Genomic DNA, 461373 nt, shown 5'->3' with positions numbered 1-461373 from the left:
TTTGCGTAGAATATAAATTAGCAACTGCTTGCATTTTTCCGCATTTCTGGCTTCATGAGTTTGTTGAATTTAAAACTCATATTTGGAGAAACTGATGGCAGAACCAAGCTCGCTCAATAAATATCAACCCTATGCCATTGGCATCCTGCGTATTGTGACCGCACTGCTCTATTTTGAGCACGGTACGCAAAAGGCGTTCGGCTTTCCAATCGCTGGCCCCGACAGCCTGTCTGCGATTCAGCTCGCATCGGCCTTGCTTGAAATCGTCGGTGGCGCGTTGATTTTCCTGGGCTGGTTCACTCGTCCCGTCGCCTTCATTCTTTCTGGCCATATGGCCTTTGCCTATTTCATGGCACACTTCCCGAAGAGCTTCTTCCCTGTCGCCAATGGTGGCGATGCCGCCATTCTCTTCTGCTTCGTATTCCTGACACTCGTAGCGACCGGCGCAGGCGCATTTTCGGTCGATAATCGTAACCGTTGATCGAAATCATTCACTCAAACCGGTCAATCTGACAGGTTCAGATCACATACAGTTTTCTTGTATGTGATCTGAACAATGCGGATGATCAGAAAATGAAAATACTCTTGATCGCCCTGGCCATATTGGCCTTCCTCGTGTTTGGCTGCTTTTTGCAGACACACTTTGGCTCGTGGCAATAAGAGAGCCAGCGTAGCGCGACCTTGATTAGCAGTTTTGTAGCCTTACCTAGAGGGTTGTAACAATCAAAGGGAGTTCTTCATGCGCACTATGCTCGCAGCCATTATTCTTACGGCAACCTCCGCTGGCGCTTTCGCCGCCGCTCCTGAGGGTGCAAAGCTCTCTGAAATTATTGCCAAGATCGAACAGACTGCCGATGTGCAATATATCGATGAAGTCGATTGGAATGATCGCGGCTACTATGAAATCGAATATTTCATGAAAAATGGTGCGAAGGTCGAAATCAAAATCGATCCCAAGACCGGCGAATCCATCAAGTAACAGCGAATCTCATTTGAGCGGCACACACTTTAGGGTGCCGCTTTCGTCTAAAATCCCGCCCGGATGGACATTTACCCCCCTTCAGAGGGAGCGGATTTCAGACGTTTTCCACAAATGCGGGTCTAAATTAGAATTATCCGAATTTTTTTATGGTCTTACGCATAGAAACGATTGACGCTGCTCCACTTCCCGAATACATGAGCAGCGTTCCTGATTGAAAAACATCAGAACAATGCGCGGGTGTAGCTCAGTTGGTTAGAGTGCCGGCCTGTCACGCCGGAGGTCGCGGGTTCGAGCCCCGTCACTCGCGCCATTCTTCTCTAGAGGGAAGAGTGTTTGGAAACGAAGTTTCGTTTATTATCAATCATATATTTTAGTTAGATAATGTAAACGCGGAGCTTTCGCTTCGCGCGTTCCTCTTGGCTTATGTCCAAAAAAATGGCGGACCATTCGACCCGCCAATGTATTAAATACTGAATTATTCCTGCGTAATGTTCAGCATAGGGATGGAGCCGTTTGGCAGCATGGTCGTTGGCAACTGACCATTCCACCGCTCAGCCTGTGTGAGAGAGACCAGACCTGGATTGTCCCGCAATGCATCACCGCGCGCCTTAATGGCCTGCGCCTCTGCATCACCCTTCAAGCGAATGGCTTCTGCGTCAGCCTGTGCTTGCAAACGCACGGAATCCGCCTGCGCCTGAGCATCAGCACGCCGCGCATCTGCCTGCGCATTGGCCTGTGTAACGGTAATTTCTGCCTGTACTTTTTCGCGTTCAGCATTCTGGCGAAGTCGCTGAACCTCCACTTCGGCCAGCATACGCTGCTCGATGCTTGCTTCATATGAGTCAGAAAAATCAATATTTTCGATCTGCACGCTGTCGATAATGACTGGACCACTCACGCTTTTCTGGATTGCGTCGGCGATCTCTTGATTGAGCCGACTGCGCTCCTGAATAGCTGTCACGGCAGCAAAGCGCCCAAAAACTGTTTTACTTTCTTCAAACACGCGACGCTCGACCAGACGAGACAGGAGCCCGTCTTCACCGCCATAAGTGGCATAGACTTCTTCCACACGATCTGGCGGAATGCGGTAGTTTACCGAAAGGTTCATCGTCGCGGGCTGCTGATCCCGGCTATAGGCTTCCATGCCGTTATAAATTGCGGCCTTGGACTGCACCGAAACCCGAATTACAGAGTCGATCAAAGGAATCTTGAAGCCAAGTCCTGGCTGGGCGACACCAGCAACCGCTCCATAACGGAGAATAACACCGCGCTCACCTTCGTCGATAGTATACCAGGATCCCAGAATGACGCTCAAAATAGCTAAGCCAATAAAACCGGCAATAGCTGTTGGAATATGACGCATATCATCTCCTCATACGCTCAATTAATAGATGCTCAATAAGCGTAAAAGTCAGATATTAAAAACGAAACAAAGCTGAATAGACGAGTATCGACAATTATTTTGAAATTTTTAGATTTACTCTAATTCTCATGGACAATGACATAGCTGAATAACCACCACCTACCCTCAGAAGGCACCCCGATAGATTATCGCGAGAATATTATTAAAACTGCACATACTATGTGAATTACGGCGTATTTCCCTTTTATATTCAGACCACTATACGGGATTGTCTAATATAACTTTGAATAGTCACGAGGAACGAACAATGAAAGCATACCTTCTTGCAATCGCTGTTGTAATGGCCGCTGCTTCACCTTCGCTCGCTTGCACCGCTGAAGAAGTAAGTGCAAAGGCAACAGAGTTTTCTACGAAGATGCAGGAACTTGCAGCCAAGGACCCACAGAAGGCATCCGAAGTTGCACAGAAGCTTTCTGGTGCGCAGTCGCAGCTCACGACTGATCCTGAGAGCGCCTGCAAGGTCTATGACGATATTCTTGCTGACCTGAAGTAATTCTCTGAATGGCGGCGTTCGCATTTGAGCGCCGCCACCAAATATGCATTCTATCAATGAATTAGAAGGTCAGCTGCACATCGAGCGCCTTCTCGCACTCGGTAAGATCAGCACCCAATTTGGTCAGAGCGGTGTCGTATTCCGGCTCCTGAGTGCTGTCGCTTTTGATATAGCCAGCGATGATTTTCACGATATTCTGAAGCGAACTGGCAGCCGTATCGCACATCTTATACGTCTCATATGCCGCTGCATCGGAGCTATTTTTAGCGATTTCCTGCCATTCGGACTGCGCTTTGGCGACAGGTACCTGCACCTTCTCTTCCATCGCAATGCCGAGCGCTTTCGAGCGCCCATCGGAATTCTCACCCAGTTCAATATAGGTGAACAGCCCTTCAACTACAGATTTCCTGAGTTGAAGCGAATCCGTCTTTGCATCCGCAAGTGCCGGAGAAACCATCAAAATAGCAATTGCACTGGCTATGACTGCTTTGCCGAAAGAACGCACTTTTAGCTCCAGTAAAAAATTTGCGCCTTCTTTAAGCACATTGGGACCAAGGCGGAAACCCGTTTTGCGGATACCGCCATTGCCTGACTGTCAGCGATTGAATGCCAGCTTCAAGTGCAGCTGGCATTCGTTGTCAGCTATTAGCTAAGCTTCCTCGCGCGAGACAGGCCAAAGAGCCCGGAAACCAGAAGGGCTATGCCCACGCCCATAAGCCCATAACCCAAAGCGCCTGAACCAACTTCAGACTGATTGGCTGAAGCTATTGCTGCTGCCGCATCGAATGCACCTGATCCGTTTGCCTGTGCATCCATCATGGCAACAACTCCCGGCTCAGCGCATGTCGGAATGAGTGTTTTTTGGGCCTCGGCACTGTCCTTATATATATTTTTGACGTTCTGCTCACAGCGCAACTGATCAGCCGAAGAAACACCCGATGCACTAAACTGAAGATAAAAGCCACCGATTAAGAATACTACTCCTGCGGCAACCATAATAGTTGGAGCTTTAATTGCACTTTTCTGAGCCATATCGCCTTTTCCTATATAATCTTGGCGTAATAGATCGTGAGTCTTGTTACGAGACAAGGCGACAGTTCTCGTATTTAACGACTAACGACGCTGGAATCTGAAATTACAGTGATGAACTGCTGAAACCGGCGCGATTCTTCACGCCTCGCACGCTTAATGCGGCATCTGCCTTAAACTTCCAGGTTCATTCAAACCCCAGGCCTATGCTATTTTCAATATTAAGTTATTGATTTTATGGCGCACCCGACAGGATTCGAACCTGTGACCTCTGCCTTCGGAGGGCAGCACTCTATCCAGCTGAGCTACGGGTGCATTGCCGGGAGGCTTAAGCCTCGATCCAGCCGTTTCTAGCTGAACCACGTCATTGCTTCAATGGTCTATTTGGCAAAATAACCATGAAAATCCGCGTGTTCTGTTTGTGTGCCTCCATCGCGGGATTATTGGTCCTCCCCAAACCTAACGCGGGAAGGAAACCATATCGCCATAAAGCTCATGGAGCTTGGCCTTCACCGCAGGTGAGTTTTGATAAATCTCAATAAACTGTCTCAGACGAGGATCATCACGCAGTTCAGGTCGTGTCACGAATTGAAACGCATAGATCGGCTCATTTTCGAAAATCAGCCCTGATGATGCTTCCAATCCAGCGAGTTTGGCAAATGTTGGATAAGTTGCAGCAGCATCCACATCATCCAACGATCGCGCAATCTGCGGACCGTCAAGCAGCACGATCTTAAGCGGTTTCTTCCAGGTCAATACATCCTCAAGGCTGGCGCGTTGATCTGTACCGGGCTTGAGTTCCAGAAAGCCCGCCTGTTGCAAAAGAAGCAAAGAGCGCGCCGTGTTAATCACATCTCCTGAGAAGACGATCTGGGCATTATCGGGGAGATCCTCGAGCTTTGAGTATTTTTTGGAATATAGCCCGAAAGGTGTGCTGAACGCCGGTGCAACTGGGACAAGCCCATTGCCTGTGTTCGAGTTTGTGTAGTTCAAATAGGGAATATGCTGAAAGAGATTGGCATCGACCGTCTTGTCCGCTACGGCGGTATTGGGTGTGTTCCAGTCGCTGAACTCCACCAGCTCCACGTTTAATCCCTGCTCTTTTGCTTCAGCGGCAGCTATTTCAGCAGCCTGATTGGATATGCTCGTGGCAAGCGCAATCCGCAACGTGCCCTTCTCTTCAGCATGAAGACCAGCAGGCAACGATAGTCCGAAGAGTATTGCTGCGGAAAGAAGCAAAAAACGGCGACGGTGCAGCTTGCCGGAAATGTTTGGAATAGTAGATTTTGGAAGGACGGTCATGTCAGGCCTAAAGTTGATATTCTTCGTCCAGTATATAGATTAACGTGAACATTAAGAAGCAAAATCGATAGCTTGATCGCAATTCAGAGGACACTTGATCACGATCAATGAGGACAGCGTTAGTTGTCTCTAATTGTCTTATTAACGTCATTGGGCGGTGACAGTTTCACGATTTACAGCCGTTTATGACTGCATAAATACCTCCCCCGCTTAACAGCAGAAAAGGATACATCATGTCAAACACAGCTAAGGTTGCATTGGTAACAGGTGCAGCACAGGGTATTGGACGCGGCATCGCTCTCCGTCTCGCCAAGGATGGCTTTGATATTGCACTGGTCGACCTGAAAGCAGACAAGCTCGAAGCCGTTAAAAAAGAAGTTGAAGCGCTTGGGCGCAAGGCATCCACCTTCTCCGCCGATGTCAGCAAACGCGATGATGTTTATGCTGCAATCGACCATACCGAGAAGGAACTGGGTGGATTTGATGTCATCGTCAACAATGCCGGTATCGCACAGGTTCAGCCGATTTCCGATGTTAAGCCGGAAGAAGTTGACCGTATCCTGAAAATCAATATCGAAGGCGTTCTGTGGGGCATTCAGGCAGCGGCAGCCAAATTCAAAGCGCGCGGACATAAGGGCAAGATCATTAATGCCTCATCGATTGCGGGCCATGATGGATTTGCGATGCTGGGTGTTTATTCGGCTACCAAGTTTGCCGTTCGCGCGCTCACACAGGCCGCTGCGAAGGAATATGCAAGCTCTGGCATCACGGTGAATGCTTATTGCCCTGGCATCGTCGGGACAGACATGTGGGTCGAAATCGATGAACGTTTCTCGGAGTTGACCGGCGCGCCAAAGGGCGAAACCTATAAGAAATATGTCGAAGGCATCGCGCTTGGCCGTGCTCAGACGCCAGAAGATGTTGCCTCGCTGGTATCATTCCTCTCGAGCCCAGATTCAGACTACATCACCGGACAGGCGATCCTTACCGATGGTGGTATTGTTTACCGCTAAACATGGGGCAAAAAAGGCGGGAATTTCCCGCCTTTTCCTTATCCCACATGCAGACCCGGTGCTTCCTGGCCGGTGCTCTCAACATATTCGGTGTAGCCGCCGCCATATTGCTGAATGCCATCTGGCGTAAGTTCCAGTACACGATTGGACAGTGCCGCAAGAAAACGACGATCATGCGATACGAAAAGCATCGTACCTTCATAGGATGAAAGTGCCTTGATAAGCATTTCCTTAGTATCTAGATCCAGATGGTTCGTCGGCTCATCAAGCACGAGGAAGTTCGGTGGATCAAACAGCATTGCCGCCATAACCAGCCGGGCTTTCTCGCCGCCGGAAAGCACGCGACACTTCTTTTCGATATCATCGCCTGAGAAACCAAAACAGCCAGCCAATGCACGAAGCGGTGCCTGCCCTGCTTTTGGAAAACGCTGTTCCAGCCATTCAAGAATGGTGCTGTCGCCATCCAGAATATCCATCGCGTGCTGCGCGAAATAGCCAAGCTTCACGCTGGCACCGAGGTTTACGATGCCCTGATCTGGCTCGGTCGCTCCTGTGACGAGCTTAAGCAGCGTCGATTTTCCTGCGCCATTTACACCCATGATGCACCAGCGTTCACGACGGCGGACCATAAAGTCCAGACCATCATAGATCGAGCGGCTTCCATAGGCCTTGTTGACGCCCTTGAGGCTGACCACATCTTCTCCTGAACGCGGCGCCGGAGCAAAATCAAAGGCAACGGTCTGACGGCGACGTGGCGGCTCAACCCGGTCGATTTTCTCAAGCTTCTTTACACGGCTCTGCACCTGTGAGGCATGGGACGCGCGTGCCTTGAACCGTTCAATGAATTTTATTTCCTTGGCCAGCATTGCCTGTTGGCGCTCAAATTGGGCCTGCTGCTGCTTTTCATTAAGCGCCCGCTGACCTTCATAGAAACCATAATCGCCGTTGTAGGAATTGAGCGAGCCACCATCAATTTCGATGATCTTGGTGACAATACGGTTCATGAACTCGCGGTCATGCGAGGTCATGAGCAGAGCACCGTCATAATTCTTGAGAAATGCTTCAAGCCAGATAAGGCTTTCGAGATCGAGATGGTTGCTCGGTTCATCGAGAAGCATAACATCGGGACGCATCAGAAGAATACGGGCGAGAGCCACACGCATCTTCCAGCCGCCGGACAATTTACCGACGTCGCCGTCCATCATTTCCTGACTAAAACTCAGACCTGCAAGCACTTCGCGGGCACGACCATCCAGTCCGTAGCCATCGAGCTCTTCATAGCGCGCCTGAACTTCGCCATAGCGCTCAATAATTGCATCCATCTCGTCGAGACGATCAGGATCGCACATCGCGGCTTCCAGTTCACGCAACTCTGCGGCCACAACACTGACAGGGCCTGCCCCATCCATCACTTCCGCAACAGCCGAGCGCCCACCCATTTCACCAACATTCTGGTTGAAATAGCCGATCGTTACGCCTTTCTCGACTGTGACCTGACCTTCATCAGGCAACTCTTCGCCGGTAATCATACGGAAAAGCGTTGTCTTGCCAGCGCCATTCGGTCCGACAAGGCCAATTTTCTCACCACGGTTCAATGCGGCGGAAGTTTCGATAAAGAGAATACGGTGGCTGTTGGACTTGCTGATATTGTCGATGCGGATCATGTGCGTGGGAGGCCTTGTGATAACTTGGCCTCCCTATCGCATGGCTTGCCCGCGCTGTCACGTGGCGCAATGACAGTTGCGGCCATTCTTCGCTTAAGGAATGTGATGCAACCACTTCTCAGTAGCGAATTTTTCCTCAGCGAGTTGCTCGGCTGCAGCAAACTCCTCTGGTGTGATTGATCCGCTCACGCCACCGTTCAATGATACGAACATTTCCGTCATGCGATCAATGACTTCGCGGCGCGGCAAGCCGGTCTGGCTGCGCACAGGGTCAACGCGCTTGACAGCACTGGCCGTACCCTTATCTGAAAGTTTTTCTCGCCCAATGCGCAGAACTTTCACCATTTTCTCGGCGTCCATATCATAAGCCATGGTGACATGATGCAGAACGGTGCCGCCGGAATACCGCTTCTGGGCTGCTCCGCCGATCTTGCCCTTTGAGCTCGAAATATCGTTAAGCGGTTTATAGAATGCGTCAATTCCAAGCGAATTCAGCGATTTCAGAACCCATTCATCGAGGAATGCATAGGAATCGGCAAAGCTCATATCGCGGACCAGATCGCCTGGCGCATAGAGCGAATAGGTAATCGAGTTGCCCGGCTCTACAAACATGGCACCGCCACCCGTTACGCGACGCACGGTTTCCACACCCAATTCCCTGGTTGCGTCCATATCCACTTCATTGCGCAGCGACTGAAACGCGCCAATGATGATCGACGGACGTTCCCACTCCCAGAAACGCAAAGTCGGTGCACGGCGTCCTGCGGCCACTTCACGTGCCAGAACTTCGTCCAGAGCCAGATGCATTGTCGGCGTAAGAGGCGGAATATCGATAATCTGCCATTCATAGTCGCGCCACGTACGAGCAACGCCGAGCGCGCGACGAACAGCAATTGCCACAGCTTCCGGGCTAAAACCGATCATGAATGCATCAGGACGAAGTCCCTTACGGACAGCATCCGCAATCTCCTCGGCCGAGGCGGTTGCTGGCAAGCCGTTCAGTGCATCGCGAATGTCGTCGAGGGCTTCAGCCGGTTCGAGAAAAAAGTCGCCTGCAACCTGAACCTGGCTCAGCTTGTTATCCTGAACTTCCAGATCAATAACGACCAGCTTACCACCGTGGACCTTGTATTCACCATGCATTTTCTTACGACCTTGCTGACGGGAAACATCAGACCGCACTCTTGCGGATTCAACACAAAAAGGGAACTATCTAACTGGAATTTTTACACGATTTGCATTCAATTAGCCGTACGCGCATGAAATTCGACCAGTTGAAATGCGGGTCGCCGTTCATTCTATATTCAAGAACTAAATTCTATAAGAACGCATCAGACATTCAAACAATGGTGTTAGCCATGACAGCTCTTCTGTCTAATAAAATCAGCCTCATCGCAGGCATGTCAGCCTTCGTTGCATCTTTATACGCATTTTCTCCCGCGCCAGCGGAAGCAGCACAATTGCAGCGCTGTGCTGGTGAAAACGAAACCTGCAGGCTTCCGTATCCGACCGAAGTCATCTACGGCGCAAACGGTCGCGGAACGTCTCAGTTCATCGACGGGCCGAATGTGCGTTGCTCCAACCAGGTTTTTGGTGACCCAGCGCCTGGCGCACGAAAAAGCTGCTCTTTTGTTGTCCGTGATCGTTATGAAGACCGGCGTGATGATCGCCGCAACGATTGGCGCGATGACCGCCGCAACGACTGGCGTGACAACAGGCGCGATGATCGAGGTCGCGGTGACTGGAAGCAATGCGCGAAAGAAAAAGGATTCTGCGATTTTTATGGCCGTAAGGTCGTACGTTACGGAGCCAAGGGACGTTTCGTAGAACGCGTATTCCGTGATGGCGTTCGCTGTGACAACCGTAGTTTCGGTGATCCTGCGCGTGGTCAGGGAAAAGCTTGTTACATTCAGAACTAAAATATCTATAGCGAACAAATAAAGCGCCGATCTGATTCAATCAGATCGGCGCTTTATCTAATTTCTTTAGCTCTCATCTTATTTGGCAGAAGCGGGAAAGCACTCGCTTCACAAGCGAGGGGGCACAGGTTCAATCCCTGTCGCGCCCACCATCCTTGCAACGATTTACCTATAGATAGCCGGATAAGAATTGACCGCTCAAAGAGCGGCCAATCGAGATTCCGCCGTTTTATCGAACGCTTTCTGCAAGCCTGAATCACGGTCGTAAATGTCGTTGAAGAAACGAACATTGCCGTTCGCATCCGGCCAGGCTGTGAAATAGGCAATGTAAACCGGAACAGGATTGGCGACTTTGAGGCCGCGTTCGTCCTTGCCGAAATATTTGCCCAGCTCTTCGACCGGCTTACCCAAAACGGCTGCTGCCATATCGCGTGGACGCTCCAGACGAATACAGCCATGGCTCAGCGCACGCATGTCACGACTGAAATAGGATTTCGCCGGGGTATCGTGCATGTAGATATCATGGGCATTGGGGAACAGAATCTTCAATTCACCCAAGGCGTTATCAAGGCTCGGCTTCTGGCGGATGCCAACATGGGCTTTACCGGCAGCAACTGCGCTCCAGTTTACAGCGCTTGCCGAAACCTTCTTGCCGCCAACATAGACTTCATAGCCATTACGATCGAGATAGCTCGTATCGCGCATGACCTTGGGGAGCATTTCGTTCAGGATAATCGAGCGAGGCACGCCCCAGGACGGATTGAAAACAACCGTCTGGACCTTGTTATAGAAGAAATAGGTCTGATGCGTTGGCGAACCAATGACCACATTCATCGCCAGCTTTTCTTTGCCGTGTTCGAAATATTCAGCCCGATAGGATGGCTGGTTGACCATCACATAGCGCGAACCAAAATCGTGTGGCAGCCAGCGCAGACGCTCCATCGAATAGAGAATACGATCACGTTTGACCGAATCCTGTTCGCCCTGAAGTGCTGCAATCGTGTTCTTGCCGATGATGCCATCCGGCGTGCTGCCGGAAAGCTTCTGATAATCTTTGATGGCTACCGCCAACTCTGGATCATAGATGCTGGCATCCGCATGGGCCTGCAGCACATTGCGATGCTGTTCGAGATAGCTGGCAGGCGCATGTCGCGTAATCAACGCCACGACTTTGCCCAGCTGATCGTTGGTGTCGCCGGGGCGGATCGCCTTATCGAGCGAAATTCGGATAGGTTCACCTGCTGGCGCTTCGGTCTGTGCCAGTTCGCGTTTCAATGAAGCGTAAGCCTCATTGTTGGGCTGGAAACTCTTAAGATAAGCGACCGGATCGCTTTCGGATGCGAGCCGCGCCAGCACAGCCTTTGGATCAACGCGACCACGTGGCAGATCATGGAACCCACTCAACCTGTCGGCAACAACACGGCCCTCGCCAGCATCAATTGCATAACGCAGAGCGCGCGCAGACATGCGGATTTCAAAGTCAGCAAGCTTCTGCTGGCGTTCCGTCAGCTCTGCTTCATCAAAATGATCACCCGGTATAGCGACAGCATATTCTTCAGGGTTCAGACCGTCATCGTCAGCCTGCGCGAAGAAAGCTGCAACGTTCCGTGCTTTATCGAGCGCCTTGTTATCTGATGACCAAAGGAATGTGCGCTTTTCTGAATAGAAACTGACGATCGCTTCGGCGACCTGCTTTTCAGCTTTGACATCGACGGTTTTGAGATAATCCGTTGCCGCATCAAAAGCGCGTTCGCCCTGGGTTTCGTCAACCTTTTTCGAACGGCCAATCGGCGACATGCCTGACGTCAAAGGATCGACGTGAGCCGGATCAACTGCAGCCGTCACCTGCATATCAACAGCCGAAAAATCGACCTTTATCAGAGCGTCCGGCTTGTAATTGTAGATTTGTGGACCTTTGACCGTGACACGCTGCGCTGGCGGCACGGCTGCCCTCGGCACTGAAACAGGCTTCGCGGCACGCCGTTCGGGAGCCACTGGTGCAGCCTGCACAGGAGGTTGGGCTTGCTGCTGGCGGCGCTGCTGAAACAGCTCCAGCAACGAATTTGCTGCCTGCGCCTGCGCTGTCGAGAACAGTGTCGATGCTGCGAGAGCGAAAGCAAGCGCATTACGGACATAAGGACCGCTCTTGCGGTTATCGTTGATGTCCCGATTCAAATGTCTGGAGAACTGCATTCTAACCGCCAATTCAATGCAATCGCTAAAAAGCGAATCCGCTTCAATCTTTGCCCATAGAATTGATGAATGTCGTATAGAATCTTTTAACGTTAACGCATCCTCCAATAATTTTGGCCCCAACTCCATCAATTTTTCTTGAAAAGTGCCTTGGCGGACACACCGCTTGCCGTTTTAGTACCCGGCTGAACAATGTGCCGCAGTGGATTTCGCCCTCCATCACGATAAAAGCCCCGCAGAATATGCCCCGACTTTGGTATTGGGCAAAATAACGGAGTGCATCTCACGAGATGCCGCAGGCAAGCAAGCGAGGTACCACAATGGCAGAAGCAAGCGCCGCCGATCTTTTCCCAATTGGCGAAGATAAAACCCCTTATCGCAAACTGACGTCGGATCATGTTTCGGTCGATACGTTCAAGGGACAGGAAATCCTGAGCGTAGATGCTGAAGGCCTGCGCATTCTTTCGGAAGCGGCATTTGCTGATATCAATCACCTGTTGCGCCCGGGCCATTTGCAGCAGCTTGCCAACATTATGGAAGATCCGGAAGCCACCGATAATGACCGCTTCGTCGCTTATGATCTTTGGAAAAACGCCAATATCGCGGCCGGTGGTATTTTGCCGATGTGTCAGGACACTGGCACTGCGATCATCATGGGTAAGAAAGGCCGTCGCGTCTGGACTGAAGGCGGCGACGCTGATGCGTTGGGTGCTGGCGTTCTTGATGCTTACAACAAGAAGAACCTGCGTTATTCGCAGCTTGCCCCCCTTTCGATGTTCGAGGAAAAGAACACCAAGAACAATCTGCCTGCTCAGATCGACATCTATGAAGAAGGCGAGGATGCCTACAAATTCCTGTTTGTAGCCAAGGGTGGCGGTTCGGCCAACAAGACTTTCCTGTTTCAGGGCACGCCATCGCTGCTGACGCATGATCGCATGATCGACTTCCTCAAGGACAAGATCCTCAGCCTCGGCACGGCCGCCTGCCCGCCTTATCATCTGGCAATCGTTATCGGCGGCACGTCTGCTGAAATGAACTTGAAGACAGTGAAACTGGCATCGACACGCTATCTCGACAGTCTACCCACAGAAGGCTCCGAAACCGGTCATGCTTTCCGTGATCTGGAAATGGAAGCCGAGATTCACAAACTGACCCAGTCGCTTGGCGTCGGCGCGCAGTTCGGCGGCAAGTATTTCTGCCACGACGTTCGCGTTATCCGCTTGCCACGCCACGGCGCATCGCTGCCTATTGGGCTTGGCGTATCCTGCTCTGCTGACCGTCAAGCCAAAGGAAAAATCACCAAGGATGGTATCTTCCTTGAGCAGCTGGAAACCAATCCGGCACAATATATGCCCGAGATTGATGAGGAAAAGCTGTCATCGCACGTGGTCAAGATCGACCTCAATCAGCCGATGGAAGACATCCTCAAAGAGCTGTCAAAACATCCCGTGAAGACGCAGCTCTCGCTGACCGGATCGATTATTGTCGCACGCGATCTCGCACATGCGAAAATTCGTGAACGCCTGGAAAATGGCGAACCGATGCCCGATTATTTCAAAAACCATCCGATCTATTATGCAGGTCCCGCAAAAACTCCGACAGGCTATGCGTCTGGTTCATTCGGCCCGACAACGGCAGGTCGCATGGATTCCTATGTCGATCAGTTCCAGTCGTTTGGCGGCTCGATGGTGATGCTCGCCAAGGGCAATCGCTCACGTCAGGTTCGCGAAGCCTGTGGCACGCATGGCGGCTTCTATCTGGGCTCTATTGGTGGCCCCGCCGCCCGTCTTGCGCAGGACTGCATCAAGAAGGTTGAAGTGGTCGAGTATCCAGAACTCGGCATGGAAGCCATCTGGCGCATCGAAGTGGTCGATTTCCCGGCCTTTATCGTTATCGATGACAAGGGCAACGACTTCTTCAAAGAACTCAATTTAGGTTAAAGAACAAAGGGGCGGTCTTTATTTCAACGCGCATCTTATCCGAAAACCGTTTCACACTTTTCGGGATGCGCTGATACCGCCCTTTTCTTTATCTCAGATCGCGTTTCAGCCCTTTTTCAGAGAGCTCATCGAGATAAGTCTGCCAAAGCGTGTCTTTCTCTGTGCCGAGCTTATGGAGATAGGTCCATGAGAACAGGCCTGTATCGTGCATATCGTCAAAGGTAATGCGGACGGCATAATTACCAATCGGGTCCATGCGCATAATTTCGACATTGCGCTTGCCGCCAACAGTCACGCGTTGCTCTGGCGAGTGCCCCTGCACTTCCGCCGATGGAGACAACACACGCAGAAGCTCCGCAGTCAGCTCGAACCGTTCGCCGCTTTCGAACGCCACCGTCAGAAGCTTGCGATCTTTCGAGACACGCAATTCGGTTGGCCAGACATCACTCATAATTGTTCTCCGTCATTCCAGCGGCTGTTCATTTCTGAATTTCGCCAAATCAAAGAGATATTGATGTTCAGCCTCGAAGAGAAGAGACAAAAGGCCTGACGCGTCAGATTAATGCCTTATCACTTGAAGGTGCTTAGCAAACGCGTAAACTGGACAAAGCGTTCGAGGCCACTTATCTAGAACCAAGATGCAGAATTGGTTCTGCAGCGTGTGGAAACGATGGCTTACTCTATGCAAGGTTCTCAAGTTCTGCCTGTTGTTTCTCCCACCGGACAAATGATTGATCCGTTTGGGCGCGCGGTAACCTATTTGCGCGTTTCAGTCACTGATCGTTGTGACTTCCGCTGCACATATTGCATGGCGGAGCACATGACTTTTCTGCCGAAGAAAGACCTGCTGACGCTCGAGGAACTCGACCGGATTTGCAGCGCATTCATCGAAAAAGGCGTTCGCAAACTGCGCCTGACAGGCGGCGAACCGCTTGTCCGCAAGAATATCATGCATCTCATTCGCGGGCTGTCGCGTCACCTTAAAACAGGCGCACTCGACGAATTGACGCTCACCACCAATGGTTCCCAGCTGGCCCGATATGCGGATGAGCTGGCAGATTGCGGTGTGCGTCGCATCAATGTTTCGATGGATACACTCGATCCTGATAAGTTCCGCACCATCACGCGCTGGGGCGATCTTGATCGTGTCATAGAGGGTATCAATGCGGCTCAGAAGGCTGGCATTCGCGTTAAAATCAACGCGGTTGCGCTGAAAAGCTTCAATGAGTTCGAAATCCCGGAACTGATCCGCTGGGCGCATGGCCGCGACATGGACATGACCTTGATCGAAACCATGCCCATGGGCGAAATCGAGTTTGATCGTACCGATCAGTATTTGCCACTTTCGCAGCTGCGCACCGATCTGAGCCAGCAGTTCACGCTGTCAGACATTCCGTACCGCACAGGCGGCCCTGCCCGTTATGTTAACATTGCTGAAACCGGCGGGCGTCTTGGTTTCATCACGCCCCTCACGCACAATTTCTGCGAAAGCTGCAATCGCGTGCGCCTCACCTGCACCGGCATGCTCTATATGTGCCTCGGACAGAACGACGATGCGGATTTGCGCGTTGCAGTGCGAGCGAGTGAAAGCGACAGCATACTAAACGATGCTATTGATGAAGCCATCTCTCGCAAGCCCAAAGGTCATGATTTCATCATAGATCGTGACCACAACCGCCCGGCTGTTGCGCGCCACATGAGCCTTACCGGCGGATAAATAATTTAAATACATATGCAACAAGTGGTCTGATTCCGATATTTGCATCCCTCGATACAGGCGTTAAACAAATGTCGGAATCAAAAAGACCACTAGCAAGAATTTGAATCTAGTGGATTTTTCGAATTTGACGTTTGAAACAGCATTTGTGTCAGTCGGAATTCAAACGTCAAATTCAATCCACTAGTATAAATTGGACCGAATCCAATTGTTGCGATAGCGATATACATTCCTAAACCGGATTCCATATCGTGCCGCAGTCAGCTAATTTTCGCGCAAGTATATTTATGCTCCTCGCCATGGGTACATTCACCATCGGCGATACTATGACGAAATATCTGCTGACGCAGATGAACAGTGGTCAGTATATGTTTATCCGCGGGATATTCGCGACAATTGCGATAGGCCTGCTCGCCTGGCGCAACGGCGCATTGCGCCATTTGTCGATGGACTTGATGACGGTTTTGCGCGTCTTGGGCGAAGTGCTGGCGACCGTCACTTATATCTTCTCTCTCGGTCATCTTTCACAGGCATTTTGTTCAGCAGTATTTCAGGCAACGCCTCTGGTCGTCACCCTGGGTGCCGTGCTTTTCCTCAATGAGAAAGTTGGCTGGCGGCGTTGGATGTGTATCTCCTTCGGGCTTGTCGGCGTTATCATCATTATTCGTCCCGGCGCCGATAGCTCGGCAAGCCTTGCTGCTGTTGGCATTCTGCTATCCAGCGTCTGTTTTGCAGCCATGCGTGATATCGCAACCCGTCGTGTGCCAGCACATGTCCCGACACTATATCTGTCCACGCTGACCGCCGGTGCCATAGCTCTCACTGGCGGTGGCCTCATCCTGCCTATGGGTGGCTGGCAGCCCGTTGGCCTCGTGCCAGTTCTTATCATGGCCCTGGCTGCCGGACTTCTGCTGGTTGGATATCACTTTATCATCATGGCCATGCGTGAAGGTGAAATCTCTTTTGTCTCACCATTTCGCTATTCGAGCCTACTTTGGGCGATTCTGTTGAGCACTGTTGTCTTCAATGAAGCTCCAGATTCCTATACAATTGCCGGGTCAATTCTCGTCGTCGGCAGCGGCATCTATATGGTTTATCGTGAAAATGTTCGCAAAAAGCGCGAACAGAACAAAAGCACATTGGCCGCAACACCAACCGGAGTGGAACCTTCGTAATGGGAGGCGCGATCCGCATTGCAGGCGCAATTATTGCGGGTGGAAAATCCAGTCGTATGCAAGCGGGCGGTGTGGCTGGTGACAAATTCCTGCAAAAACTCGGCTCACAAACGATCATCGAACGTGTTGAAGAGCGGCTTTCGCCACAAGTCGATCATGTTTTTCTCAATGCAAATGGCGATCCCAGCCGTCTACCAAAGCTGAATATTCCAGTAATCGGAGATAAGCCTTCTTCGCATGGTGGACCACTCCTCGGGCTAAAGACCGCACTGGAATACAGTCGCGAGTTCTCTGTCTTACTAAGCGTTGCAGCCGACAGCCCGTTCTTTCCCTGCGATCTAGCGTCCCGACTATATGAGCAGCAAAAGAAAACTGCCGCTCGCATTGTGCTGGCGAGCTCGAATGGTCGTGTGCATCCGATTTTCGGGCTTTGGAGAACTGACCTATTGCAGCCACTCGACGAATGGCTCGCACATACTGACAAAGCCAGCGTCCTCGCCTTCGCACACCATATAGGCTTTGAAGAGGTCGAATTTCCTCTTATACAGCTTGCTAAGAACGAGAGATATGATCCTTTCTTCAACATCAACAGACCTGATGATCTGATTGAATCGACCCGTCTCAATGAGGCCCTGAAATGACCCATAAGCTATTCGGCATCACTGGCTGGAAAAATTCGGGCAAGACCACGCTGACCGAAAAGCTCGTTCAGGAACTGACCAAACGCGGCTACCGAATCTCCACTGTGAAACACGCACACCACAATTTTGATATCGATCACGTCGGCACGGATTCGTGGCGACACCGAAATGCAGGAGCCGCAGAAGTCGCCATCGTATCCTCAGCGCGCTATGCAATCATGCATGAAAATCTGGGCGAAGAAGAACCATCATTAGAAGCGATTGTGGGTAAACTCGCCCCGTGTGACCTGGTTCTGATTGAAGGTTACAAGCGCGAATCTCATAAGAAAATCGAACTTCGACGCTCCGGTGGACATGAAGGCCCACCGCTATCCGACGTTGATCCCAGCATCGTTGCAATTGCAAGCGATCACGTGGTGCAACATGAAAAATTGCCCGTGTTTAGTCTGAATGCAGTCGAAGAAATTGCCGACTTCGTTGTGCAATTGATGGAGCTTTGAGGATTTCTCCGTTAATTTAATCAAAGCCCGTAAAAACCACGGCCATATTACTTTATTCTATAGAAAACCCTTTTAATTCCCCTTTCTGCATGCACAATTAAATTACGCAAACCGTCTTGCAATGACATAGAAAATGGTGGGATTATCAAGTTCTGGGCGGATGATTGGGCATAAGTGCGAAAAAATATTGCGCATCGTCAACTCTAGCATCTATTTGTAATGAACGGGGGATCCACTGTCAGACTTACTACTTAAAGTTTTATGTCGACAGCGTCTCTTGAAGCGGCTGAACCAGAAAAAGAATCAGGGAACCAGCCACAACTAAACGAGAGGACTAAGAATGCGCGTTATGAAGCGTATCGCTGCGGCGACATCAGTTGCAGTACTGGCAATCACACTCGGCAGCATGAGCGCCGGTATTGCCAATGCTCAGGAACCCCTGAAACTCAAGATTGGGACGGAAGGTGCCTACCCTCCATTCAATTTCATCAAGCCAGACGGCACACTTTCCGGCTTTGACGTTGATATTGCCCGGGCGCTCTGCGACGAAATGAAAGCCGAATGTGAGTTCGTGACGCAGGAATGGGACGGTGCTATCCCCGCCCTTCAGTCCGGCAAATTCGATGCCTTCATCGCGTCCATGTCCATCACAGACGAACGCAAGAAGCAGGTCGACTTCTCAAACAAATATTACAACACGCCTCCCGGTGTTGCAGCGCCTAAGGATACCGACATCAAGGGCGTGACCAAGGAAGACCTCGCAGGCAAGACAATTGGCGTACAGGTTTCGACCACGCACTCCAACTATTCGGAAAAAACCTTCACCGACAGCACGATCAAGGCTTACCCGACTGCGGAAGAATATCGTCTCGATCTCGCAAATGGTCGCCTAGATGCCGTTAACGACGACAGCGTGACACTGGCCGAATGGCTGAAATCGCCAGATGGCGCTTGCTGTAAGATGGTTGGTACTTTCCCACCAGTTATCGAAATTCACGGTCCTGGTGCTGGCGTTGCCTTCAAAAAGGGGCGTCCTGAGCTGATTGAAAAGTTCAATGAAGCGATCAAGGCAATCCGCGCTAACGGTAAGTACAAAGAAGTCAATGACAAGTACTTTGATTTCGATGCGTATGGTGCAGAAAACTAAGATATTTTAACATTCAAACGCCGGTTTACTTCTATGTAAACCGGCGTAACTATTTGGGCTATAATGAGAAAATCAAAATTTATCAGGTTCTGTTTCACTGCAGACCTGAAGCCCTCGGGAAGAGATTAGGCGCATGGAACATTACGCCACCTTATTGAGTTTCGGCCCTGACGGTTGGGGCGTCAGTATCGCCAACGGGCTTATGGTGACAATCGCATTGGCCGTCGCGACCCTACCCGTTGGCCTCGCTCTTGGCTTTATCGTTGCCTTGGGCAAGCAATCGGAAGAACCATCAATCCGGCTTGCGAGCAATATCTACACGACTATTTTTCGCGGACTACCGGAGCTACTGACGCTCTTCCTTGTATACTTCGGCGCGTCGCTTGGTTTGCAACGCCTACTCACCTTGTTCGATATCAATGCAAATATCGAGATCAATGCCTTTGTCGCAGGTATGATCGCACTTGGCTTCGTTTTTTCATCTTATTCGAGCGAAGTCTTCCTGTCGGCATTTCGGGCTATACCGCGTGGACAGTATGAAGGCGGTTATGCAGTTGGTCTTTCGCACTGGCAGACGATGCGCAAAATCATTCTGCCGCAATTGATCAAGATTGCACTTCCGGGCCTCGCCAATCTCTGGCTTGTGCTGCTGAAAGACACATCGCTCGTTTCGGTCATTACACTATCTGACATTCTGCGCCAGACGTCGATTGCCGCACGCGTGACCAAGGAGCCATTCCTGTTCTTCGGCGTCGCCTGTTTGCTCTATCTCGCACTTGCAATCATCTCCTCATATTTCATCAACCGCATCGCTCGTTGGGCAGATGCGGGTAGTAACGCGTCGCGGGGAGCCTGATTATGAGTGAAATCACCTCTCGCAGCGCAGCAGATGTCCTGGCCCCGCCTCCGGTTATCAGAGGCTGGACACGCGCACGCATTGCAGGCCATATCATCGTTGCATTCTGGGCACTGCTTTTCGTCGGACTGGTGCTGTATCTCTATAATGCGTGGCGTATTGATCTGTTTGAAACCTATGCCCCGCGTTATTGGTCCGGACTGCTGGTCACGTTGCGGCTTGTTGCAGTTTCGATTGTTATTGGCGCACTCTTGTCGCTACCAATCACAGCGGCTCGCATGTCGAAGAATCGATGGCTACGCGGCATCGCTTTTGCCTATGTCTATTTCTTCCGTGGCACACCGCTGCTCGCCCAAACCTTCCTGATCTATTACGGTTTCGGGACCTTCCGTCCTTTCCTTGAAAGTGTTGGCCTTTGGGTATTCTTCCGCGACGCATGGAACTGTGCGATTCTGGCCTTCTCACTCAACACCGCAGCCTATCAGGCGGAAATCCTGCGTGGCGCTATTCAGAGCGTTGCCGTCGGACAGTGGGAAGGCGCAGCGGCTCTCGGTATCTCCAAGCGTGTGACGTTCTGGAAAGTGATCCTGCCTCAGGCTTTGATCGTGGCTCTGCGTCCGTATGGTAATGAAATCATCCTGATGATCAAGGGATCGGCTATCGTCGCAATCATCACCGTGCTCGACCTCATGGGGGAAACACGCCGTGCCTATTCAAGGACATTTGATTTCCAGACTTATATTTGGGCGGCCGTTATCTACCTGTTGATTGTCGAATGTCTGCGACACGTCTGGGACTTCCTTGAACGGCGACTGACAAGACATTTGATACGCTGAACTGACGAATAAAAGAAAATTTATCGCCCCCGTTAGCCTTGCAGCTACCGGGGGCGATCTGCTTTAAATACACGCTTGTTGTGAGGCGCAGCTCGCGTCTTTTAATCGCAAATCGATAGGCTCAATCATGCTGAAAATCTGGGGTCGAACCAATTCCACCAATGTAAAAAAGGTGCTTTGGATAGCTGAAGAACTTGGTCTCGAATATGAACAGATCGATGTCGGTGGACAGTTTGGCGGTCTGCAGGATGCGAATTTTCTGGCCCGCAACCCCAATGGTCTCATCCCGCTTCTTGAAGACGGCAACACCACACTTTGGGAATCCAATGTAATCGTTCGCTATCTTGCTGCAACGCATGCAAAGAGCGGCCTGTGGATTGAAGCGCCTGCAGAACGTGCTCAAGCAGAAAAATGGATGGATTGGGCACCCTCCACGCTCTATGCCGACTTTCGTGATGTGATCACGAACTTGATCCGCCTCCCGGAAGATAAGCGCGACAAGGCGGTCATGCAGCGGGGGATTGATGGCATGACGCGATCGCTCAAAATTGCTGATCAGGCACTTGCCAACCAGCCGTGGTTATCGGGTGAAAATTTTGGCGTCGGCGATATTCCGCTGGGTTGCTATGCTTATGCATGGTTCGAGTTTCCAATCGAACGCGCATCAACGCCTCATCTCGAAGACTGGTATAACCGTCTTACGCAGCGCCCCGCCTATCGCAAAGCGGTTATGACACCCCTTACCTAATCTATGTTTCGACGCGTTTCCTCTGGAGGTTTTAGACAATGACAGCAATTAAAGTGGCCTTCCTCGGCCTCGGCGTGATGGGCTATCCGATGGCTGGCCATCTGAAGACCAAAGGTGGCTACAACGTTACAGTTTATAATCGCACGAGTGCAAAGGCCCTCAAATGGGCCGAACAATTCGATGGCAACCATGCGGCCACACCTGCTGAAGCAGCACGCGATGCTGATTTCGTTTTCTGCTGCGTTGGCAATGACAATGATCTGCGTGAAGTGACAACCGGTTCAAATGGCGCTTTTTCGACAATGAAAAAGGACGCTATTTTTATCGACAACACCACGGCTTCCGCGGAAGTCGCACGTGAACTCGACGCTGAAGCGCAGAAACGTGGATTTCATTTCATTGACGCGCCTGTGTCTGGCGGCCAGGCTGGTGCAGAAAACGGCGTTCTGACCGTGATGGCCGGCGCGTCAAATGCCGTTTTTGACAAAGCCAAACCAATCATCGAAGCCTATGCGCGCTCGGTCGGGCTGATGGGGCCTGTTGGATCAGGCCAACTCGCCAAGATGGTCAATCAGATCTGCATTGCGGGTCTTGTTCAGGGCCTCGCGGAGGGTATCCACTTCGGTAAAAAGGCTGGCCTCGATATTGAGAAGCTGATCAGTGTCATCTCCAAGGGCGCTGCAGGCTCATGGCAGATGGAAAACCGGCATAGCACCATGAACGAAAGCAAATATGAGTTTGGCTTTGCTGTCGACTGGATGCGCAAGGACCTCGGTATCTGCCTTGAGGAAGCCAACCGCAATGGTGCGGCTCTGCCTGTAACCGCCCTGGTTGATCAATTCTACAAGGAAGTGCAGAAAATCGGCGGTGGCCGCTGGGATACGTCTTCCCTGCTTGCCCGCCTTGAACAGTAAAATCTTCGCTCTCAAACGAAAAAGCCCGGCTTGAAGCCGGGCTTTTATTGTCCTGATTAAACAATCAGAACTTGACCTTAGCCGTCAGCGACAAAGCACCGACGAAGTCATTGCCGAAATCACCCTTAGAGCCCGTGGCACTATATACGCCGTTTACGTAGGTATCGTCGATTTCACCCGACGACAGCCAACCAGCAGCGCCCGCAAGGCGAACTTCAAAGTTTTCGGTTGCTTTATAATTGGTACCCAAACCAAACAACCAGATATCAGTCTGTGATGTCAGGCCCGTCGATGTACCACGATCCCAAGTTACAGTCGCTGCGGCCGACCACTGATCATTGAACTTATGCCCAACGCCACCGCTAACGGTCCATCCATCCTGATAATACAGGTTGAGACCCGTGACCCTCTGCCCCTGCGGCACAACCTGGTTCGCTTTGGCAAGGAAATTAACATCCGTAACTGTCGACCAGTCCGTCCACTTAACCGAACCAAATGCAAGCCAATCCGGTGCGATACCTGTCTGGAACTTGAACTCAACCGACTGAGGGGTTGCAACATCGCCGTCAACAGCAATCGGAATGCTGGCTCCAGTCCGTGGATTCAAAGCCAGATTATCAATTGTTCCGTCGAGAGTGTACTTCACTTCAGACTGGTATACGACGCTCGCACGAATTGCATATTCAGGGATTTCATAGGCAGCACCAAGGCGCCAGCCCACAGAGCTGTCCTCAACGTCCAATGATGCAACACGCCACGAGCCACCGAATGGATGACCGAATGGAGGTATCGCTTTGGTCTGTTCACCCTTCAGTTCCTGATAGCTGACGCCGCCGAGAAGACGGAAATAACCCTTTTCACCAGCAGCAAATCGATAGGAACAGTTCAGGCCGTAATCATGAGAAGAAATCTTCTGCTCAATCGCAACGAAGCTTCGAACAGTATCTAGTCCAACATCGGTCTCGATACCCCAAGGCTGACGATACTGAGCAGAGCAAGCCAGATCTTCCGTAAGATCAAATTTGGCCGAAAACTTCGGAACCCAATAGCTCTTTGCTTCATCAACATCAGTTCCATAAGCCTGTCCAGTGAACGGGTTTCTCCCGCCGGTTAAAGCCCCGATACCGGACCCCCGGATATTCTTCAGCTTACGCTGTGGGGCTACGAACGTGCCTGTTGTGTCAATTACGGTACCTTGCTCAAACAGGGTATCAAAGTCCTGCGAACTGCGCTCGAGCCCGCCTGCATGTGCACTAACGGCACTCCCCAACAGACCGACTGCGATCCCGACAGCTTTCATGCGCTGCAGCTTCATAAAATGTCCTCCCAAACAGAATGCGATGAACTTCAGCAATTTACTTTGACGCAAACGTAAATCAGGAAGGATTCAGCCTGCAAGATGCATAAATTGGGAGGACAACGAGTAGCGAAGATGTGTTTTGACGAAAAGCGCAAAATCGGGGTGCCAATTACGAAATCTTCTAAGTTTCAACGCGGAACTAACGCCAAAAACTGCCAAATTTCGCCATTTTTTGACCCAATTCGAGCCTTGTTGCTAAAGCGCAACAGCCCTAAAAAACAATCGAAACGGCGGTTCGATGAACTTCGGAATGCCTTGAAACACTAAATTCCAATCCCATTGAACGCAAAAGCCCGGCAACTTGAAGCTGCCGGGCCAATGATTCGAAATGAGGTTGGATCTGAAGGACGAATCAGCCTGCTTCGCGGATCCGCGCTTCTGCGGTTGCAACACGTGCAGCCGCGTCTTTCAGTTCTGCCAAACGCTCACGCTCCGCCTGAACGACCTCTTCTTTTGCGTTCGCTACGAACTTTTCGTTCGAGAGCTTCTTCTCGATCTTTTCCATCTCAGCAGCAATCTTACCCGCTTCTTTGGCCATGCGAGCGGCTTCTGCCTTCAGATCGATCAGACTGCCCAAAGGAAGACAGATTGTGGCTTCGCCATGCACCAGCTGCGCTGAACCCTTTGGCGCTTCCTCTTCAAAGGAAACGGATTCTACACGTGCCAGACGCTTGATTGCAGCATCGTGACGCGCAAAGCGGTCAATGGTTGCAGCATTTGCCTCAAGCACGACGATTGGAGCCACAGCGCCCGCTGGCACATTCATCTCCGCACGGACGGAACGAATGCCCATAACAAGATCAACCAGCCAGTTGACGTCAGCCGCCGATTCTTCATCTTCAAACGACAATTCCGGCCATTCTGCCAAAGCGAGAACCGTTTCGCGCTTTGCACCCTCGCCTGCAGTCAGGGTCCAGAGCTCTTCGGTCATGAATGGCATGAACGGATGCAGCATCTTGTAGATTTCATCCAGACAGTAAGCTGCCGTTGCCTGTGCTTCAGCCTTTGCTGCTTCATCATCACCCATGAAGATCGGCTTGAGCAATTCCAGATACCAATCGCAGAACTGGTTCCAGACAAAGCGATAGGCAGCACCTGCCGCTTCATTGAAGCGATAGTTCGCAATGCCATCGGTTACAGCGCGCGTAGCCTTTGTCAGTTCCGTCAGAATCCAGCGATTGACAGCGAGCTTTGCGTCATCCGGTTTGAAATTCGGATCAAGCTTCACACCATTCATCTGGGCAAAACGCGTCGCATTCCAAAGCTTGGTGCCGAAGTTGCGATAGCCAGCAATACGCGCCGGATCGAGCTTAACATCGCGGCCCTGAGCAGCCATGATGGCAAGTGTGAATCGCAGCGCATCCGCACCGTATTCATCCATCAGCTCAAGCGGATCAATAACGTTGCCCTTAGACTTTGACATCTTGGCGCCATGCTTATCGCGCACGAGTGCATGGAGATAAACCGTATGGAACGGTATCTCTTCCATGAAATGCATGCCCATCATCATCATGCGGGCAACCCAGAAGAACAGAATGTCGAAACCGGTAACCAAAACACTGGTTGGATAATAGGTTGCAAGTTCCGGCGTCTTGTCTGGCCAACCGAGTGTCGAGAACGGCCACAGGCCCGACGAGAACCACGTGTCCAGAACGTCGGTGTCACGTTCCAGAGCAACGTCTTCACCGTAGTGAGCACGTGCGGCAGCTTTCGCTTCCTCTTCGCTCTTCTCCACGAAGCACTTACCATCCGGTCCGTACCATGCAGGGATCTGATGCCCCCACCACAGCTGGCGGGAAACACACCACGGCTGAATGTTTTCCATCCAATCGAAATAGGTTTTTTCCCAGTTTTTCGGTACGATCTGTGTGCGGCCATCGCGGATCGCTGCCATAGCTGGCTTTGCGAGTTCGGCTGCGTTTACATACCACTGATCAGTCAGATACGGCTCGATAGGCACGCCACCACGATCGCCGTGCGGGACGGCGTGCGTGTGATCTTCAATCTTTTCCAGATAGCCCTGTTCATCAAGCATTTCGACGAGGCGCTTGCGTGCAGCAAAGCGATCAAGCCCCTCAAACTCTTTGATAAGCGCGATGAGATCGGGTGTCAGTTCCAGACCTTCAAGGAAATCAACATTGTCCTTGAGCGTAATCGCTGCCGACGGCGTCAGAATGTTGATTGCGCGAAGATCGTTGCGCTTGCCAACTTCAAAGTCGTTGAAGTCGTGCGCAGGTGTAATCTTCACAGCACCAGAACCGGCTTCCGGATCAGCATAATCGTCAGCAACAATCGGGATGCGACGTCCAACAAGCGGCAGAACGATGTTGTTGCCGACAGACGCGTGATAACGCTCATCCTTCGGGTTAACAGCGACACCCGTGTCACCAAGCATGGTTTCAGGGCGCGTTGTTGCGACAACGATGAAGGTGTGCGGATTATCTGGATCGAACGGAATGTTCTCCAGCGGATAACGCAGATGCCAGAGATGGCCTTTGATTTCGCGGGATTCAACTTCGATATCGGAAATCGCGGTCAGAAGCTTCGGGTCCCAGTTCACGAGACGCTTGTCGCGATACATCAGTCCCTGCTTGTAAAGCGAGACAAAGACTTCGAGAACAGCCCGCGACAGCCCCTCATCCATCGTGAAGCGTTCACGCGACCAATCGCATGATGCACCAAGACGGCGGAGCTGATTGGAGATCATTCCACCTGATTCAGACTTCCACTGCCAGATGCGCTCAATAAACTTCTCGCGGCCCATGGCATGACGGTTTGGTTCCTGGCGTTCAGCAAGCTGGCGCTCGACAACCATCTGCGTGGCAATACCCGCATGATCCATGCCAGGCTGCCAGAGAACATTCTTACCGCGCATGCGCTCGAAACGGACCATGATGTCCTGAATCGTGTTGTTAAGCGCGTGCCCCATGTGTAGCGATCCCGTCACATTCGGCGGAGGAATGACCACAGCAAAGGGATCGGCGCCAGGCTTTGAGCCTGCACCCGCCTTGAATGCGCCAGCTTCTTCCCAGCGTTCAGCGATTTTCGGCTCTACAGCCGCGGCGTCATAAGTCTTCTCAAGCATGGAAACGTCCGGTCTTTATGCGGAATGAATTGATTGACGGCTCAATAGCAATTAACAGCCGACAAATCACCCTAAAAGTTAAAACCCGCCTGCGAGACAGACGGGTCATGAGGTCCAATCTGGTGCGAACCTGATCTAAAGCGCACCTCGCTTTAGATCAGCGTTTTTCGCATATCTTTATCGCAAAACTGGTTCCCACTATTGCGAGATATGCTTAACGTTCGCCTCGCACCACGCGTTCGATTTCTTCGCGAACGAGCCGCTCAACAAGAGGCGGCAGATTGTTATCAAGCCAGCTCTGCAACATCGGGCGCAAAAGGTCAGAAGCGATTTCATCGAAAGAACGGCGCGGTTCCGAGTGAACCGCATGGTTCAGATCCTGAAACGCAGCGGCAACTTTCCGTTCGGTGCCCTCTGACAAAATATGTGCTGCACCCTGCGCTTTCAAGTCGACAGGTTGAGTTGCAGCAACAGGTGGTGCTTCAGCTTCCGGCTCAGAAGGTTGTGAAGCATCAAGCTCAACGGCAATCTGCTCTTCCAAAGATTGAGTGACTTCAACTTCGGCATTGGTCTCTGCGACTTCACTACGATGATCATCATTCTGTGCGTCGAGAATAAAATTGTCGTCGTCCTCATCCGCTTCAGGAATTTCATCTGCAACAGTCACAGCAGTAACTGCTTCTGAAATCGGGCCACGCAATACGGGCTCATCTAAGAAGACGTCGCTCTTGGGGGCAGATTTATTTTCTGCTTCAGGCTGAGTTTCCTGCACTGTAACGGGCTTACGAAACTTGGCGACTTCACCACGTGCTGGAAATGCGGACGCAGCAGGCATCGGATGACGCGAAACATCGCTATCTTCGATAATCCGGCGAATGGAAGCGAGTATCTCTTCCATTGACGGTTCGCGTGCTGCGCTGGATGTTTGTGCCATAGCTGTCCGTCTTTCCCTTATTGCCAATTACTCACACAGGCAGAGAATCAATGGATTAAGGGTACCGGACCTGCGGCGATTTGAGAATCCCTCCACAGGCACATGAAATCCGAACCCACAGCTTTATCATTTTATTAAGAATTTCCGGGCGCAGCGAGAATCAAACAAAAACGGCGCCGATGGCGCCGTTTCTTTATCTCATATGCTTAGGGCTTAACGGCCATCTGGCGTACGCAGGCCGAACCACTTGTCCTTCACAGCATTGTAATGCTCTTCAGGCTTATACTGAGCCACCTGCAACTGCATATCCTGCGCTGTCATACGACCACTTGCATTCAGAAGCGCATAGCTTGCAACAATCGAGTCATGCTCTGCCTGAACAAGTGCGATCTGCACCGTGACAAGCGCGTTCTGCGCGTTCAACACATCAAGCGTGGTTCGCTGTCCAACTTTACGTTCTTCGATAACACCATCAAGAGCCAGCTGAGCTGCTGCGATACCGTCGCGGTTTGCCTTGACGGACGCACGCGCTGCTTCAAGCTGTGACCAAGCCGAGCTGATTGCCTGACGCACCCTGTCCTGAATAATATCGACTTCGATACGTGCCTGACCGAGCTGTTCTTTGGCCTGACGTATCTGTGCCGATGTACGGCCGCCGGTATAAATCGGGATACTTACACCAACACCGACCGAAGCCGAGTTGCCATCGCCAGCATTCGTGCCAGCATAAGTGTCGAGGTGGCTCGCGCTGGCGGTCAAACCAACGGTCGGTAGCAACGCACCTTCCTTGGCCTTGACGTTGAAGCCTTGCGCGTTAACTGCATACTGGGTAGCCAGAATGCCCGGATGCACGGTAACAGCGTTTGCATAAGCAACATCTGGAGAGCGTGGCAAGTTCTTGGCGGCAGGTGCCGTGGCAAGACGATCTGGTTGCGATCCGATGACCTGAACATAAGTCGCTTCGGCAGACTTCACATTGGCGCGGGCCGAATTGAGCTCCGCTACCGCTGTCGAACGCTGCGATTCTGACTGAGCAACATCAGTACGTGTGCCTTCACCAACGTCAAGACGTGCACGCGAAGCACGGACCTGCTCGTTCATCGCAGCAAGGTTCTTTTCGCGAAGCACTGCGACCTGGCGAAGCTGGTACACATTCATATAAGCCTGAACGGCTTCCAGAAGTGTATTCTGCTCATCGTTGCGGAGGTTTTCGCGCTGCGCAAACACGGTCGTTTCAGCTGCGGCGACATTGTTCTTGGTCTGAAAACCATCGAACAGCATCTGATTCAGCTCGATACCGTAAGTCCCGGTCGTGCGATAACCATTTAAGGGGGTCTTCCCGCGAACAGCCTGATAAGAACCAGTCACCTGCGGACGGTAGTTAGATTTTGCAATCGCAACGTTTTCGTCCTGAATGCGCACACCTGCCCGCGATGAGTTCAGGGTTGCGTTGTTCTTATAGGCCTTCATGAGAGCGCCGTTCAGCGTCTCTGACAAAGCGGCCTGTCCCGATAAAACGGTGCCAGACAGGAGTATTGCCGCCGCCATAAGTCCTTTGCACGCTTTGAACACCGTATACCTCATATCAGAACAAACGAATCTATAATCGAACCGATCGGTTCGGGAAGACTTAATAACGTGTAAATTCCGCTATTTCCATCTTTCCCGCCAGTGCTTTCACAAACAATTTCTGCATCGTTGCAGAATTGCCCCACGCGCTGGATTAAAACTCGAACTGCTCAATACGCTCAAAACCGGGAAGCGGACGAACTGCTGTATTGAAAACGCTGCGTCCCGAAGCAACACCGTTTTCTTTCACATAAAGTCGCGCAATTCCGGCATTTCCACGCCCTTCGACGACAACCAGACGGCCACCCTCTTTAAGCTGATTGAAAAGTACTTCCGGCACAAAATCAACTGCACCCTCGATGAAAATCACATCGTAAGGCGCTTCCGAAGGGTAGCCTGCATTCAAATTGCCTGAAACGATCACAACATTGTCATGGCCAAGTTCCTGCAAACGAGCCGTCGCAACGGCCGATAAAGCGGAATCACTTTCGAGGCCAATGACCGATCCAGCTAACTCAGAAAAGATTGCAGACGAGTAGCCAGTACCGCAACCGACATCCAGAACGACATCGTCCTTGTTAACCTTTGCGAGCTGCACGAGCTTTGCAAAAGGTGACGGTTCCATGAGGAAGCGCGGCGCAGTGCCCTCGCTTTCAAGAAGCTGATCTTCATCGATATAAGCAAGCACCTGACGGTTTGCCGGAACAAAAGCTTCGCGTGGTACAGTCAGAAAAGCATCGATGACCCTGAGGTCCGTTACATCCGTGGTACGGATCTGGTTATCGACCATCTTCGTGCGAAGATCCTGGAAATCGGCTGCCATAGCCATGCCCTACATCCTTCTATATCGCGATCACGCGATGATTATGCCTTCTGGCACCCATTTCGAACAGAGCCCGGATCGTTCGGCAAATCCGTAACAATCGCGGTTCACTATCTTTATGGGACACCATAAACGAGATTTGCCGTTGATGTGGCAAAAATCGGCCTCCCAGTCAATCAAACACAAGATTTGCCAAACACAAGATTTTCCAAACACAAGATTTGCAGACCTGACTGCAACACTTAGTCGTCGCGATCTGCGCCCTTGTGAAACTGATCAAAAAATGCCGGGCATTTCAGCCCGGCAATTATGCTTTGGATAAATATCTTACAAGCGGTGCATCATCACAACGCGGGCAATGTCGATCACATTATTGCGCAATCGTCGCGGGATAACCGGCAGCAGACAGAGCATTGAGCGCTTCATCCTGCGACGCGCGGCCATCAAACTTGACCTCTTTCTTATCGAGATCAATATTAACAGTCGCCCTTTCATCGAGCTTCCGCAGAGCGCCCGTGACACTATCAGCGCAACCACCGCATTTCATCTTCGGTACAGAAAAAATTACCATTCAACTCACTCCTTGCTCGTGAACAGTTCCCGTTGGGATTGAATACAGAACCGCTCTACTTCGTTGTCTCAAGCATTTAGCTCAGACGAAAATGCTTCGGTCTTTTGGCTTAAATGCTTTAACTGACACCACTGTGCAGCTTCCCATCGTGACAAGGTCAAGCGTGAATTTTCGTTACGGTGCCTCACAGCTTTCCGGCACACTCTCTTCGATGGCCAGCGGTGACTTGGTCAATGAGCCCGTCATGATCTGCATTGGCTTATAAGGCGGCTCTTCCTGCATACCAGGATTGGTAAGACGGATCGTGTAACAGCCCGTGAACACTTGCTTTTTGCCGTCATCGCCTTCAGATTCGATTGCAATCGGAAGGCTCCAATAGATTTGTCCTGCGCCCGGATCTGGATCGATCTTCCTGACCGCAACCTTTACGCTCTTGGTGCCCTCATACCCCTTGGCAAATGTCTTGAAATCAGGCTCCCGCCCCTCCTCCGAATAATAGCTGTAAGCGCGAGCATATTCCTTGCGATTGATCGCATTGTAATAAGATTCCATCAGCGCCTGCGGAGTCGAGCGGTCATCGCGGTAATCAGGAACAGTTACGCCATCACCAGCATCCTGAGTTTGTTCGGACGGCTTGGTTTGTTCGACAGGCTTTTCCTGCTTCTGAGTTTGCGCTTGAGTTTGGGCCGGAGCAGCTTTCTTGGGCGCTTCCTGGGCTTGCACACCGGACATCAGAACCAGGGTGCTGAAAACGCCCGCGACCCCAGCAAGTATCAAAGGCTTCATGCGCTCAATCGACATTCGCTTCTCCTCTTCCAGCAATTCTTTGTTTGCAGAGCACTAAGGTATGCACGCTCGTTGTGGCTATGCTCCCGATTTGGTGTCTTGCAGTAATGATGTTACAACACTACCTATAGTGAAAACGTGGCAATCCCGCAGAAAAGCGCATTGCTTCGAACAGACTGGATGATTCTCCAGTTGCAGACCAGCATAACACCGGAAGAGATGAAAAATGGGCCGTTTCTCAGTCTTGACGCTTACCGATGCAGCAGCAGCTCGCGTTAGTGAAATCATGGCGTCGCGCGACGGTGCGCTCGGCATTCGCGTCGGCGTGAAAAAAGGTGGCTGCGCTGGCATGGAATATACGATTGATCTCGTGACTGAGCCGAAAGCCGGCGATGACTCCGTCGAAAAAGATGGCGCAAAGGTTTATATCGCACCTGAAGCTGTTCTATTCCTGCTTGGCACACAAATGGACTTCGAAGTAACTACGCTACGCACCGGATTTGTCTTCAACAATCCCAACCAGACATCCGCTTGTGGTTGCGGTGAATCTGTTGAGCTGACCGCAGCGTCCCCGGAAAGCCTTCGTCAGATGCAGGGCGCAGCTTAAATACCCGGGTTCCAAAAATGGACGATCAAACCTTACGTGACCTGTTTGAAGGATTGGGGGCGATCAGCATTCGTCGCATGTTTGGCGGCAAGGGTATCTATCATCAGGGATTGATAATAGCGCTCGTTGTTCAGGACGAGCTGTTGTTGAAAGCTGATTCCCAGACGGCACCTGCCTTCATCGAAGCCGGTTCCAGACAATGGGCTTACGATAGTCGGAAGAGTGGCAAGCCTGTCGCCATGCCTTACTGGAGTGTGCCGGACGAGGCTTATGACGACCCTGAAATCATGACTGATTGGGCGCGGCTGGCATTCGTCGCGAGTCTTAGGGCTACTCCTGTTAAAGCGAAGTCATAAGAACGGCTCTGACAGAGCGCTCTCACCCAATTATTCACATCGAAAATATAAAACGCCGGCCTGATTGAACCAGACCGGCGTTTTCAATTTGCAACAACCTAATTTCAGACCCCAGTCGGGATCAACATAAAGGCTGGAATGTCATTACCAAAACCAACTGGAACCGGACCATCGTCGTCGTCGCGATCACGGCGACGCTTGTGGTTATCGTGCTGTGGCTTATTACGGCGCTCGTCGTTTGACGAGCGGATCGCATCACGACGCTCTTTGATTTCACTGATTACTGGCTGCGGCTCATCTGCCTGAACAATCACAGGTGTCTCGACCTTCTGCTTATCTTTCGATCTGCCCTTGGCATCTTTACCTTTGCCACGAGCATTCTTGCCCTTACGTGACGTATCTTCAGATTCGTCGGATGCTGGCAAGGTTGAAAGATCGCCGTCAAGCCATTCAATCTTTTCGCCAATCATGGATTCGATTGCCGTCAGATATTTCGTGTCTGAAGGCGTAACAAGCGTAAACGCCTTACCGGAACGTCCGGCACGACCTGTACGACCGATACGGTGCACATAGTCTTCCGAATGGATCGGAATGTCGTAGTTGAACACATGACTTACGTCCGGAATGTCGAGGCCGCGCGCCGCAACATCGGAAGCAACCAGAAGCCTCAACTTGCCTTCTTTGAAGTTGGCCAGCATCGTCATGCGCGCGCGCTGGTCCATATCGCCATGCAACGCACCAGCATCAAATTCATGACGCACCAACGAGCGGAAAAGCTCGGATACATCCTTCTTGCGGTTGCAGAAAATGATAGCATTCTTGAGCGTATCACCTTCAGCACGGATCAGATCACGCAGCGCTGCGCGCTTATCCCAATCCTTCTTGCCCGACTTTACCAGACGCTGTGTAACTGTCTTGGCAGTCGAGGACGCCTTGGCGACTTCAATACGTGTCGGCGAATGCAAAAACTGTTCGGTCAGCTTGGTAATTTCCGGCGGCATTGTCGCCGAGAAAAACAGGGTCTGACGCGTGAATGGGATCAGCTTGCAAATACGCTCGATGTCGGGGATGAACCCCATGTCGAGCATGCGATCAGCCTCATCGATTACGAGAATTTCAACGCCGGTCAAAAGCAGCTTACCGCGTTCGAAATGATCAAGAAGACGACCAGGCGTTGCAATGAGCACATCTGCGCCACGCTCAAGCTTGCGCTCCTGCTCTTCAAACGAAACACCGCCAATCAGCAATGCCACGTTAAGACGCTGATTGACGCCGTACTTTACGAAATTTTCTTCTACCTGAGCTGCCAGCTCGCGCGTCGGCTCAAGAATGAGCGTGCGCGGCATACGAGCACGTGCCCGGCCTTTTTCAAGAAGATGGAGCATCGGCAAAACGAAAGACGCAGTCTTACCCGTGCCTGTCTGAGCGATGCCAAGAACATCTCGACGCTCCAGTGCAGGTGGAATAGCACCAGCCTGAATGGGTGTAGGCGCGGTGTATCCCGCAGCTTCAACAGCAGCGAGCACTTTCGGGGAAAGACCGAGTTCGGCAAATGTCGTCAATGGAGGCGCAGCTCTCTTTTTGGAAATGAATTCCACCCATCCTGTCATTGCAGCCGCGTCAACCGGCGCAGGAACCAAGGCAGAAAAGGCGTCTGCAACGCAATAAGCGTCTTCTTGCAGCATCGCCTACGTCCACAGCGTGCAAAAGTCAACTAAAATACCGCAACAGAATATAAAAACGCTTATTTATTTGTGTTTTATTGTGTTTCACTCCACACTAATGCGTGATTTTACTAAAATTATAGCCAACTAATGTCTAAATTGTTCTGTTAGAATTCGCTCATCCCAAGAATGATTTTGATCAAACAAGATGGCAACCTGGCTGTCCGGATCTTCGCGGACGGTGACTGACCTTACTGACTTGACTTCGTTATTGTCAGCAACAGCATTAACCGGTCGCTTTTCTGTCTCCAGCAAATCCATTCGCACGGTCACATGTTTTGGCAACAATGCCCCACCCCAGCGCCTTGGCCGGAATGGGCTTACGGGTGTCAACGCCAGTAGCGGAGCCTCAAGCGGCAGAATTGGTCCCTGTGCCGACAGATTATAAGCGGTTGATCCTGCGGGCGTTGCAACCATGACCCCATCACAAACCAACTCCTCAAGCCGCACCTTGCCGTCAATGGTGATACGAACCTTCGCTGCCTGATAGGATTGCCTGAAAAGCGATACTTCGTTGATTGCGAGCGCCTTGAACGGCGGCGCATGTTCAGTTTCAGCAATCATCTCCAGAGGACGGATTGTCTCTTTCTGCGCCGCATAAATGCGTGCAGGCAAATCTTCCACGCTGAATTCATTCATAAGGAACCCGACCGAGCCACGGTTCATGCCGTATACCGGTATGCCGCTGTTCATAAAATCGCGCAAAGCCTGCAGCATGGTGCCATCACCGCCGAGAGCCACGACGGTATCTGCATCTTCAGCCGCAACATGTCCGTAACGTTTCACCAGCTCTTTCTGAGCCGCAAGTGATTCTTCTGTTCCCGATGAGAGAAAGTGAAGCGCCAGGGATTTATCGTCCATATCATTCATTCCAATGCGCCAGCTTGTGGTCTGATTCCGATATTTGCATCCCTTGAATATAGGCTTTGAGCAAATGTCGGAATCAAAAGACCACGAGTAAATTTACGAATCGAGTGAATTTATCGAACTTGACGATTGAAACAGCATTTATGTCCGCCGGGATTCAAACGTCAAATTCAATCCACTCGTGCAATTTCCACAGGCTTGATGGCTATCATATGCAAAACTTGCTTACCATCACCCACCTAATGTGAATTTTCGCTTTACACGGCTGAAAATTATGCTAATTCCACGCCTGTGCTGCCCTTATAGCTCAGTTGGTAGAGCACCTGATTTGTAATCAGGGGGGTCGGGAGTTCGAGTCTCTCTGGGGGCACCACTAGCGCATAACACCAAGCGCTTTACTTTATTTCCTTCTAAATTTGATCTGCCTACAAGAATAAGGGATTATAATCCCTTGCTCTGGGTTGTAATGTTGCCTCTCGCAACCATTGCATTCATAATAAATACATATTAAGCATGCATAATATCTCAAATAAACTTTTTTTGGTTTAGTACATCATGCAACAGCGGCGTATATGTGTTTCCGTCGTCACTCGCAGCAGACCGAAGATGCTCTGCAATCTTTTTTCATCGCTTGCTTCAATAAAGAAGCCAGACAACGCATCCATTACATTTCTTATTGTTGAAAATAACGCCTCTCCAACGCTTGATGAAACCATTGAAGGTTTCCGTGCACAGATGCGTGAAGATCAGATCGATTACATTATCGAAGGCGTCTTAGGCATTTCGTCAGCGCGTAATCGTGCGCTTAACCACGCAATCGAACATGGTTTCGATTTTCTTGTCTATGTGGACGATGACGAATTTGTCGAACCTGATTGGCTTATAACTCTGCTCGCTGAGCGGGATCGTCTTGATCTTGACATCATCGGCTCGCCTGTCAGGCCAAAGCCCTTTGATGAAAAGCTCACCTTTCTGCAGAAGCTGGTTTGGTCGGGTATTGAGCGTAGCGGCTACAAGTCCGAAAGAAAATGTCGCCGTAAATGTCAACTAGGCCGTGCAGATTCCATAAAGGTTGCCACAGGCAGCTGGATGGGGAAGCTGGAGTTTTTCCGCAATACAGGATTGCGGTTTGATTCCCACTTTGGCCTGACGGGCGGCGAAGACTGGAACCTTTGGGCTAAGGCAAAATCGCTGGGTGCAAGAACTGGCTGGGCTTGTGATGCCATTGTCTATGAAACGGTGCCCTCGTCCCGCCTGACGCTGAGTTATCATTATCGCCGTAATCGCGATCACAACATCACGGAGTTCGGCGCCCGCTATCGCGAAAATCCAAACAAAACGCTAAAAAAGTTGCCGCTCAAGATTGCTGGCCGTGCGCTTAAATTTCTGGGTACAGTCCTGTCCATACCCTTCAGAGGCGGTCAGGGGCTTGTCTCATCCGCAACGGCGTTAGGCGGGCTGGTTGGCCTCGTACAGGGATGTATCGGAAAGAACTCTCTGCACTACGCCAACACGACAGGCTTCTGACCAAAGAAAAAACCCGCAAAATGCGGGGCTTTTTCGTTCTTAGTACCAACCGACAGCGACCTGCGCTTCTTCCGACATACGGTCGGCGGACCACGGAGGATCGAATGTCATCGTCACTTCAACCATCGAGACACCTTCGACTGCGCCCACCGCGTTTTCCACCCAACCCGGCATTTCGCCAGCGACAGGGCAGCCAGGGGCTGTCAGCGTCATTTCAATTTTGACAGTGCGATCATCTTCAATATCGATCTTGTAGATCAGACCAAGCTCGTAAATATCCGCTGGAATTTCAGGATCATAAACCGTCTTCAACGCGCCGATGATATCATCGGTCAGCCGGAGCAGCTCGTCCTGCGGAATAGCAGAAGCTGAAAAGACAGACTTTCCATCTGCCGATGCGCTCGCATCGTCCGTCGTGATTTCAGTCTGTTCCTGAACTTTTTGTTCGATCTCGGTCATCCGAAAAACTTCCTTGCCTTTTCCAAGGCTTCTGCCAGCGCGTCGACTTCAGCACGGGTGTTATACATCCCGAAGGATGCACGGCATGTAGAGGTGACACCAAAGCGTTTCAAGAGCGGTTGTGCGCAATGTGTGCCTGCACGCACTGCAACCCCTGCCCGGTCAATGACCATCGAGACGTCATGCGCGTGAATACCTTCAAGCGCAAACGAAATAATAGCGCCCTTGTCCGGAGCATTGCCATAAATGCGAAGCGAGTTGATCTTACCCAGCTGCTCATGCGCATAGTCACGCAAGTCTTCCTCGTGAGCGAGGATCGCATGACGGCCGACCTTTTCCATATATTCGAGAGCTGCACCAAGGCCAATCGCCTGAACGATTGGCGGTGTACCAGCCTCAAAACGGTGTGGCGGGTGATTGTAAGTGACGTTTTCTTCCGTCACTTCCTCAATCATTTCGCCACCGCCCTGGAACGGACGCATCTTTTCAAGCATTTCGGCGCGACCATAAAGAACGCCAATACCCGACGGACCGTAGACCTTATGGCCGGTAAAGACATACCAGTCACAGCCGAGATCCTGCACATCAACCGGCAGATGGACTGCACCCTGACTGCCATCGACCAGCACCGGAATACCGCGCGCATGGGCCAGTTCAACGATCTTCTTGATCGGCGTCACAGTACCAAGCGCGTTGGACATATGAGTGATTGCGACAAGCTTCGTGCGCTCGGTCAGACGTTTTTCGAATTCCTCAATATGGAACACGCCTTCGTCGTCAACCGGCGTGAAGACAAGCTTTGCACCCTGCCGTTCGCGGATAAAATGCCATGGCACGATATTGGAGTGATGCTCCATGATCGACAGGAGGATTTCATCGCCCTCGCCGATATTCGGCATGCCGTAACCGTAAGCGACCGTGTTGATCGCTTCAGTCGCATTCTTGGTGAAGACGATTTCGTCGATAGAGCCAGCATTCAAAAAACGGCGGACTGTTTCACGCGATTTTTCGTAAGCGTCTGTCGCAGCATTGGAAAGAAAATGCAGGCCGCGATGCACATTGGCATATTCATTCGCATATGCATGGGTAACAGCGTCGATGACACTTTGCGGCTTTTGCGCAGACGCACCATTGTCCAGATAAACGAGCGGCTTGCCATGAACCTGTCGTGACAGGATGGGGAAGTCTCTGCGGATCGCTTCGACATCATAGGCCGCTACAAGCGGATTCTTCTGATCCATGATCGTTCCTTCTACCATTCAGGCAGAAAAGGCGGAGTGAACAATCCACTCCGCCTTATTTATTCAAGCGTGGGCTGAAAGCCAGTTCGAAAGCACATCTTCCAGTGCCTCGACGAGAGCTTCGTTTTCCAGCTCTTCAATGATCTCGGCGATGAATGCTTTGATCAGCAGGCCGCGGGCTTCGTTTTCAGGAACACCGCGTGCCATCAGATAGAAGAGATAGTCTTTGGAAAGCTCTGTAACCGTCGCACCATGGCCACAAGCCACGTCATCAGCAAAGATTTCCAGCTCTGGCTTCGCATCAAACTCGCCATCATCCGACAGTAGCAGCGTGTTGCAGGCCATGCGGGCGTCGGTCTTCTGGGCGATCTGTGCAACACGGATCATGCCCTGGAACACACCACGCGCGCGATCTTTGACCACGTTGCGGATAATCTGGGTCGAACGCGTATTCTCGACGAGATGCGCCACCGTCATTGTGATGTCGGTGTGAGAATCGTCCGCCAGAAGGTTGAGGCCACGAAGTTCGAAATCCGAATCTTCACCTGCCACAGTCAGATGCACTTCCTGACGAACCAGTTTGCCACCCGCATTGACGATGTAAAGCGTAAGCTTCGATCCTGCGCCGATGGTTGCGTTGAACTGGGCAAGTTGCGTTGCCTGACCGAAATCACGCAGGATAACCCAGATAACATCAGCGCCGTCACCAACGCTCACATGGCTTACAGAGGTCGAGAAAGCATCGCCTTCACCACCCGATTGACGCTCAATGATCGTCGCCTTGACGTTTGAACCAATTTCGACTGGGAAGCGCGTATGGCCCTGCCCGGCCTTCTGAAGGTTCTGCAGTTCCAGCGGTGCTTCAAGTTCCGTGTCATCGGCAATCGAAACAGCCCAGCCATCGCTGACATAGGCAGCATTGATCTGGCCGATTGTATCATCGGTGCCGCGAACGTTAAGCTGTGGAACAAGCGATCCGTCAGCGAGCGCATCACGCACAGCAGTCAGGGTCACGCCTTCGGGAGCCTTTGCGTCGAGTGCTACACCATTGCTTGCGGCAATGATTGATGAGCCCGCGAGCAGCGCAGGAAGTGCATTGGTGCCTGCAGCCGAATTGAAGTCAGCAACGCCTTTGAGAAGCGTGCGGAAATCCGTGTAGTGCCAGCTTTCGATGCGACGCGACGGAAGACCGTGAATTTTTAGCGTTTCCAGTGCATTGTCACGTGCGATGACAACGTCGCCATTGCCGGGCAGTTCGCCCATGCGAGTGGCGAAATTGTCGATCAGCACACTTTCAGCCGATGTTCGCGGCTTTGTAGTTGGAGCGGTCTGGATATTCATGATCCATCCCTCCTCAGGCGACTTCGCCGATTACGTCGGCATAACCATTTTCTTCAAGATGAAGAGCAAGATTCTTGTCGCCCGACTTGATGACCTGTCCCTTGTAAAGAACATGAACGCTGTCCGGCACGATATATTCGAGCAAGCGCTGATAGTGTGTAATCACGATCACGGCACGGTCAGGCGAACGGAGTGCATTCACACCATCCGAGACGATCTTCAGCGCATCGATATCGAGGCCGGAATCGGTTTCGTCGAGTACGCAAAGGCTTGGTTCGAGAAGCTGCATCTGCAGGATTTCTGCGCGCTTCTTTTCACCGCCCGAGAAACCAACATTCAATGGACGCTTGAGCATATTCATGTCGATGTTGAGGCCACCAGCAACGTCTTTGACGCGCTTGATGAATTCAGGGATCTTGAGCTCAGCTTCGCCACGTGCCTTGCGCTGGCTGTTCATCGCAACCTTGAGGAACTCCATCGTGGCAACGCCTGGAATCTCCATCGGATACTGGAACGCAAGGAAGATGCCCTTGGCAGCACGTTCAGCAGGATCCAGTTCAAGGATCGACTCGCCGTTATAAAGAATGTCGCCTTCCGTGACTTCGTAATCATCGCGACCTGCGAGGATATAGGACAACGTCGACTTGCCCGAGCCGTTCGGGCCCATAATGGCGGCGACTTCGCCCTTGTTTACGGTCAGGTTCAGACCACGGATGATTTCGGTATCCGTGTCAGCGATCTTTGCATGAAGGTTCTTGATCTCAAGCATGGGTATAAACCTTGTCTCTCAACGCAGCCTCACGAAGAGCTGCTTATGCCAGTTAAAGGGCTGGCCAGAAAAATCGGATGCGGGAAGGCAATAAGGATGCGTCGGATCAACCGACGCTACCCTCAAGCGAAATGCCAATCAGCTTCTGTGCCTCAACGGCGAATTCCATTGGCAGTTCCTGAATAACTTCCTTCACAAAACCATTGACGATGAGCGCGATTGCCTCCTCTTCCGGAATACCGCGCTGCATGACGTAGAACAGCTGGTCTTCGGAAATCTTGGAGGTGGTTGCCTCGTGCTCAAACTGTGCCGTGGCGTTTTTCGCCTCAATATATGGCACGGTATGCGCACCGCAATCGTTGCCGATCAGGAGCGAGTCGCACTGGGTGAAGTTACGGGCATTTTCAGCTTTGCGATGGGCTGAAACCTGTCCGCGATAGGTATTGTTGGAATTGCCTGCCGAAATACCCTTGGAGATGATGCGGCTCGACGTATTCTTGCCGAGATGGATCATCTTGGTGCCGCTATCGATCTGCTGATAACCGTTCGATACGGCAATCGAGTAGAACTCGCCACGCGAATTATCGCCACGCAGAATGCAGGACGGGTATTTCCAGGTGATAGCGGAGCCGGTTTCTACCTGCGTCCACGAAATCTTGGAATTGTCGCCACGGCAATCACCACGCTTGGTAACGAAGTTATAGATGCCGCCCTTGCCGCTGCTATCGCCCGGATACCAGTTCTGAACGGTCGAGTATTTGATCTCAGCATCATCGAGCGCGATCAATTCAACGACTGCTGCGTGAAGCTGGTTTTCGTCGCGCTGCGGTGCAGTGCAACCTTCGAGATAGGAGACATAAGCTCCTTCTTCAGCGATGATCAGCGTGCGTTCGAACTGACCCGTATTCTTTTCGTTGATACGGAAATAGGTCGAAAGCTCCATCGGGCAGCGAACGCCCTTTGGCACGTAAACAAACGAACCATCCGTGAAGACAGCCGAATTCAGCGTCGCATAATAGTTGTCTGAAACAGGAACTACCGAAGCTAGATACTTCTGAACCAGTTCAGGATGTTCGCGAATTGCTTCCGAAATCGAACAGAAGATTACGCCAGCCTTGGCAAGCTCTGCCTTGAAAGTCGTGACAACCGAAACACTGTCGAACACCGCATCAACAGCCACGCGGCCAGATGCATAGACATTGTCCGATGGATTGCCGTCGATTTCGCTTGGATCGCCCTGTTTGCGAACGCCCGCAAGAATCTCCTGCTCACGCAAAGGAATTCCGAGCTTTTCGTATGTGCGAAGCAATTCCGGGTCGACTTCATCAAGCGACTTAGGGCCAGACTGATTCTTCGGCGCCGCATAATAATAGACGTCCTGAAAATCGATCTTGGGGTAATCGACGCGTGCCCATGTTGGCTCTTCCATTGTGAGCCAGCGTTCATAGGCCTTCAGACGCCACTCAAGCATCCATTCCGGCTCATCTTTCTTGGCGGAAATGAAGCGAATGATATCTTCATTAAGACCCTTAGGGGCCTTCTCAGATTCGATTGTCGTTTCGAAGCCGTACTTATACTGGTCCACGTCCAAGCCGCGAACCTGATCAATGGTCTCCTGCACTGCAGGCATTGGCGTTCTCCATCCTCGTCAGATTCAAGGTCCGACAGTTGCAAACGTCAGGGCGATGATAGTCGCTATCCTCGCCGCAATATAGTGTGCGTGACGCTTCTTTAAAACCCTTCTAAACTTAATTTCAAGCCCGGCTTTAAATTTGCGGGTAAAATTCAAGAATAATTTACGGGGTGAAGCCCGATTAGGCGTTTAACCGGCCTTTGAGCGCTCATGACGGGCAACAATTTTGCGCAGAACATCAAGAAACTGGTCGACAGATTCTATTGAAACATTCGGTTCGAGCGAAACGCGGATCGCGCCCGGACCATCTTCATGCCCCATCGCAGCAAGAACATGGCTCGGGCCAACCTTGCCAGAAGAACATGCTGAGCCAGCTGAAAGTGCTATTCCGCCAAGATCGAAAGCGATCTGAACGGTTTCAGCCTTTTGCCCGTCGAGCGAAAAGAAAGTCGTGTTCGGCAGACGATCAACGGAATTGCCATGGATTGTGGCGCTCGGTGCAATTTCCATAAGTCCGGCTTCGAGCCTGTCTCGTGCTTCGAAAGACCAGCCATCGCCGTTTAGTCGCGTGGCTGCAACATCCGCAGCAGCACCAAAACCAGCAATGAGAGGCAACGCTTCTGTTCCCGCACGATGTCCCTTTTCCTGACCGCCACCACGGACCAGCGCCTTCGGCATCATGAGATCAGAGATTGCGATCACAGCACCGACGCCCTTCGGACCACCGATCTTGTGAGAGGAAATTATCAGATAATCTCCGCAATTATCTGTAATATCTAATTTAATACGCCCGGCAGCCTGCACCGCATCAACGACGAAAATTCCGCCTGCGGCTTTGACCAGCGCCGCTATTTCGCGAATGGGCTGAATAACGCCGGTCTCGTTATTTGCGACTTGAACCGCAACGAGCGGCAAGCCCGTACTCTTGTCATGCGCTTCCAATACCTGTTGCAGTGCGTCCAGCTTCAGGATGCCGTTTTCATCAACGGCGAGTATGGTGATATTTTCAGCTGGAAATTGCCCACCAGTCAGCATGCATGGGTGCTCAGTTGCACTCACATAAAGATGCGACAGCCGCACCGGCGACCGTCCCATCATATAGATTGGCGTCAGCAAGGTGGATGCAGCTTCTGTGGCACCTGATGTAAAGAAAACATGATCAGACTTGGCATTGACCAGCGCTGCAACGCTGCGACGCGCAGCTTCAACAAGTCCACGTGCAGCCCGGCCTTCACGATGCACCGATGACGGATTGCCAGGAATGCCCAATGCCTCGATGACCGCATTGCGCGCTTCATCGAGCAAAGGCGCACTGGCATTATAGTCCAGATAGAGCCTCTTGCCGGTTCCGATCACCGATACTATCTCCTAAGCAACATCTTAAAGTGGCTCAGCACGCTATTCGCACGCAGTTCGCGCGCAATTTTCTTGAATTTTCAATCAGGAAAAGCCTATTAAGCCACATTAGGTACTGAACATTGGTTCAGACTAACGAAATTTCAAATCGGTTCTAGAAGCGGCGCACCCCCACGTCAAGTTCGCCACCCTGAAGCCGATCTTCCGATCACAAGCGGAGTACACATGCCTGAAGTCATTTTCAACGGCCCTGCCGGACGCCTCGAAGGCCGCTATCAGCCTTCCCGGGAAAAGAATGCACCTATCGCCCTGATCCTGCATCCGCATCCGCAGTTCGGCGGAACCATGAACAACAAGATCGTCTATGATCTGTTCTACATGTTCCAGCAGCGCGGTTTTACGACACTCCGCTTCAACTTCCGCGGTATCGGTCGTAGCCAGGGCGAGTTCGATCATGGCGCAGGCGAACTGTCGGATGCAGCAAGCGCACTCGACTGGGTGCAGGCGCTGCACCCCGATTCCAAGAATTGCTGGGTCGCCGGTTATTCTTTCGGTTCGTGGATTGGCATGCAGCTTCTGATGCGCCGTCCGGAAATCGAAGGATTTATCTCAGTCGCGCCGCAACCAAACACCTATGACTTCTCGTTCCTGGCGCCTTGCCCATCCTCTGGTCTGATCATCCACGGCGATCAGGACAAGGTTGCACCGCCAAAGGATGTTCAGGGGCTGGTGGACAAGCTCAAGACGCAGAAGGGTATTACGATTACCCAGAACACGCTTGCTGGCGCGAACCACTTCTTCTCAGGCCAAAGTGATCTGCTCATCGAAGAGTGCTCTGAATATCTGGATCGTCGTCTTGCTGGCGAACTGGTGGAAGTTCGTCCCAAGCGTCTGCGCTAATACGCAAAAAAACAAAATCCGGCGAGACTACGCATCGGCCCAAGAATCGGAAGCGATTTTTGGGCCGATGCTTAGATCCAATAGTTTAGAGCGTCCTTTACGCGCCCAAGAGGGCACGCGGCGCTCTAATCGCCGGATTTTTTATCTGTCTACGGACACCAAAACACCACCTGAAACGGGTTTATCGCAACCAGTTGTCGTTGGATAGGTTAGTGGAAAACCGCGTAGCGAACGTACGGCGAGATAGCCCCAGGCTTCTGCTTCCATTGCATCACCATCAAAACCTGCATTATCGGCATCAAGCACGCGTGCGCCTTCGCGCTCGGCAAGTGCGCTCAGTTCTGTCATGATCGCTCCGTTCTTACGTCCGCCGCCACTCACAACGTAAGTACGTGGCTGTGACGGCAAATGTGATGCCGAACGCAAGATTGCAGCAGCACTGACATAAGCAAGTGTACGGGCTCCTGTCTCGACTGAGGCCTCGTCTTTTGCAGGCACAATAAAATCGCCGCGATCCAGCGACCGGCGATGATTTCCTTTGAAAAATTCATGATCGAGATATCGTGCAGCCAGAACGTCGTCGACGCTGCCACTCATCGCCGTAATGCCCCCCGGATCAAAGCTGCCCTGCCCGTGCAACTCCATCCATTGATCAATCAGCATATTGCCCGGTCCACTATCGTAAGCGATCAGCACACCGCCTTTGTCCACATAGGTCAGATTGGAAATTCCACCTATATTGACGAAGACAACAGGTCCTTCGAGACCAAACGGAAGGTTGGCTGCAAGCGCTGCATGATAAGCGGGAATCAGTGGCGCACCTTCGCCGCCATGGCGCATATCTTCAGCACGCATATCATAGACAACAGGAATACCTGTCTCGGCAGCCAATAGTGGTCCATCGCCAATCTGAACAGTCAGAGCTTCCTGCGGTCGGTGCAATACGGTTTGCCCATGGAAACCGATTACATCGATTTCCTCGGGCTGCAATGCATACTCATGCAGAAAATCCTGAATGGCGATGGCGTGCAGTAATGTCTGGTCACGCTCGAGTTGTTTGAGAATGCCGGGACGCTCATTGCGATCGGTTATACCGCGCGCATCAATAAGTGCCGCCTTCAACCGCGCACGAAACCCATCCGAATAAGACACAGCACTTGAAGGGCCGCGCTCGATCCAGTTTTCGCCATCGGTCGTTATGAGAGCGATATCGATGCCATCCATCGAAGTACCACTCATCAATCCAATAGCGCGTTTCAAATCGGCCATGCCGGAGTTTCCTTGTTATTCCCGATTGAATGATGTTAAAGGCAAAATATAACAAGGCAAAATACCATAATGCGGTAAGCACTTATTATTACTGCTCACATCAATCACGCCTTATCAGTCAGGAAAAGGACATGTCCGGTTTCAAATCCGATTTTCTTCGCACGCTTTCCGAGCGCGGCTTCATTCATCAGATGTCTGATGAAAGCGGCCTCGATGAATTGTTGGTCAAGGAAACCGTGACAGCTTATATTGGCTTTGATCCAACAGCACCAAGCTTGCACGCTGGTGGCCTGATCCAGATCATGATGCTGCATTGGCTGCAACAGACCGGACACAGGGCTGTAGCCCTTATGGGCGGCGGCACAGGCATGGTCGGCGATCCATCCTTCAAGGATGAAGCGCGCAAGCTGATGACCGAAGACACGATTGCCGAGAACATTGCCGGTATCAAACGCGTTTTCGCGAATTACCTGACCTTTGGTGATGGCCCGACCGACGCGATGATGGTCAACAATGCCGACTGGCTGCGTAACATCAATTATCTCGAATTCCTGCGTGATGTTGGCCGTCATTTCTCGGTCAACCGCATGCTGTCGTTCGATTCGGTAAAGACGCGTCTTGATCGCGAACAGTCGCTGTCATTCCTCGAATTCAACTACATGATCCTTCAGGCCTACGATTTTGTGGAGCTGAACAAGCGTCATGGCGTGCGCCTGCAGATGGGTGGTTCGGATCAGTGGGGCAATATCATCAACGGTATCGATCTCGGTCACCGTATGGGCACGCCGCAGCTTTATGCTCTCACCTCGCCATTGCTCACCACAGCTTCCGGTCAGAAGATGGGCAAGTCACTGGGCGGTGCAATCTGGCTGAATGCCGATATGCTGAGCGCTTATGATTTCTGGCAGTACTGGCGTAACACTGAAGATGCTGATGTAGAACGCTTCCTGAAGCTCTACACAACGCTGCCAATGGATGAGATTGCGAAGCTGGCCGAGCTTGGTGGTTCTGAAATCAACGAAGCGAAGAAAATCCTCGCAACCGAGATTACTGCTATCCTCCACGGCCGTGATGCAGCCGAAGAAGCTGCGGAAACTGCGCGTAAAACCTTTGAAGAAGGTGAACTGTCGCAGAACCTGCCAACAGTTGGTGTCCATAAGGCAACGCTTAATGATGGCATCGGCGTTCTGGCGCTGATGGTGCTCGCAGAGCTCTGCGCCACTAATGGTGAAGCACGTCGCCATATTGAAGGCGGTGCAGTTCGCATCAATGATGAACCGGCCACCGATCCGCGCATGATTATCAACGCGTCGTCTCTCAACGAGCAGGGCGTCATCAAAGTATCACTTGGCAAGAAACGCCACGTGCTTATTCGTCCTGCGTGAGCCGTGTCCCATAACGATAAAAGCCGGGCTATGCCCGGCTTTTTTATTGGACTGATTTCCTCAGCCTCAGAATTCAAAGATGGAGCGGAAGATACCCGGTGCGATTATGGAAATCGGGTTCACGATAACCTGCGGCTGCTTTGCACTGCCTTCAAGCTTGAAGGTAATGCCCAGCAAACCGCGATCACGTCCGTTGCCCAGCAGTGCGCCAAAGATCGGCACTTCGCCAAAAATGCGGTTCACGCCATAGGCGGGCATGAAGGTGCCTGTGATCGACATATTGCCACGCGAATCATAAAGCGTGCCCTGGAAGGTCGTGCCAACAGACGGTCCGCGCACCACCCCCTTGGAGAGTTTCAGATAGCCTTCGCCCTTTTCGATAAGCGAAAATCCACGTTCGATATCAACACGCGACACGTCTATATCCCGTTTGACTGCCTGATTAAGACTGGTGCCGCCACTGCTCGGCGGGCTCGAAACAATCTTTGCCAGTCGTGGTTCATTGATGATTGCGAAATTTCGCGCATCGATCTGGCCACTCAATGGACCATTGCCCTGCCCGGCAAGACCCACGGTAATTTTGCCGCCACGCATCTTATCGTAGAAATCAAAGAAGCGCAGAACCGCACCCGCATCATTGGATTGTAGCGAAATTGACCGTGCATCGCCCTGATCGTTGTTGGTGGCAACGAAAGCCTGACCGGAAGTTGTAACAGCGTTCACAGACACGCCTGAAATCTTGTTTCCCGCATTCTCATACGAAACAGCCACATTGCGCAGCATCTCGTCATTAAAGCCGCTCACTGCATCTATCTGTGCGCTGACAACCACGCGCGGGCTCTTGCCACCAGAGCCTCCACTCTTCTTCTGAATGTCCGATATCTGTTTGATGATGGAACGGGCGTCAAATTGAGATCCGCGTATCGTAACGCGATAACCACCCGCACTTTTCGTCGCCTTAACGCTCAACCGATCTGAACGGGTGAGCCGTATGTCACTGAAATCGGCCGACTGAAAATCACCACCAGCAATCGAAAGATTGCCTTTTGCACCAAACGCATCGCCGGTCAGTACCAGATTACGGATATCCAGTTTACCATCATTGCCGTTGCTTTTGATCAGGTCGAACGTCACCTTTGCAGGAACACCGCTCCCCTTGCGCCAGCCAAGCCATGGCAAGTCTACCTGTGTCTTGTTCAAGTCAGCCGATACGTGTCGCTTGCCATTTTCTTCCATGCCGAGATCGACCGACATCGGGCCAGAAAACAAATCTTTTAAGCCGGGCAACAATTTATTGCGCGAGCCGTCATCGAGATCGAGCTTGATCTTCTGTTCCCGTTTCGCCGGACCCGAACGATCAACGGGTTCAGTCATGGATATCTTTGCAGGAACGCCGTCGAGTTTTGCATCCGCAGTAATGAGAGCCGCCGTCTGATCCACTTTAATACTGCCATTCGCCTCGCTCACCATGGAGCCGCCCACAGGCTGTGAAATAGCCAGATTGGAGAACCCGATATCGGCATCCCATGTCAGTGTTCCGGGAGGGGCACCTTTGGAAACAGCGAAACCGACTTTCACCCGTGCCTTGACATCACCTGTCGCGTCTTCAGGCTTAAAAGGCACGTTCTTCAATACATCGATTGGCTTCTTGCCCGCAATTTCCGCGATCGCGGCGGCATCACCCGAAACGAGCAAATCAAGGTCAGCGATAACCGGTCGCTGTGGCCCCCAGGGAATAATCAACGTTCCGTCAGAAACAGATGCTTTGCGATTATCCGGCGTGTAAGCAACGCCATTTGCCAGTTTGATTGTTGTGTGCGCACCACGAACTGAAATACTTCCTGTAACATCGCGAACGGGAGGCAGTTCACCAATCACATCAAACCGCGTGTCGGTCACATTGAAATCGGCCTTGATTTCCTCCCCCGTCAATGGTGGCGGCAGACCAGGACCATTGAACCGTCCGCCTGCCAGAGAAATATCGATGCGGCTATCCTTCAATGTGCCGCCAAAGAGGTTCTTCAGAACCCATTCTCGCGCACCATCTGCCACGTCGATTGGCCAAAGATGCTTTGCGTCAGCGACCGCCATTTTCGGAATACGGAGCATGAAAATCATTTCGGGCGAGCCATTGCCAAAGCCCATGCTTCCCTGACCGTATAATTCTCCCGTATTGGTCTGGACATCAAGATTGGAGAACTGAAGGCGTTGTTGATTGGCCAGGAAGCGACCTGCGATCTTCACGCCGAAGGGCAATTCCGGGTCGGTTGATTCCGCAGGCATACTCGTGGCCGAACTCGTCAGCACTTCAAAGCGATAGCTTGGGCCGCCGGTATTGTTGTCGGCATCTGGTTCCGGTCCGAAAGCACCGTTAAATTCCGCATTCATTCCGCCTAACTGAATGCGTGATGGTTTAACTTCGATTTTGCCGCTGCCACTCGCATGTTCAATACGAAGCAACGCACTACCGCGAACATCAGTGACCCGCCCAATCTCCATATTGATACCATCGACGGACAATTCGGCCATAACCCGCTCAGGATTGTCGCCATTGGCAGCTTTGCCCGACAAAGCAAGGTTCGCTTTACCGCTCAGGTCGAAATGCGCAGGATTCACGCGATTGCCATCGATAACCGGCGCAACCTCTTCCGGTGATCCCAGATCGATCGGCAGATTATTGACCTTGATCTGGAACGCATCCAGATCGTTTTCTTGTCCCTTACGATCAATGCTGCCATCAACCGTGATGGTCTTGTTCTGCCAAACGACGCTACCCTCAACGGCGATTTTTCCGGAACTCTCGACCAGACGAAGCTTCTGCACCTCTATGCTTTGCTGTGTGTCGCCAGTCTTGAACCGAATTGTAGTGTTCAGCAGCCCGATGGCCTGCGTGTTCTGATCGCGCAATAACTCAAGATTGCGCCGCATAGTCGAGAACAGCTCTTCGGAAACTGCATCAAAATTGATGTAGCCGCGCTTGTCATACGGAAGAGATTTCCAGAAACCAGCACCTTCCTGTTCAGGCAGATCGAAAGAAGCGCCATCAATCTCAAGCTCAGCGACGCGGACTTTGCCTGTCAGCAACGGCAAAGGCGCCAAACCAAGGCGTACCGACTTGATATTCTTGATTTCAATGCCCTGTTTCGGATCAAGGATCGAAACATCCCTCGCCTCCATCGCAACCAGACTGTTCTGATCAAGCGATAATCCGGCACTACCGATCGTGGCTGAAGCATCCTTGCCGAGAACTCCGCTCAGGCTCTTCTGGGCTTCATCGCGCAAGAGATCGCTGTTCACGCCGCCGCGCAAAATCACGAATCCCACACCACCAATCAGAACAAGAACGATGCATAAGGAAAGAAAAGCGTGGGAGCACCACGACATAAACGAGCGACGGGAGCGCATTGAGGGAAGCACAACCCCTTCCGCGCCTTCGGCTGCGAGGCGTTCGATTCTCTTCATCTCACGCTTGCTAAAGCGGATTTTGCGCGGGTTATCTGTCAATATTCCAGCCGAACATCTAATTTCCGCAAATGAGCACCCTTACAAGGCGAATTACAAAAACTCGTTATCACTCTGCTTTTATTACGCTTCTGCATTTCAGCAAGGCCGCTGATCAGCTTGATTGATATGTCATCGATGCACGTCATCATGCCCAACCGGATGCGCTTGAGCAGTTGCACAAGCCCAGCCCGAATGCGATAGCTCGGAGTGTAACAGGCAGTTTCCCCGTTTATCCATAAAAGAAAGGCGCAGATATGGCTCGTCCCCAGGTTGGAGATCTGGCACCAGACTTCACTTTGCCATCAGATAGCGACACAATTACCTTGTCGTCGCTCAAAGGCAAACCAGTCGTTCTTTATTTTTATCCCAAGGACGACACGTCGGGTTGCACTAAGGAAGCCATTGCCTTCTCTCAGCTGAAGCCGGAGTTCGATAAAATTGGTGCTCGCGTCATCGGACTTTCACCCGACAGCGCAGAAAAGCATGCGAAGTTTCGCAAGAAACATGAACTGACCGTCGATCTGGCTGCAGACGAAAACAGAACGGTTCTCGAAGCATATGGCGTGTGGGTCGAAAAGAGCATGTATGGCCGCAAATATATGGGCGTTGAACGTGCAACCTTCCTGATTGATGCCGAAGGACGTATTGCGCACGTGTGGGAAAAAGTAAAAGTGGCAGGCCATGCTGAAGCCGTTCTTGACGCAGCTCGCGCGCTCTGACAGCCGAAACTACCGAAAGTTTTTTCCCGTCCATTCCGTGGGAAATGCATACGACTAAAGCTTCGGAAAAGCTTTGTTAACCATGATAACATGCAATCGAATCAATAATCTGGAATGAGAAGACTGCAGGCATGGTGCAGAAGTCGACGGGGCTAAAGAAGACAAACCGCGATAAGCGTCCCACTGATGCTGTCGCGGACACTACGTCTATCAAACGCTCCAGTTTCTTCACGATCCGTACAAAATTGGCCACATTAGGTGCAACGGTCTTCGTCGTGGGTCTCAGCGCTGACATCTATAAAAACGTGCATGACACTACAGAAAACCAACACGGTTTGAATGAGCGTGTCAGCAAGCTTGCATCCGTGCTGAAAAAGCCAGCCGTCATGCAGCCATTGCCTGAAATGCCATCGGAATCAGTACCGAACATTTCAGCTCAACAGGAACTGTTGGTTCCCGGTGATGCGATCAGCATTCAGGCTATAGACCCCATCATCACCGGTCCGCGCGCGTACAAGCCGCGCGTCAATGCAGGAAGCGTTGCTTCAAAGGATTCCTGAACGGCGACCGTTCACAATATGGTTTTTTGATTTAGGCACAAAAAACCCGGCTCAAGGCCGGGTTTTTTCAGAACATGTTCTCAAGAATATCAATCGATATCTTCGATGAGCTCAGCCCCACCATGGATGCGGTGAGCAAGCGCTGCTTCCATGAACGGCGTTACGGCGCCATCAAGCACTTCCTGCGGATTGGTGCTTTCAACGCCGGTACGCAAATCTTTGACCAGCTGATAGGGCTGCAATACGTAAGAGCGGATCTGGTGACCCCAGCCGATCTCAGTTTTGTTGGCATTGGCCGCATCAGTCGCTTCTTCACGCTTTTTCAGCTCATTTTCGTAAAGACGAGCGCGCAGCATTGACCAGGCTTTTTCGCGGTTCTTGTGCTGGGAACGTTCTGCCTGACACTGCACCACAATGCCGGTTGCGATATGCGTAATACGCACAGCCGAATCCGTTGTGTTGACATGCTGACCGCCCGCACCCGAAGCGCGGTAGGTATCGATGCGAACATCGGCTTCAGTCACCTGCACATCGATGTTGTCATCGATAACAGGATAAACCCAGATACTCGCAAACGAGGTATGACGACGCGCGTTCGAATCGTAAGGCGAAATACGCACCAGACGATGAACGCCGGATTCCGTCTTTGCCATACCGTAGGAGTTGTGGCCCTTGATAAGGATCGATGCTGATTTGATGCCGGCTTCTTCGCCGTAATGCACTTCCATCACCTCAACCTTGCGCCCACTGCGTTCGGCCCAACGGGTGTACATACGCAGAAGCATGGATGCCCAATCCTGACTTTCCGTACCGCCTGCACCGGCATGCACTTCAAGATAGGTATCGTTCGAATCCGCTTCACCGGAAAGCAGCATGTCGATCTGTCGGCTGTCAACTTCCTGCTTCAACTCGCGGATTGTGTTTTCCGCGTCAGCAATAATCGACTTGTCGCCTTCCTCTTCGCCCATGGCGATGAGTTCAATGCTGTCACTCAGCGTCTGTTTCAGCGTGTTAATGCCGTTGATGCTGTCTTCCAGTTGCTGGCGCTCACGCATCAGTTTCTGGGCTTCCTGGGCATCATTCCAAAGGGTCGGATCTTCAGCCCTCTGATTCAGATAGCCCAGACGTTTGATTGCCTGATCCCAGTCAAAGATGCCTCCTCAGCAGGCTTATGGCCTGCTGGATTTCGTCAACCAGCGTCTCGATTTCCGCGCGCATGGGCAAATCGTTCCTTCAATAATTCAGTCGTGGGTGGAGAGAACAGAGGCTCAAAAATGAACCGTTTTGTTCTAAAGCGCTTCACACCAAAGCGAAGCGCTCTGCCTCAACGCAAGAAGGCATAAAAGCCATTCAAGCGCCGCGGACCATAATTAGCACGTGGCGCAGTGTAAAGAGGGATAGGTTAGTAAAGTCCGCCAGAACCTGAATTGATAGCACGGGTTGCCTGCGGCGATTGTGGCTGAACTGGCGACCCTTCACGGAACTGATCCATACCGATAACCGAGTAGGTATCAGATGGTCCGGTGCCGGGCTTGAACGCTTCCATGATAAGGTTCGGATCGCCCTTGTTGGTACGCATGCCTGTCTTGCGATTGATCGCAATCAGTGTCATGCCTTCTGGAACACGGAAATCCACCTTAGGCGTTCCAGCCAGAGCCTGCCCCATGAACTCTTTAAAGACAGGCGCTGCCAAACCACCACCCGTGCCACCGCGACCAAGCGGAGTTGGCGTGTCGTAGCCCATGAAAACACCGACGACCAGATCAGGTGTGAAACCAACAAACCATGCGTCTTTTTCGTCATTGGTCGTGCCGGTCTTACCAGCAAGCGGACGATCAAGGCTCTTAAGCAGCTGCGCTGTACCACGCTGCACAACGCCTTCCATCATCGATGTGATCTGGTAGGCAGTCATCGGATCGAGCACCTGATCGCGATTGTCGATCAGAGTGGGCTCTTCCTGATTTGACCATTGCTGAGCGTTGCAGCCTTCACACTGGCGCGCGTCATGCTTGAAGACAGTCTTGCCGTAGCGGTCCTGAATACGGTCAATCATCGAAGGTGTAATGCTCTGTCCGCCATTTGCGATAACGGAATAAGCCGTAACCATACGCAGGACAGTCGTTTCACCAGCGCCAAGCGCCATCGACAGAACCGGCAGCATCTTGTCGTAGATACCGAAACGCTCTGCATATTCCGCAACAGTCTTCATACCCATGTCTTGTGCAAGACGCACGGTCATGACGTTACGCGACTGTTCAATGCCGTAACGAAGGGTTGAAGGACCAGAGAATTTGCCCGAATAGTTTTTAGGAGCCCAGACACCAAGCGCGCCGCCCTGATTAACTTCAAGCGGACCATCCAGAACAACGGACGCCGGTGTATAGCCATTATCAAGAGCAGCCGCGTACACGAACGGCTTGAATGACGATCCAGGCTGGCGATAGGCCTGCGTTGCCCGGTTAAACTCGGATTCTCCAAAGGAGAAACCGCCAACCATCGACAGCACACGGCCGGTATGCGGGTCCATGGCAACCAGTGCACCCTGCAGCTTTGGCGGCTGCTGGAGACGGAAGCGGGAATCGCCATCACCGACTTTCGAAACATAAACAATGTCGCCTGTGTTCAGAACACCTTCTGGCGATTTTGCGCTGCCGCGCTTGCCACCAATATTGGTGACGCGCATTGCCCATTTCATGTCATCAGCAGCGATGAATGCGCGCGTACGCTCTTTGCTGCGCGAACCCGAACCTTCTACTTCTGGCTGAAGACCAATATCGGCACCAGCAGCCGAGACGTTCAGGACAACAGCGAGCTGCCACTCAGGCACATCAGGATAGGCCTGCAAATCACCAAAAGCGGTTGCCCAGTCACCGCCAAGTTCGGCGTGCTTCAAAGGTCCACGCCAGCCGCGTGCCTCGTCATAACGGAGCAATGCAGCCTGCAGTGACTTGCGTGCTTCGACCTGCATGGTTGGATTGAGCGTCGTACGAACTGACAGACCACCTTCATAAAGTGCGTCAACGCCATATTTCTGGATGATCTGACGGCGTACTTCTTCGCTGAAATATTCGGAAGCGAACAGGTAATGCGTTGCGGTGCGGGTCTTTACGCCAAGTGGTTCTTTTTTGGCTTCTTCCGATTCCTGTGTCGTGATGTAGCCGTTTTCAGCCATACGATCGATAACCCAGTTGCGGCGTTCAATCGCGCGATCCGGGAAACGGAAGGGATGGTAATTGTTTGGACCTTTTGGCAGAGCAGCCAAATAAGCAGTTTCGGCAATGCTCAATTCGCCAACGGATTTGTCAAAATAGGTAAGCGCGGCACTGGCAATACCGTAAGCGCCCAAACCAAAGAAAATCTCGTTGAGATAAAGCTCCAGAATGCGGTCCTTGGAATAGGCTTGCTCAATGCGCATCGCAAGAATCGCTTCTTTGATCTTGCGGTCATAGGTCTGGTTCGAACTCAGAAGGAAGTTCTTTGCGACCTGCTGTGTGATCGTGGACGCGCCGACCGGACGACGGCCAGAGCCCATATTCTTCACATTGGTCAGAACTGCGCGAGCGAGGCCACCGAAATCAAGACCATGATGCTCGTAAAATGTCTTGTCTTCAGCAGAAATGAAAGCAGCCTTAACGCGGTTCGGCACAGCCTGAATCGGTAGATACATGCGACGCTCGCGCGCAAATTCCGACATCAGACTACCGTCCGAAGCATGGACACGCGTCATGACAGGAGGCTCGTATTTTGCGAGCACTTCGTAATCGGGCAGTTCTTTTGTAAGGCTTCCAATATAAACGGCGACTCCGCCGGCCACCAAAAGCGCCAGAACCGTACCAATTCCGAAGAAATATCCGATAAGCCTTACCATAAATCCAGGATCCTGCCTTCAGATCATTCGCATAATTTAGGGGCAATCGAAACGAGCACCCGTCGACAAATGCCGCATTGGCAATAAAGTGGTTTAGTGACCATCAAATGCGTCAAAGGCAAGATCGTTTCTCTGTTTTTACCAATTTAACGCATGCAAACGCAGGGCAACGACAAAAATACAAGAAACTGTTGCAACCATGCATCTTATAAGCAGGGATGAATATGAGCCCCTACTAAACATTACATAATTCTAACCTTTTGACAAAGTGTCCGGATGTTTCTGAATCTCAAACGATTTTATGGCTCTTGCAATACGATCAGCCAGTTTGCGACGCCACTCAGGATTGCTGATCAGTTTCTCGTCCTCCGCATTCGAAAGATAGCCAATCTCAATCAGTACAGACGGAACATCGGGAGCTCGCAGAACTTGAAACCCGGCAAAGCGATGCGGGTTGTTGATCAGATTCACTTCCCCCTGAAGGGAGCTGATAACCTTCTCAGCAAAACTCAATGAAAATGTGTGAGTCTCACGCCGCGTGAGGTCCAGCAGAATGTCTGCGACTTCCGGCAGTTCTTCGGGAACAGCACCAGCGACGCTATCCGACTTGTTTTCGCGTTCCGCCATAGCGCGGGCAACCGAGTCGGATGCTTTATCGGAGATCGTATAGACCGTTGCACCGCGAATATCGGTCTGATTGATCGTGTCGGCATGAATGGAAATGAAAAGATCGGCTTCCTGCTGGCGCGCCAGACGCACACGCTCCGAGAGACGCAGAAATGTGTCATCGTCGCGGGTCATCAAAACCTTGATGTTTTTTTCTTTTGCCAGACGATCACGCAGCTCCTGCCCGAAAGCAAGGGTCAGATCCTTTTCCTTGATACCACTCAGGCTTTCCGCACCACTGTCGATACCGCCATGACCGGGGTCAACCATCACAATAAACGGACGCACACCGTCGGATTGCGATGAAAGCTCCGTGTTCCCATTCTTCTGTTTTTGTTCGGTCGATCCGGTGACATCATGCTGAGACGCGAGCTTTGCAGCAAACTCACGATCCGAAGACGCGACGATATCGGCAACCAGGCGATAACCGGGAGCGGTTTCGTTCTTGATTACCTGAATGTTCTCCACATTGAATGGGCCACGCAGCGTGAGAATGAGGCGAGAACGGTGATTTCCGACGAGCCCATAACGCACACGGGAGACAAGCCCCCTCGCCGCCAAACTTTTCTCATCGAAACCGAAACGCGTTTCAGGAAGATCAAAAACGAGACGATGCGGATTGTCGAACATGAGTGTCGAATATTCAGGCTCGCGGTCGAACATAACGACGACGCGCATCCGCAAATCATCGCCTGCCATACGGTATGTCAGCGCCGAGAGTGGATCTTTACCACTATTGGCAGCCATGGCAGAACTGGCATGAAAGAAAACGGTACACATTATCACCAGCAGCGCGAACACATCTCGCACCACTGACATTTTTTGAGTTCCATTTTTATTGCTCAGAGAATGCATCCGTAATCGCGATCTAAACATTATGGAATAATTTTGGACCAGACATTTAAGCCATGGCCTGTGATTGCGTGCATTTCATAAATCTATCCGTACAAAATTATGGTTAACGAAGGCTTTTCGCCCCACGTTCCACGGCCTCGGCGGGTGGTTTTGACCTCTATAATCACCTTTCGGCAAAATTACGATGAAGGTGTCAACTGATATTCATACTTGTCATAGTTCAAACGACACCATAAAAGCTAAGGTAGGTTATGGAGTAGCTGTCAGAATCGTTTGCCGGTTTTCAAAACGGAGCGCGAGGAAAGATAGCAAAAACAGTGGTGTATTGAGTTCGCCACCCAATAACCCGCACAGAATTCAACGGAATACGGCTCCCCTGCCGCCTCCGTTTTTTAATCGGCCGACTGCGCATTGATACGCGCTGTCGCCAGCGCTCTGAAAAGAGCAAAGAGGTCGGCCCGGCTTTTTCGGGTCATATATGAGGTCGTTTCGTTCGGAACAGCTATGGGTCAAGCAAGACTGACCACTGCAAGCCTGAAGACCGTGATCGCCACGAGGCCATCGCGCGTAAGGACAGCAGCTTTTATTCCGACGAACCCAATATCATTCGGCAGATGCATCCCAGCCAGGACGACAGCCTTCAGGGTTTCGTCCGGCGCACGCGGCTTGCGTCCTAGCGCCGGCAGGAAAGACACTAATGTCCAACAAAATGCTTATAGATGCCTCCCACCCGGAGGAGACCCGCGTCATCGTAACGCGTGGCAACAAGATTGAAGAATTCGACTTTGAGTCGGAGCACAAGAAGCAGCTAAAGGGTAATATTTATCTCGCACGCGTTACCCGCGTCGAACCGTCTCTTCAGGCTGCGTTCGTGGAATATGGCGGCAATCGCCATGGCTTCCTCGCTTTCTCTGAAATCCATCCGGATTATTATCAGATCCCGGTTGCCGATCGTTTGGCACTGCTCGAAGCAGAAGCCAAAGCGGCCCGCAACGAAGACGACGAAGACGAACCGAAGGCAAAGAACAATGATCGTTCGCGCCGTCATCGCCGTCGTGGACGTCGTGATGGTCAGAATGGTGATTCGCAATCAAACGTCGCCCGCAATGGCCTGCCTGCAGCAGAGCCAGTCGGTCCTGCTTTTGAAAATTATGTGCCTGGCACGCCAGCCATCGCGCTGATGAAGCAGGCTGGCCATGTCATTTCTGAAGCTATCGACACCGACAATGTTGATGAGGATGACGATTCGGAAGTCGAGAACGAAGAAGACATGGTTGAATCGGTTGGTTCCGAGGATGCGATGGAAGAGCTTCCTTCGCATAGCCGCACCAATCGTCGTCAGTACAACATTCAGGAAGTTATCAAGCGCCGCCAGATCATTCTGGTGCAGGTGGTCAAGGAAGAGCGCGGCAATAAGGGCGCGGCTCTGACGACCTATCTGTCGCTCGCTGGTCGCTATTCTGTGTTGATGCCAAACACCGCGCGCGGTGGTGGTATTTCGCGCAAGATCATCAATCCGCAGGACCGCAAGCGTCTCAAGGAAATCGTCAAGGAACTCGAAGTGCCGCAGGGCATGGGTGTGATCCTGCGCACGGCGGGTGCTAACCGCACCAAAGCCGAAGTAAAGCGCGATTACGAATATCTGATGCGCATGTGGGAGAATGTGCGTTCGCTGACGCTGCAATCGACTGCGCCTGCCCTCGTCTATGAAGAAGGCAGCTTGATCAAGCGCTCGATTCGTGATCTTTACAATAAGGACATCACCGAGATCCTGGTTGCGGGTGAAAATGGCTACCGTGAAGCGAAAGACTTCATGCGCATGCTCATGCCAAGCCATGCCAAGGTCGTTCAGCCTTATCGCGAACCAGTTCCTGTCTTCACGCGTTATGGCCTTGAAGCACAGCTTGATCGTATGCTTCTGCCACAGGTAACGCTGAAATCCGGTGGCTATCTCATTATCAACCAGACCGAAGCGCTGGTTGCGATTGACGTCAACTCGGGTCGCTCAACCCGCGAGCACTCGATTGAAGACACGGCCCTCCAGACCAATCTGGAAGCGGCCGAAGAAGTCGCGCGCCAGCTGCGTCTGCGCGATCTTGCCGGTCTGATCGTTGTCGACTTCATCGACATGGAAGAAAAGCGCAACAACCGCGCTGTCGAAAAGAAGATGAAGGACTGCCTCAAGGACGACCGGGCACGCATTCAGGTTGGCCGCATTTCGCATTTCGGCCTCCTCGAAATGTCGCGCCAGCGTATCCGCGCGTCAGTTCTTGAAAGCACGATGCAGGTTTGCCAGCATTGCGGCGGTACAGGACATATTCGTTCTGACTCCTCGATGGCTCTGCATATCATCCGCGGCATTGAAGATTATCTTCTCCGTCATTCGGGCTACGACATCGTCGTTCGTACCCCAGCCGCATCGGCGCTTTATGTATTGAACCATAAGCGTCAGCTACTGGCTGATCTTGAAGGCCGTTTCGGCGCTAATATCAGCATCGATGCGGACGAAAGCGTTGGTCATCAGCATTTCGTCATCGACAAGGGCGCGCCTTCGACACGTCCTATAACCATCCAGCCTGTTCAGCCGATGGTTTATGAAGACGACATCGAAGATCCTGAAATTCCGCTTGAGGACGACGAAGCCGAAGAAGAAATCAAGGCTGAACCACAAGCTCGCGAAGAAAGCAGCGAAGAAGGTGATCGCAAGCGTCGCCGTCGCCGTCGCCGTCGTGGTGGCCGTGATCGCGAACAGACGGAACAGACTGAATCCGGCGCAGAAGCTTCGGACGAAGATGGCGATGAGGACGAAGATACCAGCCCTCAGAGCAGTGCTTCGCTGAGCGAAGAAGATCGTCGCAAGAAGCGTCGCCGTGGTCGCCGTGGCGGACGCAAGAACCGTCGCGAAGACGAAATTCAGGTCAAGAAGGTGCCTGATGCCGAGCCAGTAGGCTACACGCCGGTCTTCCCACCAAAGGCAGAAGAAAAAGCTGCTGAAGTGGTCGTCAGTGAAGCGGTTGCTGTTGAAACGGTCACGGTTGAGGTGGTTGCGGCTGTTGAAGCATCGACTACTGAAGCTGATGAAAAGCCCGCAAAGCCAGCTCGCAAGCCACGTGGTCGCAAGGCTGCGAAAAGCGAAGAGGTTGCTTCGGACGATGTTGTTGCAGTCGAAGCAGCAGAAGAGCCTGCAAAGCCCGCGCGCAAGACACGTTCGCGTAAGAAGCTCACTGAGGAAGAAGCTCCTGTAGAAGCAGCCGCACCGGCTGAGGAAGCAGAAGAGATCAAGCCAAAGCGCCGCACCCGCAAGGCAGCCGCCAAGCCGGAAGTGGAAGAAGCTGTTGTCGTAGAGGCCGAAGTTGCTCCTGCTGCTGAACCACAAAAGGTTTCCGAGCCGGTCGTGACCTCGAGTGAAACAGAAGAGCAGAAGCCAAAGCGTGGCGGCTGGTGGCAGAAAAAGGGCTTTTTCTAAGCCCTGCCCGCTTAATACGTAGTATAAGAAAACCGGCGGAAACGCCGGTTTTCTTTTTGCTTTATCGATTGTCTGTTCAGGCTTTTTGTTGTGGAAGCCACTCTTCGAGGCGACGGACCACTTCCTGCATTTCCTCTACCTTGCCAGCATAGGAAAAACGCATGGTGCGGTGCCCATCAATCGGATCGAAATCGCGTCCGGGTGTAGCCGCGATATTGGTTTCCGCAATCATACGGCGTGCAAATTCCATGCTGTCATTGGTGAAACGTGAAACATCACAATAGGCGTAGAACGCACCATCCATGGGTGCTGCAAGGCTCAACCCCATTCGCGGAAGATGATCGAGCAAAATCTGGCGGTTCTGCCGATAGCGGTCTTTCACACGTTCAAGTTCTGCTGTCGCATGAAATGCCTCAATTGCTGCGCGCTGGGATAGTTCAGGTGCCGAAATATAAAGGCTCTGTCCGAGGCGTTCGATAGCCCGAACGTCTGCGCTTGGCAGAACCATCCAGCCGATGCGCCAGCCGGTCATGCAATAGTACTTCGAAAACGAATTGATGATTGTCACATCATCCGAAATCTCAAGTGCTGTAACGTCTTCTGTTTCATAAGAAAGACGGTGGTAGATTTCATCCGAAATCACGCGAATGCCGAGATCGCGGGCGGTCTCGATGATCGCCTTTAATTCAGGCTTGTCGATCACCGCACCCGTGGGGTTTGCGGGACTTGCAAATAGCACGCCTTTAAGCGGTTTTTCGGCATGGGCCGCAGCAAGCGCTTTGGCAGTCAACGCGCCGGATGATCCGCCTTCATTGGCGATCTCTACGACTTCGAGGCCAAGCGCTGTCAGAATGTTGCGGTAGGCAGGGTAGCCCGGACGCGTGATTGCAACACGATCGCCCGGATCGAAATAGACAAGAAATGCAAGATTGAAGGCCGCCGAGGAGCCTGTGGTAATGGCAATGCGCTCAGGCGAGACGGTTACGCCATAGTTGTCAGCATAATGCGCAGCAATCGCCTCGCGCAGTTCGATCAGGCCAAGCGCATCAGTGTAGCCGATACGACCATCTTTCAAGGCGCGTTCCGCAGCCAGCCGCACAATTTGTGGCGCAGGATCCGCCGGTTGTCCGACTGCCATCGAAATAATCGGATGCCCCGCAGCGCGACGACGATTGGCTTCCGCCAGAACATCCATGGCGTGAAACGGTTCGACTGCGCTACGCTTGGAAAGAGTATTCAACTTGACCTCCAGAAAAGCGGGGAATGCAATGCAACTCCCCCGCCCTATAATCGCCGGATTGGTAAAGCAACAGCGCTATAGTAAAAACAGCGATGAAGATTGATATAAAGCCCTTAAAGTAAGCCAGATTTGTAAGATTCGCTTTTATTTCGTTTGAGCAGGATGAGGAGCACTATGGGGAGCATGACTGCAACTTTCACGACCAAAGCGTTTTCTTTTCAGAATGTGATGCGCCGTTCAGTTGCTGCCTTTGCAGCCCTTGCTGTTGCCGTTACGGGCGTTTTGCCTGCACAGGCGCAATCGCGCGGCGGCGGTGTTCCCATCGTCCGCGATGCTGAAATCGAAGCGCTTGTCGCCGATTATGCAGCCCCTATCCTCAAAGTCGCCGGATTAGGCGGACGCGGTGTCCGCGTTATTCTCGTCAATTCGCAGAGTTTCAACGCTTTCGTCGATGGCCGCCGTATTTTCATCAATACAGGCGCGATCATGCAGGCCGAAACACCCAACGAAATCATCGGCGTAATCGCACATGAAGCGGGTCATATTGCTGGCGGGCATCAGGATCGCCTGCGTGAACAGCTGAGCCGTGCTCGCACAATGGCTGTGATCGGCATGCTTCTAGGCGTTGGTGCGGGCGTTGCTGGTGCTGCATCTGGCAGCGGTGCCGCAGCAGGCGCTGGTGGCGGTATAGCCATGGGCAGCACGGAAATGGCGATGCGCAGCCTGCTCAGCTATCAGCGAACCGAAGAAATGACCGCTGATCGACTGGCTGTGAACTATCTCAATGCCACCGGTCAATCCACGAAGGGCATGCTTGATACGTTCCAGCGCTTTGCTTCCGCTCTTTCGTTGTCGGGCACACAGATTGATCAGTATCGCATCAGCCATCCGCTGCCGCGCGAGCGCATTTCCAATCTTGAGGAGCTTGCCAAAAAGAGCCCCAACTACAACAAGACGGATTCGGCAACTCTTCAGCTCAGACATGATATGGCGCGTGCAAAAATTGCGGCATATTCCAACAATATGGGCGCATTACAGCGCATGTTCCGGGGCAATCCTGGCGGACTGCCCGCGCGTTACGGCAGCGCCATCACAACATATCTGAATGGCTCGGCGCGTTCTGCGCTTCCTAAATTTGATGCACTCATCAAAGAACAGCCTAAGAACCCATATTTTCAGGAAATGATGGGCGAAGTTCTGATCAAAGCCAACAATCCTCAGGGCGCAGCCAAGGCTTTCCAGCGCGCTGTTTCACTCGACACACGCAAGTCCCCGCTTCTTCGGATGAGCTATGGCCGCGCTTTGATGTTGACAGGAACAAAAGCGAATATGCCGACCGCAATCAAGGAGATTAAAGCCGGCATTGCATCCGACCCGGAATTTCCGGGAGGATATGGCTATCTCGCCCAAGCCTACGGCCAGTCGGGCGATATGGCGCGTGCAGACCTTGCCACAGCCGACATGAACTATTATTCCGGCAAACTACAACAAGCTCAGATTTTTGCGATCCGTGCGCAGAAACAGATGAAATCCGGATCGCCGGACTGGATGCGTGCGCAGGATATCATCAACGCCAAAGCTAAAAAGTAATACACACGGATGTCGCTTTAACGATATCCCGAGCAGGTTTTCAGAACGTAAGAAAGTGATCGGTATGAAGAATGTAATTTTGGGCTCGATTGCAGGTGCCGTGGTTGGCGCTGCAGCGCTTGCTGCTGGCTATTATGCTGGCACCGCCCATCAACCGGCACCAGTTGCCGCAGCACCTGTTGCAGCCCCAGCTTCATCTGAGATGTCACAGCAAGCTGTTGAAAACATCGTTCGCAACTATCTGTTGCAGAACCCTGAGATCATGGTTGAGGTGCAGACTGCACTTGAAACCAAGCAGGCCGAAGCTGCGCAAGCGCAGGTCAAGCAGATTCTTGCTTCCAGTCAGGATCAGCTATTTAATCCGTCGCACGATGCGGTCTTCGGTAATCCGAATGGCGATGTAACCGTTTATGAGTTCTTCGATTACAATTGTGGCTACTGCAAGCGTGCGCTCCCAGACATGGAAGCCATCCTCAAGAACGATCCGAATGTCCGCTTCGTCATGAAGGAATTCCCAATCCTCGGACCGGACTCGATGCGTGCACATATTGTGGCACAGGCCTTCAAAGCGCTGATGCCTGCGAAATATGCCGAGTATCATGAAGTTCTTCTCGGTGCGCAGGAGCGCGCGACGGAAGCCTCAGCAATTGCTGATGCGGTAAAGCTCGGCGCTGATGAAACGCAGCTTCGCGAGAAGATGAAGGATCCGGCAATTACCAACGCCTTCCAGGAAACCTATCAGCTCGCCCAAAAGCTCAACATTACCGGCACGCCATCCTATATCATTGGAAATGAGCTTGTTCCGGGCGCTATCGGTGCGGAAGGCTTGATTGAAAGAATCGCTGCGGCACGCGCTGCGAGCAAAAGCTGATTTGACTAAGGCCGTGTCTCGTGGGCGTTTACATATATCGCACGGGACGCGGCCACTAAATCAGATCTCGGAAATGACTATTTTTGCCACATATTGCGTCCATTCCACAAAGAATAGCGGGAAAAACGCTGTGGTGAAACATTAGCATCGAATTAGAGGGTTTCGACTTGCGTCCAAGCCCTCTATATGGAATGCGAAGTGTAATCGAAATTTCGTAATAGGCCCGTTATCGATCACGGACGAATATGGTGAAAACAGTTTTTGTTCTGAACGGCCCCAATCTCAATCTTCTTGGGAAGCGTGAGCCTGGCATATACGGTGTGGCAACGCTCGATGATATCGAAGCGAGCTGCAAGCGTGAGGCTGAACAACTCGATCTTGATGTCGATTTTCGCCAGACCAATTACGAAGGCGATCTGGTCAGCTGGATTCAGGAAGCAGGCGATAAAAACGCCTATGTTCTGATTAATCCAGCTGCTTACAGCCACACTTCGGTTGCTATTCACGATGCAATCCGCTCGGCCAAGGTTACGGTCGTGGAAGTGCATCTGTCGAACATTCATGCGCGTGAAGCTTTCCGGCATCACTCCTATGTCTCCGCAGTCGCCAAAGGCGTCATCTGCGGCTTTGGCGCGGAAGGATACCTGCTCGGCCTGCGCGCACTCGCGGCAATTGCCAAAGAAGAAGAAAACAACGGGCAAGCGTAAAGGGGCCTGATATGTCCAGCAAAACTTCCGTCATCGACAAGGAAACCATCCGTGATCTCGCGGATATCCTCAATGAAACCGACCTGACCGACATCGAAGTCGAGCATGGCGATCTGCGCATCCGCGTTTCGCGCAAGGTAACGGTTCAGGCTGCAGCTACCGTAATGCAGGCCGCACCCGTAGCATCTGCTGCGCCTGTCGCTGCTGCTGTTGCCGCAGAGCCAACCAAGGCAGAACTCAGCAAGAACGCTGTTCCTTCGCCAATGGTCGGCACCGCCTATCTCGCCCCTGCTCCCGGCGCACGCAACTTCATTGAAGTTGGTACGCAGGTTAAGGAAGGCCAGACGCTGCTCATCATCGAAGCTATGAAGACCATGAACCAGATCGCCGCTCCACGCGCCGGTACGGTCAAGGCTATTTTGATTGAAGATGCAGCGCCTGTAGAATTCGGCGAACCGCTTGTCGTCATCGAGTAAGATGACCATCTGGTCAGAAGAATTTCGGCTTATTCAATGAACGGGCAGCAAAGCGCAATGTTTCAAAAGATACTCATAGCCAATCGTGGCGAAATCGCTCTTCGCGTGCTCAGGGCTTGTAAAGAGCTGGGCATCAAGACGGTCGCAGTTCACTCCACGGCAGACGCCGATGCGATGCATGTTCGCCTTGCGGACGAAAGCGTGTGCATTGGACCGCCTCCATCACGCGACAGCTATCTGAATATTCATCAAATCGTTGCCGCTTGCGAAATCACTGGCGCGGATGCAATCCATCCGGGCTACGGCTTCCTTTCGGAAAATGCCAAGTTTGCTGAAATTCTCGAAGCACATGGCATTACCTTCATTGGACCAACCTCTTCGCATATCCGCGTCATGGGTGACAAAATTGAAGCCAAGCGCACTGCAAAGCGCCTTGGCATTCCTGTCGTTCCGGGTTCGGATGGTGGTGTGACCGACGAAAACGAAGCCAAGCGCATCGCAAAGGAAATCGGTTATCCGGTCATCATCAAGGCATCCGCCGGTGGTGGTGGTCGCGGTATGAAAGTCGCAAAGACCGAAGATGATCTGGCGGTAGCCCTTGCAACGGCACGTACCGAAGCAGGTGCTGCGTTTGGTGATGATGCAGTCTATATCGAGAAATATCTCGAAAAGCCGCGTCACATCGAAGTGCAGGTCATGGGCGATGGTGCAGGCAATGCAATCCATCTGGGCGAACGCGACTGCTCGTTACAGCGTCGTCACCAGAAGGTTTGGGAAGAAGCCAATTCGCCAGCGCTCAATGCGGAAGCACGCCATAAGATCGGTATGATCTGCGCCAATGCTATTGCCGATATGGGCTATCGCGGTGCAGGTACGATCGAATTCCTTTATGAAAACGGCGAGTTTTATTTCATTGAAATGAACACTCGTTTGCAGGTGGAGCATCCGGTTACCGAAGCCATCACCGGCATCGATCTTGTTCACGAACAGATCCGTGTAGCAGCTGGTCTCGGCCTTTCGGTCAAGCAGGACGATGTACGCTTCTCGGGTCACGCTATCGAGTGCCGCATCAATGCTGAAGATCCGCGTAACTTTACGCCATCACCGGGTCTTATCACGCATTACCACACGCCAGGCGGTCTCGGCATTCGCGTGGATTCGGGCGTTTATTCCGGCTACCGCATCCCGCCGTACTATGACAGCCTTATCGGCAAGCTCATCGTGCACGGTCGTAACCGCGTCGAATGCATGATGCGTCTGCGTCGTGCGCTCGATGAATTCGTCGTCGATGGCGTCAAGACGACCCTGCCCCTGTTCCAGGACCTGATTTCCAATCAGGACATTGCCAATGGCGACTATGACATTCATTGGCTGGAAAAATATCTGGCCAAGCAGTCAGAGACACCAAATGCATAAGAACATGGGTGCATAAGTAAAGTGACCGCAGGAGCTTCCCCGGACGACTATTCGATCGAGCCGGAGCTGCTCCTGCGGGCCTATGCCACCGGGGTTTTCCCGATGGCCGAAGAAGCGGATGATCCTGAGATTTTCTGGGTTCGTCCTGAGAAGCGCGGTATTATCCCGCTTGATGGCTTTCACATCCCCAAAAGCCTGCAAAAAACAATCCGACAAGCTATTTTTGAGATCAGGCTCGATAGTGATTTTGAGGGCGTTATCGACGGCTGCGCAAGCGGTTCCGGCGAACGTGCGCGTACGTGGATCAATGGGCCAATCCGTGAAGCATATGGCAAGCTGTTTGAAGCCCGGCATTGCCACACCGTTGAAGCATGGCACGACGGACAACTCGTCGGCGGGCTTTATGGTGTCACGCTTGGTCGCGCATTCTTTGGCGAGAGCATGTTTACACGCAAGCGCGATGCATCAAAGGTGTGCCTCGCCTATCTTGTTGAACATCTGAACCGGCAAGGGTTTGTCCTGCTCGATACGCAGTTCACAACCGCTCATCTGGAGCGCTTCGGTGCCATTGAGGTAAAGCGTAAAAAATACGAAGTGCTGCTTGAGCAGGCGCTGCAGGGCAACGCAACATTCTGAAGACGTATTGAGCAGTACAGTCAAAACTGCACCATCAGGACTATCCTGCCATTCTCGCTAATTATTTACGCTGATCCGGCGGCGGAACGTCAGACTTCTGTTTGCAGTCCTTCAGCCACACGTCATAAATCGGGTGCTCGACAGCATTGAGACCCGGGCTATCAGCAAACATCCAGCCTGTGAAAATACGACGGATCTTTCGGTCCAGCGTAATTTCATCAACTTCGACAAAACCATCTGTCCGCGGCGCTTCATTTTCGGTGCGGGAATAGCAGACTTTCGGCGTCACTTGCAGCGCACCAAACTGTACGGTCTCGTTGATGTAAACGTCAAAACTTGTGATGCGACCTGTAATCTTGTCCAGCCCCGAAAACTCGGCCACTGGGTTCGATATCCGTTCGGCCTGAGCAAGGTGAATGCTGCCTGTGCTTGAAAGAAGCACGATCAGCGCGACTTGTGTCGCCTTGCTGACCCAGTTCTTTCCATTACCAGCCATACTGGAAGAATGCTTCGTCAAAACGGATATCCGCATCAAATGGTGAATTAAAAAGCCGGAATAATTCCTAAGCATGAAATGTGACGATTCGTTGCCCTGCTGCAAGCAGCAATGAACCGACAGCGCCTGCGCAGCGCCTCTATCCTCAAAACCTTTTGCAAACTGGCAACCGAAGATGAAAAATCCGGCGTGACATGCCACGCCGGACCACAATTTCAATATTTAGTTGCCAGGGGTCCAGGCATCGTATTCGCCAGTCACGCGCGGACGCTCCGCAGGCTGTGTACCCGGAATAGCGATCGAGCCTTTCGGACGGTAAGCCAATGGCGAGCCTGTGAGGTTCTGCAGATGTGGCTTCTGCCAATCGCGCGGCTTGTAGTCTTCCTTGCTTGGCGGCGTATCGACGCGGTGATGCATCCAGCCATGCCAGCCCGGAGGAATTGCACTTGCTTCTGCATAGCCATTGAAAATGACCCAACGGCGTGTACGACCTTCAGAGTCCTTGCCACCCTGATAGTAGACATTACCGAACTCGTCTTCGCCTACGCGCTCGCCCTTGCGCCACGTATGAAGGCGGGTGCCGAGCGTCTGGCCATTCCACCAGGTGAAGACTTGTGTAAGAAATTTCTTCATGACCTATCCAGATCCATTATTGCCACAGGCAAAGTAACTGCCGGGTTTTCAACGCTTATGGCCCTATCGAAAGACCAAGGCAAGGGGCAAGTTGCCGCTGTCACAAGAGTATGATGCAGCAGCAGGCCCAATTTACTAGTCGCATTTGCCTCCGCAAAACCGCTTCGCACTTTTGCTGGAAATGCTTTGTTTCTACGCATTATCCTACGCAAAACCGCTTCGCACTTTTGCTGGAAATGCTTTTTACATAGACCAGCCTTCAAGAGACTTTTCCATAATAAGCACCGGCTCCTTGCAATTGGGGTCGCCCCAATCTTCGCTACGGCCGACCTGTGCATAGCCCTTGCGTTCATAGAAGCGGACTGACTTTGCATTCCGCTCGATCACTTCAAGCCGCATCGTATTTACACCGGGAAAGGCCATTTCAACTTCTGCCAGAAGCATGGTTCCGATGCCCTGTACCTGCGCGTCAGGGCGTACATAGAGCTGATGAAGCGAAGCCTTGCCCTCTCCGGTCTGGCTTGCAAAAGCCATTCCATCGATGCCGCCTGCGCCATTATCGGCAACGATGAATTCCGAGTATGGCTTTTTCAGATTGGCTTTCAAAGCTGCAACGGAATGCCATTGACCGGTGACGGTATTCACCATCTCCCGGCCAAGAATATCGTCAAAGGTCGCATGCCAGGTTGAAACCAGCAGTTCATGCACAGCCTTCAGATCGGCTTCACTGGCGCTGCGAACCCACATTATTCTTCGATCCCAAGCTTTGACTTGACCAGGTCATTCACGGCCTGCGGGTTGGCCTTGCCGCCCGTTGCCTTCATCACCTGACCAACGAACCAGCCAGCCATGGTTGGCTTGGCTTTGGCCTGCTCGACCTTGTCCGGATTGGCGGCGATGATATCGTCAACGGCCTTTTCAATCGCTCCGGTGTCGGTAACCTGTTTCATGCCGCGTTCTTCGACGAGGCTCTTCGGGTCACCGCCTTCATTCCAGACGATTTCAAACAATTCCTTGGCGATCTTGCCGGAAATTGTACCGTCCTTGATGAGATCGATGATCGCGCCGAGCTGAGCTGGCGAAACAGGCGATTCTTCAATGTCCTTGCCCGCCTTGTTCAGCGCACCAAGAAGATCGTTGATAACCCAGTTTGCGGCGGCCTTACCGTCACGTCCGTCACAAACCGCTTCATAATAATCCGCGATGGCCTTTTCTGTTACCAGAATCGAGGCGTCATAGATCGAAATGCCGAGCTTTTCGACCAGGCGGTCTTTCTTGACATCCGGCAGTTCCGGCAATTCAGCGGCAAGCGCATCAACGAAAGCCTGATCGAATTCAAGCGGCAGAAGGTCAGGATCTGGGAAATAGCGATAGTCATGCGCTTCTTCCTTGGAGCGCATCGAACGGGTTTCGCCCTTTACCGGATCAAACAGCCGGGTTTCCTGATCGATAGAGCCACCATCTTCCAGAATAGCGATCTGGCGGCGTGCTTCATACTCAATCGCCTGACCGACAAAGCGGATAGAGTTGACGTTCTTGATTTCGCAACGTGTTCCAAACTCACCACCCGGACGACGAACGGAAACGTTCACGTCGGCGCGCATGGAGCCTTCGTCCATGTTGCCATCGCAAGTGCCAAGGTAACGGACAATCGTGCGCAGCTTGGTCAGATAGGCACGGGCTTCGTCGGATGAACGCAGATCAGGCTTGGAGACGATTTCCATCAGCGCCACGCCAGAGCGGTTCAGATCAACATAGGACATTGTTGGATGCTGATCGTGAATCGACTTGCCTGCATCCTGTTCCAGATGCAGGCGTTCAATGCCGATTTCGACATCTTCGAACTGGCCCTTGTTGTCGGGGCCGACCGAAATCATGATCTTGCCTTCGCCAACAATAGGCTGCTTGAACTGCGAAATCTGATAGCCCTGCGGCAGATCAGGATAGAAGTAGTTCTTGCGGTCAAAAACCGACTTCAGATTGATCTGCGCATTGAGCCCAATGCCGGTGCGTACGGCCTGCTTGACGCATTCCAGATTGATGACAGGCAACATGCCCGGCATCGCAGCATCAACCAGAGACACATTGGCATTCGGATCAGCACCGAACGATGTGGAAGCGCCGGAGAACAGCTTGGACTCGGACGTGACCTGAGCATGGACTTCCATGCCAATGACGATTTCCCAGTCGCCGGTGGCGCCAGAGATGAAGCGTTTTGGTTCAGGTATACGCGTATCGATAAGAGACATGCTGGCTCGCAAATATTCTGATTGAGCTAAAAACTGATTGGTTACTGGCTAGAGCAAAGCCCCATTGGATGCAAGCTTTTCGGCCACTCAATTCAATGGATGAAACGGAAAAGGCCGCGCAATGCGCGGCCTTTTCATCGATTCTCAGCTAAGAAGAATTAAGCCTCGTCGGACTTTTCTTCTGCCTTCTTCTTAGGAGCAGCCTTCTTCTTCGCAGCAGCCTTCTTGGCTGGCTTTGCTTCTGAAGTTGCATCTTCGTCGTCTGCGGTCAGCTCTTCCTTCGAGACCTTCTTGTCGGTCACGTTGATGTTTGCGAGCAGATGGTCAACGACCTTTTCTTCGAAGATCGGTGCACGGAGGTTAGCTACTGCATCCGGCGTCTTGCGCAGGAATTCGTAGATTTCCTTTTCCTGACCTGGGTAACGACGTACCTGGTCGTAAACAGCGCGCTGCAGTTCTTCTTCAGAAACTTCTACGCCTGCCTTTTCACCGATTTCGGAGAGAACCAGACCAAGACGCACGCGGCGTTCAGCAAGCTTGCGATATTCTTCGCGAGCAGCTTCTTCAGTGGTTTCTTCGTCTTCGAAGGTGCGGCCAGCTTCCTGCAGATCGAAGTTGATCTGCTGCCAGATGTTGTTGAATTCTGCATCAACAAGCTTCTCTGGGGTTTCGAACTGGTAATCACCATCGAGAGCATCGAGAATCTGACGCTTTACCTTCTGACGGGTGATCTGGCCGTACTGGCTTTCGATCTGTTCGCGAACAACCTGACGCAGACGCTCAAGCGATTCGATACCGAGCTTCTTTGCGGTTTCGTCGTCGAGAACGAGTTCGTTTGGCTTGGCAACTTCCTTGACGGTGATGTCGAAGGTTGCTTCCTTGCCTGCGAGATGGGCTGCGCCATACTCAGCTGGGAAGGTTACGTTGATAACCTTTTCATCGCCAGCCTTGAGGCCAACGAGCTGCTCTTCAAAACCAGGAATGAACTGGCCCGAACCGAGGATGAGCTGCGCATCAGTGTCTGCGCCGCCTTCAAATGGTTCGCCATCAAGCTTGCCGAGATAGTCGATCGTTACGCGATCTTCGTTTTCGGCTTTGCCCTTTTTGGTTTCAAAAGTGCGGGTCGAAGAAGCGATGCGCTTAACCTGTTCGTCGACTTCTTCATCAGCAATGTCGACAACTTCACGCGTTACAGCAATCTTGGAGAAGTCCTTGACTTCGATTGCTGGCAGAACTTCGTAAGTCAGCGAGAAAACGAAATCAGCCTTGCCGTCGAGAATCTGTTCAGCTTCTTTTTCGTCTTCCGGCATGGAAACGACAGGCTGGGTTGCCGACTTTTCGTTGCGGTCAGCGAGAATCGAACGCGACGAATCGTTGAGGATTTCGTTCACGATCTCAGCCATGAAGGACTTGCCGTAGGTCTTGCGCAGGTGCGCAGTTGGCACCTTACCTGGACGGAAGCCGTTGATCTTGGCGCGGCCACGCGCAGTTTCGAGCCGCTCAGAGAGCTTGGCTTCGAGATCTCCGGCCGGAACCACGACTTTAATCTCGCGCTTCAGCCCTTCATTGAGCGTTTCGGTAACCTGCATGTTCAAACCTTCACTTCTTGTCATTGTCCCGCCGTTACCGGCGCTTATGCCTCGTCGCGGGAGAGAAATTCTCTTTTGCCTCAAGGCAGTTGGTGCGGATAGAGGGACTCGAACCCCCACGGTCTCCCGCCAGAACCTAAATCTGGTGCGTCTACCAATTTCGCCATATCCGCCTCTGAACCGAAGTGCACTCCACCGAATGCACTAAATTCGCCTCAGATATTGAACCGCCTCTCGAAAGCGCGCGTCTCTATATCACTCAATTTTCCCGGTTCAAAGGAAAAAAAGCCGTTTTACCGGCATTGATTTGCCAGCTCTTTCAAGCCGAAGCGCTTTCGTTCTATCCGCCCCTATATAGCGATCTTGGCGCCTTAGCCAAGCCCCTTTTCTTCAAGGGCGATATTAATAGAGCGGCTCTTGGTAAAGTTGCTTGCCGTTATCGCGCAAAGCTTTCATGACAGCGGTGCCCGCATCATCGACAGAAACCACCGCAGTAATTTCCAGATCACGCTGGCCATCCTCGATTGCACGCCCCTCGCCTTCGGGTACGTAATAGCGCTCTATGCCGTAGCGCATACTGATCGTCGCATCCGGGTAGTCGGAGATAGCGTAGGTTGATTGCCCACGAATCTGCACTTCATCAGAAGCCAAGTCCGTGAACGGCGTGAACGACGCACGAGAAATATTCCACACACCTTTATCGGACGGCTTCACCGCCACATAGACAGTACGCGACCCGTCGGCAGGTGTTCCCAGAATAATCTTGCGATCAATCGATGTAATATCATAACCAAGGATCACATAGTCGCCACGCATCAGATCGCGAGGATCGACCGGTCGCGTCTGCAGCACGATCTCATGGCCAGAACGCAGCACCGAAGCCCGCTTCTCGATGCTCGCATAAAGAATGCCGGTCTGCAGCACTGCAGCGACAACTGCGCCCGCGTAGAGCCACTTGCTTTTCAATAGGCTCATGGCTGCACCTCCACTGAACGCTTTCGCCCGAACCTGCTCTCCATACGACGCACAAAAGCCGCAAGCAGTAGCACCAACACGCCTGCAGTCAGGAAGAAGCCAGACGTACCGATCATCGACCCGACGGTTGTGAAGGCGAGGTAAAGCACTTCAAAAGAGAAAGCTGCATAGGCGATGGAACGCAAACTGCCATTGTCGCGTCCGCATATGGCAAGCGAACCAATCGAAAGGGCCAGAATGAGAATGCCATAAACGACATCCTGCGTGATGTTCTTGTCAAAGATCGTTGAAAGCATCTTATCGACCTGAAGAATGCCAAGCGCCAAAAGCGCAAGCAGCAAACCATAGGAAGCCAAAGGATGCGCGAAGCGTGTCAGTCTCTGAAGGGCTTTATGTGCAAAGGCATCCGCCAGCATCAAGCCGATACCGATAATCAGCATCATAGCAAGAATCGCCCGGCTCTCGTTTTCCGAATAAAGAAGAACGGCCCACCCCAGCACAAACAGGCACCACAGATGTGCAGCATGACGGGATCGCGTGAAACGGGCAGCGCCAGCGCCAACAAGAACCAGCAACGGCCCCATCCAGCGATAACTGAGATCGCCATAGTCATTACTGAAAGCATATGTAGACAGATAGAAGCACGCGACGCCCGCACCAAAGGCTGTCAGCACCGGCGAACGCAACAGGAAGGCCGATGCCAGAACACCGCCTGCCCAGACGAGCGCTGCTGAGTGCACATCACCCGACAGATGGTACATCTGACCAACGAGCGCTATACCAGCCCCAAAGGATGATGCCGCAACGATATAAAGCGCTTGCGGCAATAGCCTGTCGCCACGCGACTGTCGCCATGCCCCGCCAAGATAGCACGCCCAGATCAGGACAAAGATCAGGCCGATACGCATAATACGCGGCATATCCTGCCAGTTGGCAGCAACCAGCATGATGACCGCCGCTCCCAGCAACAGCCCACCAAGTGTCGCGAGCACCGAGCCAAGACTGAACCGGGGACCACGTTTTTCGAGATCAACATTCAGGCGCGATGCCGTTTCGGCATCAATAAGTCCTTCATGCTGCCAGCGCTCAATCAGGCGCTCTACAGAAACTGAAAACGACAAAACAACTCCCGAACAATCTATCCATTGAGGCCACTATCTTACCAAGTAGCTGAGAACATATAGGAAACTCGCCAGCCGGCAAATAGTTAGGTCCTGTTCCTTTACGGCAATTTTGTGCTCGACCAGTCTAATCGATTTAGCGCGTCGTGCAGAACCCGCAAGGCAGCTATGCAAACTCGGGTCTGCAAGTAGCGAAAACAATGAGTTATATACTGGGCAACAAACAAGATGAATTGAACACCAGTTCCTCAACGATGAAGGAATAATACCATGAACCTCTTCCGCTCTTACAACAACTGGCGCCGTTACCGCGATACCGTCAACGAGCTGAACCAGCTCTCGACTCGCGAACTTAACGACCTTGGCATTTCCCGCGCAGACATCCCATATGTAGCGCGTCAGTCCAAGGGACGCTAATAACTCATTCAAATTTGCTGGGCCTGAATCCTCCTCCCATCAGGCCCGGTTTATCGCAAAGTCCTCCTCCCAAGCTTTGCGATACCAGGACCGGTCTCTCCTCCTCCCAATTCCGGTCTGACAATAATGGCATCCGTCGCACCTCCTCCCGCGACGGATGCCATTTGTTTTTGTGGCACCTGTTTACCCTCGTCTGATGCGCTTCTCCCATTGAAGGCGGCATGCAAAGGCGGTATGGGATTTGCCATGTCAAAAGATACCGATCTCTCCCCCGTACATGTAGTCGGCGGCGGCCTCGCCGGCTCTGAAGCCGCGTGGCAAATTGCGCAAGCTGGCGTTCCTGTGGTTTTGCATGAAATGCGCCCTGTTCGCGGCACTGATGCGCATAAGACAGAGCAGCTTGCAGAGCTGGTTTGCTCAAATTCTTTCCGTTCGGATGATGCAGAGACCAATGCTGTAGGTGTGCTTCATGCCGAGATGCGCCTTGCAGGCTCGCTGATCATGGCATGCGCCGATGCAAATCAGGTTCCGGCTGGTGGCGCACTCGCGGTTGACCGTGAAGGTTTTTCGCAGGCAGTGACTGCAAAACTCGAAGCTCATCCACTCATCACCATAGAGCGCGAAGAAATCGCGGGCTTGCCACCGGAAGAATGGGGCACGACGATTGTCGCAACGGGTCCACTGACTGCACCTTCGCTGGCCGAGGCCATTCAGGCGCAAACCGGTGCCGATGCGCTCGCTTTCTTCGATGCTATCGCACCGATTGTGCATTTTGATTCGATCGATATGGATGTTTGCTGGTTCCAGTCGCGCTACGATAAGGTTGGCCCCGGCGGCACCGGCAAGGATTACATCAACTGCCCCATGGATAAGGAGCAGTATGAAGCCTTTGTTGCGGCATTGATCGAAGGCGACACGACCGAGTTCAAGGAATGGGAAGGTACGCCCTATTTCGACGGCTGTTTGCCTATCGAAGTCATGGCTGAACGCGGTCCTGAAACCTTGCGCCATGGCCCAATGAAGCCAATGGGCCTCACCAACGAGCATAATCCAACGGTCAAGGCCTATGCGGTCGTGCAGCTGCGTCAGGATAATGCGCTTGGCACGCTCTACAATATGGTCGGTTTTCAGACGAAACTGAAATACGGCTCCCAGACCGGTATCTTCAAGATGATCCCTGGCCTTGAGAATGCTGAATTTGCGCGTCTTGGCGGATTGCACCGCAACACCTATCTCAATTCGCCGGTGCTGCTCGATAATGTGCTGCGGTTGAAGTCACGCGAAAGCCTCCGCTTCGCTGGCCAGATTACGGGCTGTGAAGGTTACGTCGAATCATCGGCAATCGGCTTGCTGGCCGGACGTTTCACCGCTGCTGAAAAGCTTGGAAAGACACCGGTTACGCCACCGCAGACCACTGCTTTTGGTGCGCTTCTCGGCCACATCACGGGCGGTCACATCGTTGCTGATGATGAGGAACCGGGCAAACGCTCGTTCCAGCCGATGAATGTGAATTTCGGCCTGTTCCCGCCGATTGAAGTTCCAAAGACTGAAGGCAAGCGCCTTCGCGGCAAAGAAAAGACCATTGCGAAAAAGCGTGCATTGTCCGCGCGGGCGCTGGCTGATTTTCAGGAGTGGCTGAGCAATAACGCGTATTTTTGAAAGAAGTTACATATCAAATAGATAGGGCGGTTTTCTGAATAAGAAAACCGCCCTATTATTTAAAAACCTGCTTTAAACATCAGCCATTGTTTGCGTATGGCTGAAAGGTCAGCCACCTGATCGGCAGCTTTGCCGCCAAGCCGCTCAATAGCATTGAGATAGGCCGGAACAAGCGCCATTGGCAGGAATGCCGGTCCGAGGCTTTTGGGCAGATCCTTTTGGGCCTTGTCGAAGATTGCCAAGTGTTCGCGCGCAAGCGCCATCATCACACTGATGACGCGCACATGAGCAGATTTCTCGTCGTTGCCAAGAAACTCTTCGCGCGTCACGCCAACTGCCTGCAACATATCAGCGGGAACATAAAGCTGCCCACGACGACGATGGATCGGCATGAGGCGCAACAGACCTGTTACTGCCTGCGCAACACCTGCATGTCCCGCCGTCTCGGTATGCGACTGCGCTGCATCACGGTCGAGAATGAAACCTGCCAGCTGAATGAGAGTGGAAGCGGTCTCACCACAGTAGCCTTCAAGATCGTTCCGGCTTGGCATCGGATCGTCATAGAGATCGAAAATACGTGCTTCGCAATAATTGTCGAAAGCCACGCGCGGCAGATCGTATTTGGTAATCGTATCGATCAGTGCTGCAGCAACAGGATGCGCATCCGCGCTGCCCCGCTCCTCGCCGTTGATGAGATCACGCCACCACTGCAGACGGACTTCACCGGGTAGTGGCTCGTGTACCAGATCGCGAATACGGGCAATTTCTGCATTGAACGCATAAAGGGCTGCAAGCGCGCCGCGTTTGTTTTCCGGCGCATAAAGCACCGAAAGATAACGATCCCGGTCGGCTTCGCGCAGAAGCGCCAGACAATGTGCCTCATTCTGGTTCATGAAAATCAGTCTACAGCAATCAGTGCAGCGGCAACCGCGCGATCTTCGGCGAGCAGCACATTATAAGTACGCACCGCAGCGCCTGTGCTCATTGGATCGGACGAGATACGGTGCTCGCGGAGGATAGCACGAACATCTTCTGGAATGCGTCGCAAGTCCATACCCGTACCGACCAGAAGAATTTCAATATCACTCGCCTGCTCGAGAATGGCACCCAGATCATGGCGCGATATAATTGGCGGTGTCTGTGGGTCCCAGCCATGAATACCCGACGGCAAACAGAGAATAGACCCCTTATGTGACATATCGGCAAAGCGAAAACCGCCATTGCCGTATGCATCAATAGGTGCCCGGCCCGGAAAGTGGGCTTCGCGAATTTCTATGCCTTTTGCCATTTCTAACTGTCCAGATTGAGCGACTGTGCGAGATCATCGCCCATTGCATCGTCACCATCGGCTGCACGTGGCTTGAGGCCAAACTGTACAAGCAGAGGTGCTGCAATAAAGATCGAGGAGTAAGTCGCCACGATAATGCCGACGCTAAGCGCCAATGCGAACATGCGGATATCCGCTCCACCGAACATATAGAGCGGAATATGCGCAATGAAAGTCACAAAAGCGGTTGGCAAAGTACGCGACAATGTCTGATTGATGGAGGCGTCGATAATCGCGGGCAATGGCGCGCTACTATAACGCTTCAAGTTTTCACGCACACGGTCGTAAATCACGATGGTATCGTTGAGCGAGTAGCCAATAATCGTCAGGACTGCCGCAACACTCCACAGATTGAATTCCATTCGGAAAACAATAAACACGCCAGCCAGAATGATAACATCATGCAGGGTCGAAAGAACCGCACCGAGAGCCAGCTGCCAGCGGAATCTTATCCAGACATAGATGAAGATACCAGCCAGCGAGAGGAACAGCGCCAGAAGTCCGGCCTGTGACAGCTGTTCCGAAACCGTTGGACCAACAACCTCGACGCGTTGGAACGAATAATCCTGTTCGAACTCGCCACGCAGTTTGACGGCAACAGTCTGCTCCGCGTCGTCGCCCACTTCCTGACTGCCGATAATTACGAGCGCCGAACGCGGTGACTTGGCAGGCAGAACGCGCGCGCTGTCGATATTGAGCTCGCTCATGCGTTCTTCGATATCCGGCAGATTTGCATCGCCGCTACGTGCCTGCAATTCCACCATCGAACCGCCACGGAAATCGATGCCGTAATTGAGGCCGATATTAACGAAAAGTGCCACAACGATCGCACTCGCCAGAACCGAAATGCCAAGCGTTACGAACTGAAGGCGCATGAACGGAATATGTGTAACAGTGGGCACCAGCTTCAGACGGCGCTTGGGGATTTCTTTCGGCTTCGCCGTGCGCACCCATTGGGCAATCAACAAGCGCGTGAAGGTCAGCGTCGTGAACAGCGTCGTCAGAATACCGATTGTAACGGTGAGCGCAAAGCCATGAACCGGGCCGGAGCCCATCAGAAACAGCACAAGCGCTGCAATCATCGTCGTTAAATTTGCGTCCACGATGGTCGAAAGAGCGCGATAGAAGCCCGATTCCATCGCCTGAACAACGGAATAGCCCTTGCGGCGATCTTCGCGCACGCGCTCATAAATCAGAATATTGGCGTCAACCGCCATGCCGATAATCAGCACGATACCCGCAACACTTGCCAGAGTAATAGATGCGCCAATCAGCGATATGATCGCCACCAAAATGATCATGTTGACGGCAAGCGCCACCATGGCGATGACGCCAAGGATGCCGTAGGACAGCACCATGAAAAGACCGACAAGAAGAGCAGCCAGCAGAGCTGCAGAAACTGCAGCGCTCGCGTAGTCATCACCGAGTGCCGAAGCAATTGTGCGTTCTTCCAGAACAGAAACTGCCTTTGGCAGAGCGCCGGAACGCAGAACAACCGACATATTGTTGGCGGACTGCAGATCGAACGCGCCTGAAATCTGCAATTCATTCGTATCGAGCGGTTCGTCCACAACGGGTGCGGAAACAACCTGATTATCGACGACGATTGCAAAGCTTTTGCCGATAGCCTGAGCGGTCGCTGCAGCGAGATTGCTGCGCCCCTTCTCATCCAGCGTCAGCGTAATGATCGGCTCATTGTCGTCTTCGGAAAGTGTCGCTTTGGCATCCGTAACGTCTGCGCCTGTAAACACTGGCTCATTTTTCACAAGATAACCGATAGGCGGGTCATCATAGGAATAAACAACGGTGCTGTCGGCAGGCGGCGTTCCGCGAATAGCATCGTCGGGCGACACACTGTCATCGACCGCGCGGAAGGAAAGATTGCCGCGAATGCTGAGAATATCTTTTAGAAGCTGAGCATCATAAAGGCCGGGAACTTCAACCCGAATGCGATTACGCCCCTCTTCCTCGACAATGGGATTACCATAACCGAGTTCTTCGAGGCGTTGGCGCATGATTTCTTTGGTGCGATCGAGATCGCCCCTGCCAGCATTCTGCACCTGAAGGACAAGACGGGAACCACCGGAAAGATCAAGTCCAAGCGCGACCTGCTTTGTGGGCAAAAATCCGGGCAGATTTGCCAGTGTTTCACGCGAGAAAAAATTAGGCGATGCAATGAGGAAGCTGGCAAGTATTGCCAACCAAATCAGAGCCGATTTCCAACGTGAAAAATAAAGCATAGAGCAGCAATTCCGTTTCGGCTTGGATAGAGCGTGCCGGAGCGCACTTGTTGCAAACGGCTCTCCAGCTTGGGCGAATGAACCACAATCAGGTGTGGCCCATGCACGATAGAGCGGTTCCAGTTAAAATTGAATTGTTGGAACCGCTCTAGCTTTTTCGTTCTTGAGCATTATCCCACGCAAAACCGCTTCGCACTTTTGCTGGAAATACTTTACTGATCAGACCCCGGTTATGGAAACCTTACCGAGGCCCGTGCAGTCTGATAAAATTTACTTGTTCTTGTTGTCGGCGACTGGTTCGCCCTTAACGCGCACTTCGGAAAGAGCGCTGCGCAGAACGCGAATCTTAACGCCTTCAGCGATTTCAACGTCGAGTTCGCCGTCGTCGTGGACCTTCTGGACCTTACCGACAATGCCGCCACCGGTCACAACCGTATCGCCGCGACGAACTGCTGCCAGCATTTCCTGACGCTTCTTCATCTGGGTCCGCTGTGGGCGAATGATGAGAAAGTACATGATTACAAAGATCAGAACGAAAGGCAGAATGCTCATGAGCATGTCTGGCCCGGCGCCGCCGCCGGAGGCTTGTGCAAAAGCCGGTGTTACGAACATTGGGAACTCCTCTGAAGTCTCGAAGACAAATTCTTTACGGCATTACAATGGTTAGCGCGTCAATTGCAACCGGCGAAGGCCCTACTGCGCCAAGGTCGCACACTTTTCCCGCCCGCTGTGGCATGTTAAGCCCTGATCCTCACTATTTGAGGGCTTGGAATGACGACCGAAAATATACTCAGCCAGAAACTGGACCGACTGATCGCTGCACTGGAGCGTATTGCTCCACCACAACCGACTGTACCCGACCTTGAAGCAGCCGATTGCTTCGTCTGGGCGCCCGAGCGTCTAACACTCGGCCCCGTCAGCCGCGTTAATCGCGTCGATATCTCGCTCATTCGTGGCGTTGATTTGGTGCGGGACCAGCTTGTTGACAATACCCGACGCTTTGCAAAAGGCTACCCGGCCAACAATGTCCTGCTCTGGGGCGCACGCGGCATGGGCAAATCATCGCTCGTCAAAGCAGCTCAAGCCAGCGTCAATGCAGAACAGACCGACAAGCTGCCGCTCAAACTCGTAGAAATTCATCGCGAAGATATCGACAGCCTCCCTGCCCTGATGAACATCATCAAGGAAACGCCGTATCGGTTTATCCTGTTCTGCGACGACCTTTCTTTCGATCACGATGACACGTCCTACAAATCGCTGAAGGCAGCACTCGAAGGTGGAGTCGAAGGGCGTCCGGACAATGTGATCTTCTATGCAACGTCCAATCGCCGCCATCTGATGCCGCGCGATATGATTGACAATGAGCGTTCAACGGCCGTCAATCCGTCTGAAGCCATTGAGGAAAAAGTGTCACTGTCGGATCGTTTCGGCCTGTGGCTCGGTTTCCACAAATGCAGCCAGGACGACTATCTCGCCATGGTTGATGGTTATGCAGCGCACTACAAGCTGGATTATGATCCGCAGACGATGCACGCAGAAGCACTGACCTGGTCGACAACGCGCGGTAATCGTTCGGGTCGTGTAGCGTGGCAGTATATTCAGGATCTTGCCGGCCGTCTCGGCAAAGCAATGTAAACCGCTCTATAGCATCGTGCTTTATGCGCCGAAGAAGGCGCGCGGCGCTCTAAAGAAAAAGGCGGGTCAGAGACCCGCCTGTCTTATTTCAGTGACCATTTCCTATCAGGATTCCAGATACTTGGACGGATTGACCGGAGAAGAGTTCTTGCGCACTTCGAAGTGCAGCTTAGGTGATTTCGCATTACCGCTCATACCGGACTTCGCAATATCTTCACCGCGACGAACCTTCTGACCACGCTGTACGAGAATCTGGCTGTTATGGCCATAGACTGTAACCAGCCCATTGTCGTGGCGGATCAGAACCGTCTGACCGAATTCCTTCAAGCCGTCGCCTGCATAGATGACGACGCCATTTTCAGCAGCTTTAACGGCGGTGCCTTCCGGAACCATAATGTCGATACCGTCATTAACGGAAGTACCTTCACGCTGGCCGAAGCTCGTGAGAACGCGACCACGAACAGGCCAACGCATCTGCGAAATACCGGTTGAGGACGGAGCAGCCGACTGATCCTTCTCTGCGTCTTCGATCACCTTGTTGCTCGCCTGCGGCGGCGTATAAGGCTTCACATTCGATGCCGCATCAGGCGCAATCGATGCAGTTTGCACTGGCGCTGCGGCTGCTGGCTTTGCTGGCTGCGGAGAAACAGCTGCAACCTGCGTTGCGCCACCTGCTGCGGATGGAATTGCCAGAGACTGACCGACACGGATTGCACCGTTGGTAAGGCCATTTGCCTGCTTCAGCTTGTCAACCGGCACATTGTGCTTCTGTGCGATAGAGAAAAGCGAATCGCCCGACTTAACTGTGTAGGCACCGCCTGCTGCGACAGTTTGCGCAGCTACAACAGGAGTTTGCGCCTGCGGTGCAGCGGCATGGTTGGCGGCTGGCAACGGAACGCCATTTGCCGTTGCAGGCAACTGTCCGAGAACATTGGATTTCGCATTCGCGGCTGCGTTGTTCGCAGCACCAGCAGCGCTTGCCACCTGAGTTCCAGCATTATTCACGGCGCCATTCACACGATTGGCAGCAGTATTTTGCGCCTGATACACCTGATTCTGTGCCTGCGTTGCCGCAGCTGCAACCGGCGCAGAAGACACTGGCGGCAGACTGTTACGCTGAACCGAGCCGCTCGAAACCGGCTGGGCGGCTGCCACCGGCGCAGATGCATAAACATCGCCGGCAGGCTGTTGTTGCACAACACGCTGATTAGACGTGGAGCCAGTATAAAGACCATCCGTGAAGCGCATCGTATCGGCGCTGCACCCTGCACCAAAACCGGCAATCAGAACGATCGCTGCATTCCGCAGGAGGCGTTCGGACGTATGCTGCAATATTGGAAAACGCATGTTCAACTCGCCCATACTCTAATACTCACTTGGACTCATTAAAACGCGTTAATGTTACTCGCTGGTTAAGAATCGAGATTTCTTCGAAAAAATATTCACCAATTAAATACCATAAGCGCACAAAAGCGCTTTCTGTCGACATGAAAACAGCTGAACTGGACTGTTATTGGCCAACCCAAAACGCCGCTGCATCGGGTTGATGCATGACGGCGCTGGATAAGAAATTAACGGAAGCTTCTAGAGCATGTCTCCCGAAAGTGGGAACCGGTTTCGGGATAAAGACATGCTTAAAAACAAACAGATAGAGCATTTCCAATGATTCAATCAAAACAGGAAATGCTCTAAGTCCTCACAAAACGGAGGACATACCTTCGATAAATGGCTGATAGCGAACGGGCATGATGTTTTCCTGCTCGAAACGGCTACCGACCTTTGCGATGCGTGTCATCATTTGTTGACCGTCGCCCGAACCTACTGGTGCCACCAACACACCATGGGTCGCCAGAAGCTCCACGAAATGACGAGGAATCTCTTCGCAAGCCAGCCAGATCACAATGCGATCAAACGGTCCACCCGGCATGCCATGGCGACCATCGGCATGCTTAACCATGATGTTTTCGCGCTTCAGCGTCACAAACTGCTGCAAAGCGCGGTCACATAATTTGCGATAGCGCTCGACTGTCGTGACGCGGCCTGAAAGCATGGACATGACCGCAGCGGTAAAGCCAGAGCCGGTGCCGATTTCCAATACACGATGGCCTGATTCTAATTGAAGTGCCGCAATGACACGCGCCTGATCGTCGATGCCTTCGATATACTCGCCGCAATCGAGCGGTGCAGTACGCTGGCTAAATGAAAGATGCGCCCATGACGAACCCATGAAGCTTTGACGCGGCGTCGATTCAATTGCAGCAAAGAGCCGGGCATCATTGATGCCCCGCGCTCGCATGCGCATGACGAAGGATGCAAATCCTTCCCTGTCCGAAAGCTGCTGGCGTTCAGACACAGCCTGATTCATGCTTCAACCTCAAGTGCCTTGCTGAGTTCAGCCCGCGCTTTCTGTGCGGTCAGATCAAGTTGCAGCGGCGTTACAGAGATATAATCAGCACGGATGGCTGCGATATCGCTATCACTTGCAACTTCTGCTTTCGTGCGACCAAACTGCAGCCAGAAATATGGGAAGCCACGACCGTCACGACGCTCATCAAGACGCGCATCGTGGCTGAGCTTACCCTGTGCCGTTACGCGCGTGCCCTTGACTTCATCCGGGTCACAGTTCGGGAAATTCAGGTTCAGCAGAACGCCTTCAGGCCAACCCGCTTCGATAAGCTTCTTGATCAGCGCAGGTGCATGCGTTTCTGCCGTTTCCCAGGGAACGATGCGGCGGTCGCCTTCATATTCATATTCCTGCGACAGCGCGATTGCCTTAACACCAAGAAGCGTGCCTTCCATGGCGCCAGCAACAGTGCCGGAATAGGTCACATCATCAGCCATGTTCGCACCGGAGTTGACACCAGACAGGATGAGGTCCGGCGCTTCCGGCAGAACATGCCGAACGCCCATGATCACACAATCAGTCGGCGTGCCGCGTAGCGCGAAATGACGATCATCGATCTGCCGCAGACGAAGCGGCTCGGACAAAGTCAATGAATGCGCGAGGCCGCTCTGGTCTGTTTCAGGGGCTACGACCCAAACATCATCCGAGATTTGGCGTGCGATACGCTCCAGAACTGCGAGGCCTTCAGCATGGATACCGTCATCGTTCGTTAGCAGAATTCGCACGTCGTCACTCCTTCATTCAGATCGTCAAATGTTATATGTCACGCAGCTTTCTCGATGCGCGTGAGGCCGCCCATGTATGGCTGCAATGCTTCAGGAATATGAATGCTGCCGTCTTCCTGCTGATAATTTTCCATCACAGCAATCAGAGCGCGACCGACAGCAACGCCCGAACCATTCAGCGTATGAACAAAACGCGTGGCCTTTTCGCCTTCCGGACGATAGCGCGCATTCATACGACGTCCCTGGAAGTCACCACAAACCGAGCAGCTTGAAATTTCGCGATAGGCGTTCTGGCCCGGCATCCATACTTCGATGTCGTAAGTCTTCTGCGCGCCGAAGCCCATGTCACCCGTACAAAGAACGACAGTGCGGAATGGCAGACCAAGACGCTTCAGCACTTCTTCTGCACAGGCCGTCATGCGCTCATGTTCAGCTGCGGAGCTGTCCGCATCAGTAATCGACACCATCTCAACCTTGAGAAACTGATGCTGACGCAGCATACCGCGCGTATCGCGACCAGCCGAACCCGCTTCCGAACGGAAGCAAGGTGTGAGCGCCGTATAACGCTGCGGCAAAGTCTTCAGATCGACAATTTCGTCTGCAACCAGATTGGTCAACGGGACTTCAGCAGTTGGGATCAGCCAACGACCATCCGTCGTGCGGAACAAGTCTTCCGAAAACTTCGGCAGCTGACCTGTGCCATAAACGGCTTCGTCGCGCACCATCAGCGGCGGCATGGTTTCCATATAGCCGTTCTCGGTGGTGTGCAGATCAAGCATGAACTGACCAAGTGCGCGCTCAAGACGGGCCAACGGGCCTTTGAGAACAGTGAAACGTGCACCTGCGATCTTCGCGGCACGTTCAAAGTCCATGTAACCAAGCGCCTCACCCAGCTCATAATGTTCTTTCGGCTGGAACGAGAAATTACGCTGATTGCCGACGCGACGGATTTCGACATTATCTGCCTCGTCTTTACCGAGCGGCACGTCATCAGCCGGAACATTTGGAAGGCTCGAAAGCGCGTCGTTCAGTTCCTTGACCAGACGACGTTCTTCTTCTTCAGCATCGGCAAGGAAAGTCTTCAACTCGCCGACTTCAGCCTTGAGTTTGTCAGCAGTCGCCGCATCCTTTTCGGCCATTGCTTTGCCGATTTCCTTGGATGCCGCATTGCGACGCTCCTGCGCAGCCTGAACTTTGCCGACATGTTCGCGGCGCTTTTCGTCAAGCGCGATCAGTTCGGACGAGAGTGGCCCTGCTCCGCGCTTGGCAAGCGCCTTGTCGAGAGCTTCGGGGTTTTCGCGAATCCATTTGATATCGAGCATGGGAAAAGCCGTTTCATGAAATTTAACAGAAAGAGAGGCTGCGATCATGCAGCCTCTGTTTAACATATGTCCGGATCAGGAAGTGGGGGCGTTGTCTTCAGCTTCAGCCTCAGCTTCATCCTTCGCCTCATCCCTCTTCTTCTCGATCATGCGGGCCAATATGATGGAAATCTCGTAGAGAAGGATCGTCGGCAAGGCAAGACCGATCTGGCTTGCCGGATCAGGTGGTGTCAAAACCGCAGCCACCACGAAGGCAATAACAATCGCATATTTGCGCTTATCCTTCAGGCCCGCAGACGTAACCAACCCGACGCGGGCCATAAGGCTCGTGACAACTGGTAACTGGAAGACCAGACCGAAAGCAAAAATGAGCGTCATGATGAGGCTCAGATATTCGGAAACTTTTGGCAGAAGTGAAATCTGCACTTCACCATTGCCACCCGTCTGCTGCATGGCCAGGAAGAACCACATAACCATCGGCGTGAAGAAGAAATAGACGAGAGCGCCGCCGGTCAGAAACAATATCGGCGAAGCAATAAGGAATGGCAGAAACGCCATGCGCTCATGCTTGTAGAGGCCGGGAGCCACAAACTTGTAAATCTGCGCAGCGATAATCGGGAACGCCAGAACAACACCGCCGAACATCGCGACCTTGACCTGCGTGAAGAAGAATTCCTGCGGTGCGGTATAGATCAGTTCGGCTTTCGAGCGGTCCATTCCAGCCCAGTCGAGCGCCCATTGATAGGGAACGACAAGCAGATTGAAGAGATGTTTTGCAAAGGCAAAACAAAGAATAAAAGCAATGAAAAACGCCAAAATCGCCCAGATCAGGCGGCGGCGCAGTTCGATAAGGTGTTCGAGCAGAGGAGCAGCGCTCTGTTCAATTTCGTCCTCGTCCCGTTTCACGCTTTGCTTCCTGTCTTTTCAGTCGTCTTTTTCGTGGTCTTCTTGGCGGGAGTGTCTGTTTTCACCGTTGCTGCCTTTGCTGGAGACGCCTTTTTTGGCGCAGCAGGCTTTGCAGCGGGTTCAGCTTTGACGCTTGCTTTTGGCTTGGCAGTCGCAGCTTTCCGACTAACAGGCTTGGACGCCGCTGGCGCTTCTGCAGCAGCAGGAGCCGCCTTCTTCCGCGCCGTCTTTGGCTTGGCTGCAGGCTTTTCTGCTGGAGCTTCAACGGGAACAGTCGCACCACTGGCTTCAACAGGCGTTGTCACCTCAGCCACCTTTGCAGGCTCAGCAGGCGACATGGATGTCGTAGACTGAAGACCGGAGCGAATATCCTCACCGGCGCTGCGAATCGGATCAAAGACCTGCGTGAGTTTCGAGCGCGGATCAAGCTTGCGAGCCTCGTCGACGATATTCTTCACGTCTTCGAGTTCGGCTTCTTTCAAGGCCTCGTTGAACTGATGCCGGAACTCGTTAGCAGTGCTGCGCATACGCGCCGTCGCTTTGCCGAAAGCTCTGAGCATCTTCGGCAAATCCTTGGGGCCAACCACCACGATCATCACAATCGCGATTATCAGCAGTTCAGACCAACCGATATCGAACATAATTTGATACTCCGCGCTTCTGACGCGCGCGTCCCGTCTTTCGGCGGAAAACCGCAATCCAGATTGCAAACACATCTTCAATCAAGATGCGGTCGCAATCAACCTGTTGTTATTACACACGATCTTCGGGAAGTGACTTCCAATTCGCTGGATCATGCCTTCATGGCAAAACATGCTGCGCACCATATTGCACGCAGCATCCTTTACATCAGATCAGGATTTTGTCGTCTTCTTGACGTCATTGACGGTTTCATCCGCCTTGGCATCAATTGTCCGTGCATCCGCCTTGGCATCTTCCTTAGCAGCGTCTTCTTCAGACATGCCCTGCTTGAAGTTCTTGATACCCTTTGCAACATCACCCATCAGTTCAGGGATTTTGCCACGGCCAAACAGAAGCAGCACAACTGCGAGAACGATCAGCCAGTGCCAGATAGAAAAGCTACCCATTTCATTCCTCTCATCGCCGTTGCGACACGGCTTATTCCTATAATGCTGAATACGATTTAAGCGCTTTCACCAAATCTTTCAAACAGAAGTGTGACAGTGAACGAAGTTACAACGATTTTATTTGTTGCAGCTCAAATTTCCCATCAATCTCCTCGGGGCGCCAGCAGCCCCAAACCTTCAAGATCTATATCTTCAAGCGGCTCTTCATCGTCTGTGAGTTCATCCGGGTCGACATTCGGAACCGGCACAGAGAAACTGGACGGTATGCGCGCAGACAACAACCCTGCCCCTCGCAGCTCTTCCAGACCCGGCAGATCACGTATCTCCGGCAAGCCAAAATGATCCAGAAATGTATCTGTCGTGCCATAAGTCACAGGACGCCCGGGCGTACGACGGCGACCACGCAGTTTGATCCAACCCGTTTCCATAAGCACATCCAGCGTGCCCTTGGAGGTTTCCACACCACGAATATCTTCGAGCTCGGCGCGTGTGACAGGTTGATGATATGCAATGATCGCAAGGACTTCCATTGCAGCGCGCGAAAGCTTGCGCTGCTGAACCGTCTCACGGCTCATGAGAAAGCCAAGATCGGATGCCGTGCGAAAAGCCCAGGCCGTGCCGACCTGAACCAGATGGACGCCACGCCCCTCATAAACCTTTTGCAGATGCTCTAATATTGCCGACAAATCGGTATTAACCGGCAACCGCTCTGCCAGTGCGCGTTCAGAAACCGGTTCAGACGAAGCGAAGATTATCGCTTCTGCCATCCGTGCGAGTTCCGCCAAGGCCATGGGCGAAGCTGGATGTTGAACATCATCGTCATAATCATCCATTGCCACTTCCGCTTCAGACATTTTCGTCCTCATCAAGTTCACTTAATCCGCCTGCAACGCGCATATAAATCGGCTCAAAAGGTGCATTCTGTCGCACTTCCAGCTTACCTTCTCTTACCAGCTCAAGGCTTGCGGCAAAGGAACTGGCCAAGGCGGAAGCTCTTTCCTGCGGTGTCAGCGCATAATTGATGAGAAAGTGGTCCAGTGCGACCCAGTCTCCGCTCGATCCCATAAGTCTCACAAGTGCGACACGTGCCTCTTTCAGCGACCAGACGGCGCGCTTTTCGATCTGCACATGCGATACGGCCTGTCGCTGACGTTGCGAAGCATAGGCAGTCAGTAGTTCATAAAGCGTGGCCGAAAACTGGCTGGATCGATCAACCACCACCAGTTCCGGCATACCACGTGCAAAAACGTCACGGCCCAGCCGGTTGCGGTTTACAAGCTTGGCTGCGGCATCGCGCATGGCTTCAAGCCGCTTCAAACGGAATTGCAGCGAAGCGATCAGTTCTTCGCCTGTCGCACCATCGTCATCCTGCTGCTTGGGGATCAGCAATTTTGACTTGAGGTAGGCCAGCCATGCGGCCATGACCAGATAGTCAGCAGCCAGTTCAAGACTAAGGGCCTGCGCCTGTTCCACAAAACCCAGATACTGTTCGGCGAGTGCCAGCACCGAAATCCGAGACAGATCGACACGCTGGTTGCGCGCCAGATGCAGCAAAAGATCGAGCGGCCCTTCAAAACCCTGAACGTCGATCAGCAGTGAAGGTTCGCTTTCAGCGCGATCGGTCTCGCCCTGCCACAAGGCATCCATCGGCACATTGGTGCCGTCTTTGCCATTTGTGTTCGTTTCCGATCCAGCCAACCGCTTGTCCTGCTTATTATTTGATCGGTGAGAAAATCTCACCGAACCTTTTTAGTGTACCAAGTTTTGTCGGTTACGCCATCAGTTCGAACATTTGTCCAAACTCTTCGCGCAGCTCTATTTCATCAGAAAGATCCGGATCACCTGCATAGACTTCCGCCAGATCTGCACGTTTGCGAGCTTTACCATCGAGAACCGGAACACGTGCGGCAACCTTGACCAGCTCTTCCATCACGCCCGCACAATAAAGAACGATATCGCAGCCTGCAGCGGTGATACCTTCGGCAATATCGCCAAGATCGCCCGAGAGTGCCTTCATCGAAATGTCGTCGCTGATGACCAGACCGTCGAACTGGATAACATCGCGAATGATCGTATTGATGACTGTCGGCGATAAAGTCGATGGACGCTTGGGATCGATGCAATCAAAGATAACATGCGCCGTCATTGCCATTGGAAGATCGTTCAACGCCTTGAACGGCACAAAGTCATGCGCGACCAGTTCACTGAGCGGTACACCAACGCGGGCCAGTTCCTTGTGTGTGTCGCTGAATGCGCGGCCATGCCCAGGCATGTGCTTCACCACAGGCAGCACACCACCGGCAAGAAGCCCTTCGGCAGCAGAGCGCCCCATTGCAGCAACGCTATGCGGGTTCTTTGAATAGGCCCGCGCGCCGATTACATCGTGTGCGCCTTCAATAGGAACATCGAGAACGGGCAGACAATCAGCATTGACGCCTACTTTCAGAAGATCAAAAGCGTGAAGGCGCGCATGAAGCCAGGCGGCACGAAGACCTGCTTCATTGTCACGATCATAGATCGCACCAATTTGTGCAGCCGCAGGGTAGTTCGGAACGAGTGGCGGGCGAAGCCGCTGAACGCGACCACCTTCCTGATCAATGAAAACAGGCGTTTGAGGGCGGTCGGTCACATCGCGCAGTTGCGCGGTTAGCTCTGCAACCTGTTCAAGGCTCTCCACATTGCGTGCAAAGAGAATGAAACCCCAAGGCTTTTCGTCACGGAAAAAAGCCACCTCATCAGGCGTCAGCTTTGTTCCTGCTACGCCAGCAATCCACGCCTTGCACTCTTTCATGCAGCATTCCTTTGATCTGTTTGTGCTCAAACCAGTGATAGCGGTTTAGCCGAAAAATCACCGTCATGGTAGCCATACGAAAAAAGAGCGGCTACAGCATCGGCGCAAAAATCGGAATCGATTTTTGTAAAGCACGATGCGTAGATAAAATAGTTGAGAGCGCCGTGCGTCCGAAAGGACGCACGGCGCTCTTATGCCGCCCTTCTCGTTTTTTCGTCTGGCAAATCTTACTGCGTCACGAAGCAGCTGCCGCCAGCAGTCTTGAAGCGACCGCAGAGTGCATTGGCATCGTCCTTCGAACCTGCCTGAACGCGAACACGGTAATAAGTGCCCTTGTTCGGAATATCTGCACGCTTGATGTCCACTGCACGGCCGCCGATCACGCTGCCATAACGCTGCGCCATATTGGCATAGGACTTCTGTGCCAGTTCAGCAGATGGCTGCGAAGCGATCTGGATGAAATAGCCACCACCGGCTGCAGAAGCGACCTGAGGAGCAGCAGGAGCGGTTGCAGGCGCCTGAGCCTGCGCGCGTTGCGGCACGTTCCCAACAATATTGGTTGGCTGTTCAGCTGGACGCGATGGCACGACTGGCGCACGAACTGGTGCTGCTGGTGCCTGAGCTGCAGGTGCTGGCTGCGTCGCTGGTGTATTTGCAACCGGCTCTTGCGGTGCGTTACCAGCCGCAAGCGCTGCAATTTCATCGGTTTCCGCAGGTGGCGCAATTGGTGCGTCATTGCCTGCCAAGTTTGTTGGGCCTGCCGAATTTGTTGGATTTACTGCGTTGGTTGGCGCTGGTGCCTGAGCCACAGGTGCAGGCTGCTGGGCCTGAACGATTGTGCCATCGGGACGAACGATCATCGTTTCGACTTCACGCGGCTGGATCAGCGGTGCATCCTGACCGGAATTCGATGGTGCTTCAGCCGTCTGATTTGGCTCAGGGAAATCATTCGCACCCGCATCATTATCCTGCGCGCCCAGATCAACAGGCTCTTCACCGGCAGAGATCAAAGCTTTTTGCTCTGGATTGTTCGGCAATGTACCGGCGACGCGATCATAGACCGCCTTGTCCTGATTAGGGACAGTCGCTCCACCCGGATTTTCAGGCTGTATTTTGATCGGCTGATTATCAGCGCGAATCACAACCGGTTCACCCGATCCGCTTCCACCGAGGAAGTGGTAGCCGATGCCGCCAATGAGAACCGCAATGCCTGCAACACTTGCGAGGATCAGACCACGACGACCACGAACCGGACGATTGCGGTAAGCCTCAGCAGCGCTGCCAAGATCGTCTTCTGGCTGCATGGCAGCACGTGTGCCGAATTCGCCGCTCTCTATCGTCTGAGCACCTTGTGCAGCCCAATGATTATAGAAATCATCGCTGCTACCACCAGCATCTGCCACAGTGGCCTGTGATGCCTGAGGCTGCGCTGTTGGATTTGCGCGTCCATAAGCGGTCGCAGCTGCAGCCGTTGCCGCACCCAGACCAAGAGCAGCACCTGCTGCCACGCCAGCATTTGGCATATAGGACGAAGCGCTTTCACGGAAAATATCCTCAAAAGCTTTGTCGGCTTCGCTCTGCGCATCCGTCTTTGTGGCTGTTTCATCAACACCGATAGTGTTGAACACTTCAGCAAATTCAGTTTCCAGATCGGTCAGACCGGCATTTACTTCTTCTTCGCCGTAATTGACTTCCGGCAAATCCAGCGAATGCGTCTGTTCAACCTTGCTATCAGCGACACTCAGCGTTTCAATTTCTGGTGCAGGCGCAACGAAAGCCGAACGTGGGTCCGCGTAATTGGTGAAGGTTGGAGTTGCAGGATGCGCCTCTTCTTCATTGTAGGTCGCATGGGCATAAACAGGTTCACCGACCTGCTCGTCTTCAACTTCTGACGCCAAATCGAGATCATCTGCATTGAAGAAGTCTTCTTCGCTAAAGAAGTTCGAATCATTGGCAGCGACAGACGACGGAGCGTCACCTGACGGTTCAAACCCGAAATCATCTTCACTCAAAGAGATTTCATCAAGGCCCGAAAGATCGTCTTCTGTTGCCTCAGCGGCAACAGGTACGAAGTTCTGCTCATTCTCAAACGAGAAATCGTCGTCGAACGAAAAATCGTCGTCCAGCTCAGCCTGCTCCGGTTCATAGCCAGCGACTTCGGCCCGAACAGGTTCAGATGCAAGTACGCCTGTCGTAGCAGCACCGGCCGCAAAGTTGCTCAGCGTGTAATGCGGATAGATCGGAGCCTGCGTTTGCGAAGTAACTTCGCGCGTATCATGTGGTTCAGGCGCAAAATTTGCCGCCGCTTCTACCGGCTCATAGGTCTGTGGGTCATCAAGCTGAAAGGCATCGAAATCGAGCTCGACGTCGCCGTGATGAGCAGGCTCAGCATAAGACGGCGCTTCTGCGGCTGGCTCCTCGTAACGAGGCGTATATGCTGCGAACTGCTGTGGTTCATCTTCATAGATGGCTTCAGGAACAGTTGTCGCCTGTGGCTCGTCACTGAACAGAAGGCTTTCAAGCTCATCTTCAAGCGAAAGCGCCTGATGGGTAGGTGCTGCGGCATAGCTGGTATCAAACGGCTCAGCAGACTGAACTTCCCAATCATCGCCTGCAGTTGTACCTACTGCTGATTCGTTCGCATATGGATCGACATACGGAGCTTCTGACGGCTGGTAAGCAGTGGCTGGACTATAATCCACATAGCCCTGCTCTAAAGGCTCAGATGGTACACTGGCAGCAAGCGGCTCAGCATAACCAGGTTCGGCATAGCCGGGTTCGGCATGGCTCTCTTCGTAAGCCGTACGCGCTTCTGAATAATCATTGTAGTCAAACTGCGGCACAGGTTCGGAGCGATCCGTTTCCACGAAATCAAACGATTCGGTTGGAGCAACCGGAGCATTCCCATCCAGATGAAGATCGAACTCTTCTTCAAGTGCCGACGCAAGATCATCTTCCTGAAGCTGAGGCTCTGCATTTTGATAGGAATGTGTGTCCTGATATGGCGTTTGCGCCAATGGAGCCGACTGCTGTTCCGGCTCTGCGAAATCACCAAAATCGCCAAGAAGTTCGCGTTCTAAATCAAAAGAGAGCGCGTCATCACCAGAATCAAAACTCGGCTCAGGACGATACTCACTTCGCGCAACGTTGTTATCAGCAGACGCGCCGAAGTCCATGATCCGCGAAAGTTCCATTAGCGGATCGTCTTCATGCAGCGGACGCTCGCCGTAATTACGGGGATTAGCACTGCTGTCCGTCATGGTGTGTTCCTAACTCAAACCCTGGACGCCGCAAGACGTCTCGATACATTACGTTGTAGCGAGGCAATGTGGGCAAAAGTTGACGGAAGTTTCATGCGCCTGAAGGAAGATCGACGACTTGCACCCTCGTTGATCTTCCATCTTTTTGACTTACCGACATCCGCACAACACCTTGGTTGAACTTGCGGATGACGAAACCGTCCTAGCGCATTTCCGTTGGAGCATCCGCACCGATTATTGTCAAACCGGACGTCAGCACATCGGAAACGACCTGTACTAGCCCTAGCCTTGCTAGAGACAATTCTGGATCGTTAACCTTAATAAAACGTAAGTCCGTGTTCTCGGTGCCCTTATTCCACTGAGAATGGAACGCGCTGGCGAGGTCATAGAGGTAAAAAGCGAGGCGATGTGGCTCCTGATGCGTCGCCGCAGCTTCGATCAGACGCGGGTATTCTGCGAGCTTGCGAACGAGTGCAATTTCACTCTCATCGGTCAGCTTGTCAAAGTGTCCGGCCATCGATACGCGATCAAGATCGCTCAGCCCAAGCTGGTCGACCGCCTGACGGAATACCGAATGACAACGTGCCGAAGCATATTGCACGTAGAAGATCGGATTGTCCTTGGACTGCTCAGTCACTTTCGCAAAATCGAAGTCGAGCGGCGCATCGTTCTTCCGATAAAGCATCATGAAACGAACCGGATCGCGGCCAACTTCATCCACCACTTCACGCAACGTGATGAATTCGCCCGAACGCTTGGACATGCGCACGGGTTCGCCATCGCGGAACAGCTTTACGAGCTGGCAAAGCAGAACGGTGAGCTTGGCCTTACCGTCAGAAACAGCGCGTGCAACAGCTTCGAGACGCTTGACGTAGCCGCCGTGATCAGCGCCCAGCACATAGATCATCTCATTGAAGCCGCGATCATACTTGTCTTTGAAGTAAGCGACGTCAGCAGCAAAATAGGTGAATGTGCCGTCAGACTTCATCAGCGGACGGTCAATATCGTCGCCCACTTCGGTCGAACGGAACAGGGTCTGCTCACGATCTTCCCATTCTTCCGGCAGCTGCCCCTTCGGCGGCGGCAGCTTGCCCTTGTAGACATGGCCCTTGAGCGTCAGATCATTGATCGCAGCGCGAATAACGCGCGCATGATCAGCATGAAGCTTACGCTCGGAATAGAAGACGTCGTGATGCACATTCAGTGCGTCAAGATCGGCGCGGATCATCGCCATCATGGCGTCGATCGTGCGTTCCTTGACGATTGCAAAAGCTTCATCTTCCGGCATTTCGAGAAGCTTGTTACCAAATTCTTTGGCGAGCGCCTCGCCGACAGGAACGAGATAATCGCCCGGATAAAGACCAGCCGGAATCTCGCCGATCTCTTCACCAAGCGCTTCGCGGTAACGCAGAATAACCGAACGTGCCAGCACATCGATCTGCGCGCCAGCGTCGTTGATATAATATTCTTTAACGACGTCGAAGCCTGCAAACTTCAACAGATTTGCCAGCACGTCGCCAACGACAGCGCCACGGCAATGGCCAACATGCATCGGGCCTGTCGGGTTGGCCGAAACATATTCGACATTGACTTTGGTGCCGGTGCCAAGCTTCGAGCGTCCGAAATCGGTGCCTTCATTGAGCATAGCGGCCAGCTCGCGCTGCCAATAGGTGTCTTTCAGGCGCAGATTGATAAAGCCTGGACCTGCAACGTCGACCGTGGCGACATCTTTATCGGACTTCAGTGCATCGGCAATGGCGGTGGCAAGTTCACGTGGATTCTGGCCCACAGCTTTGGAAAGCACCATGGCAGCATTGGTGGCAATATCACCGTGCGAGGCGTCACGCGGTGGCTCCACGCTGATACGCGACAAATCCAGATCGCCGCCATCTTTCGCTTTCAGATCAATATCTTGCAACGTTTTTTTAATACGCGCGTCGAAATCTGCAAAGATATTCATGGTTCGTCCTGTCAGGCTTCCGTCCGGTTATGGTTGCGATTTCCGGCGTCGGCTCATCATAAAAATAGCAAACATCCCGACGCATTTAAGCTCCAGGACCCGCTTCGTCCCGACCCGATTAAGCTAAATCGGGTGTATGGTCAAACAATCGTCGGTGTTCCCGCATTGCATAATTGTCAGTCATACCGGCCAGATAGTCTGCAACACGGCGAGCACGACCCGCCTCATCAAGTGTTTCACAGCCCGTTTGCCACTCTGCAGGCATGATAGCGGGATCATCAAAACAAATATCGAACAGGTCCTGCACGATTTTGTCGGCCCCATGTCTGCGAACAACGACACTCTCGTGGAAATAGAGGTTTTTGAACAAAAAGCGCTTCAGAGCTTTCTCTTCGTCCCTCATTGCATCAGAGAAACCCACAAGTGCGCGTGGTTGCGCGTGCACATCCTCCAAATTTTGAGGATTGGCAGCAGTGATACGGCGTTGCGATTCAGCAATCACATCTTCGACCATGATGGTGATTTGCCGACGGACCAGTTCATGGCCCGTACGCACAGGATCAAGCGCCGGATAGCGCATTCTAACGATATCCAGCAGGCGCTTTGTGAGCGGCACCTCATCGAGTCCCTCTAGTTTAAGCAGACCAGAGCGGAGGCCGTCGTCGATATCATGAGCATTGTAAGCAATATCATCTGCAATGGCTGCGCATTGCGCTTCAAGACTCGCAAAGCGCGACAATTCGAGATCATAACGCTCATTAAAATCCAGGATAGGCTGTGGAACCGGCTCATCTGAATGCGTAGCAAAGGGGCCGACCAGTGGACCATTGTGCTTTACCAGCCCCTCAAGGGTTTCCCACGAGAGGTTTAGTCCGTCGAAATCCGCATAGCGGTGCTCAAGCTTCGTCACAATGCGAAGGGACTGGGCGTTGTGATCAAAGCCGCCATAGGGCTTCATGCGTTCATTGAGCGCGTCTTCGCCGGTATGACCGAACGGCGTATGCCCGAAATCATGCACAAGTGCTACAGCTTCCGCCAGGTCTTCATCCAGTCGTAAAGCGCGCGCCAAGGCGCGGGCAATCTGCGCCACCTCGATGGTATGCGTCAGACGGGTTCGATAGTGATCGCCCTCATGGGCAATGAAAACCTGCGTCTTATGTTTGAGGCGACGAAACGCAGTCGAGTGAATGATTCGGTCTCGATCGCGCTGGAAAGGCGTTCGCGTTGCACTTTCAGGCTCAGGAACCAGCCGCCCACGGGTCAAGGCAGGATTGCAGGCATAGGGCGCGCGTTCGCGATAACCGAAGCCAATTCCTTCCAGCGATCCAATTCCTTCCGGGGACATTGCGATGCATTCCTCACTGTAATATGATTACGTCAAACTCAGGTGGACATTGACTTCCACACGTTGCGTTCATAGCTATCAGTTAAACATGAAGGCAAGTACGCGTTTTCTGGAAATTCTGGACAATTCCCAATTGGTTCAATCCGGCACACGCAATTGCAAGCGGAACAAGGCAGATGACAGACATTACCGTTTCTGAATCCGCAGCCAAGCGGATTGCAAAAATTATCAGTTCCGAACCGGGCAAAACAGCACTTCGCGTTTCTGTCGAGGGCGGCGGCTGCTCTGGCTTTTCTTACAAATATGATCTGGTTGATGACCAATCCGATGATGACATCGTCATCGAAAAGCATGGCGCCAAGGTGCTGATCGACTCAATCTCCGTTCCTTACATGGATGGTTCCCAGATTGATTTTGTCGATGACCTGATGGGACAATCGTTTCAGATCCGCAATCCGAACGCCACGGCATCCTGTGGCTGCGGTACAAGTTTCGCGATCTGATTAATTCCAGCATTCGAAAAAGAAACCGGCTGCATTACGCAGCCGGTTTTGTTTTATCAGGCTTTAACCGATGAAACCGTCGCATCGATATGGTCGACCAGCGCATCCGGTAAACCAAGACGACCAGCCAGCATATCGAGATATCCACGCTCTGCACGGCTGTCAGGATCGATGGTCAGACGCGAAGCGGTGTAAAGCTCAACCTTCTGTTCTTCAGTCTGAGCAGCGGCTACCAACGCATCGATATCAATCGGATCAGCGAGTTCCTTCGCAAAGAAGGCTTCCGCTTCATCATCAAGGCCTGAAATCTGCACCTTTTCCATGATGCGTGCGCGTTCCGCATCATCAATGTGGCCATCAGCCTTTGCGGCAGCAATCATTGCCTGCACAAGCGTCAATGCAAAACTGTTGCTCATGGCTGGTGACTGCGGATGGAATGGAGAATCTGCCGGAGGCGGCGGAAGCAATTCCGGCTCTTTTGCGACTGGCTGTTCGGCTGTTTGCGGTGACTGGCCGGATTTGTAGTTCTTATAAGCCAGATATCCGAGACCTGCGATTGCCGCGATACCGCCTGCTGTGGCTACATTACCAGCGAGCTTACGTCCGGTCTTTGTGCCAAGAATTGCTGCGGCAATTGCGCCAGTAGCCAATGGGTTTTTCTTGGCCAGATCAGTGGCCTGCCCCGCCTTGTCGCGAACGCTTCCGGACATGCCCGGAATTTGTGATCCCAGAAACTGGTCGAGAAGCTTTTTGGCGTCGAACATTCAAATCTCCTGTTTGGCTACTGTAGTTGGGAGATAGGAATGCAAAAGCGGCAATACAAATGGCATTTGAATAATAATCAGACCGAGTCGAAATTCTGTGATGGAGAGAGGGCAGCGCTTGCCCTCGCCTCGTCTTCCGCCTAATCATTTCATCATGAAAATCGCGACATGGAACATTAATGGCGTCAAGGCGCGTATCGAAAACCTCCAGCATTGGCTGAAGGAATCGTCGCCTGACATCGCCTGCCTTCAGGAAATCAAGTCCGTGGACGATCTGTTCCCGCGACTGGAAATTGAAGCGCTCGGCTATCATGTCGAGACGCATGGCCAGAAGGGCTTCAACGGCGTCGCTATTCTTTCCAAAAAGTCGCCTGATGAGGTCAATCGCGGGCTTCCCGGCGATGACAGCGATGAACAAGCACGCTTCATTGAGGCCGTTTTCTCGACGGATAAGGGTGTTCTCCGTGTCGTGTCGCTGTATTTGCCCAACGGCAACCCGGTCGATACAGAGAAATTCCCCTACAAGCTGTCCTGGATGCAGAGGCTGGAGACCTGGGCGAAAAGCCGACTTGAACTGGAAGAGCCGCTCGTTCTTGCTGGCGACTATAACGTCATCCCGGAGCCTAACGACGCGAAAAACCCGCAGCAATGGCTCGGTGATGCACTGTTTCAGCCGCAATCACGTCAGGCATTCCGCCGACTTGAAAATCTGGGCTTCACCGAAGCCGTTCGTGCAGCGACCGATGAAGACGGCGTCTATACATTCTGGGATTATCAGGCCGGAGCCTGGCAGAAGAACAATGGCATTCGCATCGATCATCTGATGTTGTCGCCGGAAGCGGCAAATCATTTCGTTTCGACAGATATCGAAAAACACGTCAGAGCGTGGGAAAAGCCGTCAGATCATGTGCCTGTGACGGTAACATTGTCCGTATGATCTCACGATTGAGGGCCGTACAGAAGGCAAAGCTTATCGATCAGCTTTAGAAGTCGCCTTTGGCAACGTAGTTGCTTGAGAGCGCTATGGCATTGCGGCGGTCAGCTTCACCGGCGATTGAGAAAGCCTGTTCCTGCATATCGCGGATCCAGGTGCAATCCTCCGTCGGGCAACGTTCGAATGCTGCTGTGAGCATGGCAAGGCCCCGAACAGTCTTTCCAGCCTGAAACAGCATATTGCCAAGCATGGCCTGAGCGCTTGCATTCCCCTTCTTGGCTGCAAGCTGGAACCAACGGGCGGCTTGCATTGAATTGCGTTCACCACCCTCGCCGTCCAGCAGCATCTTGCCAAGCTCATACTGAGCAGCCGGATCGCCAAAGTTGGATGCAGCCTGCACATAAAGGTTACGTGCGAATTTTGGATCAGAATTAACCGGAGAACCGGGAATACCGCGCTTTACGTAACCCGCGAGCGCGACCAGCGCATCAGCGACATAAGGCTCGTTTTCAGAACCCGGCTCCGCACCGTCACGGACAATCTTTTCGAAAATCTGGTAAGCTTCGTAATCGTCCTCTGCCACACCGTCGCCATCGGCATACATGCGAGCGAGCTTCCACTTGGCACCCTGATGACCACGTTCCGCCGCATAACGCAGCGCCTTGATGGCTTCATCCTTGTGGCCGCTCTTATAGGCAGAGAAACCAAACTTGAAGAGCTCGAACGGGCTCCGTGATTTCTCGGAGTCATCGTTCAGATCAAAAGCCGAAGCGCTGTTGCAGACAATGGCCAAGCCAAGTGCCGCAGCGATAAGGGGATATGAAAAACTGCGAATACGCATCACAACGCCGGTCTTTCACATTGGGTAGAAGTTGATGACATAAGTGACAGAGTACATTGTCTTTTCGTCAAGACTGCGACCCGATTTTGACGGAATAAAGCTCGGCCATTGCCAGAAATGCAAAATGAAAACAGAGCAGTCTTTTCGCTGCCCGAAAACGGATCGTTGTGAAACAATGCGTCTTTCTTCATTTCGTCCTGTCCTGAGGGAAATAACGTTTCCCGGAGTTGTTAATGGCCTTTGCCTTTCCTATCCGGTGACGCTTCTTTGTGGCGGGAAATGGGCAAAATGTGTCTCCCGTCTTTCTAGCCTAAAGCAATGGTAAAGACTGTTGCTGAATCAACACAAAATCAAATGTTGTTGGCCCCAATTAGTTGTGTCGACGCATCACTTCCAGAGCGATGGAATTTCGCAAAACTGCCGGATGCGTTATGATCTGACGAAGGTCAGGGGCATCGGACAATGAGCAACAGACGGCGCTATTACCGGCGACCATATCAGACAAGACAAAGAAGAAGAGGTGGAGCTTTCCGCAGCATCTTCTTAACTTTGCTCATCTTTTCTGCTCTCTTTGCAATTATCGTGTCTCTGCCAGTCAACCGTCAGCCCAAAGAATCATTGGCGGGCACCGTCTATGTCATTGATGGCGATACTGTCATTCTCAATAAGGTCCATATCCGCCTTCTCGGCATCGATGCACCGGAGATGGAGCAAAGCTGTCAGACCGGTTATCGCACCTATCTCTGCGGTCGGGAAGCGCGCAATGCGCTACGCGGCAGAATCAGCGGAGCCTCGATTCGCTGCGAAAAAGAAGGCCTCGATAAGTACGGACGCGACCTCGGTCGATGCTATCTTGGTGAAACTGATCTCAACCGTTGGATGGTGGAACAAGGCTGGGCTGTCTCCTATGGCGACTACCGCAGCGAAGAGGCCGTCGCCCGCCAAGAAAAACGTGGCATCTGGGCCGGCAGCTTTGAAGTGCCGTATCAATGGCGCAAAGAGCAGCAGAAGCCAAATGTGGAGGCTGAAACAGGCCACGAAGCGCCGTCATCCGATGTAATCAGCGATGTGATCAGCTATATCAGAGGCTATGTCTCTACCCTGTTAAACTCTCTCTGGTCTGGAGCCCAATAGGAATAATGGAAAATCTGGACGGGCTAAGGCACTCCATCCAGGCCTGTCGCATTTGCCGTGACACGCCTCAATTTCTGCCGCCTCTACCGCACGAACCCAATCCGGTATGCATAATCTCGGATACCGCACGCATTGCGATCTGTGGGCAGGCTCCGGGCATTCGTGTGCATAACAGCTCCCTGCCCTTTAATGACCCTTCTGGTGATCGCTTGAGACAATGGCTCGGCACAACACGCGAAGAGTTTTACGATCCGGCGCGTTTCGCAATTGTGCCAATGGGTTTTTGCTTTCCTGGTTATGACAAACATGGCGGCGACCTCCCCCCGCGCCGCGAATGTCGTTCAACGTGGCATGACCGCGTCTTTGCTGCGATGCCGCAGCTCGAGTTCATTCTGGTCGTCGGACAATATGCGCTTGCCTATCATTTGCCCGAATGGCGCAAAACGAGCCTCACAGAAACGGTCCAGAACTGGCGCAGCTTTATGGAAACACCGAATGCTGCGGGACGAACAGTTTTGCCTCTGCCGCATCCATCCTGGCGTAACAGCGGTTGGCTCAAACGAAATCCCTGGTTTGATCAGGAAGTCGTTCCCCTTCTTCGCGAAAAAGTCCGCCACCTGCTGATGGATAGAAAATAAATTTTAGTTCCTTTATTTTCATTGGAATAAATTTCCTGTAATTTCGAGCGAATGCGAACCATAAGGTATGAAGTTTCATTGATCCGGAAAGTTCGGGAAACGATTTCTAATACCGGGATAAAAAACGTATGGACAGGCTCGACAGAAAAATACTGCGCTTACTGCAGGAAGACGCAACACTGGCGGTAGCAGATGTCGCCAAGAAGGTTGGCCTCTCCACAACCCCTTGCTGGCGCCGCATCCAGAAACTCGAGGAAGACGGCGTCATTAAACGCCGCGTCGCAATCCTCGATCCGGTGCGCGTCAACACACGCGTCACCGTATTCGTATCTGTACGGACCAGCTCGCACAGCAATGAATGGCTGAAGCGCTTCTCGGAAGTGGTTCAGGAGTTCCCTGAGGTTATCGAGTTCTACCGCATGAGTGGTGATGTCGATTACCTGCTGCGTGTAGCAGTGCCAGATATTGCGGCTTATGACGCATTCTATAAGCGCCTCATCAGCAAGATCGAAATTCGTGATGTGTCCTCATCCTTTGCGATGGAGCAGATCAAGTACACCACCGAATTGCCGCTCGACTACATGGTGCTGGACAAAGAAAACAACTAAGTTTTTTAGAGCGCGTTTCGATCTGATTGGATCAGATCGGCGCTCTAAATATTTGTTTTAACGCGCATCTTTGTCCGAAAACCGTTTCACACTTTTCGGGATGCGCTCTAAAGAATACATATGAAAAAGCCCGGAGATTTCTCCGGGCTTTTCGTTTTATTGTCCGGCCGTTACGCCAGCCTGTTCGAACGTCGCCATGCCGCTATGGCAAAGGGCGGCTGACTTAACGATACCCGCCGCCAGAGCAGCACCTGTACCCTCACCCAGTCGCATACCGAGATCGAGAAGCGGTTTTTTACCCATCTTTTCAAGCATCAGTCTATGGCCCGGCTCTGCCGACACATGGCCAAAGAGACAATGATCGAGCGCTGCCGGATTTGCAGCGTAAAGTACGGCAGCGGCTGCACTGGCTACAAAGCCATCAATGATAACCGGAATTTTCTCCATGCGTGCAGCAAGAATTGCACCTGCCATGGCAGCGACCTCACGTCCGCCCAGACGACGCAAAACTTCCAGCGGATCTTTAAGATGTGCCTGATGAAGTGCTAAAGCGGCACGAACCGCAGCAAGCTTGCGTTCCAAAAGGTCACCGGTCGAACCAGTACCGGGTCCGACCCAATCTTCAGCTGTCCCACCAAAGAGTGCCAGCGCAATAGCTGCAGCAATCGTGGTGTTACCGATACCCATTTCACCTATGCAGAGAAGATCTGTGCCACCAGCAATGCCTTCCATGCCGAATGCCATGGTTGCCGCACAGGTGCGTTCGTCCATTGCCGCTTCTTCGGTGATGTCAGCGGTCGGATGCTCCAGTGCAAGGTCAAAGACCTTAAGACCGAGATCGTGAGCAATGCATATCTGGTTGATCGCTGCACCACCTGCAGCAAAATTCTCAACCATCTGTGCAGTCACGCTTGATGGGAAGGGCGTGATATTCTTGGCAGTCACTCCATGATTGCCTGCAAAGACCGCGACCAGAGGGCGATTGATCTGCGGAACCGGCTTTCCAGTCCATGCAGCGAGCCACGCAACAATCTCTTCAAGCTGCCCAAGCGAGCCAGCAGGCTTGGTCAGTGTCGCTTCCCGCGCACGTACAGCCGCTTCCGCACCAAGATCAGGTCCCGGCAGATTACGGATGAGTTCACGGAAATCGTCAAAAGGAAGGCCACTGGCGCTCATATCGTCTAGTCCAATCAATTAAGGGAGGATACAAAACTCTTGTGCTCGTCCTATAAGCACTTAGTCAATTTTTCAAATCACCTCTTTGCGCCAAACCTTATTGGCGGCCAATATTCTGGTCAGCAGCATTATAGTTCTTAAAGCGGAGCAAGCAGTTGCAGCGAAACAGCTTCATAAGAGACACAATTCGTTCTCTGGGCTTTCTGAGCCGTCTGCCTTTGCCGCATAGCTGGCTTACAGACGCAGATGAAGGTTTGGGCGATTCGCTGAAAACGGGCATGCGCGCGTTCCCAATGGCGGGCGCTGTCCTTGGGCTTCTGGCCGGCCTCTCACTTCTGGTATCCGATTATCTCAACCTTCCCGCGGTTGTTTCGAGCTTGATCGCGGTCGGAATGCTGGCCGCGATGACCGGTGCGCTGCATGAAGACGGTCTTGGAGACACTGCGGACGGCTTCTTTGGTGCCTCAACGCCAGATCGCCGTCTTGAGATCATGAAAGATTCGCGGATTGGCACCTTTGCGGCGCTCACACTCATCATCTGGACCGGTATCAAGGTTTCGCTGCTCGCCGCCATCATTGATCGTGCTGGCGCATGTTACGCGGTTCTCGCGCTGATCGGAGCAGAAGCTGCAAGTCGCGCTGCAATTCTCGCCCTGTGGCATGGATTGCCCTCCGCTCGTCCCGGTGGGCTTGCAGACAATCTCGGCGCCCCCAAATGGGAGACGCTCGTTTGCGCATGTGCAATCGGTCTGGCAATAATGGTTGTAACCATCATCCCGGCTGGCGGGTTTACAGCTCTTATCAATGCGCTCATTTTCAGCATCGTGCTTTTATTTGGCTTTGCGAAACTCTGTCTGTCCAAAATTGGCGGACAAACCGGTGATACCCTCGGCGCTGCGCAACAAATCTGTTCCTTGGCAGTGCTGCTCGGTCTTGTCACAGCGCTTTGATGTGACCACATTGGCCCCATGAACGCGGCAACAATAGAATCGCCATGCATTCTGGTATGCGTGATGGACATTCAGACCGGATTTTGTCTTGGCTGCGCCCGCACACTCGATGAAATTGCCGAATGGTCTTCCATGGGCGACGATCAACGGCGAGCGATCATGGCGCTTTTACCTGCGCGCCATGAAATACTGGAAAAGAAAGAAAGCTGATGGGGCGTTTGTTCTGGATCGTGATTGCAGCAATTGCAGTTGTCATATTGCTGCTGATGGCGAACGATGACAGCGGAACCACGCTTGGTATTGCCAATGATGCCTTTGGTCAGGCTGCCTATATGGGCATTTGGGGCGTCGTGCTCGCAGCAGGCTTGCTTGGTTCAGGGATTAAGCTCAGCGACTTTGCCCGTAACATGGCCGTGTGGGCGGTCATTATCCTCGGCCTCGTCGCAGCCTATCAATATCGCTATGAGCTTCAGGATGTGGGCAGCCGCATCACGGCCGGGCTCATTCCCGGCAGCCCTATTTCAGGCCGTGCCGCCGATGGGTCCCTCACAGTAACATTGGCAAAGTCTGCCAACGGGCATTTCGAGGTCAATGGCCGCGTCAATGATGCGCGCGTGCATTTCCTTGTCGATACAGGTGCGTCTTCTGTCGTGCTTTCAAAGGAAGACGCCGAGCGCGCAGGCATCGACACGTCATCGCTCAATTATTCCGTGCCGATCAACACAGCGAACGGCAGAGCAACTGCCGCCAGCATAACCATTGCGAAATTACAGATCGGTGACATTGAACGGCAAAATATCCGTGCAATGGTGACGCAGGAAGGGCTGATGACCGGGAGCCTGCTCGGCATGAACTTCCTGCAAACGCTGGGTGGTTTCAGCGTTCGTGGCGATCAGCTCATTATGATGGATTAAAGCATTCCCAGCAAAAGTGCGAAGTGGTTTTGCGTCGGACAATGCGTAAAACAAAAAGATAGAGCGGTCCCAACCACTAAATCTCAATGGGAACAGCTCTAGGCAGCTTCACTGCTAGCTTCCATAATAGTCGCATAGGCCTGACGCAGCACATCGCTGTTCGCGCCGGGCTTGGAAGCATCAGTTGACAAGATTTGACGCCAGCGGCGCGCACCGGGTTGCCCCGTGAACAGCCCGACCATGTGACGACTTATGTGAGAAAGCCTGCCGCCATCGGCAATGTGCCGATCAACATATTCGCACATTGCCTCAATGATTTCTGCCATATCCGTTGGCTTTTCATCATCCCCATAGATGAGATGATCGACATCAGCGAGCAATGCCGGATTATGATAGGCAGCACGCCCCAGCATGACGCCATCCAAATGCTTGAGATGTGCAACAGTATCTTCGAGAGTGCTTATACCGCCATTAATGCCAACAAATGCCGTATCAAGACGTTGTTTGAGACGATAAACACGATCATAGTCCAGCGGGGGAATATCGCGATTTTCCTTCGGAGACAGACCTTTCAGCCATGCTTTGCGGGCATGCACCCAAAGCGCATCTGCACCTGCTTCAAGCACCTGATCGCTAACTGCATCCAGCGCCACTTCCGGGTCCTGATCATCAACACCTATCCGGCATTTGACTGTGACGGGGACTGATACAACCTCCTTCATGGCCGCGACGCAACGCGCAACAACTTCCGGTGTCTGCATCAGACAAGCGCCGAATGTGCCGGACTGAACACGGTCGGACGGGCAGCCGACATTAAGATTGATTTCGTCGTAGCCGAAGCCAGCGCCTATTCGCGCAGCTTCCTGTAATTTGAGCGGATCGGAACCGCCAAGCTGAAGAGCTATGGGATGTTCCGTTGCATCAAACCCCATGAGCCGTTCACGCGGGCCGTGGATCGCAGCATCTGCAACAACCATCTCTGTGTAGAGCAACGCGCGCTTGGAAAACAGGCGGTGAAAATATCGACAATGCCGATCCGACCAGTCGAGCATAGGCGCAACGGAGAACCGGTGATCTGGATAGTTGTGATTTTAATTTTTTATTTCAGTCATTTAAACAACAATCCTGAGAATGCGATTCATCCATGTTTCTGGCTCTGAGGTGAAACGCCCTGCATCAAGTGGCGCAAAAAGCCACAAACGAAGCAAATGATCAAGTTTTGTCGGTTGGGCCAAGCTTCTTCAATATAAGAAGCATCTCCGATTTTTCATGCTTTGGCGGAGGTAAAAGCGAGCAATAGTGATCAATATGCTGAATACTGTGACTTTAGCCAAATTTCCGCATTAAGATCAAAATCGAACAAGCCCACCTGATTCTGGCTCCCGATCTGGCCACGAAAATTCGAGGACCTTCATTTTGACCGACCTGTCTCCCTTCAACAAATCATTCGACGCTTTTCTGTTCGATATGGACGGTACAGTGCTGAGTTCCATTGCAGCAACCGAGCGTGTCTGGGGTGAATGGGCGACCCGTCATGGTATTGATCCGGTCACATTCGTTCCAACCATTCACGGTGTGCGTGCAGTCGATACCGTCCGCAGACTGGGCCTGCCGCATCTTGATCCAGACACCGAAGCCAAAATCCTGCTGGATGCGGAAATGGCTGATCTGGATGGCATCGTAGCCATTGAAGGCGCATTGGATTTCCTGAATTCGCTGCCAGAAAACCGCTGGGCAATCGTCACCTCCGCACCGATCGAACTGGCGCGGCGTCGTTTGCAGGCCGCAGGCTTGCCAATGCCTAATACAATTGTTTCAGCTGAAGATGTTGAGCGCGGCAAGCCAAGCCCTGAATGCTTCCAGCTCGGTGCAAAGAGGCTCGGGTTCGATCCGCACAATTGTCTTGTGTTTGAAGATGCCCCGGCCGGCATTGTCGCGGGTGAAACCGCAGGTGCGAGCGTCGTTGTCGTAACCGCAACGCACCCGCATTCGCCTGAAACATCACACAAAAGCATCAACAGCTACCGCGAGTTAAAACTGTCCGTTGACGGTGAAACCGGCATGTTGTCGCTTGCAGATGCTTCGGTCTGAAACAAAGAGTACGGCGCGTGTTAGATCACGCGCCGTCCTTCGCGCCATACGGTGCGAATGATCGGCACATGTTCGGCGATTTGCACGCGCACCAGATCGCCACGCTTTCCAATCGCTATTTCACCGCGATCTTCAAGGCCCACGGCCTTTGCCGGATTGCTTGATACCAGCCTGATTGCCTGCGGCAGCGTAATTTGTTCCATCACATCGGCCATAAAAAATGCCGATTGCATCATGCTTGCCGGGATATAATCAGACGAGATGATGTCGAGATGACCGGCTTCCGCCAATTCGCGCGCCGAAACATTGCCAGAATGCGAGCCCCCGCGCACCACATTGGGCGCACCCATCAGAACCGACATGCCCGCTTCCTTGGATGCCTTGGCGGCCAGATGTGTTGTCGGAAATTCAGCAACACGGATTCCCTGCGTACTTGCTTCTACAACGTGATCAGCCGTGGCGTCATCGTGGCTGGCCAGAACGATACCCCGTTCAAGGCAAGCACTGGCAATCGCCTTGCGGGTCGGTGCCGAATGTTGCTGTGACTGGCCCATACGCTTTTCGCAATAGCGTATGAATTCCTCTTCAGTCACTCTGAGCTTGCTCATGTAGTAGGATTTGTAGGTTTCGATATCCGTAAACTGGCGCTGTCCCGGTGCGTGATCCATCAACGAAACCAGTTTGACCAGCGGATGCACGCCAAACCGCTCGAATGCGCTCAGGCAATCTGGGGCTGAAACTTCACACCGCAAATGCAGAAAATGGTCTGCGCGCAAACGTCCTGCCTCGCGACCCTCGGCGATTGCAGATGACAGCTTGCGCATATCATCAATACCCGTCTGCGCTTCATCGTCGAAGCCAATCCGCAAAGCATCAAAGACTGTCGTAATGCCGGAAGCCGCAATCTGCGCGTCATGTGCCTGAACCGCAGCAATCGGGTTCCAGCGCACTTTCGGGCGGGGCGCATAATGGCCTTCGAGATGGTCAGTGTGCAACTCAACCAGTCCCGGCGTCAGATAATCCCCTTCCATGTCCTCACCAGACACGGACGAGCCGGATGAAATATCAACGATGACACCATCAGCTATTTTAACAGTACCGCTGATTACTTCGTCAGGCAGAACAATATTCGCATTCTTAAGAACAGTTTCCGTCGTCATCCCTCAAGGCCTTCCCACAGCCCGTGAGGACCGTTTTGACACCTTAGTACCACCGGTCATCGGATGCAGCGAATGAATCTCGAACGGCGCACCTTTTTCCGGCTCAACAAAAAGTGCCAGATTGGCGATTTCAACCGGATCATCCAGAACAGGCGCAAAAAAATCATCGAGCACGCGCTCGACGTGTGGCCGCTGCTTTTCATCGACTGGGCCGGTCAGCGTCATATGAAACCGAAACTCATCGAAAACATAAGGATAACCCCAGCGATCCAGATTCTGCCGCTGAGCTTCACTCAGCCGTTCTGGCCGACGCTTGGCAATTTCCGCGTCCCGTAATGGTGCCCGAAAACGATCAAATGAAACAACCACGTCATTGGCAAGCTGGTTGAGTTCAGCCACCGGGTCTTCCGGTACGAGCGCAAAAAACGGGCCAATGTTCTGCAATTTCAAGCGTGGAATAACGAATGGCACGCTCGACGATGCAAAATACATCAACGCGGAAAGCAGATCGCTTTCCTGATAAGTCTCATCCAGTCGGAAAGGTGCCTTTAGCGTCCCATGAAAACCATAGCGGCGCGGCTCTTCGGTCAGCGCGACAATATCTTCGGCTGCAAGTGTGCGAATCGCAGGAACCTTGACCGGCTCCCCACTAAATGCACTTCGCCCAAGCCAATTGCCGGCAACTTTCAAAAGTGCATCGCCTGAAGGCGGCGTGAAATAAATCGCGTAACGCATAGTGATTCCTCTCTTGGCGGGATCGTTACACGCAGATTGTGGCAAGTCGATAAAGGGGAGGTAACATCGGGATTTTACATCACTGCAAATTCGTATAGGCCTACGTCCGGTTAGAAATGAGGAGATGGCTATGGGTGGCTTCGCGTCGATCGGTGAGTGCATGATCGAGCTTTCAGGTAACGGCGATGATCAATGGCGCATGGGATATGCCGGCGACACGCTGAATACCGCCTGGTATATGCGCGCGCTGACAGACCAATCATATCCTGTGGAATATGTCAGCGCATTCGGTGAGGATGATTTCTCGCAGAAGCAGCGCGCTTTCCTCACATCGAATAGCATAGGCATTGCCCAAAGCCCCATCATCAAGGGCGTCCATCCGGGATTATATGCGATCACACTCAACGGTGCAGAGCGCTCGTTCACCTACTGGCGTAGCGATGCAGCAGCAAGGCGCCTTGCAAGCGACCGAAATGCCTTGAAAGCCAGCCTGACCGGCCGCGACATGATTTATTTCTCCGGCATTTCGATTGCCATTGTCTTCCCGGAGCACCGCGAAACTTTGTTCGAAATTTTACGTGAATGCCGTGAAGAAGGTGCACGCATTGCGTTTGACCCTAATTTCCGGCATCAGCTCTGGCCTGATCGTGAAGTGGCGAAGAAGATCATCAGCGAAGCAATGCAGGTCGCCGATATAGCACTGCCGACCTTTCCCGATGAACAGGCACTCTTTGGTGATGAAACGGCTCAAGCCTGTGCGGAAAGACTTATCGGTCTTGGCGTAAAGGAAATCGTCGTCAAGGACGGCACGGAGCCTGCACTCATCATCGCAGACGGCGAGCAAACCCTCGTTCCATCCGTCAAAGCCAATGCGATTGATACGACCGGCGCTGGTGACAGCTTTAACGGTGGTTATCTTGCCGCGCGTATTGAAGGCTTATCGCCGGTCGAAGCTGCACGCAAAGCACATGCCGTTGCAGCTCGTGTGGTTGAAATTCGCGGCGCGCTTGCTCCTATGGAACACGCACGCGCCGCTTATGAGGCGGTAATTTAGGGCGCATCCCGAAAAGTGTGAAACGTTTTTCGGATAAGATGCGCGCCAACACAAACAATTAGAGCGCAGCGCGCTCTAATCCCGCGAGAAGGTAAAGTGGCTCGTCTGGGCGTAGACTTCGCCCGGACGCAAGATCGCCTGAGGAACATAGGCATATTCCAGCGATCCCGGCCAGACCTGCGGCTCCAGGCAGAAACCTGCATGTTTGCCGTAAGGCTTGCCCGTCAAGCCAATGCAATCATTGGCCATTGTGTTGCCAGCATAAAACTGAACGCCAGGCTCCGTCGTCTCGATATCAAGACGAATGCCGGATCGTGCACTTTTAACAGACGCACAGGGGCGCAAGGGACCACGCGCTGCAGTCATGCAGAAATTGCTGTCATATTCGACCTGCTTGCCGTCTTCCTCAAAACGGATCGGACGGAAATCGCGGAAATCATAAGGCGTGTCTCTGACCGGCAAAATGCGTCCATCCGGAATCAGCGCTTCATCGACGGGCATGTAGGCACCAGCTTCGATCTTTAACTGATGATCGAGAATGTCGCCCTCGCCACCATCATCAAGATTGAAATAGCTGTGATGGAGAAGATTGCAGACTGTAGGTTTGTCAGTCACGGCTTCAAGACGCACAATCAGCGTACCCTTTGCATTGAGCATATAGGTACAGCTTACATTGAGATTACCGGGAAAACCCATCTCCCCATCGGCTGCGAGTGTCGCAAGTGTTACGAAATCAGATCCTGAACCGGTGACTTTCCAGACCCGGTTACCAAGACCTTTGCTGCCGCCATGCAGATTATGAATACCCTGAAAATTCGCCTCGACTTCGTAAGTCTGCCCATCAAGTTCAAAGCGCGCATTGCGGATGCGATTGGAAAAGCGACCGGCAATTGCGCCTAAATGAGGCGAGTGCGCCGGATAATCGGCAAAATCACGATAGCCAATAACCAATGGCGCATCATGCCCGTCCATGCGCAAATCCTGAACGGCTGCGCCCCACGTGATGATCTTCGCTTCCAGCGAACCGTTTGCGATTGTGAGCCGATGAACCGCCTGCCCGTCCGGTGCATATCCAAAAATTTCCGCTGTCACTTTGTTCGCCCATTCTGATGCGTTTTTGAGAGCCGCATCAAGCCGCATCGGCGCGCACTGCGCAAGAGGCTAACTGCTCGATATGCTAAGGATGAAACATTGCTTTCGCCCCAATTCATGATACGAACTTCAAAACATTTCAAAAATTTGTAATTCGCTTTATGTTGCGCTTCACGTAGCAGGCACCTTATATGCGCCAACAAAGCTCTGGCTATTGTGAAAGCAATATGACTTTCCCTATCGCCGGAAACACGCTAGACACGCGCAGATACTCAGACGTATGCCTGTTGTGGCATCGCCAAGAATAAAGGAATCGAAACTTGTCCTCTACTTTTGACAAAGTCGCCGACATCATCGCCGAAACCAGTGAAATCGACCGTGACACCATCACGCCGGATAGCCACACTATCGATGATCTCGGCATCGACAGCCTCGACTTCCTCGACATCGTATTTGCGATCGACAAAGAATTCGGCATCAAGATTCCGCTTGAACAATGGACGCAGGAAGTGAACGAAGGCAAAGCGCCGACGGAAGAATACTTCGTTCTGAAGAATCTCTGCGCCAAGATCGACGAGCTGGTCGCAGCCAAAAAGGGCTGACCAGCCGCGAAAGCTGACGGTATTGAAGGGTGAACATCCGTGTTCGCCCTGATTCCGTTTCTGGATCACGCATAGAATCCATAAGCACAGCATTTACGGGCAGACCGAACCATGCAGAGCAATAAAGTCGTCATCACCGGCATTGGCATCATCTCTTCGCTAGGCGAAGGACTGGATGCGCATTGGAATGCTTTCTCCAAAGCAGGTTCAGAACCGCGCCTCGAAAAGGAAGCCTTTGCGCCATACACAGTTCATCCACTGGGCGAAGTCGATTGGGGTTTGCAAATCCCCAAGCGTGGCGACCAGCGCCAGATGGAAACATGGCAGCGGCTTGGCACCTATGCGGCAGGCCTTGCGCTTGACGATGCCGGTATCAAGGACGACGAAGCGCTTTGCGCAAGCATGGACATGGTCGTGGGCGCCGGTGGCGGCGAACGCGACATCACCGTCGACATGCAGATTCTCGAAGAAGGCCGGACCAGTAACGATCGCGGTGTGATGCTCAACGAGAAACTCTCGACCGAGCTGCGCCCTACCCTGTTTCTGGCACAGCTTTCCAATCTGCTGGCTGGCAATATTTCCATCGTCCATAAAGTGACCGGCTCATCGCGCACATTCATGGGCGAAGAAGGTTCGGGCATTTCAGCGATTGAAACAGCGGCAGCACGCATTCGCTCTGGCCAGAGCACGCATGCGCTGGTTGGTGGATCGTATAACTCAGAACATTTCGACATGATTCTCGGCCATGAGCTTGGCGGATTGCTCAAGCATGATGGCTGGGCGTCCCTATGGGACCGTGAAGGCAGCGCCGGTGGCGGCATGATTTCCGGCTCTGGCGGCGTGTTCCTTGTGCTTGAAAGCGCAGACCATGCGCAAAAGCGCGGTGCCCGCGCCTATGCGGAGATCGCAAACATCGAAAGTGCACAGGTTCGTCGCGATGCTGCCGATCTCACGAAGACGGTTCGTGAACTGGTGCTTGCTGCCAATGGCGGCAAGGAGCCTGCATATGTGGTTTCTGGTGCCTCCGGCGCGCATGACGCAACGGCTGCCGAAAAAGCTGCACTTGAGGGCATTTCCGCCGCTTATCGCGGCATTGCCAACCTGACCGGACATTTGCGCGAAGCTCAGTTCCCGTTGGCGCTGGCTCTCGCGGCTATTTCTGTTTGGAAAGGTGAGGCTTTCGCACCATTAAGCCCGTCTGAAAAGGCGATTGATGGAACGATCGGCGAAGCCATTGTCACCACCGTCGGCGCAACCCGCGCTGAGGGTGCCGCAAAGCTGGTGAGAGCATAAGATGACCAAATACACAGACCATCTCGGCCGTCCCATCGTTGCTATCACGGGTGCAGGCGTTGTTTCTTCACTCGGACAGGGCAAGCAGGACAACTGGGCGGCCCTTACCGGCGGACGCTCCGGCATTCATGAAATTACCCGTTTTCCAACGGAAAGCCTGAAGACACGCTTCTCCGGTACGGTCGACTTTCTGCCTGAAAGCAATGTCGGCTCCTCTGCTCTCTCCGAGGCGCTCGCACGTCTTGCAGGCGAAGAAGCCCTTGCACAGTCCGGCCTTTCCGTAACCAATTTCGGCGGTCCGCTTTTCCTCGCAGCACCTCCCGTTGAACTCGACTGGAAGAGTCGTTTTGCTCTTGATGCGAGCATCAAGGATGAAGGTCCGGCCAGCTACCAGCTTCTGCTTGAAGCTTGCCGTCGTGCCCGTCAGGGAGAACTCTTCAATACAACGCAGTTTGGCTATATTGCCGAGCGCCTGTCGGAAGCCTTTGGCACACGCGGCCTGCCGGTAACGCTGTCGACCGCATGTGCATCGGGCGCAACTGCGATCCAGCTTGGTGTTGAAGCTATTCGCCGTGGTGAAAGCGACCGCGTTCTCTCGATTGGTACAGACGGTTCGGTATCGGCTGAATCGCTCATTCGTTTCTCGCTGCTTTCAGCCCTTTCCACCCAGAACGACAAGCCGGAAAAGGCTTCCAAGCCTTTCTCCAAGGATCGCGACGGCTTTGCGATGGCTGAGGGTTCGGGCGCGCTGGTCATGGAATCGCTTGAAAGTGCGATTGCACGCGGTGCAAAAGTTCTGGGCATTCTCGCCGGTTGCGGTGAAAAGGCTGACGACTTCCACCGCACCCGCTCAAAGCCGGATGCCTCGCCTGCAATCGGAACCGTGCGCGCAGCACTTGCAGATGCCGGCCTGACCGAAGATCAGCTTTCCTATGTCAATGCACATGGCACCTCGACGCCTGAAAACGACAAGATGGAATATCTCGCTCTTTCAACCGTGTTTGGCGAGCAGCTCTCTTCGATCCCGGTATCGTCCAACAAGTCGATGATCGGTCACACCCTGACCGCAGCCGGTGCGATTGAAGCGGTGTTCTCACTGCTGACGATTGAAACAGGCACATTGCCTCCGACCATCAATTACGACAATCCGGACCCGGCAATTCCGCTGGATGTTGTGCCGAATGTGAAGCGTGATGCACGGGTTTCCGCCGTGCTTTCAAACTCATTTGGCTTTGGTGGACAGAATACCAGCCTTGTATTGACCGCTAATCCGAATTAATCGGACTAAAAATTATATATTCTCGGTAATCCCGGAAAGCCGAGTGCTATCCGGGATTATGTCTTGAAAAGGATAAATTCATGCGCGCCTTGCAGCTTCTCGATGATCGTCGTCTCGAAATGACCGACATTGCACCGCCACCTGCACCCGGCAATGGCGAAGTGACAGTGAAGATCAAGGCTGTAGCACTCAACCATATCGACGTATGGGGTTGGCGCGGCATGGCATTTGCCAAGCGCAAAATGCCTCTGGTAATCGGCGCGGAAGCCTCCGGCGTGGTCGATGCAATCGGCCCGGGCGTATCCAATGTTTTGCCGGGTCAGCTTGTTTCGATTTATGGCGCACGCACCTGTGGTCTCTGCAAAGCCTGCCGCGAAGGTCGTGACAATCTTTGCGAACATGTCGGCGGGGTTCATGGCTTCCATCTCGATGGCTTTGCATGTGAAGCAGTCAATCTGCCAGCACGTTTGCTCGTTCCGGCACCTCCCGGCGTTGACGCCATTGGCGCAGCGGTTGCTCCTGTTACCTTCGGTACGGTCGAGCATATGCTGTTTGACAATGCCAAGCTACAGCCGGGTGAAACTGTTCTGGTTCAGGCCGGTGGTTCAGGCATTGGCTCGGCTGCAATCCAGCTTGCAAAGAAAATGGGCTGCACGGTCATCACCACTGTTGGCTCCGACGACAAAATCGAAAAGGCCAAGGCGCTCGGTGCTGATCACGTCATCAATTATCGCGTCGACCGCTTTGAAGGTGTTGTGCGCAAGCTCACCAAGAAAAAGGGCGTCGATGTCGTGTTCGAACATGTCGGTGCGGACACCTGGGCAGGTTCGATGCTCTGCATGAAGCGTGGCGCACGTCTCGTCACCTGTGGTTCGACCTCCGGCGTTTCAACCAACATGAACCTGATGCAGCTTTTCCAGCAGCAGCTTAAAATCCTCGGCTCTTTCGGTTGCCGCATGGAAAACATGGCTGATGCTATGCAGAAAATGGCGCAGGGCGTTGTTCATCCGGTTATCGACACCATTGTCGGCTTTGATGACATTGGCACCGCTTTGAAGCGCATGGAAGGCCGCGACGTCTTCGGCAAGATCGTATTGCAGATCGACTAAGCCTTTATGTTCAAGATTAAGCTTCTTCTCTTCAAATGGTCACGTAAGCTCAAGCAGTTTAACTACTGGCTTTGGGCGCAGGCCGTGTTTGTGACGCTGGCACTGCTGCGTCTGCTGCCTGCTAAAAGCGCAATCCGTTTTTCGGCATGGTTTGCGCGTAAAGTGGGACCACTTACGCCACGGCATAAGGTTGCGACCAGCAATCTTCGTCATGCCTACCCGGAGAAGAGCGACGCTGAAATTGAGAAGATCGCCATTGAGATGTGGGACTCGATGGCGCGTCTTTTCGCGGAATATATCTTCCTCGATGCAATCTTCGATTTTGATCCGAATGCGCCCGAGCCGGGTCTTATCGAAGTCGACGGCATTCCGATTTTTGAACGTCTGCGTGACGAGAAGAAGCCGCATATCTTCTTCACCGCCCATACCGGTAATTTCGAGCTTCTGCCTATTTGCGCAGGTACATTTGGCCTTGATGTTACGGCCCTCTTCCGCCCGCCGAACAATCCCTATATTGCCAAAACAGTTCTGAAGGCGCGCCGCACCAATATGGGGCATCTTGTGCCATCCAAGGCCGGTGCCGCCTGGTCTCTTGCCCGCGTTCTGGACACTGATGGTAATGTCGGGATGCTGGTGGACCAGAAGTTCCAGCGTGGCGTTCCTTCAACCTTCTTCAACCGTCCGGTGAAGACCAATCCGCTGCTGGCAAAGCTCGCGCGCCAGTATGATTGCGATGTCTATCCGGCGCGCTGCATTCGCCTGCCCGGCGGTCGCTATCGCCTGGAGCTGAAAGAGCGTATGGAGCTCCCGCGCGACGAAAAGGGCGAGATCGACATCGCCGCAACCGCGCAGCTTCTCAACGACACCGTTGAAGACTGGGTGCGCGAATATCCCGGCCAGTGGATGTGGTTCCACAAGCGTTGGGGCTAAAACTCAATATCTGCGTTCGGTCAAAAATGGCCGGGCGCTTTTTTTATTTTATGATGTGACAAACATCCTGCCAGGGAGACAACTATGCGTCCTATCGCAATCGCCCCATCCATCCTTTCCGCAGACTTTGCGCGCTTGGGCGAAGAAGTCGATGCCGTGCTTGAAGCCGGTGCCGACTGGATTCATATCGATGTTATGGACGGCCATTTCGTTCCGAACATTACATTTGGTCCTCAGGTGGTGAAAGCAATTCGTCCGCGCACCAAGGCTTTCTTCGATACGCATCTGATGATTGCGCCTTGCGATCCATATCTTGAGCCATTTGCAGATGCAGGCTGCGATCTGATCACAATCCATGCCGAAGCAGGCGCGCACACACACCGCTCGCTCCAGAGCATTCGCGCTTTGGGCAAGAAGTCTGGTCTGGCGCTCAACCCGGCAACCCCTGTCGAAGCATTGACCAACGTCATTGATGACGTTGATCTCGTGCTCGTCATGACGGTCAATCCGGGCTTTGGTGGCCAGAAGTTCATCGCCCCGATGCTTGATAAGATTAAGCGCGTGCGTGAGATGATTGGCGACCGCCCGATCGATATCGAAGTGGATGGTGGCATCACGCCTGAGACTGCCGGATCGGTTGTTGCAGCCGGTGCAAATATTCTCGTCGCCGGTTCCGCCGTTTACAAAGGCAACTCGGTCGAGAGCTACAGCGCCAATATCAAAGCCATTCGTGAAGCCGCAGAAGCGGCACGATAATCTAAAGCCACTTTTCCGGGGGATTGCGTTGAGCTGAGCATCAGGCTCTGCTAAACACCGCGCATTCCCTTTACCCAAGACCTGCAGCCCGGCAGACGGGCCGCCAAAACAGGATATGCCCATGATCCCGCGCTATTCCCGACCAGAAATGGTCGCCATCTGGTCTCCCGAAACCAAATTCCGCATCTGGTTCGAAATTGAGGCCTATGCATGTGAGGCGCTTGCCGAACTCGGCGTAATCCCGAAGGAAGCCGCAAAGACCATCTGGGAAAAGGGTGATGCCGCCAAGTTCGACGTTGCGCGCATCGACGAAATCGAAGCCGTCACCAAGCATGACGTCATCGCGTTCCTGACGCATCTGGCTGAATTCATCGGCCCGGACAGCCGTTTTGTGCATCAGGGCATGACCTCGTCAGACGTACTCGACACCACGCTCAATGTGCAGCTCGTTCGCGCAGCTGATCTGCTTCTGGCAGACATGGACCGCGTGCTTGCAGCGCTCAAGAAGCGTGCATTCGAGCATAAGGACAGTGTTCGTATCGGACGCAGCCACGGCATCCATGCCGAGCCGACCACGATGGGTCTGACTTTCGCCCGTTTCTACGCCGAAATGGTACGCAACCGCGCACGTCTCGTTGCTGCACGAGCAGAAATTGCGACCGGTGCCGTATCGGGCGCTGTTGGCACTTTCGCCAATATCGACCCACGCGTTGAAGAATATGTCTGCGAAAAGCTCGGTCTCGAAGCAGAGCCGGTTTCAACGCAGGTTATCCCGCGCGACCGTCACGCTATGTTCTTTGCAACACTCGGTGTTATCGCTTCGTCAATTGAAAATGTTGCAATCGAAATCCGCCACATGCAGCGCACGGAAGTTCTGGAAGCAGAAGAATTCTTCTCGCCCGGCCAGAAAGGCTCGTCGGCAATGCCACACAAGCGCAATCCGGTTCTGACCGAAAACCTGACCGGCCTCGCCCGTCTGGTTCGCATGTCGGTTGTGCCTGCAATGGAAAATGTCGCTCTCTGGCATGAACGTGATATTTCGCATTCGAGCGTTGAACGCGCAATTGGCCCGGACACCACCATCACACTTGACTTTGCGCTCAACCGTCTGGCTGGCGTCGTCGAAAAGCTGGTGATCTACCCGGAAAACATGCTGAAAAACATGAACAAGTTCCGTGGTCTCGTGCATTCGCAGCGCGTTCTGCTCGCACTCACACAAGCTGGCGTTTCGCGTGAAGATTCCTACCGTCTCGTGCAGCGCAATGCCATGAAGGTCTGGGAACAGGGTGCAGACTTCCTCGAGGAGTTGCTGGCTGATCAGGAAGTGCGCGCAGCGCTTTCCGAAGAGCAGATCCGCGAAAAGTTTGATCTTGGCTATCACACCAAGCACGTGGATACCATTTTCAAGCGGGTATTTGGTGAAGCATAAAGCTTCATAAATTGAGTCCGAAAAAAGCCCCATGTTTCTGAAAACATGGGGCTTTTATTATTCCAGATTAGGCATTTGTTTTGATCGTATTGATCACATTGCCCCATGGGTCTTCGAAGACGTGGTTATTACCGCCACGCGTATCTTCCATCTCCACCCATCCAAGTCCAGTGCGGTCCTGATCGCGTTTGCCAGCACCTGAACTCTGCCAGGCATTCGCGCCGATGTGGTGATGGTAGCCACCAGTGGACAGGAAAACCGCCTTGTCGCCATAGGTCTGCACGGTGTCAAAGCCCAACTGCTGATGCCAGAAGGCTTCAGCATCCTTCGCATTGCCCACGCGCAGGTGAACGTGACCGATGACAGTATTCTGCGGTGCACCGTTCCATTCGCCACCTTCACAGTCAATAACGTCGAGAAGGTTTTTAACGTCGAGCGCTTCGGTACCCATCTTTACACGATCGCCATTCCACTCCCACGTGTTATGCGGGCGGTCGGAATAGATCTCAATGCCATTGCCTTCCGGGTCAGTCAGATAAATAGCTTCACTGACATTGTGATCCGACGCCCCGGCAACAGGTAGCTGCTTGTCGATGGCGCGGCGCGACCAGCGAGCCAGATCGCCACGGGTCGGCAACAGAAATGCCGTATGGTAGAGGCCAGCGCTGCGTGGATCGTCGGCTTTAGCTGCGGAAAACTGTTCGATTTCCATCAACTCGCGATCACCTGCGCCCAGAACAATGGAAGCGCCGCGACGTGCCATCTCGCGCAAACCCACAACATCGCGATAATATTCTGCAAGTCCCTCAGCATCGCGCGCCTTAAGGCCTACACGCGCTACACGCACTGGTGTCGTCATTGCGAAAGGCAAAGGAGCGTTTTTTGCAATGTTGGTGGAAGCGACCTTTTCGGCAGCGACCGTCTTCAGTGTCTCAGTCATTTCATTCTCCTTCGATGGCATTTCTGCCCGCGCGGAAAGAATATTGCTCATAACGGCGGCGCCTGCAGAACCAAGCACAGTTCTTCTGCTGATGGCCATAGTCGTTAATCCTCTCCGTAGTTATCTTCCCGCTAAAGATCACAATTTGGAGAGCGTTACACAAGATAGCGATCAGCGAACAAGCTGTTCATCATTTGCGTTAGCCGTCTCTGAGTGCCCTTCTTATCCCAAGCCGTTTAATACTTTTCTGGGTTGGCAACGACCAAGCTTGAAGACCTGCGAAATCGCCTCTAAATAGGGGGCATGAAAGTCAAAGACACAGATATCCTCATAATCCCCGGTTACACCAATTCCGGCCCCGATCATTGGCAGACCCGTTGGGAGAGCAAACTCTCGACGGCGCGACGTGTCGAGCAGGCCGAATGGTCGAAACCTGTAAAGGACGATTGGGTGGCGCAGCTTGTTAAAGCCGCCAATGAGGCCACAAAGCCTATCGTTCTGGTTGCGCATTCGCTTGGCGTTGCAACAGCGCTCCACGCCATACCGCATATACAGCATAAGGTTGCTGGCGCATTTTTCGTGGCGCCGCCGGACGTTTCAAATGAAAAGATCCGGCCCAAGCATCTTATGACGTTTGGTCCTTATCCACGTGAGCGTCTGCCTTTTCCGACGATCACAGTCGTCAGCCGCAACGATCCGTTTTCCAGCTTTGAGGCCGCAGAAGAGGTCGTGAAGGATTGGGGTGCGATGTTGATCGATGCCGGTGAATCCGGGCACATCAATTCGGAGTCTGGCCACGGTCCATGGCCGGAAGGCTCCATGGTTTTTGCTGAGTTCATGACTCAGCTCCAGCCGATAAAACATCACTAAATCAATGAATTACAGATATTTCTGATCAAATAGATTCAGAACATGTTTTAAGGCGGCAGATGACAAACCATCTGCCGCTTTTTTCTTATGCGCGAACAGCATCCACAAGCGTTTTCGCACCTAGGCGAATATAGCCGCCGTCATTTCCCAGGGTCAAAAACTGGAAACCAAGTGGAATATAGCGACGCGCAAACTCCGCAGAAGGCGAATAAATGCCTGCAAACTTTCCTGCAGCAGCTGCCTTCCGTGCAATTATGCTAATCGGCTCAATGATAGCTTCCGAATTCGGATTGGCCTCACGACCATTACTCCAGGCAATCGAGAAGTCGGCTGGGCCAACGAAAACACCGTCAATGCCACGTACATCGAGAATCGCATCAAGTGCATCGTATGCGTCGCGTGTTTCGATCATCGCGAAAGCCAGTGTGTCCTGGTTCGCCGTCACGAGATAGTCATTCGAACCCGGCGCGCCGTAATCGGCATTGGCGCGGAACACACCCCACGAACGCTCGCCAATCGGCGGATATTTCATAGCAGCGGCAAATTTACGCGCATCTTCAACCGAGTTGATCATCGGTGCGATAACAGCCTGTGCGCCAAAATCGAGCGCACGGCTTGCCATATCGAAGCGTCCGACAGGAATGCGAACGACCGGTGGCTTTCCTGCGTTCAGGATCAATCCAAGGCTGCGCAACACACTTTGCTCATCATGGCCGCCGTGCTGCATATCGAGCGTTACAGCTTCAAGAGCACTATGCGCCAAAACCTCTACTGTCAGCACTTCCGGCAAGGACGACCATGCAGAAAGAACTGTTTCTCCGGCACGAAGACGCGAAGACAAAGACATGCTTATTCCCCTACTCAAGAGCACTTCCCGTTCAGATTGAATCAATGGAAATGCTCTAGCTATTTGTTTTTACGCGCATCTTGTTCCGAAAACCGGTTCCCACTTTTCGGGATGCGTTCCAAATGATAAGGGCAGAAATGCGTTTTGCATTTCCGCCCCTAAACATCATTTAGTCCTTTTGGACCTGCTTGACGGCTTCCTCAAGGAAAGCGAACATCTTCTCGCGAATGGCTTCGTCCGTCACCTTCACGTCAGCTGCATCAAAATCGGCACGCAGCTTGCGGAAGACGTCCTCGTCGCCTGCTTCTTCGAAATCAGCGGCAACAACTTCACGAGCATAGGCTTCTGCGTCTGCATCGTGCTTGCCAAGAAGTTCTGCGGCCCAAAGACCAAGAATCTTGTTGCGGCGAGCTTCCGCCTTGAAGCGCAATTCAGCATCGAGTGCGAATTTGCTTTCGAAAGCGTTGCGGCGATCATCCATGCCAGTGGCCATTCATACAACTCCCAGGACTTTAGAGCGCGTTTCGATCTGATTAAATCAGATCGCGCTCTAAATGTTTATTTTAACGCGCATCTTTTCCGAAAACCGTTTCGCACTTTTCGGGATGCGCTCTAAGTTATGTGAGATCGTCATCCGTTCTCTTGCCTAAAGCTGGCAAGGGGCGCAAGATTATACAAGAGCCAAAAATCACTTTATTGATTTATCTGGCTCTGAAACGCTTAAAACGGGGGAACGGGTACAAAGCAGGATTGTTAAAAGCCCACAATTGCTATACGTAGCCCGCGAGAATAGCGGCAAAAGCCGATCATCACATTTTTGGAAATCCGAGAAAAGCCATGAACCGTCGCCGCCGTATTTACGAGGGCAAGGCCAAGATTCTTTATGAAGGCCCTGAACCCGGTACTCTTGTCCAGTTCTTCAAAGATGACGCAACCGCGTTCAACGCGAAGAAGCATGAAGTTGTTGACGGAAAAGGCGTGTTGAATAACCGCATCTCCGAGCACATTTTCACCCAGCTTAACCGCATTGGCATTCCGACCCACTTTATCCGCCGCCTCAACATGCGTGAGCAGCTGATCAAGGAAGTCGAGATCATCCCGCTTGAAGTCGTTGTTCGCAACGTCGCCGCAGGCTCGATGTCCAAGCGTCTGGGCCTCGAAGAAGGCACTGTTCTGCCACGCTCGATCATCGAGTTCTATTACAAGGCAGACGCCCTTGATGACCCAATGGTCACCGAAGAACACATCACCGCTTTCGGCTGGGCCAGCCCGCAGGAAATCGACGACATCATGGCTCTCGCCATCCGCGTCAACGACTTCCTCACCGGTCTGTTCCTGGGCATCGGCATCCAGCTTGTTGATTTCAAGATGGAATGCGGACGTCTGTTTGAAGGCGACATGATGCGTATCGTTGTTGCCGACGAAATTTCACCAGACTCGGCTCGCCTTTGGGATGTCAACACAAATGACAAGCTCGATAAGGACCGCTTCCGCCGCGATATGGGCGGACTGGTTGAGGCCTATCAGGAAGTGGCACGCCGTCTCGGCATCATGAACGAGAACGACACGCCTCGTCCTTCCGGCCCTACGCTTGTGAAGTAAAAATCCGCACAGCCCGGCAACTCACGTTCCGGGCTGTTTTCATTGTTGTTAAGTTAAATCAGCAGGAACTACAGAGTGATCAAGGCACGCGTCACCGTTACACTGAAGAACGGCGTTCTCGACCCGCAGGGCAAAGCTATTGTCGGCGCGCTCGGCAGCCTGGGCTTCGAAGGCATCAATTCCGCCCGTCAGGGCAAGGTCTTCGATCTCGAACTCGAAGGCTCGGACAAGGCGAAAGCTGAAGCCGAAATCAAGACCATGTGCGAGAAGCTGCTCGCCAACACGGTTATTGAAGATTACGCAATCGTCATCGCCTGACGCGCTGCGGCTTAAATATAGTTTTTTGCGCGCCTTCACACCGCTTCACAGCGGATTTGAAGGGCACTCAAATTCAAAGAGACGTAAAACGCCATGAAAGCAGCAGTCGTTCTTCTTCCGGGCCTCAACCGTGACCGCGACATGATTGCGGCCATCACCAAGATTTCCGGTCAAGCACCAATCACCGTATGGCAGACAGACACGAGCATCCCCGATGATGTTGATCTGATCCTGATTCCCGGCGGTTTCTCTTATGGCGATTACCTGCGTTGCGGTGCAATTGCAGCGCGTATGCCGGTAATGCAGGCCATTCGCGAGAAGGCCGACAAGGGCGTTATGGTTATTGGCGTCTGCAACGGCTTCCAGATTCTCGTCGAAGCACGAATGCTGCCGGGTGCGCTGATGCGCAACACGTCGCTGAAGTTCGTCTGCCGCGAAGTGAAGCTTGAAGTCAGCAATGCGAATACCTCGTTCACACGCGGTTATCAGCCAGGCCAGATCATCCGTTGCCCGGTTGCCCATCACGACGGCAACTATTTTGCTGATGCAGAAACACTGAAGCGCGTCGAAGGTGAAGGTCAGGTTGTGTTCCGCTATGCAGACGGCACAAATCCGAACGGTTCCGTCAACGATATCGCTGGTATCGTCAATGCACGCGGCAACGTTCTCGGCATGATGCCGCATCCTGAAAATCTGATTGAAGGTGCACATGGCGGCGATGATGGCCGTGCACTTTTTGCAGGTGCACTCGGTATCGCAGCTTAAGCAAGACAGCACTGATAAACAGATCAAATGGCCTTCGTTGCAAAACGGCGGCCATTTTTTGTTGCCTGAAACTCAGCATTTCAATTGAGCCCGCAAATGAGAACCACTTTCTCAAGGCCTAGCATCCTGCGCAAAATCGTGGCAGCTTGATCGTCAGATACTTCCTGAATAAACCGAATCGGGGAACGATATCGATGCAGCTATATTCACGCCCACTCTCCCCCTATTCCGCTTTTGTGCGCGGTGTTCTTTATCTCAAGGAACTGCCGTTCAAACCAATTAGTCTCCCCTATCCGTTTCCCGAAGACTTCGTTCATGTGACACCTTTGAAGCGTGTCCCTGTGCTGATAACCGGCTCTGGCGAGACATTATTTGAAGCAGCCGTTATAGCGGAATATCTGGAAGATCATTTCCCGGACACTCCCGTTCTACCCGGCAGCCCGCGCGAGCGTGCGTTGATCCGCCTTCTGGCGCGTGTAGCGGAACTTGAAGTTCTCGGCCCTGCGATGAAACTCTTCATTCTTCAGAGCAAGCCTGAAAGGGATGAGGCCACTATTGAGCGGCTTTTCACCAAGCTTCACAGAGGCCTTAGCGTGGTTGAATCGCGCCTTACCGATCACGATTTTGCACTCAACGACGCGCCAACACTTGCCGATGCATGGCTGGTCCCTGTACGCTTTCTCATGGAGCCGCTCAAAAAGCTTTCGGGGAAAGATGATTTGCTGGCGGCTTACCCAAAATTCGACACATATGCGGTGAAAGCAAAGCAAGACCCTGCGTTCGAACTCATATGGAATGAGATGAGTGACGGGTTGAAGGCTTTCATGCCGCAGCTTGCCTGAGTTATCCCACCCAGTAGAAGGCGTACTCTTTAGGGAGGCGCTTTAACACTTTGTTTCTACGCGTTTATCGGCAAGCCAATCGCCTGATGGCCTTGCCGATAAACGTATTGATGGAGCCTTCCTTGAAGAATAAGACCATTGCGCTTGTAGCACTTCCAGCGCTTGCACTGTTGGCGGCTTGTACACCAAAGCCTGCACCCGGCCCCGTTTCCATCGATTCCAATAAGGCAGCACTCCCGACCATGGAACGCATTGCTCTGGGAGCAAACAGCTGCTGGTTCAAATCCAAGGACAAGGACTTCCGCGGCTATACACTTGCGCCGGAACTCAACTCGTTTACCGGGCGCCCACGTTTTCTGGTGGTTCCATCGCGCAATCTGGCAGGGCGGCCACTGCTTGTTGTCCAGGCACAAGGCAACCCTGCCCGTATCGAGGCTTTTGGTCCAATGATGCAACAGGCGCATGGCGATCGTATCGCCAGAGACATTAATCGCTGGGCTTCCGGCCAAAAAGATTGCTGATGCTCAAATTCAGCGAATATGGAAGCGCACTTTCCGCGCTTCCTTGTCTGCGTCGGTGCGCGTGATACCAATATCACGCAACTGATCGTCCGTAAGATCCATCAATTGAATTCGGCTACGACGCAACATCAGACGCAGAGAACACCAATCAACAAAATTCTGCCAGAACGAGCGCTGTGTACAAGCAACAACGCTTTCTCGTTTCTGCATTGTATCAATTGTATCTATATCATCACGCTTGATTGACACATATGTCATCGCAAAGAGCCTTCATTGCTGGGCTTAACCACTATTTTGCACCGGTTTAGTGCTCGGCAGCTTAAATACAATTGACTCAAATACCGATACAATGCTTATATTGTTACCATGACAAATTGGCTCCCAGACCTCACCGCTAAATCCGGCCCCCTCTATCTTCAATTGGCTGATGCCATTGAGGAAGCGATTGCAGATGGCGCACTGCCTGCCGGGCAGAAGTTGCCGCCGCAGCGCAATCTCGCTTTTGATCTCAAGGTGACAATCGGTACAATAGGACGAGCCTATGCTCTCGCGCATGAGCGCGGACTTGTAACCGGCGAAGTCGGACGCGGCACTTATGTGCTGGGCAGGACCGATGACAAGAATGCGCCGCCTGCCTATTCGAGCGATGGCATTGCAGGTACGCGCGTTCAGGATGCTCCGCTCGATAAGGGGCGTTTCGATACGACTGCTGCACCAGATGTTGGACAGAACGCAGTGCTTGAGCCGCTGATTGCGTCTGTCATTCGCAATTTCCCTCACGAGGTCGTCAATTATACGCGGCATTTCCCGCAACATTGGCTTGAAGCCGGAAGGCAGTGGCTTAATCAGGAGAACGCGCCTGCCGATGCGAGCAATATTGTTATCACCAACGGCGCACATGCTGGTGCAATTGCGGCGATTACGGCTTTCACCTCGCCCGGCGACAGGATTGTTTTTGAAGATCTCACTTACACACAAGTGAGCCGGTCCGTGAAAATTGCCGGACGCCGCGTCGCGATTGCGGCAAGCGATGAATACGGCATGATCCCGGAAGAGTTCGAACGGGTCTGCAATCAACAGCACCCGACAATGGCTTTTCTGATGCCAAGCATCCACAACCCAACGCTCGCGACCATGCCCTATGAGCGCCGGGTTGCAATTGCCAATATCGCGGCACGGCACAATGTCTGGCTCATCGAGGACGACACCTACGGGGTCATGACGCGATCAAACATACCGAAAATCGCTGATATCGCGCCGGAACGCACATTCCTGTTGGGCAGTCTTTCAAAGGCTGTGACTGCCGGCTTGCGTTGCGGATGGGTCGCCTGCCCTCCGCATTGTGCGCAGCGGTTGCGTGTCACTCACAAGCTGATGACAGGGGGCGTTTCGTTTCTGCTTGCTGAAACGACCGCTCAAATGGTGCTTTCCGGACAGGCTACAGCATTGCTGGACAAATGTTCCGCTGAAATCGAGTGGCGGGAGCAACTGGCCCGCAAAATCTTTGTCGGCTATGACTTCGTTTCTTCTCCTCACGTGCCAATCCTGTGGTTGAAACTACCGGAACCCTGGCTCACAAGCACATTCAAAGCGGCCGCCTATGAAAACGGACTACTGATCGATGACGAAGACGAGTTCAAAGCCGGGCGTATTGATCGGACGTACCACCGGGTTCGCATTGCGTTTTCTTCGCCAACAGACCGCGCTCTGGTCGAAAATGGCTTCACAACTTTGCGCCAGCTGCTGGAAAATGAACAAGTGGGCTATGAAGGCAGCATTTGAGCCGGGAAATCGGCATTTTCCTGTCGCGCTTCTGACAGAGTTAGGTTAAAGAGGCCCCTTGAAACCTTAGGTGTCCGCCCTTCGGCAGAAGTTTTCGGGTACCGCAGCCTGCCACGGGGTCCCTCAGCTCAATGACTATTTCCAATAAGCGCGACATCACGCCGGAACTTATCTCTGCCCACGGCCTCAAGCCGGACGAATATCAGCGTATTCTCGACCTGATCGGACGCGAACCGAGCTTCACGGAACTCGGAATTTTCTCGGCCATGTGGAATGAACATTGTTCCTACAAGTCGTCGAAGAAGTGGCTTCGCACACTCCCGACAACCGGCCCACGCGTTATCCAGGGCCCCGGCGAAAATGCCGGTGTTGTCGACATTGGCGATGGCGACTGCGTCGTCTTCAAGATGGAAAGCCATAACCACCCGTCATACATCGAACCTTATCAGGGCGCAGCAACTGGCGTTGGCGGCATTCTGCGTGACGTGTTCACCATGGGTGCGCGCCCGGTCGCAGCAATGAATGCACTACGCTTCGGCGAGCCAAATCATCCAAAGACCCGCCACCTTGTTTCCGGCGTTGTTTCGGGCGTTGGCGGCTACGGTAATGCCTTCGGCGTTCCAACCGTTGGCGGCGAAGTGAATTTCGACAAGCGCTACAACGGCAATATTCTCGTCAATGCATTCGCTGCGGGCCTTGCCAAGCACGACGGCATCTTCCTGTCAGAAGCCAAGGGCGTTGGCCTGCCGGTTGTCTATCTCGGCGCCAAGACGGGCCGCGACGGCGTTGGTGGTGCGACCATGGCGTCCGCTGAGTTCGACGAATCTATCGAAGAAAAGCGTCCTACTGTTCAGGTTGGCGATCCGTTTACTGAAAAGTGCCTTCTGGAAGCCTGCCTTGAGCTGATGGCTTCGGGCGCAGTTATCGCCATTCAGGATATGGGCGCAGCAGGCCTCACCTGCTCTGCTGTTGAAATGGGTGCTAAGGGCGACCTCGGCATCGAACTCATTCTCGACCACGTTCCGGTCCGCGAAGTGAACATGACGGCTTATGAAATGATGCTGTCTGAAAGCCAGGAGCGTATGCTCATGGTGCTCAAGCCGGAAATGGAAGAAGAAGCTCAGGCAATCTTCCGCAAATGGGGCCTCGATTTCGCGATTGTCGGCAAGACAACGGACGATCTGCGCTTCCGTGTCATCCATCAGGGCGAAGAAGTCGCCAACCTGCCGATCAAGGAACTCGGTGACGAGGCTCCTGAATATGATCGTCCGTGGATGGAACCGGGCAAGCACGCACCGCTGCCTGCCAGCAACGTGCCACAGGTTGAAGACTATTCGGATGCGCTGCTCAAGCTCATCGGTTCGCCGGATGGTTCGTCGCGCCGCTGGGTTTACGAACAGTATGACACGCTCATTCAGGGCAACTCGCTGCAAATCCCTGGTGGCGATGCCGGTGTGATCCGCGTTGAAGGTCACGACACAAAGGCTCTGGCTTTTTCGTCTGACGTCACTCCGCGCTATTGCGAAGCTGATCCTTTTGAAGGCGGTAAGCAGGCGGTGGCCGAATGCTGGCGCAACATCACTGCGACCGGCGCTGAGCCACTTGCTTCGACCGACAATCTGAACTTCGGCAATCCTGAAAAGCCGGAAATCATGGGTCAGCTCGTCAAGGCTATCGAAGGCATTGGCGAAGCCTGCCGTGCACTCGACTTCCCGATCGTATCCGGCAATGTCTCGCTCTATAACGAAACCAATGGTCAGGCAATCCTGCCAACGCCGACCATTGCTGGCGTTGGCCTCATCCCTGATTGGTCGCAGATGGCTAAGATTGGCGGCATGCAGGACGGCGACACGCTGGTTCTTCTTGGCGCAGACGGCACACATCTCGGCCAGTCCGTCTATCTGCGCGATTTGTTCGACCGCGCTGATGGTCCTGCGCCGACAGTCGATCTGGCATTTGAAAAACGCAACGGTGAGTTTGTTCGCTCAGCCATCCGCAATGGTCAGGTAACTGCTTGTCACGATCTGTCCGATGGCGGCCTTGCTATTGCAGTTGCCGAAATGGCGATCAAATCCGGCAAGGGTGCTGTGCTTGATGCGGGTGACGGCCTGCCTCATGCAGCTCTTTTCGGTGAAGATCAGGCGCGCTATGTTATTGCCGCAACGCCTGAGATGGCAAAGCTCATTGCATTGAACGCCGAAGGCGTCGGAATTCCATTCCGCGTACTCGGAACAGTTGGCGGTGATCGCCTGCAATTCGCGGGCACTGTTGACGTTGCTGTTGCTGATCTCAGCAAGGCTTTTGAAGGCTGGTTCCCGGACTTCATGAGCGGTGAAGCTGCGGTCGACAACTAATCGTTATCGGTTGGAACTGTTACCAATTGACGCCCGGCCGGGAACACTGTGCCGGGCGTTTGCTTGTCTATGATTTAAAAGTTAGACAGATTGGGGTTAACGTATAACGATAATGCGTTACGATTCGAGACAAACAAGAAGAAGCCCGAAAAGGCAGGAGAATTTGCATGGCTATGGACGCTCATGAGATCGAAAAACTGATACGCGAAGGTATTCCCGGCGCAAAGGTTACGATCCGCGACCTTGCCGGAGACGGAGATCATTATGCTGCTGAAGTTGTTGCGGAAAGTTTCCGCGGCAAGTCACGCGTGCAGCAGCACCAGATGGTTTATGATGCCCTCAAGGGCAATATGGGCGGCGTTCTTCATGCGCTCGCTCTTCAGACCAGCGTACCGGAATAAGTGAAATACGCCGCCTCTGATTGTTGTGCTTGCGAAAGAAACTATCTGAGTATGAAATATACCAGAGCAGCATCGTAAGTGACGATTGGAGGCGGTGATTTTCTTCCTGCGGCAAGATGCTGCCCCCAACACGACCTGTTTTCGCGCTAATTTGACTTGCTTTCACCTCCAGAGGGTGATTACCAAAGCCCAGCTTACTATATTGAGGTAGAACCTCTCCCTACGCGGGCCGGGATTTGAACCGGCATCCTGAAAGGAATTGAAATGACCGGAATCAACGATTTTATCGACAATGAAGTGAAGACCAACGATATCGTGCTGTTCATGAAGGGCACGCCAGGCTTCCCACAGTGCGGTTTCTCCGGTCAGGTCGTACAGATTCTCGACTACCTCGGAGTCGACTATAAGGGCGTGAACGTGCTCGCTTCCGACGAAATCCGTCAGGGCATCAAGGACTATTCCAACTGGCCAACCGTCCCTCAGCTTTATGTAAAGGGCGAGTTCATTGGCGGTTGCGATATCGTACGCGAAATGTTCCAGTCAAGCGAGTTGCAGACACTTTTTGCTGACAAGGGTATTGCCACCAAGGCTGCTTGAGGATTAATTACCCCTCATACGGCTTTTGCCTCCCTTTTATTCTAAAAGGCGCCGATTGTTGGCGCCTTTTATATTGGCCTGATATTCGGGCTAAGCGGCTCTCGCCCGCCAGACTTGCTTTTGAAATCTCTGATCTTGCGCCGCATGCTCCGCACGTGGCACCTAATTTTGCCAAGGAATACCAGTCATGCCGCTAGACATCAGGAACGGTTCGCCGGACCAGAAAGCATCCATGCGCGGACGCACCGAATTTATTGCTCTTATCGCCGCAATCATGGCAATCAATGCGCTCGCAGTTGATATCATGTTGCCCGGTCTGCCGCAGATCGGAGCAAGCCTTGGGGTTCTCACCGAAAACCACGCGCAGTTTGTCATCACAGCCTATTTGCTGGGCTTTGGCGTCTCGCAGTTGTTTTATGGTCCACTGAGCGATCGCTTCGGTCGGCGACTGCCGCTTTTCGGCGGTCTGGCGATCTATATTCTCGCAGCGCTGGGTGCTGCTGTTGCCACCGATTTTACGACGCTTATTGTCTTGCGCGTATTACAGGGACTTGGCGCTGCGGCAACCCGTGTTATTGCCGTTTCCGTTGTACGTGATCGTTTTGCCGGACGCCAGATGGCGGAAGTCATGTCGCTTGTCATGATGGTTTTCATGATCCTGCCAGTCATTGCACCCGCCACAGGACAGCTGATCATGCTGTTCGGCGAGTGGCACCTGATCTTCCTCTCAATGGCGATCATGGCGGCTATTGTCGCCGTCTGGGCCTATATCCGCCTGCCAGAAACGCTACCCGTTGATCACCGCCGCCCGCTTACAGTCAAGAGCATCATCGGAGGTTTCGGCATCGTCCTCTCCAACCGTGTCGCTCTTTTCTATATGCTCGGTACGTCCTTCATCCTCGGTGCGCTGTTTGGCTACATCAACTCCGCACAGCAGATTTTCGTGGGCATATACCAGCTCGGCACCATGTTCCCACTGGCTTTCGCGGCTGTGGCAATGACGCTTGCACTCGCGTCATTCCTCAATTCGCGCCTTGTCGGGCGTTACGGAATGCGCCGAATCTCGCAAACCATGCTGCTGGTATTCGTTGGCTTTAGCCTGCTTTGGGTTGTCCTTTCAGTGGCCATGAAAGGCCCTGTGCCGTTCTGGATGCTGATGACGATCTACATGACCATCATGTTCTCATTCAGCCTCGTGACAGCCAACTTCAATGCGCTTGCTATGGAACCGCTCGGTGAAGTTGCCGGTACAGCCTCTTCCGTTCTGGGCTTCGCGCAGACGGTTATCGGTGCCGCACTTGGTGCCGTTATCGGGCAGTCTTTTGATGGAACAACGACACCCGTTGCCGCTGGCTATTGCGTCTTAGGCTTCATCGCATTCATTTGTGTTTTGATTGCCGAGCGTGGCAAAATGTTCAAGCCGCACAACAAGCCGATCTGATCATCAATTAAAAAGCCCGCCATTTGGCGGGCTTTTGTTTACTCTGCCCAAAGGGCAGTCTGAATTGCTTTCCAGCTTTCCTTGTCAGGCGCAACCAGTATTCCACCACCAGTATGTGATGGCAGATACGGGCTTTCATCCCAGCGCGCGAGATATCCACCTGCTTCCTGATGAATAAGTGCGCCCGGAAGATGATCCCATGGCATCAGCTTGTTATAGACCGCAAAATGCGCACCACCGGTTGCGATAATGCGATATTCATGTGCGGCACAGCGATAGCCGATCTGTGACAGAAACTTCGTGTGATTGCGCGCAAGACGTGACCGCACCGGCTCTGCTGTATATTGCCAGGAAACCGATCCCGTCATCTGCGATATATCTGCGGCTTCTGCCACCCTCACAGGGCTCGTGGAACCATTCGCGTAGCGGATATGACTACCTCCGCCTTTTGCAGCCAGTATCCAGTCCTTGCCAACCGGATCGTAGATAATGCCGGCAACCGTTTCACCTTTCGATACAACTGCCAGCATCACACCAAAGAGCGGAACGCCTGATGCAAAGTTAAAAGTGCCGTCGACCGGATCGATAGTGAACGCAAGATCCGCCTCGCCAAGACCATTCAACAATGTTTCATCGTCGGAGCAAGCTTCCTCGCCAACAATCAACGCGTTGGGAAAGCGTTCGTTGAGGCGCGCAGTGATATAGCGCTCTGCGTTTACGTCGGCTTCAGTAACGAGATCCGCAGGAGAAGTTTTCTGGCGAATATCGCCCTGCCCCAGTTGCCGAAAACGCGGCATGATTTCTTCGTTCGCGGCTTCTGCCAGAAGATCAGCCAACCAATCGATCTGCTTTTCATCAAACTGCACTATCATTCTCCGTATCATCATTTGCCATTAAACTGGCGAAATCAAACAGCTTGCGATCGAGTAGATGGCTTGGGCGCACATTGGTCATGGCGCGGATCATCGTATCCTTGCGGCCGGGCATGCGCTTTTCGATATCAGTCAGCATCGCCTTCATTGCATTGCGCTGAAGACCTTCCTGACTGCCGCACAGATCGCACGGAATGATCGGAAATTGCATCGCCGTCGCAAATTTTTCGAGATCTTCCTCAGCTGCGTAAGCAAGCGGACGGAACACCATCAGATCGCCTTCGTCATTGAGAAGCTTCGGCGGCATCGCGGCAAGGCGACCACCATGAAACAAGTTCATGAAGAAGGTTTCGAGAATATCTTCGCGATGATGCCCGAGAACGATTGCGGAGCAGCCTTCTTCCCGCGCGATGCGATAAAGATTGCCGCGACGCAGGCGCGAGCAAAGCGAGCAATAGGTGCTCGTTTCAGGCAGCTTCTCCGTCACAATCGAATAGGTATCCTGATATTCGATACGATGCTCGATCCCATACTTGTTCAGAAAATCGGGCAGAATGTGCTTTGGAAAATTTGGCTGTCCCTGATCGAGATTGACTGCCAGCAGTTCGACCGGCAGCAGGCCACGCCATTTAAGGTCGAGCAACAAAGCAAGCAAACCATAAGAATCCTTGCCGCCTGAAAGACACACCATCCAGCGCTCGCCGGGCTTTACCATGGCGAAGTCATCAACAGCCTGACGTGTCAGCCGCAACAGACGTTTACGCAGTTTGTTGAATTCAACCGAAGTCGGAACATCGCGAAAAAGTGGATGACAACCGTCAGTTCCGGCATCTTCGGCGATATTTGGATCGAAAGCGTTCATGGTGCTTCCTGCGAATAAGAGAAATTTAGACCTACATACAAAAAAGCCGCCCTTGGGGGAACCAAGGGCGACCATTTATTTCTGCAGACTGAGCTAGAGGCTCAGAATTAACGCGAATAGAATTCGACGACGAGGTTTGGTTCCATCTGAACGGCGTATGGAACGTCGCCCAGAACCGGAACGCGTGCGAAGGTCGCAACCATCTTGTTGTGATCGACTTCAACGTAGTCAGGAACATCGCGTTCTGCGAGCGAAACTGCTTCGAGAACGATGACGAGCTGCTTCGACTTTTCGCGAACTTCAACAACGTCACCAGCCTTGAGGCGGAACGACTGAATGTTGACGCGGCGACCGTTCACGTTCACGTGGCCGTGGTTGATGAACTGGCGCGCAGCGAAGATCGTTGGAACGAACTTTGCGCGGTACACAACAGCATCCAGACGCGATTCGAGCAGGCCGATGAGGTTTTCACCGGTATCACCCTTGCGGCGAGCTGCTTCGTCATAGGTCTTGCGGAACTGCTTTTCCGAGATATCGCCGTAGAAGCCCTTGAGCTTCTGCTTTGCGCGGAGCTGTACACCGAAGTCAGACAGCTTGCCCTTACGGCGCTGACCGTGCTGGCCTGGGCCATATTCACGACGGTTTACAGGGGACTTCGGACGGCCCCAGATGTTTTCGCCAAGACGGCGATCAATTTTGTACTTAGCGGATTCGCGCTTGCTCATCGCATTTCCTTTAAAAAGTTGGTGCGCCTTGCGGCACAGATAGGAAACGCGCCCTCCTCTGCCCTTGGTTTTCAAGGACTGACAGGATGAAGTACGCGAGCGCAACTTCATCCACGGGACACGTCAAATGAAACGCCGGAGCGTTTGGGCTCCAGCGATGGCGGCTTTTAGTCATTGCAGTGTCATCTTGTCAAGGCTGAAGCCCTGATTTTCGGCCATTTCAGCCGTTTATCGCGCATCCAGAGAAGTGCAAAGCCGTTTTCGGGTGAGATGCGCGTTGATATCCCTTACAGACTAAATGCAACGACCTGCCATCAAGTGTGAAGGAACGACAAGTACCCCTTCGACATTAGGCCATAGCGCTCGCTATCAAAAGAGGTGAACATGGCCGTTTCTTTCTCTTTCTTTCAAAAGAGTATTACCACCTGTCTCCTGGCTGTCGCAGTCACGGTGCTCCCGATTGAAAATATGACCGGACCTGCAACAGCAAATGCACAGACCTTCATTGAAAGAGTGCTGAGCGGCAACACAAAGCAGCCGTCTCCCCAAAAACGCTCAAAGAAAAAGCGTAACATCAAGCGCCAGCAATCAAAAGCTCCCCCTTCCACCCAGAGCAAGGCTTTGCCGTCATTAAGTGTTGTTCCGGTGCCAACGCCTGCACCAGCACGCGAAGAGACAAAAGAGCCTGCTGTGGCGGCTCCCGCGCCTGCGCCCGCCAATAATGCAACGCCACTGCCGGAAAAGAAGCCCGAAAAACCTATGGAACAAGCCAAGCCCGTCGATGAACAGCCTGAACCCAAAAAGGCCGAGCGTATTTATCAGGTATCGTGTCCGGCATTGATGGCAGGCGACGTGGAGGGGAAACTTTTGCCACCGATCGAAGATGGTTCGCAATGCAGTGCGCGTTCGCCGCTCTCACTCACTGCTATTGGCAAAGTCGAACCGTTAGAATTTGCGAATGCAGTCACGACAAACTGCGCCATGGCTGTCACGCTCGCCGAATGGTCTACAGACGTTAAGGATGCAGCCAGGAAAGTATATGGCGATAGCATCAAGATCACCGAAATTGGCACCGGATCAGATTATCAATGTCGTAATGTGAATGGTGCATCGACAGGCCGCGTTTCTGAACATGCATTCGCTAATGCGCTCGATATCATGTCATTCAAGTTCTCGGATGGGTCCAAAACCGAACTTGAAAGCGGCTGGAATGGATCAGAAAAGGAAAAGGCTTTCTGGCGTGCCGTGCATGGCGCAAGTTGTAAGCTTTTCATGACCGTGATCGGCCCCGACGGCGATGCTGCCCACCGCACAAATATGCATCTGGATCAGGGATGTCATGGCAAATCCTGCCTTGCTCGAATCTGCCAATAAGATAATCTGGAGCTAGTATGGCGAACCCGGAATTCGTCACACCATAAAGCAACCGTTTGAACGAATTTCGGGCTCCAAGCCATACTAGTATGATATTGAATCTAGTGTGGTTTACGGATTTGAAGTTCCTAAACGTGGATGCAACACAACTGATAGGAACTTCAAATCCACCACACTAGGTGGGGGCACCATTAAAAAACCAAAACTACCTTTCTAATAGCATCGTCATTATCGATTTTGCTTACCGCAATTTGCGCGGTGGCTTTTCAAAGGAAGCGATCCATGAAATCGACCCAGATTATACTTTCTGCAATTTTCACTCTCGGAATCGCAGGTGCTGCCCATGCAGACGCCGTACCCAAGCGTTCAAAGGATTTCACAGGGAATTATCAGACCCTCGTAAAAGACCAGCAAGCATCACCGCAAGTGGCTGATTGCATCGCGAGCGCCTATGACTATGTGAAGAAGAGCAAGAAATATGATCGTCTCGGCTTTACCAAGGACGATATCGCTGCTGCTACAACCAACGACAAATCATCGAAGTTCAGCGCCAAAGACGCGAATAAGGTTTCTGCCGTTATTTCAGTACCCGGTGAAGCCCGTACAAAAAGCGGCGGCACACAATGGGATACGATCACCCTGCGCTGCGGCATAACTGGTGGCAAGCTTAAGGCAATCGAACTGGCACCCGGAAAAGGCGCAAAGTAAGCGTTGTTTGCCGCCTATCGGAGCAACTGACTTTTAATCAGTTGCTCTTTTTATCCGAGACATACTCTGGCAAGCCTTTGTGCTTGGTCTCTGCAAATTCTTCGAGTTCTTTCTCAGTCATCGATTCATACATTTCTTTTGAAGCACCGATCAGCTCGCTTTTCCTGATCTCGCCGCGCTTGGCGGCAAGTGCGGCACCGGCAGCTTTTTGCTGAGCCTGTGATTTTGCTGGCATTGTTATTACTCCCTTGGCTAAAGCATGTCGCAGCTAAATGGATTCATTTAGCGTTCGTGAACATGCGACAGTTAAAAGAATCTAGAGCGAGCGCCATGGGTGCGATTAAGCGCGACACGCTCTAGGAGAGTAACGAGTCCACCCGTATCAGGTTCCTTATTCTTCTGCCTCGCCATCAAAGCGTGAACGGGCTTCCCGCATTTCCTTACGATTCTTGACTGCCCATTGCCCGAGAACATCAATCGGCACCGCCAGTGAATGGCCGAGCTCCGTCAAGGAATACTCGACCTCAGGCGGTGAGGTCGGACGCACATGGCGTGCCACTAACCCATCACGCTCGAGCGAACGCAAGGTAACAGTCAGCATCCGTTGGGAAATACCCTCAATCGCTCGCCGCAGCGCGTTGAAACGCATGGAGCCTGTTTGCAAGTTGAAGACAACGAGAATGCTCCACGTATCTCCCACCCGGTCAAGCACTTCGCGGATTGGACATAGGCCTTCACCTTCTGGGTCGGATTGAAACGCAGCCGTCGACGACAATAACGGCGTTTTGGCATCCGGGCGTGTGGTGATCGTCATTCTGTCTCCTTGGGCATGCTTCTGCCGCTTCATTCTCGACTGACCGCTCTTGTCAGCGACACAGTTACTTCCATGTACCCTAACCATGAAAAAGTGCGTTCTTCACAAGGCTCTGCGTATCGACTACCTAGTTACCATAAAGAACCTGATTATTAAATATCACTTCTATGATTGGAACTGAAAGGAAAATGTCATGGCTAAAATCGCACTGATCGGCGCTACAGGTTTTGTTGGCGCTGCCGTCCTCAAGGAAGCTGCATCACGCGGCCACAGTGTCGCCGCCCTGGTCCGCAATACGGATAAGGTTGCGAAACTCGATAATGTGACTGCTGTAAAGACCGACGTATTCGACACCGATGCGCTCGCAAAGCAGATTGCTGGCAGCGACATCGTCATTTCAGCATTCAATCCCGGCTGGGCAGACGCCAATATTCGCGAAAACCACATCAACGGCAGCCGTTCCATCAATGAAGCTGCCAAAAAAGCAGGCGTGAAGCGTCTGATCGCAGTTGGCGGTGCAGGTAGCCTTGAGATCAATGGCCATCAGCTCGTGGACTCCCCTGAGTTTCCTGCCGAATGGAAGGAAGGTGCGCTGGGCGCACGTCAGGCACTCAACGAACTGCGCGAAGAGAAGGACCTGGATTGGACATTCGTTTCACCTGCCATCATTCTCCAGCCCGGCGAACGTACAGGCAAATATCGCCTTGGTGCAGACCAGCCTGTTTTTGACGACAAGGGCGAAAGCAAAATTTCAGTTGAAGATCTGGCCGTTGCGATCGTCGATGAAGCGGAACAGGGTAAGCATATTCGCCAGCGTTTCACTGCTGCTTACTAAGATCAATTACGACCGGGCGGACAACCGCCCGGTTTCCGTGAAGTAAATCGATAGATTTAGAGCGCATCCCGAAAAGTGTGAAACGGTTTTCGGGATGGGCTCTAAACCAGTTCGACTTCCACGACACCGGGAATTGCCTTCATGGCGCTGGCGATCTGTGGGCTGACACGATAGCGATGCGGAAGTTCGATCTCAACTTCACGCTGGCCTTCTTCCTTGATCACGATAAGGCTCACCTGACCATCGCCACGCGTGTTGAAATGCGGCACGATGTGCTTCAAAGCTTCAGCGGAGCGAAGATAAAGCCGGAGCGCCTTCTGCATCCGGCATGCCTCATCTTCCAGCGATTGTACCGTCTGGATACGCAAGCCTATGCCTTCCGGACGGTTTTCGGCGGCAACCGTGATGACCACCGATTTACCACTTTCGAGAAGATCGCGATACTGCGCAAGACCTTCGGAGAAAAGCACAGCTTCAAACTGACCGCTGGCATCGGAAAGCTGCACGATACCCATCTTGTTGCCAGTGCGCGTTTTGCGTTCCTGACGCGTGGTGACAGTGCCCGCCAGACGTCCTGCATTTGCACCGCGCTTCACAGCGGCCGAGAAATCTGCCCAACTCTGAACGCGCATACGATCGAGAACCTGACGATATTCGTCCAGCGGATGAGCAGATAGATAAAAGCCTACCGCCTGGAATTCGCGGTGCAGCTTTTCTGACGGCAACCAGGGAGCGGCCTGTGGCAGGATCAATTGTTCCTTTGGCGCTCCCGAAAGACCGAAAATGTCGGACTGACCACTGGCCGCATTTTCCTGAGTGCGCTGCGCAAAGCCCATGATGCGATCCATGCCCGCGCTCATTGCAGCGCGATCACGCCCAAAACAATCGAGCGCGCCCGCATTGATCAAGCTTTCCATCACACGTCGATTGACGATTTTCGGATCAATACGCTCGCAGAAATCCTCAAGGCTTTCAAACGGCTTCTCAGCCCGCACATTGACGATATGGTCCACAGCCGCTTCGCCAACGCCCTTAATCGCTGCCAACGAGTAGAAAATCTTCTTTTCGCCAACTTCAAACGGGCGGAAGGAAGTCATGACAGATGGTGTCACCACATCGATACCCAGACGATTGGCCTCGCGGCGGAAATCGTTGAGCTTGTCGGCGTTGGACATATCGTAGGTCATCGAAGCCGCGAGGAACTCGACTGGATAATGCGCCTTCATATAGGCGGTCTGGTAAGACACGATTGCATAGGCTGCGGCATGAGACTTGTTGAAGCCATAGTCAGCGAACTTGGCCAACAGGTCGAAAATCATATTCGCCTGCGCCTTGTCGACACCGCCTTCAATCGCACCATCGACGAAACGAACGCGCTGCTTGTCCATCTCCTCGCGGATCTTCTTACCCATCGCGCGACGCAGAAGGTCAGCTTCACCGAGCGAATAGCCCGAAAGCACCTGCGCGATCTGCATAACCTGTTCCTGATAGACGATAACGCCCTGCGTTTCCTTGATAAGGCCGTCGATTTTCGGGTGAATGGAGGCGATTTCCTCCTCACCGTTCTTACGCGCATTATAGGTCGGGATATTCTCCATCGGACCCGGACGATAAAGCGCCACAAGCGCAATAATGTCCTCAATCCGGTCAGGACGCATGCCGAGCAGCGCCTTGCGCATGCCCGCACTTTCAACCTGGAACACGCCGACGGTTTCGCCGCGCGAAAGCATTTCATAAGTCAGTGCGTCATCGAACGGCAGGCGCGTAAGGTCAATTTCAATGCCTTTACGCGCAACAAGCTTGACGGCTGTTTCCAGCACGGTGAGCGTTTTCAGACCGAGAAAGTCGAACTTGACCAGTCCCGCCTGCTCGACCCACTTCATGTTAAACTGAGTAACCGGCATATCCGAACGAGGATCGCGATACATTGGCACGAGTTCAGAAAGAGGCCGATCACCAATCACAATACCGGCAGCGTGCGTTGAGGCGTGGCGATAAAGCCCTTCAAGCTTCAGCGCCATATCGAGAAGACGACCGACGACCGGTTCTTTCTCGCGCTCTTCATTGATTTTCGGCTCTGTCTCAATAGCCTGCGCCAGTGACACCGGATTGGCCGGGTTCTGCGGCACCAGCTTACAAAGACGGTCAACCTGCCCGTAAGGCATTTCGAGAACGCGTCCCACGTCGCGCAGCACAGCGCGCGCCTGAAGCGTTCCGAAAGTTATGATCTGTGCGACCTGATCGCGCCCATATTTCTCCTGTACGTAGCGAATGACTTCTTCGCGGCGTTCCTGACAGAAGTCGATATCAAAATCGGGCATCGATACGCGGTCTGGATTAAGAAAGCGCTCAAACAGCAGCGAAAACCTTAGTGGGTCGACGTCGGTAATAGTCAATGCGTAAGCGACGAGAGAGCCAGCACCTGAACCACGTCCCGGCCCGACTGGAATGCCGTGCAACTTCGCCCATTTGATAAAGTCCGCAACGATCAGGAAGTAACCCGGGAACTTCATGCGGGTGATAATGCCAATCTCGTAATCGAGACGTTCGGCATATTGTTCTTCCGTATATCCTTCGGCAAGACCGGCAGTTTCCAGCCGCATCTTCAGGCCTTCACGCGCCTGTCGGGCCAGCTCTTCGGCTTCGGCCTGAATACCTGCCTCTGGATCATCAGACTCACCAGTAAAGCGCGGCAGAATGGGCTGACGCGTCTGCGTGAACCAGCTGCAACGTTCGGCAATTTCAATCGTGTTTTCGAGTGCTTCCGGCAGGTCTGCAAATAGAGCCGCCATTTCTGCGCGGCTTTTGAGATGATGATCCGGTGTCAGACGGCGGCGATCATCATTGGAAAGGATTTGCCCTTCGGCAATAGCAAGCAGCGCGTCATGTGCCTCGAAGTCTTCCGCCTTGAGGAAGAAGGCTTCATTGGTTGCAACAAGCGGTAAGTCCATCGCATAGGCGAGCTCAACAGTCTTCGCCTCAAGCGCACGGTCATAGCCGGATTGTCGCTGCAATTCGACATATAGCCGATTTCCAAAAGCTTCTTTCAAAAACGCCAGACGTGCTTCTGCACGGTCCGGGCGGTCTGCAGCAAAAGCCCGTCCGATTGGACCGAGCTGTCCACCCGAAAGCACAATGACGTCATCGGACAAGCCGGATAGCCAGTTTGCTTCGATGTGAACCGGATCGCCCGACGGAGTATCAAGGAAGGCACGGCTGACGAGCCTAACGATATTCGCATAGCCCTCTTCGGTCGAAGCGAGCAAAACAACAGGCGCCAAATCGAGAACCAGTCGGCGATTGGCACTGCGGCTGTTATCATTGTGATCGCCAAACCCCAAGTCCAGCTGACAACCGATAATTGGCTGCAAACCGTCTTTCGACGCCTTCTGCGCAAATTCCAGTGCACCAAAAAGATTATTGCTATCAGTTATCGCGATGGCCGGTGCTTCATCGGCAATCGCCTGTTTGATGATCTTGCCGACAGGCAATGCGCCTTCAAGCAAGGAATAGGCAGAATGTACCCGCAAATGGACGAAACGAGGTGACGACTTGCCCTCGCCCGCTGCAATGCTTGCTGTATCACTCATTCTATTTCCCCGATCTATACAGAGCTGAAAGCACTGCCATACCATGATAGCGAAATCATGTCCCAGCGCCGTCCGGGCACGTCTCATTCAATGAGAGCTGCACCCGGTAACGGGCGACTCTTATCGCCCACTACGCCAGTTTCGGGGAATACGGCAACGAAGTCCAGAGCGACGGTCGTTACAATCAACGGGGTTCACAGAAGAACCCTTATCACGTTTTCAGATTACACTTACCCAGATGGCGAAAGTGGCAACGAACAGGCTGACGGAGACGAAAGACAAAACGTCGTAGACGAGATCGGTCATTGGAATAACTCCTCTTTGTTCACGTATGTTTATTTTTTGTTCCATTTTTGTTCTAATGTCAACACCCGTTCTTATAGATGCATGTATTTAAGGTTTACGAAAAATAAACGTGCAATCGCCGGCAGCATGGCCACCGGCGTTGAACAAACAAGATATGAGGGGGAAGTTTTGTCTACATATCAAGGCGCGAGCGCTTTGCGCATCGCCCCTTGATAGGCGACTGATTAGACGTCGACGACCTTGCCTTCGCGAAGCGTCACACGACGATCCATACGGCGGGCCAGTTCGTGGTTATGCGTTGCAATCAAAGCTGCAAGGCCCGACTGACGCACAAGTGCTTCCAGCGCACCGAAGACATAAGACGAGGTCGTCGGATCGAGATTGCCTGTCGGCTCATCGGCCAACAATACCAGAGGCGCATTGGCAACCGCACGCGCAATCGCGACGCGCTGCTGCTCACCACCGGAAAGCTCCGAGGGACGATGAGACGCACGCTTGCCGATCTTCATATAATCGAGCAGCTGCTGTGCACGTACTGATGCTGCCTTCTGCGGCAAACCACGGATCATTTGCGGCATCATCACATTTTCAAGGGCTGAAAATTCCGGCAACAGATGATGGAACTGATAGACAAAGCCGACATCGTTGCGACGAACCGCTGTACGCTCGTCTTCCGACAGACCACCACATGAACGGCCATCAATAATGACATCGCCGCTGTCCGGGCGTTCAAGCAGACCGGCTGTATGCAGCAAAGTCGACTTGCCCGCACCAGATGGTGCAACGAGCGCGACCATCTCGCCGCGACGCAGTGTAAAGTTCGCGTCCTTGAGAATAACGAGTTCGCGATCAGCTTCCTTATAGGCGCGGCTGACATTTTCCAGACGCAGAATGATTTCAGCCGCCATTATTCATACCTCAGGGCTTCGACCGGATCGAGCTTAGCAGCGCGCCATGCCGGCAAAATGGTGGCAATAAAAGAAAGGATCAAAGCCATTGCTATGACGGACAATGTTTCACCAACATCCATCTTCGCGGGTAGCGTGCTCAGGAAATAAAGTTCCGGATTGAACAATGTTGTACCCGAAAGCCAAGAGAAGAACTCACGCAGACGCTCAACATTAAGGCATACGACAACGCCTAAGACGACGCCTGCAAGCGTCCCCGTCACACCAATGGCAGCGCCAGTCATCAGGAATATGCGCATCACCGCGCCGCGCGTTGCACCCATGGTGCGCAGGATAGCGATATCGTGCCCCTTGTCCTTCACAAGCATGATGAGACCGGAGATGATATTGAGCGCAGCGACAAGCACGATCAGCGTCAGGATCATGAACATGACATTACGTTCGACCTGTAGCGCCGAAAAGAAAGTCTGGTTACGCTGGCGCCAATCCACCAGAGAAATCTGGCGGGCTGCTACTTCTTCGACAGGCGCACGCATTGCATCCACCTTGTCGGGGTTATCGACAAATATCTCCAGCGACTGCACCTTGCCTTCCTGATTGAAGAAAAGCTGCGCCTCTGAGAGCGGCATCATGACGATTGACGCATCATATTCCGACATGCCGATCTCGAAGATTGCAACAATCGGATAGGCCTTCACGCGTGGATTGACGCCAAAAGGCGTGACGTCACCATCGGGTGAGATAACGCGCAGTGAATCGCCAATAGAAAGGCCGAGATTTTCAGCCATACGGGTGCCAATTGCCACGCCGCCGCTCTGATCGAAGCCCTTCAATGTGCCCTGTTTTACATTCGTGGAAACAAGCTTGAGCTTGTCAAGATCCTCTTCGCGAAGACCACGTACCAATGCACCGGTGCCAGCACCGATGTTACCCTGAACGAGGGCTTGCCCCTCGACCACAGGAATAGCGAACTGGACACCCTTGATCCCATCTATGCGCTGGATGAGGCTCGCATAATCATCAAGAGGCCGATCCATCGGCTGCATGATGAGGTGGCCATTGATACCCAAAATGCGGTTCAAAAGCTCGGCACGAAACCCGTTCATCACCGCCATAACAATGATGAGCGTGGCAACACCAAGCATGATGCCAGTGAAAGAAAAACCGGCAATGACCGAGATAAACGTCTCGCGGCGGCGCGCTCGCAAATAGCGCCATGCGATCATCCGCTCATAGCCTGAGAACGGACCAGAAGAAGGCGCCTTGCTGGATACCTTCTGCTTGCCGTCAGATTTTGCTGCCGCCGCATTGCTCATGTTTAAGCCGTCAAAAGGTTGATTGCCGCTTCAACAGTGAGGTTCTGACGCTCACCCGTCTTGCGATCCTTGACTTCGACTTCGCCCGCAGCAACGCCGCGTGGACCGACGATCACCTGATAAGGCAGACCGATCAGATCCATTGTCGCAAACTTGGAACCCGGACGATTGTCCGTATCATCCAGCAGTGGATCAATCCCAGCATTGGTAAACGCTTCATAGAGCTTTTCGCTCACGCCGTCACAACCCTCATCGCCGGGCTTCATGTTGACAATGCCAACGCCGAACGGTGCGATTGCCTTTGGCCAGATGATGCCTGCTTCATCGTGCGAAGCTTCAATCGCAGCTGCAACCAGACGCGACGGGCCAATACCATAAGAACCCATCGATACGAGGTGTTCCTTGCCATCAGGTCCCTGCACCTTTGCACCCATTGGTTCGGAATACTTGGTGCCAAAATGGAAGATGTGACCAACTTCAATACCACGAGCCGAAACCTGATCGTCAGCTTTCACCGCCGACCATTCTGCTTCGTCGTGCATTTCATCTGTTGCCGCGTAAGGCGTCGTCCAGCGCGTAACGATATCCGTCAGCTGTGCGTCATTACGGAAATCCGTATCAGCACCCGGAACCGCCAGATCGAGATAAGCCTTATCGCAATAAACCTGGCTTTCGCCCGTTTCTGCAAGAATGATGAACTCGTGCGAAAGATCGCCACCGATCGGGCCGGTATCCGCACGCATTGGGATCGCCTGCAGGCCGACGCGGGCAAAAGTGCGCAGGTAAGAGACGAACATACGGTAGTAAGCCATTTTCGCGCCCTCATAATCGAGGTCGAACGAATAGGCGTCCTTCATAAGGAACTCGCGCGAACGCATCACGCCGAAACGCGGACGCACTTCGTCGCGGAACTTCCACTGAATATGATAAAGATTGAGCGGCAGATCCTTATAGGAGCGCACATAGGAACGGAAAATGTCCGTAACCATTTCCTCATTGGTCGGCCCGAAGAGCATTTCGCGCTCCTGACGATCCTGAATGCGCAGCATTTCCTTGCCATAGGCATCATAACGACCGCTTTCACGCCAAAGATCGGCGGACTGGATCGTCGGCATCAGAATTTCGTTGGCACCAGCGCGATTCTGCTCTTCACGAATGATGTTGCAGACCTTGTTGAGGACCTTCAGACCAAGCGGGAGCCATGAATAGATGCCTGCCGACTGCTGCCGGATCATACCGGCGCGCAGCATCAACCTGTGGGAGACAATTTCTGCCTCCTTTGGATTTTCTTTCAGAATGGGCAAAAAATACTGCGACAGACGCATCGTGACCACCGATCAAGAGAGAGATTGCCTGAGTAACAACTGAGTGTGTGTAGAATCAGGCAAAAATTAAGCAAACTTGCCGGTTTCATAACGGGTTATGCCGCTGTTGAAAACCCGCTCCGCTTCGCTTTACTGAGCAGCCTTTTTACCGTCCACAACCATCATTGATGTACGTATTAAAAGAGATGCCCAAAGACCATCTGAGGATTCACTTTAATTTTCAATGTATTATGTATCTGAGATACTAGAACAGAAAAAAATGCGAAGGAAATATGACGTCTCGAAAGATTTTTGGTGACAAAAGCTGTGCAGTCCGCTATTTTTTTCGGCAACAAGCCTAACAACGGAATGAAACCGTTGTCTCACGCGGTCAAAGTCTTGGGAGGATGGATCCAGGCGCGAAATTCCGCCGCCGCCAGTAAAATGGAAACGGGTCGAACGCGTATTCGACTAGCAAGGCGTAAGCCTTGCTTTTTTTTTGGCTTTAACGCGACCACCGACTGCAGAGATCTCATTCGCAACACAAGTCGTTGATTTTCTAATTATTTTTCAGTTGCAATGATGGTCAGCGCTATGCTCCAAGCGTAAATTTGGCGCGCTTCCATTTCGTAAAATCTCCATAAAAATGGAGTATCTCGCATCGCTAATTGTCTATCTATTCAAACAGTTATGCTGAAATAGTAAGTTTTAGATTCACGGCATGCTCCAATAAAATGCGCCCCTTGCTCAACGCAAAACGGCGCCTAATTTTTAGGCACCGCTCCGTCAAATCAGAAAAATAAGTATGATCGAACGACCGCTTTTACTTCAGATCAGGGAAGAAGTGCGGGATATCGTCAAGGCCGAAACCTTTGACCTGCGTCATGTAATAGTAAAGGCCGAAGATAACCGTAGCCACCAGAGTTGTACGCAGAAATGCGAGTCCGATGCGTGGCTTCGCAGGAGCACTGGCAACCGTACCTAACGTGACGTCATTTTCTTCTGCTTGTGTTCTCAAGCCGACCGGTAAAAGCGCAAAAAGCGTCGTCCACCAGATGACAAAATAAATCGCGATGCCTGAAACCCAGGACATGATTATACCTCCTCCAGTTCGATCAGTGTCCCATTGAAGTCCTTGGGATGCAAAAACAGAACAGGTTTGCCGTGCGCACCAATCTTTGGCTCACCATTGCCGAGGACGCGCGCGCCTTCGGCTTTGAGGTGATCTCGGGCCGCGATGATATCCGCAACCTCATAGCAGAGGTGATGCATGCCGCCAGATGGATTTTTTTCGAGGAAGGAGGTAATGGGTGATCCCTCACCCAATGGCTCTAGCAATTCGATCTTGGTATTGCCAACATCGATGAAGACCACCGTAACACCATGCTCAGGCAAGGCTTGTGGCGCGGTTACTTTCGCGCCTAATTGGCTGCTGTAAAGCGCGGAAGCAGCCTTTATATCTGGCACCGCGATTGCGACATGGTTCAGGCGTTCAAGCATCAGTGTCCTTCTCCCGAAAACAGAGCTACTTTATCCGGTTGATAAACACCGTCACTACCGGCTTTTTGCCCCATGCCTCATTTGTCGCAGAGCGAACAGCGCGGCGGACCGATTCACGAACCACTTCGAGATCCTTACGGCGTGCGCGCGGAATGCTGTCGATGGCCTCGATAGCAGCGTCAAGCAGGATATCTTCCATCAGATCGCCCTGCCCATCTTCTTCCGGGAGGCCGAATGCGACGAGATCCGGCTCGTCCATAATCTTGAAATCGCGATCAAGCAGAACAGAAACAGCGACATGGCCGACAAAAGCGAGCTTGCGACGCTCAACCATGCCAATTTCGTCTTCGTCACCGATCAGCTTGCCGTCCTTGTAGATACGGCCAACCGGCGCTTCATCGATGATTTCTGCCTTGCCTGGTGCAAGGCGCAGCATATCGCCGTCGCGAACCTGTGCAATCTCTTCAATGCCTTCCATGGCACCCAATGAACCCTGCGCAACCAGATGTGCGGCTTCGCCGTGCACCGGCACGAGAATTCTCGGGCGTACCCAGGAATACATGCGCTTGAGTTCACTGCGACGCGGATGGCCGGAAACATGCACAAGCGCATCATCATCACTAATCAGCTTGATACCCTGATCGATGAGTTTGTTCTTGATGTCGAGAATGGCTTTCTCGTTACCCGGAATCGGGCGCGACGAGAAAATGACCGTGTCACCGGCAGACAATGCGATGCTGCGCATTTCATCGCGCGCCAGCTTCGCGAGTGCTGCACGTGGTTCACCCTGACTGCCCGTCAGGATCATCACGACATTTTCACGCGGAATATAGCCGTAATCATCTTCGCTTAGGAACTCCGGCAGGCCTTCCATATAACCAAGCTCTGTTGCGACAGCGATCGTGCGCTTCATCGAACGGCCGACCACCAGCACCTGACGTCCGGCATCGCGTGCTGCTTCCGTAATGGAACGGATACGACCGACGTTGGACGAGAAGGTTGTAACAGCCACGCGACCGCGTGCATTCTCAATCAGCTCACGCAGGCTATCACCGACTTCACGCTCAGAAGGAGATTCACCCTCACGCATTGCATTGGTGGAATCGCAGATCAGCGCCAGAACCCCACGATCACCGATTGCGCGGAACCGCGCTTCGTCGATCAGCGGCCCCATGGAAGGATCGGGGTCCATCTTCCAGTCGCCCGTATGAACAACCGTGCCAAGTGGTGTGGTGATCGCAAGCGAAACAGGCTCAGGAATCGAGTGCGTAACGGCAATGGCTTCGAGCTTGAAGGGACCGACTTCGAAACTTTCGCCAGCTTTGAATATCGTAATTGGAATTTCTGGCGCGCCAAATTCAGACTGGCGCTTCGCTTCAAGCAGACCCGCCGTGAATGGCGTCGCATAGACCGGTGCTTTCAAGCGAGGCCAAAGATCGAGCAGTGCACCGTAATGGTCTTCGTGCGCATGCGTAATGATGATACCGCGCAGATTGTTCTTCTCGGCCTCGAGAAACCGAATGTCAGGCAGGATCAGATCCGCGCCTGGATGTTCAGGTCCGGCAAAGCTTACGCCCATGTCGACCACGATCCATTCACGATTGTCTTCAGGACCAAAGCCATACATGGCGAGGTTCATGCCGATTTCGCCGACACCGCCGAGAGGCAGGAAGACAAATTGCGTCGATGGTGAGCGGGGCATAATGCCTCCCTGTTCTAACTTCGTTTTAGAGTGCCTTCTTATCAAATTGATTCAGCTTAACACTCTAACTTTTTGATATAGCATGCATCCTGTTCCGGAGAAGAAACCAACTCTTCGCCGAAGATGCTCTGATTATGCCTCTGTTGAACCGACTACCGATAGTTTGCAAGCCCGGAATGGCATCAACTTAAGCGTATTTTGCACACATAACCTGTCAGGAAACGGCTTTAACTGATGCCGCTGTTCCAAAATAGACATCGCCTGCAGTCACCGGGACGCGTGTTCCGTCGTCCTCACGGATGACCAGCCGACATTCCGAATCGATTGTTTCAAAAACGCCTTCAATAATCCGGCCATTCAACTGCATCACAACGGGCTGACCAAGACCATGCGCGCGCTTGAGCCAAAGCTCGCGGATATTGTTCAATCCCCGCCCCTCATCCCAGATGCGGTAATAGTGACACCATGCATCGGAAAGTGCCAGAAACAGCGTTGCGGCATCCGTATTGCCGCCCAATCCGTTGATAGAGGTCGCGGTATAGGGCAAGCCTTCAGGAGCTGCGACAACGTTTGTGCCCATGCCAATCGCTATTCCGAAGCATCCACTAGGGAGCATCGTTGATTCAAGCAGAATCCCGGAAAGCTTTGCACCATCAACCAGAACATCGTTCGGCCATTTGAGCGCGACATTCACTTTGGCAACCACCGCTTCCGGCAAAACGGCATCAACAGCATCCGCCAAGGCGAGACCTGCAACAAAACCGAGCGTGGCAGCAGTTTTCGGATCGAAGCGATCAACGAGAAGCAGAGTAGCGGCGAGATTGCCTTCGGGCGCGGTCCATGTACGGCCACGGCGCCCTCGTCCGCTCTCCTGTTTGGGAGAAACGAACCAGAGGCGCCCTGCATCACCGGCATTAGCCTGTGCAAGCGCCTCTGCATTGGTAGAACCAACGACTGGAAAGAACTCCAGTCGGTATTCGTCTGCTAAAGCCGCAGGTGCCAGCGTGAAACCCATGCCATCACCTGCGGCCTTATTCATTGTCATGCTCAGAAGAACGTCTTGGCTGCAGTTTCAGCCAAACCGCCGAGCCAGCCACCGATCAATCCGTAGAACAGAACGAACGCACCCGAAGCGAGCAGTACCAGACGCAGCTCGATTGCTGCAGGAACGAAAGTCGTTACCGGTTCATCGAACCACATGATCTTGATCATGCGCAGGTAATAGAACGCACCAACAACGGAAGCGACGATACCGATGATTGCGAGCGGATAGAGACCCACTTCAACCGCAGCCATGAAGGTGTACCACTTACCGAAGAAGCCAGCGAGCGGCGGGATACCAGCAAGCGAGAACAGCATCATGGTCATGATGGTTGCCATAACCGGGTTGGTACGCGAGAGGCCTGCCAGATCTTCGATCTGTTCGACATTGCCTTCTTTCGTCCGCATGGACAGGATGAAAGCAAAGCTACCAAGCGTCATGACGAGGTAAATCGCCATGTAAAGGGCGACGCCGCGAACACCGACAACCGTACCGGCTGCCAAACCGACGAGCGCATAGCCCATGTGACTGATCGACGAGTAAGCCATCAGGCGCTTGATGTTGCGCTGACCAATAGCGGCAAAGGCACCCAGCACCATCGAAGCAATTGCAACGAAAGTGATGACCTGCTGCCAGTCATGGGTGACAGGAGCAAAAGCGCCTTCAACCACACGAACGATCAGAGCCATTGCAGCCATCTTGGGAGCGGCGGCAAAGAAAGCGGTTACTGGTGTTGGCGAGCCTTCATAAACGTCCGGCGTCCACATATGGAATGGAACAGCGGAAATCTTGAAGCACAGGCCTGCCAGAATGAACACCAGACCGAACACCAGACCAAGCTGACGTTCGCCACCCGAAATGGAGCTGGCGATTTCTGCAAAGCCGATATGGCCGGTGTAGCCGTAAACAAGGCTGATACCGTAAAGCAGCATGCCCGAAGAAAGCGCGCCCAGAACAAAGTACTTGAGGCCAGCTTCTGTCGAACGAACGCTGTCACGATTGAATGCTGCAAGCACATAGAGTGCAAGCGACTGCAGTTCGAGGCCCATATAGAGCGTCAGCATGTTGGATGCCGACACCATGATGAGCATGCCAAGTGTTGCAAGCACGATCAGCACAGGGAACTCGAACTTGTCGAACTTTTCTTCACGCGCAAAGCCGACAGACATAACGAGCGTCACGATGGAGCCGATCAATGTCAGCGCCTTCATGAAACGCGCAAAACCATCGTTCACAAAGCCACCGCCAAAAGCGGTGCCGTTGTGCGGGAAGATAACGACAAGAGCCAGTGCAGCAATCAGAACGGCAACAGCAAGCCCATTGACGAGTGTGGAGGCGCGCTCTCCGGAGAACACGCCGATCATAAGCAATGCCAGCCCGCTCAGCGCGAGGAGAACCTCGGGAGCTGCGAGAGACAGGGAAGCAATCAGGTCGGTTTGCATCGGGCCTTTGCCTTTACTACTGCGCCAGCGAAGCGCTAGCGGCATTCGCCAGCGCTGCGTCGTAATGATTAACCAGTGCATGCACAGCGCTTGCGGTCGCATCGAAGACCGGCACTGGATACACACCGAAGAAAATGGTGAGGGCCACAAGCGGATAAAGGATCAGCTTTTCACGCGGGCTGAGATCGAGAAGGCCCTTGAGGCTTTCCTTGGTCAGCGCACCAAACACCACGTTGCGATAGAGCCACAGCGCATAGGCTGCCGACAGGATCACACCCGAAGTTGCGAACAGAGCCACCCACGTATTGACGCGGAAGACACCGAACAGCGTGAGGAATTCACCGATAAAGCCCGACGTACCCGGAAGACCGACATTCGCCATCGTCAGGATGAGGAAGGCAACGGCATATTTCGGCATGTTGTTGACGAGACCGCCAAAGGCCGAAATCTCACGGGTATGCATACGATCATAGATCACGCCGACGCAAAGGAAGAGCGCGCCCGAAACGATACCGTGCGAGAGCATCTGGAAGATTGCACCCTGCACGCCCTGCTCATTGGCTGCGAAGATACCCATGGTGACATAGCCCATGTGCGCAACCGACGAATATGCGATCAGCTTTTTGATATCTTCCTGCACCAGAGCCACAAGCGAGGTGTAGACGATAGCAATTGCCGAGAGTGCAAAGACGAACGGAGCGAAATCGGCAGATGCCAGCGGGAACATCGGCAGCGAGAAACGCAGGAAACCATAGCCGCCGAGCTTCAGAAGGATACCGGCCAGAATGACCGAGCCTGCTGTTGGTGCTTCAACGTGCGCATCCGGCAACCATGTATGAACCGGCCACATTGGCATCTTGACTGCGAAGGACGCGAAGAATGCCAGCCATAGCCACGTCTGCATACCTGCCGGGAAGTCGTATTTCAGCAGTTCAACGATATTGAGCGTACCGGCCTGCCAGTACATTGCCATGATCGCGATCAGCATCAGCACCGAGCCGAGCAGCGTATATAGGAAGAACTTGAAGCTCGCATAAACGCGGCGCTTGCCACCCCAGACACCGATGATGATGAACATCGGGATAAGGCTCGCTTCAAAGAAGACATAGAACAGGAACAGATCCAGCGCGCAGAACACGCCGATCATGAGCGTTTCCAGAATAAGGAACGCGATCATGTATTCCTTGACGCGCTTATCGATGGCGACCCAACTTGCCAGCACGCAGAAAGGCATGAGGAAAGCAGTCAACACGACGAAAAGCATCGAAATGCCGTCAACGCCCATGTGGTAGGAAATGCCACCACCGAGCCAGTCAACCTGTTCGACCATCTGGAAGCCCGGATTTGAATTATCAAACCCAGCCCAGACAACCAGAGAGAGAATGAAAACGAAAACCGTAGTCAGCAACGCAACATTCTTGATGTTGCGACGCGAGGCTTCGCTGTCATCCTTGATGAGAAGGATCAACAAGGCGCCGACGAGCGGCAGAAATGTGACCGTAGATAGAATTGGCCAATCGGTCATCAGAGAGAGCTCCCGAGCATCATCCAGGTGACGAGCGCGGCGACGCCGATAAGCATCGCGAATGCGTAGTGATAAAGGTAACCAGACTGCAGCTTCACAACGCGACCTGTAACATCAAGAACGCGTGCAGCGACACCGTTAGGACCGTATCCGTCAATAATCTTGCCGTCGCCGACCTTCCAGAAGAAGCGGCCGAGCCAACGTGCAGGACGGACGAAAATCAGGTCATACAGTTCGTCGAAGTACCACTTGTTGAGAAGGAACTGATACAGACCGCGATGACGCTCTGCGAGTGTCTTCGGAATGTGTGGTGCGCGGATGTAGAACACCCAGGCCGTAACCAGACCGATCAGCATTGCGATGAACGGCGACAACTTAACCCACAGCGGAACATGATGATAATGTTCCAGGATTTCATTGCCCGGAGCCGTGTAAAGCGCGCCCTTCCAGAACTCTGCATATTCGTGGCCGAAGAAGTATTCCTTGAACACAAAACCTGCAAACAAAGCGCCAACAGCAAGAAGCATCAACGGAACGAGCATCACTGGCGGCGATTCATGAGCATGATGCATGACTTCAGCAGAAGCGCGGGGCTTGCCATAGAAAGTCATGAAAATCAGACGCCATGAATAGAAGCTTGTGAACATCGCTGCGATAACCAGAAGCGTGAAGGCGTAACCCGAAGCGAGGCTGTGCGATGCAAAGACCGACTCGATGATGGCGTCCTTCGAGAAGAAGCCAGCCGTACCGATAATCGTGCCCGGTACACCCAGACCTGTGATCGCGACAGTACCGATCATCATCATCCAGTAGGTAATCGGGATCAGCTTACGCAGACCACCCATGCGACGCATGTCCTGCTCGTCCGATACGGCATGGATAACCGAACCGGCGCATAGGAACAGAAGTGCCTTGAAGAAGGCGTGCGTGAAGAGGTGGAATACCGCTGCACCGTAAGCGCCGACGCCAAGAGCCGCAAACATGTAACCAAGCTGCGAACAGGTCGAGTAAGCGATAACGCGCTTGATGTCGTTCTGCACGAGCGCAACGGTTGCAGCAAAGAATGCTGTCGTTGCGCCAATGATCGTCACGATAAGCAATGCTGTATGCGAATGTTCAAAGATCGGCGACAGGCGCGCAACCATGAACACACCCGCGGTCACCATTGTTGCCGCGTGAATAAGTGCGGAAACAGGTGTTGGGCCTTCCATCGCGTCAGGAAGCCATGTGTGCAGCAGGAACTGCGCGGACTTACCCATCGCACCCATGAAGAGCAGCAGGCAAACAACGGTCAGCGCAGTTTCCTTGTGCAGTTCATAGCCAAGGAAGTTGAGAACAACCGCACCGGTATCGGCAGCACCTTCTGCAGGCAGATAATTCGCAGCAGCAGCAAAGATCGTGTTGTAATCAACCGACTGGAACAGCGCGAACAGGCCGAAGATACCGAGCAGGAAGCCGAAGTCGCCAACACGGTTGACCACGAAAGCCTTCATTGCGGCGGCATTTGCCGAAGGCTTCTGGAACCAGAAACCGATCAGAAGATAAGATGCCAGACCCACACCTTCCCAGCCGAAGAACATCTGGATCAGATTGTCCGACGTAACCAGCATGAGCATGGCGAAGGTGAACAGCGACAGATAGGCAAAGAAGCGCGGGCGATGTGGGTCGTGGTGCATGTATCCGATCGAATAGATATGCACGAGAGCCGACACCGAGTTCACCACGACCAGCATGACGCCAGTCAGCGTATCAACACGCAGAGCCCAGTCGAACGACAGCGAACCAGACGTCACCCAATGAAGCACAGGGATACGGACCGTTTCGGCATCGTGGCCAAGCGGGATCTGAAAGAAGACAACCCATGACAGGATCGCGACGATCACCATCAGGCCGGAAGTTATGTATTCACTCGCCTTGGCGCCAATCTTATTGCCGAAAAGACCGGCAATAAGAAAGCCAATAAGCGGAAGGAAGACGATCGCGTTATAGAGCATTTGCCCGTCAACCTTTCATAACATTGACGTCTTCCACCGCGATGGAACCGCGATTACGGAAGAAAACAACGAGAATTGCCAGACCGATAGCCGCTTCTGCAGCTGCAACAGTCAGAACGAAGAGTGCGAAAACCTGCCCGACCATATCGCCGAGCACTGAAGAAAACGCCACAAAATTGAGATTGACCGAGAGGAGGATCAACTCGACAGACATCAGGATAACGATGACGTTCTTGCGGTTTAAGAAGATACCGAAAACGCCAAGTGTAAACAGGATGGCTGAAACGGTCAGATAATGAGAAATACCGATTTCCATATTCTTATCCTCAGATGCCCTTGCCCGTTTCGACCTTCTTGATCTCGATCGCCGTTTCAGGCGTACGAGCAACCTGATCAGGGATCGACTGGCGCTTTACATTTGGCTTGTGCCGCAGCGTCAGAACGATCGCACCGATCATGGCAACGAGAAGGACCAATCCGGCAATCTGGAAGTTGAAAACGTAGTCGGTGTAAAGAATGTCACCGAGGGCTGCAGTGTTGGTGCGTTCTGCGAGATCCGGGATCGGAACTGAGCCCTGCCCCAGCTTAGGCGTGAACATCGAGCCTGCAAACACAACGATCAGCTCGCCCAGCAGAATGAGACCGACCAGAGCTCCAACCGGCGCATATTGCAGCGCACCACGCTTCAATTCGGAGAAATCGACATCCAACATCATGACGACGAAGAGGAAGAGAACCGCCACAGCACCGACATAAACGACGAGCAGGATCATGGCGAGGAACTCGGCCCCCGTCAGCAAAAACAGCGCCGCTGCATTGAAGAAAGCAAGGATGAGAAACAGCACCGAATGCACGGGGTTGCGCGCCGCAATCACCATGAACGCGCTGGCGATCATGATAAAGGCGAACAGATAGAAGAACGCTGCCGCAATACCTGTCAGCATGGGGATCCCCCAACACCTTTCCGTGGACAAAGCCTGATTGCTTTATCCGCTTTAGTCTTTGTTTGCCGCGAATAATCGCGAAACCTAAATTCCAGCAACAAGATGGGCCGCCCCTTCTTGTTGCTGCTTTTCAAACCGGATGCCGAAACCGCGTTTCAGCAAAACCAATCAGCGATATGGCGCATCCATCGCAATGTTGCGCGCAATTTCGCGTTCCCAGCGATCGCCATTGGCAAGGAGCTTGTCCTTGTCATAGTAAAGCTCTTCGCGGGTTTCGGTCGCAAACTCAAAGTTCGGACCTTCAACGATTGCATCCACCGGACAGGCTTCCTGACAGAAGCCGCAATAGATGCACTTCACCATATCGATGTCGTAGCGCACCGTACGGCGCGTACCGTCATTGCGGCGTGGACCCGCCTCAATGGTAATAGCCTGCGCCGGGCAGATCGCTTCGCAAAGCTTACAAGCAATGCAGCGTTCTTCGCCGTTTGGATAACGGCGCAGCGCGTGCTCACCACGAAAACGTGGAGAAACCGGACCCTTTTCATGCGGATAGTTCAGTGTCGCCTTTGGCGCGAAGAACTGACGCATGGAGAGGAAGAAAGCACCGACGAATTCCTTGAGAAGGAGGGATTTCGCGGCTTGTGCGAAAGAAGCCATTTTTCTTTCTCCTTACACCAGATCGAAGACTTTGATGACGGTCGCGGTCAGAACAACCATTCCGAGCGAAATCGGCAGGAACACTTTCCAACCCAGACGCATCAGCTGGTCATAGCGGTAACGCGGTACGAAAGCCTTCACCATGGCGAACATGAAGAAGCAGAAGCAGAGCTTGAGCATGAACCAGATGATGCCTGGAACCCAGTTGAGGAACCATACATCAACCGGAGGCAGCCAGCCGCCAAGGAAGAGCGTGGTCATCAGGGCGCACATCAGCGTGATCGCCACATACTCGCCCAAGAAGAACAGAAGGAACGGTGTGGACGAATATTCGATCATATGACCGGCCACGAGTTCCGATTCAGCTTCGACAAGGTCGAATGGCGGACGGTTCGTTTCAGCGAGTGCCGAGATGAAGAAGATCACGAACATCGGGAACAGAACCAGCCAGTTCCAGTCGAGGAACGAAGCAGGCAGTCCGAGCGATGTACCGATACCCGTATTCTGCGACAGTACGATATCTGTCAGGTTAAGCGAGCCAACCGTCAGAAGAACCGTAACGATCACAAAACCGATCGACACTTCATAAGAGACCATCTGTGCTGCCGAACGAAGTGCACCAAGAAATGGATACTTCGAGTTCGAGGCCCAGCCGCCCATGATAACGCCATAAACTTCAAGTGAAGAAATAGCGAAGATATAAAGCAAACCGACATTGATGTTGGCGATTGCCCAACCTTCGTTGACCGGAATGACTGCCCAGGTTGCCATTGCCAGCACTGCGGAAATGAAAGGTGCGAGAAGAAACACACCCTTATTCGCGCCCGATGGAATGATCGGTTCTTTGAAGACGAACTTCAAAAGATCGGCAAAAGCCTGAAACAGACCCCATGGGCCAACGACGTTCGGTCCACGGCGAAGCTGCACGGCTGCCCAGATCTTACGATCCGCATAAAGCAGGTAAGCCACGACGATCAGCAATACGACAAGCAGAACGACCGACTTCAGCGCTATGATCAGCGCGGGCAAGACGTAAGCTGCAAAAATTCCGTCCATTATTCCGTCTCTCTCTCGCTTACTCAGCTGCCTGTTGGAAGCTGCCGGCCGCAAGCGCCGAGCACTCGGCCATGACAGCGGAAGCACGCGCGATTGGGTTCGTCAGGTAGAAATCCTTGACCGGGGAGACGAACGCAGCGCCGCCGCCCAGGTTGGTTGCCTTTGCGGCCAGCGCGACGATGTCGTCGGCAGAAATAGGCATAATAGTATCGATCGCCATCATATGCGGGAAGTCTGCATAGAGCTTGGCACGAAGCTGTGCGAGCGAGTCGAATGGCAGGCGCTTGCCGAGCGTGTCGGAAAGAGCGCGCAGGATTGCCCAGTCTTCCTTCGCTTCGCCCGGAGCGAAGCCAGCACGATTGCCGAGCTGTACGCGACCTTCGGTGTTGAGCCATGTACCCGACTTTTCGGTATAGGCTGCACCCGGCAGGATCACGTCAGCTGCATGTGCACCGGCATCGCCATGCGTACCGATATAGACGACAAAGCTCGAACCCTTGCTGGTCATGTCGAGTTCGTCTGCGCCGAGCAGGAACACGACATCAAGATTGCCGAGCATATCGCCTGCAGCCTTGCCACCCTCACCCGGAACAACGCCGAGATCAAGAGCGCCGACGCGGGAAGCAGCAGTGTGAAGAACTGAGAAACCGTTCCACTCACCGTTGATCGCACCAACGTCCTGAGCAAGCTTTGCAGCGGATGCGAGAACTGCTGCACCATTTTCACCGGTCAATGCACCCTGACCAACGATGATCAGCGGACGTTCAGCCTTTGCCAGCACGTCGCGGAATGCATTTTTGCCGGAAGCAACGGCTGCGAGCGTGCCTGCACCTGCACCAAGATACTCGTAATTGTAACGCAGTTCAGCCTGTTCACCGATCAGAGCAATCGGGAAATGCCCCATGCGCTGACGCTTGCGAATACGAGCGTTCAGAACAGCTGCTTCAACACGTGGGTTGGAGCCGATGATCAGAAGAGCGTCAGCATTTTCAATGCCTTCGATCGTTGTGTTAAAGAGATAGCTTGCACGACCCAGAGCCGGATCAAGCGCTGCGCCATCCTGACGGCTATCGATATTGGCTGAACCAAGCGATGCGATCAGGCTCTTCAGAGCATAGAGTTCTTCGACCGAAGCCAAATCGCCAGCAACAGCACCGATCTTGTCAGCGGAGGTAGCGGAAACCTTGGCAGCGATCGCTGCAAAAGCTTCAGGCCATGATGCTGCAACCAGACGGCCATCCTTGCGAACATATGGGCGATCAAGGCGCTGGGTGCGCAGACCATCCCAGATGAAGCGGGTCTTGTCGGAAATCCACTCTTCATTCACCGCTTCATTGACGCGCGGCATAATACGCATCACTTCACGGCCACGGGTGTCAACACGGATGTTCGAACCCACTGCATCCATCACGTCGATGGTTTCAGTCTTGTTCAATTCCCACGGACGAGCCTGGAACTCATAAGGACGCGAGGTCAGAGCACCAACCGGGCAAAGGTCGATGACATTGCCCTGCAGTTCCGAAGTCATAGCGCGTTCAAGATAGGTAGTAATTTCAGCATCTTCACCGCGACCGATCAGGCCGAGCTCGGAAATGCCAGCCACTTCGGTCGTGAAACGGACGCAGCGCGTGCAGTGAATGCAGCGCGTCATCACGGTTTTGACCAGTGGGCCGATATACTTGTTCTCAACAGCACGCTTGTTTTCGCGATAGCGTGAGCCATCGGTACCAAACGCCATTGCCTGATCCTGCAGATCGCACTCACCGGCCTGATCGCAAATCGGACAATCAAGCGGGTGGTTGATGAGCAGGAATTCCATCACGCCTTCGCGGGCCTTTTTGACCATCGGCGTGTTGGTGAAAATTTCAGGTGCTTCGCCATTCGGACCGGGACGCAGATCGCGCACGCCCATAGCGCAGGATGCTGCCGGCTTTGGCGGCCCACCCTTCACTTCAACAAGGCACATGCGGCAATTTCCGGCGATGGAAAGCCGTTCGTGGAAACAAAAACGCGGGACTTCAGCCCCCGCGGCTTCGGCAGCCTGAAGGAGCGTATAGTGATCGGGTACTTCGATCTCTGTGCCGTCAACCTTAATATTTGCCATCGCTTATCCAAACCTGCGGCTCTTGCCGCATCTTCCAGATGTCAAACTCTATTGCAGCCCATGGGAAGTGGGCCGCCCTACACAATGCGTCAGCCTTATTCAGCCGCTTCGAGGCGGATGTTGCGGCTCTGAACGGCGTTGCGCGTATAATCGTCAATGCGCTTTTCAATTTCCGGACGGAAATTGCGGATCAGGCCCTGAATAGGCCATGCAGCAGCATCACCAAGCGCACAGATCGTGTGCCCTTCAATCTGCTTGGTCACGTCGAACAGCATGTCGATTTCGCGCTTCTGTGCGTTACCCTTGACCATGCGTTCCATCACGCGCCACATCCAGCCTGTGCCTTCGCGGCAAGGCGTGCACTGGCCGCAGCTCTCATGCTTAAAGAACGCTGCCAGACGGGCTATTGCCTTGATGATGTCGGTGGACTTGTCCATGACGATCAGGCCGCCGGTGCCGAACGACGATTTCTTGTCGCGCATTCCGTCAAAGTCCATGATGGCATCCATCATGTCTTCGCCCTTGATGACCGGGCACGATGCACCGCCGGGAATAACCGCAAGCAGATTGTCCCAGCCGCCGCGAATGCCGCCGCCATGCTTTTCGATCAGATCGCGGAACGGAATGCCGAGGCCTTCTTCGATGACGCAAGGCGTATTCACGTGGCCCGAAATCTGGAACAGCTTGGTGCCGACATTGTTCGGGCGTCCGATGGACGAGAACCATGCCGCACCGCGACGAAGGATCGTCGGCGCAACAGCAATCGATTCCACGTTGTTCACGGTCGTCGGGCAGCCATAAAGGCCCATATTCGCGGGGAACGGAGGCTTGAGACGCGGCTGGCCCTTCTTGCCTTCAAGGCTTTCGAGCAGAGCCGTTTCTTCACCGCAGATATAAGCACCGGCGCCATGGGAGACAAAAATGTCCATATCCCAGCCGCACTTGTTGTTCTTGCCGAGAAGACCGGCATCATAGCACTCGTCGATAGCGGCCTGCAGCGCTTCACGCTCACGCATGAACTCGCCGCGAATATAAATATAAGCAGTATGCGCGCCCATCGCACAACCGGCGATCAGGCAGCCTTCAATCAGCGTGTGCGGATCGTGGCGCAGGATTTCGCGGTCCTTGCAGGTGCCCGGCTCGGATTCGTCAGCGTTGACGACCAGATAATGCGGACGACCGTCATTCTGCTTAGGCATGAACGACCACTTAAGACCTGTCGGGAAGCCAGCACCGCCACGGCCACGCAGGCCCGATGCCTTCATCTCGTCGATGATCCAGTCACGGCCCTTCTCGATCAGACCCTTGGTGTTGTCCCAATGGCCGCGCGCCATGGCACCCTTCAGAGACTGATCCTTGAAGCCGTAAATATTGGTGAAGATGCGATCTTTATCAGCCAGCATGTCTCACCTGTTTCCGTTCGTGTTTGCCAATATCGAAGTCATCATACCGGCTTCTTTCCGAATACCTTGATGTATTCCTCGACGCCGCCCTTGGCCAAAGCCTTGGCCTGCTTCACCCACTCTTCACGCTCAATGCGACCGTGGAAGCTCAGATAACCATCAACCCATTCGCGCTCGGCCTTCTTCCAGGAAGAGACCTGCTTGAAGGTGAAAACGCCCAGCTCGTGCAGGGTTTCCTCAATCTTCGGGCCGACGCCGGAAATAAGCTTCAGATCGTCAACAGCTTCCGGACGCGCAATCGCTTCCGGGCGGTTCTTGTCGTCAAGCTTGAAATCCTGCTTGCTGTCAACTGAAGCGGCCTTTTCGGCAGCCTTCGACACCTTGACGTCCGAAGGCGTCTTGAGCGCTGGATCGGTTTCAGGCGCATTGGTCACTGGCTTCGCAGCATTCGACGGAGCGACGTTCTTCGCTTCCTCGGCAGCTTTTGCAGCAGCTTCCGCCTTTGCCTTCTCTTCGGCTTCGGCCTTCGCCTTGGCAGTAGCCGCATCAGATGCCTTGCGGGTCTCAAGACCGACTTTCTTGTAGTCGAGATCTTCGGTCAGAGCGGTCAGGCCATTGATAGGTTCCGACGTCACACGCCCATCCTGTGGGCCCGGCTTGACGGTGTCGCCCTTGCCAGCTTCAAAAGCGTCAATGATTTCGGCAAGACGTTCCGGCGTCAAATCTTCATAGGCGTCCTTGAAGATCATGACCATCGGTGCATTGGCGCAGGCGCCCTGGCATTCCACTTCTTCCCACGACAACGTTCCCTCAGCATTGAGCGCGAACGGGTCATGGTTAATCTTGTGACGGCATACATCCATCAGCGCTTCCGAACCACGAAGCATGCATGGCGTGGTGCCGCAAACCTGAATGTGAGCGCGCGTGCCAACCGGCTTCAGCTGGAACTGCGTATAGAAAGTGGCCACTTCCAGAACGCGGATCAGCGGCATGTCGAGCATGTTTGCTACATGTTCAATGGCTGCTTTCGTAACCCACCCATCCTGCTCCTGCGCACGCATGAGCAACGGAATGACAGCCGACTGCTGGCGGCCATCGGGGAATTTTGCGATCGTCTTGTGCGCCCAGTTCTGATTTTCCGCATTAAAAGCGAAACCAGCCGGCTGGACGGCATCATCTGCGAGACGGCGAACGGACATCAGCGGTCAACCTCACCAAACACGATATCGAGCGAGCCAAGAATTGCCGACACGTCAGCCAACATGTGACCGCGACACAGGAAATCCATGGCCTGAAGATGGGCAAAGCCCGGAGCGCGCAGCTTGCAGCGGTAAGGCTTATTGGTGCCATCCGATACGAGGAAGACGCCAAATTCACCCTTTGGTGCTTCGACAGCTGCGTAAACTTCACCGGCAGGCACATGATAGCCTTCCGTATAAAGTTTAAAGTGATGGATGAGCGCTTCCATCGAGCGCTTCATCTCGCCGCGCTTTGGCGGCACGATCTTGTTATCGGTATTGGAAACAGGACCGACGCGTTCCTTGCCGAGCAGAAGATCAACGCACTGGCGCATGATGCGAGCCGACTGGCGCATTTCTTCCATACGGATCAGGTAACGGTCATAGCAGTCGCCGTTCTTGCCGATTGGAATATCGAATTCCATTTCGTTGTAGCATTCATAAGGCTGCGACTTGCGCAGATCCCATGCCGCACCTGAACCACGAACCATGACGCCCGAAAAGCCCCATGCCCACGCATCATCGAGCGAGACAACGCCAATATCGACGTTACGTTGCTTGAAAATACGGTTCGGCGTGATGAGATCATCCAGATTGCTGAGCGTCGTCGAGAGAAATGGATCAATCCATTTGCCAATATCTTCGATAAGCTGATCTGGCAGATCCTGATGAACACCACCCGGACGGAAATAGGCTGCATGCATACGTGCGCCGCAAGCGCGCTCGTAGAACACCATCAGCTTTTCACGTTCCTCAAAGCCCCAGAGCGGCGGCGTCAGCGCACCAACGTCCATGGCCTGCGTGGTCACGTTCAGAATATGGTTCAGAATACGACCAATTTCCGAGAAAAGAACACGGATCAGCTGACCACGTTTCGGCACTGTAATGCCAAGCAGACGCTCGACAGCGATCGCATAGGCGTGTTCCTGATTCATCGGCGCCACGTAGTCGAGGCGGTCGAGATAAGGCAAGGCCTGAAGATAGGTCTTCGTTTCCATCAGCTTCTCGGTGCCGCGATGCAGCAGACCGATATGCGGATCGACGCGTTCCACGACCTCGCCGTCAAGTTCAAGAACAAGACGCAAAACGCCGTGCGCAGCAGGATGCTGCGGGCCGAAGTTAATATTAAAGTTGCGGACCTGAGTCTCAGCCATGTTCAGCTTCCTGTTTGGCTGCTATCGCCGCCAAGAATTCCGCGCCGGTCATCCGGTGGGTCTTGTTGGCGAAATCATAATTTGCAGGCTTGTTATCGATGAAGATTTCTTCAGCAAAATGAAACTGCTCCGGCTCGGCAAATGCCTGCATGGAAACGACGGTCATTCCATCATGCACGCCACGCCAGAACAGCGATGAGCCGCACTTCGAGCAGAAACGACGCTCACCCCACTCTGAAGAACTGTAGGATGCGAGTGCCGCCTCGTTTTCAATTTCGACTGAAATGCCACAATTGACAGCCATGAACGCGCCACCCGACCAGCGACGGCACATGCTGCAATGGCAAACGTCCATTTCCATCTTTACGGGAACAGCGGTGAACTTCACCTCCCCACAAAGACATTGGCCGTTCAATCTTTCGACAGAGCCCATCATCTCACCTTAATTCGTCTTTGCCTTCTCGTCGCCGGGCAGGACGTAGTCAGTCCCTTCCCACGGCGAGAGGAAGTCGAAATTGCGGAATTCCTGTCGCAGAACGACAGGCTCATAAATGACGCGCTTTGCTTCATCGCTATAGCGAACTTCAACGAAACCAGTCGTTGGGAAGTCCTTACGCAGCGGATGACCTTCAAAACCATAATCGGTCAGAATGCGACGCAGATCAGGGTGGCCGGAGAACAGGATGCCATACATGTCATAGGCTTCACGCTCGAACCATTCAGCACCGACGAAAACCGACACTGCAGAAGGAACCAGTGTATCCTCATCAGCCTGAACCTTCACGCGAATTCGCAGGTTCTGGCGAGGTGAAAGGAACTGATAAACAACGTCAAAACGCTTGGCGCGCTGTGGATAATCAACGCCGGAAATATCCGTCAGATTCACGAACTGGCACTGCACGTCATCGCGCAGGAACGTGATAACGCTGATCAAGCTCGCAACTGGGACGCCAAGCGTCAGCTCACCATAAGCCAGCTTCGCCTCTTCGATCGCATCACCGAGACGTTCCTTGATATAGCCGGAAAGTTCACCAAGAGCTTCTTCGCTCATATCTCTAACTTCCTTTTTTAGAACCCTATCCATCCTTGGGAAAACAGAACGAATTCTAACAAACCCTCTTGCACAATTCAGACCTTAAAGGCCCGATTAGCGCTCGATCGTACCGGTACGGCGGATCTTCTTCTGAAGCATCAGAATGCCATAAAGCAGGGCTTCCGCAGTTGGCGGGCAGCCTGGAACATAAATATCGACTGGAACCACACGATCGCAGCCACGCACTACAGAATAAGAGTAGTGGTAATAGCCGCCGCCATTGGCGCAAGAACCCATCGAAATGACGTAACGAGGCTCAGGCATCTGGTCATAGACCTTACGCAAAGCCGGAGCCATCTTGTTGGTCAGCGTACCCGCAACGATCATCACGTCGGACTGGCGCGGAGATGCGCGCGGCGCGATACCGAAGCGCTCGGCATCATAACGCGGCATGGAAATATGCATCATTTCCACAGCGCAACATGCAAGACCAAAGGTCATCCACATCAGCGAGCCGGTACGCGCCCAGGTGATCAGAGCGTCAGCAGAGGTGACGATGAAGCCCTTGTCGGACAGTTCGCTGTTCAGGTCATTGAAGAATGCGTCATCAGACCCAATTGGCTTGCCCGTGCGCGGGTCAAGAATACCCTTTGGCTGCGGAGCAATGAGCGTCGAGCCCGACGCCTGATTTGTGCCGGTCAATCCCATTCCAGCGCTCCCTTCTTCCATTCATAGATGAATCCGATGGTCAAAACACCAAGGAAAAGCATCATCGACAGGAAACCAAACCAACCGATCGCACCAAAGGACACAGCCCACGGGAACAGGAAGGCGACTTCGAGATCGAAGATAATGAAGAGAATCGACACCAGATAAAAACGGATGTCGAATTTCATGCGAGCGTCATCAAAGGCATTGAAGCCGCACTCGTAAGCTGAAAGCTTTTCCGGGTCGGGCTGTCGGAACGCGACTAGAAACGGCGCAACCAGAAGGGCTACACCGATTACCATTGCGATGCCGAGAAAGATGACAATCGGCAAATAGGAACTTAAAAGCTCGTTCATGATCCTTATCCGGCTTGAATACGAGGCTGCGCCGCCTGTCATAAGCTTTTTGGAGCCTACCACCATGCGACACATTGCATCTCTTGCGACCTCGTCGCCTCAAGCAGCTTCAAAAGGCATGCCGTGCGAACTTAAGTATTTGGCGGGACGGTTAGCGCAGCATGCACGCGAGCGCAAGCCCTCCAACGCGAACAGGCGGGTATAGTCCGGTCAAGATGCTGAATAAGAGGCAACATCAAGCCCATATATGCCACCCAAACCCCATATAGCACGAAAACATCATAATTTCGTGAGGAAAAGGCAAACAGCGATCTTTCGCCTTTATCCACCCGATAGAATCAATCGGTTTAAATTGCCGGGCTTTTTCTTGTGACCTATTCAGATGGATCTCAACGCGTTCTAAAAATGCACGACGCGCAGAGATGGCAGATATAATGCAACCCTTAGCGGACAAACTTTACGAGCCGGATTCCATATGAGGCACATGCCTCAACGGTATTTCGGACTCACTTTATATATATGGTCGAAATCGAGCCCAAACGTGAGAGACGCGACTGCACGCCGCCTCGCCGAACAGAACATTCTCTGTGTTCAGAAAATTATCACTGCCCTGATTGCGATTTGCGGAAAGATTTGGCGCATGTAAGCCAATGAGCAAGATTGCTTGCCTTCAATTAACTGAGTGCACCTCTAAAATTCCCAAGGATCACACACTGCGACATCGGTTCGGCTTACAGAATCGATGACTTCAAAAATTTACGCGCCTGAAAGGGCTGAAATTTCAGCCTTGGGCAAAAGACAGGATTCGCAAGGAGAGAGCGTTGGGCACATATCTGCTTGCCAGCGGTGACGTTCTGGTCATTTTGGCCGGAATTCTCTCAGTGGCTTACCTCTCGTGGAAGAAAAAGGCAAAATAGCCTCAGCTTTCAACGCGGAATCACATCGCTCTCTACCTAGCGAATCCCAATTTTCGAAGCAAACTTGCCAAACGCAAAAACCACTGAATCAAAACAATGATTGCAGCGATCAATTTCGAATATTTAATAAAAAGAGAAAAAGAGAAAAAGAGAAAAAGAACGCGAGGTGCGCCATTTTCATCAGGATTTCTGTTTGATTTCCTGAATGAAAATGGCGCGAGTGACGGGGCTCGAACCCGCGACCTCCGGCGTGACAGGCCGGCACTCTAACCAACTGAGCTACACCCGCGCATTTCATTTTCAGCCGTTTGGCTGGGTAGTCACCGGCGTTTCCGTTCGGTGTGAGCGGTCGTTTAAGGGGTTCTCTCACCAGTGTCAAGCGAGTGGTTTGAAGAAAAAAGAAGAATTTTGTTTTTATTCAAAAAGCCACGCTTTTATAGGCTTCCGAATTTGACCTGTATTATCCACAACGAAGCGCCCCTCACCCGAAGGCATTCAAAAATCACATGAATCGGAATCACGATTCAGGTCAGTGACCATGAATCATACAATTCCCAGTGCTCTATTTGGAATGACTCTGCTCGTTATAATTGATGAGGCCTGTGGATTTTAGCCGGGAAAATAAAAAGAATGCATTTTTGTAATTTTGCGCTTGCACTCTTCGAACGAATTGCCTAAACGGCTTTCACAGCGGCTGACAAGTCAGTCGGGCGATTAGCTCAGTTGGTAGAGCGCTTCGTTTACACCGAAGATGTCGGGAGTTCGAGTCTCTCATCGCCCACCATATTTTCCAATTACTTAGATCGAAAATATGAAGTTCCCTTGAGGTTCAAAGAACCTTGGGACTGCCTGGACAATCCCTCGCTCAGTCCTACCTCCATTCAAAACGGAGGACACCATGAACGGCCCAAAGCACGAGGGCAAGTAATCATGCGAACGACCTTGCTATCGAAGCCGGCCCGTTCAGTTCAGCATGTCCTCAGAATATCAACGAGACTCAGAAATTCGCAATATATTGACTATGGGCGCAAAACAACGAACGACCCAATATGTGGGCATCGGCGGAATTCCCCCTACAGAAGCTGGAACTGCTGTGTAAATTCTACTGCTGAACTCCGTTAAAATTGGGGGGATTATAGCCTATCTCGCTCAATATCTTTTTCCAGAGGTCTACAAGTTTTCGACCGGTTGCAATGTCCGGATCAAAACTCTGATGTACCGCTATGCCGCGCAGCACCGACAATATGAGATGAAGTTTTAAGGTGTCCGCTTCGTTGTCGGGTTCAAAACCCACCAACTTCGATACGCGCAAATCACGTATATCAACCCATCGCTTCATTTCATCGCGTAACCTCTGCCCCAATTCGTTATCCAACCGCGCTGCAAGCATCAATTCAATGGCTGCAATGTATCGCGGGTCGGCGAAGATATTGAGCCACAGCGTTTCAGTTAGTTCAGCGAGTGAATAACGTGTCTCATCCGGGTTTGCTGCAACAGGATGAACTATCTCCCAATCCTCATGAAGCTGGTGAAGCGCCGCAACGAGCAAATCATTGCGCGAAGGAAACTGGTGTGTCAGCGCGCCACGCGAAACTTTTGCCTTTTGCGCGATCATAGCTGTCGAAATAAGCCCGTGGCCAACTTCAGCGAGCGCTTCAAGTGTTGCCTGGCAAACTCTCGACCGGGTGGATGACGAGCGTTCCGCTTGCGTTTTTCTACGCAAGTGCGCCGAATTTTGAGCCCTGATCGGTTTAGCGGAGCTGTTCATTAGGTGAGGTCTCTACAGATGACAACGGATTAAATAACTGCCTCAATATTAAGCGAACTGCATCGAGAATCAACACATGCGGCCACCCACCCCTTTCTAAATATAAATTAAAACAGTGGCATACACTGGCTTTCAACAAAAAAACAAGCTAACCTGTTTTTATGTAGACAAACCCCAAACCTCGTGCAAGGATGCGACTAATATACTTGTTGTATACAAGCGTCGAAACTGGCGCATTATGGGGAATGAACAATGACGAGTTTTGTGTTTTTCGGTGGCCAGGTTCTTGATGTTGACCACGGCGTACTCAAGTCGGGACTTGAGGTGCTGGTCGAGGGAGACCGCATTGTTGCTGTCAGTGACCAGCCGATCGATGCTCCAGATGCGCAGAGAATTGATCTTGCCGGCCGCACATTGATGCCAGGCCTCGTCGATGCACATGTTCACGTGGCAGCCACGCTCGTCGATCTCGCTGAGAATGCAGCTCTGCCAACTTCCCTGATCGCTCTGCGCAGCGCCAAGATTATGCGCGACATGCTTATGCGTGGTTTTACAACTCTGCGCGATTTGGCAGGCGCTGATCTTGGCTTGAAACTTGCTGTCGATGAAGGAGCAGTTGAAGCCCCTCGTCTGGTTATCTGCGGTAAGGCCTTGAGTCAGACGGTCGGCCATGGCGATTACCGGAAGCGCTACGACAATCGTCCCTTGCACGAATCGCGACTTGGAAGTCTGGGACGCATTGCCGATGGCGTTGATGAAGTTCGCCGCGCTTCTCGCGAAGAAATCAAGAATGGTGCGCAGTTCATCAAAATCATGGCCAATGGCGGTGTCGCCTCTCCCAATGATCCCATTCACGTGCTGCAATATTCGCGCGAAGAAATTTGCGCCATCGTGGAAGAAGCCGAGAATTATGGGCTTTACGTTGCAGCTCACACATATTCAGACGCCTCCATTCGCCGTGCAGTTGAATGCGGTGTCAAATCTCTTGAACATTGCAATCTCATAACACCTGAAACAGCAAAGCTCGCCGCTGAGGCTGGAGCAATTGCCTGTCCAACACTGGTTGCTTATGAGGGCTTGGCCCTGGAAGGTGCAAACTTCGGGTTAGGTGCGGATTCCCAAGCCAAGATTGATACGGTGCGTCGTGGCGGGTTGGAGTCGCTGGCAATTATGCGTGATGCCGGTCTTCCAATGGCATTCGGATCAGATCTTCTCGGGCAACTTCACAAGTATCAATCGATGGAATTTTCATTGCGCGCAAGCGTTTTGACCAATCGCGAAGTGTTGCATTCAGCAACAAGGGTTTCGGCAAAGCTCTGCGGCATGGAAGACGAAATTGGGGTGATTATGCCCGGTGCCTTTGCCGACCTTCTGATTGTGGATGGCAACCCGCTGGAAGATATCACCACATTGGAACGTCACGACGAGTGTTTGACTGCCATCATGAAGGGCGGCGTCTTTCATAAAAACACCCTGGCGGAGTAAGTCGATGGTCCGAGGCAAATCTCTTACAGAGCGCCTGGGACGATTGGGAGCAGCGACAATGATTGCATTCAGCCTTGTGCTGATGCTTCTGCCCCTGGTGCTGGTTTTCTGGCTGTCTGTGATCTCGAATGAGATACTGTCTTTGCCAGTCGAAGGCTACTCACTTCACTGGTTCTCGGAAGCCTTTCGCCAACCTCAGTTTCTGAGTGGTTTCCTGCTTTCTATAGCTGTCGCAAGCTTTGCGATGCTGGCCGGTCTTCTGGTTTCCGTTCCTGCGGCTATGGTGATTGTGCGGCAGAGTTTTCGTGGTCGCAGTGCTTTGATCCAGCTTTTGATGTCACCTCTTACGGTGCCAGCAATCGTTATTGGTGCCGCGCTGTACGTGACGGCTGTTGAAATTGAAATTGCGTCTGGCGCACCGATTGTCGGTTCAACCGGTGTCTTTGTGGCAGGGCATGTTTTGCTGACAATTCCTTGGTGTATCCGCTTACTTCTTGCTTCGCTTGAAGGCGTGAACATGTCTGTCGAAGAGGCTGCAGCATCACTTGGAGCCAAGCCAGCGACAGTTGTTTGGTTGGTAACGCTACCGCTTATCAAGCCGGGGATTTTCGCAGCCGCTGTATTCTCCTTCGTCGTCAGTTTCGGCAATCTGGAGGTCTCTATATTCCTTTCTGGTCCCGGTCAGGTGACGCTTCCAGTTGCAATGATGCAGTATCTGGAATGGAAAATTGATCCGACAATCGCCGCCGTTTCTGTCCTGCAGGTGCTCTTTGTGGCGCTTATGCTGATGATTTCCAATCGCTTTGTAAATATTTCGAGGATGGTCTGATGGCTGACGTTCAAATTCAGGGACTGACCAAAACCTACGGGGCTTTCAAGGCCGTGTCCGATATGACGCTTGAGGTTCATGAGGGCGAATTCCTTATCTTTTTGGGGCCATCAGGCTGTGGGAAGACGACAACTTTGCGCATGCTGGCTGGTTTTATTGAACCAGATGCCGGAACCATGCGTCTGGGAAGCCGGGAAATCACCTACGAGCCGCCGCATCGACGCAATATTGGTCTGGTGTTTCAGAATTATGCGCTTTTCCCGCATCTGAGCATTTTCGAGAATGTTGCCTTTGGTCTGCGCCGCCGAAAGGTGGCGGAACCCGAACTGAAAAGTCGTGTGCAGCATGCTCTGGAACTTGTGGATCTTGCGCATTTGATGGACCGCTTACCAAAGCAGCTATCCGGCGGTCAGCAACAGCGTGTCGCGATTGCTCGCGCTATCGCAATCCGGCCCGACATGCTGCTCCTTGATGAACCATTGTCCAATCTGGATGCACGCTTGCGTCTGCAAGTGCGTGACGAGCTTCGTAGCCTGCAAAAGTCACTTGGTATCACGACAATTATGGTCACCCACGATCAGGAAGAGGCCATGTCGGTCGGCGACCGGTTGGTGCTGATGCGTTCCGGAGTGATTGAACAGATCGGCAATGCGGAACAATTGTACAAGCAGCCCGCAAACCGCTTTGTTGCTGATTTTATTGGTCGTGCAAATTTTCTAACCGGAAAAGCAACTGGAAATGGGAGTTTTACGACCGATGGAGGTGTGCAGTTTCATGCCGCTCAGAGTTCCAACGTGGCAACCGAGGTACTTATCCGACCAGAAGCACTACGTTTGAGCAAAGCGCCCTTACCTTCCGCTCAGAACAATCAGACAGCAATTATCAAAAAGCATGTGTTCCTGGGTGGCATGGTCGAAATTGATCTCGTGCTTGCCGACGGCCAGCATCTGACAGCCGTTGCTTCGCCACGCGAACTCAATGAGGCCGGCATCAACCTTAATCCTGATACCTCGATAACAATTAGCATCGCGCCGGAGGACGTCGTGTTGCTTTAGCCACTCATTCCCGAACGAGGCGGCAGACCTCCGGGAACAGTCAATCAACGATTAAAAGGGGAATTAACATGACCAAAATAAGCAGACGGACTTTTGGAATTCTTTCCGGTAGCCTTCTGGCGTCTACGATGCTGCCTTCTTTTGCCAAAGCCGCTGGACGGCTTGTGGTTGGTACCTGGGGTGGTGACTATCAGAATCTGCAACAAATCAATATCGCGGATGGCACCCTGAAGGGCAGTGGAACACAGGTCATCTATGATCCCGCGACAGATACAGTGCGCAGGGCAAAACTGTTGGCGGAACGGCGTTTGCCGCGCGGATCGATGGATATTGCCTGCCTTACCCGACAGGGTAGCTTTGAGATGTTCCAGAACGGACTGACTGAAGAGCTGGATGAGACCAAGGTTCCCAACCTGAGTAAGGTTCTGCCCTTCATTCGTACAAATTATTCGATCCCGCATATCTATACTGGTCGCGTTATTCTTTATAATCCGAAGCAGGTTAGTCCCGCACCGACGTCCTACGCTGACTTGTGGGACCCGAAATATGCCGGTCGTGTAGGTGTAATCGATCTCCAGTATCAGACGACGATTGAATCTGCCGCGATGATTGCTGGCGGTGGTCCTTCGGACTACGAGCCAGGCAAGGCCAAGCTGCTGGAATTGAAGAAGCAGGGCGTTAAAATCTACCCGACAAATGAAGCTCTCGCACAAGCACTTAAGTCCGGTGAAATCGTAATGTGCATCATGTGGAATGCACGCGGTTACATGTGGAAAAAGGCAGGCATCGATATTGAAATTGCTATTCCGAAGGAAGGCATTGGCCTCTACCTCTCGGATATGAGTGTGCCTAAAAACGCACCAAACAAGGCAGCCGCATATCAGTATCTAAATGCCATGCTTGAACAGACGCCTCAGTCTGCATTTGCAGAGCAGATGGGATATGCGCCGACAAATGCCGAGGTCAAGTTGCCCGATGAACTCGCATCAGCCGTTGATTACACATCAGAGCAACGCGAAAAATTTGTACTCCCCGATCTCGAATACGTCGCGAAAGCGGATGCTGATCTGCAAAACTGGTGGAACAAAGAGTTCAAGGCCTGATTGTTGCCACGGCCTGTCTGGCTTGGCCAGACAGGTACAGCTCTAACTTTCTCGGTATAGCCATGCAAAAAACTTCTTTCTCCGCCGCCGCACTTCTCATGCCTGCGACCGGGCTGGTCATCGTGTTCATGGCCCTGCCGCTGCTCTACCTGTTGCGCTATAGTTTCAATGATTTTGTGCCCGGCGAATTCTTGATGCAGGGCTTCACTTTAGCAAACTTTGCAACATTCTTTACCGACACATATTACCTAAAAGGCATGGGTACGACCCTGCTCATGGCTGGGTCAGTTACCGCAGTCTGCATAATACTCAGCTTACCACTGGCAAACTGGATTTCGCGCCAAAGCGGTAGCCTTAAAACGTTGCTTCTAATGGCAGTTATCTTACCGCTGTTTATCTCGAATGCTGTTCGTGCTGCAGGCTGGATGGTGGCTTTCGGTCAAACCGGTGTGCTGAATTTTCTTCTCATGAAGATCGGTATCATCGACACGCCACTGACGATCATGCAGACACCGACGGCGGTGTTCATCGGCATAACTGCAGTCAATCTTCCCTATGTCGTTCTGACTCTGCAAAGTGTTTTTGAGGGATTGGACGAGAATATTGATTACGCCTCAGCAAGCCTCGGGGCGTCGCCATTGCAGAGCTTTATGCTTGTCCGCTTGCCACAGATCATGCCTGGCCTTCTTGCAGCTTCGGTTCTGTCTTTCATTCTGACTATGAATGCATACGCCACGCCGGTACTTCTTGGCGGTCCATCTTTCCGAATGATGGCACCGATGATTGTGACGGAAATACTGAACAAGGCAAACTGGCCGCTCGGTGCAGCCCTCGCCTTTATTCTGCTCACCGTAACGGTCACGATATCTGTGCTTGCCGGGCTCTTTATTCGCCGCCGATACTAATCGGTAATTATATTTGGTTGAGCTTTAAGACGTAGCGACTACGCACTTCAATAAAAGCTAAGGATATGTCGCGGTCGAGTTAGCTCTCCGCGCCAATCCGCCACTACGTCTTAAATACCTCTCTCTTAGAGCATGATTCCGAAAAGTGGGAACCGGCTTTCGGATAAAGTCATGCTCAAGCAAAAGTTTAGAGCGGGATAACGATTCAACTTAAAAACATCACGCTCTAATCTGATAAATTGCGCTCGGAGGAAATCAGCACAACAAAAAAGGCCGGGGCAAAAATGCACCGACCTTCCTGATCATCAATGTCTACCAGTGCCAGTACATCCGTGGTCAAAAGCGTCAATTGATGGAGGCTATTGCGAGCGACAGACGCGTTCCAGCGCTCATAAGCAATGCCTATGTCGCGTCGTATAAACCGACATTGTGTTCAAAGAAAGTTTGTTCGCAAAAACTCAGGCGCGGCGAGCAAGCTTCAAGCCTCTGTTAAGCGCCAGAAATGCAATAATAAGCACGGCACCCAGTCCATAAGCCAAAACGTCAAGCCAGTCAGGTGTTGCGCCAAGAATAATCCGCAGGGCTCGATTGCCAATTTCAACGCCCGTTATTTTTGCGAGATACTGGCCCAGCTCGATAGCAGCTCCAACCAAGAACGCTGCAAAAGCCAACAAAACCCTGTTCCCGTCAATCATGATGCGGAATGCTGAATAGACAAAGATCACTGCGATCACATCGCCAAGAAAGCTTCTTATCCAGCCCAGACCAGCGCCTGCCGTGGCTAAGAGAGCCAACGCGACGAGCAGAGCAATGGTTACGATGAGAGCAGGTAGAGAAAACTTGAACTGCACCAAAGGTCTCCTGAAAGTCAGCCGCAGAAAGCTTTGGAACGCAAATTGTTAACCTGAAACAATTGAATTAAAATCCACCACCCCTGCAAAGCGTGCGGCGCGGACCTTGCCGAATTTGCTTTCATCAACGACGAGATGCTTCTGCAATGCTCGCTGCATCGCCATTTGTTTGACCGGCACTTCATGGAAATGAGAGCAGGTTACACCGTGCTGTTCATCGACCCCGCCTGCTGACAAGAACGCCTTGTTGATATTGATCCGCTTGAGCACTTCAATACCCTCGTCGCTCGAAAAAGATGCCGCTTCGGGATGATAAACACCACCAAGCACGATCAGCCGGACATCATCCCGACGAGATAGAATCTCGGCAATATTCAGGGAATAACAAACCACGGTGATATGCTGGTTGTGCGGGATCAACTGCGCCAGATGCGGCGTTGTCGTGCCACAATCGATGAAGACCGTATCATGCGGCTCGATAAGCGCGACGGCGGCGGCACATGCCTGCATCTTGGCATTGGCGTGACAGTCTTTTTCAAAATCAAAGACATAATCGCTGCCGTTTCCATTATCCTGGACAGGAATAATGTACCCCCCCAAACAATTGAGCGGCCCGGTATCATTGCCAATATCACGCCGGATTGTCATCTCCGAAACGCCGAGCCTCAAGGCCGCATCGCGAATACGCACGACCCCTGTTTCATCCACAAGGGCTGCGAGTTCGGCAATCCGTTCGTCTTTACGGCTGATTCTGCTCACTGATTCCCCATTTCGGTTGCTGCTCACCTTCGTTTAGCTTGCCGCATCAATTGGTGCAATTGCGACGACACATACTTGACAGGTCGAACAGAAATATGAAACGATCCAAACATAATGATCGAATTGTAACATTATAATTCGCATTATCGGGAGATTCTGACAACAAGAATTTATGGCAACGGCAGCGCGTCATGCGGCCGGTGCCAAAGAGAGGAATTTGCGGCCTTTAGCGCTGCAAAGAAGGAGACACTGGTGTCAGTAACAAACTGCAAAGCACCAGCGTAGAGATCAGTAGTCACCAATCTCGTCTGACGATGATGCGTTTGGGCGGGGGCTATTCGTTTCCAGGGAGGAAATACCGGTGAAGAAATTTATAGCGTCCATGGCTATTGCCATGTCTGTTGCCGTACCACATGCTTTTGCTGAAGGCGTCGTCGATACATCCAAGATCAACAAAGATCTGATCACCACTGCCAACGACAAGAAATACACGATTGCGACAGTCGTTAAGGTCGACGGGATTGCCTGGTTCGACCGTATGCGTGATGGTGTCGAACAGTTCAAGACAGATACCGGCAACGACGTATGGATGGTCGGCCCGAGCCAGGCAGATGCTGCGGCTCAGGTGCAGATCGTCGAAAATCTGATTGCACAGGGCGTTGACGCCATTGCCATCGTGCCCTTCTCCGTCGAAGCTGTTGAACCAGTTCTGAAGAAGGCTCGTGAACGCGGCATCGTGGTCATCAGCCACGAAGCATCCAACATTCAGAACGTCGACTATGACATCGAAGCCTTCGACAACAAGGCTTACGGCGCCAATCTCATGAAGGAACTCGGCAAGTCGATGGGTGGCAAGGGCAAGTATGTTGCTACTGTCGGCAGCCTGACGTCCAAGTCGCAGATGGAATGGATCGACGGTGCCGTCGAATACCAGAAGGCCAACTTCCCGGAAATGGCAGAAGCAACCGGCCGTCTCGAAACCTATGACGATGCGAACACCGACTATAACAAGCTTAAAGAAGCGATGACCGCTTATCCGGACATCACCGGCATTCTCGGCGCTCCAATGCCAACTTCTGCTGGTGCTGGCCGTCTGATTGCCGAAGGTGGCCTTAAGGGCAAAGTCTCCTTCGCAGGCACGGGTCTTGTGTCGGTGGCCGGTGAATACATCAAGAATGACGACGTTCAGTACATTCAGTTCTGGGACCCGGCAGTTGCTGGCTATGCCATGAACATGCTGGCGGTCGCAGCGCTTGAAAAGAAAAACGACCAGATCAAAGCCGGTCTCAATCTGGGCCTGCCGGGCTATGAAAGCCTGCTTGCGCCGGACGCCGCAAAGCCGAACCTGCTCTATGGTGCTGGCTGGGTCGGTGTAACCAAGGAAAACATGGATCAGTACGATTTCTAATCGTTGCTGAACCGGAGAAAGAGGCCCTCGCCTCTTTCTCCTTCTCCATCTGCATTTGCATTTGTAGCCTTGTACGAGGCCTTCATGACTGAGAATCTCATCGAATTGCGCCATATCGGCAAGCGCTTCGGCGGCGTTAAGGCGCTGGACGACGTATCTCTTGCCATCAAGCCGGGCGAAATTCACTGCCTTGCAGGCGAAAATGGCTCTGGCAAATCCACTGTAATCAAAATCATGTCTGGTGTTTACACGCCTGAAGACGGTGAAATCCTTATCGACGGCAGGACCGTCGGCAAGCTTGATCCCGTCAAATCCGTGCATCACGGCATTCAGGTTATTTATCAGGACTTTTCGCTATTCGGGAATCTGACGGTCGCAGAGAACCTTGCGATCAATACATTTCTCATGGAAGGCCGCAAGGCTGTGGACTGGAAGCGCGTGCGCGAACTTGCGCAGCAGGCGCTCGACCGTCTTGGCGTTCAGATGGATCTGGATGCCGATGTGGACAGCCTGCCGACCTCCGGCAAGCAGATCGTGGCAATTGCGCGCGCCGTTATGGCTGATGCGCGGCTTCTGATCATGGATGAACCTACAACCGCCCTCACCCGGCATGAAGTCGATGCGCTGTTCAAGATCGTGCGTGATATTCAGGCGCAGGGTATCGCCGTACTCTTCGTCAGCCACAAGATGCGCGAAATGCTGGAAATCAGCGAGCGGCTCACGGTTTTCCGCAATGGCAAGAAAGTCGCGGAAGGCCCTATCAACGAATTTGACGAACCGGCAATCACCCGTGCCATGACCGGCCAGGAGTTGACGGCGCACAGCTATCATTGGGCTCCGCGCGATGGAGCGACCAGCCCACCAAGCCTTGAAATTGAAAATCTGATTGTTCCGGGTGCAGTTGAAAAAGCCAGCCTTACGCTCCATGCCGGTGAAATTGTAGGTATTTCTGGTCTTATCGGCTCTGGTCGCACCGAGCTTGCCTTGGCTCTCTTCGGCATGAAGCCGGATTTCACCGGCACTGTTCGTATCGAAGGCAAGCCTGTTCATCCGAAAACCGTACAGGAAGGGATCGCCTGTGGCGTCGCCTATGTACCGGAAGACCGTCTCACGGAGGGGCTTTTCCTGACCCAATCGATTGAGCGCAACATCATCGTCACTTCCATCGAGAAATTCGTGCGCGGCCTCTTCATCGACCGCAAGAAGGCTGACACCACGACGCGCGACATGTTTTCGGCGATGCATATCGTTGCCCCCGGCCCGCATACGCCGGTCAATCACCTGTCAGGCGGCAATGCGCAGCGCGTGGTGCTGGCACGCTGGCTTTTGACAGGCGCGAAAGTGCTGATCCTCAACGGGCCGACTGTCGGTGTCGATGTCGGCTCCAAGGCTCAGATCCACAATATCATCCGCAAGCTTGCCCGTGATGAAGGTCTCGCCGTCCTGATGATTTCCGACGATGTGCCCGAGTTGGTGCAGAACTGCAATCGTGTGCTGGTGATGCATCGCGGACGTTTCGTCGACGAACTTTCCGGTGAAACCATGACCGAAGATGCCGTCAATGACCGGCTCAAGACGCTGAATTGAGGAACCGGCACATGAAATTCTTTCGCAGCACCGAATTCATCATTGCCTGCGTGCTTTTCGCGGCGATGGTCATTATCGGCCTCATCAATCCGGCTTTCTGGTCGCTGGACAATATCTTCGGCCTTCTGCGCTCCAATGTCGTGATCGGCATCATGGCGCTCGGCGTTCTGCTGGTGATGATTTCCGGCGGCATCGACGTCTCCTTCACCGCCTTTGCCATCGCGGCCATGTATCTGACCGTCCGCGCCATGGTCTATCTCGGCTATGACGGCGTGTTCATTCCGTTCGTGGCGGCGACACTGATCGGCCTGCTGCTCGGTGCATTCAACGGTTTCATCATCCATCGCTTCAAGATGATCCCGCTGATCGTGACGCTCGGCACCGGCTCCATCGTACGCGGGCTGGTGCTGGGCCTTGTCGGCACCAGCATCGTCAACATCAACAAGATGCCGAAGGAATTGATCGAATTCGGCAAGACAGATGTGATCTCACTGACATCAGCCTCCGGCACGGCGTTCGGCCTGACCGCAATGTTCCTTGTCTATCTGGCGCTGGCGCTGCTGATCCACATGGTCCTCAATTATACGATGATCGGGCGCAGCGTTTATGCCTATGGCGGCTCGCCGGAAGCGGCAAAGCGCGTCGGCTTCAATACGCGCCGCACCATCTTCTTCGTCTATTGCGTGGCCGGAGCGCTCGCAGGTTTCGCGGGCCTTCTGCATTCCTCGATGATCTGGCTTGCCAATCCGCGCGATTTCGTCGGGCTGGAGCTGGACGTGATCGCAGCCGTGGTTCTGGGCGGCGCATCAATCTTCGGCGGACGCGGCACGGTTCTCGGTACGCTTATGGGCGTCTTCATGCTCGTGATGGTCAAAAACTCTCTCATCATCATGAAGGTAGACACCACGTGGCAGCGCGTCGTGGTCGGCCTCATCATCATCATCGCTACAGCCATCACCGCATGGCGCGATCGCAAAAGCATCGCCTGAAGGGAGAACGCGACATGAAACAGTCTTTCGACATGCGCCGCATCCTTGGCGGAGACAACAACATCATCCAGCTCATCGTCATCACCATACTGGTCTTTGCGCTGATGACCTGGATGAACCCGGACAAGTTCCTGCGCTATTACAATTTTGAATCCATCAGCTACATCATGCCGGAGCTGGGCATCCTCTCGGTCGCCATGATGATTGCCATGCTGACAGGCGGCATCGATCTTTCGGTGGTGGGCATCGCCAATCTGGCGGGCATCGTGGCCGGGGTTTATTTCCACTCAAGCATGGTACAGGCGGCACAGACGTCGGGTTCCGGCATGCTGTTCTACACCATCATCGGCATATTGCTTGCCGTGCTGATCGGCCTGCTATCGGGACTGGTCAACGGCCTGCTCATAGCCAAGCTCCGCATCACGCCAATCCTTGCCACACTCGGCACCGGACAAGTGTTGATGGGACTTGCTCTGGTTCTGACCGGCGGCCCGGCCATCGTCGGTTTTCCCGATGCATGGAACTGGGTCGGCAACGGCAAGCTGTTCGGCGTCGCCACACCTTTCCTGTTGTTCATTGCGGTTTGCATCGTCGTGGCAATTCTGCTGACACGCACGACGCTCGGCATCAATCTCATGCTGATCGGCACCAATCCGCGTGCTGCCGTCTTTGCTGGTATCCGCAAGGATCGCATGGTCCTCTATTCCTACATGCTCACCGGCGTGCTTGCCTCCATAGCCGGGATCATTCTTTCGGGCCGCACCAATGCCGCCAAGTCGGACTATGGCGCATCCTATCTGCTGCAGGCCGTGCTGATTGCCGTCCTCGGCGGCACCAATCCGGCAGGCGGAAAGGGACGTGTTCTGGGCGTCGCCATCGCGCTGATTGCACTGATGCTGCTTTCCTCCGGCTTCCAGATGATGCGGTTCTCCAACCACCTCATCGATTTCATCTGGGGCGCTTTCCTTATTCTCGTCATCGCGATCAACGCATCGCGCAATCAGGGCAGGTGATCCCTTATGCAGGACATCGAATTTCATCTTCGCCGTCAGGATTTTGTCGAACAGCCGCATGTCGTTGCCAATACTTACGGTCTCAGCGTCACTGCCTTTCGCTATCCAAGCGGTATCGAGGCGCTGCTGGTCGAGAACGAACGCGGCAATATCATTGTGCTGCCTTTCATGGGGCAGATGATCTGGGGCGCAGAGTTTGACGGCATCGAGCTGACCATGGGCAACAGCTTCTCCATGCCACGCCCGGCAACCACCATCGTCGAGACCTATGGCTGCTTTGCGTTCCATAGCGGCATCCTGCGCAATGGCTGCCCTTCGCCTCAGGACAATCATCTTCTACACGGCGAAATGGCCTGCGCAAAGATGGACAAGGCCGGTCTTCTCTTCGGCCATGACGAGCGCGGCGCCTTTGTCGAAATCACCGGCGAATATGAATATGTGATGGGCTTCGGCGCGCATTATCTGGCACGGCCAAGTGTGCGGCTTTATGCCGATGAAACTCTGTTCGACATCACCATGGATGTCGAGAACCTTTCATCCGCTCCGATGGAGCTGATGTATATGTGCCATGTCAATTTCGCCTATGCGGAAGGTGCGCGGATCGTCCAGCCGGTGCCCTATACGCCGGATCACGTGCAGGTTCGTACAGCCGTTCCGGGCCATGTGACACCCAATAATGACTACCTGTCGCTGATCGACGAATTGGCCTCCGACCCAGCCGCGATGGAAGTGCTGGACGAACCGGAGCGCTACGATCCCGAGCAGGTCTTCTATATTCGCGGACTGCCGAAAGATGCCAAAGGCAACACCCATCTGATGATGCAGCTTCCCGAGGGCGACGGATTTGGCATTTCCTACCCGACCGAAATCTTCCCAAAAACCGTGCGCTGGATTCTCGTGAACGGGGACGCTCAGGTTGCAGCCTTTGCTCTCCCCTCGACCTGCGAGCCGGAAGGCTATCTGGCGGAAAAGGCCAAGAACAATGTGCAGGTGCTGGCATCGGGTGAGCGCGCCGTTTTCCCCGTACGCGTCGGCTATCTCGATACAGCCGCCGCCGAACAGTTTGAAGCCACGATCAAGGCACTCTGAAATTTCAAAGGAACGTCTCATGACCAGAAAGATCGGAGTGGTCGGCTCCAACATGGTGGACCTCATCACCTATGTGAACCGTATGCCCGGCCCCGGTGAAACGCTGGAAGCCCCGACATTTGAAATCGGCTGTGGTGGAAAAGGCGCCAATCAGGCCGTGGCTGCTGCACGCCTTGGCGCAGATGTGATGATGGTGACGCGGGTGGGCGACGATATTTTCGCCGACAACACCATCCGCAACCTGAACGAGTTCGGCGTCGATACGCGCCATGTGCGCAAGGTTCCAGGCAAATCGAGCGGCGTAGCCCCCATCTTCGTCGAGCCATCGGGTGAAAACTCGATCCTGATCGTCAAGGGCGCCAATGCCGATCTTCTGCCTGCCGAAGTCGACAAGGCTGCCGACGATCTGAAAGCGTGCGGCCTCATCCTGATGCAGATGGAAGTTCCGGTCGAGACAGTCTACCACACCATCGCTTTCGCTGCTGAAAACGGCATCGAAACCATTTTGAATCCTGCGCCTGCCGCCGCTGATCTTGATCCAGAACTTATCCGGCAGGTGACCTTTCTCGTGCCGAACGAGAGCGAATTGGCAATCCTCTCCGGCCTGCCGACCGGCACGGACGATGAGATCGTCACCGCTGCGCGTTCGCTCATTGCGCGTGGCATTCGCACCGTCATCGTCACGCTCGGCGGACGCGGCGCGCGCATGATTACCGCAAGCGAAATCGTTAATATTCCACCGGTCAAGGTCACGCCCAAAGACACCACCGGCGCGGGCGATGCCTTTATCGGCTCCTTTGCCCGCTTCTACGCCGGGACCGGCGATGTGGAAGCCTCGCTTCGCAAAGCAGCGCTCTACGCGGCCCATTCCATCACCCGGCCCGGCACGCAGAAAGCCTATGCCAGCCAGGAAGAATTCGAAACGTTCTGCCGCGATCACGCCCCCTTGATCGAACGCGCCTGATCGTAATTGAACCTATGAACGGATAATGAAATGACCGAAGCCCTTCCCCGCAATAACGGGACACCGCTCAAGCCGGAATGGTTTGAGGATGTATCCGTCAATCGCAGCGCTTCCGAGCGCCGTGCTGCTACGATTAGCGCCCGCCGTTCGGTGAAAAAGGAATATCAGGCGGCGTGGCTCATCCGCGCCATCCAGTGCATAGACCTCACCACGCTTGCAGGCGACGACACGGCGGGCCGCGTGCGCAGGCTCTGCGCCAAGGCGCGCCGCCCGGTACGCGAGGATATTCTGGAAGCGCTCGGCCTTGCAGATGCAGGCATCACCACAGGCGCGGTCTGCGTTTATCCCACCATGGTGCCCCATGCCGTGAAGGCGCTTGAAGGTTCCGGCATTCCGGTTGCCTCGGTGGCGACGGGCTTTCCCGCCGGGCTGACGCCGCTGCCGCTCCGCCTTGCTGAAATCACCTATGCCGTCGAACAGGGCGCGCATGAAATCGACATCGTGATTACGCGCGAGCATGTGCTGACACAGAACTGGTCAGCGCTTTACGATGAAATTGCCGCCATGCGCGAAGTCTGCGGGGATGCGCATATGAAGGCGATCCTCGCCACCGGCGATCTCAATACACTCACCAATGTCTATCGCGCCTCGATGGTGGCGATGCAGGCAGGCTCCGATTTCATCAAGACCTCGACGGGCAAGGAAGACGTCAACGCCACCTTGCCAGTGAGCCTGACCATGGTGCGGGCGCTGCGCGATTATGGCGAGCTTTCCGGTCAGAGCGTCGGCTTCAAACCCGCGGGCGGCCTCAAGACCGCAAAGGACGCGCTCGCCTGGCTCACACTGATGAAGGAAGAACTCGGCAATCGTTGGCTGGAGCCCGACCTGTTCCGCATCGGCGCATCGTCGATGCTTGGCGATATCGAACGGCAATTGGAGCACTTCGTGACAGGGCGCTACTCCGCCGCCAACCGTCACGCTGCTGCTTAAACTTGGAATTTCGCATTCTCCTACGCAAAACCGCTTCGCACTTTTGCTGGAAATGCTCGTAAGGAATGAATTCAATGCGACCCATCAAGGACATCCTGAAGACCATGGAATATGGACCTTCCCCCGAAGCAAACGGCGATGTGAACCTGTGGCTGGAACAGCATGGCCGTTCTTTCGGCCACTATATCAACGGGGCCTTTGTCAAACCGGAAGGCCGCAAGGCAATTTCGGTTGCCAATCCGGCCAATGGTGACAAGCTCGCCGACATCATCTGCGGCAATGCGGATGATGTCGATCAGGCAGTGAAAGCCGCCCGCACAGCCTTCGGCAAATGGTCCAAACTTTCGGGCTATGAGCGGGCCAAGTATCTCTATGCCATCGCGCGCCATATTCAGAAGCGCGAGCGTTTTCTGGCCGTGCTGGAAACCATGGATAACGGCAAGCCGATCCGCGAAACCCGCGACATCGACATTCCGCTCGCCGCCCGTCATTTCTATCATCATGCCGGTTGGGCCGAGATGGTGGAAGATGAGTTCAAGGGCTTTTCGCCCGTTGGCGTCTGCGGTCAGGTCATTCCGTGGAATTTCCCGCTTCTCATGCTTGCCTGGAAGATCGCACCAGCTTTGGCCGCCGGTAACACTGTCGTGCTGAAACCCGCCGATCTGACGCCGCTCTCGGCCATTGCCTTTGTCGAGATCTGCCATGAAGTCGGCCTGCCCGCCGGTGTCGTCAACATCGTGCAGGGCGATGGCACCACCGGCGCGGAAATCTGTGGCCATGATGGCGTGGAAAAGGTGGCCTTCACCGGCTCGACACAGGTCGGTCGTGTCATTCGCGAGCAGATTGCCGGATCGGGCAAGAAGTTGTCGCTGGAACTGGGCGGAAAATCGCCCTTCATCGTCTTTGAAGATGCCGATCTTGATGCCGCAGTTGAAGGCGTGGTCGATGCCATCTGGTTCAATCAAGGCGAAGTGTGCTGCGCAGGATCGCGCTTGCTCGTGCAGGAAGGCATTGCCGACCGCTTCTATGCCAAGCTCAGAAAGCGTCTCGAAAGTTTACGCGTCGGCGATCCGCTCGACAAATCCACCGATGTCGGCGCCATCGTTTCACCCGGTCAGGTGAAGCGCATTTCCGATCTTATCCAAAAGGGTATCGACGAAGGCGGTGAGCTCTGGCAGACGCCGAGCCCGCTTCCGGCCAAAGGCAATTATATCGCCCCCGGCTTCTTCACCGATGTGGATCAGGCATCAACCGTTTGTCAGGTGGAAATTTTTGGGCCGATTGCGGCAGCAACAACCTTCCGCACGCCGGACGAAGCCGTCTCGCTTGCCAACAATACGCGCTACGGGCTTGCCGCGTCGATCTGGTCTGAAAACATCAATGTCGCGCTTGATCTTGCAGCCCGCGTCAAAGCCGGTGTCGTCTGGATCAACTGCACCAACATGCTGGATGCGGGCGCAGGCTTCGGCGGCTACCGCGAAAGCGGATTCGGTCGCGAGGGCGCACGCGAAGGCATGTACGAATATCTTGTTTCCGATTGGGAGAAAGCGCTCCCCTCGGCCAAGGTTACGGACGCCTTCGTGCCATCAGCTTCACCCTCCGGCGATGACAAGATCACCATCGACGGTATCGACCGCACGATGAAAAACTATATTGGCGGCAAGCAGGCACGTCCGGATGGCGGCTACAGCTATTCGGTCACCGGCAAGGGCGACTCGGTCATCGGGCAGGCAGGCATCGGCAACCGCAAGGACATCCGCAATGCGGTGGAAGCTGCAAGCAAGGCTGGAAGCTGGGGCGCGGCGACGGCGCACAACCGAGCGCAGGTACTCTATTATCTTGGTGAAAACCTCGATGCACGCCGCACGGATTTCGTGGCACGGCTGATCGAAAACACCGGCATCAGCGAGAAAAAAGCGGAAGAGGAATTTGAAACCGCGCTGCGCCGGATTTTCTATTATGCCGCGCAGGCCGACAAGTTCGACGGAGCGGTTCATTCCACCAAGTCGCGTCATGTGACACTGGCGATGAACGAGCCATGGGGCGTGATGGGCATCGTCTGCCCCGACGAAGCGCCGCTTCTATCGCTCGTTTCGCTGATACTTCCCGCCATTGCCATGGGCAACCGCACGGTGGTCGTACCTTCGAGCCGTCATCCGCTGATCGCAGGTGATTTCTATCAGGTGCTCGACACATCCGATGTGCCAGGCGGCGTGGTCAACATCGTCACCGGCGAACGCGATCTTCTGACGAAGACACTTGCCGAACATGATGAGGTTGCAGCGCTCTGGTATTTTGGTTCACGCGAGGGCAGCGCCATGGTCGAAAAGGCATCAGCTGGCAATCTCAAGGCCACATGGGTCAGCAATGGCCGCCAGCCCAACTGGCTCAACAAGACGGAAGGGCAAGGCCGGGATTATCTGCGCCGTGCCATTCAGGTGAAGAATATCTGGGTGCCTTACGGAGCATAAGAAGAAAGGCCCGGTCACAATGACCGGGCCTTTCTTCTCTCAATACCCTCGCCAGCTTTAAAGCCGGATCACATATTCCTTGCGCGTGGTTTCGATCACTTCCCAAGTGCCCTTGAAGCCAGGGCGGATGACAAAGCTATCGCCCGCTTTAAGCGTGCGCGCCTCGCCACCCTCTTCCGTCAAAACCGAATGACCAGCGAGAATATGACAAAACTCCCATTCGTCATATTCAACACGCCACTTGCCCGGCGAACTTTCCCATATGCCTGCGAAGAGCGTGCCATCGGCAGTTTCTTCGAGGTTCCATGTGCGGGAACGCGGATTACCGGACAGCACACGCTCCGGCAAAGGCGCCCCCTCCTCCGGTTCAACGTCAGTCAGCTCGAAATCAACAAGCAGGCTCATAACATCAGACCTTGGCAAGTGCCTGTTCGATATCAGCGATGATGTCATCCGCATCTTCGATACCGATAGAGAGGCGAACCACTTCTGGACCGGCACCGGCGGCAGTCTTCTGTTCGTCGGTCAACTGACGATGGGTCGTTGATGCCGGGTGAATAACTAACGAACGCGTGTCGCCAATGTTCGCGAGCAGGGAGAAGAGATCAAGGCTGTCAACGAACTTGACGCCCGCATCATAGCCGCCCTTCAGACCGAAGGTGAAAACAGAGCCCGCACCCTTTGGTGAGTATTTCTTCTGAAGTGCATTGAACTTGTCGCTCGGAAGGCCCGCATAGCTTACCCACGACACCTTATCGTGGCCGCTCAGCCAGGTCGCAACCTTGAGCGCATTGTCACTATGGCGCTGCATACGCAGCGGAAGTGTTTCAACACCCGTCAGGATCTGGAATGCATTGAACGGCGAGATTGCGGGACCAAAATCACGCAGACCCAGCACCCGAGCCGCTATTGCGAAAGAGATATTGCCGAATGTCTTGTGGATTTCGAGGCCAGCATAATCAGGACGCGGCTCTGTCAAAAGCGGATAATTGCCCGACTTTGCCCAATCGAATGTTCCTGCATCGACAAGAATGCCGCCCATCGAATTGCCATGTCCGCCGATGAACTTAGTCAACGAATGCACGACAATGTCCGCGCCGTGTTCAATCGGGCGGATCAGATAAGGTGACGCCAGCGTGTTGTCGACAATCAGCGGTAATCCGTGCTTGCGTGCAACTTCAGCAATAGCTGCGATATCTGTGACAATGCCGCCCGGATTTGCAAAGCTTTCAATGAAGATTGCACGGGTGCGTTCATCAATATGCTTTTCGAAGTCGGATGGATCCGTTGCTTCGGCCCAGCGCACCTGCCAGCCAAAAGATTTGAAAGCCTGACCAAACTGGTTCATCGAACCGCCGTAGAGCTTGTTAGCGGCGATGAAATTATCACCTGGCTGTAGCAGGCAATGGAAGATCAGCAATTGTGCCGCATGGCCAGATGCCGTGGCAACAGCAGCTGTCCCACCTTCAAGTGCGGCAATGCGCTCTTCCAGAACAGCGGTGGTCGGATTGGTAATACGCGTATAGATATTGCCGAAAGCCTGCAGGCCAAACAGAGAGGCTGCATGGTCAGCATCCTCAAACACGAAGGACGTTGTCTGATAGATCGGCGTCGCACGTGCACCCGTCGTTGGATCGGGTTTTGCGCCTGCATGGATTGCCAGTGTTTCGATGCCGGGTGAGCGTTTGGACATAAGTTCCTCCTGACAGTCTATGCCAAATAATTCGAGTGGACGTTAGGCTGTGCCACAAAGAAAGCAAAGGAGGAATTTGCGCCAAAACACGCAATCGCGGAAATTAATTTCCGAACTTCAAGTCATCGCATAAGGCGTGGATACTCAATGGCCGGGCAGCGGTCCATTACCACTTTCAGGCCTGCTTCTTCCGCCCGCCTTGCGGCCTCTTCATGCACAACGTCAAGCTGGGTCCAAAGAACCGTTGGCCGTTGTTTCATGGCAAGAATTTCATCCACAATGCCCGGAAGCGAATGTGACGCGCGGAAAACATCCACCATATCGACTGGTTCATCAATATCAGCGAGATTGGCTACCACTTGCTGCCCATGGATGCTTTTCCCAACCTGCCCCGGATTAACGGGAATGACATGGTATCCCCAATCGAGCAGGAATTTCATGACGCCATTGCTCGGGCGCTCGGGCTTGGGCGATGCACCAAGAAGCGCAATCGTTTTTACAGACTGAAGAATTTCGCGAATCTGATTGTCTGAAGACGCTTGCATTTGGTTCCTCCGCTGCAAATTCGGGTTTTATTTTCTGCATATCGCAACGCGTGCTTGCAAGATTGGCCAAACTCCCCCTATTCCTTATTATAAGGGAGAGAACATGAATATCAGCACTGCACACCATGCGGCCTTGAGCCCGGTTATGAATATCGACGATTTACGCCTCTTCATGAAGCGCGAATTTCCGCAGCTCGATGACAGTTTTGAGATCGTCTCGATCGATGACGGTGCAGCGACCATGCACCTCCGCGCCAACGATCAGCACTTGCGCCCCGGTGGCACCGTTTCAGGCCCTTCCCTTTTCGCACTTGCCGATGTGGTAGCTTATGCAGCAATCCTCGGTCATATCGGGCCGGTTGCTCTCGCAGTGACCACAAATCTCAATATCAACTTCCTGCGCAAGGCCACTCCGGGAACGGTCAAGGCAGTGGCTAGGATTCTCAAACTTGGAAAGCGTTTGGCCGTACTGGAAATAAGCCTGACCAGTGATGAGACAAATGAGCTAATAGCCCATGCGACGGCGACTTATTCCATTCCACCGCGATAAAAAGATAGGGTATTATAATACCAATATCGTAAGTCATTGTTTTTATTAGTCTATTAAAAGAATGCTGTAAAAACAGCGCTTGACGATCTTCCAGAGTTTGTGTATCGACCCGCCCAGTGCGTATGGAAGCTCGCTTTCTAACGCCCTTAGGGTTGGCCGTCCTTATGATTGGCGTGACCAACACAAGCAACAAGAAAAGCCCGGGTCGCAAGATCTGGGATTAAGTCAAGGAAGACTTCAATGGCAACTTTTTCTCAGAAGCCAGCCGAAGTGGTGAAGAAGTGGATTCTGATCGACGCAGAAGGTCTCGTCGTCGGTCGTCTCGCATCCCTCGTCGCCAATCGCCTGCGCGGTAAGCACAAAGCAACCTTCACCCCGCACGTTGACGATGGCGACAATGTCATCATCATCAATGCAGACAAGGTTGTTCTGACCGGCAAGAAGTACACCGACAAGGTTTACTACTGGCACACTGGCCATCCAGGTGGCATCAAGGAACGTACTGCTCGCCAAATTCTCGAAGGCCGTTTCCCGGAACGCGTTCTTGAAAAGGCTATCGAGCGTATGATCCCACGTGGTCCACTCGGTCGTCGCCAGATGAAGAACCTGCGCGTTTATGCAGGTGCAGATCATCAGCATGAAGCTCAGCAGCCAGAAGTTCTGGACGTTGCAGCGCTGAACCGCAAGAACAAAGGGAATGCATAATCATGGCTGAGCAGCTCAACTCGCTCGAAGAACTCGGCAGCGTAGTCGCCGAACAGGCCGCTCCGGTTCATGTTCAGAAGATCGACGCTCAGGGCCGCGCTTATGCGACCGGCAAGCGTAAAGACGCGATTGCTCGCGTTTGGGTCAAGCCAGGTTCCGGCAAGATCACCGTAAACGGCAAAGAATTTGCTGCGTATTTCGCACGTCCGGTTCTGCAGATGATCCTGCAGCAGCCAATCGTTGCGTCGAACCGCGCTGGTCAGTTCGATGTTGTCGCAACTGTTGTTGGCGGCGGCCTTTCCGGTCAGGCCGGTGCAGTTCGTCACGGCATCTCCAAGGCACTCACCTATTACGAACCAGGCCTTCGCACGGTTCTTAAGAAGGGTGGCTTCCTTACTCGCGATAGCCGTGTTGTTGAACGTAAGAAGTACGGTAAGGCCAAGGCTCGCCGTTCTTTCCAGTTCTCCAAGCGCTAATACGCTTAGGGCCAGTTCTCAAGGCGCTAATATTTATCGCTTCAAAATTACAGAAAAGCGGGCCTTCGGGTCCGCTTTTTTGCTTTGAATTATCCGGATTGCTTTAGCCCGCCCAAGCGCGAATGGTTTTGCGGTTAATCTCCAGCTGTTTCTCAACAGGCTGTTTGTAATAGTCCGGCGCCATGCCCGAAATCCAATCTCCATAGTTTGGATTTGGCAGCATGAAAAACTTCGTACCGAACGCTTCGCTATTGGCTGCGACGAAAGTGCGGCGTTGCTGGTTATTCTTATGATAAGTGGCGCTTCCGAAATCATTCAGATTGTCACCAACATAGACCACCACATCGAAGCCAGCTGCTTTGACGGCGTCAAAACGCGCCTGTTTGTTGGATTGACCACTATTGAGAAGCAGGGTCTTCGCTGAGACCCCGGGAAAGCCGAGCTTCCTGATGTTGGCAGCTGTATGGTCAAATGATTTGGCATCACGGTTCGTGACATAGAACATTGTGCCTCCATGCGAATTCACATAGCGCGCAAACTCGACAGAGCCCGGGATAGGTCGTGCCTGTTCGGCAGCCACCCAACGACCCCAGGTCTTCTCCGTGTACGGCACATTATGCTGGATGCGCCATCCGGCATAAGCCGAATTGTCGATCATCGTCTCATCAAGATCAACGATCACCGCTTTCCTGCGTCCCTTCCTCACCTTTGCCGTATCGAATGCTTTACGTGCACCGTTAAAGGCCTGATAGGCAAGCGCATCATATTCGCCCGATTGTTGCATCCAGTTGAGCGCACTCACATTCTGCTGCTCCAATTGATGGCGGGCCGCATGCTGATCGGTCATACAACCGGACAAGGCTGCGGAACAGGCAAGCGCGATTGAAATTGGAAATACTGCTTTCTTCATAAAGTCCCTCTCTGAAAGAGAAGTATTTGCCAACACGCTCCGTGTTCTCACAATCGCGGTTTATCGCTCGCGCAATCTTGCACCCTTCGTATGACGGGCAGCGCTCTAACTATTGAATTTGCGCATCGTGCTTTCGAAAAATCGATTCGGATTTTTGGGCTCATGCCGTAGACGCAGTTGCAAGCCCCGGCGACAACATTCATGAAGAGTGAAGCCCAAGATTCTTCGATAATGGAACACGCCCATGTCTACGACTGAACGTTTCGCCAACACGCCGCAACCGCCCTACTTCGTTGTGTCATTCTCGTCGCAACGCTTCGGCGATGATGGAGGTTATGGTGAAATGGCCGAGCGCATGGCAGAACTTGCTGCACGGCAGCCTGGCTATATCGGTGTTGAAAGCGCACGCGATGCCGAAGGATTTGGCATCACCAATTCATTCTGGACGGATGAAGAAAGCATTCGGGCATGGAAACGCGATGTCGATCATCTTGTCGCGCAAAAACTTGGTCGTCTGCAATGGTATGAAACTTATCGCGTTCGCATTGCCCGTGTAGAACGTGCATACGGATTTGAAGCAAAAACCGCATAAAGCAATCTCCCAATTTGCTTCATGAAGCGCTATGAGAGTTGAGACGCCATCCGGGAGCCGGCCATGCCCTCTAAGACGATTGACCATGCTTTCACTGCCCGCAGCCTGAACAGTGCTGCCACTGACCCCACCCACGCGGGTGTGTTGTCATTCATGCGGCGCCTTTATAGTAAGTCGCTGAAAGGGGCCGAAGCCGTCGTCTGGGGCATTCCGTTTGATGCAGCGGTTTCCAACCGACCCGGCGCGCGGTTTGGTCCGCAGGCGATCCGTCGTGCGTCAGCCATTTTCGATAACGATCCGCAATATCCGTTTGAGCGCGATCTGTTCGAAAATCTCGCTGTCATCGACTATGGCGACTGCCTGCTTGATTACGGCAATCATTATAAGACGCCTACAACGATAGAACGGGAAGCCGCGAAGATTCTCAAATCTGATGCGTTTTTGCTGACGCTTGGCGGCGATCATTTCGTAACTTGGCCCCTACTCAAAGCCCATGCTGCGAAATATGGTCCGCTGGCACTGGTTCAATTTGATGCACATCAGGATACATGGTTTGACGATGGCAAGCGGATCGATCACGGTTCTTTCGTAGCCCGTGCCGTGCGGGATGGAATTGTCGATCCCGAGCATTCTATCCAGATTGGCATTCGCACGCATGCGCCGGAAGACTGCGGTATCAAGATCATCTATGGCCATGAAGTTGAGGATATGTCAGCGCAGGCAATCGCCGACGAGATTCTCAAACGCACAGCTGGCAAAAAAACCTATCTGACGTTCGACATCGATTGTCTTGATCCGGCCTTTGCACCAGGAACCGGAACACCCGTTGCTGGCGGTCCCTCTTCGGCAAAGATGCTTTCCGTGCTTCGCAAGCTGACGGCTCTTGATTTTGTGGGCGCCGATGTGGTCGAGGTTGCACCGGCTTACGATCATGCCGATATAACGGCAATCGCCGGAGCGACCATCGCAATGTATTATCTTGGGCTTCTGGCTGAGCAAAAAGCACGACGACGATAAATGCTGCTCAGAAACTGATTCAAGCAGCTCAAAAATTGATTCCGAATATTGGCGTAACTTTCTGAAATCCAAAGGCAAAGCGCATGAAACCGAAAATCTTCATCGACGGCGAACACGGCACCACAGGTCTGCAAATCCGCAGCCGCCTTGCCGAGCGCGACGATCTTGAAGTTATTTCCATCCCGGAAGCCGAGCGTCGCAACAAGGACTTGCGCGCTGACTATCTGCGCTCTGCCGATATTGCGATCTTGTGCCTGCCGGATGACGCGTCCAAGGAGGCTGTTTCACTGCTCGAAGGTCACAACTCGACCCGGATCATCGATACTTCGACTGCTCATCGTGTGCATACTGATTGGGCCTACGGCTTTGCAGAACTTGCCAAGGGTCAGCGTGAGCGCATCGCAGAAGCACGCCTCGTCGCCAATCCGGGCTGCTATCCGACCGGCGCAATCGCGCTTGTGCGTCCATTGCGCGATGCGGGATTGTTGGCAGCTGATTATCCGATCAGCGTCAATGCAGTTTCCGGCTATACCGGCGGCGGCAAGCAGATGATTGCGCAGATAGAGGACAAGAACCATCCGGAGCATCTTGCGGCCAACAATTTCCTCTACGGTCTGCCGCTGCGTCACAAGCACGTTGCGGAACTGCAATTGCATGGCCGCCTGGATCGCCGCCCACTCTTCAGCCCAAGCGTCGGCCGTTTCCCGCAAGGCATGATCGTTCAGGTACCACTGTTCGTGACTGAACTTGAAGGCTCACCGTCGCTTAAGGATGTCCATAACGTTTTGACCGCACATTATGCCGGGCAGAATATCGTCGAAGTTGTTTCGCTGGAGGAAAGCAGCCAACTGCCGCGTGTCGATGCGGAAGAGCTTGCTGGCAAGGATGGCATGAAGCTTTTCGTGTTTGGTACGGAAGGTGACAATCAGGTCAATCTCGTGGCGCTCCTCGACAATCTCGGCAAGGGCGCATCGGGTGCCGCTGTTCAAAATATGAACCTGATGCTCGGCAAAGCCTGATGACGGAAAGGCCGATATTCCCCGCCGAATGGAATATCGGCTCTTATGTGCCGCTCGCAGACACGCATTCCAGCCTCGTCTGGAAAGTCGAACGTAGCGATTATCCAGGCGAGTTTTTTGTTATCAAGCAGCTGAAACCTGCAGGAATGGAAGAACTGCGCGGCGCGCATTATCTCGACTGGCAGGACGGCCATGGTGCCGCACGATTATACGGCCTCAATGGCACATCGATGCTGCTTGAATATGCGGGCGACTATCATCTTGACGAGCATCTGAAACGCGGCAAGGATGCCGAATGTTTGCAGATATTCGGCGAGGTTCTGAACGCGCTGCACACGCCCTCTCCTGCCCCGATACCGGCTGATTTGCAACCACTGGACAAGCATTTTTCCGGTCTCTTCGCAGTAGCAAACGAAAGCTCTATCTATGCGGATGGCACGGCGGTCGCGAAGTGCCTGCTGGCGACGCCGCATAATGCTATTCCGCTGCATGGTGACATTCACCATGAGAACATAATCAAGGGACCGCGTGGCTGGCTTGTGATTGATCCCCATGGGCTGGTGGGGGATGCAGCCTTCGATGCGGCTAACATCTTCTACAATCCGCTCGATCGTGATGATTTGTGCCTTGATCTCGAACGCGCTCAGCGCATGGCAGAGCATTTCGCACCGATCCTCAAATGCGACCCCGCTTATGTCCTCGATTACGCATTTGCCTACGGCTGCCTCTCCGCCGCCTGGCATCGCGAAGATGGCAATGATGCCGATGAAGCACGGGAGCTGAAAATTGCTTCCGCGCTAAGGCATCTGCGTCAGACGGCTTACTCTTTGTAAGCGCCCTTTGTTGCGCGCCAATGTGCAACGGCGAAAGCCAGAACCATCAGGGCCACAAACTGGTGCGTGAGGCCGAGATCCAGCGGTACGCTCATCAGGAGCGTCGCGATTCCAATCGCTGCCTGCACCAATATCAGGCCGAGCAAAACGATTGTGCGACGGGCATGGGTGGTTGCTGCCGCATTTTTCCAAACCTGCACAGCATGAACAACCGCCAGAACCAGAACTGTGTAGGCAAACATGCGATGTACGAACTGTACGGTCTTGGGATTTTCAAACAGATTGCGCCACCATGGCGACTGGATGAACAGGTCTGACGGGATGATCGCCCCGTCCATCAGCGGCCAGGTATTATAGGTAAGACCGGCATGAAGCCCGGCGACAAGACCGCCAAGGTAGATCTGCACCAACACGGCAAAGACTAACCAGCCCGCAAAACGCTGGATAGACCGTTCCGCCGGGCGCTCGGTATAAGTGACGAGCCCCCGCGCGATATAAAACACCGCCGTTATGATGACGCAGGCTGTCGTCAGATGAATGGCAAGGCGATACTGGCTGACACTGGTAAGCTCGCTCAGTCCCGATGCAACCATCCACCAACCGATAGCACCCTGAAAGCCGCCCAGCGCCAGAAGGCCAAGCATCCGGTATTTAAGACTGCTGTTCAGGCGTCCGGTAAGCCAGAAGAAGGCAAGTGGAATTGCAACCAGAAAACCCACGAAGCGCGCGAGCATGCGATGCGCCCATTCCCACCAGAAGATGGACTGGAATGCTTCGAGCGACATGCCCTTATTGATCTGCTGATATTGCGGAATCTGGCGGTATTTATCGAACTCTTCCAGCCATTCGGCATGGTTGAGTGGTGGAATGACGCCGTGGATCGGTTTCCATTCAGTGATCGACAGGCCAGAGCCTGTCATGCGCGTCGCGCCACCGACCATGACAATAGCGATCAGAACGACAAAAACCGCATAGAGCCAATAACGGATCAGTCGACGGTTTTTATCCTCGCCGGATCTCACTGTGCCCTGCCCTTCATGTCGAACGGAAATTGCCGCCATGCCATCTCATCCTTCAATATTAAGTCTGGATTAAGTCAGGGATACATGCCGCATAGGAGAAGCGGTTACAAGTCAGGTTCACGCGACATGCCGACGCGTTTTCTCTTCCTTTGCGCGTTCTCACAAGCTAGTGAAGAAGTGGATAGAGGAGAATGACATGCCCGTTCGGCTGAAAAAACTCATAGGCACATTTCTGCTGGTTGCTCTTGTGATCGTCTATGCAGTTTTTGCAACAATCATAGCCGTGGCTCAGCTTGGTAATTCGCCTGCATGGGTGCACCTCCTTTATTTCTTCTTCACCGGTATTCTCTGGGTATTGCCTGCAATGGGAATCATCTGGTGGATGGCTCAGCCTCCGCGCCCAAAACGTCGTTGATTAATTTGCGGGGGCAAACGAAACGTGACTGATGAAGCCGGAGCCAGTCTGACGCCACGTCTCGTTACCGACTACGCGCAACTGCGTGACTTCTGGACAAAGCCGGGCGCACTACATGGCAATGCGCAAACTTTCGACTGGATCGACTGCTGGCGCAGGCATGTCAATCCGGACAGTCTGGTTGCCGGTCTGTTTACCAACGATACGCCGATCATGATGCTGCCGCTTGAAGCTGCCAGCGAGAATGGTGCACGTGTGTTGCGCTATCCGGGCGGAAGTCACGCAAACTGCAACTTCCCCTGGCTTGACGGTTCGGTCGACCACGCATCCGTGAGCCAGCTTGTGTCGGCCATTCGAACCGCTCGACCAGATATCGATATGCTTTCGCTAACAAGGCAACTGCCCTCTCTATCGGGCGAAGATAACCCTTTATTGCAGTTGAAGAATATCGAGAACCCCAATCCTGTGCTTGCTGCGTCTCTCGGACATGGTTTTGATGCCGTGCTTGGGCGGAGCAATACAAAGCGGAAACTCAAAAAACATCGTCAGCATGGACGTCGTTATGAAGAATCCGGCGGTTGGCGCATTTACGCTCCGCAGTCTCGTAAAGAAGCCTATGAGATACTCGATATTTTCTTTACTCTCAAGGCGCATCGATTCAAGCAAATGGGGATCCGTGATCCTTTTGCCGGTGCACATATTCAGGCATTCTTCAAAGAGCTTTACGGCGATGCGGCTGAAAGCCAGAACGCGGTATACCAACTGCAAATTCTTGAAGTCGGTGGCAAGATCCGCTCACTTATAGGTAAAGCCTTCTCAAAAGATGGTCCGACCGTTGAATTCAACGCGATAGCGGATGACGAGTTAATAACTGCCAGCCCCGGCGAGTTTCTGTTTTTTGAAGATATCAAGAAAAGCTGTGGCGCTGAACTGCCAGTTTATAGTTTCGGTATTGGCGATGAGCCGTATAAGCGAGAATGGTGCGATATCGAATCGCGCATCTACGACGCCTTTGTCCCGTTGACGACCAAAGGCAGAGCATTCACCGCTCTGCAATCAATACGCAGCCAAGCCGTCGCAACGGTCAAAAGCAATCCCCGCCTATGGCGGTTCGCGAAAGCACTCCGCAGCAAACTGGCAAAGCGCTAAGATTTAACAATAAGCAGCTCTCAATTTGATTCAGACGAGAGTGCTATCTTGTTGATCGTGAATCGAAATCAGGCTGTTGGTTGCGATGCATCAGGGTTAGCACCCGTTGTGCGCTCAGGATTTGTCCATCAGAATGATGACGTCTTCATAGCCACCCTGATCCATATCGAGCGCTGCCGTGACAACGCTGTTATCGTCGGGGTCGACAATATTCATGATGACGACCGCTGGACCATCTGCAATACGGCGTATCTGTCGCGATGTGGACGGACCGCATTCAACCACCACGAAATCATAAACCGTTTCCAGCGCGTCCAGGATGTATGGCAGGCGATCAGCCGAACGCATCGCGCTCTCCGGCGGCACGTTTCCGAGCGGCATTACATGCGCCTGAGAATAGTGATCTGTATGAATGACATCGTTGAAACGCCGCTCACCAGCCAGAAGCTCAGTAATACCGGCTCGGCTGTTGCCGTCGAGCATAACCAGACCCAGCGTGCCGAAGGCCGTCATATCGATCAGAATAGCGCGTTTGCCCCGATCCGCCAGCTCCCGCAGCAGACGCACAGTTGCAGCTGATGCGTTATCTCCTTCCGGAGATACCGCAATGACCCGCTTCAAACTGCCATCAATCAGGCGGTTGGCCACTGTCTTCACACCATTTGGATTTTCTGGCGCCTCTTCCTCAGAGACAATTTTTGATCCCGACATGAAAGGCGAAGTCCAGCGTCGTACAGGCTTACCGGAAGCTTCCAGTTCTCTTTCAGAAAGTGGGGTAAAAGCCATGTCAGTTGCCGCTTCAATCACCGGCATTTCGATTTCTTCCACTGCTGTAATACGGCGTCCATCCACGCTGACAAAGGCGCGTCCACTGAACAATTCACGGAGCAATACGAAAATCGAAAGGAGCAACAGTCCAGCAACAAAGGTCGCGCTGACAACCGGCCAGGTTTTTGGATAATAGGGCAATCCCGGCGCATCGGCGCGCGAGAAAATCCGTGCGTCAGCAGGGACATAGTTACGATCCGTACGCGAAGCAGCTTCGCGATAGCGTGTCAGATAGGTTTCAAGAAGTTGGCGTTGTGCAGCTGCTTCACGTTCAAGCGCCCGCAGTTCGACTTCCTGCTCACCAGCCTGCGCCGCCTGCGCCTTGACGCGGTTTAACTCACGGTTGAGTTCATCTTCGCGCAGTCTTGCAGCACTCACCTCGTTGTTGAGGCTCGCCAAAAGCTTGCGCCCTTCCACATTGATTTGCTGGTCAAGATCGGCGAGTTGCGAGCGCAACGATTTAATACGCGGATGGCCTTCAAGCAGCGTCACCGAAAGATCAGCAATTTGCGAATTGAGCTGAATGCGACGTTCAGAAAGCCGCTGCATCATACCGGACGCTACAACATCCGGCAGGGTATCAACAGGGACACCGGCTGCAAGCGCTCTGCGAATGCTTTCCGCTTTTGCTTCAGACGTCGCACGGTTTGAACGCAGCCGCGTCAATTCCGTCGAGACTTCGGATAGCTGCTGGGTGGCAATGGTGCTGTTTGTCTGCCCTGTCAAAAGGCCATTCGCTGCACGATAGTCTGCGACCTTCTTTTCCGAATCCCGTACTCTGCCGCGCAAATCCTCGATTTCTGGCGCAAGCCAACCGGTTGCATCATCATTAGACTGGAGTTTTGCAGCGCTTTGCAGCGCGATATAGGCGTCAGCCACAGCATTTGCGATGCTGGCTGCTTCCTGCGGATTTGCAGACGTATATTGGACAACAATCACACGCGAACCGGTGATGTTGAAGACCTCTAAATTCTGGCGCAACTTTTGCAGTACACGCTCTTCAGGTGTCAGACTGGCCGGATTATTGCGCATGCCAAGAAGAATCAAAGCGCGCGTCCAAGGCTTTATATTCGTTGAGGTAAATGCATCATTGTCTGTGAGCTTCAGCTTGTCGGAAACCTGTTTCAACAGATCTCCGGAAGTCAGCACTTCAACCTGACTTTTAACCCCTTCCGGGTCCATCAACGGTCGCTCAGTCGTAGCGTCACCATTTGGGCGTGTGAAAACGGATTCACGGGATTCGATCAGAATACGGGTCTCAGCGCGATAATCAGGCGTCAGAAGGAGGCATATGATCCAGGCAAGCACTGCCATAATGACCGCGCCGCTGACAATCAAAAGCCAATTGCGGCGCAAGCTCGAAAAGAGCGCGCCAATATCAATATCTGCGTCTTTCGACTGCCTATCGACTTCAGACATTCTCATACTCCGCCCGATACTCCGCCCAACACTCCGGATGCGCGGTGCTCGAACAACCGCCTCGCTATTTGTTCTTACGCATTATCCAACGCAAAACCGCTTCGCACTTTTACTGGAAATGCTTCAAAGGTATCGCAGGCCAATTTTGTAAGAAAATGTAAACGAACAAGGTAACCAGAGGGTTAAACTGTCTATTTGTTCGACCTTGCGGGAAAGAGAGAAAGTTTTTCCGGAACCGCACCACTTCTTTACCAGCCATTAACCTTAATCAAACGATAACGTCATGTATCAGCATTCGGATATTTCCCGTCCGAATCTACAAATGCGGCAATGCTTTTCGGAAGAGACCGAGGCGACAATGACGATGCAGAAAACTCATAAAAAGCGCACAGGCCGGCTGGTTCTTGTTGCGCTTGGCCTTGCGGCGATGACGCTTTCCGCATGCTCGAGCTATCGCCCTGCCCCACCGGCATTTCATGCCGCATTAAACGAACCCTATTTGCTCAATGCTGGCGACCGTGTGCGCGTTACCGTGTTTGAGCAGGCAAGCCTCACCAATAATTATAGCGTCGACCAGTCGGGTTACATCGCGTTCCCACTTATCGGCAGCGTTCCGGCAAGCGGAAAAACCGTAAAGCAGCTTGAAGGTGTTATTGCCTCAAAATTGCGTGGTGGCTATCTGCGCGATCCAGACGTAAGCGTCGAGGTCGACCGTTATCGCCCGATCTTCATCATGGGTGAAGTGGGTGGTGCGGGCCAATATTCATACGTGCCAGGCATGACAGTGCAAAAAGCAATCGCTGCGGCTGGCGGATTTACTCCACGCGCCAATCAGGAAAGTGTCGATATTACACGTACTATCAATGGAGACGTGATGACAGGGCGCGTACTGATCTCTGATCCGGTCCTGCCGGGCGACACCCTCTATGTGCGCGAACGTCTGTTCTGATGGCGATAAATGTCTGATGAAAAGCACAATGCGCCCCTACGAATCGTCCATTGTTTTCGAGAACCTGCGGGTGGCCTGTTCCGCCATGTCCGCGATCTCATCAGCATTCAGGCTTCAAACGGGCATCAGGTTGGCATTCTCTGCGATGCGACGACCGGCGGTCCGCGCGAAGATGAACTACTGGAAGAATTACGACCCAAGCTTGCGCTGGGCATCCATCGTATCGCCATGCAAAGACATATCGGTATTGGCGATATCAAAGCAGCATACAAAGCCTATCGCATTGTCAAGAAATTGCAGCCGGACATCTTGCACGGCCATGGCGCCAAAGGTGGCGTTTATGCGCGTCTGTTCGGCTCAGTTCTACGGGTTTTTAAGTCTCGCGTAGCCCGTATCTACTCACCGCATGGCGGCAGCCTGCATTTTGACAGAAAGACGCGTCGTGGCGGCGCGGTCTTTCTGGTCGAAAGGCTGCTGGCTCCGCTCACTGACGCTGTTCTGTTCGTTTCAAACTTCGAGAAGCGGACATATGAAGAGAAGGTTGGCAGGCCATACGACCTCCATGCGGTTATCTATAACGGCTTGTCGGATGAAGAGTTTGTTCATACGGCGACCGCACCTGACGCTACTGACTTCCTGTTTATAGGAACGATGCGTGCGTTAAAGGGGCCGGATCTGTTGATCCGCGCCCTTGCTTCTCTTCGTGACAAACATGGTGAGCGCTTTACCGCCACTATGGTCGGCGACGGCACGGAGAAGCCTGATTTTCTGGCACTTGCAGATGAGCTCGGTGTGGCTGATCAAATCCGCTTCCTTCCCGGCATCGCCGCACGAGAAGCATTTCCGCTCGGCAAAATCATGATCATTCCATCCCGCGCGGAAGCATTTCCTTATATCGTGTTGGAGGCGCTGGCCGCTGGCAAAGCCGTCATTGCGAGCAATGTTGGCGGCATTCCGGAAATCTTCGGCCCCAACTCCCCGGCTCTTGTTGAACCAGACATCGAGTTGCTTGCAGCCAAGCTGCTTGCAGTTGTGAATGATGAGAGTGGTTTTCTCTCATCAATGCCCAACAGCATGCGCCTGGGCGAACGGTTCAGCCTTCAGGCAATGGCACATTCTATAGAATTGGTTTACCGTGAAGCACGTTCCTGAAAATCTCGCAGCCGCCAGGACCGTTTGATCAGCAAATCCTTAGGATTTGGCATTAGATATAGTCCGGCACTTTGATTAGCAGGGGTAAAATTGTGCGGGATATTGATGCGCCTTCTCCAATCGATCCTGAGGCAAGCAATGCCAAAGATACGAGTGGTTCCAGACCGAGCGAACAGATCGGATTGAACGCCATGGCGCGCCAGATGGCTGCGCAATACGAACGGAATACCCTGTCGCCGACCATGCTGAGTGGTGTGATACGGCTCGTTGAATTTGGCATTGTTTTACTGTCCGGCATTCTGAGCTTTGCTTACTACGTCAGTTTCAACACCTCGCTCCTTATCTACTATCTCCTCATCATGCTCGCGGGCGGCGGCCTCTACGTGCTTTTGATGGAAATAAACAATGGCTATCAGATCAACATTCTTCGCAGCCCCAGCCGCCATCTGAAACGCGTGATCATCAGCTGGGCAACCGTGCTGGGAGCTGTTGCCGTAGCAGGCTTTCTCTTCAAGGTTTCGTCGGATTTTTCGCGCGCCTGGTTTCTGATCTGGGCCTTGAGCGGCATGATCGTGCTCATCATCTGCCGACTCTTTGTCTCGTGGAGAATCCGTCGTTGGGCACGAAATGGTATTATGGAGCGTCGCGCTGTCATTGTGGGCGGTGGCCCCAATGCCGAAGCACTGATCCGTACACTTGAACAGCAACCAGACAATGACATTCGCATCTGCGGTATCTTCGATGATCGCGACGACAAGCGTTCGCCGCCCATCGTAGCAGGCTACCCCAAACTCGGAAATATCAAGGAGCTGATCGAGTTTGCGCGTATTGCGCATATCGACATGCTGATTGTTTCACTACCAATCAGCGCCGAAGAACGCATTCTGATGATCCTCAACAAGTTGTGGGTCTTGCCCGTCGATATCCGCCTGTCAGCGCTTAACAACCATCTGCGTTTCCGCCCACGCGCCTATTCCTATATCGGCAGCGTGCCGATGCTCGACATTTTCGACAAGCCAATTAACGACTGGGACTCGGTTGCCAAACGTATTTTCGACATCACCTTCAGTCTGCTTGGCATCGTCTTTCTTTCGCCCATCATGCTGGCAACCGCAATTGCCATTAAGCTCGACAGTAAAGGCCCGGTGATCTTCAAGCAGAAGCGTCATGGCTTTAACAACGAAGTCATCAATGTCTGGAAGTTCCGCTCGATGTATGCAGAGCAGAGCGACCCGACTGCACGCAACGCTGTCACGAAAAACGATCCCCGCGTGACCCGCGTCGGGCGCTTCATCCGCAAGACATCCATCGACGAACTGCCGCAGTTCTTCAATTCGTTGACGGGTTCACTGTCGCTTGTCGGCCCGCGCCCACATGCGGTGGCCGCACACTCGCACAACGTGCTCTACAATGAGGTCGTAGACGGTTACTTTGCGCGCCACCGCGTCAAACCGGGTGTAACTGGCTGGGCGCAGATTAATGGCTGGCGCGGTGAAATTGACAATAATGACAAGATACGTATGCGCACAGAATATGACCTGTTTTATATTGAAAACTGGTCGCTCTGGTTCGATCTAAAAATCCTGTTCCTGACACCCATCAGACTTCTCAACACGGAAAATGCCTATTGAGGACGGTCGCAAACAGAGCCAGCGATATATCGACACCTTACCGCGTTTTACCTGCAACAGAGGTTGCAGGTAAGCGCGCTTTAAACAGGATTATCGCCAATTTTGCCATCGGACTTGGTATTTTTCTGCTTGGTTTCGTGATGAGCGAACCCGCTCCCTATGAGCTTTATATGGTCGCGCTCATAGCTGTGGCCCTGCTTTTTGGGATGCGGCTGACACGAACGAACCTGGTGTTGCTAGCCCTGCTGACTCTATTCAACTTCGGCGGCATGGTTTCAGTCATGCAAATGGCGGATACGAAAGATGCACCGCTATATATCGCCGTTTCGCTATTCCTTGCCTTCACGGCTGTCTTTTATGCTGCAATTATTGAAGCAGACTATCGTCGTCTGAAAACAATATTCAACGCCTATCTTCTGGTCGGCATCCTGTCGTCGTTGCTCGGCATTGCGGGCTATTTCAACCTGTTTCCCGGTGCCGATGTCTTTACCCGCTTCGGTCGTGCGATGGGTGGATTTAAAGATCCGAATGTTTACGGGCCGTTTTTGGTGCTCCCCTTCACATGGAGCCTTTACCGCATCATGAAAGGCAACGGCCGAGATCTGCTCGTCTATTTGCCTTTATGCTGCATACTGACACTTGGCATACTGGTTTCTTTCTCGCGTGCTGCCTGGGCCATGGCACCGTTCTCATTTCTCTGTCTTTTTGCAGTTTTGTTTCTTCAGAGCGAGAGCAACAGATTTCGCTTGCGATTAATCGCAATCGGTCTGCTTGCCGTTCTTGTCATTGTTCTGGCTATTGTGCTGCTCCTGCAAATTCCCGATGTACGAGCATTCTTTTTCGAGCGCGCGCGCCTGGAGCAAAGCTATGACAGTGCGCGTCTGGGCCGGTTTGCCCGACACTGGCTTGGCATGGTGCTGGCGACAGAACACCCTTTGGGAATTGGACCGCTGGAATTTGGCCCCATGTTTGGCGAGGACACCCATAATGTCTGGCTGAAAGCAGTGCTTGACTACGGCTGGATCGGTTTCATCGCCTTCATAACGCTGACATTCCTGACGCTGGCCATCGGTTTCAAACTGATGTTCAGAAACCGGCCATGGCAACCATTCCTGCTTTGTGCCTATGCGACTTATCTTGGCCACGTACTCATCGGCAACGTGATCGACACCGATCACTGGCGGCATTTTTATCTGCTCTTTGGCCTTATATGGGGGTGTGCCGGGTTGGAATATAAACACCAACGCGAAGTTGCTTCACACAATCAATACCAAGGAAATCTGCTTTGCAATTCTTGATCTATGCCGCCGCAGCTATATTCGAGATTGCGGGATGCTTCTCGTTTTGGGCATGGCTTAAACTGGACAAATCCCCGCTCTGGCTCATTCCTGGCTTGGTTTGTCTCGCCCTTTTTGCCTATCTGCTGACGCTGATCGAGAGCGACGCTGCGGGACGCGCTTACGCCGCTTATGGCGGGATTTACATTATCGCATCGATTGTGTGGATCTGGGCCGCCGAAGGCATGCGTCCAGATCGCTGGGACATTATCGGCGCGACCGTAGCTTTTGCCGGAGCGTGCATTATTCTCTTCGTTCCACGCACTTAGAACACCTACCGAAAAGTGTAAAACGCTTCAGCTGATCTTGCTGAATTCGATATAAAAATCGCGGATACCCGACGCAAGAAACTGTACGGCCACACAGGTCAGCAGAAAGCCCATGATTTTTGTCACTGCCTGCATACCGTGTTCACCGAGCACCTTCTCGATGAGCGGTGCGGAGGACAGTGCGAGATAGGCTACGCAGATCGTTATAGCGACACCCAAAATAACGACCACATGGCCGACAATGGAGTGTTCAGATGGTATCTGCGACGCGAAGCTCATGACAACCGCTATAGAGCCCGGGCCTGCGAGGCTGGGCATTGCCAGCGGTGAGAACGAATAATCCAGATCAGCCTTTTTAATATCGGCAGGCTCTGCATCTACTTCCGACGACGAATCCTCACCGGAGAAAATCATTCGCAGCGCCAGAATCATGATGATCAACCCGCCGGCTACACGAATACCCGGCATGGATATGCTGAAAAGCGAAATGATCCCGTTCCCAAGTAGCAGGAAAGCAGTCAGAATCGAAAATGCATATATGCAGGCTTTTCGTGCCTGAACGCGTTTGTTTTCAGCACTCATGCGTTTAGTCAGCGACATATATAATGGAATTGTGGTCAGGGGATTCATGATAGGCAAAAGACCGATCACAACGATCGACACGTATTTTACAAACTCAATAATCAAACTCATTCCATTCAGCCTCAAACACCAAGCATATCTGATAACAATATCGCAGAAAAACTTGGATAAACAGTGCTTTAATACGACCAGCTACCGCATTCGGCTGCCGGTTAACACTTGGAAAGTCGATCAAGTACCTATGCAATTTCGGCCATCTTAAGGCGCATTAAATTATATCAAAAGGTCAAATTATTACTGTGGAGAATATTCCTATATGGAAATAAATATCGCGGTCTCTCTGCATCATCTACATTATTGCGAGCGCACAAGTGCGATTGTTAAAACAGAAAATTATTATTAAATTGCCTCATACTACAATGATAAAATTTTGTATTTATAATTCATGGATAGTGCCGATTAGTTATTTCTCTAAACTCCATTGAAACGAAAGGGTCACGTTGCCCCCGTACGTGATCTTTTGAATATGTATAAGGTTAAGATTGCCCCGCTGACAGCAGGGGCTTTTTTTTGACCTGTTTTTTGAAGAAATCCTACAGAAAAACGACTGCAAAACTCGACACTTCAATCATATCTATCGTCAGTACCTGCCCACTCCACTCGCGACTAGAGCATAATTCCTTAAACTTGGATCAGTTTAAGGTAAAATTATGCTCTAATTTTAAAGTGTTAGAGCGACCTTTGCGCGCCCAATAAAGCGTCTGGGGCTCTAGCCGCTATCAACCTGTTTTGACAAAGTAATCGAGCCTAGACGGGAATTAACAAAGGCATCAAAAGTACGATCTCCTATGGAAAAATAATTTCACAACATCGGAGATTTATCAGCCGTTTTTAGATTCTGACTGCGAAGTTAAAGACTACGACCATCAGGGCATGATGATATTACCATGCATTCAATAGATTGCTGGATTGCAAACAAATTCACCGCATCCATATCGGTATTTCCCTTACCTGTGCGGCGACAAACGAACTGCCATTATAGTCAATCCGTTAATCAGAAATCAGATTTATAGTTTCTGACATTAGAATTACATAAACATCTATTCAAAATATCTACTTTCTTGGCAATAAATTCACCTATAAATTAAATTATATCATTTTAAAACTTGATTTTTTTAATTTTAGAATAGATGCTGCCCATAAAATCCTGGGGAGGAAAATGTGAATCTGAGAGAAATTATTCTTGGCGCGCCGAAAAAGAGGGAGCTCATGGCCTGCGACATGGAAACTGTGGTCAAACATGATGGCCGCGGCATCGACTTCACGCCTGACATCCACAAAGGAGTCAAGGTTTGCCGCGATATTTTGACCTCGGATGAAGGACTAGTTTACAATAGACGATGGTTATTAGAAAGAATCCAGGAATTCGGACTTGCGTATCAGGACTGGAGCTTGCTGGAGCACTTCAATCACTGGCGAAACACCAGTCATTTTGGGTTACAACAATTCCCAACAGAGTTTGCAGACTTTCTAATCCTTCTTGCGAGGATCGCTCCTAAGAATGGAGTTGAAATTGGTGTCTGGCGCGGTGCTTCTTCATATGTGATGTGTGCGGTCCTGCAACGAATTACCCCTGAGTACCAGCACACAATGATTGATATAGCTGACGGTGTCTTTGCCTTTGAAGAGTTCAGCGACATTTTGAATCTTAAGAAGGCAATTCCGTCCACATCGACGGATTTTCGTGGTCAAGAGTTCGACTTTGTTTTCATTGATGCTGATCATTCATATGATGGTGCAACTACTGATTATTTAAACTTGGGAAGATACGCCAAGAAAATTGTGGCCTTCCACGATATCCATGCGCACGAGTATGATCATCTAAATGGAGGAACGGTGCGTACCTGGCGAGAGTTCAAAGCGGCCAATGCAACAACAATGTCTATTTTGGAATTTGCGCATTCGCCAGTCCCATGGATGGGTATTGGGGTAGGAATTAAGCAATAGATAGCAAACAAGCCAAATCTCTCGGAAAAAATATTCCGAGAGATTTATTTCTGAAACCTTTTTGGCAAGTTTATCATCATTACTGTTGATCTTCTGGGAGTTGACTAATCCGAACCGGTAAAATTTCTTTTGCGTTACCGACTACACGAATGTTGGCATATTTGCCATTAGTTCACAGCTGCGTACAATGAATACGCGGATAGAATCCGAACTGACGTTCTATTCTGAGTCAAGGACTTGCGGCGATTGAACTCGTCAGAAAAAGATGTGCCCATCTCCTTTTCCCACCCTAAGTTCAAACAAAAAACACAAAATCTTGGCGCGTTAAGCGGGATGTCTTCTTTCGCTATGATTGCCTTCAGCGAACCCAATCAAATAGTGGAGGAAACTATTGTTCTTTTGGGACTTATTTGGAAGAGGAGCAATTATCTGACGTTCTCAATGGGAATTTCACGTGCACGCCCGTCCACTTTGACAAAGCTGGCGACGCCTTCTTCAGCAAGCACGCGCATGTTTCTGGGTTCGCCTAACTATCAAACGATGAAGTTTTGCTTCATGGTGTGCAAGATACCAACAAAATATATCCCAATCCTATTCGAATAAGCCAATGCTATCGGCACCGATACCCCAGCAAAACGTCTCTTACATAAGCAGATACATCCGAACACTCTGAATTAGAAACGCAATGTATCATACAACATCAAAAACTGTCGCGGATAAGACGAAAAATATTCTGTCCATCTCTTTGGACTTGTATCAGTAATGGTCGGAGCGGCGGGATTCGAACCCACGACCCCTTGACCCCCAGTCAAGTGCGCTACCGGGCTGCGCTACGCTCCGAGCCGGAGAAAGCCCTAGAATATAAAGGCTTTTCCCGCAAGCCCCTAAAATAAGAAAAAAGAACAAACTGAACACAGATGTAAGTTCCGTGGCGCGTCAGAACAAAAAACGCCACGAGAAACGCCACGTGTGTTCTTAATCCGTTCTACACCTTTTTTGGGGCGATATAGACGAACATGTCAACCGCCCTACCTCCATTCAAAACGGAGGAGCGCATGTGCGGACGTTTCACACAGACATATACATGGGCAGAGATACACGCGATGTATTCGCTCATTCCGGCTACGCCCCGGAATATCCAACCTCGTTACAATATCGCACCAACAACGCAAGTTGGCGTCATCACGCAGGATGGTGATGATCTGACCTACTCCGAAATGCGTTGGTGGCTTGTGCCGTCTTGGTGGTCGAAGGATTTGAAAAGCGTCCCGGCGACGTTCAATGCTAGATCGGAAGACATTGCGAGCAAGCCTATGTTCCGGGCGGCGTTCAAAAGCACACGCTGCCTTATTCCTGCAACGGGCTTCTTTGAATGGTCAGGACCGAAAGAGGCGAGATTGCCTTGGTTCATTTCGGCTAAAGACAGCAAGCCACTCACCTTCGCGGGCCTATACGAGACGTGGCGCGACCGGGCCACAGGCGAGGAAGTGAAAAGCTGCACCATAATCACATGTGCAGCTAACGGCTTCATGGCGACCATCCATAACCGCATGCCGGTCATCCTGCAGGAAAGCGACTGGCGCGCTTGGCTGGCCGAACCACGAACAGACCTCTTGAAACCCGCCAATGATGACGTGTTGCAAGCATGGCGGGTATCCACGAACGTCAATTCCAGCCGATACCAAGGCGAAGACACCATGGAAAGGATAGAACGATGAACGGACCAAAACAATCAGGTGACTACCCAGACCGTGACATTGATTGTCAGGAACAGATAGCGCCAAGACTTATTGATATCTTGGACCAAGCCGAAGCGTCGGGATGGGACAGGCTCGAAGCGGCCAACGCTCTCGCACAGGTCGCTAACGGCATTCATATGGGAGAACGGGGAACGGACCCGAACGAGTGATCACATCAATGGCTCCAGACCTGCCACTCTAACCACCGGATTGTAACAATTGCCGCTTGCAACCATTAATGTATTATTAATATGATAAGAAAGGCAATTTCGACTGGGGCATGCGGGGAGACGGTATTTGTTTTCAACTATATCAATAACTTGTGCAAACTACACACTTATGTTGACTTCCACAGAAGTGTGGAGTGGACTATATCCATGAATGCGAGCGAACTTAAGCGTTTTCTCGCGAAAAAGGGGTGCACCTTTGAAAATCACAGAGGTGGAAGTGGGCATCTAACGATCTATTACAAGGGCAAAAAATCGCAACTGCCCATGCATGGAGGATCGAAAGAACTCGGTACTGGTTTGGTTCAGACCATAAAGAAGCAGCTCGGTATCGATTAACTGGAGAATAATATGGCTTGGTATGAACTCACATTCCGTCCTGACGGAGAAACTTGGCTTGTGACCTCGCCGGATTTTGAAGAAGTTGTTACTTTCGGAAGCAATAAGGAAGAAGCCTGCAGAAATGCTCGTGATGCGATTGAAGAAGCAATCGCGGCTCGTATTGCTGAAGGATTGTCAATTCCGGCGCCTATGCGCGATGCCGCTGAGAAGGGCTACTCTGTGCAAATGCACATGATGGTCATTCTCAAAGCTGGCCTCTATATGGTCATGAAAGCAAAAGGAATGACCCGCGCAGATCTCATGAGGAAGTTAGAATGGCACCGAGAACAAGTGGATCGGCTGTTCCGCTTGGATCACCAGACCAAACTAGGTTCGCTGGAGGAGGCTTTCGAAGCCGTTGGAGAGCCTCTACGAATTGATATACCTTTCCCGCAACTGAAAGCGGCCTGAGTTATGCAACCCCGCTTCGGCGGGGTTTTTTATTGCAATGGCAGATATTAACAACGATCTTTCAGAGTGATTTCAAGCCGCCACTCACCACAAATGCAATGAATGCTGCGACCAACCCGCCAATAATCATCCAGTTGATGCGCGAGAGGGTCGAGTGAATGCTTTTGTTCGAGCTTTCCAGCCCTGTGAACCGCGTATCAATTCGGGCTTCCATGGCTACCCACTTCTCATCGTTCCGCGCACTGTCGATTTCTCGCTGGCGCTGCCATGCTTCGAGCGTGGTCAATCGCTGATTGTTAGACTGCGTTGCATGTTCCAGCCCGACTACGCGAGCACGAAGATCGTTTTCTTCCGGCATGTTCGTTGCATCCATCCGCCTGGTTGCCCCTATTACTTCTTGTCGTGAATAGCGCATTCATCTTTCGACCAGATACCACCGGCACAGCCGCGAACAATTGTCCGGTCGATCTTCCGCTGATCCGCTTCTGTTGCCCCTCGTGCGCCCATCAGGTCAGAGCCAAGGACATTACGGACGCCGCTCACATTTGCCGGTCCTAAATGTCCACACCCCGCCAGCGTCAATACACTCATCATAAGAGCGAGCAGCATCCAGAGCTTTGCCTGTGGCTTCATTGTTCTGTCTTTCGATCTTGGTTTCGATGCTGGCTTTGCCTGATAGCCTTCCGGCGAGATAGCTACCGCCAGCGATAAGGGCGGCAGCAGCAAGGGCAGCCAACAAGTATTTCAGCCAGTTCGGGATTAAGGCCCAGATCATGACCGGGTTTTCCTATAAATGCCCCAGAGAGCTAAACCGACGATGACTGCTGCTATCGCAACACGAACCCACTGACCGCTTGATAGCTCGTCTTGCTGGTTGGAAATGGTGCTGACAATCTCAGGGATGACAGGGCCAACGGTTGCAGCCGCACCGGCAGCGCCAGCGCCGCCGATAGTTGCTACGTCTGTCTTGTTGGCTTTCGTGGTGGCCGTGACCGTGTTTGACGATACGAATGCGCCCTTTGCCCATAATCCTGCTTCGGCGGCTCGCCGGTTCACAAGTCCTTGCACCTTCTTGCCGCCAGCATTCACCCATTTCATGAGTTCCACCGGAACGGCAGCATAATCTCCTTTGTTCAACTTCTTCAGCAGCGTGGATTTGTCCAGGGCTCCTGTGTTGAAATCGAACGAAACAAGAGCGGCGAACTGGTTGTCAGTCAGCGGCACCTTAACCAACTTCTCAACACGCGCTTCAAACTTTGCCAAGTCCTTAAGCAAGATACGTGATGCTTCTGCCTTCGTGATTGTCATTCCCGGCGTGACAGTTGGCGATCCAGCTGCGGACGTATGCCCGTAGCCAATCGTCCAGATACCAGCCACGTCTTTATATGCAGTCAGCTTAAGCCCTTCCCATTGCTGGATGAGCGAAAGCCCCGCCGCGTTGATGCGTCGTGCCATTGTGTTTTCCTATTATTGTGAGATGATGACCTTGCAAGCTGTCCTGACCCACATCAGAGCAAGGCGCATTACCCCGGTGGGCTTTGCGGTCGCCGGGGTTTTCTTTTGCCGTAAGCTACAGTAACCATTCAACGCTCGCAGAAGGGCTTGAAAACCCTGTGCCCTTCCGTGAGTAGCCCCGGTTCGTGCTTCCTTCATTCAACACGCCGGGGTTTTCCTTTCGGCATGAAAAAACCGCCTCAAGGACGGCTTGAGAATGAGTGTGTAAGCACGAAAGACTGAGGGACTTGCCGTTAAAGCTTAAACGCTTCACGCCAGAAGTCGTCTTTTTGTTCGACAGACCAGCCTAAAGAGATGCGCACCGTCTCACTTAACGGATGCAGGCGATTAAAGTTCTGCGCACCGATAATGAACATTTGCGCTTCAAACTGATCGTTTTCAGTCGGTAGCTGATCAATGATCGCCTGCAAAGGTGCAGGAATTACCCCGCCTTGCAGCGCCGCAAGTGCTTCCTGCCGCGTGATGATTTCAAGAACCGCGAGATACTGGAAGAACTGGCGGCGGCTGATTTCGTCCGGCGTTGCCTCCGGTTCAGGAGAAGGCGGTATGTATTCCCCGATGGGGGAAAAATCACCACTTAGAGCGGCGTCCCATATGCTTTGCCCCAACTTGGTTGCATACCCATCATGGACGGCAAAATGCCATTCGCCGTCGACGCCTTCAACTTCCGCTGTACCGATGAGTGCAACATGGTCAATATCGGCCCACTTCGCTGTAAGTATTTTCACGAGCTTCATTAGCCGACCCTCTTCCATTGCGTTGTTTTATTAGCGATAGACGAACTACCTCCGTTAGTATTGGAAACTCCGAGAGGTGCCCACGTACCGTAGTTCACTCGCCCACCGTCTGTAGCCTCAACGTTGCTCCAAGATAGATCGCCGCCACCTACGCTTTGCGGATTTGTATATGTCGTGTTGAGCATGAGGCGAAGAAATGCAGTTCCGCCGATGGGAACTTGTTCTGAAAGCAGGTAATCACGTGTGCGATTGTAACTGCGCGCCTCAATCCAATCCGAAAGATATCCACCGCCCCACTTGGAGCCTTGCAAGTTACCATCAGCAAAGAGGATGCCTGTGTTTCCTGCGACAACAGTTGTTGGTCGGAGTGATGACCTTACAGTTGATGAGGAATTTTCAAACCCGGAATACACCCAATTTCCGACGCCAGCCGCTATATCCCCGGCAGCGAACAACCCCCCACCTTTGGTAAAGCGCCACTGAACACCGGCACCATTCCAAAGGAACAGATCGCCATCGGCTCGTTGACCTATTTCAATGTGCTGGCCCGTAAAATCTCGCCCGCCACCAGCCATGCGCATGGCAACATCGCCAGCGCCAGAATTTCGGAGATCGAGAAGACCAAGAAAACCCGCAGAAGAACGGATAATCTGGAGGCCGTTGCTTAGAACGCCTCCAGTAAGCTGGAGATATCTATTATCAAAGAATGCCTGCAGAACCGCCTTCACCCTCGACCAGAGAACACGTTTGGATTTTCCACTATCCGCACTATCGGTGATAACAACTGCGTCAGCGTCTACAGGGGTATCTTTTGTGGCTGCATTGTTGATTGCTGATAGTACCAAGCCTTGCATTGCGGCGTTGTTCGTCGGGTTTATCAGTATCCAAGCACCCGCATTACTGTTCGCCGATGCATCAAAATGGGCCAAGTAAATGCCCTTAGCAGTGACGTCTGCCGCGTCAAGGTCGGTTGCGTCAGTATTGCCAGCAAAAATTTTGCGGAGTTTTAACCCTGTCCCGCCGTTCAAGCCGAGAGTGACGGCACCCGTATTTGTGACAAGAGCTTTAAACGCAACTGTCATGCCGTTTGGCGGCGTAGTTATTGCGGAATTTGTAGTGACAGTAATAGCGTTTGCGGTTCCGGCACCCGTTCGAATACCATTGTCGCCAATATACTCAGCAAGTCGCGCCATCATCTGCCGCGCGCTATCGTTGACAACGGAAGGGAACATGCCCTCCGACCAATTAATGTCTGCATCCGCCGTGGCATTATCGCCCGGCGTCGTGCTCCAATCGTAAACTGAGGCCATTGCTCATTCCATCTTTGGGAAAGCGCGCTTCACAGCGGGCTTGAGGTTTAAGCCATCCGGCCAGAAATAAACTGTGAGATGTAATCGGTCAGGCTTGGCACATTTGCTTGCCGCTGCATCGGTTGGAGTTGCATAGGCTGTTGCTGTGGCTGGTCCATATTTCCCAGCATTGCGAGCAATCCGCTCATCTTATCAGCTGTGGGAGCAGCATTCTGCGACATGGCTGCAAACAGCCCCGCTGGCGGCTGTGTATCGCTTTGCATTGGTGTTGCAGGCTGTTGAGCAATGTTGATTGGCTCTGGCAAGGCTGGTGCCGGAGTGCCGGGTGCTTGAGGTGGTGATGCAGGCTGTGCCGCGATCTGCGAGCCTAGGGACGATGCGATCTGGTTAGACCTTTCGATCCGACTATTCATGTGCGGAATACCAGGACGCAGAAACTTGTTCGAAACGATCTGAGCCGCTTGCGAAGGATCGTTGATGCCTTGCAGTGATTTTAAGACGCCGCCTTCCGGCGTATTGGCCAGTTCATGTTTCAGAAATCCGTAGTTGGCATCACGTGAAGTTGGGTCTAGCCCATTCTGTTTCGACCAAGCTTCAAACTGTCTGCGTCGTGGTCCGGTCCATTGAGCCCATCCAAAACCACCTCGCGATCCTTTGACCAAAGGTGATATTTCTTGGAGCTGGCGAAAGTTTCCGCTTTCATGAGAAAGATTCCCAGCGAAACCAGCTGCCGCAGCGGGCGTTAAACCAAAATCCTGCATTAGCTGTTGAGCCAGCCATGTACCAGTGTTTGGGGACATCTGTTACTCCATAGAAAAAGCCGCATCTCAGCAGCTTGCAGTAAGTCCTTAGAAGAATTATCTTCAAGACGGCGGTACAACGAAGGGGCTTTTATGAAGAAGTATTTATTGATTTCAGCGTTGTTTGCACTATCCGGATGTGTGTCGTCCAATGAAAGCGTGCCCGGTCCTTCGGGAAAAGCAATTCAAGAAGTGAAATGCTCCAGTTCGCCAAACGCATGCTTCAAAAAAGCTAATGCTATATGCAAGGGCCCTTATCAAGTGATGGACAGTTCCAGCAATGCGGGCGGTTTAGTTGCAGACATCATACCGGGACCAGTGACGTGGTATAGAATGAGCGTCCAATGCGGAAAATCCGACGGAAAAATGCCTTCATTTCCATTTCGAGGGCAGCAGTACACACCGACTCCAATTGTGGTAGCGCCACCATCTCAACCGCGCACGACGACCTGTAACCGCTTCGGCAACAGTGTTACATGCAACAGTTTTTGAAATGAAAAAAATCGACCATCAAGTAAGAGATAAGAAGCCATTCTTAGGGTTGAATGCTAAGCCGTTCTTCATTCAGTTGGCATTCATGCTGATATTGGTGATTTTCATAGTGCCTCACGCAAGAACATGGCTGGAAACCAAGATTTGTGAGAAACTTAATTGGTGCCTTTCGGAGCAAGAAGCCCACCAGTCCGCGACGACGCGTCCATAAGGGCTTTTAGCACAGGGGAGAGGTTCTTAATCTGAGCCGCCCCACCACTGCGAATGATATTGTCCAACGCTCCGACATTACCTCGAGTAAGCGCATCGGCGGCAGATTTCGACGCCATCCCACCAAGTGAGGCTACACCGACAAGTGGATTGACCATTGTGCCGCCGATTCCGAGTGCTGCCATGAGGCCATTCCCTTGAGGGGATAGCTTACCAGCGAGACGCAGGGCGTTCTGCCCCTTTGTACCGGTCACGACTTTGCGTAGTGCATCCTGCTCCGCTTGTGTGAAGCCACGAGGATTTTCCAGAATTCTCCGAAGATTTTGGCGGATAGCATTATCAACATTCCCGCCCGAACCCGTCGAAGCAGCCCGCAGCTCTGCGCTCGAAATAGCATTTGAAACACGCTCGGCCTTGCTTAGACGTGACCACATTTCGCGGGCTTGCTTCAGCGCCGAGGATGCAGCCTGAGCATTTCCAGTTAGAATATCATTTGTAGCTGGATTTGTAACGATATCGTCAATCGCCTCGATAATCTGGCTTACAGCTTTGTTGTTCGATTTGTTGCCAGGAATAAAGCCATTGCTGGCAACTTTGCGCAGAGTATCAAGGCCGGATAGCGTAACATTTTGGCCTTGAAGGTCGCCAAGCCGCCGAACGACAGCAGCAGCTCCGGGTTGCAATGCTGGATCATAGCCAATATTGGTCAGTTTATCTGTTATTTGGGTGTTTAGGCGGTTCACAGCGTTTGGGGTGAAAATTACCCCTACTTGGTCCGCTTGCTGATACGCCGCGTTACCGGCTGCTCGGAGGTCGTCCACTGTAGGTGCAGCAACTTGAGATTTGCCAGCCATTGCTCGGGATAGAGCTCCTGTAGCTCCGCCTATAGCCGCGCCAGTTCCCGCCCCTATCACTGACTTCAGAGCCCGGTCGTTTATATTTTCACCTTCACCCAAACCATAGAGTGCCCCATAAGCTGCGCCCTCTCCTGCACCGCGAGCCATGAGTGAGCCAAGTGTGGGCTTTGCACCTTGCATGAGGGTAAGTCCGCCTTTCGCGGCTGCGTTGCCTAGTACGGTCCCACCAGCTACAGCACCGACTGTTGAAGCAATTGGAGAGCGTTCATCACGACGGCGCTGCAACTCGCGTTCCAACTCGACCGATCGATCATAAGAACGGCCCAAATCAAGGCCTTCACCACCCCACCAATCGGCGGCAGCTCTGAAAGGTGCCTGCATTCCTGCCGATATTTCATCACCAAACGGTATGCCACGACCAATTACACTATCTGTCGCATCCGAGAATGCGCCGGGCTGGCGAGCGCCTTCGACCACGTCAGATCTTTGTCGCGCCCACTCCTGAACAGTGTTGGCAGGCTGCGATTGGGCCGCAACATCAGGGAATTTGGACGCGATCATGCTCCGGATCTGTTCAGCTGGCATTTCGTCAGGGAAACGAACCTGAGTTCCATCCGGCATCTTCACAACTGGCATGGCTAAACCTCAGTTCTTGAAATAGTCGGAATAATCAACCACACCACTAGCAGGGGCGGCTTCGGTTGAGGCTCTTGAGCCCTCGAATATCCTGTCTCCTGCCTCTTTGCCGTGAATAGTGCGGAGCAAAGAGCGTTCGTAATCATCGAGATCACGCGCAAAGTTCGGGCTATCCGGATCAAGCGCGCCTGCCTTCGCAGCAAGCATTGCATTTTCACTATCGGATACAGCTCCTAAAGCGCCGCCTGTCGGGCTGGCTGCTCGCATCGCCTGCAGGTTTTCAATCTTCGCATTTGACTTGAGCGTTTCGACTTGACGTCTGACCTCTGCCGCACCTGTTTCGGGTATTGACCCAGCGAGGCGCCCAAGCGTACCCGTCACAGGGAGAACGGCAGAGTTCATTGCCTGACGGGCTTTGTTTGCAGCTCCTGTGATGACATCAGTGGAAGCTGACAGGTTGTCAGCCTTGGCCGCATCGGCTCGGCTTGTATCCTCTGGGCCTCCCGGTATTGGGGACATACTGACAGGATTACCCTTATCATCATAATTCACCCGATAGCCTTGCGGAATCGAGCCCATGTTTCGAGCATCGACATTTACACCACTGCGAGTGCCATCAAGAATTGCCTTTTGGTATTCAGGTGTACCGGGCTGCAAGCCAGCGGCCTGAATGTTTTGCATAAGCGTAGTCTGTTCGTTTTCAGCGCCGCCAATCTGATTGTACTGACCCGTTCGCTTATCGACCATGGCTTTGATCTTGCGACCCTGATCGTCGTACATCTCAGTAATCTGCCAATCAGGCTTTTGGCCTGCGCTGAAAGCGGAATACCAGGATTTGAGAGCTTCAGGCGTCTTGGCAAGAAATTCAGCTTCCTGCTGCCCCACACCATTTTGTGTGAGCCAACCAACCGTCTGATTTGTTTGTGCAGATTGCTGTCGTTGTTCCGCCTCGCTCTGCTGCCGCATTGCCATCATTTGACCGACACCCTTATAATTCGGGTCGGTCATCATCAGACCAATGCCAATATCTCGAAGTGCGTTCTGCCAGCGGCCATCGCCCTTCGCTGCAAAATCTGACTTTGATGCGGCTCTGGTTGGCCCATTAGCTATCAGGTTCTTCGCTCCCTGCTCATCCCCTTGTGAAAGCATGCTATTTGCCTCATTGAGCAACTGGGCGTCAGGTGTAGCAATACGCGGTGAAACCTCTCGCAATCCTTGCCACTGATCCTTACTACCACCCTGCAATAAGCCAGATAGCATTTCCAAGATTCCAGCCATTTTAAGCCACCTTCGTCAATTCAATGCCGATAATCGCGTAATTGACGCGCATCTTGCCGTCTGGATCAGTTATGACCGCGTCAGGTCGCGTCTTAGCAACCTCCTGCGCCATCACGCCTCGCCAGCGTGCTTTCTGCCCACGATACGAATATTCGTAGACCTTAAAGCCGTTTTCTTCACCCACCGGGACAATTCTTTCTTTCAAACGACTGTCACTGAACAGGGAGACAAGAGATAGAATCCCGCCTAGTGCGCCCATTCCTCCGTTGTTCTGTGTCGATGTTCCCGTTTGTGTTCCATAACTTCCCGCTGCACCTGAACCAGCCGTGATAAGACCGCCAAGACGCGACCATGCTTCCATGTCGCCTTGCTGCCACTGGTTGATTGCGTTCTGCAATGCCTGCTGCGTGCGGCTGTCGATCTGAGAGCCCACGCCTTGCTGTTGCTGAGCGTCGAAAACCTTGTTGTTCTGAATTGTCGGCAGCTGGGAGATCATGCCAAGGACATTGTTGATCCCTTGATTTTCAATCCCTGACGCAGCTTGATTTGCACCTGATGCGCCAGACAAAGCCGAATTTTGCAGACCGAAACGGCCCTGCTGTGCGCTTTCAAGAGCATTTGCAGCTGACAACTGGTTCTGTCGCTCGGCCTGATAGTTTTGATTGCGCAGATCGTTGGAATATTTCGCAATGCTATCTGACAATACGCCCTGATTTGCACCGGACCCATAACGGCCACCTGACGCAAACATATTGTTCGTCTGATTGGCTATATCGCCCGCACCTTTAGAAATGATGCTGTCAAGATATGGTGACCCGTTCAGGTAGTCGCCACGTGCGGTTCCAGTCAGATATTCATTGGCCGCACCACCCTGACCCGCCTGATTGGCGAGGTTCTGAAACTGTGTTCCGATGCCCTGCAAGTTGCCGATAGCGCCTTGGCTTGTCTGACCCAAACCACCGCTGCCGATGGTCTGCAAGGCTGCGTTCATTGGCGCTGTCTGCAAAGCAGAATTCATCTTGTTATAGTCTGTCGTTCCAGTTTGAGCCCAAGCGGGAAGGTTGCCGGAAACTGGATTCGACGTGCTTTTGTTGCTAGATGTGCTGCTGTTTCCCATATCCGATTCCTTACCGTGGCCCGCGCTGGACGATATTCACTTTGTCTGCTGGAACTTCTGTTATTTTCCCTGTTCGGGAATTGAACATTTGAACCATCTTCTGCGCTGGGCTCTGCCACAGTGCCTGCGACTGCTGAGGCTTTGGTTTGTTGGCCATGGCCTGCTGCATAATGGCGTTCACATCGGGGACTTGGCTCATGATGCTTTCGTTGCTCACTGGGCCGCCTTGGTAGCCCGTCGCTGCAAGCATGTTATTCATGCCTCCAAGCGTCACATCGGAAAGCGGGGCCATGGTGGGGCCGGTATAGGTGTTGTACCCAGAACCGCTGTCATAAAGAGCCAACGCATTTTTGCCAGCGCGCTCCAGAGCAGGTTTTGCCCATGCTGGAGGGGTATTGGTTTGCGTGGTTTCCTGCTTGCTGGACTTACCCATGGTTTGGCCTCAATGTTTTTCGAAAGATTGATGCTGCGAACTCGTAATCGAATGGCTCAAGCAGCCGTTGCCATCCTTTGCGCCCGATAAGTTCGAACTCTGTGCAGCCTTTTTCTTCTGCCGCCCAACGCTCCATTTCAGAGAGAAGTGGCATAGCTTCCTGTAGGCGCTCTCCGCCAATCTCAGCGCAGACAAAACGCAACGCTCCTGTTGCATCGATTTTCACTATTTCTGTGATAGGGGCGAGGATTACACGGCCTGTTTCGTCCTGAATTACCCATAGCTGGCGGCGTCCGTTGCAGCACTGAGAGAGCATATTCTCCACAGTTTCGTCATCTTTGAACCGGCTGCAGTACGTCTCAAAGCACCGCATAATGTCGGGCCAAAGCGGCGTCATTTCTTCGGTCGTCATGTCTGAGGTGAGTTTGATTGAAAGCGTCATCCGCTGCGCCCCGGTATTTCGAGAACGGTAATGATTGCATCGATAGTGTTGGCCGCACCGGGCGTGACCCGAATTTCGTCTTGCGGTTCCAGAGCAAAAGCATCGAGGGAATAGTGCCGGGCTTCATTGACCGGGATCGGGCCCTGATGGATCAAACGATAGGTCTGATTGTTCTTGCTGCTGAACCATTCGACCGTGACTGTCGCAGCCCCTGAGCCAACATTCGCGCATCGCAAGTCAACCATCTGCGCATAAGTGTTCGCGGTATAGATTACCGTTGTACCGGCTGCGAGACGTGCGCCTCGCGCACGCGCCGGGGTATTACTAAAGTTGTTGGTCATTGCTGCCCCTCAACGGTGCCAACGGGCTCCACACCGTGGATGTGTGCCCATTCTTGGCCACCCGGAATTTTCACTTCAAAACGGTGAAAGCGGCCTGATGCTCGCGACGGGATAAGGCCAGTGCGGTTACAGGAGGATTCGTTCTTCCACGTATCTGCAGCACCTGCACGATCACGGATTGCAATGCGCCCTGAGGTCATTGACGCGTCTGCCATCACACGGAAGCCGTTGATAAACGTGCGCTTGCCTTCTGTAAGTGAAACGCTTCCTGTCTGGATCACTGCTTCAAGTGGTGTCCCAGAAAAGAAACCCAGCCTATTGTTTACGTCGAAAGCGGCCAGTGTAGGGAAGCCTCCAGCCCAAGCGCGACTGTCCAGAGAATAAGGCAGTTCATCAAGAGGGATGCCTAACTGATCAAGGCTATCAAGCGTGTAGCCCGGAGTTGCCGCTTCAATCAGGCCGGTGAGATACGTTCCAGGTCGAAGAAGCGACCACTTGTCCGTGCCGTAGCTATATGCCAACACCTTGTCGTACGAATGAGGCATCGTATTTGCGCGGCTACGATAGGCCCAATAGACAACTTTGCGCGTAGGGTCTTCTGAGCCATAAACGCCGTAGAGCCCATCTACAGCCACGTCGTTGATGAAGAAATTGTCCACCCGTTCATTGCCTATTGGCCGCGGCGGGTTTCCGTACTGATAAAAACCATCCTGACTGAGATAGAAAATACCATTCCCTGTTGGGATGATGGATTTTGGTGCGGCAACGCCATGGTTTTCAACTGTCTTGTTGAACGTCATTATCAGTGATGTATCGAGAGCCAACGATCCTTCACGAATGCAATTCTCATGAAAAATAACGCAGCCTTTTTCATAGCCGCTATATCCCATAATCTCGCCGCCATCGGGGAACTGCTGGAAATCAGACGACTGCTCACGCGGCGTCCAAAATGTCGGGTTATTCAAGCCAGACCACTGGATGCGCGTATTGCTTGCCTGCAGATTGAGCAGCATCACGAAATCACCAATCACACCGGTGAACAAAGCCTTTGGCGCGTCTGTCTCATTTAGGGGCTGGAATGCCGTCGATGTTCGCACATCAAAATACTGCACTGCATCGATGCCGTTTGAAGCGATCACCCAATCGCCAAACTGACAAAGTGACCAACTAGAGGCATCTGGCGTATTAAACGGAGCTGACACGCCAGACACGTCATCCCAAGACAGATCGTTGGCGTTGAACCGCCACAACCTCGTTTGAGTGCCAACAAACACATAGTATTGGCCATTTTCGAAGTTCGCCAGAATTGCGCCCTGAGGGCGCTCTTCCATTGGCTGTGTAAATGCCTGATAACTCGGAAAAGGCCCCCAGCTCTTCGCATGTGGCAATACGTTCTGAATGGTATTGCAGGCGGTCGGGTCAAACACCGATCTATCAGGAGCATATTCACCAAATTCAATCATGGTGTCGGTCCAGACGCACGCATTGAAACGCGGCTGTACATTGCGAGTTCTTCTGAAGCGAGAAAGGCGCCCAAGACAGATGCGAACATATTTCCCATCGCCTGAGTGCGCGCCTCGTCGCCCATAAAAATGCTGGCGTGCTTGCAAGCGCCATAAAGATAAAGATTGGCCGCCTTCTCCAGCAGCCAGTTTGTCTGATTGGATTGGCTGAGTGGTGGTATCTTCGCGTAATAGCTGAATTGTACGCCATCAGACGAAGCAGGCATGACAGACATAGTGCCGCCGTCGATACTGAAATATCTCGGAAATCCGCTGATGTGGCCTAAGCTGAAAGGCGGGACAACGAGCTCGAGATTCCGATTTGGATCATTGCTCATCGTCACCTGTCGAAAGGATAGATAGTCCGAAGGCAAAGAAGCCTCGCCTGCACCATCAACTGTGAGTGCGGCTGTCTTGAGCTGGTTGCGAGTACGTAATTTTTGGTTCATGTCGGCTTCGGCAAGGGCGATAAAATCACCACACATCGAAGCCAAATCAGGCCGGTCAAACATCCAGTTCTGAATTGACGATACAAGATCATCATAAGAAGAAAGAGCCATCAAACTATCCCTTCCTTTGTACGCCATGCCCGATTGTCACTGTCGTTCAGGAAGCGCGAAATAAACTTGTCGTCGTGCTGGTTCGCCGCTTCCACCAAGCCGCCTTCATGGGCCAGATTGAGAGGAACAGATGCGATGCGGTGCCAGTCACCCTTCCAATCGGAAGGCGCAGCGTTGCGAAACAGGGTGTTCTGTTCGATCGCTTGCGCTACAGGGTAGTCAGTTCGAATAATGGTCTTCTCACCATCGAAAATTGACCATACGCTCCGGCCAGAAGCGAAATCATAATCGATCAGCGTCCAATCACCGTCGCGTATGGTCATGTTATTAGCGCTCCTCGCCAAAGAAAGCGTCGGCGCGTTCGGCCTTGCGTTCACCAACAAGGCGTTTAGCCTCATTGTAAGGAACTTCGATCAGTTCGCCGCGCTTGTGGCGCAGGCCCTGACCGTCCCACCAATCATTGAGAAGGCGGATTTTATAAAGGTCTTCACCCTTTTCGCCCTTTTCAATGTCAGAGGTGCGGAACTCCGGTGCAGGTCCACGGCTCTGAGAGAGTGCAGCGGCGCGCGCATGGGCTTCGCGAGGATCAGCCGGATAAGGAGCAGCTCCAGTCTGGTCTGCGGCCTTTTCTTCCCGAATTTCCTGAGAAGAAGCGACACGCGGTCCACCGAGAGTGGGCAGCGAATCCTTGTTTGCAGCCTGGATATCTGCATTGGAAACAGCTGTGTTTGCTGCTTTCTCCGCATCTTCCTGCGCCTTCTGATCGGCTGCTTTCTTTGCTTCATCAGCGGCCTGCTGATCAGCCTGCGACTGCTTCGAAGCCGCAGCGGCTGCCTTGTCGATTTCCTGCTGAATGCGGTCTTCGCTCCAGCGACCGTCGACATCAATGCCGAGAGCTTCGGCTTTTTTCTTCAGATCAGACATATCTGTCTCCATTAAAAAAGGGCCGGCTCTCGGCCGACCCTGTTGACGTGGAATTGGTTGCTGAAGCTTAGGCGGTTGCACTAAGCCCGAAGATATCGGCGATGACGCCGAGACCAGCTTCATTCTTCACCCGAAGCGTGCCTTCGCCGATCAGAACGAACTTGGTGTTATCGCCAGTCTTGGCGAGATCCTTGTCTTCCTGAATCTTGCGCAGCCAATCGAAGGACAACATGTCCGTGTCGAGAAGGAATGCATTGCGCGCCACACCGGCGTTAGTCGCCATGACACGGTTTGGATGAACCAGAACCTTGCCATATGGGCCTTCATAAACGTCAGCGTTGCTGATGATGGTCTTTCGGCCATCTTCCGAAGCCGAGTAACGGAACTCAGCCACGTTTGCGTCAGACATGAAGGAAACAAACACGCTCTTGACGTATGGAGCAACGACGAGGTGACGAACATTACCGCCAGAGGTGTAAGCCTGGCTCATGACGTTATCGAGCGTAGCCTTGGTGAAAGCGCGCTGCGTGCCATTGGTTGCCGGATCGACAAGACCATCAGTCTCATCAAAGCCACCATTTGCGCCTGTCGCCCCGCGAGAAACGTTGGTTTCGATCCAAGCTGGCAGGCCAGCAGAAACGCGCGTCGCGCCACCGACAGAACCGACATTGGAAACGATGGAATATTCAACGTCCTTACGCAGTTCGATGCCCTTCTTGAGCTTCTGATACTTCTTCTTTTCCACATCGCCAGCGTTGTCGACAACTTCCTGAGTGTTCGAGAAAATGCCGTCTTTGCGGAAAATCTGCGTGTAGTTGCCTACGCGCTTCGGCGGTGTGGTTGCGGCGAAGGTGTATTCGTCGCCTTCTGGGTGCACGTTTGATCCGGGAGGCGCCAGATCATCGATTTCCCATTCCGGGTGAACCGATTTGACGGTGCCTTTTGGAACGAGCGAATAGACCGGCGTATCTTCCGGCGTGATGCGGTTCACAACGTCCGAAAGTTCTTCACGATTGCCAACGGCAGCCGTGGTCTGAAAGGTATTTGCGGGAGCAGCCATTACGGCCTCCTATGAATGAAGGGGTTACTCGAAGTCGATCTTCATTGCGTCGTGGATCGACCCTGTTTGGGAGAGTTTTTCCATTCGCGCACGGTTCTGGCGGGTTGCCGCTTCGTTTGCGCTCTGGCGCTGTCCCGGCATCTGCACAGGTGGCGCGCCCTTGGCCTTATCGATTGCCTGTGGCTTCTGGCTCATGAGCTTTCGATACGCTGTCGCATCGCGGGCCATAAGGAAAAGCCGGTGATCCATCACCTGCCCTACTTCCTCGGCTTTGATGCCATAGTGCTGAAGGCCATTAACCAGATCGGCATGAAAGGCTTGAAGTTTCGCGGGGTCTTTCAGCTCTGGCATTGCAGATGCAAGCGCTTCCGCCTCATTGCGTGCCATGTCGAACTGTGACTGACGCTGCTCGTTGCTGATCTGCTCCTGGTACTGCTGCTTGGCTTGGATAAGCTGCTGCAATTCACCGGCCTTTTCCTCGTAAGCCGCCTTCTGCTGCACGTATGCAAACGGGTCGGTGTGGGCCAACGTGGGATCTGGCATTTGTGGCAGATGAGCTTTTGCAACGTCGATTGCGAACTCAATGTTCTGCTGGAAAAACTGCGATTGCTGCGAAATCTCCGCCTGACGGGTTTCGAGTTCCTTGCGGGTGACTGCGATTTCCTGCGTCTTGCGAGTGTAATCGGACTGTCGAAGGTTGCCCTTCCGCCATTCCTCGATCTCGGCAAGGGTGGCCTCAGTACCGTCAGCGAGACGATAACGTGGCTCCTCAACCTGTTCGGGTTCAGGTGTTTCAGTTTCCGATTGTACCGTCCCTTCGCTGGAGACGGTTGTTTCCTCTATCGGCTGATCATCTTCATCAGCGAGAGAGGAGATAGCCTCGTCAATCGATCCAAACCCGCTATCCGTGGCTTCGGTGAAGCTGGCAGCATTATTGGCTTCATTCTGGGAGGTAGTTGACACGGTTTCGGCAACTGTCGAATTATCGGTCATTTGCATGGTATAGGCTCCATCGGGCGGATATACCGCTCTGGGAAATGGCGCATCACTGCGCGGTTTTCAGCGGTCAAACGACCTGCTGAACCTTGGTTGTCACGTCCGTTGCGTTATGCGAGAGCGTGGTCCAAAGGTTTCGTATGATCTGCAGTTTATGGATGAGAGCGTCCTTTTCTTTTTCGGTCGCTTCACCCAATTTGAGAGAAGCGATTTCCTCAAAGGTATCGCGCTCCATCTCGTCAAACACTTCCTTTAGGTAAGGGCTTTCAAGAAGCTGGCGGAACTCAGCGGCGCGCTGTTGAGCGTTCATTACTGCGTTGCTCCATTGATGTTCGTGTCAGCAACAGGCTTGCGAACTTCCATCTCCGCTTTCATGCGGTTGGCTTCTGCTGTGAGCTGTGCCTCAAGGATCATTTCATCGCGGCGAAGCTGGCCGTCCTGTGCTGCCTTCTGGCGTTCAAGCTCCAACTGTGCTGCAGCCTTGTCACGCATCAACTGCATTTCAAGCTCGGCCTTCTCGCGGGAGGCCTGAAGATCAAGGGCATTCTTCTGGCGCTGTGTCTCAATGCCTGCCGCAGCTTTCTGCTGTTCCAGCTGAGCCTGTGCCATTGCCTTCTGCTGCTCGATCTGGATTTGAGCTTTGGCTTTTTCCACTTCCGGATTCGGCTGCTGCTGTTGGGCCTGCTGCATCTCCTGCAGCTTGTCCTGCGTCACTTCACTGAAATAACCATCCGGATTGCGAATGCCGGCTGTTTCCACGATCTTGCGCAAAGTGTTTGAATATTGCTCGAGTGATACGATCCCATTGTTTGGGCCGCCCTGAGCGATAATCATTTCCTGTTTTGCCGCGATCTGCTGCAGAATGCCCATATCCCTATCGCGTGAGCCGGAGCCCAAACCTACGCTGACTGTCACGTCCATGTTTGAATTCCACGAACGTGGGTCCATCTCCACCCACTGATCACGGAGGCGGATCATGCGCGGGCGGTCCTGATGACGAACAATAAGTTTCAGAAGGCACTGAAATAGTCGCTTCAAGCCGGTTTCTGCGATGTTACGAGCATAGAGCTCAATCTTCGCATAGGCCGCGCTCTGCGCCATCATCTGGCCCGATGCAGTCTGGTTCTGCAGCGCATCTGGATCGAGCGCCATGGACTGGCGAGATACACCAGTGCGCTTTTCGCTCAACTCATCCATATATCCGAGCATGTTGTATGACTTGTCGGCCACAAATGGCACAGCCATGTCACGCACAGCACCGGGCTGCTTTGTCAACACCACACCGCCAAATGTCGGATTGACGATTTCGTCCAGGTTGTCGACTTGGTTTTTTACGACTTCGCGCTGCGGACGGTTGGCAAGATAGAGATTGTCCAACGTCTGGCGGAGCAGAACTGTTTTGACCTTCTGGATATCTTCCAGCTCATCGAAAAGAGAACGACCATTCCAGCGGTGCGGCTCAGGCATTGGCACGGCGTCAGAGAATGGCACATCGTCCGACCATTCATCGTTTGACAGCACTTGATTGCCATCGCCTGAACTGGCCATGACCACCTTGCGCCATTCCGCATAACCGTCGCCGTCATAATCGCAACGGAGATAAACCTCGTAAACCTCGACCTCGACCATAAGTGGGTCTGCTTCGGTTGAACGGGTAGGATTAACGCTATCCCAACGTGCCGATTGTTCTTCTGTGCTTTCCAGATCGGTAGCACTTGAAATATCCATCACTCGCTTGCGAGGAAACCCGTCATCAATCAGGCTTTGGCGTGTCCGCATCGATCGGTGGCAGACAAAGCGCGCATCTTCAATGGACTTTGCGCCGCGCTCAATCAAAAACTCCTCGGGCGGAATAGAGCAGACGATCAGCCGGCCATTACGAACAACACGCTTGATCTTGCAGTCGTGTGTTGCGCTTTCCTGCTCAATTTCCTGACCACTCGCTGGATCAATGACGATCTCAACGTTTACAATAGCGGTATGCTGAAGCACTTCAACATCGTCATCCATGACGAGCTGCGTGAAAGCAACATCATCAAGGCCGGTGTAATCGAGCGTCTCATATTCGACGCTCTTATCCCACCAATGTTTCCAGATGCCGTTACCGAACAGCAATCCTTCATGGAATGCCTGACTTAATGTGCGGTAACCTTCACACTCGCGCATGAAGACGTAGTTCACATAGTCCGTTGCCTGCTTTGCGAAGGCTTCGTCCTGTTGCGTCTGCGGCTCATAGCAACCGATCGTATCGGAAGCGGTGAACACGCGCATAAGGCCCGGAAGAATCCAGCCAATGGCATCTGACAAATCATGAGACGTGACTTTCGAGCGACCTACCTGTGACGGAACATCCTTCATTTCACCACGGAAATACTCAATCGCCTTCCCGCGCTGATGCGAAAGCTCGCTCGTGTCATAGTCTACAGCATTATCAATGCCGGAGCGTACGAGCGTGGCCAGTTGGTCATCGCTCATCGCTTTTTTAGCTTTTGCCATAAATCAATGATCCATCTAAGGGACTGTACGCAATCACTGCGTTCAAAGGGATCAGTTCGGCAGCGTCAGTAGCGATTGCCAAACTGCGAAAAACATGGCTCCAGCACCTAAAAGGATGCCTAGGAACGCGAAAAATACTATCGCTGCGATACTTGTGCCGGGTCTCTCAATCGGGCTTGTTTTTGGCACAGCATCACCAGCAAGTCGGTGAGTACGGTAACGTGGTTCGGATGGCTCCGACTGTCGCATCGCGTTAACCGCCCAATTTGGAGGGGTGTTCGTTTCCGGATGCGATACTGACTTACCACCCATTCAAACCACCCATGCCGTTTGCGGCTTTGGAGTTCTGCTATTCGTCTTAGGTTGCTCGTAATGAACAGCCATAAGGCCGAATGCATCGGAACTGTGAGATGCCCAATCGTGGTTAGGTCCAAGCCCTATGCCGCGTTGCTCATCTTTCTTTTCGTGATACCAGCCCAGAGCTTCAACTCCGGCCCCTGTGGTGTCTTCGTTGAACCAGATCGATGGGAACAACCTGCGGACCGCTTCAATTCTCATTCGTGCAGCGCCCGCGCCTTGGTTAGGAACAACCTCTGTTTCAAAGTCCGCGTCGTTTAAAGCGCTTTCGAATGAAACGTCATGCACCTTGTCTTTTGTCGATCCGTCATGAGGAAGTACACAAAGCGCTTTGCTGTAACCGTTGTCACGCAGCCACTGTACATGAACCGCAAGAGGCTGGCCTTGCGCCTCGTAGTGGTCGAGCACTCGAACTTCTCTACCGACAAACTGAACAATCCAGATTGCGGTTGCATCTGCTTTGGCGCCAGTGCCGCCAATATCCCAATAGGCGCGGAATGTCATAAGCGGGTCTTTGGCCACCCGGCCAATACGCTTTTCTTCGCGCGCCTGGTGAATGTGGCTGGCGAAATACGCACCTGCTATTGCTGTTTTAAATTCGCCTTCCCAGACATGCCCGTATTGATCAGGGCGTTCGCGCTTGTCAGCCTCACGTACACGGTCAAGAATATCTGGAAACCATGGGTTATCCTGCCAGTTGACCTCGGCAATTTTGTGCCGTGGATTGTCTGATTTGAAAAACCGTTGGTTGGTTGCGCTGTCCTTGCGTTCAGGATTCCATGTAACCCAAAGCTCGCTGTCTTCTTCGCGCAGGGTTGGTATCAGTGTGGCCCATGCGGTTTCTGTAACTGGCTCGGCTTCTTCGACCCAACAAACGAGAATGCGAGATTTCGATTTAACACTGTTGATGTTGCGATCTAGGCCAGCAAACTTGTATGCAACGCGCCCTGATTTGGTGCGCACATACTTCTCGCCAATATCAAAATGTGGCTCCAGCCAATCACACCCGCGAATAGCGGCTTTGACTTCTTCCAGCGAGCTTTCATCAAGCGAGTTCATAAACTGACGACAGCAAAGGATTATGCCGCTGCGCCCTGCTCGATCCCACATATAAGCGCGAATGGCAGACATCAGCGCAAATGAACGTGTCTTGCCTGAACCGCGACCACCGTGAGCGCCGCGCACATCAGCTTCACCGGAAAATACCGGGATCAGCTTGGGCGGTAGTTCAATCCTCGCTGTCGTCATCTGGCGCTACCAATTCAATGCGCGTGACAGTCTGCAATGGATTGTCCTCATCACCCTTGTGCTCAACACTGGAAAGCTTTGGATGCACAAAGGGGGCTGCTTTTTCTGCCGCCCACATCCTGTCTTTAGGATCAGCGCTCTTATCGCGCAGGACATTCAGCATATACTCGAGAGGTGTCAGGCCATCTGTTGAAGCCTTATTTGCTATCTCTCTAGTTTTAGAAGTGACAGCGCCAGCAGGACGGCCAGCACCATCGCGCTTACCTCCGCGAGCCATTTTTGATTTCCTTTGATTAAATTCAATTAGCAAGGCTCATCGTCAGCCCAATATGGCTTAGGCTTTGGTGCGCCATGAGGATGAGCGCCCGACTTGCTAATTAGAATAAAGAACACGGCCACAGCTGCGCAAAGCAATAAAGCCCCGATCACTACGCCTGTTATCATCACTTACACCACGTCTTTGTCAGGTAATCGTTGAATGAGCAGTGACGCTCGTAAGGAAGCGCGCATGAGGCTAGAAGGATAAACGCAGAGAGAGCGAGAAGCTTGGCGGTCATCACAACACCAGATGAGCTTTGATTGCACGCAGTTCGTCTTCAACGACTTGCATACGGGCATTCACGGATTCATCGACGTACTCAGCGCAAGCATTACAAAGGCGCTCGAAAATGTGCTGATATTCCTCACCCTGTTGACCGGGGAATTTCCCATGCTTGCTTTCATACCAGTCGCGAAACTTCATTGATTACACCACAACGCCATTGCTGGCAGTCAGGCGACCTTCTGCAATCTGGCGCTGACGGCGCGCAACTTCACGCGCACCATTTGGCGCATAAGTGCGACCACCATACCGAACTCGCTTGCTGCTGCCGCGTTTACGATGAGGCTTACCTTCATCAACGATGTGAAGCGAAGGCGCACCCGAAAAGAACCCACGAACAGACGACAGCAATGCTGCCGCCATGACACCGAAGCCAAAGCGCATATCGTTCTCCGATTGTTGAAATGAAAAGCCCCGCGTGAGCGAGGCTGAGAAAAGACAATAAAAAACTAAATGGCCGATGCGCATGTGGCATGGCTGGGTTTGACCGGCGAGTATTCCCACTATGTGGTCCGCATCAGAACATCAAATCATCCGATTGCATGTATATCTGATTTGGTGTTAAAGCGCAAAGCGCTTTTTCACGCAGCTGGGGATAGATCGTCTAGCCCTACCTCTATCGGAACAAAGCTATTCAGAGCATTGAGAAGCACCTTGATCTTGCCTGAGCTTGTCACTTCTTCCACTACGCCGGTAATGTCGATGAATGGCCCACGCACCATTGAGACAGGCTGACCCCTGCTGAATTTCAGCTTTGCTGTTGCCTTCTTTGTGCGGGCTTCTTCCTCACGATAAATGCGGGCTTCGCGGGTATCATCGAATTGCATGTCACGTTCGGCCAGAAACAGTGCCTCAACAGCGTTTGCAGATACGCGGACATATGAGCCACCGCATTCAAGAACGCGCTCCACGCCCTCACAGCGGCGAAGTTTGAACCAGTCTGCATTCTGTCGTGGCTGGGCAACGAACAAATACCGAGACATGAGAGCGCTTTCCCTCACGACACGAGTCTTTGTCCGCTTATGCAGGAATTCAACTCGCTGGCGCGGCAGATATGCCTCATATCCTGCAAGCCTGAGATTGTTCGATGCCTTTTCCTCGCACTTGATGTTTGTGCGGATCACATACCAATCTTTGTCGTTACTGATCGTTGTCGCCGCCATGCCTGTTTCCTCATCGCCTGGGGTTATGCTGGATCGCCAAGAACTTCGATGAATGATGCGGGCCCGCCAGCCCGTTCATCATCGAATACACCGACCACTAAGCGGCCAGTCTTCCAAGCGAATGTGTCTATGTCTGTCCGGCCCTCGTAAAGCATTGGGCCGTCTGCAAATTGGTGATGGCCATGCACGACATGATATTTGCCGTGACCGCCCTGATACCCATTCGGGTAAAGCATCCATTGCATTGTCTGAGCTGTTTGCTCATCGAGCGGGATTGTTTCATCAACGGCGGCATGCACGAAAACGCGGTGCTTATCTTTGTGCATGAGAGGCAGCGATCTGAGCCAAGCTATATGATCTGCCGGTATCAAGCCCAAAGCTGCAACGATGCTGTCACCCTCTTTCGCGCCATAAGAAATTAGTGTTGCGCCGCCGCCATTCGGTGCCCACCACTGAACTGCAAGCAAAGGCTGCTTGATGGATTGCAGAAGCATGTCTTCATGATTGCCTTGGAGGCATACCCATTTCCAGCGGTGAGTGTCGTCTGGACCTTTCATCAGCCGATCGATGATTTGCGCACTATGCGGCCCGCGATCAACGTAATCGCCGGTAAACACGACCGTTCCGCCTGAATGACTGGATAGCTCAATCTGCTCGATAGCCTTCACCAGCAGATCATAGCGCCCATGCAGATCAGCGATTGCAAATGTCTTTCCCATCGCCCTCTCCTATGCTTGTACCTTGCGTTGGTAATAAGCAGATCGCCTCTGCCTGCTGTACCCGATGTATTCGTAGATCTCGCCGCACCGGAATGTGATTTCCTTCGGGACCATCCAAGCGGCCTCTGGATTGCACTTGATCCACATGCGCGGCCCGTTTTTGCATGTGGCGGGCGAATACCGATTATTCTTAGAACTGAACATTAGCGCAGGATGCCCCATCGCCCTCTCCTATGCCGCTTTACGAATTGCGGCTTGCTTCCTGCGCTTAATGCCTGCTTCTACATGGGTTGATCGTGCGTAAAACATCACACTTCTCCACGTGCTTTGGCTAGGGCCGCGTTGACAGAATCGCAAGGCAACTCCGCACCAACTTCATCCTCACACCATTGCTTCATACGAAGTAACGCCTCATAAAGCTCCGGCGCTGCGGCGATTAGGTGGGCGTTCGGATGATCTATTAGAGCAAACCAATCGGCATGATGCTCGCGCCCGACCTTCTCAACTGCCAATTCTTGCACCCGCTTAGGTGGCCCGCCCCATCCATCAGCGTTCCAATTATGAAAAACTGGAGCAGCCCCATTCATACCGTAACGCTCAAAGCCAAGGACAGTTTTGTCGAAAGTATTTGCAGGCAATCCGCCACACAGATTTATCGATTTGTGCTTCCTGTTAATTTCCCAGCGCCACGGTCCCGGCGTAAACTTTGTATCGGCCATTATGCTGCCCTCCCTGCTTGTTTGAATGTACCGGTTGACGCGCTTGTGAAACTGTCTGCGCTGAACTCTTTGCCGTTGGCTTCTGCCAAGGCCTGTAGGCGCATCATTGCCGCGTCGTAGGTGTTTTCTTGCGCCTTCTCGTCTTCGGTCTTCATTGCGCTATGAAATGCTTCCATGCGTTTTCGCTGGCGTTCGTGAAATGCTTCATCGCGTTCGAACTTAGGCGCAGCCAGACGACGATTTTCTTCGATAGTTTCCCGGCGAATACGCTCACGGGCTGCATCAGCTGCCACAGCATTCTGATTTTCATTGCAGAGAATGCGAAGCTCTGGGGCTGATGGATGGAAGCCATGACCAAGACCACCCCGGAGAACATCTTTGATCGCTTTTGCTAGAGCGCCCTTGGAAACACCTTCCAGCGCCATCATGAAGACTTTACGATCAAAATCCGCCGTATCGCTTGCTTTCGAGGGTAATGATTTCAGCAGTGTCAGGCTCGCGTCGATCTCTGCCGGTGTCGCTGCCGAATAAAAGCTGTTTGAATTCTGGGCTGATGTCGTCGGTACCATTTCGCTGTAACTCCAAATATGCTGCTTCGCCTGCATTCCTCGGTGTTGAAGGCTTCGGAGGAGGTTCTTTGCGATGAGGCTTGCGCTCAACTGCCGACCGGCACCAATTGCGCCAAGTGGCAAGCCAATCCAGCTTAACGCCGCGCTGCCCCGGCTGGCTGTTCCAGTAATCGCGAAATTTATCAGCCTCATGGTGAGCATCTTGCTCCGAAAGGCCAAGACGAACGGCTTCCGAAATATCCGCCATGAAATCATCAGGCAGTCTCGAACCGCGTTTTGCTTTTGCGGGCGCTTGCGCCTTAACATCTGAACGAAGTGAAGATGTATTATCTGTATCTGGTTCTGGTTGGCTAAGCCGCGGCTTTTGTAAGTCTTTGTTTTTCCTAGGAGTGGAGGCTCTTTCGGACTGTTTTTCTTGAAGTTTCGCGAGAGTTTCAAGCTCGATAACTGCGCGTTTGTTCGTCAAAAACTCGCCGGTAATCTCTATCTTACCGATAGAAACAAGCTCATCGCGAAGCACATTCCACTTGCGCATTGTGCAGCCGAGTAGACCGGAAATGTATCTGGCATCATCAGGAAGATTGCCGCCCTGCATGTAAATCAGATCGAGGACAAGCCGATATGCGGCCTTAAGCTCGAACGACATGCCGATGGTGCCTTCAATGAAATCTCGTGGATAAGCTTTGTAATATGGAAGACCGTTCATGCTGCGTGAGCCTCCTCGGCACGCTGCAAGATGACGACACATTCCTCTTTCAAACCGGCATCCCACGTCATTGTGAGGCGTTCACAGAGGCTGTCGTTCTTGATGACCTTGTAATGCTGGAGAACGTCGAGAAGCGCTTTCATGCGGTTGTCGATGTCCATGCGCTTGTGCGGACGCTTCAAAGCAACAGAGATGCTGAAAGGACCGTCGATGAATTCATTCTTTCCATTGAGGAAATAGCCGCAGTCATTGCGCCATTTGTTATAGGCGCTCGTGCGATGCTTGGTTTTCCCATGGCCTTCGTAGATATCCCAAACAGACGGAGGGAACGGGAGCGCGAGCTTGATCATGCTTCGCCTCCAAATAGTTCGCCCTGTCGAGCGTCTTTACGGTCGAGCATGCGCAGAACTGTTTCGCCGTAGTGCTCTTTGTCCCAGACAAACCAGGCGTTGAGCATTGGAGGTGCGCCCTGCCCGGTGAAGTCGATCTTCCAGCGCATGAGGTAGACGCGCGCAGGAGGGAATCGGCCCCAGAACGATGCAAGGCCACCGGCACCCGGCCACGACCAGTTCAGCAAGAGCGCCATGTAATCAACGTCAAGCGTATCAAGCGCGTGGTAAAGCCAGCGAGCTTTGCCGTTTCCCCATCCGCACTGATCGAAAGGGGGATTTGTTACGATGGCAGGCGCAGGCGATACCTGGAAATCGTAGAAAGACCGGATATCTGCATCACAACCGCGATCAATCAGATCAGACGCACGCACGACAAGGCCTAGCGATTCCATTTCGCGAACCATCGCGCCGTCACCAGCTGCAGGCTCCCAAATGCAAGGGAAGTCGCGCAGGCGCTCAATCTCAGCATGGAGAAAGGCACGTGTAGGTTCTGGCGGTGTAGGGTAAAACTCGTTTGGTTCACGCTCAAGGGAATCGGTTTTCACAATCTCGCCATCGAGCATGATGTGAACCGGCTTAGGCTTATTCCCTGTAGCTCTGAATAGACCGCGCGCGCTTGCTGTCATCACGCCACCCACTTCGCATAAACAACAGCGACGGCAAGTGGCGGAAAGATGATGATCAGGGCCACGATTGCCCACTCAACGAGCGTCTGGATGATGCCAGTCTTTGCCATTGGGTTTGCCAGTTCTGGCGCTATCCAAAGCGCTAAGGAGCGCCCGCATCGCAGCAGCGACAGGGCGAGCGAGATCCGGATCATTGTGCCCCAAGATTTCCGATGCTCGGCTGATGAGTTTGTCGACTTCTGCGAGTTCTTGTCCGTATTTGACACCGGACACCTCCTCTACTTTTCGTAGCTCTTTGGGCTTGATCGATACGCGTTCATCGGCGTACCAAACGTCCTTGGTTCGATTGAATGACCACTTGAGTGCTCGTGATGCGGTAAGGATTCGCGCGCCGATACCGCTTGCTGCCGATGGAGGCGCAATGCGTTCTTTCAAAACCTTGGACGCGAAAACCAATTCAGACATTTCTGATTTCTCCGACAACTTTTCGGACATTTCCGAAAATCTCCACGCTACGTTTCAGGACATGGAGAGCCTGAGACGTAACGAACGCAGGAGAGAGAATTTGCAGCACATCGGCTTCGCAGCGTGGCGCGTTTTGCAGAACGCACGAAAGGCAGCGATAGCCCGAAGAAATGACGCGGATGCACAGGCACACAACGGAATGTTCAAGGTTCAGGTGAGGTCTAAGACCAACCATGCTGAGCCACAGCCGGAGGCATCCGCTAGCACCATCGAAGACCCGGCCATGATTGGTAGATCGCGAGATAAACGCTCGACGGGTTCTGAGATTTGAAATTGAACAGGGCTTAATCATCGCCGCCACCCTGTTCTGTAGGCCGGTCCGCAAATTCCTCGGCGGACCGGCTTTTATCGTCTGCCGTGTGGGCGGGGGCTTGGGGGTCGACAGACGAATTTGGATCTTCATTAATGACGCCAGCGCCGAATTTTTGCGCTATACCATCGGAAAGGCGGATATTCTCTTGATGAGATTCTTCGGAGATCAGGCCTGCCGCTGCCAATTCGGCGGAAAAAGCCTTGTTATCGTCCATAGCTTCGGAGGTGCGCTGCTTTGCGCGCTCCTCACGAGATTTTTGCTCATGCGTGTGCGTAGCAAGCGCCGTGCCATTTTCGTATTCGTTCAGATACAAATCGAAAATAGTGTTGGCGGCTTCAATTTCTTCGCGACCCTTTTTCTCGACCTTACGCAGATAGGCAACGAGCTGACCGGCAGCGGTCTTGTCGTACCCCTCGCCTTTCATTTCCGCGTAGACTTCGCGAATGTCGGCCTTGATTGTGTCTTCTTCCTCTTTGAGGCGAAGAACACGGTCGATGAAGGATTTGAGCCGCGAGTTGGTCATGCGCTTGCCCTCGCACGGGAGCGCTTGGCTGGTTGTCCGTAAATGTCAGGGCGCAACGCGTATCGCGGCACAGCGCCCTTTGTCGCTTTGTCGATAGCCAGAGCCATTTCGGCGGAGATCGAGGTCGCATACTTGAGCAGGTACGAGACTTGCTGTTGAGAACAGCCCATCTCTTCCGCAAGCTTTGCCTGCGAACCCTTTAACTCAACTGCTTTTGAAACGAGGTCTTTGAACGTGCTCATACTAGTAAACTAGTAATATTCAAAACCAAAGTCAACTAGGAAACTTGTGTATCCTTCTACAAGCGGGCTGGTATTTTAACAGCATGACGATTGCAGATAATTTGAAGCGCCTCAGATCCGAGAAAAAGCTATCGCAAGCCAAACTTGCGAAGGAGGCTGGCGTTAGTCAGCAGCTAATTTCTCAGCTTGAGAACAATGTGAACTCATCGACAACCGAGCTGCCGAAGCTTGCACGCGCGCTTGGTGTGGCTGTCTCGGAGATTGATCCTAGTTATGGCGATGTTTCGTCTGATGTGATTTCGGTGGCGGGGCGAATGTCACCCGTCCGAACTGTCGGCGTTGTCGAGGCAGGCACATTCCGCGAGGTTGATGAGTTTGACCAGGGCGAACCTGACGAAATCTATTTGCCCCCAGATACCAAGTACCCTAACGCTCGACAGATGGCTTTTATCGTTGCTGGCGATTCAATGAATAACCTTTTGCCTCGCCCCATTCTTCCCGGCGATAAGGCGATATGCGTGGCTTATGCTGATATTGCATCAGAGGTGAAGTTGCGTGACGGAATGGTCGTAGTCGTCCAGCGCCAGCGTGACGGCGGGCATTTCCGCGAATGGTCAATCAAGCAGATCGAGATTTATGAAGATCGCACGGTATTTGCACCAAGATCACATAATGCAAAGCATAAGCCGATCGTCGTTCCGCGGGACTTTGAAGCCGACAACGGCGAAGAAGTGGAGGTCATTGCACTTCTTCGCCGTGTAGTGAACGACTATGATTTTTAAGCCGCGCACCTATTGCCGGTGTAATCAAAATCTCTACACGCCTGAGCGATATCTGCCATAAACCACCGATTAGGTTGCTCGCACATTAGCGAGCGACCATCTGGGCTCAGGTAATTCATAATCGGCAGAACGCAAAACTCTTCCTCGTCGCCGACCGGCACAAATCCAGATATCTTGAAGCTATATCCGGGGAACTTACGGCTCAAATGATCCTTAAGTCGTTCTGCAGAATCCGCCACCTGCGCCGCGCGCTCATAAGGTGGCACAATGATGTATTCCAAGACTTCACGCGTCATTACTCTTCTCCTACAGTGATATCAAAAAGCTGACCGATCACGCTGTGACAGTGAATGCAGCAAAAGCGCATATCGCTTAACAAGGCGCTTTGGATCAGATCATCAGCATCCCTTGGCATATCGGCACAGACGGGAACGGTAAGCCCCCTCTCCGCCTCTCTCATGCAGTTTTCACACCGAATATGGAGCGTGAAAGACTGATACTCCTGTTTCCGCAATGCCCACCCCATACCCTTTCACCTCTCCGTTTGTTCTCTTTATGTTCTCATACAGCCAGAACCGGAGCAAAGAGTCGAGTCGTTTTTCGTTATCCACTAGCGATTCTAATTTATTTTTAACGGCACGCATTTTTCACTAGTTTACTAGTTGACAAGCTCACTAGTATGCTAGTAATGTGATCTCAACAAACGAGTTGGGAGCAACGAAATGAACGGCATCGAGATTTCACCCCACGGATACACGGAAGCATTCGGCCCGAACGTTTCCCGCATTCTTTGCCAAGGTACGCTTGTTGTTAATGGCCGCATCCCTTCACAGGTCCGTAAGGAGTTGTCGGCGGCGGTTAAGGCAAACGTTCTGGGTCGCCTTCGTAAGGATGGCTTGAAACCAGAAATCTACTTTCATCCGAGCCACAAGAACGGTGCGATTGATCGCCAGAAGCGGGAAGCAGCATACGCGATTTCCTGCATCTCAAAGGTCGTAGCAACGCCAGCGCATGTTCGCGAAGGTATCGAGCAGAACGGTGGCGATGTTCTGGATTACGCACTCAACGAAATGAAGCGTGTCTAAGCCTTCCGGTTTCCGCCTTACGGGGCGGTTTCCCGAATGCTTATTCAGGAGACAGAAAATGCACTCCACATACCAGATCACCGGACCAGCCCTTATCAATACCCTCGTGGGCATTGCGCATACGGTAAACAAGCCGCGCTTTTTGCGTGACGTTCTCGCCATCAAGAAAGAACGTGGCGACGAGGATTGCGCCTATTTCGAGCTAAACGCTCGCTACTACGCCAATCGTTTGAACTCGACCGTTGAAGGCGCTCATTACACAGCAAGCCGCGCTCCAAGCATGAAGCGTTTCGCAGGAATGCTTGAGGAGTTTCTGTGATGGCCGAGATTAAAACAGGCGGCGCAGCATTCCCATGCGAAGGCGGTTCAGAGGGTGGGCTATATGCCGATCCCGGTATGACGCTTCGCGATTACTTCGCAGCGAAGGCGCTTCAAGGGTTTCTCTCCAGCCGATATGTCTCCGATTTTATCAAAGAAGTCGGGAATTTCAGCACGGATGCTGATGTAAGGCGCAATCTGGCAACTAACGCGTATCTGTATGCCGACGCCATGCTCACAGCCCGCGAAGGCGGTGCGAAATGATCTACGCCGCCCTCGCCCTCACCCTTTTCATCATCGCCATTGCAGCAACGTTTCTCATGCTCTGCCATGCAGAAACAATGGCGGAAATCGCTCGGAGTGAAGTTGATGTGTGAACTCACCCACCTCGAAGCAATCACCGCAATCTTAATCGCTTTTGCAGCGCCGTATGTCGCGCTCGGATGGGGGATTTAATGAAAACCTATACCGCATCACAGAGCCTTTATATTGGCGCTCGCTGTCCTGCTTCTGAAATCGAATTAACGCTGACTGTCACCGCTGAATATGAAGTTCGGCAGATACAAGCCGATCTGGAAGGACGCGTTTTAACACCATTGCCAACAGCGACAATTACGGACGTGACGGTCTGGGACAACAAAGCAAAAGTCGATCTTCCAGAGATCATCATCAACGCAATTGTCGAGACGGACGAGTTTGACCGCTGGCTGTTGGCTGAGATTGCTGAGCAGCTCGAGGCTGAGGCCGAAGAAAAGGCCGATCACCAACTTCGTCTTCGTCAGGAGGCATCGTGATTACCGACAAGCTCAGTCGCGACGAAATCATAAAAGCCCGCCGCGAGATCGAACAGTACCTCAAAGACAATCCGCACGTACCCACCCGCCGTTACCTCGATGAGAAAGATGCTGAACTTTACGAGGAATTAGAGCGGCTTGAAAAACAAGGAATTGCAGCATGAATGCGCAGGCACAGACTGAAACAGGCACAGATATCGTTGGCTATGTATCGGCCAACCCGGTTTCTGTTCTCATTGATGAGAAGGTCTATTCCCAGTTCTACGAGCAGATCAAGGCAGAGACTGACGCATTCAAGCCGGACCTTTCGACTGTTTCGAGCCGCAAGGAAATATCTTCCCTCGCCTACAAGGTGACGCGCACCAAGACCGCTATCGATGCGGCTGGCAAAAAGCTGAATGAAGATGCTCGCGCCAAGATCAATGCGGTTGATGCACAGCGCCGTAAGATCCGTGAAGAACTCGACACGCTGGCTGAAACTGTTCGCAAGCCCCTGACCGAATGGGAAGCTGCCGAAGAAGCGCGCATTGAGAATATCAAGTCCACTCTCGCGCATATTGATGCGTGCGGCAAAGGCATGATCGGCGGCGAGCCACAGGCGTTCGGCATTCTTTTCCATGAACTCGAAGAAAAGATCATCATTGATGACAGCTTTGGTGAGTTCAAGGAACAGGCAGAAGCCGCAAAATCGGATGCTCTCGCAAAGCTGAAAATCGCCTTCGATGCCCACCAGAAGGCCGAGGCCGACCGTATCGAACTTGAAAAGCTGCGTGCTGAAAAGGAAGAACGCGACCGGCTTGAAGCGGAACGCGCAGAAAATGAACGCATCGCTCAGGAAGCTATTGCTCGCGAAAAGGCCGAGAAAGAGCATCAGGAACGTTTGGCAGCAGAACAGAAGGCCCGCGAAGAACGTGCGGCTCAGCAAGCGCGTGAACAGGCAGAGCGTGAAGCGCGCGAAGCGATTGAACGTGCCGAACGTGAAAAGGCAGACGCTGTTGCCAAGGCCGAGGCAGAAGCCCTCGCAGTAAAGCAGAAAGCCGAACAGGCAGAAGCAGAGCGCGCAGCCGAAGCAAAGCGCATTGCCGACGAACAGGCCGCACGAGACGCTGACATAGCGCATCGTTCCAAAATCATGAAGTCCGCAAAAGAAGCATTGATGGCTCAAGGCGCGGACGAAGAAACAGCCAAGAAGATCGTTCTCGCGGTTATCGCTGGCGAAATCCCCAACGTAACATTGAGGTTTTAATCATGGCCGCTCAAGCAGTAGAAGTTCAGCAGCCGCAGGCGATGTCTCCAGTTCATCGCAGTGTTGCCGCCGCAAATGACATGCTTAGCCAGGCTCTTTCGTCTGGCGCGGGTATGGACGTGATCGAAAAGCTTATGGAGCTTCGCGATCGTCAAGAAGCAACGATGGCCCGCCGTGCCTTTGACGAAGCTCTGGCAGCAGCGAAGGCTGAAATGCCGGTCATCACCAAAAACAGAACTGTTGATTTTACCTCGACGCGAGGCCGCACAAATTACGCGCACGAAGATCTTGGAGAGATTGCCCGTACAGTTGACCCGATCCTTGGCAAATTTGGTTTGTCGTATCGATTCCGCGTCAAAACGGAACAAGGCCAAGTGAGTGTGACCTGCATTGTCGCGCATCGCGAGGGGCATTTTGAAGAAACAACACTTTCAGCAGGCCACGACCAGTCGGGCAACAAGAACAGCATTCAGGCTGTAGGCTCAACGATCACATACTTGCAGCGCTACACGCTCAAGGCCGCTCTTGGTCTGGCCGCATCATCAGATGATGACGGACGCACCCATGGTCGTACGGCAGAGGATGACGCTCTGATTACCGCAGAACAGCGCAACACCCTGCTTAAGATGATCGAGGCTACCGAAACCGACATCGCCCGCTTCTGCGCGTACATGAAAGTAGAATCCGTTCCTGACATCAAACTCAGCGAATATGGCCGCGCCGTTGCAATGCTTGAGAAGAAAAAGGAGCAGAAGAATGTCTGATATCGTTCAAGGCACTCCCGAATGGCATGCATTGCGCGCCGGTAAAGTTACCGCTTCTCGCGTTGCTGATTTGATAGCCAAGACAAAAAGCGGTTTTGCTGCTTCGCGCGCCAACTATATGGCTGAACTATTGGTGGAGCGCCTGACTGGCGCTTCTGCACCCGGATTTTCTTCACCTGCTATGCAGTGGGGAAATGACAACGAACCAGATGCGCGCATAGCATATGAATTCTATGCGGACGTTGATGTGGAGCAGGTCGCTTTTATCGATCACGCTGCTATCGCTATGACCGGCGCTTCTCCTGACGGTCTTGTAGGTGCGGATGGACTTTTAGAAATCAAATGTCCAAACACTGCCACGCATCTCGACACACTTCTTTCAGGCAATATTCCGTCGAAATACATCACTCAGATGAATTGGCAGATGGCTTGCACTGGACGCCAATGGTGCGACTTCGCTTCTTTTGATCCTCGTCTTCCGGAACGCATGCGCTTGTTCGTTAAGCGTCATCACCGCGTCGATGCCGATATTCGGAGCCTTGAAGTTGAAGTGACGCTTTTCATCAAGGAGCTGGACGAGAAAATTGCGGCCCTTGCTGAAGCTTACCCCGAATTTAAGGATGCAGCGTAATGGCCGGCTCAGTGAACAAAGTCATTCTGGTTGGCAATCTTGGTGCTGATCCAGAAATCCGCCGCCTTAACTCTGGTGACCCGATTGCTAATCTGCGCATCGCAACCTCGGAAAGCTGGCGCGACCGTCAGAGTGGCGAGCGCAAGGATCGCACCGAGTGGCACAGTGTTGTCATCTTCAATGAGAACCTCGCCAAAGTGGCTGAGCAGTATCTGAAAAAGGGTGCCAAGGTTTATATCGAAGGCGCGCTGCAAACTCGCAAGTGGCAGGATCAGAACGGCAACGACCGCTACAGCACTGAAATCGTGCTGCAGAAGTTCCGTGGTGAACTTCAGATGCTCGACGCACAGCGCGACGGCTCCAGCCAATCAAATCAGCGTCAGGAGGAACGACAATCGTCTTACGGCGAACAGTCGAGCGGCTTTAGCCGTGACCTTGACGATGAAATCCCCTTTTGAGGTGAGCCATGAGCAGAGCAACCCTCGTAATAAGCAATGACCTTGTGCGCCAGAAGGCAATCAACTGGCTCCGCAGCAAGCACCTACGTTGGGGAACCCGCGTAGAGTTCAAAGCCCCAAAGCGTTCGCTGCCACAGAACGATAAAATGTGGGCGATGCTCACAGAGGTAGCAGATCAGGCCCGATACCATGGCGTAAAGCTGGCTTGCGACGATTGGAAGCTGATCTTCCTCGACGGTCTTAAGCGAGCCAAGCAGCAGGAACTGCGCTTTGTGCCAAACCTCGACGGCACCGGCTTTGTAAATCTCAGCACATCATCATCCGATCTTTCGAAGGATGAAATGGGTGAACTCATTGAGCTTATCCACGCATGGGGTGCGCAAAACGATGTGATTTTCGCTGACGATGAAAGGAAATTCGGATGACCGCTATTTCCCTACATGCTCCTTGGGAAGCTCGCAGCACCAAGGCCAAGGCTGAAAAGTACGTCTCCACCCACAGCCAGCTTGAGCGCGAAGTCCGCGGTAAGTTCGACCGCGAGTGCGAACAGTATCTAGCTATCGTCCTGTCGCTCACCGACTTCTCGGAGGTGAACCATGCGCTCAGTTAAAGAATGGGTCGGTAAAAACGACGACAGCAAAATTCCTGACAGTGCAAAGGATCGTATTGTCGAACGTCAAGGAGGTTTGTGCGCTATCTCTGGCGTGAAATTTGGCCCAGGCGTTAAGCCTCAGTTCGACCATAAGACACCGCTTTGGCTCGGAGGAAAGCACTGTGAAAGCAACCTTCAAGCCATCACCGAAGATGAGCATAAGAATAAAACTGCTGCCGAAGCGGCAATTCGCTCAAAGGTAAACAGTCAGCGCAAAAAGCACATCGGCATTGTGGAACCGAAAGGAACGATAAAAAGCGCCGGGTTCAGCAAGCCTGACAAGCAGCCAAAACAGTTCACCAAATCAGGACAGCCGCCACGTCAATTGTACGTGAGCGCAGCGGAGTCGCGCCCATGACCATCCCAGATGAAGCAGTACAGGCGGCAATCAATGCGTGGTTTGAAGAAACACGCGAATATGTGAAGTCGGTTGAGCCATTGCCGGAACAAGCGCGACGTATGAGACTGGCATTAACAGCGGCTTATCCGTTGATGTCCGGCATCCCTTCGTCGCACCGCCTCATTCCTCAATGCCCGACAGACACAATGCTTGAAACAATGGCATTTAATCTGTCTTCAGAGTTTGGCTTTGATTTCACGCTTGAGAACAAAGAGTTCGCCTTAGCTGTTTATAAGCAGGCGTGGGAGCTTGGTATTAAGTTACCAGCCGCCCCATTCCTGCAAGGGGTGAAGGTAGACGCTCAAGGCATCTATGATTACGTGCAGGGTTACGAATGGCGAGGCGACAATGGAGATTACACTCCAAACGATGCCGACCGTGAAATGCTTGAAGATGCCATCGTAGGGTATCTGTCCGCAATCGAACCCTCCCCATCCCCGCGTGCGCAGGCGTTGGAGGCGCTAGATTACGTTGATAGAATGTTCCGCCTTGACCTAAGCAAATATATCGATTGGGACGGCGATGATTTCAATCAGGCTATTTTTGACACATATCAGCGCGTGAAATTCGCCCTCTCTCAAGACACAAGCTCAGAGCGTGCGCAGGCTTTGGAGGAAGCGGCGCAATGGCACGAAAGCGAAGCGGAAGCTTACGATGCAGAAGAAGGTGGCCCGGACGTTACTGGTCGCATGCTCGCACAAGAGCATCGTGTTAGCGCTATAGCAATCCGCTCATTGGTCGCGAAGGGGGGCTCAGATGCTTAACCCTTCAAAGCAAGTGAGTATCTGTGAATGTGGCAATCATTGCTTCAGTGAAATCACAAAAGGCTACACAGTTATCGTTAGCCCAGAAGATGCGAAGTTTCTGGACCGTAATCGATGGTCCAGCAAGATCGACAAGCATTCTGTTTATGCGCAGAGATCCGCACTTGGTAAAACTGTCAGGCTACATCGTGAAATAATGCGCCCTACGGCGGGTCACTTGGTGGACCACATTAACGGTAACGGTCTCGATAACAGACGAACAAATCTGCGTATCGCCACTCATGCTCAGAACAGCGTGAACAGAATTAATTTTCGGAAATCAAAGAGTGGTTTTGTCGGCGTGTACCGAGAGAAAAATCGCTGGCGGGCGACGATCAACACTGAACGAGGTCACATTAACCTCGGTTCTTATGTCACCCCAGAGGAGGCAGCTAAAGTTCGTGATGCTGCGGCTTACGCCAAATATGGAGAATTTGCGCAGCTCAACTTTCCCCTCCCAGCCTCACCGGGAGCGTCGGAATGAGAAAGCTATTAACTAAAATCCGCCAGCGCTTTTGCCGTCATGAATGGAAGATGACCCGCTTCCAAGCGCTTGTTCCAGGCAACGGATATCGTTGCACTAAGTGCGGCAAACAAGAGCAGTTTTATTCTCATCCGACAGGAAGCAGCGATGCAGACGCTTGAGCTGTTCGGCCTTCTCGTATTCGGTCATGTGCTGGCAGATTATCCGTTGCAGGGTGACTTCCTCGCCAAGGCGAAGAACCGTTTCGCGCCTCTTGCTGGAACGCCATGGTATCAGGCGCTTGGCGCTCACTCGGCCATTCACGCCGGTTTCGTCGGTATCATCACTGGCAGTCTGTTTCTCGCAATCTGCGAATTCATTCTGCACTGCCGGATTGATGACTACAAATGCTCCGGGAAAATTTCATTCAATCAGGATCAAGCCCTGCACATCGCCTGTAAGGCGTGGTGGACCGTGCTTGCAGTGTGGGTGCTGAAATGACATTGAAACCGTTTCTTGAAGATATGCTTTCCATGTCCACCGGGACAGACGGGCACACCTTGCAAATACATTTCAGCCGTCCTGTGACGGTGGATGACCGTCTTGCGCTCATGGATGCTCATAACTATGCCGTCACCCGCCCCACCGCGCCGGTCGAAGGGTTGGAGCGATACGGACAAAACTGGCACGACGAAATGGAGCCAAAGAATGAAGGGGATTACGTCCTTTTCTCGCAGGCCGAGGCCATCATTGCGGTGGAACGGGCTATGCGCAAAACCGCAGAGCAACGTCTCGCACAATCTCAAGATGACTTGAAGCAAGTGAGAGCCGACAACGCGGCGCTGACTGTGGAGATAGAACGTCTGCAAAAGATCAACGCCATGATTATGGGCGATGATGAAGCTGCACCACGATACACGACTAAGCGGATGAAGCAGGAAGTCGAGCGCGCCACCCAAGTTATGCGCGGAGAAGCATCAGATCGAGAAGCGTACGTCAGATCCCTCGAAACCCAACTCGCGGCAGCAAGGAAAGCGCTCGAGGAAATCGCCAGTTTCACCCAGACAACCGATCTTTTGTGGTGGCAAGAACGCGCCCGCGCCGCCTTGGAGACCGCCACATGACCCTCATTGACAGACTATCCAATCTGGACGGGCCTGATAGGGAAATAACCGAACGCGAAGGATATATTCGCGAACTCTCGAAAGGCACTCAATACGGATTTGAGAACGATGCGAAAGCTATTTCCCACCACATGGGTCGCATCGCCATCTTGCGCGCAAAGGAGGCCAGCAATGCCGAGTAAGGAACTGATCGAGAAGGTGGCGTACGGCGACAGAACGCAAGCAGAAGCTCTGCGTATCGCCTATGACCGTCTGAAGTTTCTGGGATGGAAGTTCACCCATCACGATGTTGGCAGGGTTGCGAAGGAGATAATCGAAGCTCTCAACGCCAGCCCACTAGGGGAGCAGAGCGAATGAAGGAGCTTGCAGTTATATTCTTTGCAGCGGGGCTAGGCTTCATATCAGGAGAGAAATGGGCCGTAGTCAACGAACCTCTCCTTATCAAGCGCAATGAACTGCTCGCCCGTTCCATCGAACTCAGCCAGAGCAATCGCGGCATAATCGAGGATTTCTCGAAACTCATCAAAGAAACGGACTGGTGCGACGGTCGCCAAGCCCTGAAAGGCGGTGAGTGATGTCACCTCCCGCCCCATGGGTTTTTGGAAAGCCCGGTTTGCCTCGTGCAGATGTTGGAATACAGCAGTTGCAGGCGTTTGCCGTTACAGACCGAGCATTTCAGCTTGGGGGCAAGGTCATTCAACATCGCACCGTGTTCCGAGCCGAGCTTATCCGCCAGCGCCTGAATATCCAGTTCAGTGTATCGCCCGCACGTATGACAGTGCGCCGTGATGGTCTCACCGCATCGCAGGCAATCGCCCAATGTCGCGTTCGTGCTGAATGTTCCCATGACAGCCTCCAAAGCTGGCTGTCTTACACCGCGAACGAAACGGAAACAAATCACAATTTTGGAGGGGAAAATTGAAACTATTAACCCCAGAGCAGGCTGCGGAAGCGCTGAGCATTTCCCATCGCCATCTAATCCATTTGACAGATGACGGTGAGTTGCCGTTCATTAATATAGGCAGAGGCATGAGGAAGATCCGCCGATATGAACCGGCTGACATTGAAGCCTTCAAAAACCAACGGAAGACCACAGAATGCCAGTTTTCATCCGAAAAGACAGCAAGGACGGCACCTACTCGTATGAGTTCCGGCTACGCGGTCATAGATTTTCGGGCAACACGCGAAAAACTTCGGAGCGAGAAGCGCTCAAAGTAGAGCGTCAGAAAAGAGAAGAAGCTGCGCTTGAAATGGCGAACGCAGCTTCCTTTCAATCAGACGATCTGACGTTTGAAGTCGCCGTAACGAAATACTGGGATGAAGTCGCCCAGCACCATAAGAACAATCTAACCACTCTTTGGGCGCTTGACTGGCTGGCTGCGTCCATCGGTCGAAAAACCAAGCTCAGCAAAATCAATGATCGTAAAGTGGCTGAACTCGTGGCTAAGCGCAGAAACGATTTGATCCCTAACCGAAAAGTCGCGCAGAAGATATCACCGGCAACTGTCAACCGAACCATGACACAGCCATTACGTGAGATGCTTATACGAGCGGCTAAGGTCTGGAGGGTTAAGACGAACGACATCAACTGGTCGCAGCATTTACTTGCTGAAAAAGGTGAGAGAGTTCGAGAAGCATCCATTGGCGAAGAAAACCAGATTATGAGCGAGCTCGAGCGCGGTTACGATGTAGCCGTGCGCTTCGCTTTTTTGTCAGGTTGTCGTCGTATGGAGATATTGGGCCTCACATGGGCGAATGTAGATTTCTTTGGAAAGACGTTTACCGTTACCGGAAAAGGTAACAAGGTGCGGATCATCCCCATGTCTCAGGCAATATTCGACCTGCTATGGGATGAGAGAAATCATCATAAAGAAAAGGTCTTCACGTTCGTAGCGAAACGAACTCTAAGGAAGCCGGAATATGTTCGCGGGGAAAGATATCCACTGACAGAGAGCGGCGTGAAAAGCGCAATGCGCCGAGCTGTGTCAGATGCTGGCGTTGAGAACTTCCGCTTTCATGATACCAGGCACACCGCTGCTACCCGGATTTTGAGAGCCAGCAACCTACGAGTTGCTCAGAAGTTGCTCGGCCACACTGACATCAAAACCACCACGAAATATGCTCATGCAATGATTGAAGATGTGCGCTCCGCTATGGATGCAATGAGCGCCACGGAAAAAGCCACGGACTACACTGCAGAAGATATCAAGGCATTGAAAACTAAGGGGGAATAGGTCACTGGAGCTTTTTCCCCCAGTCAAGTGCGCTACCGGGCTGCGCTACGCTCCGAGCCGGAGAAAGCCCTAGAATATAAAGGCTTTTCCCGCAAGCCTAAAAATCGAGTCCCAGAACAAATTGAAAGCTGATGAATAGATTCAGAGGATTGAGACCGAAACCCCTACCACGATCTTTCAATCCAGTGGCTCATTCCGCCGCTTCGAAAGTAAACGGTTCTGCAGGAACGAACTGATCTGATACTTCTCCGACAAGCACGCGGCTCATATCAATACCCAGATCAAGCTTGCGAACTTGTGCGCCCTCGGAGAAGTCGAGTTTCTTCATGTCCACCGAGAAAATATTGGGTGATGTCGCCGATTCGCCGTGGAAAAACATAGCCTTCTGATCAGCCACCACTCGCCAGCGAGTTGTGGACAGGTTCGGCGCATCAGGAAGGCTCACGCCATAAGGCACTGAAGCGTTCCGGATCACACTGAACACCGCAGCAGCAGCAATTCGCGGGTCATCGCTTTGGGTCACCGCATTGACGTAAAAACCGGCGCGCACGAAACGGTCTTCAGAGCGGCCACTCCCGGGAAGAAAGTTGAGCGCGTTGACCCCACTCCAGTATTTCTGATTGGCAAGTTGAATATCAAATGGCGGATCGTTGGTGACAACCTGATATGAACGATCGTGATGAATACTCAGCGCCCCGTCGATCCACTCAAGAACGGCACTATCGCCAGTTGCATCTGAGAGCGTCAAATGGAGTGGGGCAAGACTGCCGGGACGCCCCGGCACTTCCCCGCTCACGACCTGAACAGGATTGTTGCGCGTATATTCGACTGCCTCTGAGACTGTTGCGAACTGATCAAGATAGAATTGGGCCCAAATCGCAAGCGACATGCGGGGCGTGCTCTTGTCATCTTCGGGAAACGCGGTGGCATTGAGCCACAAAAGGCTGGCATTGAGGCCAGCTTCGTTCATGCCGTCGACCGTTGAAATGTCATAACCGGATACGGCAAGACTGCCGAACTTTGAAGTCCATTCCATTGAACGTGCGCCGGCCCGTCCGTTGCGCTTCATTCCACGGGGAAACACCCAGAAATTGCTGACCATAGGATCTTTGAAATCCATATTTCGGCCTGTGAGCGTCCGACCGGCTTCTCCGTGATAGACGACCCGCGTACAGGCTTGAACTTCTGCGGTCATCAATCCCGTGGTGGCTGCTAGTATGGCAAGCATATGGGCGAAACGAGACATGTCAGATACCTATTCATCAAAGAATGCTCTTGCCCTGTCAGTCATAACGGGATTTTCTTCGGGAAAGTAGAAATATTTTATGTAAACCAATAGTTTGTCGGCACGGGTTGCACTCGACTTAAATAAGTCAGGATAAGTGATTGAGGCTAAAACTATAAAGTTCATTCAATGCTTTGGTGGAACATCGCGTTCTGAACCGGAAAAAAACACAATAGAGCAACCCACGGTGCAAGGTTTATTTTCCAGCTTCGTGAAATTGAAGCCCCTTGCACCGTAAGTCTGTCGATTTAAGTGTTACGAATTTGGTAGGTTTCAGGGACGTAACGATAGCCCTCACCTTCACGCTGCAGATATGCAAGCGACGGAAATGGCATGTGATATCCAATGAAAGGCAGCCGGTCGGTAGCAATCATATCGAAGATGCGCTTTCTGGTCTCAACCGCCATGTCCTTGTCTATATCGAATGAAACGTGCCAGTCGGGACGCTGCAAGGTAATAACCGAATGGTTAGCCGTATCTGAAATCAGCATGAGCGATTTGCCATCCGATTCCACCCGGAATGCCAAATGCCCCGGCGTGTGGCCGTAAGCGCCGATAGCATGAATACCGGGGACCACTTCTTTGCCATCATCGATGAAGGTGGTCTTTTCTGCTAACGGCTTCACATTCTTTTCGACCATTTGTGCGACAGTCTTTGCCGGGCTTTCGAGCCGGGCTGGATCAGTCCAGAAATCAAACTCTCTCTGTCCGGCAGCATAGCGTGCATTTGCAAAGGCTGGTTTGCCGTCCTCCATCAAACCGCCGATATGATCGGGATGGAAATGGCTGAGAACAACAAGGGAAACATCACCCGCCTTGTAGCCTGAAGCCTCCAGTGCACTGATCAATTTGCCTTGCCCTGCTTCACGGGCTCCTGCCCCCATTCCTGTATCGAACAGAACCAGCTCCTTGCCAGTATTGATCAAAACGGGCGTAAAACTATTCACAAAACGATCGGTAGGAAGCAGATTTTCTTCCAGCAGGGCCGCGACATCTTTCGGATCCTGATTGATCGCATAGGTCTTCTCTGGCGCTTCGCCTGCCCGGCGCCCATCAGAAAGCGTCGTGATTTCGAAGTCGCCAAATTGAAACCTATGAAAACCAGAGTTTTCAACCTTCGACACAGGCGTTTGCGCCGCAGCTTGCGAAGCTTCAAATGGCGATAAAGCTACTCCACCACCTGCAGCGGAAGCTGCAACGATAAAATTTCGCCGTGAAATAGCCATCGATCTGTCTCCAGAGTTGTTGAGGTAATTAAGGATAGCGTAAAAAGCTTATCGATCCAGAGCGAAACAATTAACTTTTCGTAAGCTTCGGCTCGTTCACGGACTTGCAGCTCGCAAAAAAATTCTCTATCTGAGGGCTGCGCGGGACGACCCGCGCCTGTGTTCGCATAGGGGACGGCCCCATTTGGAGGGGTGCTCCATGGCCGGGCCTATAGAACAATTTGCAATCCGACCTATCGTCGAGCTTGGCACCGTGGGTGGCCAGCAGATTGTTTTCACGAATTCCGCACTTTACATGCTGCTGACTGTAACAGTTGCTGCAGGCTTTCTCTTCATGGCCTCGCGACGCAGTAGAGTCGTGCCAGGTCGTTGGCAGTCGTCGGCGGAAATGCTTTACGAGTTTGTATCAAAAACTATACGTGAAAATGCAGGTGAACACGGGATGAAATTCTTCCCCCTGGTGTTCTCGCTTTTCATGTTCATTCTTGTGGCTAACCTCATCGGCATGTTTCCTTATGCCTTCACGGTAACAAGCCACATCATCGTCACGTTCGCGCTGGCAATGCTCGTGTTTCTGACGGTTACAATTTACGGATTGCTGCGCCACGGTTTCAAGTTCTTCCGGTTATTCATGCCAGCCGGCGTCCCGGTGATGCTCGCTCCGATTATCGTTCCTATCGAACTCATGTCTTACATTTCGCGCCCGATCAGTCATTCAGTACGTCTGTTTGCAGTCATGCTCGCTGGTCACATCACGCTGAAGGTATTTGCCGGATTTGTCGTTGGACTGGGCAGTCTGGGTTCGCTGGGGCTCATGTCAGCCATCATGCCTCTCGCCATGACAGTCGCACTGACAGCACTTGAATTGCTGATGGCTATCATTCAGGCATATGTCTTTACCATGCTGAGTTGCATGTACCTCAATGACGCTCTGCACCCTTCTCATTAGATTTACAATATTGACGAAAGGACGGCCTTTCGTTCTCTTAAAAATTGGGACGGCCCATACCTAGGAGCACTAAAATGGCATGGATCTATCTGGCACTGGCTGGTGGCCTCGAAATTGTTTGGGCCTACTTCATGAAAAAATCGGAAGGCTTTTCGCTTTTAACGCCCAGCGTCATCACGATTGTAACGATGATCGGCAGTTTCGCCCTGCTTTCGATTGCAATGCGCACCCTGCCTTTGGGCACAGCCTATGCAATCTGGACCGGCATTGGCGCGGTTGGCGCATTCGTCGTCGGAATTTTCATTCTGGGTGAAGCAGCAACATTCTTCCGCGTTGCCAGCGTCACACTTATTCTGGCCGGTATTATCGGCCTGAAACTATCGTCGACATAAGTGATAAAAAGAAAGGGAGGCACTGCCTCCCTTTTTCATTTTATTGCCCGGCAAGCGTGAGCTGACCTGTTAGCGAACCTGGTCCAGCAGGCGCTTGCATTCCAGCAGGTCGAAAAGCGCTTCCTGCAGAAGCGAACGGTTATCCTTCGATGGACGCTTCCCGTCAGCGCCAATCGGGCCGTCTTCCTCACCCTTCAACAAGCCAAACAGCTTGCGCGCAGGTTGCGGTGCTTTGATGCCGCTTGGCAGCGCCATTTCATTATCGGCGGCGCCTTCCATCGCTTGCTTTTCAGCAGCAGCCTGCTTTTGGCGCGTGATGGCTTCAATGGCCTGAACATCACCATTGCCAAGCGCGATAATGAATTGTGCATTGTTTTCGCGGAGGAGTCGCTGGACACCCTTGATAGTGTATCCCTGATCATAAAGCAGGTGGCGAATGCCTTTGAGCAATTCAACATCAAGCGGACGATAGTAGCGACGACCTCCGCCTCGCTTCATCGGTTTGATCTGGGTAAAGCGCGTCTCCCAGAAGCGCAGCACATGCTGCGGAAGATCGAGATCTTCTGCTACTTCGCTTATAGTCCTGAATGCATCAGGGCTTTTGTCCATCTGCTTGCCCTTTCCAGTGGTTTGGCCTCGCCGTGCAGCGAGTCCTGCCAGCCCAGATCGTTCAAATGGCAATCGACACATAATTTCGTGTCGGCCAAAGTATCATAATAATCGAACGGCGTTTAACATATAAATATCGAACGAAAAGCCCCTACTTTTCGGATTGTTATATTAGGGAACCGACTCGCTCTGTCCGTAGATTATATAATATCAGAACTTTATAAGCACCCCTTCATATATAACAGGAAGAAGCACAGATTTCAGGCTGCTGATGTCACTGGATATATAAGCAAGCGAAATACTTCGCCCCAAAAGGGGCGACGCAATAAAGAATAAAGAGATTAAAAACCTCTATCCATCTAAAAACTACGATTTGGCGCTTTTCGACCCGCGCTTCTGATGTTCTTGGAGGATGCGTTGCTTGAGAACGTTAGACGCTTTGAACGTCATGACGCGACGTGGAAGAATTGGTACTTCCTCACCGGTCTTCGGGTTGCGGCCGATGCGCTCATTCTTGTCACGGACCTGAAATGTCGCGAATGACGACAATTTCACAGTTTCACCGTTTACGATAGCGTCACAGACTTCGTCGAGGATCATCTCGACCAGAGCCGCCGATTCAGTTCTGGATAGGCCTACCTTGCGGTAAACAGCCTCTGCCAGATCAGCGCGTGTGACCGTCTTACCTCCCATAACAGAACCTACCTGGTTAGCGTTTGAACAGATAATATCCTTAAGTGACAGGAGGTTACACAAATAAACGCGGTCCGGTCAAGCCGCGAGTTTCCTCGCGGCCCATCAAATTTCTAATTACCAGCGCAACAACACCGCGCCCCAGGTAAATCCGCCGCCCATGGCCTCCAGAAGAACAAGGTCGCCCTTCTTGATGCGACCGTCTGCAGCGGCTGTCGCAAGCGCCAGAGGAACCGAAGCTGCCGATGTGTTGCCGTGCTTGTCAACGGTGATAACCACCTTTTCCTCGGCGATATTCAGCTTCTTGGCCGAAGCGTCGATAATGCGCTTATTGGCCTGATGTGGTACGAACCAGTCGATATCGTCTGCAGTCAGACCTGTTTCGGCAAAGGACGCTTCAATCACATCGGTGATCATACCCACAGCATGCTTGAAGACTTCACGGCCTTCCATGCGCAGATGACCGACCGTTTGTGTGGTCGATGGGCCACCGTCCACAAAAAGCTTTTCCTTGTGATTGCCGTCAGAACGAAGGTTCGCAGCGAGGATACCGCGATCCGACGTCAGGCCCTTGCCCTCGCCCGCTTCAAGGACCAATGCGCCCGCACCGTCGCCAAACAGCACACAGGTCGTGCGATCGTTCCAATCGAGAATGCGCGAGAAGGTTTCCGCACCTATGACCAGCACACGCTGAGCCATGCCACCACGAATATAAAGGTCCGCTGTTGTCACGGCATAGATGAAGCCGCTGCAAACGGCCTGAAGATCGAACGCAAATCCTGAAGTGATGCCCAACTCGCGCTGAATTTCGACGGCACTTGCCGGAAATGTATGATTTGGCGTCGAGGTTGCCACTAGGACCAGATCGATATCGGAAGCTTGCAGACCAGCATTTTCAAGGGCCGCACGCGCAGCCGCGGCACCAAGCGATACTGTGGTCTCGGTTTCATCTGCGATGTGGCGCTGGCGAATGCCCGTGCGCTGGACGATCCATTCGTCAGAGGTTTCAATCACGCCTTCAAAATCGGCATTTTTCATGATCCGCTTAGGCAGCGCTGAACCAATACCTCTTACGACAGATCTTATCATCTTTTTCCTGTCCTTGAACGGCTTCTATTTTCCCTGAACCGGAAGAGCCGCTCTATCGTTTTGTTTTATCGCAGTTTCGTTTTGCTTTATCGAAGTTTCGGGCGAAAAATCGGTCCTCACTTTTTCTGAAACTGCTCTAGCCTGACCACATCAGTCGCACGCTTACCGGTCTACATTCACACCCAATTTAAAGGGCTAACAATCACTTGGCTGCTTCACTGCCGTCATTGGACACAGAATGCGGATGACTGTGGTGGAAATGAGCCAGATCGGCTTCAATCTTTTCAAGAAGCTTGTTGCGTACCATGTCATACCCAACTTCGACTGCTGAGCAGAAACCTTCGGCGGTGGCACCGCCATGACTTTTGATCACAACACCGGTCATGCCAAGCAACACGCCACCATTCACCTTGTTCGGGTCCATTTTTTCGCGAATGCGGTCAAATGCGCCCTTTGCAAAAATATACCCAATCTTCGCAAGCCATGTGCGGGTCATCGCCTGACGGAGCAGTTGCGCCATTTGTTGCGCCGTACCTTCAGCCGTTTTCAGTGCAACATTACCCGTGAAGCCCTCTGTCACGACCACATCAACAGCCCCTTTGCCGATACCGTTGCCTTCAACAAAGCCGGTATATTGCAACCCCTCCAGCGGTGTATCGCGCAGAATCTGGGCAGCTTCCTTGATCTCGTCGAGGCCTTTAACTTCTTCTGTACCGACGTTAAGCAGGCCAACCGTTGGCTTTTTTATCTCGAAAAGCGCGCGCGCCATACCCGCGCCCATCACCGCATAATCCACGAGTTGGCGCGCATCGGCACCGATAGTCGCACCGACATCCAGCACAATACATTCACCGCGCAAAGTCGGCCAGATAGCCGCAATAGCCGGGCGCTCTACATCGGACAACATGCGCAGACAGAACTTTGACATGGCCATAAGCGCACCAGTGTTTCCGGCTGAAACACAGACATCGGCATCACCGGTCTTTACGGCTTCGATCGCCTGCCACATGGAAGACTTGCCGCGACCGGAACGAAGCGCCTGACTCGGCTTATCATCCATTCTGACCGCAACCTGACTGGCGCGGAATTCAGATGCTGCCTGCAGTTTCGGGTAACGTGCCAATACAGGCTCAACCTGACCGGCCAGCCCGAAGAAAATGAACCGGATGTCAGGATGGCGTTCAAGTGCCTTCGCCGCGCCGGGGATGACCACTTCTGGGCCAAAATCACCGCCCATGGCGTCAATCGAAATTTTTATCACTATTGATTATTCCTGTGCGATCCCTTTCCCCAATCCTGCTTGTCTGAAAGCAGAGGGGTTTTCCGCGAAAATAGTGTTTTTCCGGTCGCGCACAACCAGATTCTCTCAAGCATCGGTTAAATCACGGCTTATTCTGCCATTCCGAAAGCTTGGCAAAAGGCGAATCAGGCTTCTCTTCCTCTTCCACGTCACCGAAAACGGCCGGTTCAGCGTCATCGGGCAAACCCGGCTTGCGCGGATATGGATCAAGGGCGAGTTCAAAAAACTCTTCAGCAACAGCGCCAATATCAATCTTATCGCCGACAAACGTCTCGGGAATATCTGCGCCGTCAGCATCCAACAGCAACTCGCCGCTTTCATCGAGCTGAATTTTAGCCAGGCGTGAATTTTCTGGTACGAAAATCGTGTCCACTTCTTCAGAAACCGTAGCATTGATTGGTTCCAGCGTCACAACGCAAGACTGCACGATTTCTGCATTGATGGTGCCACGCAGGCGGATGCCGTTCTTTTTCCACTGCGTCAGCAAAAACTCAGCGGCAAAAGAATTCACAGCCTGGAGGCCATGTTCGGCTGCCAATGCTGCTCTTTCCCTGTCGTTTGTCCCGATCTTCACCGTTAAGCCCTTCTGGGGCAGATGAAGAACCGGAACGGGATAGGTCAGCGCCGGTTTGTCAGTCATTCTCGTTTGCCTCTTTTGTACTATCAATTGGCGTAAGCATCATTTCGTCAGCATCCATAAAGGATATGTCGCCTGCTGCCAAAGCACTGTTTTCAATCTCTGCCAACCGATCACGGCAGGCAAATACATATTCACTCAGATAGTGAGCATGTGGCCAGAATTCGAGATCAGGCTGAATGTTTCGCGTCAAAGCGATAGCCAACGCGTTTTTGTCATCGGTATCCAGTGCCGTACCATACGAACTGACGCGCCCGTAAAACATGCGCGCGAGCTTCTTCATACGCTTGGGAACGCCTTGATCACCGATTCCCAATTCTCGCAAAGAATGATCCACATCCTTGAAAAATTCGTCTGCGATGTCTTGCGCAAGCGGCATCAGCACAGAATTTTCGCCCTTCATGCGATGAAGAGACAAGAAAATATGAACCGAAAGCATCTCGTAACGACCTAATGGCGTATCAGGCACCTGAAATTGTGCATAAAAACGCTTTTGCCGCGCCGCCGCCACGATCGTCTCGTAAACGCGAAGCACAACTGTCTCATTTGCTTTGTTTTTGCGGCGAAAAAGTCGAAGAATCATTCGTATACGACCGTACTTGTTGCATCCAGAAGCAAGGTGGTTTACCGAAGTTCTCCTGACGGCGAAAGTGCCGCGCTGATATAGAATGTATGGAGAGGTCTTTGTTGCAGCGAATTTTCCCAAGCGCACGCAAACAGCGTGCCCTTCTCGCAGGCACAGCAATTCTCTTTTCGGCGGCTCTTGCCGGATGTAACACTGCATCCACGCTAAATCCGTCGGAAACGCTTACAGAGGGTTATGTGCTCGATCAGGAGGCGCTTGATTCGGTTCCGGTTGGCTCCAGCCGTGAACAGGTGCTTCTCGCACTCGGCACACCGTCCACCACGGCAACCTTCGACAATGAAGTGTTTTATTACATTTCGCAGAAGCGCTACCGTGCGGCACAGTTCATGAAGCCGAAGATCATCGACCGCCATATCCTTGCTGTTTACTTCGACAAGGACGGTAAGGTCAGCAATATTGCCAATTACGGCCTCCAGGATGGCAAGCTGTTCGATTTCATGTCGCGCACGACACCAACGGGCGGCAAGGATCAGACCTTTATCGGTCAGATCATTCAGGGTGTTGGCAAGGCTCCAACATCCTTGCCGGGTGCGGTAGGCGGCGCAAACAACTGATTTGCTACAAAATTCACAAAAAAGCCCGGCAAACTTGCCGGGCTTTTTATTTTTGTGGTTCACATCAGAGCGGTTCCAGTTGATGTTGAATCGTTAGAACCGCTCAAACTATTTATTTTTACGCATTTCCGAACGCAAAACCCGTTCCCACTTTTGCTGGAAATGCTCTAAGCCGTATGTGCCAGCACCGCCAGCAGCAAGAGCGCCACGATATTGGTGATCTTGATTGCAGGGTTGACCGCTGGACCGGCCGTATCCTTGTAAGGATCACCCACCGTATCACCGGTTACGGAAGCCTTGTGCGCTTCCGAACCCTTCATGTGCTTCACGCCATCGGCATCGGTAAAGCCATCCTCAAAGCTCTTCTTGGCATTGTCCCATGCTCCACCACCCGATGTCATGGATATAGCCACGAACAATCCGTTGATGATGACGCCCAGGAGCGACGCACCAAGCGCTGCAAAGGCTGCTGCTTTTGAGCCTGAAATGAGCAGCACACCGAAATAGACGACGAGTGGCGCCAAAACCGGCAGCAGTGATGGGATAATCATTTCGCGAATTGCTGCTTTGGTCAGAAGATCGACTGCGCGCGCGTAATCCGGACGTTCCTGCCCCGTCATGATGCCGGGCTTCTCACGGAACTGACGTCGTACTTCCTGCACTACCGCACTTCCTGCCGGCCCCACGGCCGTCATAGCCATGCCGCCGAAGAGGTATGGAATCAAGCCACCAAAGATCAGACCCGCAACCACATATGGGTTGGACAGTTCAAAGGAAACCGGCCCCATATCGGCAAAATATGGATAGGTTTGGCCGTTCGCGGCAAAATAAGCCAGATCGTTGGAGTAAGCTGCGAACAGCACCAGAGCACCCAAACCTGCCGAACCAATTGCATAACCCTTGGTGACGGCCTTGGTCGTGTTACCAACAGCATCCAGCGCATCGGTTGATTTGCGGACTTCCGGGTCGAGCCCAGCCATTTCCGCAATACCACCCGCATTATCGGTCACGGGGCCAAACGCATCGAGTGCTACAATCATACCGGCAATGCCCAGCATGGCCGTCACAGCGATTGCAGTGCCAAACAAGCCCGCCAGCTGGTAGGTGCCGATAATGCCGCCAACGATGACAATCGCAGGCAAAGCGGTCGATTCCAGCGAAACGGCCAGCCCCTGAATAACGTTTGTGCCATGGCCGGTAACGGAAGCCTGCGCGATGGAATTGACCGGGCGTTTGTTGGTGCCGGTATAATATTCCGTAATCACCACGATCAGGCCCGTGACAAGGAGACCAATCAGGCCACAGATAAAGAGATTGGTGCCTGTAATCGTCATTCCTGCAACAGTGCCGATTTCACCCCAGCCAATTGTCAGCGTGTTGGCAACTGCGAGGCCCACAATGGACAGAAGTCCGGTTGCAATGAGACCTTTGTAAAGCGCACCCATAATTGAGCCATTGACGCCAAGCTTCACGAAGAAAGTGCCTGCAATCGAGGTCAGCACACACGCGCCGCAAATGGCTAGCGGATAGAGCATGACGCTTGAAAGCACATCGGAGCCGTTGAAGAAGATCGCACCCAGAACCATTGTCGCAACAACAGTGACTGCATAGGTCTCGAACAAGTCCGCCGCCATGCCCGCACAGTCGCCGACATTGTCTCCCACATTATCGGCAATAGTTGCAGGATTACGTGGATCGTCTTCGGGGATGCCCGCCTCGACCTTACCAACCAGATCGCCGCCGACATCAGCACCCTTGGTGAAGATGCCGCCGCCCAGACGGGCGAAGATCGAAATCAGCGAGGCACCAAAACCGAGCGCCACAAGTGCATCGATCACTGTACGGTCAGATGGCGAGTAGCCCATCCAGGCTGTTAGAATCAAATAATAGACGGATACACCGAGCAGCGCGAGGCCAGCGACAAGCATGCCGGTAATAGCGCCAGATTTGAACGCGAGTTCCAATCCGCCAGCAAGGCTTAGGGAAGCGGCTTGTGCAGTTCGTACATTTGCACGGACTGAAACATGCATGCCGATAAATCCGGTCAAACCGGAGAGAACAGCCCCGATGAAAAAACCGATAGCTGCAGTAATCGACAGCAAATACCAGACTGCCAGAAAGACGACGACGCCAACAAGGGCGATCGTGGAATATTGTCGTGTGAGGTAGGCGGACGCGCCTTCACGGATAGCGCCGGCGATTTCCTGCATACGCGGCGTGCCCTGATCGGCCGCAAGCACCGAGCGAATCGCCCATACGGCAAAAAGAACGGAAACGACACCGCAGGCAATGACGAGAAGAAGAACTCCAATTCCCATTTAGGCCAACTCCCATTGAGCTCGCGCCAGCCACAAGCAGATCGCTCACAAATGAGTTGCGATTACCTGCACACATCGGCGCATAAAAGACCCGAAAACCCCTCCCCGGGCCAGGACTGGCGGCATGGAAGTGCCTGAAACCGACTCTTCACCGGGCTTCATCGGCTAATTCTTATTTGTTTTTAGTTCTCGAAACATCTGCCTGAAATCAAATATTTGGCAGAAGTTTCTGCATTTCAGCATTCTCAATGCCGCAGGCTCAACATGCGGAAGCTGCCTTAAAAGGTCAAGCCGTAGTTTGTCGGTGAACAAACCAAAAAGGCTGCGATTTCTCGCAGCCTTTTTCAGTTCTGATGATCCGCTGATTATTACTTGCTGCGGGGCTTTGTACCACGGCTTTCGCCGCGCAGCTCAAAGGCAAGACGATCAAGTACGGCGTTGACCAGCTTTGGCTCGTCTTCCGTGTAGAACGCCTTGGCAATATCCACATATTCGGAAACGATCACAGCTGTTGGCACGTCTTTGCGGGTCTTCAATTCCCACGCACCTGCACGCAAAATTGCGCGCAAGGTGGAATCGAGGCGTGAAAGCGGCCAGTCCTCAGTCAGTGCATGGTGGATCAGTGGATCCAGCGTAAGCTGATTATCGACGACACCTGCAACAATACCGCGGAACCATTGTGGATCAGCATCGAGATACTGCATACCGTCCACTTCCTTGCCAAGACGATGTGCCTCATATTCGGCCACAACTTCCATGACGCCCGTACCGGCGACATCCATCTGGTAAAGCGCCTGCACGGCGGCCAGACGGGCAACGCCGCGCTTGTTTGCAGATCGTGGGGCGTTCGGTGCGGAACGGCCTTCAGAAGAAGAAGTCATCGTCTCAGGCTCCGAATTTCTTACGCAGGTCAATCATGGTCAGCGCTGCACGAGCAGCAAAGCCGCCCTTGTCCTTGTCTTCACGACGCGCACGCACCCACGCCTGTTCGTCGTTTTCAACCGTCAGGATACCATTGCCGATTGCAATGCCTTCCTCAACAGAAAGATCGGTCAGAGCGCGGCAGGATTCGTTGGCAACGATATCGAAATGATAGGTTTCGCCACGGATGACTGTGCCAAGTGCGACAAAGCCATCATACTCAGTGCCACCATTTTCGGCACCATCAAGGGCAAAAGAAATAGTCGCAGGCACTTCGAGCGCACCGGGAACTGTCACAACATCATAAGTTGCGCCAGCCGCATCGAGAGCCGCCTTTGCGCCATCGAGAAGCGCATCGGACAAATCCTCATAGAAACGCGCTTCGACAATGAGCAGGTGCGGCGCATGCGCCTCGTGCTTGGACATGAGAAACTCCATGACAGAAATCGCGGACCGCAAATCCTGCGGTCAACGCTAAATTCAGAAAATAGCTTAGGGTTCTTAGGCTCTAAGCTTATTTCTGATATTGCGCAAGCCTTGCTGCATAACGTGCAAGCTGATCGATCTCGATATTGATCTTATCTCCCGTCTGACGATCACCCCAAGTGGTGACTTCCAATGAGTGGCGAATGAGCAGAACATCGAACTCGTTTCCATTCACGCCATTGACCGTCAGCGACGTGCCATCAAGCGCAACAGAACCTTTTTGAGCAATAAAAGGCGCAAGCTCTTCCGGCACGCGCAGAGTGAAACGGACTGCATCGCCCTCGTCCTTGCGCGCAACGATTTCCGCCTGCCCATCGACATGTCCGGACACCAGATGACCGCCCATTTCATCGCCAAGCTTAAGCGAACGCTCAAGATTAATGCGTGTGCCATTTTCCCATTTTGAGATGGTGGTCAGGCGAAGAGCTTCTTCCCATGCTTCAACTTCAAACCAACGCGCATTGGTGCCTTTTTCCGGCAAAGCCACTACGGTAAGGCACACGCCGGAACATGAAATAGAAGCACCGAGTTCGATTGTTTCAGGATCGTATATCGTTTCAATGCGCAGCAGTACGCCTTCATTCAGCGGTTTGATACGATCCACTTTACCGATGTCGGTGACAATCCCAGTAAACATTACGCGTTCCTTACATACTCGATACAGGCATCGTCGCCGTACTGCGCTCTGCGCAAAATAGTAAATTCATTATCAATATGGGATTGCAGATCCGTGACAGCAACCCCAATTGTTGCGCCGATTTCCACAGGCGAATGGAAAAGGATGAGCCGGTCAACCAGCTTTTCCTTCAGGAAATTCTTGGCAACGCTGGCGCCACCTTCAACCAGAACGGAAGAAATGCCCTGTGCTGCAAGATCGTCCATCAGTTCCGGGAGGGCGATATGCCCACCATCGCTTTCCGCAGCAACGATCCGGCATCCTGCTGCCTGCATTTCATAACGCCGTTCAGACGCTACATGTTCGCAGCACGCCAGCCATAGTGGAATGGCCTCAGAACTGCGTACAAGCTTTGAATCGAGTGGCAGCTTCAAGCCGCTATCGAGCACAAGGCGGATCGGGGAACGTTGCTCCAGGCCCGGGAGGCGGCAGTTGAGGATGGGATCATCGGCGATTGCCGTATCGACGCCAACAAGGATCACATCGGTCTGCGACCGCAGAATATGTGATTGCGCGCGTGAAATCGGGCCGGTAATTGCGACCTGTCCTTCACCTTTTTTCCCGATGAAGCCATCGGCAGAAAGTGCAAGTTTCAGAATCACTTCCGGGCGTTTTTTAGAAGATCGATTCAGATAGCCCGCGAGATCGTCCGCAGCCTTATCGGACAGGATGCCAGGCAAGACCTCGATGCCCGCTTCACGCAGAATGGCAAAACCTTTTCCACTTACTCTTTCATCGGGATCAGTAGCCGCAACGAATACCCGCGCAACGCCAGCGCGTACCAGTGCCTCTGCACAAGGCGGTGTGCGACCGTGATGAGCGCATGGTTCGAGAGAAACATAAGCGGTTGCTCCGCGTGCCGCTTCGCCAGCATCTGCCAGCGCCTGTGGCTCTGCATGCGGTCGCCCGCCAACCGCCGTTACACCTCGCCCGACGATAACGCCATCCTTGACGATTATCGTGCCAACGGAGGGGTTGGTGCCTGTCAGACCTTTATTACGGCGTGCATAACGGATGGTTGCTTCCATGAAACGGAGATCATCCGAGGTCACATTGGCATGCGGGAATTCCAAGCGGCTCATATTATGCGTCCGGATCGCGTTCATTCTCGGTCGTCGTCAGCTCGTCAATCACATTGTGGAAATCAACGGCCTTGCTGAAATTGCGATAAACCGATGCGAAACGGATATAGGCAATATCGTCGACACCCTTGAGCGCGTCCATCGCCAACCGACCAATTTCATCAGACGTCACTTCCGCCTCGCCAGAACTTTCCAGCTGTCGCACAATGCCGGAGATGGCACGCTCGATTCTGTCGATATCCACATCACGTTTGCGCAAGGCCACGTCGATGGAGCGGGTAAGCTTGTCGCGATCAAAAGGCACACGGCGACCGCTCTTCTTCACGACCATAAGATCACGCAGTTGCACGCGTTCAAACGTCGTAAACCGCCCGCCACACACTGAACAGACGCGACGCCTGCGAATAACTGCACCATCTTCCGCAGGGCGGGAATCTTTCACTTGAGTGTCTTCAGATTGGCAATAGGGACAACGCATGGCACTCTTTCAACTGAACGAGTGTTTCCTATTTTGATTGAATAGCAGGAAACGCTCCAATTACTTCTCTTTCGCATTGTCTTACGCAAAAAGCTCACGCCTTTTGCTGGAAATGCTCTGTTGATTCCTTCAAATGATACCCCATCAGGCGAATGCCGCCTAATTGAGACAGATATGAAAAAGCCCCGCTCAACAAGGTTGAACGGGGCTTCATCAAAATTTGAAGGGTTTTAGCCCTGATACCCGTACATAGGGAAACGGTCGGTCAGTGTAATGACCTTCGCCTTAACAGCTGCTTCAACGGCTGCATTGCCTTCATCGGAATTTGCAACCTTGAGACCATCAAGCACTTCCGCGATCAGCGAACCGATTTCCTTGAATTCAGCTTTGCCGAAGCCGCGGGTCGTGCCAGCAGGCGTACCAAGACGCACACCCGACGTTACGAATGGCTTTTCCGGGTCGAATGGAATGCCGTTCTTGTTACAGGTGACATTTGCGCGGCCGAGAGCTGCTTCAGCGCGCTTGCCCGTCGCATTCTTCGGACGCAGATCAACCAGCATCAGGTGGTTGTCAGTACCGCCTGAAACGATGTCGAGGCCCTGCGACTTCAGTTCGTCCGAAAGCGCACGCGCATTGTCGACAACGTTCTGAGCATAGACCTTGAATTCCGGCTTCAGAGCTTCCGCGAAAGCAACTGCCTTACCAGCAATTACATGCATCAGCGGGCCGCCCTGCAGACCAGGGAAGACAGCCGAATTGAACTTCTTCGCCAGATCAGGATCGTTGGTCAGGATCATACCGCCGCGTGGGCCGCGAAGCGACTTGTGAGTCGTCGTGGTGCAAACATGAGCATGTGGAATTGGTGATGGATGCACACCACCGGCAACCAGACCGGCGATGTGAGCCATGTCGACCATCAGATATGCACCAACTTCGTCGGCGATCTCACGGAAGCGTTTCCAGTCCCATATACGGGAATAGGCAGTACCGCCAGCAAGAATCAACTTTGGCTTGTGTTCACGTGCAAGGCGCGCAATTTCTTCCATGTCCAGAAGATGATCGTCTTCACGAACGCCATAGGAAACAACATTGAACCACTTGCCCGACATGTTGACTGGCGAACCGTGCGTCAGGTGGCCACCCGAATTGAGGTCGAGGCCCATGAAAGTGTCGCCCGGCTGCAGAAGCGCCAGGAACACGGCCTGATTCATCTGGCTGCCGGAGTTTGGCTGCACGTTGGCGAATTCTGCACCAAACAGCTTCTTCGCGCGTTCGATTGCCAGTTCTTCAACAACGTCAACATACTGGCAGCCGCCGTAATAGCGCTTACCCGGATAGCCTTCGGCATATTTGTTGGTGAGGATGGAACCCTGAGCTTCAAGAACCGCACGCGAAACAATATTTTCCGAGGCGATCAGCTCGATTTCATGACGCTGACGACCGAGTTCGTTACGGATCGCACCGAAAATATCGGCATCGATTTCTTCAAGAGTTGCGTTGAAAAAAGCGGTATTGGCTTGCGACATGTTTCACACCCTCCGGGTTAGCCGGTGATAGCTATATGATATGAGGCGCAGTATCACACTTCGATTGGCAAGGCCAATGGCGCTTAAGCGAAAAGCATCTTCCAAAATGCGGCATGACGTAGCTTGGAGTATTCCCCCCAATAAAAAAGCCGTCCGAAACGGGTCCGGACGGCTTTTTTTGTAAGTGAATTCAGATCAGGTATCAGTGCCGAGAGCCAGTTCGGTTGCGCCATCCATCTTGTAGATATCGTCGCGGAACTGCACCACACCATCGCCGGTCGACCATGCGGTGATGTAAACGAAATGCAGCGGCACAGGATCAGACACCTGAATAGGCGTGTTAACGCCTGATTTAATGGTGTTCTCGATGTTCTGACGATCCCAGCCCGCAGTGTTCTTCAACAGCCAGACATCGAGGTCACGAACATTCTGCACACGGACACAGCCAGACGAATCAAAACGCATGAGCTTGTTGAAATAGCTCTTCTGCGGGGTGTCATGCATGTAAACGGCATGCTGATTGTGGAAGTTGATCTTCGTCGAGGACATCGCGTTGATCTTGCCCGGGTCCTGACGGAACATCAGCTTGACGGCATCATCCGTGTTCCAGTCAACGCTTTCCGGCGGAACTTCCTGTCCCTGCGCGTTGTAGAGACGGATCTTGTTGTTTGCCAGATATTGCGGGTTTTTCCGCATCAGCGGAATAATATCCTTCTGGATGATCGACTTTGGTGCCGTCCAGTAAGGATTGAGAATAACTTCATGGATCTTCGAGTTGAGGATCGGTGTCTGACGGTCGATTTTACCGACGACAGCGGTATGACGCTGAGAAACGTTGCCGCCCTCGACTGCCTCAATACGAGCAGCCGGAATGTTGACCATCACAAAGCGCTGCTCTGACTGGCTTGTAGCAGCCATGCCCGAAAGGCGCTGAAGGTTGGTTTGCAGCTGTCCAAGACGCGTATTGGCGTCCACATTCATGGCAGCATAGGTAAACTGGCCCATAACGCCATCAGCTGGCAGACCATGACGCGACTGGAAGCGCTTGACGGCTGCATCAACATAAGTATCGAACGCGCCGGAAACACCTGCTTCGCGCGGAAGATCACCAGAAACAATAAGACGCTGACGCAGAGCCTGCACCGACTGCGCATTCGCACCCAGTTGCAGCTTCGCATTGCCGGGAACCTGTGGCCAGCCACCGCGGCCTGCTATATCGGTATATTGGGCAATCGCTGACTGAAGATTACCAACAGTCTGCTGGCTGAGAACCGGCTGATTGGTTGCAACTTTCTGACCACCTGTCGCACGGGCATCAAACTGGTCATCCCAGTTGCCACGGCGGGGTGCGGCAAGAATATCATTTAAACCCTGCTGCTGGGCAAAAGCTGCTGGAACCATTGCCGAAGCAGCGACGGTAAGACCGGCAGTTGCTGCGCCACGCAGGAAGCTGCGACGACCTACATTGAAAGCTTGCGTCTTCTTGTCGGTTTTGGTCATAGATTTGGTCCCAAAGGCTAACAGGTTGCGCCCAGATGCGCTGCATCTGCAGATAGCTCTAAATTATGCGCTGTATATTCGCTTATGTCGATTTTTATGGCTTATTCATGTCGCGGAGAACCAATTTCAAGTCAGGCCATGCTGAAATAGCTCGCAATCATGAAGTTCCATGAACAAATCATACTAATTGTGACCGTTCTGCAACAACCTGTTAGAGCCGGTAAGCAATGCTGTCATTCCAGAAGCGATCAAGACGCTGGAGCGAACGGTTCATTGCGGTGAACTCTTCCACCTGAATTCCGCCCACCTGCTCAATGGACGCAATGTGGCGCTGATAAAGAGCCTGCACCTGATCGGCAATCTCATTGCCCTTATCGGTCAGGCTCACGCGAACCGAACGACGGTCAGTGCTGGAACGCTCATGATGGATAAAGCCCATCTCGACCAGCTTTTTGAGATTATAAGAGACATTCGAGCCCAGATAATAGCCGCGCGAACGCAGTTCGCCAGCTGTCAGTTCTGAATTGCCGATATTGAACAGGAGCAACGCCTGCGTTGCATTGATATCGCTGCGTCCATTGCGGTCGAATTCGTCCTTGATAACGTCGAGCAGACGACGATGCAGACGCTCAACCAGCTGAAGAGCTTCGAGATAAAGCGTGCGGAGAGCTGCTTCGGGATTCAAAAGCGGAGCAGATGCATCCATTCTGTGCTGTGCATTGATCATTTCTTTTGCCTCTCTGTCGGAGCAACCTTTCATGAGGTCGCTCTCTTTGTCCTGTTTTATGCGGTGTATTTTCTCACCGTTCATGAGAGGACTTTAGGAGAGATGCATAAAATTCGAATTAAAAGTCAGCCTTAACAGTAGCTTACCAAAGGAAATGCAGTTTCAGGCTTAATGTTCTGTTACTGGTGGATTGAATTTGACGTTTGAATCCCGCCTGACATAAATGCTGTTTCAAACGTCAAATTCGTAAAATCCACTAGATTCAATATTATACTAGTATGGCTTGGAACCCGAAATTCGTTCCAACTGTCGCTTTATGGTGTGACGAATTTCGGGTTCGGCATACTAGGCAATAATTTCAGCTGGCAATTCCCATACGTGGCCCCATACGTGATTGCCGCTTTTTCTCCAGGAAAAGCACCACACGGAAAATGATATAGACAACGATGCAAACCGCATTAAACCCGACGGTAATTGGCTTATATTCAAAGTGGCGCGCAAAGACGGAATAGATGGCGATTTCGCCAATTGCCGCAACAAACCACAATACAGCACCCCATGGGGCACGCATCCAGAGGCCTGTCGCTGCAACGGGCATGAGAAGAGCAAGTGCTACAGATGCAGTCTGCCACTGCCATGGCATGAGATCGAAGCGCCACAGCAATCCCGGCTGAATACCGATCAGTTTTATCCAGTAAAAAACACCACTGGCCAGAGCAGCCAATGCGATCAGCCGCATGAACCAGACAAAAGACCACTCAGCACCACTGGGCTGTAAATGCTGGTGCAACTCATCCTGACGCATCAAAAGCTCAGTTCCCTCTCGCCAAGATTTGCAAAATACGCGCTCACCATTTCCGGCTTCACATCTTCGATTGAATCTGGCTTCCAGGCAGGCGCACCATCCTTGTCTATCAGGACAGCCCGCACACCTTCGTAAAAATCATGTGCCTCAAGCATACGCGATGCGATGCGATATTCCATCCGCATACAATCATCCAGATCGAGAGCTCGCCCATCGGCAATCTGGCGAAACGTGACTGCGACACTTGTCGGCGAACGTGTTGCTAAAACAGTGAGAATATCGTTGGCATGCTTGCTGCCAGCTGCGGCCGACTTTTCCAGAGCCGCAACACATTCAGTAAGTGTAGCGTGAGCAAAACTTGCTTCAATCAACTGCCGCATTTCCACAGGAGTTTCAAAATCCGGATACTGGCAGCGTGCCAATGCCGTATCGACATCAGCCGTTGCGATGAGGTCGTCGCGCAGATCATCAAGATCATTCACAGCGACTGCATGGGTAGCAATACCGCTTTGCAGGCAATCGCCCCAGCGAACGCGATTTCCGGTCAGCGCCAGATAATATCCGAAATTGTCATGCAAATGTGGAAGGAAAGCACTTCCGCCTACATCCGGGAAAAAGCCAATTCCAGTTTCAGGCATCGCGAAAAGTGTGTTTTCGGTCACGATACGATGGGAACCATGCACAGAAATACCTGCACCTCCGCCCATCACAATACCGTTCAACAACGAAATATATGGCTTTGGAAAACGTCCGATGCGCGCATTGAGACGATATTCGTCACGGAAAAAATCGAATGCAGGCGTGCCATTCTGTCCCGCCTTGTAGGCCGCAATCACATCGCCGCCAGCGCAGAAGGCACGGCCCTCACCCTCAAGAATCACACAGGCGACGTCTGGATCGGCTTCCCAGGCTTGAAGCGCGCGGTCGAGAGTAAGAATCATATTATGCGTGAGCGCGTTGAGCGCAGATGTGCGCGTTAGCTTGACAAGCCCTGCCTTGCCCTTGCGTTCAAAGCCGATTTCGCTACCGCCACCGAAGTCAATCTGCATGTCGTTTCTCCCGTTTGATTAAATGGGTAGAAACTGAGAAGCCCCGCGTCAATCCTGCACAGGCCATTGTGCTTGGTTTAGCCACTTTTCCCGTGATAAACCGTGGCCATCTGATAACAAGCTTCCGAACCGTTAGATTCCCAAGCTTTATTCTCTCGGGAACGTTTCCATGACTGATCGTTTGTCCAACATTTCTTCTGCCAACATTTCAGGTCACGTTGATGATGTGACGGGAGGCCGTCGCCTGCGCCGCATGCGCAAGGCCGATTGGTCGCGAAGACTGGTGCAGGAAACTCATCTAACGGTGAACGATCTTATCCTGCCATTCTTCCTTACCTATGGAACAGGCGTCAGCGAACCCGTGGATGCGATGCCAGGCGTCGAGCGCTATTCGGTCGATATGGCTGTGCGCATGGCCGAGAAGGCTGCGAAGCTTGGCATTCCGGCCATTGCGCCCTTCCCGCGTGAAAAGGCTGAAGTAAAGACAGAAGACGGTGCTTTCGTTGCAAGCCCCGACAATCTGATCAACCGCGCTGTCCGTGCCATCAAGAAAGAAGTGCCGGAAATCGGTATTATCACTGACGCCGCACTTGATCCGTTCACGACGCATGGCCACGACGGCATTTTGCGCAATGGCGAGATCATCAATGATGAATCGGTTGCGATGGTCGTGCGCGGTGCGCTCGCGCAGGCTGAAGCAGGTGCAGATGTTATCGCACCGTCCGATATGATGGATGGCCGTATCGGCGCAATTCGTCAGGCCTTGGATGCCCATGGCTTCAATCATGTGCCGATCATGTCCTATGCGACCAAATTCGCATCTGCCTTCTATGGTCCTTATCGCGATGCAATCGGAACGGCAGGTCTGCTGAAGGGCGACAAGAAGACCTATTACATCGACCCAGCAAACCCTGAAGAAGCGGTGCGCGAGGCCGAACAGGACGTGGCTGAAGGCGCCGACATGCTGATGGTCAAGCCTGGGATGCCTTATCTCGACATCATCCATCGTCTGAAAAGCACGTTCCGTCTGCCGACCTATGCCTATCAGGTGTCAGGCGAATATTCGATGATCAAGGCCGCAGGCATGAACGGCTGGATCGACGAAGAGAAGGTCATGATGGAAAGCCTGCTGGCTTTCAAGCGCGCTGGCTGTGATGGCATTCTGACTTATTTTGCGATGGAAGTGGCAGAAAAGCTGAAAAGCCAGAACTAAATTCCGAAACACTGCTTCCTTGAAATAGCCAGTTTCATACACCACCTTGAGACTGTTCCGCGTAGTGCGGAACAGCGGACGGGTTTATTTTTCCGGACGCTTCTCGTTTTAACGACTGGAAGGGACAATGTCCGACCATATTCTGCACGGCGAAATAATGGGGCCGCGTTACGAAAGCCGCGCATTTTTTGAAGGCGTACGTACGCGCCGTATCATGGCTTTCCTCATCGACTATCTGATCGTCTTTTTGCTCTGCATTCCAGTAGCAATCGTGATCTTCATTCTGGGCATTGTCACCCTCTCGTTGGGATGGGCGCTCTATGCCATCATGTTCCCGGTTGTCGCTTTGTTTTACATATCGCGTACACTCGGCGGGCCTCAGCAGGCCACCAAGGGTATGCAGATGATGAATATCAAGCTGGTTCGCCTTGAAGGCGGTACAGTCGACCCTATGCTGGCGGTGGTTCACACGGTCCTGTTCTGGGGCCTGAATGTCGTGCTTACGCCGTTCATTCTGTTGGCTACACTGGTGATTGACCGTAAGCGTACTGTGCACGACCTCTTGCTTGGAACAGCAGTCATCCGTTCGGACCGCTAAATCAAGCATCAAAAAAATTCAGGGCCGGCTGCACAAAATGTCTATTGACGTTTTGTGCAGCCGGCTCAATCTTTAGAGCATGTCTCCCGAAAGTGGGAACCGGTTTTGGGAGACATGCGTAAAATAACTCATCGTGATGGTTCGGTATTGCCGTTTCGTGGATATTGAATGACCCATCAACCGCAACAGTCTCCGCAGTTTTTTCTAACGGCTCCATCGCCTTGCCCTTATCTTGAGGGTCAGCTGGAGCGGAAAGTTTTCACACATCTCGTCGGCGACAAAGCCAGCGAGATCAATGATCTGCTGACTCAAGGCGGCTTTCGCCGCTCCCAGAACATTGCCTATCGACCAGCCTGCGAGCTTTGCCGCGCCTGCGTTTCGGTACGAATTCTGACTGGCGAATTTGAGATGAACCGGAGTATGCGCCGGGTCTGGAACCATAATCGCGACCTGATCGGTCGCCAGCACAAAGCGCAGCCAAGCACCGAACAATATGCACTCTTCCGCGACTATCTGGATGCACGTCACCACTCCGGCGGCATGTCCGATATGACGGTACTCGATTACGCAATGATGGTGGAAGATACGCACGTCAACACGCAGATTATTGAATATCGCAGACGCGGGCCGGACAGCTTTATCAGTGCCAAGGGCGACGGAGAGCTGATCGCAGTAGCCCTCACTGACGTGATGGCAGATGGCCTATCTATGGTCTATTCGTTCTTCTCTCCGCATATGCATGAGCGTTCGCTCGGAACTTTCATGATCCTCGATCATATCCAACGTGCACGAGCCGCTGGCTTGCCGCATGTCTATCTCGGCTATTGGGTCGAAGGGTCACGCAAGATGCAATATAAGACGCGCTTCAGGCCGCAGGAGCATCTCGGCCCACGCGGCTGGCAGAGGTTTGAGAGATAAACAGAGAAAAGGCGGCTTAAAAGCCGCCCTTTTTATTTGCATCTAAACCTTAGAACTTACCCGAACGCGGGAACCCCTTGGGCACCAAACGCCCTGCGGACGCGCGGGCAGCAATCCACTCGACAAGCTCTTCCTTGCTGCGATTGAAGGTGCGATCTGCTGAATCCTGCCATGACAGGCCCTCAGCAATCGCAAAGGTACGGACATCGGACACGCCGCCGTCCTTGTACTTCTGCAGGCGCACGCCCTTGCCGCGTGTCATTTCCGGGATTTCTGAAAGCGGGAAGACAACCATCTTCCGGTTTTCACCCACCACCGCAATGTGATCGCCCGAAATGCGTTGGCACAGCTTTGTCTCGTCCGGGACTTTCACGTTCATCACCTGCTTACCCTTGCGGGTATTGGCGACGGCCTCATTTTCCGGAACGATGAAACCATTACCCTCATGAGAAACCAGAAGAAGCCTGGCTTGAGGGTCATGCACGAAGGCTGTCAGGATATCCTGATCGTTCTCCATATCGACCAGAATACGGATCGGCTCGCCATGGCCACGACCGCCGGGAAGCGTGTTCGCACCAATAGTGAAGAATTTTCCGCCTGTCGTGACCAACAGAATTTTGTCTGTCGTCTCCGCATGGAAAGCGAGCTTGAGCTTGTCACCTTCTTTGAAAGCCAGCGTGGAGAAGTCAGCCAGATGCCCCTTCATTGCACGCAGCCAGCCTTTTTCAGACACGACAATGGTCACTGGCTCGCGTTCAATCATCGCCTGATGAATGTCTTCGAGATCATGGCTTGGCGCATCGGCAAAGGTACTGCGGCGCTTGCCAAGTTTGGTTTCAGGCCCAAACTTCTCACGGACGGCTTTGATTTCCGTGCTGATCTTCTTCCACTGGCGCGTGCCTGAAGCAAGCAAGCCTTCCAGATCAGTCTTTTCAGCAGTCAGACCATCGAATTCTTTGCGAATTTCAAATTCTTCAAGCTTGCGCAAGGAACGCAGGCGCATGTTGAGGATTGCTTCGGCCTGATTATCCGTCAGATCAAAGAACCGCATCAGCTCCTGCTTCGGTTCATCCTCTTCACGAATGATGCGAATGACTTCATCGAGATTGAGGTAAGCCTTCAGGAAACCGCCCAGGATTTCCAGACGTTTCTCAATTTCCGCCAAACGATATTCGGAACGGCGAACCAGCACTTCCTTGCGGTGTTCCAGCCATTCACGCAGCACACCGCCCAGTGACAGAACATTCGGCACTTTGCCGTGCGAGAGCACGTTCATGTTGAGCGAAACACGGTTCTCAAGCTCAGTCAGCTTGAACAGCGATTCCATCAGCAGTTCTGGATCGACCGTGCGGTTCTTGGGTTCCAGAACGATGCGGATATCTTCGGCAGACTCATCGCGAATATCATCGAGCAACGGCAGCTTCTTTGCGAGAAGCAGCTCCGCAATCTTCTCGATCAGGCGCGATTTCTGCACCTGATATGGGATCTCGGTTACAACGATAACCCAGGTTCCGCGATTCCCCTCTTCCTTCTCCCAACGCGCACGTGCGCGGAAAGAACCACGCCCTGTGCGATAGGCTTCGACAATGTTGGCATGGTCTTCAACCAGAATGCCGCCGGTCGGGAAATCCGGGCCGCGCACTTTGCACTTGAGAAGTGCAGCCGGGTCGCTCTCCGCTTCCTTCTTCAACTCTTCCCACTGTTCTGGGGAAGTGATGAGTTCTTCGACCGACGCATCAGGATGATTGATTAGATAAAGAGCCGACGAGCAAAGTTCAGCTACGTTATGCGGTGGAATATTGGTGGCCATGCCAACCGCGATACCGGCCGATCCGTTGGCAAGAAGATTCGGGAAAGCACCCGGAAGAACGATAGGTTCCTCGTCTTCTTCGTTATAGGTCGGACGGAAGTCGATAGCGTTTTCGGTAATGCCCTCAAGCAACAGCGTTGCCACTTCAGTCATACGCGCTTCGGTATAACGCATCGCGGCGGCATTATCGCCATCGATATTGCCGAAATTGCCCTGTCCGTCCACGAGCGGATAGCGCACTGCAAAATCCTGAGCAAGACGCACCAGCGCATCATAGATCGAAGCATCGCCGTGCGGGTGGAACTTGCCCATCACGTCGCCGACAATACGTGCACATTTTGCGTAAGCCTGATCGGGATTGAGCCGTAACAGACGCATGGCATGCATTATGCGGCGATGAACCGGCTTCAAACCGTCGCGCACATCCGGCAGTGCACGATGCATGATCGTGGACAGCGCATAAGCGAGGTAGCGCTCCTCGAGGGCCGACTTAAGATCGACCCGTTCGATATGTTCTTCGCCGTCGCCCGGCGGAATCAGACTTTTACCCATACTTCTCAGTACCAATTGCGCGATTCGTCAGCAAGTAGCGATGAGAACCAATCCAGTACATTCGTCGCAATGTTGCCGTCATTAAGCATCTATAGAGGAATTGTGGATGTTTTCTCCACAGCAATCATGGCGCGAACGAAACGGGCTGTTTTTCCTTGCGTAAAGGCTTATGAAGGCTATCTAAAATTTACCAAATGATCAGGAGCCAATAAATGAAGGTTTTCGTTGTTAGCAAGCAGGCCGTGCGTGTCTTCGCCGCAAGCACCGCGCTCTCGCTTGTTCTTGGCAGTGCGGCAATGGCTGCAGATGCAAATGCAGTCGCAGAGCGCGTCAAGGCCCTCTATACAAAGCAGGGCGGAGAGCTGAACTTCGCCGAAGTTCAGGCTGACGGCGACAACATTTTGCTCAAAGGCACAACAATCAAGCTGCCCACCGTTTCTGACCGCGCGACGCCTGTCGGCGATATAACGCTCGAAAACGTGCAGGACACGCCAGAAGGCGGCTATAGCATCGAAAAAGTTTCGGTTGCAGATATGGCCTTCGCTCCGGAAGGCGCGGACAAGAACGATAAGGCCACGATCAAAGGCATTTCGATGGAGAACGTTGTTCTTCCATCCGAGAAAGCCGAAGGCCCGCTCGCCAAGATGGTCTTCTACGACAAGATGAAGATCGACGAATTTTCGGTTGGCACTCCAGGCAAAGATGGCGCCCTGATCAAGGGCATGGAAGTGACGCTGAACTCGGCCAACAAGACCGAAAAGATCGACTACGCGCTGACAATCGCCGATATCGATGCAGTTTTCGAGAAGAACGGCAAGAATCCACTTGCTCCGCTCGATATGAACGCACTCAAAGGTTCGATCAATTCGAAGGGCACATGGCAGCCAACTTCCGGCAATGCGACGTTGGATCAGTTTGAAATCGACGCCAAGGACCTTGGCAAGATCAACCTGACAGGCGCTATCGACGGCTACGATCTTTCCTTTGTCGAAGCTCTGCAGAAGACACAGGAAAACATGACCAAAGCCGATGCAGAAAAAGATGCCGCTGGTTTGGCACTTCTCGGTCTGGCTGAACAGCTGAGCCTCAAGAACCTGACAATCCGCTTCGATAACGAAACACTGACGCAAAAACTGCTCGAATATTACGGCAAGCAGCAGGGTGCGGATGGCAAGCAGCTGGGCGAACAGCTCAAGATGATGGTTCCGCTGATGGCAACACAGCTCAAGAACCCTGAGTTTGCTCAGCAGCTCAAGGCCGCAGCTGAAAAGTACTTCGATGATCCAAAGTCGCTGACGATTTCCGCTTCGCCTGACCAGTCGGTTAGCTTCGCATCCATCGTTGCGACCGCTTCGCTCGATCCAACGAAAATCATTCAGCTTCTGAAAGTTGGCGTTGAAGCCAACAACTAATCAGATTGATGCTAATGAAGAGAAGCCCGGTGAGTTCCGCTCACCGGGTTTTCTTTTTGCCTTTTCATTAGAGCGCGTTTCGATCTGATTGGATCAGATCGGCGCTCTAAATATTTGTTTTAACGCGCATCTTTGTCCGAAAACCGTTTCACACTTTTCGGGATGCGCTCTAAGCCAAACAAAAAGCCCGGTCTTGCGACCGGGCTTTTCTGTTTTAAATCTTAGATGGATCAGCTCTTCTGAGTCGGCGCCAGACGAATGTGCAGATCGCGCAACTGTGCTGGCGTTACATCCGAAGGTGCATTCATCAGAAGATCGAGCGCCTGCTGGTTCATCGGGAAAAGGGAGATTTCGCGCAGGTTCTTTGCACCTACCAACAGCATGATAACACGGTCAACACCGGCAGCCATGCCGCCATGTGGAGGCGCGCCATACTGGAAGGCACGGTAGAGACCGCCGAAGCGCTCTTCCACGTCCTGCTGGCTGAGGCCTACCTTTTCGAATGCCTTTACCATCACGTCCGGCAGCTGGTTACGGATCGAACCCGAAGCGATTTCAAAGCCGTTACAGACCAGATCATACTGGTAAGCCTTGAGTGTGAGCGGATCCTGCGTTTCCAGCGCTTCCATGCCACCCTGCGGCATCGAGAACGGGTTGTGTGCGAAGTCGAGCTTCTTGTTGTCTTCGTCCCATTCGTAGAACGGGAAGTCGATGATCCACGCCAGTTCAAAACGCTCGCGATCAACGAGGTTCAGTTCTTCACCAGCACGGGTGCGTGCGTCGCCTGCAAACTTGTAGAACTTCGATGGCTGGCCGGCCACGAAGAAACAGGCATCGCCATCACCGAGACCAAGCTGGTTGCGGAGGGCTTCAGTGCGTTCTTCACCAATGTTCTTGGCAATCGGACCAGCGCCTTCGAGCTTGTCGCCTTCTTTGCGCCAGAAGATGTAGCCGAGGCCAGGCTGACCTTCACCCTGTGCCCATGAATTCATGCGGTCACAGAATGCGCGGCTGCCGCCGGTCTTCGCCGGAATGGCCCATACTTCGACCTTAGGGTCGTTTGCGATCATGTTCGCGAAGACCTTGAAGCCCGAACCTGCGAAATGCTCGGTCACAGCCTGCATTTCAATCGGGTTACGCAGATCCGGCTTGTCCGAACCATAGGTACGGATCGCATCGTCATAGGCGATACGGCGGAAGTTCTGCGTGACAGGCTTGCCTTCGGCAAACTCTTCAAAGATGCCGCGCATGACTGGCTCCATCGTTTCCCAGATTTCTTCCTGGGTCACGAAGCTCATTTCGAGGTCGAGCTGGTAGAATTCGCCCGGCAGACGGTCGGCACGCGGGTCTTCATCGCGGAAGCAAGGTGCAATCTGGAAGTAACGATCGAAACCGGCAACCATCAGAAGCTGCTTGTACTGCTGCGGAGCCTGCGGCAGTGCGTAGAACTTGCCTTCGTGAATACGGCTCGGCACGAGGAAGTCGCGCGCGCCTTCCGGCGACGAAGCCGTCAGGATCGGCGTCGAAAACTCGTTGAAGCCGATTTCGGTCATGCGGCGACGCATCGCTGCAATGATTTTCGTGCGGCTCATAATGTTTTTGTGCAGCGTTTCACGACGCAGGTCGAGGAAACGGTACTTGAGGCGGATATCTTCGGGATAATCCGGCTCACCAAAGACCGGCAATGGCAATTCCTTGGCAGCAGCGAGAACTTCAATCTCAGTTGCAAAGATTTCAACTTCACCGGTCGGAAGGTTCGCGTTTACCGCTTCGTCTGCACGCGCCTTCACTTCACCGTCGACGCGAATAACCCACTCGCCACGAACAGTTTCAGCAATCTTGAACGCGGGCGAATCAGGATCAGCAACAACCTGCGTCAGGCCATAATGATCGCGAATGTCGATGAAGAGAATGCCGCCATGGTCACGGACGCGATGAACCCAGCCAGACAGACGGACTTTGGAACCAACATCCGATTTGCGAAGGGCTGCGCAGGTGTGGCTGCGATAACGGTGCATGATTTCTGCCTTTTGGAACTCAATAATCTTGTGCAGGCAAAGCGCTGCAAATTCGGGCGGAAAAGCGCATTTTGCTCACGCTTTGTCAAGCCGACACTGTCTGTGTTAAACCAGCTTGACAGAATATGTCGACAAAAATCACTATTTCCGTGTTATTCCCTCGCAATATCATTCTTGCGGCGCGACAAGCGGCCCGCCTTTGTCTAAAAAGAAGAACATGCAGCTCATTACGACAACAGAGGCCCTTGAAGAGGCCGTTTCCGCCCTCGCCAAATCCGACTTTGTGACTGTCGATACCGAATTTATTCGGGAAACGACCTTCTGGCCGGAGCTCTGCCTCATTCAGATGGCTTCTCCCGACCACACTGCATTGGTGGATGCACTGGCTCCCGGCCTCGATCTTGCACCATTCTTCCGGTTGATGGCCGATGAAAAAGTGGTCAAGGTTTTCCACGCCGCACGTCAGGATATCGAAATTGTCTTCCATCTTGGAAACCTGATCCCTGCTCCCATCTTCGACAGCCAGGTGGCTGCGATGGTTTGCGGCTTTGGCGACGCGATTTCCTATGATGCACTGGTTCAGAAAGTAACTGGCAAGCAGCTCGACAAGTCGTCCCGCTTTACCGATTGGCGCCGTCGCCCGCTTTCTGACAAGCAGCTCGATTATGCGCTGGCTGACGTTACCTATCTGCGCGACATCTATCTCTACTTGAAAGCAGAACTGGAGAAAGAAGGTCGCAGCGAGTGGGTCAATGAGGAAATGGCCGTACTCAGCGCGCGAGAAACCTATGACCTACATCCGGACGATGCGTGGAAGCGCGTTAAAACCCGGATGCGCAAGCCGATTGAACTTGCAATTGTGCAGTCCGTTGCAGCGTGGCGCGAACGCGAAGCGCGCGAGCGCAATGTTCCGCGCGGCCGCGTCATCAAGGACGATACGATTGCGGAAATCGCTCAGCAGCAACCAAAAGATGCGGAAGCGCTGGGCCGTCTTCGCTCGATTCCAAAAGGTTGGGAACGCTCAGCTCAGGCAGCAGGTCTTGTGACTGCCGTTCAGGCCGCACTGGCTATTCCAAAAGAAGACCTACCGCGTCTGCCAAAGCAGTCGCATTCGCCTGAAGGCAGTGCAGCAGCGGGAGATATTCTTAAAGTGTTGCTGAAGCTTGTGACCGAAGAACACGGTGTTGCTGCAAAGATCGTCGCAAATTCCGATGATATCGACAAGATCGCAGCAGAAGGCGAAAACGCCAATGTGCCTGCATTGCACGGCTGGCGACGGGAAGTCTTCGGGCAAAAGGCACTCGACCTTATCGCTGGCAAGATCGGTATCAAATTTGAAAACCGTCGCATTCAGGCGGTCGAACTGGACTAGAGCGCATCCCGAAAAGTGTGAAACGATTTTCGGGATGCGCGTTAAAACAAATATTTAGAGCGCGTTTCTATCTGATCCAATCAGATCGAAACGCGCTCTAAGCAAAAAGGCCGGCGGAGGAAGCTCCAGCCGGCCTTTTAATTTCCAGATCATCTTTTTCAATGATGCTCGTTTGCTTCAATGGCGCTATCGCCGACGGCAAAATACAGGTTTTTTCCTGTGAGCTTTGCAAGCTGTTGCAAACGTCCTTCAGGCCGATCCGAAATCAAATCTGCCAGATCTCCAGGCACAACCAGCGCAATGCCGTTATCCTCTTCACGCCAGTAAAGGCGCGGAATCACGCCCGGCATGGACGCTGAAAGCAGATAGATAACGCGTAGCAGCGCACCCAGCAGTCTGGCTCGCTCGCGCAGACGCGGCGTTGCAAGCTGCAAAATCTCCGGCGCAATCTCGTCTTCGACCAGTCCCTCATGACGATAGTAATTTGCCAGTGCCATGAAAGAACGGCCCGGATGATCAATACCACCGAAAGAACCATGCGCAATGATGTTCAGTGCCTGCGAGCCACGATAATCAGGATGTGCACGCCAGCTTATATCGGCCACAAGGCATGCGGCCTGCCGATAACGGCTTTCGTCTTCGGTCTCGTCAAATCCGAGAACCGGCAAAGAAAGCGTCGTCCATGTTGCAAGTTCGCGTGCGTGACGCGGTGAACGCGAACGCAGGATTGCCAGCTCTTCCGCCGATGCCAGCAGAGGATCCAGCCTCTGCTCATTCTTCGGCAGCAACGAATAAAGATATCCTTCACGCACACCGAGAGCCGAAAACACGATCTTGGATGGTTTCATGCGACGGATGGTTTCAAGCAGAACGGTCGCGCCATAAGCAAGAAGCTGACGGCGGTTTTTCGACACGGCTTCGATGCCGCGCATCGTGTCGAGATTGCCTTTCGCAACACGCTTGAGGAAACTCTGCGCTTCCACCGGGTCCATCTCATAGCCATGCATGACATGAAGCGTATAGTGCTTTGCAGTCATATGCAGCTTGGCAAGATTTCGCCATGTACCGCCAACTGCGTAGAACACCTCTCCCTGATGCTGTTCAAGCAGCGTTGCACGCGCAAGCTCCGTACGGGTGATTTTGGCCGCCTCAGGAAGCTGTTCGTTGGACATGTCCTGCAGCCGAAGCCCACCAAGCGGAAGCGTAATCCCCTCGCCGACTTCGTGATCGTTGACGCTGACCAATTCAAGGCTGCCGCCACCAAGATCGCCCGTTACCCCCTGTGGCTTGTAGAACCCCGAAATAATGCCGAGCGCGGAATAATAGGCTTCCTCCTTGCCGGACAAGACTTCGATATGCCGTCCGAGAATGGCTTCAGCCTGCGCGATAAAATCGGGACCGTTCTTCGCTTCGCGCGCAGCTGCAGTTGCCAGCGCATGAATGGAAATCGCGCCAGCCTGTTCGGCCAGAACGCGAAACCGTTTCAATGCGCGCAATGCTATATCGACAGATTTTTCATTAAGCTTACCGGTCTTGGCCAATCCTTTGCCAAGACCGCAGAGTAGCTTTTCGTTAAAAAGCACCGTTGGCGAACGAACGATGCCTTCATAAACCACGACACGAATCGAGTTGGACCCAATGTCGATGACTGCGACGGGCTTGAGGCCTTTCAAGCGGCCTTGTGCGATTGCTGGACTCATGAAGTCGTGTTTCTTTCCGCCTGCGCGCGTTTACGATGCGCAATAAGGCGGGGGGCAGATGACTTCAGCGACTTTCCGCGACCCGACAAGCTTGGATTTGTCATGAAATATTCCTGCGCGTTGAAAGCTTCCTCTCCATCTTCTTTTTCTATCCGGCGAGAGGTGCCATCCGCAAGTAGCTGATAGCTCTGCTGGTTATCAATTATGTTGGCAAACATAATCTGAGACAGGATCTGCTGATGCACGGTGGCGTTGGTAATGGGCACCAATGTCTCAACGCGACGGTCGAGATTGCGTGGCATCATATCGGCTGAACCGAAATAGACAATTGCCTTGCCAGAAGGCAGATCATGCCCGTTTCCAAAGCAGAATATGCGACTATGCTCAAGAAAACGGCCAACGATGGACTTCGCGCGGATGTTATCCGACAGGCCAGGAACGCCCGGTCGCAGGCAGCATATGCCACGCACCACCAGATCGATGTGAACGCCTGCCTGACTTGCCTTATAGAGCGCATCAATAATCTGTGGATCGACGAGCGAATTCATCTTCATCCAGATCGCAGCAGGCTGTCCGGCCTTCGCATTGGTGATTTCGTCCTCGATATGCTTGAGGATTCGCGTGCGAAGCGTCAGCGGTGAAATAGCGATTTTCATCTCTTCAGCCGGTTGCGCATAGCCGGTGATGAAATTGAAGATATGTGCCACATCGCGCGCAATATCCGGATCGGATGTAAAGAACGACAGATCGGTATAAATGCGTGCGGTGATCGGGTGATAATTGCCGGTGCCAAGATGCACATAGGTGCGCAGTCTCTGGTCTTCACGGCGCACCACGAGTGACATCTTCGCATGCGTTTTCAGTTCAATGAAGCCGAACACAACCTGCACGCCAGCGCGTTCAAGATCGCGTGCCCAGCGAATATTGGCCTCTTCGTCGAAGCGCGCCTTCAGCTCGACGAGTGCTGTGACTGACTTACCAGCTTCTGCGGCATCCACCAGCGCGCGCACGATCGGGCTGTCGTTGGAGGTTCGATAAAGCGTCTGCTTGATGGCCAGCACATCCGGGTCTGCGGCCGCCTGACGCAGAAACTGTACCACAACGTCGAATGATTCATATGGGTGGTGGACAACAATGTCCTTTTCGCGAATCGCCGCAAAGCAATCGCCGCCATGTTCACGAATACGCTCAGGGAAGCGTGGATTGTAGGATATGAACTTGAGATCATCGCGGGGAATCGACACAATTTCCGAAATCATGTTGAGCGCGAGGAGGCCTTCCAGAACGCTGATCCGGTTTTCCGATACGCCAAGCTCGGTCGCAACGAACACGCGCAGCGCTTCAGGAATTTCGGAGTCAAACTCGATACGGATAACCTGACCGCGCCGACGACGCTTCAATGCGGTCTCAAAAAGGCGCACCAGATCTTCCGCCTCTTCTTCCACTTCGATATCGCTGTCACGAATGATGCGGAACGTTCCTGCGCCACGCACTTCATAACCTGGGAAAAGGCGCCCGATGAACAGGCTGACTGCGTCTTCAATCGTGATGAAGCGGTAAGCATTCTGCTGCTCGGTCGGAAGCTGGATGAAACGCTTCAGCGCAACAGGAATGCGCAGGAGTGCGGTCATCGGATGGCTGTCGAGACGACGCGCCAATTGCAATGCAATGGAAAAGCCGAGATTTGGAATAAACGGAAACGGATGGGCAGGGTCGATGGAAAGCGGGGTCAGAACCGGGAAAATCGTCTCAAGGAAATGGTTCTCAAGCCAATCCTTCTCCGGCTTCGACAAAGCCGAAGCCCGCACGATCTCGATGCTCTCTTTCTCAAGCTCTTCGCGCAGCGTGCGCAAACGCTCCTGCTGGCCTTCCTGAAGGCGCCCTACCTCCTCCAGAACGAAATCAAGCTGCTCTTGGGGTGTGCGGCCATCCGCGCTGCGCATGGCAACGCCAGCACGCACCTGTGCAGCAAGTCCGGCAATGCGGACCATGAAAAACTCATCCAGATTGGCAGCCGAAATGGACAGAAATCGCAGGCGCTCCAGCAGTGGCTGGCTGATATTCGCAGCTTCTTCCAGAACGCGACGATTGAACTGAAGCCAGGAAAACTCGCGATTGACGAAGCGCTCGGGGCTTTGCATCAGCGCAGATGTCTTTTCATCGTTCAAAGCTTCGTGAGCGTTTTGAACTTTGCTGCCATTCTTACCCGCAGAAACATCATTTGCTGCCTTGCTGCTCGCATTGGAGGCCAAATCGGTGGTTTGGGGTGCCATAACGCTGTTTTCGTTCATTTTTCCTGTCCCGGCTTTTACCGGAAAATCCCGGCGCGACCATAAGCCTATGGCTGTCATATGACAGTTTGATAGCAAACCGCTTGAAATGTCTTCAGAATTGATGAAAACGCTTCCAGAAACAAGCCGTTCGCGGTAAACCCACCCCAAATAGCCATCCTATTCAGATGTCGCGATCCACAAGCACCGGAGCGTATCATGTCCGATCACATCATCCCACACTTCCAGAATGACGCTGGCCATAATGCCATTGAAATCGGCGTGAAGGAATTCATGTGCGTCGGCGCGAATCCTCCTTTCGATCATCCACATGTCTTCCTCGACATGGGCGATGAGAGCGAGGTCGTTTGCCCTTATTGCTCGACGCTCTATCGCTACAATGCGCAGCTTCATGCTGATGAAACTGTTCCAGCGGGCTGCGTCTACGAAGCTCCTGCCGACAAAGCTGCCTGAAAGTAGCTTGGGCAAAGGGCGCATATTGATTGCAGGAGCGGGCGTTGCAGGATTAAGTGCAGCGCTTGAGCTTGCAGCCAGAGGCTGGTCAGTAGAGCTTTTCGAAAAAGCCACTGCACTCTCTGAGGTTGGCGCGGGCCTGCAACTGGCCCCGAATGCCATGCGCCATCTGCAACGTCTTGGTATTGCAGACAGGCTTTCCACACAAGCTGTCGCGCCCGAAGCACTTTTCCTCGTTGATAGTCGAAGCGCACGTCCCCTTCTCGCGATGGAGCTTGGCGATAAAGCGCTCAAACGCTGGCACCATCCTTACCTCGTCTGCCACCGCGCCGATCTGCAATCCGCTCTTCTTACTGCTTGCCAGGAAAACCATGCCATAAACATTAATCTTGGCTCGGAAATCACTCGACACGAAGTTATTGGCCAAGAGATAGAGGCTGAGGTTCGCCGCGGAAATTTAACCGAGACTATCAAGGCGCACCATCTCCTTGGATGCGACGGCGTGTGGTCGGCAGAGCGAGCCAATACTGCACATAGCAAAGCCCGCTACAGCGGACACATCGCGTGGCGCAGCACTATCGCTACCACTGATTTGCCCGCAACTTTTATCAATGCGCTGCCGCTCAAAAAGGCTGTATCGGCATGGTTGGGCAAACAGGTTCATTTTATCGCCTATCCGGTCAAAGGTGGGGCGTATTTCAACTTCGTCGCAATAACGGGTGGTGAAAACCCGGGCGAAGGCTGGTCAAAGGCCGGAGATCGCGAGCGGCTCAAATCAATTTACCAGAACTGGCATCCGGCGGTCCGTGATGTGATCGCTACAGCGCCAGAATGGACTTACTGGCCATTGTTCGAGATGCCAGACGCGCAATTTGTCTGCGAAGGACGCACGATTCTGCTCGGCGATGCTTCTCATGCTGTTACGCCTTTTGGGGCGCAAGGTGCAGCCATGGCCATTGAAGATGCCGCAGCACTTGCGGAAGCATTGGATGCGACCGATCAAACGGCAGCGCTTCAGCATTTCGACAAAGTACGCAAGGAACGGATTGCTGCTGTCGCCAAACGAGGGCAGCTGAATAAGTTTGCCTATCACTCAACCGGCGTCTTTGCACTCGGACGCAACATGCTCTTTGCCATGCGCAGCCCGGATAGTTTCCTGAAAGATCTGGACTGGCTTTATGGCTATGATGCTGTTGCGGCCGTGCGAAATTAACGCGCGTCGCGCGCTGCTTCCAACGTCGCAATATCGATCTTGACCATTGTCATCATGGCATTTGCGACACGCTGTCTGACGTCCGGCGCACCGTCCTGCAGGATATCCAGCAGAAATTCCGGCACAATTTGCCAGGCGAAGCCATATTTATCCGTAAGCCAGCTGCACTCCATAGGCGAGCCACCTTCCAGAAACCTGTCCCAAAATGCATCAAGCTCTGCCTGATCCTTACATTTCAGAATAAGCGATGTGGCCAGATTGAACTTGAACTCCGGTCCACCATTCAGAGCGGTCATCGCCTGTCCGTCAAGCGTAAAGTTTGCGGTCACGACATCCGTACCGCCAGTTTGATGACCATGTTCAAAGCGGATGAAACCATCAATTGATGCGGGCCTTCCCAGATCACGGAAGAGCGACACGTAATAATTAGCTGCCTCTTCGGCCTTGTTATCAAACCAGAGGCAGACAGTTAAACCAGACATGGATTTCTCCTCCCATATGTCTCAGCCCCCTGTCTTTTAGAACGGTTCCCGCTGATATTAATCGTGGAACCGCTCTATTTCGTTTCCGCATTATCCCGCGCAAAAAGCTCACGCACTTTTGCCGGAAATGCTCTGTTTATTTTTCGCATTATCCCACGCAAAACCGCCTCGCACTTTTGCTGAAAATGCTCCAGATTTAGCCCATAGCTTTGGCAGCGGCTTCCATGTCCATCCACATCAGTTCCCAGATATGGCCATCAAGGTCTTCAAAGCTGCGACCATACATGAAACCATAATCCTGCTTGGCAGCAGGGTCGGCCCGACCGCCAGCCTTCACGGCTTTCTCAATTGTTTCATCCACTTCCGCCTTGCTGTCCGCTGATAAGCAGATCAACACTTCGCTTGTAGCATTCGCATCAGAAATCTTCTTTGGCGTGAACTGGCTGAACTTGTCATGGCTGAGGACCATCGCGTGGATGGTGTCAGAGAACACCATGCAGGATCCTGTTTCATCCGAAAACATCGGATTTTTGGTCGCACCAATCGCTTCATAAAAGCTGGTGGAACGAGCAACGTCTTTGACGGGCAGGTTCACGAAAATCAATTTAGGCATGTTATTCCTCCATTGGTGGGCTTGAAACACCCATTTTTAATTTTGGTTTTCTATCGCCCGCCCGATCCCCTTGGCGATATAGTTGGGTTCAATGCAGTGGCTAGCCCCAACCAGCGTAAGTTTGCTTGCACACAATGACAGATAAGTTATAATTAGCAACTATGAAGTTAGAAAAAGTAACTAAAAATGAACAGCCCACTGCAAGACGCAGCTATGATGATGCATGCGCTGCAGCCCATGCCCTTGATTTGATTGGTGAACGTTGGGCCTTGCTCGTCATTCGCGAATTGATGTTTGGCCCTAAACGCTTCAGCGATTTACGCGCCGACCTACCGGGCATAAGCGCCAATGTCCTCACCCAGCGGCTTGAGGGGCTGGAAGAAGCCGGTATCTTACGCAAATCGAAGCTCCCACCTCCTGCTTCAGTGCAAGTCTACGAACTGACCGCATGGGGCTATGAGGCTGAACCCATCCTACAGACGCTTGGCCGGTGGGCAGCGCGTTCACCCAGCCATGATCCGAACTTGCCAATCTCGACCACTTCGTTCCTGCTTTCTCTCAGAACCATGATCGATCCCAGTCTTTCAAAAGGCCTGAAAGCCACTATTGGGCTTCGACTGGATGGAGAAGATTTCATCGCGCATTTGCAAGGCAGCAAACTGGAGATTGTGCGCGGCAAAGCTGAGCAATATGACATCGCCTTTGAAAGCTCGCCTCGCATGATGGCTGCAGCCATTTACGGCGGGCAACCTCTCCCGGCCCTTGAAGCTGCAAACTTGCTCACGCTCAAAGGCGACCGTGCTTTGGCAGAAAAATTCGTCATGCTTTTCCCACTTCCAACCAAGGCATCTCCACACGATTAATTAAATGCAACCTTTTAGTTGCCTTTTGACCCAAACCGTGTAAATTGGCAACCATTCAGTTGCTAGCTTGAAAGGATGCAGACCATGACAACGGCATTAGTAACAGACCGGATAGAGAAGACTGTGGACCTTCGCGCGGGCATTGATCGCGTGTGGCGCGCACTCACTGATCACGAGGAGTTCGGTGAATGGTTCAAAGTCAAAATTGATGGGCCATTTATCGTAGACACCCCTTCGACTGGTCACTTTACGTTTGACGGATGCGGCGATACCAAATGGACGTCCTTCATCAAGGACATGAAAGCTCCGCATTATTTTGCCTTCACGTGGCATCCTTATGCGGTTGAAACCGATGCTGATTACTCTAAAGAGTCGCAGACACTGGTGGAGTTCAAGCTTAAGGAAATTGAATCCGGTACAAGGCTTACCGTCATCGAAACAGGCTTCGACGCGCTACCGGCTGACCGTCGCCCAATAGCTCTTCGAATGAACACCGGCGGGTGGGAAGAGCAAATGCAGAATATAAAGGAATACCTCGAAAACAAATGACCGAAGCCTCGTTCACGCAATCAGGAAACATGTCTGCCATTTTTGCAGCGCTGGCCGATCCTACCCGGCTGGCGCTGATCGAGACCTTGAGTGATGGCGAAAGCCGCTCAATCGTCTCACTTTCGCAAAACGGCAGCATCAGCAGGCAGGGAATGACCAAGCATCTTTCCGTGCTTGAACAAGCAGGATTGGTTGAGCGCGACAAAGTGGGCAGAGAGAGCCGCTTCCGGCTTTGCCCTACCCCGCTCGTCGATGCCAGAGCTTATCTCACCACTGTTTCCTCGCAGTGGGATGATGCACTACAGCGTTTGCGCAGCTTTATCGAAGACTAGGGTCTGCGGGGAATTCGTTTTGAAGCGTGGTATGGATGAAAATAGCACAGGTTTAGGAGCAAAGCCGAAGGTGGAGTGATTCTCCATCGAGGTTTTGCGACGCGAAGCTGGACTATTTTCACCATATCCCTTTAGGGCGTGGCGGATTTGCTCTCTGAATGCGTCGAACAGTCCTTGTGGAGATACAATTCATCGTTGATAGAACAGCAGGGTCGAAGTGCCCTTCACAAAGCCGAGCTTTTCGTAAAAAGGGGTGAGCCTTTCGGGACAATAAAGCTCGAAACTTTTCACCCCCTGCAGTTTTTCGTGGTTGATAATGCGCTGGACGAGAGCCTGTCCAAGCCCTTGGCCGCGGCACTGTTCAGCCACGATCACATCAAAAATCATAGCCTTGAAGGTGAAGTCGCTCAGCACACGTGCAAAGCCGACAACCGCTCCATTTGCATCGCGGCTGAACAGCGTAAGATCGCAATGCGTGAGCATATGCGAAACATCCTCAAAGCTGCGTGCGGCGGTCCACCATTCTTTGCTGTAAAAAGCGTGGAACTCGCGATATTGCTCTGGCTCCAGATGTTCCGTCCAACCATACTCTGTCACGATTACCTCATTTATCGAAGATGAAATACCAGTTGCAAAGGCCAGCCGGAATGACAATCCATTTTGAACAGACCTGCCCTATCTTCCGCATTTTCGATATCGAGAAAGCCAAGGATTTCTATGTTGGCTTTCTGGGCTTCACGCTCGATTGGGAACATCGCTTTGCAGAGGGAATGCCGCTTTATATGCAGGTTTCGCGTGGCGATCTGGTGCTTCATCTAAGCGAACATCACGGCGATGGCAGTCCAGGCGCAAACATTTTCGTCCGTATGCAAGGCGTCGAGGAATTCCAGAAGGAAGTCAATTCGCGTGGGTATCGCTATATGCGGCCCGGCATCGAGAATGCTCCGTGGGGCCGTGTAATGGCTGTCATCGATCCGTTCGGCAATCGCATTCAATTTTGCCAGGGTCCGCACGACGAATAAGCCATCACCTCCAACCTAAAAGAAAACACCCGCCAGATCATCTCTGGCGGGTGTTTTTAATGCAAGGTACTCAACCGGATTAGTGCAGAATCTGGCTCAGGAACAGCTTGGTGCGCTCATGTTGTGGATTGTCGAAGAATTCGGCTGGCGAATTCTGTTCAACGATCTGGCCCTGATCCATGAAGATCACACGATTGGCAACCTGACGCGCAAAGCCCATTTCGTGCGTCACACAGATCATGGTCATGCCTTCATCGGCAAGACTCACCATCGTATCCAGCACTTCCTTGACCATTTCCGGATCGAGCGCCGAGGTCGGCTCGTCGAACAGCATGACCTTCGGGTTCATGCAAAGCGCACGGGCAATCGCCACACGCTGCTGCTGGCCGCCTGAAAGCTGGCCCGGATATTTGTTGGCCTGTTCCGGGATTTTCACGCGTGCCAGATAATGCATGGCGATTTCTTCCGCCTTCTTCTTTGGCATCTTGCGTACCCAAATCGGTGCCAGGGTGCAGTTTTCCAAAATGGTCAGATGCGGGAAGAGATTGAAATGCTGGAACACCATGCCGACTTCGCGGCGTACTTCATCGATCTTCTTCAAATCGTTGGTGAGTTCAATGCCATCAACAATGATCTGGCCCTTCTGGTGTTCTTCCAGACGGTTGATGCAACGGATCATCGTCGACTTGCCCGAGCCCGACGGACCCGCAACAACGATACGTTCGCCGCGCATGACCTTCAGGTTGATGTCACGCAGAACGTGAAACTCCCCATACCATTTGTGCATATTCTTCAGTTCGATGGCCACTTCGGTCTTCGATACTTCATGTTTTTTACGGTCGATTTCGACACCGAACTCGGATTGTGGGAGGGCGCTTTGTGCACTCATTTCCATTATTCCCTTGATTCTTATCGTTTATGACCCGTGTCGAGCCTTCGTTCCATGAATATAGAGTATCGCGACATAGCGAAACAGAAAATCCAGAAAACAAAGCCCGCAAAGATCAGTCCTGTTGCAGGTGTCTGTGGAGAAGCCCAGTTGGCATCGGAGAAATTCTGACGGACGATACCAAGGAGATCAAACATACCAATGATGTAAACAAGGCTTGTATCCTTGAAAAGGCCGATGAAGGTGTTCACAATACCTGGTATCACCAGCTTCAAAGCCTGTGGCAATACGATCAGGTTAGTCTTCTGCCAATAACTGAGACCTAAAGCATCTGCGCCTTCATATTGCCCGCGTGGGATCGCCTGAAGGCCACCACGCACCACTTCAGCCATATAGGCCGACGCGAAGAGTGCCACACCAATAAGTGCACGCATCAACTTATCGAAGGTCACGCCCGGTGGCAGAAACAGTGGAAGCATTACACTGGCCATGAAGAGCACAGTGACCAGCGGCACGCCGCGCACCATTTCAATAAAGATGATGCAGAAGGTTTTGATGACCGGCAGCTTTGAACGTCGCCCGAGAGCAAGCACCACACCGAGTGGTAACGAAACCGCAATACCGACGAAGGACAGAACAAGCGTTACCAGAAGACCGCCCCAAAGCGAGGTTTCGACATAACGCAAGCCAAACCAGCCGCCGACGAGAAGGAAGAATGCGACCACCGGAAACACAAGGAAAAACAAGATGGCATTGATCGTCTTGCGCGGGACCTTCGGAATCATCAGCGGCACCAGCAGAATGACAAACAGTGCTGCCGTCAGATTAACGCGCCACCGTTCTTCAAACGGATAACGACCATAGATGAATTGCTGGTACTTCGCGTTCACAAATGCCCAGCAGGCACCCGACCAGCCTTCCGGCTGCACACCACCCTGCGCGACAGTCAGACATGCCGTGCGATCACTACCAGTCCATGCTGCATTGACGAATAGCCATTGGATCATTGACGGGAGAAACCACGCCACAATCGCGAGACCGAAGAGTGTCAGTGCGGCATCGACCGGCGTTGCAAAAAGATTGACACGCAGCCAGTGCGAGAAGCCCTGAACCGACCGCGGCGGCGTCTCGCCCTCGACCATTTGCGTGCGCACATATTGGAGATCAGCGTTTTCCATTGTCATCTCTCCACCAGCGCCATCTTGGCATTGAACCAGTTCATAAGACCGGATGTAACAAGGCTAATGCTGAGATAGATAACCATCCAGATTGCCACGACTTCCACAGCCTGGCCGGTCTGGTTGAGAATCGTTCCGCCGACGGCCACAAGATCCGGATAGCCGATGGCAATGGCGAGCGAGGAGTTCTTGATAAGATTGAGATACTGGCTCGACAGTGGCGGAATGATAATCCGCAGTGCCTGTGGCACGATGATAAGGCGCATCGTCTGCCCTGATCTGAGGCCAACAGCATAGGCTGCTTCCGTCTGCCCCTTGTTCACCCCAAGAACGCCTGCACGCACAGTTTCGGCAATGAACGAGGCTGTGTAGAACGACAAGGCCAGCAGAAGAGCGAGAAATTCTGGCTTAACCTGCGCGCCGCCTGTCAGATTGAATGTTCCAAGCTTCGGCAAATCGAAAGTAATCGGAAAACCTGTCACGATCAGCGCGAGGATCGGCAGACCGATGATCAGCGCTGCACACACACGAAGCGTATGAAAAGGCTGACCGGTTGTCATCTGACGGCGCTTTGCCCAGCGAGCGACGAAAAACGAAGTCACGATGCCCAGCAGCAGCGCTACCGGTAATAGCCATGCCCCCTCACCCCATACAGGTGATGGCATGAAAAAGCCGCGATTGTTCAGATATGTTCCGAGCGGTAATGAGAGACTTTCACGCGCTTGTGGGAGAACGGAAAGAACGCCGAAGTACCAGAAGAAAATAACCAGAAGTGGCGGAATATTGCGGAATACCTCCACATAGACCATGCAGATTTTGCGGATCAGCCAGTTGCGTGAAAGTCGGCCAATACCGACGAGAAACCCAATAACTGAGGCCAGAACTACACCAAGAGCTGCGACGTAAAGCGTGTTCAGCAGACCAACGAGAACTGCCCGGCCATAAGTGGAATCGCTCGAATAGGAGATCAGCGTCTGGCTGATATCGAAGCCCGCGCGTCCGTTCAGGAAGCCAAAGCCCGAGGCAATGTTGGCGCGTTGAAGATTAGTGATCGTGTTACCCACGATCCAATAAATAGAGGCCACAACAGCGGCGAACACCAGAACCTGATAAAAGATGCCGCGAACTCGCGGATCATACAGGAGAGACGTTCCACCGCCGCTGCGGCGTTGTTCGGTTGCGGAATAGGAAGCCATATGTTTCCTGTCTTCTTTCGGCCTTCGCATCAGCTTTGAAAAAATAGCTGTCGCTCCCGACCCCCACCGGGATAATCAGTTCAAAGCAGTTACGTTTAAATGCCGAGCCGTGCAGCCTGCACATTGGGTGCGAAGCGCGGGTTAAATTGCTTGGTACGATGCGCCAGATCTTGAGTTGTGATCTGGTTGCACGAAGGATGTCTGAACTTGCTACTTCTGCGCAGTATCGCAGAGCCGAAAAATCCGGCGGGCGCATAACTGCCCCCGCCTGACATCATCCAACAAGAGCACAATCCTTAGCGGATAGGCATACCGTACTGAACACCACCCTTGGTCCACTGGGCATTCAGACCACGAGCGATCTTGAGCGGGCTACCGGCGCCGAGATTGCGCTCGAACAATTCGCCGTAGTTGCCAACACCCTTGATGATGTTCACGACCCAATCATTGGTGAGACCGAGATCCGTTCCAATCTTGGTGTCAGCTTCAGAGCCAAGCAAGCGCTTGATTTCCGGGTTGTCGGAATTTTTCATCTCTTCGACATTTGCCTTGGTGATGCCGAACTCTTCAGCATTCAACAACGCATAGTGGGTCCAACGGATAACATCGGCCCACTTGGAATCACCCTGGCGAACAGCTGGTCCAAGCGGTTCCTTGGAAATAATTTCCGGCAGAACGACGTGATCGTCTGGATTGGCCAGAGTCAGGCGGGTCGAGTACAGACCGGACTGATCAGTCGTGTAAGCGTCGCAACGACCGGAATCGTAAGCCGCGTTGGCTTCTTCGAGCTTTTCAAAGACGACCGGATTGTAGTCCATCTTGTTGGCACGGAAATAGTCGGCCATGTTCAACTCGGTGGTCGTGCCAGCCTGAACGCAGATGGATGCGCCGGAAAGCTGAAGCGCGGAATTGATGCCCGAAAGCTTCTTGGAATTGATCATGAAGCCCTGGCCGTCATAATAATTGACGCCCGGAAAATCGAGGCCAAGCGACGTATCACGGCTGATCGTCCAAGTGGTGTTGCGGATCAGTACGTCCACTTCGCCCGATTGCAGCGCAGTAAATCGTTCTTTCGCGTTCAGTGGTGTAAACTTAACTTTGGTTGGATCGCCAAAAATGGCAGCGGCAACCGCACGGCAATAATCCACGTCAAAGCCCGACCATTCGCCCTTGTCATCTGGCGATGCGAAACCAAGCAAACCTGTATTGACGCCACACTGCAGGAACCCCTTCGCCTTCACATCAGAAAGCGTGTCTGCCGATGCTCCCGAAGCCGCGCCAAACAACGCCGCTGCACCCAATACCCCTGTCAAAACAGTTTTTTTCATCTGGCCTGCAACCTTTTATGTTCCCTGGAGATCGACGAGCCAAACAGCCCAATCGTCTCTGTTGCTTTATTTTTAGCATTAAGCTGAAGAACCAGTCGTGCGACCTCCCCCAACCCCTGCTTTACGCAAGCTATCCTCCGCCCGGAGCCGTTATCGACCCTTGTTGGTTTTTATGAGCGTAAGATGCCTGTCGCCTTCACAACTCTATCGAAGGCGATATTTTGGTTTTGGTCAAGCTATTAACGTCTGGAGAAAAGCCTGTTCATCCAAAAAAACGTTGCGACGTATGCAGAAATTTACATGATTTCCCAATTTTCGGGTAAAATGGCTCTGCCTATGAAATAGGCTATGCTTAAAAAGAAGGTCACCGAAATAATGAAATAAAAACAATAGTTTATAATTATTTCGTAGTGATGTGCCAGTTGACAAACACCTCACTTTTGCCTCGCTCATACGCGTGGCATCATCTGATCTTCATCAACAGAAAAAATAATATTTCGCGTCGCCATAAAGCGAGCTGTCCACCATGTCGCGATAAAGCCAATTGCCAGTCCAGCCACGACATCGGTTGGGTAATGAGCGCCGGCAGCAAGTCTGCTTATCACGAAAAGTATGCAAACCGGCACAGTCAGAAATCGCCAGCGCGGTAAGAAAATCCACAGTGATACCAACATGATACCAGCCATCATGGAATGTCCAGACGGAAAGCTTTCATAGGAGTGCTCACCGCGAAACGGCGCGAAATAGGCCGAACCCAGTTCATCAAGCAGAAGTGGGCGTGCACGCCCTATAACAAGCTTACCAATCTCGGTTGGGAAACTGCCGACAACAATCGAAGCAAGCACAAGTGTCGCCCAGCTGTGAAAACGAACGAGCATCTGCTGCGCGGTAAGACGGACGGAAGGCGAAAGCAGTAGCGCTGTAACGAGCCAAACGATCATACCTATGCCCAGCCAGACAATCGTACGAATCAGATCGGTAATCGTGCGAAGCACTTCCATGACGATGAAACCACTGTTCATCGCGGCGCGAACAATCTGTGCGTCCCAAATATGCAATACCAGCAGCACGAAAGGGAGAAGCACGACGAGTGCTGTCATCTCCATCGTCCAACTGGAAGGGGCACCCGGATAAGCAGGCTTCACAAGCGCCCTTACCAGCTCCGATGCTGCACGAACCGGATAAAGGATAGTGCTTGTAGCCTTACGCTCATTCAGATCGGGCATATCGGGATTACTCTTTCTCTGATTAACATTATCACTGTTACAAAGCTCCATGTTGCATCCGCCCCATGCGCGCTTTATCCAATAATTGGAGCGTCCACTGTCAGCGGACACAAACCCATTCCGTTGCAAACTTGTTTCGACTGAAAAACAAGTTTGCAAAACTCTCCAACGGAGAGTCGGTGGATCAGCATGCAACACGGCCTGGAGGCAATTTCGTGACTAACAAGCAGGACAAGACAGAAAAGCTGGGCATAAACACACGCTTGACCCATGATGGGTATGAGCCTCGCGACTATCACGGCTTCGTTAATCCACCGGTCGTGCGCGCTGCTACGGTCCTGTTTCCTGATGCGCAAACAATGGCGACAGGCAATCAGAAATACACTTATGGCACCCGCGGAACCCCGACCAGCGAAGCCTTATGCAAGGCAATCGACGCCCTTGAGGGCTCTGCTGGAACTGTCTGCGTCCCGTCGGGTCTGGCTGCTGTCACAATTCCTCTGCTGGCATTTCTATCGCCTGGCGACCATGTTCTGTTTGTCGACTCGATCTACAATCCGACCCGTCACTTTGCTGATACGATCCTGAAGCGTATGAGCATTGAGGTTGAATACTACGATCCGGAAATCGGCGCAGGCATTGCAAAGCTTTTGCGTTCCAACACCAAAGTGGTATTTACGGAATCGCCAGCCTCTAACACATTCGAAATACAAGACATTCCGGCAATCGTTGACGCAGCCCACAAGGCTGGCGCCATCGTCATGATGGACAACACGTGGGCAACACCGTTGTATTTCAAGCCGCTGGATTTTGGCGTCGATATCAGCATCCACGCATCCACAAAATATCCCTCCGGCCATGCCGACATTCTGTTCGGAACCATTTCGGCCAATGAGAAATGCTGGCCACAGTTGCTGGAAACCCATGGCACGCTTGGACTGTGTGCAGCACCTGATGACGCCTATCAGATCCTGCGTGGCCTACGCACGATGGGTGTTCGTCTGGAACATCATCGCAAGAGCGCGCTAGAGGTTGCACATTGGCTGGAAAGCCATCCAGCCGTGGATCGCGTATTGCACCCGGCACTTGAAAGCCATCCGGGCCACGAATTGTGGAAGCGCGACTTCAAGGGCTCGTCCGGCGTGTTTGCCTTTGTGCTTAAGAGTGGCTGTCGACAAGAAGCACATGCTTTTCTCAATGCACTGACGATTTTTGGCTTGGGCTATTCATGGGGCGGCTATGAAAGTCTGGCAAACGAGGTCGGGCTGAAAGATCGAACCGTTGCCAAGGGTGATTACCCAGGCCCGGTCATTCGCCTGCAAATCGGCCTTGAAGATGTGCCTGACCTGATCGCAGATCTTGAAAAAGGCTTTGCCGCGATCTGAATTATAAAGGCGCGTCGCATTTAGAGCACTTACAAATGCTGCTAAAAAACGTCGATCTGAATGCATCAGATCGACGTTTTACATTTTGAGCTGACAACCGCCTCACCACAAAGCCCAGTCCTGCTTTTTTTGAAATGAGGGCCCATTAAGAAATACTATATATGCAATATGCGTTATATATAAATATCAAATAATAAATTTAACGACACTATTCTTTTGTTTCCATCATCAGCTGAAATATCTATACTACCCCACCATCGACAATAAAAATTCGGCTTGTGACAGTGTTATCCCAGAATTTGACTAAAAATGCGGCTATTCTTTTGGTCCAGAGTCTTCTCGCACTCTTTTTGTTAACACTCTCAGTGTTTCCTACTGCGGCTCAGGATGCACCTTTACGTCAGGTGAAGGTGGGCGTTTATGTCAGCGAGCCTTTTGTCAGCAAACAGGGCGACACATACACTGGAATGGCGGTCGACCTCTGGAACAGCGTGAGCACGCGTCTGGGATTAGCATCTCAGTTCATTGAGTATCCGAACTACAATGCATTGGTGAAAGCTGTTTCCGCGAACGAGGTCGATGCGGCCGTTACCAACCTCACCATCACCGAAAAACGTGCCGAAGTCGTAGATTTCACCCATCCATGGTTCGATGCAGGCCTGCGGATCATGGTGCACACGCAAGCCGGTAGTGGATGGAATGATCTGATCGGCGATCTGGAAGACGCCGGCCACCTCGCCACTTATGCATGGATCGGCATAGTCATTCTGATTGCTACCATTCTGCTAACACTATTTGATCGCCGGTTCGATCAGAACTTCCCGCGCCGCTGGCTGGAAGGCTTGGCCGAAAGCTTCTATCACGTCGTTTCCCTTGCCACTTCAGGCAAAAGCTCACGCAAGAATCTCTTCGGATGGGCGGGTCGCATTTGGCAGGCGTTTTGGCTGGTCTTCGGCATAGCCGTGGTGGCTTATGTAACTTCTTCAGTTACCAGCGTTATGACAGTTGCGCATATTTCAAACAATATCAACAACTTGGCTGAGCTGCAAAACAAGACTGTGGGTGTACGTACGGGCAGCATTGCAGAACAGATGATGGCTGCGCGCTCAATCTCGACAGTTACTTTTGATCATCTACCCGAAGCGGTGTCCGCACTGACAAACGATGAAATTTCAGCAATTGTCGGCGACAGCCCGGTACTGGAATATTATGCGCACAAGAATGCAGCCGAACCCGTTGAGTTGGTTGGAAACATCTTTAGTCCAGACAAATATGGCTTTGCCTTCCCGCGCCACAGCGACCTTGTAAAACCCGCCTCTGTTGCAATTATCAGCCTTCAAGAAAGTGAAGAACTTGCGGCTATCAAAGCAAAATATTTCGGAAGAGACGAATAGCAAGCTCCAGACAAAGCAAAGGCGGCCAAATGACCGCTTTTGTGACGCTGTTGCGGGATTTTAAAGTTCAATATTTTCAAAGACCTGGACACACCGCATCACTTATCCATTTCACAGCCCTCTGAAATACGATAGGGAACCAATCGGATTAGTTTATTCTGACCTCGGGTGCCGGAAACACCAGAGCGCGTTTCGATCCGGTTGAATCAGATTGGTGCGTCTCAACATTTGTTTTCACGCACATCTTTCCCGAAAGCCGTTTCACACTTTTCGGGATATGTTCTTAAGGAAAATGCCATGATGAACTGGGTTTTCGTGCTGCAGGGTGTTATCGCCATAGGCTTGGCTGGCTTAGCTATCGCCGTCATTCTGCGTCACCGTCGCTGAAAGACGCGCAACAGACGAACCAACGGGAACTTCTTACCGTCCTTCATCGTTTACTACCCAATGGAGTTGTTCAGGGAGAACCCCGATGAGACTTTCTTTCAAAGCAGCAATAGTTGCACTAGGTGTCTTTTCTGCGGGTGCGGCACAAGCGGCGAATGCAATCGTAACCACCAATCTTAATGTCCGCACAGGCCCAGGTATGGGCTATGCTGCGCTTGGTAGTATCCCAAGCCATGCGCCCGTCAATGTGCGGGGCTGCACGTCGGGTTATGGCTGGTGCCAGATCAGCTACGGCGGCCTATCCGGTTGGGCTTCCTCCCGCTATCTCGCGATGCGTGAGGGATCGAGTGGCGGTTATTCCGACGACTTTGGCCGCAACGCAGCACTGATCGGTATTCCACTGATCGCAGGTGTAGCCATAGGAGCAGCACTCAATGATCGTAATGATCGTTGGGATCGTGACTATTATCGCGGTCGCGGCTGGGATCGCGGTCATTGGCGTCGTGATCGCCATTGGGATCGCGGTCGCGGATGGGATCGCGGCGGCAGACATTGGGATGGTCCGCGTGATCGTGGCCCGAGATTTGTCCCACGTTCCCGCAGCGGTGACGGCCCACACGGCCAATAAATCGCCTGCTCGCAGAATAAAAGCGCCGCAAATTTAGCGGCGTTTTGTTTATCATCGCTCGGAGCAGGTTGCTTGTGCCGCAATCGGCTGCAGCCCCCAACGACTATTCCCCTACTAGGCATCTGAATTGGCCAAATTGGGAACCTGAAAGACGCTGCATAGAAATGCACAAGGTAAAATTAATCATAAGCATAGAACTTGGGATTTGGTTCTACACATTAATCGCAAAATATCCCTTCCAGTTTTAAAACAGCCCCCAAGATACTATACTTTCGGGGCCAAATATGAAATCGAGTGACAATTATCAGTCATACATTATACGCGGACTGATCACGCTCGCATGTTTAGTTGGGGGCATAGCTTTTCCCTGGCTTTTTATTGTCGCAGTATTTTTTGCCTGGACCATATTTGATGACGTATCTAAACCCGCCCAAGCTGAGCGGGGCGAAAGTTCAAATCCGGCGAACAGATGGACCGTCAGCATTGATCACGCTGATTGGCAGAAATATTTCTACGGCTCCTGTGAATCACCAGCTGAAACCGCGTTTCTGGACGCAATTTTTGCGGAATTCGAACTCTTACCGCGTGGTGGGATTTTGCACGCCGATAACTTTGAACTTGATTTGCAAGTGGAGCACGGCGCTTATCGAGCGGACTTTATTGCCAACAAGTGGCTGGTTATAGAGATAGATGGAATAACTTATCACGGTTCTGACAAAGCGAAGCAAAGAGATGCAATCCGTGACAAATATTTTATCAACAAAGGTTTCAAGGTCCTGAGAATTCCCGCGTCTACGGTTTTCAAGACTCCTGATGAAGCCCTCGCTATGGTGCGTTCAGCACTGGCAGAGGGCAAACCAGCCAATAAGGAAACGAACAGCACGCAAACTCAAATTACGTTTGGCGGGCTTCTGAACGCCACGAAATCCGTTGCTAATTTTTTGGATCAGCTTGATCAGAAGGTTTCCCAGGTCGTTGCGGTGCAAGAGGCTTTAGCTGCGCAAGACCTAGCTTTTTCGCACGAAAAAATTGTGATCAACTCAGCACTTAAGCATGCTAAACAGAGGCTGGAGCTTAACGCTAAGCTTGATGCCAACCCCAAACTCCGTGCGGCATACGAAGAAGCAGGCATTTCCCTCGCGGAGACCTATAACAGAATCCACGAAAAATACGTCGGGCAACGTCCAAGCCATGTGACGATCTCCCCGATAATAGCGCCTGCACTGCATTCTGACACAGCAACGAACACTGCAATATTGGAAGCTTATGGTCGTCTCATCGCTGAAAGAATGGTCTTTCTTTATGAAGTGAAATGTGACCTGCAAAAAGACGCAAAGCTTGCGGACGAGGTAAAACAATATCTGATTTTTAGCGGCAATATAGAGCAGTGGAATTTGATTGGTTTAGCTTAATAACATTGATGGCACCTTCAATAGCGCTCGCACTAGAACGCACCCTGAAAAGGGTGAAGTGACTTTCGGATGAGATGCGCATAAAATAAACGTTTATAGCGCCGATCTGATTCAATCAGATGGAAACATACTCTGGAAGCATTTTTTCGGTCCTTTAAGAACCGGACGATGCTACGCCAGCAGAGGTCTCTGCGAAGATGGAAAACTCAATATCAAGCGCCTTTGTCAACGCATGCGCGATCAGAACAAATAAGAATAAAGTTGGACTTTTTTGAAAATCAACGAACCTAAGTCATTGATATGATGGCGATCCCGGCAGGATTCGAACCTGCGACCTACGGCTTAGAAGGCCGGTGCTCTATCCAGCTGAGCTACGGGACCTCACCATCAGAACCCGGCCTTAACACAATGCGTTGGGCCGGGAAAAGCTGTTACTTCATTATCCTCAAAATCGCACTGGATTTAAGGCAAAACATGTAACGAATTTAAACTGTTAATGCGTCCAAGGCTGAACGCGGTAGAAGCTGAAGTTATCCGAATAGGAAACCTTACGGCGCTTTGCTTCGTGCGGCTCGATCACGCGATAAGCAATACCATTGCGGGTCGCGTATTCGATCGCATCTTCGCGGCTGTCAAATGACAGTCGAATCTGGCTCTTCATATCGCCAGAAGAAGTGTAGCCCATCAAAGGCTCAACCTTGCGAGCGCTTTCCGGCTCATATTCCAGAAGCCAGTTTTCTGTTTTGGCTTTACCAGACTGCATTGCGGTCTTAGCTGGACGGTAAATACGTGCAACCATTTGAAGAACCTTGATCTATGCTCTTGTGCCCGGAGGGCGATAATCTCAACAAGGCAATAGTTTACACGCCACATCATGTCAACGCGATAAAGGCGCACGCCACAGCAACTAATTGCGACATACTCATCATGGCAAATTGTCAGGAAGAAAATGGTCGGAGCGAGAGGATTCGAACCTCCGACCCCCTGATCCCAAATCAGGTGCGCTACCAGGCTGCGCTACGCTCCGTGCTTTGTAAGCGGCCCTTCCCTAGATAATAGCCGGATATAAAGCAAGTGATAAAAATAGCTTTTTCGAATTTTATTCACACCCTTACGCTTATTTGCGTTTTTCAGGGCTTTCGGAAAGGTCAGGAACCATTGGCCGGCTCGCGCGTTCCTTTTGCATCCTCAAATTTTGGAGTTTCAGAGTGAATCGCAACGGGCTTTATCTGATCATCGGTGCTCTTGTCGTCGTAGTGGCAGGCTTTGCAATTTATACCTATCAGCAAGAAAGCAAACCTTCCGGCATTGAAATGAAAATCGGCGAAGGCGGCATTTCCATTCAAGAGAACTAATCCTTTAGGGTGTTCGAAACACCCAAACGCACCAATAGGTAGGCGACCCCAAGCAGTTATAAACATATAAACCGATTAAGATTTCAAGCGCTTACCGTTTGTGATGCAACGATTCCGCTCTGTCCATGTTATTTGCGTTGCCACTACAACGGAGGATAGAAATGGATATCCAGACTTCAGATGCGCTGTACCGTCGCCATGAAAATGAATGGGCGGCATTCCGTGATGCAGTACAGCAAAAAGAGTCGAGCCAGAAAAGCAATGAACCTGTTTCCGGTGAAACCTTTTCGGGCAACAAGTCATCCGGGCAGGAATAGTCCATTCCATCTATTTTAATTAAACGCCGCGCAAGCGGCGTTTTTTATTGTCTGAACAACGCCATAAAATCTTAAAATCAAGAAAATTCACTTGGGATTTCAAACCTGTTCGCTACTTTCAGCGCATTGGAACAGTTTTATTACGTCAGGATCAGGAAATGTCGGCACAGAAAGTTGCAATCATTACAGCAGGCGGCAGCGGAATGGGGGCTGCATCCGCTCGCAAGCTCGCACAGGATGGCTTTGCCGTCGCTATTCTCTCATCATCAGGCAAAGGCGAAGCGCTGGCCAACGAACTGGGCGGTATTGGCGTGACTGGCTCAAACCAGTCAGCCGATGACCTGAAGAAGCTTGTCGATCTCACTGTCGAGAAATGGGGACGTATCGATACACTGGTTAACAGTGCCGGCCATGGCCCTCGCGCTCCGATTCTCGATATTACCGATGAAGATTGGCACAAGGGGCTCGACACTTACTTCCTGAATGTCGTTCGTCCGAGCCGTCTTGTCGTCCCTGTCATGCAAAAGCAAAAATCCGGCACGATCATCAACATCTCAACGGCATGGGCTTTCGAACCAAGCGCAATGTTCCCGACATCGGCGGTGTTCCGCGCAGGCCTCGCCTCGTTCACGAAGGTATTTGCCGACACTTATGCACCCGACAACATTCGCATGAACAATGTTTTGCCGGGCTGGATCGACAGCCTGCCAGCCACTGAAGAGCGCCGTGACAGCGTGCCTATGCAGCGTTATGGCAAAAGCGAAGAAATTGCCGCAACAGTTGCCTTCCTGGCATCAGACGGTGCGGCCTACATCACAGGTCAGAACCTGCGCGTAGATGGCGGCCTCACCCGTTCTGTCTGATAATTGTTCCCGGTAACGAAATGCGAAGGAAGACCCGCTAATGTCTTCCTGTCGCGATTCGGACAGGGGACATGAAAAATGGCGCCACGGAAACGGAGCTCCCGCCCGACAAAACGCTCAACTGGGCGTTCCACTGGGCGTAAGAGTGGTTCAGGTTCATCCGCACCAATATTAGCGCTTGGCGCGATTTTGGGTCTGGGTGCGTTCAGTCTGTGGACCACAGCCCAACATAAGAGCCCGCAAGCAGCGTTGACTGCCTTGTTCCAGCGTGCCGCACCGCAGTTCAGTTCTTCGGCCCCAGCAAAGGTGGAAGACAAGCAGCGCGTCGAAAAAGCTGCAGTTGAAAAGAAAACGCCTTCAAAAGATTATGCAGGCGCGGTGGGTCCTGTCCCTCGCCCGGTTGCGTTGGTCGCGCCTGCGCAGAATAAGCCTGTGCAACAAGCTGCCATTCAGGCGCCAAAGTCGCCAATGCCAACGCAGAGAGTAGCTCCGCCACCGCCACCCCCTGCATCTGCACGCGCATTGCCGATGCCGCCGCGCGGCACCAATACGGCCGCTCATTCTCCGTCGGTGATTTACGCCAAGGCAAAACTCACCATTCACAAGAATGCATGGGATAAATCGCCTGCTATCGGCACGGTCGAAAAGGGCCGCGAAATGCGCTCTTATGGCAAGACAGGCAAATGGCATCGTGTTGTCGTGCCTTCAACCAACATGATTGGCTGGGTGCATGAAGACCAGCTGCGGGGTGGTCGTAACAAGCCTGACAGTGCACAGATGATCACGACCGGATCGATTGCCAAGAAGCCGCAAGCGGCAGCACCTGCCACACCATTGCCGCAGAAGGCGCGCATCCAGCCGCCAATGGCCGTCGGACAGAAGAACTAAATTTTCTGCGCCGCTGTTGCCATGGCTGCGATTTGCGGGTCGCCCGGGAGATAACCACTTCAACATCTGAAAAATCAGGAGCTGGCAAATCGTTGCGCGAAAGGGCAACGGTCTCATGTCCGTCATTCACCAGTTGGCGAAGAACAGCGCTTCCGATAAATCCGTGGGCTCCGGTGACGGCTATCCTCATCCCTCACCGTGGCCCGCTTCTGACAAGACCTGCGCGGCAAGCGTGCGCGTTATACGAGTTTTCTGTTCTAGAGCTGCGCGATCAAGACGATCCACAATCTGGATTGCAGACAAAAGTGACCGTTCGATACGGCTCACCAAATAGCTCACCACATGTGGCTCAACACTGATCTGCCGGTCGGCGAAAAGCTTGTGAATGACACCACCAAGCAGCATATCGTCAGGCTCTGCAATCTCGACGACTGTTGCAGCCTTAAGGCGCGATGCAAGATCAGGAAGCTTTACCTTCCAGTTTGCAGGCAGGAGGCGCGAGGTCATCAGGAGTGAAGGCCCGGGCCCGAGAGCGGCATTCTGCCTGACACTGTTGATGAGATGAAACAGGCCCGTCTCATCGAAAGGTGCGCCGCCAATATTGTCGATCAGCACCGGATATTCTGCAGCACCCGTCACCACCTCATCACTGATGGCTTTGGGATTGGCCAACAGCGCACCTGTTGCCGCGCGCCAGACTTCCGCCAAGTGCGTCTTGCCAGCACCGGTCGGCCCGGCAAGGATTACCACCGGAGCAACCCAGTTTGGCCAGCGATCAATAAGATCCACCGCTGCACGGTTCGACCCCGTGACCATGATGTCTTCGCGGTGATAGCCGGGCTGATGCTCAAGAGCGAGCGGAATCTGACGCGGTGCGTCACTCATCGCTGCCTCCAGAATGTCTGGCTCCCGAAAATCTCGCCCGGTTACGTGTCAGTTTCATTTCTCTTTGCCTGTATTCTCGCCAGCCTCGATCAGCGGCCCGGCATCGGAATGAGGGCGCTTATAGACCGGGTCGTACATCGGAGAATGGAGATAGCGATTCAGGGCAAAACGCACAAGCACCCCGACCGCTGCCGCAGCTGGCACTGCCACTAGCATGCCCGTGAAGCCAAACAGAGAACCGAAGGCGAACAGAGCAAACATCAGCCAAACCGGATGCAGACCCACAGACGATCCGACGAGCTTTGGCTGGAGGATGTTTCCTTCAACAAACTGGCCCAGGAAAAACACTGCTGCAACGGCAACGATCATGATCCAATCCGGCCAGAACTGGACCAGTGCAACACCGATCGCGAGCGTCAGACCGACGAAGGAACCGATATAGGGAATGAAGCTGATAAGCCCTGCGAAAAAGCCGATGAGCAGGCCAAAATTAAGCCCCGTCAGGGTCAGGCCGATCGCATAATAGGTGCCGAGAATGAGGCACAAAGTGCCCTGTCCACGGACGAAACCCGCCACTGCCGCATCCATGTCACGCGCAATGCCGCGGACGGTGTAAAGCTGCCTGCGCGGCACCCATGAATCAATGCGATCAACCATGCGATCCCAGTCAAGCAGCATGTAGAATGCAACCACCGGCGTAACGATGAAAAGGCCCGCAATATCAATGAGAGATTTCCCCGAATTCCACAGGGACTGGAGCAGTGTCGAAAGGAAACCAGCACCTTGTTGCAGCAATGTACTGAGATTTTCCTGAATGACGGAGCTATCGATGCCGATATAACGCTTTAACCATTGCGAGTTCTCGTTGGTCATCAGTGCCTGTAGCTGCGAGATATAATCCGGTAGCTTGGAAATGAAATCCGCGAGCTGTGTTGCCAGAATCGGGATGATGATCATCAGCCCTATGACCAGGATCATAAGGAAAACGAGCAAAATGACGATTGTTGAGGCCAGTCTCGACAGACCCAGCCGCTCCAGACGGTCTGCAACAGGATCAAGAAAGTATGCCAGCGCCATGCCGGCCACGAAAGGCAGAAGGACCGGGCTGAAAATCACCAGAAACAGGATGAACACAGCAACGGCGCATGTCCAGAACATGGCCTGGCGACGAATGACTGAGCCCGTAAAGCCGCCGACTTCCACATTGACGTGAATATCGCCATCGCGTGCCACGGCCTCTGACTGCTGTATCGTCTTGCTTGTCGTGTCACGCACCGGCGCTGGTTTCTTGACCATCTTGATCCATTCTCTGCAAAGCTGGGTCCTGAGCCCCAGCTATAATAAAACGATGTTACTTTTCTCGTAAGCGCCGACAGATAAGGATAGTTAGACCGTAGCAAAAAGATTGCAATGTTTATGAGCGAGGAGTTCTCCCTGCATCGACAGGTTACTGCAAATCCACAGTATCGGAAATTTCGGCAGATTCGTGCAGTGTTTTGCGCTTTTCCAGCGTCCCGGCCTTGCAGGACAAGCAATCTCATGTCATTGCGCCGGTAAATAATCCCCACAAGGGGCACAGCCCCGTTTCAGGCCAGTTTCAGGAGCAGGTGATGACCACAGAAAATAACCCCGCCAAGAAAAATGGACTGACTTACGCAGAAGCTGGCGTCGACATCGATGCGGGCAACCTGATGGTCGACAAGATCAAGCCTCTTGTCCGCTCCACGCGCCGTCCCGGTGCCGATGGTGAAATTGGCGGTTTCGGCGGCCTGTTCGATCTCAAGGCTGCAGGCTTTACCGACCCTGTACTCGTCGCAGCCAATGATGGCGTTGGTACCAAGCTCAAAATTGCAATCGATGCAGACAAGCATGACACGGTCGGCATCGACCTCGTGGCGATGTGCGTGAACGATCTCGTCGTCCAGGGTGCGGAGCCACTTTTCTTCCTCGACTATTTCGCAACTGGCAAGCTCTCGCCTGATCAGGGCGTAGCTATCGTCTCCGGTATTGCGGAAGGCTGCCTTCAGGCTGGCTGCGCACTGATCGGTGGTGAAACCGCCGAAATGCCGGGCATGTATCGCGATGGCGATTACGATCTGGCCGGCTTTGCCGTAGGTGCCGCTGAGCGCAATCGTCTGCTGCCGCGTGGCGATATCTCCGAAGGCGACATTATTCTCGGCCTTTCGTCTTCGGGCGTTCATTCCAACGGCTTCTCGCTGGTGCGTCGCATCGTTGAAATGTCCGGCCTTGGCTGGAAGTCTGATGCGCCGTTCAAGGAAGGTGCAACACTGGGCGAAGCTCTGCTGACGCCTACCCGCATCTATGTGAAGCCTCTGCTCGCTGCGATCCGCGCATCGGATGGCATCAAGGCACTGGCGCACATCACTGGCGGCGGCTTCCCGGACAATATTCCGCGCGTCCTGCCGGAAGGCCTTGCCGCTGAAATCAATCTCGATGCAATCGATGTTCCAGCCGTATTCTCCTGGCTTGCCAAGACCGGCGGCGTCGAGCCACTCGAAATGCTGCGCACTTTCAACTGCGGCATCGGCATGATCGCTGTTGTCACGCCTGACAAGGTTGATGAAGTGGTTGCAGCCCTCGCCGCCGAAGGCGAAAATGTCGTTACGCTCGGTCGCATGATCAAGCGCGAAGGCGAAGGCGTCGTCTATCAGGGTACTCTGGCACTATGAGCCGCAAGCGGGTCGTTATTTTCATCTCGGGCGGCGGCTCCAATATGGAGGCGCTGATCCGCGCTGCTCAAACACCCGATTTTCCGGCTGAGATTGTTTCAGTCTTTTCCGACAAGCCAGACGCTGGCGGCCTTGCGAAAGCACAGGCCGCTGGTATCGCAACGCAAGCGTTCACCCGCAAGGATTATGCCTCGAAGGATGCACATGAAGACGCAATCTTTGAAGCACTTGCAGCGCTAAATCCCGATATCATTTGCCTAGCTGGCTATATGCGGCTTCTGTCAGGCAAATTCATTGCACCTTATGAGGGGCGTATCCTCAATATCCACCCTTCCCTGCTACCGCTTTTTCCTGGCCTGCATACGCATCAGCGTGCGCTAGATGCTGGCATGAAGCTTGCTGGCTGCACCGTGCATCTGGTGACGGAAGGTATGGATGAAGGGCCTATTCTGGCACAGGCTGCAGTTCCAATTGTTGACGGCGATACAGAAGACAGTCTCGCTGCTCGCGTGTTGAAAGCCGAACACAAGATCTACGCTCTGGCGCTTAGCAAATTTGCCACCGGCAATACGGAAGCAGGAGTGCCGCAAGATACAATGGTGATCAGCGCCTGATCCTAAACAGGAGATTAGGCGCGACAAATTCATCACACGTGAATTTTTTCGTTAACAAAACTTTAATTCTCGTGAAAATGCCCTAATTCCAGTGCGTAAGGGGACTTGCTTCGGCAACCCTTGAGAGTCGCATGAGCGTCTCTTTCTGTATTGTGTTTTATTAGAGGACAACATCATGTCTCTCCGTTTTTCGACTTCCTTCCTGTCGGCTATGGCCGTCATTTCGGGCATAGCAATTACCGCACCTGCCCTTGCTGCTGACTTCGTGGCGCCTCCTGGCTCAGGCCGCACCCAGCCGCGTTCGGAAGTTGGCACCCTCTCCTGCAATATTTCCCCTGCTATCGGTGTTATCATCGGTAGCCAGCAGGATGTGGATTGTGTGTTCAGCCCTGTTCACGGTCGTGGTCCGGTTGAACATTATACCGGTAACATCACCAAGATTGGCGTTGATGTGGGCTTCATCAATGGCGGTACGATTGCTTGGGCCGTCTGGGCACCAACCGTTCGCCCTGAGGGTGCATTGAAGGGCCGTTATGTCGGCGCATCGGCAAATGCCGCGATTGGCATCGGCGCAGGCACCAACATTCTGACCGGTGGTTCGTGGAAGACGATTTCCCTGCAGCCTATCTCGCTTCAGGGTCAGAAAGGTCTCAACGCAGCCGTTGGCCTTTCCAAGCTCAAGCTGAACTACGCAGGCTAATCAACTTCATAAATACAAAAGCCCGCGCTGAGCATCTGCTCGGCGCGGGCTTTTGATTCATTTCCTTGGCGCGCATCTTATCCGAAAACCGCTTCACACTTTTCGGGATGCGCTTTAAGTGATTTTCTTGATCCAGATCTTCGTGTCGTGAACCGCCAAACCGCCATAAGGGGCGGCAGGTTCGGCCCCGATCAGTGTATTGATCCCCTCGCCACGCTCAAAAGTGGAATTGGGGAAAATACCCTCCGACACCACCACACCGCGTTTTTGACCAGCGCGCAATACGGCATGAAGTACGACTTCACCGCGATGATTGCCGATTTCAATCCGCTCGCCATCAGCAATATCAAGATCTGCCGCGTCATCCGGGTGGATGAGAAGTTCCGGCCTGATTTCCTTGGCAAGCGATGTCGGCGTTTCAGCAAATGTCGAATTCAGGAAATTATGCGCTGGCGACGTTGCAAGGCGGAATGGATGGTCTGCATCCACAGCCTCAATCACGTTCCAGTAGTCTGGAAAGACCGGCATAGATTGATGCGGGCCTTGCAGACCCATAACTTCCGGCGGCTTGTTCGGCGATGGGCTTCCGGTCCAGTCGGGGCGGAAGCGGAATTTGCCGTCCGGCCAATTAAAGCCGTTGATGTAATGCGCTTCCTCGAATGGCGGCTGCAAATCGACAAAGCGCTTTTCCTTCAGCTCGTCGAAATGCGGGAGATCACTATTGGCATTCATATTGTCGATCAGCGTGCGCTCATCGAGGTCAAAGCCGGGCAAATGCGCAACGCCCAATCGCTTTGCGAGTTCGTTAATCACAAAGATGTTCGGCTGCGCCTCCGCAAGCGGTTCAATCAGTTTGGGCCCAAGCACCACATGCTGCTGACCGCCGCCACGATAAATATCGTCATGCTCGAGGAAGGTCGTCGCAGGCAGAACGACATCAGCCATCTTTGCCGTATCCGTCATGAACTGCTCATGCACAGCGACAAACAGGTCTTCACGAGCAAAACCTTCGCGCACCAGACGCTGTTCCGGCGTTACATTCATCGGATTGGTATTCTGGATCAGCATCGCAGTCACAGGCGGACCGCCATAAAGTGCTTCGCTATCGCCCGTCAGGATGCGCCCGATCTTGGACTGATCGAGGAAGCGGATATTCATATCCTGCATCGCGCGACCTTCAATCTCGCGCTTGTCCATCTTGAAGATGCCGGAATTGGAATGAAATGCACCGCCGCCCTCATATAAAAATGCGCCGGTCACACAGGCAATCGATGCGGCTGCATGCATGTTCACCGCACCATTTCGCTGGCGTGTGAAACCATAGCCAAGGCGAAAATAAGTGCGCTTGGTCTTGCCCACCAGATGCGCGAACGCCTCAATCTCTTCGACGCTGAGACCGGTAATTTCAGCAGCCCATTCAGGCGTGCGCGCAGCAAGGTGCGCTTCCAACCCCTTTGGATCGTCAGTATAGCGATCGAGATATTCCCAGTCAGCAAGGCCGTCACGGAACAAAACATGCATGACAGCACAGGCAAAGGCACCATCGGTGCCGGGCTTGAGCACAATACCCATATCCGCCTGCCGCACAGTGGCATTGGCATAAATATCAATGACAACGATCTTGGCGCCGCGATCTTTTCGGGCCCGCACCGCATGGGTCATAACATTGACCTGAGTGGCGGCGGCATTGGTGCCCCATATGACAACCACATCAGCTTTTGCCATCTCGCGCGGGTCTGGACCTGTCAGACTTCCCGTTCCAGCAAAATAGCCGGTCCAAGCCATGTTTGTGCAGAAACTGTCGAACTGGTTTGAATAACGCTTGGCAAAACGCAGTCGATTGATGGAATCACGCTGCACCAGCCCCATCGTGCCCGCATAGTAATAAGGCCAGACGCTCTCACTGCCATATGTCTCTTCGGCTTTGACAAAGCGTTCTGCAATCAGATCGAGCGCTGCGTCCCATGATGCCTGTTTCCACTCGCCGTCACCTTTGCGACCTGCGCGAATAAGCGGATGCTTCAAGCGATCCGGGTGATGCACGCGTTCGGCGTAGCGTGCAACCTTGGCGCAAATCACGCCTGCGGTGTAGCTATTATCCTTTGCACCGCGCACACGGCCAATGGTGTGCTCATCCAGCAGCTCAACGTCGAGCGCGCAAGTGGACGGGCAATCATGCGGACAAGCAGAATGTCCAATTTTGATGTTCGCTTTTGGGGACAGCTGGTTCATGGTGCTTTTTTAGCGCAACCCATCTTCCGCAGAAACGAATTTCTCACGAATTAAGAAGCCTGCGACGAAATATATCTTCAAGCCAGTCGCAGCGTGATCGCGCCCAAAACAATGAGGCCTGCTGCCAGAAAACGCGGCAAACCGACTTTCTCTTTGAGAATGAACACAGATATCAGCACACCAAACAGGATTGCTGTCTCTCGCAGAGCTGCAACCACTGCAATCGGTGCCATCGTCATCGCCCACAGAGCAAGGCCGTAAGAACCCAATGTCCCCAAACCGCCCACGAGCGACGGACGCCAATGGTTGCGAACATAGTTCAGAAAGCGATCCGGCTCGCGATAGAGCGCCCAACCGGCAAGCGGAAAGGCATTTATCAAAAACAGCCACAACGTATAAGATAAAGTATGGCCCGATGCGCGGACACCCACACCGTCGATGATGGTATAGGCTGCGATGAAGCCAGCATTGGCCAAGGCAAGCAGAGCGGTTTTACTGGAAGTGCCACCATTGCGACGCCGCGCTTCAAGCGCCATCGCCAAAACGCCCGAGCAGATCAGCATAACGCCAACCCAGCTACGCCAGCCCATCACTTCGCCAATCAGCGGCGCACTGACCAGCGCCACCAATAAAGGTGGGGTGCCGCGCATGATCGGATAGGCCTCGCTCATGTCGCCCGATTTATAAGCGGCGGCCACCAGCGACATGTAAAAGACCTGAGTGATCGTCGAGAGCCCAATGAATATCCAGCTCGACGGATGCGGCAGCGGCAAAAATGGCAGGAAAAATACAGCGATCAATCCGGCCGCACCAGTTACACTGGCTGCAGCGAAAAACTTGTCACCACTCCCCTTTACGATAGCATTCCAGCTTGCGTGAAGAAACGCGCCACAAAGGACTATCAGCAGAACGCTACCAGACATGCAAAACTCGACTCAGATGAGAGCGGATGATGACGGTTTTATGTCACATTTAACTGAGCACGGATATTGCCGAAAGCGACGAGGCATGAAACAAGCGCGAACATGAATTACCGTCACGCCTATCACGCCGGGAACTTTGCTGATGTCGTCAAGCACGTCATCCTTTCCCGCATTGTTGAATATCTCAAACGCAAGGATCAGGCCTTCCGTGTGATCGATACCCATGCGGGCATCGGTCTTTACGATCTGCGCGGCACTGAAGCCGAGAAAACAGGCGAGTGGACTGGCGGCATCAGTCGTGTGGTGGATGCAATCGAAAAAGGTGACGTTCCACAAGCGGCTATCGAACTGCTTCAGCCCTATCTCGACGCAGTTCGCACGGTGAACAAAGGAAATAAGCTCAAACATTATCCCGGTTCTCCGCTTCTGACGCGGCATCTTCTACGCAAGCAGGATCGTCTTTCAGCGATTGAGCTGCATCCGCAAGATGCCAAAAAGCTGGCAAAGCTGTTTGACGGCGACTATCAGGCGCGCGTCATCGAGCTTGATGGCTGGCTGTCGCTTGGTGCACATATGCCGCCCAAGGAAAAGCGTGGGCTGGTGCTTGTTGATCCGCCTTTTGAAATAGAAGGTGAATTCGATCGCCTCGTGGATGGGCTCGTAAAGGCTTACAAGCGCTTTCCCGGTGGAACCTATGCGTTCTGGTATCCGGTGAAGGACCGCAAAGAGACGGAGCGGTTTTCGAAGCGTCTGCGCGAAACCGAGATTCCCAAGATCATGCGGATCGAACTTGCGATTCGGGCACCGTCACTGGAGCCGCGTCTTGACGGCACCGGAATGATTGTCGTGAACCCGCCATTTACACTGGAAAGTGAGATGCAAATCCTGCTTCCCTGCCTTACCAAGTTGCTTAGCGAGGAAAAGGGAGGCAATTTCAGCATTCAATGGATACGCGGTGAGACGGATCGTACTTGACCGTTTCCAATTGCTGAATGAAACTGCGCCCAGATAAGTTTGGAAAACGAGCTTCATGCTCGAATTGTGAGACAGGAAAAAGACATGCAACGCAAGTTGGATCGCATCGGACAGTTTTCTCGAGCAGCCCTTCTGGCTGCTTCGGTTCTTCCCCTGACGTTCGCTTCCCTGCCCGCAAGCGCTGCCGATTACCTGACTTCGGCACCGACATCTGTCGGCGATGCCGGTCTTTGCAGCCAGCAGGGGGTTTTGCGCAGTGTCGTTGCTGATTTCGGCTATCAGGTGCGCAATGTTCCAAACCTGCCGCAAGTTGGCATTTCCGCGATGAGTGATGTTCGCCTCACCCGCTATGAGCCAAAAAACAATCCGGCGCAGATCGAACGGACCTATTGTAAGGCCACCGCTGTTCTCAGCGACGGTCAGCATCGTTCGGTTTGGTACATGGTAGAAGAAGGCCAGGGCTTTGCTGGCGTTGGCCAGAATGTTGAATTCTGCGTTGACGGCTTCGACCGCTGGTTCGTCTACGACGCAAGCTGCCGCGTCCTGCGCTGATTGTGACCACGATGATGCGCAAACTGGCGGTGCTTTCAACCGCCCTTCTTGCCACCTCTTTTGCAGCGCTACCCGCAATGGCGCAGGACCAGGGCAATAGTCGCCCCGGTGATTTTGATTTCTATGTGCTGTCTCTTTCCTGGTCACCGAGCTATTGTACTCTGGAAGGTCCAAGAGCAAATAAACAGCAATGCGGCACCAGTCGGCCATTCGGTTTTGTGGTCCACGGTCTCTGGCCACAGAACGAGTGGGGCTATCCCGCCAATTGTCAGTTTGACAATACCCGCAGCCGTGGAAGCTTTGTGCCTCGCCAGATTGTTTCAAGCGTTTCCGATATCATGCCCTCAACAGGGCTTGTTGCGCATCAATGGCGCAAACATGGAAGCTGCTCCGGTCTCTCGCAGAACGACTATTTCGCCACAGTTCGCCAAGCCTATCAGCACGTGAACATTCCGCCGAGCCTTCGCAACCTTACTTCGGGTCGGCGCGTCGACCCGATGCTGGTTGAGAAAGCATTTATTGCGGCAAATCCCGACATGAAACCTGACGGCGTGTCTGTATCATGCAAGAGCAACTATCTTCAGGAAGTTCGCATCTGTATGACCAGGGACCTCAAGTTCCGTGCCTGTGAACAGATCAATACCAATGCTTGTCGCAGCCGTTCCGTTATGATGCCAGCGGCTCGTTGAAACCGTCTAACTGCTTGTTTTTTCGCATTATCTTACGCAAAATCGCTTTGCACTTTTGCCGGAAATGTTCGCCGTAGTTTTCACAATCAGGAATGAAGATGACTCAGATCCTCTATTCACCGGCCTCGCCTTACAGTGCGAAGGTGCGTATGGCCGCACAACATGCGGGTATTCCATTTGAGAGCGTGGTGGTTACGACATCTGCCGAGCCGGACGATCTCATCAATGCCAATCCACTCGGCAAGATTCCGACCTTGGTGACGGATGATGGCAAGTCGGTTTTCGACAGCCGCGCGATCATGCAGTATCTCAACCGCATATCGGGCAACAAGCTTTTCCCACGCAATGCTGAAAAGCGCACCGACGCGGAACGTTACGAAGCAATTGCAGACGGCTTGTCGGATGTTCTGCTCGCGCATGTTTACGAGCGCCGTATGCGTCCGGAAGAAAAGGTGCACCAGCCGTGGCTTGATCTGCAATGGCGCAAGGCGGAGCGCGCGCTCGACCTTCTGAACGAAGCCCCGCCTCGCCTTGCTGGCAAGCTTCATGGCGGCCATCTGGCCGTGGCAGCCACACTTGGCTATCTGGGTTTGCGCTTTGAAGGCAAATGGGAACGTGGTCGCCCAAAACTCAAGCGCTGGATAAAGCGCTTTGAAGAACTGCACCCCGAACTTTCAAAGCTCCTGCCCCACGCCTGAAATTTGAATAATAAAAAAAAACCGGGCAGTTTCCTGCCCGGTTTTTTTCTGTTCAATTACGACGTAATTAGAACTTGTAGCCAACGCCAACGCGAATGTCGTGGGTGTCGAGCTTGTTACGGACCGATTCGGTTCCGAGGTCGTAGGTCTTGTTACCGAACTGGGTGTAGCGGTATTCAACGCGACCAAGGATGTTTTCGGTCAGCTTAGCTTCCAGACCGGCACCAGCAGTCCAACCAACGCGGAACTTGCTTTCGTCTTCAATGCCGTTGTCCAGCTTAACCTGTGAGCCAGCAACACCAGCGGTGATGTAAGGCATAACTGGGTTCAGGTCGTAACCAAGACGGCCACGGAGCGAGCCTTCAAAGCCCTGCTTGGCTTCCAGACCATTCTTGGACTTCTTGGCCCAGGAGTAACCTGCATCACCTTCAACACCATATACGAACTGGTCCTGCTGGAAGTTCCAGCCAGCATATGCGCCAGCCTTCATGTCGTCAGGCTTGATCGAGCCGTCGGTGTTGGTCTTTACCTTGTTCCAGCCGTAGCCGAGGTACAGACCGGTGTAACCACCAGCCCAGCTGGACTGTGGAGCCATTTCAACAGGTGCTGGAACAGGAGGCTGTTCCATGATGGCGTCAGCTGCGAAAGCAGTTGCAGAGAACGGCAGCAGCGCAGCCGAGGCGATTACAAGAGACTTAAGAGTGCGCATAGCATTCTCCTTGACTAAAAATTACCTTTAGCGCGGTCCCTTATCGGGTGGGCAACATCTTGGGGAGTAAACCGCCCATGCCGCGCTGACAGGACAGACATATCGAGGGTAAATGCGGCACGATCTGCCCCCTTCTGTGGAGAGAACCTGACGAGAACGTGGCAAAATTACGATGTTGCATTCTCGCAACGCTCCCACCACACACCTATATAGGAATAAGCAGCATCTCTATTCTGTGAACTGAAAGAGCCTCATCCGATTGAAACCACTGAATTTGTTATGTTTTTGTCAGCAGTGAACCGTAAGCCCTTTAATTTTAGCTGCATTTTTTCCGGCAAAATGGCATGAAATGAAGCGATGATTCACGATAAGAAAGTGTTTACCCTGTTGGAAAATCCGGAAACCAACCCGCTTGCAAATTGCCCTGTTCTGGTGACGGGCGGCGCGCGGCGCATAGGAAAGGCCATTGTCGAAGATCTGGCGACACACGGCTTTCCGGTAGCTATTCACTGCAACCGCTCCGTTAATGACGGCGAGGCGCTTGCAGCGCAAATCACTGAGAATGGCGGCAAGGCCTGTGTTGTACAGGCTGATCTCTCAGATGAGAGCGATGTGCGCGGATTGTTGCAACAGGCGGCAGAGCAGCTCGGTCCGATTCGTATGCTCATTAATAATGCATCGCTGTTTGAAGATGATCGCGTTGGCAATCTGGATATGCAGCTTTGGGATCGTCATTTTGCGATTCATTTGAAAACGCCGGTAATTCTTGCCGAAGAAATGGCGAAAGCTCTGCCTGACGATACAGATGGTCTTATTATCAACGTCATCGACCAGCGGGTCTGGAAGCTGAACCCACAGTTCTTTTCCTACACACTTTCCAAGACTGCCCTCTGGAATGCCACAAAAACGCTGGCACAGGCACTGGCACCGCGCATTCGCGTCAATGCCATAGCCCCCGGCCCTACTTTGCCGAGCGAGCGCCAGAATGCAGATGACTTTGAATTGCAGGTTAGCCGTTTGCCTTTGCACCGCGCGCCCGACCTGTCAGAGTTTGGACGCACTGTTCGCTATTTCTGGGAAAGCCGCTCTGTGACCGGCCAGATGATTGCGCTTGATGGTGGGCAGCATCTGGCATGGGAGACCCCGGATATTGCAGGAATTAAGGAATGACCGGACCACGCAAGACCATTGATGATGCCATTTCACACCTGCCGTCGGATGATGAGCAGGATGTGGCTGGTATAATCATGGGCGATGCAGAATCTGATGACGACGATGACGCACTCGAAGAGGCACCAGCCGTTGCCTCTGCGGCCGATTCTATACAGTGGGATTCGTCGGATGGATTGCCGGATACGAAAGGTCTGAGCGGCGCAGACATTATCAATGCCTTCGTCAAACGCTTGCCGAATAATCCGGGCGTCTATCGCATGTTCAACAGCGATGGCGACGTGCTCTATGTCGGCAAGGCACGCAGCCTGAAAAAGCGTGTCTCCAATTATGCGCGTGGAGTCGGCCATTCGAACCGCATCACCCGCATGATTGGTGAGACGGCGACAATGGAATTCGTCGTCACACGCACGGAAACCGAAGCTTTGCTGCTTGAAGCGAATCTTATCAAGCGCTTGCGCCCGCGTTTTAACGTGCTGCTGCGCGACGATAAGTCATTTCCATACATTTTGTTGAGCGGCAATCATCGTGCACCCGGCATTTTCAAGCATCGCGGCGCACGCACGCGCAAGGGGGAGTATTTTGGCCCGTTTGCTTCTGCAGGGGCCGTTGGTCGCACGATCAACGCGCTTCAGCGCGCTTTTCTACTGCGTACATGCACGGATTCTGTGTTTGAAACGCGCACCCGTCCCTGCCTGCTTTATCAAATCAAACGCTGTTCCGGTCCATGCACCCATGAAGTCAGTGACGAGGATTATGCTGAGCTAGTGGGCGAAGCCAAAGCCTTCCTGTCGGGCAAAAGCCAGACTGTGAAGGATCATCTTGCGGCAGCGATGCAGGCAGCTTCTGCAGAGCTCGATTTCGAACATGCTGCGGTTTATCGTGATCGCCTCTCGGCCCTTTCCCATGTGCAATCGCATCAGGGCATCAATCCGCAGACCGTTGAAGAAGCCGATGTCTTTGCCATCCATCAGGAAGGCGGCATGACCTGTATTCAGGTCTTCTTCTTCCGTACCGGGCAAAACTGGGGTAACCGCGCCTATTTCCCAAAAGCGGACAGTTCACTCGGACCTGCGGAAGTGCTCGGCGCGTTCCTGTCGCAGTTTTACGATGACAAACCCTGCCCCAAGCTGGTTCTGCTCTCCGAAAGCGTTGAAGAACAATCGCTTATTGCTGAAGCGCTATCTTCGCGTGCGAACCATCGCGTTCAGGTCAATGTTCCGCAACGCGGAGAAAAGAAAGAGCTGGTCGATCATGCTCTGACCAATGCGCGAGAAGCACTCGGACGCCGACTTGCGGAGACCTCTTCGCAAGCGCGTCTTTTGAAAGGTCTGGCCGAGACCTTTGGCCTTCCACATACGCCGCGCCGCATCGAAGTCTATGATAACTCGCATATCATGGGCACGAATGCGGTTGGTGGTATGATCGTTGCCGGGCCGGAAGGCTTCGTCAAGAATCAGTATCGCAAGTTCAATATCAAATCGACGGACATCACACCGGGCGATGACTTTGGCATGATGCGCGAAGTGATCGAGCGGCGGTTTTCACGTCTCGTCAAGGAACACGGTGAACCGGAGCCTGTGACGGGAACGGAGAGCCCGGAAGCCGTCAACGATGCCTTCCCGGCATGGCCTGACGTTATACTGATTGACGGTGGTCAGGGTCAGGTGGGAGCGGTTCGCCAGATACTCGGGGAATTGGGCATAAGTCATCTGGTGACCGCCATCGGTATCGCCAAGGGTGTGGACCGCGAAGCAGGACGCGAGCGCTTTTTTGTCGAAGGCAAGCAAGCCTTTACGCTGCCGCCGCGCGATCCGGTTCTCTATTTCATCCAGCGCATGCGCGATGAAGCACACCGTTTCGCCATTGGCACACATCGGGCAAGGCGCAAGAAGGAAATGGTCGCGAATCCGCTGGATGAAATTTCGGGAATCGGTCCAACGCGCAAGCGTGCACTTCTCCATCATTTCGGCACGGCAAAAGCGGTATCCAGAGCGGCAATCGAGGATTTAATGCAGATCGATGGCATATCGGAGGCCATGGCAAAGACCATTCACGACCATTTTCATGATCGATGACGTAATTTTGTCCGGGTTTGGGCAACTAATCCTGTAAGGGCGTCATTACGTCCCGACAGAACACATGAGCAGGTGTTGATTTTCTTGGTCATCCCTGATGTTGTGCACCAATAACGAATGCGGCGGTACAATGCGGAAAAATCACTCTCTCTCTTTACCCAATATTCTGACATACGTGAGAATTCTTGCGGTGCCTTTAGTCGCTTTGTGCTTCTTTGTTGAAGGCCGCCTTCATTCCAGTGACTTTGCTCGTTGGAGCGCCTTGGGAATTTTGGTTTTTGCAAGCATCACAGACTTTTTCGACGGATATCTGGCGCGCGCCTGGAAACAAACCTCCACGATTGGACGTATGCTCGACCCAATTGCTGATAAGCTCTTAGTTTCCACCTGTCTTCTTCTGCTTGCAGCCGATCCGGCAAAGACAATCGCTGGCTGGAGCCTGTGGGCTGCGATCATTATCCTTTGCCGCGAAATTCTTGTATCGGGCCTGCGTGAATATCTCGCCGAGTTGAAGGTCAGTGTTCCGGTTTCACAACTTGCCAAGTGGAAAACCACCGCACAGATGGTTGCATTGGCGTTTCTGCTCGCTGGCCCTGCCGGGGAAAAAATCCTGCCTTACACAACCGAAATTGGCATCGTTCTGCTCTGGATTTCCGCGATCCTGACGCTTTACACGGGTTGGGATTATTTCCGCGCAGGCCTCAAACATGTGATGGATTGATCGTCTTGCGCGTAAATCTGATCTACTTCGCCTGGGTGCGTGAAAAAATCGGCAAGGGAGAGGAAGTCATAGAACTTCCTTCCGAAACGATCAGCGTTGGCGCGCTTATCACCCACCTCAAAAGCCTTGGCGATGAATATGAAGCGGCGTTCGAGCATGAAAATGTCATTCGTGCCGCGATCAATCAGGAACATGCCGAGCATGACGAACTGGTCAGAGACGGTAATGAAGTGGCGCTTTTTCCACCCATGACGGGTGGCTGATATAGTCAGAACATGACCAGCCAATCGACCTGCCCCCTTTTCATCAGCATTCGCGATACAGACTTCGATATCGCCGAAGAAATCCGTCAGCTTAGTGAAGGTCGCAATGATATTGGCGCTATAGTCAGCTTCACCGGCCTTTGTCGTGATGAAGGCGGCAAGCTTTCAGCACTTGAGCTGGAACATTACCCCGGAATGGCAGAAGCTGAAATTCGCCGTATCGCTCATGATGCCATTGAGCGCTGGCCTCTGTCTGGCGTTTCCATTATTCACCGTTTTGGATTGATTAAACCCGGCGAAAACATTGTTCTCGTTGTCACAGCATCAGCCCATCGTCAGGCCGCTTTCGAGGCTGCATCGTTCCTGATGGACTTCATGAAAACGGGGGCTCCATTCTGGAAACGTGAGCATCTGATTGAAGGCGGAACCGGCGACTGGGTAGAATCAAAAGCCGAAGACGAACAAAGCCGAGGACGGTGGCAGAGGACCTGAAACCCTCATCTTTTGCGGGCAAGTTGTCGCAGGTAAAACTGTTTTTTACATGGAAAGAATTTCACGCGTTCTATTTAATCGCGAATTAACTATTTAAGCCCCTAAAATATAGGGTATTTTGGATGGTGCGTTACTGCACTGCCACAATTTTCACATGAAGCAGCGTTTATTGTCTGCCTCATGAATCAAGATGTGTACGGGTATGGGATCACTGACACAATCGACCGATTGTGAGTACCACCGAAGACACAAGACAAAAATGCGAGGAACGGAAGTTTCGGATTTGGCAATGCTAAAAGGACTTACGAAAACTCTTTCAATCGTGGCAGCGCTCACTGCAGGCATTGGCGTGCTCGGCGGAGCGGCCATGTTTTTCACGACGTCCATGCCAACTGCCAGCATTGCGGCTGACAAGACAATCAGCGGTAAGGTTGTTTACCGTGAGCGCATCGCTCTGCCGCCGGAAGCGCACCTCATCGTGCAGCTCAATGATGTTTCCCTCGCTGATGCGCCTTCCAAGACCATTGGAGAGACACGAATCGAGGCTCCTCAGGGCTCACCGATTCCATTTGCCATCAATTTCGATACAGACGGGATTGAACCACAGCACACCTATGCTTTGCAGGCCCGCATCGTTGCTGGCGACACGCTCTGGTTTGTGAGTGACGAACGTTACACGATCGACCCAAAGAATCCTGAAGAGCCTGTTGAGCTTAAAGTGGTGATGGTTCGCAAAAGTGCCGATGAGGCCGTAACGATTGGCATCGAGGGCAAGGACTGGCTTGCAGAAGACATTCAGGGCGGCGGCGTCATTGACACTGCACAGACGACGCTGTTGGTAGGCGCTGACGGCACTGTCAGTGGTTCGGGTGGCTGCAATCGCTTTATGAGCAAAGCGGCAATCTCAGGAAGCAGTATTTCGTTTGCCGAAATCGGCTCGACCTATATGCAATGTCCACCTGCGCTGATGAATCAGGAGCGCAAGTTCCTCGATGTTCTTGGAAAAACACGCTCATACAGGATGGACGCGGGAAAACTCGTTCTGATCGATGAGGGCGGCGACGAGCTGGCAAGGCTTGCTCAGAGCCTTTGATTTTCTAAATGCCTACATAAAAAAAGCCCGGTCTCGCGACCGGGCTTTTTCTTGATACCGATATGGTATTAGCCGACGATTTCGGTGCCGGAGAACCAGTAAGCGATTTCTTCAGCTGCAGTTTCAGGAGCGTCCGAACCGTGAACCGAGTTTTCGCCGATCGACAGAGCAAATTCCTTACGGATCGTGCCTGCGTCTGCGTTTGCCGGGTTGGTTGCGCCCATGACTTCACGGTTCTTGGCAATGGCGTTTTCGCCTTCGAGAACCTGAACGATTGTGGGGCCGGAAGACATGAATTCAGTCAGTTCGCCGAAGAAAGGACGTTCTTTGTGAACAGCGTAGAAGCCTTCTGCTTCACGCAGGCTCATCCAGACGCGCTTGGAAGCGACAACGCGCAGACCAGCTTCTTCGAGCTTAGCGGTGATAGCACCGGTCAGGTTGCGGCGGGTCGCATCAGGCTTGATCATGGAGAAGGTACGTTCGATTGCCATTATGACACCTTGTATGATGGAAAATTAGAAAAGTGAGGCTCTATAGCGTTGATAGCCCCGATTGCCAAGGGGGAGCCCCTCCAGCAAACCTCTTATCAGCTTGAGACGGCAGAAAATTGACTGCATAGATGGTGAAATCGATTCACGAGAGTGGTTTGGATTCAAAAGGAATGATTGAAGCCGCTCTGTCTTTTTATTTTTCGCATTTACCTCACGCAAAACCGCTTCGCACTTTTGCTGGAAATGCTTTCGGGGGCAGTCATGGAACAGCACTTTCAAATGTTCGCCTACTATAATCGTTGGGCCAACGAATTGCTCTATTCCGCGGCTGCCGATTTGAGCGATGCTGACTACAGGCTGGACCTGGGATTATTTTTCGGATCAGTGCACCGCACCTTCAACCATTTGCTGGTTACTGATCGTATCTGGATGAAGCGCTTTACTGGCGAAGGTGATCATCCAAATCAGCTTGATGCTATTATCACTGACGATTTCATCAAGCTCCGCGACATGCGAAGGGCCGAAGATGAGCGCATCTGTAAGTATGTTGAAGGCATGAATGCGGAACAGCTCGCTGGTCGCTTCACTTATATGACGGCAACCAATGTTCGCACGATCAGTCAACGAGTCGCACCGGCGCTTGCCCACCTCTTCAACCACCAGACACACCATCGCGGACAAATCCATGCAGCACTAACGCGGCTCAGTGCTGATGCGCCATCGTTGGATCTCATTCAGTTTCAGCGCACCGAAGCGGGCCGCCGCTTCGCCTGATAGTTGATAGTCGATACTTGCGGAAATTTCCGAAGCCGTGCAAAAGCCTTTTCACCATGCTTATTCTTGACGACATCTCCGTACGTATTGCCGGACGCCTTCTGATCGACCACGCCAGTGTAACACTGCCTGCGGGGTCGAAGACGGGTTTTGTCGGGCGTAACGGCACCGGAAAATCCACCTTGTTTCGCGTCATAACCGGTGACCTTGCGTCTGAAACGGGCAGTATTTCTTTACCGAGAAATACGCGCATCGGTCAGGTGGCTCAGGAAGCACCCGGCACAGAAGACGCACTGATCGAAATCGTCATGAAAGCGGACAAGGAGCGAGCAGCGCTTCTTGAAGAAGCTGAGACGGCGGCTGACCCGCATCGCATTGCCGAAATTCATACACGTCTTGCCGATATTAACGCGCATTCCGCAGAAGCGCGTGCCGGCGCAATCCTGTCAGGTCTCGGTTTCAATGCTGAGGCACAGCGCAGACCTGCCTCAGCATTTTCGGGTGGGTGGCGTATGCGCGTGGCTCTGGCTGCCGTGTTGTTTGCGGAACCTGATCTGCTGTTGCTCGATGAGCCGACCAACTATCTCGATCTCGAAGGCGTGCTGTGGCTTGTCGATTATGTGAAGCGTTATCCGCACACAGTCATCATCATCAGCCATGATCGCGATCTGCTGAACTCAGCCACATCTTCGATCATGCATCTTGATCAGAAGAAGATCAGCTTCTGGCGCGGCAACTATGACCAGTTCGAGCGACAGCGGCATGAAATGCTGGAGCTTCAGCAAAAGGCACATGCCAAGCAGGAAGCGCATCGCAAGCATATGGAATCCTTCGTCGAACGATTCCGGGCCAAGGCTACCAAAGCTCGTCAGGCGCAGTCGCGTATGAAGGCTTTGGAAAAGCTCAAACCCATTGAACTTTATGTTGAAAGCAATGTGCAGCCATTCCGCTTCCCGGATGCGGAAAAAAAGACCGCCTCGCCGATTATTGCGCTCGATAACGCCGATGTTGGTTATGTGCCAGGCAAGCCAGTGTTGCGCAATGTCACGCTGCGCATCGACAATGATGATCGCATTGCGCTGCTCGGTTCAAACGGTAACGGCAAGTCGACCCTCGCCAAACTCATAGCCGGACGGTTGCAGCCCGAAAAAGGCAATTTAACCCTTTCACCCAATCTGAAGGTTGCGTTCTTCGCACAACATCAGATGGATGATCTGATCCCCGAGGACAATGCGATTGAGCATGTGCGCAAGCTCATGCCGGGAGAGCTGGAAGCTAAGGTGCGCGCGCGCGTGGCTCAGATGGGGCTTTCAACCGAGAAGATGCTCACACCTGCCAGAGATCTATCCGGTGGCGAGAAGGCACGTCTTCTGATGGGACTTGCGACCTTCCATGGTCCAAACCTGCTGATCCTCGACGAACCGACCAACCACCTCGATATCGACAGTCGCGAAGAGCTCGTACACGCACTCAACGCATTTAACGGTGCAGTGATCCTGATCGCCCACGATCGTCACCTGATCGAAGCGACCATGGACCGTCTGTGGCTTGTGCGCGAAGGTGGCGTGAAAGCATTCGACGGCGATCTGGACGAATATCGTCAGATCGTTCTGGCCGACGCCAAGGGCGAACAGCTTTCTGAGCGTGACGAAGGCCCAAAGGTCAACAAGGCAGAACAGCGTAAACTCGCTGCTCAGAAGCGCGAAACATTGGCGCCATTGCTCAAAAAGATCAAGGAAACCGAGAGCTTGATGCAGAAACTGCAGAAACAGATTCAGGGTTTCACTTCGCAGCTGGAAGATCCCGTTCTCTATGAAAAGGAACCGCAGAAAGCGATCCGGATCAACAAAGAGATGAGCGATGCAAAATCAGCGCTCGCAGAGGCAGAAGACAAATGGCTGGAAATGTCTTCTGAATATGAAGAAGCAATGGCTGATTAGAGCGCGTTTCGATCTGATTGAATCAGATCGGCGCTCTAAATATTTGTTTTAACGCGCATCTTTGTCCGAAAACCGTTTCACACTTTTCGGGATGCGCTCTAAACTTGCGGGCGGCGAATGCGCGTCCGCATCAGCGCATAGACGCCGAGCACACCCAGAATGAGACCAATCGTTGTATAGGTCTCGTCTGCTTCTTCGGCACCGCGCCTCAAAACAAGATCGATTTTCGACAGTTGTAGGCCGTCCGTATTGCCCTGAACCGCGCGGAATGCGTAGGTTCCGGATAAAACCGGATCGATATCGCCCGCACTCTGACGCAGCACGCTGCCATCCTGCGGACGATCCGTATTGATTGAACTGCTTGTCGATGCAAAGTCGAGACCTTGCGACAAGACAGGCATGCCATTGCGGCTAACGGCAAGCGTTACAGCCGAACGACGCTCAGCTGGCACATAGCCCGGCAACGGCACCGCATCGAGAAAAATACGCACAGGCGCATCGCTTGCCGTAAGCGGGATTTCCTGCGTGATAAAGCCACTCTGGCGGCTTTCAAGGATCGGCCAGCGACCAATCTCATCGCCAGTGAAATGGCGCACATACCAGGGATAACCGAGTGCGAGACCGAAGCCCGCAACAATCATTGCGACGAAAATAGCTCGCATCAGGCTTTGCGCTCCCAGCGACGATCTGTTGTCTGTTGCCAGTAAGTCAAATCGTGGTTCTCCGTCTTGAAGGCTTTCCACTGTGCCCGTGCATGGTCGAGTTGATCCTGATCATGCCCGTCAAACATGACGACCAGTCGCTCATATTCCCCTGCCTGCTCAAGTGCCGCACCTTCCACCAGAAAGCGAACCGTCGCTCCATTGGGATTGGCTTCCGATGTGGTCAGCAATACAGGCTGCTGCTCAGGGTACGGCTCCTTATCCGTGCCGTGTGCAACGAAAGATGTGTCGGAAAAAGTCCATAGCAGGTTATCGAGCGCATCACGCCGTTCATCGCTCACCGCCTGTATAGTCACACGCCAGCCGCGTCCAAGTGAACGCTCGACAAGCCCCGGCAGAGCTTCATCCAGTGTCGATTCTGTCAGGTGGTAAAAGAGAATTTCAGCCATGCGCTCTCTTTAAAGCATTTGAGCCAAAAGTGCGAAGCAGTTTTGCGTGAGGCAAATGCGTCAAAACAAATGGATAGAGCATTCGTTATACCAAGGCGGCTCAAGATACTAACGCATCACGCCTTGATAAAGTTCAAGCACCACTCGGGCTTAACCAAGGTCCAATGAGTTTCACTCAATGAACTTTGGTATTAAAGCATGTCGCGGAAAAGTGGGGACCGGTTTTCCGTTAACGACATGCGTAAAAACAAAGACCTAAAGCGCATCGTCTGGGCATGATAAAATGCGACGCGCTTTAGGCCAAGAAAGTGATTCACTTTCCTGGCCCAACTTGTTGTTCCTGAATCAGATTCAGCTTTCGAAATTATCGCGAACGAGACGGTCGAGAAGTCGAACACCATAGCCCGAAGCCCATGACTGGCTATATTCGTTCGTTGGCGAACCCATGGCTGTTCCGGCGACATCGAGATGCGCCCAAGGTGTGTCGCCAACAAAACGCTTGAGGAACTGCGCCGCCGTGATCGAACCTGCATAACGGCCCGAGCTGTTTTTCATGTCGGCAAATTTGGAATCGATCATCTTGTCGTATTCCTTGCCCAGCGGCATGCGCCACAACTTTTCACCCGTTGCCTGACCTGCTTCATAAAGCTGATCTGCGAGTTCATCATCGTTCGAGAACAAACCTGCGTGATGTGTGCCGAGCGCCACCATGATAGCGCCAGTCAGGGTTGCAAGGTTGATCATGAACTTCGGTTTGAAGCGATCATTGGTGTAGTAGAGCGCATCGGCCAACACGAGGCGGCCTTCGGCATCGGTATTGATCACTTCGATAGTCTGTCCAGACATCGATGTCACGATATCACCCGGACGCTGTGCATTGCCGTCAGGCATATTTTCAACAAGACCGATCACGCCGATTGCGTTGACCTTGGCTTTACGGCCTGCAAGAGCGCGCATCAAACCTGTAACGGCTGCAGCGCCGCCCATGTCGCCTTTCATTTCTTCCATGCCAGCAGCAGGCTTGATAGAGATACCGCCGGTATCGAACACCACGCCCTTACCGACAAAAGCGACAGGCTTTTCCTTGGCCTTGGCACCCTGCCACTCCATGATGACGAGACGCGGCGGACGCACAGACCCTTGCGAAACGCCCAGAAGCGAGCCCATGCCGAGCTTCTTCATTTCTTTTTCGCCGAGAACTTCGACTTTCACACCAAGCTTCTCAAGCTTTTCAGCTTCTTCAGCGAACTCGACAGGACCGAGAATGTTGGCTGGCTCATTGACGAGATCGCGTGCTTTTAACACACCATCGGCCACGGCTTCAGCGGCTTCAAGAGCTCTTTTGGCACTGTGTACGTCTGCGGTATGAATATTGATCTTGGCTGCGTGCTTCGGCTCGCCGTTTTCTTCACTCTTGCGTGTCTTATAGCGATTGAACTCGTATGAACGAAGAATCATGCCCAGAGCCACATCGCCCGCTTCGTCGCCAGCAATCGTGGTTTCAGGCAGAGCCAGCGTCAGCGTTGCGCGTTCGGATTTGCCGATTCGCGAGAAAGCTGCGCCACCGATCTTGATCCAGTCGTCATTGCCAAGTTCGCCGGGCTCACCCACACCCACCAACACGATCTTATCTATACCGCCTTGAGAAGTTTCAATTGCTTCCGCAGTTTTGCCCAAAGCACCCGTAAAACCTGAGATTTCGGCGATGCGAGCAATCTTTTCGGCTCCGCCAACCGCCTGCCCCGCTTCTTCTGCGAAGCCTCCACCCTTGGCAACGAGAACAATGCTTACGCCTTTTTGCGGTGCTGAAAATTCACTGAACGAAATGGAAGGACGTTTCGACATAACAACTCCAAACAGAGGTCGGACCATGAGATGACACGATTGTGTCGCGACTTTTTCTTACTCATGTGAGACGAATATGGCGAAACGGCAAGTCCGCCGCATCATGAAAATCAGTTTTACGTTAACTTCGGTGACAACTTGCCAAGCTCCGTTTCGGTCCCCACCTATGTTCGGCAAAAACAGGTTGCAACAGCCCGCTCTCTCCATTTAGAGAAGCTTGCGCTAGCTTCGGCTGGAAATCTTTAGTAATCTGTTAACCTAATTTCTTTGGCTAATTTTAGCCAAGTGCAATTAGACTGAATTTTCATTTACGAGCATTGTTTCTTCAGGGACAGGCTCCTTCAACGGAACCGGGATGTAAACTCCGCCTATGAAATTGATCGAGTTGTACATCCTGCGCCGCGTGGCGATCATGTTCTTTGCGGTGCTGGGCGCTGCAGTGGGCATCACGTGGACTGTGCAGGTGCTGCAACGCGTCGACTTCCTCACCACAAGCGGTCAGTCCATTCAGACTATTATCCAGTTCAGCTCCCTCCTGATCCCTTCCGCAATTCCACTGGTCATGCCATTCGCGCTGATCATTGCAATTACGCAGACGCTCTCGACGATGAACCAGGATTCCGAGCTCGTGGTTATCAACGCATCCGGTGCGCCACGCAGCGCAGTAATGCGTCCGATACTTATGCTCGCAGCCATTATCTCGGTGGTTTCCTTTCTCGTAGCGAACTATGTCGATCCATATGCCCGCATGAATATGCGCGCGATGATCGCAAATGCGAGTGCGGATTTGCTCAATGTCGTTGTGCAGGAAGGCAGCTTTCGCAAACTTGCAGATAATCTCTATATCCAGATCGCCGAGCGCCGCGCCGATGGCAGCATCGGTGGCCTATTCATTGCCGATTCCCGCGACCCTTCGCTTGACCTGATTTATTATGCCGCCGATGGCAACATCGCCAGCACGCCAGCGGGTGACATGCTGCTGATGAAAGACGGCGAAGTTCAGCGTCGCGATGTTTCGGACGGCACCGTTTCGATCATCAAGTTCAATTCCTATGCCTTCGATCTCAGCCAGTTTACCTCTGCTGGAGACGATTTCGTCATCTATGCTAAAGATCGCCCACTTAACTATCTGCTCAACCCAGACCCGAACGATCCAATTCTGCAAACGCGACCATTGCGCTATAAGGCTGAATTGCATCGTCGTTTGACGGAATGGCTCTATCCGGTTGTTTTTGCGATGATTGCGCTGGCCTTTGCCGGTGACTCCCGATCCCATCGTGAAGCGCGCGTATCCGCATCATTTTCAGCAATCAGCACAGCGCTGCTTGTCTATTGGGCCGGATATTTTTCTGCCGACCGCGCTGATAAGGACGAAACTTATATCGTCATCATGTATCTCGTCCCGCTCAGTGTAATCCTGCTGGCTGGATATGCCCTTGTCACGAGCCGACGTATCGGAATTCCAGACAAATGGAATGACCGTATTCTTGACGGTCTCGACCGTCTGAGAAGACGTGTGTCTGGCACTTATAACCGCTTGCTTGGACGATTCCGCGGAGATGCGGGAGGTCGCGCATGATCGGCTGGACGCTTGGGCGCTATTTCTTTGCACGTTATGTGCAGATAACATTCTATTTCCTTTTTGGCATCTTTGCGCTGGCGCTTCTTCTCGATTTTACCGAGAATGCAAGCAAGCTCGCTAACCTGCCCGGCTATACCGTATGGGCAGCACTTGGCCTTTCTGCCATGCGTGTTCCCTTCATCATGCAGCAGATGATTCCCTTTGTTGCGCTATTCTCGGCAATGGCGACACTCATTTCGCTTAATCGCAAATATGAGCTGGTCGTTGCGCGCTCAGTCGGCGTTTCTGCCTGGCAATTCCTGCTGCCTGCTTGCTTTGGCGCATTGCTGTTTGGTCTGGCAACGATCTTTATTCTCAATCCTTTTGCCGCTTATGGTTTTTCGAAAGCTGACGAGATCGCTTCCAACTGGAAGAATGGCAAAGTGACGGATGTTTCTGCGCTGCGTGATCCGTGGTTGCGCCAGAAAACCGATGAAGGCGAGACCATCATTGGTGCCAAAAACATTCTTGACCGTGGCGCAACACTTGCTGATGCCACGTTCATCCAGTTCGATGACAAGAAGAAAATCAAGGACCGTTATGACGCTCGCACTGCGAAACTCATGGATGGTCATTGGAAACTAACTGACGTCACACGATTCTCGCGTGGTGAGGAACCGCGCAAACTGGAGAGCATCAATATTCCAACGCAGTTGCGTCCGGAATATGTGGAAGAAAAGCTCGCCTCCCCTGATACAATTCCGTTCACGCAGCTCCGTCACAAGATCGAAGTTGCGCGTTCGTTTGGCTATTCGGCAAACGCATTTGATATGCAATACCAGTCACTTCTGGCATTGCCTGCATTGCTGATGGCCATGACTCTCATTGCTGCAACAGTGTCCCTGAAATTTGTGCGCTTTGGTCAGTCCGGCGCGATGATTCTGGGTGGCGTTGTTGCTGGCTTCATGCTTTATGTCGTTTCGGTGCTGGTGAAGGCATTCGGGAATGCGGGATTCGTTCCGCCATTCGTCGCTGCTTGGGTTCCGGTTGTTATTGCAACATTTTTTGGTATCTCCTTTTTGTTGCATAAGGAGGATGGTTAGTGGGTTTGAGTAACGCCCGCATGGTGCTGCCCCATTTGTTCTCGCGTCTTGCGCGCGGGTCTGCCTTGGCGTGCGCCCTTGCTATACCTTTCATTTCAGTTGCAATTATCCCTTCGCAGGTTCAGGCGCAGGATGCTCTGGGGGCAAATTACCAGAGCGATCCGAATGCTCGTATGCTTCTGCAGGCGGATGAGCTTGTCTATGATCGTGATGTGAACGTTGTTACCGCTCAGGGTAAGGTTCGCATTGAGTATGACGGCAATCGTCTCGTTGCGGACAAGGTTACCTACAACCAGCAGACCCGCCGCATGACCGCGACCGGGAATGTCGAGATTGTCGAACGCGACGGCAACAAGATTTACTCCGATCATCTTGATGTGACGGATAGTTTCCGCGACGGCTTTGTGAATGGCCTGCGCGTTGAGACGACAGATAACACGCGCTTTGCTGCGGAAAGTGCCGAGCGTAGCAATGGTGAGATCACCACCTTTAACAATGGTGTCTACACTGCTTGCCAGGCTTGCGAAAAAGATCCTGATAAGCCGGTTCTCTGGCAGATCAAAGCACGCAAGATCATTTGGAACAGCGCGACCAAAACTGTTCGTTTCGAGCGCGGCAGGTTCGAGCTGTTCGGTATGCCGTTGGCATATTTCCCAGCTTTCGAAATGGCCGACCCGACCGTCAAACGTAAGAGCGGCTTCCTGTTCCCAGGCTTTGCTTATAAGGACGACCTCGGCTTCGGTATCAAGAACTCGTATTTCTGGGCTTTGGCACCAAACTACGATCTGACGCTTTCAACAACTGCTTACACGAAGCAAGGCTTCCTGACGCAGGCCGAATGGCGTCATCGCCTCGAAAACGGCAGCTATAATTTCCAGATTGCTGGCATTCATCAGATGAAGCCGGGCGAATTTGACAGTGACACGATTGATCGCAACGAAGATAATCGTGGAATGGTAGCGTCGAAGGGCGATTTCGATATCAATTCACGCTGGAAGTTCGGCTGGGATGTTATGGCCCAGACCGACCGTAATTTCAGCCGCACTTATAATCTCGAAGGCTATAGCGCACAGACGCAGACCTCGAAAATTTATCTGACCGGCATCAATAACCGGAACTATTTCGATCTCAATTTCTATCGTTTCAACGTGCAGGAATCTTATCTGCCGGGCAATGAAAATGAGATGCATTCCAAACAGCCTTGGGTTTTCCCAAGTCTCGACTATTCATATACTCTGCCCGATCCAGTCTATGGCGGCGAGTTGAATATCACCACCAATGCGCAGGTTCTGTATCGTAAGAATGCGAACTACGCGTATAATTATATAGGTGGCGAAAGGGTTCTTTCTACCTATCCGCGTATTCCTGGCTTTAGCGGCACGAATGCCCGGTTCACAACTGAGGCTGAGTGGAAGCGTACATTTATCACGCCAGCAGGCTTGGTAATCACGCCGCTTCTGGCTCTGCGTGGCGATGCTATCAGCGCCAATACAAACTTTGATCCTGCGGTGGCTGGTTACACGGATGCCGTGGTTCGGTCTGAAGCATTGCGGGCAATGGCAACGGCAGGTCTTGAACTGCGTTGGCCTATCCTGTTTTCGACCACCAGTTCGACACATATTCTTGAGCCAATTGCACAGATCTATATGCGCAATAACGAACGCTACGCTGGCCAGCTTCCAAATGAGGATGCGCAGAGCTTCGTGTTCGATGCGACCAACTTGTTTTCGCGCGATAAGTTCTCAGGATACGACCGCGTTGAAGGCGGCACCCGTGCCAATCTCGGCCTGCGTTATTCTGGCAATTTCAGCAATAGTGACTGGGGGCTTTACGCCCTTGCCGGACAATCGTTCCAGTTGGGCGGCGTAAACTCCTTCGGCACGAGTGATTTCGTCAATGTCGGTGCTGATTCAGGCCTGCAGGATGCTCGTTCTGACTATGTTGCCATGATTGGCACGTCGAATTCGACTGGCCTTGCACTTGCTGCCCGTGGGCGGTTCGACAAAGATAATCTCAATGTCCGCCGTGGTGAACTTGAAGTGCAGCAGAACTGGCAGAAACTGTCTGTTTCGGCGCAATATGCTTATATCGCAGCACAGCCAGCCTACGGTTATGCCGATCTCAGACAGGAAGTCACGGGTGCGGCAACTGCACGCCTTGATGCAAACTGGCGCGTTTTCGGTTCCGGAACTTATGATCTTGTGTCGGATACGCTTGTTCGCGCATCTTCCGGCCTCGCCTATGACGATGAATGCTTCACCTACTCGATGGCTTACGTTCAAACCCGCAATCCGGGAGAGGACAAAGCATCGCATAGTGTAGGTTTCAATATCTCGTTCCGAACGCTTGGCGACATCGGCAGTGGCGCCCAAACCTTCTAAACTTAGAAAGAGCGGAAACAATTGATCTTGTTTCCGCTCTTTCCTTTTAGGCATCAGCATTGCTGCTGATATTCAAATAACGTTACGATTTTTATCGATTTTATTCAGTTAAGTGCCTCCCATAACCTCGCAAAATGCTAAAGGGTCATTGTTTCGCCGCTTTGGCTCCTCTATACAGGCATCATAATATGATTGGCTTCTGATACGTCAGTTCACTTTGAAGGCGTTATTTGGACACCGACCTGAAAGAAATCGGGAAAGAAAGATGATGTTTGCAAGACCTCTATTCGCCTCCCTGCTAGGCGCTGCCGTATGTATGACAGCGCTTGGAACGGCTGCGACCCTGAACCCGGCTTTTGCTGCCGGCGGAACGGAGGTCAAGGTCATTGTCTCCGGCAATGCGATCACCAATGGCGATATTCAGCGTCGTGCGGCTTTTTTGAAGCTACAGCGCAAGGGCGGCAACCTCAATCAAGTTGCACGTGAAGAACTGACCGAAGAAATGCTGAAGCGCGTGGAGATGAAAACACGCGGCGTCAACATCTCCGACAAGGAAGTCGACGAGGCCTATGCAGGGTTTGCAACGCGCAACAAGATGAGTGTCGCGCAGCTTAATCAGGTCATGAATCAGGCGGGGATTACCCCTGATCACTTCAAGAAATACATCATGGTCCAGATGGGCTGGGGTCGCCTTGTAAGCGCACGTTTCCGTGCAACCGGCATGGTCAGCGAACAGGATGCTGTGCAGCGCATGCTGAAAGATGGCGGCAAGAAGCCGGTCGCAACAGAATATCAGCTTCAGCAGGTGATTTTCGTTGTCCCTAGTTCGAAGCGTTCGCCTGCCCTGCTTGCAAAGCGTCGTCAGGAAGCAAACGCATTGCGCTCGCGCTTCCAAAGCTGTGATTCCACCCGTCAGCTGACAAAAGGCATGATCGACGTTACAGTTCGTGACCTTGGCCGTATCATCGAACAGCAGCTTCCGGGCGACTGGGCGAAGGACGTCAAGGCAACTGGTGCCAACCGTGCAACACCGCCGCATGACACCGAAAAGGGCGTCGAATTTTTGGCGGTATGCTCGACCCGTCAGGTCTCAGACGATCGCGTTGCCCAGCTCGTTTTCTCTATGGAAGGCACAGATTCTGAAGCCGGACAGGAAAAGAAGGCGGATGAAATGAGCAAGAAGTATCTTCAGGAACTGCGCGAAAAAGCAACGATCGTCAATCGCTGAGCTTACGTCAGGAGCGTATCCCGAAAAGTGCGAAGCGGTTTTGCTGAAAATGCTCTAATGCCTTGGCAGTAACAATCTGACCGTATAATTTGAGGGGGGCTTTTGCCCCCTTATTTCATCAGCCGAGAAAATAGCTATGCCAAATCAACCGGTTCCTCCGCTCGCCGTCAGTATTGGCGATCCCTCTGGCGTTGGAGCTGATGTTGCTCTTAGCACCTGGCTAAGACGCGCAGAGCTTTCTCTGCCCCCCTTCCTGTTGATTGCCGATCCAAAGCAGCTGGCTGCCCGCGCGCAGCATCTTGGTTTGGACCTGCCGATTGCGGCAATAGAGTCACCGGCAGAGGCTGTTGATATTTTCAGCGAGAAACTTCCTGTTTTGCCGCTCGTCAATGCGCATAAGGAAAGCCCCGGCACGCCTCTTCCAGAAAATGCAGCCGGGGTCATTGAAGCTATTGAACGGGCGGTGGCCCTGACATTACGTGGTGAGACATCGGCTGTCGTCACCTGCCCAATTGCAAAGAAACCGCTCTATGATGCTGGCTTCAAGCATCCCGGCCATACCGAGTTTCTCGCAGAACTCGCAAGCCAGCATATCGGGCGCACAGTCATTCCGGTCATGATGCTTGCTGGCCCGGAATTGCGTGCGGTTCCGGTCACGATCCACATCCCGCTCGCTGAAGTACCGCGTGTATTGACCAAGGATGACGTTCTGGAAGTGGCGCATATCACTGCGCAGGAACTTACAGACCGTTTCGGTATCGCCGCACCACGCCTAGCAATTTCCGGTCTCAACCCGCATGCGGGTGAAGGCGGTGCGCTTGGCAAGGAGGATGACGCGATTATTCGGCCTGCAGTCGAAGAATTGCAGCGCGAAGGTATCAATGCCTGGGGCCCACTGCCTGCGGACACGATGTTTCATGCACCCGCACGTGCAACTTATGACGTCGCTATCTGCATGTATCACGATCAGGCACTTATCCCGGCCAAGGCCCTCGCCTTTGACGAGACAGTCAACGTCACGCTGGGCCTCCCCTTTATCCGAACATCACCGGATCATGGCACGGCCTTCGACATCGCCGGAAAAGGCATTGCCCGGCCAGATAGCCTCATCGCCTCCATAAGACTGGCGCAGGAACTCGCAGAAAACGAAGCAAGGCGGAAATCATGAGCATCGACAATCTTCCGCCGCTACGTGAGGTGATTGAACGGCACGATCTGATGCCGAAAAAATCGCTTGGGCAAAACTTCCTCTTTGACCTCAATCTGACATCGAAGATTGCACGACAGGCAGGCAATCTGCAGGATCAACCGGTTATTGAAGTCGGCCCCGGCCCTGGCGGGCTTACGCGCGCCCTTCTCGCCCAAGGCGCTTATGTGACTGCGATCGAACGCGATGAACGCTGCCTTGATGCGCTGGCAGAAATCGAAGCCCATTATCCGGGTCGATTGCGCATCATTTCCGGCGATGCGTTGGAACAAGATTTCAAAGCGCTGTTTCCCGATGGCCCGAAGCCCCGCATCGTTGCCAACTTGCCTTACAATGTCGGCACGCAATTGCTGCTAAACTGGCTCCTGACCGAGCCATGGCCACCCTTTTATTCATCGATGACGCTGATGTTCCAGAGGGAAGTCGCCGAGCGTATTGTAGCCGCTCCCGATAGCGACCATTATGGCCGCCTTGGCGTTCTGGCAGGCTGGCGAGCACATTCGAAAATTGCTTTTGACGTGCCTCCCCAGGCGTTTACACCACCACCCAAGGTGATGTCGTCGGTGGTGCATATTACACCGCGCGAAGAGCCGCTTCCGTGTTGTGCCGATGCATTGGGGCAGATCACGCAGGCGGCCTTTGGACAGCGCCGCAAAATGCTGCGTCAGAGCCTGAAGCCCGTTGGTGGTGCCGCGTTGCTGGAAAAGACAGGTATCGACGGCACGCGTCGTGCCGAGACCCTGAGCGTCGAAGAATTCGTCGCGCTCGCGAATGCTTATCGCCCAGTGTGATCAAAACTGGTGTTGGGCGCAGCTGTCATCGGCGTCAGGTTCATCTGTTTGAAAACCTTGTCCACGTGATCGATTTCCGAACGGAAACTGGACATGGATGAACCGGTCAGCTTTTCGCCCGCATTGAGCTGCGCTTTGAGCGGATCGACATAGTGATCGCCGACTTTCAGTTCGTAGTAGAGGTGTGGGCCGGTCGAATAACCAGTTGATCCGACATAGGCGATCACCTCCCCCTGCTTCACATGCTGTCCGACTTTCAGGCCTTTAGCCTCAGCGGACAGGTGAGCATAGGTGGTGCTATAGCCGCCTTGGTGGCGGATGCGAACATACTTGCCATAGCCCTTTTGCGATGAAATCAGTTCCACAGTTCCGTCGCCCGCTGCGACGATCGGAGAACCGATCGGAGCGTCGTAATCAACACCGTTATGATGCTTGCGCACATGCAGAACCGGGTGAACACGCCAACCGAAGCCATCATTCAGGCGACCATTCGGCAATGGCTTGTGCATGAGATACTTGGTCATCGAGGAGCCGTCCTCGTTGAAGTAATCCGCGTTTCCTTCAACCTCATGTCTGTACAGACGCTTACTCTCACCGTTCGACGTGAATTCGACGAAAACCAGTTCCGGATCAGTATCCACGCTTTCACGGAACAAAAGATCGATTTTATCAACCCCGTTGGCGCCCCTCTGGAGAGATACATTGTTCTCAGAAGCAAGCTTCTTCACATCGTCTGCAACAGTGCGTGGAGCCCCTGCTGCAATCAATCGGGACTGAACAGAACCATCCGTCCGAATTTTGGAAGGCTGACGCGATGCCGAGAGCATGGCATCATGAGAAAGCCGTGCGAAAAGCCGCTGATTATCATTGGCGCGAAAAACACCATCGTCTGTTCGTCCATAAACAGAATCGGATGCACTACCATGCCGGAAGCGCGCCATAGTTATATGAGCGGGTTTGTTGGGTGACTGATCCAGAAGCAGAATAAGATTATCACCAGGAACCAAGTTCTTGCGTCCGAGCGCCTGTTCGAGATTTGCGGCGTCTTCGGCCGCAACGTCCGCTGCCTGCATAAGTACGCCCACCTTCTCACGCGACTGTGGGGCGAGGACAATTTCATGCACTGTCTGGTGAGCCGTGCTGGCAGGCCTTGCGAAGCTCACATTCAGCGGTACGCCTTTCTGATTGGCGAGTGCAGATATTTCCGTATCATGATTAAAGCCGTTGCCCCCTCGATGCTGATCTGGCGAGGAATCATGACCGATCAGGGCTTGTGACCCTCTTTCGTTTGCCAAATCAAGAATCACATGCTGATAGGTAAAGAGCGTCGCTTCGCCGTCGTCGGTGCCTTCTGCAATATCGATGCGTTTAGCAATCCGGCGGCTCTTGTCGACATCATTCTGCGGAAGCAAGCGGGCTTCCTTCATTGCAGCGTGATTATGGACAAGTGTAGCGGGATCAACCAGCACAGGTTGTGAAGCATGTCCATGACGCACCAAACCGCCAGTCACGAGCGCCATCGCCCCACCTGCCAACAGCGTCGCAGAGGCAAGCGCTATACAGGCGCGTTTATGCGTGTGAAATGAAAAGCGAATGCGTTCCAAGGGTTTAAGGGCACGCTGCGAAAGTGGCGCAAGCCTCGCATGCATAGCCGACAGAGCATCATGGGAAGCATCTGACCGGATCGCAAGATCTGGGGATACAACCACATGAATCTGCTTATCTCTGCGGGCGGTGCGAAACAGCATGCAGCGAATGGCTCCAAATTCCATCTGAAATAACAAACGGACCAGAAGGCCAGAGCGCGGCCAAATTAAGGCTCCGGTGACCTTAATCCACCGGAGATAAAGCACAAACGCTCAAGTTAAATTTATCAAGCGCTGGCGCGTGCCTTGCGATGCGCCGACAAAGACGACCAAGTGTAAATGATCAGGCCGGTCCAGATCAGCACAAAAGCCACCAGCTGCGCATTGGAGAAAGGCTCATGAAAAATGAAAATCGCGAAGATGAACAGCAGTGTCGGCGTGAGATACTGCATCAGACCAAGCGTCGTGTAACGCAGAAGCTTGGCACCGCCTGCATAGAGGATCAGCGGAATTGCAGTGAACGGCCCTGCCAGCAGAAGCAGCGAAACGTTCGAGATCGTGCCCGAGAAGAAATGGTCCTGACCATTGGACATCAGCCACAGAACATAGCCCAGCGCCGGTACTGACAGAATGACCACTTCCAGCGTGAAGCCCTGCAAAGGCTGCATTGGCAATGATTTGCGGAAGAAACCGTAGAGGCCAAATGTTACCGGCAGGACCAGCGAAACCCATGGAAGGCCACCAGCATTGAAGGTAAGAACCAAAACTGCAGTGAAAGCAAAGCCGACGGCAACGTACTGCACCTTCGTCAGGCGTTCGCCGAGAAACAGACCACCAAGCACCACATTAAACAGCGGGTTGATGTAATATCCGAGTGCTGCGCCAATAATCTGATCATGAGCAACCGCCCAGACGTAAACCGACCAGTTGATAGTAATCAGTGCCGCGGTGAGCGCCGCCATTGCCAGCATACGCGGATTGCGCAGAGCATCAAGAATGGTCCTGAACTGCCCGATAAAGATAAGTAAGATTATAGCAACCGGCACAGACCAAATCACACGATGTGCGACGATTTCAAGAGCGGGAAGATGCGACAAAGCCTTGAGATAGAACGGCAAAATAGCCCAAAGACCATAAGCCCCCATAGCCATCATGAAGCCACGGCTTCCATCTGAAAGCTGGCCTCCGGATAAGGTTTGCTCGGTCATTTCCATCTCCGCATTGAATATAGACTCGAAAAAGCAACGGGCTATTTCAAGCTGGTCAGATTGCTATGCGCCGATCAATCCATAAAATCTATTCAATTAAACTGATCAAAGCATCAATCTTCGTGAAAGGAGCGGCTTATTCAGCCGCCACCAGACCGGCGAGGGAACGGTTCTTCATCAGCTTATAATTGACCGAATCCATCAATGCCTGAAATGAAGCATCAATGATGTTGTCGGAAACGCCAACAGTGCGCCAGCGAGCACCTGTTGCGTCACCGGACTCGATCAGAACGCGGGTGATAGCCGCCGTACCGCCATTGAGGATACGCACCTTGAAATCGACCAGTTCAAGGTCTTCGATCTCATCCTGATAGCGACCTAAGTCTTTGCGCAGTGCAATATCGAGTGCATTGACGGGACCATGGCCTTCGGCAACCGACATATGCATTTCACCGTCGACTTCGACCTTCACCACGGCTTCCGACACGGTTTTCAACATGCCATTGGCATCAAAACGTCGCTCCACGAGACAACGGAAAGAATCGACCTTGAAGAATTGCGGTTGCGGGTTGAGCATGCTGCGCGCCAGAAGCTCGAAGCTCGCATCGGCGCCTTCATAGGCATAGCCTTCCGCTTCACGCTCCTTGACCAGCGCGATCAACGTATCAAGCCGCACATCATCCTTGGCGACGCGGATGCCACGACGCTCCAGTTCCGCAATGAAATTCGACTTGCCGCCCTGATCAGACACCATGACGCGGCGGCGGTTCCCAACGGTTTCAGGCGGAACATGTTCATAGGTCTGCGGGTCTTTAAGCAACGCAGAAGCGTGAATGCCAGCTTTGGTGGCAAAGGCAGATGTTCCCGTATAAGGAGCCTGTTCAGTCGGCGCGCGGTTCAAAATATCATCAAAGGCACGCGAAATGCGCGTAATGGCCTTCAAGGCATCCGGCTTGACGCCCAGCTCAAACCGTTCCGACCAATAGGGCTTCAGCGCCAGCGTCGGAATCAGCGAGACAAGATTGGCATTGCCGCAGCGCTCGCCGATACCGTTGAGTGTTCCCTGCACATGTCGCACACCGGCATCGATTGCGGCGAGAGAGACAGCAACTGCCTGTTCGGTGTCATTGTGGGCATGAATGCCAAGGCTTTCGCCTGGAACGACAGCTTTAACCGCAGCGACAATCTCTGCTACTTCCGATGGCTGCGTGCCACCATTGGTGTCGCAAAGAACCACCCAGCGCGCACCGGCTTCATAGGCTGCTTTGGCACAGGCCAACGCATATTCAGGATTGGCCTTGTAGCCGTCGAAGAAATGCTCGCAATCGACGAGAGCTTCACGCCCCGCCATGCGAACAGCCGTGACCGAGGCTGTAATCGATTCCAGATTTTCCTCGTTGGTACAACCGAGCGCGATCCGCACATGATAGTCCCAGCTTTTGGCAACGAAACAGACCGCATCACTTGAAGCCTGCAAAAGCGCCGTCAGTCCCGGGTCGTTTGAGGCAGAAACGCCAGCACGCTTGGTCATACCAAAAGCCGCAAACTTGGCGCGGGAAGTCTGACGCTTCTTGAAGAAAGCAGTATCGGTCGGGTTTGCCCCGGGATACCCACCCTCGACATAATCGACGCCCAGTTCTTCGAGCAGAATGACAATCGCTTTTTTGTCTTCGACAGAGAAATCAACGCCGGGAGTTTGTTGTCCGTCCCGCAAAGTTGTGTCGTAGATATAGATGCGTTCACGTGTCATCACTCATCCCCCGCCATCGAGACCGGACAACCAACTCCCGTTTTCAGCTTTGCCCGTCCTCGCACGCTACGCGGCTGCGGGCGGGCGGTATGCGTCTGCTGCCCATCCCGCAAAGTTGTGTCGTAGATATAGATGCGTTCGCGTGCCATTTTGCCTGCCTGTCGGTGGGTATAAGTCGTATGGTCTGTTGAATTAATCAGTTTTCAGTGTCGTGGTCGGGGTGCTGGTAAGACACCATCGTTCTCACAAACTCGATACTTTCCGGATCGCGCTCCGTTTCGTAACCGGGTAGTTCTGCGAGGCTATCGACATAAGGCAGCTTGACCTCGACGCCCCATTGAACGGTCGGCTCGATCTCCTCCGGTGCATCGAAAGCACCGATAGAAAGGGCAATACCATCCGGCGCTTCATAGGTGAGCGGGGTTCCGCACTGGGGACAGAACCCACGCTTGACGTGATTGGATGACTGGAAGCGCTTTGGCTCATCGCGGGTCCATGTGAGGTTCGCTTCCCCCACCGAGACCAGCGGTGCATAGAAATTGCCAAATGCCTTCTGGCACATGCGGCAATGACAGATCGAAGCGGAACCGAGCGCACCTTCCACACGAAAGCGCACCGCGCCACACTGGCATCCCCCGCTATAAAGCGGCTTGTTATCAAGCGTCATGGCATCCTCCCTCCAATTAGAGCGCGTTTCGATCTGATTGGATCAGATCGGCGCTCTAAATAGTTGTTTTAACGCGCATCTTTGTCCGAAAACCGTTTCACACTTTTCGGGATGCGCTCTAAAAGGCACTAGCTTACCACATCCCACGTCGTGACACGTTCGCCGGTCGCAGGGTCCTTGCCATCCTTCAACTGCACGCCCTGTGCCAGCAGGTCATCACGGATGCGATCAGCTTCGGCCCAGTTCTTGTCGGCGATCACACGCAGACGCTCGGCAATCAATGTTTCAATTGCAGCCGTATCGACATCGGCCTTTGCAAAGACCGGAACGTCCTGCGCCGTCACAAAATAAGGATCGAGCAAGCCCAACAGCACCATGCCTTCGCCTAATGCTGCAACATCCTTGGCTTTGAATGCTTTGCGCAGCGCCGTGATTGCCGTCCAAGTGTTCAGATCGTCTGACAGAGCTTCCGCCACCTCTCCAACGACCGAAAGCGCAGACGGAGCAGCAAAACCGGCATCACGCAGTAAACCATACCAGCGATGCAGCTCTTCGGCGGATTCTGCCAAGCGCTGTGCCGTCCAGTTGATCGGTTCACGATAATGCGTTTGCAGCATCGAAAGACGCGCAGCCAGACCAACCCAGCGATCGTGCGCACCCTTGTCATCCCATGCGCCAAGCTGCGGCAGACCATCATTCAGCACGTCGCGAATGGTGATGAAATTGCCGAGCGATTTCGACATCTTCTGCCCTTCGACCTGCAGGAAGCCATTATGCATCCAGATGCTGGCCATCCGCTCGGTGCCAAACGCGCAGCATGATTGTGCAAGCTCATTTTCATGATGCGGAAATACAAGATCGATGCCGCCGCCATGAATGTCGAACTGGTTCTTATAAGGATCGTCGCACTTCAGACCGCCACCAAAAGGTGATAGCAACTTGGCCATGGACATGGCAGAGCATTCAATATGCCAGCCGGGACGGCCAAGCGTTTGAATGCCCGCAGGCGATGGCCAGCCGGGTTCACCATTGCGCGATGGCTTCCAGAGTACGAAATCCATCTCGTCGCGCTTGTAGGATGCGACATCAACGCGAGCGCCAGCCAACATTTCATCAAAAGGACGGTGCGAGAGCGCACCATACCGTGCGCCACCCAGCGTATTCATCGAAGACGGCGAGAACAACACATGCTCATCGGCAACATAGGCGACACCGCGCTCAACCAGCTTTTCAATGATATCGCGCATGTCATCGAGATGCTCAGTCGCACGCGGCTGACTGGACGGTTCGAGATTTGCCAGCGCCTTGATATCTGCCTGAAACTGGTTGTTTGTACCCTCCGTCACCCGGCGGATTGCTTCATTGAGTGGAAGATCAGGATATTCGCTGGCGGCACGTGCATTGATCTTATCGTCAACGTCCGTGATGTTGCGCGCATAGGTGACCTTCTCCGCGCCATAGACATGACGCAGCAAACGAAACAGCACATCGAAGACGATGACTGGGCGTGCATTGCCGATATGGGCGAAATCATAAACGGTTGGTCCGCAGACATACATGCGCACATTGTTCGCATCGATGGGGACAAAGTCCTCTTTCGTGCGGGTGGCAGTATTGTACAGACGTAGTTGCGGCGCATCAGCCATTTTATTTCCCCAAAAAGACCTGAAAATACGGGCACGAAGGACCGCAGCCGACTGGCCGGGGCGTTATCATCCTGTTTTATGGTAGGGGAGACGAAAACGGCCGGGCCAGCAAGCTGCTAGCCAATAATAATCGAACCAGTACAAATGATCGTGGTCGGCGTTTTCATGACGTTACTTATCTCTCTCGACCTGATCCCCGTCAAGAGCTTTTGGAAAAGTTCGAGTGAAATAAAGCATTTCCGGTAAAAGTTTGACGCCCGGTTTACTGAAACGAATACATGCAAATAGAGAGTTTGGTTTACGGATGGTTAAAACGCTGTGGCATTTCAGCAACCGTATCAAACCTTCACAACGGTCAACCGGAATTCCTCAAAACCGGCCCCAAACAGCCTTCATTCCGTCTCAATCAATCACAAAATAGTGAGTGTAATTGGAAGAGGAATGAACCAATGCCTAAAAGTGAACCGCAACCACGACAAGACAAGCTGATTGACCAATATCGCGAAATCGGCCCCGCCGTGCTTCTTGCAGCACTGATGAGCAAGAAGAACCGCAAGGACGAAGCCCGTAACGACAATAAGCGCCGCTCGATTCTAGTGGATTGAATTTGACGTTTGAATCCCGACCGACATGAATGCCGTTTCAAACGTCAAATTCGAAAAATCCACTAGATTCATAAAGTTGCTAGTGGTCTTCGCGATTCCGACATTTGTTCGGTGCTTGTAACTGCGGAATCCAAATGTCGGAATCGGACCACTAGCTGTTAAAGAATCTGACTAAAAGGCTGATGCCGATCAGCGCCATCACAACACCGATGATGCAATCGAGCACACGCCAGGCCGCAGGCTTCGCAAAGATGGGCTGCAACAGACGCGCCCCATAGCCGAGCGAGAAAAACCAGACAAATGATGCGATCACCGCGCCTGCACCATAAGCGGCGCGGGCAGAACCTTCATAGCGGGCAGAAAGGCTGCCCAATAAGACCACTGTGTCGAGATAGACATGCGGATTGAGGAAAGTCAGCGCCAGACAGGTTGCAACTGCTGCTTTCAGACTGACACTGCCGTTTGATCTCACCTGCATTGCTTCCGGATGAAATGCGCGGCGAAACGCGACGGATGCATACCAGAACAGGAATGCAGCGCCTGCGAGCGTGACAAACGAGATCAGCTTTGGTGATTGCGCAATCAGCGTGCCGAGACCTGCAACACCGGCCGCGATCAGAACCGCGTCAGAAAGCGCGCAAATCAGGCTCAGAATAAAGACATGCTGCCGCAACAAGCCTTGTCGCAGGATGAACGCGTTTTGCGCGCCAATTGCGATAATAAGCGACGCACCAAGAAAAAAGCCTGAAAAAGCTGCTGAGAACACGGGGGATTTTCCTGAAATTATAGCATTTCCAGCAAAAGTGCGAAGCGGTTTTGCGTGGGATAATGCGTAAGAACAAGTAGCTACAGCGGCTTCAACTGTTCAGTTGTAACTGGAGCCGCTGTAAGTGATCAGAACATCGAAAGCTGGTCGCCTGAGTCCTCTTCCGGATCAGGCTTCTTCTTCCTTTTTGGCAGAGATTGTTCCGTCGTCAAGCTTTCTTCCACCCTTGTCTGCAAATCGGGTGAAGTATTGGCGACCTTGTTGACCTTATCCGACACCGGAATGGCTTCAAAGAAATCATCCTGAACCGAGCGCATGATGTCCGCCACGTCTTTCGGAAGCAAGGTCTTGCAATTAAGCCAGCGCGCGAAATCCTCTGGCTTCACCACCACCGGCATACGTTCGTGAATAGGACGCAGTAGCCCGTTGGCGCTTGTCGTCAAAATACCCGCGGTATCGATTTGAGAACCGTCTGAGCTGCTCCAGGTTTCGACCAGCGCACCAAAAGCGACAATTCCACCGTTGCGCGGCCTGATCCAATAGGCCTGCGCCTTGTTCTTTCCCTCGCGCCGCCATTCATAAAAACCAGAAGCAGGAATCAAAGCACGCCGATGATTTAACGCCGCCCGGAAGGAGTTCTTCTCTGCCGCAGTTTCCGAGCGAATATTGAAAACCAGATTCCAGTCATTCGGATCTTTGACCCATGACGGCACAAAGCCCCAGCGAACCAGCATGCCGATCCGGTCAGGCCGATTGCTCCCCGGCGGCGGGGTTTCGCCGGCCAGAATGGAGAGTATCGGCTGGGTCGGCGCGATATTGTAACGGGGAGGAAAATCCTCCTCGATCATTGCACCAAGCAATGCTTCAACTTCTTCGCGGCTGGCAGTCAGAGAAAAACGTCCACACATGGTAGTCATGTTCAGGCTTTTGTTGGAATGGTCAAGTGGGGTTTGCTGTTGCCAAAGCAGGTCGACCGGATCATAGCTTGCATATGGTTACAGTTCCCGTCATCCCCGCCCCTCTTCAAATCCACGGCGTCTCCCTCATCTGTCGCCGTGATGCTCGCTTTTTGCTGGTCGAGCGCGGCAAGGAGCCATGGAAGGGTTGGCTCGCCTTTCCCGGAGGCAGCATTGAAGCCGGTGAAACACCTGAGGAAGCAGCGATTCGTGAGCTGAAAGAAGAAACTGCACTCGATGCGGGCTCACTCAGCCACGTCATCACGGTTGATCTGGCGCTCGAAGGCAAAGCCTATGCGAAGAGCTACTTTCTTTCCGTTTATCGTGCCCTTGATGTTTCAGGCATTGAACAGGCGGGCGACGACGCTGCAGCCATACATTGGTTGACCATTGAGGAAATGACGAGCGCCAATGTCACGGACAGCACACTGGATGTGGCACGCTCTGTCGCTGAAATCGAGGATGCTTCGGGCGCGCATTCCGTATCGCCTTGAAGTGGCCCCGTTTCTCATTCAGGAATTTGTTTCATTCAGAGGGGCGAATATTGCAGGGAAAGCAGCTTTCCATATTGGTGATAGCATTCTGGCTAGGCATTCTGCCCCCGGCCCTTTCTGCGCAGGATGCTCCCTATGAAGGCAAAATGCTCAGAATTGCTGAAGTGCTCGGTTCACTTCACTATCTGCGTAACCTTTGCGGGGAAACCAGCAACGAATGGCGCGAGCGGATGGATGCCATCATTGCGGCTGAAAAGCCCGATGAAGCCGAGCGGTTGCGGCTCGTTTCCAGTTTCAATCATGGATATCGTGCTTTCAGTGACAATTATGTCCGCTGCACGCCCTCAGCCCTTGCGGCGATTGATCGCTACATGAAAGAGGGAGAAAGCTTGTCGAACGAGCTTATCTCGCGCTATGGGAATTAACCAATTATTCAGTCTTGTGCGGATGGGCAGAAATTGCCTCATTCAAATCCGCTTTAATCTGTTAACACTGTCTTAAACGTGACAGTCAGGCTGCAGGTGATTGTGCTCCCGATGGTGAGAAATCAGCTGATGCAGCAAGAAGGGCGCAAGCCGGGATGAAATTGATGGAACATATGCCAGCCGATCTGGACGAGATGATCGCCCGCGAAAAGAAGCTTGTGGCGATTGAGTACCAGAACGAGGCCTGGGCCGATGGCATTTCCGAAGGGATTGAGCCTGAAATTCTTGCTGAAGCTGCATTCACCACAGCTTTGACTGAACTTATGCGCTCTACAGGCGAAGACAGCGCTCTCGACCTCATCGAGAAAATGCGCGAGCAGATCATCGCAGGAACATTCCTGCCCGAACGCATTCTTCAATAAGTATCGATACCAGCTCCAAGCATTCGTATTCGACTTGGTGGGGCATCGTAAATCCGCTCCCAGACCCTGCGAAACTGCCGCGCAGAAGCAAAACCAGCCCGCTCGGCGATATTTTCCATATCCAGCGTCGAATTCAGAAGCATCTCACGCGCCAGACTAACCTTTAGCCGATTGGCGTAGTCCGTCACGCTCATATGTGCGTGCTCATTGAACAATCTTGAGAGGTTGCGCGGGCTTGCACCACTGACGTCCGCCAGCTTTTCCACCGACCAGCTGGCTGCCGGATTTTCCGCAATGGCATCCTGCGCACGATGCACCACCGGATGCATATGATTGCGCCCTTCCAGCCACGGCGAAAGCTGCGGGTCTCCCCCGCTGCGACGCAAGTAGACGACCAGATAACGCGCAATCGATAGTGCCAAAGCGTGCCCGGCAATTTCGGCTACGATATGCAGCATGAGATCGATGCCCGCGGTGATACCCGCACTTGTCAATCGATCCCGATCTTCCACAAACAATCGATTTTGCAGCACACGTGATGTCGGCGCCAATCGGTTCAACTCTTCAATGGCCATATGATGGGTTGTACAATCATAACCATCAAGCAGGCCTGCGCGTGCCGCCAGAAGCGCTCCCGAGCAGATTGAAACCAACCTGATGCCTGGACGGATAGCGCGTCGCATCCAGCTCACAATCTGTGCTTCGAGAACATCATCTTTTTCGCCGCTATTGCCGACACCACCCAAGGGAATATCAGCAGAACCGGAGATAACGACCATCGCATCGTCCGGCAGGTTTTCTGGCAGAGGCTCAATATTGGAAATCGTGAGGCCAATTGAGCTGAGTGCTGTCTCGGAAGGCCCGATAAACGTCACTTCAAACTGCACTTCGCTCTGCTCAAGATTGGCCTTGCGCAAAACCTCTATCGGCCCCGCCACATCAAGCAAAAGCGTGCGTGGCGGGACGACGACAAAGACCCGGACAGTTTGATGGCTGCCAGCAGTTTGGTTCATGCAGCTTTCCGTTCCGTCCGACCTGCAAGAGCTTCTTCCACCGTCGCAATCCGTGCGAAGCGATCTGCAAGCACCAGCTCGGTACGTGCACGAATTTCGGCAGCACTCCATGTGCGACCATTCACATCGGTCATCGGAAAGGTGAGCGTCGCCTCGCCGACATAATCGACATCGAAGCCAAGATCTGAAGCATGACGCGTCGTCGTCTCGCAACATTGCTCAGTACGGATACCTGAAACGATAACCCGTCTGATGCCATTGGAAACAAGCCACACATCGAGCCCCGACCCCACGAGTGCGCTATGGCGACGCTTACGGAAAACGGCATCCGGCTCGATCCTGACCGGCGCGAGCGCCTTCACGAAACCTGAAGCTTCAGAGAATGGCCCTTCGTTCTCGACGTGAAAGATTTGCACAACCGGGATGCCCTTGCGCTTCGCACCGTCGATCAGAGCCTGCTGACGCTCGATGTAAGCGGCAACCTCCTCGTCACGATAATAAGGCCGATGGCGGAAAGATTCCTGAACATCGATAACCAGAAGTGCCGTATCATTAGCGGACATTTTGTGCTCCTTGTGAATTTATACAAGAAGACAATAATCCCTATAATCAAGCCCGAAAGATCGACATCGGACAAAGAAGGGACATTTCACGCCAACCGACCAGCTATCAACGACGCGGCAATGCTTCCAGAAACTCGACCGGCTCACCCTTGTTCGGGTTGGCGATTTCCGCTTCCCACATGACCTTGATGCCGCGCACGAAAGTACCAACTGGCCAGCCAGTAACGGTCTTGCCGTGATAAGGCGTCCAGCCAGCCTTCGAGCCTGCCTGTTCATGCGTGATGGTTTCGCGGCGCTTCATATCGACGATGGTAAGATCGGCATCGTAACCCACGGCAATACGACCCTTGCGGGCCATACCGAAAATGCGGTTCGGGCCATGGCTCGAAAGATCGACAAAACGTTCCAGCGAAAGTTTACCGGCATTCACATGGTCAAGCATGATAGGCACCAGCGTCTGCACACCGGTCATGCCGGAAGGCGATGCCGGATATGGCTTCTGCTTTTCTTCCAGCGTATGCGGCGCATGGTCGGAACCGAGCACATCAATGATACCCTGATCAACGCCCTTCCAGACACCATCGCGATGGCGCTTGTCACGTACCGGCGGGTTCATCTGAATGAGATTACCGAGTGTCGCATACTCATCGGCTGACAGTGTGAGGTGATGCGGCGTGGCTTCACAGGTCGCCACATCCTTGTGGCCCTGCAGGAAATCGATTTCTTCCGCCGTTGAAATATGCAGTACGTGAATGCGCGCGCCGGTTTCGCGTGCGATACGGACGAGGCGTTCGGTGCATTGCAGTGCGGTGGCTTCGTCGCGCCAGACAGGATGGCTCGATGGGTCGCCGGCAACTCGCAGCCCTTCGCGTTCTTTCAGACGGAATTCGTCCTCCGAATGGAACGCTGCGCGGCGGCGCGTATTTTTCAGAATGGAGCGAACACCATCGTCATCCTCGACCAGCAGATTGCCCGTCGATGAGCCCATGAAAACCTTGATGCCAGCAGCGCCCGGCAGACGCTCGAGCTCTGCAACATCATTTGCGTTTTCACGCGTTCCGCCCACCCAGAAAGCAAAATCGCAGTGCATACGATGACGACCGCGACGAATCTTATCTTCCAGCGTTTCGGCAGATGTTGTCAGCGGCTTGGTGTTCGGCATTTCGAATACTGACGTCACACCGCCCAGAACGGCTGCACGCGATCCCGTTTCCAGATCTTCCTTATGTTCCAGTCCCGGCTCACGGAAATGGACCTGACTATCGACCACGCCCGGCAAGATATGCAGACCGGTGCAATCGATCACTTCGCCAGCGGAATTTGCGGAGAGCGACCCGATCGCCTCAATGCGTCCATTACGAATGCCGATATCGCGCTGACCTATACCGTCATGGTTGACGATGGTTGCACCTTTCAGGATCGTATCAAACGTTTGGGCCATTGTTGTCTCCTGCTGGCTGAATGGGACTTGCGAGCCTTTTCAATGCGGCTTACGTAACGATGACTATAAAGGCAAGGAAGAAGCGATGGCGACGGTAGCGGAAACGATCAATCTTTCCAACAGAGCACTGGTTCAGATCACAGGCGAAGACGCGGAAAAATTCGTGCAAGCCGTGATTACCACCAATCTCGACAAGCTCGGTGCCGATGAACTGAAGCCCGGCGCACTGCTTGCCCCGCAAGGCAAGATCATGTTCGACTTCCTTGTATCGCGCATCGAGAATGGCTTGCTGTTCGATATGCCAGCGGGCATCGCCGCCGATTTTGCCAAGCGAATGACGCTCTATCGTCTGCGCGCCAAAGCAGAAATTACCCAATCGCCAGAATCACTTGTCAGCGTTTGCTGGCAGACTGATTCCGCTTCTTCAGAAGATGATTCAATCAAAGAATACGGCAAGCGCGATACCCGCTTTCCGGAAGAGCTGAATGTTCTTCGGATTTATGGAAAAGCTGGAGACATCAGCGACGAGAGCGCATGGATCGCACTTCGGGCAGAGTATGGTATTGCCGAAGGCGAAGCTGATTTCGCCTATAATGACGTCTTCCCGCATGACATCAATTTCGACCAGACGGGCGGTGTGACCTTCCCCAAAGGTTGTTTCATTGGGCAGGAAGTTGTCTCGCGCATGCATCACCGCAGCACGCCCCGCCGCCGTGTACTTGTCGCCAAATCCGACACGCCACTTCCCGCGATGGGTACGCCGGTGACGGTCAATGGACGTGAAATCGGAACACTTGGCAGCTCCTCCGGCAAGATCGGTCTCGCTCTTGTGCGAATTGACAAGGTAAAAGATGCCCTTGATTCCGGCACGGCCATTATGGCCGGTGAGGTCGTCATCACGCTCCTCTTGCCGCCGCATGTCGCCTTCACATTCCCAACGGCTGAAGCGGATAAAACTTAATGGCAGCTGCGGACCGCACCTCGGGTAAAGATCGTGCCTGGCAGCGCATGTTGTCCGGGCGCAGGCTTGATCTGCTCGACCCATCACCACTTGATATCGAGATTGAAGATATCGCTCACGGGCTTGCACGCGTTGCCCGCTGGAACGGGCAAACTATCGGCGAGCACGCTTATTCGGTGGCGCAGCATTCGCTGTTGGTAGAGCAAATTTTCAATCGGCTGGTTCCTGATGCCAGCATTGAATGGCAGATACTCGCACTTCTGCACGACGCACCCGAATATGTAATTGGCGATATGATTTCGCCATTCAAGGCCGTGATGGGCGGCAATTACAAGCTGATTGAAGATCGGCTTGAAAGTGCCATTCATTTGCGGTTTTCGCTGCCAGCTTCCATATCCGCATCCCTCAAGAAATTGATCAAGCGAGCCGATCAGGTGGCCGCCTATTTTGAGGCAACGCGGCTGGCAGGGTTTACGGAAGCTGAGGCCATCAAGTATTTTGGACGTCCACGTGGCTTTGATCCCGCGGGTCTCGATATCACACCGCGTCCGACGCAGAGCGTTCAGAATGATTTCCTCGCCCGGTTTGCTACTCTGGATCAGGCCCGAAAGAAGTAGACCATGACGTATATCGTGGTCAGTCCGCTCTCGAAGCTTGAAGCTCAAATTGAACGGCATCAGCCCAGCCATATCGTGACGCTCAGCAGTGGCGATCTGCCTTTGCTCTCTGGCACCATGAAACGTCTCAGTTTGATCTTTAACGACATCATTGAGCCGCATGACGGACTGGTGATGCCCCAAAGCTTCCATGTCGAACAATTGCTGGAATTTACATCTGATTGGGATAAGGAAAAACCGCTGCTGATCCATTGCTATGCGGGGATATCGCGTTCAACGGCAGCAGCCTATATCGCAGCGCTTTCTCTTGAGCCGCAGCTTGATGAAGCTGAGATCGCAAGAACATTGCGTAAGCTTTCACCACCCGCCACTCCCAATATGCGCCTGATAGAATTGGCAGACGAGATACTCGCTCGCAAGGGACGTATGGTCGAGGCTATCCGCACCATCGGACGCGGCAAAGATGCCTTTGAGGGCAATGTGTTCAGCCTGCCTGTTGCAAACTAGAGCGCATTCCGAAAAGTGGGAACCGGTTTTCGGGACAAAATGCGCAGAAAACAAATAGATCGAGCATTTCCAACGAGTCATCTTAAACTGGAAATGCTCTAATTGTGCGCGCTATCGCATTCAAAAACCCGCCGCGCGCATCGGGTGGAGTTTGTGCACGAGGTTCCCACACATGGCGCAGGAAGAAAAACCCTGTCATTCGGAAAGCATCGTTGAGATCATCATAACAGGACGGGCGCACCGATGTGCTGTTAACGAAGGCGGGCAATGGCAACATCTTGTCAGCCCATGGAGCACCTGCATCACCACAGACCGCGCGCCCTGATTTGGGCGACACATAAATCAGATTTTCGCGAGCGCCCGTGGCTGCACATTCCTTGAGATCAAGACCAAAGCCCAGCTCTTCAAGCATCATCACTTCAAATCGCAGGAGCAACTCACCAGAGGCCAGCGGATCATCAAAATGCTCGATGATGAGGCGGAGCGTTTCATAAAGCGCACCTTGCGGATCGCGTTCCGGCAGCAGCCGCAAATGCGCAGCCGCAAGCTGAATACCATAAAGCGCAACAGGCGTTTCGATAAGGCGAGCCGCCGCAAAGCCAAGCGGTTCGATGGTGAAACTGCCGAGATGTTCGTCCAAGCGCGCCCACCATGCCAGGTCGACATGGTTGCCGGGCTGGAGCAGCGGCTGCATGCGGCGGGACCGTCCGCCCCGCACCATACCCATATGACGGCCATGTTCACGCGTCATCACTTCGACAATGGCGCTTGTTTCGCCATGTCGTCGTGTGCCGAGAACTATGCCTTCATCGCGCCATTCCATGGAGGTGTGTACCACATTCCCTTTTGCGCATAATTCTATACAAAAATCGAACGACTTTCTGAATTATGCGCGGCTATCGCGCCATTCCATGAAAACCTGACTTTAACTTACTTCGGGAAATCAAGACCCATTTCGCGATAGCGTTCAGGATCATTACCCCAGTTCTCACGCACTTTCACAAACAGGAAGAGGTGCGCATTCTGCTCCAGAATCTCGCTGATCTCTTTACGTGCCGACTGCCCGATCGCCTTGATCGTTTCGCCTTTGTGGCCAAGAACGATCTTCTTCTGGCTTTCACGCTCGACATAGATGACCTGCTCGATACGCACCGAACCGTCCTTGCGCTCTTCCCAGCGCTCGGTTTCCACCGTCGAGGAATAAGGCAGTTCTTCATGCAAACGCAGATAGAGCTTTTCGCGGGTGATTTCTGCCGCAAGCTGACGCATCGGCATATCGGAAATCTGATCTTCCGGGTAATACCACGGGCCGTTTGGAACGGTCTCTGCCAGGAACTTTGCGAGATCCTTACAGCCGGAGCCGTTGAGCGCTGAGATCATGAAGGTCCGGTCAAAAGCGACCTTTTCATTTGCCTTCTGCGCGAGTTCAAGCAGTTTTGGCGGATCAACACGGTCAACCTTGTTCAAAACCAGCACTTTCTTCTGGCGAACATTGACCATGCTTTCGAGAAGCGCTTCGGCGTTCTCATTCAGACCGCCCTGCGCGTCGAGGATAACGAGAATGATGTCGGCATCCTTCGCACCACCCCAGGCCGTTGTGACCATCGCGCGGTCCAGCCTGCGTTTGGGCCGGAAAATACCGGGCGTATCGACGAGCACGATCTGCGCGTTGTTTTCGATGAAAATGCCGCGTACCAGCGCACGCGTCGTCTGCACCTTATGCGTGACGATGGAAACCTTCGTACCCACGAGCTGGTTGACCAGCGTGGATTTTCCGGCATTTGGCGCACCAATCAGCGCCACAAAGCCAGAACGGGTCTGCCCGGTTTCAGTTTCGCCGGCTGACGGCGTCGTCGGATTATTCATTGCTTATCCTTTTGAGAGCGCTCTCGTTCTTGAAAGAACAGGAGCCGCCCTATCTTTTGTTCTGCGCAATTCCCGACGTAAACCGGTCCCCACTTTCGCTGGAATTGCTCTATGTAATCTCGACAGCAGGAAACGGTTCTCGCCCAAACCACTCTGCCAATGCGACGGCCCACCACTGTCGCTGTTAATCTGATTATAGCCGAATTTTACTTACTGCAAAATTCCTTAAACTTGGATCAATATAAGGTAAAATTATGCAGCAAATTTAAACTGTTAGAGCGATTTCCATGCATCCGGCAGGACGCATGGAGTTCTAAAAGAATGTTGATCACGCCTCACGCAGAACTGTCTCTCTTCCAGACAGTTTCCCTGTACAACATTGCTTCGGCAGCAGCTTGCTCAGCAATACGCTTGGAACGACCCTCGCCGGTTTCAGGAGCAAATCCTTTCACAGTCACTTCAACTGTAAAAAGCGGATCATGATCCGGGCCACTGCGGCTCACAATTGCGTAGACAGGATGCACATTGCCCTGCTGGTGTGCCCATTCCTGCAACTCTGTTTTTGCATCGCGGCGCGCAGCACCTGTTTCCAGCGACCGCTTCTGCCAATAGCGCTTGATGAAACCACGTGCTGCTTCCAGTCCGCTATCCATATAAATGGTCGCAATCAACGCTTCGACGACATCGGCACGAACATTGAGCAGACGCGTGTCATTGAGAGACTTGATGTCGGAGCCGGTATGGATCAGATCGGCAAGACCAATCTCATCGGCAATTGCGGCACAGGTTTCGGCATTGACCAGCGCGTTGAGGCGAACTGACAATTCCCCTTCCGGCGCATCTGGAAAGGCTTCGAAAAGCATTTCAGCAACCACGAGACCAAGCACGCGGTCGCCCAGAAATTCCAGTCGCTCATAATTGGCACGCGAGGGTGCCTGGACGCTCGAATGGGTGAGCGCACGTTCCAACCGTTTCAGATTGAGAAAACGGTGTCCTGTGCGCTCCTCCAGAATTGCTGCTGCTTTGTTCTCGGAGACCATTTCAGTTTCCGGTTACGGCAGTATGCGGCTCACCACTCACCCAGGAGATGAGGCGGCTGAAGCGAACATCAGATGGCCATTTCCAGATTTCGAGCGGGCTTGTCTTATCGGCAATCGAGAAGAAAATAATGTTCGCACGACCGACCAGATTTTCGAACGGCACATAACCAACGCCAAAACGGCTATCGAGCGAGTTGTCGCGATTATCACCCATCATGAAATAATGACCGGCAGGCACTTCGAACACACGTGTATCGTCACCGATGGAATTTGGTGCAAGATCGAGCGTATCGTAAGAAACGCCATTGGGCAGTGTCTCGCGATAGACTTCAACCGGACGATTGACTTCGGTCACGTCAGGATTGTCGATTGTGCCAACACGCTCGCGCTTAACAGCGACATCATTGATGTAGAGAACGCCGCCACGCATCTGCACGCGATCACCTGGAAGACCGATCACGCGTTTGATGTAATCGACGTTGGTGTCACTTGGCAGCTTGAAGACCACGACATCACCGCGCTTGGGCTCAGCCCCCCAAATACGACCGGAGAAGAGGTCCAGACCGAACGGCAGCGAATAGCGCGAATAGCCATAGGCGTATTTCGAAACGAACAAATAATCGCCTTCCAGCAGCGTTGGGCGCATGGAGCCGGACGGAATGCTGAAAGGTTGGAAAAGCAGGCTGCGAATGATCAGTGCCAGCAGGAGAGCTTGCACGATAACGCTGACGGTTTCGCCAAGGCCGCCTGATTTTTTAGTTTCACTTTTGCTGGACACGCTCATTGTATCTCCGCTTGCCGATGTGCGATCTAATAACGGCTAAGGTTGCTCGAAGCAATCCAAACACCGCTATCTCGCATGATTATGAGCAGGAGTTTACCTGCCACAATCGCAATTGTTTTGGTGCACGCCACTATCGGAAAAGCGTTTTCGCCTTTCCGCAGCATGCATTACTCGGTTTCTGGCAGCGCTTCGATAATGACAAAAGCCTGCGCGAGAGGAAAATCATCGGTAATTGTCAGATGTATGGCAGCGCGTTTGCCTTTTGGCAGCATGCGCTTCAGTTGCTCAGCCGCGCCGCCAGTCAGCTGCATGGTCGGCTTGCCGGAAGGTGTATTCACCACTCCCATATCGCGCCAGAAAACGCCATTCGAAAGCCCCGTGCCAAGCGCTTTGGAACAAGCTTCTTTTGCAGCGAAACGCTTTGCATAAGATGCGGCGCGCTGTCTGCGCCCATCTGATTTTGCTTGTTCAACCTCAGTAAAAACACGTTGGGTGAAACGGTCACCGTGCTTTTCGAGCGTCTTTTCGATGCGGCGGATATCAATCAGATCGCTGCCAATGCCGATGATCATATTTTCTGCGGCCCCCGGACATGGTGCTTGTTGTGCTTTTCAGCAAGTCGTTCGAGCCTGCGACGACGGAAGGCAGTGACCGCAAAACGCGTCACAAAATAGGCAATCACCGCAAAAACTGCTCCAAGTATGGTCGAACCGAACAACATCGGCTTGAGCAGAGGTGTCCAGACCTCTCCGAACTTCATCGTTTGAAGTGCGTGTCCCAGATGCAAAGGCGGCGCGCTTTCGATATCCCCGCTGATGACAAAGCGGCCAAGCTCATAAGTGCTGCCCCAGATAAACGGGAGCGTCAGAGGATTGGCAAGCGTGGTGCCCAGCGCTGCTGCAGCAATGTTACCAGCCAGAAAATACGCCAGAACAATTGCAATAATCAGGTGAAAACCAAAGAACGGTGTGAAAGCCGAAAAGACACCAACGGCCAGCCCTGCGGCTACCGCATGTGGAGACGCAGTAATGCGTAGCACGCGCTTGCCGCCATATTTAAACGAGCGAGCGAAGGAACGGCGCGGCCAGACGAGCAGCCTTAAGCGCTCTTTGCGGGTCGGCGGATTTCGACGTTGGAATAACATAAACTTCTCATACTGTTCTCTACGCACCGAGACAATTGTTATTATTGTTCAATCGATGCGGCAGAGATTCTATCGCTACGCTCGAAGCGTACTCCATCAAGACGCGGCAAATAGAACTTCGGTGATACACCCAGCATACGGCGAAACATTGTCGTAAAGGCGGAAACACTATCATAGCCCAGATCAAGCGCCACGCTTGTGACTGCTTCGCCTTCCGTAAGGCGTGGAACGGCAGCAAACAGGCATGCTTGCTGGCGCCACACAGACAAGCTTACGCCTGTTTCGCGCTGAAAGTGGCGGGTGAATGAGCGACGGCTCATCGCCATGCGATCCGCCCAATCATCGATTGTCGCGCGCGCGGAAGGCTTCTTCACAAATTGACGGCAGAGATTTTGCAGACGCGGATCTGACGGGAAAGGCAAGCCGAGTGGCCGTTGTGGCAAAGTGTGCAGATCTCTGAGGATCAACTCAATCACCAGAGCGTCGCGACTGCCCGGTTCAGGAATGCTGTCGACCGACGTCGCATCGATGATGAGACAACGCATCAGATCGGTCATGCCAACCACGTGTAAATAGTCAGGCACGCCCGAAATGGCATCAAGCGCGATATAAATTGAGCGCATGAAAACATCTCCGACAATCTCGACGGAATGTTTTACACCAGCCGGAATCCACATCGCGTGATCCCCGGGAATCAACCAGCGACCGGCATCGGTCGTCACCAGAACCACGCCTTGTGAAGCGCACAAGAGCTGCGCCCGACTGTGGCTGTGGCGCGGTACAAAATAGCCATCCGGATATTTTGTCGGCAGCGCGATCACCGGCCCGCTCAGGCGTTCCAGCATCTCGATGCGCTGTTCATGGAACTTTTGCAGGTCCTCACTGCCTGGCAACAGGAGCCCCGGAGGCGATTTTGGCTTCATCTGCTTTGGCCCACTCTCGAAAGTAATGGACCAAATCACGAAAGCAGGCGCGAAACAATATAATTATGAAAGGGTCAGGTTAGAAATATTCGAAAACATTCGAATTAGGCTTCCCGCCCAACCAGCGCAAATTATGGGGAAATTTCCCTCACGGATTATCTTCGGAGTAGGACTATGAGCATGAGTGCTGCCGAGCAGCCTTCAAACACTGGCGCAAACAATACGGTTCTCGCCATTATTCTGGCTACGAGTATGGGCCATTTCCTGAACGACATGATGCAGTCGCTCCTTCCGGCCATCTATCCGATGCTCAAGGACAATTACAGCCTGTCTTTCTGGCAGATCGGCTTGCTCACCTTCACCTTTCAGGTAACGGCTTCGATCTTGCAGCCAATTGTGGGCATTTATACCGACCGCCGTCCTATGCCCTACTCACTGCCATTCGGCATGGGCTGTACGCTGATCGGTCTGATCCTGCTTGCGTCCGCGCATCACTATTCGGTTCTGCTTCTCGGTGCAGCCTTCATCGGCTTCGGTTCATCGGTATTCCATCCGGAAGCTGCACGCGTTGCGCGTCTCGCATCTGGCGGTCGGCATGGTTTCGCACAGTCGATGTTTCAGGTGGGTGGCAACTTCGGCTCGTCCATCGGACCGTTGCTTGCAGCTTTTATCGTGCTGCCTTTCGGACAGGCCAGCGTGTCGTGGTTTTCGATCGCAGCACTGATCGGCATGGCGCTGCTCTGGTATGTTGGTAACTGGTACAACCAGCATAATCTTGCCAACAAGAGCAAGCCGAAGCCTGACAAGACATTGCCGCTGCCACGCAACAAGGTTATTGCCTCGATCTCCGTGCTCGCCATGCTGATCTTCACGAAGTATGTCTACATGGCCAGCCTCACGAGCTACTACACCTTCTATACGATCAGCCATTTCGGCGTGACCGTTCAGGCATCGCAGTTGCTGCTGTTCCTGTTCCTCGGTGCCGTTGCAGCGGGCACAATTGTCGGCGGCCCTATCGGCGACAAGATCGGTACACGTACTGTAATCTGGGTCTCGATCCTCGGTATCGTACCCTTCACTCTGGCATTGCCTTACGCAAACCTCGAGGTCACAGCCGTTTTGACCGTTATCATTGGTTTCGTGCTGGCCTCTGCTTTCCCTGCAATCATTGTTTTTGCACAAGAGTTGCTACCGGGACGCGTGGGCATGGTGTCAGGACTGTTCTTCGGCCTTGCATTTGGTATCGCCGGCATTGCAGCAGCGGCACTGGGTGTCGTGGCAGACCGGACAAGTATCGAGTTTGTCTATCAGATATGCTCTTATCTTCCGCTTCTCGGATTGCTGACCATCTTCCTGCCGAAGATTGAGAAAGCTCGATAAGAAAGCATAGATAGCTCAAAAAAGTGGAGCACCGCTCATCCCCCAACGAACGGTGCTCCTGATGCCACTGACCTTTTGACGGCCCGGTGCAGCGGCAGCTCTGAATAGAGTGAAATGCACTCTACTTCTTTGTTCTGGCGCACATTGCGATGTCTTTGCTGCAATGTGCCTGCAATCTCTCACACGGCGGAACTGAAGCCGTGCATACTGTCCCTGCGAAACTCATCAAATGTCGCTGCAACCAAACGGATGAGCGGCTTGCCGTCTTCCGTTGCGCTGATGACGCCGTTGTGCACCTCCACCAGACCATCAGCCACCAATGGGCGCAGCAAGGCCAATTCATCAGAGAACTCAACGCCCGGTGCGGTTGCATTCAGATCAACGCGGAAATTGCACATAAGTGCTGTGATAATGCCTGCGCGGAGCCTGTCACTGTCGCGCATCGTGTAGCCGCGCACGGTTGCAAGATCTCCCGCTACAACGCGTTTGCTGTATTGTCCCACATCGGAAATATTCTGCGTGTATCCCGCTGGATATTGCGAAATCGACGATGGGCCTAACCCAATCAATGTTTGGCAGCGATCTGTCGTGTATCCCTGAAAATTGCGATGCAACGTGCCATTTTCAGCCGCAACAGCCAGCGTATCGTCGGGCAATGCAAAGTGGTCAATACCGACTGATTGATAACCGAAACCAAGAAAGCTTTCTGCTACAGCACTTGCCTGTGCGAAACGCTCGTCGGCATCGGGCAGAATACTTTCATCAATCAGTCGCTGATTGGCGCGACGCTGTGGCAGATGCGCATAGCCAAAGCAGGCAACTCGATCAGGCTTGAGCTCAGCTACCCGCTTGCACGTTTCGCGCAATGTCTCAATCGTTTGCAGCGGCAGACCGTAGATCAGATCGAAGTTGAGTTTATCGATGCCGACTTCCCGCAGCAAAGTTGCAGCACGGATAACCGTCTCAATTGGTTGAACGCGGCCAATAGCTTTCTGCACATCAGGGTCGACATCCTGTACACCAAGGCTGGCACGATTCACCCCCATCAGGGACAGGGTCTTTGCCAGAATGGGATTGACCGTGCGTGGGTCAAGCTCAATGGCATGTTCCATATCCGGGTGGAAATCGAATGCCAGACGAAGAGCCGCCATGATCCGCTTGAACTGCGTGGCATGAAGAATAGAAGGAGTGCCCCCACCCCAATGTAGATGCACGACCTGCGGACGCGCCGTCAGACTTGTACTTACGGTTTCAATCTCGCTTAAAAGTGCGATGACGAAATTCTCGATGACATCATCGCGGACCGCCATCTTGGAATGGCAACCGCAATAGTGGCAGATCTCTTTGCAATACGGCACATGGATATAAAGCGAGACGCTTTCTTCCGGGCCTATCTGACGTAGCCAGCGCTTTGTGCTGTCAGGCGTGATCGATGTGAAATCCACAGCCGTTGGGAACGAAGTGTAGCGAGGCACGGCAAGCGCCGCATAACGTCTTATCGTGGCTTCATGCATGATGCTTCCACCCCGCCCGCTTTGCGTTCTGGTGATAACCTGTCGCTACCACGCGCACTGGATGAAGACGGACATTCTGCCGGGCAAGTCGGCATGATGCGGCAAGGAAGCCCGCATGCATGACAGCCGATATTGTAATTGCCAGCCACAATGACACCTGTTCACCTCGTTAAGACCGAGCAGCACTTGACTGTGCTGCGTCAATTCCATGGTCAGGTGTAGTGGCCGTTTAAGAAACCTTCATTGATTTAAATCAACGAAATGAAAACAAATAAATAGGGATCAGAGCAGTTCGTTTCAGGACTTAAGTGTTGGAACCGCTCTATCTATTTTTTGAAACATATCCCAACGCAAAACTGCTTTGCATTTCTGTTAGAAATGCTCAAATAGCTTCAATATCCATTCCGGCGACCGCCGCAAGCGAACGACGCGACAATATCTCCACGGTGTTCGCATCAAGCAGCTGGATAAGGCCTTGCGTCTTTAGCTTGGTGAAGCTGCGGCTGACCGTTTCAATCGTCAGGCCGAGATAATCGGCAATGTCTGTGCGGTTCATTGCCAAGTGAACGAGATTGGCCTTTTCGCCTCGCTTTTCAGCACGCGCAGCTAAGACCAGAAGGAAACTTGCAAGCTTTTCCACTGGTGCAAGACGCCCCAGCACAAGCTGGTTGTCGCGCGCGGTGCGCAGCGCTTCACGCGTCATCTGGTGAAGACGTTCCCTGAGCCTCGGAAAGCTAACCATCAATGCTTCCATTTCCTTGGAGGAAAAGGCGCAGAGGACCGAAGGAACAACAGCCTCCGCCGATTGCGAATAAACATCATCGTCGGCCAGCCCCAAATAGTCGCCGGGAACCAGAAAACCTGCAATCTGGCGGCGCCCATCAGGCAGTGACGTATAGATGCGCAGCATGCCCGAAGTCAGGCTGAAAACCCGGCGCTTCGGATCGCCCTCTTCCACCAGCATCTCGTTCGCATCGAGCTTCTTGGAGGTCATGATAGCTTCAAGCGCGCCAAGATCGCCGTCATCGAGTGCGGAGCAAACCGCCATGCGGCGTACATCGCAATCGACGCAAACACCGCATGGAGCCCGATATGGAGATTTTGGATCGAAAACCAGAGGCACAACAGCCACGACATATTCCTAAACAGGGGGATGGGCATGGGCTTGCCCTTCCCCCTAAATTAAGGGTGCGAAACAAATACCGCAAAGCGCAATTTCGACGCAGGGTGGTAATCACGTGCAACGAAATCAATGTTATGGTACGAACCGCTTAAATATTGCGGCTACCTGGCTTAATCGCAGGAATTGCAGCCAATTCCGGCGGCAAATTGTCTGGCGAATAGGCTGGTACTTCGTATTCGGCAAGCGAAATAAGCTTCGTGCCCACATCCGCCTTGCCCGCTGAACGATCCACGATACAAGCGGCGGCTACGACTTCGATGCCAATCTCCTTCATGCAATCAATGGTTTCGCGAATCGAAAGCCCCGTGGTGACGATGTCTTCCACGATCACGACGCGCGATCCTTTCGGCACATCGAAACGACGTAAACGGAACACACCATTCTCGCGTTCCACCCATACCGACGGCACACCCAGATGGCGCGAGGTTTCGTAGGACGGAATAAGGCCACCGATTGCAGGTCCGACAACATAGTCGATCTGTCCGAGATCAGCTGCTTTGATCTTCTCGGCCAATGCCTTGCAGAGCTTTTCGGTCTTGTCGGCATGCATGAAAACGCGTGCCTTCTGCAAGAAAATCGGGCTACGCAGACCTGAGGTTAGAATGAAATGGCCTTCAAGGATCGCTCCCGCTTCGCGGAAGACAGCAAGGACGTCTTCGGTTTTCATAGTGCCTTATCCGTTCACGCGCCTTGCGCCACTGACGCTCGCGCTTTCTTTCAATTGAGAAATGATACGATTGAGGTGTTTAAGGTCCCACACTTCAACGTCAATGATCATTTCAGTAAAATCGGGCGCAGTCCGCACCATTGAGAGATTATGAATATTGGCGTCATTCGATGCAACGATCTGCGCAATTTCAGCCAGAGACCCTGGTGAATTAATCGCCGACACACTGATCCGGGCCGGGAAGCGTTCATGCATCCCCTCATCAATATCCCAGCGCACATCAATCCAGCGCTCAGGCTGATCGTCATAAGCGGTCAATGCCGGTGACTGGATCGGATAAATCGTGATCCCTGCTCCCGGCTGCATGATACCGACGATACGGTCGCCCGGCACCGCCCCTTCCGGGGCAAAACGTACGGGCAGGTCGGAATTGGTACCGCGGATCGGCAGGGCCTTACGCTTTGGCTTTTCGCCAGTTGCAGCAGGCTCTTCTGCGCCTTCAGAACCTTCCGGTACCTTGAAGATCATGCCGGCTGCGTTCTGAATATTGAACCAACCCTTTTCGCCAGTTTTCGCCGGGCTATTCTGCGAAGTAACGCGTGTGTCCTGATAATCCGGATAGACTGCTTTCACCACATCAGTCGACGGCAATTCACCGCGACCTACAGCCGCCAGAACGTCCTCAACCTCTTTGCGTGCAAGACGTGGCAGACCAGGCTTGAGGATATCCTTACTGAAAGGCTTCCCAGCACGTTCGAAAGCCCGCTCAAGAATACGCATACCGAGACCGGAATACTGCTTGCGAACGGCAGAACGCGTTGCACGGCGGATCGCAGCACGCGCCTTACCTGTTGCGACAAGCGACTCCCATGCGGCAGGCGGAACCTGCGCTTTGGAACGAATAATGTCGACTTCATCACCGTTTTTAAGCTCAGTCATCAACGGCATAATGCGACCGTTGACCTTGGCGCCAACACAGCTATCGCCAATATCGGTGTGAACCGCATAGGCGAAATCGATTGGCGTTGCACCGCGTGGCAGCGCGATAAGACGGCCCTTCGGCGTGAAGCAGAAAACCTGATCCTGAAACAATTCCAGCTTGGTGTGTTCAAGGAACTCTTCAGGATTATCGCCTTCGGAAAGCTGCTCAATAGTCTGACGCAACCAAGCATAGGCATTGGTTTCGGTCGAAATCTGATGCGGATTACTGGCGCTGCCGCGATCCTTGTAGATCGAGTGGGCAGCCACACCGAATTCGGCAATTTCATCCATGACGCGCGTGCGGATCTGCAACTCGATACGCTGGCGCGACGGACCGATGATTGTCGTATGGATCGAACGATAGTCGTTTTGCTTGGGCGTCGAAATATAGTCTTTGAACCGACCCGGAACCATCGACCACGTCGTATGGATCAAACCAAGCGCGCGATAGCAGTCCTGTGTGGATTCAACCATAACGCGGAAGCCGAAAATATCGGAAAGCTGTTCGAACGACAGGCCCTTGGTTTCCATTTTACGGAAAACCGACCACGGCTTCTTCTGACGGCTTTTGACGCTCGCCTTGATGCCGTTCTTCTGGAAAATCTCAGACAGGTCTTCTTCAATCTTCTGCAGAAGGCCGCGGTTCTTTTCAAGAAGTTCAGCAAGCCGATCTGTTACCGCACGCCAAGCGTCTGGATTGATATAGCGGAAGGCCAGCTCTTCGAGTTCTTCGCGTGTGTCCTGCATGCCCATGCGGCCAGCAAGCGGCGCATAGATATCCATGGTTTCTTCGGCAATGCGCAGGCGCTTGTCTTCGCGCATCACGCCAAGGGTACGCATATTGTGCAGTCGATCTGCAAGCTTCACCAGAAGCACGCGCACATCTTCGGAAATCGCAAGCAACAGTTTGCGAAGGTTTTCCGCCTGCACTGCCTTTTTGGAAACCAGATCAAGCTTCTTGAGCTTGGTCAGACCTTCAACAAGCTTACCAATCTCCGGGCCGAATAGCTGGTCGATTTCCTGTCGCGTCGCCGTGGTATCTTCAATCGTGTCATGCAGGAGAGCAATAGCAATGGTTGCCTCATCCAGATGCATATCCGTGAGAATTGCTGCGACTTCGAGTGGATGTGAAAAATATGGATCCCCAGATGCACGCTTCTGGCTGCCATGCTTCTGCATGGCATAAACATACGCCTTGTTGAGAAGCGCCTCATTGACGTCAGGCTTGTATCGCTGAACACGCTCTACAAGCTCATATTGGCGCATCATCTACAGAAACTCCCTACCAGTCACATACGCAGCGGTCATTTTGACCGGAAATCGCTAAAAAATATAATAATTTGCGAGTTTCCGAACCTGTTTTCTGCCAACAGGCTTAATTTCTGTCCCAAACGCCTCAGCGGCAAGCCAAATACCCGACAGCCAATCACGATATCTCTGGCCACCATGTACATAAAAACGTGCGCCACAGCCTGGGAGCTGAAGCGCACGCAAAAACAAGGGCCTGTTTATCTTCAAGTCGTTATCGGTGCAAAACTCGTTCCGATTTTTGCCTGAAACACTCGAACAACAGAGCGACGATTAGAAGTCGTCGTTCTTTTCCGGAGCAACGAGGCCTTCAATACCGGCAAGCAGTTCTTCTTCCGACATGCGGTCGAAGGAAACAACATCGTCTTCGCCAGCTTCAGCAATACCTTCAGCCAACGCATCCGAAGCGTCGGTGATCTGGGCTGGAGCAGCGGCTTCCGGTTCGTCAACTTCAACGTGCTTCTGCAGCGAATGAATCAGGTCTTCCTTCAGATCGTCAGGCGAAAGTGTTTCGTCAGCGATTTCGCGCAGGGCAACAACCGGATTCTTGTCGTTGTCGCGGTCGATCGTGATCTGGGCGCCCTGAGAAATCTGGCGGGCACGGTGACCGGCCAGCAGAACCAGTTCAAAACGGTTCTCGACCTTATCTACGCAGTCCTCAACGGTGACGCGGGCCATAGGCGGTCCCTTTCATTTCTTAAACTTTAACGGAATTTTTCTTGCACATAACGCTTGTGAGCCAAAATTACAAGCAAAAGCGCAAAACACCAACGACAAGGTTCAGAAATCTAGGCTAAGATATAACTGTTCATCAATCTGTCTGACAAATACACGATCCGGATCAAATTGGAACAATAGATTTCAAGCGATTATCGGTTGCTATATCGAAATATAGCGTAAAAGTAATTAAGGATAGCCAAATAACAACCATGAGTTGCTTGTTTTTCTATAATATCTCCGTAGAACGCAATAAACGTCATTGGTAAAAATGAATACCCCCGCCGTTTAAGAAACAAATCTGAATACGCGGTCGCAGGCCCACTCACTTACCGGCCGCAGAGTGGATATATTGCACGATGTTCGATTCTCGTGAAAAAATTGCGCTATTTATTGACGGCGCGAATTTATACGCAGCTTCAAAGACACTCGGTTTCGATATTGATTACCGGAAACTTTTGAAGGCCTTCCAGAAACGCGGTTATTTGCTGCGCGCCTATTATTACACGGCTCTGGTTGAGGATCAGGAATACTCGTCGATCCGTCCGCTTATCGATTGGCTCGATTACAACGGCTACAAGGTTGTCACCAAGGCAGCCAAGGAATTTACCGACTCGACCGGTCGCCGCAAGGTGAAGGGCAATATGGATATCGAACTTACCGTCGACGCCATGCAGCTCACCGACACTGTCGACCATTTTGTGATTTTCTCGGGCGATGGCGATTTCCGTTCGCTTGCCGAAGCGCTGCAGCGTAAGGGTCGTAAGGTCTCTGTCGTTTCCACTCTGACGACACAGCCTGCAATGATTTCTGATGAATTGCGCCGTCAGGCCGATCATTTCATCGATCTGGTCTCGCTTAAGGCCGAAATCGGCCGCGACCCTTCCGAGCGTCCGCAGCAACAGCAGCGTCGTCAGGAAGACGATCTGGATGACGACTATTGATATCGGCAATTGCCTGGTTCATGTGGAGTTATAATTTCCAACCTCATGAGCCAGTTCGCACCATCTAAAAAAGAGCGCCTTCCGGCGCTCTTTTTTTGTTGTGGCAATATATGTCTGTCTTAGAGCGACCTTTGCGCGCCCAATAAGGCGCCCAGCGCTCTAGCCGCGATCACGCAGCAGGCGCGATTTCTCGCGATTCCAGTCGCGCTGCTTCTCAGTCTCACGTTTGTCGTGATTCTTCTTACCGCGCGCCACGCCGATTTCAAGCTTTGCCCGACCACGATCGTTGAAGTATAGCTTCAACGGAACCACGGTCATGCCTTCGCGTGAAACCGAGTTGAAAATCCGTGACATTTCGCGACGGCTGATCAGCAGCTTACGCAGACGGCGCGGCTCATGATTAAAACGATTGCCCTGCGTGTATTCCGGAATATAGGAATTGATCAGCCAAAACTCACCGTTCTCAAAGCTCGCATAGCTTTCAGCAATATTGGCCTGATTGGCGCGCAAGGATTTAACCTCCGTGCCGGTCAGAACCAGACCAGCTTCGAGCGTATCGGTAATCTCGAAATTGTAGCGCGCTTTACGGTTTTCGGCGACCATTTTGCGGGCGGGAGAGTTTTTCGGCTTATTCATAATGGCACCATATAATGCTCATTGCCGGAAATGAAAACGCTCTCGCATGCGCGAGAGCGTAAAAATCACTCGACCGGACAAAATTAGCAGCCTTAGTTGACAAGGCCAGCGTGTTTCATAGCCTGATCAATCTTCTCAGCCGTCGCAGCTTCAACCGTAACCATTGGCGAACGCAGAACATTTTCAACGCGACCAAGGCGGGACAGAGCATATTTCGGTCCGGAAGGATTTGGCTCAATGAAGAGTGCCTTATGCAATGGCATCAGACGATCCTGAAGCTCCAACGCCTTAGCATAGTCACCGGCCTGACAGGCATCCTGGAATTCTGCGCAGAGACGCGGGGCGATATTGGACGTCACCGAAATACAACCAACACCGCCATGTGCATTGAAACCCAGAGCGGTTGCGTCTTCGCCGGAGAGCTGGATAAAATCCTTACCGCAAGTCAAACGTTGCTCGGAAACGCGTTCGATCTTGCCTGTCGCGTCCTTCACACCAACAATGTTCTTATGATCGCGTACAAGTGAACCCATGGTTTCCGGGGTCATATCGATGACGGAACGGCCCGGAATGTTATAGATAATCAGCGGGATCGAGATCGAACGTGCAACGCGCGAGAAATGCTCATAGAGGCCGCGCTGGTTCGGCTTATTATAATAAGGCGTGACGACAAGAACCGCATCAGCACCGGCCTTTTCGGCGTGCTGTGCAAGTTCGATCGCCTCAACCGTATTGTTGGAACCAGCACCCGCAATCACCGGCACGCGACCTGCGGCTACTTCGATGCAGACCTCGATAACACGCTTGTGCTCATCATGAGACAAGGTCGGTGTTTCGCCTGTTGTGCCAACCGGTACGAGCCCTTTGGTGCCCTCTTCGATCTGCCAGTTCACAAAAGCACGAAAGGCTTTCTCGTCGAACGCTCCTTCACTATCGAATGGCGTGACAAGTGCAGTAATCGAGCCTTTCAGCATCAGTGAACTCCTGAGAAATAGAGACGGTACCTGGCAATACCACGCTGGCTTTTGACTGTGCCAGAATAGCTGCGAGGCGATGCACCATAGTCTCGCAGTGCAAATCCGGCAAGCGGGGGGCTAGCCCAAATCAGCTTCCGGATGACAGTTTTGCAAAAATTCCTTCGCTTTTTTAGTCCGATCTGCTCAGATCGAGCGTGCAACAGTTGTCCGGCGCGTATGGAGCCTTTAGACAAATGTTCGAAAAGAAAAACATAACCATTTATTAACCAATGCTTCATGCATCGGCATCATAGTCTTATGCAGGACAATCACCCTATCTTTCAGGCTTAGAAAAGCCCGATTTGAACAATATTTTACCCGCAATCAGGCACTCTATTCTCGTTAGATCATGTGTAAGAAAAATATAGATATGCCATTAAAGCAAAGAGCGCTCTTTTCGAGTGGATTGATTATTGCTGCTTCGCTTCTTGCGGGACAGACGGGGGCTGCCTATGCCCAGTCAACTTTGCCATCGGATGTTCCTACACCGCTGGCGCGTCCGTTCGCGCCTACTGCCACACATGAATCGCCAATCAATCTGGTTACGCCCAAAGCACGTCCGGTCACCCCCGACCCGGTTATCACGTCTTCCTTCAGTCGTGTCGAGAACCCTGCCGTAATCAGCGGCACATTAAAGAGCGGACTTGATGCGCTCTATTCCCGCGATATCATCGGCGCAATTGCCTATCGCAACGGAATGACGAAAGGCTCACTTGACCGCCAGATATTGACCTGGTCGATAGCGACATCGGGAATGGATGGCGTGCCGAGCGCTGAAATTGCAATGGCTGCCTCTGAACTGCCGGGCTGGCCCGGCATGGCGACGCTGCGCCGCAATTCGGAACGGGCGCTTTTCAGGGAAAATGCACCGGCAACAACCGTTATTGCCACATTCGGCACAACACGCCCGCAGACAACTGAGGGCATGATCGCCCTCGCCCGCGCATATGTGGCCACTGGAAACAACACAAAAGCGCATCAGCTTCTCGCGCCCTGGTGGGCGACAGAGCGCCTTTCGGCAGATGATGAAGCGAAAGTTCTGAAAGAATTCGCAAGCGTTCTTACACGTGACGATCATCAACGTCGCCTTCTGCGCTCGCTTTACAATGACCGCATGCAATCGGCTAAACTTCTGGCTGGCCCAGCACAGGCCCAGTCGCTTTATAATGCTTATGCAGCATTGGCACAGAAGTCGCCAAACACGGCCAAAGCCATCGCCGATGTGGACCGCTCGTGGCACTCGAACCCTGCTTACATGTTCTTACAGATTCGCTTTCTGCGCCGTGCAGACCGTATGAGCGAAGCGACAGACTTGATGCTGAAAGCTCCAAAAGACGCCGCGTCGCTGGTGGATCCGGACGCATGGTGGGTGGAACGTCGCATCCTGTCGCGCGAACTCCTCGATATTAACAAGCCACAACTCGCCTATAGACTAGTCGCAGCACATGCCGCAGAATCACCGACAATGGCCGCAGAAGCAGAATTCCATGCCGGTTGGTATGCTTTGCGCTCATTGAAACAACCAAAGCTTGCTGCACCGCATTTTGCGAAGATCGCCGAGATTTCATCTCGTCCGATTTCCGCTTCGCGCGCTTATTATTGGCTCGGGCGTGCCGCAGAAGCTGGTGCTGGCGGCGATGCTAACGGCTATTATCGCCGCTCCGCGCATTTCGGCACAACATTCTATGGGCAGCTGTCCGCCGCTAAACTTAGTGAAAAAGCGCCCGAGCTCGCCTATCCAAGACCATCCGATGCAGAACGTGTGCGTTTCTCTGGCCGTCCCGCAGTCCAAGCCATCAAGCGCCTTGAACAGATCGGCTATGGCAGCCGCGCGACTGCTCTGTACAGCCAGCTGTCACAAGAGCTCGGTAGCGTTGGAGAACTGGCGCTTCTCGCTGTAATGGCGGAGAAGAACGAGAATCATTATCTCGCTCTCCGCGTTGGCAAGACGGCAGCATTCCGTGGACTGGACGTCGGAGCGCTATCGCACCCGATTGGCGCCATTCCGGCTCATGCGAATATCAGTGGCTCCGGCAAAGCGCTTGCCTATGCGATCGCTCGTCAGGAAAGCGAGTTCAACGTTGGTGCAGTGTCAAAAGCTGGTGCGCGCGGGCTGTTACAATTAATGCCAGCCACCGCAAAGAGTGTCGCAACACGCAATGGAATGGCGTTTTCTGCTCCGAAACTCACAACCGATGCAGCCTATAATGCGACGCTTGGCGCGCATTTTCTTGGCGAACAGCTCGACCGATTCAACGGATCTTACGTGCTGACCTTTGCCGGATATAATGCCGGTCCGCGTCGTGCATCCGATTGGGTGGAAAAATACGGCGACCCGCGTGGCAAGCCAATCGAAGAGGTTGTCGACTGGATTGAGCGCATTCCATTTTCCGAAACGCGGAACTATGTTCAGCGCGTGATGGAGAATTATGAGGTTTATAAGGCGCGCCTCACCGGCAGTGCGGATATACGCACCGACCTGATCTACGGCCGACGTTAAAGCGTGCTCCGTTTTACCATATTCATACGATACGCTTAAGCCTGTGTTTTCTTGGCACGTGCTGAAGTCTTCGACTTCGGAGCAGCCTTCTTTGGTTTTGGGCTCTTCTTGGACGCCGCGCGCTGTGTGGCCTCTGCCAATTTACTGGCCTGAGCGGTCCAGTTTTCGCGGGTAACACGTCCAGCAAATCCGATATGTCGTTCAATCCATGCAGATTCGTCCGTATTCCATTGCGCAATCTGCGCGTAATGGAATACGCCGAGCTTTTGCAGCATTCCTTCTACTGCCTCGCCAATACCGCTGATTGCAGTCAGATCGTCCGGCTTCCCCCGTAAAGGTGCATCAAGCAATTCTGGACGATCAGGATCCTGAGCTTCCGCGGCCGACTCTTCGACTGAAATCTCTTCTACAGATTCTGGATTGGATTCGAGCTCTTCTGTTTCTGCCTGTGGCAAAGGCTCTTCGACCTTTTCCGCCACTTCACTGACCTTATGTTTCAGAGGCTCTTCCACCGCGACCGCTTTGGTCGGCGTCACTGGCTCAGGCTTTTCCACTATCGCAGGCTTTGAGAGCGCCGCCGCGATAATCGTGTTTTCCTTATCCGTGTCGGCAGCTTTTTTGCCTCTGATGAGGCGTCCCAAAACGCAGCCAATTACAAAAGCAACGGCAATAAGAATCGCCAGTTGAATGATCAACATCGGCATGTAGGTTCCCTCATACTCTACGCACTTGCGCGCAGCCACGATGGCCACAGCGGCAAATCAAAAAACCCCGCACATATTGGCAGGCCTGCCTAAGGACTGCCAGAAAACTATCCAGGCATATTCACTTCGCAGTGGTCAGCCAACCCACAGCCAGACCAATCACCGCCGAAAGCAGAAGAACTGGCCAAAACATCTCCGCAAGATAAAGCATATGGAATCCGCCTGCCGTTCAATCCGAAGCACCTGTCAATATATACAGGAAAGGCAGCGAAGCGCCCGGTGTCAATTGGGTAAAGAGAAGAAACAGGGGATGAGGCCAGTTAGCGGCCAAATGATATCAGGGCTTTGTAATATCAGAACTCAATAATCGCAGCCCATGGGGTAGAGGCGCATTGAGAACAGAAGACAACTCATTGTAAGTCGCACCGTCGAGTGCTGCGCCTTTAACTGAGACTGTCGCTTCCGAGACTTCAATCTCCGCTTCAGAAAATTTCCCGGCGAGATCAATCGCAAAATAAACGCGTCTCTCAAATTCCGGCTGTGCACCACGTGCAAGCGCCATCTCGTCGTCAACCAATCCGCCTTGTCCGGCGGTCTCAGCTGCACTCATGATCGAATCGCGCATCGCATTGTCGGGAATGAACCCCGAAAGGGTGATACCCTGCCCGCCTTTGGTCAGTTTGAAAACATATGGGCTTGCTTCCTGAAGAACAGTCGTCAGATCGGAAAGATCGCCAACGCCGCTGACCTGCTGCACAGCCTTAACTGCGGCCTTCTGCGATTCAGGATCTGGAGCCATACCTTTTAAGGTCACATCACGGCCATCGACGTCGAAACCGGTCCAGGCATAAGGCGCGAGCGCCTGCCCTGCTCGTTCAGCTATGTCGGTTTCAACCCGGTCCGCACCAAACCACAGCGCCAATGATGTCAGCGCCGCAGTCCACGTCACGCCCGGCCAGAACCACTTCAACATATGCACGCTTCTCCAACTACACCGGCCCGTCTTTATTGACGTCACCAGAGAAACCGCCACGCCTCAAAATGCAAGGTTTATGCTGAATTTAAGAATCACAAACAACAAAAAACCCGGCAGCGATGCTGCCGGGTTTCCTGTAACCAATCCGTAAGGATTAGAACGAACGCTGGAAGCGAACCATACCCTGCCAAGCGTCCTGGCCGTCGAGGACGGAGAGCTTGTCGTCCCACTTGGTGTAGGAAACTTCTGGAGTAATGGTGAAGCCTGGAACCAGTTCGTAAGCTACGTTTGCAGTAGCTGCGAAGGTCTTTGCGTCTTCGTAAGCGAGCTGAAGGTTGAAGGTAGCCTTGTCGGTTGCCTTGAACTTCGCGCCACCCCAAACAGCCCAATCGCCACCCCAGGTGCCGTAGAAGCTGTCGATTGCACGGATGCCACGGAAGCGACCGTCTGCATCGGTGTAACCGTAGTAGGTGTCGTCGTTCGACTTGTAGCCGCCCTGTACCCAAACGGAGAACTGGTCAGTTACGTTTACGTCCAAACGAACCTTACCGGCCCATTCTTCGTTAACTGCGTCGTATGCACCAACAGCTGCGATCGAACCCCAGCCCTGAGCATACTTCAGACCACCAACAACATGTGGTGTGTAGTCATCGATAACGCCGTTGTAGTCAACGTCTTTGTCGTTACCCTGTTCAAGAGCGATTACAGCCGAGAAGCCGTTGCCGCCAGTGAAAGTGTAGCTGATTGCGTTGGTGCGGTAACCGCCAGCAAGGATCACGTCATCGTTGATGACGTCGCCAAGGTAACCAGTGAAGGTTACGAAGTTCGACTCATCAAGACCGAGGCGCAGGCCGCCGAGCTGGATGTATGCGTAACGCAGGTCGCCCGAAGAACCGTTGGTGCCGTCGTTCCAGTCGTAACGGGTTTCAGCATAGGTCTTGAGGGTGCCGAGTTCGGTTTCCGAAGCAGTCGAGAAACGAAGCGTGAAACGTGCCTTCTGAGCGTAGGTATCACGATCCTTGCCACCGAGGGTGATCGAGTTACCGTCAGCTGCACGGCTGATGCTGCCGCCACGAGCGTAAACGTCATCGCCACCAGCAACGTCGTAACGAACATAGCCCGATACGCGCAGGCAGGTTTCGGTGCCTGGGATGTAGAAGTAGCCAGCGCCGTATGCATCGCAAACGCGGACATATTCAACTGCTTCTGGCTCTGGTGCGACGATTGCGTCGGCAGCCTGAGCGCCGGAAGCTGCAACCAGAGCTGCAGCGGAGCCGAGGAGAAGGCTCTTGATGTTCATTTCTGACCTCCAGTCAAAGTTAAAAATGGGTCTGGGCATTCTGATTTGGCTGAAGGACAACCTGTCCCCATCCCCTGATGAAAAAGTCGCCCCGAAGCGCTCCTTCTTCTGGATGTGAAGATACTCGCCAACTTTTTCGTTTCAACATCGAATATCGCTCTCAACCGTTGTGGAGCCTCTATGAGGGACAGTTGTTGCAGAAATGACACGAAATCGCCCCCTTTGGGGTGAGGATTTTAGACATTATTAATGTTCGTAAACGCCGGTTAACGGGTCTTAACGATTGAAAACACGTATTTTTTGACTCTTTCGCACAGATCGACGTCCGAATCCGTCTGACGCCGGTTCAAATGTGGCGGTCGGCTGACTTATTAAGAGCGATAAGCTGGGTGCTGTGCAAAATTATCCGAATCTCTGTTCGGCCAGGGAGCATTCGGCCTTGTTTTATTTGAAGGCAAAGGCCCGCAATTCCGGCTTATTCACACGCGCCTATATATAAAAGATGAAATTATGCTGGGAATTTTACCGTAAGCTGCGCAAATCGCTTGAAATGATGAAGCGTACCGGCTATCTCGCCTTTACCGGAGAGGTGGCCGAGTGGTCGAAGGCGCTCCCCTGCTAAGGGAGTAGACCTCATAAGGGTCTCGTGGGTTCGAATCCCATCCTCTCCGCCATCATCGAAACGATGACCTTTGCCCCTCCAAGCAGTGTTTCTTCTCTAGAATAGATATGTTTTGACCGCCCAACATCGCCCTAAAGCCTTGTTTTACGGCCCGGACGATTCTTGTCATTTTCTGATTTCAAACCGTGATTACAGACAAGTAATTGTATTTACTATGTTTTTTCGATCGCAGTCGATTCTTGACTGGAGGTCAGAAATGAACATCAAGAGCCTTCTTCTCGGCTCCGCTGCAGCTCTCGTTGCAGCTTCCGGCGCTCAGGCCGCAGACGCAATCGTCGCGCCAGAGCCAGAAGCCGTTGAATATGTCCGCGTTTGCGATGCTTACGGCGCTGGCTACTTCTACATTCCAGGCACCGAAACCTGCCTGCGCATCCATGGTTATGTTCGTTACGACGCAGCCGCTGGCCGCGATCCGTACAACAGCCACGACGCTAAGACCTGGAGCAAGAACACACGCTTCACGCTCCGCACGTCGACCGCTTCGGAAACCGAACTCGGCACCCTTAAGACCTATACTGAAAACCGCTTCAACTTCACGAACGGCGATCAGGGCGATCACACACTGAACTTCGCATACATTCAGCTCGGTGGCCTGCGCCTCGGTCTCGATGAATCGGCATTCCACACCTTCACCGGTTACCTCGGCGACATCATCAACGATGACGTGGTTGCTGCTGGCGTCTACCGCACCAACCTGATCAGCTACACCTTCACTGGCGGCAATGGCTTCTCGGCAATCGTATCGCTTGAACAGGGTGGCGGCAGCTACACCGATCATGGTGACTTCGACAACGATGGCGATTTCGGCAAAACATCCAACGTAATCGACGACTACATGCCACACGTAGTTGGCGGCCTGAAGTTCGCTCAGGGCTGGGGTTCGATCGCCGGCGCAGTAGCATACGATTCGCTGCTCGAAGAATGGGCCGGTAAGGTTCGTTTGGACGTAAATGTCACCGAACAGTTCTCCGTCTGGGTACAGGGCGGCTACTCTTCTTATGAAGACGACATCGGCATGTACGGCAACTGGGGCGGCGATTGGGCTGTCTGGGGCGGCGCAAAGTTCAAGGCTACCGACAAGGCAACCTTCAACCTTCAGGGCGCTTACGAAGATTGGGGCAAGACCGCAATCGCAGCAAACGTTGCGTATCAGCTGGTTCCTGGTTTCACCATCACGCCAGAAATCAACTACACCCGTTGGGATAGCGATCACCCACTCCGTCAGGCTGGCATTATCGAAAACAAAGATGCGTTCGGCGGCATCATCCGCTTCCAGCGTTCGTTCTAATCAGAACTACGCTTAAGCATCGGACGCCAACGGGAAGCCGTTGGCGTCAGTCATTTGGGGAAGCGTTCACGAAAGCGTGAACATTGGTTCTTTCGAGATGGGGATCTCGGCAGAACTTGAATTGAGGGAGTTGCGGGGACGAACAAATGGGGGGGCAGCGGGTTCTAAAAAGGATCGAAACATGTCTCCACATAAAGTTAGCTCACTTATCTTGTACTCGATGAATTATTTCTTTATGCATGCATCCCATAAAAATATGGGGGACTTGCTATGATCGTCGTTGGGGGCACGAGGATCGATGGAGGCGAAGGATATTCGCCGGTTATCGACTACAACCTTGAATATACGTCCGTTAAAAGCCTGAAGCACCGGCTCGTAGAGCAGTTTTCTTTGGCCGAACTAGCGGGTAAGTATATCAACATCCTTTGGGATGATGGCTCACACAAGTATAATGTGAAATCGTTCCTTGGTGAGATCGACGAAATTTTGAAAGGTATCCGCTTTTCAGGTTTCGATCAGGAAATGCTCGACTCCGTCATTGGTTCGCTTCGTGAACGCGGCAACAGCAATGCAACCATCAATAGAAAGATGGCTGCGCTGAGCAAGCTGCTGCGAAAGGCGCACAAAATGGGGGACGTTTACAGCCTGCCGGAGTTTGTCCGACAGAAAGAGCGTGCGGGGCGCATCCGTTTTCTCGAATATGAGGAAGAAAAACGCCTATTTGCCGCCGTTAGATCGCGTTGCGAAGATAGTTATCGTCTATCCGTTTTTCTCGTCGACAGTGGCTGCCGTCTTGGTGAAGCAATCGGACTCACCTGGAATGATATCCAGGAACATCGTGTTACGTTCTGGCTGACCAAATCGAACCGCAGTCGAACCGTTCCACTGACTAAACGCGCACGAAAATCTACCGAAATTGCGCATGAGCGGCTGAAAGGCCCCTTCTCCATGCTCAATCAGGTACGATTCCGGCAGATATGGAATGACGCGAAAATTGAAGTCGGTCTCGGTACAGATGATCAGGTCGTTCCGCATATTCTGCGCCATACATGTGCGTCGCGTCTCGTGCGTGGCGGCATAGATATACGGCGTGTGCAGATGTGGCTCGGTCACCAGACCTTGCAGATGACAATGCGTTACGCACACCTTGCCACACATGATCTCGATTCCTGCGTCAAGGTTCTGGAGATTCGTTAGGGCACGTTTTCCAAAGAGTTGGTTTCGCGAGACATGCGCGAAATCAAATAGCAAAGCTATATCCGCTTTTTGTTCATGTATCATCGACACAGGAACGGTGAATCGCCCCGAACTTGCAGGAGGCTCCAACTCCTGAGCAGGATGGAATACCATGGGCAGAACGAGGAACTCGAGCAGTTCTAGTGATTCAACTTAGTCCAGAAATGATCTGATCTTTGAGGCTGACATCGGTGGCCAGCTTTCGCATTTGATACTGGTTAATCCCACGATGCACACAATCACGTTTTTCGAATAAGCGATGTGGCAAGGCTTGTCACAAGTTGCTATGCCTGTCTGATCTTTTATCGGGTGCCGGGGCATTGACCCATTCGGCGAGATCGCCTCGCCGTCACCATTCTGCTACTCCGTACCATCAGACCTAATTGACCGGAAATACTATGGCATCGCCTCGTCTTACGCCGCTTGTTGAAAGCCTCCCCTCCACCGTCCCTTTTGTCGGCCCCGAAACGCTCGAACTTCAGCGTGGCAAGCCTTTTTCGGCTCGTATCGGTGCCAATGAAAGTAGTTTCGGCCCTGCTCCATCCGTCATAGAAGCCATGCGACAGGAGGCTTCCGAAGTCTGGAAGTATGGTGATCCGGAAAACTATGCGCTGCGTCATGCAATTGCGGCTCATCACAATGTAAAAGCTGAGAATGTCATGCCAGGTGCTGGTGTCGACGCATTGCTGGGTCTTGTGGTGAGGCAATTTGTTCAGCAGGGCGACAAGGTCATCAACTCGCTTGGCGGTTATCCGACCTTCAACTATCACGTCGCTGGTTTCGGCGGTACACTGCTGACTGTCCCATATAATCAGGACAAACCCGATCTGGACGCGTTGATCAAAAAGGCGCGTCAGGAAAATCCGGCGCTGCTTTACATCGCCAACCCAGATAATCCCATGGGGACATGGCATGAAGGGTCGGATATTCAGGCGTTTATCGAGCGCATTCCAGAAACAACAATGTTGATTCTTGACGAAGCCTATTGCGAGACTGGCCCCGCTTCTGCCTTTCCGGCCTTTGAACTGGATCGCCCGAACATTCTGCGCATGCGCACTTTCTCAAAAGCGTATGGACTTGCAGGGATTCGGGTTGGTTATGTTCTGGGCTGCGCCGACGCGATCAAGTCTTTTGACAAGGTTCGCGATCATTTTGCCGTCAACCGTATTGCGCAAGCTGCAGCAATCGCGGCGCTGAAAGATCAGAATTATTTGCGTGATGTGGTCAGTAAAATCCATGCCGGACGAGATCGAATCGCAGCAGTTGCGACGCGCCATGGGTTGAAACCTATTCCTTCAGCGACGAACTTCGTCACCATTGATTGTGGGTATGATGGAGCTTTCGCGACTGCCATTCTCAATAGTCTGATCGAGCGCGATATTTTTGTCCGTAAACCGGGCGCCCCGGTGCTGGATCGCTGCATTCGCGTGAGCGTTGGCGTCGATGAGCAGATGGATATGTTTGAAGCAGCGCTGCCCGAAGCACTTGCAGATGCCCGAAAAGCCTTGAACATCGCCTAACTGCGGAGAAAACAATGTCCGATCAACACAATACCCAACCTCGCAATGTTCTGTTTGGTACACTTGCCGGCCTTTGCGGTGCTCTCGCAATTGCTGCGTACGCGGGCGCCGCCCATGGTGGCGAGAATCATTTGGGTGCGATAGCGCCGCTTCTTCTCGGCCACGCCCCCGCCCTTCTGGTGTTGTCACTCATCGTTCCCAACAGCCGCATTGCGAATATTGGTGGTGCGCTATTAGTGGCTGGACTGGTGCTGTTCTGCGGCGATCTGTTCTTGCGAGATGTGACCGGCAACCGGCTTTTCCCAATGGCAGCCCCTACAGGCGGAAGTTTGATGATTTTGGGCTGGCTCACGGTTGGTGTCAGCAGCTGGTTCAAGAGAACCTGAAACCGCCTCACGTCGTAGGAATGCCACGGCATAATTCCCTTAGAGGGCTTCATACTTTGTTTGAAGCAGACGAAACGCCCTAAGCATTTGTTTTAACGCATTTACCTCACGCAAAACCGCTGCACACTTTTGCTGGCTATGCTCTAAAAAGAAAAAGGGGCCCTGCATATCTGCAAGGCCCCTTCTCTCTAAAACGGTGTAAGTTCAAGCCGACTTATAAGCCGTCCCAGATTTAAATTCTTTGAGCAGAACGCGGTTTCCGTCAATTGATCCTGCGGAAACCTCGCTGAAATTACGAGTTACCCTTTAGGCGTGCGTTGCAGAGGCTGTAATAACCGCCACCCTTCTGAACCCACTTCAGGCCGCCCAGTGCATTTGCATCCTTGGCTGCATGATACTGCTCAAGGCAAGTGTGCATCCGCGCCTTACCTGGAGATTCGTTCGAGAACTTCGACGAAACTGCGGTCGGGAACTTCACACCGCGTGGCGCGGCTGCGGTTGGCGCTGCAGGTTCTGAATTGCCATCAGTGGTCAACGCAACGGGATCAGCGCCCGGGCCGCATTCCGATTTACGGAAATCATTCCACTTGGTGCCACCATCGGTACCGGCATCTTTAGCCGCCTGATACTTGGCGCTGCACTGCTTCATGGTGAGGCTCTTGGCCCCATCATCCGCTGCGGGTGCCGCTGCATTTTTAGCTGGTGCTGCAGCTTTCTTTGCTGGCGCGGCTGGTGCAGCCGGAGCGGCTGCGGCATCGTCACCGCATTGTGTCTTACGGAAATCATTCCACTTAGCATCGCCCAGCGTGCCAGCATCTTTGGCAGCCTGATACTTCGCACTACATTCTTTCATTGTCAGCGCACTTGCCGGCGATGAAAAAACAAAGGCAGATGCGCCCATAATGATTGCGGTGCCAGCCAAGGCTGTGATGGTACGAATAGACATCTCGTCGCTCCCTGTCGGATACGGACTATTGAATTCGTTGTTCTGGAGCGCGTTTCGATCTGGTTGAACCAGATCCGCGCCCCAAACGTTTGTTTTTACGCGCATCTTATCCGAAAACCGTTTCACACTTTTCGGGATGCGCTCCAGAACGGCTCCACAAAGACTGAAACGTCACAACCGTTCTGTCTCTACGCATTATCCTTAGGCAAAACCGCTTCGCAGTTTGGTAGGAAATGCATTTGGCTCATTTGCGGATCGCTTGTCGCGATAATTTAAAACACCCAGTCTGCTTTGCCGGTCTCTATACCTTTTAAAGTTTCACATCCGCCGTGTAACTTGATGCCAGGCAAGTTGACTGTCAATCAGTTGCTTAATATTACCACCGCCTACAATACAAAATTTCTAACTGTCATTCTTTAGAAGTTACGTAAATTTGAATGACACAAAGTAAATATATAGTAGTTCTAAACTCTTGTCCTGTCTTTATTGGAATAGAGTTAAAATCCGGGGCATCCAAGTGACACAAAAAATCATGATCATTGGCGGTGCTGGCTCGGGAAAGTCTACCCTTGCACGCAGGCTTGGGAAAATCAGTGGCTTACCTGTAATTCACATCGACACTATTTACTGGAAAGCCAACTGGGTCATGCGTCCGCGTGCCGAGATCAGCCGTCTTACGAACAAGGTTGCTGATCGCGATAAATGGATATTCGAGGGCAATCATAGCGAAACGATGGCGCACCGCGCATCACGCGCCGACATGCTCATATTCCTCGATATATCGACGCCGCGGCGCCTCTGGCGAATCATCCGAAGAACGGTTCGCCATTACGGCCAATCGCGCCCGGACATGGCTGAAGGATGCAAAGAACGTTTTGACTGGGAATTTCTCAAGTTTGTCGCCAATTATCGAAAAAATGGCCGTATTCAGGCGCTTTCCTTCTTAGAAAAGGCTCCTCCTCACCTGCAAAAACACCATTTGCGCAATCCGGCCGATGTGAAGCGTTTTCTCTCTAAAGCAGAGCACGAAATATTCCTAAAAAATTGATGCTTAGAAATTACATTAAATCAACAAAGCCCCACCTAAAATAACAATATTGCTAGCAGTGCGGGCAAGTTCTCTGAATGCTATATTTGCAATGTCTCCCAAGACTTGACGCTGGCGCGTGGCGCGATAGCCCATCAGTACAGCGCGAATTTACATGCACTCGGATAGCGGAACGTTAGTTCGGGCCGTTTGGGTAATCTTGTCCGGATTTCCGGTTTTCGCAGCTCTGGAGTTAAACGTGGCTGATATCGCAGATAGCGCCTCCCCGCTTGCCGATGTGACCAGCGCAATGGGTTTCGATCGTCATCGTCTTTATGAAGACGCGATCGCCATGCTGATAGGCACCTCATTCATTGCCTTGGGCATTACGCTTTACAGTCAAGCAACGCTGATGACAGGCAGCACCGCAGGCATCGCCCTTTTGATCCAGTATGCTACCGGCATCGGATTTGGCCTGCTCTATTTTCTGATCAATCTGCCATTCTATTATTTCGCAGCAAAGCGTATGGGCTGGCCGTTTACGATCAGGACATTCATCGCGGTCGCGCTCATGTCGTTCTTCGCAAAAGTCATACCTCTGTGCGTTGATTTCAGTTCAATTAACCCACTCTTTGCAGCACTCATGGGCGGCACCTTGATGGGAATGGGGGTATTAGCGCTATTTCGTCACCGCTCTGGTGTTGGCGGCGTCAACATTCTCGCCCTTTATTTACAGGACGCCTACGGGATTCGCGCTGGCTGGTTTCAGCTTGGACTCGATGTCCTCATCATGTTTGGATCGCTGTTTTTCATTCCTCTGGAAAATATGCTGCTCTCGCTGGTAGGGGCGATAGCGATGAACGTCATCATTGCGATCAACCACAAGCCGGGGCGTTATCTTGGCATAAGCTAACAAAAAGCCGCCTGATGAGGCGGCTTTTTTGTCAGTGCGTCGAGCAATTTTAGTGCGCTGTCATCCACTCACGCGCACCACGAAGAGCTGCAGCGAGTTCAGTTTTGCTCATGGTCGCAGCGACCTGATTGCGCATGCGCTCGGCTTTCTGATTGCCGCGAATGGCAGCGATATTGAGCCACTTATGTGCTTCGACGACATCGATTTCACAGTCACGACCAATAGCGTATTTCAAACCCATCTCAAGCAGAATGCGATCCTGGGAACCTGCTTTGTCGTGCTGCGTAACGCTCTGAAACTGTGTCATTTTTCTTTGTCCCTGTTAAATCCCGAGAACCGTCCGCTCTTTGTTTCCAAGACTGGCTTTCACCGTCCCGGAACTGTCGGATCTGTCGTTCCGTTCATGGTCTTTAAGATAAGCGACAGGACTAAAATGCACGTTAAACCAGATGCTTAACAAGCGAACAACGAAATCCCAACAAGGAGTAAATTTGGGAATTCGTTAAACATCCAAGCCGTCCGAATTACAGCGTTTTTCCGAAAGGGCTATGTTTTCTGCATCCTCGCCTGGAAACCAGATGATAACCATAGTGCAGATTGGCTTCGTTCAGAATGTTGCCGTCAGCGAATTCGAACACGCAAATTATCCCTCTTCCGCTGAGGCAAAAACTGGATTACGTTTACGTTTGCGTAAGTATTCTGCAAGGCTGTGAGCCTTGTGGCATTTTGGGAGGAATGCATGATCCGCAATTTTATTATGGGAATGACAGCAGCTGTTGCATTGACTGCAGGCCTGTCCGCACCGGCGTTCGCTGAAGAAGCCATTGTCGGCACATGGAAGCGCCCGAACGGCACGATCATCAGCTATGCAGCATGTGGCGGCGGCAAATATTGCGGCACGGTGCAGACAGGTGAATATAAGGGCAAGTCAATCGGCTCGATGTCCGGCAAAGACGGCACCTACAAGGGCGAAGTCAACAAGCTCGATGAAGGCAAGACCTATACCGGCAAGGCCAGCGTCAAGGGCAATACGCTATCGCTCTCTGGCTGCGTTATGGGCGGACTGATCTGCAAGAGCGAAAGTCTCACGCGCCAATAAGCAAACAAAAAAGGCGGCTTCTCAGCCGCCTTTTTAAATTAGCGGGCCTTCTGGCCGAACAGGATTTTCTGCGCTTCCTTGTCATTGGCCAGATTAGATTTTTCTCGCTCTTCCTTGCCAACCACGAGACCACGCTGCACAGCAGGACGTGCGTTCATCGTTTCATGCCAGCGCTTGAGGTTCGGAAAGTCTTCCAGCTTCTGATCGTAATTCTTGTAAGCATTGATCCAGCCAATGCTTGCCATGTCAGCGATAGAATATTCGCCTGCGATATAGTCTTTGCCTTCAAGCTGCCGATTGAGCACGCCGTAGAGGCGATTGACCTCGTTTGTATAGCGGTCGATGCCATATTGCACCTTTTCCGGCGCATAAACACGGAAGTGGCCAGCCTGTCCCGACATGGGTCCAAGTCCACCCATCTGCCACATCAGCCATTCATCGACGGCCACGCGCTTGCGTTCATCGGTCGGATAGAACTTGTCGAACTTGCGGCCGAGATATTGCAGAATGGCACCCGATTCAAACACCGAGATCGGCTCGCCGCCCGGACCTTCGGGATCCACGATGGCTGGCATACGATTATTCGGCGCTATTTTGAGAAAGTCCGGCTGGAACTGATCGCCTTTGCCGATATTCACATATTTGACTTCGTAGGGAACACCTAGCTCCTCCAGCATAATGCTGATTTTGAAGCCGTTCGGGGTCGGCCAATAGTAAAGCTCAATGGGTTTTGTCTGCTCAGCCATGGGTATCTGTCTCCCGCTTTCTTGGCTTTGTCCGTATTTCCAATGCGGGTTAACATAAGCGCCGTGCGGCCCGGCACAAGTGCGAAGCGATCAAGTTAGTGAAACATCAATATTTTTGAACGCCGGATGAATGCAGCTCTCAGGAGCAGTTCAGGTCGCATCCTTAAACTCAAGCCCGTAAAGCAAACGATTTTGAAGCTGGGGGAATTATGCTGCTGTGGCGCGTTACAATTGTCTGTTTAATGATTGCCGGCTTTGCGATCATTGCTGGCCTTTTCGTTGATCGCAAATATGACATTTATCGTGATCAGCCAGTCGTTGGCCCCATTACAGCGATGCATCTCAAGCATGTGAGCGGAGACCAACAATTATGATGTCTCGCTTCCGTATCTCCGCAGGCATTGCACTTCGCGTTCTGCTGTTCACGGCTGTATTCACCGGGCCTGCTGCAACATTCGCTTATACGCAAATTGGTCAGAAAGCACATATGAGCGGAGTGGGTCTTGTGCTTTATGTGAGCCTGCAAAGAAGTGCGTAAACAGGGACATGCGACTGTCATGGAGTTTGCTATACTAAGCCATGACACAGCGAATCGAACAACCTTTTCTCACAGAGATAAAAACGCCTCCTTTCGTGGAACCGGCGGTTTTCACCGATGCCAGCGCGGCAGTTGTCGCGCTGCGCAAGCTTTATGATCGCAATACAGAATTCCTGCGCAAAGCTTTTGAGCAGCTTGCACGCGGCGAAGTTCGCCCGCAACGCTACCGCGCGTTTTATCCCGAAATTTGCCTGTCCACCTCCAGCTTTGCTCATGTGGATACACGTCTCGCTTTCGGTCATGTAACCATGCCCGGCGACTATTCGGCAACGATCACCCGGCCTGATCTGTTCGAGCATTATCTCAACGAACAGATTCGCCTTCTGATGCGCAATCATGGCGTGACAGTCACGGTTCGGGAATCGGCCACGCCAATTCCTATTCATTTTGCTTTCATTGAAGGCACCTATGTCGAGGCATCGGTTGCCAACGCCTTCACGCATCCGCTGCGCGATCTTTTCGATGTGCCGGATCTTGCCGCAACCGACGACAAGATCGTTAATGCTGACTTCGATCCAATTCCCGGCGAGCCGATGCCTCTTGCGCCATTTACGGCACAGCGCGTCGATTATTCGCTGCACCGCCTTGCGCACTACACGGCAACAAGCCCCAAGCATTTCCAGAATTTCGTGCTGTTCACGAACTATCAGTTTTACATGGATGAATTCTGTGATTATGCCCGCAGGCTCATGGCGGAAGGCGGCGGCGGATATGACAGCTTCGTCGAGCCGGGAAATGCGATAACGCGTGCAGGTGAATCTGCGCCGAGCAGCGGAGTTCCATTACAACGATTGCCGCAGATGCCCGCCTATCATCTGCAACGCGGTGATCATTCGGGCATCACCATGGTCAATATTGGCGTTGGCCCGTCCAATGCCAAAACCATTACCGACCACATTGCAGTGCTGCGGCCGCATGCGTGGCTGATGCTGGGCCATTGTGCAGGTCTGCGTAACAGCCAGCAGCTCGGCGATTATGTGCTGGCGCATGCCTATATGCGTGAAGATCACGTCCTCGATGACGACCTTCCGGCATGGGTGCCTCTGCCAGCCCTTGCAGAAATTCAGGTGGCACTTGAAGAAGCCGTCGAGGAAATCACCGGTCTTGAAGGTTATGATCTCAAGCGCATCATGCGCACCGGCACGGTCGCGACAATCGACAATCGTAACTGGGAGCTTCGCGACCAGCGCGGCCCGGTCCAACGTCTTTCACAGGCGCGTGCAGTTGCACTCGATATGGAATCGGCCACGATTGCGGCCAATGGTTTTCGCTTCCGCGTTCCCTATGGCACGCTTCTCTGCGTTTCCGACAAACCGCTTCATGGTGAGCTGAAGCTGCCGGGCATGGCGACTGAGTTCTATAAGCGTCAAGTCGCCCAGCATTTGCAGATCGGTATTCGTGCGATGGAAAAAATCGCAGCAATGCCGGATGAGAGGCTGCATTCACGCAAACTCAGAAGCTTCTACGAGACTGCGTTCCAGTAAAAATATGTCCGTAGGGCAATAGATGATTAGGGCAGTATGTTTTTCGCCAATACATACTGCCCTCTCTCCATCATCGCGCCGTAATCAATCGCTAATCGAGCATGATGTCAAAACGCCGCGAAAACCTTTCATTTTTCCTGCTGATCATCGCTGTTCTGGTGTCAGTTCCACTCGTGCTTGGTTTTCTCGGATCAGCACACCCGGCGCTTGATTCATTCGCGCATTTCCGCCCATATCTCGCAATTCTGATGGGGCTGCTCGCGCTCCCGCTTCTGTTCTCAACGATGCGGCGCGAAGGTGCGATGATCCTGTTGTTTGCGATCCTTGCTTTCAGCACGACATTGGGAGCGACACGCAACCTGCTGGATGGATCATCCTCGGCACAAGCCAATGTGCCAACGACTGGCGCACGCTACAGTCTGGTACAGATCAATCTGCGCTACAATAATCCTGAGCCAAAACGCGTCTTACAAATGGTTGCGCGGGAAAAGCCAGATGTCATTGCCTATCAGGAAGCTGGTTCAGACTGGACCATGTGGATCGACATTCTGAAGGGCACGTATCCTTATCACTTTGAGTGTCGCAAGGATGGAAGCAACATGGGTGTCGGTATTCTTTCCCGCCGACCATTCAGTGAAGGTAGCGAACAGACCTGCCTTGGTGATGATCGCCTTGCCATAACTTCCATCGACTTCAGTGGCACAAGGGTCAATGTTGCAGCTTACCACTCGATCCTGCCATGGCCTTTTGGCCAGGCGACTATTATCGATGCGCTGGTGCCGGAACTGCAGAAGATTAGCGGCCCTTCGATCATTGCCGGTGATTTCAACGCCACGCCATGGAGCAATGCAGTCCATCGTATCGAAAAAGCTTCGGGGACGAAGGCTGTCACTGGCATTGGCGGCACATGGATGCCGCAAAGTCTGTCCGTAAAGCTCGCGCCTTTTATCGGCCTGCCGATCGACCAGGTTTTGGTGAGCCACGAGATTGAGAAACCTGTCGCCGCTTCGCGTGAAGAAGCTGGTTCCGATCACCTGCCTGTAAGGCTCGAGTTTTCGGTTCCAATGTCAGTGCATCCAGATGCTGACGAGCCGGAAACTCAATCCGTTATGCTCCAATAAAAAAAGGCGGTTTTAAACCGCCTTTTTCAATTCTGCTTTCCCGTAAACATTACATGTTCACGTAAACCGGTCCTTCGCCGACATTCCTCATACGCATTATCCGGACGCAAAACCGCTACGCACTTTTGCTGGAAATACTCTGACGGCGGTCGAGACGGACACAGTTCCCGCAAACATTACATGTTCACGTAAACCGGTCCTTCGCCGCCTTGTGGCGGAACCCAGTTGATGTTCTGGTTCGGGTCCTTGATATCGCAAGTTTTGCAATGCACGCAGTTCTGCGCGTTGATCACAAAGCGAACATCCTTTGCCTGCGGATCAGCCGCGGAATTGCCGTCGGCATCCACCCATTCATAAACGCCCGCCGGGCAGTAACGCGTCGATGGACCTGCAAAGACATCATGTTCTGATGTCTGCTGCAGCTTCATATCAGCGACCTGCAGATGCACAGGCTCGTTTTCGTCATGGTTGGTGTTCGAAAGAAACACTGACGAAAGACGATCAAAGGTCAGCACACCATCCGGCTTCGGATAATCGATCTTCTTGTGCTTTGCTGCTGGCTCAAGGCTTTGCGCATCGTTCTTGCCATGCTTCAGCGTGCCGAAAAATGAGAAACCAAACAGCTGATTGGTCCACATATCAAGGCCACCGAGAGCAACACCAACAACCGTGCCGAACTTCGACCAAAGCGGCTTCACATTGCGGACCTTCTTGAGATCCTTGCCGATGGCGCTGTTACGCCAGCTGTTTTCGATTTCAATCGGCTCATCATTGGCACGACCAGCGGCCAAAGCTTCCGCAATCTTGTCGGCAGCGAGAATGCCCGACAGAACTGCGTTATGACTGCCCTTGATGCGGGGAACGTTGACGAAGCCAGCCGAACAGCCGATCAGCGCACCACCCGGGAAGGACAGTTTTGGCACTGACTGGAAGCCACCTTCGGTAATCGCGCGCGCGCCATAAGAAAGGCGTTTGCCACCCTCGAATGTATCGCGGATCGCCGGATGCGTCTTGAAGCGCTGGAATTCTTCAAACGGCGACAGATACGGGTTCTTGTAGTTGAGATGCAGCACGAAGCCGACCGCTACCATATTGTCTTCAAGATGATAGAGGAACGAGCCGCCACCCGTCTTCATATCGAGCGGCCAGCCAAACGAATGCTGCACCAGACCCGGCTTATGCTTGGATGGATCTACCTGCCAGAGTTCCTTGAGGCCGATACCGAACTTGGCTGGTTCACGACCTTCATCAAGCTTGAACTTCGCGATCAGTTCCTTTGCCAGCGAGCCGCGTGCACCTTCACCGATCAGAACATATTTGCCGAGCAGCGCCATACCACGTGTGTAGTTTGGACCGTGCGAGCCATCACGCTCGACGCCCATGTCGCCAGTTGCAACACCGATTACAGCGCCTTCATCATTATAAAGCACTTCCGTGGCAGCAAAGCCCGGATAGATTTCAACACCAAGCTCTTCAGCCTTAGTGCCAAGCCAGCGGCAGACATTGCCGAGCGACACGATGTAATTGCCATGATTGTTCATCAGCGGTGGCATGGCGAAATTCGGCAACCGCACCGAGCCTGCAGGACCAAGCAGCAGGAAATGGTCGGCGGTCACAGGGGTCTTGAACGGATGCCCCTCTTCCTCACGCCAGCCTGGCAGAAGCTGATCGATACCACTTGGATCAACGACGGCGCCCGACAGGATATGCGCGCCAACTTCCCCGCCCTTTTCAAGAACGACGACTGAAAGCTCAGGATTGATTTGTTTGAAACGGATGGCCGCAGCAAGACCGGCAGGGCCTGCGCCAACAATCACAATATCAAATTCCATGCTCTCGCGCTCGGGAAGCTCCTGGCTCACGATTGCTGGGGCTTCGGACATTTGTGCCTCCGTCGGGTTTACATTTTCCCTCACTATTTCAGCGCGAGTAATGCATCCAATTGTTTTTGCTCATGAACCTATCGCGAATGGGGATAAACCATATCCGGACAGGCCTTGTTTCCCCTTTAGAACGCTATGCGTCCTGGTGGCTTTACCCTCTCGCAGAGTTAAAGACTGTCGCATATGCGTCCAATTGTCCAAAACCGTTGCGAAATGCATCGCTATAATATTTACCTTAACGTAAACGTCAATTTCTAAACGGTCATGTGGTCAGTTATAGGCTATTGTGACGCAACGCGGGATCTTTTCATCAGATAAATCGGCTCCCGCATTTGGAAAGCGCATAGATTAAATTCCACGCATACCTACATCTCATCTTGGTGGGTTTCGAACTCAACCCAGTGGACTAATCTCCCAGAGGAGGCCGCCCCCACTTTTGGGAGACATGCTTTAATCACTCTATGAACCGGAATTATGCGCTGCGCTCTTGCAATCGACGTCAAAATTCGCCACCTCAATCTGTGAGGTAAAAACATGATTGATGACCGGGAAACACTGGATATGGAAGGTCTGCTCCGCTTTTATGCGGAAGCGGGCGTTGATATGCCGCTTTCCGATACACCCATCGATCGCTTTGCGGAACCGCAACGCCAGTCGGCGCGACCGGCACCAGCGCAAGAAAACAGACTTGCCACGCCAGCAGACCACACGCGTCCACAACAGCCGCGTCAAGCAGCAGTCCCCTCGCCCACAAGCCGCCCTGTGCAGGCTGCAACCGATGTTCCGGACGGCGCGCAAATTGCTCTCGCCCGTGAAGCAGCGGCACAGGCTTCCACGCTGGAAGAACTGCGCGAAAAGCTTGCGGCCTTCGACGGCTGCAATCTGAAATTTACAGCGAAGAACCTTTGCTTCGCTGACGGAGACCCATCATCCGACATCATGTTCATCGGCGAAGCTCCGGGGCGTGATGAGGACATAGAAGGGCTGCCATTCGTCGGCAAATCCGGGCAGCTTCTCAATCGGATGATCGAGGCCATCGGCCTCAAGCGCGAGAACGTCTATATCGCCAACACAATTCCATGGCGTCCGCCGGGTAATCGGACTCCTACACCGGTCGAGACCGAACTGTGCCGTCCATTTATTGAACGCCAGATTGAACTTGTAGCACCCAAAATACTCGTCGCGCTGGGCGGTCCGGCCGGTAAAGCGCTGACGGGGGCAACTGAAGGTATCCTGCGCCTGCGCGGCAACTGGAAAGTGCATCGCACGCCTTCGGGCATTGAAATTCCTGTTATGCCGACATTGCATCCGGCTTATCTGCTGCGCACGCCCGCACAAAAGCGCTTTGCCTGGCGTGATTTTCTCGCAGTTAAAATGAAGCTCTCCGAATTAGGCGATTGATATTCCACCATTTCAGTGGCATCGCCAGCGGGACTGTCACCAACATGCCGCAAACATGCAGTAGTTCGCATTTTGAACGACGCCTGACGGTAACAGGTATTCTTTAAATATAGTCCTCGTGGACAATAAAGCCCTTCGTGGAGTTTCTCATGGCTGGACAGCTCCTGCCCATAGCTGCCTTGCTGGCAAGCACGTTTCTCATGCTGCTTGCAGGTGGGCTTGCAGGTATTCTTCTGCCTATCCGCGGCGGGATCGAAGGCTGGTCAACCACGACCATAGGCTGGATGGGAACGTCCTATTCACTCGCCTTCACATTGGGCTGCATCCTGATCCCGCATCTGGTGCGGCGCGTCGGGCATGTGCGCGTGTTTTCAGCCTTGCTGACACTGCTCTCCATTGCACTGCTCCTGCATTCACTGATCATAAGCCCATATGCCTGGATGATCTTTCGCGGTATTGCAGGCTTCTCGCTTGCCGGCTCCTATATGATTATCGAAAGCTGGCTGAATGAGCGCGTCACAAATGAAACGCGCGGCAAGATTTTCTCGATCTATATGATCATCACGATGCTTGGCCTGATGTGCGGGCAATATATCCTGCCGTTTGGCGATGCGACAACCGTCACGCTCTTCATCGTCTGCGCCATAATCTATGCCAGCGCCCTGCTTCCGACCACACTTTCAAGCGCACAATCGCCCAACCCGCTGACACAGGCTTCGCTGGATCTGAAAGGTCTCTATAGACGCTCTCCGGCTGCAGCCGTCGGTTCGTTCATTGCGGGCATCGTCGCCGGTACATGGAGCTTCCTTGCCGCAATCTATGGCGAAATGAATGGGCTATCGACCTTTGGCATTGCGACCATGCTTGCCTGCGCCATGATCGGCGGCGCTATCTTTCAATATCCGCTCGGCCGTGCATCGGACCTGGTGGACCGTCGCATTGTGATGGTCATTGCAGGTATAATTGGCTTTCTGCTTTCCGCCGTTATGCTGATTGCTCACCCGACGTCACCTTATGCACTTTACATGATGATGTTTCTGTTCGGCTCGGTGCTCTACCCGATCTATAGTCTCAATGTGGCGCACGCCAATGACTATGCCGATGCCAGCGAATTCGTGAAAATCTCAGGCGGGTTATTGATTATTTATGGCTGCGGCAGCGTAGTTGGACCAGCGATTTCCGGCCCGATGATGGATCTGATTGGTGCATCCGGCTTCTTCGTGACCATGGCTGTTGCTTACGCCGTCTATGGATTACACGCTTTCTGGCGCATACGCCGGTTCGAGCGGCCCGCAATCAGCGACCAGAAGACGGAGTTCAAGTTCCATACACCCGATGGTCAGTCAACACCGGAAACGATGCAGCTCGACCCGCGCGCCGAAGGAACGCCGGGTCAAGCATAGGTTTTACTGCGCCTGTTGAGGTGTATTCGCCTTGTGCGGTTCGATCGCCAGCTGATGCTCGCGATAGATGATATAGCCGCCAGCTGCCATCACGATTGCACTGCCTAAAAGCATTTCAAAGGTCGGAATATCACCAAAAAACAGGAAACCGATCCCCAGACCCAGCAGCATTGACGTGTATTCAAATGGCGCAATCGTGCTCATCGGCGCGTGCCGATAGCATTCAGTAAGCAGGATTTGAGCGATACCGCCAGCGATACCTGCACCGATCAGCATTGCGAGCTGTGGCAAGGTTGGCATGACCCAGCCAAACGGGATGCTGAACAGCGCAATGATACTGGCGGAAATCGAGAAATAAATAACGATTGTCGATGTGCGCTCCGTCTGCACGAGACGACGAACCAGCATCATCGCAAAGGCAGCCATGACCGCCCCGCCGAGGGCTGCGAGCGCTCCCATGGCTTCATTGCGCCCGACATTGCCTTCGGCAAATAATGTCATGCGTGGCCAGATAATAATCATGACCCCAAAAAGGCCGATAATCACCGCGCTCCAGCGATAAAGCCTGACGACTTCATGCAGGATAAGAGCGCCCAGCACCACAGCAATAAGAGGCGACGCGTAATTGATCGCGATTGCTTCAGGCAAAGGCAGCTTGGTCAACGCATAAAAACTCAACGACATAGCGCCTACACCAACCATTCCGCGCCAGAAATGGCTGAATCCGTGGTGCGTTTGAAGAATGCCAGAGAGTTGCCCGCGCAACGCAAAGTAAACAAGGATCGCAAGCACTGCGAAGAATGAGCGGAAGAAGATCAACTGACCAAGCGGAATGCCCTCGGCAGCCTTGAGCAAGGTCGACATTCCCACAAAAACAGCAACCGAAGCGACTTTAAGGCTGATCCCCAACATTGGGTTATTCTGAAGCAGATCAGGCTCGATGGTTTCGCTGACCTGAGCATTTGCGGAGACCGCGTCCGGAAGGGACTTCACAACGCAATTCCTTAAACGGGAGATATGGGGCAAGGCGGGAAATTACAGTTATTGCGCTATCCATAGGCCTGTTCGCAATAAAGTGCCAGCCAAGCAAAGATCAGCACGCAAAAAATATTGAACAACTTCGCTTTTCTTGTCGTTTGCTAAAAAGCCGGATACGACTCTAGTGGTTTGATTCCGAAATTTGCATCCCTCGATACAGACGTTAAACAAATTTCGGAATTCAAAAACAACTAGTAAGCATATGAATCTAGTGGATTTTTCGAATTTGACGTTTGAAAGAGCGTGGATGTTGATCGTGATCCAAACGTCAAATTCAATCCACTTGCATCGAAGCGCTTGGAGCGCCTTTCGATTTGATTAAATCAAATCGACGCTCTCATCGTTTATTTTAACGCGTGTCTTATCCGAAAGCGGTTTCACACTTTCGGGCTGCGCTCCACAGAAGAGTTTCGCAATGCGTACTGAAACTGGCCAGACATTCCGCCTCGAAGATTATCGCCCGACCCCTTACGCCATACCAGAAACGAAACTCGACTTCATACTTGAGCCGGAAAAGACAATCGTTCGTGCCCAACTGACAATCGAGCGGCGCGCGGATACTGTCAGGGGGACGCCGCTTATTCTGGACGGTGATGAGCTAAAATTGATCGGCTTGCGCCTGAATGGAGCGCCACTTGGCGACAACGGCTATTCAGCAACGCCCGATCGGCTCGAAATCACCGACCTGCCTGATGCAGATCGTTTTACATTGGAAATCGTCACCGAAGTGAATCCGACGACAAATCGTCAGCTCTCGGGGCTTTATCGATCGAGCGATGTCTATTGCACGCAGTGTGAAGCAGAAGGTTTCCGCCGCATCACCTATTATTATGACCGGCCGGACGTGCTTTCCGTTTATACCGTACACATCGATGCCGAAAAGGCAGCCGCCCCGATTTTGCTCGCGAATGGCAATCCCGTTAAACACGGTATTGTGGCAAACAATGCTAGTCGGCATTTTGCTGTCTGGCATGACCCGCATCCAAAGCCATCCTATCTGTTTGCCCTTGTCGCGGGCTCACTTGATGTCGTGAAGGACCATTTCACCACACTATCAGGACGCCCGGTCGATCTCGCCATTTATGTCGAACACGGTAAGCAGGACCGCGCGCTTTACGCTATGGATGCGCTCAAACGCTCTATGCGTTGGGACGAGGAAAAATTCGGCCGCGAGTATGATCTCGACGTCTTCAATATCGTTGCGGTTTCCGACTTCAACATGGGAGCGATGGAAAACAAGGGCCTCAATGTCTTCAATGACAAATACGTGCTGGCCGACTCCGATACGGCAACGGATGTGGATTATGCAGGCATCGAAGCTGTTATTGCACACGAGTATTTTCACAACTGGACCGGCAATCGCATTACCTGTCGCGACTGGTTCCAGCTTTGCCTGAAAGAAGGTCTGACGGTCTATCGCGATCATGAATTTTCTGCGGATGAGCGTTCGCGCCCAGTGAAACGCATCGCCGAAGTAAAGATCCTGAAAGCACAGCAGTTCCCGGAAGATAGCGGTCCCCTTTCGCATCCGGTACGCCCTCGCGAATATAGCGAGATCAACAATTTCTACACGGCGACCGTTTATGAAAAAGGCTCGGAAGTAGTGCGCATGATCCGCACCATCATCGGGCCTGAACTGTTCCGCAAAGGCATGGACCTTTATTTCGAACGCCATGACGGTGAAGCGGCAACTATCGAAGACTTCATCAAGGTCTTCGCCGATGTTTCGGGACAGGACTTTTCACAATTCTCATTGTGGTACGATCAGTCCGGGACGCCGAAAGTCGAAGCGAGCTTCGACTTTAATGCGGCAAAAGAGACGTTCACTGTTGAATTTGTACAGTCGCTTGCACCAACTCCCGGACAGCCAACAAAAAAGCCAATGCATATTCCTATCGCTTTTGGCCTTTTGGGAGCAGATGGCAAAGATATTCAGCCTTCATCAGTCGAGGGTGGCGATGTTCATGATGGCGTTATCCATCTTCATAAGGCCTCGGAAACCATTGTCTTTCATGGCATCAGGGAACGCCCGGTCCCGTCACTGCTGCGCGGCTTCTCCGCGCCAATCAATCTGGTCTCCCCACTTGATGCAGAAGACCGTATATTCCTGGCATTGAACGACAGTGATCCCGTCGCCCGGTGGCAAGCGCTGACCGGCATTTTCACGCAAGCCCTGCTGGACGGTGCCAAGCGTGTACGGGGTGGGTATGAACCGGAGACGGACGACAGGATCATTGAGCTTGCAGGACGCGTTGCCTCCGATGAAACGCTTGACGCGGCCTTCCGCGCTCTCTGCCTGACCTTACCGACAGAGAGCGATATCGCACGCGAGATGGGTCACAATGTTGACCCTGATGCAATTTGCGCAAGCCGCGATCACCTCATCGCGGCAATCGTATCCGCCTATTCGGATGACTTCGCATCGCTTTATGCAAGCTTGCAGCAAGAAGGTACGTTCTCCCCTGATGCTGTATCGGCTGGCAAACGCGCATTGCGCAACGTGCTGCTCGACTATCTCAGCCGATATGAAAACAGCCCTGCCCGTGCTGCCCAACAGTTTGCCGACGGCGATAACATGACTGATCGTGCGGCAGCTCTCAGCGTATTGGTGCATCGCTTCGGTGACAGCCATGAAGCTCAGGGAGCGCTTGCATCATTTGAAAAGCGGTTTGGTGACGACGGATTGGTGATGGACAAGTGGTTCATCGTGCAAGCAACACGTCCCGGCGAAAAAGCACTCGATGCTGTCCGCGCGCTCACCAGGCACAAGCTGCTTTCGTTCGACAATCCGAACCGCGTGCGCGCGCTGATCGGGGCGTTCTCAGCCAGCAACCCGACGGGGTTCAATCGCAAGGATGGCGCGGCTTACACTTTCTTCGCCGATATCATTCTGGCAATCGATCCGGAAAATCCACAGCTTGCAGCGCGTCTTCTCACCGCTTTGCGTTCCTGGCGTTCGCTGGAAGACACACGTCGTGAACATGCTCGCGCTGCATTGGCTCGTATTGCCGGTACACCGAAGCTTTCGACCGATCTTCGCGACATCGTGGACAGAACCCTCGCTTGATTCGCGAATCATATATCGCGACATACTGATTCGTTATACCCGGCCCCGAAATGGGCCGGGCACGACCGTTCCGCCATTGTTCAAGCAGAGCCGTATAAAACCTGCCAAGGCTTACGGCTTTCATGAGTCTTTTCATGATGTTAGATGCGCACCTTCTCAAACTGATTCCGCTTAACAGATTGAGATTCAACGGAAAAACCAAACGCGCAGATGGTGTTTTTTACATCTCGTTAACGAATTCGCTGGACAGCGCGAATCACTTTTGATTCATTGAAGTTGTTCGGAGACGGCGTATTCCGAAAGATTTTGAGTAGAGATTTCAGTTCACGCAGTTTCGGGCGGACAGCGCTTCTGGCGCATCTTGGGAACTGTTACGGCAAATCAAGAGGGGCCAACAGATGGCGAGCACCGACGCGTACGACGCGACGGCGGGGAAGCATCGCGACTCCGGACGGAAGCGGAAGAAGGGCAGACTCTCAGGACATGCCAAGCTTCTTGCAGGCCCTGCCTACGGCAAGTTCGTGGCGGTTGAGCCCGTATTGCGTCGTCTTGTTCCGGCCCTCATCATCATCTTTCTCATCATACTCGGCGTGGCGCGCGTGTTCTCGATGTTGTCGTGGCGCGAAGACATCGAACTGCAGCACAAGGCGGCTTTGTCTGCAACGACGGCCAATCTGGCGCAGATGATCGAGCGTGCTGCCAACGGTACGCAGGCTGGCGCGCAACTGGCACCCAAGGATCTTGATAATACGATTGCGGAGTTTCGCTCCCGTGGTCTGTCTTCCAGCGGCATGACGATTGCTCTGGTTAATGACGATTCAGTCATCGTCACGGCTTCCGGCCCGGCAACAGACATCGTCGGCAAACAGGCCGATGATGTATTCAGCGACATCCAGCCTCTGTTCATGTTTGCGGAACGTGCTGGCGTTCTGACAGTCGTCATGAACGGAGAAGCAGCCTACGGCACGGTGTCAAAACCAATGACCGTGCCTTATGCGATCATTGCTGCAGAACCGGAAAGCACAATATTTGCTGAATGGAAACGCGCCGTATCGCTTAACGTGACGCTCTTTGCAGGCACGACCGGCGTGATGTTCGCAATTCTCTATGCCTATTTCAGTCAGGCAGCGCGTGCCCGCGAAGCCGACGATCTATCTGGCCAGATCCAGCGTCGTATTGATATGGCGCTTGCGCGTGGTCGTGGTGGTCTGTGGGATTGGGATATGGCGCGCGGACGCATCTACTGGTCGCGCTCCATGTATGAGATGCTCGGCTACGAGGCGCAGGATGCCGTGCTCGCTTTTGGCGACGTGTCGGCGATCATCAATCCTGAAGATGGCGATTTATATTCGATTGCAGAACAGGCAGCGGCTGGCGATATTTCGCATGTGGACCGTGTCTTCCGTATGCGCCATGCAGATGGTTCGTGGGTATGGATGCGGGTTCGTGCGGAGATCGCATCTGAGAATGATCTGCACCTCGTCGGCATTGCATTCGACGTCAGTGAGCAGCATCGCTTTGCGCAGCAGACGGCAGAAGCCGATATGCGTATCCGCGAAGCCATCGAGAATATTTCCGAAGCATTCGTTCTCTGGGATTCCAATAACCGTCTGGTGATGGCCAATTCCAAATTCAGCGAATATGCTGGCCTTCCGGTCTGGACACTGAAGCCCGGCGTGCCGCGCAACGAAGTTGATGCCCACACGCGTCCGTTCAGCTTTGAGCGTCGCATGGCGAATGAACATAATCGTGCAGGCGGCCAGACTTTCGAACGCCAGCTGAGCGATGGTCGTTGGCTACAGGTCAATGAACGCCGCACTCAGGACGGTGGTCTTGTTTCCATCGGCACCGACATTACCCAGATCAAGCAGCATCAGGAACGCCTGGTTGACAGTGAACGTCGACTGATGGCCACCATTCACGATCTGTCCATTGCCCGTAAGGGTGAGCGCGACCGCGTACGTGAATTGTCGGAACTGGCGCGCAAATACGGTCAGGAAAAGGAGCGCGCGGAAGCTGCAAACCGCGCCAAGTCTGAATTCCTTGCCAATATGTCTCACGAATTGCGTACGCCGCTCAATGCGATCATCGGTTTCTCCGAAATGATTCAGGCTGGCACTTTCGGGCCACTAGGCTCGGATCGCTACGAGGAATATATCAACGATATTCACACCAGCGGTAACTTCCTGCTCAACGTGATCAATGACATTCTCGATATGTCAAAGATCGAAGCGGGCCATTTCTCGCTCGACCGTGAAGAAATCGACCTCTGCCCGCTGATCAATGAAACCGTGCGCATGATTTCTCTGCAGGCAGACGAAAAGAACATCACAGTTGAGACGCGCATCGAAGAAGCCATGCAGCTCAATGCAGACCGACGGGCGGTCAAACAAGTGCTGATCAACCTTCTGTCCAACGCGGTGAAGTTCACTTCCCATAATGGTCGCATCACGGTGCGCGCACGAAAGACTGGATCAGCTCTGTTCATGACCATTCAGGATACCGGCGTCGGCATCCCGAAATCCGCTCTGCGGAAAATCGGACAGCCGTTTGAGCAGGTCGAGAACCAGTTCACAAAATCGCATACTGGCTCAGGTCTCGGACTTGCGATCACCCGCTCTCTTGCTGAACTCCATGGTGGCTGGCTGCGCATCCGTTCGACTGAAGGCATTGGAACCGTAGTTTCGGTTTGCATACCGGACCGGAGGCAGGCCATTGCCTCCAGCCAACATACTGAGATCCACGCAGCATAGTCAGTTTATCAGCTTGTCAAAACTGGCTCGAACATTTGCAGCCAGTTCCGTCAGATGATGTTCAACGCGTTTGATGTCCGGCAGTTCGGCCGCACGACAGAGAATATCAATCATTCCAGGAATGAACTCTTCACGCGTTGCATCGCTGCCAAGGCATAGACGAATTGTCTGGCTGAGATTGGTGTAGAAGCGATGCGCTTCAACCAGTGTATCAATCGTAGCCGGATCGGCGAATGAGGGGTCAAGGCCAGCGAGCACTTCCTCAGTTGCAAGAGGACGTGGCGTCTTTGCGACCTTTCCAACGAGAACCGCGAACTGCGCTATGAATTCAAGATCGACAATACCGCCGGGTTTCAGCTTGAAATCCCAATCGTCGCGCGGTGGCTTTTCCTGATAAATGAGGTCGCGCATCTCACGCACGTCCTTGGCTATTTTCCGCGTATCCCGCTTGGTGGACAGCACTTCGTCAATTTCACCCTTGATGAAATCAATGAAGGCCGCATCGCCGTGAATAGCGCGCGCGCGCGTCAGGGCCATGTGCTCCCATGTCCAAGCCTCTGTGCGCTGATACTTTCCGAATGATTCAATATGCGTAGCTACAGGACCTTTATTGCCCGATGGGCGCAATCGCATATCGACTTCGTAAAGCACACCTTCCCCGGTTGGCGCGGAAAGTGCCGCGATAAGGCGCTGTGTCAGCCGGATATAATATTGCGACGCAGCCAATGGTTTGTCGCCATCCGATTCATCCGTATCCTTATCATGGTCATAGAGTAGGATAAGATCGACATCCGAACCTGCGGTCAGTTCGCGGCTGCCAAGTTTGCCCATAGAAAGAAGCGCTACCCTGGCACCCTTTACCTTGCCATGACGCCGTTGCAGTTCAGCTTCGACGACCTCAAAGGCTTTACCGATCATCAGTTCAGCCAGATCGGAAAAGGCGCGCCCGGCACGGACGCCATCAATTGCACTTGTCAGCAGACGGATGCCAATCAGAAAGCGATGTTCGGCCGCGAATATACGCAGGCGATCCAGAACTTCCTCGAAATCAGTTGCAGCCCCCAGAAAAGCGCGCAGTCTCTCTTCAAGATAGGTGCGGGTCGGAACTTCAGAAAAAATCGCCGGATCAAGCAAACCGTCGAAAACATGCGGCTTCCGTGTAATGATTTCGGCAAGTCGTGGTGCCGCACTCATGATCATCACGAGCAGATTGAGAAGGCGCGGATTAGATTGCAGCAGGCTGAAAAGCTGGATGCCCGCAGGCAGGCCTTGCAGGAATCCATCGAAACGCAAGAGTGATTCATCTGCGCGTTTGGTGGCAGCAAAAGCCTGCAACAATGCCGGTGTCAGCTCTGTAAGGCGCTCGCGCGCTTCTGCTGATTGCGTGGCGCGATAGCGGCCGAAGTGCCATGTACGGATAACACGGCAGATATCGCTGGGACGCTCATAGCCCATAGAGGCCAGCGTTTCCAACGTACCCGGATCATCTACATCGCCGGTGAAAACGAGATTGCCGCTGGAAGAACCAAGCTCCGGCGCTTGTTCAAACAACGCCGCATAATGCTTTTCGACAACCTTGAGGGCCGACAGAAACACTTCAGAAAACTCTGCCGTATCGTCATAACCCATCATATGAGAGACGCGGGCAAAGCCTTCGTCGTCTTCCGGCAGAATATGGGTCTGCTCGTCAGCAATCATCTGGATGCGGTGTTCGACATCACGCAGGAAATAATATTCCTTGGCAAGACAATCGCGTGCTTTCTCACTGATCCAGCCACGCTCTGCAAGCTTTCCGAGCATCGGGACAGTCTGATTACCGCGCAATTCGGGGAAACGACCGCCTGCGATCAATTGTTGCGTCTGCACGAAAAATTCGATCTCGCGGATACCGCCACGACCAAGCTTCACATTATGGCCACGAATGGCGATGTCGCCATGCCCCTTATGGGCATGAATCTGTCGCTTGATGGAATGAACGTCGGCGATTGCTGCATAGTCAAGATATTTACGCCAAACATATGGAGCGAGCTCAACTAACACCTGTTTGCCAGCCTCCCGATCTCCGGCTACAGGACGCGCCTTGATCATGGCCGCGCGTTCCCAGTTCTGCCCACGCCCTTCATAGTAATGCAGGGCCGCACCAACTGGGATCGCCAAAGGCGTTGAACCCGGATCAGGACGCAAGCGCAGATCAACGCGGAAGACATAGCCGTCCGCTGTGCGATCCTGAAGAATACGCACCAGACGCCGCGTCATGCGAGAGAATGTATCAACGCATTCATATGGATCGCCAATAGCCGGACGTGTTTCATCAATAAAGACGATCAGATCAATATCAGAAGAATAATTGAGCTCGCGGGCACCGAGTTTGCCCATGCCAAGTACGATCCAGCCACATTCCTTATCTGGATTATCACGGTCGGGCAGTTTGATCTTTCCCGCACTATCCGCATCGCACAGCAGGAAGCGAATAGCAGCACCCGTACAAGCTTCGGCCAGATCGGTGAGCCAGCCGGTTGTCGCTTCCGTATTGAAGATTTGCGCCAGATCGCAAAGCGCTATCAGCACATGTGCCTCTCGCTTTCGCTGGCGCAGACCGCTCATCAGAGAAGCTTCTGTGACGCCCTCTTCCGTGCCGGATGCAGAGATCTCGGAAAGAATATTGGCGAGAGCCTCTTCCGGCGCTGCGGCTACAATTCGATCAAGAATGCGTGGCTGACGGATCAGCGATTCACGAATAAATGGCGACAGATCAAGAACCGCTGCAAGAAAACTCCCGGCCTTCTTATTGCCTAAAAGGCTGGTAACACGGTCAAGCCCCTCTTCCTTTGCCCGCCCTTCAAGGTCGACAAGAAAGGATTGTGCCCGTTCAGGATCAAGCGGTGTCAGCCCACAAAGGTTACGGTCGAAAAGCAGTTCCTTTGAATTTTCAGCCGCCATGATCCCCTCATGCATGTAATTTTAAGATTGTGCGTCCTTCGGCAGAGGGAACTCAAGAACTGCACGCAGGCCGGGTCCATTGTCTTCCAGACGCAGAGCGCCACCGTGCAATTTCATAACCGCCTTGGCAAGACTTAAACCAAGTCCCGATCCCGGCTGTGTACGGCTTTCCTCAAGCCGTACGAAACGCTCGGTTGCCTGCTCGCGCTTATCTTCTGGAATGCCTGAGCCGTTGTCTGCCACCACGATGCGCACCCATTGTGAATCACGCTCCATGGAAAGCGTAACTACTGCAGGGTTCTCGCCTACAAGCGCATACTTAATAGCATTGTCGACAAGGTTGGAGACGGTTTGGCCAACGAGTTCACGGTTGATATGCAGCGGCGTGTCGTCAAGCGCACCAAGCGTCAAAGTAGCACCCGCATCTTCGGCGACCGGCTCATACATTTCGGCCACATCGCTGACGATTGATGCCACCGGCATGTTCTCCAGATTCTCACTTGAATAGCCTGCTTCAAGGCGGGAGATCATCAAAATAGCATTAAAGGTGCGGATCAGCTGATCGGATTCGCCGATAATGTCCTCCAGCGCCTCCCGATATTCAGGACCGGCCTTCTTGCCTGACAGTGCCTCTTCGGCACGGTTGCGCAGACGGGTGAGTGGTGTCTTGAGGTCATGCGCAATATTATCGGAAACCTGCTTCAAGCCTTCATTGAGTTCAAGAATTCGTCCAAGCATGACATTGAGATTGCCTGAGAGACGGTCAAACTCGTCACCGGAACCATTGACCGGCAATCTCCCCGTCAAGTCACCATCCATAATGCGCTGCGAAGCGCGCGAAACTTCATCGATACGTTTAAGTGCGCGTCGCCCAACGAAGAACCAGATCAGAAGCGCACCGACACCCATGATACCGAGAGCCAGCATGAGCGAGCTGCGCACAAGATCCCGGAAACGCTCCGGCTCACCCAGATCGCGACCAACCAGCAGACGCATACCATTAGGCAAAGCAATCACAACTGCAATTGCGCGATGCTCAGTCTCGGTTCCCTGCTCACCATAGCGGCGATATTTGAAGGCGCGCTCCACGATACCATCCGTATCCAGCACGCCCGGCTCAACACCTTCGACGTTGCCGGACAGAATGCGGCCAGACGGATCTGCAACAAGATAGAGATAGGCACCGGGTTGGCGGGAACGATAATCAATCGTGCGCACAAGTTGCGGAATGCCGCCCCGTGCATAGGCCTTGCCGATACTCGCGACTTCTTCGCCCAGCGCTTCCTGAGTCTGGCTATTAATAATGGATGCAGAAAGATTGGTCATATAGAAGACCAATGCCACCGCTCCAACGGCAAATAAGAGTAGGTAAAGCGTGGACAGGCGAGCAGCTGTCGTGCGCATAAGCGCAGAGAAACGCCCCATCATTCCACCTTGGCGCTCGCAGTAGCGGCTTTGGTACGCCCGGCTTTGAGCATGTAGCCCGCACCACGCACGGTGTGCAGCAATGGAACGTCAAAGCCTTTTTCGATTTTGCTGCGAAGTCGGGAGATATGCACATCGATCACATTGGTTTGAGGATCGAAATGATAATCCCAGACATTTTCAAGCAGCATCGTGCGCGTAACCACCTGTCCGGCATGACGCATCAGATATTCAAGCAGACGAAACTCGCGCGGCTGAAGCGTGATATCCACATCCTGCCTTCGTGCCGTGTGAGCGAGCCTGTCAAGTTCGAGATCGCCGACGCGATAGATTGTGTCTGCTTCGCGCGGACTTGAACGGCGCTGCAGCACTTCAACACGTGCAAGCAGTTCAGAAAATGCATATGGCTTGGTTAGATAATCATCTCCGCCTGCGCGCAAACCAGTTACGCGATCATCCACTTCGCCAAGAGCGGAAAGGATAAGAACCGGCGTTTCCATGCCTTTGGCACGCAGTCCTGCGACCACAGAAAGACCGTCGCGCTTGGGCAACATACGGTCCACGACCAACACATCATAATTTCCATTTTCAGCCAGCGCATAACCGATCTCACCATCGCCAGCGATGTCGGCAGAATGTCCAGCCTCAGTAAAGGCCTTCTCAAGATAGCGGGCCGCTTCGCGGTCGTCTTCGATAACGAGAATCTTCATGGCGATACTATAAACCGGATCGTTGGAGAAAATGAAGGAATGCCAGGCGGGTTGTCCGCCTGGCATTTTGTTTTCAGATACTCAGCGTCATGCAACCATTATCCCTGATCGATTGGAAGGGCTACGAAGCGACTCTGGTCGTTGCTCTGAAGTTGCAACAGCACTGCCTTACGACCAGCCTTTGAAGCTTCTTCAATCGCCTTGTCGATATCCTTGGCACTTTTGACGACCTGATTGTTTACTGAGACTATGATGTCACCGGAACGGATACCACGGTCGGACGCATCGCTATCAGGATCAACATTGGTGACAACTACGCCGTCACCATCTTCCGACGGCGTAACCGTCAGACCATAGGTGTCGAGTGATCCACCCTGTTCGGTGTCACCGCCGCCGGACTGGCTGTCCGCCTTGCCGAGATCCTGTGGCATGGCCGCAATCGTAATATCGACTTCTTCAGCCTTATTCTTACGCCAAACAGTCAGAGCAGCCTTTTCACCGGGAATGATATTGGCAACCTTACGAGCAAGATCACGTGGGTCCTGAACAGTTTCACCATTAACGGCTGTGATTACATCACCGGCCTTGATGCCTGCCTTTGCAGCCGGACCGTCAGCCTGAGGGGATGCGACCAGAGCGCCCTTTTCTTCAGCGAGACCAAGCGAAGCGGCAATGTCCTTGCTTACCGGCTGGATTTGCACGCCAATCCAACCACGCTCAACCGACCCCTTCTTGATCAGCTGATCGACGACCTGCTTGGCAGTCGATGCTGGAATTGCAAAGGCGATACCTACGCTGCCACCCGAAGGTGAGAAGATTGCGGTGTTGATGCCAATGACTTCGCCGGAAAGATCGAAAGCCGGGCCACCAGAGTTGCCTTTGTTAACCGCTGCATCAATCTGGATAAAATCGTCGTAAGGACCTGCGCCGATGTCACGACCACGAGCTGAAACGATACCGGATGTGACCGTGCCGCCAAGACCAAACGGATTGCCAACAGCAACGACCCAATCGCCCACCCGGATCTTGTTGTCATCACCGAGCTTCACATATGTGAACTTGCGCTTGGCATCATCGATCTTAAGGACAGCAAGATCTGTACGCGCGTCGGTGCCTATCAGCTTCGCATCGAGTTCGGTGCCGTCATCGAGAACGACGCTGTAGGCGTCACCATCAGAAACAACGTGGTTGTTGGTGACGAGATAACCGTCTTCAGAAATGAAGAAGCCGGACCCCTGTGCCACTGGACGTTCATGACCCGGACGCGGCTTGCCGCGATTGCCCGGACGGCGACTATCGGGACGTGCGTCGCCACGAGGCTCCATGCCGAAATCACGGAAGAAGCGCTTTAGCGGATGGCCATCTGGCAGCTGATCGAAACCGGGGGGCGTTCCGAACTGCTGACCACGGCTATCGGCTTCCTGCACATCTTTCTTGACGCGAACGCTAACGACTGCCGGGCGCACTTTTTCAACCAGATCGGCAAAGCCTGCCTGCTGAGGCGGAGTGACACTGACTGCTTCGGCGCGGGCATTGTTCATCACGCCCATTGGGCCGGTTGCGACGAACGCACCGGCCAGCGCGGCTGACAGCGCTACGGCTGCAACACCCTTGCGATACTTTGAAGTTATGATCTTCGACATCTGTCTCTCCTTACGAGCAGCAATCCCGGACCAAGAATTCCCACCAAGGCAAATCTGGTCCTGTAATCCTTTATAGAGCTCAAGATAGTTCGGGCTACCTTACCGCTCAATTTCCGGAAGATGAAAGTTTTGTAAGGTTTGAGAAGAAAATCAGAACCGAATACTGGCTTACTTATCGTCGAGAAGCCTGGAAAGCTCGGCTTTTTCTCGTTCCGACAACGGCTTTTGGACTTCAGCTGCCGTGTTGCGCCGACGGAACGCAATGGCCAAAGCAACCCCACCAATCAAAAGAATCAGCACCGGAAAACCCCAAAGGAGTGCTGTCTGTGCATTGAACCGGGGTTTAAGCAGGACGAATTCGCCATAACGATCTACGACAAAGTCCATAACCTGCTTATCAGAATCGCCAGAAGTCAGGCGTTCACGCACGAGAACACGCAGGTCGCGCGCCAGTTCCGCATTGGAATCGTCAATAGATTCGTTCTGACATACCATGCAGCGAAGTTCCGCAGATATCTCGCGCGCACGTTTTTCAAGCTGAGGATCGGCGAGCACCTCGTCCGGATTGACAGCCAAAGCGGCTGATCCGCTAAAGACCAGCGACAATCCGAGAAGAAGCAGGGAAAGACGTTTGCCTATCCTCATGCTGTTGCCTCCGCTTCCTTCGACGCGGACTTGCGCGTCTTTGATGGAGCGCCAACACGCAGGCGGCGATCTGCGAGCGAGAAGATAGCTCCCACCATCATGATCAGCGCACCGTACCAGATCAGTGTGACATCCGGCTTCCACCAAACGCGCACGACAATGGAACCATTGCCAGGTTCGTCACCCAGAGCCACATAAACCTGACTGAACCACAGAGTCCGGATGCCTGATTCAGTGGTCGGCATCTGACGGGCCGGGAAAAACCTCTTGGATGGCTCGATCAGGCCCAGATCGCGATTTGACGAATCCAGCAGCGTAAACGTACCGCGGTTTTCAGTGAAATTCGAACCGGTCAAAGGACGCAGACCTTCAAAGCGCAGCGAATAATTCGCGACCTTTGTCGTATCGCCCGGACGCATCAGCAATACACTTTCGGTACCATAGGTGGTGACGCTTATAATACCGAGCAGAGTTACGCCCAGGCCAATATGCGCAAGAGCTGTTCCGAACACTGAACGTGGCAATCCTTTAAAGCGCGAAAATGCTTTGCTCGCGGAAACCTTGCCAATACCGGCCTTCAACCAGAGGTCAGTCAGGCTACCGAGAATCAGCCATACAGCAAGACCAATGCCGAGAGCTGCAAGGACTGAGTGAGCCTCGCTGCGCCAAATCACGATACCGACCGTAATGAGCGACAATGCGAATGCTGTCATCAGCCGTTGCGCAACGCCGTACAGGTCCCCGCGCTTCCAGGCGAGCAGCGGACCGAAAGGCACAGCGAACAGCAGCGGGATCATCAATGGCCCGAAGGTCATGTTGAAGAAGGGAGCTCCGACCGAAATCTTGTCGCCAGTCAACACTTCCAGCAACAGCGGATAGAGTGTGCCAATAAGAACGGTCGCAGCAGCAGTTGTGAGGAAGAGATTGTTGAAGACCAGCGCACCTTCGCGCGAGATCGGCTGAAACAGTCCGCCCGAAGACAAGCTCTGAACACGCAGAGCAAAAAGCGACAGCGAACCACCGATAAAGATGGCAAGAATAGCGAGAATGAAAAGGCCCCGCCCCGGATCAGTCGCGAAACTATGCACTGACGTCAGCACACCGGAACGCACAAGGAAGGTTCCCAAAAGCGATAGTGAGAAGGTCAGGATCGCGAGCAGCACTGTCCAGATTTTGAGGGCGGATCGCTTTTCCATGACAATGGCCGAATGCAGCAGCGCCGTTCCGACAAGCCATGGCATGAAGGACGCATTTTCGACCGGATCCCAAAACCACCAACCGCCCCAGCCGAGCTCGTAATAGGCCCAGTAAGAGCCCATTGCGATGCCGCCGGTCAGGAACATCCAGGCGACCAGCGCCCAGGGGCGAACCCAACGCGCCCACGCCGCATCAATACGGCCTTCAATCAGAGCAGCTACGGCAAAGGAAAAGCATACAGAAAAGCCGACATAGCCGAGATAGAGCAACGGTGGATGGATCGCGAGGCCGATATCCTGAAGGATAGGGTTCAGATCGCCGCCTTCAATCGGTGCCGGAATGATGCGTGTGAATGGATTGGATGTGAAAATGATGAAGGCCAGAAAGGCGGTTCCAATCCAGCCCTGAACGCCAAGGACATTCGCACGCAGGGTTTCCGGCAGATTGCCGGAAAAAGCTGCAACCAGCGCACTGAAGAAACTGAGGATCAGTACCCACAGCAACATGGAGCCTTCATGATTGCCCCAAACGCCGGTAATTTTATAAAGCATCGGCTTTTGTGAATGAGAGTTTTCAACCACATTGAGGACGGAAAAATCAGAGACGACATAGGCGAAGGTCAGAACCACGAAAGAGAAGGCAATCAGCGCAAAGACGGCCAGTGCAGTTGGTACTGCCACGCCCATCAGCTGCATGTCTCTACGCTGCGCGCCTACAACGGGTGCAACAGACTGAACCACTGAGAGGGCCAGTGCCAGAACAAGCGCGAAATGACCAATCTCGACATTCATAAGCTTTTTCCAGTTCCAATTCCGATTATTGGCCCGATACTCATCATTGACCTTCCCAAACGCCCTTTTTCTTCAGACTGTCGGCGAGGTCTTTCGGAACATAATTTTCATCGTGTTTGGCGAGCACATTATCAGCTCGAAACACGCCGTCAGAACCAAAGCGACCTTCCGCAACGACACCTTGTCCCTCACGGAAAAGATCTGGAGCAATACCCTCGAAGACAACTTTGACCGTCTTGATTGTGTCGGTGACAGTAAAGCGCAGTTCACTGCCTTCACGCATCACAGAGCCTTCTTCAACAAGGCCACCCAAACGGAACCGGGCACCGGAGGTGATTTCCTGTTCAGTCAAATCGGCAGGTGTTCGGAAAAATCGAATATCCTGATTAAAAGCCATAAGCATGAGGCCAACCGCGACAGCGAGAACGGTCAACGCACCGCCGATCAACATCAGACGCTTGCGCTTTCTCTGACTGACTGTGCGGGCTAAACTGTCCTTTGGCTTCGTATTGCGCCCGTTGCTTTCTGCAGTCGCACTCATTGTGTTGCGCTCCCTGCTTCCAAACCCAACCCTGCGGCAAAGCCTGTCAGCTCAGCCCGTTTTTCACCATCCAGCGCCGCAACTCCACGTTTCAGCGCATCAAGTGCATCATCTCGACGATTAAGGATCATATAGGAGCGCACCAGGCGCTTCCAGCTATCAATATCCCCGCCATTTTCGCGAAGACTTTCGTCCAAACGTTGAACCATACCTTCAACCATGGCCTGACGATCTTCAGGGCTCATGGAAGCTGCAGCGTCTACATCCTCGGTTGTAGGACCGTTCGCAGGGGCCTGCGGAGCAGTTCCGCGAATGCGCGCAATTGTCTGTTCAACCTGTGCGCGCCAAGGCGCATCTTTCGGTGCTTTATCGAGGACGGTCTGCAATCTCTTTACTGCACCGTCAGCATTGCCATCCTGCATCTCACCTTGCGCAAGATAATATTGCGGCCGGATGTCATCAGGCTCGAGCGTAGCCGCTTTTTCAAACAAGCCTTCCGCCTCGGCTGTGACCGGCCCACCGGATACTCCGATCAATGCTTCACCAAGACCTAGAATTCGTTGGAAATTTTCACCTTCAAGTCGAATCGCTGAACGGTAGGCGTTGACTGCATCAGCACCGCGACCAATCCGCAGATAAATTGGCGCCAATACATCCCATCCGCGCGCATCATTGGGGTTTTGTGCAAGATGCGCTTCGGCGCGAGCAATGAGTTCATCAACAGAGCTGTTCTGCGGGCTATTCGCCAAGCGCGCCGCCAATGGCATCGCCGGTGTGTCAGGAGCTCCGAAAAGCGGGTAGACACCCCAGGCGATCAAAGGGACAGCCAGTACAGCTGCGAGAGCCAGTACCCGACCAGATCGAGCTTTCCGTATAGTGGCAGCCGATTCCGCGCTGGCCTTTTCGGCATTCAGAATGCGACGGGAGATTTCGATACGAGCCTGTTCGGCGCTGGGAGTATCGATCATGCCGCGCGCAGCGTCGGCCTCAACCTCGCGCAACTGGTCGCGATACACTTCCAGATCGTTCTTTTCAGGGGCCAAAAATTCCTGCTTGTTCCGTGTCAGCGGTAACAAAACAGTCAATGTAGCTGCAAGAGTCAGCAATGCGGCAGTCAACCAGAATTCCATGGCTGAGACTTAATCTCAGCCGAAGGAAAAACCAACACTAACCTGCCGGAAGTTGCAGCCTAGGGCAATTCGCCGCAAAGGCCTGCAGCGATCAGTTCAGTGGCGTCCAGCTTCCATCCGCATTACGGCATGCAGTACCGCGCGCAGTTTGCATTGAATCTGCAATTGTAAAAGTGTGGGTATATTGGCGGCAGTTCTGGGAACCCACCTGATAAGGCTGTGCAGCTGTTACATCCCCAGATGTCGATCCACTGCCACTCCATGAAACTACCTTACCAGCAGGCGAATATTCAAGCGCACGATATTCTGCTTCGAGCGCCTTCTTGCGATCACCTGCGGTCAACTGCCCTGCCGAACTGCCCAAAAGCCCGTTCCCGAGTGGTGCCAGCAAATTTGGACGTGTTTCTGCTGATGACGACGACCCGCCAAGCGAAGTCAGTCCCAAACCTTTTCCACCACCGGATGTTCCACAGGCAGCAAGCATGAACGCCATCGAAGCGACCAGAAAAGGAGCGGAAAACCTTGATACCATCATCATAACAAACCGGCCTTCATAAAAAATGAGCATGCATACTATCGTAGGATGCAGCTAATAAGTCTAACCTTCTACTTCGCCCCGTGGCAAAAACAACTATCAATCTTCAGTCAGCGGCAACACAACGCGCACCTGCAGTCCGCCCCAGTTGCTTTTGCCCAAATGCAAGGTGCCACCATATTCCCGGACGGTGTCCTGAACGATTGCCAATCCAAGCCCCGTACCCGGCTTGGTCTCATCGACACGGTTGCCACGTTTCAGTGCTTGTTCGATCTTATCCGGAGCAAGGCCCGGACCGTCATCCTCTATCAAAATCTCAAACTGCCGTTGCGCATCAGCGGCCGGTCGCAAAACGATCTCAATCTGTCTGCGCCCCCATTTGCCCGCATTCTCCAGCAGATTACCGGCAATTTCTTCCAAGTCTTCCTTTTCGCCAGCAAAAACCGCCTCCGGCAACACATTTCTGAATGTGATTTTGAAAGCAGGATTAAGCTTTGCGGTCACTCGCTCCATCCGCTCAAGCACTGGAGTGACCGGCGTTCTGAATACGACACTGTCACGTTGAGCAGCGATGCGAGCACGTTGCAGATAATGCTGTATCTGCACCTGCATGGCTTCACTCTGCTCTAGAACAACTCGCCCCTGTTCGCCCCCCATGGTCCGCGCTTCATTTGTCAGCACAGACAACGGCGTTTTCAAAGAATGAGCAAGATTGCCAACCTGCGTTCGCGAACGCTCAACGATACGACGGTTATTTTCAATAAGAGCATTCATCTCGTTTGCCAGTGGCGCGATTTCCAGTGGCAGTGACGTACCGAGTTTTGCTGACCGCCCTTCGCGAATATCAGCCAGAGCCTGTCGCACTTTATCAAGTGGACGCAAACCAAAGAGAATAATGCCAGCATTGATGAAGACACTGCCAAGCCCGAAAATCGCCAGATAAAGAGCAAGCTTACTGCGGAAGTCCGAGATTTCACTCATGACTTCACTCAGGTTTCCCATCACGCGGAAACGCGCAACGCGGTTGTCATTATCAAGAACGACTTCGGTTTCTACAATGTAGAGTTCCTCACCATTCAAGCCCGGGAGCGTATAGCTGCGCATAAAGGAACTATCGAACGGCGCTTGATTTATCGGTATCTCAGGCACAATACGCCCTACCAGAGATAGCGATTGCAACTTGCCATTGATGTTTGAAGAAACGGGATCAACAGACCAATACCAACCGGAAAGCGGACTGGAATAGCGCAGCTCGCCAAGCTCGGGACGGCCTTGAAGAGTGCCGTCCGGCGATATGCTGACAGCACCTACAAGACTGAACAAATGCGCAGTCAGAAGCCGCTCGAAATTGTTGCGTGCAGCATCGCCATAAAGTGTGCTGATAAGCGTTGCCACAACGACGAGCGCTAAAATGACCCAGAGCGTCGAAAGGGTGACAACGCGTATCGCTAGTGAACGCAACGGGGGGAAAACGCTAAAAAGCTTCAGTTCCCGTTCCCTCTCGTATCATCTTGCCCGTCCGAACGGATGCGATAGCCCATGCCGCGCACAGTTTCGATCAGATCGACGCCCATCTTTTTGCGCAGACGACCAACGAAAACTTCGATCGTGTTGGAATCACGGTCAAAGTCCTGATCATAGAGATGCTCAACCAGCTCCGTCCGCGAAACAACCTCGTCCATATGATGCATGAGATATGAAAGCAGGCGATATTCGTGGGATGTCAGTTTCAACGCAACGCCATCCACACTGGCTTTCGACGTCTTTGTATCAAGATGCAGAGAACCGCAGACCAGTTCCGACGACGCATGGCCGGCAGCTCGACGGATCAATGCGCGCAATCGAGCCAAAACCTCTTCGATATGAAAAGGCTTGGCGACATAATCGTCGGCACCAGCATCAATACCCGCAACCTTATCACTCCAGCGATCACGCGCTGTCAGCATCAGAACCGGCATGGTGCGGCCACTGCGGCGCCAGCGTTCAACAACACTGATGCCATCCATCTGCGGAAGGCCAATATCGAGGATCACAGCATCGTAAGGTTCGGTATCGCCCAGATGATGGCCCTCTTCGCCATCGAAAGCACTATCAACAACATAGCCTGTGGCAACCATCGCATCCGAGAGCTGCCTGTTCAGGTCCTTGTCGTCTTCAACGATCAGGATACGCAAGTTTGAGGCTCCTCGCGGGGGTGTATTACTGTGCGGGGACGGCTACTTCTACACGGCGCGGGCGTTCGCCATCGCGGCCGGGGACAAGTACCACGATCACACACATGGCGCGGCCATTCTGCGTGGTCGGAGTTGCCTTGGCCAACTGGCCACCCTGTGAGGCAGCCACTTGTTCGCCCACCGCCGCACAATCGCCAGCAGCGACAACCAGAAGATTAGACTTCTGGGGCGTCGCTATTGGCAAGGCACCGGCATCAACCGGCAACAGACCAATGCTAACGGCCAGAAGCGCGAAAATTTTGAGAGCAGGGTTCTGTTTCATCATGTCCCTTTTATAGCGCCTTTCAGCTGAACGATGCATGAACAATCGTCCCCGCTTATAGGCACAAAGGAATTTGGGCCTGTAAAACAGCTCCAATCAGAAAACCCTGAGTGGCGCCATTCTAAACTATTGTTTTTATGCATAATATTATCCGGGACATCCGTCAACATTCCGGAACTATGCCACTTTTCAAAACTTTGCTATCACGCTTTATAAAATTATGAAATGCGCGAAGTTGCCCCTATGCGACCAAAAACAGCAATAAGGCCAGCGATGCCGGTCGCAAGTTGCAGCAATACATCAGTTAAAGCGCCCTGATCGACCGTATCGCTGATAAGGCCAAAAGCGCCAGCCAACGATAAAAACAGAGCGACCAATCCAGCCCAAACAGTACGAGACAGATACCAAGGCTTATCTTCAGCCATTAGATTTCCTTTCTGATTTTCACAAAATATTTGAAATATCGAGCGTAGCGAAATCACCAGCTCTAGTTTTTGCACTCACCATCGCAACGCGAATCTGGAATTCTTTTGTGTCTAGTTCAGCAAGACGTTCCGAAACCGGATAAATCCAGGACGCGGTTTGCACCTTTGCACTGCGCACAAGTGCATCGGACTGCCAGATTTCCACCTGATAGGCTTCACGCTCTTCCCCAAGCGGAATATCCTCACCCATCCAGCTATCAGCATCGATCCGCCCACGCCTGATCCAGTGAACCGACAAATCACCATTGGCGAGTTGTTCGGTCCTAAGATGTACCGGGCTTAAAGGCTTCAGGGCTTGCAAGCCGCCGACTGCCTTCACGGTATCGAAGAACTCATCCGAGAACGATTTGCCTGCCGCCCCTATGCGCCAGTTCAGCTCAAACCCGATTTCGGAAGCTAGCAGACCAATGTCCTGCACCCCACCGTCAAGCAATACAAACGGGGTCCCGACTGGCTTCTCAATGAGGCTTGCTGTTTCCGTACCAAGCTGTCCGCGTAAAAGCCTGCTCAATCGCCAGCGGTTTTGTCCAATCTCTTCTGCTTCGAGAAACTGAAAAACTTCCCATTCTCCATTGGGGGATTTTAGAAATGCCGTATTGGCCCCGTTCAATATCTGAGTAAGTGGCTTTGATCCCAGTTCGCCTGAGTAAAGTACAAGCTCTATCGCATTCCCGTCGATCAAACGTCCGCTCGGAGCTCCTATAAGCGGCCTTGTCAGTTCACCCATTACAGCGCGTTCACCGATCAAGCTGCGTTCAGCAAAACCATCGTCGGATGGTGACGCGTAAGCCGCGACACCGCGCCATGGCTTCGCATGACACGCAACGCGGAACTGACCAGCGGGGGCTTCCGCACTCGGCCAAAGCGGCAGATCTATGAGGTGAAAAATCGGCTTCATATCTGAGGCCGGTTTTCCCGGTGGAAACTTTGGAGTTTCACCTTTGTCTGCAAACACGACATTCGGTGCAAGGGCGACGGCTTTGACAGCCCGTACTTCGCCATCTTCCAGCGCCGATACGATATAGTCGCGCCCGCCTCCCAGCAATTCAAGCCGGACACGGTCGCCCACGTGAAGTGCAGCCTCAGACCACGGCAAAGAGAAACTTGCCGTTCGTCGTTCAGCATAGCGGCGCGCCATCCAGCTTTCGGCAAGGGCAGTTGCCTGCCCTGTTTCCATCGAGCCAGATAGGCTGAGGCTTTCAGTGCCCTGACCTGTATCGCGACGCACGGATGCGCCGACAACCTGAAAGTCGCGCAGCGGATCATTACAGTATAGCTCGGCCACGGAAGGCAGATCGCCCTGATCTTCGAGAACAGAGTTCAGCGCTTCGCCATCCTGTGGCTCGACCAGCATATGCGCCACATCGAGCGCAGGAGCTGCACGGGTGATACTCCGAAACACAAACCGGCCTGCCTGCTCAAACCCATGCACGCCAAACACATTCATCAGCGGTTCCAGAACACCGCGTGCTGTTGACGGTTCCGAAATAACAAACCCGGTGAGATGCCCATCCGCAGCAGTACAATCCGCTTCAGGCAATTCAAAATCGGCCAGTATGGCAGCAATCAGTTCATCAAGCGAAACTCCACTGACGCGACCGTTAAGCCAGTGACCGAGGCGCCAGTTTGGCGTATCGCCCCACACGTCGCCTTTCAGTGGAAACTCCGGAAACGGTCGCGTATCCCAGGACCACAAATAAATGCGATCCATGTCCAACATCGACCCGCCATAGACAGTTGAAACCGGATTGTTTCCCGGCCAGTGCTTGAAATGTGCGCGCAGGAACCGGTCCATACCGATATCGGCGCGTGAGCCGTTCGAGAAATATGGCGTCGCATTTTCCGACGATTTGGGATCAGGAAAAACATTGGGCTGGTTCGGACCTTTGTCTACTGCCGGGCATCCAAGTTCTGTAAACCAAATTGGCTTGGATTGCGGCACCCAAACTGTCGGTGCAGCAACCTCTGTCCCATCAATGCGGTTATAATGCGGATTGCTCCACCAGGCGCGAATATCCTTGTAGCGATAGACCCACGGTTTGCCAGCAAGCCCATCGCTAATCGGTGTACGAACACGCGCGACACGGTCTTCGCTGCTCGCGTAATACCAGTCAAAGCCCTCCCCCGTTTCTACGCTCGCTGTCAAACCATCGAGGTCATAAGGGCTTTCGAACCGATCAGGGTTCCCGCCATCGAAATCACTATCCCGCCAATCGGCAAGCGGCATATAATTGTCGATGCCTACTGCATCCACTGCAGAGTGTGACCATAGCGGATCGAGATTGAAAAACAGATCGCCGCTGCCATCCTGTGCCTGATATCCAAAATATTCAGTCCAGTCGGCACCGTAGGTTATGCTGCAGGCACTGCCCAGCTTCACCCGCATCTCCGTGGCCAGCGCGCAAAGATACGTGACGAAAGGAAAATTTTCGCGGCTGTCACGGATGCTGGTAAGGCCGCGTAATTCTGAACCAAGCAAAAAGGCATCGACACCGCCAGCCTGCACCACCAGATTTGCACAGTGATTCAAGAAACGCCTGTAACCCCATGTTCCGTTGACGAAAGCTGAGACCTGATTTCCTGCTTCGGCTGTCTTGTCTGGAGAACCAGCAACACCGATTGCGGGATGGCAGGTGATACGTCCGCGCCATGGATAGACGGATTGTCCAACACCACCATAAGGCGACGGCAACCGATTGTCGGCAGGCACGTCCATCATGATGAACGGATAAAGCGTAACCTTAAGACCGCGCGCTTTCGCGTCACGAATAGCGTCGATTACGCTCTGATCGGAAGGGGTTCCGCCATAAGCCGCACCGTCACCACTGGTCGAAATAAGATGTGCATCAGCACGAGTGACATTTTCAACCTTCCAGGTCTGGCTTGAGGACAATGTGCTCTGATGCGTGACACCTGGGCGAATACTGCACGCACCAGCCCTCAGATCATTACCAAACCATGGTAGAACAATTGCCACATGGCGTAGGTTCGGGCACAGCATCTGCAACTCGTCCATGGCGACCGTCCAATCGCTGCGCCCGCGCCTTGCATTGCGGTTGATCGTGCGGCTTTCACCCGGAAAAGGCCTATCTTTGACCGGACTTGGCGACAGGCCGAACTCGGTGGAGCCCGGAATGAGCGCCACAGCACGGACATCGCGCGCCACCTTGCCTACCGGCCGCATGACCTCGAACTGGAATTGTGGCAGACGGTTTCCATACACATCGAGCGGAATACGTTCAAACACCACATAAGCAGTGCCGCGATAGGCAGGCGCGTTGCCTGTTCCCTGCTTGGCCTCAATCAAGGGATCAGGCTGTTGTTCCTGCGTACCGCGATAGATGCGCATGTCAATGTCAGTGAGATCAAGTTCCTGACCATCAGCCCAGACACGACGGATGCCAGCGATTTCACCTTCAGCAACGGCATAGGCTGCATTGCCGAAATAGCTGTAACTAGTCACTTTCGGACCACCTTTGCCGCCTTGGCGTTCGGTGGTTTTCTTTTCTTCAAACCGCGTCGCCCAGATCAACGTGCCTGAAAGCCGCGCTGTGCCGTAGACAAAGGGAAGTGCGGCACCTTCTTCTGCTGTTGCCAGGCGACCACCATTGAGGCGCGCACCTTCCATATGGCGGGTGGAATTGATGATCGCCGTATCGATGGCATAGCCGCCCATAGCGCCCAGACCAGCACCGATCGCTGCCCCTACAGGGCCAAAAATGCCGCCAACAGCAGCACCAACCGCTTGCAGAACGATAGTCGCCATTGCTTACACTTTCGCGTCAGGGAAGATAAAAATACCGGCAATCCGCTTGCGCCATTGCGGCACCAAGGCAGAAGCCATCACGTGATGACCTTCATAGGCATGGATAAAGCGGTTCTCTCTCGTCATGATGCCAAGATGCTTCGCCGCAACATCGGCGCGCCAGCGGAAGATGAGCAAGTCACCCGGCTGAGGATTACCGCTGATGCGTGATCTCATATGCCTTTGCGCCGCTTCCATAAGCGGATCGCCGGAAGCGGCCTCCGCCCAGTCAGGTGCATAAGCCCCCGGATGTTCTGGCTCATTGCCATAAAGCGCCCGCCAAATACCGCGTACCAGCCCGAGACAATCACAGCTTACACCACGCATTGATGCGCCGTGGCGATAGGGCGTACCTATCCAGCTTTCGGCCTCAGCCAAAACTCTCTCGGCAACCATCATGGCACCAATGCACTTCCGTCATATTCATTACCGCCGCTGACATAGGCGAAGGCTGCGTCATTGCCGGGAAGATGCGGAAAGCCTTGAAAATTGGTGCCATTTGCGAATTTTGTTTTGCAGGTTGCAAAGCTCTTGTCGCAACCGGCAAGGACACGAAACGTGTCGCCGGTTTCCACCGGCAGAATAGGCGCTTCAATCAAACGCAGACTGTTACCATTCTGTCCCAGAACTCGAATTGCTTTTCCCGAGCTTTTCCCACTTGTCCAAACAAGCAACCCTTCGGCAAACCAACCACTTGCAAAACCCTCAAGTCCAGCCACCGCCAGCATCGAGCCATCAGCAACTGTTACCGATCCAGAAGCAGCGAACCGAGGATCGCTTTGGTTCACACCACAGCGTTTATCGCCCAAAACAGCATTGCACTGACGCAGAACCCGGCGGCCGCAAACGGCATCGAAAGCAGCCGCAGCGCCTTTCAACTCCATGACAAATCGGCCACCGGATCGGCTGATCGTGCCAACGGTCCAGCGGCGCAGAAGCATGTACTGTTCAGGGCTTGTCCAATTGACCAGATAGCTTTCGATGACCGCTCCGTCGTAACGGCCCTGCTCAATATCGACGTCGCTGATACGTGTTGAAGACAACGCACCTTCGACCTCGCCGCCCGCAACAGACAGCCCGAGTGTTGTCGTGGCTTCGCTGCTGTTCAGACCCGTCAGCGGCTCGCAGGCAATTCCATCCAGAAACAAGTCACGATCATGGTCTGTGAAACCAAGCACAACCCCATCCGAACGTCTTATAAGCCAGGCAAAGCAATGGGTTGTGACTTCACCCTTCAAATGTGATTCAAGCGCTGCCGGAACAGGGATCATATCTTGACCTCGACAATCGGAATGGAAGGGATTTCGCCTGCCTGAAACGACGCAATGCTGGCCATCAGCCTGTCTGTATCGAAGCGTACTGGCACATCGAAGAGAAAGCCCGCCGTCACGACGGCGCCTACGGCAGGCCGATAATCAGGCATGAAAGTAACGTTACCGTTGGCACTGTCGAGCGTGAACGCCTCGCCTTCTGCAAGTCGCACACCGTTGACGCCAATCAGTACCGATTCATCAACCGGCCGTGTAATCGGACGATCATAAGCTTCGTAGCGTTTGATGAGCTGGAACTTAACGCTTGCTCCGTCGCCTATTCCAATCTGTTGATCGAATGGCGACGGCGCTGCGCTGCCCGCAGCGGATGAAAAATCAAATGAGTCGCGGAAACGAAAACTATGGAGTGAACCATGCCGGGCCTCGAAGAAGGCAAGCACGGCTTTCAAATCGTCAAGCGAACGCAATCCCGTGCCTGCATCAAAATGGCGTCGGGAATGTGCCCAGCGGGCGTTACGCTTTTCCATGCCGGATGTGAGCGTAACGATTTCATTGCGCCATTCCGGCCCTCCGGTTGCGCCGAAGGAAACCCCGAGTGGAAAACGGACATCGTGAAAAGCTTCCATCTCAAAGTCTCCGCGCGCCGCGGCGCACGGCACCTGCCAGCATGGTCGAAAGCTGCGCTTCGGATTTGCGGAAAGAGGATGCATCGGGTGAAGACATATTGAAGACGACCTGCACAGGTTTGCCAGCATTGCCACCTGTTGCAACTCCAAGCCTGCCGTCTGCACCACGCGCGAGCGGTAGGATGGCTTCTGCACCTGCTTCCCCGGTTAGGCCCAGCGAACCATTGCCCATGCCAAAGTAAGTCGGACTGGAAACCACACCGCCTTTGGCAAATGGCATGATGCCACGGATACCCGTCATCATGCCCGACATCAGCGACGAGCCCAAACTTTGTAATGGCTGGAGACCAGCCGATAGTGCTGAGCCTGCCAGATTGCTTGCGAGGCCGCGCAGCACATCTTCCAGTCCTTTACCGGATACAATAGCGCTTTTTAGTGCCGTCGTGAGGTTGGAGCCGAAGCTCGACGAGCGCTTTTCAAGATCGGTCAATGCGCGATCGAACGCGCTCGTGTCCGCTTCAACAGAAACGGTTACGGTTTCATCTGTCATTTAAATTACCTGTCGGGAAAAGCGTGCATGAGCGCATCAAGCGTCGCACGCGAAGGAGCATAGCTGTCGCGCGACACGGGTCCGAGGGCCGCTGCAAATTCGCGTGGGGTCATTGCCCAGAAATCTCTTGAGGAAAGCCGCAGCAAACCAAATCCTGCCCGCATAACCTCATCCCATGGAAAAGGCTTCTGTGAAGGATCTGATTCAACTGCGGCACTCAAGGGTTTGACGTGGAATCGCTTTCCGGCTTTTCAGCGCTTCCGAATGTGGCAGTCAGAAGTGATGAAACGATATATGCGAACCCGGCTGCACCGCCTTCAGCCCGCATTTCTGCAACATCGTCATAGCTCACATTATGACCGCCACCATGCAGGCCTGCGCAAATGATGCGCTGCATATCATGGGCGGCAAGTCGTCCTGTCGAAAAGCGTGCAATAAGGTCTGACAGATTATCTGCTTCAAATGCCACTTCCAGCTCGGCAAGCGCGCCAAGAGTAAGGCAGAGTGTCCAATCGCGGCCGTCCAGTTTTGCCGCAACCTCACCACGACGGCGGTTGACCATCATAGAGCCTCTCCAAATGCAATCAGCCCCGCCGATTCCAGTGCGATCTCGAAAGTCACTTCAGCATCATGATTGCCGCCATACTCAAGTGCCACAATCTGAAACGGTCCCGTAACGGTGCCGAAATCCGGCAACACGACCTGCCAGTTGCGGATCTCTCCATTAAAGAAGAGGCTACGGATCAATGCATCCGATGCCGCATCCTTGAAAATACCTGATCCACTAACCGAAGCGCGCTGCACACCGCTTCCAGCCAGTAACTGCCGCCAGCGGCCAGCTGCATCGGCGTCCGTTACGTCCACTGTTTCGGCATTGAAAGCGATGCGTTTGGTGCGCAAACCCGCACAAGTTTCAAACGCATTTTCACCGGCTGCGATTTTCAGCAAGATATCCTTGCCGCGTTGAGCTGCCATTTATTGATCCTTGAATTGTGCGTTTCCAGCGAAAATGAAAAACGGGTTTGCGTCTGGAAACGCGTAATAACTAACGATTAGAACGGGTCCGCTCCAAGTATTTGTTTTTGAGCGCACATTGTCCGAAAGCCGCTTCACACTTTTCTGGATGCGAATTAATCAGCGGGTTCAGTCACTGCGCGATAGCGCATGGTGCCGAGATAACTGCCGAACCCATCGGTGTTACGTGCCAAAACTTCCGTCAGCATGAGATTGATGACCTTATGCCCATCCACTTCAAGCGGCTCCTCATCGAGCCGCGTGGCAATGCGCCCGGCAATATCAAGCACACGCTTGCGTCCTGCCTCGCGCGCCCATATCTGGATATTGAGAAAATGTTCGCCCCCCGGCTCACTTGCCGTACTCCAGTCCTTGCTAAGTGTTTCACCCAACGTGACATAGGGGAAAGGCGTTTTAGGTGGCACGTGATCATAAACGTGCTCGCCACCAAGAGTTTCAATAAGCTCGTCGTCGTTCTTCAAGGCCTCATAAAGTGCTTTCTGCAATGCGCTCGCGCCATTCTTCATTTTGATCCCCGCTCGTTTTCTGATTGTCACCTCGGGTGTCCAAACGCCCGACGGCAATATCCTCCCGCACAGCTGCCTGCCTGAAACGCAGCGCCCGGATGAGACCTTCGAAGGTCAGCTTCATGGTGAGGTTCAACGCCCCTCCTCCACTGCAAGACAAATGAGGTAGCGTCCGCTTTCATCCGGATCATGTACTGAACGCAGCACAAATATGCGTCCGCCCTTACGCAAACGCTGATCGGATGAAATGTCCGCGCGATAACGCACCAGAATGCGATGCGTTATTTCTGGGCGTGGGCGGATGCCAAAATCTCTCTGGTTGCTCGATACGGGTTCGATGCGCCCCCATACCGATGCAATTTCCGACCAGGTTTCACGATAACCGCCCATACCATCTGCAATCGGATGCATGGCTTCCAAGGCCAGCTCGGCTGTGAGCTGGCCTGGATCAATAAACAGCACATTGTTCATAGGGATATGCGTCGCCAACTATCCACCATCTGACCGACCATCGGCGGAAGTTCCGCCTGCTTGCTGTCGAGGCCAGCGCGGTTTTCATATAGGTGTGCAGTCAGAGTGAGTATCGCCTGTTTGATCGCGTCCGGCACTTCAACGCCGGTCTCGCCAAACCCGGCAATGAAATCCACCTCTAGACCGCAGAAAGACTGCGCGTCTGGATATTGTGCCATATAAACGCGTTGAGGTCGTCGGCCATGCTGGAGCATAAACTCTTCCGGTTCCATGCTGATGGCACTTCCATCCGGTTGATAGGCAACCACAGCGGTCACCGCCTTAGCCGGATACTTAAATAGAGCCAGACGCCCTGAACGCGGCCAGCGATCCACGCGCAAACGCCATGTCTGGTTGATAAGTGCCAACCCCGTTTCGGCTTCAACAAGCTCACGGGCCGTCTTGATGAGACGCCGCAGAATGTCGTCTTCGCTTTCAGTAGAAATTCGCAAAAATGCGCGCGCGTCGGCAACCGTCACCGGCTCGAGCGCCGGTGGCGTGACAAGAAACATTGTCATTTATTTTCCCCTTAAAATAACTCTCAAATCAGACAGTTACGCATGACACCCCAGAAAAAGATTCAACGTGTTCGCGAACTGAATCTAGCTGCCAAAATCGGCAGGGTTTCCCCGAAAAGGACTGTAAAAAATGACAGCAAAACCGCTGTCGTATGCGTTTTTAAGCTGCAAATTTCAGAAGCTTGATCGCATCGAAGTCCTGCACACCACCACCCACACGCTTGGTGGTGTAGAACAGCACATATGGCTTGGCGGAATATGGATCGCGCAAAACACGCAAACCAATACGATCCACAACCAGATAACCACGCTCGAAATCGCCAAAAGCAATCGGAGTACTGTCGGCTCCAATGTCCGGCATATGCTCAGCTTCAACAAGACCAAATCCCATGAGTGATGCCTTCTCGCCGACAGCTGCAGGTGGCTGCCAGAGATAATTACCGTCAGCATCTTTGAGCTTGCGCAGCACGCTCTGGGTCTTGCGGTTCATGACAAAATTTGCGTTCTGTCGATAACCGGCTTTCAGCGCATAGATGAGTTCGATGAGCTTATCGGATGGATTAGAAGCAGGTAGCGCACCATCAACACCAGTTGCGATGTGACCAATCTTGCCCCATGCCCAGCTTGCATCCTCGACAGTATCGTAGCTCAGGAAGCCCATCGGCTTGTTCACACCGTTACCGGTGATAAACGCAGCGCCTTCCTGTTCAGCAAAAGCTGCTTCCACTTCCTCAGCAATCCACTGTTCCACATTGACTGCAGCATCATCGAGCAACGATGAGGTTGCCGCTGGCATTGCGTAGATTTCCATAGTGGGGAACTGGAGTTCCGCAAGCTTTGCCGATGCAGTCTGTGGACGTGCATCGGTTTCACCGACCCAGCCCGTGGCAGGACCGCTCACCGAGAATGGCTTTTTCAGGACGGCGCCTGAAACCTGACGTACGCTGGAGATGCCGCGGATCGGAGAAAGTACTGCCAGCCTGCGACCGATTTCCGTTTCGAGTTCTGCAGGAACAAGATAGCCACCATCCGGACCGGAAGCATAGGAATGTGCTTTCAGTTCAATGCCGCGCAGCGCCTGTTCATCGCCGCGACGAACATACCCATCGAATGCCTGTTTATGTTCAACATTGGCCACAGGCATATTCTTGCCCATTGGCGGGCGTGCAGTTTTCAGCACATATTGATCGAGGGCCTGCTTCTGTTCATCAAGAGCGCGGTTGATGCGATCAACCTTATCGCGCAAAAGCACATCGACATCAGCACTTTTTTCGACCTTCTTCAGGCGTTCATCGTTGGCTTCGCGAAAAGCCGAGAATGCTGTCATAAATTCATCGAAAGCTTCCGACACATCGCCGTCATTGCCGAGATTCGAGCCAAGCGCCTTCGTTTCCACGCTCTTGGTTTCGAGCGGGATTGCATTGATATTTTTCATATTGATCCTGTTTTCGTTAAATCACATCATCTTGCAGGCGGCGCGCATACGCCGTGCGAGGCCTGCATTGTCTGACTGGATGGCTTCCCGCCCGTCCCTGCCGTGAAAAGCTGCAAGTGCTGCATAGCCTTTTGCTATCACCGTACGTGCAGCGGAACGGCTCAGCCCCGCATCCCGCGTGAGCCAGCGTTCAAACTGTCTGACTGTTGGCAATTCAGCCATCAGATTATTAATTCGCGCCTGTGGCAGCATCGGAAACGTGACCACCGAGATTTCCCAGAGATCCGCTTCAACAATGTGGCGTAAGCCGGTATGCACATCCTTGCGTGCCTTGACAGTGCGGAACCCAATGGACAGCCCATCAAGTCCGCCCGCGCGCATCAGCTCCAGAGCTTCGCGTGCCCGCGCAACGCCTTTAGCAAGCCTGCCCTCGACATACAGCCCACGTGCATCTTCACGAATATCCGTCCATACGCCTATCGGTTCGGCAGCATCGTGCTGCCAAAGCATACGCACACCCGATGACTTTCGGGATGAAAGCGACTTCGCAAAAGCGCCCTTTTCGATAACGTCATTGCCCAGGTCGGCCAAACCAAAGACACTGGCATAACCCGAGAAGCTGCCGTCAATTTCAACCTCTTCCAGTGCAAGATGGGCGCGCTTGGTTTCAAGCCTGAATTCAGAGTTTGCCATTCCTGCTCCTCTCAGAAAATGGAATTCCGGGAAGCGTTGCCTGCTTGGCTCGTTCAGCAAAGCGCTTGAGAACGCCGAGTGCGGACCAAGCGGCAAGGCTTGCAGCAGTCGATCCCATCAGCATCAGTTCCGCGCGGCCAAGAAGAGTCTGTAACGACAGTGTTTCAGCGATTTTCACCCCTGCCGCGCCGCCAAAAACCATCCCGCATATGATGCCGACTGCGAAACGGATTGCCGCCTCACGCTTGCCGTTTGGCAGCATATAGGCCAGCGAGACCGCAGAACCTGCCACGGCTCCAGCAATTTTTGCGAACCACACCAATGTCGCATCGGAAGTCAGAACGGTTTCGCTCAGATTGCTCATGGCGTTCTCCTTTCTGCACGCGGCTGATAACCAACCGCATCGCGTTTTTCATCGTCACTCAGGAACGAAGCCTCCGAGACACGCCGCCACAAGGACTCGCGCTCAAGTGACAGCCCCTCAATCCGGTCTGAATCATGCTCAAGTCTGAGGTCATCACCAAACAGCGGCCCAAGCCAACAGCCCAGCGCTTTGGCGGTGCGGTTGATCAGCGGCAACACGGTCAGGCGATAGAAGGCACGATTGGCTTCTGCATAATTGGCGTAAGTATTGTCGCCCGGAATGCCGAGCAGCATCGGCGGCACGCCAAAAGCCAGTGTGATGTCACGTGCGGCTCCATTTTTCGCCTCTATGAAATCCATGTCCTGTGGACTGTAGCCCATGGCCTTCCAATCAAGCCCACCTTCAAGAAGCAACGGACGTCCCGCGCCTGATGCGCCCGTATAACCTTCCTCCAGTTCCACCTTCAGCCGCTCGAACTGCTCTTCCGTCAGATTGCCGCCGTCTTTTGGCGCATACACAAGAGCACCAGAAGGACGTGCGGAATTATCCAGCAATGCCTTGTTCCAGGCGCCGGCCGCATTGTGAATATCGAGCGCCATAAGAGCTGCTTCCAGCGGCGGAAATCCATAATGATCGTCCAGCGGATGGAACAATTTGAGGTGCAGCCCGGAAGGGGCTGATCCAGAAAGCGATACGGCTCTGCTTGCGTTGCCCGAACGATAGACCAGCGATTGCGGCCAGCCATCGCTCGATGTTTCAAGTGTTACCCGTTCTGGCCGCAAAAGATGCAACTCCATGCGACCACTCGGCAAATCAACACGCTCCACATAGGCATTGCCGGAAATCAGCAGATGCCCGTAAAGCCTCTCGAAGAAACTGCTTCCATCCAGACCGCCCTGCGGCCTCACAATGAGATCCAGCAACGGATGTGTCTCATGTTCGGCGGTTCCTTCATAAAGCAGCAAAGGCACATTGCTCGCCGCTTCCGCGATCAGTCGCACACAGCGGTGCGCCACCGGATTGCGCATAAACCCCTCGCGGGCGAGCGATGTATAATCCCGCGCAATCCACGAAGGCCCACGTTCCATATGCAAGGCCACAAAGCCGTTCGCCATCTTGGTCTGCCGCCCGTCATAAGAATGTGACGGTGCATTCGCGGCACTTCTGCGCCACGGCCAGTTCCACGCCATATATTGGCTCTCCAATTTATCTGAATGTTTAGAGCGCGTTTCGATTTGATTAAATCAGACCGGCGCTCTAAACCCTTTTATTTTAAGCATAATCTTATTGATCCTCGTTTCACTCCGGTCGGATTATGCTCTAACCAAAGCGGCGGATACGCGGCTTTCGGTCTGCACCAAGCATCAACTCGCCCAAAGCCCAGACCAGCGCGTCAAGACGATCCGGCGAGCGCCCGCTCGATAGACCTTCGGGCGCAAAATCACACATCTCATCTTCAAGCGCCGGAAATCGTCCGGCATGCCAAACGCGGTCTTGCTCATAAAGCGCCGCGACCGGCTCGGCACGCAGCCACTTGCCACGCGATGCCCTCCGCATCAGGACGGGCACAGAGGCGTCTTCTGCCGAAAGAACAGCCGCAACCATCTCGCCCCCCTGATTGACTTCGGCCAAAATCGCATCAGCCTCAAAGCTGTGATAGAGCGCAATCGCGCGGCGCGCCCACTGATGCGGCTTGGCCATCGACATGCTTTCATCAGCAAGCACATGGCCAATGCCATTTTCATCGATACCGGCAACCACTATTCCACAGGCATCCGACGATTTGCCCGATGAAGCGGGCGGATCAACGGCTACCAGAATACGCACAAGCTGCGGTGCCTCCGGTTCGAAACATTGTTCGATCCGCTCCCTCGACCACAAAGCACCGGCGCGTTCTTCAATCAACTCGCCATCGAGCTCTTGTCGCCCAAGCCGCGTGCCGGCATAACGCTGATTGATGGCCTGCATGAAACCATCGGCCAGATTGCTGGCATTTTCCGATGTCCGCATATGTGTCATTGCAACTGAATCGTCAGTCATCAGCGTTTTCAGCAACGGCACCGCACGTGGCGTCGTCGTCACAACCTGACGAGGAAAATCGCCCAGTCGCAAGCCAAACTGCAACATGTCCCATGTGGCTTGCGGGTTCTTCCATTTCGCCAGTTCATCGCACCATGCGGCATCAAATTGCGGACCACGCAAACCATCCGGGTCTTCAGAGGAATAGAGTGACGCCACAGCGCCATTATCCCAGAGGAGCCGTCGCCGCGTCGTTTCATAGCGTGGCCGATTGGCACGTGAGACAGACAGAATACCCGATGGACCGTCCACCATCACCTCACGTGCATCGGCAAAGGTCTCACCGATAAGTGCGATATGTCCACACGCTCGCGTCGCGAAAGGCGCAAGTCCAAGCGCCATGCCAGACACCCACTCAGCGCCTGCCCTTGTCTTGCCAGAACCGCGGCCGCCGAGAATTAACCAGACCCGCCAGTCGCCCGATGGCGGCAATTGCGCGTCACGCGCCTCAATCAGCCACTCGCATTCCGCCGCCATTATCTGTTGTTGCGTCAAGCCCGCGCCCCAAGATTTCCCGCGCGCGCCTTTGTGCAAGTTCGTCAATTCTCCTGTCTATGCGTGCTAAAGCCCGCCTAATTTCACTCAGGCTCACCACCGCGCCAGTTTCGCGACATTGCTCGGATGGAGCTGTTTCGGAAGCGAGTTCGCCGACAGTCTTAACAGCCTTGGCCAGCGCCATCAGCGCTTCAGCCTTGCTCTTGTCCGGCAGTTCATCACCGTCGATCAGCTTATTCAGTTCCGACTGCAAACGCTGAAGAGCGCTTTCTGAACTTGAGGGCTTGTTGTTATCTTGATCATCCAAACCGAGACGCCGGATACGAATGCGATAGGTTTTCTCGGAGAGCCCCATCATCTGCGCGACGTCCGCGCTTGCTATATCGTGTTTTGTTTGCAGGCGAAAAGCCAGCCTGACCCGCGCCTCGCGACGCTCGTCAATTTTTCGCGTTTTCAAAAAGCTTTGCCCAATATGCTTTGCAGTAAACTTGGACCCCTTTTACGCAAAACCCCGAAAGCAATTTGCTTCCGGGGTTTTGCGTTGCCGATAAAGCCGGGGGTATCGAGGCTGTTATCAGCATCAGCCACACTTTCTTGACTGTATCTAATTGATAGCAAACCACCGTTACACCGTCAAGGACTATTTTCCTAATTCTGATTTTTTTCCCAAAAGTTTTATGAATTTCGTTTACTAATTAACGTGAGTTCTCGCTTATTAATCTGTTATGATTAAAGGGCAGGTTTTGCTCGTCTCCCAATTCTCACGGTGCCGAAGTAGAGTTTATGCGTAAAACGGCGAAAAAAGATCCTGAAGAGCAAAAGCGCAAACCATTCCGGGTTTCGCGTTTGATTGGCTTTGATGCCTGGATCGATTCCGGCCTCTATAATCTTCGTTTTTATGCCGGGGAGTGGTGGGAGAATATCACCATCTTCTCTCGCCGCTTTCGTGTAAGGGGCTTCAGGCGCCTCGTCGTAGAAGTTCTGGATGAAGGCTTCACGCTCGGCGTCATAGGTTCCGTCATCATGCTGGCACTTGCCATGCCCGCATTTGAGGAAACCAAGAAAGATTGGCGCGCACAGGACGATTATGCGGTTACATTTCTCGACCGCTACGGCAACGAACTTGGCCAACGTGGTATTCTGCACCGACAGGCAGTACCTATTGATGAACTTCCAGATCATGTCATCAAGGCCGTGCTTGGCACAGAAGACCGCCGTTTCTTTGATCATTACGGCATTGACGTCTGGGGTCTAAGCCGTGCACTGAGCCAGAACCTCCGTGCCAATGGTGTGGTTCAGGGCGGCTCGACACTCACGCAACAGTTGGCCAAAAACCTGTTTCTTTCGAACGAGCGAACCCTCGAACGGAAGATCAAGGAAGCGTTTCTCGCTCTATGGCTTGAAAGCAATCTTACCAAGAAAGAGATACTCCAGCTTTATCTGGACCGCGCCTATATGGGTGGCGGCACCTTTGGGATAGCGGCGGCATCCGAGTTTTATTTCGGCAAGAACATCAAAGATGTGAACCTTGCCGAAGCTGCAATGCTGGCAGGCCTGTTCAAAGCGCCCGCCAAATTCGCACCGCATGTTAATCTCCCCGCCGCGCGTGCCCGCGCAAATGTTGTGCTTTCCAATATGGTGGAGAGTGGCTTCATGAGTGATGGCCAGGTCGCGGTTGCGCGCCGCAATCCTGCAAGTGTGATCGACCGCGCCAAGAACGAAAGTCCCGATTACTTCCTCGACTGGGCTTTTGAAGAAGTGAAAAAGGTTGCAGGAAAACTGCCGCAACACACACTCACCGTGCGCACGACACTCGACCGCAACCTTCAGAAGGCTGCAGAAGAATCGCTTGAGTATCATCTCCGCCAGCACGGCAAGGAATATAACGTGTCCGAAGCTGCAACGGTTGTGATCGCAAATGACGGATCGGTACGCGCGCTTGTCGGCGGACGCGACTACGGCGAAAGCCAGTTCAATCGTGCGACCAAGGCGCTGCGTCAGGCGGGATCGTCCTTCAAGCCCTATGTTTATGCAGCAGCAATGGAAAAGGGCCTGACGCCCAATACAATTGTTTCCGACGCACCTATCAGTTGGGGCAATTGGTCTCCCCGCAACTACGGTCGCAGTTTCGCCGGTCGCGTTGATTTGACAACCGCACTGGTGCGTTCACTGAATTCAGTGCCTGTCAGGCTTGCGCGCGATCATCTGACCACGGCCCCTATCGTTGCACTGACCAAAGCCATGGGCGTGGAATCGCCGATTTCGTCGCACAAAACGATGGTACTTGGCACATCGGAAATGACCGTGATGGATCAGGCAACGGGCTTCAATGTGTTCCCGAACGGCGGCATGGCTGGCAATCGCCACGCATTCACGCAAATCATTTCGTCGGAGGGTAAGGTTCTGTGGGATTTCACGCGCGACGCACTCAAGCCTCATCGCGCTCTGTCTGAAAAAGCTGCTTTCGAGATGAACTCTATGCTGGTGCAGGTTCCTGAACGCGGCACTGCTCGCCGTGCGGCGCTGCCAATGACACGCGTGGGCGGCAAGACCGGTACAACGCAGAATTACCGCGATGCATGGTTTGTCGGTTTTACAGGCAATTTCACTGCTGCTGTCTGGTTTGGCAATGACAATTTTACCCCGATGAAAGAACTGACCGGCGGTGTCCTGCCTGCCATGGCCTGGCAACGAATGATGAGCTATGCGCATCAGAATATTGAACTGAAGCCGATACCGGGCATTACGCCCGCCTTCCCGGCCCCTGCAAAAACGACAGAGCCTAAAATTGCGTCCAAGGACAAGCCCGACGAAATGATGGTAGCGCCACCGCGAGTTCTCTCACCGGTGGCCACGAAAGCGCTCAAGGAGCTTAACGACAAACTCCGTAACGCACCGCCTGTTCCGGCCCTTGCCGGACGCACCAAAGTATCGGTACTTTGAGCATAGAGCACATCCCGAAAAGTTGGCACCGGTTTTCGGAACAAGTTGTGCGCAAAAACAAAGAGATAGAGCATTTCTAATGACCAAATTTAAACCAGAAACGCTTAGGGTCTGTGGGGAATTAGGTTTTGAGCGCGGCGTGAGACGGATTTTGTTTCTGAACAGGAGAACAGGACGCCGTGGAGTGTATCTCCACAAGGGCTGTTCGACGTATTCAGAAACAAAATCCGCCACGTCCTGAAAGGATATGGTGAAAATGGCCCAGCTTCGCGTCGCAAAACCTCGATGGAGAACCACTCCACCTTCGGCTTTGCTCCTAAACCTGTGCTATTTTCATCCATACCACGCTTCAAAACTAATTCTCCACAGACCCTAGAATGCTGAAAATAATTCTCACAGTCGTGGCGGTACTGGCTATTGCGCTTGGCGGCGGCATATGGGCAACCGATTACACACTCGACCATTTTGACGGCTTCGGCGAATTACAGCTCGGAGCGTGGAATGCCTATCCGGCCTCTGGCACAATCGACGCTGACCCTTATTCCAAGGCGCGAGCTGCACGCAAAGCCTATCTCGCGCTGGGGGCTGCAGAAGGGCTTCCCTTTTACGCACGCCGCGATAGCAACGGACGCGAACTTAAACGCGGATGCAGCTACCGTCTGAGCGGTTTCACACCGTCGGCGCGTTTCTGGACCCTTTATCCGGCCAATTCCAATCTGGAACCGATTACACCGCGCATGGGCCTCCAGCCAGCACTTCATTCACGTGAAGTGCTTTATGAAAACGACGGCAGCGTGCAAGTCACCGTGGGACCGAGTGCCAGCCCTGACAACTGGCTTCCTGTCGAAGGAAGCGGCAATTTTGTGCTGGTCATGACCCTCTACGACACACCAGCTGCGAGCTCTTCCGGACTGATTGATCTCGTCATGCCGCGTATTGTGCCTGTCACAACTGTGGAGGCGTGCCGTGGCTAAAATCGTCCGCCTGTTGCTTCTTGGTCTGGTTGGTGCCGCAATCGTGCATATCGCCGTTCTGCTGCTCGTCCCGTTTTATTCAAGCAAAAATGCCTGGTCGCATCTGGAAGCCTTGGGTGATGGCTATCGCTTTCATTATCTTTCCGAGAAATCGGGACTTGTAAGCGATCAGGATCCGCTGATGGAACAGGCAGCATGCCGCTTTGATCTCACGGATGGGCCCGTACATATCACTGCGAAAGGCAATCTGCCTTTCTGGTCGCTGTCTGTTTATGCACCCAATGGCGATAATCTTTATAGTCTCAACGACAATGTATCGAACGATCGAGAGCTCGATCTGATTATCGCTGATCCGATCGGCATTGCGGCTCTTCGCGCCGAGGGCATGCAAAACGACGGTCGCTCCATCATCATCGAGCAGGACATCAGCGAGGCCGCAGTTGTCCTGAGAAGTTTCGTTCCAGACGCAAGCTGGCAGCAGCAGGTGAAAAACTTCCTCACCCAAGCCAACTGTCTGCCGTATGAAGCGAGTTAACCACCTGCAAAACAGACACTTTCTTACTCACGGTTAATAAGTTGCTAAGGCTTCATACCTATTATCCAATCTGCCGACATGCGGCAGGCCGCGTTAATAGTTTTAGCCTACCGGAGTACCTTGCGTGACAAACGATCAGTTCCGCATCCTGGAAGAGATTTCAGGTAATCGGAACCAATCAAAATCAAGAGCTGATGGTAGCAAAGCAGACGACCTTCTGGTCGCTGCAATAGCTGCGTTTGCCTCGATCACGCGTCCCGGACGTCAGGAAGCTCATCAGCTTGAAGACCTGACATTTCCGCTGCTTGAGCGTGCAACCATGCGCGGCAAACGGCAAGCTGCCCATGCAATTGCGCAGATCGAAGAAGCACCGCGCCGTCTTGTCCTGTCGCTCGCAAACGAACCCGTTGAGATTTCGGCCCCTATTCTTCTGCGTTCTCCGGTTCTCAGGTCAGAAGATCTCGTCGAGACTATCGGTAAGAACGGCCTTGCCCATGCCCGCGCCATCGCGCGCAGGCAGTCTGACGACCCAATATTAAAAGGCGTGCTGCAAAGCTTCGCTGATCCAGCAATTGATCGCTTGTTGGCATTACAGGAAAATCTTGCTGGTCTTGAAACCGATATGCCCAGCACATCGGCGGATCTGAGCAACAACGAAAATCCGAATAATGACTTACCCCAGCAGCCGTCTTTTTTCGGCACAAGTGCGCTGTCGGGCCCCGAACACCTTATCGACACAGCACTTTTGATTGATGATCAGATTTTCCGCACAGCATTGGCCGATTCACTGGACGTATCGTTTGAACGTGCAGACCGCATTATCGGCCAATGGCCAGAATCGCATCTGCCGATAGCCTTACGTGCACTCGGCCTATCAGCCGCCGAATGCTTCATGACCATGTCCGCAATTCTGGGCCCCGTTGCAGCGGACCGCCATAGCCTGCGAGAATTCATTCAGATCTATCGTTCTATCGACCGCGAGAAAGCGATGATGCTTGTGCGGCGCTGGAAAGCTGATGACATGTCGAAACTACTGCGCAGCAAACTGCGCGAGATGATAACTGCTGCGGATGAAAACCCGGCAACGCTGCGTTCGAGCCTATAAACTATCCGGTGTAACTAAAAACAGGCTCGCCGGGTCGGCAACATCTTCCAACTCAATTAACCACAGATCAGGATCAAAGCGGACTTCGCGCTCCATACGCTCACTTGCTTTGATATCCTCGACATCATGGAGGATACGCAAAAACATGCGCTCTCCATCGGTATTTTCTTCATAGGACGTTTGCGGAGCTGGTGAGTATAGGTCGCAGGTGCCGAAGCGCGAGCTGAGCTTGATGAAGATCGCACCTGCTTCTTTAGCACCACGACGGGCGAGATAAGCAAAGCCGCCCTCTCCCTGTACTTTACGGATCAATGCCGAAACCCAGAAATCCGATGTCAGGCGCATGGTTCACCTTGGATCAACTTATGAGCCCGATTTCACGCATTTTGGAGATCAATGCAGCGTCAACTTCGCCGGTTACCCGCAAGTTGAACAGTTTCTGGAACTCGCGAATAGCATCCTGTGTGGATTTACCCGGAACACCGTCAACACTCACCATTTCATTGCCAAAAGCCTTCAGGCCAGCCTGCACACGCACGATGTCCTGTGAGGAGATATTCGCCTGCTGCTGCACTGCTGGTGCTGCCGCTGTTTGCTTCTTTTCCTGTGCTGGCTTGCGTTCCAGCGAAGCAAGATCGGGCGCACGCTTTGCCATTTTGTCGGCTTTCAAGACAGCAGGCTCAGGGCGGGGCGACGGTACGGCCAAGTCGATCACCTTAGCCACGTCGTCTTCAGTTGTCGCCTGCGTTGCACCATTTTGTGCCGGAACGCTAACCTTCTTCTGAAGAGCCTGCCAACGGTCGATAGCCTCACGGGTTTGAGGACCTGTGAAGCCATCAACTGCGCCTTGGTAGATGCCGAGCGTCAACAGCCTTTGTTGCAGCCGTGCGATCTCAATATCGGCATTGGGCGCAAGCGCTGGCAGCATCTCATCGATAGAACCTGTAACTTGCAACCGATCCGGAGACAATTCTGCGACTTCCGTCTGCGATTGCGGTAGTGTGGTCTCAGGCGTTTCTGTGCTTGCAGTTTTCGTTAGCGATTCTTGAGGTTTATCTACTTCAGCCGTGCCGGGCAGAACTGCGCGCGGCGTTGCCTTGAAGACGAAGTCTGCACGTGTTTTGAAGAAGACTGCATTATGTGCTTCGGGTTGATACCAGAGTGCGTTGGCCGAAACAAAGCCCAACACCACGGCAAACGCTGTTGCACCGCCCGTTAGGACGGGATTGCGTACAATGAAATCGCCAGCGAAAATCGCCAGCGCGGAAGCCGAGCTGAAAAAGAATTTGAGCAGGCGGCGGCCGAAACTATGCTGTTTTGCGGGTTTGCGCATCGATCCGCTCTGGGCCTTGTTCCCGGTCTTCGTCTTTCTGCCACTCATTATTCCGTTCTCCCTGGTGACGGTGCATGTCAATCACCGTGCCAAGCTGCTGTTGATCTTCTGCTCCCAAAAAATCCTGTTCGAACAGTTTTTGCGGACCCGCCACTGGCAAGTGAACGGTTACGACCGTTCCTTCGCCCACACAGCTTTTAATTTGCATTGTGCCCTGGTGCAGTTCCACCAAGCCCTTGACCACTGACAGGCCAAGACCAGTCCCCTCTTGCGCGCGTGTATAGTTATTGTCGGCCCGCACGAAAGGCGATCCAATGCGCTGCATGTCTTCTGGCTCGATACCAATACCAGTATCGGAAACGATAATTTCGAGCTGAGGCCGGCCATCGACCATCACGCGCGCCGCATCGATAGTGACGCAACCGCCCGATTCCGTGAACTTTACCGCATTGGCTGTGAGGTTGAGCAAAATCTGCTGCACTGCGCGACGGTCGGCCACCACTTCTCCCGTAGTCGCATTCACACGATGGCAAAGCGCAAGGCCCTTCTTTTCAGCTTGCGGGAGCATGACTGCGGCACACATTTCAGCCGCGTCGCGGAAAATGAAACTCTGTGGTTCAATGCGATAAGTGCCAATTTCAAGCCGCGAATTATCAAGCACTGAGTTCACCAGCTCCAGCAGATAATGGCCCGACTTATGAATAAGACCTGCATATTCGCGCTGCTTTTCATTCTGCAGCTGGCAGCCCATTTCATGCGACAGCATATCTGAAAAGCCGATGATCGAGTTTAATGGCGTGCGCAGTTCATGGCTCACAGTTGCGAGCAGACGACCTTTGCCGATACGCTCGGCTTCAAGCTGCGCCTTCAGCGCATTGATTTCTTCAATAAGCTTCTGTTCACCCTCAAGCGAGCGCCCAACAAGTGTAATGATGCCATTGACGGCAAGACCTTCCATGCGGAAAGCGAGGAAAACCGGATTGCCATTCTCAAGCGTGCGCAGGCGGATATTCGCCGGACGCGCAGAATGACCCGAACGCAAGTCTGCAAGAAGCGATAGATATTCTACCCGATCAGCGACGTGAACGCGGTCAATCAATGCAATGCCTTCACACATCTTAGGCTCTACGCCGAGAAGTGCTGCCGACTGTGTATCAATCTCGGTGATGACACCCTCAAAATCCATTGAGAGCTGAACATCGCCCTTTGCAACCACGGGCTTTTGCTGTGCGAGCGGTTTCGATGCAACAGCACTTTTAATTGTGAAGCTGCGAGCAACGAGGCTTGCCACGTAAAGCATCAAGACGATCAGCGACGCCAATGATCCACCAGCAACTGAAGTACCGCTTGTCAGTGCAAAAGTGCTCAAAACCAACCCTGCAAGCGGCACACCTGCAAACGTTGCCAAGGGCTTGCGGCTTACAAACCAGACCTCAAGCGGCAAGGCTGCGGCCATCACCCAAAGAGCGATAGTGCTGGTGCTCGCAAATATACCAATTGCGGCAAGACCCGCGCCATAGATCGCGAAATTCAATGTTCCAAGAGCAGTGACACTCAAGCCCATCAGGCTCAAAGCACAGAAAATCATCGCAGCGCCGGCGAAACTGGCACCGAGCACAGCAAGTGCTGCAAAATCTGTCGTAACACCAGAAGCGAGCACGGCGGCAAACAGGAGAACCGGAACGAGCATGAACGAGCCAACAACCCGAATCGCAGATGCATCCGACTGCTCGGTCCAGCGCTGGCAAAAACGTTCGTGAAAACGCGCAAACGCCTGCACCTTCGTGCCTACGGTCTGTGCTACGTTTAAAAGAATGGCGTTCAACTTGCCTTACCCACTCAATACTCGCGCGGCTTATCCATCAGGGATCTGCCTGTTGACGCTAGAATTGCAGGTGAGGCTTTAAAGAAACGATAAAGCGAGAGCATCTTGAACGTCTCTATGCAGAATCTGACAGATCAGAGCCCGAGTTTTTCCGCTATGGTAAACAGATGGTGGATATCGACACGCTGGAGGCTCTCTCGCGCCTATGACAACCGCTCCTGACAGTCTCTAACCACTTGGTTACGGAATCTTTTCAAATTGAGAGGACAATGATCCCACCAATCCCGGCCAACAAACCCCGAGCGTAATGATCCGTTTTCTCATCAAATCCGCAATCTGGCTGTCGCTGGCATTCATGGTAATGCCGCACTTCTTTCCTGCGGACGAAAAAACAACGCCTCAAAAGGCTTCGGTTCAGGCCAAAGGCGAGCCCGACTCCGTTGATCAGCTATTGGCCAATGGCAAAACAGCGTTGGAAATCGGCAAGCTCTGTGTAAACAACCCTTCGTTCTGTGAGAACGGAACATCATTTCTTTCCAGCGCCGCAAGTGGAATGCTCGAACGTAGCGGCGGCATACTCGAATATCTGAGCGACCGTTTCGGCACAAAACAGCAATCATCTGATCCAGTTGTGCCCATTGTCGCGAAACAAGAGCTGCCAGCCGAGCCGACATCAAGCTCGTCACACATTGTTCCGATTCCCACACCGCGCTCAGTGGCACTGCGTACGCTTAAAGCGGTTCCAGCTAAGATTGAATCGTCGGAACCGCTCTAACTATTATTCCTAAGCATTATCGAACCAGCGCAATTCCTACAAAGAACTAACGGTTTTCCGTGACGTTTGCGGCTTTTGTCACTATATAGGCCGCATATACCAAATGGATTTCGGGCAAGTATCATGACTACCACCATCGACAGCATCATCTCCGACTTCGAATTTCTCGACGATTGGGAAGACCGCTATCGTTATGTGATTGATCTCGGCAAGGAATTACCAGCCTATCCAGACGATGCCCGCGATGCTGCTCACAAAGTGCAGGGCTGTGTCAGCCAAGTGTGGCTCAAGACCATTCCGCATGAAGGTGATGATCCGGTTATTGAATTTCTGGGCGATTCTGATGCGCATATTGTGCGCGGTCTGGTTGCAATCGTGCTCGCCTTCTATTCAGGTCGTAAGGCTTCAGAAATCGTATCGTCTGATCCGGAGGAAGTGCTCAAAAAGCTTGGACTTGATGAGCATCTCACACCGCAGCGCTCCAACGGTTTGCGTTCCATGGTCGCGCGTATTCGCCGTGATGCCGAAGCGCTCAAAGTTTCAGCCTAACAAGCGTTCAACCGACAGTGCTGCGGACAGCAATTGCCTGTCGGTTCCATGGCGTGCCGTCATCATCAGACCGACCGGTAACCCCGTAACAGGCAGCGGCAGCGTTATGCTGCAAAGATCAAATTGATTGGCAATTTGCGTATTTCGCAACAATAGGCTCTCAACGCGGTCATATTCGGCAGAATTGTCGCTGACCGATGCAATTGTTGGCGCAACAATCGGCGTTGTCGGCGTCACAAAAAAATCAATGCCAGCTAGCCGTTGTTCCATTTCATATGCGAGCCGTGTTCTCGTCTGCATCAATGCTGCGAAGTCCTCATCCGAGACGCCCAACCGCTTTGCAAGCGTATGCTTTACCCTGTCATCGACATTCGCGTCTGGATCTTTGAGCCATGTTTCGGCATGAATACGACTGGCTGCGATACCTACAATCGAACCAATGCGCGTCGCATCGCGCAGTTGAAGAATGAGATCATCCAGTTCCAGCTCAACGACCCGCAGGCCTGCTGCGGTCAGAACCGAAATTGCCGAGTTGAATGCAGCAGTTACCTCTGGTTCCGACTCCGACAAAAGCAGGCCTTTTGGCAATCCTACGGTCAGTCCATCTAACGATGCTGCCTCTGGCAGAATCGGCGCTTCACCCGCCATCACAGCATCCGCGAGAATGCAGTCGGCGACCGTTTTGGCCAAAGGTCCGATTGAATCAAGAGCGGGCGTCAGCGGAAAAGCGCCATCCAGCGGAATGCGACGGGCGGTTGGTTTAAAGCCTACCAAGCCATTCAGAGCCGCAGGGATGCGAATGGAGCCGCCCGTATCGGAGCCGATTGCTATCTCGCTGGTACCTTCAGCCGCAGAAACCGCAGCGCCTGAGGAGGAACCACCGGGAACCCGGCTTGAATCAATCGCATTACCCGGCACGCCGTAATGCGGGTTTAATCCGACCGCAGTAAAAGCAAACTCTGTCATATGGGTTTTGCCAACAATGACTGCACCGGCGTCTTTCAGCCTCTGAACGACGACTGCGTCGTTATTCGCATGCAAAGCCGATTTGCGAATGACGGAACCCGCTAATGTCGGCTCCCCTCTCACATCGAACAAATCCTTGATCGAAACAATTCGTCCGTCGAGCGGGCCGAGTGAGCGCCCTTCTTTCAGGCGTCTGTCTGATGCATCAGCCTCAGCACGTGCTCCATCTGCATAGACCGTGCCGAACACCTGTTCGTCACCTGCACGCGCCTCCAGCTTTGACAGAACTCGTTCCAGATTTTGCTGACTGCTTTGCATTTTAACCCCCGGTATTTGACGTCTTCTTATTCAAACTTCTGGATAGGTCAATGCAGTCAATCCGCGCAGCTTATCCAAAAACCGTTGCACACTTTTCGGGATACGCTCTAATTCAGCTCTGATTTGGGTGAGCAGTTGGTCGATAGTCGGTCGCACCCCAATGCAAAACCTCAGGAGATCGCCGTTCTTGTGCCTGTGGACTGTAATGCCTGTGCAGCATGGCGAGACCTGTCTTAAGCAGCATTTTTCCTGACCGCACCGGCCACTGACGTTCCCGCTCTACGGTCTCAAGCCCTTTCAGAAAACAACACACATCGATCAGGACACCGCTCAACTCCGGTCCGACTGCTTCCAGCGCTCGCTCAACCCGCATCCGACTTGCAAGCGCAATATCCGTGAGTTCGGCCATTCCGCCTGGGCCCGACCGCGATGAGTTACGGATGCCGACATCCCATCGCGCGGAAATTGACGGCATCATGGAGCCGCGTGTAAAATCAGCGCGCAATCGCTCGCCTGCACGAAATTCATCGTCAGAAATAAAACTCTCGCCATCGCCATTGCGCAGACGATAAAGCTTGGCCAGAGGAGATTCAGACGGATTGATTTCGATCCTTTCCCCATGCTCAAATTCGACCGTTTCCGTCTTCCGTGCAGTTTTTATGTTTTTACTCGCAGTCTTACGTGCAGCCCCAGAGATCACTATCCGCTGCCCGTCGCAGAGCAAAATGCCGCGTTTCTGCATCGCCTCGAGTTCTACACGCGTTGCAGCGATTGTTCCCTGCTCTCCCACAAGCAAGACGTGCGTTTCACGTACAGAATCCTGAACATCACATCCACCGTGCTTAAGAAAGCGCAGGATTCTGGCTTCCGAAGTCGAAAACACATCGCTCATGCTGCCATCCTCCAAGCAGAGAATCCCAGACCGACCATCTTTTCCAGCTTGGAAACTATGGCATCGTAATCTTCGTCATCACGCCTGTCCTCCACCAGATGGCAGGCATACATGACCGTAGTGCGATCCCGGGCAAACCCGACCGCGACTTCGCTCATCACCATTCCGAACGACGTGTGTGCAAGGTACATCCCCAACTGCCTGACTTGCGCCACCTCCCTTCTGCATCGCAAGGGCGAGCGCAGTTCTGCACCGCTAACAGCAAAATATGCGGACAACAGATCAATCAGAGCGTCACAAAGTTCCACGCTTTTTTCCTGACGCCTTCGCCCCAACGCACGACCAGAATTATCGATCTTGAGTGCTCGTCCGTGTCGCGTTGCGATCACTTTTAAAACCTCAAGAGCCTCAGCCCGGGTATGGATGATATCTGTTAGTTCCAAAGACATTCATCTTTCCTCACCGTAATAGGAATATCTTCTTATAGTGAGAAAATTGCAAGCGTGGATAAGTTTTTTACAACGTGAAGCGGGGCATATATCCACTGCAATCATATTAAATAGGAATCTTATCCAACAACATCGAACATGAGCGATCCTCTCATCAGAACCCGCAACAAACTGATGAGGATAAAAATGAAGGCAGTTGCACTGAAACAAGCGAGCATAAATTTTCTGGCTGCGAGAAAAGAAGAGCGAATATGCGCGATGCAGCGCGTGGCACTGCAAATGATCGCCGGGATTGATATGGATAAGTTATTAAACGCACCGGAAGCAGAGCGGATACAGGCGCAGACAAAGCTCGGTCGTCTGATCGAACGTGAACGTCTGAAAGGCGTCAACAGTCACTGGAGTTATGACCTCAATCGCCATATCGCCTTAAAACAGGCGTTCGACCGCCTCGGCGGGAGGAATATACGCCGAATGCCCACAAAAAATGAACAAACATAAAATAATGGCCCGGAACGCATGTAGAAAATCCATGCTTTCCGGGCCAAAATCAGAGCGCCGATCTGATTGAATCAGATTCGATTACGCGTCCTTAGGCTTGCGGCCCAGGCCCATCTTCTTTGCAAGACGCGAACGTGCTGCTGCATAGTTAGGAGCAACCATTGGATAGTTAGGATCAAGATCCCACTTTTCACGGTACTGTTCAGGGGTCATGCTGTAGTGGGTCATCAGGTGACGCTTAAGCGACTTGAACTTCTTACCGTCTTCCAGACAGATGATATAATCGTCAGTAACTGACTTCTTAGGATTGACTGCTGGCTTCGGCTTTTCAACAACGACCGGAGCTTCTTCACGCTCAACGTGACGCTTGAAAGCAGAATGCACTTCCGAAATCAGGAGAGGTAGTTCGCTCGCACGAATGGAGTTGTTTCCGACATAGGCAGCAACAACATCAGCAGTAAGGCTGAGAAGCAATTCTGCGCTCTCGTCGAAGATTTCAGGGTTTTCCATTGTTTTTCCTTTTTTTGTCTTTGCTTTAGCTCAAGCAGACTGCAGCTCTCAGAACCGATTGCCGTCTACGCGAAATTCTTATGCCCTGCCCAACTCATTCGGCGATGCAAGTATCAATGAATAGTGCCATTTGCAATAGAATTGTCAAACCACATTACATTAACAGAATTGAATTCTTCTTGGATGTGCAAATACAGTGTACTTAAACACAAAACGTGAAGCGCTATTCAAACTAGCCAAACGCATTCGGCGCTGTTGTCAGCTCTGTCATTTATTCTCGAGTATAGGGGGATGAGCATCTCTTTTCCGCCGCTTCCTTAATTTGTAGCTCACACATAAGCAATAGTTTTTTTCTGCCAAGTCTATTTACCACCGCCACTGCAAACACAATTTATTGATTGCGACATTGAATAGGGAGTCGGGCAGCAAAAAGGCATAATTAAAATATATTTCATTCAGATCAGCTCGCATTTGGCTTATCCACCAACTATATAATCGCTACGAACCATAGAGCACATGCCGGCATTCAGATGCACAAGCAATTTAGTAGTGTATTGAAGAGTTTATGCCTAATTTGCACTGTGCGTCTGTCCAATCCACATGGCTTCGCACAAGAGAGGAGATATAAATGTCTAACTCTGCCGATAAATCCCGCACATTGAAGGTTATAAAGACTGATGCGGAATGGCGCGAGCAACTTACGCCGATCCAGTACCAGATCACCCGTCAGCATGGCACTGAACGTGCATTCTCCAGCCCCAACTTCGACAGTTCCCTGCACGGTATTTATCGCTGCGTTTGCTGTGATCGCCCGTTGTATAAATCGGAAGCAAAATACGAATCCGGGACCGGATGGCCAAGCTTCTATCAACCAATCGAACCGGATGCCGTGGCTGCCTTTGAAGATCATTCCTATGGCATGACCCGCACCGAAATTCGCTGTTCCGACTGCGATGCACATCTGGGGCATGTTTTCCCTGACGGCCCAGCACCAACAGGTCTCCGCTATTGCATGAACGGAAACGCACTGATCTTCGATCAGGACTGATAACTTAGCTCTTACAGTCCGGACCTCTTCAACGGTTCGGACTGATTTCATTTGCTTTTTACTGGATTTTACATGCCACACGACACCAATTTTCCTCAGCCCCCCAAAGCACCGAAGCATCCAGCGAAGGATACCCGTCACGGTATTACCCGCATCGATGATTATGCATGGTTACGCGCAGATAACTGGCAGGAAGTATTCAAAGATCCATCGGTTCTCGCGCCTGAAATTCGCACGCATCTGGAGGCTGAAAATGCCTATCAATCGGCTTTGATGCAGGACACGGATGCGCTCCAGAAGCAGCTTTTTGCTGAGATGCGCGGTCGCATCAAGGAAGACGATTCATCCATTCCGTCAAAAGACGGCCCGTTTGCTTATGGCGTTTCTTATCGAACCGGTGGTGAGCAGCCTTATTTCATTCGCACGCCACGCGATGGCGGTGCGGAAACCATTCTCCTCGACGGCGACAAGGAAGCAGAAGGCAAGGCTTACTTCCGCCTCGCTTCAGCTGACCACTCGCCCGATCACAATCGTTTGATCTGGGGTTACGACGACAAGGGATCAGAGTTTTATAAACTCAGAGTTCGCGAGTTGAACTCCATGTCAGACCTTGGAGATATACTCACCGACACCAATGGAGGTGGCACCTGGGACGCGAACAGCAAAGGTTTCTTTTATACTTTGCTGGATGAAAACCATCGACCTTCAAAGGTTTTCTATCACGAGATCGGCACAGATCAAGCGCAGGATAAGCTGATCTATGAAGAACAGGATCCTGGCTTTTTCCTGGGCGTTGGCGGTTCTTCACTCGACGATTATGTTTTCATAGATATTCACGACCACGAAACCTCTGAATGCTGGCTGTTGCCTGCAAATGATCCGGCTGCAAAGCCTCAGCTCGTCATGGAGCGCAAGACTGGTGTTGAATACGACCTCGCGCCCGGTGGCGATGAATTTTTCATTCTGACCAATGTCGATGGCGCCAAAGACTTTAAGATCATGCGCGCTCCAGCATCTGCACCGCAGCCGGAAAACTGGGAGGAAGTCGTCGCTGAAGTTCCAGGGCGTCTTATCCTTTCGCATGGCGCTTTCAAACATCATCTGATCTGGATGGAGCGGGATAATGGCTTGCCGCGCATTGTTATTCACGATCGTAAAACCGGCGAACAACATGCTATCGCATTTGATGAAGAAGCTTATTCTCTCGGCCTGCATGGCAGTGCTGAATACGATACCGAAGTAATCCGGTTCTCATATTCCTCGATGACGACGCCGGAGCAACTCTTCGACTATAACATGCGCACGCGCGAACGCGTTCTGCTTAAAACGCAGGAAGTGCCTTCCGGCCACAATATCGAAGACTATGTAACACGTCGTATCCTTGCGCCGGCCGCGGATGGCGAACTGGTTCCTGTCTCGCTGATTTATCATAAGGACACGAAGCTCGATGGCTCTGCACCGTGTCTGCTCTACGGCTACGGCTCTTATGGTATCACCATTCCGGCAAGTTTCAGCACATCGCGGCTTTCGCTTGTTGATCGTGGCTTCATCTATGCCATCGCACATATTCGCGGCGGCAAAGACAAAGGCTTCGCCTGGTACGAAAACGGCAAACGTGAAACAAAAATCAATACGTTCACGGATTTCATCGCCGCAGCAAAGCATCTCGTCAAAGAAGGCTTCACAAGCCATGACCGTATCGTCGCACATGGTGGCTCGGCTGGAGGCATGCTGATGGGCGCGATTGCCAATATGGCACCAGATGCTTTTGGCGGTATCATCGCGGAAGTTCCATTTGTCGATGTGCTCAACACCATGCTTGATGACACATTGCCACTCACACCGCCGGAATGGCCTGAATGGGGAAATCCGATCAACTCTGAGGCTGATTATCGCAATATTGCAGCCTATTCGCCTTACGATAATGTCAGTTCGCAAGCCTATCCGCGCATACTCGCTGTGGCAGGCCTGACCGACCCACGCGTTACCTATTGGGAACCGGCAAAATGGGTAGCCAAGCTGCGTGAGCTCAAGACCGATGATCATCCAGTTCTCTTCCGCATCAACATGGATGCAGGCCATGCTGGCGCGTCAGGTCGTTTCTCGCGGCTTGAAGAAGTTGCTTACACCTATGTTTTTGCACTGAAAGTGGTTGGCAAAGCTTAATTTTTAAGGTTTGAACAGTAAAACGCCGAGAATTCCCGTCTGATTTTATTAGGCGGGAATTCTCATTTTCAGGTTTCTATATTCTGTTCGGGATTAGCCGAGATACCCAACCCACCAAACAAAACCGCTTCTCGTTTTTGCTAGAAATACTCCAGACAAATACAATATTCTTCTAAAAAATTTCAGTGAAAGGAAAAGTCAATATACTAATTTAGTGAGTATTCATCTGAACTTGCACGAAAACTTGAGCTTAGAAAACTTCCCAGAGTGTCGTATAATCACTTTAGTTGAATAGCTTCGGATCAAGGGAGAAGCCCATGTTACGTTCCGGCATCACCGTTTCAATAGCTTCAATGAGTTTGATCGTTTCCGCCCTTGTTGCTTTGCCGTCCGTCACAACCGCCAGCGCACAAGTCCGCAAGAACGTCAGCGAATATGCGGGCCAGCGTTGCAATACACCGCCGCGCGGCAGCGGCGTTATCGTCGGCCAGTTCAGCGGCGTGGACGATTCCCCATTTGTCAGTGATGGAGACGGGCTAGTGCCCATCGACCGCTTCCGCTGCTTCAAAACCATGTCCGAGTGCAAAGGCTGGCTCTATACCATGCAGAGCAAATACACCAATGCCGGACTGCCGACGGTGGTGCGCTGCACAAAGCGTTAGAGCACATCTATTTAAGACCGGATCGCACTTTTGGCTCGAATACTCTAACCACAAAACTGTGATTTTCCGTCCTCCATCTTAATGTCATGCTGTCCGAGAAGTGCAGACATATCGATTGGGAGTATTGGATATATGCAGCAGGCGAGCTACGTTCACGGTGCAAACGAAACGCCACTCATTGGCGACACCATCGGCAACCATCTTGATCTGATAGCAGAGAAATATCCCAACCGCCCGGCAGTTGTGGTACGTCACCAGAATATCCGACTAACCTATAACGAATTAAAGAACCGTACCGATGCGCTGGCCGAAGGACTGCTTGCAATCGGTCTCCAACCCGGCGAGCGCATAGGCATCTGGTCGCCCAACAATGTGGAATGGCTGCTCACACAGTTCGCGAGTGCGAAGGCGGGGCTTATTCTCGTCAATATCAATCCAGCCTATCGCGCGCATGAACTCAAGCACGTTCTGGCAAAGGTCGAATGCGCAGCGCTTATCCTTACCCCTTCCCTCAAAACCAGCAATTACATTGAAATTCTTCGCTCGATCGTTCCAGAGCTTGGTGATGCGCGGCCCGGTTATCTCAGCTCAGAGCACTTACCGGGGCTGCGTTGCGTCATTCGCCTGGGGGAAGAGCGGACGACTGGCATGTTTAATTTCGATGAAGTCGCAATTTCCGGCAACGCAACCACGATTAAACAACGGCTACAGCTTGCAGACGAGCTGCAATTTGACGATCCGATTAATATCCAGTTCACCAGTGGCACCACAGGTAGCCCCAAAGGGGCGACGCTCACTCATCACAATATTCTCAATAATGGTTTCTTCATTGGCGAGGCGATGCGGCTCAGTGAGCAGGACCGGCTTTGTATTCCTGTTCCTTTCTATCACTGCTTCGGCATGGTTCTGGGCAATCTGGCCTGTGTGACACACGGCGCCTGCATGGTCATTCCCAATGACAGCTTCGATCCTCTGCTCACACTGCAAACGGTCGAAGACGAGAAATGTACCGGCCTGCATGGCGTGCCGACCATGTTCATTTCGATGCTCGACCATCCGGAATTTTCGCGTTTCGATCTCACCAGTCTGCGCACCGGCATCATGGCTGGTTCGCCGTGCCCGATTGAGATCATGCGGCGGGTGGTCAGTGAAATGCATCAGAGTGAAATCACCATTGCCTATGGCATGACCGAAACAAGTCCGGTCAGTTTTCAAAGTGCAACGACCGACCCGCTGGAAAGGCGCGTCTCGACGGTCGGTCGCATTCATCCGCATCTCGAAGTGAAAATTATCAATGCAGATGGCAAGATCGCACCACGCGGCGAGAAAGGCGAATTACTGACCCGCGGATACAGCGTCATGCGTGGATACTGGGCAGATGCCGTCGCCTCTGCAGAAGCAATTGACGATGCTGGATGGATGCATACAGGGGATCTCGCGACCATTGATGCGGAAGGCTATTGCAACATCGTCGGACGCATTAAGGATCTGATTATTCGCGGTGGTGAAAATATCTATCCGCGAGAGATCGAAGAATTTCTATTCACCCACCCGGCTATCAGCGATGCTCAGGTTTTCGGTGTTCCAGACAATAAATTCGGTGAGATAATCTGCGTATGGATCAAGCTGCATCGAGACCGAGAGCTTAGTGAAGAAGAATTTATTGCATTCTGCAAGCAGCACATCGCTCATTACAAAATCCCGGCGCATGTCCGTTTTGTGGATGAGTTTCCCATGACCATAACTGGCAAGATACAGAAATTCGTCATGCGGCAAGCGATGATCAAGGAGCTTGGGCTGGAAGAGATCAGAACGGCCTGAGCTCACGATAAAAGCGGACCACTTTTTGGCTTGATTGCTTTACCGTGCTGGATAGCCATTTTTATGCGCTGGAATGGCTTTGAGATATGCAGCAATTGCCGCACGATCAGCATCCGTCAAATGCGCCATATTGGCAACGACATCCGCCATTGACCCACCAAGTGAATCGAAATCTGGCGTGAAACCGCTTTGCAATGCATAGGCGATATCGTTCTCGCCCCATTCACCGATGCCACCCTCGCCTGTGGTAATATTGGGAACGATGCCTTTACGGCCATCGCTACCGGTTTCCGGTGATAGCGCTCCAGCCATCCATTGCTTGGTATCAAGTCCACCAATGACGTTGCGTGGAGTATGACACTCGCCGCAATGGCCGAGCGCTTCTGTCAGATACTGGCCACGCTTCACCTGGTCGGATGCGCTTGCAAGGTCCACAACTAGTTTGTCCGAAAGATAGAGCTGCTTCCAAAGCCCCAATCCACGACGAATCGTGAAGGGAAAGCCCAACTTGTGCGGCGCTGCCACATTGTCAGAAGTTGGCAAGGTCTTCATGTAAGCAAAGAGGTCGGCAACGTCCTGCGGCTGCATTTTGGCGTAAGACGTATAAGGGAAAGACGGATAAAGATGCTCTCCACCTCGTCCCACGCCTTTCAGCATTGCGTTGGCAAAATCATGCAAGGTCCAGTTACCGATACCTTGCTCTGACGGAGAAATGTTCGGTGCGATGAATGTGCCAAAATCCGAAACCAGTTCATGCCCACCCGCAAGCACCTTGCGGTCGTCACCCGACGCACCGGGAGCAGCATGACAGGAAGCACAGCCCCCTGCCCAGAACACCTGCTCGCCCTTGGTAGCGTCACCCGGCTGCAAAGATGCAATCACCGACTGATCCACCGTCTGAGGCGTCGTCAGCACCCAGAAGGCAGCAGCACCAATGATGAATACAGCACCTGCGGCATATGCGAGTTTACGGACCATTGTTCTGCCAGAGCGGTTTCTGTTTAAACAGAAACCGCTCTATCCCTTTAGTTTACGCATTATTCGACGCAAAACTGCTTCGCACTTTTGGCTCAAATGCTCTTATCAGTTCTTTTTCACACGATAGACTTGATGGCATGAACCGCAATTGGCAGCGACTTGCTGGAATGCTGGCTTCAACGCATCAAGATCCTGCGGCTTTGCGGCAAGCGCTGCGGCAGCGTCGGAGCGGAACTTTTCAACGTGCTTGACGAAATCTTCCTTGTTTTCCCAAATCTTGGGCGAAGCTTCTGTATCGCCTTGATCGGACCCTGCCGGGAACAGAGTATCGACGTCTAATTTCTTGGCGTCAGCATCCAGCTTCTCAAGTGCAGCCAGAGCGGTAGCAGCATCGAAAGGCTTCTCGCCTTTGACCATCGGCGCGAGCTGTCCAACAGAACGCCCCATATCCTTCATGATCGCCTGACGGTCAGCAATCACATCGGCATGAGCCACGCTGGCAGTCAAAATCGCAACTGAACTGACAGCAAGGAAAAATGAACGCATATGGTCCTCCGCATCTAAAAATTGAACAAAATTCGTTCCTTGGTACAAATATCCGATACAATCACCACCATTGCAACAAAGGCATCGAACAAACCCCAACTATCAAAAGTAACACACAGAGGTTATATCGATTATTACAGGCACTTCACGAGAATGTGAAAAACATGATTGAAATACTATTGTTTATTATTTCTGATATTCTGCCTTATCATAGCTACAACGAATATAATTCGTGATTATATTAATCATGTTTGTGTGAAATCATAAATTTAAACAAAGAAAAACCCCGCTTTCGCGGGGTTCTCATACCTACGACTGACGCGGCAGATTATGCCTTTTCGTAAAGCTCAAGCACGTAGTCCCAGTTGACGAGGCTATCGACAAAAGCTTCAAGATACTTCGGACGCGCATTACGGTAATCGATGTAATAGGAATGCTCCCATACGTCGACGCCGAGGATTGGCGTTGCGCCATGAACCAGCGGGCTTTCACCGTTTGCAGTCTTCGAGATTTCGAGCTTGCCGTTCTTAACCGAAAGCCATGCCCAGCCCGAACCGAACTGACCAGCACCGGCAGCAATGAAGTCTTCGCGGAATTTGTCATAGCCGCCGAGATCGGATTCAACTGCCTTTTCAAGCTTGCCTGGCAGCTTCTTGCCGCCACCGTCTTTCTTCATCCAGTTCCAGAAATGGAGATGGTTGTAGTGCTGGCCTGCATTGTTGAAGAGCGCCTGATTCTTGCCAAAGCTTTCCTTGACGATTTCTTCGAGGCTCTTGCCTTCAAGGCCGGAACCTTCAAGCAACTTATTACCATTGGTAACATATGCCTGATGGTGCTTGTCGTGGTGGAATTCGAGCGTTTCGCGCGACATGAACGGAGCAAGTGCGTCATAATCGTACGGAAGGGCGGGCAGTTCAAAAGCCATTGGAACTCTCCTCTTTGTCTTTCAGCTTGCAATAGGCAGCTACTGGGGGCAGAGCGAATACATACCCTGAAACTTGCGTGCGCAACTTACATAGGCCGCAACGCCTCGGGCGGCAATGGCGCATATTCTAAATTCGCGGCTCATCGCAATGAATTTTTATTGAAATTGCATAAGGATAAGGTCCACTTTACTTTTTTTGAGATTGATGCACGAACGGAGAAAATCGGTGTCCTATAATTCTTATGTTTTCGACGCTTATGGCACATTGTTCGATGTGCACTCAGCCGTGCGTAAACATGCGGATAAAGCCGGACCTGATGGTCGTTTATTCTCGGAACTTTGGCGCGCCAAGCAGCTGGAATATTCGTGGGTTCTAAGCCTTATGGGGGCCTACAAAGACTTCTGGGCGCTGACAGAAGAAGCTCTGGATTTTGCTTTTGCGCGATATCCTTCCGTAGCCCCTTCCCTTCGCAGCGATCTTCTCGACGCCTACTGGAAACTCGACTGTTATCCTGAAGTGCCGGTTGCACTCAAAAACCTTAAAAGCCGTGGCGCGCGTTTGGCTATTCTCTCCAATGGCTCACCGGCCATGTTGGAGGCAGCAGTTAAATCATCGGCGCTTGATGTTCTGCTCGACGACGTAATCTCTGTAGACACTGTACAGCGCTATAAAACCGCACCCGCCGTCTATGAACTTGTCACCACACAATGGCGGCTCTACCCATCTGCAATCTCGTTTCAGTCATCCAATCGATGGGATGTTGCAGGTGCTGCGCGATTCGGAATGCGCTCCGTCTGGATCAATCGGTCCAACCAGCCCGACGAGTATAAGCAACATCCGCCTGCTCTTATTCTGCCGAGCCTTCAGCTCCTTGATTGAATCTCACTAAAACTTGAACGGGCAACTTCATGCAATAACGGTCTGTTGCGATCAAAATTGTGTCGCAGCGGCAACACGGGGCATATCCCATCGTATTAGCCACGTTTAGGCCTTATTCCGACCGGCGGGAGGCCACATTTATGGGGCGTTTTGCCCCCACAAATCGCCGAACAAAAAGTGTTCAGCATTACTGAAACACCGCAACTTGCGATCAAAGCAACGGGTTGGTCGCACTTCATTAACCCTAACCGTTGTATCTGTAGCTCCTCCCGTCACTAATCTGGTTTTCATATGCACACCACCCTTACCCGCCGTTCTTTTCTTACGGCCATGACAGCAACAGCGGCGGCCGGCCTCGCCGGTTGCGCTCAGTTGGGGCAGAATGTTCCAATTGTCGATGTGGATGCTTCGGGCAATCCTATTAACAGGACACCGCAGGCGAACGTCGATGCCTCATACGGAAGCTGGGCATCAATGTATGCTGCAGTGGAAGACAATGGCTTTCAGCTTCCTGCCATTCCGATCCAGAAAATGGACAAGCGCTTCTTGCGCCAGGTCGTTCAGGATCCGACAGGCGAAATGCCGGGCACGATCGTTGTCGATACCACCAACCGGTTCCTCTATCTGGTACTCGGCAATGGTCAGGCAATGCGTTACGGCGTCGGCATTGGCCGCGACGGGTTTGCATGGTCGGGCCGCGCAGTCATACAGTACAAGCGCGAATGGCCACGCTGGACGCCACCGGATGAGATGGTCGCCCGTCAGCCAGAGCTCGAGCCATATAGCTCACGCAATGGCGGCATGGCTCCAGGTCTCAAGAACCCACTCGGTGCGCGCGCGCTCTACATCTTCAAAGACGGTAAAGACACGATCTACCGCCTGCACGGCAATCCTGAATGGTGGTCGATCGGTAAAGCCGTTTCGTCGGGCTGCGTACGCCTGATGAACCAGGACATTATCGACCTCTATAATCGCGTACCTGCGAAGTCGCCTATTCTGGTTATGTAGTCTGAATTGATTTCTAATGAACAAATGAAAAAGCCCCCTTTATGGGGGCTTTCTCTTTTATAACACGTCGCGTTCTTAAAGCACTTCGCGTTTGATTATACCCAGACGACGCGCTTTAAGTCTTTGTTTTTACGCATGTCGTTAACGGAAAACCGGTCCCCACTTTTCCGCGACATGCTTTAGCGTTTGAAACTACCCAAAATACCGCGAACCAGCGCGCGTCCGAGTGAGTTGCTGACAGACCGAACCACCGACTTCATCGCAGTCTCAGCAACAGTCTGACGTCCTGAACGGCGCCCCGTTCCCAATGCAGTTCCAACCAGATCACCGAGAATACTGCCACCTTCTCCGGATTCTTCTTCCTTGGTCTTCTGCTGTGCTGCAGCGGCTGCTTGTGCCTTTCTGGCAAGCATTTCAAATGCAGAATCACGATCGACAGTCTGATCGTACTGTCCGGAAACAGGGCTCGCCGCGATAACCTTTGCACGCTCATCTGGCGTCAATGGTCCAATTCGCGACGATGGCGGACGGATCAATGTGCGCTGCACCATCGACGGCACACCTTTGGCCTGCAATGTCGAAATCAGTGCTTCACCGGTTGCAAGACTGGTAATCGCCTCAAACGTCTTGAAATCCGGATTTGGCCGGAACGTATCGGCTGCCGTCTTCACCGCATTCGTTTCACGTGGCGTGTAAGCGCGCAGTGCGTGCTGAACACGATTGCCGAGCTGTGCGAGAACCGTTTCCGGCACATCGAGCGGGTTCTGCGTCACGAAATAAACGCCGACACCCTTGGAGCGGATCAGGCGCACCACCTGCTCTACACGATCGACCAATGCCTTAGGCGCTTCATCAAACAGCAAATGCGCTTCATCGAAAAAGAAGACGAGCTTCGGCTTATCGGGATCGCCCACTTCCGGCAATTCCTCGAACAATTCAGACATAAGCCACAGCAGGAATGTCGAATAAAGGCGCGGGCTCATCATCAGTTTATCAGCCGCAAGCACGCTTATCACGCCGCGTCCGTCGGTCGTGGTGCGCATCAGGTCAGCAATGCGCAGCGCCGGTTCGCCAAAAAACTTGGAACCACCCTGCTGATCGAGCACGAGCAATGAACGCTGGATTGCACCGACAGACGCCTTGTTGACGTTGCCGTATTTTGCAGAGAGTTCGGCTGAGCGCTCCGCCATTTCTGTGAGCATTGCCTGCAGATCTTTCAAATCCAGCAGAAGCAGGCCTTCTTCGTCGGCAAGACGGAAGGCAACATTAAGCACACCTTCCTGCGCATCCGTGAGGCTCATCAGGCGTGAAAGCAGCAGCGGTCCCATTTCGGAAATGGTCGCACGAACCGGATGGCCCTGCTCGCCGAAAATATCCCAGAAAATGACTGGAGAAGCCCGCATTTCATATGGTTCAAGCTTAATTTCCGCTGCACGCTTGGTCAGGTTGTCATTGACAATACCTGTTGCTGCAATGCCTGAAAGATCGCCTTTGATGTCGGCGCAAAAAACAGGAACACCTGCAGCCGAAAAACTCTCGGCCAAGACCTGCAATGTCACCGTCTTACCCGTACCTGTTGCACCGGTTACAAGCCCATGCCTGTTCCCATATTTCAGCGCCAGATATTCAGGCTGCTGATAGGAATCATCTGGTTTGCGGCTTGCACCAAGGAAAATTGCATCATCGGCCGTCATTAAACAGGTCGCTCCGTATAAGGTTTGCTTCCTTTACGATATACTAGGACCACCGTCACGCAACAACGATAAAGCCGAATTTTGGCTTGGATACTTAATTTGTGGTCATAGGAATGCAGGAATTTCCCAATATTTTGAATTAGGAAAGCTTGCAAAGCGCCAACGAGAATGCATATTACGTAAACGTAAGAAATTTGGGAGACTCTCATGGATGAACTGATCGCGCGCATCACCTCGAATGTCGGCATCGATGCAGCAACGGCACAAAAGGCTGTTGGCATGATTCTGGCGTTTCTGCAGAAGGAAGGCCCAGCTGACAAAGTACAGCAGTTGCTTGCAGCATTCCCGGGTGCCGAAGAAGCCATTTCGCAGGTCAAGGGTGGCGGTCTGCTTTCCGGCCTTATGGGTGGCGTGATGGGCCTTGGTACTCAGCTGATGGGTGCAGGTCTCGGCATGGGTGAAATCTCCGGCGTTGCCAAGGAAACCATCCGCTTTGCCAAGGAAAAGGCTGGCGACGAACCTGTCGATGCAGTGGTCGGATCAATCCCCGGCCTCGGACAGTTCGTCTAAGACTGCTTTATAGAGACAAAAGCCCCGGTTTTCCGGGGCTTTTTCTTATGCTTCTTTTACTACTTTCACACCGACATGTCGCGCCCGTCCAGCGCCCCAGCCATTGATGGCAGCGCCCACGCCAAGCAGGGCAAAGAAAACACCGCAGGCAGCAAAACTGCCCGTTGCACCATGGATCATTCCCACGACCAGCGGTCCGATGGAGGCCAGCGTATAGCCTACACACTGCGCCATGCCCGAGAGGTGTGCAGCCGTATGGGAATCCGGCGAGCGCAGTACGATAACCATCATCGCAGCTGCAATCAGACCGCCCTGCCCAATTCCTTGAATGGCTGCCAGTATCCAGAAGCTCCATTGTGGCAGATAGAGAAAGCCGATCAACGGTAAGGCAGCGCAAAGGCAAAGCACAGCGTTGAGTAAGCTCTGGCTTTTCTGTCGAATGGCAATCGACGGGATAGCAAGACAGGTCACGACCTGCACCATGATTGAGAACGAAACCAAGCCCCCAGCCGCGGTTGCACTCAAGCCCTGCTCGCGTAAGATCGGAGCAAGCCAGCCGAAAACCACGTATGCCATGGAGGATTGCAGCCCCATAAAGAGCGTAACCTGCCAGGCAAGCTTATCTTTCCAGAGCCCGATGACCTTAAATCCGGAATGCGCAACATTGTGCTTTGCACGTAGCGCCTGCGGTAACCAGAGTGCGAGTACAAGAGCTGCCGGGATAGCCCAGAACGCAAGTGCCAGGTTCCACGAACCACCCAACATGTGTTCAATCGGAATCGTGAAACCTGCTGCGGCGGCAGCGCCTCCGCACAGCGCCATCGTATAAAAGCCGGTCATGATCGCAGCTGTTTTAGGAAAATCACGCTTCACAACACCGGGCAGCAAAACATTGCCGGTCGCAATAGCAGCGCCAGCCAATATTGCGCCAATATAGAGGGAGGCCGAATTGCCGATGCCGCGGATTGCCGTGCCGATGGTCAAAACCACGAGCACAAAAAGCAATACGCGCTCAGCACCGAACCGCTGCGCGAGACGCGGTGCAAAAGGTGCAAATACACCCAGACACACAACTGGCAATGTCGTCAAAATACCTGCAGCAGTTGCCGACATACCCGTTGCTTCGATAATTTCTGGCAGAAGGACCGAAACACTTGAAAAGACGGGGCGCAGATTAGCTGCAATCAGCACGAGGCTTAAGCCCAGCAGCACACGCAAAGCCGGACTTGGCATACGCTGTGCGGCAGGCTGCGGCACACTATCGGCTTCCGCATCGACAAATGGCTCTGCATGTTGCGCCAGTTCTTCTTCCGTCACAGAACGCGACGAAATCTCATTTGTGTGGCTCATGATGCCAACAGCCTTTCAAGTTCTTCAATCAATGGCGCCATAAATCGCCGCACCGCAGCGCCCGCAAGATCGGGATTGCCGCTCGCTATGGCTTCAACAATGGCACGATGTTCTTCGTGATCTGGTTCCGGCAACTCTCCGTCGAGTGTTGCTTCTATCGATTCCCGAATGGACTGGGAAAAGAACGCATAGACTGCAATCAGCGCGATATTGCCCGATGCTGCAACAACGGCTTCGTGAAACGCAAAATCCCGCGATACAAAATCGGTTCTGCTGTCGTGTGCACGTTTGCTGCGCTGCTCAAGCTTCAATTCAAGATGACGGATCGTTTCCGGCGTTGACCGCTGCGCCGCAAGCCGCGCCGCTTCAACTTCAAGGGCAGCCCGCGTTTCAAAACGATCACGCAGGCTGGTATGGCGAATCCGGTCAAGGCTGCGGGTCGTATCGGCCGCTGATAAGACATAGGTTCCCGAACCCTGCCTCGTTTCCAGCATGCCTTGAGCGACAAGCGCGCGCACAGCTTCACGCACGGTTCCGCGGCTGACCCCCAATCTGGCAGAGAGACTTGCTTCATTAGGCAGTTGTTCGCCCACGCGCCAATTGCCCGCTGTAATTTCAGCCCGAATGGACTGCTCGGCTGCATCCGCCAAGCTTTTTCTCGATAGCGTTTCCATAGATCACCAAAGTCATCGGATGACTTGATGAATTATCTGTCATAATCTCGCATGTCAATGTGGATTACACGCGGCGCTTAATCTGCTTTAACCGTGTCTGCCGCATTCCGTTAACAATTTTCGCGCAATGTGGCAGGCTAAAATTGAGACTATTGGACCGGGTGCCGCATGATTACGCTTTACTGCCTTAACGGAGATCATCTCGAAAGCGTCGAGATAGAACCGGGCAACCCATTGCCCGACAATGTAATATGGATCGACCTGCTCGCACCGGGCGTCAATGAAGATCACATCGTTGAGGCATGGACCGGCATTTCCATCCCTACACGCGAAGATATGACAGAGATTGAAGAATCAAGCCGCTTCTACATGGAAAGCGGTGCGCAGTATCTGACCGTTCCGATCCTGCATGCAGTTGATCTCGATCACCGCGAACTGGCACCGGTCACCTTCATCCTGCATGGGTCGCGGCTCGTCACTGTGCGTTACGCCAATCCCAAGTCCGTCAGCATCTATATTGCGCGCGCCATAAAGCCCGGCAACGGATTGATCCCTGCCAAATGCTCTGGCCTTTCCATCATGCTGGGAATTATCGAGGCCACCACCAACAGGCTTGCGGATATTCTGGAAGGCGTAGCGGGTAAGATCGACGCGGCCTCGCATTCCATCTATCGCCGTCAACCAAAGGCCCGACCGATGACGACCGAGGATTTCCGGCATATCCTCACGCAGATCGGTGGACAGGGAACCTTCCTATCCCGAATGCGTGAAAGCCTTGCTGGCGTCAGCCGCATGCTGGTTTATCTTTCTGCGATCAACAGTCCCGTCGCCACCAAAAAAGACACCCGATCATGGATCAAGTCGCTGGAACGCGATGCGCAATCGCTTGTTGCTTACGTGGACTTTCTGTCCAATAAAGTCACATTCCTGCTCGATACAATCGTAGGCCTCATCTCAGTCGAGCAAAACGCTATCATCAAGATTTTCTCGGTTGCGGCAGTGGGCTTCATGCCACCGACACTGGTTGCGTCCATCTACGGCATGAACTTCTCTTTCATGCCGGAATTGAACTCACCCTGGGGATATCCGATGGCGCTTGGTCTGATGGTCGCCTCAGCCCTGCTTCCGCTTTTCTACTTCCGCAGAAAGGGCTGGCTGTAGACATCGTAGACAGTGCAACTCCAATGTTATATCATAAGTTATAACACTGGAGAGAAGCCATGAATGTTACCCTGCGCAAGATCGGCAATTCAGAAGGCGTCATCCTGCCCAAGGAAGTGCTGGAGCGGCTTAATCTGCACACCGGAGATACACTTGTTCTCACAACTGACGCAAATGGTCTGAGACTAACCCGTAGCGAAGACGCTCCCGAAGTTTTCGAAAAGAAAATGCAGATCGCACGCGAGCGGATGAAAAAATACGAAACGGCTTATCGCGTTCTTGCGAAATGATTGATTTCCATTCTCGCGCATTTGTTGAAGCTCTACACGATGAGCAACTGCGTCTGCATGGAGGCGCACCGGGAATCCGGGATTCAGGCTTACTGGATTCCGCTCTCGCTCGCCCCTTGCAAAAGCAGGCCTATGGTGAACCTGATCTCTTCGATCTCGCGGCGGCCTATTTGTTCGGTATCTTGAAAAACCATCCTTTCATAGATGGTAATAAGCGCACAGGACTAGCCACAGCGGACTTGTTCTTGTATTTCAATGGCTACAGTCTCGAAACAGAGCAAGAAGACATTATTCAACTCGTTCTGATGGTATCAACGAGTGAAGTCGATGAGCATGGCGCTTCCGCATTTTTCCGCGATCATACTGTAGTTCTTGATGAAAGTTAGATCACCTTCACAGCCACTATCTCCCATTCTTTACCGTTGATCATGACAACGTCGCCTACCGGCTTACCGAAAAGCATAATGGCGACCGGGGCCATGTGGGATATCTTACCCTTGGCCGGGTCAGCTTCGTCTTCGCCAACAATAGTCCATGTGCGGGCTGTTCCATCGAGATCTTCAAGATCGACCGTCATACCAAAACGCACAACATCGCTATCGGGCTCCGGCACAGACAGCTCCGCTGTCTCGCGTCGCGCGGTCCAATAGCGCAAATCGCGCGAAAGGCGCGCAATTGCCGAGCGCTCGCCCGCGACATTCGCTTCAGCCAATTCGCGTTGCAACCGCACGAGTTCATCCTCAATCAGCTTCATGCCATCTGGCGTGACGAGATTTCGATGCGGGCTTATGGGGCGCTCACCGAGATCTGTCGGAGCGTCATCCTGTTCCTTGGTAAAAGCTCTGCTCATCCTTCGAATGTATGCAGAGCAGCCGATACGTGCAAGCCCACGGCCTTATCTCACTAATATTTCCATCGTCCCAAAATACACGACCTCATTCCTTCGAGTTTTTATTGATTGATCAGTCAATCAAAGATAAAATATGCCGGAATAGCCTTAAACCAGGACAACCATTATGCCCAAGATCGGGATGGAACCTTTACGGCGGCGCGAACTGATCGACGCCGCCATCCGCACAATCGGCCAACGCGGTTCGCTGGATGTAACTGTTGCACAGATTGCCCATGAAGCAGGCGTCTCACCCGCGCTCGCGCATCATTATTTTGGCGGCAAGGACAAGCTCATTCTCGCTACCATGCGCCATCTGCTTCGCGAACTTGGGAGCGACCTGAATGCAGCAATGAAGTTCACTGAAACGCCGCGAGAACGTATCGCAGCGATTATTGCGGTGAATTTTTCTGCTTCACAGTTTGCACAGGAAACGATTGCCGCCTGGCTCACCTTCTACGTCCATGCGCAGCAATCAGAAGACACCAAACGGCTTTTACGCATTTATGCACGCCGCCTGCATTCAAATTTCGTCTTTGCACTTCAACAACTGACCAGCCGCGACCATGCAAATCGCATTGCCGAAGGTGCGGGTGCGCTGATTGACGGGCTTTACATCCGCCATGCGCTGGGTGCCGACGCGCCAAATGCAACATCGGCGATCGCTCTTGTAGAAGATTACATTGCCGTTCAGCTTTCGGTGGAGAAATGAGCATGGAAGCGGACTTCGTTATTATCGGCTCCGGTTCTGCGGGTTCAGCTATGGCCTATCGCCTCTCCGAAGACGGCAGACATTCGGTTATCGTGATCGAATTTGGCGGACCGGACATCGGACCGCTGATCCAGATGCCTGCCGCTCTCTCCTTCCCCATGAATATGGAAACTTATGATTGGGGATTTTCGACCGAGCCCGAGCCGCATATTGGTGGACGCAGCCTGGTCACGCCGCGTGGCAAAGTGGTTGGCGGCTCTTCTTCGATCAACGGCATGGTCTATGTGCGTGGCCATGCCCGCGATTACGATCACTGGTCGGAGAGTGGCGCGCGCGGCTGGTCCTATGCCGATGTGCTGCCCTATTTCAAGCGAATGGAAAACTCGCATGGCGGACAGGACGGCTGGCGCGGAACGGATGGTCCGTTGCATATTCAGCGTGGCCGACGCGACAATCCGCTGTTCAAAGCCTTCGTAGATGCAGGTCATCAGGCGGGCTTTGAAGTGACAGAAGACTATAATGGTCAAAAGCAGGAAGGCTTCGGCCCGATGGAGCAGACGATCCATAATGGACGTCGCTGGTCCGCTGCCAATGCCTATCTGAAACCGGCTTTAAAACGTCCGAATGTCAAGCTTGTCAAAGGCCTTGCACGGAAGATCGTGCTTGAGGGCAAACGCGCCGTAGGCGTCGAAATTGAAGCAGGCCGCACCTTCTCAACCATTCGTGCACGACGCGAAGTCATCATCGCAGCCTCGTCGATTAACTCTCCAAAGCTTCTGATGTTGTCGGGCATTGGCCCTGCGGCACAGCTGAAAGAACATGGTATCGATGTGGTTGCAGACCGTCCCGGCGTCGGCCAGAATCTGCAAGATCATCTGGAAGTCTATATCCAGCAGGAATGCACGCAACCTATCACGCTCTACTCTAAGCTGAACCTGTTCTCAAAGGCGATGATCGGCGCGCAATGGCTGTTTTTCAAATCTGGAGATGGCGCCACCAACCATTTTGAATCTGCCGCCTTTGTCCGCTCAAAGGCAGGGATAGAATATCCCGACATTCAGTATCACTTCCTGCCCGTCGCCATTCGTTACGATGGTAAGGCGGCAGCGCAATCACACGGATTTCAGGCACATGTCGGGCCGATGCGGTCCAAATCTCGCGGCAGTGTTACGCTGCGCTCAGCCAATCCACGCGAAAAGCCACGGATTCAGTTCAACTATATGTCGCACGAGGATGACTGGGCGGATTTCCGCCATTGCGTGCGGCTAACACGAGAAATATTCGGCCAGGATGCCTTCGCGCCCTTTAGTGGCGCAGAAATTCAGCCCGGCGCGAATGTGCAATCGGATGATGAAATCGACAACTTCCTTCGCGAACATGTGGAAAGTGCATTCCATCCTTGCGGAACCTGTAAGATGGGTTCAGTTGACGATCCGATGGCAGTGGTTGATCCTGAGTGCCGTGTTATCGGAATTGAGGGTCTGCGTGTTGCAGATTCGTCTATTTTCCCGCGCATAACAAACGGCAATCTCAATGGGCCGTCTATTATGACCGGCGAAAAGGCTTCCGACCACATTCTGGGACGCACGCCCCTGGCGCGCTCCAATCAGGAACCGTGGATTAACCCACGCTGGCAAGTTTCCGATCGTTGATGAAACCCGAGGAGAATAAAATGAAAGTACAACCTAAAGCCTCGCATTTCATCGGCGGCGCATTCGTAGAAGACAAAACAGGAAAACCACTACCCGTTTTCTATCCGGCAACAGGCGAAGAAATCGCCAAGCTTTATTCGGCAACGCCTGATGTGATTGAAACTGCCTATGCAGCAGCACTCAAGGCGCAGGGCGAATGGGCAGCACTCAAGCCTGTCGAACGCGGCCGCATTCTGCGCCGCACCGCTGAAATCTTACGCGAGAAAAACAAGAAACTATCGAAGCTCGAGACACTCGATACCGGGAAAGCACTTCAGGAAACACTGGTTGCGGATGCAGCCTCGGCTGCGGATGCACTTGAATTTTTCGGCAGCATCATCTCCGGTTTCAATGGTGAGTTCGTAGAACTTGGCGGATCGTTTGCCTATACGCGCCGCGAAGCGCTCGGCATCTGCGTCGGCATTGGCGCATGGAATTATCCTATTCAGATCGCTGCATGGAAATCCGCCCCAGCGCTTGCCATGGGCAATGCCTTTATCTTCAAACCATCAGAAAACACGCCCCTCTCCGCGCTCGCTCTGGCTGAAGCCTATAAGGAAGCAGGTCTTCCCGATGGCCTGTTCAACGTTGTTCAGGGTTTTGGTGATGTGGGGGCAGCACTCGTCAATCATCGACTGACCGCAAAAGTTTCGCTGACGGGATCCGTCCCGACTGGCAAGCGGATCATGTCGCAGGCTGGCGAACATCTGAAGCACGTCACGATGGAGCTTGGTGGCAAGTCTCCAATTATCGTTTTTGACGACGCAGATATTGAAAGCGCTATTGGCGGAGCGATGCTCGGCAATTTCTATTCAACCGGTCAGGTCTGCTCCAACGGCACCCGTGTGTTCGTCCATACGAATGTGCATGAACGATTTGTCGAACGTCTTGTCGAGCGTACACGCAAAATCCGCATTGGTGATCCGCTGGATGAAGCGACCCAGATGGGGCCGCTTATCAATGGCGCACAGCGCGACAAGGTTCTGTCCTATATCGAAAAAGGCAAAGCCGAAGGCGCAACCCTTGCCTATGGCGGTGGCATTCCAAAACTGCAGGGATTCGACAAAGGCTGTTTCATTGAGCCGACCATCTTCACAGACGTGACCGACAATATGACGATCGCCCGGGAAGAAATCTTTGGACCTGTCATGAGCGTTCTGGAGTTTTCTGATGAAGCAGAGGTCGTTGCACGTGCCAACGATACGGAGTTTGGCCTGGCGGCTGGCGTCTTTACAGCTGACATTGCACGTGGACATCGCGTGATCGGACAGATCAAGGCAGGAACCTGCTGGATCAACGCCTATAATCTGACACCTGTGGAAGTGCCATTTGGCGGCTATAAACAGTCTGGCATAGGGCGTGAAAACGGCATCGCAGCTCTGACGCATTATAGCCAGATCAAGACCGTCTATGTAGAAATGGGCAAGGTCGACAGCCCTTACTAAATCTTTGCTTAGCTAAAACTTCAAAGACCCGATAATATTAGTTACAACTAATATTATCGGGTCTTCTGTATTTATCATGCCGCATTATATTTACGCCACAATATCGGTAGATAAACTCCGAATTGTCAAAAAATTGATCACTATATATCTTATTATATTGAATCTTAACGACTAATTGATTGCTATTATCGAATAAGCTGCGCCGGGAACATAACAATAGCCTCCCGCGACGGGGTACGAATGACAAAAGAGCTGTTTTTATCGACAGATATGGTCGATCCTGAAATTCGAGACGATTTCTGGCGTGACGCTGTAAAGCTGTTTTACGAAGTTTCATCGCTCGACGATGAAAATGAAAAAGGCTTTATCGGCACATTACGTTCTTACCCCTTCGGCAACATGCTGGTTGGCTCTACAACATTCAACAGTCAGCATTATGAACGTACAACGAATATCATCGCTCAAAACGGTCTTGATCATTATGTTCTTCAGGCCATGCTCGCTGGCACTCTGAGCGGTGACTTCAATGGCGTTGCTGTCTCCGCGAAGCCCGGTGACATGTTCATTCTCGACATGGCGCAAGTCATAACCAGTCAAGCCGAAGCAGGCGCGCGCTTGACCATCATCATGCCGCGTCAGGAGCTTGAGAAACTTGTTGGCTGGCGCAATCTGCATGGCATGGTTCTCAGGGCCGAAGCTCCAACGACCCAACTCCTGTTCGAATATCTGCGTGGCTTGAATGATGTTGTTCAGGAACTTTCAGCGACGGAACTGATTGCAGCCAAGGATGCCATGTTGGTGCTACTTGCTTCATGCATCAAAAGCGCAGACAAAGGTTCGGTCGAAAGTGTCCCGATCAACCTGCCGATACGCAACCGTATCCTCGCCTATATCGACAAGAACATCACCAATCCGCTTCTGGGGCCCCATTCGATACAACAGCATTTCCGCATGTCACGTTCGCATCTTTATCGCGCCTTTGAGCCAGATGAAGGCGTCGCTAAGGTTATTCGCGACAAACGATCGGATCTCGCCTACCGGATTATCATCGACAAAAACGGTAAGACGATTTCCTTGAAGGAAGTTGCCTATCGCTGCGGATTTCACGATAGTACACAGCTGACCAAAGCCTTTAAGGCCCGTTTCGGACTTACGCCCAAGGAGGCGCGTGAAGCTCAAGATACAACACCGCTGCAGAGAGCCGGTGAAACTCTGACTATTCATGAGCGTCTGTCCATGCAGGCCAAGAAGGCCGGCATTCTCTAAAACCACATCGAACAAATTGTGCTTAGAGGGCGCAGCAAAACCGATGCGTCCAATCGATAGCTATCAGGCAATTGCCGCGCCGGTTCGCATGCTGAGCCAGCCAGAGCCGTTTGAATAGGCCATTTGTGGGCCGGTGCTTGCATCACTGACGAAAACCATCGCCCCTGCACCATGGGCTGCTGCCGATGGCAAATTTGCTATCGCAAAAGATGCAGGGCGTATCGGCCCGTCGACATGCAGACGAGTTTCCGGCC

The 461373-nt window shown here is 52.9% G+C and carries 467 protein-coding genes, 10 tRNA genes and 2 pseudogenes (1 of these 479 running past the window's edge); 212 read left to right on the top strand and 267 right to left on the bottom strand.

Annotation, left to right across the window (positions count from 1 at the left end):
• Positions 1-94 precede the first annotated feature (94 nt).
• The 3 genes from C9380_RS05985 (at position 95) to C9380_RS05975 (ending at position 1292) form a co-directional block, all read left to right on the top strand.
• On the top strand, positions 95-481 hold the full coding sequence (locus C9380_RS05985; RefSeq protein WP_024898745.1) for a DoxX family protein: 387 nt from the start codon (positions 95-97) through the stop codon (positions 479-481).
• A gap of 258 nt (positions 482-739) precedes the next feature.
• Positions 740-979, top strand: a complete 240-nt coding sequence (locus C9380_RS05980) for a PepSY domain-containing protein (protein ID WP_024898746.1) — start codon at positions 740-742, stop codon at positions 977-979.
• 236 nt (positions 980-1215) lie between these two features.
• Positions 1216-1292, top strand: a tRNA-Asp gene (locus C9380_RS05975).
• 165 nt (positions 1293-1457) lie between these two features.
• Here the strand turns inward: C9380_RS05975 and C9380_RS05970 are convergent.
• A complete protein-coding gene (locus C9380_RS05970) occupies positions 1458-2345 on the bottom strand; it encodes a prohibitin family protein (RefSeq protein WP_024898747.1) in 888 nt (295 codons plus the stop codon).
• A 307-nt stretch (positions 2346-2652) separates the two neighbouring features.
• Between C9380_RS05970 and C9380_RS05965 the strand changes: the two genes are divergently transcribed.
• Positions 2653-2898 (top strand): hypothetical protein, encoded by a 246-nt coding sequence (locus C9380_RS05965; RefSeq protein WP_024898748.1) that lies wholly within the window; start codon positions 2653-2655, stop codon positions 2896-2898.
• 61 nt (positions 2899-2959) lie between these two features.
• On the opposite strand, the gene C9380_RS05960 is transcribed toward C9380_RS05965, so the two are convergent.
• From C9380_RS05960 to C9380_RS05945, 4 genes are all read right to left on the bottom strand, one after another.
• Complete coding sequence (locus tag C9380_RS05960) at positions 2960-3403, bottom strand: hypothetical protein (RefSeq protein ID WP_024898749.1); 444 nt, start codon at positions 3401-3403, stop codon at positions 2960-2962.
• Between the two features lie 140 nt (positions 3404-3543).
• Positions 3544-3987, bottom strand: a complete 444-nt coding sequence (locus C9380_RS05955; RefSeq protein WP_247877549.1) for a hypothetical protein — start codon at positions 3985-3987, stop codon at positions 3544-3546.
• Between the two features lie 178 nt (positions 3988-4165).
• Positions 4166-4242: transfer RNA gene (locus C9380_RS05950), tRNA-Arg, on the bottom strand.
• 144 nt (positions 4243-4386) lie between these two features.
• A complete protein-coding gene (locus C9380_RS05945) occupies positions 4387-5229 on the bottom strand; it encodes a MetQ/NlpA family ABC transporter substrate-binding protein (protein ID WP_128093198.1) in 843 nt (280 codons plus the stop codon).
• Positions 5230-5462: 233 nt separating this feature from the next.
• Here C9380_RS05945 and C9380_RS05940 point away from each other — a divergent pair, with 233 nt between their 5' ends.
• Positions 5463-6242, top strand: coding sequence for an acetoin reductase (locus tag C9380_RS05940; RefSeq protein ID WP_100559050.1), 780 nt, complete (start codon positions 5463-5465; stop codon positions 6240-6242).
• Between the two features lie 38 nt (positions 6243-6280).
• Here the strand turns inward: C9380_RS05940 and C9380_RS05935 are convergent, their stop codons facing one another.
• Positions 6281-7906, bottom strand: a complete 1626-nt coding sequence (locus C9380_RS05935; RefSeq protein WP_024898857.1) for an ABC-F family ATP-binding cassette domain-containing protein — start codon at positions 7904-7906, stop codon at positions 6281-6283.
• Between the two features lie 93 nt (positions 7907-7999).
• Positions 8000-9049 (bottom strand): lipoate-protein ligase LplAB, encoded by a 1050-nt coding sequence (gene lplAB / locus C9380_RS05930; RefSeq protein WP_024898858.1) that lies wholly within the window; start codon positions 9047-9049, stop codon positions 8000-8002.
• A 215-nt stretch (positions 9050-9264) separates the two neighbouring features.
• On the opposite strand from lplAB, the gene C9380_RS05925 reads away from it, so the two are divergent.
• Complete coding sequence (locus tag C9380_RS05925; protein WP_247877550.1) at positions 9265-9825, top strand: hypothetical protein; 561 nt, start codon at positions 9265-9267, stop codon at positions 9823-9825.
• Positions 9826-10023: 198 nt separating this feature from the next.
• On the opposite strand, the gene C9380_RS05920 is transcribed toward C9380_RS05925, so the two are convergent.
• On the bottom strand, positions 10024-12018 hold the full coding sequence (locus C9380_RS05920; RefSeq protein WP_105705966.1) for a L,D-transpeptidase family protein: 1995 nt from the start codon (positions 12016-12018) through the stop codon (positions 10024-10026).
• A gap of 320 nt (positions 12019-12338) precedes the next feature.
• Between C9380_RS05920 and C9380_RS05915 the strand changes: the two genes are divergently transcribed.
• On the top strand, positions 12339-13958 hold the full coding sequence (locus C9380_RS05915) for a fumarate hydratase (protein ID WP_128093197.1): 1620 nt from the start codon (positions 12339-12341) through the stop codon (positions 13956-13958).
• Positions 13959-14046: 88 nt separating this feature from the next.
• Here C9380_RS05915 and C9380_RS05910 read toward each other — a convergent pair whose 3' ends face one another.
• Complete coding sequence (locus C9380_RS05910) at positions 14047-14409, bottom strand: gamma-butyrobetaine hydroxylase family protein (protein WP_128093196.1); 363 nt, start codon at positions 14407-14409, stop codon at positions 14047-14049.
• 231 nt (positions 14410-14640) lie between these two features.
• Here C9380_RS05910 and moaA point away from each other — a divergent pair, with 231 nt between their 5' ends.
• From moaA to C9380_RS05865, 9 genes are all read left to right on the top strand, one after another.
• Entirely contained in the window at positions 14641-15675 is a 1035-nt protein-coding gene (gene moaA / locus C9380_RS05905) for a GTP 3',8-cyclase MoaA (RefSeq protein WP_105705968.1), read from the top strand.
• A gap of 287 nt (positions 15676-15962) precedes the next feature.
• Entirely contained in the window at positions 15963-16850 is an 888-nt protein-coding gene (locus tag C9380_RS05900) for a DMT family transporter (protein WP_051514848.1), read from the top strand.
• A complete protein-coding gene (gene mobA / locus C9380_RS05895) occupies positions 16850-17491 on the top strand; it encodes a molybdenum cofactor guanylyltransferase (protein ID WP_128093195.1) in 642 nt (213 codons plus the stop codon). Before C9380_RS05900 ends, mobA begins: the two co-directional genes overlap by 1 nt.
• Positions 17488-17991 (top strand): molybdopterin-guanine dinucleotide biosynthesis protein B, encoded by a 504-nt coding sequence (gene mobB, locus C9380_RS05890; protein ID WP_024898865.1) that lies wholly within the window; start codon positions 17488-17490, stop codon positions 17989-17991. Before mobA ends, mobB begins: the two co-directional genes overlap by 4 nt.
• 340 nt (positions 17992-18331) lie before the next feature.
• Complete coding sequence (locus tag C9380_RS05885) at positions 18332-19138, top strand: ABC transporter substrate-binding protein (protein WP_100559067.1); 807 nt, start codon at positions 18332-18334, stop codon at positions 19136-19138.
• A gap of 133 nt (positions 19139-19271) precedes the next feature.
• Positions 19272-19994 (top strand): ABC transporter permease, encoded by a 723-nt coding sequence (locus tag C9380_RS05880; protein WP_100559069.1) that lies wholly within the window; start codon positions 19272-19274, stop codon positions 19992-19994.
• A 2-nt stretch (positions 19995-19996) separates the two neighbouring features.
• Complete coding sequence (locus tag C9380_RS05875; RefSeq protein WP_024898868.1) at positions 19997-20830, top strand: ABC transporter permease; 834 nt, start codon at positions 19997-19999, stop codon at positions 20828-20830.
• A 127-nt stretch (positions 20831-20957) separates the two neighbouring features.
• Entirely contained in the window at positions 20958-21578 is a 621-nt protein-coding gene (locus C9380_RS05870) for a glutathione S-transferase family protein (RefSeq protein ID WP_105705974.1), read from the top strand.
• A 38-nt stretch (positions 21579-21616) separates the two neighbouring features.
• Positions 21617-22492 carry an NAD(P)-dependent oxidoreductase gene (locus C9380_RS05865; RefSeq protein WP_024898870.1) on the top strand — a complete coding sequence of 292 codons (876 nt, stop codon included), beginning with the start codon at positions 21617-21619 and terminating at the stop codon, positions 22490-22492.
• Between the two features lie 64 nt (positions 22493-22556).
• On the opposite strand, the gene C9380_RS05860 is transcribed toward C9380_RS05865, so the two are convergent.
• The 7 genes from C9380_RS05860 to C9380_RS05830 all read right to left on the bottom strand — a co-directional run bounded on the left by C9380_RS05860 (position 22557) and on the right by C9380_RS05830 (position 31635).
• On the bottom strand, positions 22557-23792 hold the full coding sequence (locus C9380_RS05860; RefSeq protein WP_268877375.1) for an OmpP1/FadL family transporter: 1236 nt from the start codon (positions 23790-23792) through the stop codon (positions 22557-22559).
• Positions 23793-24204: 412 nt separating this feature from the next.
• The gene (locus C9380_RS05855; RefSeq protein ID WP_128093194.1) at positions 24205-26937 is read right to left on the bottom strand and encodes a valine--tRNA ligase; all 2733 of its coding nucleotides are present in this window, start codon (positions 26935-26937) and stop codon (positions 24205-24207) included.
• Between the two features lie 214 nt (positions 26938-27151).
• Entirely contained in the window at positions 27152-27871 is a 720-nt protein-coding gene (locus C9380_RS05850) for a PopZ family protein (protein WP_024898874.1), read from the bottom strand.
• Positions 27872-28084: 213 nt separating this feature from the next.
• The gene (locus C9380_RS05845) at positions 28085-29455 is read right to left on the bottom strand and encodes a TolC family outer membrane protein (RefSeq protein WP_036567698.1); all 1371 of its coding nucleotides are present in this window, start codon (positions 29453-29455) and stop codon (positions 28085-28087) included.
• A 139-nt stretch (positions 29456-29594) separates the two neighbouring features.
• The gene (locus C9380_RS05840; protein ID WP_024898876.1) at positions 29595-30263 is read right to left on the bottom strand and encodes a protein-L-isoaspartate O-methyltransferase family protein; all 669 of its coding nucleotides are present in this window, start codon (positions 30261-30263) and stop codon (positions 29595-29597) included.
• A 370-nt stretch (positions 30264-30633) separates the two neighbouring features.
• Positions 30634-30834, bottom strand: coding sequence for a heavy-metal-associated domain-containing protein (locus C9380_RS05835; RefSeq protein ID WP_111787640.1), 201 nt, complete (start codon positions 30832-30834; stop codon positions 30634-30636).
• 174 nt (positions 30835-31008) lie between these two features.
• On the bottom strand, positions 31009-31635 hold the full coding sequence (locus tag C9380_RS05830; protein ID WP_100559079.1) for a Cif family virulence factor: 627 nt from the start codon (positions 31633-31635) through the stop codon (positions 31009-31011).
• 211 nt (positions 31636-31846) lie between these two features.
• On the opposite strand from C9380_RS05830, the gene sufA reads away from it, so the two are divergent.
• Both sufA and C9380_RS05820 read left to right on the top strand, forming a co-directional pair.
• A complete protein-coding gene (gene sufA, locus C9380_RS05825; protein WP_024898879.1) occupies positions 31847-32227 on the top strand; it encodes a Fe-S cluster assembly scaffold SufA in 381 nt (126 codons plus the stop codon).
• A gap of 17 nt (positions 32228-32244) precedes the next feature.
• Positions 32245-32583, top strand: a complete 339-nt coding sequence (locus C9380_RS05820) for a TfoX/Sxy family protein (RefSeq protein ID WP_128093193.1) — start codon at positions 32245-32247, stop codon at positions 32581-32583.
• A 104-nt stretch (positions 32584-32687) separates the two neighbouring features.
• On the opposite strand, the gene C9380_RS05815 is transcribed toward C9380_RS05820, so the two are convergent.
• Together C9380_RS05815 and C9380_RS05810 are read right to left on the bottom strand one after the other, a co-directional pair.
• Positions 32688-34145: a DEAD/DEAH box helicase gene (locus C9380_RS05815; RefSeq protein ID WP_024898881.1), complete on the bottom strand. Its 1458-nt coding sequence runs from the start codon at positions 34143-34145 to the stop codon at positions 32688-32690.
• Between the two features lie 249 nt (positions 34146-34394).
• Positions 34395-35168, bottom strand: coding sequence for an NAD kinase (locus tag C9380_RS05810; protein ID WP_024898882.1), 774 nt, complete (start codon positions 35166-35168; stop codon positions 34395-34397).
• A 302-nt stretch (positions 35169-35470) separates the two neighbouring features.
• Between C9380_RS05810 and C9380_RS05805 the strand changes: the two genes are divergently transcribed.
• A tRNA-Thr gene (locus C9380_RS05805) sits at positions 35471-35547 on the top strand.
• A 182-nt stretch (positions 35548-35729) separates the two neighbouring features.
• Positions 35730-36701: a glycosyltransferase family 2 protein gene (locus C9380_RS05800; RefSeq protein ID WP_105705976.1), complete on the top strand. Its 972-nt coding sequence runs from the start codon at positions 35730-35732 to the stop codon at positions 36699-36701.
• Positions 36702-36740: 39 nt separating this feature from the next.
• Here C9380_RS05800 and C9380_RS05795 read toward each other — a convergent pair whose 3' ends face one another.
• From C9380_RS05795 to C9380_RS05770, 6 genes are all read right to left on the bottom strand, one after another.
• On the bottom strand, positions 36741-37160 hold the full coding sequence (locus tag C9380_RS05795; protein WP_024896642.1) for an SUF system Fe-S cluster assembly protein: 420 nt from the start codon (positions 37158-37160) through the stop codon (positions 36741-36743).
• Entirely contained in the window at positions 37157-38401 is a 1245-nt protein-coding gene (locus C9380_RS05790) for a cysteine desulfurase (protein ID WP_024896641.1), read from the bottom strand. Before C9380_RS05790 ends, C9380_RS05795 begins: the two co-directional genes overlap by 4 nt.
• Before the next feature lie 63 nt (positions 38402-38464).
• Positions 38465-39742 carry a Fe-S cluster assembly protein SufD gene (gene sufD, locus C9380_RS05785; RefSeq protein ID WP_128093192.1) on the bottom strand — a complete coding sequence of 426 codons (1278 nt, stop codon included), beginning with the start codon at positions 39740-39742 and terminating at the stop codon, positions 38465-38467.
• 13 nt (positions 39743-39755) lie between these two features.
• Positions 39756-40511 carry a Fe-S cluster assembly ATPase SufC gene (sufC, locus tag C9380_RS05780; protein WP_024896639.1) on the bottom strand — a complete coding sequence of 252 codons (756 nt, stop codon included), beginning with the start codon at positions 40509-40511 and terminating at the stop codon, positions 39756-39758.
• A gap of 106 nt (positions 40512-40617) precedes the next feature.
• The gene (sufB, locus tag C9380_RS05775) at positions 40618-42141 is read right to left on the bottom strand and encodes a Fe-S cluster assembly protein SufB (protein ID WP_024896638.1); all 1524 of its coding nucleotides are present in this window, start codon (positions 42139-42141) and stop codon (positions 40618-40620) included.
• 192 nt (positions 42142-42333) lie between these two features.
• Complete coding sequence (locus tag C9380_RS05770; RefSeq protein ID WP_128093191.1) at positions 42334-43500, bottom strand: cysteine desulfurase family protein; 1167 nt, start codon at positions 43498-43500, stop codon at positions 42334-42336.
• A 225-nt stretch (positions 43501-43725) separates the two neighbouring features.
• Here C9380_RS05770 and C9380_RS05765 point away from each other — a divergent pair, with 225 nt between their 5' ends.
• Positions 43726-44400, top strand: coding sequence for an alpha/beta hydrolase (locus C9380_RS05765; RefSeq protein WP_024896636.1), 675 nt, complete (start codon positions 43726-43728; stop codon positions 44398-44400).
• 141 nt (positions 44401-44541) lie between these two features.
• On the opposite strand, the gene C9380_RS05760 is transcribed toward C9380_RS05765, so the two are convergent.
• A complete protein-coding gene (locus tag C9380_RS05760; protein WP_105705981.1) occupies positions 44542-45669 on the bottom strand; it encodes an anhydro-N-acetylmuramic acid kinase in 1128 nt (375 codons plus the stop codon).
• Positions 45670-45800: 131 nt separating this feature from the next.
• Between C9380_RS05760 and tyrS the strand changes: the two genes are divergently transcribed.
• Positions 45801-47054, top strand: a complete 1254-nt coding sequence (gene tyrS, locus C9380_RS05755) for a tyrosine--tRNA ligase (protein WP_128093190.1) — start codon at positions 45801-45803, stop codon at positions 47052-47054.
• A 66-nt stretch (positions 47055-47120) separates the two neighbouring features.
• Here the strand turns inward: tyrS and C9380_RS05750 are convergent, their stop codons facing one another.
• Complete coding sequence (locus C9380_RS05750) at positions 47121-50516, bottom strand: AsmA family protein (RefSeq protein WP_128093189.1); 3396 nt, start codon at positions 50514-50516, stop codon at positions 47121-47123.
• A gap of 296 nt (positions 50517-50812) precedes the next feature.
• Between C9380_RS05750 and bcp the strand changes: the two genes are divergently transcribed.
• Complete coding sequence (bcp, locus tag C9380_RS05745) at positions 50813-51277, top strand: thioredoxin-dependent thiol peroxidase (protein WP_024896632.1); 465 nt, start codon at positions 50813-50815, stop codon at positions 51275-51277.
• A 131-nt stretch (positions 51278-51408) separates the two neighbouring features.
• Positions 51409-51837 (top strand): hypothetical protein, encoded by a 429-nt coding sequence (locus C9380_RS05740; protein ID WP_128093188.1) that lies wholly within the window; start codon positions 51409-51411, stop codon positions 51835-51837.
• Between the two features lie 89 nt (positions 51838-51926).
• Here C9380_RS05740 and prfB read toward each other — a convergent pair.
• The 4 genes from prfB to C9380_RS05720 form a co-directional block, all read right to left on the bottom strand.
• A protein-coding gene (gene prfB / locus C9380_RS05735) for a peptide chain release factor 2 (RefSeq protein WP_128093187.1) occupies positions 51927-53055 on the bottom strand; the annotation gives its coding sequence in 2 pieces (ribosomal slippage) (positions 51927-52985 and positions 52987-53055; 1128 coding nt in all).
• Between the two features lie 184 nt (positions 53056-53239).
• The gene (locus tag C9380_RS05730; protein ID WP_100559096.1) at positions 53240-55705 is read right to left on the bottom strand and encodes a penicillin-binding protein 1A; all 2466 of its coding nucleotides are present in this window, start codon (positions 55703-55705) and stop codon (positions 53240-53242) included.
• Between the two features lie 252 nt (positions 55706-55957).
• Positions 55958-57190, bottom strand: a complete 1233-nt coding sequence (locus tag C9380_RS05725) for an N-acetylmuramoyl-L-alanine amidase (protein ID WP_374844416.1) — start codon at positions 57188-57190, stop codon at positions 55958-55960.
• 545 nt (positions 57191-57735) lie between these two features.
• Positions 57736-57921, bottom strand: a complete 186-nt coding sequence (locus C9380_RS05720) for a hypothetical protein (protein WP_024896627.1) — start codon at positions 57919-57921, stop codon at positions 57736-57738.
• Positions 57922-57923: 2 nt separating this feature from the next.
• Between C9380_RS05720 and C9380_RS05715 the strand changes: the two genes are divergently transcribed.
• Positions 57924-60692 (top strand): Rne/Rng family ribonuclease, encoded by a 2769-nt coding sequence (locus tag C9380_RS05715; RefSeq protein WP_128093185.1) that lies wholly within the window; start codon positions 57924-57926, stop codon positions 60690-60692.
• A 76-nt stretch (positions 60693-60768) separates the two neighbouring features.
• Here the strand turns inward: C9380_RS05715 and C9380_RS05710 are convergent, their stop codons facing one another.
• Positions 60769-61932 carry a pyridoxal phosphate-dependent aminotransferase gene (locus C9380_RS05710; protein ID WP_024896625.1) on the bottom strand — a complete coding sequence of 388 codons (1164 nt, stop codon included), beginning with the start codon at positions 61930-61932 and terminating at the stop codon, positions 60769-60771.
• A gap of 174 nt (positions 61933-62106) precedes the next feature.
• Between C9380_RS05710 and C9380_RS05705 the strand changes: the two genes are divergently transcribed.
• The 6 genes from C9380_RS05705 (at position 62107) to aat (ending at position 67628) form a co-directional block, all read left to right on the top strand.
• Positions 62107-63522 (top strand): M48 family metalloprotease, encoded by a 1416-nt coding sequence (locus C9380_RS05705; RefSeq protein ID WP_024896624.1) that lies wholly within the window; start codon positions 62107-62109, stop codon positions 63520-63522.
• A 64-nt stretch (positions 63523-63586) separates the two neighbouring features.
• Complete coding sequence (locus C9380_RS05700) at positions 63587-64393, top strand: DsbA family protein (RefSeq protein ID WP_024896623.1); 807 nt, start codon at positions 63587-63589, stop codon at positions 64391-64393.
• 245 nt (positions 64394-64638) lie between these two features.
• A complete protein-coding gene (gene aroQ / locus C9380_RS05695; RefSeq protein ID WP_024896622.1) occupies positions 64639-65100 on the top strand; it encodes a type II 3-dehydroquinate dehydratase in 462 nt (153 codons plus the stop codon).
• An 11-nt stretch (positions 65101-65111) separates the two neighbouring features.
• On the top strand, positions 65112-65576 hold the full coding sequence (gene accB, locus C9380_RS05690) for an acetyl-CoA carboxylase biotin carboxyl carrier protein (RefSeq protein WP_024896621.1): 465 nt from the start codon (positions 65112-65114) through the stop codon (positions 65574-65576).
• 57 nt (positions 65577-65633) lie between these two features.
• A complete protein-coding gene (gene accC / locus C9380_RS05685; protein WP_036566847.1) occupies positions 65634-66992 on the top strand; it encodes an acetyl-CoA carboxylase biotin carboxylase subunit in 1359 nt (452 codons plus the stop codon).
• 66 nt (positions 66993-67058) lie between these two features.
• Positions 67059-67628 (top strand): leucyl/phenylalanyl-tRNA--protein transferase, encoded by a 570-nt coding sequence (aat, locus tag C9380_RS05680; protein ID WP_024896619.1) that lies wholly within the window; start codon positions 67059-67061, stop codon positions 67626-67628.
• Between the two features lie 61 nt (positions 67629-67689).
• Here aat and C9380_RS05675 read toward each other — a convergent pair whose 3' ends face one another.
• From C9380_RS05675 to C9380_RS05640, 8 genes are all read right to left on the bottom strand, one after another.
• Positions 67690-68160: a DUF2155 domain-containing protein gene (locus tag C9380_RS05675; protein ID WP_024896618.1), complete on the bottom strand. Its 471-nt coding sequence runs from the start codon at positions 68158-68160 to the stop codon at positions 67690-67692.
• A 186-nt stretch (positions 68161-68346) separates the two neighbouring features.
• Positions 68347-68757: an NADH:ubiquinone oxidoreductase subunit NDUFA12 gene (locus C9380_RS05670; RefSeq protein WP_024896617.1), complete on the bottom strand. Its 411-nt coding sequence runs from the start codon at positions 68755-68757 to the stop codon at positions 68347-68349.
• 243 nt (positions 68758-69000) lie between these two features.
• Positions 69001-69504, bottom strand: coding sequence for a GNAT family N-acetyltransferase (locus C9380_RS05665; RefSeq protein WP_111787632.1), 504 nt, complete (start codon positions 69502-69504; stop codon positions 69001-69003).
• Positions 69504-71006, bottom strand: a complete 1503-nt coding sequence (gene gatB, locus C9380_RS05660; RefSeq protein ID WP_100559115.1) for an Asp-tRNA(Asn)/Glu-tRNA(Gln) amidotransferase subunit GatB — start codon at positions 71004-71006, stop codon at positions 69504-69506. The genes C9380_RS05665 and gatB overlap by 1 nt, the downstream gene beginning before the upstream one ends.
• 158 nt (positions 71007-71164) lie before the next feature.
• On the bottom strand, positions 71165-72595 hold the full coding sequence (gene tig, locus C9380_RS05655; RefSeq protein ID WP_282183922.1) for a trigger factor: 1431 nt from the start codon (positions 72593-72595) through the stop codon (positions 71165-71167).
• Positions 72596-72685: 90 nt separating this feature from the next.
• Positions 72686-72768 (bottom strand) — tRNA-Leu (locus C9380_RS05650).
• A 229-nt stretch (positions 72769-72997) separates the two neighbouring features.
• Positions 72998-73570, bottom strand: a complete 573-nt coding sequence (locus C9380_RS05645) for a GDYXXLXY domain-containing protein (RefSeq protein WP_105705991.1) — start codon at positions 73568-73570, stop codon at positions 72998-73000.
• On the bottom strand, positions 73567-74691 hold the full coding sequence (locus C9380_RS05640) for a DUF2157 domain-containing protein (RefSeq protein WP_105705993.1): 1125 nt from the start codon (positions 74689-74691) through the stop codon (positions 73567-73569). The genes C9380_RS05645 and C9380_RS05640 overlap by 4 nt, the downstream gene beginning before the upstream one ends.
• Positions 74692-74961: 270 nt before the next feature.
• On the opposite strand from C9380_RS05640, the gene C9380_RS05635 reads away from it, so the two are divergent.
• On the top strand, positions 74962-75108 hold the full coding sequence (locus tag C9380_RS05635) for a DUF1127 domain-containing protein (protein ID WP_084486703.1): 147 nt from the start codon (positions 74962-74964) through the stop codon (positions 75106-75108).
• A gap of 246 nt (positions 75109-75354) precedes the next feature.
• A complete protein-coding gene (trmFO, locus tag C9380_RS05625) occupies positions 75355-76767 on the top strand; it encodes a methylenetetrahydrofolate--tRNA-(uracil(54)-C(5))-methyltransferase (FADH(2)-oxidizing) TrmFO (RefSeq protein WP_100560181.1) in 1413 nt (470 codons plus the stop codon).
• Positions 76768-76826: 59 nt separating this feature from the next.
• Here the strand turns inward: trmFO and C9380_RS05620 are convergent, their stop codons facing one another.
• From C9380_RS05620 to yajC, 4 genes are all read right to left on the bottom strand, one after another.
• Complete coding sequence (locus C9380_RS05620; protein ID WP_100559121.1) at positions 76827-77660, bottom strand: phytoene/squalene synthase family protein; 834 nt, start codon at positions 77658-77660, stop codon at positions 76827-76829.
• 5 nt (positions 77661-77665) lie between these two features.
• Positions 77666-78055: an Mth938-like domain-containing protein gene (locus tag C9380_RS05615; RefSeq protein WP_024896609.1), complete on the bottom strand. Its 390-nt coding sequence runs from the start codon at positions 78053-78055 to the stop codon at positions 77666-77668.
• A gap of 2 nt (positions 78056-78057) precedes the next feature.
• Complete coding sequence (gene secDF, locus C9380_RS05610) at positions 78058-80457, bottom strand: protein translocase subunit SecDF (protein ID WP_374844425.1); 2400 nt, start codon at positions 80455-80457, stop codon at positions 78058-78060.
• 147 nt (positions 80458-80604) lie between these two features.
• The gene (gene yajC, locus C9380_RS05605; RefSeq protein ID WP_024896607.1) at positions 80605-80946 is read right to left on the bottom strand and encodes a preprotein translocase subunit YajC; all 342 of its coding nucleotides are present in this window, start codon (positions 80944-80946) and stop codon (positions 80605-80607) included.
• Positions 80947-81105: 159 nt separating this feature from the next.
• Here yajC and C9380_RS05600 point away from each other — a divergent pair, with 159 nt between their 5' ends.
• Entirely contained in the window at positions 81106-81969 is an 864-nt protein-coding gene (locus C9380_RS05600) for an ATP-binding protein (protein ID WP_128093183.1), read from the top strand.
• 105 nt (positions 81970-82074) lie between these two features.
• On the opposite strand, the gene dipM is transcribed toward C9380_RS05600, so the two are convergent.
• The 13 genes from dipM to C9380_RS05535 all read right to left on the bottom strand — a co-directional run bounded on the left by dipM (position 82075) and on the right by C9380_RS05535 (position 97770).
• Positions 82075-83331 (bottom strand): cell division endopeptidase DipM, encoded by a 1257-nt coding sequence (dipM, locus tag C9380_RS05595; protein WP_128093182.1) that lies wholly within the window; start codon positions 83329-83331, stop codon positions 82075-82077.
• Between the two features lie 334 nt (positions 83332-83665).
• A complete protein-coding gene (locus C9380_RS05590; RefSeq protein ID WP_024896604.1) occupies positions 83666-84334 on the bottom strand; it encodes a protein-L-isoaspartate(D-aspartate) O-methyltransferase in 669 nt (222 codons plus the stop codon).
• Positions 84331-85098, bottom strand: a complete 768-nt coding sequence (surE, locus tag C9380_RS05585) for a 5'/3'-nucleotidase SurE (RefSeq protein ID WP_128093181.1) — start codon at positions 85096-85098, stop codon at positions 84331-84333. The genes C9380_RS05590 and surE overlap by 4 nt, the downstream gene beginning before the upstream one ends.
• 38 nt (positions 85099-85136) lie before the next feature.
• A complete protein-coding gene (serS, locus tag C9380_RS05580) occupies positions 85137-86420 on the bottom strand; it encodes a serine--tRNA ligase (RefSeq protein WP_128093180.1) in 1284 nt (427 codons plus the stop codon).
• A gap of 75 nt (positions 86421-86495) precedes the next feature.
• Positions 86496-87326 carry a twin-arginine translocase subunit TatC gene (gene tatC, locus C9380_RS05575; protein WP_128093179.1) on the bottom strand — a complete coding sequence of 277 codons (831 nt, stop codon included), beginning with the start codon at positions 87324-87326 and terminating at the stop codon, positions 86496-86498.
• The gene (gene tatB / locus C9380_RS05570; RefSeq protein ID WP_111787624.1) at positions 87323-87967 is read right to left on the bottom strand and encodes a Sec-independent protein translocase protein TatB; all 645 of its coding nucleotides are present in this window, start codon (positions 87965-87967) and stop codon (positions 87323-87325) included. The genes tatC and tatB overlap by 4 nt, the downstream gene beginning before the upstream one ends.
• Positions 87968-88180: 213 nt before the next feature.
• Positions 88181-88414: a twin-arginine translocase TatA/TatE family subunit gene (locus C9380_RS05565; RefSeq protein ID WP_024896600.1), complete on the bottom strand. Its 234-nt coding sequence runs from the start codon at positions 88412-88414 to the stop codon at positions 88181-88183.
• Between the two features lie 143 nt (positions 88415-88557).
• Complete coding sequence (scpB, locus tag C9380_RS05560) at positions 88558-89268, bottom strand: SMC-Scp complex subunit ScpB (protein WP_100559133.1); 711 nt, start codon at positions 89266-89268, stop codon at positions 88558-88560.
• A complete protein-coding gene (locus tag C9380_RS05555; protein ID WP_374844426.1) occupies positions 89261-90061 on the bottom strand; it encodes a segregation and condensation protein A in 801 nt (266 codons plus the stop codon). The genes scpB and C9380_RS05555 overlap by 8 nt, the downstream gene beginning before the upstream one ends.
• A gap of 124 nt (positions 90062-90185) precedes the next feature.
• Positions 90186-91205: a beta-N-acetylhexosaminidase gene (gene nagZ / locus C9380_RS05550; protein ID WP_128093178.1), complete on the bottom strand. Its 1020-nt coding sequence runs from the start codon at positions 91203-91205 to the stop codon at positions 90186-90188.
• A 227-nt stretch (positions 91206-91432) separates the two neighbouring features.
• Positions 91433-94465 (bottom strand): SPOR domain-containing protein, encoded by a 3033-nt coding sequence (locus C9380_RS05545; protein WP_128093177.1) that lies wholly within the window; start codon positions 94463-94465, stop codon positions 91433-91435.
• Between the two features lie 202 nt (positions 94466-94667).
• Positions 94668-96425, bottom strand: a complete 1758-nt coding sequence (argS, locus tag C9380_RS05540; RefSeq protein ID WP_024896595.1) for an arginine--tRNA ligase — start codon at positions 96423-96425, stop codon at positions 94668-94670.
• A 118-nt stretch (positions 96426-96543) separates the two neighbouring features.
• Positions 96544-97770: a deoxyguanosinetriphosphate triphosphohydrolase gene (locus C9380_RS05535; RefSeq protein ID WP_128093176.1), complete on the bottom strand. Its 1227-nt coding sequence runs from the start codon at positions 97768-97770 to the stop codon at positions 96544-96546.
• Between the two features lie 176 nt (positions 97771-97946).
• Between C9380_RS05535 and erpA the strand changes: the two genes are divergently transcribed.
• A complete protein-coding gene (gene erpA, locus C9380_RS05530) occupies positions 97947-98273 on the top strand; it encodes an iron-sulfur cluster insertion protein ErpA (RefSeq protein WP_128093175.1) in 327 nt (108 codons plus the stop codon).
• Positions 98274-98329: 56 nt separating this feature from the next.
• On the opposite strand, the gene C9380_RS05525 is transcribed toward erpA, so the two are convergent.
• Complete coding sequence (locus C9380_RS05525; protein WP_100559141.1) at positions 98330-99037, bottom strand: tellurite resistance TerB family protein; 708 nt, start codon at positions 99035-99037, stop codon at positions 98330-98332.
• Positions 99038-99191: 154 nt separating this feature from the next.
• Here C9380_RS05525 and xth point away from each other — a divergent pair, with 154 nt between their 5' ends.
• On the top strand, positions 99192-99974 hold the full coding sequence (gene xth / locus C9380_RS05520) for an exodeoxyribonuclease III (RefSeq protein WP_094542082.1): 783 nt from the start codon (positions 99192-99194) through the stop codon (positions 99972-99974).
• A gap of 46 nt (positions 99975-100020) precedes the next feature.
• Here xth and C9380_RS05515 read toward each other — a convergent pair whose 3' ends face one another.
• Positions 100021-100812 carry a tetratricopeptide repeat protein gene (locus C9380_RS05515; RefSeq protein ID WP_024896590.1) on the bottom strand — a complete coding sequence of 264 codons (792 nt, stop codon included), beginning with the start codon at positions 100810-100812 and terminating at the stop codon, positions 100021-100023.
• A 582-nt stretch (positions 100813-101394) separates the two neighbouring features.
• Between C9380_RS05515 and C9380_RS05510 the strand changes: the two genes are divergently transcribed.
• From C9380_RS05510 to C9380_RS05500, 3 genes are all read left to right on the top strand, one after another.
• Positions 101395-101946, top strand: coding sequence for a thermonuclease family protein (locus tag C9380_RS05510; protein ID WP_374844417.1), 552 nt, complete (start codon positions 101395-101397; stop codon positions 101944-101946).
• Complete coding sequence (locus C9380_RS05505; protein ID WP_100559146.1) at positions 101943-102584, top strand: uracil-DNA glycosylase family protein; 642 nt, start codon at positions 101943-101945, stop codon at positions 102582-102584. The genes C9380_RS05510 and C9380_RS05505 overlap by 4 nt, the downstream gene beginning before the upstream one ends.
• A gap of 128 nt (positions 102585-102712) precedes the next feature.
• Positions 102713-103192, top strand: a complete 480-nt coding sequence (locus tag C9380_RS05500; RefSeq protein WP_024896587.1) for an Lrp/AsnC family transcriptional regulator — start codon at positions 102713-102715, stop codon at positions 103190-103192.
• A gap of 156 nt (positions 103193-103348) precedes the next feature.
• Here the strand turns inward: C9380_RS05500 and cobT are convergent, their stop codons facing one another.
• The gene (gene cobT / locus C9380_RS05495; RefSeq protein ID WP_024896586.1) at positions 103349-104368 is read right to left on the bottom strand and encodes a nicotinate-nucleotide--dimethylbenzimidazole phosphoribosyltransferase; all 1020 of its coding nucleotides are present in this window, start codon (positions 104366-104368) and stop codon (positions 103349-103351) included.
• Between the two features lie 155 nt (positions 104369-104523).
• Between cobT and C9380_RS05490 the strand changes: the two genes are divergently transcribed.
• Genes C9380_RS05490 through C9380_RS05480 form a run of 3 tightly spaced genes read left to right on the top strand, consistent with a single transcriptional unit; the run spans position 104524 to position 106232 of the window.
• Entirely contained in the window at positions 104524-105318 is a 795-nt protein-coding gene (locus C9380_RS05490; RefSeq protein ID WP_128093174.1) for an adenosylcobinamide-GDP ribazoletransferase, read from the top strand.
• 18 nt (positions 105319-105336) lie between these two features.
• Complete coding sequence (locus C9380_RS05485) at positions 105337-105528, top strand: DUF1289 domain-containing protein (protein ID WP_024896584.1); 192 nt, start codon at positions 105337-105339, stop codon at positions 105526-105528.
• Entirely contained in the window at positions 105528-106232 is a 705-nt protein-coding gene (locus C9380_RS05480) for a TIGR02281 family clan AA aspartic protease (protein WP_128093173.1), read from the top strand. The genes C9380_RS05485 and C9380_RS05480 overlap by 1 nt, the downstream gene beginning before the upstream one ends.
• A 98-nt stretch (positions 106233-106330) precedes the next feature.
• Here C9380_RS05480 and dusA read toward each other — a convergent pair.
• A pseudogene (gene dusA, locus C9380_RS05475) lies at positions 106331-107314 on the bottom strand (tRNA dihydrouridine(20/20a) synthase DusA); the annotation flags it as partial.
• Between the two features lie 334 nt (positions 107315-107648).
• Here dusA and C9380_RS05470 point away from each other — a divergent pair.
• Complete coding sequence (locus C9380_RS05470) at positions 107649-108323, top strand: HAD family hydrolase (protein ID WP_128093171.1); 675 nt, start codon at positions 107649-107651, stop codon at positions 108321-108323.
• 20 nt (positions 108324-108343) lie between these two features.
• On the opposite strand, the gene C9380_RS05465 is transcribed toward C9380_RS05470, so the two are convergent.
• A complete protein-coding gene (locus C9380_RS05465) occupies positions 108344-109483 on the bottom strand; it encodes an alpha-D-ribose 1-methylphosphonate 5-triphosphate diphosphatase (protein ID WP_128093170.1) in 1140 nt (379 codons plus the stop codon).
• Between the two features lie 3 nt (positions 109484-109486).
• Positions 109487-110218, bottom strand: coding sequence for a DUF1045 domain-containing protein (locus C9380_RS05460; RefSeq protein ID WP_024897525.1), 732 nt, complete (start codon positions 110216-110218; stop codon positions 109487-109489).
• Positions 110219-110348: 130 nt separating this feature from the next.
• Between C9380_RS05460 and C9380_RS05455 the strand changes: the two genes are divergently transcribed.
• Positions 110349-111272 carry a sugar kinase gene (locus tag C9380_RS05455; RefSeq protein ID WP_128093169.1) on the top strand — a complete coding sequence of 308 codons (924 nt, stop codon included), beginning with the start codon at positions 110349-110351 and terminating at the stop codon, positions 111270-111272.
• A 75-nt stretch (positions 111273-111347) separates the two neighbouring features.
• Here the strand turns inward: C9380_RS05455 and C9380_RS05450 are convergent, their stop codons facing one another.
• Positions 111348-112364: an aldose epimerase family protein gene (locus C9380_RS05450; RefSeq protein WP_128093168.1), complete on the bottom strand. Its 1017-nt coding sequence runs from the start codon at positions 112362-112364 to the stop codon at positions 111348-111350.
• A gap of 320 nt (positions 112365-112684) precedes the next feature.
• Here C9380_RS05450 and C9380_RS05445 point away from each other — a divergent pair, with 320 nt between their 5' ends.
• The 7 genes from C9380_RS05445 to purB all read left to right on the top strand — a co-directional run bounded on the left by C9380_RS05445 (position 112685) and on the right by purB (position 119762).
• Entirely contained in the window at positions 112685-112966 is a 282-nt protein-coding gene (locus tag C9380_RS05445) for an acyl carrier protein (RefSeq protein WP_024897522.1), read from the top strand.
• Between the two features lie 111 nt (positions 112967-113077).
• The gene (locus tag C9380_RS05440; protein WP_105706734.1) at positions 113078-114259 is read left to right on the top strand and encodes a beta-ketoacyl-ACP synthase; all 1182 of its coding nucleotides are present in this window, start codon (positions 113078-113080) and stop codon (positions 114257-114259) included.
• Between the two features lies 1 nt (position 114260).
• The gene (locus tag C9380_RS05435) at positions 114261-115538 is read left to right on the top strand and encodes a beta-ketoacyl-ACP synthase (RefSeq protein ID WP_100559164.1); all 1278 of its coding nucleotides are present in this window, start codon (positions 114261-114263) and stop codon (positions 115536-115538) included.
• 80 nt (positions 115539-115618) lie between these two features.
• Positions 115619-116647 carry a zinc-binding dehydrogenase gene (locus C9380_RS05430; protein WP_094541938.1) on the top strand — a complete coding sequence of 343 codons (1029 nt, stop codon included), beginning with the start codon at positions 115619-115621 and terminating at the stop codon, positions 116645-116647.
• Between the two features lie 6 nt (positions 116648-116653).
• On the top strand, positions 116654-117577 hold the full coding sequence (locus C9380_RS05425; RefSeq protein WP_128093167.1) for a lipid A biosynthesis lauroyl acyltransferase: 924 nt from the start codon (positions 116654-116656) through the stop codon (positions 117575-117577).
• 84 nt (positions 117578-117661) lie between these two features.
• Complete coding sequence (gene rpe, locus C9380_RS05420) at positions 117662-118333, top strand: ribulose-phosphate 3-epimerase (protein WP_024897517.1); 672 nt, start codon at positions 117662-117664, stop codon at positions 118331-118333.
• A 121-nt stretch (positions 118334-118454) separates the two neighbouring features.
• Positions 118455-119762 (top strand): adenylosuccinate lyase, encoded by a 1308-nt coding sequence (gene purB, locus C9380_RS05415; RefSeq protein WP_100559170.1) that lies wholly within the window; start codon positions 118455-118457, stop codon positions 119760-119762.
• Positions 119763-119829: 67 nt separating this feature from the next.
• On the opposite strand, the gene C9380_RS05410 is transcribed toward purB, so the two are convergent.
• Positions 119830-120801 carry a VOC family protein gene (locus tag C9380_RS05410; protein WP_374844419.1) on the bottom strand — a complete coding sequence of 324 codons (972 nt, stop codon included), beginning with the start codon at positions 120799-120801 and terminating at the stop codon, positions 119830-119832.
• A gap of 204 nt (positions 120802-121005) precedes the next feature.
• Here C9380_RS05410 and C9380_RS05405 point away from each other — a divergent pair, with 204 nt between their 5' ends.
• Positions 121006-121572 carry an alpha/beta hydrolase gene (locus tag C9380_RS05405; RefSeq protein WP_128093166.1) on the top strand — a complete coding sequence of 189 codons (567 nt, stop codon included), beginning with the start codon at positions 121006-121008 and terminating at the stop codon, positions 121570-121572.
• A gap of 85 nt (positions 121573-121657) precedes the next feature.
• Here the strand turns inward: C9380_RS05405 and C9380_RS05400 are convergent, their stop codons facing one another.
• Both C9380_RS05400 and C9380_RS05395 read right to left on the bottom strand, forming a co-directional pair.
• Positions 121658-122425 (bottom strand): HpcH/HpaI aldolase family protein, encoded by a 768-nt coding sequence (locus C9380_RS05400; protein ID WP_024897513.1) that lies wholly within the window; start codon positions 122423-122425, stop codon positions 121658-121660.
• Positions 122426-122588: 163 nt separating this feature from the next.
• On the bottom strand, positions 122589-122912 hold the full coding sequence (locus C9380_RS05395) for a DUF1476 domain-containing protein (RefSeq protein WP_024897512.1): 324 nt from the start codon (positions 122910-122912) through the stop codon (positions 122589-122591).
• Positions 122913-123256: 344 nt separating this feature from the next.
• On the opposite strand from C9380_RS05395, the gene purC reads away from it, so the two are divergent.
• The 5 genes from purC to C9380_RS05370 all read left to right on the top strand — a co-directional run bounded on the left by purC (position 123257) and on the right by C9380_RS05370 (position 126467).
• Positions 123257-124021 (top strand): phosphoribosylaminoimidazolesuccinocarboxamide synthase, encoded by a 765-nt coding sequence (gene purC, locus C9380_RS05390; protein WP_007874627.1) that lies wholly within the window; start codon positions 123257-123259, stop codon positions 124019-124021.
• Positions 124022-124096: 75 nt separating this feature from the next.
• Positions 124097-124339, top strand: coding sequence for a phosphoribosylformylglycinamidine synthase subunit PurS (purS, locus tag C9380_RS05385; protein ID WP_024897511.1), 243 nt, complete (start codon positions 124097-124099; stop codon positions 124337-124339).
• Between the two features lie 93 nt (positions 124340-124432).
• On the top strand, positions 124433-125104 hold the full coding sequence (purQ, locus tag C9380_RS05380; protein WP_128093165.1) for a phosphoribosylformylglycinamidine synthase subunit PurQ: 672 nt from the start codon (positions 124433-124435) through the stop codon (positions 125102-125104).
• Positions 125105-125298: 194 nt separating this feature from the next.
• Complete coding sequence (locus C9380_RS05375; protein ID WP_111787608.1) at positions 125299-125946, top strand: glutathione S-transferase family protein; 648 nt, start codon at positions 125299-125301, stop codon at positions 125944-125946.
• 122 nt (positions 125947-126068) lie between these two features.
• Positions 126069-126467 carry a hypothetical protein gene (locus C9380_RS05370; RefSeq protein ID WP_128093164.1) on the top strand — a complete coding sequence of 133 codons (399 nt, stop codon included), beginning with the start codon at positions 126069-126071 and terminating at the stop codon, positions 126465-126467.
• Between the two features lie 9 nt (positions 126468-126476).
• On the opposite strand, the gene C9380_RS05365 is transcribed toward C9380_RS05370, so the two are convergent.
• Positions 126477-126716, bottom strand: a complete 240-nt coding sequence (locus tag C9380_RS05365) for a DUF1127 domain-containing protein (protein WP_235822335.1) — start codon at positions 126714-126716, stop codon at positions 126477-126479.
• A 117-nt stretch (positions 126717-126833) separates the two neighbouring features.
• On the opposite strand from C9380_RS05365, the gene C9380_RS05360 reads away from it, so the two are divergent.
• From C9380_RS05360 to C9380_RS05340, 5 genes are all read left to right on the top strand, one after another.
• Positions 126834-128249 (top strand): aminotransferase-like domain-containing protein, encoded by a 1416-nt coding sequence (locus C9380_RS05360; protein ID WP_105706739.1) that lies wholly within the window; start codon positions 126834-126836, stop codon positions 128247-128249.
• A gap of 131 nt (positions 128250-128380) precedes the next feature.
• Complete coding sequence (purL, locus tag C9380_RS05355; RefSeq protein WP_024897505.1) at positions 128381-130603, top strand: phosphoribosylformylglycinamidine synthase subunit PurL; 2223 nt, start codon at positions 128381-128383, stop codon at positions 130601-130603.
• Positions 130604-130770: 167 nt separating this feature from the next.
• Complete coding sequence (locus tag C9380_RS05350; protein WP_007874594.1) at positions 130771-131004, top strand: BolA/IbaG family iron-sulfur metabolism protein; 234 nt, start codon at positions 130771-130773, stop codon at positions 131002-131004.
• Positions 131005-131268: 264 nt separating this feature from the next.
• Positions 131269-131601, top strand: a complete 333-nt coding sequence (gene grxD, locus C9380_RS05345; protein WP_024897504.1) for a Grx4 family monothiol glutaredoxin — start codon at positions 131269-131271, stop codon at positions 131599-131601.
• Positions 131602-131788: 187 nt separating this feature from the next.
• A complete protein-coding gene (locus tag C9380_RS05340) occupies positions 131789-133042 on the top strand; it encodes a multidrug effflux MFS transporter (protein WP_128093163.1) in 1254 nt (417 codons plus the stop codon).
• 38 nt (positions 133043-133080) lie between these two features.
• Here C9380_RS05340 and C9380_RS05335 read toward each other — a convergent pair whose 3' ends face one another.
• From C9380_RS05335 to rpsD, 3 genes are all read right to left on the bottom strand, one after another.
• On the bottom strand, positions 133081-133914 hold the full coding sequence (locus tag C9380_RS05335) for an inositol monophosphatase family protein (protein WP_374844421.1): 834 nt from the start codon (positions 133912-133914) through the stop codon (positions 133081-133083).
• Positions 133898-134776, bottom strand: coding sequence for a tRNA 2-thiocytidine(32) synthetase TtcA (gene ttcA / locus C9380_RS05330; RefSeq protein ID WP_024897501.1), 879 nt, complete (start codon positions 134774-134776; stop codon positions 133898-133900). The genes C9380_RS05335 and ttcA overlap by 17 nt, the downstream gene beginning before the upstream one ends.
• Before the next feature lie 107 nt (positions 134777-134883).
• A complete protein-coding gene (gene rpsD / locus C9380_RS05325; protein WP_024897500.1) occupies positions 134884-135501 on the bottom strand; it encodes a 30S ribosomal protein S4 in 618 nt (205 codons plus the stop codon).
• A gap of 384 nt (positions 135502-135885) precedes the next feature.
• Here rpsD and C9380_RS05320 point away from each other — a divergent pair, with 384 nt between their 5' ends.
• Both C9380_RS05320 and bspC read left to right on the top strand, forming a co-directional pair.
• A complete protein-coding gene (locus C9380_RS05320) occupies positions 135886-136875 on the top strand; it encodes an extensin-like domain-containing protein (protein WP_128093162.1) in 990 nt (329 codons plus the stop codon).
• 282 nt (positions 136876-137157) lie between these two features.
• Entirely contained in the window at positions 137158-137583 is a 426-nt protein-coding gene (gene bspC / locus C9380_RS05315) for a type IV secretion system effector BspC (protein WP_128093161.1), read from the top strand.
• Between the two features lie 37 nt (positions 137584-137620).
• On the opposite strand, the gene C9380_RS05310 is transcribed toward bspC, so the two are convergent.
• Complete coding sequence (locus tag C9380_RS05310) at positions 137621-137818, bottom strand: DUF3008 family protein (protein WP_024897497.1); 198 nt, start codon at positions 137816-137818, stop codon at positions 137621-137623.
• 156 nt (positions 137819-137974) lie between these two features.
• The gene (locus C9380_RS05305) at positions 137975-138397 is read right to left on the bottom strand and encodes a winged helix-turn-helix transcriptional regulator (protein WP_024897496.1); all 423 of its coding nucleotides are present in this window, start codon (positions 138395-138397) and stop codon (positions 137975-137977) included.
• A gap of 193 nt (positions 138398-138590) precedes the next feature.
• On the opposite strand from C9380_RS05305, the gene C9380_RS05300 reads away from it, so the two are divergent.
• Positions 138591-139232: an NAD(P)-dependent oxidoreductase gene (locus C9380_RS05300; RefSeq protein WP_128093160.1), complete on the top strand. Its 642-nt coding sequence runs from the start codon at positions 138591-138593 to the stop codon at positions 139230-139232.
• A 101-nt stretch (positions 139233-139333) separates the two neighbouring features.
• Here C9380_RS05300 and dnaE read toward each other — a convergent pair whose 3' ends face one another.
• The 24 genes from dnaE to C9380_RS05180 all read right to left on the bottom strand — a co-directional run bounded on the left by dnaE (position 139334) and on the right by C9380_RS05180 (position 167723).
• Positions 139334-142822 carry a DNA polymerase III subunit alpha gene (dnaE, locus tag C9380_RS05295; RefSeq protein ID WP_100559189.1) on the bottom strand — a complete coding sequence of 1163 codons (3489 nt, stop codon included), beginning with the start codon at positions 142820-142822 and terminating at the stop codon, positions 139334-139336.
• Positions 142823-143352: 530 nt separating this feature from the next.
• A complete protein-coding gene (locus tag C9380_RS05290) occupies positions 143353-144036 on the bottom strand; it encodes an ABC transporter ATP-binding protein (protein ID WP_128093159.1) in 684 nt (227 codons plus the stop codon).
• Complete coding sequence (locus tag C9380_RS05285) at positions 144036-145352, bottom strand: lipoprotein-releasing ABC transporter permease subunit (RefSeq protein ID WP_128093158.1); 1317 nt, start codon at positions 145350-145352, stop codon at positions 144036-144038. The genes C9380_RS05290 and C9380_RS05285 overlap by 1 nt, the downstream gene beginning before the upstream one ends.
• Positions 145353-145354: 2 nt before the next feature.
• Positions 145355-146677, bottom strand: coding sequence for a proline--tRNA ligase (gene proS, locus C9380_RS05280; protein WP_024897491.1), 1323 nt, complete (start codon positions 146675-146677; stop codon positions 145355-145357).
• Positions 146678-147479: 802 nt separating this feature from the next.
• Positions 147480-147749, bottom strand: coding sequence for a DUF1467 family protein (locus tag C9380_RS05275; RefSeq protein WP_128093157.1), 270 nt, complete (start codon positions 147747-147749; stop codon positions 147480-147482).
• 2 nt (positions 147750-147751) lie between these two features.
• Positions 147752-148156, bottom strand: coding sequence for a methylmalonyl-CoA epimerase (gene mce, locus C9380_RS05270; RefSeq protein WP_100559195.1), 405 nt, complete (start codon positions 148154-148156; stop codon positions 147752-147754).
• 25 nt (positions 148157-148181) lie between these two features.
• Positions 148182-149858: a ribonuclease J gene (locus C9380_RS05265; RefSeq protein ID WP_024897488.1), complete on the bottom strand. Its 1677-nt coding sequence runs from the start codon at positions 149856-149858 to the stop codon at positions 148182-148184.
• A 214-nt stretch (positions 149859-150072) separates the two neighbouring features.
• Entirely contained in the window at positions 150073-150873 is an 801-nt protein-coding gene (locus C9380_RS05260; RefSeq protein WP_128093638.1) for a biotin--[acetyl-CoA-carboxylase] ligase, read from the bottom strand.
• 32 nt (positions 150874-150905) lie between these two features.
• Positions 150906-152342, bottom strand: a complete 1437-nt coding sequence (gene nuoN, locus C9380_RS05255; RefSeq protein WP_024897486.1) for an NADH-quinone oxidoreductase subunit NuoN — start codon at positions 152340-152342, stop codon at positions 150906-150908.
• A 16-nt stretch (positions 152343-152358) separates the two neighbouring features.
• Positions 152359-153867, bottom strand: a complete 1509-nt coding sequence (locus C9380_RS05250) for an NADH-quinone oxidoreductase subunit M (protein WP_100559197.1) — start codon at positions 153865-153867, stop codon at positions 152359-152361.
• A complete protein-coding gene (gene nuoL, locus C9380_RS05245; RefSeq protein ID WP_024897484.1) occupies positions 153867-155861 on the bottom strand; it encodes an NADH-quinone oxidoreductase subunit L in 1995 nt (664 codons plus the stop codon). The genes C9380_RS05250 and nuoL overlap by 1 nt, the downstream gene beginning before the upstream one ends.
• 7 nt (positions 155862-155868) lie before the next feature.
• Positions 155869-156177, bottom strand: a complete 309-nt coding sequence (nuoK, locus tag C9380_RS05240; RefSeq protein ID WP_007874552.1) for an NADH-quinone oxidoreductase subunit NuoK — start codon at positions 156175-156177, stop codon at positions 155869-155871.
• Between the two features lie 10 nt (positions 156178-156187).
• Entirely contained in the window at positions 156188-156805 is a 618-nt protein-coding gene (locus tag C9380_RS05235) for an NADH-quinone oxidoreductase subunit J (protein WP_024897483.1), read from the bottom strand.
• 168 nt (positions 156806-156973) lie between these two features.
• A complete protein-coding gene (gene nuoI / locus C9380_RS05230; RefSeq protein WP_007874549.1) occupies positions 156974-157465 on the bottom strand; it encodes an NADH-quinone oxidoreductase subunit NuoI in 492 nt (163 codons plus the stop codon).
• Positions 157466-157477: 12 nt separating this feature from the next.
• The gene (gene nuoH, locus C9380_RS05225; protein WP_024897482.1) at positions 157478-158521 is read right to left on the bottom strand and encodes an NADH-quinone oxidoreductase subunit NuoH; all 1044 of its coding nucleotides are present in this window, start codon (positions 158519-158521) and stop codon (positions 157478-157480) included.
• Positions 158522-158540: 19 nt separating this feature from the next.
• Positions 158541-160625: an NADH-quinone oxidoreductase subunit NuoG gene (gene nuoG / locus C9380_RS05220; RefSeq protein WP_128093156.1), complete on the bottom strand. Its 2085-nt coding sequence runs from the start codon at positions 160623-160625 to the stop codon at positions 158541-158543.
• A 95-nt stretch (positions 160626-160720) separates the two neighbouring features.
• A complete protein-coding gene (nuoF, locus tag C9380_RS05215; protein ID WP_024897480.1) occupies positions 160721-162028 on the bottom strand; it encodes an NADH-quinone oxidoreductase subunit NuoF in 1308 nt (435 codons plus the stop codon).
• A 41-nt stretch (positions 162029-162069) separates the two neighbouring features.
• Complete coding sequence (locus tag C9380_RS05210) at positions 162070-163227, bottom strand: NADH-quinone oxidoreductase subunit E (protein WP_024897479.1); 1158 nt, start codon at positions 163225-163227, stop codon at positions 162070-162072.
• Positions 163227-164420, bottom strand: a complete 1194-nt coding sequence (locus C9380_RS05205; RefSeq protein WP_024897478.1) for an NADH-quinone oxidoreductase subunit D — start codon at positions 164418-164420, stop codon at positions 163227-163229. Before C9380_RS05205 ends, C9380_RS05210 begins: the two co-directional genes overlap by 1 nt.
• Complete coding sequence (locus tag C9380_RS05200; protein ID WP_128093637.1) at positions 164413-164853, bottom strand: GFA family protein; 441 nt, start codon at positions 164851-164853, stop codon at positions 164413-164415. The genes C9380_RS05205 and C9380_RS05200 overlap by 8 nt, the downstream gene beginning before the upstream one ends.
• Positions 164854-164862: 9 nt before the next feature.
• A complete protein-coding gene (locus tag C9380_RS05195; RefSeq protein ID WP_128093155.1) occupies positions 164863-165471 on the bottom strand; it encodes an NADH-quinone oxidoreductase subunit C in 609 nt (202 codons plus the stop codon).
• Positions 165472-165567: 96 nt separating this feature from the next.
• Positions 165568-166161 carry a NuoB/complex I 20 kDa subunit family protein gene (locus tag C9380_RS05190; RefSeq protein ID WP_100559201.1) on the bottom strand — a complete coding sequence of 198 codons (594 nt, stop codon included), beginning with the start codon at positions 166159-166161 and terminating at the stop codon, positions 165568-165570.
• The gene (locus C9380_RS05185) at positions 166152-166517 is read right to left on the bottom strand and encodes an NADH-quinone oxidoreductase subunit A (protein WP_128093154.1); all 366 of its coding nucleotides are present in this window, start codon (positions 166515-166517) and stop codon (positions 166152-166154) included. The genes C9380_RS05190 and C9380_RS05185 overlap by 10 nt, the downstream gene beginning before the upstream one ends.
• A 1129-nt stretch (positions 166518-167646) precedes the next feature.
• Positions 167647-167723 (bottom strand) — tRNA-Asp (locus C9380_RS05180).
• A 419-nt stretch (positions 167724-168142) separates the two neighbouring features.
• Here C9380_RS05180 and C9380_RS05175 point away from each other — a divergent pair.
• A tRNA-Val gene (locus tag C9380_RS05175) sits at positions 168143-168218 on the top strand.
• Between the two features lie 318 nt (positions 168219-168536).
• Here C9380_RS05175 and C9380_RS05170 read toward each other — a convergent pair.
• A complete protein-coding gene (locus tag C9380_RS05170; protein ID WP_128093153.1) occupies positions 168537-169202 on the bottom strand; it encodes a TetR/AcrR family transcriptional regulator in 666 nt (221 codons plus the stop codon).
• A gap of 252 nt (positions 169203-169454) precedes the next feature.
• On the opposite strand from C9380_RS05170, the gene C9380_RS05165 reads away from it, so the two are divergent.
• The 5 genes from C9380_RS05165 to C9380_RS05145 all read left to right on the top strand — a co-directional run bounded on the left by C9380_RS05165 (position 169455) and on the right by C9380_RS05145 (position 174579).
• Positions 169455-170687 (top strand): metal-dependent hydrolase family protein, encoded by a 1233-nt coding sequence (locus tag C9380_RS05165; RefSeq protein WP_111787596.1) that lies wholly within the window; start codon positions 169455-169457, stop codon positions 170685-170687.
• A gap of 58 nt (positions 170688-170745) precedes the next feature.
• Entirely contained in the window at positions 170746-171516 is a 771-nt protein-coding gene (locus C9380_RS05160; RefSeq protein ID WP_051514755.1) for an ABC transporter permease, read from the top strand.
• Positions 171516-172571, top strand: a complete 1056-nt coding sequence (locus C9380_RS05155) for an ABC transporter ATP-binding protein (protein ID WP_024897471.1) — start codon at positions 171516-171518, stop codon at positions 172569-172571. The genes C9380_RS05160 and C9380_RS05155 overlap by 1 nt, the downstream gene beginning before the upstream one ends.
• A gap of 68 nt (positions 172572-172639) precedes the next feature.
• Positions 172640-173674 carry an ABC transporter substrate-binding protein gene (locus tag C9380_RS05150; protein WP_036567218.1) on the top strand — a complete coding sequence of 345 codons (1035 nt, stop codon included), beginning with the start codon at positions 172640-172642 and terminating at the stop codon, positions 173672-173674.
• 62 nt (positions 173675-173736) lie between these two features.
• Positions 173737-174579 carry an ABC transporter permease gene (locus tag C9380_RS05145; RefSeq protein ID WP_235822332.1) on the top strand — a complete coding sequence of 281 codons (843 nt, stop codon included), beginning with the start codon at positions 173737-173739 and terminating at the stop codon, positions 174577-174579.
• 458 nt (positions 174580-175037) lie between these two features.
• Here the strand turns inward: C9380_RS05145 and C9380_RS05140 are convergent, their stop codons facing one another.
• Together C9380_RS05140 and C9380_RS05135 are read right to left on the bottom strand one after the other, a co-directional pair.
• Positions 175038-175430: a ribosomal maturation YjgA family protein gene (locus C9380_RS05140; RefSeq protein WP_024897468.1), complete on the bottom strand. Its 393-nt coding sequence runs from the start codon at positions 175428-175430 to the stop codon at positions 175038-175040.
• 48 nt (positions 175431-175478) lie between these two features.
• Complete coding sequence (locus C9380_RS05135; RefSeq protein ID WP_024897467.1) at positions 175479-176189, bottom strand: DeoR/GlpR family DNA-binding transcription regulator; 711 nt, start codon at positions 176187-176189, stop codon at positions 175479-175481.
• Between the two features lie 361 nt (positions 176190-176550).
• Here C9380_RS05135 and C9380_RS05130 point away from each other — a divergent pair, with 361 nt between their 5' ends.
• The 8 genes from C9380_RS05130 (at position 176551) to C9380_RS05095 (ending at position 186700) form a co-directional block, all read left to right on the top strand.
• Positions 176551-177597, top strand: a complete 1047-nt coding sequence (locus tag C9380_RS05130; RefSeq protein ID WP_024897466.1) for an autoinducer 2 ABC transporter substrate-binding protein — start codon at positions 176551-176553, stop codon at positions 177595-177597.
• An 84-nt stretch (positions 177598-177681) separates the two neighbouring features.
• Complete coding sequence (locus tag C9380_RS05125) at positions 177682-179184, top strand: sugar ABC transporter ATP-binding protein (protein WP_024897465.1); 1503 nt, start codon at positions 177682-177684, stop codon at positions 179182-179184.
• Between the two features lie 11 nt (positions 179185-179195).
• Positions 179196-180173 carry an ABC transporter permease gene (locus C9380_RS05120; RefSeq protein ID WP_024897464.1) on the top strand — a complete coding sequence of 326 codons (978 nt, stop codon included), beginning with the start codon at positions 179196-179198 and terminating at the stop codon, positions 180171-180173.
• Between the two features lie 14 nt (positions 180174-180187).
• Positions 180188-181186, top strand: a complete 999-nt coding sequence (locus C9380_RS05115; protein ID WP_024897463.1) for an ABC transporter permease — start codon at positions 180188-180190, stop codon at positions 181184-181186.
• Between the two features lie 6 nt (positions 181187-181192).
• Positions 181193-182275, top strand: coding sequence for an aldose 1-epimerase family protein (locus C9380_RS05110; protein WP_111787590.1), 1083 nt, complete (start codon positions 181193-181195; stop codon positions 182273-182275).
• A gap of 19 nt (positions 182276-182294) precedes the next feature.
• Positions 182295-183239: a ribokinase gene (rbsK, locus tag C9380_RS05105; RefSeq protein WP_100559223.1), complete on the top strand. Its 945-nt coding sequence runs from the start codon at positions 182295-182297 to the stop codon at positions 183237-183239.
• Between the two features lie 30 nt (positions 183240-183269).
• The gene (gene deoC, locus C9380_RS05100) at positions 183270-184229 is read left to right on the top strand and encodes a deoxyribose-phosphate aldolase (protein WP_029928241.1); all 960 of its coding nucleotides are present in this window, start codon (positions 183270-183272) and stop codon (positions 184227-184229) included.
• Between the two features lie 74 nt (positions 184230-184303).
• Positions 184304-186700 carry an aldehyde dehydrogenase family protein gene (locus tag C9380_RS05095; RefSeq protein ID WP_164844635.1) on the top strand — a complete coding sequence of 799 codons (2397 nt, stop codon included), beginning with the start codon at positions 184304-184306 and terminating at the stop codon, positions 186698-186700.
• A 57-nt stretch (positions 186701-186757) separates the two neighbouring features.
• Here the strand turns inward: C9380_RS05095 and C9380_RS05090 are convergent, their stop codons facing one another.
• From C9380_RS05090 to C9380_RS05080, 3 genes are all read right to left on the bottom strand, one after another.
• Positions 186758-187105, bottom strand: coding sequence for a cupin domain-containing protein (locus C9380_RS05090; protein WP_024897458.1), 348 nt, complete (start codon positions 187103-187105; stop codon positions 186758-186760).
• Between the two features lie 4 nt (positions 187106-187109).
• The gene (locus C9380_RS05085) at positions 187110-188393 is read right to left on the bottom strand and encodes an O-acetylhomoserine aminocarboxypropyltransferase (RefSeq protein ID WP_128093152.1); all 1284 of its coding nucleotides are present in this window, start codon (positions 188391-188393) and stop codon (positions 187110-187112) included.
• Positions 188394-188515: 122 nt separating this feature from the next.
• Positions 188516-188938, bottom strand: coding sequence for a CoA-binding protein (locus tag C9380_RS05080; protein ID WP_128093151.1), 423 nt, complete (start codon positions 188936-188938; stop codon positions 188516-188518).
• A 103-nt stretch (positions 188939-189041) separates the two neighbouring features.
• Between C9380_RS05080 and C9380_RS05075 the strand changes: the two genes are divergently transcribed.
• From C9380_RS05075 to rpsI, 3 genes are all read left to right on the top strand, one after another.
• Complete coding sequence (locus C9380_RS05075) at positions 189042-189488, top strand: PaaI family thioesterase (protein ID WP_128093150.1); 447 nt, start codon at positions 189042-189044, stop codon at positions 189486-189488.
• 240 nt (positions 189489-189728) lie between these two features.
• Entirely contained in the window at positions 189729-190193 is a 465-nt protein-coding gene (rplM, locus tag C9380_RS05070; RefSeq protein WP_024897454.1) for a 50S ribosomal protein L13, read from the top strand.
• A gap of 2 nt (positions 190194-190195) precedes the next feature.
• Positions 190196-190669, top strand: coding sequence for a 30S ribosomal protein S9 (gene rpsI, locus C9380_RS05065; RefSeq protein WP_036567214.1), 474 nt, complete (start codon positions 190196-190198; stop codon positions 190667-190669).
• A gap of 103 nt (positions 190670-190772) precedes the next feature.
• Here rpsI and C9380_RS05060 read toward each other — a convergent pair whose 3' ends face one another.
• Positions 190773-191579 carry a 5'-nucleotidase, lipoprotein e(P4) family gene (locus C9380_RS05060; protein WP_105706761.1) on the bottom strand — a complete coding sequence of 269 codons (807 nt, stop codon included), beginning with the start codon at positions 191577-191579 and terminating at the stop codon, positions 190773-190775.
• A gap of 244 nt (positions 191580-191823) precedes the next feature.
• Between C9380_RS05060 and C9380_RS05055 the strand changes: the two genes are divergently transcribed.
• The 4 genes from C9380_RS05055 to C9380_RS05040 all read left to right on the top strand — a co-directional run bounded on the left by C9380_RS05055 (position 191824) and on the right by C9380_RS05040 (position 195040).
• A complete protein-coding gene (locus tag C9380_RS05055; RefSeq protein ID WP_024897451.1) occupies positions 191824-192171 on the top strand; it encodes an antibiotic biosynthesis monooxygenase family protein in 348 nt (115 codons plus the stop codon).
• Positions 192172-192234: 63 nt separating this feature from the next.
• A complete protein-coding gene (speB, locus tag C9380_RS05050) occupies positions 192235-193188 on the top strand; it encodes an agmatinase (protein WP_100559232.1) in 954 nt (317 codons plus the stop codon).
• Between the two features lie 83 nt (positions 193189-193271).
• Positions 193272-194207, top strand: a complete 936-nt coding sequence (gene argC, locus C9380_RS05045) for an N-acetyl-gamma-glutamyl-phosphate reductase (protein WP_128093149.1) — start codon at positions 193272-193274, stop codon at positions 194205-194207.
• A complete protein-coding gene (locus tag C9380_RS05040) occupies positions 194207-195040 on the top strand; it encodes an aminoglycoside phosphotransferase family protein (RefSeq protein ID WP_024897448.1) in 834 nt (277 codons plus the stop codon). The genes argC and C9380_RS05040 overlap by 1 nt, the downstream gene beginning before the upstream one ends.
• On the opposite strand, the gene C9380_RS05035 is transcribed toward C9380_RS05040, so the two are convergent.
• Positions 195028-196101 (bottom strand): COX15/CtaA family protein, encoded by a 1074-nt coding sequence (locus C9380_RS05035; protein WP_024897447.1) that lies wholly within the window; start codon positions 196099-196101, stop codon positions 195028-195030. The two genes, C9380_RS05040 and C9380_RS05035, sit on opposite strands and share 13 nt — an antisense overlap.
• Positions 196102-196258: 157 nt before the next feature.
• Here C9380_RS05035 and C9380_RS05030 point away from each other — a divergent pair, with 157 nt between their 5' ends.
• Together C9380_RS05030 and C9380_RS05025 are read left to right on the top strand one after the other, a co-directional pair.
• Positions 196259-196477 (top strand): DUF2842 domain-containing protein, encoded by a 219-nt coding sequence (locus C9380_RS05030; protein ID WP_024897446.1) that lies wholly within the window; start codon positions 196259-196261, stop codon positions 196475-196477.
• A 24-nt stretch (positions 196478-196501) separates the two neighbouring features.
• Positions 196502-197626 (top strand): GNAT family N-acetyltransferase, encoded by a 1125-nt coding sequence (locus tag C9380_RS05025; protein WP_128093148.1) that lies wholly within the window; start codon positions 196502-196504, stop codon positions 197624-197626.
• A gap of 114 nt (positions 197627-197740) precedes the next feature.
• On the opposite strand, the gene C9380_RS05020 is transcribed toward C9380_RS05025, so the two are convergent.
• The gene (locus C9380_RS05020) at positions 197741-199873 is read right to left on the bottom strand and encodes a GumC family protein (RefSeq protein WP_128093147.1); all 2133 of its coding nucleotides are present in this window, start codon (positions 199871-199873) and stop codon (positions 197741-197743) included.
• A gap of 364 nt (positions 199874-200237) precedes the next feature.
• Between C9380_RS05020 and C9380_RS05015 the strand changes: the two genes are divergently transcribed.
• The 5 genes from C9380_RS05015 (at position 200238) to C9380_RS04995 (ending at position 205211) form a co-directional block, all read left to right on the top strand.
• Positions 200238-200822: a polysaccharide biosynthesis/export family protein gene (locus tag C9380_RS05015; RefSeq protein ID WP_207487976.1), complete on the top strand. Its 585-nt coding sequence runs from the start codon at positions 200238-200240 to the stop codon at positions 200820-200822.
• Positions 200823-200831: 9 nt separating this feature from the next.
• Positions 200832-201974 (top strand): glycosyltransferase, encoded by a 1143-nt coding sequence (locus C9380_RS05010; RefSeq protein ID WP_128093146.1) that lies wholly within the window; start codon positions 200832-200834, stop codon positions 201972-201974.
• 92 nt (positions 201975-202066) lie between these two features.
• On the top strand, positions 202067-203605 hold the full coding sequence (locus C9380_RS05005; RefSeq protein WP_128093145.1) for an undecaprenyl-phosphate glucose phosphotransferase: 1539 nt from the start codon (positions 202067-202069) through the stop codon (positions 203603-203605).
• Positions 203602-204903: an O-antigen ligase family protein gene (locus C9380_RS05000; protein ID WP_128093144.1), complete on the top strand. Its 1302-nt coding sequence runs from the start codon at positions 203602-203604 to the stop codon at positions 204901-204903. Before C9380_RS05005 ends, C9380_RS05000 begins: the two co-directional genes overlap by 4 nt.
• A complete protein-coding gene (locus tag C9380_RS04995) occupies positions 204891-205211 on the top strand; it encodes a YnfA family protein (protein WP_024897439.1) in 321 nt (106 codons plus the stop codon). The genes C9380_RS05000 and C9380_RS04995 overlap by 13 nt, the downstream gene beginning before the upstream one ends.
• A gap of 27 nt (positions 205212-205238) precedes the next feature.
• Here the strand turns inward: C9380_RS04995 and C9380_RS04990 are convergent, their stop codons facing one another.
• The gene (locus C9380_RS04990; protein WP_024897438.1) at positions 205239-205904 is read right to left on the bottom strand and encodes a MarC family NAAT transporter; all 666 of its coding nucleotides are present in this window, start codon (positions 205902-205904) and stop codon (positions 205239-205241) included.
• A 1110-nt stretch (positions 205905-207014) separates the two neighbouring features.
• Between C9380_RS04990 and C9380_RS04985 the strand changes: the two genes are divergently transcribed.
• Together C9380_RS04985 and C9380_RS04980 are read left to right on the top strand one after the other, a co-directional pair.
• Positions 207015-207800, top strand: a complete 786-nt coding sequence (locus tag C9380_RS04985; RefSeq protein WP_128093143.1) for a class I SAM-dependent methyltransferase — start codon at positions 207015-207017, stop codon at positions 207798-207800.
• A gap of 246 nt (positions 207801-208046) precedes the next feature.
• On the top strand, positions 208047-208403 hold the full coding sequence (locus tag C9380_RS04980) for a hypothetical protein (RefSeq protein ID WP_128093142.1): 357 nt from the start codon (positions 208047-208049) through the stop codon (positions 208401-208403).
• A gap of 160 nt (positions 208404-208563) precedes the next feature.
• Here the strand turns inward: C9380_RS04980 and C9380_RS04975 are convergent.
• Positions 208564-208640, bottom strand: a tRNA-Pro gene (locus C9380_RS04975).
• Positions 208641-208855: 215 nt separating this feature from the next.
• Here C9380_RS04975 and C9380_RS04970 point away from each other — a divergent pair.
• The 4 genes from C9380_RS04970 to C9380_RS04955 all read left to right on the top strand — a co-directional run bounded on the left by C9380_RS04970 (position 208856) and on the right by C9380_RS04955 (position 210558).
• Positions 208856-209518 carry an SOS response-associated peptidase gene (locus tag C9380_RS04970; RefSeq protein ID WP_128093141.1) on the top strand — a complete coding sequence of 221 codons (663 nt, stop codon included), beginning with the start codon at positions 208856-208858 and terminating at the stop codon, positions 209516-209518.
• On the top strand, positions 209515-209709 hold the full coding sequence (locus tag C9380_RS04965; protein WP_128093140.1) for a hypothetical protein: 195 nt from the start codon (positions 209515-209517) through the stop codon (positions 209707-209709). Before C9380_RS04970 ends, C9380_RS04965 begins: the two co-directional genes overlap by 4 nt.
• Positions 209710-209916: 207 nt before the next feature.
• Positions 209917-210105: a type II toxin-antitoxin system HicA family toxin gene (locus tag C9380_RS04960; RefSeq protein WP_128093139.1), complete on the top strand. Its 189-nt coding sequence runs from the start codon at positions 209917-209919 to the stop codon at positions 210103-210105.
• Positions 210106-210117: 12 nt separating this feature from the next.
• Positions 210118-210558, top strand: coding sequence for a type II toxin-antitoxin system HicB family antitoxin (locus C9380_RS04955; protein ID WP_128093138.1), 441 nt, complete (start codon positions 210118-210120; stop codon positions 210556-210558).
• 61 nt (positions 210559-210619) lie between these two features.
• On the opposite strand, the gene C9380_RS04950 is transcribed toward C9380_RS04955, so the two are convergent.
• The 35 genes from C9380_RS04950 to C9380_RS04775 form a co-directional block, all read right to left on the bottom strand.
• Entirely contained in the window at positions 210620-210931 is a 312-nt protein-coding gene (locus tag C9380_RS04950) for a hypothetical protein (protein WP_128093137.1), read from the bottom strand.
• Between the two features lie 17 nt (positions 210932-210948).
• A complete protein-coding gene (locus tag C9380_RS28850; protein WP_247877552.1) occupies positions 210949-211101 on the bottom strand; it encodes a hypothetical protein in 153 nt (50 codons plus the stop codon).
• On the bottom strand, positions 211085-211333 hold the full coding sequence (locus C9380_RS04940; RefSeq protein ID WP_128093135.1) for a hypothetical protein: 249 nt from the start codon (positions 211331-211333) through the stop codon (positions 211085-211087). Before C9380_RS04940 ends, C9380_RS28850 begins: the two co-directional genes overlap by 17 nt.
• Complete coding sequence (locus C9380_RS04935; RefSeq protein WP_128093134.1) at positions 211330-212013, bottom strand: lysozyme; 684 nt, start codon at positions 212011-212013, stop codon at positions 211330-211332. The genes C9380_RS04940 and C9380_RS04935 overlap by 4 nt, the downstream gene beginning before the upstream one ends.
• Positions 212014-212306: 293 nt before the next feature.
• Complete coding sequence (locus C9380_RS04930; RefSeq protein ID WP_128093133.1) at positions 212307-212810, bottom strand: hypothetical protein; 504 nt, start codon at positions 212808-212810, stop codon at positions 212307-212309.
• Positions 212810-214006 carry a hypothetical protein gene (locus C9380_RS04925; protein WP_128093132.1) on the bottom strand — a complete coding sequence of 399 codons (1197 nt, stop codon included), beginning with the start codon at positions 214004-214006 and terminating at the stop codon, positions 212810-212812. The genes C9380_RS04930 and C9380_RS04925 overlap by 1 nt, the downstream gene beginning before the upstream one ends.
• A 161-nt stretch (positions 214007-214167) precedes the next feature.
• Positions 214168-214920: a phage tail tip lysozyme gene (locus tag C9380_RS04920; RefSeq protein ID WP_128093131.1), complete on the bottom strand. Its 753-nt coding sequence runs from the start codon at positions 214918-214920 to the stop codon at positions 214168-214170.
• A gap of 647 nt (positions 214921-215567) precedes the next feature.
• The gene (locus C9380_RS04910; protein ID WP_128093129.1) at positions 215568-217115 is read right to left on the bottom strand and encodes a hypothetical protein; all 1548 of its coding nucleotides are present in this window, start codon (positions 217113-217115) and stop codon (positions 215568-215570) included.
• Between the two features lie 9 nt (positions 217116-217124).
• A complete protein-coding gene (locus C9380_RS04905) occupies positions 217125-218393 on the bottom strand; it encodes a hypothetical protein (RefSeq protein ID WP_128093128.1) in 1269 nt (422 codons plus the stop codon).
• A 1-nt stretch (position 218394) separates the two neighbouring features.
• The gene (locus C9380_RS04900) at positions 218395-219384 is read right to left on the bottom strand and encodes a tail fiber domain-containing protein (protein WP_128093127.1); all 990 of its coding nucleotides are present in this window, start codon (positions 219382-219384) and stop codon (positions 218395-218397) included.
• Positions 219385-219520: 136 nt separating this feature from the next.
• Positions 219521-219943, bottom strand: a complete 423-nt coding sequence (locus tag C9380_RS04895; RefSeq protein ID WP_128093126.1) for a hypothetical protein — start codon at positions 219941-219943, stop codon at positions 219521-219523.
• Positions 219936-220385 (bottom strand): hypothetical protein, encoded by a 450-nt coding sequence (locus C9380_RS04890; protein WP_128093125.1) that lies wholly within the window; start codon positions 220383-220385, stop codon positions 219936-219938. The genes C9380_RS04895 and C9380_RS04890 overlap by 8 nt, the downstream gene beginning before the upstream one ends.
• A complete protein-coding gene (locus C9380_RS04885; RefSeq protein WP_128093124.1) occupies positions 220382-220726 on the bottom strand; it encodes a hypothetical protein in 345 nt (114 codons plus the stop codon). The genes C9380_RS04890 and C9380_RS04885 overlap by 4 nt, the downstream gene beginning before the upstream one ends.
• Positions 220723-222189: a hypothetical protein gene (locus tag C9380_RS04880; RefSeq protein WP_128093123.1), complete on the bottom strand. Its 1467-nt coding sequence runs from the start codon at positions 222187-222189 to the stop codon at positions 220723-220725. Before C9380_RS04880 ends, C9380_RS04885 begins: the two co-directional genes overlap by 4 nt.
• Positions 222186-222788, bottom strand: a complete 603-nt coding sequence (locus C9380_RS04875) for a phage adaptor protein (RefSeq protein WP_128093122.1) — start codon at positions 222786-222788, stop codon at positions 222186-222188. The genes C9380_RS04880 and C9380_RS04875 overlap by 4 nt, the downstream gene beginning before the upstream one ends.
• Entirely contained in the window at positions 222788-223111 is a 324-nt protein-coding gene (locus C9380_RS04870; RefSeq protein ID WP_128093121.1) for a hypothetical protein, read from the bottom strand. Before C9380_RS04870 ends, C9380_RS04875 begins: the two co-directional genes overlap by 1 nt.
• A gap of 4 nt (positions 223112-223115) precedes the next feature.
• Entirely contained in the window at positions 223116-223712 is a 597-nt protein-coding gene (locus tag C9380_RS04865) for a hypothetical protein (RefSeq protein ID WP_128093120.1), read from the bottom strand.
• 67 nt (positions 223713-223779) lie between these two features.
• A complete protein-coding gene (locus tag C9380_RS04860; RefSeq protein ID WP_128093119.1) occupies positions 223780-224772 on the bottom strand; it encodes a DUF5309 domain-containing protein in 993 nt (330 codons plus the stop codon).
• A 24-nt stretch (positions 224773-224796) separates the two neighbouring features.
• On the bottom strand, positions 224797-225771 hold the full coding sequence (locus C9380_RS04855; RefSeq protein ID WP_128093118.1) for a hypothetical protein: 975 nt from the start codon (positions 225769-225771) through the stop codon (positions 224797-224799).
• Between the two features lie 67 nt (positions 225772-225838).
• Entirely contained in the window at positions 225839-226078 is a 240-nt protein-coding gene (locus tag C9380_RS04850; protein ID WP_128093117.1) for a hypothetical protein, read from the bottom strand.
• On the bottom strand, positions 226078-228264 hold the full coding sequence (locus C9380_RS04845) for a portal protein (RefSeq protein WP_128093116.1): 2187 nt from the start codon (positions 228262-228264) through the stop codon (positions 226078-226080). The genes C9380_RS04850 and C9380_RS04845 overlap by 1 nt, the downstream gene beginning before the upstream one ends.
• A 312-nt stretch (positions 228265-228576) precedes the next feature.
• Positions 228577-229869 (bottom strand): PBSX family phage terminase large subunit, encoded by a 1293-nt coding sequence (locus C9380_RS04840; protein ID WP_128093115.1) that lies wholly within the window; start codon positions 229867-229869, stop codon positions 228577-228579.
• On the bottom strand, positions 229850-230146 hold the full coding sequence (locus C9380_RS04835) for a hypothetical protein (protein WP_210249742.1): 297 nt from the start codon (positions 230144-230146) through the stop codon (positions 229850-229852). Before C9380_RS04835 ends, C9380_RS04840 begins: the two co-directional genes overlap by 20 nt.
• 279 nt (positions 230147-230425) lie before the next feature.
• On the bottom strand, positions 230426-230611 hold the full coding sequence (locus C9380_RS04830; protein WP_128093114.1) for a hypothetical protein: 186 nt from the start codon (positions 230609-230611) through the stop codon (positions 230426-230428).
• A 3-nt stretch (positions 230612-230614) separates the two neighbouring features.
• Positions 230615-230854, bottom strand: coding sequence for a hypothetical protein (locus C9380_RS04825; protein ID WP_128093113.1), 240 nt, complete (start codon positions 230852-230854; stop codon positions 230615-230617).
• A 197-nt stretch (positions 230855-231051) separates the two neighbouring features.
• Complete coding sequence (gene nusG, locus C9380_RS04820; RefSeq protein WP_128093112.1) at positions 231052-231633, bottom strand: transcription termination/antitermination protein NusG; 582 nt, start codon at positions 231631-231633, stop codon at positions 231052-231054.
• A 23-nt stretch (positions 231634-231656) separates the two neighbouring features.
• Complete coding sequence (locus C9380_RS04815) at positions 231657-232352, bottom strand: metallophosphoesterase (RefSeq protein WP_128093111.1); 696 nt, start codon at positions 232350-232352, stop codon at positions 231657-231659.
• A 308-nt stretch (positions 232353-232660) separates the two neighbouring features.
• The gene (locus C9380_RS04810) at positions 232661-233071 is read right to left on the bottom strand and encodes an XkdD/Y8K6 family phage-associated protein (RefSeq protein WP_128093110.1); all 411 of its coding nucleotides are present in this window, start codon (positions 233069-233071) and stop codon (positions 232661-232663) included.
• Positions 233071-233499 (bottom strand): hypothetical protein, encoded by a 429-nt coding sequence (locus C9380_RS04805; protein ID WP_128093109.1) that lies wholly within the window; start codon positions 233497-233499, stop codon positions 233071-233073. The genes C9380_RS04810 and C9380_RS04805 overlap by 1 nt, the downstream gene beginning before the upstream one ends.
• A 13-nt stretch (positions 233500-233512) precedes the next feature.
• Positions 233513-234346, bottom strand: a complete 834-nt coding sequence (locus C9380_RS04800) for a DUF1376 domain-containing protein (protein ID WP_164844634.1) — start codon at positions 234344-234346, stop codon at positions 233513-233515.
• Positions 234343-234696, bottom strand: a complete 354-nt coding sequence (locus C9380_RS04795; RefSeq protein WP_128093107.1) for a RusA family crossover junction endodeoxyribonuclease — start codon at positions 234694-234696, stop codon at positions 234343-234345. Before C9380_RS04795 ends, C9380_RS04800 begins: the two co-directional genes overlap by 4 nt.
• The gene (locus C9380_RS04790) at positions 234693-235364 is read right to left on the bottom strand and encodes a hypothetical protein (protein WP_128093106.1); all 672 of its coding nucleotides are present in this window, start codon (positions 235362-235364) and stop codon (positions 234693-234695) included. Before C9380_RS04790 ends, C9380_RS04795 begins: the two co-directional genes overlap by 4 nt.
• 75 nt (positions 235365-235439) lie before the next feature.
• Positions 235440-235829, bottom strand: coding sequence for a hypothetical protein (locus tag C9380_RS04785; RefSeq protein WP_128093105.1), 390 nt, complete (start codon positions 235827-235829; stop codon positions 235440-235442).
• Between the two features lie 344 nt (positions 235830-236173).
• Positions 236174-236725 (bottom strand): DUF2312 domain-containing protein, encoded by a 552-nt coding sequence (locus C9380_RS04780; RefSeq protein ID WP_128093104.1) that lies wholly within the window; start codon positions 236723-236725, stop codon positions 236174-236176.
• Positions 236722-236967 carry a YdaS family helix-turn-helix protein gene (locus tag C9380_RS04775; RefSeq protein ID WP_128093103.1) on the bottom strand — a complete coding sequence of 82 codons (246 nt, stop codon included), beginning with the start codon at positions 236965-236967 and terminating at the stop codon, positions 236722-236724. Before C9380_RS04775 ends, C9380_RS04780 begins: the two co-directional genes overlap by 4 nt.
• 83 nt (positions 236968-237050) lie before the next feature.
• Here C9380_RS04775 and C9380_RS28470 point away from each other — a divergent pair, with 83 nt between their 5' ends.
• The gene (locus tag C9380_RS28470; RefSeq protein WP_128093102.1) at positions 237051-237749 is read left to right on the top strand and encodes an XRE family transcriptional regulator; all 699 of its coding nucleotides are present in this window, start codon (positions 237051-237053) and stop codon (positions 237747-237749) included.
• On the opposite strand, the gene C9380_RS04765 is transcribed toward C9380_RS28470, so the two are convergent.
• The gene (locus C9380_RS04765) at positions 237746-238045 is read right to left on the bottom strand and encodes a hypothetical protein (protein WP_128093101.1); all 300 of its coding nucleotides are present in this window, start codon (positions 238043-238045) and stop codon (positions 237746-237748) included. The two genes, C9380_RS28470 and C9380_RS04765, sit on opposite strands and share 4 nt — an antisense overlap.
• Before the next feature lie 426 nt (positions 238046-238471).
• Here C9380_RS04765 and C9380_RS04755 point away from each other — a divergent pair, with 426 nt between their 5' ends.
• The 22 genes and pseudogenes from C9380_RS04755 (at position 238472) to C9380_RS04655 (ending at position 248721) form a co-directional block, all read left to right on the top strand.
• On the top strand, positions 238472-238834 hold the full coding sequence (locus C9380_RS04755; RefSeq protein ID WP_128093099.1) for a hypothetical protein: 363 nt from the start codon (positions 238472-238474) through the stop codon (positions 238832-238834).
• A gap of 58 nt (positions 238835-238892) precedes the next feature.
• Complete coding sequence (locus C9380_RS04750; RefSeq protein ID WP_128093098.1) at positions 238893-239153, top strand: hypothetical protein; 261 nt, start codon at positions 238893-238895, stop codon at positions 239151-239153.
• On the top strand, positions 239153-239416 hold the full coding sequence (locus C9380_RS04745) for a hypothetical protein (protein WP_128093097.1): 264 nt from the start codon (positions 239153-239155) through the stop codon (positions 239414-239416). Before C9380_RS04750 ends, C9380_RS04745 begins: the two co-directional genes overlap by 1 nt.
• 191 nt (positions 239417-239607) lie before the next feature.
• Positions 239608-239946: a hypothetical protein gene (locus C9380_RS04740; protein ID WP_128093096.1), complete on the top strand. Its 339-nt coding sequence runs from the start codon at positions 239608-239610 to the stop codon at positions 239944-239946.
• Positions 239943-240110: a hypothetical protein gene (locus C9380_RS26760; RefSeq protein ID WP_164844633.1), complete on the top strand. Its 168-nt coding sequence runs from the start codon at positions 239943-239945 to the stop codon at positions 240108-240110. Before C9380_RS04740 ends, C9380_RS26760 begins: the two co-directional genes overlap by 4 nt.
• On the top strand, positions 240107-241192 hold the full coding sequence (locus C9380_RS04735) for a coiled-coil domain-containing protein (RefSeq protein WP_128093095.1): 1086 nt from the start codon (positions 240107-240109) through the stop codon (positions 241190-241192). The genes C9380_RS26760 and C9380_RS04735 overlap by 4 nt, the downstream gene beginning before the upstream one ends.
• A gap of 2 nt (positions 241193-241194) precedes the next feature.
• Positions 241195-241956, top strand: a complete 762-nt coding sequence (locus tag C9380_RS04730; RefSeq protein WP_128093094.1) for an ERF family protein — start codon at positions 241195-241197, stop codon at positions 241954-241956.
• The gene (locus tag C9380_RS04725; protein WP_128093093.1) at positions 241949-242587 is read left to right on the top strand and encodes a lambda exonuclease family protein; all 639 of its coding nucleotides are present in this window, start codon (positions 241949-241951) and stop codon (positions 242585-242587) included. The genes C9380_RS04730 and C9380_RS04725 overlap by 8 nt, the downstream gene beginning before the upstream one ends.
• Positions 242587-243045, top strand: a complete 459-nt coding sequence (ssb, locus tag C9380_RS04720; RefSeq protein WP_128093092.1) for a single-stranded DNA-binding protein — start codon at positions 242587-242589, stop codon at positions 243043-243045. Before C9380_RS04725 ends, ssb begins: the two co-directional genes overlap by 1 nt.
• 8 nt (positions 243046-243053) lie before the next feature.
• Positions 243054-243470 (top strand): recombination protein NinB, encoded by a 417-nt coding sequence (locus C9380_RS04715; RefSeq protein ID WP_128093091.1) that lies wholly within the window; start codon positions 243054-243056, stop codon positions 243468-243470.
• Positions 243467-243655 (top strand): hypothetical protein, encoded by a 189-nt coding sequence (locus tag C9380_RS04710; protein WP_128093090.1) that lies wholly within the window; start codon positions 243467-243469, stop codon positions 243653-243655. Before C9380_RS04715 ends, C9380_RS04710 begins: the two co-directional genes overlap by 4 nt.
• On the top strand, positions 243642-244055 hold the full coding sequence (locus tag C9380_RS04705) for an HNH endonuclease (RefSeq protein ID WP_128093089.1): 414 nt from the start codon (positions 243642-243644) through the stop codon (positions 244053-244055). The genes C9380_RS04710 and C9380_RS04705 overlap by 14 nt, the downstream gene beginning before the upstream one ends.
• Positions 244052-244861 (top strand): hypothetical protein, encoded by an 810-nt coding sequence (locus C9380_RS04700; RefSeq protein ID WP_128093088.1) that lies wholly within the window; start codon positions 244052-244054, stop codon positions 244859-244861. The genes C9380_RS04705 and C9380_RS04700 overlap by 4 nt, the downstream gene beginning before the upstream one ends.
• The gene (locus C9380_RS04695) at positions 244854-245384 is read left to right on the top strand and encodes an HNH endonuclease (protein ID WP_128093087.1); all 531 of its coding nucleotides are present in this window, start codon (positions 244854-244856) and stop codon (positions 245382-245384) included. The genes C9380_RS04700 and C9380_RS04695 overlap by 8 nt, the downstream gene beginning before the upstream one ends.
• Before the next feature lie 147 nt (positions 245385-245531).
• Positions 245532-245864 carry a DUF3307 domain-containing protein gene (locus C9380_RS04690; RefSeq protein ID WP_128093086.1) on the top strand — a complete coding sequence of 111 codons (333 nt, stop codon included), beginning with the start codon at positions 245532-245534 and terminating at the stop codon, positions 245862-245864.
• Positions 245861-246487 carry a hypothetical protein gene (locus C9380_RS04685; RefSeq protein WP_128093085.1) on the top strand — a complete coding sequence of 209 codons (627 nt, stop codon included), beginning with the start codon at positions 245861-245863 and terminating at the stop codon, positions 246485-246487. Before C9380_RS04690 ends, C9380_RS04685 begins: the two co-directional genes overlap by 4 nt.
• Positions 246484-246669 carry a hypothetical protein gene (locus C9380_RS04680; RefSeq protein WP_128093084.1) on the top strand — a complete coding sequence of 62 codons (186 nt, stop codon included), beginning with the start codon at positions 246484-246486 and terminating at the stop codon, positions 246667-246669. Before C9380_RS04685 ends, C9380_RS04680 begins: the two co-directional genes overlap by 4 nt.
• A complete protein-coding gene (locus tag C9380_RS04675) occupies positions 246659-246844 on the top strand; it encodes a hypothetical protein (protein ID WP_128093083.1) in 186 nt (61 codons plus the stop codon). Before C9380_RS04680 ends, C9380_RS04675 begins: the two co-directional genes overlap by 11 nt.
• Complete coding sequence (locus C9380_RS04670; protein ID WP_128093082.1) at positions 246841-247062, top strand: hypothetical protein; 222 nt, start codon at positions 246841-246843, stop codon at positions 247060-247062. Before C9380_RS04675 ends, C9380_RS04670 begins: the two co-directional genes overlap by 4 nt.
• Positions 247062-247409 carry a hypothetical protein gene (locus C9380_RS04665; protein ID WP_128093081.1) on the top strand — a complete coding sequence of 116 codons (348 nt, stop codon included), beginning with the start codon at positions 247062-247064 and terminating at the stop codon, positions 247407-247409. Before C9380_RS04670 ends, C9380_RS04665 begins: the two co-directional genes overlap by 1 nt.
• Positions 247406-247561: pseudogene (locus C9380_RS28465) on the top strand (helix-turn-helix domain-containing protein); the annotation flags it as partial. The gene C9380_RS04665 and the pseudogene C9380_RS28465, both read left to right, overlap by 4 nt.
• 23 nt (positions 247562-247584) lie before the next feature.
• On the top strand, positions 247585-248721 hold the full coding sequence (locus C9380_RS04655) for a tyrosine-type recombinase/integrase (protein ID WP_128093080.1): 1137 nt from the start codon (positions 247585-247587) through the stop codon (positions 248719-248721).
• A 190-nt stretch (positions 248722-248911) separates the two neighbouring features.
• Here the strand turns inward: C9380_RS04655 and C9380_RS04650 are convergent, their stop codons facing one another.
• Complete coding sequence (locus tag C9380_RS04650; RefSeq protein WP_111786901.1) at positions 248912-249967, bottom strand: linear amide C-N hydrolase; 1056 nt, start codon at positions 249965-249967, stop codon at positions 248912-248914.
• 287 nt (positions 249968-250254) lie between these two features.
• A complete protein-coding gene (locus tag C9380_RS04645; RefSeq protein WP_100559310.1) occupies positions 250255-251232 on the bottom strand; it encodes an MBL fold metallo-hydrolase in 978 nt (325 codons plus the stop codon).
• Positions 251233-251431: 199 nt separating this feature from the next.
• On the opposite strand from C9380_RS04645, the gene C9380_RS04640 reads away from it, so the two are divergent.
• Positions 251432-252181 (top strand): F0F1 ATP synthase subunit A, encoded by a 750-nt coding sequence (locus C9380_RS04640; protein WP_024897433.1) that lies wholly within the window; start codon positions 251432-251434, stop codon positions 252179-252181.
• A gap of 74 nt (positions 252182-252255) precedes the next feature.
• Complete coding sequence (gene sugE / locus C9380_RS04635) at positions 252256-252573, top strand: quaternary ammonium compound efflux SMR transporter SugE (RefSeq protein ID WP_024897432.1); 318 nt, start codon at positions 252256-252258, stop codon at positions 252571-252573.
• Positions 252574-252642: 69 nt separating this feature from the next.
• Here sugE and C9380_RS04630 read toward each other — a convergent pair whose 3' ends face one another.
• The 6 genes from C9380_RS04630 to C9380_RS04605 all read right to left on the bottom strand — a co-directional run bounded on the left by C9380_RS04630 (position 252643) and on the right by C9380_RS04605 (position 257484).
• Entirely contained in the window at positions 252643-253182 is a 540-nt protein-coding gene (locus tag C9380_RS04630; protein WP_111786899.1) for a MerR family transcriptional regulator, read from the bottom strand.
• A 366-nt stretch (positions 253183-253548) separates the two neighbouring features.
• Complete coding sequence (locus C9380_RS04625) at positions 253549-253875, bottom strand: integration host factor subunit alpha (RefSeq protein ID WP_024897430.1); 327 nt, start codon at positions 253873-253875, stop codon at positions 253549-253551.
• Positions 253876-253992: 117 nt separating this feature from the next.
• On the bottom strand, positions 253993-254964 hold the full coding sequence (locus C9380_RS04620; RefSeq protein WP_024897429.1) for a beta-ketoacyl-ACP synthase III: 972 nt from the start codon (positions 254962-254964) through the stop codon (positions 253993-253995).
• Positions 254965-255166: 202 nt separating this feature from the next.
• Entirely contained in the window at positions 255167-256225 is a 1059-nt protein-coding gene (plsX, locus tag C9380_RS04615) for a phosphate acyltransferase PlsX (RefSeq protein WP_111786898.1), read from the bottom strand.
• A gap of 121 nt (positions 256226-256346) precedes the next feature.
• On the bottom strand, positions 256347-256904 hold the full coding sequence (locus tag C9380_RS04610) for a YceD family protein (protein WP_111786897.1): 558 nt from the start codon (positions 256902-256904) through the stop codon (positions 256347-256349).
• Positions 256897-257484 carry a ubiquinol-cytochrome C chaperone family protein gene (locus tag C9380_RS04605; RefSeq protein ID WP_128093079.1) on the bottom strand — a complete coding sequence of 196 codons (588 nt, stop codon included), beginning with the start codon at positions 257482-257484 and terminating at the stop codon, positions 256897-256899. The genes C9380_RS04610 and C9380_RS04605 overlap by 8 nt, the downstream gene beginning before the upstream one ends.
• Before the next feature lie 101 nt (positions 257485-257585).
• On the opposite strand from C9380_RS04605, the gene C9380_RS04600 reads away from it, so the two are divergent.
• A complete protein-coding gene (locus C9380_RS04600; RefSeq protein WP_128093078.1) occupies positions 257586-258101 on the top strand; it encodes an outer membrane protein assembly factor BamE in 516 nt (171 codons plus the stop codon).
• A gap of 167 nt (positions 258102-258268) precedes the next feature.
• Here C9380_RS04600 and C9380_RS04595 read toward each other — a convergent pair whose 3' ends face one another.
• From C9380_RS04595 to C9380_RS04545, 11 genes are all read right to left on the bottom strand, one after another.
• Positions 258269-260419 carry a sodium-translocating pyrophosphatase gene (locus C9380_RS04595; protein ID WP_128093077.1) on the bottom strand — a complete coding sequence of 717 codons (2151 nt, stop codon included), beginning with the start codon at positions 260417-260419 and terminating at the stop codon, positions 258269-258271.
• Positions 260420-260787: 368 nt separating this feature from the next.
• The gene (gene nusB, locus C9380_RS04590) at positions 260788-261300 is read right to left on the bottom strand and encodes a transcription antitermination factor NusB (protein WP_128093076.1); all 513 of its coding nucleotides are present in this window, start codon (positions 261298-261300) and stop codon (positions 260788-260790) included.
• A gap of 4 nt (positions 261301-261304) precedes the next feature.
• Entirely contained in the window at positions 261305-261766 is a 462-nt protein-coding gene (locus C9380_RS04585; protein WP_128093075.1) for a 6,7-dimethyl-8-ribityllumazine synthase, read from the bottom strand.
• A gap of 88 nt (positions 261767-261854) precedes the next feature.
• Positions 261855-262463, bottom strand: coding sequence for a riboflavin synthase (locus C9380_RS04580; RefSeq protein WP_100559312.1), 609 nt, complete (start codon positions 262461-262463; stop codon positions 261855-261857).
• Positions 262463-263584, bottom strand: coding sequence for a bifunctional diaminohydroxyphosphoribosylaminopyrimidine deaminase/5-amino-6-(5-phosphoribosylamino)uracil reductase RibD (gene ribD / locus C9380_RS04575; protein ID WP_128093074.1), 1122 nt, complete (start codon positions 263582-263584; stop codon positions 262463-262465). Before ribD ends, C9380_RS04580 begins: the two co-directional genes overlap by 1 nt.
• A gap of 1 nt (position 263585) precedes the next feature.
• Positions 263586-264062: a transcriptional regulator NrdR gene (gene nrdR, locus C9380_RS04570; protein ID WP_024897419.1), complete on the bottom strand. Its 477-nt coding sequence runs from the start codon at positions 264060-264062 to the stop codon at positions 263586-263588.
• Positions 264063-264292: 230 nt separating this feature from the next.
• The gene (gene glyA / locus C9380_RS04565; protein ID WP_024897418.1) at positions 264293-265588 is read right to left on the bottom strand and encodes a serine hydroxymethyltransferase; all 1296 of its coding nucleotides are present in this window, start codon (positions 265586-265588) and stop codon (positions 264293-264295) included.
• Positions 265589-265783: 195 nt separating this feature from the next.
• Entirely contained in the window at positions 265784-267088 is a 1305-nt protein-coding gene (locus C9380_RS04560) for a L,D-transpeptidase family protein (RefSeq protein WP_024897417.1), read from the bottom strand.
• Positions 267089-267299: 211 nt separating this feature from the next.
• Positions 267300-267815: a transcriptional regulator LdtR gene (ldtR, locus tag C9380_RS04555; protein WP_024897416.1), complete on the bottom strand. Its 516-nt coding sequence runs from the start codon at positions 267813-267815 to the stop codon at positions 267300-267302.
• 358 nt (positions 267816-268173) lie between these two features.
• Complete coding sequence (locus C9380_RS04550) at positions 268174-268620, bottom strand: DUF6163 family protein (RefSeq protein ID WP_024897415.1); 447 nt, start codon at positions 268618-268620, stop codon at positions 268174-268176.
• Positions 268620-269669, bottom strand: coding sequence for an enoyl-CoA hydratase/isomerase family protein (locus C9380_RS04545; RefSeq protein ID WP_128093073.1), 1050 nt, complete (start codon positions 269667-269669; stop codon positions 268620-268622). The genes C9380_RS04550 and C9380_RS04545 overlap by 1 nt, the downstream gene beginning before the upstream one ends.
• 169 nt (positions 269670-269838) lie before the next feature.
• Between C9380_RS04545 and hemB the strand changes: the two genes are divergently transcribed.
• The 3 genes from hemB (at position 269839) to C9380_RS04530 (ending at position 272398) form a co-directional block, all read left to right on the top strand.
• Positions 269839-270882: a porphobilinogen synthase gene (gene hemB / locus C9380_RS04540; RefSeq protein ID WP_100559320.1), complete on the top strand. Its 1044-nt coding sequence runs from the start codon at positions 269839-269841 to the stop codon at positions 270880-270882.
• 127 nt (positions 270883-271009) lie between these two features.
• Complete coding sequence (locus C9380_RS04535; RefSeq protein WP_024897412.1) at positions 271010-271480, top strand: RDD family protein; 471 nt, start codon at positions 271010-271012, stop codon at positions 271478-271480.
• A 168-nt stretch (positions 271481-271648) separates the two neighbouring features.
• Positions 271649-272398, top strand: coding sequence for an arginyltransferase (locus C9380_RS04530; RefSeq protein WP_024897411.1), 750 nt, complete (start codon positions 271649-271651; stop codon positions 272396-272398).
• 49 nt (positions 272399-272447) lie between these two features.
• Here the strand turns inward: C9380_RS04530 and C9380_RS04525 are convergent, their stop codons facing one another.
• Entirely contained in the window at positions 272448-274760 is a 2313-nt protein-coding gene (locus tag C9380_RS04525; RefSeq protein WP_128093072.1) for a DNA topoisomerase IV subunit A, read from the bottom strand.
• Between the two features lie 212 nt (positions 274761-274972).
• On the opposite strand from C9380_RS04525, the gene C9380_RS04520 reads away from it, so the two are divergent.
• The gene (locus C9380_RS04520; RefSeq protein WP_105706773.1) at positions 274973-276172 is read left to right on the top strand and encodes an aq_1923 C-terminal domain; all 1200 of its coding nucleotides are present in this window, start codon (positions 274973-274975) and stop codon (positions 276170-276172) included.
• A 230-nt stretch (positions 276173-276402) separates the two neighbouring features.
• On the opposite strand, the gene aspS is transcribed toward C9380_RS04520, so the two are convergent.
• Positions 276403-278190, bottom strand: a complete 1788-nt coding sequence (gene aspS, locus C9380_RS04515; protein ID WP_024897408.1) for an aspartate--tRNA ligase — start codon at positions 278188-278190, stop codon at positions 276403-276405.
• Between the two features lie 217 nt (positions 278191-278407).
• Between aspS and rnd the strand changes: the two genes are divergently transcribed.
• Positions 278408-279562, top strand: coding sequence for a ribonuclease D (gene rnd, locus C9380_RS04510; RefSeq protein ID WP_105706776.1), 1155 nt, complete (start codon positions 278408-278410; stop codon positions 279560-279562).
• A 158-nt stretch (positions 279563-279720) separates the two neighbouring features.
• Here the strand turns inward: rnd and ppx are convergent, their stop codons facing one another.
• Both ppx and C9380_RS04500 read right to left on the bottom strand, forming a co-directional pair.
• Entirely contained in the window at positions 279721-281262 is a 1542-nt protein-coding gene (gene ppx, locus C9380_RS04505; RefSeq protein WP_024897406.1) for an exopolyphosphatase, read from the bottom strand.
• Positions 281259-283535 carry an RNA degradosome polyphosphate kinase gene (locus C9380_RS04500; protein WP_374844395.1) on the bottom strand — a complete coding sequence of 759 codons (2277 nt, stop codon included), beginning with the start codon at positions 283533-283535 and terminating at the stop codon, positions 281259-281261. The genes ppx and C9380_RS04500 overlap by 4 nt, the downstream gene beginning before the upstream one ends.
• 216 nt (positions 283536-283751) lie before the next feature.
• Here C9380_RS04500 and C9380_RS04495 point away from each other — a divergent pair, with 216 nt between their 5' ends.
• Positions 283752-284006, top strand: a complete 255-nt coding sequence (locus C9380_RS04495) for a zinc-finger domain-containing protein (RefSeq protein WP_024897404.1) — start codon at positions 283752-283754, stop codon at positions 284004-284006.
• A 7-nt stretch (positions 284007-284013) separates the two neighbouring features.
• Positions 284014-285219: an FAD-binding protein gene (locus tag C9380_RS04490; RefSeq protein WP_247877565.1), complete on the top strand. Its 1206-nt coding sequence runs from the start codon at positions 284014-284016 to the stop codon at positions 285217-285219.
• On the opposite strand, the gene C9380_RS04485 is transcribed toward C9380_RS04490, so the two are convergent.
• Positions 285216-285701 carry a VOC family protein gene (locus tag C9380_RS04485; protein ID WP_128093071.1) on the bottom strand — a complete coding sequence of 162 codons (486 nt, stop codon included), beginning with the start codon at positions 285699-285701 and terminating at the stop codon, positions 285216-285218. The two genes, C9380_RS04490 and C9380_RS04485, sit on opposite strands and share 4 nt — an antisense overlap.
• Positions 285702-285897: 196 nt before the next feature.
• On the bottom strand, positions 285898-286314 hold the full coding sequence (locus C9380_RS04480; RefSeq protein ID WP_100559326.1) for a VOC family protein: 417 nt from the start codon (positions 286312-286314) through the stop codon (positions 285898-285900).
• Between the two features lie 161 nt (positions 286315-286475).
• Between C9380_RS04480 and C9380_RS04475 the strand changes: the two genes are divergently transcribed.
• The 3 genes from C9380_RS04475 to C9380_RS04465 all read left to right on the top strand — a co-directional run bounded on the left by C9380_RS04475 (position 286476) and on the right by C9380_RS04465 (position 288058).
• Positions 286476-287177 carry a winged helix-turn-helix transcriptional regulator gene (locus C9380_RS04475; protein ID WP_128093070.1) on the top strand — a complete coding sequence of 234 codons (702 nt, stop codon included), beginning with the start codon at positions 286476-286478 and terminating at the stop codon, positions 287175-287177.
• An 84-nt stretch (positions 287178-287261) separates the two neighbouring features.
• Positions 287262-287726 (top strand): SRPBCC family protein, encoded by a 465-nt coding sequence (locus tag C9380_RS04470; RefSeq protein ID WP_128093069.1) that lies wholly within the window; start codon positions 287262-287264, stop codon positions 287724-287726.
• Positions 287723-288058, top strand: coding sequence for an ArsR/SmtB family transcription factor (locus C9380_RS04465; RefSeq protein ID WP_128093068.1), 336 nt, complete (start codon positions 287723-287725; stop codon positions 288056-288058). Before C9380_RS04470 ends, C9380_RS04465 begins: the two co-directional genes overlap by 4 nt.
• Positions 288059-288247: 189 nt before the next feature.
• On the opposite strand, the gene C9380_RS04460 is transcribed toward C9380_RS04465, so the two are convergent.
• Entirely contained in the window at positions 288248-288655 is a 408-nt protein-coding gene (locus C9380_RS04460; RefSeq protein WP_128093067.1) for a GNAT family N-acetyltransferase, read from the bottom strand.
• Between the two features lie 50 nt (positions 288656-288705).
• Here C9380_RS04460 and C9380_RS04455 point away from each other — a divergent pair, with 50 nt between their 5' ends.
• Positions 288706-289080 (top strand): glyoxalase superfamily protein, encoded by a 375-nt coding sequence (locus C9380_RS04455; protein WP_105706784.1) that lies wholly within the window; start codon positions 288706-288708, stop codon positions 289078-289080.
• Positions 289081-289159: 79 nt separating this feature from the next.
• Here the strand turns inward: C9380_RS04455 and C9380_RS04450 are convergent, their stop codons facing one another.
• The 5 genes from C9380_RS04450 to lpxE all read right to left on the bottom strand — a co-directional run bounded on the left by C9380_RS04450 (position 289160) and on the right by lpxE (position 294897).
• Entirely contained in the window at positions 289160-289969 is an 810-nt protein-coding gene (locus C9380_RS04450; RefSeq protein WP_374844387.1) for an amino acid ABC transporter ATP-binding protein, read from the bottom strand.
• Between the two features lie 20 nt (positions 289970-289989).
• Complete coding sequence (locus tag C9380_RS04445; RefSeq protein ID WP_036567189.1) at positions 289990-291147, bottom strand: amino acid ABC transporter permease; 1158 nt, start codon at positions 291145-291147, stop codon at positions 289990-289992.
• A gap of 2 nt (positions 291148-291149) precedes the next feature.
• Entirely contained in the window at positions 291150-292343 is a 1194-nt protein-coding gene (locus C9380_RS04440) for an amino acid ABC transporter permease (RefSeq protein WP_024897393.1), read from the bottom strand.
• Positions 292344-292639: 296 nt separating this feature from the next.
• Entirely contained in the window at positions 292640-293671 is a 1032-nt protein-coding gene (locus C9380_RS04435; RefSeq protein ID WP_024897392.1) for an amino acid ABC transporter substrate-binding protein, read from the bottom strand.
• Between the two features lie 449 nt (positions 293672-294120).
• Complete coding sequence (gene lpxE / locus C9380_RS04430) at positions 294121-294897, bottom strand: lipid A 1-phosphatase LpxE (protein ID WP_128093066.1); 777 nt, start codon at positions 294895-294897, stop codon at positions 294121-294123.
• A 215-nt stretch (positions 294898-295112) separates the two neighbouring features.
• Between lpxE and C9380_RS04425 the strand changes: the two genes are divergently transcribed.
• From C9380_RS04425 to C9380_RS04410, 4 genes are all read left to right on the top strand, one after another.
• Positions 295113-296282: a cystathionine beta-lyase gene (locus C9380_RS04425; protein WP_024897390.1), complete on the top strand. Its 1170-nt coding sequence runs from the start codon at positions 295113-295115 to the stop codon at positions 296280-296282.
• Positions 296283-296566: 284 nt separating this feature from the next.
• Positions 296567-297676 (top strand): transporter substrate-binding domain-containing protein, encoded by a 1110-nt coding sequence (locus tag C9380_RS04420; protein WP_247877553.1) that lies wholly within the window; start codon positions 296567-296569, stop codon positions 297674-297676.
• 472 nt (positions 297677-298148) lie between these two features.
• Positions 298149-298691, top strand: a complete 543-nt coding sequence (locus C9380_RS04415; RefSeq protein ID WP_128093065.1) for an SH3 domain-containing protein — start codon at positions 298149-298151, stop codon at positions 298689-298691.
• A gap of 284 nt (positions 298692-298975) precedes the next feature.
• Positions 298976-300103, top strand: coding sequence for an endonuclease domain-containing protein (locus C9380_RS04410; protein WP_128093064.1), 1128 nt, complete (start codon positions 298976-298978; stop codon positions 300101-300103).
• A 304-nt stretch (positions 300104-300407) separates the two neighbouring features.
• On the opposite strand, the gene C9380_RS04405 is transcribed toward C9380_RS04410, so the two are convergent.
• The 3 genes from C9380_RS04405 to C9380_RS04395 all read right to left on the bottom strand — a co-directional run bounded on the left by C9380_RS04405 (position 300408) and on the right by C9380_RS04395 (position 301130).
• A tRNA-Arg gene (locus C9380_RS04405) sits at positions 300408-300484 on the bottom strand.
• Positions 300485-300596: 112 nt separating this feature from the next.
• Positions 300597-300902, bottom strand: coding sequence for an ETC complex I subunit (locus tag C9380_RS04400; protein ID WP_024897387.1), 306 nt, complete (start codon positions 300900-300902; stop codon positions 300597-300599).
• Positions 300903-301053: 151 nt separating this feature from the next.
• Positions 301054-301130: transfer RNA gene (locus C9380_RS04395), tRNA-Pro, on the bottom strand.
• A gap of 181 nt (positions 301131-301311) precedes the next feature.
• Here C9380_RS04395 and C9380_RS26755 point away from each other — a divergent pair.
• The 4 genes from C9380_RS26755 to C9380_RS04380 all read left to right on the top strand — a co-directional run bounded on the left by C9380_RS26755 (position 301312) and on the right by C9380_RS04380 (position 303526).
• The gene (locus C9380_RS26755; RefSeq protein WP_024897386.1) at positions 301312-301458 is read left to right on the top strand and encodes a hypothetical protein; all 147 of its coding nucleotides are present in this window, start codon (positions 301312-301314) and stop codon (positions 301456-301458) included.
• Positions 301459-301619: 161 nt separating this feature from the next.
• Entirely contained in the window at positions 301620-301775 is a 156-nt protein-coding gene (locus tag C9380_RS26750) for a hypothetical protein (RefSeq protein ID WP_164844631.1), read from the top strand.
• A 158-nt stretch (positions 301776-301933) separates the two neighbouring features.
• Positions 301934-302638, top strand: a complete 705-nt coding sequence (locus C9380_RS04390) for an SDR family oxidoreductase (RefSeq protein ID WP_024897385.1) — start codon at positions 301934-301936, stop codon at positions 302636-302638.
• 78 nt (positions 302639-302716) lie between these two features.
• Complete coding sequence (locus C9380_RS04380; protein ID WP_128093063.1) at positions 302717-303526, top strand: hypothetical protein; 810 nt, start codon at positions 302717-302719, stop codon at positions 303524-303526.
• On the opposite strand, the gene C9380_RS04375 is transcribed toward C9380_RS04380, so the two are convergent.
• From C9380_RS04375 to C9380_RS04365, 3 genes are read right to left on the bottom strand one after another with little or no spacing between them, the layout of a single operon-like run.
• The gene (locus tag C9380_RS04375; protein ID WP_128093062.1) at positions 303420-303716 is read right to left on the bottom strand and encodes an NAD-dependent epimerase/dehydratase family protein; all 297 of its coding nucleotides are present in this window, start codon (positions 303714-303716) and stop codon (positions 303420-303422) included. The two genes, C9380_RS04380 and C9380_RS04375, sit on opposite strands and share 107 nt — an antisense overlap.
• Positions 303713-304423 (bottom strand): DnaA regulatory inactivator HdaA, encoded by a 711-nt coding sequence (hdaA, locus tag C9380_RS04370; protein WP_181152067.1) that lies wholly within the window; start codon positions 304421-304423, stop codon positions 303713-303715. The genes C9380_RS04375 and hdaA overlap by 4 nt, the downstream gene beginning before the upstream one ends.
• 42 nt (positions 304424-304465) lie before the next feature.
• On the bottom strand, positions 304466-305707 hold the full coding sequence (locus C9380_RS04365) for an AI-2E family transporter (RefSeq protein ID WP_024897381.1): 1242 nt from the start codon (positions 305705-305707) through the stop codon (positions 304466-304468).
• Positions 305708-306021: 314 nt separating this feature from the next.
• Here C9380_RS04365 and purM point away from each other — a divergent pair, with 314 nt between their 5' ends.
• The 3 genes from purM to C9380_RS04350 all read left to right on the top strand — a co-directional run bounded on the left by purM (position 306022) and on the right by C9380_RS04350 (position 308415).
• Positions 306022-307101 (top strand): phosphoribosylformylglycinamidine cyclo-ligase, encoded by a 1080-nt coding sequence (gene purM / locus C9380_RS04360; protein ID WP_128093061.1) that lies wholly within the window; start codon positions 306022-306024, stop codon positions 307099-307101.
• A complete protein-coding gene (gene purN, locus C9380_RS04355) occupies positions 307098-307715 on the top strand; it encodes a phosphoribosylglycinamide formyltransferase (RefSeq protein WP_128093060.1) in 618 nt (205 codons plus the stop codon). Before purM ends, purN begins: the two co-directional genes overlap by 4 nt.
• Before the next feature lie 175 nt (positions 307716-307890).
• A complete protein-coding gene (locus C9380_RS04350; RefSeq protein ID WP_128093059.1) occupies positions 307891-308415 on the top strand; it encodes a DUF992 domain-containing protein in 525 nt (174 codons plus the stop codon).
• A 114-nt stretch (positions 308416-308529) separates the two neighbouring features.
• Here C9380_RS04350 and C9380_RS04345 read toward each other — a convergent pair whose 3' ends face one another.
• Together C9380_RS04345 and C9380_RS04340 are read right to left on the bottom strand one after the other, a co-directional pair.
• Positions 308530-310647, bottom strand: a complete 2118-nt coding sequence (locus C9380_RS04345; RefSeq protein WP_128093058.1) for a molybdopterin oxidoreductase family protein — start codon at positions 310645-310647, stop codon at positions 308530-308532.
• 77 nt (positions 310648-310724) lie between these two features.
• Positions 310725-311570 (bottom strand): DMT family transporter, encoded by an 846-nt coding sequence (locus C9380_RS04340; protein ID WP_128093057.1) that lies wholly within the window; start codon positions 311568-311570, stop codon positions 310725-310727.
• Between the two features lie 102 nt (positions 311571-311672).
• On the opposite strand from C9380_RS04340, the gene C9380_RS04335 reads away from it, so the two are divergent.
• The 4 genes from C9380_RS04335 to C9380_RS04320 all read left to right on the top strand — a co-directional run bounded on the left by C9380_RS04335 (position 311673) and on the right by C9380_RS04320 (position 314484).
• Positions 311673-312545 carry a 23S rRNA (adenine(2030)-N(6))-methyltransferase RlmJ gene (locus C9380_RS04335; protein WP_128093056.1) on the top strand — a complete coding sequence of 291 codons (873 nt, stop codon included), beginning with the start codon at positions 311673-311675 and terminating at the stop codon, positions 312543-312545.
• 84 nt (positions 312546-312629) lie between these two features.
• Positions 312630-313097, top strand: a complete 468-nt coding sequence (locus C9380_RS04330; RefSeq protein WP_111786884.1) for a phage portal protein — start codon at positions 312630-312632, stop codon at positions 313095-313097.
• 11 nt (positions 313098-313108) lie between these two features.
• A complete protein-coding gene (locus tag C9380_RS04325; protein WP_128093055.1) occupies positions 313109-313786 on the top strand; it encodes a ribonuclease T2 family protein in 678 nt (225 codons plus the stop codon).
• Between the two features lie 98 nt (positions 313787-313884).
• Positions 313885-314484 carry a glutathione S-transferase gene (locus C9380_RS04320; protein ID WP_128093054.1) on the top strand — a complete coding sequence of 200 codons (600 nt, stop codon included), beginning with the start codon at positions 313885-313887 and terminating at the stop codon, positions 314482-314484.
• A gap of 67 nt (positions 314485-314551) precedes the next feature.
• On the opposite strand, the gene omp25 is transcribed toward C9380_RS04320, so the two are convergent.
• Complete coding sequence (gene omp25 / locus C9380_RS04315) at positions 314552-315193, bottom strand: outer membrane protein Omp25 (RefSeq protein ID WP_024897371.1); 642 nt, start codon at positions 315191-315193, stop codon at positions 314552-314554.
• A gap of 357 nt (positions 315194-315550) precedes the next feature.
• Between omp25 and C9380_RS04310 the strand changes: the two genes are divergently transcribed.
• The 6 genes from C9380_RS04310 (at position 315551) to C9380_RS04285 (ending at position 321010) form a co-directional block, all read left to right on the top strand.
• Complete coding sequence (locus C9380_RS04310; RefSeq protein ID WP_128093053.1) at positions 315551-316363, top strand: SDR family oxidoreductase; 813 nt, start codon at positions 315551-315553, stop codon at positions 316361-316363.
• Positions 316360-318441, top strand: a complete 2082-nt coding sequence (gene uvrC / locus C9380_RS04305; RefSeq protein ID WP_100559357.1) for an excinuclease ABC subunit UvrC — start codon at positions 316360-316362, stop codon at positions 318439-318441. The genes C9380_RS04310 and uvrC overlap by 4 nt, the downstream gene beginning before the upstream one ends.
• A 130-nt stretch (positions 318442-318571) precedes the next feature.
• On the top strand, positions 318572-319162 hold the full coding sequence (gene pgsA, locus C9380_RS04300) for a CDP-diacylglycerol--glycerol-3-phosphate 3-phosphatidyltransferase (RefSeq protein WP_128093052.1): 591 nt from the start codon (positions 318572-318574) through the stop codon (positions 319160-319162).
• A 5-nt stretch (positions 319163-319167) separates the two neighbouring features.
• On the top strand, positions 319168-319425 hold the full coding sequence (gene moaD / locus C9380_RS04295; RefSeq protein ID WP_128093051.1) for a molybdopterin converting factor subunit 1: 258 nt from the start codon (positions 319168-319170) through the stop codon (positions 319423-319425).
• 12 nt (positions 319426-319437) lie between these two features.
• Positions 319438-319917, top strand: a complete 480-nt coding sequence (locus C9380_RS04290) for a molybdenum cofactor biosynthesis protein MoaE (RefSeq protein WP_128093050.1) — start codon at positions 319438-319440, stop codon at positions 319915-319917.
• 289 nt (positions 319918-320206) lie between these two features.
• Positions 320207-321010 carry a YbaY family lipoprotein gene (locus C9380_RS04285; RefSeq protein ID WP_128093049.1) on the top strand — a complete coding sequence of 268 codons (804 nt, stop codon included), beginning with the start codon at positions 320207-320209 and terminating at the stop codon, positions 321008-321010.
• A gap of 68 nt (positions 321011-321078) precedes the next feature.
• Here C9380_RS04285 and ndk read toward each other — a convergent pair whose 3' ends face one another.
• A complete protein-coding gene (gene ndk, locus C9380_RS04280) occupies positions 321079-321501 on the bottom strand; it encodes a nucleoside-diphosphate kinase (RefSeq protein WP_007874342.1) in 423 nt (140 codons plus the stop codon).
• A 261-nt stretch (positions 321502-321762) separates the two neighbouring features.
• Between ndk and C9380_RS04275 the strand changes: the two genes are divergently transcribed.
• A complete protein-coding gene (locus C9380_RS04275; RefSeq protein WP_024897364.1) occupies positions 321763-322275 on the top strand; it encodes a DinB family protein in 513 nt (170 codons plus the stop codon).
• A gap of 56 nt (positions 322276-322331) precedes the next feature.
• Positions 322332-324215: an ABC-F family ATP-binding cassette domain-containing protein gene (locus C9380_RS04270; RefSeq protein ID WP_128093048.1), complete on the top strand. Its 1884-nt coding sequence runs from the start codon at positions 322332-322334 to the stop codon at positions 324213-324215.
• A 98-nt stretch (positions 324216-324313) separates the two neighbouring features.
• Here the strand turns inward: C9380_RS04270 and bspB are convergent, their stop codons facing one another.
• Complete coding sequence (gene bspB / locus C9380_RS04265; protein ID WP_111786877.1) at positions 324314-324877, bottom strand: type IV secretion system effector BspB; 564 nt, start codon at positions 324875-324877, stop codon at positions 324314-324316.
• Positions 324877-325326 carry a DNA polymerase III subunit chi gene (locus tag C9380_RS04260; protein WP_128093047.1) on the bottom strand — a complete coding sequence of 150 codons (450 nt, stop codon included), beginning with the start codon at positions 325324-325326 and terminating at the stop codon, positions 324877-324879. Before C9380_RS04260 ends, bspB begins: the two co-directional genes overlap by 1 nt.
• A gap of 198 nt (positions 325327-325524) precedes the next feature.
• Here C9380_RS04260 and tilS (C9380_RS28460) point away from each other — a divergent pair, with 198 nt between their 5' ends.
• Entirely contained in the window at positions 325525-325605 is an 81-nt protein-coding gene (gene tilS / locus C9380_RS28460; RefSeq protein WP_084486790.1) for a tRNA lysidine(34) synthetase TilS, read from the top strand.
• A gap of 72 nt (positions 325606-325677) precedes the next feature.
• On the opposite strand, the gene C9380_RS04250 is transcribed toward tilS (C9380_RS28460), so the two are convergent.
• A complete protein-coding gene (locus tag C9380_RS04250; RefSeq protein ID WP_024897360.1) occupies positions 325678-327171 on the bottom strand; it encodes a leucyl aminopeptidase in 1494 nt (497 codons plus the stop codon).
• A 370-nt stretch (positions 327172-327541) separates the two neighbouring features.
• Between C9380_RS04250 and lptF the strand changes: the two genes are divergently transcribed.
• The 6 genes from lptF (at position 327542) to rsmA (ending at position 335442) form a co-directional block, all read left to right on the top strand.
• Positions 327542-328750, top strand: a complete 1209-nt coding sequence (gene lptF, locus C9380_RS04245; protein WP_128093046.1) for an LPS export ABC transporter permease LptF — start codon at positions 327542-327544, stop codon at positions 328748-328750.
• Positions 328747-329835, top strand: coding sequence for an LPS export ABC transporter permease LptG (gene lptG / locus C9380_RS04240; protein ID WP_128093045.1), 1089 nt, complete (start codon positions 328747-328749; stop codon positions 329833-329835). The genes lptF and lptG overlap by 4 nt, the downstream gene beginning before the upstream one ends.
• A gap of 20 nt (positions 329836-329855) precedes the next feature.
• On the top strand, positions 329856-332216 hold the full coding sequence (locus C9380_RS04235; RefSeq protein WP_128093633.1) for an LPS-assembly protein LptD: 2361 nt from the start codon (positions 329856-329858) through the stop codon (positions 332214-332216).
• A gap of 265 nt (positions 332217-332481) precedes the next feature.
• Complete coding sequence (locus C9380_RS04230) at positions 332482-333444, top strand: SurA N-terminal domain-containing protein (RefSeq protein ID WP_024897356.1); 963 nt, start codon at positions 332482-332484, stop codon at positions 333442-333444.
• A gap of 136 nt (positions 333445-333580) precedes the next feature.
• On the top strand, positions 333581-334612 hold the full coding sequence (gene pdxA / locus C9380_RS04225; protein ID WP_100559371.1) for a 4-hydroxythreonine-4-phosphate dehydrogenase PdxA: 1032 nt from the start codon (positions 333581-333583) through the stop codon (positions 334610-334612).
• On the top strand, positions 334609-335442 hold the full coding sequence (gene rsmA, locus C9380_RS04220; protein ID WP_100559373.1) for a 16S rRNA (adenine(1518)-N(6)/adenine(1519)-N(6))-dimethyltransferase RsmA: 834 nt from the start codon (positions 334609-334611) through the stop codon (positions 335440-335442). Before pdxA ends, rsmA begins: the two co-directional genes overlap by 4 nt.
• Here the strand turns inward: rsmA and C9380_RS04215 are convergent.
• From C9380_RS04215 to cysS, 6 genes are all read right to left on the bottom strand, one after another.
• Complete coding sequence (locus tag C9380_RS04215; RefSeq protein ID WP_128093044.1) at positions 335427-337190, bottom strand: M23 family metallopeptidase; 1764 nt, start codon at positions 337188-337190, stop codon at positions 335427-335429. The two genes, rsmA and C9380_RS04215, sit on opposite strands and share 16 nt — an antisense overlap.
• 125 nt (positions 337191-337315) lie before the next feature.
• Positions 337316-338236, bottom strand: a complete 921-nt coding sequence (rarD, locus tag C9380_RS04210) for an EamA family transporter RarD (protein ID WP_024897352.1) — start codon at positions 338234-338236, stop codon at positions 337316-337318.
• Between the two features lie 136 nt (positions 338237-338372).
• Positions 338373-339986, bottom strand: a complete 1614-nt coding sequence (gene cimA, locus C9380_RS04205) for a citramalate synthase (protein WP_100559377.1) — start codon at positions 339984-339986, stop codon at positions 338373-338375.
• A complete protein-coding gene (locus C9380_RS28455; protein WP_084486789.1) occupies positions 339986-340135 on the bottom strand; it encodes a 2-isopropylmalate synthase in 150 nt (49 codons plus the stop codon). Before C9380_RS28455 ends, cimA begins: the two co-directional genes overlap by 1 nt.
• 47 nt (positions 340136-340182) lie before the next feature.
• Positions 340183-340653 carry a GFA family protein gene (locus tag C9380_RS04195; RefSeq protein WP_024897350.1) on the bottom strand — a complete coding sequence of 157 codons (471 nt, stop codon included), beginning with the start codon at positions 340651-340653 and terminating at the stop codon, positions 340183-340185.
• Between the two features lie 128 nt (positions 340654-340781).
• A complete protein-coding gene (gene cysS, locus C9380_RS04190) occupies positions 340782-342299 on the bottom strand; it encodes a cysteine--tRNA ligase (RefSeq protein ID WP_128093043.1) in 1518 nt (505 codons plus the stop codon).
• A gap of 449 nt (positions 342300-342748) precedes the next feature.
• Between cysS and C9380_RS28450 the strand changes: the two genes are divergently transcribed.
• Entirely contained in the window at positions 342749-342904 is a 156-nt protein-coding gene (locus C9380_RS28450; protein ID WP_024897348.1) for a hypothetical protein, read from the top strand.
• A 151-nt stretch (positions 342905-343055) separates the two neighbouring features.
• Here the strand turns inward: C9380_RS28450 and C9380_RS04180 are convergent, their stop codons facing one another.
• Together C9380_RS04180 and C9380_RS04175 are read right to left on the bottom strand one after the other, a co-directional pair.
• Positions 343056-343670 carry a LysE/ArgO family amino acid transporter gene (locus C9380_RS04180; protein ID WP_024897347.1) on the bottom strand — a complete coding sequence of 205 codons (615 nt, stop codon included), beginning with the start codon at positions 343668-343670 and terminating at the stop codon, positions 343056-343058.
• 128 nt (positions 343671-343798) lie between these two features.
• The gene (locus tag C9380_RS04175; protein ID WP_128093632.1) at positions 343799-344578 is read right to left on the bottom strand and encodes an SOS response-associated peptidase; all 780 of its coding nucleotides are present in this window, start codon (positions 344576-344578) and stop codon (positions 343799-343801) included.
• Between the two features lie 83 nt (positions 344579-344661).
• Here C9380_RS04175 and C9380_RS04170 point away from each other — a divergent pair, with 83 nt between their 5' ends.
• The 3 genes from C9380_RS04170 to C9380_RS04160 all read left to right on the top strand — a co-directional run bounded on the left by C9380_RS04170 (position 344662) and on the right by C9380_RS04160 (position 345967).
• The gene (locus C9380_RS04170; protein ID WP_128093631.1) at positions 344662-345120 is read left to right on the top strand and encodes an NUDIX hydrolase; all 459 of its coding nucleotides are present in this window, start codon (positions 344662-344664) and stop codon (positions 345118-345120) included.
• A 146-nt stretch (positions 345121-345266) separates the two neighbouring features.
• A complete protein-coding gene (locus C9380_RS04165) occupies positions 345267-345545 on the top strand; it encodes a TIGR02301 family protein (protein ID WP_024897344.1) in 279 nt (92 codons plus the stop codon).
• A gap of 164 nt (positions 345546-345709) precedes the next feature.
• Complete coding sequence (locus C9380_RS04160) at positions 345710-345967, top strand: hypothetical protein (RefSeq protein ID WP_024897343.1); 258 nt, start codon at positions 345710-345712, stop codon at positions 345965-345967.
• Here the strand turns inward: C9380_RS04160 and C9380_RS04155 are convergent.
• The 3 genes from C9380_RS04155 to C9380_RS04145 all read right to left on the bottom strand — a co-directional run bounded on the left by C9380_RS04155 (position 345961) and on the right by C9380_RS04145 (position 348984).
• Positions 345961-346980, bottom strand: a complete 1020-nt coding sequence (locus C9380_RS04155) for a GlxA family transcriptional regulator (RefSeq protein ID WP_128093042.1) — start codon at positions 346978-346980, stop codon at positions 345961-345963. The genes C9380_RS04160 and C9380_RS04155 overlap by 7 nt on opposite strands.
• A complete protein-coding gene (locus tag C9380_RS04150; protein WP_024897341.1) occupies positions 346977-347543 on the bottom strand; it encodes an isochorismatase family protein in 567 nt (188 codons plus the stop codon). Before C9380_RS04150 ends, C9380_RS04155 begins: the two co-directional genes overlap by 4 nt.
• Before the next feature lie 106 nt (positions 347544-347649).
• On the bottom strand, positions 347650-348984 hold the full coding sequence (locus C9380_RS04145) for a dihydroorotase (RefSeq protein ID WP_128093041.1): 1335 nt from the start codon (positions 348982-348984) through the stop codon (positions 347650-347652).
• Positions 348985-349069: 85 nt separating this feature from the next.
• On the opposite strand from C9380_RS04145, the gene ygfZ reads away from it, so the two are divergent.
• From ygfZ to C9380_RS04130, 3 genes are read left to right on the top strand one after another with little or no spacing between them, the layout of a single operon-like run.
• Complete coding sequence (ygfZ, locus tag C9380_RS04140) at positions 349070-349945, top strand: CAF17-like 4Fe-4S cluster assembly/insertion protein YgfZ (RefSeq protein ID WP_024897339.1); 876 nt, start codon at positions 349070-349072, stop codon at positions 349943-349945.
• The gene (locus C9380_RS04135) at positions 349945-350562 is read left to right on the top strand and encodes a YfbR-like 5'-deoxynucleotidase (RefSeq protein WP_024897338.1); all 618 of its coding nucleotides are present in this window, start codon (positions 349945-349947) and stop codon (positions 350560-350562) included. The genes ygfZ and C9380_RS04135 overlap by 1 nt, the downstream gene beginning before the upstream one ends.
• 3 nt (positions 350563-350565) lie before the next feature.
• Positions 350566-351069: a tyrosine phosphatase family protein gene (locus C9380_RS04130; protein WP_024897337.1), complete on the top strand. Its 504-nt coding sequence runs from the start codon at positions 350566-350568 to the stop codon at positions 351067-351069.
• Between the two features lie 82 nt (positions 351070-351151).
• Here the strand turns inward: C9380_RS04130 and recO are convergent, their stop codons facing one another.
• The 7 genes from recO to C9380_RS04095 form a co-directional block, all read right to left on the bottom strand.
• Entirely contained in the window at positions 351152-351892 is a 741-nt protein-coding gene (gene recO, locus C9380_RS04125) for a DNA repair protein RecO (protein WP_128093630.1), read from the bottom strand.
• Between the two features lie 107 nt (positions 351893-351999).
• A complete protein-coding gene (gene era, locus C9380_RS04120) occupies positions 352000-352935 on the bottom strand; it encodes a GTPase Era (protein ID WP_024897335.1) in 936 nt (311 codons plus the stop codon).
• Between the two features lie 335 nt (positions 352936-353270).
• Positions 353271-353975, bottom strand: coding sequence for a ribonuclease III (gene rnc / locus C9380_RS04115; RefSeq protein ID WP_094541790.1), 705 nt, complete (start codon positions 353973-353975; stop codon positions 353271-353273).
• 1 nt (position 353976) lies between these two features.
• Positions 353977-354759 (bottom strand): signal peptidase I, encoded by a 783-nt coding sequence (lepB, locus tag C9380_RS04110; RefSeq protein WP_024897333.1) that lies wholly within the window; start codon positions 354757-354759, stop codon positions 353977-353979.
• A gap of 167 nt (positions 354760-354926) precedes the next feature.
• Positions 354927-355331: a holo-ACP synthase gene (gene acpS / locus C9380_RS04105; protein WP_094541788.1), complete on the bottom strand. Its 405-nt coding sequence runs from the start codon at positions 355329-355331 to the stop codon at positions 354927-354929.
• Entirely contained in the window at positions 355328-355903 is a 576-nt protein-coding gene (gene bspA / locus C9380_RS04100; protein WP_100559393.1) for a type IV secretion system effector BspA, read from the bottom strand. Before bspA ends, acpS begins: the two co-directional genes overlap by 4 nt.
• A gap of 41 nt (positions 355904-355944) precedes the next feature.
• Positions 355945-356796, bottom strand: coding sequence for an AraC family transcriptional regulator (locus C9380_RS04095; RefSeq protein ID WP_210249745.1), 852 nt, complete (start codon positions 356794-356796; stop codon positions 355945-355947).
• A gap of 204 nt (positions 356797-357000) precedes the next feature.
• Between C9380_RS04095 and C9380_RS04090 the strand changes: the two genes are divergently transcribed.
• Positions 357001-358206, top strand: coding sequence for an MFS transporter (locus C9380_RS04090; RefSeq protein ID WP_024897329.1), 1206 nt, complete (start codon positions 357001-357003; stop codon positions 358204-358206).
• A 179-nt stretch (positions 358207-358385) separates the two neighbouring features.
• On the opposite strand, the gene hemN is transcribed toward C9380_RS04090, so the two are convergent.
• From hemN to rpoZ, 5 genes are all read right to left on the bottom strand, one after another.
• Entirely contained in the window at positions 358386-359720 is a 1335-nt protein-coding gene (gene hemN, locus C9380_RS04085) for an oxygen-independent coproporphyrinogen III oxidase (protein WP_128093040.1), read from the bottom strand.
• A gap of 382 nt (positions 359721-360102) precedes the next feature.
• Positions 360103-360852, bottom strand: coding sequence for a helix-turn-helix domain-containing protein (locus C9380_RS04080; protein ID WP_024897327.1), 750 nt, complete (start codon positions 360850-360852; stop codon positions 360103-360105).
• A 139-nt stretch (positions 360853-360991) separates the two neighbouring features.
• Positions 360992-361570, bottom strand: coding sequence for an orotate phosphoribosyltransferase (pyrE, locus tag C9380_RS04075; protein WP_128093039.1), 579 nt, complete (start codon positions 361568-361570; stop codon positions 360992-360994).
• Positions 361571-361576: 6 nt separating this feature from the next.
• On the bottom strand, positions 361577-363820 hold the full coding sequence (locus C9380_RS04070; protein ID WP_024897325.1) for a RelA/SpoT family protein: 2244 nt from the start codon (positions 363818-363820) through the stop codon (positions 361577-361579).
• Positions 363821-364132: 312 nt separating this feature from the next.
• On the bottom strand, positions 364133-364537 hold the full coding sequence (gene rpoZ / locus C9380_RS04065; RefSeq protein WP_024897324.1) for a DNA-directed RNA polymerase subunit omega: 405 nt from the start codon (positions 364535-364537) through the stop codon (positions 364133-364135).
• Between the two features lie 398 nt (positions 364538-364935).
• On the opposite strand from rpoZ, the gene C9380_RS04060 reads away from it, so the two are divergent.
• Complete coding sequence (locus tag C9380_RS04060; RefSeq protein WP_024897323.1) at positions 364936-365520, top strand: LabA-like NYN domain-containing protein; 585 nt, start codon at positions 364936-364938, stop codon at positions 365518-365520.
• Positions 365521-365679: 159 nt separating this feature from the next.
• On the opposite strand, the gene smpB is transcribed toward C9380_RS04060, so the two are convergent.
• Together smpB and dapA are read right to left on the bottom strand one after the other, a co-directional pair.
• Positions 365680-366156, bottom strand: a complete 477-nt coding sequence (gene smpB, locus C9380_RS04055; RefSeq protein WP_024897322.1) for an SsrA-binding protein SmpB — start codon at positions 366154-366156, stop codon at positions 365680-365682.
• A 92-nt stretch (positions 366157-366248) separates the two neighbouring features.
• On the bottom strand, positions 366249-367130 hold the full coding sequence (gene dapA, locus C9380_RS04050; protein WP_024897321.1) for a 4-hydroxy-tetrahydrodipicolinate synthase: 882 nt from the start codon (positions 367128-367130) through the stop codon (positions 366249-366251).
• 412 nt (positions 367131-367542) lie between these two features.
• Between dapA and C9380_RS04045 the strand changes: the two genes are divergently transcribed.
• Positions 367543-369672, top strand: a complete 2130-nt coding sequence (locus tag C9380_RS04045; RefSeq protein WP_247877554.1) for a lytic transglycosylase domain-containing protein — start codon at positions 367543-367545, stop codon at positions 369670-369672.
• Between the two features lie 35 nt (positions 369673-369707).
• Here the strand turns inward: C9380_RS04045 and C9380_RS04040 are convergent, their stop codons facing one another.
• The 3 genes from C9380_RS04040 to C9380_RS04030 form a co-directional block, all read right to left on the bottom strand.
• Complete coding sequence (locus C9380_RS04040; RefSeq protein WP_128093038.1) at positions 369708-370376, bottom strand: helix-hairpin-helix domain-containing protein; 669 nt, start codon at positions 370374-370376, stop codon at positions 369708-369710.
• A 337-nt stretch (positions 370377-370713) separates the two neighbouring features.
• A complete protein-coding gene (locus C9380_RS04035) occupies positions 370714-371349 on the bottom strand; it encodes a BON domain-containing protein (RefSeq protein ID WP_111786859.1) in 636 nt (211 codons plus the stop codon).
• Positions 371350-371506: 157 nt separating this feature from the next.
• The gene (locus C9380_RS04030) at positions 371507-372652 is read right to left on the bottom strand and encodes a porin (RefSeq protein ID WP_024897317.1); all 1146 of its coding nucleotides are present in this window, start codon (positions 372650-372652) and stop codon (positions 371507-371509) included.
• 583 nt (positions 372653-373235) lie between these two features.
• Here C9380_RS04030 and C9380_RS04025 point away from each other — a divergent pair.
• From C9380_RS04025 to C9380_RS04005, 5 genes are all read left to right on the top strand, one after another.
• Positions 373236-373326 (top strand) — tRNA-Ser (locus tag C9380_RS04025).
• Between the two features lie 204 nt (positions 373327-373530).
• The gene (locus tag C9380_RS04020) at positions 373531-374622 is read left to right on the top strand and encodes a porin (protein ID WP_128093037.1); all 1092 of its coding nucleotides are present in this window, start codon (positions 373531-373533) and stop codon (positions 374620-374622) included.
• 270 nt (positions 374623-374892) lie between these two features.
• On the top strand, positions 374893-375819 hold the full coding sequence (locus C9380_RS04015; RefSeq protein WP_024897315.1) for a tyrosine-type recombinase/integrase: 927 nt from the start codon (positions 374893-374895) through the stop codon (positions 375817-375819).
• A 437-nt stretch (positions 375820-376256) separates the two neighbouring features.
• Positions 376257-377378 (top strand): pyridoxal phosphate-dependent aminotransferase, encoded by a 1122-nt coding sequence (locus tag C9380_RS04010; RefSeq protein WP_128093036.1) that lies wholly within the window; start codon positions 376257-376259, stop codon positions 377376-377378.
• 14 nt (positions 377379-377392) lie between these two features.
• Positions 377393-377764: a DUF423 domain-containing protein gene (locus C9380_RS04005; RefSeq protein WP_100559409.1), complete on the top strand. Its 372-nt coding sequence runs from the start codon at positions 377393-377395 to the stop codon at positions 377762-377764.
• A 292-nt stretch (positions 377765-378056) separates the two neighbouring features.
• Here C9380_RS04005 and C9380_RS04000 read toward each other — a convergent pair whose 3' ends face one another.
• A complete protein-coding gene (locus tag C9380_RS04000; RefSeq protein ID WP_105534770.1) occupies positions 378057-378710 on the bottom strand; it encodes an antifreeze protein in 654 nt (217 codons plus the stop codon).
• A 517-nt stretch (positions 378711-379227) separates the two neighbouring features.
• On the opposite strand from C9380_RS04000, the gene C9380_RS03990 reads away from it, so the two are divergent.
• Complete coding sequence (locus tag C9380_RS03990) at positions 379228-379758, top strand: P-loop NTPase family protein (RefSeq protein WP_100559413.1); 531 nt, start codon at positions 379228-379230, stop codon at positions 379756-379758.
• A gap of 238 nt (positions 379759-379996) precedes the next feature.
• Complete coding sequence (locus tag C9380_RS03985; protein WP_084486785.1) at positions 379997-380650, top strand: YitT family protein; 654 nt, start codon at positions 379997-379999, stop codon at positions 380648-380650.
• A 49-nt stretch (positions 380651-380699) separates the two neighbouring features.
• Here the strand turns inward: C9380_RS03985 and C9380_RS03980 are convergent, their stop codons facing one another.
• Positions 380700-380957: a sel1 repeat family protein gene (locus C9380_RS03980; RefSeq protein WP_024897309.1), complete on the bottom strand. Its 258-nt coding sequence runs from the start codon at positions 380955-380957 to the stop codon at positions 380700-380702.
• A gap of 432 nt (positions 380958-381389) precedes the next feature.
• Here C9380_RS03980 and C9380_RS03975 point away from each other — a divergent pair, with 432 nt between their 5' ends.
• Positions 381390-381749 carry a DUF2147 domain-containing protein gene (locus C9380_RS03975; RefSeq protein ID WP_024897308.1) on the top strand — a complete coding sequence of 120 codons (360 nt, stop codon included), beginning with the start codon at positions 381390-381392 and terminating at the stop codon, positions 381747-381749.
• Between the two features lie 38 nt (positions 381750-381787).
• Here the strand turns inward: C9380_RS03975 and C9380_RS03970 are convergent, their stop codons facing one another.
• Positions 381788-382495 carry a glutathione binding-like protein gene (locus C9380_RS03970; RefSeq protein WP_128093034.1) on the bottom strand — a complete coding sequence of 236 codons (708 nt, stop codon included), beginning with the start codon at positions 382493-382495 and terminating at the stop codon, positions 381788-381790.
• Positions 382496-382865: 370 nt separating this feature from the next.
• Between C9380_RS03970 and C9380_RS26745 the strand changes: the two genes are divergently transcribed.
• The 3 genes from C9380_RS26745 (at position 382866) to C9380_RS03960 (ending at position 385698) form a co-directional block, all read left to right on the top strand.
• Positions 382866-383033, top strand: a complete 168-nt coding sequence (locus tag C9380_RS26745; protein WP_157803352.1) for a hypothetical protein — start codon at positions 382866-382868, stop codon at positions 383031-383033.
• A 41-nt stretch (positions 383034-383074) separates the two neighbouring features.
• Positions 383075-384577 carry an AMP nucleosidase gene (locus C9380_RS03965; protein ID WP_024897306.1) on the top strand — a complete coding sequence of 501 codons (1503 nt, stop codon included), beginning with the start codon at positions 383075-383077 and terminating at the stop codon, positions 384575-384577.
• 101 nt (positions 384578-384678) lie between these two features.
• Positions 384679-385698, top strand: a complete 1020-nt coding sequence (locus C9380_RS03960; RefSeq protein WP_247877555.1) for an endonuclease/exonuclease/phosphatase family protein — start codon at positions 384679-384681, stop codon at positions 385696-385698.
• 176 nt (positions 385699-385874) lie between these two features.
• Here the strand turns inward: C9380_RS03960 and C9380_RS03955 are convergent, their stop codons facing one another.
• On the bottom strand, positions 385875-387581 hold the full coding sequence (locus tag C9380_RS03955) for an electron transfer flavoprotein-ubiquinone oxidoreductase (protein ID WP_105705285.1): 1707 nt from the start codon (positions 387579-387581) through the stop codon (positions 385875-385877).
• A gap of 534 nt (positions 387582-388115) precedes the next feature.
• Between C9380_RS03955 and C9380_RS03950 the strand changes: the two genes are divergently transcribed.
• Together C9380_RS03950 and C9380_RS03945 are read left to right on the top strand one after the other, a co-directional pair.
• A complete protein-coding gene (locus C9380_RS03950) occupies positions 388116-388982 on the top strand; it encodes a uracil-DNA glycosylase (protein ID WP_128093033.1) in 867 nt (288 codons plus the stop codon).
• A gap of 149 nt (positions 388983-389131) precedes the next feature.
• A complete protein-coding gene (locus tag C9380_RS03945) occupies positions 389132-390385 on the top strand; it encodes an MFS transporter (RefSeq protein ID WP_024897302.1) in 1254 nt (417 codons plus the stop codon).
• Positions 390386-390388: 3 nt separating this feature from the next.
• On the opposite strand, the gene C9380_RS03940 is transcribed toward C9380_RS03945, so the two are convergent.
• On the bottom strand, positions 390389-391297 hold the full coding sequence (locus tag C9380_RS03940) for a DMT family transporter (protein ID WP_051514752.1): 909 nt from the start codon (positions 391295-391297) through the stop codon (positions 390389-390391).
• 541 nt (positions 391298-391838) lie between these two features.
• Here C9380_RS03940 and pepN point away from each other — a divergent pair.
• Both pepN and C9380_RS03930 read left to right on the top strand, forming a co-directional pair.
• Positions 391839-394490, top strand: coding sequence for an aminopeptidase N (gene pepN / locus C9380_RS03935; protein ID WP_128093032.1), 2652 nt, complete (start codon positions 391839-391841; stop codon positions 394488-394490).
• Positions 394491-394888: 398 nt separating this feature from the next.
• On the top strand, positions 394889-397243 hold the full coding sequence (locus C9380_RS03930) for a PAS domain-containing sensor histidine kinase (protein ID WP_100559425.1): 2355 nt from the start codon (positions 394889-394891) through the stop codon (positions 397241-397243).
• On the opposite strand, the gene C9380_RS03925 is transcribed toward C9380_RS03930, so the two are convergent.
• From C9380_RS03925 to C9380_RS03780, 31 genes are all read right to left on the bottom strand, one after another.
• Positions 397244-400183: a bifunctional [glutamine synthetase] adenylyltransferase/[glutamine synthetase]-adenylyl-L-tyrosine phosphorylase gene (locus C9380_RS03925; protein WP_128093031.1), complete on the bottom strand. Its 2940-nt coding sequence runs from the start codon at positions 400181-400183 to the stop codon at positions 397244-397246. It lies immediately after the preceding gene.
• 21 nt (positions 400184-400204) lie between these two features.
• Entirely contained in the window at positions 400205-401611 is a 1407-nt protein-coding gene (locus C9380_RS03920; RefSeq protein WP_128093030.1) for a sensor histidine kinase, read from the bottom strand.
• A complete protein-coding gene (locus C9380_RS03915; protein ID WP_024897297.1) occupies positions 401608-402318 on the bottom strand; it encodes a response regulator transcription factor in 711 nt (236 codons plus the stop codon). The genes C9380_RS03920 and C9380_RS03915 overlap by 4 nt, the downstream gene beginning before the upstream one ends.
• 98 nt (positions 402319-402416) lie before the next feature.
• The gene (locus tag C9380_RS03910; protein WP_100559431.1) at positions 402417-403961 is read right to left on the bottom strand and encodes a Do family serine endopeptidase; all 1545 of its coding nucleotides are present in this window, start codon (positions 403959-403961) and stop codon (positions 402417-402419) included.
• 168 nt (positions 403962-404129) lie between these two features.
• Positions 404130-404606 (bottom strand): cytochrome c-type biogenesis protein, encoded by a 477-nt coding sequence (locus C9380_RS03905; protein WP_024897295.1) that lies wholly within the window; start codon positions 404604-404606, stop codon positions 404130-404132.
• Positions 404603-406594, bottom strand: a complete 1992-nt coding sequence (locus C9380_RS03900; RefSeq protein WP_024897294.1) for a heme lyase CcmF/NrfE family subunit — start codon at positions 406592-406594, stop codon at positions 404603-404605. Before C9380_RS03900 ends, C9380_RS03905 begins: the two co-directional genes overlap by 4 nt.
• A 43-nt stretch (positions 406595-406637) precedes the next feature.
• Positions 406638-407135, bottom strand: coding sequence for a cytochrome c maturation protein CcmE (ccmE, locus tag C9380_RS03895; RefSeq protein WP_128093029.1), 498 nt, complete (start codon positions 407133-407135; stop codon positions 406638-406640).
• Positions 407132-408265, bottom strand: coding sequence for a c-type cytochrome biogenesis protein CcmI (ccmI, locus tag C9380_RS03890; protein ID WP_128093028.1), 1134 nt, complete (start codon positions 408263-408265; stop codon positions 407132-407134). The genes ccmE and ccmI overlap by 4 nt, the downstream gene beginning before the upstream one ends.
• A gap of 91 nt (positions 408266-408356) precedes the next feature.
• The gene (locus C9380_RS03885) at positions 408357-408803 is read right to left on the bottom strand and encodes an RT0821/Lpp0805 family surface protein (RefSeq protein WP_024897291.1); all 447 of its coding nucleotides are present in this window, start codon (positions 408801-408803) and stop codon (positions 408357-408359) included.
• 96 nt (positions 408804-408899) lie between these two features.
• Positions 408900-410246 carry an ATP-binding protein gene (locus C9380_RS03880; protein WP_128093628.1) on the bottom strand — a complete coding sequence of 449 codons (1347 nt, stop codon included), beginning with the start codon at positions 410244-410246 and terminating at the stop codon, positions 408900-408902.
• Between the two features lie 38 nt (positions 410247-410284).
• Positions 410285-410974, bottom strand: a complete 690-nt coding sequence (locus tag C9380_RS03875; protein WP_094541694.1) for a response regulator transcription factor — start codon at positions 410972-410974, stop codon at positions 410285-410287.
• 25 nt (positions 410975-410999) lie between these two features.
• Complete coding sequence (locus C9380_RS03870; RefSeq protein WP_024897288.1) at positions 411000-411296, bottom strand: hypothetical protein; 297 nt, start codon at positions 411294-411296, stop codon at positions 411000-411002.
• 218 nt (positions 411297-411514) lie between these two features.
• On the bottom strand, positions 411515-411721 hold the full coding sequence (locus C9380_RS03865; RefSeq protein ID WP_100559439.1) for a hypothetical protein: 207 nt from the start codon (positions 411719-411721) through the stop codon (positions 411515-411517).
• 19 nt (positions 411722-411740) lie between these two features.
• Positions 411741-415547: a baseplate multidomain protein megatron gene (locus C9380_RS03860; protein WP_128093027.1), complete on the bottom strand. Its 3807-nt coding sequence runs from the start codon at positions 415545-415547 to the stop codon at positions 411741-411743.
• A gap of 3 nt (positions 415548-415550) precedes the next feature.
• Entirely contained in the window at positions 415551-415985 is a 435-nt protein-coding gene (locus C9380_RS03855; protein ID WP_128093026.1) for a C40 family peptidase, read from the bottom strand.
• On the bottom strand, positions 415982-416857 hold the full coding sequence (locus C9380_RS03850; RefSeq protein WP_128093025.1) for a phage/gene transfer agent baseplate hub protein: 876 nt from the start codon (positions 416855-416857) through the stop codon (positions 415982-415984). Before C9380_RS03850 ends, C9380_RS03855 begins: the two co-directional genes overlap by 4 nt.
• A complete protein-coding gene (locus tag C9380_RS03845; protein ID WP_111786288.1) occupies positions 416854-417483 on the bottom strand; it encodes a DUF2460 domain-containing protein in 630 nt (209 codons plus the stop codon). The genes C9380_RS03850 and C9380_RS03845 overlap by 4 nt, the downstream gene beginning before the upstream one ends.
• Position 417484: 1 nt before the next feature.
• Complete coding sequence (locus C9380_RS03840) at positions 417485-418033, bottom strand: phage tail tape measure protein (protein WP_024897282.1); 549 nt, start codon at positions 418031-418033, stop codon at positions 417485-417487.
• 5 nt (positions 418034-418038) lie between these two features.
• Positions 418039-418254: a rcc01693 family protein gene (locus C9380_RS03835; RefSeq protein ID WP_024897281.1), complete on the bottom strand. Its 216-nt coding sequence runs from the start codon at positions 418252-418254 to the stop codon at positions 418039-418041.
• Complete coding sequence (locus C9380_RS03830; RefSeq protein ID WP_247877556.1) at positions 418251-418598, bottom strand: gene transfer agent family protein; 348 nt, start codon at positions 418596-418598, stop codon at positions 418251-418253. Before C9380_RS03830 ends, C9380_RS03835 begins: the two co-directional genes overlap by 4 nt.
• Complete coding sequence (locus tag C9380_RS03825) at positions 418595-419008, bottom strand: phage major tail protein, TP901-1 family (protein WP_111786287.1); 414 nt, start codon at positions 419006-419008, stop codon at positions 418595-418597. Before C9380_RS03825 ends, C9380_RS03830 begins: the two co-directional genes overlap by 4 nt.
• A gap of 155 nt (positions 419009-419163) precedes the next feature.
• Positions 419164-419574, bottom strand: coding sequence for a DUF3168 domain-containing protein (locus C9380_RS03820; RefSeq protein ID WP_024897278.1), 411 nt, complete (start codon positions 419572-419574; stop codon positions 419164-419166).
• Positions 419534-419710, bottom strand: coding sequence for a hypothetical protein (locus C9380_RS26740; protein ID WP_161662543.1), 177 nt, complete (start codon positions 419708-419710; stop codon positions 419534-419536). Before C9380_RS26740 ends, C9380_RS03820 begins: the two co-directional genes overlap by 41 nt.
• Positions 419707-420045, bottom strand: coding sequence for a phage head closure protein (locus C9380_RS03815; RefSeq protein ID WP_100559452.1), 339 nt, complete (start codon positions 420043-420045; stop codon positions 419707-419709). The genes C9380_RS26740 and C9380_RS03815 overlap by 4 nt, the downstream gene beginning before the upstream one ends.
• Entirely contained in the window at positions 420042-420602 is a 561-nt protein-coding gene (locus C9380_RS03810; RefSeq protein WP_128093024.1) for a head-tail connector protein, read from the bottom strand. The genes C9380_RS03815 and C9380_RS03810 overlap by 4 nt, the downstream gene beginning before the upstream one ends.
• 160 nt (positions 420603-420762) lie before the next feature.
• Complete coding sequence (locus C9380_RS03805; protein WP_128093023.1) at positions 420763-422037, bottom strand: phage major capsid protein; 1275 nt, start codon at positions 422035-422037, stop codon at positions 420763-420765.
• 21 nt (positions 422038-422058) lie between these two features.
• Positions 422059-422730: an HK97 family phage prohead protease gene (locus tag C9380_RS03800; protein WP_128093022.1), complete on the bottom strand. Its 672-nt coding sequence runs from the start codon at positions 422728-422730 to the stop codon at positions 422059-422061.
• Positions 422717-423094, bottom strand: a complete 378-nt coding sequence (locus C9380_RS03795; RefSeq protein ID WP_128093021.1) for a DUF6107 family protein — start codon at positions 423092-423094, stop codon at positions 422717-422719. Before C9380_RS03795 ends, C9380_RS03800 begins: the two co-directional genes overlap by 14 nt.
• Positions 423091-424284 (bottom strand): phage portal protein, encoded by a 1194-nt coding sequence (locus C9380_RS03790; protein WP_128093020.1) that lies wholly within the window; start codon positions 424282-424284, stop codon positions 423091-423093. Before C9380_RS03790 ends, C9380_RS03795 begins: the two co-directional genes overlap by 4 nt.
• Before the next feature lie 130 nt (positions 424285-424414).
• Positions 424415-425650, bottom strand: a complete 1236-nt coding sequence (locus C9380_RS03785; protein WP_128093626.1) for a DNA-packaging protein — start codon at positions 425648-425650, stop codon at positions 424415-424417.
• Positions 425622-426125, bottom strand: coding sequence for a hypothetical protein (locus tag C9380_RS03780; RefSeq protein ID WP_111786281.1), 504 nt, complete (start codon positions 426123-426125; stop codon positions 425622-425624). Before C9380_RS03780 ends, C9380_RS03785 begins: the two co-directional genes overlap by 29 nt.
• Positions 426126-426451: 326 nt before the next feature.
• Between C9380_RS03780 and C9380_RS03775 the strand changes: the two genes are divergently transcribed.
• The 4 genes from C9380_RS03775 (at position 426452) to C9380_RS03760 (ending at position 431225) form a co-directional block, all read left to right on the top strand.
• A complete protein-coding gene (locus C9380_RS03775) occupies positions 426452-428611 on the top strand; it encodes a penicillin-binding protein 1A (protein ID WP_128093019.1) in 2160 nt (719 codons plus the stop codon).
• Between the two features lie 377 nt (positions 428612-428988).
• Positions 428989-429585, top strand: a complete 597-nt coding sequence (locus C9380_RS03770) for a DUF1214 domain-containing protein (RefSeq protein ID WP_128093018.1) — start codon at positions 428989-428991, stop codon at positions 429583-429585.
• Entirely contained in the window at positions 429578-430120 is a 543-nt protein-coding gene (locus C9380_RS03765; protein WP_128093017.1) for a DUF1254 domain-containing protein, read from the top strand. Before C9380_RS03770 ends, C9380_RS03765 begins: the two co-directional genes overlap by 8 nt.
• Before the next feature lie 124 nt (positions 430121-430244).
• The gene (locus C9380_RS03760; protein ID WP_024897266.1) at positions 430245-431225 is read left to right on the top strand and encodes a DUF2336 domain-containing protein; all 981 of its coding nucleotides are present in this window, start codon (positions 430245-430247) and stop codon (positions 431223-431225) included.
• Here the strand turns inward: C9380_RS03760 and C9380_RS03755 are convergent.
• From C9380_RS03755 to C9380_RS03745, 3 genes are read right to left on the bottom strand one after another with little or no spacing between them, the layout of a single operon-like run.
• Entirely contained in the window at positions 431220-431570 is a 351-nt protein-coding gene (locus tag C9380_RS03755) for a DUF1491 family protein (RefSeq protein WP_128093016.1), read from the bottom strand. The genes C9380_RS03760 and C9380_RS03755 overlap by 6 nt on opposite strands.
• 13 nt (positions 431571-431583) lie before the next feature.
• Complete coding sequence (locus tag C9380_RS03750; RefSeq protein ID WP_128093625.1) at positions 431584-432558, bottom strand: peptidoglycan-binding domain-containing protein; 975 nt, start codon at positions 432556-432558, stop codon at positions 431584-431586.
• Positions 432533-434383 carry an ATP-binding protein gene (locus C9380_RS03745; protein ID WP_100559480.1) on the bottom strand — a complete coding sequence of 617 codons (1851 nt, stop codon included), beginning with the start codon at positions 434381-434383 and terminating at the stop codon, positions 432533-432535. Before C9380_RS03745 ends, C9380_RS03750 begins: the two co-directional genes overlap by 26 nt.
• 307 nt (positions 434384-434690) lie before the next feature.
• Here C9380_RS03745 and C9380_RS03740 point away from each other — a divergent pair, with 307 nt between their 5' ends.
• Positions 434691-435158: a hypothetical protein gene (locus C9380_RS03740; protein WP_024897262.1), complete on the top strand. Its 468-nt coding sequence runs from the start codon at positions 434691-434693 to the stop codon at positions 435156-435158.
• Between the two features lie 123 nt (positions 435159-435281).
• A complete protein-coding gene (locus tag C9380_RS03735; protein ID WP_024897261.1) occupies positions 435282-435707 on the top strand; it encodes a SufE family protein in 426 nt (141 codons plus the stop codon).
• On the opposite strand, the gene C9380_RS03730 is transcribed toward C9380_RS03735, so the two are convergent.
• From C9380_RS03730 to C9380_RS03720, 3 genes are all read right to left on the bottom strand, one after another.
• Positions 435699-436991, bottom strand: a complete 1293-nt coding sequence (locus C9380_RS03730; protein ID WP_128093015.1) for an amidase — start codon at positions 436989-436991, stop codon at positions 435699-435701. The two genes, C9380_RS03735 and C9380_RS03730, sit on opposite strands and share 9 nt — an antisense overlap.
• Positions 436992-437103: 112 nt before the next feature.
• The gene (locus tag C9380_RS03725; RefSeq protein ID WP_024897259.1) at positions 437104-437883 is read right to left on the bottom strand and encodes a DUF6456 domain-containing protein; all 780 of its coding nucleotides are present in this window, start codon (positions 437881-437883) and stop codon (positions 437104-437106) included.
• On the bottom strand, positions 437880-438326 hold the full coding sequence (locus tag C9380_RS03720; RefSeq protein ID WP_024897258.1) for a helix-turn-helix domain-containing protein: 447 nt from the start codon (positions 438324-438326) through the stop codon (positions 437880-437882). The genes C9380_RS03725 and C9380_RS03720 overlap by 4 nt, the downstream gene beginning before the upstream one ends.
• Before the next feature lie 192 nt (positions 438327-438518).
• On the opposite strand from C9380_RS03720, the gene C9380_RS03715 reads away from it, so the two are divergent.
• Positions 438519-438833: a cytoplasmic protein gene (locus C9380_RS03715; protein ID WP_128093014.1), complete on the top strand. Its 315-nt coding sequence runs from the start codon at positions 438519-438521 to the stop codon at positions 438831-438833.
• Positions 438834-438914: 81 nt separating this feature from the next.
• Here C9380_RS03715 and C9380_RS03710 read toward each other — a convergent pair whose 3' ends face one another.
• Entirely contained in the window at positions 438915-439343 is a 429-nt protein-coding gene (locus tag C9380_RS03710) for a Ros/MucR family transcriptional regulator (protein WP_024897256.1), read from the bottom strand.
• 628 nt (positions 439344-439971) lie between these two features.
• Here C9380_RS03710 and msrB point away from each other — a divergent pair.
• The 4 genes from msrB to C9380_RS03690 all read left to right on the top strand — a co-directional run bounded on the left by msrB (position 439972) and on the right by C9380_RS03690 (position 445040).
• Entirely contained in the window at positions 439972-440391 is a 420-nt protein-coding gene (msrB, locus tag C9380_RS03705) for a peptide-methionine (R)-S-oxide reductase MsrB (RefSeq protein WP_024897255.1), read from the top strand.
• A gap of 72 nt (positions 440392-440463) precedes the next feature.
• Positions 440464-442557: a S9 family peptidase gene (locus C9380_RS03700; protein WP_128093013.1), complete on the top strand. Its 2094-nt coding sequence runs from the start codon at positions 440464-440466 to the stop codon at positions 442555-442557.
• Positions 442558-442910: 353 nt separating this feature from the next.
• Complete coding sequence (locus C9380_RS03695) at positions 442911-443219, top strand: hypothetical protein (protein ID WP_374844394.1); 309 nt, start codon at positions 442911-442913, stop codon at positions 443217-443219.
• A 132-nt stretch (positions 443220-443351) separates the two neighbouring features.
• On the top strand, positions 443352-445040 hold the full coding sequence (locus C9380_RS03690) for an AMP-binding protein (protein ID WP_128093012.1): 1689 nt from the start codon (positions 443352-443354) through the stop codon (positions 445038-445040).
• Between the two features lie 39 nt (positions 445041-445079).
• Here C9380_RS03690 and C9380_RS03685 read toward each other — a convergent pair whose 3' ends face one another.
• From C9380_RS03685 to C9380_RS03675, 3 genes are all read right to left on the bottom strand, one after another.
• The gene (locus C9380_RS03685) at positions 445080-446018 is read right to left on the bottom strand and encodes a cytochrome c (protein ID WP_111786276.1); all 939 of its coding nucleotides are present in this window, start codon (positions 446016-446018) and stop codon (positions 445080-445082) included.
• Between the two features lie 105 nt (positions 446019-446123).
• On the bottom strand, positions 446124-446564 hold the full coding sequence (locus C9380_RS03680) for a c-type cytochrome (protein ID WP_111786275.1): 441 nt from the start codon (positions 446562-446564) through the stop codon (positions 446124-446126).
• A gap of 328 nt (positions 446565-446892) precedes the next feature.
• The gene (locus C9380_RS03675; protein WP_007874131.1) at positions 446893-447489 is read right to left on the bottom strand and encodes a superoxide dismutase; all 597 of its coding nucleotides are present in this window, start codon (positions 447487-447489) and stop codon (positions 446893-446895) included.
• Positions 447490-447715: 226 nt separating this feature from the next.
• On the opposite strand from C9380_RS03675, the gene C9380_RS03670 reads away from it, so the two are divergent.
• Both C9380_RS03670 and C9380_RS03665 read left to right on the top strand, forming a co-directional pair.
• The gene (locus C9380_RS03670; RefSeq protein WP_128093011.1) at positions 447716-448369 is read left to right on the top strand and encodes a haloacid dehalogenase type II; all 654 of its coding nucleotides are present in this window, start codon (positions 447716-447718) and stop codon (positions 448367-448369) included.
• 291 nt (positions 448370-448660) lie between these two features.
• Complete coding sequence (locus C9380_RS03665; protein ID WP_024897248.1) at positions 448661-449377, top strand: L,D-transpeptidase; 717 nt, start codon at positions 448661-448663, stop codon at positions 449375-449377.
• Between the two features lie 95 nt (positions 449378-449472).
• Here C9380_RS03665 and tilS (C9380_RS28445) read toward each other — a convergent pair whose 3' ends face one another.
• Entirely contained in the window at positions 449473-449553 is an 81-nt protein-coding gene (tilS, locus tag C9380_RS28445) for a tRNA lysidine(34) synthetase TilS (protein ID WP_128093624.1), read from the bottom strand.
• 3 nt (positions 449554-449556) lie between these two features.
• The gene (locus tag C9380_RS03655; RefSeq protein WP_128093010.1) at positions 449557-451071 is read right to left on the bottom strand and encodes a helicase HerA-like C-terminal domain-containing protein; all 1515 of its coding nucleotides are present in this window, start codon (positions 451069-451071) and stop codon (positions 449557-449559) included.
• A 207-nt stretch (positions 451072-451278) separates the two neighbouring features.
• Between C9380_RS03655 and C9380_RS03650 the strand changes: the two genes are divergently transcribed.
• The gene (locus tag C9380_RS03650; protein WP_024897246.1) at positions 451279-451641 is read left to right on the top strand and encodes a hypothetical protein; all 363 of its coding nucleotides are present in this window, start codon (positions 451279-451281) and stop codon (positions 451639-451641) included.
• 45 nt (positions 451642-451686) lie between these two features.
• On the opposite strand, the gene C9380_RS03645 is transcribed toward C9380_RS03650, so the two are convergent.
• Both C9380_RS03645 and C9380_RS03640 read right to left on the bottom strand, forming a co-directional pair.
• A complete protein-coding gene (locus C9380_RS03645; RefSeq protein ID WP_128093009.1) occupies positions 451687-452991 on the bottom strand; it encodes a CynX/NimT family MFS transporter in 1305 nt (434 codons plus the stop codon).
• Positions 452988-453665, bottom strand: a complete 678-nt coding sequence (locus C9380_RS03640; RefSeq protein ID WP_128093008.1) for a FadR/GntR family transcriptional regulator — start codon at positions 453663-453665, stop codon at positions 452988-452990. The genes C9380_RS03645 and C9380_RS03640 overlap by 4 nt, the downstream gene beginning before the upstream one ends.
• A gap of 168 nt (positions 453666-453833) precedes the next feature.
• Between C9380_RS03640 and C9380_RS03635 the strand changes: the two genes are divergently transcribed.
• From C9380_RS03635 to C9380_RS03625, 3 genes are read left to right on the top strand one after another with little or no spacing between them, the layout of a single operon-like run.
• The gene (locus C9380_RS03635) at positions 453834-454826 is read left to right on the top strand and encodes a magnesium transporter CorA family protein (RefSeq protein ID WP_128093007.1); all 993 of its coding nucleotides are present in this window, start codon (positions 453834-453836) and stop codon (positions 454824-454826) included.
• A 59-nt stretch (positions 454827-454885) separates the two neighbouring features.
• Entirely contained in the window at positions 454886-455116 is a 231-nt protein-coding gene (locus tag C9380_RS03630; RefSeq protein ID WP_024897242.1) for an AbrB/MazE/SpoVT family DNA-binding domain-containing protein, read from the top strand.
• A complete protein-coding gene (locus C9380_RS03625) occupies positions 455113-455502 on the top strand; it encodes a type II toxin-antitoxin system death-on-curing family toxin (protein ID WP_111786272.1) in 390 nt (129 codons plus the stop codon). The genes C9380_RS03630 and C9380_RS03625 overlap by 4 nt, the downstream gene beginning before the upstream one ends.
• Here C9380_RS03625 and C9380_RS03620 read toward each other — a convergent pair.
• Positions 455499-455966: a GreA/GreB family elongation factor gene (locus C9380_RS03620; RefSeq protein WP_111786271.1), complete on the bottom strand. Its 468-nt coding sequence runs from the start codon at positions 455964-455966 to the stop codon at positions 455499-455501. The two genes, C9380_RS03625 and C9380_RS03620, sit on opposite strands and share 4 nt — an antisense overlap.
• A gap of 166 nt (positions 455967-456132) precedes the next feature.
• On the opposite strand from C9380_RS03620, the gene betI reads away from it, so the two are divergent.
• The 4 genes from betI (at position 456133) to C9380_RS03600 (ending at position 461119) form a co-directional block, all read left to right on the top strand.
• Positions 456133-456717, top strand: coding sequence for a transcriptional regulator BetI (gene betI / locus C9380_RS03615; RefSeq protein ID WP_024897239.1), 585 nt, complete (start codon positions 456133-456135; stop codon positions 456715-456717).
• Positions 456718-456719: 2 nt separating this feature from the next.
• The gene (gene betA, locus C9380_RS03610) at positions 456720-458369 is read left to right on the top strand and encodes a choline dehydrogenase (RefSeq protein WP_111786270.1); all 1650 of its coding nucleotides are present in this window, start codon (positions 456720-456722) and stop codon (positions 458367-458369) included.
• Between the two features lie 20 nt (positions 458370-458389).
• Positions 458390-459853 carry a betaine-aldehyde dehydrogenase gene (gene betB, locus C9380_RS03605; protein WP_111786269.1) on the top strand — a complete coding sequence of 488 codons (1464 nt, stop codon included), beginning with the start codon at positions 458390-458392 and terminating at the stop codon, positions 459851-459853.
• A 240-nt stretch (positions 459854-460093) separates the two neighbouring features.
• Positions 460094-461119, top strand: a complete 1026-nt coding sequence (locus C9380_RS03600) for a helix-turn-helix domain-containing protein (protein WP_128093006.1) — start codon at positions 460094-460096, stop codon at positions 461117-461119.
• A gap of 63 nt (positions 461120-461182) precedes the next feature.
• Here C9380_RS03600 and C9380_RS03595 read toward each other — a convergent pair whose 3' ends face one another.
• Positions 461183-461373, bottom strand: the 3' end of a protein-coding gene (locus tag C9380_RS03595) for a DUF2793 domain-containing protein (RefSeq protein ID WP_024897235.1). 646 nt of this gene lie beyond the right edge of the window; 191 of the gene's 837 nt are visible here — the last part of the coding sequence; its start codon lies off the right edge, out of view — the gene reads right to left on this strand; the stop codon is at positions 461183-461185.

Source organism: Brucella pituitosa (assembly GCF_003049685.1).
In the GTDB taxonomy this organism is placed as follows: Bacteria; Pseudomonadota; Alphaproteobacteria; order Rhizobiales; family Rhizobiaceae; genus Brucella; species Brucella pituitosa.
Note: the sequence above shows the minus strand (reverse complement) of the source record. Positions and strands in the feature narration are given on the sequence as shown.

Bases quoted from the DNA above. Each gene is read 5' to 3' on its own strand.
- C9380_RS04335 (WP_128093056.1), top strand. From the start codon at position 311,673: ATGAATTACCGTCACGCCTATCACGCCGGGAACTTTGCTGATGTCGTC.
- rplM (WP_024897454.1), top strand. From the start codon at position 189,729: ATGGCAACTTTTTCTCAGAAGCCAGCCGAAGTGGTGAAGAAGTGGATT.
- lptG (WP_128093045.1), top strand. From the start codon at position 328,747: ATGATCGGCTGGACGCTTGGGCGCTATTTCTTTGCACGTTATGTGCAG.
- nagZ (WP_128093178.1), bottom strand. From the start codon at position 91,205: ATGAAAGAGTGCAAGGCGTGGATTGCTGGCGTAGCAGGAACAAAGCTG.
- C9380_RS04275 (WP_024897364.1), top strand. From the start codon at position 321,763: ATGGAACAGCACTTTCAAATGTTCGCCTACTATAATCGTTGGGCCAAC.
- C9380_RS26750 (WP_164844631.1), top strand. From the start codon at position 301,620: ATGGATATCCAGACTTCAGATGCGCTGTACCGTCGCCATGAAAATGAA.
- C9380_RS05210 (WP_024897479.1), bottom strand. From the start codon at position 163,227: ATGTCCGTTCGCCGTCTCGCAGATGATGCCGTCCAGCCGGCTGGTTTC.
- bspA (WP_100559393.1), bottom strand. From the start codon at position 355,903: ATGTTATTCCAACGTCGAAATCCGCCGACCCGCAAAGAGCGCTTAAGG.
- purB (WP_100559170.1), top strand. From the start codon at position 118,455: ATGATCCCGCGCTATTCCCGACCAGAAATGGTCGCCATCTGGTCTCCC.
- cimA (WP_100559377.1), bottom strand. From the start codon at position 339,986: ATGACACGTGAACGCATCTATATCTACGACACAACTTTGCGGGACGGA.
- ssb (WP_128093092.1), top strand. From the start codon at position 242,587: ATGGCCGGCTCAGTGAACAAAGTCATTCTGGTTGGCAATCTTGGTGCT.
- C9380_RS05350 (WP_007874594.1), top strand. From the start codon at position 130,771: ATGGCTATGGACGCTCATGAGATCGAAAAACTGATACGCGAAGGTATT.
- C9380_RS05715 (WP_128093185.1), top strand. From the start codon at position 57,924: ATGTCCAACAAAATGCTTATAGATGCCTCCCACCCGGAGGAGACCCGC.
- C9380_RS04235 (WP_128093633.1), top strand. From the start codon at position 329,856: ATGGTGCTGCCCCATTTGTTCTCGCGTCTTGCGCGCGGGTCTGCCTTG.
- C9380_RS04130 (WP_024897337.1), top strand. From the start codon at position 350,566: ATGACGTATATCGTGGTCAGTCCGCTCTCGAAGCTTGAAGCTCAAATT.
- C9380_RS05840 (WP_024898876.1), bottom strand. From the start codon at position 30,263: ATGGCAGCCGATTTCCAGGATCTTCGCACGAAGATGGTCGATAACCAG.
- C9380_RS04535 (WP_024897412.1), top strand. From the start codon at position 271,010: ATGTCCGACCATATTCTGCACGGCGAAATAATGGGGCCGCGTTACGAA.
- C9380_RS04935 (WP_128093134.1), bottom strand. From the start codon at position 212,013: ATGGCACGACGCATCAACGCGGCGGGGCTTTCGCTCATCCAGCAATGG.
- C9380_RS03635 (WP_128093007.1), top strand. From the start codon at position 453,834: ATGATTACGCTTTACTGCCTTAACGGAGATCATCTCGAAAGCGTCGAG.
- C9380_RS04800 (WP_164844634.1), bottom strand. From the start codon at position 234,346: ATGAACGGTCTTCCATATTACAAAGCTTATCCACGAGATTTCATTGAA.
- nuoF (WP_024897480.1), bottom strand. From the start codon at position 162,028: ATGCTGGCTGATAAAGATCGCATCTTCACCAATATTTACGGCTTCAAG.
- C9380_RS03715 (WP_128093014.1), top strand. From the start codon at position 438,519: ATGAAGGCAGTTGCACTGAAACAAGCGAGCATAAATTTTCTGGCTGCG.
- ccmE (WP_128093029.1), bottom strand. From the start codon at position 407,135: ATGAGTGCGACTGCAGAAAGCAACGGGCGCAATACGAAGCCAAAGGAC.
- C9380_RS04645 (WP_100559310.1), bottom strand. From the start codon at position 251,232: ATGGCTATTTCACGGCGAAATTTTATCGTTGCAGCTTCCGCTGCAGGT.
- C9380_RS04610 (WP_111786897.1), bottom strand. From the start codon at position 256,904: ATGACTGACAAACCGGCGCTGACCTATCCCGTTCCGGTTCTTCATCTG.
- pyrE (WP_128093039.1), bottom strand. From the start codon at position 361,570: ATGAAAACCGAAGACGTCCTTGCTGTCTTCCGCGAAGCGGGAGCGATC.
- C9380_RS04285 (WP_128093049.1), top strand. From the start codon at position 320,207: ATGCTAAAAGGACTTACGAAAACTCTTTCAATCGTGGCAGCGCTCACT.
- rbsK (WP_100559223.1), top strand. From the start codon at position 182,295: ATGACCAGAAAGATCGGAGTGGTCGGCTCCAACATGGTGGACCTCATC.
- sufD (WP_128093192.1), bottom strand. From the start codon at position 39,742: ATGAATATCCAGACCGCTCCAACTACAAAGCCGCGAACATCGGCTGAA.
- C9380_RS05515 (WP_024896590.1), bottom strand. From the start codon at position 100,812: ATGCGTATTCGCAGTTTTTCATATCCCCTTATCGCTGCGGCACTTGGC.
- nuoN (WP_024897486.1), bottom strand. From the start codon at position 152,342: ATGCAAACCGACCTGATTGCTTCCCTGTCTCTCGCAGCTCCCGAGGTT.
- C9380_RS04690 (WP_128093086.1), top strand. From the start codon at position 245,532: ATGCAGACGCTTGAGCTGTTCGGCCTTCTCGTATTCGGTCATGTGCTG.
- C9380_RS04625 (WP_024897430.1), bottom strand. From the start codon at position 253,875: ATGGGAGGTAAGACGGTCACACGCGCTGATCTGGCAGAGGCTGTTTAC.
- C9380_RS04015 (WP_024897315.1), top strand. From the start codon at position 374,893: ATGATCGTCGTTGGGGGCACGAGGATCGATGGAGGCGAAGGATATTCG.
- C9380_RS04320 (WP_128093054.1), top strand. From the start codon at position 313,885: ATGACTCAGATCCTCTATTCACCGGCCTCGCCTTACAGTGCGAAGGTG.
- C9380_RS04550 (WP_024897415.1), bottom strand. From the start codon at position 268,620: ATGCGTCAGGATGAGTTGCACCAGCATTTACAGCCCAGTGGTGCTGAG.
- C9380_RS05800 (WP_105705976.1), top strand. From the start codon at position 35,730: ATGCAACAGCGGCGTATATGTGTTTCCGTCGTCACTCGCAGCAGACCG.
- C9380_RS04260 (WP_128093047.1), bottom strand. From the start codon at position 325,326: ATGGCTGAAATTCTCTTTTACCACCTGACAGAATCGACACTGGATGAA.
- C9380_RS03665 (WP_024897248.1), top strand. From the start codon at position 448,661: ATGCACACCACCCTTACCCGCCGTTCTTTTCTTACGGCCATGACAGCA.
- C9380_RS04750 (WP_128093098.1), top strand. From the start codon at position 238,893: ATGCACTCCACATACCAGATCACCGGACCAGCCCTTATCAATACCCTC.
- C9380_RS04880 (WP_128093123.1), bottom strand. From the start codon at position 222,189: ATGATTGAATTTGGTGAATATGCTCCTGATAGATCGGTGTTTGACCCG.
- C9380_RS05600 (WP_128093183.1), top strand. From the start codon at position 81,106: ATGACGACCGAAAATATACTCAGCCAGAAACTGGACCGACTGATCGCT.
- C9380_RS04500 (WP_374844395.1), bottom strand. From the start codon at position 283,535: ATGGCACCCCAAACCACCGATTTGGCCTCCAATGCGAGCAGCAAGGCA.
- C9380_RS05110 (WP_111787590.1), top strand. From the start codon at position 181,193: ATGCAGGACATCGAATTTCATCTTCGCCGTCAGGATTTTGTCGAACAG.
- purQ (WP_128093165.1), top strand. From the start codon at position 124,433: ATGAAAGCAGCAGTCGTTCTTCTTCCGGGCCTCAACCGTGACCGCGAC.
- sugE (WP_024897432.1), top strand. From the start codon at position 252,256: ATGGCATGGATCTATCTGGCACTGGCTGGTGGCCTCGAAATTGTTTGG.
- C9380_RS03755 (WP_128093016.1), bottom strand. From the start codon at position 431,570: ATGCGCCTGACATCGGATTTCTGGGTTTCGGCATTGATCCGTAAAGTA.
- C9380_RS04740 (WP_128093096.1), top strand. From the start codon at position 239,608: ATGAAAACCTATACCGCATCACAGAGCCTTTATATTGGCGCTCGCTGT.
- C9380_RS05165 (WP_111787596.1), top strand. From the start codon at position 169,455: ATGACGAGTTTTGTGTTTTTCGGTGGCCAGGTTCTTGATGTTGACCAC.
- C9380_RS03905 (WP_024897295.1), bottom strand. From the start codon at position 404,606: ATGAGGATAGGCAAACGTCTTTCCCTGCTTCTTCTCGGATTGTCGCTG.
- C9380_RS04415 (WP_128093065.1), top strand. From the start codon at position 298,149: ATGAGACTTTCTTTCAAAGCAGCAATAGTTGCACTAGGTGTCTTTTCT.
- C9380_RS05535 (WP_128093176.1), bottom strand. From the start codon at position 97,770: ATGTCCCCGGAAGGAATTGGATCGCTGGAAGGAATTGGCTTCGGTTAT.
- argS (WP_024896595.1), bottom strand. From the start codon at position 96,425: ATGAATATCTTTGCAGATTTCGACGCGCGTATTAAAAAAACGTTGCAA.
- C9380_RS05880 (WP_100559069.1), top strand. From the start codon at position 19,272: ATGGAACATTACGCCACCTTATTGAGTTTCGGCCCTGACGGTTGGGGC.
- trmFO (WP_100560181.1), top strand. From the start codon at position 75,355: ATGTCAAAAGATACCGATCTCTCCCCCGTACATGTAGTCGGCGGCGGC.
- C9380_RS05760 (WP_105705981.1), bottom strand. From the start codon at position 45,669: ATGGCCGATTTGAAACGCGCTATTGGATTGATGAGTGGTACTTCGATG.
- ccmI (WP_128093028.1), bottom strand. From the start codon at position 408,265: ATGGAATTCTGGTTGACTGCCGCATTGCTGACTCTTGCAGCTACATTG.
- C9380_RS04060 (WP_024897323.1), top strand. From the start codon at position 364,936: ATGTTCGATTCTCGTGAAAAAATTGCGCTATTTATTGACGGCGCGAAT.
- C9380_RS05205 (WP_024897478.1), bottom strand. From the start codon at position 164,420: ATGGCTGAGACTCAGGTCCGCAACTTTAATATTAACTTCGGCCCGCAG.
- mce (WP_100559195.1), bottom strand. From the start codon at position 148,156: ATGCTTGAACGCCTGAACCATGTCGCAATCGCGGTGCCAGATATAAAG.
- C9380_RS04560 (WP_024897417.1), bottom strand. From the start codon at position 267,088: ATGACCAAAACCGACAAGAAGACGCAAGCTTTCAATGTAGGTCGTCGC.
- C9380_RS04215 (WP_128093044.1), bottom strand. From the start codon at position 337,190: ATGCTGTTTCGCACCGCCCGCAGAGATAAGCAGATTCATGTGGTTGTA.
- C9380_RS04815 (WP_128093111.1), bottom strand. From the start codon at position 232,352: ATGGGAAAGACATTTGCAATCGCTGATCTGCATGGGCGCTATGATCTG.
- C9380_RS04710 (WP_128093090.1), top strand. From the start codon at position 243,467: ATGACCGCTATTTCCCTACATGCTCCTTGGGAAGCTCGCAGCACCAAG.
- C9380_RS05010 (WP_128093146.1), top strand. From the start codon at position 200,832: ATGTCTGATGAAAAGCACAATGCGCCCCTACGAATCGTCCATTGTTTT.
- serS (WP_128093180.1), bottom strand. From the start codon at position 86,420: ATGCTCGATATCAAATGGATTCGCGAAAACCCCGAAGCTCTCGACAAG.
- C9380_RS03785 (WP_128093626.1), bottom strand. From the start codon at position 425,650: ATGGCGGCGGAATGCGAGTGGCTGATTGAGGCGCGTGACGCGCAATTG.
- nrdR (WP_024897419.1), bottom strand. From the start codon at position 264,062: ATGCGTTGTCCCTATTGCCAATCTGAAGACACTCAAGTGAAAGATTCC.
- C9380_RS04735 (WP_128093095.1), top strand. From the start codon at position 240,107: ATGAATGCGCAGGCACAGACTGAAACAGGCACAGATATCGTTGGCTAT.
- C9380_RS04345 (WP_128093058.1), bottom strand. From the start codon at position 310,647: ATGAACCAGCTGTCCCCAAAAGCGAACATCAAAATTGGACATTCTGCT.
- C9380_RS04930 (WP_128093133.1), bottom strand. From the start codon at position 212,810: ATGAAGCTCGTGAAAATACTTACAGCGAAGTGGGCCGATATTGACCAT.
- C9380_RS04650 (WP_111786901.1), bottom strand. From the start codon at position 249,967: ATGTCTCGTTTCGCCCATATGCTTGCCATACTAGCAGCCACCACGGGA.
- C9380_RS04960 (WP_128093139.1), top strand. From the start codon at position 209,917: ATGAATGCGAGCGAACTTAAGCGTTTTCTCGCGAAAAAGGGGTGCACC.
- C9380_RS04825 (WP_128093113.1), bottom strand. From the start codon at position 230,854: ATGCGCTTTGGCTTCGGTGTCATGGCGGCAGCATTGCTGTCGTCTGTT.
- C9380_RS05015 (WP_207487976.1), top strand. From the start codon at position 200,238: ATGCAGAAAACTCATAAAAAGCGCACAGGCCGGCTGGTTCTTGTTGCG.
- C9380_RS04715 (WP_128093091.1), top strand. From the start codon at position 243,054: ATGAGCAGAGCAACCCTCGTAATAAGCAATGACCTTGTGCGCCAGAAG.
- lpxE (WP_128093066.1), bottom strand. From the start codon at position 294,897: ATGCCCGATCTGAATGAGCGTAAGGCTACAAGCACTATCCTTTATCCG.
- C9380_RS04845 (WP_128093116.1), bottom strand. From the start codon at position 228,264: ATGGCAAAAGCTAAAAAAGCGATGAGCGATGACCAACTGGCCACGCTC.
- C9380_RS04270 (WP_128093048.1), top strand. From the start codon at position 322,332: ATGCTTATTCTTGACGACATCTCCGTACGTATTGCCGGACGCCTTCTG.
- C9380_RS03945 (WP_024897302.1), top strand. From the start codon at position 389,132: ATGGCTGGACAGCTCCTGCCCATAGCTGCCTTGCTGGCAAGCACGTTT.
- C9380_RS05460 (WP_024897525.1), bottom strand. From the start codon at position 110,218: ATGCGTTACGCGATTTATTTCACGCCGCCTTCAGGCGATGCACTTTTG.
- C9380_RS05150 (WP_036567218.1), top strand. From the start codon at position 172,640: ATGACCAAAATAAGCAGACGGACTTTTGGAATTCTTTCCGGTAGCCTT.
- C9380_RS04640 (WP_024897433.1), top strand. From the start codon at position 251,432: ATGGCCGGGCCTATAGAACAATTTGCAATCCGACCTATCGTCGAGCTT.
- C9380_RS05730 (WP_100559096.1), bottom strand. From the start codon at position 55,705: ATGGTAAGGCTTATCGGATATTTCTTCGGAATTGGTACGGTTCTGGCG.
- C9380_RS05090 (WP_024897458.1), bottom strand. From the start codon at position 187,105: ATGAGCCTGCTTGTTGATTTCGAGCTGACTGACGTTGAACCGGAGGAG.
- rpsI (WP_036567214.1), top strand. From the start codon at position 190,196: ATGGCTGAGCAGCTCAACTCGCTCGAAGAACTCGGCAGCGTAGTCGCC.
- C9380_RS03730 (WP_128093015.1), bottom strand. From the start codon at position 436,991: ATGCAAAGCAGTCAGCAAAATCTGGAACGAGTTCTGTCAAAGCTGGAG.
- C9380_RS05185 (WP_128093154.1), bottom strand. From the start codon at position 166,517: ATGAACGAGCTTTTAAGTTCCTATTTGCCGATTGTCATCTTTCTCGGC.
- C9380_RS03940 (WP_051514752.1), bottom strand. From the start codon at position 391,297: ATGTTGGGGATCAGCCTTAAAGTCGCTTCGGTTGCTGTTTTTGTGGGA.
- C9380_RS04705 (WP_128093089.1), top strand. From the start codon at position 243,642: ATGCGCTCAGTTAAAGAATGGGTCGGTAAAAACGACGACAGCAAAATT.
- C9380_RS05085 (WP_128093152.1), bottom strand. From the start codon at position 188,393: ATGTCCAAACGCTCACCCGGCATCGAAACACTGGCAATCCATGCAGGC.
- nuoL (WP_024897484.1), bottom strand. From the start codon at position 155,861: ATGCTCTATAACGCGATCGTCTTCCTTCCGCTTATTGGCTTTCTTATT.
- C9380_RS04005 (WP_100559409.1), top strand. From the start codon at position 377,393: ATGTCCGATCAACACAATACCCAACCTCGCAATGTTCTGTTTGGTACA.
- C9380_RS03960 (WP_247877555.1), top strand. From the start codon at position 384,679: ATGATGTCAAAACGCCGCGAAAACCTTTCATTTTTCCTGCTGATCATC.
- C9380_RS04785 (WP_128093105.1), bottom strand. From the start codon at position 235,829: ATGTCTGAATTGGTTTTCGCGTCCAAGGTTTTGAAAGAACGCATTGCG.
- C9380_RS04755 (WP_128093099.1), top strand. From the start codon at position 238,472: ATGAACGGCATCGAGATTTCACCCCACGGATACACGGAAGCATTCGGC.
- C9380_RS04010 (WP_128093036.1), top strand. From the start codon at position 376,257: ATGGCATCGCCTCGTCTTACGCCGCTTGTTGAAAGCCTCCCCTCCACC.
- nuoH (WP_024897482.1), bottom strand. From the start codon at position 158,521: ATGGACGGAATTTTTGCAGCTTACGTCTTGCCCGCGCTGATCATAGCG.
- C9380_RS04835 (WP_210249742.1), bottom strand. From the start codon at position 230,146: ATGGCTCGCGGAGGTAAGCGCGATGGTGCTGGCCGTCCTGCTGGCGCT.
- C9380_RS05040 (WP_024897448.1), top strand. From the start codon at position 194,207: ATGACGGAAAGGCCGATATTCCCCGCCGAATGGAATATCGGCTCTTAT.
- tyrS (WP_128093190.1), top strand. From the start codon at position 45,801: ATGTCCGGTTTCAAATCCGATTTTCTTCGCACGCTTTCCGAGCGCGGC.
- C9380_RS05765 (WP_024896636.1), top strand. From the start codon at position 43,726: ATGCCTGAAGTCATTTTCAACGGCCCTGCCGGACGCCTCGAAGGCCGC.
- hemB (WP_100559320.1), top strand. From the start codon at position 269,839: ATGACTGATCGTTTGTCCAACATTTCTTCTGCCAACATTTCAGGTCAC.
- C9380_RS04855 (WP_128093118.1), bottom strand. From the start codon at position 225,771: ATGCAAATGACCGATAATTCGACAGTTGCCGAAACCGTGTCAACTACC.
- C9380_RS03630 (WP_024897242.1), top strand. From the start codon at position 454,886: ATGAATGTTACCCTGCGCAAGATCGGCAATTCAGAAGGCGTCATCCTG.
- C9380_RS05980 (WP_024898746.1), top strand. From the start codon at position 740: ATGCGCACTATGCTCGCAGCCATTATTCTTACGGCAACCTCCGCTGGC.
- rpe (WP_024897517.1), top strand. From the start codon at position 117,662: ATGCGTCCTATCGCAATCGCCCCATCCATCCTTTCCGCAGACTTTGCG.
- aroQ (WP_024896622.1), top strand. From the start codon at position 64,639: ATGGTGAAAACAGTTTTTGTTCTGAACGGCCCCAATCTCAATCTTCTT.
- C9380_RS04000 (WP_105534770.1), bottom strand. From the start codon at position 378,710: ATGTCTATTCGTACCATCACAGCCTTGGCTGGCACCGCAATCATTATG.
- accB (WP_024896621.1), top strand. From the start codon at position 65,112: ATGTCCAGCAAAACTTCCGTCATCGACAAGGAAACCATCCGTGATCTC.
- C9380_RS05145 (WP_235822332.1), top strand. From the start codon at position 173,737: ATGCAAAAAACTTCTTTCTCCGCCGCCGCACTTCTCATGCCTGCGACC.
- C9380_RS04920 (WP_128093131.1), bottom strand. From the start codon at position 214,920: ATGTCCCCAAACACTGGTACATGGCTGGCTCAACAGCTAATGCAGGAT.
- C9380_RS04495 (WP_024897404.1), top strand. From the start codon at position 283,752: ATGTCCGATCACATCATCCCACACTTCCAGAATGACGCTGGCCATAAT.
- C9380_RS05830 (WP_100559079.1), bottom strand. From the start codon at position 31,635: ATGTCGATTGAGCGCATGAAGCCTTTGATACTTGCTGGGGTCGCGGGC.
- C9380_RS04525 (WP_128093072.1), bottom strand. From the start codon at position 274,760: ATGGGTAAAAGTCTGATTCCGCCGGGCGACGGCGAAGAACATATCGAA.
- C9380_RS05405 (WP_128093166.1), top strand. From the start codon at position 121,006: ATGAAAGTCAAAGACACAGATATCCTCATAATCCCCGGTTACACCAAT.
- C9380_RS05075 (WP_128093150.1), top strand. From the start codon at position 189,042: ATGAATATCAGCACTGCACACCATGCGGCCTTGAGCCCGGTTATGAAT.
- C9380_RS03850 (WP_128093025.1), bottom strand. From the start codon at position 416,857: ATGATCCCTGTTCCGGCAGCGCTTGAATCACATTTGAAGGGTGAAGTC.
- sufC (WP_024896639.1), bottom strand. From the start codon at position 40,511: ATGCTTGAGATCAAGAACCTTCATGCAAAGATCGCTGACACGGATACC.
- C9380_RS04675 (WP_128093083.1), top strand. From the start codon at position 246,659: ATGCCGAGTAAGGAACTGATCGAGAAGGTGGCGTACGGCGACAGAACG.
- bspB (WP_111786877.1), bottom strand. From the start codon at position 324,877: ATGCGAGCTATTTTCGTCGCAATGATTGTTGCGGGCTTCGGTCTCGCA.
- rsmA (WP_100559373.1), top strand. From the start codon at position 334,609: ATGAGCATCGACAATCTTCCGCCGCTACGTGAGGTGATTGAACGGCAC.
- C9380_RS03675 (WP_007874131.1), bottom strand. From the start codon at position 447,489: ATGGCTTTTGAACTGCCCGCCCTTCCGTACGATTATGACGCACTTGCT.
- C9380_RS05500 (WP_024896587.1), top strand. From the start codon at position 102,713: ATGGACAGGCTCGACAGAAAAATACTGCGCTTACTGCAGGAAGACGCA.
- C9380_RS04350 (WP_128093059.1), top strand. From the start codon at position 307,891: ATGTCTCTCCGTTTTTCGACTTCCTTCCTGTCGGCTATGGCCGTCATT.
- C9380_RS03800 (WP_128093022.1), bottom strand. From the start codon at position 422,730: ATGGCAAACTCTGAATTCAGGCTTGAAACCAAGCGCGCCCATCTTGCA.
- C9380_RS03600 (WP_128093006.1), top strand. From the start codon at position 460,094: ATGACAAAAGAGCTGTTTTTATCGACAGATATGGTCGATCCTGAAATT.
- msrB (WP_024897255.1), top strand. From the start codon at position 439,972: ATGTCTAACTCTGCCGATAAATCCCGCACATTGAAGGTTATAAAGACT.
- C9380_RS04950 (WP_128093137.1), bottom strand. From the start codon at position 210,931: ATGGATGCAACGAACATGCCGGAAGAAAACGATCTTCGTGCTCGCGTA.
- C9380_RS05725 (WP_374844416.1), bottom strand. From the start codon at position 57,190: ATGTCAGTGGTGCGAGATGTGTTCGCGCTGCTGGTGATAATGTGTACC.
- C9380_RS04070 (WP_024897325.1), bottom strand. From the start codon at position 363,820: ATGATGCGCCAATATGAGCTTGTAGAGCGTGTTCAGCGATACAAGCCT.
- C9380_RS05115 (WP_024897463.1), top strand. From the start codon at position 180,188: ATGAAACAGTCTTTCGACATGCGCCGCATCCTTGGCGGAGACAACAAC.
- C9380_RS04165 (WP_024897344.1), top strand. From the start codon at position 345,267: ATGCTCAGAATTGCTGAAGTGCTCGGTTCACTTCACTATCTGCGTAAC.
- rnc (WP_094541790.1), bottom strand. From the start codon at position 353,975: ATGGTCTCCGAGAACAAAGCAGCAGCAATTCTGGAGGAGCGCACAGGA.
- C9380_RS04955 (WP_128093138.1), top strand. From the start codon at position 210,118: ATGGCTTGGTATGAACTCACATTCCGTCCTGACGGAGAAACTTGGCTT.
- C9380_RS04310 (WP_128093053.1), top strand. From the start codon at position 315,551: ATGATTCACGATAAGAAAGTGTTTACCCTGTTGGAAAATCCGGAAACC.
- C9380_RS04940 (WP_128093135.1), bottom strand. From the start codon at position 211,333: ATGATCTGGGCCTTAATCCCGAACTGGCTGAAATACTTGTTGGCTGCC.
- C9380_RS05820 (WP_128093193.1), top strand. From the start codon at position 32,245: ATGGACGATCAAACCTTACGTGACCTGTTTGAAGGATTGGGGGCGATC.
- C9380_RS04810 (WP_128093110.1), bottom strand. From the start codon at position 233,071: ATGGCCGATACAAAGTTTACGCCGGGACCGTGGCGCTGGGAAATTAAC.
- C9380_RS03930 (WP_100559425.1), top strand. From the start codon at position 394,889: ATGGCGAGCACCGACGCGTACGACGCGACGGCGGGGAAGCATCGCGAC.
- C9380_RS03825 (WP_111786287.1), bottom strand. From the start codon at position 419,008: ATGGCAGCTCAACGCGGCAAGGATATCTTGCTGAAAATCGCAGCCGGT.
- C9380_RS05790 (WP_024896641.1), bottom strand. From the start codon at position 38,401: ATGGATCAGAAGAATCCGCTTGTAGCGGCCTATGATGTCGAAGCGATC.
- C9380_RS04155 (WP_128093042.1), bottom strand. From the start codon at position 346,980: ATGAACCAAACTGCTGGCAGCCATCAAACTGTCCGGGTCTTTGTCGTC.
- bcp (WP_024896632.1), top strand. From the start codon at position 50,813: ATGGCTCGTCCCCAGGTTGGAGATCTGGCACCAGACTTCACTTTGCCA.
- C9380_RS05275 (WP_128093157.1), bottom strand. From the start codon at position 147,749: ATGTCCTGGGTTTCAGGCATCGCGATTTATTTTGTCATCTGGTGGACG.
- purC (WP_007874627.1), top strand. From the start codon at position 123,257: ATGAACCGTCGCCGCCGTATTTACGAGGGCAAGGCCAAGATTCTTTAT.
- C9380_RS05440 (WP_105706734.1), top strand. From the start codon at position 113,078: ATGCAGAGCAATAAAGTCGTCATCACCGGCATTGGCATCATCTCTTCG.
- sufB (WP_024896638.1), bottom strand. From the start codon at position 42,141: ATGCCTGCAGTGCAGGAGACCATTGATCAGGTTCGCGGCTTGGACGTG.
- C9380_RS04895 (WP_128093126.1), bottom strand. From the start codon at position 219,943: ATGGGTAAGTCCAGCAAGCAGGAAACCACGCAAACCAATACCCCTCCA.
- C9380_RS04875 (WP_128093122.1), bottom strand. From the start codon at position 222,788: ATGGCTCTTTCTTCTTATGATGATCTTGTATCGTCAATTCAGAACTGG.
- C9380_RS04465 (WP_128093068.1), top strand. From the start codon at position 287,723: ATGACCGAAGCCTCGTTCACGCAATCAGGAAACATGTCTGCCATTTTT.
- ldtR (WP_024897416.1), bottom strand. From the start codon at position 267,815: ATGATCAATGCACAGCACAGAATGGATGCATCTGCTCCGCTTTTGAAT.
- C9380_RS04780 (WP_128093104.1), bottom strand. From the start codon at position 236,725: ATGACCAACTCGCGGCTCAAATCCTTCATCGACCGTGTTCTTCGCCTC.
- C9380_RS04410 (WP_128093064.1), top strand. From the start codon at position 298,976: ATGAAATCGAGTGACAATTATCAGTCATACATTATACGCGGACTGATC.
- C9380_RS05190 (WP_100559201.1), bottom strand. From the start codon at position 166,161: ATGGGATTGACCGGCACAAATCAGGCGTCGGGCTCGACGCTCATTGCT.
- C9380_RS04790 (WP_128093106.1), bottom strand. From the start codon at position 235,364: ATGACAGCAAGCGCGCGCGGTCTATTCAGAGCTACAGGGAATAAGCCT.
- C9380_RS05305 (WP_024897496.1), bottom strand. From the start codon at position 138,397: ATGACGATCACCACACGCCCGGATGCCAAAACGCCGTTATTGTCGTCG.
- C9380_RS04580 (WP_100559312.1), bottom strand. From the start codon at position 262,463: ATGTTTACTGGGATTGTCACCGACATCGGTAAAGTGGATCGTATCAAA.
- C9380_RS05865 (WP_024898870.1), top strand. From the start codon at position 21,617: ATGACAGCAATTAAAGTGGCCTTCCTCGGCCTCGGCGTGATGGGCTAT.
- C9380_RS05545 (WP_128093177.1), bottom strand. From the start codon at position 94,465: ATGACGGACAGCAGTGCTAATCCCCGTAATTACGGCGAGCGTCCGCTG.
- C9380_RS05565 (WP_024896600.1), bottom strand. From the start codon at position 88,414: ATGGGTAGCTTTTCTATCTGGCACTGGCTGATCGTTCTCGCAGTTGTG.
- C9380_RS05250 (WP_100559197.1), bottom strand. From the start codon at position 153,867: ATGACCGATTGGCCAATTCTATCTACGGTCACATTTCTGCCGCTCGTC.
- C9380_RS05340 (WP_128093163.1), top strand. From the start codon at position 131,789: ATGCCGCTAGACATCAGGAACGGTTCGCCGGACCAGAAAGCATCCATG.
- C9380_RS05310 (WP_024897497.1), bottom strand. From the start codon at position 137,818: ATGCCAGCAAAATCACAGGCTCAGCAAAAAGCTGCCGGTGCCGCACTT.
- tatB (WP_111787624.1), bottom strand. From the start codon at position 87,967: ATGTTCGATATCGGTTGGTCTGAACTGCTGATAATCGCGATTGTGATG.
- C9380_RS04745 (WP_128093097.1), top strand. From the start codon at position 239,153: ATGGCCGAGATTAAAACAGGCGGCGCAGCATTCCCATGCGAAGGCGGT.
- C9380_RS05485 (WP_024896584.1), top strand. From the start codon at position 105,337: ATGAACGCGGCAACAATAGAATCGCCATGCATTCTGGTATGCGTGATG.
- C9380_RS05055 (WP_024897451.1), top strand. From the start codon at position 191,824: ATGTCTACGACTGAACGTTTCGCCAACACGCCGCAACCGCCCTACTTC.
- C9380_RS04170 (WP_128093631.1), top strand. From the start codon at position 344,662: ATGGTTACAGTTCCCGTCATCCCCGCCCCTCTTCAAATCCACGGCGTC.
- C9380_RS04380 (WP_128093063.1), top strand. From the start codon at position 302,717: ATGGCGCCACGGAAACGGAGCTCCCGCCCGACAAAACGCTCAACTGGG.
- C9380_RS05750 (WP_128093189.1), bottom strand. From the start codon at position 50,516: ATGAAGAGAATCGAACGCCTCGCAGCCGAAGGCGCGGAAGGGGTTGTG.
- C9380_RS04030 (WP_024897317.1), bottom strand. From the start codon at position 372,652: ATGAACATCAAGAGCCTTCTCCTCGGCTCCGCTGCAGCTCTGGTTGCA.
- lptF (WP_128093046.1), top strand. From the start codon at position 327,542: ATGAAATTGATCGAGTTGTACATCCTGCGCCGCGTGGCGATCATGTTC.
- C9380_RS05395 (WP_024897512.1), bottom strand. From the start codon at position 122,912: ATGGCCACTGGCATGGATGATCGCCGCAACGCTTTCGAAAGCAAATTC.
- C9380_RS04325 (WP_128093055.1), top strand. From the start codon at position 313,109: ATGATGCGCAAACTGGCGGTGCTTTCAACCGCCCTTCTTGCCACCTCT.
- C9380_RS03830 (WP_247877556.1), bottom strand. From the start codon at position 418,598: ATGATGGTCAACCGCCGTCGTGGTGAGGTTGCGGCAAAACTGGACGGC.
- ndk (WP_007874342.1), bottom strand. From the start codon at position 321,501: ATGGCAATCGAACGTACCTTCTCCATGATCAAGCCTGATGCGACCCGC.
- C9380_RS28470 (WP_128093102.1), top strand. From the start codon at position 237,051: ATGACGATTGCAGATAATTTGAAGCGCCTCAGATCCGAGAAAAAGCTA.
- C9380_RS04545 (WP_128093073.1), bottom strand. From the start codon at position 269,669: ATGCAGATTGACTTCGGTGGCGGTAGCGAAATCGGCTTTGAACGCAAG.
- bspC (WP_128093161.1), top strand. From the start codon at position 137,158: ATGAAATCGACCCAGATTATACTTTCTGCAATTTTCACTCTCGGAATC.
- C9380_RS03910 (WP_100559431.1), bottom strand. From the start codon at position 403,961: ATGTCGAAGATCATAACTTCAAAGTATCGCAAGGGTGTTGCAGCCGTA.
- C9380_RS05360 (WP_105706739.1), top strand. From the start codon at position 126,834: ATGACAAATTGGCTCCCAGACCTCACCGCTAAATCCGGCCCCCTCTAT.
- C9380_RS04700 (WP_128093088.1), top strand. From the start codon at position 244,052: ATGACCATCCCAGATGAAGCAGTACAGGCGGCAATCAATGCGTGGTTT.
- C9380_RS03710 (WP_024897256.1), bottom strand. From the start codon at position 439,343: ATGGAAAACCCTGAAATCTTCGACGAGAGCGCAGAATTGCTTCTCAGC.
- C9380_RS04365 (WP_024897381.1), bottom strand. From the start codon at position 305,707: ATGGTCAAGAAACCAGCGCCGGTGCGTGACACGACAAGCAAGACGATA.
- C9380_RS05875 (WP_024898868.1), top strand. From the start codon at position 19,997: ATGAGTGAAATCACCTCTCGCAGCGCAGCAGATGTCCTGGCCCCGCCT.
- C9380_RS03975 (WP_024897308.1), top strand. From the start codon at position 381,390: ATGATCCGCAATTTTATTATGGGAATGACAGCAGCTGTTGCATTGACT.
- C9380_RS05645 (WP_105705991.1), bottom strand. From the start codon at position 73,570: ATGAGCCTATTGAAAAGCAAGTGGCTCTACGCGGGCGCAGTTGTCGCT.
- C9380_RS05425 (WP_128093167.1), top strand. From the start codon at position 116,654: ATGTTCAAGATTAAGCTTCTTCTCTTCAAATGGTCACGTAAGCTCAAG.
- C9380_RS05290 (WP_128093159.1), bottom strand. From the start codon at position 144,036: ATGGCGGCTGAAATCATTCTGCGTCTGGAAAATGTCAGCCGCGCCTAT.
- C9380_RS03955 (WP_105705285.1), bottom strand. From the start codon at position 387,581: ATGTCCGAAGCCCCAGCAATCGTGAGCCAGGAGCTTCCCGAGCGCGAG.
- ppx (WP_024897406.1), bottom strand. From the start codon at position 281,262: ATGAGTCCAGCAATCGCACAAGGCCGCTTGAAAGGCCTCAAGCCCGTC.
- C9380_RS05455 (WP_128093169.1), top strand. From the start codon at position 110,349: ATGGGTGGCTTCGCGTCGATCGGTGAGTGCATGATCGAGCTTTCAGGT.
- C9380_RS03820 (WP_024897278.1), bottom strand. From the start codon at position 419,574: ATGAAGAATGGCGCGAGCGCATTGCAGAAAGCACTTTATGAGGCCTTG.
- C9380_RS05795 (WP_024896642.1), bottom strand. From the start codon at position 37,160: ATGACCGAGATCGAACAAAAAGTTCAGGAACAGACTGAAATCACGACG.
- purN (WP_128093060.1), top strand. From the start codon at position 307,098: ATGAGCCGCAAGCGGGTCGTTATTTTCATCTCGGGCGGCGGCTCCAAT.
- C9380_RS26745 (WP_157803352.1), top strand. From the start codon at position 382,866: ATGATGTCTCGCTTCCGTATCTCCGCAGGCATTGCACTTCGCGTTCTG.
- C9380_RS03810 (WP_128093024.1), bottom strand. From the start codon at position 420,602: ATGACAATGTTTCTTGTCACGCCACCGGCGCTCGAGCCGGTGACGGTT.
- C9380_RS03685 (WP_111786276.1), bottom strand. From the start codon at position 446,018: ATGGTCCGTAAACTCGCATATGCCGCAGGTGCTGTATTCATCATTGGT.
- scpB (WP_100559133.1), bottom strand. From the start codon at position 89,268: ATGTCTGAAGCGGAAGTGGCAATGGATGATTATGACGATGATGTTCAA.
- C9380_RS05925 (WP_247877550.1), top strand. From the start codon at position 9,265: ATGACAGCTCTTCTGTCTAATAAAATCAGCCTCATCGCAGGCATGTCA.
- uvrC (WP_100559357.1), top strand. From the start codon at position 316,360: ATGACCGGACCACGCAAGACCATTGATGATGCCATTTCACACCTGCCG.
- C9380_RS03885 (WP_024897291.1), bottom strand. From the start codon at position 408,803: ATGATGATGGTATCAAGGTTTTCCGCTCCTTTTCTGGTCGCTTCGATG.
- C9380_RS04160 (WP_024897343.1), top strand. From the start codon at position 345,710: ATGGAACATATGCCAGCCGATCTGGACGAGATGATCGCCCGCGAAAAG.
- rpoZ (WP_024897324.1), bottom strand. From the start codon at position 364,537: ATGGCCCGCGTCACCGTTGAGGACTGCGTAGATAAGGTCGAGAACCGT.
- C9380_RS04830 (WP_128093114.1), bottom strand. From the start codon at position 230,611: ATGAAGTTTCGCGACTGGTATGAAAGCAAGCATGGGAAATTCCCCGGT.
- C9380_RS05940 (WP_100559050.1), top strand. From the start codon at position 5,463: ATGTCAAACACAGCTAAGGTTGCATTGGTAACAGGTGCAGCACAGGGT.
- C9380_RS04175 (WP_128093632.1), bottom strand. From the start codon at position 344,578: ATGTGTGGACGTTTTTCTCTGACTGCCAGCCGCGAAGAAGTTGAAGCA.
- C9380_RS05430 (WP_094541938.1), top strand. From the start codon at position 115,619: ATGCGCGCCTTGCAGCTTCTCGATGATCGTCGTCTCGAAATGACCGAC.
- C9380_RS03700 (WP_128093013.1), top strand. From the start codon at position 440,464: ATGCCACACGACACCAATTTTCCTCAGCCCCCCAAAGCACCGAAGCAT.
- lplAB (WP_024898858.1), bottom strand. From the start codon at position 9,049: ATGCATGGTGAATACAAGGTCCACGGTGGTAAGCTGGTCGTTATTGAT.
- C9380_RS05200 (WP_128093637.1), bottom strand. From the start codon at position 164,853: ATGGGCTCTGTCGAAAGATTGAACGGCCAATGTCTTTGTGGGGAGGTG.
- C9380_RS05945 (WP_128093198.1), bottom strand. From the start codon at position 5,229: ATGACCGTCCTTCCAAAATCTACTATTCCAAACATTTCCGGCAAGCTG.
- C9380_RS03740 (WP_024897262.1), top strand. From the start codon at position 434,691: ATGATCCGTTTTCTCATCAAATCCGCAATCTGGCTGTCGCTGGCATTC.
- rarD (WP_024897352.1), bottom strand. From the start codon at position 338,236: ATGACCGAGCAAACCTTATCCGGAGGCCAGCTTTCAGATGGAAGCCGT.
- C9380_RS28455 (WP_084486789.1), bottom strand. From the start codon at position 340,135: ATGGCACGCGAACGCATCTATATCTACGACACAACTTTGCGGGATGGG.
- C9380_RS05705 (WP_024896624.1), top strand. From the start codon at position 62,107: ATGGGGAGCATGACTGCAACTTTCACGACCAAAGCGTTTTCTTTTCAG.
- C9380_RS04475 (WP_128093070.1), top strand. From the start codon at position 286,476: ATGAAGTTAGAAAAAGTAACTAAAAATGAACAGCCCACTGCAAGACGC.
- C9380_RS04035 (WP_111786859.1), bottom strand. From the start codon at position 371,349: ATGTTGAAGTGGTTCTGGCCGGGCGTGACGTGGACTGCGGCGCTGACA.
- C9380_RS03865 (WP_100559439.1), bottom strand. From the start codon at position 411,721: ATGGCTGAAGATAAGCCTTGGTATCTGTCTCGTACTGTTTGGGCTGGA.
- C9380_RS05675 (WP_024896618.1), bottom strand. From the start codon at position 68,160: ATGCGGATATCCGTTTTGACGAAGCATTCTTCCAGTATGGCTGGTAAT.
- erpA (WP_128093175.1), top strand. From the start codon at position 97,947: ATGACAGACATTACCGTTTCTGAATCCGCAGCCAAGCGGATTGCAAAA.
- C9380_RS05525 (WP_100559141.1), bottom strand. From the start codon at position 99,037: ATGTTCGACGCCAAAAAGCTTCTCGACCAGTTTCTGGGATCACAAATT.
- purM (WP_128093061.1), top strand. From the start codon at position 306,022: ATGACCACAGAAAATAACCCCGCCAAGAAAAATGGACTGACTTACGCA.
- C9380_RS05635 (WP_084486703.1), top strand. From the start codon at position 74,962: ATGAACCTCTTCCGCTCTTACAACAACTGGCGCCGTTACCGCGATACC.
- C9380_RS05030 (WP_024897446.1), top strand. From the start codon at position 196,259: ATGCCCGTTCGGCTGAAAAAACTCATAGGCACATTTCTGCTGGTTGCT.
- recO (WP_128093630.1), bottom strand. From the start codon at position 351,892: ATGGAATGGCGCGATGAAGGCATAGTTCTCGGCACACGACGACATGGC.
- C9380_RS05900 (WP_051514848.1), top strand. From the start codon at position 15,963: ATGCTCCTCGCCATGGGTACATTCACCATCGGCGATACTATGACGAAA.
- C9380_RS05810 (WP_024898882.1), bottom strand. From the start codon at position 35,168: ATGGACGATAAATCCCTGGCGCTTCACTTTCTCTCATCGGGAACAGAA.
- C9380_RS05195 (WP_128093155.1), bottom strand. From the start codon at position 165,471: ATGAGCGAAGAAGCTCTTGGTGAACTTTCCGGCTATATCAAGGAACGT.
- grxD (WP_024897504.1), top strand. From the start codon at position 131,269: ATGACCGGAATCAACGATTTTATCGACAATGAAGTGAAGACCAACGAT.
- ribD (WP_128093074.1), bottom strand. From the start codon at position 263,584: ATGAGCCGCTTGGAATTCCCGCATGCCAATGTGACCTCGGATGATCTC.
- C9380_RS05850 (WP_024898874.1), bottom strand. From the start codon at position 27,871: ATGGCACAAACATCCAGCGCAGCACGCGAACCGTCAATGGAAGAGATA.
- C9380_RS05970 (WP_024898747.1), bottom strand. From the start codon at position 2,345: ATGCGTCATATTCCAACAGCTATTGCCGGTTTTATTGGCTTAGCTATT.
- C9380_RS04670 (WP_128093082.1), top strand. From the start codon at position 246,841: ATGAAGGAGCTTGCAGTTATATTCTTTGCAGCGGGGCTAGGCTTCATA.
- C9380_RS03750 (WP_128093625.1), bottom strand. From the start codon at position 432,558: ATGCGCAAACCCGCAAAACAGCATAGTTTCGGCCGCCGCCTGCTCAAA.
- C9380_RS04795 (WP_128093107.1), bottom strand. From the start codon at position 234,696: ATGATCAAGCTCGCGCTCCCGTTCCCTCCGTCTGTTTGGGATATCTAC.
- C9380_RS03655 (WP_128093010.1), bottom strand. From the start codon at position 451,071: ATGACGGCCGATGATGCAATTTTCCTTGGTGCAAGCCGCAAACCAGAT.
- C9380_RS04725 (WP_128093093.1), top strand. From the start codon at position 241,949: ATGTCTGATATCGTTCAAGGCACTCCCGAATGGCATGCATTGCGCGCC.
- C9380_RS05665 (WP_111787632.1), bottom strand. From the start codon at position 69,504: ATGTGGGTTCGCAGCGCCAGTGAAGCCGATCTGAAGGCTGTGCATGAA.
- C9380_RS04135 (WP_024897338.1), top strand. From the start codon at position 349,945: ATGGCAGCTGCGGACCGCACCTCGGGTAAAGATCGTGCCTGGCAGCGC.
- C9380_RS04195 (WP_024897350.1), bottom strand. From the start codon at position 340,653: ATGACGCTTGATAACAAGCCGCTTTATAGCGGGGGATGCCAGTGTGGC.
- C9380_RS04485 (WP_128093071.1), bottom strand. From the start codon at position 285,701: ATGTCTGGTTTAACTGTCTGCCTCTGGTTTGATAACAAGGCCGAAGAG.
- ttcA (WP_024897501.1), bottom strand. From the start codon at position 134,776: ATGAACGCTTTCGATCCAAATATCGCCGAAGATGCCGGAACTGACGGT.
- C9380_RS05375 (WP_111787608.1), top strand. From the start codon at position 125,299: ATGCAGCTATATTCACGCCCACTCTCCCCCTATTCCGCTTTTGTGCGC.
- C9380_RS05670 (WP_024896617.1), bottom strand. From the start codon at position 68,757: ATGAAGAAATTTCTTACACAAGTCTTCACCTGGTGGAATGGCCAGACG.
- C9380_RS04150 (WP_024897341.1), bottom strand. From the start codon at position 347,543: ATGTCCGCTAATGATACGGCACTTCTGGTTATCGATGTTCAGGAATCT.
- glyA (WP_024897418.1), bottom strand. From the start codon at position 265,588: ATGTCGCAAGCCAATACCGCTTTTTTCAACGCAACTCTTGAAGAAATC.
- C9380_RS03680 (WP_111786275.1), bottom strand. From the start codon at position 446,564: ATGCGTTCATTTTTCCTTGCTGTCAGTTCAGTTGCGATTTTGACTGCC.
- C9380_RS03950 (WP_128093033.1), top strand. From the start codon at position 388,116: ATGATTGATGACCGGGAAACACTGGATATGGAAGGTCTGCTCCGCTTT.
- dapA (WP_024897321.1), bottom strand. From the start codon at position 367,130: ATGCTGAAAGGCTCGATTACTGCACTTGTCACGCCATTCGATAGTGAA.
- C9380_RS04765 (WP_128093101.1), bottom strand. From the start codon at position 238,045: ATGACGCGTGAAGTCTTGGAATACATCATTGTGCCACCTTATGAGCGC.
- C9380_RS05885 (WP_100559067.1), top strand. From the start codon at position 18,332: ATGCGCGTTATGAAGCGTATCGCTGCGGCGACATCAGTTGCAGTACTG.
- smpB (WP_024897322.1), bottom strand. From the start codon at position 366,156: ATGAATAAGCCGAAAAACTCTCCCGCCCGCAAAATGGTCGCCGAAAAC.
- C9380_RS04090 (WP_024897329.1), top strand. From the start codon at position 357,001: ATGAGCATGAGTGCTGCCGAGCAGCCTTCAAACACTGGCGCAAACAAT.
- C9380_RS05300 (WP_128093160.1), top strand. From the start codon at position 138,591: ATGGCTAAAATCGCACTGATCGGCGCTACAGGTTTTGTTGGCGCTGCC.
- C9380_RS05170 (WP_128093153.1), bottom strand. From the start codon at position 169,202: ATGAACAGCTCCGCTAAACCGATCAGGGCTCAAAATTCGGCGCACTTG.
- C9380_RS03920 (WP_128093030.1), bottom strand. From the start codon at position 401,611: ATGATGGGGCGTTTCTCTGCGCTTATGCGCACGACAGCTGCTCGCCTG.
- yajC (WP_024896607.1), bottom strand. From the start codon at position 80,946: ATGTTCGTAACACCGGCTTTTGCACAAGCCTCCGGCGGCGGCGCCGGG.
- C9380_RS05700 (WP_024896623.1), top strand. From the start codon at position 63,587: ATGAAGAATGTAATTTTGGGCTCGATTGCAGGTGCCGTGGTTGGCGCT.
- C9380_RS05620 (WP_100559121.1), bottom strand. From the start codon at position 77,660: ATGAACCAGAATGAGGCACATTGTCTGGCGCTTCTGCGCGAAGCCGAC.
- C9380_RS04605 (WP_128093079.1), bottom strand. From the start codon at position 257,484: ATGATTCTTCGACTTTTTCGCCGCAAAAACAAAGCAAATGAGACAGTT.
- C9380_RS03790 (WP_128093020.1), bottom strand. From the start codon at position 424,284: ATGGCGTGGAACTGGCCGTGGCGCAGAAGTGCCGCGAATGCACCGTCA.
- C9380_RS04885 (WP_128093124.1), bottom strand. From the start codon at position 220,726: ATGACCAACAACTTTAGTAATACCCCGGCGCGTGCGCGAGGCGCACGT.
- C9380_RS05590 (WP_024896604.1), bottom strand. From the start codon at position 84,334: ATGAATCAGGCTGTGTCTGAACGCCAGCAGCTTTCGGACAGGGAAGGA.
- mobB (WP_024898865.1), top strand. From the start codon at position 17,488: ATGACCCATAAGCTATTCGGCATCACTGGCTGGAAAAATTCGGGCAAG.
- C9380_RS04620 (WP_024897429.1), bottom strand. From the start codon at position 254,964: ATGATAAGATCTGTCGTAAGAGGTATTGGTTCAGCGCTGCCTAAGCGG.
- C9380_RS05235 (WP_024897483.1), bottom strand. From the start codon at position 156,805: ATGCTGACAGGTATTGCGGCAGCGTTCTTCTATCTGTTCGCCTTTATC.
- betI (WP_024897239.1), top strand. From the start codon at position 456,133: ATGCCCAAGATCGGGATGGAACCTTTACGGCGGCGCGAACTGATCGAC.
- C9380_RS03805 (WP_128093023.1), bottom strand. From the start codon at position 422,037: ATGAAAAATATCAATGCAATCCCGCTCGAAACCAAGAGCGTGGAAACG.
- C9380_RS05915 (WP_128093197.1), top strand. From the start codon at position 12,339: ATGGCAGAAGCAAGCGCCGCCGATCTTTTCCCAATTGGCGAAGATAAA.
- C9380_RS05320 (WP_128093162.1), top strand. From the start codon at position 135,886: ATGGCCGTTTCTTTCTCTTTCTTTCAAAAGAGTATTACCACCTGTCTC.
- C9380_RS04340 (WP_128093057.1), bottom strand. From the start codon at position 311,570: ATGTCTGGTAGCGTTCTGCTGATAGTCCTTTGTGGCGCGTTTCTTCAC.
- pepN (WP_128093032.1), top strand. From the start codon at position 391,839: ATGCGTACTGAAACTGGCCAGACATTCCGCCTCGAAGATTATCGCCCG.
- xth (WP_094542082.1), top strand. From the start codon at position 99,192: ATGAAAATCGCGACATGGAACATTAATGGCGTCAAGGCGCGTATCGAA.
- C9380_RS05435 (WP_100559164.1), top strand. From the start codon at position 114,261: ATGACCAAATACACAGACCATCTCGGCCGTCCCATCGTTGCTATCACG.
- rnd (WP_105706776.1), top strand. From the start codon at position 278,408: ATGCAGCTCATTACGACAACAGAGGCCCTTGAAGAGGCCGTTTCCGCC.
- C9380_RS04860 (WP_128093119.1), bottom strand. From the start codon at position 224,772: ATGGCTGCTCCCGCAAATACCTTTCAGACCACGGCTGCCGTTGGCAAT.
- betB (WP_111786269.1), top strand. From the start codon at position 458,390: ATGAAAGTACAACCTAAAGCCTCGCATTTCATCGGCGGCGCATTCGTA.
- C9380_RS04805 (WP_128093109.1), bottom strand. From the start codon at position 233,499: ATGATGGCGCTGGAAGGTGTTTCCAAGGGCGCTCTAGCAAAAGCGATC.
- C9380_RS04925 (WP_128093132.1), bottom strand. From the start codon at position 214,006: ATGATGGCGCGACTTGCTGAGTATATTGGCGACAATGGTATTCGAACG.
- C9380_RS05080 (WP_128093151.1), bottom strand. From the start codon at position 188,938: ATGCAAGCGTCTTCAGACAATCAGATTCGCGAAATTCTTCAGTCTGTA.
- nuoG (WP_128093156.1), bottom strand. From the start codon at position 160,625: ATGGCAAATATTAAGGTTGACGGCACAGAGATCGAAGTACCCGATCAC.
- C9380_RS04290 (WP_128093050.1), top strand. From the start codon at position 319,438: ATGACCAGCCAATCGACCTGCCCCCTTTTCATCAGCATTCGCGATACA.
- C9380_RS04250 (WP_024897360.1), bottom strand. From the start codon at position 327,171: ATGTCGAAACGTCCTTCCATTTCGTTCAGTGAATTTTCAGCACCGCAA.
- ygfZ (WP_024897339.1), top strand. From the start codon at position 349,070: ATGGCGACGGTAGCGGAAACGATCAATCTTTCCAACAGAGCACTGGTT.
- C9380_RS03925 (WP_128093031.1), bottom strand. From the start codon at position 400,183: ATGGCGGCTGAAAATTCAAAGGAACTGCTTTTCGACCGTAACCTTTGT.
- C9380_RS05835 (WP_111787640.1), bottom strand. From the start codon at position 30,834: ATGGTAATTTTTTCTGTACCGAAGATGAAATGCGGTGGTTGCGCTGAT.
- C9380_RS05965 (WP_024898748.1), top strand. From the start codon at position 2,653: ATGAAAGCATACCTTCTTGCAATCGCTGTTGTAATGGCCGCTGCTTCA.
- C9380_RS05480 (WP_128093173.1), top strand. From the start codon at position 105,528: ATGGGGCGTTTGTTCTGGATCGTGATTGCAGCAATTGCAGTTGTCATA.
- C9380_RS04585 (WP_128093075.1), bottom strand. From the start codon at position 261,766: ATGTCCAAGCACGAGGCGCATGCGCCGCACCTGCTCATTGTCGAAGCG.
- C9380_RS05555 (WP_374844426.1), bottom strand. From the start codon at position 90,061: ATGGATGCCTTGTGGCAGGGCGAGACCGATCGCGCTGAAAGCGAACCT.
- proS (WP_024897491.1), bottom strand. From the start codon at position 146,677: ATGCGTCTGTCGCAGTATTTTTTGCCCATTCTGAAAGAAAATCCAAAG.
- C9380_RS03775 (WP_128093019.1), top strand. From the start codon at position 426,452: ATGCGTAAAACGGCGAAAAAAGATCCTGAAGAGCAAAAGCGCAAACCA.
- C9380_RS03900 (WP_024897294.1), bottom strand. From the start codon at position 406,594: ATGAATGTCGAGATTGGTCATTTCGCGCTTGTTCTGGCACTGGCCCTC.
- era (WP_024897335.1), bottom strand. From the start codon at position 352,935: ATGAATAATCCGACGACGCCGTCAGCCGGCGAAACTGAAACCGGGCAG.
- C9380_RS03625 (WP_111786272.1), top strand. From the start codon at position 455,113: ATGATTGATTTCCATTCTCGCGCATTTGTTGAAGCTCTACACGATGAG.
- C9380_RS04470 (WP_128093069.1), top strand. From the start codon at position 287,262: ATGACAACGGCATTAGTAACAGACCGGATAGAGAAGACTGTGGACCTT.
- C9380_RS05125 (WP_024897465.1), top strand. From the start codon at position 177,682: ATGACTGAGAATCTCATCGAATTGCGCCATATCGGCAAGCGCTTCGGC.
- C9380_RS03815 (WP_100559452.1), bottom strand. From the start codon at position 420,045: ATGAACAATGTGCTGTTTATTGATCCAGGCCAGCTCACAGCCGAGCTG.
- rpsD (WP_024897500.1), bottom strand. From the start codon at position 135,501: ATGAGCAAGCGCGAATCCGCTAAGTACAAAATTGATCGCCGTCTTGGC.
- C9380_RS04865 (WP_128093120.1), bottom strand. From the start codon at position 223,712: ATGTCTGATCTGAAGAAAAAAGCCGAAGCTCTCGGCATTGATGTCGAC.
- C9380_RS04375 (WP_128093062.1), bottom strand. From the start codon at position 303,716: ATGAGGATAGCCGTCACCGGAGCCCACGGATTTATCGGAAGCGCTGTT.
- C9380_RS04910 (WP_128093129.1), bottom strand. From the start codon at position 217,115: ATGCCAGTTGTGAAGATGCCGGATGGAACTCAGGTTCGTTTCCCTGAC.
- C9380_RS03795 (WP_128093021.1), bottom strand. From the start codon at position 423,094: ATGAGCAATCTGAGCGAAACCGTTCTGACTTCCGATGCGACATTGGTG.
- C9380_RS05035 (WP_024897447.1), bottom strand. From the start codon at position 196,101: ATGGCGGCAATTTCCGTTCGACATGAAGGGCAGGGCACAGTGAGATCC.
- deoC (WP_029928241.1), top strand. From the start codon at position 183,270: ATGACCGAAGCCCTTCCCCGCAATAACGGGACACCGCTCAAGCCGGAA.
- C9380_RS03965 (WP_024897306.1), top strand. From the start codon at position 383,075: ATGACACAGCGAATCGAACAACCTTTTCTCACAGAGATAAAAACGCCT.
- argC (WP_128093149.1), top strand. From the start codon at position 193,272: ATGAAACCGAAAATCTTCATCGACGGCGAACACGGCACCACAGGTCTG.
- C9380_RS04045 (WP_247877554.1), top strand. From the start codon at position 367,543: ATGCCATTAAAGCAAAGAGCGCTCTTTTCGAGTGGATTGATTATTGCT.
- C9380_RS04775 (WP_128093103.1), bottom strand. From the start codon at position 236,967: ATGAGCACGTTCAAAGACCTCGTTTCAAAAGCAGTTGAGTTAAAGGGT.
- C9380_RS04435 (WP_024897392.1), bottom strand. From the start codon at position 293,671: ATGAAAAAAACTGTTTTGACAGGGGTATTGGGTGCAGCGGCGTTGTTT.
- C9380_RS03690 (WP_128093012.1), top strand. From the start codon at position 443,352: ATGCAGCAGGCGAGCTACGTTCACGGTGCAAACGAAACGCCACTCATT.
- tig (WP_282183922.1), bottom strand. From the start codon at position 72,595: ATGCAGGTTACCGAAACGCTCAATGAAGGGCTGAAGCGCGAGATTAAA.
- nuoK (WP_007874552.1), bottom strand. From the start codon at position 156,177: ATGGAAATCGGTATTTCTCATTATCTGACCGTTTCAGCCATCCTGTTT.
- C9380_RS03640 (WP_128093008.1), bottom strand. From the start codon at position 453,665: ATGGAAACGCTATCGAGAAAAAGCTTGGCGGATGCAGCCGAGCAGTCC.
- tilS (WP_084486790.1), top strand. From the start codon at position 325,525: ATGTCGCGGAAAAGTGGGGACCGGTTTTCCGTTAACGACATGCGTAAA.
- moaA (WP_105705968.1), top strand. From the start codon at position 14,641: ATGCAAGGTTCTCAAGTTCTGCCTGTTGTTTCTCCCACCGGACAAATG.
- C9380_RS05095 (WP_164844635.1), top strand. From the start codon at position 184,304: ATGCGACCCATCAAGGACATCCTGAAGACCATGGAATATGGACCTTCC.
- C9380_RS05740 (WP_128093188.1), top strand. From the start codon at position 51,409: ATGGTGCAGAAGTCGACGGGGCTAAAGAAGACAAACCGCGATAAGCGT.
- C9380_RS04455 (WP_105706784.1), top strand. From the start codon at position 288,706: ATGACAATCCATTTTGAACAGACCTGCCCTATCTTCCGCATTTTCGAT.
- C9380_RS03695 (WP_374844394.1), top strand. From the start codon at position 442,911: ATGAGTTTGATCGTTTCCGCCCTTGTTGCTTTGCCGTCCGTCACAACC.
- C9380_RS05860 (WP_268877375.1), bottom strand. From the start codon at position 23,792: ATGAAAGCTGTCGGGATCGCAGTCGGTCTGTTGGGGAGTGCCGTTAGT.
- C9380_RS04595 (WP_128093077.1), bottom strand. From the start codon at position 260,419: ATGGGAATTGGAGTTCTTCTTCTCGTCATTGCCTGCGGTGTCGTTTCC.
- purL (WP_024897505.1), top strand. From the start codon at position 128,381: ATGACTATTTCCAATAAGCGCGACATCACGCCGGAACTTATCTCTGCC.
- C9380_RS04905 (WP_128093128.1), bottom strand. From the start codon at position 218,393: ATGGCTGGAATCTTGGAAATGCTATCTGGCTTATTGCAGGGTGGTAGT.
- C9380_RS04445 (WP_036567189.1), bottom strand. From the start codon at position 291,147: ATGGAAAACGCTGATCTCCAATATGTGCGCACGCAAATGGTCGAGGGC.
- C9380_RS05845 (WP_036567698.1), bottom strand. From the start codon at position 29,455: ATGAGGTATACGGTGTTCAAAGCGTGCAAAGGACTTATGGCGGCGGCA.
- C9380_RS05910 (WP_128093196.1), bottom strand. From the start codon at position 14,409: ATGAGTGATGTCTGGCCAACCGAATTGCGTGTCTCGAAAGATCGCAAG.
- C9380_RS03770 (WP_128093018.1), top strand. From the start codon at position 428,989: ATGCTGAAAATAATTCTCACAGTCGTGGCGGTACTGGCTATTGCGCTT.
- aspS (WP_024897408.1), bottom strand. From the start codon at position 278,190: ATGCACCGTTATCGCAGCCACACCTGCGCAGCCCTTCGCAAATCGGAT.
- C9380_RS04450 (WP_374844387.1), bottom strand. From the start codon at position 289,969: ATGAGTGCACAAAGCGCCCTCCCACAATCCGAGTTCGGTGTCGAAATC.
- C9380_RS05265 (WP_024897488.1), bottom strand. From the start codon at position 149,858: ATGCCCCGCTCACCATCGACGCAATTTGTCTTCCTGCCTCTCGGCGGT.
- mobA (WP_128093195.1), top strand. From the start codon at position 16,850: ATGGGAGGCGCGATCCGCATTGCAGGCGCAATTATTGCGGGTGGAAAA.
- C9380_RS05020 (WP_128093147.1), bottom strand. From the start codon at position 199,873: ATGTCTGAAGTCGATAGGCAGTCGAAAGACGCAGATATTGATATTGGC.
- C9380_RS04520 (WP_105706773.1), top strand. From the start codon at position 274,973: ATGAAGGTTTTCGTTGTTAGCAAGCAGGCCGTGCGTGTCTTCGCCGCA.
- acpS (WP_094541788.1), bottom strand. From the start codon at position 355,331: ATGATCATCGGCATTGGCAGCGATCTGATTGATATCCGCCGCATCGAA.
- lepB (WP_024897333.1), bottom strand. From the start codon at position 354,759: ATGAGCGTGTCCAGCAAAAGTGAAACTAAAAAATCAGGCGGCCTTGGC.
- gatB (WP_100559115.1), bottom strand. From the start codon at position 71,006: ATGTCTCTTATCGATACGCGTATACCTGAACCAAAACGCTTCATCTCT.
- nusB (WP_128093076.1), bottom strand. From the start codon at position 261,300: ATGACTTCTTCTTCTGAAGGCCGTTCCGCACCGAACGCCCCACGATCT.
- C9380_RS05410 (WP_374844419.1), bottom strand. From the start codon at position 120,801: ATGGCCATCAGCAGAAGAACTGTGCTTGGTTCTGCAGGCGCCGCCGTT.
- C9380_RS03840 (WP_024897282.1), bottom strand. From the start codon at position 418,033: ATGACAGATGAAACCGTAACCGTTTCTGTTGAAGCGGACACGAGCGCG.
- C9380_RS04850 (WP_128093117.1), bottom strand. From the start codon at position 226,078: ATGAACGCTCAACAGCGCGCCGCTGAGTTCCGCCAGCTTCTTGAAAGC.
- tilS (WP_128093624.1), bottom strand. From the start codon at position 449,553: ATGTCGCGGAAAAGTGGGGACCGGTTTTCCGTTAACGACATGCGTAAA.
- C9380_RS04695 (WP_128093087.1), top strand. From the start codon at position 244,854: ATGCTTAACCCTTCAAAGCAAGTGAGTATCTGTGAATGTGGCAATCAT.
- C9380_RS03650 (WP_024897246.1), top strand. From the start codon at position 451,279: ATGGATGAACTGATCGCGCGCATCACCTCGAATGTCGGCATCGATGCA.
- C9380_RS03915 (WP_024897297.1), bottom strand. From the start codon at position 402,318: ATGAAGATTCTCGTTATCGAAGACGACCGCGAAGCGGCCCGCTATCTT.
- C9380_RS04990 (WP_024897438.1), bottom strand. From the start codon at position 205,904: ATGAGTTTGATTATTGAGTTTGTAAAATACGTGTCGATCGTTGTGATC.
- C9380_RS05285 (WP_128093158.1), bottom strand. From the start codon at position 145,352: ATGAGCAATGCGGCGGCAGCAAAATCTGACGGCAAGCAGAAGGTATCC.
- C9380_RS05615 (WP_024896609.1), bottom strand. From the start codon at position 78,055: ATGGCAAAAGGCATAGAAATTCGCGAAGCCCACTTTCCGGGCCGGGCA.
- C9380_RS04040 (WP_128093038.1), bottom strand. From the start codon at position 370,376: ATGCCGATGTTGATCATTCAACTGGCGATTCTTATTGCCGTTGCTTTT.
- C9380_RS04655 (WP_128093080.1), top strand. From the start codon at position 247,585: ATGCCAGTTTTCATCCGAAAAGACAGCAAGGACGGCACCTACTCGTAT.
- C9380_RS03980 (WP_024897309.1), bottom strand. From the start codon at position 380,957: ATGACACAGTTTCAGAGCGTTACGCAGCACGACAAAGCAGGTTCCCAG.
- omp25 (WP_024897371.1), bottom strand. From the start codon at position 315,193: ATGCGCACTCTTAAGTCTCTTGTAATCGCCTCGGCTGCGCTGCTGCCG.
- C9380_RS05920 (WP_105705966.1), bottom strand. From the start codon at position 12,018: ATGCAGTTCTCCAGACATTTGAATCGGGACATCAACGATAACCGCAAG.
- C9380_RS04680 (WP_128093084.1), top strand. From the start codon at position 246,484: ATGACCCTCATTGACAGACTATCCAATCTGGACGGGCCTGATAGGGAA.
- C9380_RS04630 (WP_111786899.1), bottom strand. From the start codon at position 253,182: ATGGACAAAAGCCCTGATGCATTCAGGACTATAAGCGAAGTAGCAGAA.
- C9380_RS05160 (WP_051514755.1), top strand. From the start codon at position 170,746: ATGATTGCATTCAGCCTTGTGCTGATGCTTCTGCCCCTGGTGCTGGTT.
- C9380_RS04230 (WP_024897356.1), top strand. From the start codon at position 332,482: ATGATGTTTGCAAGACCTCTATTCGCCTCCCTGCTAGGCGCTGCCGTA.
- C9380_RS03725 (WP_024897259.1), bottom strand. From the start codon at position 437,883: ATGAGCGATGTGTTTTCGACTTCGGAAGCCAGAATCCTGCGCTTTCTT.
- C9380_RS03645 (WP_128093009.1), bottom strand. From the start codon at position 452,991: ATGAGCCACACAAATGAGATTTCGTCGCGTTCTGTGACGGAAGAAGAA.
- C9380_RS04330 (WP_111786884.1), top strand. From the start codon at position 312,630: ATGCAACGCAAGTTGGATCGCATCGGACAGTTTTCTCGAGCAGCCCTT.
- C9380_RS03620 (WP_111786271.1), bottom strand. From the start codon at position 455,966: ATGAGCAGAGCTTTTACCAAGGAACAGGATGACGCTCCGACAGATCTC.
- C9380_RS05465 (WP_128093170.1), bottom strand. From the start codon at position 109,483: ATGACGACGGAAACTGTTCTTAAGAATGCGAATATTGTTCTGCCTGAC.
- C9380_RS04390 (WP_024897385.1), top strand. From the start codon at position 301,934: ATGTCGGCACAGAAAGTTGCAATCATTACAGCAGGCGGCAGCGGAATG.
- nuoI (WP_007874549.1), bottom strand. From the start codon at position 157,465: ATGGCTTCTTTCGCACAAGCCGCGAAATCCCTCCTTCTCAAGGAATTC.
- C9380_RS05060 (WP_105706761.1), bottom strand. From the start codon at position 191,579: ATGAAGAAAGCAGTATTTCCAATTTCAATCGCGCTTGCCTGTTCCGCA.
- C9380_RS03735 (WP_024897261.1), top strand. From the start codon at position 435,282: ATGACTACCACCATCGACAGCATCATCTCCGACTTCGAATTTCTCGAC.
- C9380_RS03970 (WP_128093034.1), bottom strand. From the start codon at position 382,495: ATGGCTGAGCAGACAAAACCCATTGAGCTTTACTATTGGCCGACCCCG.
- pdxA (WP_100559371.1), top strand. From the start codon at position 333,581: ATGCCAAATCAACCGGTTCCTCCGCTCGCCGTCAGTATTGGCGATCCC.
- C9380_RS04400 (WP_024897387.1), bottom strand. From the start codon at position 300,902: ATGGTTGCACGTATTTACCGTCCAGCTAAGACCGCAATGCAGTCTGGT.
- C9380_RS04440 (WP_024897393.1), bottom strand. From the start codon at position 292,343: ATGGCTTCCTATTCCGCAACCGAACAACGCCGCAGCGGCGGTGGAACG.
- betA (WP_111786270.1), top strand. From the start codon at position 456,720: ATGGAAGCGGACTTCGTTATTATCGGCTCCGGTTCTGCGGGTTCAGCT.
- C9380_RS05855 (WP_128093194.1), bottom strand. From the start codon at position 26,937: ATGCTTGAGAAGACTTATGACGCCGCGGCTGTAGAGCCGAAAATCGCT.
- C9380_RS03870 (WP_024897288.1), bottom strand. From the start codon at position 411,296: ATGAAACAGAACCCTGCTCTCAAAATTTTCGCGCTTCTGGCCGTTAGC.
- C9380_RS04020 (WP_128093037.1), top strand. From the start codon at position 373,531: ATGAACATCAAGAGCCTTCTTCTCGGCTCCGCTGCAGCTCTCGTTGCA.
- hemN (WP_128093040.1), bottom strand. From the start codon at position 359,720: ATGCATGAAGCCACGATAAGACGTTATGCGGCGCTTGCCGTGCCTCGC.
- C9380_RS04890 (WP_128093125.1), bottom strand. From the start codon at position 220,385: ATGACGCTTTCAATCAAACTCACCTCAGACATGACGACCGAAGAAATG.
- C9380_RS04965 (WP_128093140.1), top strand. From the start codon at position 209,515: ATGAACGGACCAAAACAATCAGGTGACTACCCAGACCGTGACATTGAT.
- C9380_RS05335 (WP_374844421.1), bottom strand. From the start codon at position 133,914: ATGATAGTGCAGTTTGATGAAAAGCAGATCGATTGGTTGGCTGATCTT.
- C9380_RS04870 (WP_128093121.1), bottom strand. From the start codon at position 223,111: ATGACCATACGCGACGGTGATTGGACGCTGATCGATTATGATTTCGCT.
- C9380_RS04145 (WP_128093041.1), bottom strand. From the start codon at position 348,984: ATGGCCCAAACGTTTGATACGATCCTGAAAGGTGCAACCATCGTCAAC.
- nusG (WP_128093112.1), bottom strand. From the start codon at position 231,633: ATGGCGGCGACAACGATCAGTAACGACAAAGATTGGTATGTGATCCGC.
- speB (WP_100559232.1), top strand. From the start codon at position 192,235: ATGCCCTCTAAGACGATTGACCATGCTTTCACTGCCCGCAGCCTGAAC.
- cobT (WP_024896586.1), bottom strand. From the start codon at position 104,368: ATGAGCGCCAGTGGCCTTCCTTTTGACGATTTCCGTGAACTCATCCGT.
- C9380_RS05870 (WP_105705974.1), top strand. From the start codon at position 20,958: ATGCTGAAAATCTGGGGTCGAACCAATTCCACCAATGTAAAAAAGGTG.
- C9380_RS03855 (WP_128093026.1), bottom strand. From the start codon at position 415,985: ATGATGGTTGCCGAGAGAGTTTTGGCTGAGGCCGAAAGCTGGATAGGT.
- dipM (WP_128093182.1), bottom strand. From the start codon at position 83,331: ATGGGCGAGTTGAACATGCGTTTTCCAATATTGCAGCATACGTCCGAA.
- C9380_RS05155 (WP_024897471.1), top strand. From the start codon at position 171,516: ATGGCTGACGTTCAAATTCAGGGACTGACCAAAACCTACGGGGCTTTC.
- accC (WP_036566847.1), top strand. From the start codon at position 65,634: ATGTTTCAAAAGATACTCATAGCCAATCGTGGCGAAATCGCTCTTCGC.
- C9380_RS05935 (WP_024898857.1), bottom strand. From the start codon at position 7,906: ATGATCCGCATCGACAATATCAGCAAGTCCAACAGCCACCGTATTCTC.
- C9380_RS04900 (WP_128093127.1), bottom strand. From the start codon at position 219,384: ATGAACGCAGCCTTGCAGACCATCGGCAGCGGTGGTTTGGGTCAGACA.
- sufA (WP_024898879.1), top strand. From the start codon at position 31,847: ATGGGCCGTTTCTCAGTCTTGACGCTTACCGATGCAGCAGCAGCTCGC.
- C9380_RS05260 (WP_128093638.1), bottom strand. From the start codon at position 150,873: ATGGGTTTCACGCTGGCACCTGCGGCTTTAGCAGACGAATACCGACTG.
- C9380_RS03860 (WP_128093027.1), bottom strand. From the start codon at position 415,547: ATGGCGACTATCGTTCTGCAAGCGGTTGGTGCTGCTGTTGGCGGCATT.
- dnaE (WP_100559189.1), bottom strand. From the start codon at position 142,822: ATGAGTGATACAGCAAGCATTGCAGCGGGCGAGGGCAAGTCGTCACCT.
- cysS (WP_128093043.1), bottom strand. From the start codon at position 342,299: ATGGCTGATGCGCCGCAACTACGTCTGTACAATACTGCCACCCGCACG.
- C9380_RS05120 (WP_024897464.1), top strand. From the start codon at position 179,196: ATGAAATTCTTTCGCAGCACCGAATTCATCATTGCCTGCGTGCTTTTC.
- C9380_RS04530 (WP_024897411.1), top strand. From the start codon at position 271,649: ATGACCCATCAACCGCAACAGTCTCCGCAGTTTTTTCTAACGGCTCCA.
- C9380_RS28450 (WP_024897348.1), top strand. From the start codon at position 342,749: ATGCCTAAAAGTGAACCGCAACCACGACAAGACAAGCTGATTGACCAA.
- C9380_RS04970 (WP_128093141.1), top strand. From the start codon at position 208,856: ATGTGCGGACGTTTCACACAGACATATACATGGGCAGAGATACACGCG.
- C9380_RS05985 (WP_024898745.1), top strand. From the start codon at position 95: ATGGCAGAACCAAGCTCGCTCAATAAATATCAACCCTATGCCATTGGC.
- C9380_RS04685 (WP_128093085.1), top strand. From the start codon at position 245,861: ATGACATTGAAACCGTTTCTTGAAGATATGCTTTCCATGTCCACCGGG.
- pgsA (WP_128093052.1), top strand. From the start codon at position 318,572: ATGCGGAAAAATCACTCTCTCTCTTTACCCAATATTCTGACATACGTG.
- C9380_RS04840 (WP_128093115.1), bottom strand. From the start codon at position 229,869: ATGACGACAGCGAGGATTGAACTACCGCCCAAGCTGATCCCGGTATTT.
- C9380_RS04665 (WP_128093081.1), top strand. From the start codon at position 247,062: ATGTCACCTCCCGCCCCATGGGTTTTTGGAAAGCCCGGTTTGCCTCGT.
- C9380_RS03845 (WP_111786288.1), bottom strand. From the start codon at position 417,483: ATGGAAGCTTTTCACGATGTCCGTTTTCCACTCGGGGTTTCCTTCGGC.
- C9380_RS04730 (WP_128093094.1), top strand. From the start codon at position 241,195: ATGGCCGCTCAAGCAGTAGAAGTTCAGCAGCCGCAGGCGATGTCTCCA.
- C9380_RS04480 (WP_100559326.1), bottom strand. From the start codon at position 286,314: ATGCCTAAATTGATTTTCGTGAACCTGCCCGTCAAAGACGTTGCTCGT.